At 72.1% G+C, this 379,964-nt stretch carries 386 protein-coding genes, 1 tRNA gene, 5 pseudogenes and 3 riboswitches; of the genes and pseudogenes, 197 read left to right on the forward strand and 195 right to left on the reverse strand.

Annotated elements, in window-relative coordinates; translation table 11 throughout:
- Window positions 1-487 precede the first annotated feature (487 nt).
- Together IRX98_RS08330 and IRX98_RS08335 are read right to left on the reverse strand one after the other, a co-directional pair.
- Window positions 488-1,225 (reverse strand): MBL fold metallo-hydrolase, encoded by a 738-nt coding sequence (locus IRX98_RS08330; RefSeq protein WP_129478263.1) that lies wholly within the window; start codon window positions 1,223-1,225, stop codon window positions 488-490.
- Window positions 1,226-1,365: 140 nt separating this feature from the next.
- Entirely contained in the window at window positions 1,366-1,758 is a 393-nt protein-coding gene (locus IRX98_RS08335) for a YidH family protein (RefSeq protein ID WP_129478265.1), read from the reverse strand.
- Here IRX98_RS08335 and IRX98_RS08340 point away from each other — a divergent pair.
- The 3 genes and pseudogenes from IRX98_RS08340 to IRX98_RS08350 all read left to right on the forward strand — a co-directional run.
- Window positions 1,676-2,289 (forward strand): annotated as a pseudogene (locus tag IRX98_RS08340) (IS3 family transposase); the annotation flags it as partial. The gene IRX98_RS08335 and the pseudogene IRX98_RS08340 overlap by 83 nt on opposite strands.
- A 46-nt stretch (window positions 2,290-2,335) precedes the next feature.
- Window positions 2,336-3,733: an IS30 family transposase gene (locus tag IRX98_RS08345; protein ID WP_224275769.1), complete on the forward strand. Its 1,398-nt coding sequence runs from the start codon at window positions 2,336-2,338 to the stop codon at window positions 3,731-3,733.
- A 7-nt stretch (window positions 3,734-3,740) separates the two neighbouring features.
- Window positions 3,741-4,061: pseudogene (locus IRX98_RS08350) on the forward strand (integrase core domain-containing protein); the annotation flags it as partial.
- Between the two features lie 521 nt (window positions 4,062-4,582).
- Here the strand turns inward: IRX98_RS08350 and IRX98_RS08355 are convergent.
- From IRX98_RS08355 to IRX98_RS08395, 9 genes are all read right to left on the reverse strand, one after another.
- Complete coding sequence (locus tag IRX98_RS08355; protein WP_129478267.1) at window positions 4,583-5,056, reverse strand: DUF7282 domain-containing protein; 474 nt, start codon at window positions 5,054-5,056, stop codon at window positions 4,583-4,585.
- Window positions 5,057-5,082: 26 nt separating this feature from the next.
- Complete coding sequence (locus tag IRX98_RS08360) at window positions 5,083-5,322, reverse strand: cupredoxin domain-containing protein (protein WP_211253534.1); 240 nt, start codon at window positions 5,320-5,322, stop codon at window positions 5,083-5,085.
- A 185-nt stretch (window positions 5,323-5,507) separates the two neighbouring features.
- A complete protein-coding gene (locus IRX98_RS08365; RefSeq protein ID WP_224275772.1) occupies window positions 5,508-6,203 on the reverse strand; it encodes a hypothetical protein in 696 nt (231 codons plus the stop codon).
- A gap of 58 nt (window positions 6,204-6,261) precedes the next feature.
- Window positions 6,262-6,915: a zf-HC2 domain-containing protein gene (locus IRX98_RS08370; protein WP_129478271.1), complete on the reverse strand. Its 654-nt coding sequence runs from the start codon at window positions 6,913-6,915 to the stop codon at window positions 6,262-6,264.
- The gene (locus tag IRX98_RS08375) at window positions 6,912-7,403 is read right to left on the reverse strand and encodes a sigma-70 family RNA polymerase sigma factor (RefSeq protein WP_056604303.1); all 492 of its coding nucleotides are present in this window, start codon (window positions 7,401-7,403) and stop codon (window positions 6,912-6,914) included. Before IRX98_RS08375 ends, IRX98_RS08370 begins: the two co-directional genes overlap by 4 nt.
- 130 nt (window positions 7,404-7,533) lie before the next feature.
- Window positions 7,534-8,187, reverse strand: coding sequence for an alpha/beta hydrolase (locus tag IRX98_RS08380; protein WP_207208416.1), 654 nt, complete (start codon window positions 8,185-8,187; stop codon window positions 7,534-7,536).
- 94 nt (window positions 8,188-8,281) lie between these two features.
- Window positions 8,282-8,995, reverse strand: coding sequence for a uracil-DNA glycosylase (locus IRX98_RS08385; protein ID WP_165354435.1), 714 nt, complete (start codon window positions 8,993-8,995; stop codon window positions 8,282-8,284).
- 244 nt (window positions 8,996-9,239) lie between these two features.
- On the reverse strand, window positions 9,240-9,425 hold the full coding sequence (locus IRX98_RS08390) for a hypothetical protein (RefSeq protein ID WP_224275776.1): 186 nt from the start codon (window positions 9,423-9,425) through the stop codon (window positions 9,240-9,242).
- A gap of 280 nt (window positions 9,426-9,705) precedes the next feature.
- Window positions 9,706-10,827 (reverse strand): YeiH family protein, encoded by a 1,122-nt coding sequence (locus IRX98_RS08395; RefSeq protein WP_308044454.1) that lies wholly within the window; start codon window positions 10,825-10,827, stop codon window positions 9,706-9,708.
- Window positions 10,828-10,880: 53 nt separating this feature from the next.
- On the opposite strand from IRX98_RS08395, the gene IRX98_RS08400 reads away from it, so the two are divergent.
- Entirely contained in the window at window positions 10,881-11,825 is a 945-nt protein-coding gene (locus IRX98_RS08400; RefSeq protein WP_129478277.1) for a LysR family transcriptional regulator, read from the forward strand.
- A 57-nt stretch (window positions 11,826-11,882) separates the two neighbouring features.
- On the opposite strand, the gene IRX98_RS08405 is transcribed toward IRX98_RS08400, so the two are convergent.
- Together IRX98_RS08405 and IRX98_RS08410 are read right to left on the reverse strand one after the other, a co-directional pair.
- Window positions 11,883-12,041, reverse strand: coding sequence for a hypothetical protein (locus IRX98_RS08405; RefSeq protein WP_207083450.1), 159 nt, complete (start codon window positions 12,039-12,041; stop codon window positions 11,883-11,885).
- A gap of 172 nt (window positions 12,042-12,213) precedes the next feature.
- Window positions 12,214-13,017, reverse strand: coding sequence for a cyclase family protein (locus tag IRX98_RS08410; protein ID WP_084622976.1), 804 nt, complete (start codon window positions 13,015-13,017; stop codon window positions 12,214-12,216).
- Window positions 13,018-13,216: 199 nt separating this feature from the next.
- On the opposite strand from IRX98_RS08410, the gene IRX98_RS23730 reads away from it, so the two are divergent.
- Window positions 13,217-14,410, forward strand: a complete 1,194-nt coding sequence (locus tag IRX98_RS23730) for a phosphotransferase enzyme family protein (protein ID WP_224275782.1) — start codon at window positions 13,217-13,219, stop codon at window positions 14,408-14,410.
- Window positions 14,411-14,502: 92 nt separating this feature from the next.
- Here the strand turns inward: IRX98_RS23730 and IRX98_RS23735 are convergent.
- Together IRX98_RS23735 and IRX98_RS08425 are read right to left on the reverse strand one after the other, a co-directional pair.
- Window positions 14,503-14,733 (reverse strand): annotated as a pseudogene (locus IRX98_RS23735) (dihydrofolate reductase family protein); the annotation flags it as partial.
- 66 nt (window positions 14,734-14,799) lie between these two features.
- Complete coding sequence (locus IRX98_RS08425; protein WP_207083448.1) at window positions 14,800-15,273, reverse strand: MarR family winged helix-turn-helix transcriptional regulator; 474 nt, start codon at window positions 15,271-15,273, stop codon at window positions 14,800-14,802.
- 59 nt (window positions 15,274-15,332) lie between these two features.
- On the opposite strand from IRX98_RS08425, the gene IRX98_RS08430 reads away from it, so the two are divergent.
- The 3 genes and pseudogenes from IRX98_RS08430 to IRX98_RS23740 all read left to right on the forward strand — a co-directional run.
- Window positions 15,333-16,166, forward strand: coding sequence for a sulfurtransferase (locus IRX98_RS08430; RefSeq protein ID WP_129475681.1), 834 nt, complete (start codon window positions 15,333-15,335; stop codon window positions 16,164-16,166).
- Window positions 16,167-16,204: 38 nt separating this feature from the next.
- The gene (locus IRX98_RS08435) at window positions 16,205-16,570 is read left to right on the forward strand and encodes a hypothetical protein (protein ID WP_129475683.1); all 366 of its coding nucleotides are present in this window, start codon (window positions 16,205-16,207) and stop codon (window positions 16,568-16,570) included.
- A 283-nt stretch (window positions 16,571-16,853) separates the two neighbouring features.
- A pseudogene (locus tag IRX98_RS23740) lies at window positions 16,854-17,576 on the forward strand (helix-turn-helix domain-containing protein); the annotation flags it as partial.
- Here IRX98_RS23740 and IRX98_RS08445 read toward each other — a convergent pair.
- The 4 genes from IRX98_RS08445 to IRX98_RS08465 all read right to left on the reverse strand — a co-directional run bounded on the left by IRX98_RS08445 (window position 17,549) and on the right by IRX98_RS08465 (window position 20,273).
- Window positions 17,549-18,406, reverse strand: a complete 858-nt coding sequence (locus tag IRX98_RS08445; RefSeq protein ID WP_207083447.1) for a glycoside hydrolase family 16 protein — start codon at window positions 18,404-18,406, stop codon at window positions 17,549-17,551. The pseudogene IRX98_RS23740 and the gene IRX98_RS08445 overlap by 28 nt on opposite strands.
- Before the next feature lie 83 nt (window positions 18,407-18,489).
- Window positions 18,490-19,029 carry a fibronectin type III-like domain-contianing protein gene (locus tag IRX98_RS08450; RefSeq protein ID WP_207083446.1) on the reverse strand — a complete coding sequence of 180 codons (540 nt, stop codon included), beginning with the start codon at window positions 19,027-19,029 and terminating at the stop codon, window positions 18,490-18,492.
- 238 nt (window positions 19,030-19,267) lie between these two features.
- Entirely contained in the window at window positions 19,268-19,507 is a 240-nt protein-coding gene (locus tag IRX98_RS23405; RefSeq protein WP_372456056.1) for a DUF305 domain-containing protein, read from the reverse strand.
- A gap of 283 nt (window positions 19,508-19,790) precedes the next feature.
- Window positions 19,791-20,273, reverse strand: a complete 483-nt coding sequence (locus IRX98_RS08465) for a MarR family winged helix-turn-helix transcriptional regulator (RefSeq protein ID WP_129478242.1) — start codon at window positions 20,271-20,273, stop codon at window positions 19,791-19,793.
- A gap of 184 nt (window positions 20,274-20,457) precedes the next feature.
- Here IRX98_RS08465 and IRX98_RS08470 point away from each other — a divergent pair, with 184 nt between their 5' ends.
- Both IRX98_RS08470 and IRX98_RS08475 read left to right on the forward strand, forming a co-directional pair.
- Window positions 20,458-21,060, forward strand: coding sequence for a TetR/AcrR family transcriptional regulator (locus IRX98_RS08470; protein WP_129478245.1), 603 nt, complete (start codon window positions 20,458-20,460; stop codon window positions 21,058-21,060).
- 38 nt (window positions 21,061-21,098) lie between these two features.
- Window positions 21,099-23,438: an MMPL family transporter gene (locus IRX98_RS08475; protein WP_129478247.1), complete on the forward strand. Its 2,340-nt coding sequence runs from the start codon at window positions 21,099-21,101 to the stop codon at window positions 23,436-23,438.
- Between the two features lie 131 nt (window positions 23,439-23,569).
- Here the strand turns inward: IRX98_RS08475 and IRX98_RS08480 are convergent, their stop codons facing one another.
- Window positions 23,570-24,073 (reverse strand): GbsR/MarR family transcriptional regulator, encoded by a 504-nt coding sequence (locus tag IRX98_RS08480; protein ID WP_129478249.1) that lies wholly within the window; start codon window positions 24,071-24,073, stop codon window positions 23,570-23,572.
- A gap of 936 nt (window positions 24,074-25,009) precedes the next feature.
- Here IRX98_RS08480 and IRX98_RS23015 point away from each other — a divergent pair.
- The gene (locus tag IRX98_RS23015) at window positions 25,010-25,639 is read left to right on the forward strand and encodes a TetR/AcrR family transcriptional regulator (RefSeq protein WP_207083445.1); all 630 of its coding nucleotides are present in this window, start codon (window positions 25,010-25,012) and stop codon (window positions 25,637-25,639) included.
- 723 nt (window positions 25,640-26,362) lie between these two features.
- On the opposite strand, the gene IRX98_RS08490 is transcribed toward IRX98_RS23015, so the two are convergent.
- Window positions 26,363-26,857, reverse strand: a complete 495-nt coding sequence (locus tag IRX98_RS08490; protein WP_129478253.1) for a peroxiredoxin — start codon at window positions 26,855-26,857, stop codon at window positions 26,363-26,365.
- A 52-nt stretch (window positions 26,858-26,909) separates the two neighbouring features.
- Window positions 26,910-27,335 (reverse strand): DoxX family protein, encoded by a 426-nt coding sequence (locus IRX98_RS08495; protein WP_207083444.1) that lies wholly within the window; start codon window positions 27,333-27,335, stop codon window positions 26,910-26,912.
- Between the two features lie 208 nt (window positions 27,336-27,543).
- Here IRX98_RS08495 and IRX98_RS08500 point away from each other — a divergent pair, with 208 nt between their 5' ends.
- Window positions 27,544-27,915, forward strand: coding sequence for a winged helix-turn-helix transcriptional regulator (locus tag IRX98_RS08500; RefSeq protein ID WP_207083443.1), 372 nt, complete (start codon window positions 27,544-27,546; stop codon window positions 27,913-27,915).
- Window positions 27,916-28,067: 152 nt separating this feature from the next.
- Here IRX98_RS08500 and IRX98_RS08505 read toward each other — a convergent pair whose 3' ends face one another.
- Window positions 28,068-28,547: a PaaI family thioesterase gene (locus IRX98_RS08505; protein WP_224276416.1), complete on the reverse strand. Its 480-nt coding sequence runs from the start codon at window positions 28,545-28,547 to the stop codon at window positions 28,068-28,070.
- A gap of 5 nt (window positions 28,548-28,552) precedes the next feature.
- On the reverse strand, window positions 28,553-29,158 hold the full coding sequence (locus IRX98_RS08510) for a TetR/AcrR family transcriptional regulator (RefSeq protein ID WP_224275788.1): 606 nt from the start codon (window positions 29,156-29,158) through the stop codon (window positions 28,553-28,555).
- A gap of 218 nt (window positions 29,159-29,376) precedes the next feature.
- On the opposite strand from IRX98_RS08510, the gene IRX98_RS08515 reads away from it, so the two are divergent.
- The 5 genes and pseudogenes from IRX98_RS08515 to IRX98_RS08530 all read left to right on the forward strand — a co-directional run bounded on the left by IRX98_RS08515 (window position 29,377) and on the right by IRX98_RS08530 (window position 31,907).
- Window positions 29,377-29,595: a hypothetical protein gene (locus IRX98_RS08515; RefSeq protein WP_224275792.1), complete on the forward strand. Its 219-nt coding sequence runs from the start codon at window positions 29,377-29,379 to the stop codon at window positions 29,593-29,595.
- A gap of 858 nt (window positions 29,596-30,453) precedes the next feature.
- Entirely contained in the window at window positions 30,454-30,693 is a 240-nt protein-coding gene (locus tag IRX98_RS08520) for a hypothetical protein (protein WP_224275795.1), read from the forward strand.
- A gap of 98 nt (window positions 30,694-30,791) precedes the next feature.
- Window positions 30,792-30,956: a hypothetical protein gene (locus IRX98_RS08525; RefSeq protein WP_224275797.1), complete on the forward strand. Its 165-nt coding sequence runs from the start codon at window positions 30,792-30,794 to the stop codon at window positions 30,954-30,956.
- Window positions 30,957-31,028: 72 nt separating this feature from the next.
- A pseudogene (locus IRX98_RS23745) lies at window positions 31,029-31,180 on the forward strand (DDE-type integrase/transposase/recombinase); the annotation flags it as partial.
- A gap of 256 nt (window positions 31,181-31,436) precedes the next feature.
- Window positions 31,437-31,907 carry a GNAT family N-acetyltransferase gene (locus IRX98_RS08530; RefSeq protein ID WP_224275799.1) on the forward strand — a complete coding sequence of 157 codons (471 nt, stop codon included), beginning with the start codon at window positions 31,437-31,439 and terminating at the stop codon, window positions 31,905-31,907.
- A 792-nt stretch (window positions 31,908-32,699) separates the two neighbouring features.
- Here the strand turns inward: IRX98_RS08530 and IRX98_RS08535 are convergent.
- The 4 genes from IRX98_RS08535 to IRX98_RS08550 all read right to left on the reverse strand — a co-directional run bounded on the left by IRX98_RS08535 (window position 32,700) and on the right by IRX98_RS08550 (window position 37,114).
- A complete protein-coding gene (locus IRX98_RS08535; protein ID WP_224275801.1) occupies window positions 32,700-33,119 on the reverse strand; it encodes a GNAT family N-acetyltransferase in 420 nt (139 codons plus the stop codon).
- A gap of 58 nt (window positions 33,120-33,177) precedes the next feature.
- Complete coding sequence (locus IRX98_RS08540; RefSeq protein WP_224275803.1) at window positions 33,178-33,708, reverse strand: GNAT family N-acetyltransferase; 531 nt, start codon at window positions 33,706-33,708, stop codon at window positions 33,178-33,180.
- Window positions 33,709-33,721: 13 nt separating this feature from the next.
- Entirely contained in the window at window positions 33,722-34,597 is an 876-nt protein-coding gene (locus IRX98_RS08545; protein WP_224275806.1) for a mechanosensitive ion channel family protein, read from the reverse strand.
- A gap of 168 nt (window positions 34,598-34,765) precedes the next feature.
- A complete protein-coding gene (locus tag IRX98_RS08550; protein WP_224275808.1) occupies window positions 34,766-37,114 on the reverse strand; it encodes a bifunctional FO biosynthesis protein CofGH in 2,349 nt (782 codons plus the stop codon).
- 67 nt (window positions 37,115-37,181) lie between these two features.
- Here IRX98_RS08550 and fgd point away from each other — a divergent pair, with 67 nt between their 5' ends.
- The 6 genes from fgd to IRX98_RS08580 all read left to right on the forward strand — a co-directional run bounded on the left by fgd (window position 37,182) and on the right by IRX98_RS08580 (window position 41,595).
- Window positions 37,182-38,198, forward strand: coding sequence for a glucose-6-phosphate dehydrogenase (coenzyme-F420) (fgd, locus tag IRX98_RS08555; protein ID WP_224275810.1), 1,017 nt, complete (start codon window positions 37,182-37,184; stop codon window positions 38,196-38,198).
- A gap of 82 nt (window positions 38,199-38,280) precedes the next feature.
- Window positions 38,281-38,595 carry a hypothetical protein gene (locus IRX98_RS08560; RefSeq protein WP_224275812.1) on the forward strand — a complete coding sequence of 105 codons (315 nt, stop codon included), beginning with the start codon at window positions 38,281-38,283 and terminating at the stop codon, window positions 38,593-38,595.
- 73 nt (window positions 38,596-38,668) lie between these two features.
- The gene (locus IRX98_RS08565; protein ID WP_224275814.1) at window positions 38,669-39,118 is read left to right on the forward strand and encodes a BLUF domain-containing protein; all 450 of its coding nucleotides are present in this window, start codon (window positions 38,669-38,671) and stop codon (window positions 39,116-39,118) included.
- 63 nt (window positions 39,119-39,181) lie between these two features.
- On the forward strand, window positions 39,182-40,051 hold the full coding sequence (locus IRX98_RS08570; protein WP_224275816.1) for an aldo/keto reductase: 870 nt from the start codon (window positions 39,182-39,184) through the stop codon (window positions 40,049-40,051).
- A gap of 5 nt (window positions 40,052-40,056) precedes the next feature.
- The gene (locus IRX98_RS08575; RefSeq protein WP_224275818.1) at window positions 40,057-41,019 is read left to right on the forward strand and encodes an SDR family NAD(P)-dependent oxidoreductase; all 963 of its coding nucleotides are present in this window, start codon (window positions 40,057-40,059) and stop codon (window positions 41,017-41,019) included.
- 24 nt (window positions 41,020-41,043) lie between these two features.
- Window positions 41,044-41,595 carry a GNAT family N-acetyltransferase gene (locus IRX98_RS08580; protein ID WP_224275820.1) on the forward strand — a complete coding sequence of 184 codons (552 nt, stop codon included), beginning with the start codon at window positions 41,044-41,046 and terminating at the stop codon, window positions 41,593-41,595.
- Window positions 41,596-41,614: 19 nt separating this feature from the next.
- Here IRX98_RS08580 and IRX98_RS08585 read toward each other — a convergent pair whose 3' ends face one another.
- Window positions 41,615-43,327, reverse strand: a complete 1,713-nt coding sequence (locus tag IRX98_RS08585; protein WP_224275822.1) for a BCCT family transporter — start codon at window positions 43,325-43,327, stop codon at window positions 41,615-41,617.
- Window positions 43,328-43,574: 247 nt separating this feature from the next.
- Between IRX98_RS08585 and IRX98_RS08590 the strand changes: the two genes are divergently transcribed.
- The 3 genes from IRX98_RS08590 (at window position 43,575) to IRX98_RS08600 (ending at window position 46,779) form a co-directional block, all read left to right on the forward strand.
- The gene (locus IRX98_RS08590; RefSeq protein ID WP_224275823.1) at window positions 43,575-44,033 is read left to right on the forward strand and encodes a Fur family transcriptional regulator; all 459 of its coding nucleotides are present in this window, start codon (window positions 43,575-43,577) and stop codon (window positions 44,031-44,033) included.
- The gene (gene katG, locus IRX98_RS08595; RefSeq protein WP_224275825.1) at window positions 44,030-46,306 is read left to right on the forward strand and encodes a catalase/peroxidase HPI; all 2,277 of its coding nucleotides are present in this window, start codon (window positions 44,030-44,032) and stop codon (window positions 46,304-46,306) included. The genes IRX98_RS08590 and katG overlap by 4 nt, the downstream gene beginning before the upstream one ends.
- Window positions 46,307-46,416: 110 nt before the next feature.
- On the forward strand, window positions 46,417-46,779 hold the full coding sequence (locus IRX98_RS08600) for a bleomycin resistance protein (RefSeq protein WP_224275827.1): 363 nt from the start codon (window positions 46,417-46,419) through the stop codon (window positions 46,777-46,779).
- 53 nt (window positions 46,780-46,832) lie between these two features.
- Here IRX98_RS08600 and IRX98_RS08605 read toward each other — a convergent pair whose 3' ends face one another.
- A complete protein-coding gene (locus tag IRX98_RS08605) occupies window positions 46,833-47,282 on the reverse strand; it encodes an MOSC domain-containing protein (RefSeq protein ID WP_224275829.1) in 450 nt (149 codons plus the stop codon).
- Window positions 47,283-47,371: 89 nt separating this feature from the next.
- Here IRX98_RS08605 and IRX98_RS08610 point away from each other — a divergent pair, with 89 nt between their 5' ends.
- Together IRX98_RS08610 and IRX98_RS08615 are read left to right on the forward strand one after the other, a co-directional pair.
- Window positions 47,372-48,322: a homocysteine S-methyltransferase family protein gene (locus IRX98_RS08610; protein WP_224275831.1), complete on the forward strand. Its 951-nt coding sequence runs from the start codon at window positions 47,372-47,374 to the stop codon at window positions 48,320-48,322.
- Between the two features lie 37 nt (window positions 48,323-48,359).
- Window positions 48,360-49,781 carry an MFS transporter gene (locus IRX98_RS08615; protein ID WP_224275833.1) on the forward strand — a complete coding sequence of 474 codons (1,422 nt, stop codon included), beginning with the start codon at window positions 48,360-48,362 and terminating at the stop codon, window positions 49,779-49,781.
- Between the two features lie 9 nt (window positions 49,782-49,790).
- Here the strand turns inward: IRX98_RS08615 and IRX98_RS08620 are convergent, their stop codons facing one another.
- The gene (locus tag IRX98_RS08620) at window positions 49,791-50,918 is read right to left on the reverse strand and encodes an alpha/beta hydrolase family protein (protein WP_224275835.1); all 1,128 of its coding nucleotides are present in this window, start codon (window positions 50,916-50,918) and stop codon (window positions 49,791-49,793) included.
- A gap of 114 nt (window positions 50,919-51,032) precedes the next feature.
- Between IRX98_RS08620 and IRX98_RS08625 the strand changes: the two genes are divergently transcribed.
- Window positions 51,033-51,878, forward strand: a complete 846-nt coding sequence (locus IRX98_RS08625; protein WP_224275837.1) for a sigma-70 family RNA polymerase sigma factor — start codon at window positions 51,033-51,035, stop codon at window positions 51,876-51,878.
- A gap of 59 nt (window positions 51,879-51,937) precedes the next feature.
- Complete coding sequence (locus IRX98_RS08630) at window positions 51,938-52,174, forward strand: DUF1059 domain-containing protein (RefSeq protein WP_224275839.1); 237 nt, start codon at window positions 51,938-51,940, stop codon at window positions 52,172-52,174.
- A 19-nt stretch (window positions 52,175-52,193) separates the two neighbouring features.
- Here the strand turns inward: IRX98_RS08630 and IRX98_RS08635 are convergent, their stop codons facing one another.
- Window positions 52,194-52,520, reverse strand: a complete 327-nt coding sequence (locus tag IRX98_RS08635) for a hypothetical protein (RefSeq protein ID WP_224275841.1) — start codon at window positions 52,518-52,520, stop codon at window positions 52,194-52,196.
- 81 nt (window positions 52,521-52,601) lie between these two features.
- Between IRX98_RS08635 and IRX98_RS08640 the strand changes: the two genes are divergently transcribed.
- Window positions 52,602-52,895: a putative quinol monooxygenase gene (locus tag IRX98_RS08640; RefSeq protein ID WP_224275843.1), complete on the forward strand. Its 294-nt coding sequence runs from the start codon at window positions 52,602-52,604 to the stop codon at window positions 52,893-52,895.
- Here the strand turns inward: IRX98_RS08640 and IRX98_RS08645 are convergent.
- Window positions 52,852-53,100 (reverse strand): hypothetical protein, encoded by a 249-nt coding sequence (locus IRX98_RS08645; RefSeq protein ID WP_224275845.1) that lies wholly within the window; start codon window positions 53,098-53,100, stop codon window positions 52,852-52,854. The genes IRX98_RS08640 and IRX98_RS08645 overlap by 44 nt on opposite strands.
- A 53-nt stretch (window positions 53,101-53,153) precedes the next feature.
- Window positions 53,154-53,369 (reverse strand): hypothetical protein, encoded by a 216-nt coding sequence (locus IRX98_RS08650; RefSeq protein WP_224275847.1) that lies wholly within the window; start codon window positions 53,367-53,369, stop codon window positions 53,154-53,156.
- 109 nt (window positions 53,370-53,478) lie between these two features.
- Between IRX98_RS08650 and IRX98_RS08655 the strand changes: the two genes are divergently transcribed.
- Window positions 53,479-53,859 carry a DUF1304 domain-containing protein gene (locus tag IRX98_RS08655; protein ID WP_224275848.1) on the forward strand — a complete coding sequence of 127 codons (381 nt, stop codon included), beginning with the start codon at window positions 53,479-53,481 and terminating at the stop codon, window positions 53,857-53,859.
- Between the two features lie 11 nt (window positions 53,860-53,870).
- Here the strand turns inward: IRX98_RS08655 and IRX98_RS08660 are convergent, their stop codons facing one another.
- The 5 genes from IRX98_RS08660 to IRX98_RS08680 form a co-directional block, all read right to left on the reverse strand.
- Window positions 53,871-55,532, reverse strand: coding sequence for an NAD(P)/FAD-dependent oxidoreductase (locus tag IRX98_RS08660; RefSeq protein ID WP_224275850.1), 1,662 nt, complete (start codon window positions 55,530-55,532; stop codon window positions 53,871-53,873).
- A gap of 332 nt (window positions 55,533-55,864) precedes the next feature.
- Window positions 55,865-57,709 carry a Na+/H+ antiporter gene (locus tag IRX98_RS08665; protein ID WP_224275853.1) on the reverse strand — a complete coding sequence of 615 codons (1,845 nt, stop codon included), beginning with the start codon at window positions 57,707-57,709 and terminating at the stop codon, window positions 55,865-55,867.
- A 132-nt stretch (window positions 57,710-57,841) separates the two neighbouring features.
- Window positions 57,842-58,393: a dihydrofolate reductase family protein gene (locus IRX98_RS08670; RefSeq protein WP_224275855.1), complete on the reverse strand. Its 552-nt coding sequence runs from the start codon at window positions 58,391-58,393 to the stop codon at window positions 57,842-57,844.
- Between the two features lie 27 nt (window positions 58,394-58,420).
- Complete coding sequence (locus IRX98_RS08675; protein WP_224275857.1) at window positions 58,421-58,909, reverse strand: SRPBCC family protein; 489 nt, start codon at window positions 58,907-58,909, stop codon at window positions 58,421-58,423.
- 3 nt (window positions 58,910-58,912) lie between these two features.
- Window positions 58,913-59,287, reverse strand: a complete 375-nt coding sequence (locus tag IRX98_RS08680) for an ArsR/SmtB family transcription factor (RefSeq protein ID WP_224275859.1) — start codon at window positions 59,285-59,287, stop codon at window positions 58,913-58,915.
- A gap of 155 nt (window positions 59,288-59,442) precedes the next feature.
- Between IRX98_RS08680 and IRX98_RS08685 the strand changes: the two genes are divergently transcribed.
- Window positions 59,443-60,432: a serine/threonine-protein kinase gene (locus tag IRX98_RS08685; RefSeq protein ID WP_224275861.1), complete on the forward strand. Its 990-nt coding sequence runs from the start codon at window positions 59,443-59,445 to the stop codon at window positions 60,430-60,432.
- Between the two features lie 13 nt (window positions 60,433-60,445).
- On the opposite strand, the gene IRX98_RS08690 is transcribed toward IRX98_RS08685, so the two are convergent.
- Entirely contained in the window at window positions 60,446-61,129 is a 684-nt protein-coding gene (locus IRX98_RS08690) for an alpha/beta fold hydrolase (protein ID WP_224275863.1), read from the reverse strand.
- Between the two features lie 96 nt (window positions 61,130-61,225).
- On the opposite strand from IRX98_RS08690, the gene IRX98_RS08695 reads away from it, so the two are divergent.
- Window positions 61,226-62,191 carry a helix-turn-helix transcriptional regulator gene (locus tag IRX98_RS08695; RefSeq protein WP_224275865.1) on the forward strand — a complete coding sequence of 322 codons (966 nt, stop codon included), beginning with the start codon at window positions 61,226-61,228 and terminating at the stop codon, window positions 62,189-62,191.
- Here the strand turns inward: IRX98_RS08695 and IRX98_RS08700 are convergent.
- Window positions 62,184-62,816 (reverse strand): hypothetical protein, encoded by a 633-nt coding sequence (locus IRX98_RS08700; RefSeq protein ID WP_224275867.1) that lies wholly within the window; start codon window positions 62,814-62,816, stop codon window positions 62,184-62,186. The two genes, IRX98_RS08695 and IRX98_RS08700, sit on opposite strands and share 8 nt — an antisense overlap.
- A gap of 41 nt (window positions 62,817-62,857) precedes the next feature.
- Between IRX98_RS08700 and IRX98_RS08705 the strand changes: the two genes are divergently transcribed.
- Window positions 62,858-63,040 carry a hypothetical protein gene (locus IRX98_RS08705; protein ID WP_224275869.1) on the forward strand — a complete coding sequence of 61 codons (183 nt, stop codon included), beginning with the start codon at window positions 62,858-62,860 and terminating at the stop codon, window positions 63,038-63,040.
- Window positions 63,041-63,048: 8 nt separating this feature from the next.
- Here IRX98_RS08705 and IRX98_RS08710 read toward each other — a convergent pair whose 3' ends face one another.
- Both IRX98_RS08710 and IRX98_RS08715 read right to left on the reverse strand, forming a co-directional pair.
- Window positions 63,049-63,462 (reverse strand): DUF1801 domain-containing protein, encoded by a 414-nt coding sequence (locus tag IRX98_RS08710; protein WP_224275870.1) that lies wholly within the window; start codon window positions 63,460-63,462, stop codon window positions 63,049-63,051.
- A 167-nt stretch (window positions 63,463-63,629) separates the two neighbouring features.
- On the reverse strand, window positions 63,630-64,232 hold the full coding sequence (locus IRX98_RS08715) for a LysE/ArgO family amino acid transporter (protein ID WP_224275871.1): 603 nt from the start codon (window positions 64,230-64,232) through the stop codon (window positions 63,630-63,632).
- 134 nt (window positions 64,233-64,366) lie between these two features.
- Here IRX98_RS08715 and IRX98_RS08720 point away from each other — a divergent pair, with 134 nt between their 5' ends.
- From IRX98_RS08720 to IRX98_RS08730, 3 genes are all read left to right on the forward strand, one after another.
- Window positions 64,367-65,146: an ABC transporter ATP-binding protein gene (locus IRX98_RS08720; RefSeq protein ID WP_224275872.1), complete on the forward strand. Its 780-nt coding sequence runs from the start codon at window positions 64,367-64,369 to the stop codon at window positions 65,144-65,146.
- Window position 65,147: 1 nt separating this feature from the next.
- Window positions 65,148-67,703 (forward strand): ABC transporter permease, encoded by a 2,556-nt coding sequence (locus IRX98_RS08725; protein WP_224275873.1) that lies wholly within the window; start codon window positions 65,148-65,150, stop codon window positions 67,701-67,703.
- A gap of 112 nt (window positions 67,704-67,815) precedes the next feature.
- Window positions 67,816-68,040: a hypothetical protein gene (locus tag IRX98_RS08730; protein ID WP_224275874.1), complete on the forward strand. Its 225-nt coding sequence runs from the start codon at window positions 67,816-67,818 to the stop codon at window positions 68,038-68,040.
- Window positions 68,041-68,044: 4 nt separating this feature from the next.
- Here IRX98_RS08730 and IRX98_RS08735 read toward each other — a convergent pair whose 3' ends face one another.
- Complete coding sequence (locus tag IRX98_RS08735; RefSeq protein WP_224275875.1) at window positions 68,045-69,085, reverse strand: DNA polymerase IV; 1,041 nt, start codon at window positions 69,083-69,085, stop codon at window positions 68,045-68,047.
- Between the two features lie 187 nt (window positions 69,086-69,272).
- Between IRX98_RS08735 and IRX98_RS08740 the strand changes: the two genes are divergently transcribed.
- Window positions 69,273-69,506, forward strand: a complete 234-nt coding sequence (locus IRX98_RS08740; protein WP_224275889.1) for a hypothetical protein — start codon at window positions 69,273-69,275, stop codon at window positions 69,504-69,506.
- On the opposite strand, the gene IRX98_RS08745 is transcribed toward IRX98_RS08740, so the two are convergent.
- From IRX98_RS08745 to IRX98_RS08770, 6 genes are all read right to left on the reverse strand, one after another.
- Window positions 69,503-70,534, reverse strand: a complete 1,032-nt coding sequence (locus IRX98_RS08745; RefSeq protein ID WP_224275891.1) for a hypothetical protein — start codon at window positions 70,532-70,534, stop codon at window positions 69,503-69,505. The two genes, IRX98_RS08740 and IRX98_RS08745, sit on opposite strands and share 4 nt — an antisense overlap.
- Window positions 70,527-70,871, reverse strand: coding sequence for a PadR family transcriptional regulator (locus IRX98_RS08750; protein WP_224275893.1), 345 nt, complete (start codon window positions 70,869-70,871; stop codon window positions 70,527-70,529). Before IRX98_RS08750 ends, IRX98_RS08745 begins: the two co-directional genes overlap by 8 nt.
- A gap of 38 nt (window positions 70,872-70,909) precedes the next feature.
- The gene (locus tag IRX98_RS08755) at window positions 70,910-72,127 is read right to left on the reverse strand and encodes a cysteine desulfurase-like protein (protein WP_224275895.1); all 1,218 of its coding nucleotides are present in this window, start codon (window positions 72,125-72,127) and stop codon (window positions 70,910-70,912) included.
- A 20-nt stretch (window positions 72,128-72,147) separates the two neighbouring features.
- Entirely contained in the window at window positions 72,148-73,095 is a 948-nt protein-coding gene (locus tag IRX98_RS08760) for a succinylglutamate desuccinylase/aspartoacylase family protein (RefSeq protein WP_224275897.1), read from the reverse strand.
- Between the two features lie 120 nt (window positions 73,096-73,215).
- Window positions 73,216-73,560: a hypothetical protein gene (locus IRX98_RS08765; RefSeq protein WP_224275898.1), complete on the reverse strand. Its 345-nt coding sequence runs from the start codon at window positions 73,558-73,560 to the stop codon at window positions 73,216-73,218.
- A gap of 46 nt (window positions 73,561-73,606) precedes the next feature.
- On the reverse strand, window positions 73,607-75,124 hold the full coding sequence (locus tag IRX98_RS08770) for a carbohydrate-binding domain-containing protein (RefSeq protein WP_224275900.1): 1,518 nt from the start codon (window positions 75,122-75,124) through the stop codon (window positions 73,607-73,609).
- 145 nt (window positions 75,125-75,269) lie between these two features.
- On the opposite strand from IRX98_RS08770, the gene IRX98_RS08775 reads away from it, so the two are divergent.
- Window positions 75,270-76,589, forward strand: coding sequence for a hypothetical protein (locus IRX98_RS08775; RefSeq protein WP_224275902.1), 1,320 nt, complete (start codon window positions 75,270-75,272; stop codon window positions 76,587-76,589).
- Between the two features lie 179 nt (window positions 76,590-76,768).
- Entirely contained in the window at window positions 76,769-77,557 is a 789-nt protein-coding gene (locus IRX98_RS08780) for a DUF3626 domain-containing protein (RefSeq protein WP_224275904.1), read from the forward strand.
- 26 nt (window positions 77,558-77,583) lie between these two features.
- Here IRX98_RS08780 and IRX98_RS08785 read toward each other — a convergent pair whose 3' ends face one another.
- Complete coding sequence (locus IRX98_RS08785; RefSeq protein ID WP_224275906.1) at window positions 77,584-78,072, reverse strand: ATP-dependent zinc protease family protein; 489 nt, start codon at window positions 78,070-78,072, stop codon at window positions 77,584-77,586.
- 55 nt (window positions 78,073-78,127) lie between these two features.
- On the opposite strand from IRX98_RS08785, the gene IRX98_RS08790 reads away from it, so the two are divergent.
- Both IRX98_RS08790 and IRX98_RS08795 read left to right on the forward strand, forming a co-directional pair.
- Window positions 78,128-79,318, forward strand: coding sequence for a RimK family alpha-L-glutamate ligase (locus IRX98_RS08790; protein WP_224275908.1), 1,191 nt, complete (start codon window positions 78,128-78,130; stop codon window positions 79,316-79,318).
- A gap of 245 nt (window positions 79,319-79,563) precedes the next feature.
- Window positions 79,564-80,787 carry an HNH endonuclease signature motif containing protein gene (locus IRX98_RS08795; RefSeq protein WP_224275910.1) on the forward strand — a complete coding sequence of 408 codons (1,224 nt, stop codon included), beginning with the start codon at window positions 79,564-79,566 and terminating at the stop codon, window positions 80,785-80,787.
- 80 nt (window positions 80,788-80,867) lie between these two features.
- Here IRX98_RS08795 and IRX98_RS08800 read toward each other — a convergent pair whose 3' ends face one another.
- Window positions 80,868-82,076, reverse strand: a complete 1,209-nt coding sequence (locus tag IRX98_RS08800) for a hypothetical protein (protein WP_224275912.1) — start codon at window positions 82,074-82,076, stop codon at window positions 80,868-80,870.
- A gap of 149 nt (window positions 82,077-82,225) precedes the next feature.
- Between IRX98_RS08800 and IRX98_RS08805 the strand changes: the two genes are divergently transcribed.
- Both IRX98_RS08805 and IRX98_RS08810 read left to right on the forward strand, forming a co-directional pair.
- Window positions 82,226-82,618, forward strand: a complete 393-nt coding sequence (locus IRX98_RS08805) for a DUF1622 domain-containing protein (RefSeq protein ID WP_224275914.1) — start codon at window positions 82,226-82,228, stop codon at window positions 82,616-82,618.
- Between the two features lie 5 nt (window positions 82,619-82,623).
- The gene (locus IRX98_RS08810) at window positions 82,624-83,529 is read left to right on the forward strand and encodes a haloalkane dehalogenase (RefSeq protein WP_224275916.1); all 906 of its coding nucleotides are present in this window, start codon (window positions 82,624-82,626) and stop codon (window positions 83,527-83,529) included.
- Here the strand turns inward: IRX98_RS08810 and IRX98_RS08815 are convergent, their stop codons facing one another.
- From IRX98_RS08815 to IRX98_RS08825, 3 genes are read right to left on the reverse strand one after another with little or no spacing between them, the layout of a single operon-like run.
- Complete coding sequence (locus IRX98_RS08815) at window positions 83,530-83,832, reverse strand: hypothetical protein (RefSeq protein ID WP_224275918.1); 303 nt, start codon at window positions 83,830-83,832, stop codon at window positions 83,530-83,532. It lies immediately after the preceding gene.
- Between the two features lie 28 nt (window positions 83,833-83,860).
- On the reverse strand, window positions 83,861-84,253 hold the full coding sequence (locus IRX98_RS08820; protein WP_224275920.1) for a hypothetical protein: 393 nt from the start codon (window positions 84,251-84,253) through the stop codon (window positions 83,861-83,863).
- Window positions 84,250-84,609: a hypothetical protein gene (locus IRX98_RS08825; protein WP_224275922.1), complete on the reverse strand. Its 360-nt coding sequence runs from the start codon at window positions 84,607-84,609 to the stop codon at window positions 84,250-84,252. The genes IRX98_RS08820 and IRX98_RS08825 overlap by 4 nt, the downstream gene beginning before the upstream one ends.
- Before the next feature lie 99 nt (window positions 84,610-84,708).
- On the opposite strand from IRX98_RS08825, the gene IRX98_RS08830 reads away from it, so the two are divergent.
- From IRX98_RS08830 to IRX98_RS08840, 3 genes are read left to right on the forward strand one after another with little or no spacing between them, the layout of a single operon-like run.
- Window positions 84,709-85,308, forward strand: coding sequence for a DUF4956 domain-containing protein (locus IRX98_RS08830; protein WP_224275925.1), 600 nt, complete (start codon window positions 84,709-84,711; stop codon window positions 85,306-85,308).
- Window positions 85,305-86,084 (forward strand): VTC domain-containing protein, encoded by a 780-nt coding sequence (locus tag IRX98_RS08835; RefSeq protein WP_224275927.1) that lies wholly within the window; start codon window positions 85,305-85,307, stop codon window positions 86,082-86,084. Before IRX98_RS08830 ends, IRX98_RS08835 begins: the two co-directional genes overlap by 4 nt.
- Window positions 86,081-87,433 (forward strand): CotH kinase family protein, encoded by a 1,353-nt coding sequence (locus tag IRX98_RS08840; protein WP_224275928.1) that lies wholly within the window; start codon window positions 86,081-86,083, stop codon window positions 87,431-87,433. The genes IRX98_RS08835 and IRX98_RS08840 overlap by 4 nt, the downstream gene beginning before the upstream one ends.
- On the opposite strand, the gene IRX98_RS08845 is transcribed toward IRX98_RS08840, so the two are convergent.
- The 5 genes from IRX98_RS08845 to IRX98_RS08865 form a co-directional block, all read right to left on the reverse strand.
- Window positions 87,426-88,133 (reverse strand): EcsC family protein, encoded by a 708-nt coding sequence (locus tag IRX98_RS08845; protein ID WP_224275930.1) that lies wholly within the window; start codon window positions 88,131-88,133, stop codon window positions 87,426-87,428. The two genes, IRX98_RS08840 and IRX98_RS08845, sit on opposite strands and share 8 nt — an antisense overlap.
- A 77-nt stretch (window positions 88,134-88,210) precedes the next feature.
- Window positions 88,211-90,442 (reverse strand): heavy metal translocating P-type ATPase, encoded by a 2,232-nt coding sequence (locus IRX98_RS08850; RefSeq protein ID WP_224275932.1) that lies wholly within the window; start codon window positions 90,440-90,442, stop codon window positions 88,211-88,213.
- A complete protein-coding gene (locus tag IRX98_RS08855; RefSeq protein ID WP_224275934.1) occupies window positions 90,432-91,373 on the reverse strand; it encodes a DUF8832 domain-containing protein in 942 nt (313 codons plus the stop codon). The genes IRX98_RS08850 and IRX98_RS08855 overlap by 11 nt, the downstream gene beginning before the upstream one ends.
- A 22-nt stretch (window positions 91,374-91,395) precedes the next feature.
- Complete coding sequence (locus tag IRX98_RS08860; protein ID WP_224275936.1) at window positions 91,396-91,599, reverse strand: heavy-metal-associated domain-containing protein; 204 nt, start codon at window positions 91,597-91,599, stop codon at window positions 91,396-91,398.
- A 29-nt stretch (window positions 91,600-91,628) separates the two neighbouring features.
- Window positions 91,629-91,931 carry a metal-sensitive transcriptional regulator gene (locus tag IRX98_RS08865; RefSeq protein WP_224275938.1) on the reverse strand — a complete coding sequence of 101 codons (303 nt, stop codon included), beginning with the start codon at window positions 91,929-91,931 and terminating at the stop codon, window positions 91,629-91,631.
- A gap of 210 nt (window positions 91,932-92,141) precedes the next feature.
- Here IRX98_RS08865 and IRX98_RS08870 point away from each other — a divergent pair, with 210 nt between their 5' ends.
- Window positions 92,142-92,759 carry a response regulator transcription factor gene (locus IRX98_RS08870; RefSeq protein ID WP_224275940.1) on the forward strand — a complete coding sequence of 206 codons (618 nt, stop codon included), beginning with the start codon at window positions 92,142-92,144 and terminating at the stop codon, window positions 92,757-92,759.
- 8 nt (window positions 92,760-92,767) lie between these two features.
- Here the strand turns inward: IRX98_RS08870 and IRX98_RS08875 are convergent, their stop codons facing one another.
- From IRX98_RS08875 to IRX98_RS08885, 3 genes are all read right to left on the reverse strand, one after another.
- Entirely contained in the window at window positions 92,768-93,595 is an 828-nt protein-coding gene (locus IRX98_RS08875; RefSeq protein WP_224275942.1) for a glycerophosphodiester phosphodiesterase family protein, read from the reverse strand.
- Between the two features lie 92 nt (window positions 93,596-93,687).
- Window positions 93,688-94,074 carry a tetratricopeptide repeat protein gene (locus tag IRX98_RS08880; protein ID WP_224275944.1) on the reverse strand — a complete coding sequence of 129 codons (387 nt, stop codon included), beginning with the start codon at window positions 94,072-94,074 and terminating at the stop codon, window positions 93,688-93,690.
- A gap of 128 nt (window positions 94,075-94,202) precedes the next feature.
- Window positions 94,203-94,958: a hypothetical protein gene (locus IRX98_RS08885; RefSeq protein WP_224275945.1), complete on the reverse strand. Its 756-nt coding sequence runs from the start codon at window positions 94,956-94,958 to the stop codon at window positions 94,203-94,205.
- Between the two features lie 109 nt (window positions 94,959-95,067).
- Between IRX98_RS08885 and IRX98_RS08890 the strand changes: the two genes are divergently transcribed.
- From IRX98_RS08890 to IRX98_RS08910, 5 genes are all read left to right on the forward strand, one after another.
- On the forward strand, window positions 95,068-96,234 hold the full coding sequence (locus IRX98_RS08890; RefSeq protein WP_224275946.1) for an LLM class flavin-dependent oxidoreductase: 1,167 nt from the start codon (window positions 95,068-95,070) through the stop codon (window positions 96,232-96,234).
- 67 nt (window positions 96,235-96,301) lie between these two features.
- Entirely contained in the window at window positions 96,302-96,970 is a 669-nt protein-coding gene (locus tag IRX98_RS08895) for an FMN reductase (RefSeq protein ID WP_224275947.1), read from the forward strand.
- A complete protein-coding gene (locus IRX98_RS08900; protein WP_224275948.1) occupies window positions 96,967-97,770 on the forward strand; it encodes an SCO6745 family protein in 804 nt (267 codons plus the stop codon). Before IRX98_RS08895 ends, IRX98_RS08900 begins: the two co-directional genes overlap by 4 nt.
- Before the next feature lie 85 nt (window positions 97,771-97,855).
- Window positions 97,856-98,272: a PRC-barrel domain-containing protein gene (locus IRX98_RS08905; protein WP_224275949.1), complete on the forward strand. Its 417-nt coding sequence runs from the start codon at window positions 97,856-97,858 to the stop codon at window positions 98,270-98,272.
- Window positions 98,273-98,360: 88 nt separating this feature from the next.
- Window positions 98,361-98,588 carry a hypothetical protein gene (locus tag IRX98_RS08910; RefSeq protein WP_224275950.1) on the forward strand — a complete coding sequence of 76 codons (228 nt, stop codon included), beginning with the start codon at window positions 98,361-98,363 and terminating at the stop codon, window positions 98,586-98,588.
- A gap of 34 nt (window positions 98,589-98,622) precedes the next feature.
- On the opposite strand, the gene IRX98_RS08915 is transcribed toward IRX98_RS08910, so the two are convergent.
- Entirely contained in the window at window positions 98,623-98,772 is a 150-nt protein-coding gene (locus IRX98_RS08915; RefSeq protein ID WP_224275951.1) for a hypothetical protein, read from the reverse strand.
- Window positions 98,773-98,893: 121 nt separating this feature from the next.
- Here IRX98_RS08915 and IRX98_RS08920 point away from each other — a divergent pair, with 121 nt between their 5' ends.
- Complete coding sequence (locus tag IRX98_RS08920; RefSeq protein ID WP_224275952.1) at window positions 98,894-99,343, forward strand: VOC family protein; 450 nt, start codon at window positions 98,894-98,896, stop codon at window positions 99,341-99,343.
- A 40-nt stretch (window positions 99,344-99,383) separates the two neighbouring features.
- On the forward strand, window positions 99,384-99,827 hold the full coding sequence (gene msrB, locus IRX98_RS08925) for a peptide-methionine (R)-S-oxide reductase MsrB (RefSeq protein WP_224275954.1): 444 nt from the start codon (window positions 99,384-99,386) through the stop codon (window positions 99,825-99,827).
- 30 nt (window positions 99,828-99,857) lie between these two features.
- Here msrB and IRX98_RS08930 read toward each other — a convergent pair whose 3' ends face one another.
- The 3 genes from IRX98_RS08930 to IRX98_RS08940 form a co-directional block, all read right to left on the reverse strand.
- Window positions 99,858-100,457 (reverse strand): DUF1349 domain-containing protein, encoded by a 600-nt coding sequence (locus IRX98_RS08930; RefSeq protein WP_224275956.1) that lies wholly within the window; start codon window positions 100,455-100,457, stop codon window positions 99,858-99,860.
- Between the two features lie 3 nt (window positions 100,458-100,460).
- On the reverse strand, window positions 100,461-101,231 hold the full coding sequence (locus tag IRX98_RS08935; protein WP_224275958.1) for a hypothetical protein: 771 nt from the start codon (window positions 101,229-101,231) through the stop codon (window positions 100,461-100,463).
- A gap of 106 nt (window positions 101,232-101,337) precedes the next feature.
- Window positions 101,338-102,834: an SDR family NAD(P)-dependent oxidoreductase gene (locus IRX98_RS08940; protein WP_224275960.1), complete on the reverse strand. Its 1,497-nt coding sequence runs from the start codon at window positions 102,832-102,834 to the stop codon at window positions 101,338-101,340.
- Between the two features lie 85 nt (window positions 102,835-102,919).
- Between IRX98_RS08940 and IRX98_RS08945 the strand changes: the two genes are divergently transcribed.
- The 4 genes from IRX98_RS08945 (at window position 102,920) to IRX98_RS08960 (ending at window position 105,318) form a co-directional block, all read left to right on the forward strand.
- Window positions 102,920-103,186 (forward strand): YbaB/EbfC family nucleoid-associated protein, encoded by a 267-nt coding sequence (locus IRX98_RS08945; protein WP_224275962.1) that lies wholly within the window; start codon window positions 102,920-102,922, stop codon window positions 103,184-103,186.
- A 143-nt stretch (window positions 103,187-103,329) separates the two neighbouring features.
- The gene (locus tag IRX98_RS08950; RefSeq protein WP_224275964.1) at window positions 103,330-103,629 is read left to right on the forward strand and encodes a hypothetical protein; all 300 of its coding nucleotides are present in this window, start codon (window positions 103,330-103,332) and stop codon (window positions 103,627-103,629) included.
- Entirely contained in the window at window positions 103,626-104,546 is a 921-nt protein-coding gene (locus IRX98_RS08955) for a hypothetical protein (protein ID WP_224275966.1), read from the forward strand. The genes IRX98_RS08950 and IRX98_RS08955 overlap by 4 nt, the downstream gene beginning before the upstream one ends.
- 19 nt (window positions 104,547-104,565) lie before the next feature.
- The gene (locus IRX98_RS08960) at window positions 104,566-105,318 is read left to right on the forward strand and encodes a hypothetical protein (protein ID WP_224275967.1); all 753 of its coding nucleotides are present in this window, start codon (window positions 104,566-104,568) and stop codon (window positions 105,316-105,318) included.
- A gap of 16 nt (window positions 105,319-105,334) precedes the next feature.
- Here the strand turns inward: IRX98_RS08960 and IRX98_RS08965 are convergent, their stop codons facing one another.
- The gene (locus IRX98_RS08965) at window positions 105,335-105,985 is read right to left on the reverse strand and encodes a response regulator transcription factor (protein ID WP_224275968.1); all 651 of its coding nucleotides are present in this window, start codon (window positions 105,983-105,985) and stop codon (window positions 105,335-105,337) included.
- Between the two features lie 61 nt (window positions 105,986-106,046).
- Here IRX98_RS08965 and IRX98_RS08970 point away from each other — a divergent pair, with 61 nt between their 5' ends.
- From IRX98_RS08970 to IRX98_RS08985, 4 genes are all read left to right on the forward strand, one after another.
- On the forward strand, window positions 106,047-106,934 hold the full coding sequence (locus IRX98_RS08970; RefSeq protein ID WP_224275969.1) for an ABC transporter ATP-binding protein: 888 nt from the start codon (window positions 106,047-106,049) through the stop codon (window positions 106,932-106,934).
- A gap of 64 nt (window positions 106,935-106,998) precedes the next feature.
- Window positions 106,999-107,640, forward strand: a complete 642-nt coding sequence (locus IRX98_RS08975; RefSeq protein ID WP_224275970.1) for an ABC transporter ATP-binding protein — start codon at window positions 106,999-107,001, stop codon at window positions 107,638-107,640.
- 56 nt (window positions 107,641-107,696) lie between these two features.
- Window positions 107,697-109,997 carry a hypothetical protein gene (locus IRX98_RS08980; protein WP_224275971.1) on the forward strand — a complete coding sequence of 767 codons (2,301 nt, stop codon included), beginning with the start codon at window positions 107,697-107,699 and terminating at the stop codon, window positions 109,995-109,997.
- On the forward strand, window positions 109,994-113,074 hold the full coding sequence (locus IRX98_RS08985; RefSeq protein ID WP_224275972.1) for an FtsX-like permease family protein: 3,081 nt from the start codon (window positions 109,994-109,996) through the stop codon (window positions 113,072-113,074). The genes IRX98_RS08980 and IRX98_RS08985 overlap by 4 nt, the downstream gene beginning before the upstream one ends.
- Window positions 113,075-113,102: 28 nt before the next feature.
- Here IRX98_RS08985 and IRX98_RS08990 read toward each other — a convergent pair whose 3' ends face one another.
- From IRX98_RS08990 to IRX98_RS09000, 3 genes are all read right to left on the reverse strand, one after another.
- Window positions 113,103-113,903: a response regulator transcription factor gene (locus IRX98_RS08990; protein ID WP_224275973.1), complete on the reverse strand. Its 801-nt coding sequence runs from the start codon at window positions 113,901-113,903 to the stop codon at window positions 113,103-113,105.
- A gap of 167 nt (window positions 113,904-114,070) precedes the next feature.
- A complete protein-coding gene (locus IRX98_RS08995; RefSeq protein WP_224275974.1) occupies window positions 114,071-114,904 on the reverse strand; it encodes a response regulator transcription factor in 834 nt (277 codons plus the stop codon).
- Window positions 114,905-115,077: 173 nt separating this feature from the next.
- Window positions 115,078-116,043 carry a GNAT family N-acetyltransferase gene (locus IRX98_RS09000; protein WP_224275976.1) on the reverse strand — a complete coding sequence of 322 codons (966 nt, stop codon included), beginning with the start codon at window positions 116,041-116,043 and terminating at the stop codon, window positions 115,078-115,080.
- Between the two features lie 106 nt (window positions 116,044-116,149).
- On the opposite strand from IRX98_RS09000, the gene IRX98_RS09005 reads away from it, so the two are divergent.
- Entirely contained in the window at window positions 116,150-117,883 is a 1,734-nt protein-coding gene (locus IRX98_RS09005) for a DEAD/DEAH box helicase (RefSeq protein ID WP_224275978.1), read from the forward strand.
- Between the two features lie 130 nt (window positions 117,884-118,013).
- Here the strand turns inward: IRX98_RS09005 and IRX98_RS09010 are convergent, their stop codons facing one another.
- Both IRX98_RS09010 and IRX98_RS23020 read right to left on the reverse strand, forming a co-directional pair.
- A complete protein-coding gene (locus IRX98_RS09010) occupies window positions 118,014-118,583 on the reverse strand; it encodes a YceI family protein (RefSeq protein ID WP_224275980.1) in 570 nt (189 codons plus the stop codon).
- Window positions 118,584-118,751: 168 nt separating this feature from the next.
- Window positions 118,752-118,877, reverse strand: coding sequence for a hypothetical protein (locus tag IRX98_RS23020; protein WP_268928837.1), 126 nt, complete (start codon window positions 118,875-118,877; stop codon window positions 118,752-118,754).
- 246 nt (window positions 118,878-119,123) lie between these two features.
- On the opposite strand from IRX98_RS23020, the gene IRX98_RS09015 reads away from it, so the two are divergent.
- Entirely contained in the window at window positions 119,124-119,384 is a 261-nt protein-coding gene (locus IRX98_RS09015; RefSeq protein ID WP_224275982.1) for a hypothetical protein, read from the forward strand.
- Window positions 119,385-119,498: 114 nt separating this feature from the next.
- Complete coding sequence (gene glmS, locus IRX98_RS09020) at window positions 119,499-121,322, forward strand: glutamine--fructose-6-phosphate transaminase (isomerizing) (RefSeq protein WP_224275984.1); 1,824 nt, start codon at window positions 119,499-119,501, stop codon at window positions 121,320-121,322.
- A 172-nt stretch (window positions 121,323-121,494) separates the two neighbouring features.
- Here glmS and IRX98_RS23410 read toward each other — a convergent pair whose 3' ends face one another.
- Both IRX98_RS23410 and IRX98_RS09030 read right to left on the reverse strand, forming a co-directional pair.
- A complete protein-coding gene (locus IRX98_RS23410) occupies window positions 121,495-123,051 on the reverse strand; it encodes a glycerol-3-phosphate dehydrogenase/oxidase (RefSeq protein ID WP_224275986.1) in 1,557 nt (518 codons plus the stop codon).
- Window positions 123,048-123,647 carry a TetR/AcrR family transcriptional regulator gene (locus tag IRX98_RS09030; protein ID WP_224275988.1) on the reverse strand — a complete coding sequence of 200 codons (600 nt, stop codon included), beginning with the start codon at window positions 123,645-123,647 and terminating at the stop codon, window positions 123,048-123,050. Before IRX98_RS09030 ends, IRX98_RS23410 begins: the two co-directional genes overlap by 4 nt.
- A 17-nt stretch (window positions 123,648-123,664) precedes the next feature.
- Between IRX98_RS09030 and IRX98_RS09035 the strand changes: the two genes are divergently transcribed.
- Window positions 123,665-125,254, forward strand: a complete 1,590-nt coding sequence (locus IRX98_RS09035; RefSeq protein WP_224275990.1) for an FAD-binding oxidoreductase — start codon at window positions 123,665-123,667, stop codon at window positions 125,252-125,254.
- Here IRX98_RS09035 and IRX98_RS09040 read toward each other — a convergent pair.
- The gene (locus IRX98_RS09040) at window positions 125,245-125,949 is read right to left on the reverse strand and encodes a pirin family protein (protein ID WP_224275992.1); all 705 of its coding nucleotides are present in this window, start codon (window positions 125,947-125,949) and stop codon (window positions 125,245-125,247) included. The two genes, IRX98_RS09035 and IRX98_RS09040, sit on opposite strands and share 10 nt — an antisense overlap.
- An 18-nt stretch (window positions 125,950-125,967) precedes the next feature.
- Here IRX98_RS09040 and IRX98_RS09045 point away from each other — a divergent pair, with 18 nt between their 5' ends.
- The 5 genes from IRX98_RS09045 (at window position 125,968) to IRX98_RS09065 (ending at window position 132,799) form a co-directional block, all read left to right on the forward strand.
- Window positions 125,968-127,317 (forward strand): GH1 family beta-glucosidase, encoded by a 1,350-nt coding sequence (locus IRX98_RS09045; RefSeq protein ID WP_224275994.1) that lies wholly within the window; start codon window positions 125,968-125,970, stop codon window positions 127,315-127,317.
- Between the two features lie 108 nt (window positions 127,318-127,425).
- The gene (locus IRX98_RS09050) at window positions 127,426-128,484 is read left to right on the forward strand and encodes a sulfotransferase family protein (RefSeq protein WP_224275996.1); all 1,059 of its coding nucleotides are present in this window, start codon (window positions 127,426-127,428) and stop codon (window positions 128,482-128,484) included.
- Window positions 128,484-129,437 carry a glycosyltransferase family protein gene (locus IRX98_RS09055; protein ID WP_224275998.1) on the forward strand — a complete coding sequence of 318 codons (954 nt, stop codon included), beginning with the start codon at window positions 128,484-128,486 and terminating at the stop codon, window positions 129,435-129,437. The genes IRX98_RS09050 and IRX98_RS09055 overlap by 1 nt, the downstream gene beginning before the upstream one ends.
- Window positions 129,434-131,224: a hypothetical protein gene (locus tag IRX98_RS09060; RefSeq protein WP_224276000.1), complete on the forward strand. Its 1,791-nt coding sequence runs from the start codon at window positions 129,434-129,436 to the stop codon at window positions 131,222-131,224. The genes IRX98_RS09055 and IRX98_RS09060 overlap by 4 nt, the downstream gene beginning before the upstream one ends.
- Window positions 131,225-131,227: 3 nt before the next feature.
- Window positions 131,228-132,799, forward strand: coding sequence for a glycosyltransferase family 2 protein (locus IRX98_RS09065; RefSeq protein ID WP_224276002.1), 1,572 nt, complete (start codon window positions 131,228-131,230; stop codon window positions 132,797-132,799).
- Window positions 132,800-132,900: 101 nt separating this feature from the next.
- On the opposite strand, the gene IRX98_RS09070 is transcribed toward IRX98_RS09065, so the two are convergent.
- Together IRX98_RS09070 and IRX98_RS09075 are read right to left on the reverse strand one after the other, a co-directional pair.
- Complete coding sequence (locus IRX98_RS09070) at window positions 132,901-134,073, reverse strand: nucleotide sugar dehydrogenase (protein WP_224276003.1); 1,173 nt, start codon at window positions 134,071-134,073, stop codon at window positions 132,901-132,903.
- A 99-nt stretch (window positions 134,074-134,172) separates the two neighbouring features.
- Window positions 134,173-134,874, reverse strand: a complete 702-nt coding sequence (locus tag IRX98_RS09075) for a hypothetical protein (protein WP_224276005.1) — start codon at window positions 134,872-134,874, stop codon at window positions 134,173-134,175.
- A gap of 169 nt (window positions 134,875-135,043) precedes the next feature.
- Here IRX98_RS09075 and IRX98_RS09080 point away from each other — a divergent pair, with 169 nt between their 5' ends.
- Both IRX98_RS09080 and IRX98_RS23030 read left to right on the forward strand, forming a co-directional pair.
- Complete coding sequence (locus IRX98_RS09080; RefSeq protein ID WP_224276007.1) at window positions 135,044-135,481, forward strand: pyridoxamine 5'-phosphate oxidase family protein; 438 nt, start codon at window positions 135,044-135,046, stop codon at window positions 135,479-135,481.
- 36 nt (window positions 135,482-135,517) lie between these two features.
- Entirely contained in the window at window positions 135,518-135,652 is a 135-nt protein-coding gene (locus IRX98_RS23030) for a hypothetical protein (protein ID WP_268928838.1), read from the forward strand.
- Window positions 135,653-135,681: 29 nt separating this feature from the next.
- Here IRX98_RS23030 and IRX98_RS09085 read toward each other — a convergent pair whose 3' ends face one another.
- Window positions 135,682-136,284 carry a DUF998 domain-containing protein gene (locus IRX98_RS09085; RefSeq protein ID WP_224276009.1) on the reverse strand — a complete coding sequence of 201 codons (603 nt, stop codon included), beginning with the start codon at window positions 136,282-136,284 and terminating at the stop codon, window positions 135,682-135,684.
- Window positions 136,285-136,365: 81 nt separating this feature from the next.
- Here IRX98_RS09085 and IRX98_RS23035 point away from each other — a divergent pair, with 81 nt between their 5' ends.
- From IRX98_RS23035 to IRX98_RS09100, 4 genes are read left to right on the forward strand one after another with little or no spacing between them, the layout of a single operon-like run.
- The gene (locus tag IRX98_RS23035; RefSeq protein WP_268928839.1) at window positions 136,366-136,497 is read left to right on the forward strand and encodes a hypothetical protein; all 132 of its coding nucleotides are present in this window, start codon (window positions 136,366-136,368) and stop codon (window positions 136,495-136,497) included.
- A 5-nt stretch (window positions 136,498-136,502) separates the two neighbouring features.
- Window positions 136,503-136,925: a DUF1810 domain-containing protein gene (locus tag IRX98_RS09090; protein ID WP_224276011.1), complete on the forward strand. Its 423-nt coding sequence runs from the start codon at window positions 136,503-136,505 to the stop codon at window positions 136,923-136,925.
- Between the two features lie 25 nt (window positions 136,926-136,950).
- Window positions 136,951-137,958 (forward strand): beta-ketoacyl-ACP synthase III, encoded by a 1,008-nt coding sequence (locus tag IRX98_RS09095; RefSeq protein ID WP_224276013.1) that lies wholly within the window; start codon window positions 136,951-136,953, stop codon window positions 137,956-137,958.
- Window positions 137,959-137,963: 5 nt separating this feature from the next.
- A complete protein-coding gene (locus tag IRX98_RS09100) occupies window positions 137,964-138,479 on the forward strand; it encodes a GNAT family N-acetyltransferase (protein WP_224276015.1) in 516 nt (171 codons plus the stop codon).
- A gap of 1 nt (window position 138,480) precedes the next feature.
- On the opposite strand, the gene IRX98_RS09105 is transcribed toward IRX98_RS09100, so the two are convergent.
- The gene (locus IRX98_RS09105) at window positions 138,481-139,257 is read right to left on the reverse strand and encodes an esterase/lipase family protein (protein ID WP_224276017.1); all 777 of its coding nucleotides are present in this window, start codon (window positions 139,255-139,257) and stop codon (window positions 138,481-138,483) included.
- 21 nt (window positions 139,258-139,278) lie between these two features.
- Entirely contained in the window at window positions 139,279-141,813 is a 2,535-nt protein-coding gene (gene hrpB / locus IRX98_RS09110; protein ID WP_224276019.1) for an ATP-dependent helicase HrpB, read from the reverse strand.
- Between the two features lie 118 nt (window positions 141,814-141,931).
- On the opposite strand from hrpB, the gene IRX98_RS09115 reads away from it, so the two are divergent.
- The 3 genes from IRX98_RS09115 to IRX98_RS09125 all read left to right on the forward strand — a co-directional run bounded on the left by IRX98_RS09115 (window position 141,932) and on the right by IRX98_RS09125 (window position 144,383).
- Window positions 141,932-143,188, forward strand: coding sequence for an HNH endonuclease signature motif containing protein (locus IRX98_RS09115; RefSeq protein ID WP_224276021.1), 1,257 nt, complete (start codon window positions 141,932-141,934; stop codon window positions 143,186-143,188).
- 141 nt (window positions 143,189-143,329) lie between these two features.
- On the forward strand, window positions 143,330-143,779 hold the full coding sequence (gene arr / locus IRX98_RS09120) for an NAD(+)--rifampin ADP-ribosyltransferase (RefSeq protein ID WP_224276024.1): 450 nt from the start codon (window positions 143,330-143,332) through the stop codon (window positions 143,777-143,779).
- A gap of 142 nt (window positions 143,780-143,921) precedes the next feature.
- Window positions 143,922-144,383: a hypothetical protein gene (locus IRX98_RS09125; RefSeq protein ID WP_224276025.1), complete on the forward strand. Its 462-nt coding sequence runs from the start codon at window positions 143,922-143,924 to the stop codon at window positions 144,381-144,383.
- A 257-nt stretch (window positions 144,384-144,640) separates the two neighbouring features.
- On the opposite strand, the gene ddaH is transcribed toward IRX98_RS09125, so the two are convergent.
- Entirely contained in the window at window positions 144,641-145,405 is a 765-nt protein-coding gene (gene ddaH / locus IRX98_RS09130; RefSeq protein ID WP_224276027.1) for a dimethylargininase, read from the reverse strand.
- A 103-nt stretch (window positions 145,406-145,508) separates the two neighbouring features.
- Between ddaH and IRX98_RS09135 the strand changes: the two genes are divergently transcribed.
- From IRX98_RS09135 to IRX98_RS09145, 3 genes are read left to right on the forward strand one after another with little or no spacing between them, the layout of a single operon-like run.
- Entirely contained in the window at window positions 145,509-147,077 is a 1,569-nt protein-coding gene (locus IRX98_RS09135) for a TIGR00366 family protein (protein WP_235745359.1), read from the forward strand.
- A 22-nt stretch (window positions 147,078-147,099) separates the two neighbouring features.
- The gene (locus IRX98_RS09140) at window positions 147,100-147,318 is read left to right on the forward strand and encodes a hypothetical protein (RefSeq protein ID WP_224276029.1); all 219 of its coding nucleotides are present in this window, start codon (window positions 147,100-147,102) and stop codon (window positions 147,316-147,318) included.
- A gap of 12 nt (window positions 147,319-147,330) precedes the next feature.
- Complete coding sequence (locus tag IRX98_RS09145) at window positions 147,331-148,566, forward strand: TerC family protein (protein WP_224276031.1); 1,236 nt, start codon at window positions 147,331-147,333, stop codon at window positions 148,564-148,566.
- 17 nt (window positions 148,567-148,583) lie between these two features.
- On the opposite strand, the gene heR is transcribed toward IRX98_RS09145, so the two are convergent.
- Window positions 148,584-149,366 (reverse strand): heliorhodopsin HeR, encoded by a 783-nt coding sequence (gene heR / locus IRX98_RS09150; protein WP_224276033.1) that lies wholly within the window; start codon window positions 149,364-149,366, stop codon window positions 148,584-148,586.
- Window positions 149,367-149,480: 114 nt separating this feature from the next.
- On the opposite strand from heR, the gene IRX98_RS09155 reads away from it, so the two are divergent.
- On the forward strand, window positions 149,481-150,467 hold the full coding sequence (locus IRX98_RS09155; protein ID WP_224276035.1) for a hypothetical protein: 987 nt from the start codon (window positions 149,481-149,483) through the stop codon (window positions 150,465-150,467).
- Window positions 150,468-150,471: 4 nt separating this feature from the next.
- Here the strand turns inward: IRX98_RS09155 and IRX98_RS09160 are convergent, their stop codons facing one another.
- Window positions 150,472-152,163 carry a long-chain-fatty-acid--CoA ligase gene (locus IRX98_RS09160; RefSeq protein WP_308044529.1) on the reverse strand — a complete coding sequence of 564 codons (1,692 nt, stop codon included), beginning with the start codon at window positions 152,161-152,163 and terminating at the stop codon, window positions 150,472-150,474.
- Between the two features lie 172 nt (window positions 152,164-152,335).
- Between IRX98_RS09160 and IRX98_RS09165 the strand changes: the two genes are divergently transcribed.
- Entirely contained in the window at window positions 152,336-152,551 is a 216-nt protein-coding gene (locus IRX98_RS09165; protein WP_224276039.1) for a hypothetical protein, read from the forward strand.
- 51 nt (window positions 152,552-152,602) lie between these two features.
- Here the strand turns inward: IRX98_RS09165 and IRX98_RS09170 are convergent, their stop codons facing one another.
- Together IRX98_RS09170 and IRX98_RS09175 are read right to left on the reverse strand one after the other, a co-directional pair.
- The gene (locus IRX98_RS09170) at window positions 152,603-154,615 is read right to left on the reverse strand and encodes an NADPH-dependent 2,4-dienoyl-CoA reductase (protein ID WP_224276041.1); all 2,013 of its coding nucleotides are present in this window, start codon (window positions 154,613-154,615) and stop codon (window positions 152,603-152,605) included.
- The gene (locus tag IRX98_RS09175; RefSeq protein ID WP_224276043.1) at window positions 154,612-155,193 is read right to left on the reverse strand and encodes a PadR family transcriptional regulator; all 582 of its coding nucleotides are present in this window, start codon (window positions 155,191-155,193) and stop codon (window positions 154,612-154,614) included. Before IRX98_RS09175 ends, IRX98_RS09170 begins: the two co-directional genes overlap by 4 nt.
- 151 nt (window positions 155,194-155,344) lie before the next feature.
- On the opposite strand from IRX98_RS09175, the gene IRX98_RS09180 reads away from it, so the two are divergent.
- Window positions 155,345-156,331, forward strand: a complete 987-nt coding sequence (locus IRX98_RS09180; protein ID WP_224276045.1) for a type IV toxin-antitoxin system AbiEi family antitoxin domain-containing protein — start codon at window positions 155,345-155,347, stop codon at window positions 156,329-156,331.
- Window positions 156,332-156,640: 309 nt separating this feature from the next.
- Here IRX98_RS09180 and IRX98_RS09185 read toward each other — a convergent pair whose 3' ends face one another.
- Genes IRX98_RS09185 through IRX98_RS09210 form a run of 6 tightly spaced genes read right to left on the reverse strand, consistent with a single transcriptional unit; the run spans window position 156,641 to window position 159,573 of the window.
- Window positions 156,641-156,958, reverse strand: coding sequence for a hypothetical protein (locus IRX98_RS09185; RefSeq protein WP_224276047.1), 318 nt, complete (start codon window positions 156,956-156,958; stop codon window positions 156,641-156,643).
- Entirely contained in the window at window positions 156,958-157,368 is a 411-nt protein-coding gene (locus IRX98_RS09190; RefSeq protein WP_224276049.1) for a DUF6188 family protein, read from the reverse strand. The genes IRX98_RS09185 and IRX98_RS09190 overlap by 1 nt, the downstream gene beginning before the upstream one ends.
- A 4-nt stretch (window positions 157,369-157,372) precedes the next feature.
- Window positions 157,373-157,648, reverse strand: coding sequence for a hypothetical protein (locus tag IRX98_RS09195; protein ID WP_224276051.1), 276 nt, complete (start codon window positions 157,646-157,648; stop codon window positions 157,373-157,375).
- Window positions 157,648-158,952: a WXG100-like domain-containing protein gene (locus tag IRX98_RS09200; RefSeq protein ID WP_224276053.1), complete on the reverse strand. Its 1,305-nt coding sequence runs from the start codon at window positions 158,950-158,952 to the stop codon at window positions 157,648-157,650. Before IRX98_RS09200 ends, IRX98_RS09195 begins: the two co-directional genes overlap by 1 nt.
- A complete protein-coding gene (locus IRX98_RS09205) occupies window positions 158,949-159,248 on the reverse strand; it encodes a WXG100 family type VII secretion target (protein WP_224276055.1) in 300 nt (99 codons plus the stop codon). The genes IRX98_RS09200 and IRX98_RS09205 overlap by 4 nt, the downstream gene beginning before the upstream one ends.
- Window position 159,249: 1 nt before the next feature.
- Window positions 159,250-159,573 (reverse strand): WXG100 family type VII secretion target, encoded by a 324-nt coding sequence (locus tag IRX98_RS09210; RefSeq protein ID WP_224276058.1) that lies wholly within the window; start codon window positions 159,571-159,573, stop codon window positions 159,250-159,252.
- Window positions 159,574-159,661: 88 nt separating this feature from the next.
- On the opposite strand from IRX98_RS09210, the gene IRX98_RS09215 reads away from it, so the two are divergent.
- Genes IRX98_RS09215 through IRX98_RS09235 form a run of 5 tightly spaced genes read left to right on the forward strand, consistent with a single transcriptional unit; the run spans window position 159,662 to window position 165,328 of the window.
- On the forward strand, window positions 159,662-160,810 hold the full coding sequence (locus IRX98_RS09215; protein WP_224276060.1) for a CaiB/BaiF CoA transferase family protein: 1,149 nt from the start codon (window positions 159,662-159,664) through the stop codon (window positions 160,808-160,810).
- The gene (locus IRX98_RS09220; protein ID WP_224276062.1) at window positions 160,807-161,541 is read left to right on the forward strand and encodes a glutamine amidotransferase; all 735 of its coding nucleotides are present in this window, start codon (window positions 160,807-160,809) and stop codon (window positions 161,539-161,541) included. Before IRX98_RS09215 ends, IRX98_RS09220 begins: the two co-directional genes overlap by 4 nt.
- A 26-nt stretch (window positions 161,542-161,567) precedes the next feature.
- Entirely contained in the window at window positions 161,568-162,770 is a 1,203-nt protein-coding gene (locus IRX98_RS09225; RefSeq protein ID WP_224276064.1) for an MFS transporter, read from the forward strand.
- A 42-nt stretch (window positions 162,771-162,812) separates the two neighbouring features.
- A complete protein-coding gene (locus IRX98_RS09230; RefSeq protein WP_224276066.1) occupies window positions 162,813-164,255 on the forward strand; it encodes a flavin-containing monooxygenase in 1,443 nt (480 codons plus the stop codon).
- 38 nt (window positions 164,256-164,293) lie between these two features.
- A complete protein-coding gene (locus tag IRX98_RS09235) occupies window positions 164,294-165,328 on the forward strand; it encodes a LacI family DNA-binding transcriptional regulator (protein ID WP_224276068.1) in 1,035 nt (344 codons plus the stop codon).
- Between the two features lies 1 nt (window position 165,329).
- On the opposite strand, the gene IRX98_RS09240 is transcribed toward IRX98_RS09235, so the two are convergent.
- Genes IRX98_RS09240 through IRX98_RS09250 form a run of 3 tightly spaced genes read right to left on the reverse strand, consistent with a single transcriptional unit; the run spans window position 165,330 to window position 167,187 of the window.
- Window positions 165,330-165,725, reverse strand: a complete 396-nt coding sequence (locus IRX98_RS09240; protein ID WP_224276070.1) for an arsenate reductase ArsC — start codon at window positions 165,723-165,725, stop codon at window positions 165,330-165,332.
- Window positions 165,722-166,834, reverse strand: coding sequence for an ACR3 family arsenite efflux transporter (arsB, locus tag IRX98_RS09245; protein WP_224276072.1), 1,113 nt, complete (start codon window positions 166,832-166,834; stop codon window positions 165,722-165,724). Before arsB ends, IRX98_RS09240 begins: the two co-directional genes overlap by 4 nt.
- Entirely contained in the window at window positions 166,831-167,187 is a 357-nt protein-coding gene (locus IRX98_RS09250; RefSeq protein ID WP_308044539.1) for a metalloregulator ArsR/SmtB family transcription factor, read from the reverse strand. Before IRX98_RS09250 ends, arsB begins: the two co-directional genes overlap by 4 nt.
- A gap of 79 nt (window positions 167,188-167,266) precedes the next feature.
- Between IRX98_RS09250 and IRX98_RS09255 the strand changes: the two genes are divergently transcribed.
- The 4 genes from IRX98_RS09255 to IRX98_RS09270 all read left to right on the forward strand — a co-directional run bounded on the left by IRX98_RS09255 (window position 167,267) and on the right by IRX98_RS09270 (window position 171,355).
- Complete coding sequence (locus IRX98_RS09255) at window positions 167,267-167,680, forward strand: ArsI/CadI family heavy metal resistance metalloenzyme (protein ID WP_224276073.1); 414 nt, start codon at window positions 167,267-167,269, stop codon at window positions 167,678-167,680.
- 227 nt (window positions 167,681-167,907) lie between these two features.
- Window positions 167,908-169,410, forward strand: coding sequence for a DEAD/DEAH box helicase (locus IRX98_RS09260; protein ID WP_224276074.1), 1,503 nt, complete (start codon window positions 167,908-167,910; stop codon window positions 169,408-169,410).
- A gap of 186 nt (window positions 169,411-169,596) precedes the next feature.
- Complete coding sequence (locus IRX98_RS09265; RefSeq protein ID WP_224276075.1) at window positions 169,597-170,661, forward strand: LLM class flavin-dependent oxidoreductase; 1,065 nt, start codon at window positions 169,597-169,599, stop codon at window positions 170,659-170,661.
- A 10-nt stretch (window positions 170,662-170,671) separates the two neighbouring features.
- Window positions 170,672-171,355, forward strand: a complete 684-nt coding sequence (locus IRX98_RS09270) for a CPBP family intramembrane glutamic endopeptidase (RefSeq protein ID WP_224276076.1) — start codon at window positions 170,672-170,674, stop codon at window positions 171,353-171,355.
- A 16-nt stretch (window positions 171,356-171,371) separates the two neighbouring features.
- Here the strand turns inward: IRX98_RS09270 and IRX98_RS09275 are convergent, their stop codons facing one another.
- From IRX98_RS09275 to IRX98_RS09285, 3 genes are all read right to left on the reverse strand, one after another.
- Window positions 171,372-172,274, reverse strand: a complete 903-nt coding sequence (locus tag IRX98_RS09275; RefSeq protein WP_224276077.1) for an NAD(P)H-binding protein — start codon at window positions 172,272-172,274, stop codon at window positions 171,372-171,374.
- Window positions 172,275-172,309: 35 nt separating this feature from the next.
- A complete protein-coding gene (locus tag IRX98_RS09280; protein ID WP_224276078.1) occupies window positions 172,310-173,632 on the reverse strand; it encodes a cation:proton antiporter in 1,323 nt (440 codons plus the stop codon).
- 105 nt (window positions 173,633-173,737) lie between these two features.
- Window positions 173,738-174,313, reverse strand: coding sequence for a helix-turn-helix domain-containing protein (locus tag IRX98_RS09285; protein WP_224276079.1), 576 nt, complete (start codon window positions 174,311-174,313; stop codon window positions 173,738-173,740).
- Window positions 174,314-174,403: 90 nt separating this feature from the next.
- Here IRX98_RS09285 and IRX98_RS09290 point away from each other — a divergent pair, with 90 nt between their 5' ends.
- The 15 genes from IRX98_RS09290 to IRX98_RS09360 all read left to right on the forward strand — a co-directional run bounded on the left by IRX98_RS09290 (window position 174,404) and on the right by IRX98_RS09360 (window position 192,545).
- On the forward strand, window positions 174,404-175,615 hold the full coding sequence (locus IRX98_RS09290) for an acetyl-CoA C-acetyltransferase (RefSeq protein WP_224276080.1): 1,212 nt from the start codon (window positions 174,404-174,406) through the stop codon (window positions 175,613-175,615).
- 215 nt (window positions 175,616-175,830) lie between these two features.
- Window positions 175,831-178,059: a 3-hydroxyacyl-CoA dehydrogenase NAD-binding domain-containing protein gene (locus IRX98_RS09295; RefSeq protein WP_224276081.1), complete on the forward strand. Its 2,229-nt coding sequence runs from the start codon at window positions 175,831-175,833 to the stop codon at window positions 178,057-178,059.
- 150 nt (window positions 178,060-178,209) lie between these two features.
- Window positions 178,210-178,908, forward strand: a complete 699-nt coding sequence (locus IRX98_RS09300; RefSeq protein ID WP_207083156.1) for an ABC transporter ATP-binding protein — start codon at window positions 178,210-178,212, stop codon at window positions 178,906-178,908.
- Entirely contained in the window at window positions 178,892-180,442 is a 1,551-nt protein-coding gene (locus IRX98_RS09305; RefSeq protein WP_224276082.1) for a hypothetical protein, read from the forward strand. Before IRX98_RS09300 ends, IRX98_RS09305 begins: the two co-directional genes overlap by 17 nt.
- Before the next feature lie 167 nt (window positions 180,443-180,609).
- Complete coding sequence (locus IRX98_RS09310) at window positions 180,610-181,221, forward strand: TetR/AcrR family transcriptional regulator (protein ID WP_308044549.1); 612 nt, start codon at window positions 180,610-180,612, stop codon at window positions 181,219-181,221.
- 130 nt (window positions 181,222-181,351) lie between these two features.
- Complete coding sequence (locus IRX98_RS09315; protein ID WP_224276083.1) at window positions 181,352-182,131, forward strand: TIGR03084 family metal-binding protein; 780 nt, start codon at window positions 181,352-181,354, stop codon at window positions 182,129-182,131.
- Window positions 182,132-182,178: 47 nt separating this feature from the next.
- Window positions 182,179-183,876 (forward strand): acyclic terpene utilization AtuA family protein, encoded by a 1,698-nt coding sequence (locus tag IRX98_RS09320; RefSeq protein WP_224276084.1) that lies wholly within the window; start codon window positions 182,179-182,181, stop codon window positions 183,874-183,876.
- Window positions 183,873-185,039, forward strand: a complete 1,167-nt coding sequence (locus IRX98_RS09325) for an acyl-CoA dehydrogenase family protein (RefSeq protein ID WP_224276085.1) — start codon at window positions 183,873-183,875, stop codon at window positions 185,037-185,039. Before IRX98_RS09320 ends, IRX98_RS09325 begins: the two co-directional genes overlap by 4 nt.
- Before the next feature lie 22 nt (window positions 185,040-185,061).
- Window positions 185,062-185,532 carry an SRPBCC family protein gene (locus IRX98_RS09330; protein ID WP_224276086.1) on the forward strand — a complete coding sequence of 157 codons (471 nt, stop codon included), beginning with the start codon at window positions 185,062-185,064 and terminating at the stop codon, window positions 185,530-185,532.
- Window positions 185,529-187,241, forward strand: coding sequence for an acyl-CoA carboxylase subunit beta (locus IRX98_RS09335; RefSeq protein WP_224276087.1), 1,713 nt, complete (start codon window positions 185,529-185,531; stop codon window positions 187,239-187,241). The genes IRX98_RS09330 and IRX98_RS09335 overlap by 4 nt, the downstream gene beginning before the upstream one ends.
- Entirely contained in the window at window positions 187,238-189,238 is a 2,001-nt protein-coding gene (locus IRX98_RS09340; protein ID WP_224276088.1) for an acetyl/propionyl/methylcrotonyl-CoA carboxylase subunit alpha, read from the forward strand. Before IRX98_RS09335 ends, IRX98_RS09340 begins: the two co-directional genes overlap by 4 nt.
- Complete coding sequence (locus IRX98_RS09345; RefSeq protein WP_224276089.1) at window positions 189,235-190,395, forward strand: acyl-CoA dehydrogenase family protein; 1,161 nt, start codon at window positions 189,235-189,237, stop codon at window positions 190,393-190,395. The genes IRX98_RS09340 and IRX98_RS09345 overlap by 4 nt, the downstream gene beginning before the upstream one ends.
- A gap of 95 nt (window positions 190,396-190,490) precedes the next feature.
- The gene (locus IRX98_RS09350) at window positions 190,491-190,934 is read left to right on the forward strand and encodes a hypothetical protein (protein ID WP_224276090.1); all 444 of its coding nucleotides are present in this window, start codon (window positions 190,491-190,493) and stop codon (window positions 190,932-190,934) included.
- A gap of 75 nt (window positions 190,935-191,009) precedes the next feature.
- On the forward strand, window positions 191,010-191,393 hold the full coding sequence (locus IRX98_RS09355) for an MmcQ/YjbR family DNA-binding protein (RefSeq protein WP_224276091.1): 384 nt from the start codon (window positions 191,010-191,012) through the stop codon (window positions 191,391-191,393).
- 42 nt (window positions 191,394-191,435) lie between these two features.
- A complete protein-coding gene (locus IRX98_RS09360) occupies window positions 191,436-192,545 on the forward strand; it encodes a heparan-alpha-glucosaminide N-acetyltransferase domain-containing protein (protein WP_224276092.1) in 1,110 nt (369 codons plus the stop codon).
- Here the strand turns inward: IRX98_RS09360 and IRX98_RS09365 are convergent.
- From IRX98_RS09365 to IRX98_RS09430, 14 genes are all read right to left on the reverse strand, one after another.
- Entirely contained in the window at window positions 192,521-193,072 is a 552-nt protein-coding gene (locus tag IRX98_RS09365; protein ID WP_224276093.1) for a protein-L-isoaspartate O-methyltransferase family protein, read from the reverse strand. The two genes, IRX98_RS09360 and IRX98_RS09365, sit on opposite strands and share 25 nt — an antisense overlap.
- A gap of 26 nt (window positions 193,073-193,098) precedes the next feature.
- The gene (locus IRX98_RS09370) at window positions 193,099-193,578 is read right to left on the reverse strand and encodes a cupin domain-containing protein (protein WP_224276094.1); all 480 of its coding nucleotides are present in this window, start codon (window positions 193,576-193,578) and stop codon (window positions 193,099-193,101) included.
- Window positions 193,575-193,997 (reverse strand): VOC family protein, encoded by a 423-nt coding sequence (locus IRX98_RS09375; protein ID WP_224276095.1) that lies wholly within the window; start codon window positions 193,995-193,997, stop codon window positions 193,575-193,577. The genes IRX98_RS09370 and IRX98_RS09375 overlap by 4 nt, the downstream gene beginning before the upstream one ends.
- A 10-nt stretch (window positions 193,998-194,007) precedes the next feature.
- Window positions 194,008-194,460 (reverse strand): helix-turn-helix domain-containing protein, encoded by a 453-nt coding sequence (locus tag IRX98_RS09380; protein ID WP_224276096.1) that lies wholly within the window; start codon window positions 194,458-194,460, stop codon window positions 194,008-194,010.
- A gap of 219 nt (window positions 194,461-194,679) precedes the next feature.
- Entirely contained in the window at window positions 194,680-195,651 is a 972-nt protein-coding gene (locus IRX98_RS23040; protein ID WP_268928842.1) for a hypothetical protein, read from the reverse strand.
- Between the two features lie 34 nt (window positions 195,652-195,685).
- Window positions 195,686-196,237 (reverse strand): RNA polymerase sigma factor, encoded by a 552-nt coding sequence (locus tag IRX98_RS09390; protein ID WP_224276098.1) that lies wholly within the window; start codon window positions 196,235-196,237, stop codon window positions 195,686-195,688.
- 79 nt (window positions 196,238-196,316) lie between these two features.
- Window positions 196,317-197,093, reverse strand: coding sequence for a DUF1295 domain-containing protein (locus IRX98_RS09395; RefSeq protein WP_224276100.1), 777 nt, complete (start codon window positions 197,091-197,093; stop codon window positions 196,317-196,319).
- The gene (locus IRX98_RS09400; RefSeq protein WP_224276102.1) at window positions 197,087-198,406 is read right to left on the reverse strand and encodes an SAM-dependent methyltransferase; all 1,320 of its coding nucleotides are present in this window, start codon (window positions 198,404-198,406) and stop codon (window positions 197,087-197,089) included. The genes IRX98_RS09395 and IRX98_RS09400 overlap by 7 nt, the downstream gene beginning before the upstream one ends.
- Complete coding sequence (locus tag IRX98_RS09405) at window positions 198,403-199,752, reverse strand: SAM-dependent methyltransferase (RefSeq protein ID WP_224276104.1); 1,350 nt, start codon at window positions 199,750-199,752, stop codon at window positions 198,403-198,405. Before IRX98_RS09405 ends, IRX98_RS09400 begins: the two co-directional genes overlap by 4 nt.
- Window positions 199,749-201,773: an FAD-dependent oxidoreductase gene (locus tag IRX98_RS23415; protein WP_224276106.1), complete on the reverse strand. Its 2,025-nt coding sequence runs from the start codon at window positions 201,771-201,773 to the stop codon at window positions 199,749-199,751. The genes IRX98_RS09405 and IRX98_RS23415 overlap by 4 nt, the downstream gene beginning before the upstream one ends.
- Window positions 201,770-202,504, reverse strand: coding sequence for an anti-sigma factor (locus tag IRX98_RS09415; protein WP_224276108.1), 735 nt, complete (start codon window positions 202,502-202,504; stop codon window positions 201,770-201,772). Before IRX98_RS09415 ends, IRX98_RS23415 begins: the two co-directional genes overlap by 4 nt.
- Window positions 202,501-203,115: an ECF RNA polymerase sigma factor SigK gene (gene sigK / locus IRX98_RS09420; protein WP_224276110.1), complete on the reverse strand. Its 615-nt coding sequence runs from the start codon at window positions 203,113-203,115 to the stop codon at window positions 202,501-202,503. The genes IRX98_RS09415 and sigK overlap by 4 nt, the downstream gene beginning before the upstream one ends.
- Window positions 203,116-203,142: 27 nt before the next feature.
- On the reverse strand, window positions 203,143-203,802 hold the full coding sequence (locus IRX98_RS09425) for a fasciclin domain-containing protein (protein ID WP_224276112.1): 660 nt from the start codon (window positions 203,800-203,802) through the stop codon (window positions 203,143-203,145).
- A gap of 234 nt (window positions 203,803-204,036) precedes the next feature.
- Complete coding sequence (locus IRX98_RS09430; RefSeq protein ID WP_224276114.1) at window positions 204,037-205,578, reverse strand: molybdopterin-dependent oxidoreductase; 1,542 nt, start codon at window positions 205,576-205,578, stop codon at window positions 204,037-204,039.
- Window positions 205,579-205,653: 75 nt separating this feature from the next.
- On the opposite strand from IRX98_RS09430, the gene IRX98_RS09435 reads away from it, so the two are divergent.
- From IRX98_RS09435 to IRX98_RS09455, 5 genes are all read left to right on the forward strand, one after another.
- Window positions 205,654-206,409, forward strand: coding sequence for an enoyl-CoA hydratase-related protein (locus IRX98_RS09435; protein WP_308044563.1), 756 nt, complete (start codon window positions 205,654-205,656; stop codon window positions 206,407-206,409).
- 70 nt (window positions 206,410-206,479) lie between these two features.
- On the forward strand, window positions 206,480-207,187 hold the full coding sequence (locus tag IRX98_RS09440) for an SDR family NAD(P)-dependent oxidoreductase (RefSeq protein WP_224276117.1): 708 nt from the start codon (window positions 206,480-206,482) through the stop codon (window positions 207,185-207,187).
- A gap of 13 nt (window positions 207,188-207,200) precedes the next feature.
- Complete coding sequence (locus IRX98_RS09445) at window positions 207,201-207,629, forward strand: hypothetical protein (protein ID WP_224276119.1); 429 nt, start codon at window positions 207,201-207,203, stop codon at window positions 207,627-207,629.
- Window positions 207,630-207,749: 120 nt separating this feature from the next.
- Window positions 207,750-209,927: a HelD family protein gene (locus IRX98_RS09450; protein ID WP_224276121.1), complete on the forward strand. Its 2,178-nt coding sequence runs from the start codon at window positions 207,750-207,752 to the stop codon at window positions 209,925-209,927.
- A gap of 82 nt (window positions 209,928-210,009) precedes the next feature.
- Window positions 210,010-210,894: a LamG domain-containing protein gene (locus tag IRX98_RS09455; protein WP_224276123.1), complete on the forward strand. Its 885-nt coding sequence runs from the start codon at window positions 210,010-210,012 to the stop codon at window positions 210,892-210,894.
- Here the strand turns inward: IRX98_RS09455 and IRX98_RS09460 are convergent, their stop codons facing one another.
- A complete protein-coding gene (locus IRX98_RS09460) occupies window positions 210,895-211,827 on the reverse strand; it encodes a DMT family transporter (protein ID WP_224276125.1) in 933 nt (310 codons plus the stop codon).
- Window positions 211,828-211,898: 71 nt separating this feature from the next.
- Here IRX98_RS09460 and IRX98_RS09465 point away from each other — a divergent pair, with 71 nt between their 5' ends.
- The 6 genes from IRX98_RS09465 to IRX98_RS09490 all read left to right on the forward strand — a co-directional run bounded on the left by IRX98_RS09465 (window position 211,899) and on the right by IRX98_RS09490 (window position 218,865).
- Window positions 211,899-212,978 carry an NAD-dependent epimerase/dehydratase family protein gene (locus IRX98_RS09465; RefSeq protein ID WP_224276127.1) on the forward strand — a complete coding sequence of 360 codons (1,080 nt, stop codon included), beginning with the start codon at window positions 211,899-211,901 and terminating at the stop codon, window positions 212,976-212,978.
- Between the two features lie 125 nt (window positions 212,979-213,103).
- The gene (locus IRX98_RS09470) at window positions 213,104-214,846 is read left to right on the forward strand and encodes a polysaccharide biosynthesis protein (RefSeq protein WP_224276129.1); all 1,743 of its coding nucleotides are present in this window, start codon (window positions 213,104-213,106) and stop codon (window positions 214,844-214,846) included.
- Entirely contained in the window at window positions 214,843-215,997 is a 1,155-nt protein-coding gene (locus tag IRX98_RS09475; RefSeq protein ID WP_224276131.1) for a DegT/DnrJ/EryC1/StrS family aminotransferase, read from the forward strand. Before IRX98_RS09470 ends, IRX98_RS09475 begins: the two co-directional genes overlap by 4 nt.
- The gene (locus tag IRX98_RS09480) at window positions 215,994-216,653 is read left to right on the forward strand and encodes a sugar transferase (protein ID WP_224276133.1); all 660 of its coding nucleotides are present in this window, start codon (window positions 215,994-215,996) and stop codon (window positions 216,651-216,653) included. The genes IRX98_RS09475 and IRX98_RS09480 overlap by 4 nt, the downstream gene beginning before the upstream one ends.
- The gene (locus tag IRX98_RS09485) at window positions 216,650-217,804 is read left to right on the forward strand and encodes a glycosyltransferase (protein WP_224276134.1); all 1,155 of its coding nucleotides are present in this window, start codon (window positions 216,650-216,652) and stop codon (window positions 217,802-217,804) included. The genes IRX98_RS09480 and IRX98_RS09485 overlap by 4 nt, the downstream gene beginning before the upstream one ends.
- Window positions 217,801-218,865, forward strand: coding sequence for a glycosyltransferase (locus IRX98_RS09490; RefSeq protein ID WP_224276136.1), 1,065 nt, complete (start codon window positions 217,801-217,803; stop codon window positions 218,863-218,865). The genes IRX98_RS09485 and IRX98_RS09490 overlap by 4 nt, the downstream gene beginning before the upstream one ends.
- Here the strand turns inward: IRX98_RS09490 and IRX98_RS09495 are convergent.
- Genes IRX98_RS09495 through IRX98_RS09505 form a run of 3 tightly spaced genes read right to left on the reverse strand, consistent with a single transcriptional unit; the run spans window position 218,798 to window position 222,789 of the window.
- Window positions 218,798-220,030 carry an MATE family efflux transporter gene (locus tag IRX98_RS09495; RefSeq protein WP_224276138.1) on the reverse strand — a complete coding sequence of 411 codons (1,233 nt, stop codon included), beginning with the start codon at window positions 220,028-220,030 and terminating at the stop codon, window positions 218,798-218,800. The two genes, IRX98_RS09490 and IRX98_RS09495, sit on opposite strands and share 68 nt — an antisense overlap.
- 50 nt (window positions 220,031-220,080) lie before the next feature.
- Entirely contained in the window at window positions 220,081-221,406 is a 1,326-nt protein-coding gene (locus tag IRX98_RS23420; protein ID WP_224276140.1) for an O-antigen ligase family protein, read from the reverse strand.
- A 45-nt stretch (window positions 221,407-221,451) separates the two neighbouring features.
- Window positions 221,452-222,789, reverse strand: coding sequence for an O-antigen ligase family protein (locus IRX98_RS09505; RefSeq protein ID WP_224276141.1), 1,338 nt, complete (start codon window positions 222,787-222,789; stop codon window positions 221,452-221,454).
- Window positions 222,790-222,864: 75 nt separating this feature from the next.
- Between IRX98_RS09505 and IRX98_RS09510 the strand changes: the two genes are divergently transcribed.
- A complete protein-coding gene (locus IRX98_RS09510) occupies window positions 222,865-223,512 on the forward strand; it encodes an acetyltransferase (protein WP_224276142.1) in 648 nt (215 codons plus the stop codon).
- Between the two features lie 23 nt (window positions 223,513-223,535).
- On the opposite strand, the gene IRX98_RS09515 is transcribed toward IRX98_RS09510, so the two are convergent.
- Window positions 223,536-225,125 carry a glycosyltransferase gene (locus IRX98_RS09515; protein ID WP_224276143.1) on the reverse strand — a complete coding sequence of 530 codons (1,590 nt, stop codon included), beginning with the start codon at window positions 225,123-225,125 and terminating at the stop codon, window positions 223,536-223,538.
- Between the two features lie 102 nt (window positions 225,126-225,227).
- Between IRX98_RS09515 and IRX98_RS09520 the strand changes: the two genes are divergently transcribed.
- The 4 genes from IRX98_RS09520 (at window position 225,228) to IRX98_RS09535 (ending at window position 230,860) form a co-directional block, all read left to right on the forward strand.
- Window positions 225,228-227,192, forward strand: coding sequence for an anthranilate synthase family protein (locus IRX98_RS09520; RefSeq protein WP_224276144.1), 1,965 nt, complete (start codon window positions 225,228-225,230; stop codon window positions 227,190-227,192).
- A 125-nt stretch (window positions 227,193-227,317) separates the two neighbouring features.
- The gene (locus IRX98_RS09525) at window positions 227,318-229,003 is read left to right on the forward strand and encodes a sulfatase-like hydrolase/transferase (RefSeq protein ID WP_224276145.1); all 1,686 of its coding nucleotides are present in this window, start codon (window positions 227,318-227,320) and stop codon (window positions 229,001-229,003) included.
- A 28-nt stretch (window positions 229,004-229,031) separates the two neighbouring features.
- Window positions 229,032-229,592 (forward strand): anthranilate synthase component II, encoded by a 561-nt coding sequence (locus IRX98_RS09530; RefSeq protein WP_224276146.1) that lies wholly within the window; start codon window positions 229,032-229,034, stop codon window positions 229,590-229,592.
- Complete coding sequence (locus tag IRX98_RS09535) at window positions 229,589-230,860, forward strand: anthranilate synthase component I family protein (protein ID WP_224276147.1); 1,272 nt, start codon at window positions 229,589-229,591, stop codon at window positions 230,858-230,860. The genes IRX98_RS09530 and IRX98_RS09535 overlap by 4 nt, the downstream gene beginning before the upstream one ends.
- Here the strand turns inward: IRX98_RS09535 and IRX98_RS09540 are convergent.
- Genes IRX98_RS09540 through IRX98_RS09560 form a run of 5 tightly spaced genes read right to left on the reverse strand, consistent with a single transcriptional unit; the run spans window position 230,857 to window position 234,763 of the window.
- The gene (locus IRX98_RS09540) at window positions 230,857-232,251 is read right to left on the reverse strand and encodes a HAMP domain-containing sensor histidine kinase (protein ID WP_224276149.1); all 1,395 of its coding nucleotides are present in this window, start codon (window positions 232,249-232,251) and stop codon (window positions 230,857-230,859) included. The two genes, IRX98_RS09535 and IRX98_RS09540, sit on opposite strands and share 4 nt — an antisense overlap.
- A complete protein-coding gene (locus IRX98_RS09545; RefSeq protein WP_224276151.1) occupies window positions 232,248-232,943 on the reverse strand; it encodes a response regulator transcription factor in 696 nt (231 codons plus the stop codon). Before IRX98_RS09545 ends, IRX98_RS09540 begins: the two co-directional genes overlap by 4 nt.
- 51 nt (window positions 232,944-232,994) lie before the next feature.
- Complete coding sequence (locus tag IRX98_RS09550) at window positions 232,995-233,858, reverse strand: fructosamine kinase family protein (protein ID WP_224276152.1); 864 nt, start codon at window positions 233,856-233,858, stop codon at window positions 232,995-232,997.
- The gene (locus IRX98_RS09555; RefSeq protein ID WP_224276153.1) at window positions 233,858-234,367 is read right to left on the reverse strand and encodes a low molecular weight protein-tyrosine-phosphatase; all 510 of its coding nucleotides are present in this window, start codon (window positions 234,365-234,367) and stop codon (window positions 233,858-233,860) included. Before IRX98_RS09555 ends, IRX98_RS09550 begins: the two co-directional genes overlap by 1 nt.
- A 6-nt stretch (window positions 234,368-234,373) precedes the next feature.
- The gene (locus IRX98_RS09560; protein ID WP_224276154.1) at window positions 234,374-234,763 is read right to left on the reverse strand and encodes a phage holin family protein; all 390 of its coding nucleotides are present in this window, start codon (window positions 234,761-234,763) and stop codon (window positions 234,374-234,376) included.
- A 133-nt stretch (window positions 234,764-234,896) separates the two neighbouring features.
- On the opposite strand from IRX98_RS09560, the gene IRX98_RS09565 reads away from it, so the two are divergent.
- Together IRX98_RS09565 and hisC are read left to right on the forward strand one after the other, a co-directional pair.
- On the forward strand, window positions 234,897-235,454 hold the full coding sequence (locus tag IRX98_RS09565; RefSeq protein WP_224276155.1) for a VanZ family protein: 558 nt from the start codon (window positions 234,897-234,899) through the stop codon (window positions 235,452-235,454).
- A gap of 9 nt (window positions 235,455-235,463) precedes the next feature.
- Entirely contained in the window at window positions 235,464-236,534 is a 1,071-nt protein-coding gene (gene hisC, locus IRX98_RS09570; RefSeq protein WP_224276156.1) for a histidinol-phosphate transaminase, read from the forward strand.
- Between the two features lie 44 nt (window positions 236,535-236,578).
- Here hisC and IRX98_RS09575 read toward each other — a convergent pair whose 3' ends face one another.
- Window positions 236,579-237,859: an MFS transporter gene (locus IRX98_RS09575; protein ID WP_224276157.1), complete on the reverse strand. Its 1,281-nt coding sequence runs from the start codon at window positions 237,857-237,859 to the stop codon at window positions 236,579-236,581.
- Window positions 237,856-238,419, reverse strand: a complete 564-nt coding sequence (locus tag IRX98_RS09580) for an ArsR/SmtB family transcription factor (RefSeq protein WP_224276159.1) — start codon at window positions 238,417-238,419, stop codon at window positions 237,856-237,858. The genes IRX98_RS09575 and IRX98_RS09580 overlap by 4 nt, the downstream gene beginning before the upstream one ends.
- Before the next feature lie 158 nt (window positions 238,420-238,577).
- Between IRX98_RS09580 and IRX98_RS09585 the strand changes: the two genes are divergently transcribed.
- The 6 genes from IRX98_RS09585 to IRX98_RS09610 all read left to right on the forward strand — a co-directional run bounded on the left by IRX98_RS09585 (window position 238,578) and on the right by IRX98_RS09610 (window position 246,032).
- Window positions 238,578-239,567 (forward strand): glutathione S-transferase family protein, encoded by a 990-nt coding sequence (locus IRX98_RS09585; protein ID WP_224276161.1) that lies wholly within the window; start codon window positions 238,578-238,580, stop codon window positions 239,565-239,567.
- A 229-nt stretch (window positions 239,568-239,796) separates the two neighbouring features.
- Window positions 239,797-240,921: a hypothetical protein gene (locus tag IRX98_RS09590; RefSeq protein WP_224276163.1), complete on the forward strand. Its 1,125-nt coding sequence runs from the start codon at window positions 239,797-239,799 to the stop codon at window positions 240,919-240,921.
- Window positions 240,922-241,335: 414 nt separating this feature from the next.
- On the forward strand, window positions 241,336-241,701 hold the full coding sequence (locus tag IRX98_RS09595) for a hypothetical protein (RefSeq protein WP_224276165.1): 366 nt from the start codon (window positions 241,336-241,338) through the stop codon (window positions 241,699-241,701).
- Between the two features lie 634 nt (window positions 241,702-242,335).
- On the forward strand, window positions 242,336-243,481 hold the full coding sequence (gene pdhA, locus IRX98_RS09600) for a pyruvate dehydrogenase (acetyl-transferring) E1 component subunit alpha (RefSeq protein ID WP_224276422.1): 1,146 nt from the start codon (window positions 242,336-242,338) through the stop codon (window positions 243,479-243,481).
- Complete coding sequence (locus IRX98_RS09605) at window positions 243,481-244,464, forward strand: alpha-ketoacid dehydrogenase subunit beta (protein WP_224276166.1); 984 nt, start codon at window positions 243,481-243,483, stop codon at window positions 244,462-244,464. The genes pdhA and IRX98_RS09605 overlap by 1 nt, the downstream gene beginning before the upstream one ends.
- Window positions 244,465-244,475: 11 nt before the next feature.
- Window positions 244,476-246,032, forward strand: a complete 1,557-nt coding sequence (locus IRX98_RS09610; RefSeq protein WP_224276168.1) for a dihydrolipoamide acetyltransferase family protein — start codon at window positions 244,476-244,478, stop codon at window positions 246,030-246,032.
- Between the two features lie 83 nt (window positions 246,033-246,115).
- On the opposite strand, the gene IRX98_RS09615 is transcribed toward IRX98_RS09610, so the two are convergent.
- Window positions 246,116-247,702, reverse strand: a complete 1,587-nt coding sequence (locus IRX98_RS09615) for an NAD-dependent epimerase/dehydratase family protein (RefSeq protein WP_224276170.1) — start codon at window positions 247,700-247,702, stop codon at window positions 246,116-246,118.
- Here IRX98_RS09615 and IRX98_RS09620 point away from each other — a divergent pair.
- Window positions 247,689-248,060 (forward strand): V-type ATP synthase subunit E family protein, encoded by a 372-nt coding sequence (locus tag IRX98_RS09620; protein WP_224276172.1) that lies wholly within the window; start codon window positions 247,689-247,691, stop codon window positions 248,058-248,060. The genes IRX98_RS09615 and IRX98_RS09620 overlap by 14 nt on opposite strands.
- 136 nt (window positions 248,061-248,196) lie before the next feature.
- Here the strand turns inward: IRX98_RS09620 and IRX98_RS09625 are convergent, their stop codons facing one another.
- The 3 genes from IRX98_RS09625 to IRX98_RS09635 are packed head-to-tail and all read right to left on the reverse strand — an operon-like array spanning window position 248,197 to window position 251,781.
- Window positions 248,197-249,669 carry a carboxyl transferase domain-containing protein gene (locus tag IRX98_RS09625; RefSeq protein WP_224276174.1) on the reverse strand — a complete coding sequence of 491 codons (1,473 nt, stop codon included), beginning with the start codon at window positions 249,667-249,669 and terminating at the stop codon, window positions 248,197-248,199.
- A 28-nt stretch (window positions 249,670-249,697) separates the two neighbouring features.
- Window positions 249,698-251,206 carry a M1 family metallopeptidase gene (locus IRX98_RS09630; protein ID WP_224276176.1) on the reverse strand — a complete coding sequence of 503 codons (1,509 nt, stop codon included), beginning with the start codon at window positions 251,204-251,206 and terminating at the stop codon, window positions 249,698-249,700.
- A complete protein-coding gene (locus IRX98_RS09635) occupies window positions 251,203-251,781 on the reverse strand; it encodes an RNA polymerase sigma factor (protein ID WP_224276178.1) in 579 nt (192 codons plus the stop codon). The genes IRX98_RS09630 and IRX98_RS09635 overlap by 4 nt, the downstream gene beginning before the upstream one ends.
- Before the next feature lie 20 nt (window positions 251,782-251,801).
- On the opposite strand from IRX98_RS09635, the gene IRX98_RS09640 reads away from it, so the two are divergent.
- Window positions 251,802-253,250: a serine/threonine-protein kinase gene (locus IRX98_RS09640; RefSeq protein ID WP_224276180.1), complete on the forward strand. Its 1,449-nt coding sequence runs from the start codon at window positions 251,802-251,804 to the stop codon at window positions 253,248-253,250.
- A 3-nt stretch (window positions 253,251-253,253) separates the two neighbouring features.
- On the opposite strand, the gene IRX98_RS09645 is transcribed toward IRX98_RS09640, so the two are convergent.
- Together IRX98_RS09645 and IRX98_RS09650 are read right to left on the reverse strand one after the other, a co-directional pair.
- Entirely contained in the window at window positions 253,254-253,898 is a 645-nt protein-coding gene (locus tag IRX98_RS09645) for a hypothetical protein (protein WP_224276182.1), read from the reverse strand.
- Entirely contained in the window at window positions 253,898-254,557 is a 660-nt protein-coding gene (locus IRX98_RS09650; RefSeq protein ID WP_224276185.1) for a hypothetical protein, read from the reverse strand. Before IRX98_RS09650 ends, IRX98_RS09645 begins: the two co-directional genes overlap by 1 nt.
- 72 nt (window positions 254,558-254,629) lie before the next feature.
- Between IRX98_RS09650 and IRX98_RS09655 the strand changes: the two genes are divergently transcribed.
- Complete coding sequence (locus IRX98_RS09655) at window positions 254,630-256,123, forward strand: amidohydrolase (protein ID WP_224276187.1); 1,494 nt, start codon at window positions 254,630-254,632, stop codon at window positions 256,121-256,123.
- A gap of 115 nt (window positions 256,124-256,238) precedes the next feature.
- On the opposite strand, the gene IRX98_RS09660 is transcribed toward IRX98_RS09655, so the two are convergent.
- The gene (locus IRX98_RS09660) at window positions 256,239-257,420 is read right to left on the reverse strand and encodes a PucR family transcriptional regulator (protein ID WP_224276189.1); all 1,182 of its coding nucleotides are present in this window, start codon (window positions 257,418-257,420) and stop codon (window positions 256,239-256,241) included.
- Between the two features lie 103 nt (window positions 257,421-257,523).
- Here IRX98_RS09660 and IRX98_RS09665 point away from each other — a divergent pair, with 103 nt between their 5' ends.
- The 5 genes from IRX98_RS09665 (at window position 257,524) to IRX98_RS09685 (ending at window position 262,921) form a co-directional block, all read left to right on the forward strand.
- Complete coding sequence (locus IRX98_RS09665; protein WP_224276191.1) at window positions 257,524-258,654, forward strand: ferredoxin reductase; 1,131 nt, start codon at window positions 257,524-257,526, stop codon at window positions 258,652-258,654.
- 34 nt (window positions 258,655-258,688) lie between these two features.
- A complete protein-coding gene (locus tag IRX98_RS09670) occupies window positions 258,689-259,921 on the forward strand; it encodes a fatty acid desaturase family protein (RefSeq protein ID WP_224276193.1) in 1,233 nt (410 codons plus the stop codon).
- Between the two features lie 485 nt (window positions 259,922-260,406).
- Window positions 260,407-260,649: a hypothetical protein gene (locus IRX98_RS09675; protein WP_224276195.1), complete on the forward strand. Its 243-nt coding sequence runs from the start codon at window positions 260,407-260,409 to the stop codon at window positions 260,647-260,649.
- Between the two features lie 100 nt (window positions 260,650-260,749).
- Window positions 260,750-262,240 (forward strand): PQQ-binding-like beta-propeller repeat protein, encoded by a 1,491-nt coding sequence (locus tag IRX98_RS09680; protein WP_224276197.1) that lies wholly within the window; start codon window positions 260,750-260,752, stop codon window positions 262,238-262,240.
- 15 nt (window positions 262,241-262,255) lie between these two features.
- The gene (locus IRX98_RS09685) at window positions 262,256-262,921 is read left to right on the forward strand and encodes a nucleotidyltransferase domain-containing protein (RefSeq protein ID WP_224276199.1); all 666 of its coding nucleotides are present in this window, start codon (window positions 262,256-262,258) and stop codon (window positions 262,919-262,921) included.
- A gap of 15 nt (window positions 262,922-262,936) precedes the next feature.
- On the opposite strand, the gene IRX98_RS09690 is transcribed toward IRX98_RS09685, so the two are convergent.
- Complete coding sequence (locus IRX98_RS09690) at window positions 262,937-263,749, reverse strand: maleylpyruvate isomerase family mycothiol-dependent enzyme (RefSeq protein ID WP_224276201.1); 813 nt, start codon at window positions 263,747-263,749, stop codon at window positions 262,937-262,939.
- 150 nt (window positions 263,750-263,899) lie between these two features.
- On the opposite strand from IRX98_RS09690, the gene IRX98_RS09695 reads away from it, so the two are divergent.
- Window positions 263,900-264,112, forward strand: coding sequence for a DUF6458 family protein (locus tag IRX98_RS09695; protein WP_224276203.1), 213 nt, complete (start codon window positions 263,900-263,902; stop codon window positions 264,110-264,112).
- A gap of 77 nt (window positions 264,113-264,189) precedes the next feature.
- On the opposite strand, the gene IRX98_RS09700 is transcribed toward IRX98_RS09695, so the two are convergent.
- From IRX98_RS09700 to IRX98_RS09720, 5 genes are all read right to left on the reverse strand, one after another.
- Entirely contained in the window at window positions 264,190-264,795 is a 606-nt protein-coding gene (locus tag IRX98_RS09700; RefSeq protein WP_224276205.1) for a response regulator transcription factor, read from the reverse strand.
- A complete protein-coding gene (locus IRX98_RS23425; RefSeq protein ID WP_224276207.1) occupies window positions 264,792-265,910 on the reverse strand; it encodes a sensor histidine kinase in 1,119 nt (372 codons plus the stop codon). Before IRX98_RS23425 ends, IRX98_RS09700 begins: the two co-directional genes overlap by 4 nt.
- Entirely contained in the window at window positions 265,847-266,635 is a 789-nt protein-coding gene (locus IRX98_RS09710) for an ABC transporter permease (protein ID WP_224276209.1), read from the reverse strand. Before IRX98_RS09710 ends, IRX98_RS23425 begins: the two co-directional genes overlap by 64 nt.
- The gene (locus IRX98_RS09715; RefSeq protein WP_224276211.1) at window positions 266,632-267,555 is read right to left on the reverse strand and encodes an ABC transporter ATP-binding protein; all 924 of its coding nucleotides are present in this window, start codon (window positions 267,553-267,555) and stop codon (window positions 266,632-266,634) included. The genes IRX98_RS09710 and IRX98_RS09715 overlap by 4 nt, the downstream gene beginning before the upstream one ends.
- 195 nt (window positions 267,556-267,750) lie before the next feature.
- Complete coding sequence (locus tag IRX98_RS09720) at window positions 267,751-269,625, reverse strand: acyl-CoA dehydrogenase (protein ID WP_224276214.1); 1,875 nt, start codon at window positions 269,623-269,625, stop codon at window positions 267,751-267,753.
- A 302-nt stretch (window positions 269,626-269,927) separates the two neighbouring features.
- On the opposite strand from IRX98_RS09720, the gene IRX98_RS09725 reads away from it, so the two are divergent.
- Complete coding sequence (locus tag IRX98_RS09725) at window positions 269,928-270,824, forward strand: sulfite exporter TauE/SafE family protein (protein WP_224276216.1); 897 nt, start codon at window positions 269,928-269,930, stop codon at window positions 270,822-270,824.
- Between the two features lie 113 nt (window positions 270,825-270,937).
- Window positions 270,938-271,396, forward strand: coding sequence for an RrF2 family transcriptional regulator (locus IRX98_RS09730; RefSeq protein ID WP_224276218.1), 459 nt, complete (start codon window positions 270,938-270,940; stop codon window positions 271,394-271,396).
- Window positions 271,397-271,475: 79 nt separating this feature from the next.
- Here IRX98_RS09730 and IRX98_RS09735 read toward each other — a convergent pair whose 3' ends face one another.
- From IRX98_RS09735 to IRX98_RS09775, 9 genes are all read right to left on the reverse strand, one after another.
- The gene (locus tag IRX98_RS09735) at window positions 271,476-272,012 is read right to left on the reverse strand and encodes a hypothetical protein (RefSeq protein ID WP_224276220.1); all 537 of its coding nucleotides are present in this window, start codon (window positions 272,010-272,012) and stop codon (window positions 271,476-271,478) included.
- 73 nt (window positions 272,013-272,085) lie between these two features.
- On the reverse strand, window positions 272,086-272,718 hold the full coding sequence (locus IRX98_RS09740; protein WP_224276222.1) for a DUF2461 domain-containing protein: 633 nt from the start codon (window positions 272,716-272,718) through the stop codon (window positions 272,086-272,088).
- Between the two features lie 54 nt (window positions 272,719-272,772).
- Complete coding sequence (locus IRX98_RS09745; RefSeq protein WP_224276224.1) at window positions 272,773-273,054, reverse strand: DUF4190 domain-containing protein; 282 nt, start codon at window positions 273,052-273,054, stop codon at window positions 272,773-272,775.
- On the reverse strand, window positions 273,051-273,701 hold the full coding sequence (locus IRX98_RS09750; protein ID WP_224276226.1) for a hypothetical protein: 651 nt from the start codon (window positions 273,699-273,701) through the stop codon (window positions 273,051-273,053). Before IRX98_RS09750 ends, IRX98_RS09745 begins: the two co-directional genes overlap by 4 nt.
- Window positions 273,702-273,986: 285 nt before the next feature.
- Window positions 273,987-274,619, reverse strand: a complete 633-nt coding sequence (locus tag IRX98_RS09755) for a hypothetical protein (protein ID WP_224276229.1) — start codon at window positions 274,617-274,619, stop codon at window positions 273,987-273,989.
- 190 nt (window positions 274,620-274,809) lie between these two features.
- Complete coding sequence (locus tag IRX98_RS09760) at window positions 274,810-275,871, reverse strand: hypothetical protein (RefSeq protein ID WP_224276231.1); 1,062 nt, start codon at window positions 275,869-275,871, stop codon at window positions 274,810-274,812.
- A gap of 1 nt (window position 275,872) precedes the next feature.
- The gene (locus IRX98_RS09765; protein ID WP_224276233.1) at window positions 275,873-277,138 is read right to left on the reverse strand and encodes a C39 family peptidase; all 1,266 of its coding nucleotides are present in this window, start codon (window positions 277,136-277,138) and stop codon (window positions 275,873-275,875) included.
- 266 nt (window positions 277,139-277,404) lie between these two features.
- A tRNA-Gly gene (locus tag IRX98_RS09770) sits at window positions 277,405-277,480 on the reverse strand.
- Window positions 277,481-277,522: 42 nt separating this feature from the next.
- Window positions 277,523-278,284, reverse strand: a complete 762-nt coding sequence (locus IRX98_RS09775) for an SGNH/GDSL hydrolase family protein (RefSeq protein WP_224276235.1) — start codon at window positions 278,282-278,284, stop codon at window positions 277,523-277,525.
- Window positions 278,285-278,340: 56 nt separating this feature from the next.
- Here IRX98_RS09775 and dcd point away from each other — a divergent pair, with 56 nt between their 5' ends.
- The 6 genes from dcd to IRX98_RS09805 all read left to right on the forward strand — a co-directional run bounded on the left by dcd (window position 278,341) and on the right by IRX98_RS09805 (window position 284,012).
- The gene (gene dcd / locus IRX98_RS09780; RefSeq protein WP_224276237.1) at window positions 278,341-278,916 is read left to right on the forward strand and encodes a dCTP deaminase; all 576 of its coding nucleotides are present in this window, start codon (window positions 278,341-278,343) and stop codon (window positions 278,914-278,916) included.
- 161 nt (window positions 278,917-279,077) lie between these two features.
- Window positions 279,078-280,115, forward strand: a complete 1,038-nt coding sequence (locus tag IRX98_RS09785; RefSeq protein ID WP_224276239.1) for an iron-siderophore ABC transporter substrate-binding protein — start codon at window positions 279,078-279,080, stop codon at window positions 280,113-280,115.
- Window positions 280,116-281,150, forward strand: coding sequence for a FecCD family ABC transporter permease (locus tag IRX98_RS09790; protein ID WP_224276241.1), 1,035 nt, complete (start codon window positions 280,116-280,118; stop codon window positions 281,148-281,150).
- Window positions 281,147-282,217, forward strand: a complete 1,071-nt coding sequence (locus tag IRX98_RS09795) for a FecCD family ABC transporter permease (RefSeq protein ID WP_224276243.1) — start codon at window positions 281,147-281,149, stop codon at window positions 282,215-282,217. Before IRX98_RS09790 ends, IRX98_RS09795 begins: the two co-directional genes overlap by 4 nt.
- Complete coding sequence (locus IRX98_RS09800; protein WP_224276245.1) at window positions 282,214-283,077, forward strand: ABC transporter ATP-binding protein; 864 nt, start codon at window positions 282,214-282,216, stop codon at window positions 283,075-283,077. Before IRX98_RS09795 ends, IRX98_RS09800 begins: the two co-directional genes overlap by 4 nt.
- Entirely contained in the window at window positions 283,074-284,012 is a 939-nt protein-coding gene (locus IRX98_RS09805) for a siderophore-interacting protein (RefSeq protein ID WP_224276247.1), read from the forward strand. Before IRX98_RS09800 ends, IRX98_RS09805 begins: the two co-directional genes overlap by 4 nt.
- Window positions 284,013-284,156: 144 nt before the next feature.
- Here the strand turns inward: IRX98_RS09805 and IRX98_RS09810 are convergent, their stop codons facing one another.
- The 5 genes from IRX98_RS09810 to IRX98_RS09830 form a co-directional block, all read right to left on the reverse strand.
- The gene (locus IRX98_RS09810) at window positions 284,157-285,005 is read right to left on the reverse strand and encodes a DUF4097 family beta strand repeat-containing protein (RefSeq protein ID WP_224276249.1); all 849 of its coding nucleotides are present in this window, start codon (window positions 285,003-285,005) and stop codon (window positions 284,157-284,159) included.
- A gap of 101 nt (window positions 285,006-285,106) precedes the next feature.
- Window positions 285,107-285,658 (reverse strand): toxin-antitoxin system HicB family antitoxin, encoded by a 552-nt coding sequence (locus tag IRX98_RS09815; RefSeq protein ID WP_224276251.1) that lies wholly within the window; start codon window positions 285,656-285,658, stop codon window positions 285,107-285,109.
- Window positions 285,659-285,808: 150 nt separating this feature from the next.
- The gene (locus IRX98_RS09820) at window positions 285,809-289,405 is read right to left on the reverse strand and encodes a (Fe-S)-binding protein (RefSeq protein WP_224276253.1); all 3,597 of its coding nucleotides are present in this window, start codon (window positions 289,403-289,405) and stop codon (window positions 285,809-285,811) included.
- Window positions 289,406-289,535: 130 nt separating this feature from the next.
- Window positions 289,536-289,832, reverse strand: coding sequence for a WXG100 family type VII secretion target (locus IRX98_RS09825; RefSeq protein ID WP_207083069.1), 297 nt, complete (start codon window positions 289,830-289,832; stop codon window positions 289,536-289,538).
- The gene (locus IRX98_RS09830) at window positions 289,829-290,149 is read right to left on the reverse strand and encodes a WXG100 family type VII secretion target (protein WP_224276255.1); all 321 of its coding nucleotides are present in this window, start codon (window positions 290,147-290,149) and stop codon (window positions 289,829-289,831) included. The genes IRX98_RS09825 and IRX98_RS09830 overlap by 4 nt, the downstream gene beginning before the upstream one ends.
- A gap of 120 nt (window positions 290,150-290,269) precedes the next feature.
- On the opposite strand from IRX98_RS09830, the gene IRX98_RS09835 reads away from it, so the two are divergent.
- Genes IRX98_RS09835 through IRX98_RS23435 form a run of 4 tightly spaced genes read left to right on the forward strand, consistent with a single transcriptional unit; the run spans window position 290,270 to window position 293,074 of the window.
- Window positions 290,270-290,593, forward strand: coding sequence for a hypothetical protein (locus IRX98_RS09835; protein WP_224276256.1), 324 nt, complete (start codon window positions 290,270-290,272; stop codon window positions 290,591-290,593).
- Between the two features lies 1 nt (window position 290,594).
- Window positions 290,595-292,103 carry a TNT domain-containing protein gene (locus tag IRX98_RS23430; protein ID WP_224276257.1) on the forward strand — a complete coding sequence of 503 codons (1,509 nt, stop codon included), beginning with the start codon at window positions 290,595-290,597 and terminating at the stop codon, window positions 292,101-292,103.
- A 1-nt stretch (window position 292,104) separates the two neighbouring features.
- Window positions 292,105-292,440: a hypothetical protein gene (locus IRX98_RS09845; RefSeq protein WP_224276258.1), complete on the forward strand. Its 336-nt coding sequence runs from the start codon at window positions 292,105-292,107 to the stop codon at window positions 292,438-292,440.
- Window positions 292,433-293,074 carry a TNT domain-containing protein gene (locus IRX98_RS23435; protein WP_224276259.1) on the forward strand — a complete coding sequence of 214 codons (642 nt, stop codon included), beginning with the start codon at window positions 292,433-292,435 and terminating at the stop codon, window positions 293,072-293,074. Before IRX98_RS09845 ends, IRX98_RS23435 begins: the two co-directional genes overlap by 8 nt.
- Before the next feature lie 52 nt (window positions 293,075-293,126).
- On the opposite strand, the gene IRX98_RS23060 is transcribed toward IRX98_RS23435, so the two are convergent.
- From IRX98_RS23060 to IRX98_RS09875, 5 genes are all read right to left on the reverse strand, one after another.
- The gene (locus IRX98_RS23060; RefSeq protein ID WP_224276260.1) at window positions 293,127-293,894 is read right to left on the reverse strand and encodes an IclR family transcriptional regulator; all 768 of its coding nucleotides are present in this window, start codon (window positions 293,892-293,894) and stop codon (window positions 293,127-293,129) included.
- 28 nt (window positions 293,895-293,922) lie between these two features.
- Window positions 293,923-294,513 (reverse strand): hypothetical protein, encoded by a 591-nt coding sequence (locus IRX98_RS23440; protein ID WP_224276261.1) that lies wholly within the window; start codon window positions 294,511-294,513, stop codon window positions 293,923-293,925.
- Between the two features lie 49 nt (window positions 294,514-294,562).
- Window positions 294,563-294,991, reverse strand: coding sequence for a hypothetical protein (locus IRX98_RS09865; protein WP_224276262.1), 429 nt, complete (start codon window positions 294,989-294,991; stop codon window positions 294,563-294,565).
- Between the two features lie 114 nt (window positions 294,992-295,105).
- Window positions 295,106-296,362: a vanadium-dependent haloperoxidase gene (locus tag IRX98_RS09870; RefSeq protein WP_224276264.1), complete on the reverse strand. Its 1,257-nt coding sequence runs from the start codon at window positions 296,360-296,362 to the stop codon at window positions 295,106-295,108.
- Between the two features lie 95 nt (window positions 296,363-296,457).
- Entirely contained in the window at window positions 296,458-297,060 is a 603-nt protein-coding gene (locus IRX98_RS09875; RefSeq protein WP_224276266.1) for a helix-turn-helix transcriptional regulator, read from the reverse strand.
- Window positions 297,061-297,191: 131 nt separating this feature from the next.
- Between IRX98_RS09875 and hutH the strand changes: the two genes are divergently transcribed.
- From hutH to IRX98_RS09895, 4 genes are all read left to right on the forward strand, one after another.
- Window positions 297,192-298,739, forward strand: coding sequence for a histidine ammonia-lyase (hutH, locus tag IRX98_RS09880; RefSeq protein ID WP_224276268.1), 1,548 nt, complete (start codon window positions 297,192-297,194; stop codon window positions 298,737-298,739).
- 71 nt (window positions 298,740-298,810) lie between these two features.
- Window positions 298,811-300,496, forward strand: coding sequence for a urocanate hydratase (gene hutU / locus IRX98_RS09885; protein WP_224276424.1), 1,686 nt, complete (start codon window positions 298,811-298,813; stop codon window positions 300,494-300,496).
- Window positions 300,497-300,522: 26 nt separating this feature from the next.
- Window positions 300,523-301,137, forward strand: a complete 615-nt coding sequence (locus IRX98_RS09890) for a DinB family protein (RefSeq protein WP_224276270.1) — start codon at window positions 300,523-300,525, stop codon at window positions 301,135-301,137.
- Between the two features lie 31 nt (window positions 301,138-301,168).
- Window positions 301,169-302,197: a M48 family metallopeptidase gene (locus IRX98_RS09895; RefSeq protein WP_224276272.1), complete on the forward strand. Its 1,029-nt coding sequence runs from the start codon at window positions 301,169-301,171 to the stop codon at window positions 302,195-302,197.
- A gap of 6 nt (window positions 302,198-302,203) precedes the next feature.
- Here IRX98_RS09895 and IRX98_RS09900 read toward each other — a convergent pair whose 3' ends face one another.
- The gene (locus IRX98_RS09900; RefSeq protein WP_224276274.1) at window positions 302,204-303,523 is read right to left on the reverse strand and encodes an MFS transporter; all 1,320 of its coding nucleotides are present in this window, start codon (window positions 303,521-303,523) and stop codon (window positions 302,204-302,206) included.
- Window positions 303,524-303,746: 223 nt separating this feature from the next.
- On the opposite strand from IRX98_RS09900, the gene IRX98_RS09905 reads away from it, so the two are divergent.
- Window positions 303,747-304,325, forward strand: a complete 579-nt coding sequence (locus IRX98_RS09905; protein WP_224276276.1) for a PAS domain-containing protein — start codon at window positions 303,747-303,749, stop codon at window positions 304,323-304,325.
- The gene (locus IRX98_RS23445) at window positions 304,322-305,293 is read left to right on the forward strand and encodes a methyl-accepting chemotaxis protein (protein WP_224276278.1); all 972 of its coding nucleotides are present in this window, start codon (window positions 304,322-304,324) and stop codon (window positions 305,291-305,293) included. The genes IRX98_RS09905 and IRX98_RS23445 overlap by 4 nt, the downstream gene beginning before the upstream one ends.
- 85 nt (window positions 305,294-305,378) lie before the next feature.
- Here the strand turns inward: IRX98_RS23445 and IRX98_RS09915 are convergent, their stop codons facing one another.
- The 8 genes from IRX98_RS09915 to IRX98_RS09950 all read right to left on the reverse strand — a co-directional run bounded on the left by IRX98_RS09915 (window position 305,379) and on the right by IRX98_RS09950 (window position 311,015).
- Complete coding sequence (locus tag IRX98_RS09915) at window positions 305,379-305,522, reverse strand: hypothetical protein (protein ID WP_224276280.1); 144 nt, start codon at window positions 305,520-305,522, stop codon at window positions 305,379-305,381.
- A gap of 116 nt (window positions 305,523-305,638) precedes the next feature.
- Entirely contained in the window at window positions 305,639-306,607 is a 969-nt protein-coding gene (locus IRX98_RS09920; RefSeq protein ID WP_224276282.1) for a hypothetical protein, read from the reverse strand.
- Window positions 306,607-307,116 (reverse strand): hypothetical protein, encoded by a 510-nt coding sequence (locus tag IRX98_RS09925; RefSeq protein WP_224276284.1) that lies wholly within the window; start codon window positions 307,114-307,116, stop codon window positions 306,607-306,609. Before IRX98_RS09925 ends, IRX98_RS09920 begins: the two co-directional genes overlap by 1 nt.
- A complete protein-coding gene (locus IRX98_RS09930) occupies window positions 307,113-308,027 on the reverse strand; it encodes a hypothetical protein (protein WP_224276286.1) in 915 nt (304 codons plus the stop codon). Before IRX98_RS09930 ends, IRX98_RS09925 begins: the two co-directional genes overlap by 4 nt.
- Before the next feature lies 1 nt (window position 308,028).
- The gene (locus IRX98_RS09935; RefSeq protein ID WP_224276288.1) at window positions 308,029-308,352 is read right to left on the reverse strand and encodes a hypothetical protein; all 324 of its coding nucleotides are present in this window, start codon (window positions 308,350-308,352) and stop codon (window positions 308,029-308,031) included.
- Between the two features lie 88 nt (window positions 308,353-308,440).
- Window positions 308,441-309,307: an HpcH/HpaI aldolase/citrate lyase family protein gene (locus tag IRX98_RS09940; protein WP_224276290.1), complete on the reverse strand. Its 867-nt coding sequence runs from the start codon at window positions 309,305-309,307 to the stop codon at window positions 308,441-308,443.
- A 1-nt stretch (window position 309,308) separates the two neighbouring features.
- Window positions 309,309-310,391: an HpcH/HpaI aldolase/citrate lyase family protein gene (locus IRX98_RS09945; protein ID WP_224276292.1), complete on the reverse strand. Its 1,083-nt coding sequence runs from the start codon at window positions 310,389-310,391 to the stop codon at window positions 309,309-309,311.
- A 48-nt stretch (window positions 310,392-310,439) separates the two neighbouring features.
- Window positions 310,440-311,015 (reverse strand): DnaJ family domain-containing protein, encoded by a 576-nt coding sequence (locus IRX98_RS09950; RefSeq protein ID WP_224276294.1) that lies wholly within the window; start codon window positions 311,013-311,015, stop codon window positions 310,440-310,442.
- A gap of 177 nt (window positions 311,016-311,192) precedes the next feature.
- Between IRX98_RS09950 and IRX98_RS09955 the strand changes: the two genes are divergently transcribed.
- Window positions 311,193-312,422, forward strand: a complete 1,230-nt coding sequence (locus tag IRX98_RS09955) for a 4-alpha-glucanotransferase (RefSeq protein WP_224276297.1) — start codon at window positions 311,193-311,195, stop codon at window positions 312,420-312,422.
- A gap of 26 nt (window positions 312,423-312,448) precedes the next feature.
- On the opposite strand, the gene IRX98_RS09960 is transcribed toward IRX98_RS09955, so the two are convergent.
- From IRX98_RS09960 to IRX98_RS09980, 5 genes are read right to left on the reverse strand one after another with little or no spacing between them, the layout of a single operon-like run.
- On the reverse strand, window positions 312,449-313,039 hold the full coding sequence (locus tag IRX98_RS09960; RefSeq protein ID WP_224276299.1) for a hypothetical protein: 591 nt from the start codon (window positions 313,037-313,039) through the stop codon (window positions 312,449-312,451).
- Window positions 313,040-313,054: 15 nt separating this feature from the next.
- Window positions 313,055-313,387, reverse strand: coding sequence for a hypothetical protein (locus IRX98_RS09965; protein WP_224276300.1), 333 nt, complete (start codon window positions 313,385-313,387; stop codon window positions 313,055-313,057).
- Between the two features lie 27 nt (window positions 313,388-313,414).
- Window positions 313,415-313,774: a hypothetical protein gene (locus tag IRX98_RS09970; protein ID WP_224276301.1), complete on the reverse strand. Its 360-nt coding sequence runs from the start codon at window positions 313,772-313,774 to the stop codon at window positions 313,415-313,417.
- Between the two features lie 45 nt (window positions 313,775-313,819).
- Window positions 313,820-315,274 carry an MFS transporter gene (locus IRX98_RS09975; protein ID WP_224276302.1) on the reverse strand — a complete coding sequence of 485 codons (1,455 nt, stop codon included), beginning with the start codon at window positions 315,272-315,274 and terminating at the stop codon, window positions 313,820-313,822.
- On the reverse strand, window positions 315,271-316,620 hold the full coding sequence (locus IRX98_RS09980; RefSeq protein WP_224276303.1) for a M20/M25/M40 family metallo-hydrolase: 1,350 nt from the start codon (window positions 316,618-316,620) through the stop codon (window positions 315,271-315,273). The genes IRX98_RS09975 and IRX98_RS09980 overlap by 4 nt, the downstream gene beginning before the upstream one ends.
- A gap of 134 nt (window positions 316,621-316,754) precedes the next feature.
- On the opposite strand from IRX98_RS09980, the gene IRX98_RS09985 reads away from it, so the two are divergent.
- The 3 genes from IRX98_RS09985 to IRX98_RS09995 all read left to right on the forward strand — a co-directional run bounded on the left by IRX98_RS09985 (window position 316,755) and on the right by IRX98_RS09995 (window position 319,611).
- Window positions 316,755-316,898: a hypothetical protein gene (locus IRX98_RS09985; RefSeq protein ID WP_224276304.1), complete on the forward strand. Its 144-nt coding sequence runs from the start codon at window positions 316,755-316,757 to the stop codon at window positions 316,896-316,898.
- Between the two features lie 92 nt (window positions 316,899-316,990).
- Window positions 316,991-318,751, forward strand: coding sequence for an ABC transporter ATP-binding protein (locus IRX98_RS09990; RefSeq protein ID WP_224276305.1), 1,761 nt, complete (start codon window positions 316,991-316,993; stop codon window positions 318,749-318,751).
- On the forward strand, window positions 318,748-319,611 hold the full coding sequence (locus tag IRX98_RS09995; protein ID WP_224276306.1) for a serine/threonine-protein kinase: 864 nt from the start codon (window positions 318,748-318,750) through the stop codon (window positions 319,609-319,611). The genes IRX98_RS09990 and IRX98_RS09995 overlap by 4 nt, the downstream gene beginning before the upstream one ends.
- Here IRX98_RS09995 and IRX98_RS10000 read toward each other — a convergent pair.
- Complete coding sequence (locus IRX98_RS10000; RefSeq protein ID WP_224276307.1) at window positions 319,558-320,154, reverse strand: nitroreductase family protein; 597 nt, start codon at window positions 320,152-320,154, stop codon at window positions 319,558-319,560. The two genes, IRX98_RS09995 and IRX98_RS10000, sit on opposite strands and share 54 nt — an antisense overlap.
- A 211-nt stretch (window positions 320,155-320,365) precedes the next feature.
- On the opposite strand from IRX98_RS10000, the gene IRX98_RS10005 reads away from it, so the two are divergent.
- From IRX98_RS10005 to IRX98_RS10050, 9 genes are all read left to right on the forward strand, one after another.
- On the forward strand, window positions 320,366-321,559 hold the full coding sequence (locus tag IRX98_RS10005; RefSeq protein ID WP_224276309.1) for an allantoate amidohydrolase: 1,194 nt from the start codon (window positions 320,366-320,368) through the stop codon (window positions 321,557-321,559).
- Window positions 321,556-322,869, forward strand: a complete 1,314-nt coding sequence (locus IRX98_RS10010; RefSeq protein ID WP_224276311.1) for a formimidoylglutamate deiminase — start codon at window positions 321,556-321,558, stop codon at window positions 322,867-322,869. The genes IRX98_RS10005 and IRX98_RS10010 overlap by 4 nt, the downstream gene beginning before the upstream one ends.
- A complete protein-coding gene (gene hutI / locus IRX98_RS10015) occupies window positions 322,866-324,035 on the forward strand; it encodes an imidazolonepropionase (RefSeq protein ID WP_224276313.1) in 1,170 nt (389 codons plus the stop codon). The genes IRX98_RS10010 and hutI overlap by 4 nt, the downstream gene beginning before the upstream one ends.
- A 448-nt stretch (window positions 324,036-324,483) precedes the next feature.
- Entirely contained in the window at window positions 324,484-327,405 is a 2,922-nt protein-coding gene (locus IRX98_RS23450) for a helix-turn-helix transcriptional regulator (RefSeq protein WP_308044625.1), read from the forward strand.
- A 96-nt stretch (window positions 327,406-327,501) separates the two neighbouring features.
- The gene (locus IRX98_RS10030; protein WP_224276315.1) at window positions 327,502-328,590 is read left to right on the forward strand and encodes a hypothetical protein; all 1,089 of its coding nucleotides are present in this window, start codon (window positions 327,502-327,504) and stop codon (window positions 328,588-328,590) included.
- 38 nt (window positions 328,591-328,628) lie between these two features.
- Window positions 328,629-329,384 (forward strand): sucrase ferredoxin, encoded by a 756-nt coding sequence (locus IRX98_RS10035; RefSeq protein ID WP_224276317.1) that lies wholly within the window; start codon window positions 328,629-328,631, stop codon window positions 329,382-329,384.
- Between the two features lie 104 nt (window positions 329,385-329,488).
- Entirely contained in the window at window positions 329,489-329,749 is a 261-nt protein-coding gene (locus IRX98_RS10040) for a hypothetical protein (protein ID WP_224276319.1), read from the forward strand.
- Window positions 329,750-329,817: 68 nt separating this feature from the next.
- Window positions 329,818-330,873 (forward strand): cupin domain-containing protein, encoded by a 1,056-nt coding sequence (locus tag IRX98_RS10045; protein ID WP_308044630.1) that lies wholly within the window; start codon window positions 329,818-329,820, stop codon window positions 330,871-330,873.
- Window positions 330,870-331,760 (forward strand): ferredoxin family protein, encoded by an 891-nt coding sequence (locus IRX98_RS10050; protein ID WP_224276321.1) that lies wholly within the window; start codon window positions 330,870-330,872, stop codon window positions 331,758-331,760. The genes IRX98_RS10045 and IRX98_RS10050 overlap by 4 nt, the downstream gene beginning before the upstream one ends.
- Before the next feature lie 35 nt (window positions 331,761-331,795).
- Here IRX98_RS10050 and IRX98_RS10055 read toward each other — a convergent pair whose 3' ends face one another.
- The 3 genes from IRX98_RS10055 to IRX98_RS10065 all read right to left on the reverse strand — a co-directional run bounded on the left by IRX98_RS10055 (window position 331,796) and on the right by IRX98_RS10065 (window position 333,922).
- Window positions 331,796-332,779: a hypothetical protein gene (locus IRX98_RS10055; protein ID WP_224276323.1), complete on the reverse strand. Its 984-nt coding sequence runs from the start codon at window positions 332,777-332,779 to the stop codon at window positions 331,796-331,798.
- The gene (locus IRX98_RS10060; protein WP_224276325.1) at window positions 332,776-333,075 is read right to left on the reverse strand and encodes a hypothetical protein; all 300 of its coding nucleotides are present in this window, start codon (window positions 333,073-333,075) and stop codon (window positions 332,776-332,778) included. The genes IRX98_RS10055 and IRX98_RS10060 overlap by 4 nt, the downstream gene beginning before the upstream one ends.
- 64 nt (window positions 333,076-333,139) lie before the next feature.
- On the reverse strand, window positions 333,140-333,922 hold the full coding sequence (locus IRX98_RS10065) for a DEAD/DEAH box helicase family protein (RefSeq protein WP_224276328.1): 783 nt from the start codon (window positions 333,920-333,922) through the stop codon (window positions 333,140-333,142).
- 95 nt (window positions 333,923-334,017) lie between these two features.
- Between IRX98_RS10065 and IRX98_RS10070 the strand changes: the two genes are divergently transcribed.
- The gene (locus IRX98_RS10070; RefSeq protein ID WP_224276330.1) at window positions 334,018-334,548 is read left to right on the forward strand and encodes a hypothetical protein; all 531 of its coding nucleotides are present in this window, start codon (window positions 334,018-334,020) and stop codon (window positions 334,546-334,548) included.
- Here IRX98_RS10070 and IRX98_RS10075 read toward each other — a convergent pair.
- Both IRX98_RS10075 and IRX98_RS10080 read right to left on the reverse strand, forming a co-directional pair.
- Window positions 334,535-335,749 (reverse strand): MFS transporter, encoded by a 1,215-nt coding sequence (locus tag IRX98_RS10075; RefSeq protein WP_224276332.1) that lies wholly within the window; start codon window positions 335,747-335,749, stop codon window positions 334,535-334,537. The two genes, IRX98_RS10070 and IRX98_RS10075, sit on opposite strands and share 14 nt — an antisense overlap.
- A 121-nt stretch (window positions 335,750-335,870) precedes the next feature.
- The gene (locus IRX98_RS10080) at window positions 335,871-336,713 is read right to left on the reverse strand and encodes an aldo/keto reductase (protein ID WP_224276334.1); all 843 of its coding nucleotides are present in this window, start codon (window positions 336,711-336,713) and stop codon (window positions 335,871-335,873) included.
- 73 nt (window positions 336,714-336,786) lie between these two features.
- Here IRX98_RS10080 and IRX98_RS10085 point away from each other — a divergent pair, with 73 nt between their 5' ends.
- Window positions 336,787-338,727 (forward strand): M3 family metallopeptidase, encoded by a 1,941-nt coding sequence (locus tag IRX98_RS10085; protein ID WP_224276336.1) that lies wholly within the window; start codon window positions 336,787-336,789, stop codon window positions 338,725-338,727.
- Window positions 338,728-338,798: 71 nt separating this feature from the next.
- Here IRX98_RS10085 and IRX98_RS10090 read toward each other — a convergent pair whose 3' ends face one another.
- Window positions 338,799-339,509: an SGNH/GDSL hydrolase family protein gene (locus IRX98_RS10090; protein WP_224276338.1), complete on the reverse strand. Its 711-nt coding sequence runs from the start codon at window positions 339,507-339,509 to the stop codon at window positions 338,799-338,801.
- Between the two features lie 128 nt (window positions 339,510-339,637).
- Between IRX98_RS10090 and IRX98_RS10095 the strand changes: the two genes are divergently transcribed.
- The gene (locus IRX98_RS10095; RefSeq protein ID WP_224276340.1) at window positions 339,638-340,438 is read left to right on the forward strand and encodes a GNAT family N-acetyltransferase; all 801 of its coding nucleotides are present in this window, start codon (window positions 339,638-339,640) and stop codon (window positions 340,436-340,438) included.
- A 7-nt stretch (window positions 340,439-340,445) separates the two neighbouring features.
- On the opposite strand, the gene IRX98_RS10100 is transcribed toward IRX98_RS10095, so the two are convergent.
- Window positions 340,446-340,736 carry a Dabb family protein gene (locus IRX98_RS10100; protein WP_224276342.1) on the reverse strand — a complete coding sequence of 97 codons (291 nt, stop codon included), beginning with the start codon at window positions 340,734-340,736 and terminating at the stop codon, window positions 340,446-340,448.
- Between the two features lie 186 nt (window positions 340,737-340,922).
- On the opposite strand from IRX98_RS10100, the gene dnaK reads away from it, so the two are divergent.
- From dnaK to IRX98_RS10125, 5 genes are all read left to right on the forward strand, one after another.
- The gene (dnaK, locus tag IRX98_RS10105; RefSeq protein WP_224276344.1) at window positions 340,923-342,800 is read left to right on the forward strand and encodes a molecular chaperone DnaK; all 1,878 of its coding nucleotides are present in this window, start codon (window positions 340,923-340,925) and stop codon (window positions 342,798-342,800) included.
- Complete coding sequence (gene grpE, locus IRX98_RS22630) at window positions 342,797-343,471, forward strand: nucleotide exchange factor GrpE (protein WP_224276346.1); 675 nt, start codon at window positions 342,797-342,799, stop codon at window positions 343,469-343,471. Before dnaK ends, grpE begins: the two co-directional genes overlap by 4 nt.
- 43 nt (window positions 343,472-343,514) lie before the next feature.
- Window positions 343,515-344,690 carry a molecular chaperone DnaJ gene (dnaJ, locus tag IRX98_RS10115; RefSeq protein ID WP_224276348.1) on the forward strand — a complete coding sequence of 392 codons (1,176 nt, stop codon included), beginning with the start codon at window positions 343,515-343,517 and terminating at the stop codon, window positions 344,688-344,690.
- Complete coding sequence (locus IRX98_RS10120) at window positions 344,687-345,103, forward strand: heat shock protein transcriptional repressor HspR (protein WP_224276350.1); 417 nt, start codon at window positions 344,687-344,689, stop codon at window positions 345,101-345,103. Before dnaJ ends, IRX98_RS10120 begins: the two co-directional genes overlap by 4 nt.
- A gap of 72 nt (window positions 345,104-345,175) precedes the next feature.
- On the forward strand, window positions 345,176-345,415 hold the full coding sequence (locus IRX98_RS10125) for a hypothetical protein (protein WP_224276352.1): 240 nt from the start codon (window positions 345,176-345,178) through the stop codon (window positions 345,413-345,415).
- A gap of 18 nt (window positions 345,416-345,433) precedes the next feature.
- Here the strand turns inward: IRX98_RS10125 and IRX98_RS10130 are convergent, their stop codons facing one another.
- Both IRX98_RS10130 and IRX98_RS10135 read right to left on the reverse strand, forming a co-directional pair.
- Entirely contained in the window at window positions 345,434-346,213 is a 780-nt protein-coding gene (locus IRX98_RS10130) for a lysophospholipid acyltransferase family protein (protein ID WP_224276354.1), read from the reverse strand.
- 73 nt (window positions 346,214-346,286) lie between these two features.
- Window positions 346,287-347,072 carry a pentapeptide repeat-containing protein gene (locus IRX98_RS10135; RefSeq protein ID WP_224276356.1) on the reverse strand — a complete coding sequence of 262 codons (786 nt, stop codon included), beginning with the start codon at window positions 347,070-347,072 and terminating at the stop codon, window positions 346,287-346,289.
- 270 nt (window positions 347,073-347,342) lie between these two features.
- On the opposite strand from IRX98_RS10135, the gene IRX98_RS10140 reads away from it, so the two are divergent.
- The 3 genes from IRX98_RS10140 to IRX98_RS10150 are packed head-to-tail and all read left to right on the forward strand — an operon-like array spanning window position 347,343 to window position 350,075.
- On the forward strand, window positions 347,343-348,839 hold the full coding sequence (locus IRX98_RS10140) for a cobyric acid synthase (RefSeq protein ID WP_224276358.1): 1,497 nt from the start codon (window positions 347,343-347,345) through the stop codon (window positions 348,837-348,839).
- Window positions 348,836-349,570, forward strand: coding sequence for a cobalt-precorrin-6A reductase (locus IRX98_RS10145; RefSeq protein ID WP_224276360.1), 735 nt, complete (start codon window positions 348,836-348,838; stop codon window positions 349,568-349,570). The genes IRX98_RS10140 and IRX98_RS10145 overlap by 4 nt, the downstream gene beginning before the upstream one ends.
- Window positions 349,571-349,574: 4 nt before the next feature.
- On the forward strand, window positions 349,575-350,075 hold the full coding sequence (locus tag IRX98_RS10150) for a YflT domain-containing protein (protein ID WP_224276362.1): 501 nt from the start codon (window positions 349,575-349,577) through the stop codon (window positions 350,073-350,075).
- A gap of 3 nt (window positions 350,076-350,078) precedes the next feature.
- On the opposite strand, the gene IRX98_RS10155 is transcribed toward IRX98_RS10150, so the two are convergent.
- The 7 genes from IRX98_RS10155 to IRX98_RS10185 form a co-directional block, all read right to left on the reverse strand.
- Window positions 350,079-351,002, reverse strand: coding sequence for a cobalamin biosynthesis protein (locus IRX98_RS10155; RefSeq protein WP_308044644.1), 924 nt, complete (start codon window positions 351,000-351,002; stop codon window positions 350,079-350,081).
- A gap of 13 nt (window positions 351,003-351,015) precedes the next feature.
- Entirely contained in the window at window positions 351,016-351,804 is a 789-nt protein-coding gene (locus tag IRX98_RS10160) for a CbtA family protein (RefSeq protein ID WP_224276366.1), read from the reverse strand.
- 7 nt (window positions 351,805-351,811) lie between these two features.
- Window positions 351,812-352,036, reverse strand: coding sequence for a CbtB domain-containing protein (locus IRX98_RS10165; protein WP_224276368.1), 225 nt, complete (start codon window positions 352,034-352,036; stop codon window positions 351,812-351,814).
- A gap of 70 nt (window positions 352,037-352,106) precedes the next feature.
- Window positions 352,107-354,641: a bifunctional hydrogenobyrinic acid a,c-diamide synthase/histidinol phosphate aminotransferase CobBC gene (gene cobBC / locus IRX98_RS10170; protein WP_372456066.1), complete on the reverse strand. Its 2,535-nt coding sequence runs from the start codon at window positions 354,639-354,641 to the stop codon at window positions 352,107-352,109.
- Complete coding sequence (gene cobO / locus IRX98_RS10175) at window positions 354,635-355,249, reverse strand: cob(I)yrinic acid a,c-diamide adenosyltransferase (protein WP_224276372.1); 615 nt, start codon at window positions 355,247-355,249, stop codon at window positions 354,635-354,637. Before cobO ends, cobBC begins: the two co-directional genes overlap by 7 nt.
- Window positions 355,249-355,890: a 5,6-dimethylbenzimidazole synthase gene (bluB, locus tag IRX98_RS10180; protein ID WP_224276374.1), complete on the reverse strand. Its 642-nt coding sequence runs from the start codon at window positions 355,888-355,890 to the stop codon at window positions 355,249-355,251. Before bluB ends, cobO begins: the two co-directional genes overlap by 1 nt.
- Window positions 355,887-357,914 (reverse strand): VWA domain-containing protein, encoded by a 2,028-nt coding sequence (locus tag IRX98_RS10185; protein WP_224276376.1) that lies wholly within the window; start codon window positions 357,912-357,914, stop codon window positions 355,887-355,889. Before IRX98_RS10185 ends, bluB begins: the two co-directional genes overlap by 4 nt.
- A 26-nt stretch (window positions 357,915-357,940) precedes the next feature.
- Window positions 357,941-358,086, reverse strand: a riboswitch (cobalamin riboswitch).
- An 18-nt stretch (window positions 358,087-358,104) separates the two neighbouring features.
- Here IRX98_RS10185 and cbiE point away from each other — a divergent pair.
- Window positions 358,105-359,316 carry a precorrin-6y C5,15-methyltransferase (decarboxylating) subunit CbiE gene (gene cbiE, locus IRX98_RS10190; protein WP_224276378.1) on the forward strand — a complete coding sequence of 404 codons (1,212 nt, stop codon included), beginning with the start codon at window positions 358,105-358,107 and terminating at the stop codon, window positions 359,314-359,316.
- Between the two features lie 155 nt (window positions 359,317-359,471).
- Here cbiE and IRX98_RS10195 read toward each other — a convergent pair whose 3' ends face one another.
- The 4 genes from IRX98_RS10195 to IRX98_RS10210 all read right to left on the reverse strand — a co-directional run bounded on the left by IRX98_RS10195 (window position 359,472) and on the right by IRX98_RS10210 (window position 362,611).
- A complete protein-coding gene (locus IRX98_RS10195; protein ID WP_224276380.1) occupies window positions 359,472-360,428 on the reverse strand; it encodes a hypothetical protein in 957 nt (318 codons plus the stop codon).
- Between the two features lie 58 nt (window positions 360,429-360,486).
- Window positions 360,487-361,239: a class I SAM-dependent methyltransferase gene (locus IRX98_RS10200; RefSeq protein WP_224276382.1), complete on the reverse strand. Its 753-nt coding sequence runs from the start codon at window positions 361,237-361,239 to the stop codon at window positions 360,487-360,489.
- A complete protein-coding gene (locus tag IRX98_RS10205) occupies window positions 361,236-361,952 on the reverse strand; it encodes a hypothetical protein (RefSeq protein WP_224276384.1) in 717 nt (238 codons plus the stop codon). Before IRX98_RS10205 ends, IRX98_RS10200 begins: the two co-directional genes overlap by 4 nt.
- Before the next feature lie 263 nt (window positions 361,953-362,215).
- Window positions 362,216-362,611, reverse strand: coding sequence for a hypothetical protein (locus IRX98_RS10210; protein WP_224276386.1), 396 nt, complete (start codon window positions 362,609-362,611; stop codon window positions 362,216-362,218).
- 152 nt (window positions 362,612-362,763) lie between these two features.
- Between IRX98_RS10210 and IRX98_RS10215 the strand changes: the two genes are divergently transcribed.
- The 5 genes from IRX98_RS10215 to IRX98_RS10235 all read left to right on the forward strand — a co-directional run bounded on the left by IRX98_RS10215 (window position 362,764) and on the right by IRX98_RS10235 (window position 367,745).
- Window positions 362,764-363,408, forward strand: coding sequence for a response regulator (locus IRX98_RS10215; RefSeq protein ID WP_224276388.1), 645 nt, complete (start codon window positions 362,764-362,766; stop codon window positions 363,406-363,408).
- Complete coding sequence (locus tag IRX98_RS10220) at window positions 363,405-365,165, forward strand: sensor histidine kinase (RefSeq protein WP_224276391.1); 1,761 nt, start codon at window positions 363,405-363,407, stop codon at window positions 365,163-365,165. Before IRX98_RS10215 ends, IRX98_RS10220 begins: the two co-directional genes overlap by 4 nt.
- Window positions 365,162-365,602, forward strand: coding sequence for a protein-tyrosine phosphatase family protein (locus IRX98_RS10225; RefSeq protein WP_224276393.1), 441 nt, complete (start codon window positions 365,162-365,164; stop codon window positions 365,600-365,602). The genes IRX98_RS10220 and IRX98_RS10225 overlap by 4 nt, the downstream gene beginning before the upstream one ends.
- A 346-nt stretch (window positions 365,603-365,948) precedes the next feature.
- A complete protein-coding gene (locus IRX98_RS10230; protein ID WP_224276395.1) occupies window positions 365,949-366,632 on the forward strand; it encodes a GAF and ANTAR domain-containing protein in 684 nt (227 codons plus the stop codon).
- Between the two features lie 60 nt (window positions 366,633-366,692).
- On the forward strand, window positions 366,693-367,745 hold the full coding sequence (locus tag IRX98_RS10235; RefSeq protein ID WP_224276396.1) for a hypothetical protein: 1,053 nt from the start codon (window positions 366,693-366,695) through the stop codon (window positions 367,743-367,745).
- 46 nt (window positions 367,746-367,791) lie between these two features.
- On the opposite strand, the gene IRX98_RS10240 is transcribed toward IRX98_RS10235, so the two are convergent.
- From IRX98_RS10240 to IRX98_RS10250, 3 genes are read right to left on the reverse strand one after another with little or no spacing between them, the layout of a single operon-like run.
- A complete protein-coding gene (locus tag IRX98_RS10240; protein ID WP_224276398.1) occupies window positions 367,792-368,541 on the reverse strand; it encodes a cobalt-precorrin-4/precorrin-4 C(11)-methyltransferase in 750 nt (249 codons plus the stop codon).
- Complete coding sequence (locus IRX98_RS10245; protein WP_224276400.1) at window positions 368,538-370,163, reverse strand: precorrin-2 C(20)-methyltransferase; 1,626 nt, start codon at window positions 370,161-370,163, stop codon at window positions 368,538-368,540. Before IRX98_RS10245 ends, IRX98_RS10240 begins: the two co-directional genes overlap by 4 nt.
- A complete protein-coding gene (locus tag IRX98_RS10250; protein ID WP_224276402.1) occupies window positions 370,160-370,822 on the reverse strand; it encodes a precorrin-8X methylmutase in 663 nt (220 codons plus the stop codon). Before IRX98_RS10250 ends, IRX98_RS10245 begins: the two co-directional genes overlap by 4 nt.
- Window positions 370,823-370,873: 51 nt before the next feature.
- Window positions 370,874-370,949, reverse strand: a riboswitch (cobalamin riboswitch).
- Between the two features lie 68 nt (window positions 370,950-371,017).
- On the opposite strand from IRX98_RS10250, the gene IRX98_RS10255 reads away from it, so the two are divergent.
- Window positions 371,018-371,332, forward strand: a complete 315-nt coding sequence (locus tag IRX98_RS10255) for a hypothetical protein (protein ID WP_224276404.1) — start codon at window positions 371,018-371,020, stop codon at window positions 371,330-371,332.
- Between the two features lie 94 nt (window positions 371,333-371,426).
- Here IRX98_RS10255 and IRX98_RS10260 read toward each other — a convergent pair whose 3' ends face one another.
- Window positions 371,427-372,257, reverse strand: coding sequence for a ferredoxin-like domain-containing protein (locus tag IRX98_RS10260; RefSeq protein WP_224276406.1), 831 nt, complete (start codon window positions 372,255-372,257; stop codon window positions 371,427-371,429).
- A 70-nt stretch (window positions 372,258-372,327) separates the two neighbouring features.
- Window positions 372,328-372,465: riboswitch (cobalamin riboswitch) on the forward strand.
- Between the two features lie 26 nt (window positions 372,466-372,491).
- Here IRX98_RS10260 and cobN point away from each other — a divergent pair.
- The 3 genes from cobN (at window position 372,492) to clpB (ending at window position 379,763) form a co-directional block, all read left to right on the forward strand.
- Complete coding sequence (gene cobN / locus IRX98_RS10265) at window positions 372,492-376,202, forward strand: cobaltochelatase subunit CobN (RefSeq protein ID WP_224276408.1); 3,711 nt, start codon at window positions 372,492-372,494, stop codon at window positions 376,200-376,202.
- 111 nt (window positions 376,203-376,313) lie between these two features.
- Entirely contained in the window at window positions 376,314-377,015 is a 702-nt protein-coding gene (cobF, locus tag IRX98_RS10270; RefSeq protein ID WP_224276410.1) for a precorrin-6A synthase (deacetylating), read from the forward strand.
- Between the two features lie 156 nt (window positions 377,016-377,171).
- A complete protein-coding gene (gene clpB / locus IRX98_RS10275; RefSeq protein WP_224276412.1) occupies window positions 377,172-379,763 on the forward strand; it encodes an ATP-dependent chaperone ClpB in 2,592 nt (863 codons plus the stop codon).
- The last annotated feature ends 201 nt before the right edge of the window (window positions 379,764-379,964 follow it).

Consider the following 379,964-nt stretch of genomic DNA (forward strand, 5'->3'; position numbering starts at 1 on the left):
ACTCGCCACGATGCGCCGCGATGAGGGCCTCGCGCATCCAGCCAATGGCGAGGTCGGGTGTGAGCAGCCGCCGTACATCGGCGTCGTTGAGAACCTCGACCACCACGCGATCATCCCAGTAGGCGAAGGTGGTGCGGAGCAAGATCAGCGCCAAGGTACTGCCGACTGCCGCTACTCAGACGATCACCGATAGCGGATACCCCTGTGGGACATCGGCGTCTCGCCGTTTCCGTTTGCGTTTCAGCGCTCTTTGGGGTTCGGCTCGCGGGACAGCCCAAACGGTTAAGACGTTTTCACCTCCGCGCTGGTACGTGGCGGGAGCACTCCGGCCACTGTTGGTGTGGCACTTACCAACTGCAGTCCGTGCGCATGGTCATCCGGCCCGAACAGGCGATGACCGGAGCCAAGCACGAGCGGGTAGATCATCAGGAGCAACTCGTCGATTAAGCCACAGCGACCATCCTCAACCGGAAACTGAACCGTCGCATCAGACTTCGATCGTTAGCCCGGGGGTGGCCACGGCGATCTCTCCGGAGAACTCTCGGCGAGCCGCCTGCCGCAGCCGGTCAGTGCTCTCGCCGGGCCAGACGTGGCACAACACCAGCTGGCCGACTCCTGCCTCGGCGGCGACCTTTCCGCGGTCGCGGGCGCTGCTCAGTCCCTCGGCCGACTCCGTGGGTACCTCGTCGACGAAGCTCGCTTCGGCCAGGAGTGCGTCGGCACCGCGAGCCAGGTCGACGGTGTCGGGACTCGCACCCGCGTCGCCGGTATAGGCGAGCAGGCGACCGCCGGCGCTAATGCGGACACCGAGGTTCGAGACGAAGTGCGGGAGCTCGACCGAGGTTACCGTGAAAGGACCGATCACCACCTCTTGCGCCGATAAGAGAACGGTCAGGGTCCAGTCATCGGCGAGCATCGCGCCGTCGAGACTCAGCAGCGCGTCGAGCGCGCCCGAGGGTGCGTGGATAGGCAGCTGGCCGGGTGGGTCGTCAGCGAGGTGCCGCGCGCGCAGCAACGGGTTGAGGTCGGCGCAGTGGTCGGCGTGACCGTGAGTGACCAGCACGGCGTCGACGTCCTCGGGCGAGACGTACTCCACCAGCCGGGACATGGTCGCGTGCCCTGGGTCCATCAGCAGGTGGAAGTCATCGTGCTCGACCAAGTAGCCGCTGCACGCTCGCTCCGGGGTGGGGTACCCACCCCCGCCTCCCAGCACGGTCACTCGCATGCTTGGAGGATACGTCGTTCACGGGGCATCACTTGTTGTGGTGCTTGCCATTCTCGAGCGTCAGCGACCCGAATGTCATGACGTTGTCGGCGCACCCCCGACGTTTGGGCTCTGGGTCGGGGCTCACCGAGTGCAGGTGGTCAGCGGCCTTGACCGTTCGATGCTTCTCCGATGATCAGCAGAATCAGTGATGCGAGCACGGCGAGGGTCAGGACCGTCGAGGCCATGGCGGGGCCGCGTCCGCGGCTGCCGGTGGTGTACTCGCCGTGCTCGATCTCGCGGTTGACACGGCGGTAGCGTCGGGTGCCGTAGAACAGTCCGGCAACGCCGACCACGATGAGCACTGCCCCGGCGGCGATGGTGTAGATGGTGGTGGCGTCGCCGAAGGTGGCCACGGCCAGGCCGAGCACCATGACCCCACCCGCGGTGCGGAGCCAGGCTAGGTAGGTGCAAGTAGTAGCCGCGTTCATCGACGCCAACCGCGACGATGTCGTCGCGGGCCGGCGCCTGGGGGTCGGGGTCATCTGCCGCATGCTGCAGGTGGCCCCGAGCAGCTACTACGAGTACAAGAACCGCCACCCTCCGCCCGTGTCCAGCGCGACGCCGTCATGGCCCCGGTCGTGCGTCAGCTCTGGGAGGACAACTACCGCGTCTACGGGGCCCGCAAGATCTGGAAGGCCGCCCACCGTGGTGGCCACGACATCGGTCGCGACCAGGTCGCCCGACTCATGCGCGCCGACGGTATCGAAGGGGCCCGGCGCACCAAGCGGGTCCGCACCACCAAGCCAGACCCCGGTGCGCCACGCCACCCCGATCTGGTGGGTCGTGACTTCACCGCTGCGGCACCTAACCAGCTGTGGGTCACCGACCTGACGTTCGTGCCGACCTGGGCCGGGATCGCCTACGTCTGCTTCATCATCGACGTATACTCCCGCACCATCGTCGGGTGGAGGGCCGCCTCGCACATCAGGACCACGATGGTCCTCGACGCGATCGAGATGGCCCGCTGGTCACGCGGCACCCAGCTGGCCGGGCTGCGGTGTCACAGCGACGCTGGGTCGCAAGGCGGATTCAACTGGTCGTCGCAACACCTCGTCATGGAGGTGTGGAATGGCACGTCGTCAGCAGGAAGCAGATCGGGCGATCCGGCCGAAGTTGCGCTCGCCCGGCCATCCGAAGTTTCAGCGCCCCGTAGAGGCCGCGTTCTGGGCCGAGATCGCCAAGGGCTTTCTGCCCATCGAGGCCGCCGCGATGGTCGGCGTGGCGCAGGCGGTCGGTCAGCGGTGGTTCCGCCACGCTGGCGGCATGGCGCCGTTCGACCTGACGTTCAAGCCCACGGGCCGGTACCTGTCGTTCGCTGAGCGTGAGGAGATCGCGGTGCTCAAGGCCCAGGACAAGGGCGTGCGCGAGATCGCCCGAGCCATCGGCCGCGACCCCGCAACGGTGTCACGCGAGCTACGCCGCAACGCCGCCACCCGCGCCGGAAGTACTGGCTATCGGGCGTCGGTCGCGCAGTGGAAGGCCGACATGGCGGCCAAGCGCCCCAAGCCCGCGAAACTCGTCGCCGACCCTCGCCTGCATGCCTACGTCCAGGAGCGCCTGTCGGGGCAGATCAGGACCCCGGACGGCAAGGTCGTCCGCGGTCCGGAGCCACCACGGTTCACCGGGATCAACAAGCCCCACCGCAAGCATCGCGGTTGGTCCGCGGCGTGGAGTCCAGAACAGATCAGCAACCGGCTCAAGGTCGACTTCCCCGATGATGAATCCATGCGCATCAGCCACGAAGCGATCTACCAGTCGCTCTACATCGAGGGCCGCGGCGCATTGAAACGCGAGCTGGTCTGGTGCCTGCGCACCGGCCGCGCGTTGCGTGCGCCGAGAGAGCGATCCAGGCGTAAGACGTGGGCCCATGTCACGCCAGAGACCTTGATCAGCGAACGACCCGCCGAGGCCGAGGACCGTGCCGTTCCGGGCCATTGGGAGGGCGACCTGCTGATCGGGCTGGAGCGCTCGGCGATCGGCACCGTCGTCGACCGCACGACCAAGTTCACGCTGCTGGTCCACCTTCCCCGTGAGGAGGGCTACCGGCACAAGGAGACGCCCAGGAACGGCCCCGCGTTGGCTGGCTACGGCGCGATCACGATGAAGAACGCCCTGGCGAACACGATGTCGGTGCTGCCGGCCGAGCTGGCGCGGTCATTGACATGGGACCGGGGAAAGGAGATGTCGGCCCACGCCAAGTTCAGTGTCGAGACTGGGATCCCGGTGTTCTTCGCAGACCCGCAGTCGCCTTGGCAGCGCGGCACGAACGAGAACACCAACGGCCTACTGCGCCAGTATTTCCCCAAGGGAACCGACCTGTCGTGCTGGTCGGCCGAGGAGATCGAGGCCGTTGCTCACGCGCTGAACACCAGACCCCGAAAGACCCTCAACTGGAAGACACCCGCCGAGGCGTTCAACGAGCATCTACTGTTGCTCCAACAAGCCGGTGTTGCATCGACTGGTTGAACCTGGTCAATTTACGTCGATTCGGTATGGCGAACGCCTGGCCGAGATTGGCGCGGTTCCTTCGATCGGGGCCGTCGGAGATTCCTACGATAACGCTCTCGCTGAGACCGTGAACGGCTACTACAAGGCCGAACTGATCCGCGGCCCAGCTCGTGAAGGTCGGCCCTGGAAGACGGTTGAGGACGTCGAGCTCGCGACCCTGTCGTGGGTCTACTGGCACAACCACGAGCGCCTTCACGGCTACCTCGACGACGTACCGCCAGCAGAGTTCGAGGAGACGTTCTACGCTCGAGCTAGGACCGACCAACCCCTGGTCGAAATCCAATAGCCCGAGCCTCCATCAGACCCAGGGCGAGTCAAGGGTCCCCGACGCCGCAGCCTCGACGTGAGCCGACGAGTCCACATCCCAACCACCTTCGAAACTGGTGCAGTCTCTGGGCGAGCTGATCGCCCGAGGTCCCAGGAGACCCGTCCGCAGGCGCTTGCGGAATGGGGTCACGCGCCGGAGGTTTGATGCCGCTCCTGTTTGAGTCCAGGAGGACGAGCACCATGCCAAGAAAGATCGATGACGAGCTGAGATCCGGTGCTGTGCGACCGGTCAATGATCATCAGGGCGAGTGCTCCTCGACCGCGGACATCTGGCCAGCTCACGTTGTCGGTCGACGGCCATGGGATCGCACGCCCCGAAATTCCTCGGGGTACTTCCGCGGGTGCTCCCCGTGATGCTGACGCGAAGCACGGCTAAACGACCAGCTCGCCCTGCAGGCAAGGGTCGTCGCCGCTGGGGCGACGACCCTTGGCGGCGTCCCTGCACTCGTGAGTCCGGATGATCTTCAGGGACCACGCAGGTCAGCTGACGGTCAGGGTCAGCTTCTGCATCACGGGCATCTCGCCGTCGAGCACCGGCAGGTCGACGCCTTCGACATCGGGGAACTCGTAGGCCCCGATCTCGCCGTCGTCGACGTGCAGCATCGGCCAGTAGTCGCCGGTGGCGACGGTGTCGTCGAGCTCGACGACCACGTCACTGCTCTCACCCTGCTCGACCTGGACGGTGCCGACGACCGGTCCGGGTTTGCCGTCGACGTCACTGTGCACTGCGATCCAACCCTGCTCGACACCCTCGAGGCTGACGGAGCTCACGGTCAGGGTGCTGCCGTCACCGTCTTGGTCGGCTGCCTCGACCGTGCCGGTAGTCGTGGTGGAAGAATCCTCGGCGGGGACAGCGGTGGACGACTCGTCGTCGCTACCACAGCCGGCCAGGACGAAAGCCAGGAACAGGCTCGAGATGACAGCGGCGCTGCGCCGCGCGGTCAGGTTACGCATGGTGATCTCCTTGGTGTGGCTTTTCATTACTGAACGGTCAGAGTGCCGGTCATCGACGGGTGGATCTCACAGACGAAGTCGTAGGTCCCGGGCTTGTCAGGAGCGGTAAACGTGCCCGGCGAGCTGTTGTCGAAGCTGCCTGTGTCGAAGGAGCCGTCGATCGCGGTCAGGGTGTGCGCTTCGGCGTCGCTGTCGACGACCTCGACCTCTTGGCCAGGCGCGACGGTGAGCGGCGCGAATGCGTAGTCCGCCACGGTGTAGGCCACCCCCTCCGGCAGCACATCACCCGACGCGCCGTCCGGCGTAGCGGACGAGACGGGGGCGGGCGAGGACGAGGGCTCCTCCGACGAAGACCCACAGGCCGTTAGAAGGAAGAGGACAGGGACGATCAGAGCCTTCAGGACGTGTCGCGAGACCTGGGGTCGGTCCAACGGAGCCGGACGGATCACTCTCATGCGGGGGCGCCGTTGATACGGAAGTCCACGGTCTCGACCTTGGAGGCGACGCCGATGGCTTCGAGGTCGCGGCGGTCGATGCGTCCGTCGGCGTTCTGGTCGGTGACGACGGCGGGTGCGTCGTTGTAGATGCCGTCGTGGTTGAGGTCGTCGATGACGGCGACGGTCAGCGTGGTGGTGACGTCCTTGCCGGCGATCGGGGCGCCGACGATCCAGGTGTCCCAGATCTCGACGTCGTTCTTGGAGCGGTCGGTGACTCCGGTGAGGTTGAACAGGATGGCCAGGTTGGTTCCGGGCCCGGAGAAGCCGGGGAGGGTGCTGTTGGTGGTGCTGGTGAGCACGACCAAACCGGGCATCCGGTCGTCGGCACCGGTCGAGAAGCTACCGGGGAAGGGAGCGGTGTTGTTGTGCGCGGCCGGCCCGGTCAACTGGTTGGCGGTGAAGCCGGTGCCTGCGAGCGAGGTGTCATTGAACTCGATCTCGAGGTCGACGAACCACCCGGCTCCGGCGATGCCGGCGTTGTCGCCGCGTGCGGGGGCGAGGATCTCGACGTCCACGGACTTGGCCGCGTCATGGCGGTCGCGGTGCCCAGGCCCAGGGGCGGCGGAGGCCCCACCGGCGGTGGCGGCGTAGGTGCCGCCGAGCGCCGCGGTCACGGTGAGGGCGGTGAGGGCAGTGGTCATCTTCTTCATTGGTGGGTCCCTTTTCGTCGGATGTCACGCAGGGGTACGCCGTCGCCGGCGGATCGGTTCACCGGGTAGTGGCGGAGATCACGAGATCACCGTCGGAGTCGGTGACCCGCACCTGGGCGACATCGCGCGTGACGAACGCCGAGGCCCCGGTCACGCGCGCTTCGCCGTTGCCGGTCGATCCCCAAGTGGCGACCTGCTGGCGCTCTCCTTCGGGTGAGACCAGCCAGGCGACGAACTGCTCGTCTTGTGGGAGCCCCCGCAGGTCGAGCTCGACCGACGTGCCCCACGGCTTGGCGCTCAAGGAGGCCGCACCGGTGGCGCTCACTCCCGCCGGTGCGCTCAGGGCGAGAGTCGTAGCGAGGGGTGCGTCGGGTTCGAGGACCACCGCCGTGCCGACACCCGCTCCCGCCACCAGCACGACCGCGGCGGCAGCGGTGAGGAGCAGCCGGCGACGATGCCGACGGGTCCGCAGGGCTCCGATCGCGTCACCCAAGGCAGCATCGGAGGTTTCGCGGTGTGCTGATGACGGCGCCCCGGCCCGCAGCAGCGCCGGCAGCCCGGCGTACGTCGCGAGCTCGTCGCGGCACGAGGCGCAGGTCGGGAGATGGGCCTCGAGCCGAGCCCGGTCGTCGGCGTCGAGACCGCCCAGGACGTAGGGGCCCAGCAGCTCGCGCAGCCGGGTGTGAGCGCGGTCCTCCTCGTGCTGGTTCATCGCTCGACTCCCATCTCTTCGAACGCGGTCCGCAGGATGCGGATCGCGTAGTACGAGCGTGACTTCACGGTGCCCGGGCGCAGCCCGAGGGTGCTGGCGGCCTCGGTGACGGTGGCGCCGCGGTAGTAGAGCTCGTCGACCACGGCCCGGTGCTCGGGTGAGAGCCGGTCCAGTGCCTGCTCGACGACGTAGGCGTCGACCAGCGCGTCGGCGCGGTCACCGACCGACTGGGCTGCCACGGTGTCGTCGTCGCCGATGAGTCGTGGGCGGCGCTCGTCGGCGCGCCACAGATCGATGACCAGGTTGCGGGCCACCGCGAACAGGTAGGCCCGCGGATCACCGCGACTCGGATCGATCCTGTCGAGGTTGCGCCAGCCGCGCAGCATCGTCTCCTGCACGACGTCCTCGGCGCGGCCCCGGTCATCGACCAGGCGCAGCACGAAGGTCATCAGGGCCGTCCCGTGCCGTAGGTAGAGCTCGGTCAGCACTCGCTCATCGGCCCCGGCCGACCTACCGGGTGCCCGCGAGCCGGGGAGCAGCGATCTCACGGGTTTGGGTACGACCCGCTTTCGGGATCGGTTCACCGTGTCGCGCCGTGCACGACGGCTCCGTGAGGGCTCACGGGGCAGCGAAGCGCTTGAGGCGTTGGAGCATCGCGTCGAGGACCGGACCGGCCTGGTCTGTGGCGAAGATGTTCTGCGCGTGGGCCGTGCCCGGCAGGATCGTCACCTCGTTCTCCTCACCGGGGGAGGACGCGGCCAGCTCCGTCGAGACGTTGGCCACGGGCTCGTCCTCGCTGGCCACGAAGAGCTTCGGCTCCTCCCCGAGACCGTCGACCGTTGCGTTCGGCGATAGCAAGATCAGCTGATCGGCCAGCGATGGGTCCTGGCTCGCGAGATCGAGGATGGCGTCGGCCCCAGCGCTGGCCCCGACGAGCGCGACGTCGGCGACTCCCTCGCCCTGTAGCTGTTCCACGGCGTCGCGAATCGCATCGGGGTCGATGTCCTCGACAGCGATCACGCTCGCTCCCTGGTCGGCGATCGCGACGGCTTGCTCCTCCCAACTGGCCGCGTTGAAGGCGGCGCCATGAGCGAGGACAACTCCGTAGTCTCCCTGGCCCCACCTCGACGCCGGGGCGCCGGCGACGGAGATGGTCTGCCCTGAGGAGTCACCGGTGGAACCGGTGCTGGCCGTCTCCGGCGATCCTCCGCAACTCGCCAGGGCCAGGACAAGGACCGGTGCGAGTGCCGTTCTCTTCAGGGTTCCGAGCATGTCCACCACACTAGGTCGCTGTGCACGGAATGCTCATCTGTGTGACCGTCCCTTGCCCGCCACGCGTAAGCCGTCGTACACCACGCCTGTGGACTCAACTGTGGGCTGTTCGCCCGCAGAGATCTGCGGCTCGTTCCAGAGCGGCGGTGGTTCGCTGGAGGGCTTCCTGGCGCCGGTGTCCGTTGGCAGGTGAGGGATGGGGAACGGCCAGGGTCGGGACGACGACCGGGTGCTCGGCGAGCGTGAGGTACCTCATCCACCCTTCAAGTGCCGCGCCGCCGAAGGTCACGACCACCCGGAGGTCGACCAGTTCGGCGAGCAGCGCGCTCAAGGCCGGCCGGGCGTCTTCCAGGTCATCGACCCGGGGGGCGCGGAGTCGACCTTCAGGTCCGGTCAGGGCCCAGGGGACGACGTTCCACCGCAGGCAGCGAGCCTGGTCGAGATTGGAGGAGGTCAGCGCCCGGTGAACCTGTCGGGTGGTGGGATCGTCGTTGTCGAGCGAGCTGAAGCCGAGGTCGCCCGCGGCGACCGTTCTGGGGCCGGGCGCCTCCATCAGTAGCAGCACCTGGGCCTTAGTTCCTGCACCGTCGGGGTCGAACCAGGGCACGAACCTGGAATTGCTCGGACCTTCTAACCGCCACCGTTCGGCCAGCTCGTTCAAGCGGCCAACCGGGTCGTCGTGGACGCGCGCTCGTTTGCTGGCAGGGTCAGGCAGCACGGTGTCCGCTCCAGCCCACGGGCGCAACACCGACAGCCAGGCAGATGCCCGCGAATCCGGCGGCCACCGGGAGGGGGAACGCTTGCTCATCCCGTACATGCGGCGGCGACGTCACAAGAGAAACCCTATGCCGAACCAGCGGTGAGCCATGTGCCCGCACCCGGCTCCACTTCGTGGGCCACCAGTTCATTGTGGAGGCGCTCTGGTGGTCAGCGCTCAGCCGCACGCGCGATCGCGACGAGGTCACGCACGGCCCCGGCCGGCGGGTTCTTGGTTCCGACCCAGACGGCGCGGAAGTACCGTCGCAGATCGAGGTCCAGTACCGCCACGACGCTCAGGCTCCCGGAATCCACGTCGCGCGCGACGACGCGACGGCACCGCCGGCGCTGATGGCGAGCAGCACGTCCCACTGCGACGTGAACAAGGAAGGCAACCGGTGGACCGTGCCGGTGAGCCTGTCACCGGACGTATCGGGATCGATCGGCAGATCGCCGACGTCGGGGTAACTATTTTCGGGCACACGAACTCCTACCTGTCTCAGGTAGGGACTGTTGGTGGCCTGCCGCCACGGTTGTCGGCGAGCCCCACCGCCATCGTGTGCGCTCATTCTAACCAACTGCGACACTCACCGGCGAACCCGGACACCCCGAACACATCAGCGCGGACCGCCCAGCGTTTGGGATCCCCGACGATCACGCCGAAGGGTCGGGCCAAGTTGGGCCAGGTTGGGCGCAGGAGTGCCCGAACCACACGACCCACCCACCGCGGGGTTGGTCGAACCGACCACCACCCCTTGCCCGTCATGCGCCGGTGAGCTGTACGCCGGCGTAGGCGACCCCCGCGACGAGGACCCATGACATGAGGCCGAGCACCAGCGCGCGGCCTCCGGTGCGCCGCAGCACCGGGAGGTGGATCCCGGTGCCCAGACCGACCAGGGCTGCGGCGAGCAAGACCTCCTGGAGGACCTTCGCGCCGTGCAGGACCGGATCGGGCAGGAGCCCGGTGCTCGCGACGGCGATCGCTGCCAGGAAGCCGGCGACGAACAGGGGAAGCAGCGGTGGGCGGCGCCCCGTCGCCGCCGCGGGGGTGCGACGCCGCAGCGCAACGGCGGTCCCGGCGACCAGCGGGGCGAGGAGCACGACGCGGCTGAGCTTGACGACGACCGCGGTCGTCAGGGCTCCCGGTACGCGGTCGGCTGTCGCCACGGTCTGGCCCACGTCGTGCACGCTTGCGCCGACCCAGCTGCCGAACGCAGCAGGGTCGAGCCCGAGGGGCTCACGAAGCAGCGGGAGCAGCACGATGGCCAGGCTCCCGCACAACGTGACGAGCGCGATTGCGACCGCCGTGTCGTCCTCGTCCCCGCCGGCGACCTCCTCCATCGCGGCGACGGCCGAGGCGCCGCAGATCGAGAAGCCGGTGGCGACGAGCAGGGACCGGGCCGGCGGCACACCCAGCAGCCGCCCAAGCAGGCGCGTTCCGGTGAACGTGACCGTGACGGTGGTGACCACGACGAGGGCACCGCGCGGCCCCAGGTCGAGCAGCTGTTGCAGCCCCAGCTGCAGGCCAAGCAGCACGACGGCCAGGCGCAGGAACCGGTGTGAGGCGACGTGGGTGCCGACGTGCAGGGAGGGGTGGTGCAGCCCGATGTTGACCGCGATCGCGCCGATGACCACAGCAACGGTGGAGGGGTTCACCGCTGGGACCAAGGCATGCACGCCGAACGCGACGCCGGTGGCGGTTGCGACGGCGAGCAACCCAGGTACCGGACTGCGGTGCCCGGGCTCGGGAGTGGGCGGGCAGGACGGGCGGCAGCGGCTGCCGGTGCGGTGTCGGTGGACAGGGGCTTCGTGGGGCGTGGTCACAGGCATTCTCCTTCGTCGGTACTTCCAGCCTGCGCCGGCAGACGGGCGCTCGGTAGACATCCTGGATCGATGACGTCATCCACCGGACTGATGGCGGGCTCTAGAGTGGGTCGATGACTCTCACCCGGGTGCCCGACCTCGACACCCTGTCGCTGCTCCTCGAGATCGCTGCCAGCGGCAGCCTGAGCAAGGCCGGTGCCTCCCGCGGGCTAAGCCAGCCTGCCGTGAGCGCACGGGTGCGCGGACTCGAACGGCTGGTCGGGTTCGCGGTCCTCACTCGCTCGGCCCGTGGCTCGAACCTCACCCCCAACGGTGCACTGCTGGCCGAGTGGGCACGTGGGGTCCTCGCTGCTGCGGACGTCCTCGAGGCGGGCATCGCGTCCCTGCGCAGCGACCGCATCGCGCGGCTGCGGGTCGCGGCGAGCTTGACCGTGGCCGAGCATCTACTGCCGAGCTGGCTCGTCGTGCTGGCCGCCACGCATCCGGACACCGCCGTCAGCCTGACCGCAGGCAACAGCGACACCACGGCGGCCGCGGTTCTCGCGGGCGACGCCGACCTCGGCTTCATCGAGGGCCCCGACCTTCCCTCCGGCCTGTCTGCTCAGGTCGTGGCGACCGACCGGCTCGTGGTCGTCGTCGCGCCCGCTCACCCGTGGGCCCACCGCCGTAGATCGGTAGAGGCTGAGGAGCTGGCCGCAACGCGGCTGGTGCACCGCGAAGCCGGGTCGGGGACCCGCACCGCGCTGGACCGAGCCCTGACCCCGTTCGGCACCCCCACCCAACCCCTGCTCGAGGTGTCGACCAGCAGCGGCGTCCGCTCCGCAGTCATCGCCGGAGCCGGCCCGGCCGTGCTCTCCGACCTGGCAGTGCACGACGACGTCGCAGCCGGCCGCCTAGTCCAGGTCCCCGTTCACGGAGTCGACCTCGACCGCTCGCTACGTGCCGTCTGGCTCACCGGCCAGCGACCGGTCGGCCCGGCAGAGGACCTGCTTCGGCTTGCAGTCCCCGAGAGGCCACGAGCCCGGCGTCTACCCCGGAGCAGAGCGCGAGTTCGTTGAGGATCGCTGGCGCTACCGTGACTCGCGCGAGCTGGTCAACGCGCCACAAACTACTGGTCACAAAGAGCGCGACCGCAGCAGGATCGGCTCGCGGAGCGTGCCAGTGCAGGATCGGCTCGCGGAGCGCGCCAGTGCAGGATCGCTATCCGGGACGGTGTAGCAGCCGACGGTGGCGGTCGGCCGCGAGGCCACGACGGCGTCGGGCAGCTGGTTCACGGCACGAGCATCGCCGACGCCGCCATACGAATCTGCCCGACCGGGCAGGGGGCAGCGGCTCAGGAGATCCGTCGACGGCCCCGGTGCTGGGTCGTCCCCGACGCACAAAGCGCGTCCGCGCCCGAAGACGACCCACGCACAGTGCGCAACCGCACTGCGGCTCCGTGGTGGTTCAGCGCTCGCCTGGCTCTGCGACTAGAGCTACGGCTCGCGTCCACGCTCCGCTGCCGCACTCAACCTTGATCGGGAACGCGAGGATGGTGGCCCCGATCGCAGGCACCGCCGTGAGGTTGGCCAGCTTCTCGATCTGCAGATAAGGCTGCTCGATGCCAGCGAAGTGCGCGGGCCACAGCGCCGCCGGATCGCGCCGCTGCTGCCACTCCGCGCCGATCAGCGGATATGGCCGGTCCAAGCTCCAGGCGTCGGTACCGATGGTCCGCACGCCACGCTCGAGCAGCGCCAGCACCGCTTCACGTCCCAGACCACACCCGGTCTCCCAGAACTTCTCATCACCCCAGAGCCGCTCCGCGCCCGTGTAGAACGCCACCACAGCGCCCGCCTGCAGATCGGGTGCGATGCCCGCAAGGCGCTCGACCACTTCGTCTCGGCCGATCAGGTGCCCGGTGGGCAGGTCCGACACGTCCACCACCACCAGGTCACCGACGCACCACGAGAGCGGCACACGGTCGATGGTGGCGGCAGGTGCACCGCCTGCTGTCGGCGCGTAGTGCCACGGCGCGTCCACATGGGTACCCGCGTGCGTGGACAGCCGGTGCAGCATCTCACCGGCGAAACCCCGTCCGCCTGGCAGAGCCCCACGTGGGATGCCGAACATGCCCTCCCACACCTCGGCGCCTTCCTCATGCGTCTGTGCCTCCAGCCACGGGGGTACCGGCTCGCTCGGCGACGGTCCGAGACGGTGTGTCAGGTCGACGAGGCGAACACGGTGGCCCAACAGAGAAATCAGCTCTTCCACCGGATCATCGTCCCAGCCCTACGCTCGCCTCGGGCTGCGCACCTGCTCGAGATCCTGGTTGCGCCACCTGCCCCGGCCGAGTCGCGTCACCAAGCGTTCGCGAAGAAGCACACTCACATGGCCGCGATCCGTGCATCTGGCGACGTGCGTCTTTATAGCCGCCATCGACGCGGTTGCCCGCCCTGTCAAAGTGGCCGCCATGGACGACGACCTCGATGAGCGACAAACCGTCGACGGCGTGGCTGTCCTCCCCACCACTGCCGATGCGGTGTCGGCATCCGTCGCCTGTGCTCGGGCATTGGGGCTGCCAGCCGACGATCCCGAGGTCATCGCCGAGGGCTACAGCGTTCGCGTACGACTCAGGCCCGCACCAGTAGTCACCCGCGTCGTGACCGTCGGGCGCGCACTGCGCCCACACCCCCTGCCCTGGCTCGAACGTGAAGTGCTCGTCGCCCAGTTCCTCGCCGCCTCGGGCGTACCTATCGTCGCCCCGTGGGAGGACCCGGGGCCCCACATCGCAGAGGGACTGGAAGTGTGCCTGTGGCACTGGACCGAACACGACTCCCGCGAAGTATCAGCCGCCGGCTTCGGCGCGATGCTGGGACCGTTGCACGACGCACTGGCCCGCTACCCCGGTGACCTGCCCACCCTGATCGGCCCTCTCACCGACATCTCCCCGGCGCTGGCGATCTCATCAGATCCGACCCTCCATCGCGCTGCCGCCGAGTTGGTCCCCTTGACCCGGTCCTGGCCGGCCCGTCCCCTGCATGGAGACGCCCACACAGGAAACGTGCTCATGACGCCGGACGGACCACTCTGGACCGACTTCGAGGACGTGTGTGTCGGGCCCGTGGAGTGGGACATGGCCTCGATGACGATCACAGACGACGCATTGGCCGCCTACCCCGGCCCATCGACCGGACCCGACTCTCCGACTGCCGTGACCTGCGCCGTCTGCAGGTCCTCGCCGGCCTCCTGGTCGGGAACCACGACGACCCTTCGCTCTACGAGACGCTGGTCGCGCACCTCGACCGACGCCTCCACGACTGATCCGGCCTGCGAGGGAGGGCCGACTGGTCGAAGCCTTCGCGGTACGACGGCCAGGCCGGGCTGCCGCTGCCGCGTGCCGAAGCGGCCGAGCCCTGCGACGACCGCAGGTACGAAGACGCGGGAGGCCGCCGCGCCCAGCTCATGTCAGCCGGGTGACGACCGGTTGCCGGTGAGGGATGGGCTCGCGGAGCGACCCGGTGCGGGATCGTCATGGGGCGCTCCGTTTCGGAGCATCGCAGACCGTTCGTGTTGTGCACCCCGCGCTCGCGCCACCAATGGTGCGGCGTCGGTGCGCAAGGTCGGCCTCGTGGGATGTCGTTTCCCGTCGGGTGGTAGGTCGTGACCAGAATCTGACCGTCGAGGACCTTGTGGTCGATGAGGTCGAGGTCGGTGGAGGCGATGTCGGTGAAGGCCCAACTCCCGACCCGCAGGTCCCGGGAACAAGGGGAAGGTGACCAGCAGCAGGTTGTCGACGAGGGATGCGTCGATCAGTTGGCGCACAAGCGTCGGACTGCCCACGGTGCGCAGTGGAGCCGACGACGTCTCCTTGAGTCGTTGGATTTCGCCTCTGAGGTCGTCGGCGACTCGTGCGGTGGGCCAATCAAGGTTGGTCAAACGTTCGGGAGAACACCACGGTCTCTCGGTTGACCATCTTTTCGTACTCATCGTCCTTGGCCTCGTCAGGACGCTCGTTCAACGTCTCGTAGGTCGTTCGTCCGGGGCAAGTCGCGGCTAGGACGCGGCGAGTTTCGCTGCTGCGATCACGCCAGTGAGCTGGGCATGCATGGCGTGGAGGTCATCGAGGCTCATGCCGAGACGTTGGACGACCTCGATGGGCACCTTGAGCGCTTGTTGCCGCAGCGACGTCCCCTTCGAGGTCAGCGTGACGGCCAGCGACCGCTCGTCTGCGGGGTCGCGCCGGCGGACGATGAGGTCTGCTGCCTCGAGGCGCTTGAGGAGACGAGACAGGGTGCCGGCATCGACATCGAGCAGGCGGCTCAAGTCGGTCACCGACAGCGGTTGCTCACCCCACAGCGCCAGCATCACCAGGTACTGCGGGTGGGTGAGCCCCAATGGTTCAAGGACCGGTCGGTACACCGAGATGACGGTTCGAGAGGCGACTGCCAGCGCGAAGCAGACCTGACGTTCCAGCGCCAGGGGGTCGAGGTCCTCAATGCGAGATGGATTGCATGCAGCTTCGGGCATACCCGTAGCCTACCAACCGTTGTTCTAACAAGGGATGTCCCACCAAGCATTGGAGAAGCATGAGCCGCGCTACCGCCCTGGTCACCCCCGACTGGCTCGAGCCGCGCCTCGGCGACGACGGCATCGTCGTCATCGAGGTCGACGAGGAGACCAACGCCTACGACGTCGACCACATCGCCGGCGCCATCGCGTTGAACTGGCGCACCGAACTGCAGCACCCGCACAGCCGCGACGTTATCGACCGGGTAGGCTTCGAGAAGCTCCTGAGCGACAAGGGTGTCGCCACCGACGACACCGTGGTCCTGTACGGCGGCAACAACAACTGGTTCGCCGCCTACGCGTACTGGTACTTCAAGCTCTACGGCCATTCCGACGTCAAGCTGCTCGACGGCGGCCGCAAGACCTGGGAGCTGCAGGGCCGACCCCTGGTCGCCGACGAGGTGACCCGACCGGCCACCCACTACGTCGCCCGCGACGCCGACCAGAGCCTGCGGGCCTACCGCGACGACGTGGTGGCGGCTCTCGGCACGGGTACCACCATCGTCGACGTGCGGTCCCCGCAGGAGTTCTCCGGTGAGATCCTCGCGCCGGCGCACATGCCCCAAGAGCAGCCACAGCGCCGAGGACGCGTCCCCGGCGCACTCAATGTCCCGTGGTCGCAGGCAGCCAACGACGACGGCACGTTCAAGTCCGACGACGAACTGCGGACCCTCTACGGCTCCGCCGGCGCCCCGCTGGACGGCACCGAGACGATCGTCTACTGCCGCATCGGCGAACGCAGCGCTCACACCTGGTTCGTCCTTCACGAGCTGCTCGAGCAGCCTGCGGTGCGCAACTACGACGGTTCCTGGGTCGAGTACGGCTCCCTCATCGGCGTACCGATCGAGATCTGATCGCCACCACCGACTACCCACTGGGAAGAAACCCCGCCATGAGCAGCTCCACCCCGCAAGAGTCGCGGCCCGCCAAGCGCCGCAGCCACCTCCTGGACCCCAATGCACCCCGTCCCGTCTACGACCCCGACGCCGAACGCAAGCTGATCCACGTACAGCAGTGGGTCATGTCTACGCTGGCCGTTATCACGTTCCTGCACCTGGCGGCCGGCTTCATCCTCGGCGCCTGGGCACTCGACGACCCGGGGCCGGGCGCCGTCATCGGCCTCAACGTCCTCGCCGGGATCGTCGGAGTCATCTCGATCGCAGCCGCGCGGGCGATCCACCACCGCCGCATCCTGTCGTGGTGGCTCCTCCTCGGTGCGCTCATCACGCCCCTAGGGCTGTGGCTGACCGGGTCCTGAACTCACGAGCCGTTGCTAGGGCGCGGCCCGCCGCGCCATGGACCCTTGATGAATCCCGCCGCCTCGGGCGGTCATAGAAAGTGAACCCCATCTTGGGAGGGTGGCGTGAGCATGGACTGGGTACCTCTTCACAGCGCTGGCGAGCCCCAGCTGGCGACTCAACCAAAGGCTTCTCGTCCTCTTGGCGCTTCGGGTGCGGAGGTCAACACATGCAGACGGTGAGCGGGGTACAGCACGCCGGCGAGGTGCTTGCCCTCTTCACCAGTGACGCCCCGAATGGGGTGCCGCCGGTGTCGGGCGAGCGCTCGGAATGTCGAAGTCTCATGCCCATCGGCTCCTCGCGACGCTGGCTGGGATCGGGCTCCTCGACAGGGTGAACTCGAGTGGCCGCTTCCGGTTGAGTTGGGTATGGCTCTCCTACGCATCTGCGGTGCTCGCCTCGGACCGGCTCGTGACCGCGGGGATGCCCGTCCTGCGCAGGCTGGACCAAAGCTTTGGGGCCGAGTCGATGATGGCCGTGTGGCGCGATGGTGCGGTCTTCGGCCTGCGGTCACGAGGCATGCGAATGGTGACCAGGATCGAGCTCAAGGACTGCCCGTTGGTGGGGTTGGTGCTGATGGCAGGCTTGACCGACGACGAGGTAGACGCAGTTGTGGCCTCAGAGCACGTCCGCAACGGATTGTTCGGCCGCGCAGATGTGCACTCCTGGGTGCGTCATGTCCGCTCCGGAGGGGTACTTACCAGGACCGCCGTGCAGGATGGCGGCGACTGGGTCTGCGCCGCCCCCGTCCTGGACGGCGGGCAGGTGGTCGCCGTCGTCGCTGCGTCATGGCCTGCAACATCCCTTGCATCGGACCACCTGGCCGCGCTGGCAGTGAAGAAGGCGGCGCTCAGCGTCACGTCGTCTCTCGGACGCGGCGCGAGCCGACCCAGAGTCGACCTCACGCCCCCGGGTCGGAACGGGAGATCGCCGTGCCATCAACTCGGGTCTCCCGACGCCCGGTAGACACGAACATGGTCGATGGTGAACGAGACCGGGAACACCACGTCGGCCGCGAGGGCGCCTCCGAAGTTGCCGCCGACGGCGAGGTTCGCCAGCAAGAAGAACGGGTGGTCGAAAACCCACTCATGGGGCGCGACATCGGTCGGTGAAGCTTGATGAAATGCTGCGCCGTCGACCGCCCAGACGATCTTCTGCGGTGACCACTCCACCGTGAACTCGTGCCAGTCCTCGGCCACGGGGCGGCCGATGTCGAGGAAGCCGTTGAACGACTCCCCACCTGCGTAGCCGGGGCCGTGAATCGTCCCGAAAACTTGGTCCGGCTCCCGACCGACGAACTCCATGATGTCGATTTCGCCAGTCTGGGGCCACCCGACCTCACCGAAGTCGGCGCCGAGCATCCACAGTGCCGGCCACGAGCCGGACCCAGCGGGCACTTTGACTCGGGACTCGATACGCCCGTAGGTGAACTTCTGCTTGCCCGCTGTGATCAGCCGCGCCGAGGTGACGGTGCACGGGCCGTACCAGCATTTCAGGTCGGTCGTGGCCGGGTCGACCTCTCGCGCCGTGATGACCAGGTGGCCCTCCCCGTCGAGGGCGGCGTTGTCTGCGCTGTCGGTGTAGTACTGCAACTCCTCATTGCCCCACCCGCTACCGCCGATCTCGTGGCTCCAATACTCACCATTGGGCGGCGTGCCAGCGTCCCCCTCGAAGTCGTCACTCCACAACAGGGTCCACGGGTCCTGGGCCGAGCCGGAAGTTGAGGCCGAGCCGGAAGTTGGGTCGGGCTCGTCTTCAGTCGTGGCGTGCACAACAAGTGAGCTCACCAGAGCCACCAGCACCGCCAGGAACTGCCACAGTCGGCGCGCACGGGTGCCACGACCTAGAGCAGGTCGTGGCACCCGTGAGCCGAGTGTGTCTAACCGGCACTCGGGCCAACGCCGCCACCGGGCGACGACGCGCTCATGGCAAGTTCGCTGCCCTCACTGCACGAACCACCCGGAAGTCGCACCCTGCCCTCGAGGCGGATGTCTGCCGAGGACGCCCCGACCGACAGGTTCACCGGTCCGGCAGGCATAATCCAGCGGCCGTCGTCGGTATCCCAATAGGCGAGCGACTTGCAGGCCAGCTCAACGGTGACCCGCTTTCGCGACTGTCGCTGAATGTCGACCCGCGCCCAACCTGCCAGCTGGGTCACCGGCGTCCCGACACGTCCAGGCAACCCGCCCGCATACACCTGTGCCACTTCCACGCCTCGGCGCTGCCCTTGATTCCGGACAGTGAAACTGGCCCTGACCGTGCCGTCCTCGACAGCGAGCGCGAGATTGCGGTAGCGGTAGCTGGTGTACGAAAGGCCGTAGCCGAACGGGAAGAGCGGCGTTGCTCCCGCAGCCGCGTACCCGCGGTATCCGACGTCGACGCCTTCGGTCAGTTCAACGTCCCGGGTCTCCGGGAACAACAGTGAGTTCCGGATCCCCAACTCGTCCGTCGCCTGGGTCTCCGTAGCGGGATGGCCGGCTGGACGCCTGTGGACGTGCTCAGTCGACACACCTCCGCCGGTGCCATGGCCGAGGGGCGGCGCCTCGACCTCGACAACCGATCGCGCTCTGAGGGCGAGGTGCGGACAGTAAGCCGATCGGGTCCCAGCACGCCTGCCGGGACCCGAGCACGGTCCGTGTGAGCCTCAGTTGTGGCGATCAGGACGCGAGGAGTTCCTTCATCGTCTCGATCTCGAAGGCCTGCGTCTTCTCGATGGTCTGGGCCAGGTCGACGGCGCCGGGGTTCTCGCCGTCTGCCTGCTCGGTCTGGGCCATCTCGATTGCGCCCTCGTGATGCTCGATCATCATCGACAGGAACATCTCGTCGAACGCCGACCCGGACGCAGACGCCAACTCCTCCATCTTGTCGGACGACATCATGCCCGGCATGTCTTCCATGCTGCCCGCCCGCCGTGGTCCATGCCACCCATGTCACCGCTGCCGGTGTCGGGGACGTCCTCAACGCCTCAGCCACGAGCTCATCTTCTCGGTCTCGGGCTCTTGGACGGCACTGATGTCCGCGGCGAGGTCCTTCACCCCTTGGCTCTCGGCGTCGGGCCGGAAACTACCGATTCGCTCGGTGTGGTGAGGGATTCGCCCTCGCTTCCGATCTCAGGATACCCGTCCAGTACCGAGTAGCACGGGCCCAATGTGGACCGTAGGTGGTACCGGGTCGAATCACTCAGGCGAGCTCGGAGACAAGATCAATGATGTGACGCAGCAGCGGGACCGCGATCGACTGCTCCTCGGCGGTGAGGGATGTCCAGGCCACCGCCAACCGGTCGGCAACCAGGCCGCGCTTGGCGGCCAGGAGTTGCTCCCCGCGCTCGGTGAGCGTGAGTACGCGTCGGCGTCGATCGTCCACGGCTGGGATACGGCACAGCAGGCCGGCCGCTTCCAGCCCGGCGGCCTGTTGGGTCACCGTGGGTTGGCTCAGCAGCGTGTATGCCGAGATGGCGGCGATGCCCTCGCGACCACAAGCCTGCACGGCGTCCAGCAGTACCAGCTGTGGCACGGTGACGTCCTCGAAAAGCGGCTGCAGTCGGCCCCTGGTCCGCCGAGCGACTGCGAGCAGGGCCAGCACCGCATCGGCGAACTGTTCCCCGTCAGTCGTCGTCTGGTTCCGTGTACGGTCAACGCCGACCGCTTCGCCATCAGCACCCATACGCGCTCCCCTAGGTCGATGCCGCCGACTGACAGGACCGGCCGTCCAAGGCGGATCAGCAGTCGCGTGTGCCGTCACGCTACCGGCCGCCGCCGGCGGCTACCGCTCAGCAAGGCGTCAGGCGACTGTCTGCGTGCTCACTGGGCAATGTTGCTCATTGGGCAGGCCCGGTCATACTGAGGGCATGGATCGTGGGTTGCGGGACCTCAAGCGGGAGGCGACGGCGCAGGCGCTGGCCGAGGCGGCCTTCGAGCTGACCCGTGAGCGCGGGTTGTTCGGGTTTGTCACTGCGGACGTCGTGGAGCGGGCGGGCTACTCCCGGCGCACCTTCGCGAACCACTTCTCCTGCAAGGAGGAGGCAGTCGCCGCGGTCGCGTTCGGGGGTGTCGACGACGCCAGCGCGATCCTCGCCGACCTGCCGGAAGACCTGCCACTGCTCGATGCCCTGTTGTCCGTGATGAGGGATCAGTTCACCGCGGACACCTTGGTGAGGATGCGCGAGCTGATGGCCATGGCACGGCAGTACCCGACGCTCGAGCCGTACGTCCTCAGCGTTCAGCAGCGCATGCGCCACACCGCCCAGGAGCTCTTGGGATCCGCAGCCGGGGACCGCTATCCCGCCATCTACGTGCCGCTGCTGTTCGGCGCCGTCTATGGCGCCGTGATGGCCGCCTTGGAGGGAACTCTCGACGTGCACCTGGACGGCGAGAACGACGCCACCCCCGCATCGATGGACTACGCCTCGTTCCTCGATCTCACCTTCGACTACCTGCGCCACGGCCTCTAGCCACCGCCGCCCCGCCCCCTCAAGGAGACCCAGAACCCATGTCCACATTCTTGTACCGACTCGGACGAACCGCATTCGGCCGGCCGTGGCTGTTCATTGCCGGTTGGGTGGCGGTCCTCGCCGCGGTCGTCGGTGCCGTGGCCATCAACGGGGTGAACGTCAGCTCCGAGATGAAGATCGAGGGCACCGAGGCTCAGACCGTGCTCGACCGCGTGGCCGATGAGCTTCCCGCGGCGTCGGGAGGCCAGGCCAGCGTCGTCTTCACTGTGCCAGGCGGTGAGCGCCTCGACACTCCGGAGCGTCTTGCGGTGATCAGCGGCACCGTCAGCGACGTCTATGCCCTTGAGAAGGTCGTCAATCCCCTGGACGCCGCTCTGGGTGCCGGGGAGCAGGGCGGACCGGGCACTCCTCAGGAAGGTGCTCCGGCCGATCCCTCAGCCGGGACGGAGCAGGGGCAGGCGCCTCCCTACCAGCCGCTGGTGGTGGACGGGGCCGCGGTGCCCGGCGTGCTGGTGTCCTCGGACGGGCAGGTCGCACTGTTCCAGTTCCAGTTCACAGTCGCCTCGACCTCATTGACCGATGACGACGTCACCTCGGTGGTCGAGGTGGTGGAGCGTGCCGAGCAGGGAACCGGGATCACCGTGCTCCCGAGCGACTCGCTCAAGGCCATCGAAATCCCGGTCGGTATTGGTGAGGTGATCGGTCTCGCCGTCGCCGCTCTCGTGCTGGTGCTCACCCTGGGTTCGCTGATCGCGGCCGGTCTGCCCCTGATCACCGCCCTGGTCGGCGTCGGCATCGGCGTGGGTGGCGCGTACGCGCTCTCCACGGCCGTCGAGATGAACTCCGCCACCCCCGTCCTCGGTCTCATGGTCGGCCTCGCCGTCGGCATCGACTATGCGCTGTTCGTCGTCAACCGGCAGCGACGGTTGATTCTCGATCGGGGACTCAGCGCGCAGGAGGCAGCGGGCAGAGCGGTCGGCACCGCGGGCAGTGCTGTGTTCTTCGCCGGCCTGACCGTCCTTATCGCGCTGACCGCTTTGACCGTGATCGGCATCGCCATGCTGTCCACGATGGCACTGGTCGCGGCGTCCACGGTCGCCTTGGCCGTGCTCATCGCACTGACCCTGCTGCCCGCCCTGCTGGGGCTGGTCGGGGAGCGGATCTGCTCCGACAAGGCCCGATCCCGGCGCCGCGCCAAGGTGGAGGCGGAGTCCCACAGCGTCGCCGACCACTGGGTCAAGGGCGTGATCAGGTTACGGTGGCCCGTCATCGCAGGAGTGGTCGCGATCCTGGGCGTGATGGCGATCCCCGCTGCCAGCATGAACCTGGGCATCCCCACCGGCGAGACCGCGAACCAGGACACCGCCGCCCGGCAGAGCCACGAGGCCGTCTCCCAAGGCTTCGGTGAGGGATTCAACGGCCCCCTCCTGGTCACCGCAGAGCCCACCGGCACCGCAGACCGCGTCACACCCGAGCTGACCGACAAGCTCCTCGCCGAGTTCCAGGACCGAGACGACATCGTGCTGGCCGCGCCGGTCGGCGTCAACGAGGCCGGCGACCTCGCCGTGTTCAGCATCATCCCCACCTCCGGCCCCAGCGACGAGGCGACCAGCGACCTCGTGAAGTCGCTGCGCGAGCCCGACAACGACATCGCCCAGGACAACCAGGTGCAGTTAGGCGTCACCGGGTTCACCGCCATCGGCATCGACATGTCCGACAAGCTCGCCGACGTCCTACCGCTCTACCTCGGCATCATCATCGTGCTGTCCGTCCTGATCCTGACGCTGGTCTTCCGCTCGATCGTCGTCCCACTCAAGGCCACCGCCGGCTTCCTGCTCAGCATCCTGGCCACCTTCGGCGCCACCACCGCCGTCTTCCAGTGGGGCTGGCTCAGCAGCCTCTTCGGGTTCGACACCGGCGGCCCGCTGATGAGCTTCATGCCGATCATCGTGACCGGCATCCTCTACGGCCTCGCCATGGACTACGAGGTCTTCCTGGTCTCCTCCATGCGCGAGGCACACATCCACGGCCAGCCAGCCCGCCAGAGCGTCGTGCATGGGTTCGACCAGGCCAGCCGCGTCGTCGTGGCAGCCGCGATCATCATGGTCGCGGTCTTCTCCGGCTTCATCTTCAGCCACGACATCATGATCAAGCAGATCGGCTTCGCCCTCGCCGCCGGCATCCTCATCGACGCCTTCATCGTCCGGCTGACCCTCGTCCCCGCGCTGATGGCCTTCTTCGACGAGCGAGCATGGTGGCTACCCCGCTGGCTCGACCGCCTACTGCCCGACCTCGACATCGAGGGCGACAAGCTCCTGACCATGCTCAACCAGCAGGCCGAGGCCACCGACCGACAAAGCATCGAGGTCAGCAACTGAGGGACCGAAGCGTCGAGAGACGAACGCCGGGGCACGTCCTGGAGGCCTCACCACACCGATCCGGACCGCAGCCAGGGCCCGAACGCAATCGACCACCAATCCCTGACGGCGCCTCGATCACCGAGGATCGCTCATCCAGGATGTCGGCGGTACTCGGCCCAGCGCTCGAGCATGCCCTCCGTCTCGCCGCGCAGGAACGCGATGAACTCTGTCGCCTCGGCCAATCGGTGGCCGCCGCCGTTCGCGCCGAGCTCGACGGCGGCGGACTCCACCACGGACTCCCACTGCTTGAGAACCGGGATCCAGGCGGCCACGATCATGCCGCACACGTCGCCCTCACAGACCCGGTAGAACTCGGCCCTCCTCCCGGGTTCGCGCTCCTTGACCACCATCCGTGTCGCGGTGAGATGCCGCACGGCCCCCGAGATTGCGGCCGGACTGACCCGGACCCCGTCCGCGAGCGCGGCGGCGGAGTAGCGGTCAGCGTCGTCGGCGAGCATGTAGGCCAACACCCTGGCGGACATCCGTGGGATCCCGGCTTCGTTCAGGATCAGGGCAATACGCTCGACCACGCGAAGCAGCCCCTCGCTCTCGTCCTGCCAGCGGCTCGGCAGCATCTGCTCAGCATCGCTCATCGAGCCAGGCCCATCCGGGTATGCCCGTTGGGATAGCAGCCCTCAGAGATCCCCCTGCGAACGCAGATCCTGGAGGCGTCCGGGCTGTGGGGGTCTGTTTCAAGGTCGGTGCCAGCCCCGGCGCCTCCAGGTCCGAGACCGGCCGGAAGGGGCGGGCCCGTCGTTGAGGTGCGCTGGATCGCGTTCGCGGAGGTACTCCTCAAGGTCGCCCAGCCCGCGGGCGATGTCTCGACGCAGCCTGCGTTCGGCGAAGAACCGTAGGCGGGGCGCAGGATGGTCGCGAACCCACTCGGTGTACATGAACTGCCCCATGCACCAGCATGCACCGAACGCGACGCTGCCAGCCACCAGCGTCCACCACACGACTGCCAAGACATCCCACAGGGCGTTCCCCAGCTGTTGCCATGCCGGCCCGTACGGATTCCCGTATCTCACCTCACCCACCTCCAGCCGTGGCGGCCGAACCCGGGGGATCGCGATCACCCGTAGGTAGCGGTCGGCGCCAGCCTACGCCGAAATACATAGGAGGAAAAGGGTAGAAGTAGAGGGTCCAGCCGCCCACGGCGCCACGCCTGTCCCTGCAGTGGGCGTGCAGTGGGCTACCGATGGCGTTCATCGCCCGGCGTTGCCGCGTCTGGCTGAGCGAGTTCGGCAGACCACCAAGAATCGGCGCACTCAGCATTGTCGCCTCCGCTTTGAGTCGTCGTTGCCCGGATGTCGTGTTGACCACGTATGCAGCCTCGTTGCCCTTCGAGCACCATCGTCCGACACTGTCAGGATGGCGGCACCGGCCTCGACGAGGTGACGCGGTCGCTGACCAGTGACGGACAGGCTGAATTTCATGAGGACTGCCACGCCCCGGCGTGTCGCGTCCGCTCTCCTGAGCCGCCAGCCCTTCGTCGACGGCCTTTGGACGGAAAACTAGGCGGGTGGGGTATGGAGCAACCTTCTGATGGAACGGCGGCCGTGAGCCCGGTCAGAGCACGACCAGGGCGCCGGCCGGGGCACAGTTCTACACGCGAGGAGATAGCTCAGGCAGCCCGCGAGCAGTTCGCCGCTGGAGGCTACGACCGCGTCACCCTGAGGGCGGTCGCAGCACAGGCGGGCGTGGATGCCGCCCTCGTGGCGTACTTCTTCGGCTCGAAACGAGAGCTGTTCGACGAAGTCGTCAACTCTTCTTCGGATTCGTCCGCGCTCATGGCTCGGCTCCTGGACGGGGACCCGAGGCTCGTGGGCGAGCGCTTGGCAAGACTGGTGATCGAGGCACTCGATGAGACGGGCCGGCGAGAGCGCATCCTCGGAACCCTCCGCACCGCGGCGGTCGAAGCCGACACCGCTCGCATGATTGGCGAGAAGTTCACCACTGATCTGCTGGAACCGGTCGTGTCCCATCTCGGGGTCGGGCAGGCACCATTGCGCGCCGCGCTCGTGATGTCGCAGATCCTTGGCCTCGCCTTGGCTCGCCACGTCGTCGGCCTCGAGGATCTGACCTCTGCAAGCCAGGACGAGCTGGTGGCCGCGCTTGCTCCCACGTTGCAGCGCTACTTGGTCGGCGACATCTCCTGACTGGCGTCCGGCTGTCCCCAAACATCGCCCACTTGCGATCTGCGTCTGGTGGCACTGCTGAGCCGCTACACCTGGAGGAGTAGCGCTTATCCCGGCGCCGCTCCGGCTCTGGCCACGCGAGAGACGCTGATGAGCCGGCTGTCGGTGGACACCTCGCTGTGGCTGGCCGGCGTTTTCATGTTCATCACCGGCGCCGGCATAGGGATGGTGATGCAGGTCCTCGTGCTGGCGACCCAGAATGCGGTGCCCCATGCCGACCTCGGCGTCGCCACCTCCGGCGCCACCTTCTTCCGCTCCCTGGGCGGCGCGATGGGAGTCGCCGTCTTCGGTGCACTGCTCACCCACCGGCTCCGCGACACCATCCCCGCCCAGCTGAAGGCGGCCGGGGTGAGCGCCGACCAGATGCCCGCCGGGTCCGCCCCCCCAGGGCAGCCCCGAGCAGATCGCCGCGCTACCCGAGCCCATCCATCTCGCGGTCACCAGCGGGTTCGCCGAGGCGCTGAAGACCACGTTCCTCGCCGCCGTACCGTTCGCGATCCTCGGGTTCGTCATCCTGCTGTTCCTGCGGGAGACCCCGTTGCGACAGACCCGGGGACACACCTCGGGCGAGGACCTCGCCGCCGCGTTCGAGACCTCCGTCGACCCCGACGCACATCTCACCGACGACGAAGACACCCCACGGCCCGAGAACCCCCCGCCCCCGGGGAGGCCACCCCGCCGTCGCTAGGCAGGCCCGGTCCCCCCGGCGTCCGCGCCCCCGTCGGCTGCGAGGATGCGCAACGCCTCGTCGGCATGGGCCTCCATCCGCAGCTCACTACGAATCACTCCCCGCACGCGCTGGTCGGAGCCGATCACGAAGGTGCTCCGCCGCGGCGGCAACCCGAGAAGATTCCGCTGCGCACCGTAGGCAACAGCCACGGCCCCCTCGGCGTCGGAGAGCAACCGGTACCCCAGGTCATGCTCGGCGTCGAACTGACGCTGACGAGCCACGGAGTCGCGGCTGACCCCCACCCTGGTCGCACCGGCCGCCGCGAACTCCGCAGCCAAGTCACGGAAATGGCAGCTCTCCGCGGTACAGCCCCGACTCATCGCCAACGGGTAGAAGAACAGCACCACCGGCCCGGCCACGAGCAGCCGACTCAACCGGACCGGAGTCTCATGCTGGTCGGGCAGCTTGAAGTCCGGAGCAAGGTCACCGACACCTATCGGTCCGCTCATCGACGACCCCATCCGGTACCGGCCAGTCGGTTCGGATCGCCGGACACGCCGCTCAGCCCAGGTCGAACAGCGGGTCGGTCAGGGTGAGCCCCAGATCAGGGCCGGCCCAGCCGTACAGGACCAACACCATCAGCGCCGCCCCGGCCAGCGCCAGGTCTTTGAGGAACTGGGTCTGCTCCATCATCCGCTGCTGAGGATCCTCGACGCCCCACGGGCCGTGCATGACCACCGCCGTCGGAACCAGGAAGACCACCAGGAACAGCGCGCCCAGGTCGCCCCATACGCCCAGCAGGACCATCAGTGCGCCGGCCACGATCAGCAGCCCCGTCCCGAAGACCGCTGTCGGGGCGAGCGCCTGAGGAACCCCGCGCGAGGCCGTGTACTGGGCCATCATCTTGGTCTGGGTCAGGTGCCCGAATCCCGACATCAAGAACAACGCGGCGAACAGGATGCGCCCCACCAACACGAGTACGTCCACGGTCAGCCACCAGACCTTCCACGTCGAGGTGCGGAGCAGAACTGTGGGCCGTCCGCTCCATGGCCATCCTAGCCACAAAACTTACGTATGGTAAGTACTCTTCGTAAGTGGTGTTGAAAGTGGGTGTGCCCTGCGACGACGTGACCCCGCCGCGCGTGGTGTCCGGCCAAAGGTTCCTCGCGACGAACCGAAACGTCATGATGGACCAGTGACGCAGCAGAGCAGCACTCCCGGACAATGGCCGCCTGGCCACTGCCTCGGCCTGCAGCAAGCGCTGGAACTCATCGGCGGCAGATGGACGGGCAGCATCCTGCTCGCAGTGCTCTCCGGAGCCCGGCGGTTCAGCGACATCCGCGTCGCCGTGCCTGGCGTATCGGATCGGCTGCTGTGCGACCGCCTGCGCCGGCTCGAGGCCGAGGGACTCCTTGAGCGTCACACCGCCACGGATCCGGGCCTGGTCGGGTATTCCCCGACCGCGGCAGCGCAGGCGCTCGTGCCCGCGCTACGCGCGTTGTCAGACTGGACCACGCATTGGAGGGGCGGGACCGGGCGCGAATCCGACACCGGGCCCGGCCGTTGAATCCGAGCGCCGTCCTGAGCTGTTCGTGCTGCTCAGGTTGTACCAACCGCTGCCGAGACTCTGAGGCAACCGCCACCAGGATCGGCACCCACGGGACTGCAGACCTTCGGAACACGAGGCGTCGGGAAGTACGGCGCCCGACGATGGGCCCGTCATCGCGGCATGCCCTGGTTGAAGTGGGTCACGTCCACCGAAAGGAAGAGGGCCGTGGCGGAGGCGACACGCGACCCTCCGAGCTGCTTCATGTCGGCTTCCATGAAGAGCTTGCGCCCTTCTGTCCGGACGACCCTGGCCGCGAGATCGTAGGTGGTGCCGAGGATGACCGGTGAGTCGTAGAGCACCTCGAGCTTCCGGGTCACCGCAGGACCGCCCGTGAGGTAGAGCAGGAACCCGAAGAGGTCGTCGAAAACGGTTGCTACGGCACCGCCGTGGGCGATCCCGGGGGCGCCCACGTGACGTTCGTCGAAGACGTGGGTCGCGTGCACCTCCTCGCCTCGACGACGGGCGGTGAGGTGGTGGCCGTGTGGGTTGTCGGGGCCACAGGCGAGGCAGTGGGTGTGGTGCGGCGGAAGCTGAGCACCATCAGCGTGCGGCCGGAACTTCTCGTTCCAGCTGGCGAGGAGCTCCTCCATGCTGCTCACAGCGGCTCACTCCGCCGCTGGTCGCGACTGCCAGGTGTCGCGAGACCGTCGAGGACCAGCTCGCTGACCGCGGCAGAGAAGCGCGCTGCGTCGGCGGATGGGTCGGCGGACGGCCCCTCCACGGCCGCGCTGAGGCCAGCGAGGGTGATGGCACCGAAGACGCTCAAGGCCACGGCGCCCGGATCGGCGACCTGGCGCAGCGACCCGTCGGAGACACCCTCAGCCAATAGTTGCTCGATCGGTTCGTAGAAGGCAGTCCGCAGTGCCGCCGCCAACTCGAGCAGCCGGGTCGCGCGTCCGAGGTCGCCGACCAGTGCCCGACACAAGGACGGGTGCTCGAGCATCACGCCCAGCTGCGCTTGCACAGCCGCCTCCAGTCGGGTCCGCGCGTTCTCCTCGCTCGCCACCGCAACACCGACCGCCCCGGCGATCATGTCCAACAGGTCGCCGAGGAGAAACTCCAGCACCGCGTTCTTGCCGTCGAGGTGGTAATAAATCGTGGCCTTGGGGATGCCCGTGGCCTCAGCGATGTCTTCGATCTTGGTGCCGTCCAGACCGCGCTCCGCGATCAGCTCCGCCGCCCCGTAGAGCTGACTGGCCAACTTCGCTGGAAGCTTCCTCATCCCACACGTCTCCGTTCACTTGCCGCCCAGCTCGGGAGGTCACGGCTCTCGACCTACGCGACATCGTAGTTGTACTTCCAGTACAAACCATGAGTTCAGGAGATGACGTGGTCAACCGAGCGACCTCGGGTGGGCGGCACGCCCGTCGCCCCCACCCACCTGTCCGTACTCGACGTCGATCACACCGAGGGCCGCTGATGAAGGAGCGACCGCGAAGGAGATGTTCGGGGAGCGACCAGCCACTGACCGATAGCCCGTTCGACGCCGAGGTGATCGCCGATCCCTATCCCCTCTACCGAGAGCTGCGCGCCAACGCCCCGGCCCACTGGTCGCGCAAGGCCAACTCGTGGGTCCTCCGCCGGTACGACGACGTCTCCGCCGCGCTCGCCGACCCGGCGACGTACTCCTGGCAATAATGCATTTGACCCCGGATGACCTCCTCGCATTCAACACACACGAGCCGAGCCAAGGTCATCCTCAAGGGACGATGCCCCCTTGCCTGCGGGCGACTGATGCTGGTTCAAGGCATAGCGATCCACCAGGACACATGTGCCTCGCCGGGACTCGGCGGAGGTGGTCAGAACGTGCAGCGACGAACCAGCCAGCATCCAGGGTTGTGCCGAGGTTGAGCAGGCGATCGGATCATCGTTCTCGCAGAGCGCGTTCCTCCTGCGCTTGCCCGCGTCCACCTCGGGGAGGTTGCCGACGAGCACTCGGTCGAGCTTGTCGATCTGGCGCGCACTGTGATAGCCACCGCCGTCGGGTGCGCCATCACCAAGGTTGCCCCAAAGACAGGCGCCCGACGTCGTGGAGATCCTCGACCAGGTATGTGGCGATCTGCTGTCGTAGGCACAACCGTACGGTGCGGATTGGCATTCCAATGTGAGACACATCCTTCTCGATGCCCCACGAGAACGTCCCGCCCACCTCCTCCTCGTTTGCTCCTGGTCAGCGCGGAGTCGCTGATTCAGTACAACCGGGACCTGCGGATGGTATTCGGGGCGACCACCTACCGGGCCCATGCCCAGATGCTCGCCGCAGGCGACCAGATCGAGTAACTCGGACACATGGGTCACCCCCATGCCGGGCCTTCTCGCCATTGTGGCGGCACCCCTGGTCCCGTTGGCCGAACCTCGTGCGGGACCTGAGCAGGCCAGCCCACTGACCAATGCCCGGGCGTCCCGGATGACCCGTCCGCGAAGCTCGCCGGTGACGGGGCGCTCTGCGGGGAGAGCTCGTGTCCGGACCGGCCTACCTTGACGGCAACCACGCAAATGGCCGATCTCGTCAAGGTCTCCCGCGGGCGGGCCATCAATCCTTCGTGCATCTCGACACCGGGCGAGCTGCCGACGATCGGCGAGGGTGCAGTGGATCGTTCCACTCTGCGATTGATGCAGATTCGTCACCACAGTTTGAAGCGCCCCGGGTTTGATGCCGCATTCTTGTGGGTTGAGGGGATGCGAACCATGCCGAAGAAGATCGATCCGCGGGTCAAGGGGCGATGCGTGCGGTAGGTGCTGGAGCACCTGCCGGAGTACCCGTCGCTGACCGCGGCCGCCGAGTCCGTCGCACGTCGCGAGGGGGTGGGCAGGAGACGGTTCGTCGCTGGGTCGTGCAGGCTCAGATCGACGGTGGACAGCGCCAGGGTGCGACTGGCGAGGAGCTGGCTGAGATCAAGGACCTGAAGGCCAAGGTCCGTCGGCTCGAGGAGGACAACGAGATCCTGCGTCGGGCCTCGATCTTCTTCGCGGGGGAGCTCGACCACCCCGATCGCTGATCGTCGCGCGCGGACCTATCGCGACTGGGCAAGGACGAACAGGCCGGTCGCAGCCACGGCAAACGGGCCGGAGACTTGCTCGACCGCGACTTCACCGCCGAGGCGCCGAACCGGACCTGGGTCATGACTTCACCTACGTCCGAACCTGGGCCGGCTTCGTCTACACCGCGTTCATCCTCGACGTGTTTGCCCAGAAGATCGTCGCCTGGAACGTGGCACCGACCAACCCTTGGGCTGATGACCCAGTGGAGTTCGAGCAAGCCCACTACGCGACTCTCAACCGAGAGCCGGAACCCGTATAGGAGCGGCAGAGAACCTGGGGCGCTTCATTTGGGCACGTGCGGTGATGCCGCTAGCGTCTGCGCTGACCGCTGAGGCGTGCGCGGACCGGGACGCGCCGCGGTACCTGCATCACCGCAGGACCGTCGGTCATCAGCAGGAGTGCGCCGCGACGCCAGCGGCGTAGGGGGAAGCTGCAACGTGATCACATGGGTGGTGCGCCGCGTCGCGCCCGAGGACCGGACCGAGTGGGAGCGGCTCTACCTGGGCTACTGCGCGTTCTACGAGCGCGAGGTCACCCGGGCGCAGCTGGACACGCTCTGGACGTGGATCCAGGAGCGCCGTCTCGTCTCGTTCGTGGCATGCTCGGCCCAAGATCCTGGAGAGCTCGCCGGCCTCGCTCACGTCCGTGAGTTCATCCGTCCGGTGGCCGGCGTGGTGGCCGGATTCCTCGACGACCTGTACGTCGACCCCGCGCACCGGGGCACCGGCGTCGTCCAGTCCCTCCTCGACGCAGTCCGCGAGCACGCGAGCGCCGAGGGGTGGGAGCGGGTCCGCTGGATCACCGCGGAGTCCAACGGCCGGGCACGTGCGGTCTACGACCGCGTGGCCACCCGTACGGCCTGGGTCACCTACGACATGACCGACATCGACGCGGAGATGCGCGCATGACCCGGCTGGCTGACCTGCTCGCTGACGTCGACCGGGCGGGGCAGGCGCACTTCCTGACGCCCGTCTGCCTGGTGCCCAACGGTAGGGGCGCACCTCGGCCACGTGGCCGGTCCGCTGCTGCGGATGGACGTCCTGCGGCGGATTCTCCGGTGGTCCGGAGCGGGCACGGAGCGTGAAGGTCCGATGACTGACGAGGACCTCCTGCGCATGGCTTCTATGGTGCGTTCGGTCCGCTGGGCGCTACTTGTGCGCCTCCTTCTGGAAGCTGGCGCAGACAATGACGTACTGGGTCAATCTGCTGCAACGTTCCGTGCCTACGCTCAGAGTGAGGAGTTCTGGCGCGGGCAGCATCCCCGGATCTTCGACACGTCGAGCTGACCCGTCACCTGTTCCGTGCCTTCGATCCAGGATGTGCACTGCAGACTCGAAGTGTCGTCGCTGCAGATTGACAGGTGATTGCGCGCGTATGACCTGCAGACTCCGCAATCGTCGGCACATGTGCGAGCGGGCCGCTTCCCGCCCGACGATGGGATCGAACAGGTGTTCTATTCTGGAGCATGCCTCGCCAGCCGCCGTTCCACGTGTGGGTGGACCTGACGGGCCGGTGGTCCGTGCCCGCGCCCGGCGTTCTCCTCGCGTGGAGGCACTCTGATCGCCGAGGTTGGGAGGCGTGGGTGGTGCGCGTCGAGTCCTACTCGACCGGCACCGGGTCCGAGGTGCTCATGTCCCAGTCGTGGGTGTCGGCTGCCCTGGTGCGCCCCGCGGACAATCACGTGAGCCCGCGCGGTCAGGTCAGTCGAACCTGACGAAGGCCCGCAGCGACCCGTCGTCCAGGTCGCGGACCTCCGCGAATCCCAGCGACTCGTAGAACGCCCGCTGTCCGGGCTCGTCGTCGGTGAGCAGCACCTTCTGCCGGACGTGCTCGAAGGGTGCCATGACCTCGGTCACGAGTCGCTTGCCCAGCCCGCCGCCCTGCTCGTCGGGGTGGACCAGCACGTCCTGCAGGTAGGCGATGGTGGCGCCGTCGCTGACGACCCGGGCGAGGCCCACCAGTCGGCCTCCGCGTCGCGCGGTGACCACGTGTGCCGAGCCTCGCACCGCCCGCTCGAGGGTGTCGAGGTCGCGGGTGTAGGCCGCCCAGCCGACGGCGTCGTACAGGCCGGCGAGCTCGTCCCGGTCGGGGATCATCGCTGCGGAGGTCTCGATCGTCACGGGCGGATCCTCCGCGACGCGGGCGGAGTCCGCAATCGGATTGTGGGTGCGCCGCGCCTCAGAAGAGCTCGAGGACGGTCGTGATGTTCACTCCGTGGGGCCCAGGCTCCTGCCGCTCGACCTCGGTGAAGCCGAGCTCCGCGAGCACGCGGCGCGATGCGGCGTTCCAGTCCCACACGTCGGCCCACAGTCGGGGGTAGCCGTTCTCGCGGGCCCAGTCGACGACGGCTTGGGCCGCCTCGGTGGCGTAGCCCCGCCCGTGGGCGGCGGCGAGGAGCTCGTAGGCGAGCTCGGGCTCGTCCGGGGGTCGGCCGTGGACGGCGAAGAGCCCGCAGTAGCCGACGATCTCTCCGGTCCCGCGGACCTCGACGGCGAGGACGGTGAGGCCGGCTGCAAGGGCCTCGTCGCGCAGCTGTGCGGCGATGTCCTCGACGGTGGGGCGGTCGTCGGCGTCGAGGCGCCGGCGGGCCGGGACGCGTGGGTCGCGCTCGACCCACAGCTGGCGATAGACCGACGCCTCGCCCTCCAGCCGGGGCCGGAGGACGAGGCGTGCGGTCTCGAGGTGGCGGAGCACCGGAAGTCCGGTCATGCCCGCCAGTGTGTCAGCGGTTCGGCGAGGCCGGGGGAGGCATGTGCTGCGTGGCCTCGGGGTCGTACGACGAACCGGTGGTGTTGGCCGTGGACGTCGACGTCCAGTCAGTGCCGGTGCTGCTGCCGGTGCTGCCGGTGCTGTAGCCGTTGCCCGTGCCGGAGCCGGTGTGCTGGCCGACCTCGTCGCGGGCACGGTCGGCGCCCACACGAGCGTCCTGCTTGGCCTGGCTCGCGGCGTTCGAACCCTTGTCGCGGGCCTGGCGCAGCAGGTCGGCGGCGATGTCGCGACCACCGAGGCCGAAGGCCAGGGCGAGGCCCAGGGCGAGGGCGAACATGATGGCGGTGAAGGCGATCCGCACGATCTCGGGAGCGATCTGGAGCTGCTCGAGGATCATGAAGAACGCGATCGTCATGATGACCGCAGGAGCGACGGCGCCGACCACCTTGCCGGTGGGGGTGTCACCCATGAAGCGGGCGACGGCGCCGGCGATCGCGCCGGAGAGCAGCGCGGCGACGATGAAGATCACGATGGCAACGATGACGTTGGGCAGGTAAGCCAGGACGTCGTTCATGAAGCCCGTGGCGGCCGGGATGCCGAGCGCACCGATCGCGGTCGTGATGAAGAAGATGAAGATGAGCCAGAAGACGACGCGGGCGATGCCGTTGGCCGCCGAGGCTCCCGGCAGGACCGCGTCGACGTAGCGGTTGGCGGAGCTCTCGTGGAGTCGCCGGTCGATGCCGACCTTCTCCAGGAGCTTGCCGACCACGCCGGCGACGACCTTCGCCACGATGTAGCCGACCAGCAGGATGACGACGAATCCCAGCAAGTTGGGCAGGAAGTCGAAGAACCCGTCGGTCGCGTTCTGGAAGCTGTCACCGATGTCCATGGGGGTGTCCTTTCGTTCGGTACCTCCGACTTTGGTCGCAGGCCAGCCCTTCCAACACCTCCCGACGGACGACATATCTGGCGCGCTTCGGGGTAGGACCACCCTCAGGGAGGACGTCGAGGACGAGCTCGCACCCGCCACGACCACCGGACCACCGGTGCAGGCCTCCTACGCCGGCACCGCCACCTCGCCGTAGAGCGTCGTGCGCTGGCGCAGCGGACGCCCGGCCTCGCGGGCGATCGCTGCCAGGTCGTCGGACGTCAGACCCTGGCCGTGGCTCGCGCCCGCGGCGCGGCTGATGTTCTCGTCCATGAGCGTCCCGCCGAGGTCGTCGACGCCCGCGGCCAGCAGCTGCCCGGCGCCGACCGGACCGAGCTTCACCCACGACGCCTGCACGTGGTCGATGTCGTCGGCGTACGCGATGCGGGCGACCGCGTGCACGAGGACGGTCTCGCGCCACGTCGGACCCCGCCTGGCCCCGCGCTTGAGGTAGATCGGGGCCGCCATGTGCACGAAGGGCAGCCCGACGAACTCGGTGAAGCCGCCGGTCTCCCGCTGGAGCGCCCGGGTGCGGAGCAGGTGGCGCACCCAGTGGCGCGGGTGCTCGACCGAGCCGAACATCATCGTCACGTTGCTGCGCAGCCCGACGGAGTGCGCGACGCGGTGCACCTCGAGCCACTCCTCGGTGGTGACCTTGTCGGGGCACAGCACCGCACGGACCTCGTCGTCGAGGATCTCCGCGGCGGTGCCGGGCAGCGAGCGCAGCCCGGCGTCCTTGAGCCGGAGCAGGTAGCTCTCCAGCGGCTCCTCGAGCCGGCGCGAGCCCTCGAGCACCTCCAGCGCGGTGAAGCCGTGGATGTGGATCTCCGGGACCCGCTCGTGCACGGCGCGGGTGACGTCGACGTAGAAGTTGCCGTCGAAGCTCGGGTGGATGCCGCCCTGGAGGCACACCTCCGTCGCGCCGAGCGCCGCCGCCTCCTCGCTGCGGTCGGCGACGTCGTCGAGGGTGAGCAGGTAGGGCTTGCCGCGCAGGTTGAGCGACAGCGGACCCTTGGAGAAGCCGCAGAACGTGCACTTGTAGGTGCAGACGTTGGTGTAGTTGATGTTGCGGTTCACCACGTAGGTCACCTCGTCGCCGACCACGCGCCGGCGGACCTCGTCGGCGACCTCCGCGACGGCGCCGACCTCGCGCCCGCGCGCGGCGAAGAGGGCCTCGAGCTCCTCGGCACCCGGGTCCTGCCCGAGGCGTACGCCGTCCAGCACCTCGCGCACCCGGCCGGTCACCGCGCCGCCGCGCGCGGGCACGAGCGTCACGGGGTCGACGCCGGCACCGGAGAACCACGTCGTGGAGCGCCGCCCGACCTGCACCACCTCTGCGCCGGTGCCGACGTTGGCGGCGTCGCGGTGGCGCTCGGGCCACAGCGCGCCGGGGTCGTCGCGCGCCAGCAGCTCGGCGTCGGCGCGGTCGAGCACCGGGAAGCGCACGGCCTGGTCGAGCCAGCGCTCGGGCTCCGCGGCGTGCTCGGGGTAGATCGTGAGCCGCGGTGCGAGCTCGTGGCCCGCCGCCTCGGTGGCCGCCCCCAGCGTCTCGAGCGAAGGCCAGGGGCGCTCGGGGTTGACGTGGTCGGCCGTCACCGGCGAGACCCCGCCCCAGTCGTCGATGCCGGCGGCGAGCAGTCCCGCGAGCTCCTCGGGCGCGGAGAGGTTGGGCGGCGCCTGGAGGTGCACGTCGTCGGGCAGCACCAGGCGGGCCAGCGCGATCGCGCGGATGTGGTCCTCGTGCGGGCACGGGGCGGCGTCGCGCATCGCCGTGCCCGGCTTGGGCAGGAAGTTCTGCACGATCACCTCCTGCACGTGCCCGTGCTCCAGGTGCGCGGCGGCAATGGCCTCCAGCGCCTCGACGCGGTCGGCCTCGGTCTCGCCGATCCCGACCAGGATGCCGGTGGTGAAGGGGATCGCCAGGCGTCCGGCGAGGTCGAGGGTGGCGAGGCGGCGGGCCGGCTCCTTGTCGGGCGCGCCGCGGTGGGCGGCCAGGTCGGGCCGCAGGCTCTCAACCATCATCCCCTGCGACGCGCACGACGTACGCAGTGCGGCGAGGTCGTCGCGACCGATCGCCCCGGCGTTGGCGTGCGGCAGGAGGCCGGTCTCGGCGAGCACCAGGGCGCTCGCCTCGGCGAGGTAGGACACCGTGGACGCGTGGCCGTGGGCGGCGAGCCACTCGGCAGCCGCGGGGTAGCGCAGCTCGGGCGCCTCGCCGAGGGTGAAGAGCGCCTCGTGGCAGCCCGCGGCGGCGCCCTGGCGGGCGATCGCCAGCACCTCGTCGAGCGAGAGGTAGGGCGCGGTGGCGGTGCGCGGGGACTCGGCGAAGGTGCAGTAGCCGCAGCGGTCTCGGCACAGCTTGGTCAGCGGGATGAAGACCTTGGGCGAGTAGGTGACGCGCTTGCCGAAGAGCGCGTCGCGGTGCTGCGAGGCGCGGTCGAGCAGCTCGGCGGTGGGCAGCCCGGTGAGCGACGTCATGTCGCCATGATGGGGGGTCGGTGGTGCCCGGGGGACACCGTGGCCACCCATGGGTCACCATCTCCTCATGACGACCTCGCCGCTCACCATCGGTTACAAGGCCTCGGCCGAGCAGTTCGGCCCGCGCGAGCTCGTCGGGCTCGGCACCCGTGCCGAGGAGGTCGGCCTCGACAGCGTCTGGCTCAGCGACCACCTCCAGCCCTGGCGCCACGAGGGCGGCCACGCCCCCAACGCGCTCGCGGTGCTCGCCGCACTCGGCGAGCGCACCGACCGGGTGGTGCTCGGCACGAGCGTGCTCACCCCGACCTTCCGCTACAACCCGGCCGTCCTGGCCCAGCAGTTCGCCACCCTCGCCCTGCTCGACCCGGGCCGCGTGGTGCTCGGCGTCGGCACCGGTGAGGCGCTCAACGAGATCTCCGTCGGGCTCGGGGAGTGGCCGGACTTCAAGGAGCGCTGGGCGCGGCTGCGCGAGGCCGTACGCCTCATGCGCGCGCTCTGGGCCGGCGAGCGCGTCACCTTCGACGGCGACTACTACCGCACCGTCGACGCCACGATCTACGACCGGCCCGACGGCGGCGTGCCGATCTACGTCGCAGCCGGCGGCCCGCAGATGGCGAAGTACGCCGGCCGCGTGGGCGACGGCTTCATCTGCACGAGCGGCAAGGGGATGGACCTCTACACCGACAAGCTGCTGCCCGCGGTCGCCGAGGGCCTCGAGGCGGCGGACCGGCCGTCCGACGACATCGTCCGGATGATCGAGATCAAGCTGTCCTACGCCCCCACCCGCGAGGAGGCGCTCGACAACACCCGCTTCTGGGCGCCGCTGTCGCTGAGCGCGGAGCAGAAGCACCAGCTCGACGACCCGGTGGAGATGGCTGCCGCCGCCGACCGGCTGCCGATCGAGCAGGTGGCCTCGCGCTGGATCGTCGAGACCACGCCCGAGGCGGTCGTCGACGCCGTACGCCCCTACGTCGAGGCGGGCTTCGACCACCTCGTCTTCCACGCACCGGGCCACGACCAGGAGGCGTTCCTCTCGTCCTTCGGCGCCGAGGTGCTGCCGGGGCTCCGCGAGCTCGGCGGCTGAGCCGGCCCCACGAGTTGGGGTGAGGCGAGCGTCGGTGGGCGCGCCTAGCGTCGTGCGTACGCCGACCACCTCAGGAGGATCCGTGGGCCACCGACCGCCGAAGGACGTGCAGGAAGCCGCGCAGCGCGCGGAGCGCTGGATCGAGGAGGGGAAGGCCGGCAGGGGCTTCACCGACACCGGCCGCCAGCGTGCCGCCCAGCTCGCGAAGCGCGAGGAGGTGAGCGACGAGGTGGTGAAGAAGATGCAGGCCTACTTCGCCCGGCACACCGTCGACAAGGACGCCGAGGGCTTCAGTGGCGGCGACGACGGCTACCCCTCGCCCGGCCGGGTGGCGTGGGACGCGTGGGGCGGCGACGCCGGGGAGCGCTGGGTCGGCACCATCGACCTCGACGACTGACGCACCCGCGGGCCGGAGCAGGCCCCGACGGGTGTGGTGGCGCGTCGGTGGACGTGCCTATGGTCCTTCGACGATGAGCTCCCACACCGGCGCCCACGACGGGCGCGTCCTCAGCCTCACCTACACCAGTGCGGCCACGCGCCTCCTCTCGGTCGGCCAGCTGGTCGAGCTCATCGAGCAGATCCGCCCCAAGAACGAGCGCCTCGGCGTGACCGGCCTGCTGCTCTACAGCGGCGGCAACGTCATCCAGACGCTCGAGGGTGACACGTCGTCGGTCGAGTCGGTCTTCGACGCCATCCGTGCCGACGCGCGCCACAGCGGCGTACGCGTGGTGGACAGGCGACTCGCCGACGAGCGCGCCTTCACCTCCTGGTCGATGGGCTTCCGCAACATCAGCGCCCGCGAGGTCGCCGAGCTCCAGGACTTCACCGCGTTCGCGCGCGAGTCCGTCGGCGACGACCTCAGCGCCCACGCGGTGGCGGCCTTCAGCCTGCTCGACACCTTCCGCGTCAACGCCGTCTGAGTGTCGCCGGACCCACCTCGACGGGCGGTGAGGGGTTTCGCGGGGCGCCGTAGGGTCGGATCCATGCAGACTCGCACCCTCGGACATCAGCAGGTCGGCGCCATCGGCCTGGGCCTGATGACCTTCGACCAGACCGGCACCCAGCCGCGCCAGCAGCTCCTCGACACCGTCACCGCCGCGCTCGACGCCGGCGTCACGCTGTTCGACACCGCCGACGCCTACGGGCCCGGCGACGAGAAGGGGGCGGGCGCCCAGGGTGAGAACGAGCGACTGATCGCCTCGATCCTCGACGAGCTCGGCGTCCGCGACCGCGTGCTGCTCGCCACCAAGGGCGGCCACGTCCGCACCGACGGCGGCGGCTGGGACACCGACAGCTCGGCCGAGCACCTCCGCAGCGCCGTCGACGCCAGCCTCCAGCGGCTCGGGGTCGAGCAGATCGCGCTGTGGCAGCACCACCGGCCGGACCCGAAGGTCCCCTACGACGAGGTCATCGGCACGCTGAAGGAGATCGCCGACAGCGGCAAGGTCGCCCGCGTGGGGCTGTCCAACGCCGACCCCGACCAGATCCGCGCCGCGCACGCCGTCCTCGGTGACGCGCTGGCGAGCGTGCAGAACCAGTTCAGCCCGAAGTTCCGCAGCAGCAAGCCCGAGATCGACGTGTGCGACGAGCTCGGCCTCGCCTTCCTGCCGTGGAGCCCGCTCGGCGGCCTGGGTGACGCCAAGGAGCTGGCCGAGAAGCACCCGGCCTTCGCCGAGATCGCCACTGAGCGCGGGGTGAGCGCCCAGCAGGTGGCGCTGGCCTGGGAGCTCGCGCAGTCGCCGGTCGTCATCCCGATCCCCGGCGCCAAGCGGCCCTCGTCCATCACCGACTCGGCGGCCGCGGCCGACATCGAGCTGACGTCCGACGAGGTCGCCCGCCTCGACGCGAGCTGACGCAGGTGGCACGACCGCTGCTCGCCCGCGCCGTCGACGCGGCGATGGACCGCTCCCTGGTCCTCGGCTACACCACGATCGGCCTCGCCGTGCGGCGTACGCTGCCCGGCTGGCCGGCGGACCCGCCCGCGGGTGCCCTGGCCGGTCGCCACGTGCTCGTCACCGGCGCCAGCTCCGGGCTCGGCATCGCGACCGTGGAGGGCCTGGCCCGGCTGGGCGCCACGGTCCACATGCTCGTGCGTGACGAGGAGAAGGGCGCCGGTGTCGCGGACCGGCTGCGGGCGGTGCTGCCCGGGACCGAGCTACGGCTGTGGCGCTGCGACGTCGGTGACCTCGACGACGTACGCCGCTTCGCCGCCGACTTCGCAGAAGAGGTCCCCGAGCTGCACGCGATCGTGCACAACGCCGGCGTGATGCCGCCGACGCGCACCGAGTCCGCGCAGGGCCACGAGCTCAGCATGGCGGTGCACGTCCTCGGGCCGGTCGTGATGACCGAGGCGCTGCGTGGGCCGCTCGTGGGCGGTCGGGCGGTGCTGGTCAGCAGCGGCGGGATGTACGGCCAGGCGCTGCGCGCCGACGACCCGGAATACCTCACCGGCGACTACTCACCTACGACGGCGTACGCGCGGTCCAAGCGGATGCAGGTCGAGATGGGCCCGCTGCTCGGCGAGCGGTGGGCCGGCGACGGCATCACCGTGGCCACGATGCACCCCGGCTGGGCCGACACCCCCGGCGTGCAGGAGTCGCTGCCGCGATTCCGCTCGATCACCCGGCCGGTGCTGCGCGACGACGCCCAGGGCGCCGACACGAGCGTGTGGCTCGCCGCGGTCGAGCCGGCACCGCCCACGGGTCGCTTCTGGCACGACCGGGTCGAGCGGCCCACCAGCATCCTGCCCACCACGCGGCCGAACCCGGATGCCCGGGCGCGGGCGTGGCTCTGGCTCACCGAGGCCGCCGGGCTGGGCTGAGCGGCGACCCCTAGGGTGGCGCGGGTGCTGAGCCTGCAGATCGACGACGCCCGCCTGTCCGACCTCGAGACGTGGCACGCCGAGCAGCTCGCCGGGCTGTTCCGAGCGCACGGCGAGGACTTCTACGACTGGCTGCCGTGGGAGGGCTTCGAGGACGTCGAGGGTGCCCGCGGGTTCATCGACAGCTTCACCAGGGGCCGGGGCGAGGGCACCCGCCGCCTGTACGGCATCTGGATCGGGGACGAGCTGGTGGGCGGGACGCTCTTCCCGAGCATCAACGCACGGTCCCGGATCGCCGAGGTCGGTGTCTTCCTCGCCGCCTCGGCCCGCGGTCGCGGCATCGTCACCCGCGCCGTCGCGGCCATGCTCGACTGGGCGTTCACCGAGCGCGGGCTGCACCGCGTCGAGTGGCGCTGCGCCCCGGGCAACCTCGCCAGCAGGCGCGTCGCCGAGCGCCTCGGGCTCACCCACGAGGGCACCCTCCGCGAGGTGTTCCCCGTGCGCGAGGAGCGCCAGGACCTCGAGGTGTGGGCGATCCTGTCCCGCGAGTGGTCCGGCCTGCCGCCTCGGCAGTAGGCCGGACCACCCGTCGAGGTCAGACCTTCGTACGTCGCTGCGGCCGCTCGTCGCGGATCGGTCCGGGAGTGGTGCCGTTGACGCGCGCCACCTCCCCGGCCACCTCGGCTGCGAGCAGACGGCGCTCGGCGCGCTCGATGAGCCAGGTCTCGTGCAGCAGCGCCTTCGCGGTCGCCACCATCATCGCGATCATCACCAGGCTGAACGGCAGCGCCAGCAGGATGGCCATGGTCTGGAGGGCGCTGAGGCCGTCCTGTCCGGTCACGGCGCCGGCGATGAGCAGCGTGGCTGCGATCAGCCCCTCCAGCACGGCCCAGAACACCCGGGACCAGACCGGCGGCTGGGGGTTGCCGCCGCTGGCGAGCATGTCGACGACGAACGATCCCGAGTCCGAGCTCGTCACGAAGAAGACGATCACCAGGATCATCGCTGCGACGCTGAGCAGGCCCGAGGCGGGCAGCCCTTCGATGAACTGGAACAGCGCGGCGTCGGTCGAGACCGCGCCGTCCTCGCCGACCAGCCCGCCCTCGCCGAACATCTCGCGGTAGATGGCGGACCCGCCGAGGACCGAGAACCAGACGAACGTCACGAGCGTCGGCACGAGCAGCACGCCGGTGACGAACTCGCGGACGGTGCGCCCGCGGGAGATGCGGGCGATGAAGACGCCGACGAACGGCGCCCAGCTCATCCACCAACCCCAGTAGAAGGTCGTCCAGCCGGACAGCCAGGCGGTTCCCTCCTCGCCCTGGAAGCTCATCGTGCGGAACGACAGCTCGAGGAAGTTGCGGCCGTAGGAACCGAGCTGCTGGACGAAGTCGCCCAGGATGAAGACGGTGGGCCCGAGGATAGCCACGGTCAGGAGGAGCGCGGCGGCCAGGCCCATGTTGATGTTGGACAGCCACTTGATGCCCTTGTCGACGCCGGTGGCCACGGAGACGATCGCGATCAGGCTGATGCCGACGATGAGGGCGACCTTGAGGGTGGTCGACGCCTCGTCGACGACACCGAGGTAGGCCAGGCCGGCGCTGACCTGGCTGACGCCGAAGCCCAGCGAGGTCGCGACACCGAAGATGGTGCCGATGATGGCGATCACGTCGATGACGTCACCGAGCGCGCCCTTGACCCGGTCGCCGAAGAGCGGCTCGAGGGCCCAGCGGATCGAGACCGGTCGCCCCTTGCGGTGCACGGCGTACGCGACCGCCAGGCCGACGACCACGTAGATGCCCCACGCGTGCAGACCCCAGTGCAGGAAAGTGGTGTCCATCGCAGCCCGGGCGGCCGCGGCGTCGCCGTCGGCGGTGCCGGGCGGCGGTGAGGCGAAGTGGTTGAGCGGCTCGGCAACGCCCCAGAACACCAGGCCGATGCCCATGCCGGCGGCGAAGAGCATCGCGAACCACGACTTGAGGCCGAACTCGGGCTCCTCGTCGTCCTTGCCGAGCACCACCCTGCCCATCGGGGAGAAGGCCACCCACAGCGAGAAGGCGATGAACGAGCTCACCAGCAGGACGTAGTACCAGCCGAGGTCGCCGATGACGGTGTCGTTGAGGGTGCTCAGGGTGTCGCCGAGGCGCGCGGGCAGTGCCAGGGCCAGGCCGACGAACACCAGGATGATCGCGGCGGCGGGCCAGAACACCCGCGGCGCGGTGATCTTCGCATCGGGGCGCAGGCCGTCTTGGACGGGGACGTCCGCCTCGAGCGGCGGCGTCGGGGGACTGTCGGGGGAGCTGGACACGTTTCTTTCCTCACTGGTGGATCGGTCGGTCTCGGTCGCAGAGCCATAGACCTTTCCACATCTCGGCCCGAGAGCGCATCTGACGGGGGTCGGATGGGTACAGGGGCGAGTTGCTCGCCGGTAGTCCACCGGGATCTGGTCCTCCCCACGCGGCTGGCCCACCACTTCCCGGTGGACTACGCCCCGGCCCGGGACGCGCCGCCCAGAAATCTTGACTCGTTCAAGAAAAGGCGGCAGGCTGGCGGCGATGGACGACCACGACTTCGAGCACCTGCTCCGTGGCGCAGAGCTGCGGGTCACCCGCCCGCGCCTCGCGGTGCTGCGCGCCGTACGCCGCCACCCGCACGCCGACACCGGCAGCGTCCTGGCGGCCGTGCGCGTCGAGCAGCCGGCCGTGTCGCACCAGGCGGTCTACGACGTCCTCGGCGTGCTCTCCGAGTCGGGCCTGGTCCGCCGGATCCAGCCCGCCGGCTCCGTCGCCCGCTACGAGCTGCGCGTCGGCGACAACCACCACCACGTCGTCTGCCGCTCCTGCGGCGAGGTGGCCGACGTCGACTGCGCGGTCGGCGTACGCCCGTGCCTCGACGCCTCCGACACCCACGGCTTCGTCATCGACGAGGCCGAGGTCACCTACTGGGGCACCTGCCCCGCCTGCTCCACCGACCGCACGCCATCCCAGTCCCGCACCACGGAAGGAACCCGATGACCGACAGCGAGAACACCGGCCCCGAGAGCCCGCAGGGCGTCGACCGCAAGGCCGAGGCCGGGTGCCCGGTCATGCACGACTCCGCCACCGCCGAGGGCAGCGAGAGCGAGAACCCCGTCATCGACTCGCCCGAGCCCAAGCAGGGCCGGCCCCACACCAACCAGGACTGGTGGCCCAACCAGCTGGACCTGTCGGTGCTGCACGCGCACTCGCCGAAGGGCAACCCGCTCGGCGCCGACTTCAGCTACCGCGAGGCCTTCGCGCAGCTCGACGTCGAGGCGCTGAAGTCAGACATCGCCCAGACGCTGCGGACCTCGCAGGACTGGTGGCCCGCCGACTTCGGCCACTACGGCGGCCTGATGATCCGGATGAGCTGGCACTCCGCGGGCACCTACCGCGTCTTCGACGGCCGCGGCGGCGCGGGCGACGGCGGCCAGCGCTTCGCCCCGCTCAACTCGTGGCCCGACAACGCCAACCTCGACAAGGCCCGCCGGCTGCTGTGGCCGGTGAAGCAGAAGTACGGCCAGAAGATCTCGTGGGCCGACCTGCTCGTGCTCGCCGGCAACGTGGCGCTCGAGGACATGGGCTTCGAGACCTTCGGCTTCGCCTTCGGCCGCGAGGACGTGTGGGAGCCCGAGGAGATCTACTGGGGACCCGAGGACACCTGGCTCGGCGACGAGCGCTACGCCGGTGAGCGCGAGCTCTCCGACGGCCTCGGCGCGGTCCAGATGGGTCTCATCTACGTCAACCCCGAGGGCCCCAACGGCAACCCGGACCCGGTCGCCTCGGCGCGCGACATCCGCGACACCTTCGCCCGGATGGCGATGAACGACGAGGAGACCGTCGCCCTCATCGCCGGCGGCCACACCTTCGGCAAGACCCACGGCAACGGCGACGCCGACCTCATCGGCCCGGAGCCCGAGGGTGCCCCGATCGAGAACCAGGGCCTCGGGTGGATCAGCTCGTACGGCTCGGGCAAGGGCGGCGACACGATCACCTCCGGCCTCGAGGTCACCTGGACCGACGTGCCGACGCAGTGGAGCAACCGCTACTTCGAGATCCTCTTCGGCTACGAGTGGGAGCTCACCGAGAGCCCGGCGGGCGCCAAGCAGTGGGTCGCCAAGACCGACGACGCGATCATCCCCGACGCCCACGACCCGTCGAAGAAGCACCGTCCCACGATGCTGACCTCCGACCTCGCGCTGCGCTTCGACCCGGCCTACGAGAAGATCTCGCGCCGTTTCCTCGAGAACCCCGAGGAGTTCCGCCTCGCCTTCGCCAAGGCCTGGTACAAGCTGCTCCACCGCGACATGGGCCCGGTCGGCCCGCACCTGCTCGGCCCGTGGGTCCCCGAGGCCCAGCTGTGGCAGGACCCGGTCCCGCCGGTCCAGGGCGAGCTCATCGGCGACACCGACATCGCCACGCTGAAGGACAGGCTGCTCGACTCGGGCCTCTCGGTCGCGCAGCTCGTGGAGCTGGCCTGGGCGTCGGCGGCCACCTACCGCGGCACCGACCGCCGCGGTGGCGCCAACGGTGCGCGCATCCGCCTGGAGCCGCAGCGCAGCTGGGACGTCCACGCCGACCTCGACCTCGACACCTCGCTCGCCGCGATCGAGCGCGTGCAGTCCGAGTTCAACGACGCGCAGTCGGGCAAGCAGGTCTCGCTCGCCGACCTCATCGTCCTCGGTGGTGCGGCCGCGATCGAGAAGGCGGCCCGCGACGCCGGCCACGAGGTGAGCGTGCCGTTCACCCCGGGCCGTACGGATGCCTCGCAGGAGGAGACCGAGGTCGACTCCTTCCGCTGGCTCGAGCCCCGCGCCGACGGCTTCCGCAACTGGATCCGCCAGGGCGAGAAGCTCCAGCCGGAGAAGCTGCTGCTGGACAAGGCCTACCTGCTCGGCCTCTCGGCCCCGCAGATGACCGTCCTCCTCGGCGGCCTGCGCGCCCTCGGCGCCAACGCCGGTGGCACCGCCCACGGCGTGCTGACCGACCGTCCGGGCACCCTCACCAACGACTTCTTCGCCAACCTGCTCTCCCCGGGGACGCAGTGGAAGGCGTCGCAGTCCGACGAGGGCGTGTACGAGATCCGCGACGCCGCGTCCGGCGACCTGCGGTGGACCGCCACTGCGGTCGACCTGGTGCTGGGCTCCAACTCGCAGCTGCGAGCGCTGTCGGAGGTCTACGCCTCCGAGGACGCGCGCGACAAGTTCGTCGGCGACTTCGTCGACGCGTGGGCCAAGGTCATGGACAACGACCGCTTCGACCTCCGCTGAGGTCGTACGCCTGATCACCGTCGGGATCCCCGGCTATCCGGGGATCCCGACAACAGCGCGGTGATCCTGGTGCGCCAGCCGCACCAGGATCACCGCACTAGCCTCGGTCCATGGTCGACCACGCCACACCGAACCTGCCGTCGCGCGACCTCGACGCCACGGCCGGCTTCTACCGCACGCTCGGCTTCGAGGTGGGCTTCCACGATCCCGGGTGGCTGATCCTGGAGCGCGGCACGATCATGCTGGAGTTCTTCCCCGATCCGGGCCTCGACCCGGCCACCACCGCGGCCGGGTGCTGCCTGCGGGTCGACGACCTCGATGGGTTGTACGCCGACTGCGTGGCCGCAGGCCTGCCCGTGACGCACCTCGGCTGGCCGAGGTTGCACCCGCCGACGGTGGAGGAGTCGGGGATGCGGATCGGCTACCTCGTCGACGCCGACGGCAACCTGCTGCGCCTCGTGCAGAACCTCTAGGCGGCTCACGCCGAGCGGACGTCATGGGAAGTGGCGGTCCGGACGACCAGTTCTCATGACGTCCGGGGGTGGACCTCGACCTCGTCGCCGACCGACATCGTGCCGGAGCCCAGCAGCCGGAAGACCGTCCCGCCGCGGGGTGAGCGCAGGGCCTGCATCGCGCCCGGACCCAGCCAGTCGTCGAGGAGCCGGCAGGGCGCGGCGATGCGGACCACCTCGAGCTCGACGTCGCCGATCGTCATCCGCTCACCGGGGCGCGTCGGGATCGGGCCGTGGTCGAGGGTGATGTTTCGCCGGGTCAGTCCCGGGTCGACCGGTCGCCCGAGCACCTCAGCGGCGACCGCGAGGTCGTCGAGCGCCTGCACGGTGACGTGGCGGTGCTTCGTGCCGTGGTAGCGGTCGCCCACCAGGCCGGTCCCGGCCTCGGCCTCGACCGACGGCACGGACTTCGTCGGGATCTTCCGGCCCGGGGCGAGGTGGATGGAGTGGACGCGGGAGCTCACTCAGCGACCGTACGTCGAGCGGTCTAGTCGACCGGGCCCGACAGCCGCGGGGAGTGCTACACCTGACGGGTCGGACGTCAGGAGGTCGGATGAGCACCACGCCCTGGCAGCTGCCGCAGACCGGTGCCGGGTGGGTCACCGACGGCGGGCTGGAGACGGACCTGATCTTCCATCGCGGCATCGACCTGCCGGACTTCGCGTCCTTCCCGCTCCTCGACGACGCGGACGGCCGCGCGGTGCTGGCCGACTACTACCGCGCGTACGCCGACGTCGCCGCCCGCGCGGGCGCCGGGCTGCTGCTCGAGACGCCGACCTGGCGCGCCAACGCCGACTGGGGCGCACGCCTGGGCTACGACGCCGCCGCGCTGGCCCGCGTCAACAGCGACGCGGTCGACCTGGTGCGCGAGCTGGCCGGGGACGTCGACGTCGCCGAGGTGCTCCTCGTCGGGGCGGTCGGCCCGCGCGGCGACGGCTACGTCGCGGGCGACCTGGCGGCCGACGACTACGCCGACTACCACCGCCCGCAGCTGGCCGCGTTCGCCGAGTCGGGTGCCGACCTCGCGACGGCGTACACGCTCACGACGGTCGCCGAGGCGGTCGGCGTCGTGCGCGCTGCCCAGGACGTGGCACTGCCGGTGGGCATCTCCTTCACCGTCGAGACCGACGGCCGGCTCCCGGACGGTACGCCGCTCGGCACGGCAGTCGTCTCGCTCGACACCGCGACGGCCGCGGGCGCCGCCCACCTGCTCGTCAACTGCGCCCACCCCGACCACGTCGGACCCGGACTCGACGCGGCGGCTCCGTGGGCACAGCGGATCGCCGGGCTGCGGGTGAACTCGTCGCGGCTGAGCCACGCCGAGCTCGACGAGGCCGAGGAGCTCGACGAGGGCGACCTCGCCGACCTCGCGCGCACCACCCGCGCGCTCGCGGCGGCGCTGCCCGCCGTCAGCATCGTCGGCGGGTGCTGCGGCACTGACGCCCGCCACGTCGCGGCCATGTGGGACGGCTGGTCGCCGGTGGCCGGGGCGGGGCGAAAGTAGGAGGCGCGCTGTCGGTGGGTCGCCCTAGGGTTTCTCCGTGCCCCTGGACGACCTCGACCCGATCCCCGCGGACCCTGCTGCCCCGCTGGTCGAGGCCCACCTGCCTCCGGGCGTGGCCCGCGGACCGGAGACGCTGCGTGCGTTCCGTGCGGTGCTCGCCAACACGCTCGTCGCCAACGTCACCTCGAGCTACCTCTGGTTCGCGCTGACCTTCTGGGCCTACCTCGAGACCCGCTCGGTGATGGCCACCGCGATCATCGGCGGCGGCTTCATGCTCTTCACTGCCGTCTTCGGCACGTTCTTCGGCACGCTGGTCGACCACCACCGCAAGAAGCACGTGATGGTCGCGTCGTCGACGGTCACGCTCGTGACCTACGCACTGGCAGGCGGGATCTGGCTGGCGCTCGGCGAGGACCGGCTGGCCGACTGGGGCAGCGCCTGGTTCTGGCTCTTCGCGGCGGTCATCCTCGTCGGCGGCGTGGTGGAGAGCCTGCGCAACATCGCGCTCTCCACGACCGTGACCCTCCTCGTGCCCGAGGACGGACGCGACAAGGCCAACGGGCTGGTCGGCACGGTCCAGGGCATCGCCTTCATGATCACCAGCGTCTTCAGCGGTCTCAGCGTCGGCCTGCTTGGCATGGGGTGGACCCTGGCCATCGCGATCGCGCTGACCGGGGCGTCGCTCGTCCACCTGCTCCCCGTCGGCATCCCCGAGCTCGACCCCGAGCCCGAGGAGGGCGTCTCGCGCTTCGACGTCCGCGGCGCGGTGGCGGCGATCCGCTCGGTCCCCGGCCTGGTGGCGCTGATCCTCTTCTCCACCTTCAACAACCTGGTCAGCGGCGTCTACATCGCGCTCATGGACCCCTACGGCCTGACCCTCTTCAGCGTCGAGGCGTGGGGCATCGTGCTCGGCGTGACCGGTCTGGGCTTCGTCGTGGGCGGCGGGCTGGTCGCGAAGTTCGGGCTCGGGGCCAACCCGGTCCGCACGCTGCTGCTGGTGAACCTCGGCGTCGCGGGCCTCGGCATGACCTTCACCCTGCGCGAGTGGGCCTGGCTCTACGTCCTCGGCATCTTCCTCTTCATGTGCATCATCCCGGCGGCGGAGTCGGCCGAGCAGACGATCCTGCAGCGCGTGGTGCCCTTCCGCACCCAGGGTCGGGTGTTCGGCTTCGCGCAGAGCGTGGAGGTCGCCGCGAGCCCGATCTCGGCCTTCATGATCGGTCCGATCGCGGAGTTCTGGCTGATCCCCTACATGGAGTCCAGCGAGGGCCGCTCGACCTGGGGCTGGCTGGTCGGCAGCGGCGAGGCGCGCGGCATCGCGCTGGTCTTCATGGGAGCCGGCGCGATCATGCTGGTGACGGTGCTCGTCGCGCTGGCGTCCGCGCCCTACCGCCGGCTCTCCGACGCGTACGCCGCCGCGCCCCCGCAGCAGCTCGAGGGCGTCGCCACCCCCGACTGACCGACGTCATCAGGCGGGCATCCGGGCCCGGAGGAACCGCACCGTGCGGTCCATCGCGGCGACGAAGGCCGGCCCGAAGGCGTGCCCGTCGTCGTACCACTCCAGCGTCGAGTCGACACCGGCCGCGGTCAGCGCGCGCTGGCTGGCGCGCGCCCACTCCGGCGGGCAGGTGTCGTCGAAGCGGCCGTGCACCAGCAGCACCGGCTCGGTGATCTGGTCGAAGGCCGGGCGCGAGGAGACGCCGCGCCAGAACTCCGGGTCGTCCGCGGGCAGTCCGTGGCGTCCGCGGTAGGACGCGCGCAGCTCGGGGAGCGGGGCGTCGGGGCGCTGGAACTGCACGAAGTTCTCCGCCTCGAGGCTCGACACCGACGCCCAGCCGGTGCCGGCGGCGAAGAGGCCGGGCTCGGCCGCGAGTGCCTTGAGCATCACGCCGCCGCCCATGGAGCGGCCGAAGAGCGCGATGCGGTCGGGGTCGACGCGCACGTCGCGGGAGTCGGCCAGCGCGCGGGCCGCGGCGACGACGTCCGCGGAGTAGCCCAGGCGCACCGCGGTCTCGACGCGCGGGTCGTCGGTGGACTCGGCGTGGTTGCGGTAGTCGACGTGCAGCGCGACGAAGCCGCGCTCGGCGAGGAAGCCGCGCTCGCGCGTCATGCCCTGGCCGCGCACGTAGATCGCCGGGTCGATGTAGCCGTGGGCGAGCACGACGGCCGGCCACCCTCCGCTGCCCTGGGGCGGACGCCCGGTCGGCACGTTGAGCACGCCGCTGATCCGCAGCGGCGCGGTGCTCTCGCCCGCGGTGGTCGAGGCGAAGGTGACGTCGTACGACGTGAAGGCCGCGGTCCGCTCGCGCACCGCGCCCAGGCGCAGGTCACCGCCGGTGAGGTTGGCCTCAGCGAGGGCCGCGACGGAGATCGGGTTGGGCGGCTCCTCCTCGACCGGCTCCTCGGTCGGCTCGTCCGTGGGGGTCTCGGTCGGAGTCGGGGTCGCGTCCTCGGAGGGCGACTCGGAGGGCGACTCGCTCGACGAGGAGGACGTCGGTGTCGACGCGGGATCGTCGGACCCGGTGGTGTCCGAGCACGCGACGAGCAGGAGCAGGGGTGCCAGCGCAGAGGCGGCGCGGAGCCGGAGGCCGTCCATCGCTCCAGTGTGCGTGACGGGTCCCAGCCGCCGGTCCGGTCACGATTCCGGTCACATTCCTGCTCGCCCGCACGTCTACGGGTTGGCAGGGTGGGCGATGACGAGAGGGAACCGATGGACAGCACCGAGGTCTTCGAGGCCGAGCGGGCGCGCCTGGTGGTCCTCGCCGGGCGGGTGCTCGGCGACCACGCCGAGGCCGAGGACGTCGTGCAGCAGGCGTGGCTGCGCCTGGAGCGGACCCGCTCTCGTGACGACGCGGAGATCGAGAACCTCCCGGCCTGGCTCACCACGGTGACCACCCGGCTGTGCCTGGACCGGTTGCGCGCCCGGGTGCCGGTGCCGGCGGAGGAGGTCGAGGTCGCCGGGACCGCACCCGACCCGGCCGACGACGTTGCCCTCGCCGACACCGTCGGCATCGCGCTCCAGGCGGTCATCGACCGGCTGACGCCCCGCGAGCGGGTGGCCTTCGTGCTGCACGACAGCTTCGGCTTCGAGTTCGCCACGATCGCCGCCGTCCTCGACACCACGCCCGCTGCCGCGCGCAAGCTCGCCTCGCGTGCCCGTGCGAAGGTCGCCCAGCCCGCCACCGAGGATGCCCTCGCGGACTGGGAGGTGGTCGACGCGTTCATGGCGGCCGCGCGCGGCGGCGACCTCGACCGGCTGCTGCGGCTCCTGGCCCCGGACGCGGTCGTCGGTGCCGACGACGCGGCGGTCCTCGCCGGGACGCCGGCCTCCATCGAGGGCCGGGAGGAGGTGGCGGCGTTCTTCGACGGCAGCGCGCAGGCCGCGCTCGCCGTCTTCGTGGGCGACCGCCCGGCGTCGGCGTGGTTTTTGCGCGGGGAGGCCAGGGTCGTCTTCGACTTCACCGTGCGCGACGGCCAGGTCCACGCCATCGCCTTCCGGGCCGACCCCGCGGTCCTGGCCCGGGTCGTACGCCGTGAGGGCGGCGCGCCGAGGTAGCGGTCACATCCGGCGGCTGCCGGTCGTCACACCACTGAAGCCCCACCGAGGAGGAACCGATGAAGACCATGACCTGCCGCCAGCTCGGCGGACCCTGCGACCTCGCGCACCGCGGCGAGACCCACGACGACGTGATCAACGCGCAGGACCAGCACCTCAAGGCCGCGGAGAAGGACGGTGACGCCGCCCACCAGCCCGCCCGGGACGAGATGAAGGCGCGCTGGCGTCACCCCAAGCGGTCGCTGGGGTGGTACCGCGACATGAAGCAGGCCTTCGCCGACCTGCCGGAGGACTGAGCCCCGGCTCCGAGCCGGGTCAGCGCGCCCGGCGGTCGGCCAGCAGCCAGGCCGCGCCGGCGCTCACCGCGGTGACGCCGAGGACCGAGGGCCACGTGCCGACCTTCTTCGCCAAGGGGTGCGAGACGCCCATCGCGGTCCAGTAGGCGGCTGTCAGCCCGGCCGTGAGCGGCGCCCCGCCGACGGCGTACCACTGCCGTGCGGCGACGGCGTTGGCGCCGAGCATCGCGGCTCCGCCGAGGGGGCGTACGCCGGTGCGCTGGGCGAGCGCGAACCCGCCGACCAGGCCGGCGGCGAGCAGCGGGGCGGTGGGGACGGTCGTGGTGGAACGGGGCGAGGCAGGCACGACGCCGAGACTAGCCATCGGACCCATGGCCAGGACGTCGTCCGCAGCGCACACTGGTCCTCCCCGAGCGAAGGACTGCACGTGAGCGATCTCCAGGTCATGGCCACCATCCCCGTCAAGGCCGAGGCGGTCGAGCAGGTCCGACCCGCGCTCCAGGCGCTCGTCGAGGCAACCCGGGCCGAGGAGGGGTGCCTGGCCTACGACCTCTTCGAGTCCGGCGCGGCTCCCGGCACGTTCATCACGCTCGAGCGGTGGCGCGACGCCGACGCCCTCGACGCGCACATGCGCACGCCCCACGTGGCGGCCGCCTTCGCCGCCGCCGAGGGTGCGCTCAGCGGGGAGGTCGCGATCCACCCGCTCCAGCCCGTGGGCTGATCGCGCACGTCTGGGCCAGGCCGAGCGCCCAGCAGGTCGGGCACCCGCGCAGCAGCACCGCCGCGGGCGCGACCAGCAGGAGCGCGAGCGGGCCCCACCACGGCACCAGCATGAAGGCGGCCACCATCAGCGGCAGACCGAGCGCCCCGCGGACCAGGTGTCGCGGGACGCTGCTGCTGGCGAACATCGTGTCGGGCTGGCTCACGGGTGGTGTTCGACGCCGCGCGCGTCCGCGGATTGTCCGGCGCGTCCCAGGGACTACTCCGACGGCTCCGGGGTGTCGATGTTGACGTCGGCGCAGTCGACCTTCGGGTTGACGCCGGTGTAGTTGAGCGGGCCGGCGACGATGTTGAGCGCGATGTCGCTGGCCTCGGAGCAGTTGGTCCGGGCGTCGTCGAAGTAGCCGCGCTGGAAGGCGGCGAAGCCGCCGATGACCAGCCAGATCACGAGCAGGATGCCGATCAGTCGTCCCACGGGGGTGCCTCCTCGTCCAGGACGGCGAGACCGCCGTCGTCTGTGACTATGCGCCCACCGGGCAGTCGACTGCCACCCTCGCAGGGGTAGGCGGGCCTAGGGTGGGGCCATGGACACCGCAGCCGTCGTCTTCGCGGCCGGAGCCGCCCTGCTCCACGTCTACATCTGGGTCCTCGAGTCGTTCCGGTGGACCGAGCCGGCGACCCGCAAGACCTTCGGCACCTCCGCGGCAGACGCCGAGGTGACGAAGCCGCTGGCCTACAACCAGGGCTTCTACAACCTCTTCCTCGCGGTCATCACCGTCGCCGGCCTCGTCGCGGGCGGCGCTCGGACCGACGTCGGCACCGCCCTCGTGCTCGCGGGCGCCGGGTCGATGCTCGCGGCCGCGCTCGTGCTCGTCGCGCATGACCGGCGGATGGTGCGCGCCGCGCTGACCCAGGGAACCTTCCCCGCCCTGGCCGTGCTGTTCGTCCTGCTCGCGCGGGCCTGATCCAGGAGCGCTCAGCGCGCCAGCCAAGTGTGCACCGACGACACCACCGACGCGCCCTCGCCGGTCGCCGAGGCCACCCGCTTCATCGACCCCGACCGGATGTCGCCGCCGCAGAAGACGCCCGGCAGCGTGGTCGCCAGGTCCTCGGGCGGCACGTCGCCGACCCAGCGCTCGCGGGGGATGTCGCGACCGGTAACCACGAAGCCGTGCTCGTCGCGCAGCACCTCGTCGGGCAGCCACCCGCACTCGGGCGCGGCGCCGAGGAGGAGGAAGAGGCCGCGTGCCTCGACCCGCTCCTGCTCGCCGGTCGTGACGTCCTCGAGGTCAAGCCACGCCAGGTGGTTCACGTCGTCGGGTCCGCCGTCGACGACGCGCGTCGAGCCCCGCACCGTGATGCGCGGGTTCCACTCGATCCCGTCGATGAGGTAGGACGACATCGTGGCCGTCAGGTCCGGACGGCGTACGACGATCGTGACCGCGCTGGCGAAGCGCGCGGCGTGGATCGCCGCCTGGCCGGCCGAGTTGCCGCCGCCCACGATTACGACGTGGTCGCCGGCGAGCTCGCGCGCGGCCGCCATCGCGGCGCCGTAGTAGACCCCGCGGCCGACCAGCTCCTCGATGGGCTCGACGCCGAGTCGGCGGTAGTCGACACCGGTGGCGACGAGGACCGTCCGCGTGTGCACGTCGCCGCCCTCGGTGTGCACGATGTGGTGCCCGCCGTCGGCGCACGGCGAGATGCCGGTCGCCGGCCAGCCGGTGAAGAAGCGCGTGCCGAAGCGCAGCGCCTGCCCGCGGGCCCGCTGCGCCAGGCGCATCCCGGAGATGCCGCGCGGGAAGCCGAGGTAGTTGCGGATCATCGAGCTGGTGCCGGCCTGCCCGCCGATGGCCTCGGCCTCCAGGCAGACCGTCGAGAGGCCCTCGCTCGAGGCGTACACGCTCGCGGCGAGTCCGGCCGGCCCGGCGCCGACGACCACCAGGTCGACCACTTCGTCGAGCTCGATGTCGTCGGGGCGGCCGTAGAGCTGGTTGGCGAGGGCGCGCACGCTCGGGCAGTGGCCGCACCAGCCGACCAGCGACGACACGACCGGCCAGCGGCCCTCGTCCTCGGGGCAGTCCGCCATCACCGCGCGGCCGACCTCGCTGTCGGGGTGGTGCACGCCCGCCGGCAGGCCGACGCGGCCGAGGTAGTCGAGCAGCTCGCGGGTCAGCGCGTCCTTCTCGGGGGTGATGATGCGGACGTTCTCGACCACGGGGGCAGCGACGGTGGCGTTCCACTCGTTGAGCAGCTCGCCGACCGCGCCGTGGAACTCCTCGTCGCGCGGTCCCTGCGGCATGAGCAGGAGCGCGTCGACCTTGCCGGCGGCGACCGCGTGGCGGAAGGCCGGGCTGTCCTCGCGGAAGCGGCTGACGTGCGACACGATCAGTCGTCGCGCGGTCGGCACGGCCTTGCGGGTGCCGGCGATCAATGCGTACAGCTTGTCCTGGTCGTGGTCGCTGTCGATGACGAACAGCGCGACCGGGTGGCCCGTGCCGAGCAGGTCCTCGGCGCACGCCTTGGCGGCCAGCTCGTCGCCGACCAGGCGTACGTCGTACTCCCGCTCGTAGCGGCTGAAGGCCTCGGCCAGCACGTCGCCGTGGCGGGACGAGGCGATGACGATCGCGGGCGCTCCCATGTCACGAGCCTAGCCGTGCGCGAGGGACGAGCGCCCGGCGTGGCGAGGGAGGTTGAGCAAGCCCGCGGCCGAGCTCGCGAGGTCGCGACGGCGCGTCGAAACCAACGTAAGCCCGGCCGCCGCCCGCTGCGTCATACGAACAAGCACCCATGAGTGCGGGTTCGTATGACGCACGAGCCCGGGTCACCGGTCAGCGTCATACGAAGGCAGACGGATGGGTGCGGGTTCGTATGACGCACGAGCCCGGGTCACCGGTCAGCGTCATACGAAGGCAGACGGATGGGTGCGGGTTCGTATGACGCAAGCGACCGGAGGAAGGGCAGGCCCAGAGGTCAGCCCGTCAGGTTGTGCACGTAGCACCAGCGCCACGCCTCGTCGGGCTCGGCGGACTGCATGACCGGGTGGAGGCTCTCGTGGAAGTGCGCGGTCGCGTGCCTGCCGACCGAGGAGTCGCAGCACCCGACGTGGCCGCAGGTCAAGCACTGGCGCAGCGAGACCCACCGAGTGCCGTCGGCCAGGCAGGTCGCGCAGGCGGGATCGTCGACGGTCTCGACCACCGGGTGCTCGACGAGGTCGTCGCACTCGCGCCCGGAGGTGAAGGCGAGGGAGCCGGTGCGCACGCTGGCGCGTGCCTCGGTGCCGGCGTCGAGCATGGACTCCTCGATGTCGAGCAGCCCGAGCACCTGGCTGACGACCTCGGAGTCGACCCGGCCGTGGCTACGGACCTCCAGGACCTTGGCCCGCTCGGCCTCGATCATCTCGCCGCGGACCCGGGCGTAGAGCTCCGACGGCGTCTCCTCGCCGACGGCCGTCGAGAGCTGCTCCCACGCGGCGAAGGAGCGCTGGTCGAGCCGGGCGCGGATCTGGGTGCCGACGCCGTGGTGGTCGTCGAAGTCGAGCTCCTCGAGTCGGGCGCTGCCGGCGTCGGAGGCCTGCTGCAGCAGCGCCGCGCGGGCCAGCGCGTCCTCGGCCGGGTCGGGGGAGGGCACCTTCAGCAGCCGCGTGAGCAGCGGGAGGGTGATGCCCTGGAGCAGGAGGGTGCCGGCCACGACGGTGAAGGCGACCAGCAGCAGCACCTCGCGGTGCGGGGCGTCCTCGGGGATGACGAAGGCGGCCGCAAGCGTCACGACGCCGCGCATGCCGGCCCAGCCGATGAGGAAGGTCCACGACGCCGGCAGCGGGTTCGCGCGCAGGCCCCGCGCCAGCCAGGTGGCGTACACCCAGGCGAGGCGTACGACGATCACGGTGACGAGGGTGGCCACGCAGACCAGCGCGATGCGGCCCGGCGACAGCGTCGAGTCGCCGACGTCGGCCAGGATCCAGTCGAGCTGGAGGCCGATGAGGAGGAAGACGGTGTTCTCCAGGACGAAGGCGACCGTGCGCCAGGTGATCCGCTCGGTGATGCGCGACTGGGCGGTCTGGATGATCGGCGCCTTGTGGCCCAGCAGCAGGCCGGCGACGACCACCGAGATCACACCGGAGGCGTGGATCTCCTCGGCGGCGACGAAGGCCGCGAAGGGGACGAGGAAGCTGATCGCGGTGTCCATCAGCGGGTCGGTGATCCGCTTGCGCAGCCACGCGACGAGGGCGAAGAAGGCGACGCCGATGACGACCCCGCCGCCGGCCGCGACGAGGAAGTCGAGGCCGACCTCGGCGATCGCCACGCCGCCGGAGATCGCGGCGATCGCGGTGCGCAGCGACACCAATGCGGTGGCGTCGTTGAGCAGCGACTCGCCCTCGAGGATCGTCACGACGCGGCGTGGCAGACCGATCTTCCTCGCGACCGCCGTGGCGGCGACCGCGTCCGGCGGAGCGACGACCGCGCCGATCGCGATCGCGGCAGCCCACCCGATGCCGGGCACGAGCCACTGCACGACCGCACCGACCGCGAGCGAGGTGAGCACGACCAGCACGATCGAGAGCCGCAGGATGGAGCCGCGGTTGGCGTTGAAGTCGACCAGCGAGGTCTGGATCGCCGCGGTGTAGAGCAGCGGCGGGAGCAGCCCGAGCAGGACCACCTCGGACTCGAGGTAGATGGTGGGCACGGCGGGGACGTACGACGTCGCGGCGCCGACGACGAGCAGCAGCAGCGGCGCCGGGACCCCCACGCGTTCGCTGACCGCGGTCGCGGCCAGGACGACGGCGGCCATGGAGACGAGGAGCAGGGCGAGTTCCACAGGGGAATTCTCCCAGACGGAGAGTCGTGTCTCGCTGGTTGAGGTGCGAGCGAAGCGAGCCTCGAAACCCGGTCGTGGTTTCGAGGCTCGTCGCTGGCGCTCCTCACGCCTCAACCACCGACAACCAAGGGGTCAGCGCACGACGTCGTAGACCTGGAGCGTGATGCCGTTGGAGTAGGCCGCGTGCTCGGCGAGCTGGAGCCGGGTCTTGTCGGACTCGGCGAAGAGGCGCTTGCCGCTGCCGAGCAGGACCGGGAAGACGAGCAGGTGGTAGCGGTCGACCATCCCGGCGGCGGCCAGGCCCTGGGCGAGCCTGGCGCTGCCGTGGACGTGGATCTCCCCGCCCTCGGTCTCCTTGAGCGCGGCGACCTCGTCGAGGGAGCGCAGCACGGAGGTGTTGTGCCACTGCGGGTCCTGCAGCGTCGAGGAGACGACGTACTTGGGCATCGCGTTGTAGGTGGCGAACTCCTCCATCGAGGGCCACACCGGCGCGAACTCGTCGTAGGACTGCCGGCCCAGCAGGAGCGCGGTGGCGGCCTCGGTCTCGCGGCCCTTGATCTCGTAGGCCGCCTCGTCGAACGGGACGTCCTGGAAGGTCCACCCGGCGTGGGGGTGGTCGCCCCCGCCGGGGGAGTCGACGATGCCGTCGAGGGTGATGAACTCGGTGACGACGATGGTGCGCATGGTGGTCCTTCTCTCGGGATCGCCGGCTCAGGAGGCGAGCAGGTCGTCGATCTGGTTGATGGCGGACGCCGCGCCCTCGACGACGCCCATGTCGAGCACCTGCTGGAGGCTCTCGGCGGAGGCGTAGGTGCCGACGTACGTCGCCCGGGTGCCGCCCTCGACCTCGGTGAACGTGTAGTCGTTGCGCGACACCGGGAGGTCGGGGTTGGGCGCGAAGCTGGCGTCGAGGGCGAAGCCGTCGTCGAAGGAGAAGCCGCCGGGTGCCGCGACGCCGGTGATGGTCCAGTAGCCGTAGTACTTCTCGCCCTCGGGGCTGGTCATGTAGTAGGTCGTCCGCGCGCCGGGGGTGAGGTCGTGGTCGACGAAGGTGGCCGGGTAGGTCGGCGGGCCCCACACGCGCTCGAGCTGGCGCGGGTCGGCGTACACCTCCCACACGCGGTCGACCGGGGCGGCGAACTCGGCGGTGATGGTCAGGGTGAGGGCGTCGAGGTCGTGCTGGACGTCGGTGACAGGCATGGGTCAGTCCGTTCCGTGAGTGGTGTCGTGGGTGGTGGTGCCGGGTGTGGTGTCGGGTGTCGCGAGCAGCTCGTCCATCCGGGCGATGCGACCGCGCCAGAGCGCCTCGAGCTCGCCGAGCATCAGCCCGACCGAGCGCACGGCCTCCACGTCGCCGCTGGCCAGGGCCTCGCGGCCCTGCCGACGCTTGGTCAGCAGCCCCGCGCGCTCCAGCACGGCGACGTGCTTCTGCACGGCCGCGAAGCTCATGTCGTAGCTCTGGGCGAGCGCGGTGACCGAGTGTTCGCCGGCCAGCACGCGGCGCAGGATGTCGCGCCGGGTGCGGTCGGCCAGCGCGTGGAACCACGCGTCGGCGCGGTCCTCGTCACTGGTGCTCATGGGATAAACATACAACTAGTTGGTTGTACGTTGTCAAGGGCCCACCCCCACGGGGGTGCAGATCGTCCGAGCGGGCATGGGATCAAGGTGGGGCGGGTTAGCATCCCGAACGGTGCGGTCCGCGTGCCGTGCCCGAAGGAAGTGGGACACACCCCGTGCAGCGACTCGAGGCAGGACTCCGTCTCGGGGACCGCTACGTCCTCCAGGAGCGCATCGCCTCCGGTGGCATGGCCGACGTCTGGAGCGGTCTCGACGACGTGCTCCAGCGTCTGGTGGCGGTCAAGGTCATGCGCGCCGACCCCGAGAACGAGGAGATCTTCGCCGAGCGCTTCCGCGACGAGGCCCTCCACTCGGCGGCGCTGATGCACACCAACATCACCACGGTCTTCGACTACGGCGAGGACGACCACCTCACCTACCTCGTGATGGAGCTCGTCGCCGGCCAGCCCCTCTCCGCGGTCATCCGCGAGCAGGGCGCGCTGACGCCCGAGGTCGTCCGCTCGGTCCTGGCCCAGGCCGCGCTCGCGCTCGGCACCGCCCACGAGGCGGGCGTCGTGCACCGCGACGTGAAGCCCGCCAACATCCTCGTGCGCGAGGACGGCGTGGTGAAGCTGACCGACTTCGGCATCGCCCGCGCCATGGACGCCATCGGTCACACCCGCGTCGGCGAGATGCTCGGCACCCCCAACTACATCAGCCCGGAGCAGGCGGTGGGCGAGCAGGCGACCGGCGCCAGCGACCTCTACGCCCTCGGCGTCGTCGCGCACGAGATGCTCACCGGCACCCGCCCCTTCGACCGCGGGACCCCGATCGCCACGGCGCTGTCCCACGTCAACGAGCCGCCGCCACCGCTGGGTGACGACGTGCCCGTCGACCTGCGCGCCGTGATCGACACGCTGCTCGAGAAGGACCCGACCAAGCGGCCGGCCAACGCCCACGACGTCGCCGCGCTGCTCGGTGTGGCGTCGGCGGAGCTCACCGGGCTCGACCTCGACCTCGCGGCCGGGGTGCCGAGCGGCTACGTCGGCACGCCGCTGACGCCGATCACCCCGCTGACGCCGGTGAAGGCGGCGCCGCCCGCCGGCGAGCGCGCCCCCGTCGACGAGCCGACCGTCGCCGCGCGGCGCGAGGACCTGCTCGACTGAGCCGGTACGCCGCTCAGCGGCGGGTGGCGTCGTCCAGCAGCGCGGCCAGGGCGGCCGGCTGGGTGAACATCGGCCAGTGACCCGACGCGATGTCGACCAGCTCCAGCGCGTTGGCCGACGCGAGCTCGGGCACGTCGCCGCCGTCGATCCACTCCTGTGCCTCGGCCGGGCTGAACTCCGGGCAGACGAGCGTGAGCGGTACGTCGTGGCGCGCGTCGCTCGTCCAGTGCACCTCACCGCGGGTCACCCCGACCGGCACCGGGATCATCCGGCCGAGCAGGTCGGACTTCAGCTCCTCGGACATGTCGTCGGAGTCCGGCCCCTCGAACTTCTCCCACCCGGGGAAGGGCATCGCGCCGTCGACGGGCTCGAAGAAGTCGGCGTACTTCTCGCCCTCGGTCGACGGGAACCCGCCGATCAGCGCGACACCCGTGATCGCGTCGGGTCGCTGGTCGGCCGCCGCCCACGCGAGCGTGCAGGCCGCCGAGTGGCCGACCACGAGCGGGGCGCCGTCGGCGGCGTCGACCGCTGAGAGCACGGCCGCGACCTGGTCGTCGTACGTCGCCGCGGTGGCGCCGTCGCCCTGGCCGGGCAGCGTGAGCGGGATGCCGCGGTGGCCGCGCGCCTCGAGCTCGGGCAGCACGTCGTCCCAGGCCGATGCGTCGAGCCAGAGTCCGGCGATGAGCACGATGTCCATGTGGGTTCTCCTCCGTTGGATGTGTTCGACCCTCGGGGCACACGCTACGGACCATTCCGGACGGTCTGCGTCCGGAACCGGTGACATGATCGCGCCATGCCCGGCAAGAGGTCCGACATCAGCCCCACCGCCCGCGCGCTGCGAGCGCTCGACCTGCTCCAGTCGCGACCGGGCATCACCGCCTCCGAGCTGGCACGCCGCCTCGGGGTGACCGAGCGGGCGGCCCGGCGCTACGTCGCGATCCTGCGCGAGGCCGACATCCCGGTCGAGTCGTCCCGCGGCCCCTACGGCGGCTACACCCTCGGTCGAGGCCTGCGCCTGCCCCCGCTGGTCTTCTCCGCGACCGAGGCGCTCGGCCTGGTGATGGCCGCGCTGGACTCCCATCACGCGGTCGCCGACGCGGAGGACCCGGTCGGCTCGGCGCTCGGCAAGATCCTGCGGGTGCTGCCCACCAACGTGGCGCGGCAGGCGGTGATGGTGCGCGAGACCGCCCGCACGGTGCCGGACCGCTCCCCGTCGAAGCCCGACCCGGCCGTCACCAGCGAGCTCGTCGCTGCCGTCGCAGCCCAGCGGCAGGTGCGCGTGGGCTACCGCACCGCGGCCGGCAACGCGCGCAGCTTCGAGGTCGACCCGTGGTCGGTGGTGGTGCGCTACGGGCGGTGGTACCTGCTCTGCCTCTCCCACCACGCCGACGCGCTGCGCACCTTCCGCATCGACCGGATCACCGGCGTCGAGACGCTCGAGGGGACCTTCACCGTCCCGGCCGACCTCGACCCGGCGGCCGAGCTCGAGGCCAACCTCGCGACCGGCTGGGAGCACGAGACCCACGTCGTCTTCGACGCCCCGCTGGACGACGTACGCCCCTGGATCCGGCCCACCCTCGGCACCCTCGCCGCGCTCCCCGACGGACGCTGCGAGCTGGTGGGCAGCACGAGCAACGCGCGGGCGTACGCCGGTGAGTGGCTGGCGGGCGTGCCCTTCGCCTTCACGGTCGTCGGCGGGCCGGAGCTGCGCGAGGCGGTGGCCGAGGTGGCGGCGCGACTGGCGCGCTCGCTCACCTAGCGACCGCGACCTCCTTGCCGAGGTCCCAGCCGTCGGAGATGGGGAGGTAGTCGCCGCTCCAGAACTTGCCGGGGTCGTACCAGGTGGCGCGGCGGTCGTCGCGCAGGATGCCCATCTCGATGTAGCAGGTCGCCACGATCTCGGCGCAGAACGCCGCCTCCGGCGTGACCCGTCGCCCGCGCTTGCGGTGCGGGACGTAGGCGTCGCGGCCCCGCAGCCAGCGGGCGCCGAGGCGGGTCAGGCTCGGGAACGAGACGCCGTCGAGCCGCGCCACCGCGCGAAGCATGCCGTCCTCCTCCTGCTGCCCGATCTCGGGGTGCAGCTGGCGCAGCCAGGCGTCCTGGTCGTAGTCGGTCTGCCAGCGCGACACCGCCTCGCGCAGGTCGTGGAGCTGGACGCCGCGGTGGTGGGCGCCGGTCCACATGTCCAGCTGCTTCTTGCCGAGCTCGGCGTGGAAGATCAGCGGCGGCAGGTCGTCGACGACCACGGCCATCCCGACGTGGTTGACCGGCGAGTTGGTCACCGCCCGGATCGCCCGGTCGGGGGCCCGGCGACCGCGGAACAGCCAGATGTCTCCGCTGCGGGTCAGGTCGACCGCCTGGTCGAGGGTCAGGGCCGATGCCATGCGCGCAGTCTGCCCTAGGGATCTGGCCTAGGGTGAGCGCCATGCGCGCGTGGAAGCTGCTGGGGCTGGCCGGGATCCTCGCCGGTGTCGCCACCGGCGCTGCCGTGGCTCGCGACGAGCGCGTACGCCGCCACTACGACGCGGGCGAGATCCGCGAGCGGCTGCACAAGCGGCACGACGAGGCCGTCGCGCGCGAGGCGGCGGACGACTCCACCGCTGGTTGAGGGCCGCCTCACTTCGGGTGGTGGTTCTCCTGCCAGGCCCGCTCGACCATCTCGGTGAGCACGTCGCGGTCGAGGGCGTCGACGCGCTTGACGTACACGCACCCCTTGCCGGTGGTGTGCGGGCCGAGGCGCTCGAGCAGGTCCTCGTTGGAGCCGTAGAAGGTCAGGCCGTAGAGCGTCAGCGCTGCCTTGCGCGGGGCCAGCCCGACGGCGAACCACTCGTGCTCCTTGCCGTCGGCGGTCGTGTAGGGCTGGCGACCGAAGCCGATCATCGAGGAGCCCCACACGACGGGCTCGGCGCCGGTGACCTGCTGCATCAGCTCGAGCACCTCCCGGGCGTCGGCGCGGCGGCGCTCGTCCGCGGCGGCGTCGACGACCGCGTCGACGGAGGCGGCGGTCGGGAGGGTCTTGCGCTCGCTCATGGGGACATCATCGACCTGCGGGGTGCGGCGCGCCAGCGCTTGTGGACCGACCCGTGATCGAGCTCGGCCTAGTCCAGTGGCGGTTGGCCGTCCAGACGTCCTCAACACAGCCAGAACTCACTGGACTACCCGACCCGGGCAGCCAAAGGTCACTGGACTACCCCGCCTCAGGCGCCCAGCGCGAGGCGTACGGCGATCGCGAGCATCACGACCCCGATCAGCACGTCGAGCACCTGCCACGCCCGGGGGTCCGACAGCCGGGGTGCGGCCAGCCGCGCGCCGTGGCCGAGACCGGCGAACCACGCGATGCTCGCCACGCACGCCCCGAGGGCGAACCACCAGCGGCCGGGGTCGCCGTGGGTGCCGGCGATCGAACCGAGCAGCAGGACGGTGTCGAGGTAGACGTGCGGGTTGAGCCAGGTCAGCGCGACGGCCCGGGCCACGACGCCTGTACGCGACTCCACCACGTCGGAGCTCACCGCGAGGGCCTGCGGGCGCCGGGCACGCAGCAGCGAGGTGACGCCGTAGACGGTGAGGAAGGCGACGCCGAGCCAGCGGATCACCTCGATCGCCCAGGGGGCGCGGTCGACGACGACGCCGATGCCGGCAACCCCGGCGAGGATGAGGACGACGTCGGACAGCGCGCAGATGGCGACGACCAGCCCGACGTGGCTGCGGCGCAGCCCCTGGCGGAGCACGAAGGCGTTCTGCGCACCGATCGCGATGATGAGGGACAGGCCGGTGAGCAGCCCGGCCGCGATGTCTCCCACGCGGCCGACCCTAGGGGTCGACGGGCGTGGCCGGCGGTGGCGGTCGTACCCCGGGACACCCCTGACACATGTCAGGGTCGGCTGCGGGTCTTATCCCATGGCCGCTGGTTCGGGGACCCTGCCAGACTTCACCCATGACTGAGCACACCCTGGGGGAGGCGACGCAGGGCGTCGCAGCGAGCGCGCACGACCTGGTGAAGACCTACGGCAAGGGCGAGGCGGAGGTCCGGGCCCTCGACGGCGTCACGATCGACCTCATGCAGGGCGAGTTCACCGCGGTGATGGGTCCCTCGGGCTCCGGCAAGTCGACCCTCATGCACTGCCTCGCGGCCCTCGACACCCCGACCTCGGGGGAGGCCGTCGTCGACGGCACATCCCTGGGCAAGCTCAAGGACAAGGACCTCACGACGCTGCGCCGCGAGCGCGTCGGCTTCGTCTTCCAGTCCTTCAACCTGGTGCCGACCCTGACCGCGGAGGAGAACATCCTCCTGCCGCTCAACCTCGCCGGCCGCAAGCCCGACCGCGCGTGGTTCGACCAGGTCGTCGACGCCGTCGGCCTGCGCCCGCGCCTGGGCCACCGACCCTCGGAGATGTCGGGCGGGCAGCAGCAGCGCGTCGCCTGCGCGCGGGCCTTGGTCAGCCAGCCGAAGATCGTCTTCGCGGACGAGCCCACCGGCAACCTCGACTCGACCAGCAGCGCGGAGGTGCTCGGCTTCCTGCGCCGCAGCGTCGACGAGTTCGGCCAGACGGTCGTGATGGTGACGCACGACCCGGTCGCGGCGTCGTACACCGACCGCGTCGTCTTCCTCGCCGACGGCCGCATCGTCGACGAGCTGCGCAACCCCGACCGCGACCAGATCCTCGAGAAGATGGTCGGCCTCCAGGACGCCGCGTCCGCGAAGGCGGCGGGCTGACATGCTCCGGCTGACCTGGCGCAACCTGCTCGCTCGCAAGGTGCGCCTGCTGATGAGCACGCTCGCGATCGTGCTGGGCATCGGCTTCCTCGCCGGCGTGATGACCTTCAGCACCGGCCTCAACGCGACCTTCGACAACATCGTCAAGGGCTCCACCTCCGACGGGCTGGTGCGTCCCGCCGGCGACATCCAGGGCGCCAACGCCGGCGTCGGCACCACCCAGGTGATCACGCCCGCGGACGTCGAGACGCTCGACGCCCTGCCCGAGGTCGAGGACGCGGTCGGCTCCGTCGACGGCATCGGCTCCTTCCTCCTGGGCGAGGACGGCAAGCTCGTCGGTGGCCAGGGGGCCCCGACGCTGGCCTTCAACTACGCCCCGACCGAGAACATGGCGGGGGAGCAGATCCTCGAGCTGACCGCCGGCGAGTGGCCGTCCGAGCCCGGCGAGGTCACCCTCGACACGTCGTCGGCCGAGCGCGGGTCGTACGTCGTCGGCGACGAGGTCACGATGATCGTGCCGACCCTCGGGGAGACCCGGCGGACCTTCACACTGGTCGGCACTGCCGACTTCAACGGCGGCGGCACGGCCGGCGCCACCCTCGTGCTGCTCGACACGGCCGAGGCGCAGGAGATCTTCCTCGACGGCCAGGACGCCTTCACCAGCGTCGCGCTCACCGCCGCCGACGGCGTCTCGCAGGCCGAGCTGGCCGCGGCCGCCGACGCGGTCGCGCCCGACGGCTTCGCTGGCGTCACCGGCGACGAGGTGGTCAAGGAGACCCAGGACCAGATCGGCCAGTTCCTCGACGTCATCTCGATCTTCCTCACCACCTTCGCGGTCATCGCGATCGTGGTCGGCGCCTTCATCATCTTCAACACCTTCTCGATCCTCGTCTCGCAGCGGGTGCGCGAGTCCGCGCTGCTGCGCGCGCTGGGTGCCAGCAAGCGGCAGGTCACCCGGTCGGTGCTCATCGAGGCGTTCCTGATGTCGGTGGTCGGTGCCACGCTCGGCCTGCTGCTGGGCCTGGGCCTCTCGCGCCTGCTGGCCGGGCTGTTCCGCACCTTCGGCCTCGACATCGCCGGCGAGGTGCTCACGCTGACGCCCTTCACCATCGCCGCCGGCTACGTCACCGGCATCCTCGTCACGATGGTCGCCGCCTTCGTCCCGGCCCGCCGCGCCGCGAAGGTCCCGCCGGTCGCCGCGATGCGCGACGACCTGGTCGTGCAGGAGAAGGGGATGGGCCGGCGCCTGCTGCTCGGCTCGGTCGCCATGGTCGTCGGGGTCGCGCTCGCGGCCGCTGGCCTCACCGGCGCGCCCGGCACCGACGCGATCTGGATCGGCGCCGGCGCGGTCATCTGGGTGATCACGACCGCCGTGCTCGCCCCGGTGCTCGGCAAGCCGGTGCTGCTGGCGTGCCGAGCGGTCTTCGGCCGCGTCTTCGGCACGGCGGGTCGCCTCGCCGGTGAGAACGCGCTGCGCAACCCGCGGCGTACGGGTGCCACCGCCTCCGCGCTGATGATCGGCCTCGCCGTCGTCTCCGCGGTCGGCGTGCTCGCCTCCTCGCTCAGCGCGACCAACGACAAGGTCGTCGACGACGCCTTCAGGAGCGACTTCCTCGTCCAGATGCCGACGTTCCAGGGCTTCCCGGCGCAGTACGGCGACCGCATGGAGGAGGTCGACGGCGTCGACCTCGTCTCCCGCCAGCAGGGCACCCCCGTCAGCGTCGACGTGGACGGCCGGTCCGACCAGTCCTTCGCGGCCGGCGTCGACCCGGCGTACTTCGAGATCTACGACCTCACCATGGTCGAGGGGACCGACGAGATCTCGGGACGTCAGGCCCTGCTCAGCGAGGGTCGTGCGCAGGACCTGCAGGCAGGTCCCGGCGACACCATCGACGTCTCCTTCCCCGGGGGCGAGACCGTCCCGGTCGAGGTCGTGGGTGTCTTCGAGGACAGCCCGACCACCGGGGGCATCACGGTGCCGCTCTCGGTGCTGGAGGACGCTGGCATCAAGCGCAGCGACTCCAGCCTCAGCATCACGGTCGAGGACGGCGCCGACCGCGCGACGGTCAAGCAGGACCTCGAGGACATCGTCGAGGAGCTGCCGATCCTCTCGGTGCAGGACAAGGTCGAGTTCAAGGAGCTCATCAGCGGCCAGGTCAACCAGCTGCTCTACGTCATCTACGGCCTGCTCGCCCTCGCCGTGATCATCGCGGTCATCGGCATCGTCAACACCCTGGGCCTCAGCGTCCTGGAGCGGACCCGGGAGATCGGGCTGCTGCGCGCCGTCGGTCTCTCCCGGCGCCGGCTGCGGACGATGATCACCCTGGAGTCGGTGGCGATCGCGCTGCTCGGCGCGGTGCTCGGCATGGTCCTGGGGCTCGTGATCGGCGTGGTCCTGCGGCAGTCGCTCAAGGACGACCTCACCGAGCTGTCGCTGCCGCTGGACAACCTGCTGGTCTTCCTCGTGGTGGCCGTGATCTTCGGCGTCCTCGCCGCGATCGTCCCCGCGATCCGTGCGTCGCGGATGAAGGTGCTGGACGCGATCGCGACGGAGTAGCCCTTCGCGGGCGACGTCGCTACGTCATGGCAGGTGGTCGTCCGGGCGACCACCCGCCATGACGTCCGCCGCGCCGGACTGACTGGCACCCGTCGAAATCGAGGAGTCTGCAGTGCAGTGGATCGCGTCCGGCCTCTACCTGGTGGCCTGCGCCCTGATCGGCAGCGCCGTCGGGCAGTACGCCGAGCTGGCGGAGGTCGGCGAGGACCGAGGTCTCAGCACGTCGGTCGTCCTGCGTGAGTCGTTCGCGCGGTTCGATCTGGTCGGTGCGTCCGTCGGGCTGCTCGCCGGCCTCGCGTCGCTGGCTGTGCTCGTCTGGGTCCGGCGCGGACGATGACAGGTCAGTAGCCGCCCTCCGGCGCCACCATCTCCCCTCGCACCCCGAGCAGCCGGACCGGCCGCTGGTCGTCGAGCGCGAGGTAGAGGGCGTACGCCGTCGCGGCGATGACGTCGGCGTCGTTGGTCGGCTCCGGGAGCTTGCGCACCTTGGTGAAGGTGAAGAAGGGCGCGAAGCGGACCTTGAGGTGCACCCGCTGCACGGCGCGGCCCTCCTTGCGTACGTCGTCGACGACCCGCGTGGCGAGCTTGGCCAGGGCGGCGCGCACCTCGTCGGGCGTGACGAGGTCGGCCTGGTAGGTCGTCTCGCGGCCGTGGGCCCGCGCCACCCACGGTGTGTCGTCGGGCCGGTCGCGGCCTCCACCACGTCCGAGCCGGCCGAGGTGGGCGCCGCTCGCGGGGCCGAAGGCGGCGACGAGCGCATCGGTGTCGGCGGCGGCGAGGTCGGCCACCGTGCGGATGCCGATCGTCTCCAGCCGGGCGCCGATCTTCGCGCCGACGCCCCACAGCGCTGTCGTCGGACGCTCGCCCATGACCTCCATCCAGTTGTCGCGGGTGAGCCGGAAGGTGCCCTGCGGCTTGCCGAAGTCCGTCGCGATCTTGGCCCGCACGAGGGTGTCGCCGATCCCGACCGAGCAGTGCAGGTCGGTGGCCTCGAGCACCGCTGCCTGGATCGCTCGGGCGGCTGCGAGCGGATCGTCGGTCTCGAGGCCGACGAAGGCCTCGTCCCAGCCGAGCACCTCCACCACCGCGCCGGGCGTCGCGCGCAGGGTCTCCATCACCCGCGCCGAGGCGGCCTCGTAGACGGGGAAGTCGACCGGCAGGAAGACCGCGTCCGGGCAGCGCCGCTTGGCGAGCTTGAGCGCGAGCCCGCTGCGTACGCCGTGCGCACGTGCTTCGTACGACGCCGTGGACACCACCGCGCGTTCGGTCGGGTCGCCCCGCCCGCCGACCACGACGGGGAGGCCGACCAGCTCGGGTCGGCGCAGCAGCTCGACCGCGACGAGGAACTGGTCCATGTCGACGTGGAGCACCCAGTGGGTCACATGGTCATCATGGCCGCCGGGTGCGACAGCCGGCAGGGGGAGACGCGCAGGCATTGGTCGTCGGGAGGCGTGTCCGCCAGCGTGGGCACGCCCCGCCGGGCGGACCAACGTCTGCGCGTCTGCGCCCGGGGCCGGTCACACCTCTGCGGGCGGGCCGACGTCGGCGCCGGCGGCGTACGGTCGAGGCATGAGCAGCGACCACTCCACCGACCCGGACCCCTACGCCTCGCACCCGGAGGAGTCGGCCTTCCCCGCCGCGGGCGAGCGGGTCAGCGACGAGGACCGGCAGCGGGCGCTCGACGCCCAGCCCGGGGGCAACGCCACCGTCGGCGACACGGTCGCCACCGACGACGTCGACTCCGGCGTCCACGAGGACGGGCCGGAGTCCGACGAGGTCGCGGAGCAGGTCCGGGAGTGCTAGCTCGCGACCTGGGCGCGGGACCGGGACCTGTCGTACGTCCGGTACTCCTTCCACGCCTGCCAGGTGAAGAAGAGCGCCACCGCGGTGGTGGCCCACGAGAAGCCGTCGACCATCGGCACGAGGTTGAGAGCGACGAGGACGGCATAGAAGGCGATCTTCAGCGTCGTACGACGCCGCACGTCCACGCCGTACGTCATGGCGTACGAGTCCGGCGGGCCGAACTCCTCCGCCAGCGTCCGGCCGGACTCGGCGGCGTGGCTGCGCGCCTCCCTCACGATCTCGCGCACCCGGGCGTCGGACTGCCACGCCGCACCGCGCAGGACCCCCGAGAAGCGGCGCACCCACTGCTCGTCGTCCGGGTCGTCCTGCACCTCGCCGAACGTCTTGGCGGTCACCAGGATCAGCACCACGGTCCCGGCTGACCAGAGCACCGCCGCTTCCAGCAGGAGCAGCCAGGGCGTGAGCGCGCCGAGTGACGTCCCCGAGGTGGCCTCGAGGACGACGACGGTCGTCGCGGCGATCCCCACCGTCGCTGCGGTCATTGCCGACACGACGAGGGCGGTGGCCCACGCGCGTGAGGCCCACTCCCAGAACGCGACTCCGCCGATAGTCGCGAAGCCCAGCACGAGGGGCAGCGCGAAGATCCCCACCTGCAGGTCCCGACCGCCGACGAGCTCCAGGACGAACATGATGAAGGCGATCCAGCCGCTGGCCTTCAGGCTCGAGGCGATGAGGCTCCGCGCCGCCGGGACCTTGACGGCCGCGGGGTTGAGGCGACCCTCGGAGCGCCACTTCTCGAACAGCTCTGCCGCGTAGACGCCCGGCGACCCGAACAGCTCCTCCGGCGACTCGCCGGTCTCGCGGACCAGCTCGAGCGCCTCGCGCAGGCCCTCGTCGACGAGCCTGGCGTCGACTTCCTTCATCAGCAGCCGCCAGGACACGGCGAAGGCCCACCGGCCGTCGAGTTCCTCTCCGCGCGCCTGCTCGTAGGCGTCCACCGTCGCCGGGATCGGCGTCTCCTCAGCCATGCGTAGTCCCCCTGCTCATCGTCGTCAACGTCTCGCCCAGCTCCCGCCACGACCCCAGGTCGCGCTCCAGCCGGTCGCGGCCGGTCGCGGTCAGCTCGTACTCCCGGCGCCCGGGCCCGCCCTGACCCTCGGTCCAGGCGGCCTCGACGTCGCCGGCCTCCTCCAGCCGGTTGAGCACCGGGTAGAGGGAGCCGCCCTTGAGCAGGCCGAAGCCGTGCTCGGCGAGTGCCTGGGCGATGGCGTAGCCGTGGAGCCGGCCCTCGACGAGGCTCGCCAGGACGGCGAGGTCGAGGGCGGCACGGACCCATGGGGTCGGCCAGCGGGCTGGGTCGGTCATGTATCTAAGTACATCACATACCTAGATACAACGACGAGTCAGGAGGAGAGGAACTCCCCGAGCCTCGCCAGCAGCCGGTCGACGTCACTGTCGTCGTTGTAGGCCGCGAGCCCGATCCGCAGGCCCGAGTCGACAGGGAGGCCCAGCGCGCGGAAGGTCTCGTGGGCGTAGAAGGTGCCGGCCGGCACCAGCACGTCGCGCTCGGCGAGGAACTCGTAGGCGTCGACGGGCAGCCGGTCGCGCAGCGTGACGAAGAGCGTCGAGGTGCGGTCGGCCGCGCGGGAGTGCAGCTCGAGGCGGTCGCCGAGGTCCGCAAGACCATCCTCGATGCGGGTGCGCAGGCGCGCCTCGTGGTCGGCGACCAGGGCCGCGGCCGCGACGAGGCGGGACCGACGCGAGCCACCGTCGGGGGCCAGCGAGGCGAGCAGGTCGACCGCGGCGCTCACGCCGGCGAGCAGCTCGTAGGGCAGGGTGCCGAGCTCGAAGCGCTCCGGCACGGCGTCGGTCGACGGCAGGAGCTTGTCGGGCCGCAGTGTCTCCAGCAGGTCCGGGTCGGCGACGAGCGCGCCGCAGTGCGGCCCGAAGAACTTGTAGGGCGAGCACACCAGGAAGTCGGCGCCCATCGCGCGCAGGTCCGGCGCCGCGTGGGCGGTGTGGTGGACCGCGTCGACGTGGACCAGCGCGCCGACCTCGTGCGCGCGCCGCGCCACGGCCTCGACGGGCGGGCGGGTGCCGAGCAGGTTGGACGCGGCGGTCAGCGCGACCAGCCGCGTTCGCTCGCCGATGACGTCGAGCGTGGAGAGGTCGAGCTCGCCGGTCTCCGGCACCAGCCGCAGCCACCTCACGGTCGCGCCGGCGCGCTCGGCGGCCTGGATCCACGGCCGCACGTTGGAGTCGTGGTCGAGCTCGGAGACGACGACCTCGTCGCCCGCCGACCAGCTGCGCGCCAGCGTGCGGGAGAAGTCGTACGTCAGTGCGGTGGCGCTGCGACCGTGGACCACGCCGCCGGGCTCGCCGCCGACGAGGTCGGCCACGGCCGAGCGGAAGCCGGCCACCGCGGCCTCGGCGTTGCGCTGGCTCACCGTCGCGGCGCCGCGCTGCGACATCGGGCCGGTCATCGCGCGAGCGATCGCCTCGCCGACCACGGCGGGGGTCTGCGTGCCGCCGGGGTTGTCGAAGTGCGCGATCCCCGAGTCGAGGGACGGGAAGTGGGCGCGGAAGGCAGCCACATCGAAGGGCGCAGTGTCGGACGACATGCGTCGAGCCAACCAGACGCTCAGCTGGCGATGTGCACCACGGCGTCGCCGGAGTTCACCAGGGGGGCCTCGGTGCGGCCGATGACGATGCCGTCGCGGTTGGCGTAGACCGCGCGCAGGGTCTTGCCGAAGGAGTCGAAGAGCGTGCCGAGCCGCTCGCCGTCGCTGACCTTCTGCCCGAGCGCGACGTCGAGGTGCAGGATGCCGGTGCGCCGCGCGCGGACCCAGCCGCTGGAGCGGCACTCCAGGCTGGGCTCGACGGCCGGTTCGACGACCGGCTCGGTCATGCCGAGCGCGGCCAGCACGCGGCGTACGCCGATCACGCCGGCGTCGACGGCGTAGGAGTCGAAGCGGAGGTTCTCCCCACCCTCGTAGAGCAGCACCTTCGCGCCCTGCTCGCGCGCGGCGTGGCGCAGCGAGCCGTCGCGGATCTTGGCGTGCAGCATCACCGGGGCGCCGAAGGCGGCGGCCAGGTCGCGGGTGCCGGGGTCGTCGAGGTCGGCGCGGACCTGCGGCAGGTTGCTGCGGCGGTCCGAGCCGGTGTGGAGGTCGATGCCGACCTCGCAGCCGGCGACGATCTCCTTCATGAAGAGGTAGGCGATGCGGCCGGCGAGCGAGCCGCGGGCGGAGCCGGGGAACGACCGGTTGAGGTCGCGGCGGTCGGGCAGGTAGCGGTCACCGGTCATGAAGCCGAGCACGTTGACGATCGGCACCGCGACCAGCGTCCCGCGGAAGGCCTTGGGGTCGAGCCCGGCCATCACCTGGCGGACGATCTCCACGCCGGCGACCTCGTCGCCGTGGATGGCCGCGTCGATCCACACGCTCGGCCCGTCCTCGCGGCCGTGCACCACGCGGACCGGCAGGTCGACGTCGGCCCCCGTCACCAGCCGGGTGATCGGGAGCTCGAGGGAGCGCATCGTGCCGGCGCGTACGCGGATGCCGCCGATGGCGAAGGACTCGCGCGCCACTAGCCGGCACTCGTCGGGGCGGCGGCGGTCGTCACGGGTCCAGCCTAGTCGCGCAGAAGACCCGCCCCGGCCACCTCCCGGGGGACGGAGGGGCCGGAGCGGGCCGGTTCTGCGGGGCGGTCAGCTGTTCTGCGAGCTGGAGTCCGAGGAGTCGGTGTCCGGCTGGCCGTCGCCGTCGAGGTCGGGCGCCTGATCACCCATCCCTCCACCCGGCACCTCACCCATCGGCCCGCGGCCGGCGCCGTCGCCGGGGAAGCCGCGGTCGCCCCAGACGTCGGTGGTCTGGGTGGTGGCGGTGTCGGACGAGCCGCTGTCCGCGACGGCGTACCCGGCCCCGAAGCCCGCCCCGCCCAGCGCGAGGGCGGCGACGACGGCTCCCGCGGCGACGGCCTTGCGGCCGGAGGGGAGGCGACGCGGCAGGCGGTCGCGCCAGGTGCGGGTGGTGGGCTGGGGGTTCTCGGTCATGTCGTGTCCTTCGGGTGTGGGTGTGGAGATGTGGTCGGTCATCGGGTCAGCGGCCCATCGGGCCGCGGCCGCCGGCAGGTGCCTCGCCGGCGGTGACGGTGGTGTCGGTGCCGCCGACGGAGACGGTGTAGGTCGCGCCCTTCTCGAGCTCGGCGGAGGACAGGACGATCGAGGCGGCGTCCTTCGCGAGGGCGTACGTCGCCACCTCGGCGCCGTCGGCGTCGGTCACCGCGACCTCCGAGCCGGCCGCTGCGGTGCCGCTGAGGGCGGTGGCGATCCAGGCCTGCGCCGAGTCGGTCGACGGGGCGACCATCATCCCGGCGCTGCCGGCAGCGAGCAGGGTGCCGCCGCTGACGTCGAAGGTGCCGTTGACGTCGAGCGCGCCGTTGCCGTCGGTGGTGGGGCCGTAGACGGTGATGTCGCCGCCGGTGATGGTGGCGCTGCCGTTGGAGTCGAGGCCGTCGCCGCTGGCCCAGACCTCGAGGGTGCCGCCGTTGACGACGAGGCGTACGGAGTCGTCGGCCGCCATCTCGCCGCCGGGCTGCCCGTCGGTGCTGGTGCTGTCGTCGGAGGAGGCGGCGTTGACGCCGTCGTCGGCCGAGTGCAGCTCGATGTCGCCGTCGTCGACGATGATCAGCGAGCCCTCCATCGCCTCGTTGGACCCGGCGACGTCGATCGTGCCGCCGCTCACGAGCACCTGGACGCCCTTGATGCCGTCGTCCTCGGTGCTGACGGTCAGCTCGCCACCCTTGATGAGCACGAAGCCCGAGCCGGCGTCCTCGGTGTTGTCGGACTTGAAGGCGTCGCCGACGGAGTCGACGGTGACGGTGCCGTCGGTGAGGACGAGGTAGTCCTTGCCGAGGATGCCGTCGTCCACCGACGTCACGTCGATGGTGCCGCCGGTGATGACGAGGCCGTCCTTGCCGACGATGCCGTTGTTGCTGTTCCCCGTCACCGTGAGGGACCCGGTCCCGCCGACGGTGAGGTCGGCGGTGGAGTAGAGCGCCCCGGTGGCTGCCTCGTCGGACGTGTCGGCGTACGTCGTCGCATCGGTGAGCGCGTTGTCGCTGCCGTCGGCGAGCACGACCACGACGGACTTCGCGTCGACCACGTTGATCGCCGCCGTGGTGGACGAGGTGATGGTGGCGTCGTCGAGCACGAGGCGTACGACGCCGTCGCCGGCGCTGTCGACGACCACCTGGCCGTCGAGGTCGCCGGAGAGGACGTACGTCCCGGCTGCGGTGATGGTGACGGTGCCGTCCGCGACGGTGACGGCGTCACTGTCGGACTCGGCGCTCGTGCCGGAGAGCGTGATGGCGGTGGCGTCGGCCTCGTCGTACGCCGTGTCGCCGGTCTCGACCGCGACGTCGTCGGCGAGGGCGTCCTCGACCGTCGTGGCGTCGGTCGTCACGACCGCGCTGGTCGACGTGCTCGAGGACGAGCTGGAGGACGAGCTCGAGGTGGAGGTGGCCACGGAGGCGCCGCAGCCGGCGAGGAGGACGGTGGCCAGCGAGGCGGCGAGGGCCTGACGGACGTGGGTGCGGAGGGATCGGGAGGAGGGCATGTCGTCGATGCTGGTGCGCCCGCCTGTCGGGGAGGTGGGCTGACCTTGTGCGGTTCCTGTGAGCCGTCGAGCGGCTGCGACAACTTCTGGGGCAGGGTGGGCGTCTCCTCCCGGACACGACTCGGACCCGATCGAAGGACTTCCCATGCGACCGCTGCCGCTGATGGCCGCCGGGCTGCTCGCCGCCACGCTCCTGACCAGCCCCACGGCGTACGCCGCTGCCGAGACCTGCCAGGGGCAGCCGGCAACGATCGTGGGGACGTTCCTCCAGCAGGACCTCACTGGCACCGAGGGTCCCGACGTGGTGGTGACCAACGGCGCGACCGTCGTGAAGACCCTCGGCGGCGACGACCTCGTGTGCGTGACCGACGAGCCCGGCCGACGCCTCGGCGTTAGGGTGGACACGGGTCCCGGTGACGACGTGGTCGACGGCACCTTCACCCTGGCCGACATCGAGGCGGTGCTCGGGTCGGGCAGCGACACCTACTCCGGGTCCCCGGCCCGGGACCAGGTGGTCACCGGCGACGGATCGGTCGACAACGAGCAGGACATCGTCTCGTCCGGAGTGGGTAGCAGCGCCACCAACGCCGGCGACCAGGTCCGGTCCGGGGCGCGCGGGGTGCCCAACTCCGACGTGCTGGTGCTCGGTGGCATCGGCAGCGAGGTCCTCTGGTCGGGTCCGATGGCCGCGGGAGCCCGCCTCGACGTGGGGCCGAACAGCACGCTCGTGCCGGACCTGGGCGCCGGCGACGTCTCGATCGACGCGGCATCCGGGACGATGACCACCGACGGTGTCCAGACCCTCGCCTGGACCGGACCCTTCACCTCCTTCACCCTCTTCGCCACGGTCGCCCCCCGCTCCCTCGAGGTCACCGGCAGCGACCGCGACGAGTTCGTCTACACCTCGTTCACCGACGGCGACGGTCGGCAGCGCTACGACCTCGGGGCGGGCGACGACACCGTGCTGTCGCCCGACGGTGCGGGTGGCGCCGGGAGCAGGTACGCCGGTGGCGCGGGCGAGGACGACATCGACCTGTGGGCCGGCGACCGCCTCGACCTCGACCTCGCCTCCGGGAAGCTCGAGATGCGCCAGGACGGGCGCACCGTGAAGGGCAGGTTCGACGGGTTCGAGACCTCGCGCCTGGGCGCCCAGCGCGTGGAGATCCTCGGCACGAAGCGCGCCGACGAGATCCGCTTCTACGCGTGCCGGGCCACCGTGCGGGGCCGCGGCGGCAAGGACGACATCTCGTCCTACCGCACCGGCGAGGACGGCTACCTGCTCGACTGCGACGCCCGGAAGTCGCGGATCAAGATCTACGGCGACGGTGGTCGCGACACCATCGGCGGCAGCCGCGGCAAGGACCTGCTGGTCGGCGGCAAGGGCCGCGACACCATCAACGGCAACGCCAACCGCGACACCTGCAGCGGCGAGAAGCTGAAGTCCTGCGAGATCAAGCGTCGCTGACGGGCTTCCCAGCCGAGAGCCCGGCGGCTTGCGGCGTGTCGCCGTCGCAGGAAACGGCACCGGGAGTCGTCCTTGGCACCATCTGCTGGGTGACGAGCCGAACGAGCGTATGGGCGAGTCGCGCCACCGCGCACGTGGCGGACTCGTCCTCGGGCGGAGCCCTTGACCGTTCGCTGCGCGTGACCCTGAACTTCCACCCCGACCGCAGGGTGGGCGCAGCGACCGTGTTGGAGTGCCTGGCCCGCGATGGTGCCTACCGGTCGCAGTTCGAGACCGGCACGAGCAACGGCGGTCTCACCGCTCACCCGGGTGGCGATCGCTGGCTGTGGGAGCAGCGCATCTTCGGCCGTGCCTACGACGACGCTCCGGTGTCCGAGCGTCCGAAGTACGGGGCGCTCAACCACCGCCGGCGGCGGATCGGCGCTGCACCGCGGTTCGGGTCGGCCCATCTTCGACTGACCGAAGCCGTGTTGGATCGCAGCACGTTCTGCTACCCCGACTCGGTGTTCGAGCCCACGTCCATGGGAACCGCGGACCGGTTCGACCTGCTGTCCCTGGTCGAGAGCTTCGACGCCCGCTTGCGCGCAGGCGAGCTCGGTCCTGCCGAAGGCGGCGTCCTCGACGACTACGTCGAGGCGCACGTCCACGGCACCGTGGAGCTGTCCGAGGACGTCGAGGCTGTGGTCCTGGACCCGTCCTTCCGGCACACGACGATCGAAGAGCAGGCACAGGCACTGGGCGTGGCGGTCGAGTGGCACGAGGGACGCCGGCTGCTCGTCGAGGACCTCGCAGGTCGCCCCGACTTCCGCGGGCCCCGCATCGTCGAGGTCGGACGTCGCGTGGCGGTCGCTGGCGTCCTGGACGCGGCCGTCGTCGGACAGGCAGCGCTGGCGGGATCCGAGGATCCACAGGACCTGAAGAAGGTGTGGCACTGCGTCGCTGCGCTCGGGGAAGCCGTTGAGCCCTGAGTCAGGGCCATGAGCTGTCGCTAGGGCTACTTGCCCCAGTTCTTCCGGCGCACGGCGCGCTTCGGCCTCCCGCCGGCGTAGGACAGCGCCGAGTCGACGAGGAAGCCGCGCTCGAGCGCCTCGCGCCCGATCAGCATCCGGAACCCCATCTCGTCGCGGTTGCTCAGCGTCATGACGGTGGTGATGGTGCGACCGGCGAGGCGTACGTCCATCGCGACGGCGTACCTCTGCTCGGTGAGGCCGTTGCTGCTGCGCACCTCGCGCCGGTCGAGCACCGGCAGGCTGAGCTCGACGTGGTCCTCGTCGGAGCGCTGCCACGGGTGGATCGAGAAGCGCACCCACTCGGCGCCGTCCTGCTCATAGGCCTCGAGGCCGAAGGCGTGGATCGACGACGAGCGCGCGCCGGTGTCGATCTTGGCCTTCACCCAGTCGACGTCGGCCTGCGGCAGCGCGACCCACTCGCGCCAGCCGACGACGACCTTCTCAGTCACGGGCTGCTGGGGGTCGCTCGGCACCGGGCCATCTTGGCAGGTGGTCCTGCGTGGGTGGCGACGTGCTTGTATGGCGCCCGTGAAGCTCGCCATCCTCTCCCGTGCGCCGCGCTCCTACAGCACCCAGCGCCTGCGGACCGCAGCCCTCGAGCGCGGCCACGACGTCAAGGTGCTCAACACGCTGCGCTTCGGCATCGACCTGACGGGGGAGGAGCCCGACCTGCTGTTCCGCGGCAAGCAGCTGTCGACGTACGACGCGTGCCTGCCGCGCATCGGCAACTCGATCACCTACTTCGGCACCGCCGTCGTGCGCCAGTTCGAGCAGATGGACGTCTACACGCCCAACACGTCCTACGGCATCGCCAACAGCCGCGACAAGCTGCGCGCCACGCAGATCCTGTCGCGCCACAAGATCCCGATGCCGGCGACGACCTTCGTGCAGGACCGCGCCGACGTGATCCCCGCGATCGAGCGCGTCGGCGGTGCACCCGTGGTGATCAAGCTGCTCGAGGGCACCCAGGGCATCGGCGTGATCCTGGCGCCGACGATCAAGGTCGCCGAGGCGATCATCGAGACGCTGCAGAGCACCCGGCAGAACGTGCTGATCCAGCGCTTCGTCAAGGAGAGCAAGGGTCGCGACATCCGCGCCCTCGTCGTCGGCGACCGCGTCGTGGCGGCGATGCGGCGCGTGGCGCAGGGCGACGAGTTCCGCTCCAACGTGCACCGCGGCGGCAGCGTCGAGCCCGTCGAGCTCGACGAGGAGTTCGAGCGCGTGGCGGTGCGCTCGGCGCAGATCATGGGCCTGCGCGTCGCCGGTGTCGACATGCTCGAGGGCCGCAACGGCCCGCAGGTGATGGAGGTGAACTCCTCACCTGGCCTGGAGGGCATCGAGGCCGCGACCAAGCTCGACGTCGCCGGCGCGATCATCGACTACATCGACAACCAGGTCGCCTTCCCCGACATCGACGTACGCCAGCGCCTGACCGTCTCGACCGGCTACGGCGTGGCCGAGATCGTGGTCCACGGCGGCTCCGACATGGTCGGCAAGAAGCTCGGCGAGTCCGGCCTCGACGAGCGCGACATCACCGTGCTGACCCTGCACCGCGGCACCCAGGTCATCCCGAACCCCCGCAACAAGACGGTGCTCGAGGGCGAGGACCGGCTGCTGTGCTTCGGCAAGCTCGAGGAGATGCGCTCGATGATCCCGGACCGCAAGCAGCGGCGGGTGAAGCGGCTGCTGAAGAAGAACCTGCCGCCGGCGAATGCGTAGGTAGTCCCTTGCGCCTGTATTCGAACAGGCGTACGATGGTGAGTAGCACGCCGATCCGGAACGGATCCCGTCAGAGGCGACGAGGATCCCGGGGTCGGGACAGTCATCCATAGAACCCGTCCTGGTGCTGGCGGGATGCCGTTGGTGCGGCTCTCGGATGGCGACCGTGGCGCATGGGCCAGTACGCCTCACCGCCCCACCCGGACCGGGTGGGTGTCCGTGACGTGCGTCGAGGAGATGGCCCCGTGCATCCGATCATCGAGTGTGCCGACGACCTCGGTGCTGCGCTGAAGGGTGTGGCGTCGGTGGAGCCGGCCTTCATGTCGGTGGCGGAGAAGCAGTCGGCACTGGTCGGGCTCACCGAGGTCCGTTCGCGGCTGGATGCGCTGCTCGCGCGGGTGCTGGGCGCGTCCGATGACGTGGCTGACGCGCACGGGCTGCGCGACGCGGCGGCGTGGCTGGCGGTCGAGACCAGGACGACCCGGCGCGAGACGCGCCGCGACCTGGCGCTGGGACGGGCGCTCGAGGAGCACCCGTGGGTAGCGACGGCGCTGACGTCGGGTGCATTGCGCTCGGAGCAGGCGCGGGTGATCGCTGAGGCGGTCGACGTCCTGCCGTCCCATGTCTCGGGGGACGTCCGTGAGCAGGCGGAGAGCGTGCTCCTCGGGCTCGCGCTGCAGCACGACGCGCGTGAGCTGAAGCAGATCGGCAAGCGCATCCTCGACGTGGTCGCTCCCGAGGTGGGCGAGTGCCACGAGGCTGCCGTGCTCGAGGCGGAGGAGCTCCGCGCTGCGGCCCAGGCCGACCTCACCATGTCCGACGACGGCGAGGGCCGCTGCCGCGGGACCTTCGTGGTGCCCTCGCACGTGGGTGCGATGTTGAAGCGGCACCTGCTGGCGCTGGCCAACCCGGCCCGCCATACCGAGGACGAGCTGCGCGACGAGTCAGGCGAGTGGAAGCCGCTGCGCCGGCGTCTGGGGGAGGCCTTGGTGGAGTACGTCGAGCGCTACCCGGTCGACGCGACCCCGCAGACCGCAGGGGTGAACGCCACGGTGGTGGTGACGATGACGATCGAGCAGCTGCTGGGCGCTCACGCGACTGCGCTGCTGGACGACGGGTCGCGGATGTCCGCGGGCCAGGCGCGACGTCTGGCGTGCGAGGCCGGGATCATCCCGGTCGTGCTGGACTCGAAGTCCGTGCCGCTGGACATGGGACGTGCGGCACGGCTCTTCACCAAGTCCCAGCGCATCGCGCTCGGCCTGCGTGACGGCGGCTGCACCGCGAAGGGCTGCGAGACGTCGGCCTCCGGGTGTCACGCCCACCACGACGACCCCTGGTCGCGGGGCGGGCTCACCGACCTCGCCAACGGCCGGCTCCTGTGCCCAAGACACCACCGGTTGGCCCACGACTCCCGCTACGCGATGACAGTCCACGCCGACAACACGGTCAGCTTTGTGTTGCGCACGTAGGGGGCGGGGGCTCATCCTGCCCTTGGAGCGGCGGTCATGGGTCTGCGCCGTCCCTGGCCGCGAACGCCAGGACGTGCCAGTCAGATCCGACGCTCGCACCGCACGCGGCGCTCGGCATCACAGGTGTCGCGCCCGGCGCGGCCGTCGGTGGCGTCGCGGCCATGGTTGCCCAGCAGGCGGTCGTTCCCCGGGCTGCCCTTGATCGTGTCGTGGCCCCGGCCGCCGTTCACGACCGCGCGGTACCTGCCGCACCTCGGGGTGCCCAGCTCGTCGCCGTCGCCGTACTCGACTTCAGCGATGATGAGGTCCTTGCCCGGTCCGGCGTTCACCCACGCCTTGCACGCCACGACCGTGATCCGCTCGCCGCGGTCGGTCCCGCGGATCCTCGCCGTCTTGGCGGACACCACGTAGTCCTCGAAGTTGCGGACGCCGGTCACGGCCCCGCTGTTCTTGTCGTCCACGCGACGGCTCAGGTCCGCCTTGAGCCGCAGGGCCGGAACGTCGAGCATCAGGCGGTCCTCGCCCTTGTTGCCCTTCACCATCGAGAACTCCCCGCCGAGGCCGTTGGTCCGGTAGATGTCGTCCCCACCGCCGAGCTGCACGTTGCGGTTGAACGTCGCCGGGGCGTCGACCGTGAGGTGCTCAACCGCATCGGTGCCGCGGAACTCGAGGAGCCCGAGCTCGGCCTCCGTGGCGAACGAGAACTCGTCGAAGTGACCGGTCCACGTCAGCGCCGTGTCGGCCCCGGTGACGGACCCGCTGGCCTCCACACGCGCGCTGTAGGCGGACCGAAGGAACAGGCCGCCGCCCTTGCCCACGGTGACCGCGCCCGGCGCGGTCTGGACGCCGTTCCACTGGACGTAGCCGGTCTCGGAGAGGTCGATGATGTCGGCGTTCGGCTGGCCTGCCATGCCGGACGTGACCCTGCCGAACTTGGCGAGGTGGATGACGTCGGCCTCGGTGTCGGTGCCGTCCGACGTCCCGGCGACGACCTGATGCGAGCCGCCATTCTCGTCGGCGAACGTGTCGGCCCCCGCGCCTAGGATGGCGACGACGCCGCCCTCGCCCGCGGCGCACACGAGATCATCACCGCCGAGCGCGTCGACTCGCGTCGCGCCGTTGGTGACGATGACGTCAGCGCCTTCCGTGCCAACGATCTGAGCCCCTGGCGTGCCGACAATGGTCGCCGGTCGCCCCGCACACGTCTCGCCCACTGCGGTGGCCGTGCCTGTCGGTACGAGCAGGGCAGCGCCAAGCAGCGCGGCGGCGGAAAGAGTGGTGAGTCGCATGATTCCCCTAGAACCAGGTGTGTGCTGCCGGACTTGATGTGACTGTGCCGGGGCCGAAAAGGTTGTCACGAGCGCGTCAACAGGGAACGGACTGCCCGCACGAGCAATGACGAGCCCAGCTCACCTCGGGTAGGTGCGAAGGTGGATCCATGATCACTGACGAACGATTCGACGAGCTGATGGAGCTCGTCGTGCACGGCTTCGAGATCGCGGGCGTGATCGTGCTCGTCGTCGGAGCACTTGGCGCCTTCGTCCATGCAGCGCTGGTGGCACGACAGGGTGGTCTGCCCAAGGCGTACGAAACTGCCCGCCGCAGCGTCGGACGCGCGATCCTGCTCGGGCTGGAGCTGCTGATCATCGCGGACATCGTCCTGACCATCACCGTCGACACCACCCTGGAGAGCGCGCTCGCCCTCGGGCTGATTGTGATCGTCCGGACCTTCCTCAGCTTCTCCCTCGAGGTCGAGCTGGAAGGCACGCTTCCGTGGCGGCGGCGGCGGCCGTCGGAGCGTGACCGGTCCGCGGCGGCCCTGCCAGACTGACCCGCATGGAGGTCTACCGCACCCAGGACAGCGCTTTCGATCACCTCCCCGACTTCCCGTGGGAGCCGAGCTACGCCGAGGTGGCCGACCCCGACGGCGGCACCCTGCGGGTGGCGTACGTCGACGCCGGACCCGCGGACGGGCCGGTCGCGCTGCTGCTGCACGGCGAGCCGTCGTGGTCGTTCCTCTATCGCCACGTGATCGAGGTGCTCACCAGCCGCGGGATCCGGTGCGTTGCGCCCGACCTGGTCGGATTTGGTCGCTCCGACAAGCCGCTCGCGGCTGAGGACTACTCCTTCGCCCGACTGGTCGAGTGGACGCGCGAACTCGCCTTCGACCACCTCGACCTGAGCGACGTGACGCTGGTCGGGCAGGACTGGGGCGGGCTGATCGGCCTGCGGCTGGTCGCCGAGCACCAGGACCGCTTCGCCCGCGTGGTCGCGGCCAACACCGGGCTGCCGACGGGCGACTTCGACATGCCGGAGATCTGGTGGCAGTTCCGCCGCGCGGTCGAGAGTGCCGAGACCCTCGACGTGGGCCGCCTCGTCGCAGCCGGCTGCGCGCGGCCGATGGCCGACGACGTCCGGGCGGCGTACGACGCTCCGTTCCCCGAGGAGCGTGCCAAGGCTGGGGTACGGGTCATGCCGACCCTCGTGCCGACGCGGCCCGACGACCCCGCCACCGCGGCCAACCGTGCAGCCTGGGAGGTGCTCTCGACCAGCGAGCTGCCGTTCCTCGTCGCCTTCAGCGACAGCGATTCGATCACGGGGGCGATGGCGCCCGTCCTGCGCAAGCTGATCCCCGGCACGCGCGGGCTCGACCACCCGACCATCGCCGACGCCGGTCACTTCCTCCAGGAGGACGCCGGCGCCGAGCTCGGCCGCGTGGTCGCCGACTTCATGCTGGGCTGATCACGCGTCGTACGGCTTGTCATCGTTGCGGGGGTCCTTGCTGGGGTAGCCCGCCTTCGGGTCGATCCCGTCCGGCTGAGGCTCCTCGCCGCCCGCGCTCTGCTCCGGCGGTGCGTCGTCCGGCGTGGGCAGCACGCTGGTGTCGCGCAGCCCGTCCGTGCTCACCTGGCCGGGACCGGTGTGCCCGACGCGCTCGCTGCTCGAGCCCATCCCGCCCGCTGCTCCCTCGGGGCCCGACGAGTTCGGCGTACCGCGCCGCTCGTCGGTGTCGGGCTTGGGCGTCTGCTCGTCCGGAGTGCTCATGGACTCTGGTGCCCCCGGCGGTCTCTCCTCATGCGCTCCGGCGCGTGTGCCACAACCACGCGATCCCCGCGAACGGCAGCACCAGCGGCAGCCAGCCGTAGCCCGCGCCGTACGCCGACCACACGGTCGCGTCGGGGAAGAGCTCCGGGTCGAGGACGGTGAGCGTGCCGACGGTCAGCACGCCGACGAGCTCGAAGACGACGGCCGCCCAGGCGAGGCGGCGCGGCGAGGGGCCGACCTCGGCGAGGCCGAGGGTCGCGGCGATGTAGACGACGGCGGCGAGCGCGGAGAGGGCGTACGCCAGGGGTGCCTCGTCGGCCTTGGTGAAGAGCTGCACGAGCGAGCGGGCGGTCGCGGCGAGGGCGAAGACGCCGTAGACCGCGACGAGGACGCGACCGGCGCCCGAGCTGGTCGAGCTCACGAGGGCCAGACCTGCATGGCGCGCAGGATCACGAAGGCCTGGGCGAGCCCGGCGACCATCAGCACGGCGGTGGCGCCGCGGCTGCGCTCGGCGAGCGACCAGACGAAGCCGGCGGGCAGCAGGACCAGCCCGGCGACGAGGTAGCCGAAGAAGGTGACGAGCGCACCGCCGCTCAGGTCGACCCCGCCGACCTGGATGCCGGCGACGACGAGCAGGACCAGCGTCAGGCCCTCGATGAAGCCCGCGGCGCCGAGCAGGCCCCAGTCGGGCGTGCGGTCGAGCACGACGTAGACCAGCACCACCGCGGCGAAGATCAGCGAGGCGACGAGCACGACGGAGGGGAAGGGGCTGTCCACGAGGTCAGATTGTCCCAGAGCGTTCCAGCGGCGGGACTTCACAGGGCTGGCACAGACTCGTGGCAGGTCGTCGACAGGTGCGGCCGCGAGCCTCGCAGCATGAACCCCACCTACCTGCTCGCCGCGGTCGACGTCGTCGCGGTCCTCGTCCTGGCCATGGCCGTCTACTACCCCCGCCACCGCCGCGCCGACCTCGTCACCGCCTTCATCGCCGTCAACGTCGGCGTGCTCGCGGTGACGATCGTGCTGTCGAGCAGCGCCGCGACCATCGGCCTGGGGCTCGGCCTCTTCGGTGTCCTCTCCATCATCCGGCTGCGCTCCGACGAGCTCGGCCAGCACGAGATCGCCTACTACTTCGCCGCCCTCGCCATCGGCCTCATCGGCGGCCTCGGCACCGCGGACCTCGTGCTCTCGATCTCGCTGATGGCCGGGCTCGTCCTCGTCCTCGCCGTCGCCGACAGCCGGCTCCTGCACAGCACCGGCCTGCGCCAGGTGGTCGTCCTCGACTCCGCGATCACCGACGAGCAGACCCTCGTCGAGCGCCTCGAGCTGCTCCTCGACGCCCGCGTCACGCGGGTCACCCCGGTGCGCGTGGACCTGGTCAACGACACCACGACCGTCGAGGTCCACTACGCCGCCGCCCCGCGCCCCGCCCTGCCGCGCGCCGAGCGCCACGACGCCCCGGCCCTGACCCGATGAGTGCCGTCGACATCCTGCCGCCGGTCAGCCTCACCGACCTCAACGCCGAGGCCGAGCTGCTCACCCGCGTGGACCGGAAGTACGTCGTCCCGGCCGGCGACCTCGACGCCCTCGTCACCGGGATGCCCGGCCTGCGGGTGCTCACCATCGACGGGCGGCGGTCCTCGCACTACGAGTCGACCTACCTCGACACGGTCGGGCTCGACAGCTGGACCGCCTCGGCCCACCGGCGCCGGCGGCGCTGGAAGGTGCGCACCCGTCTCTACGCCGACACCGGCGAGTGCTGGCTCGAGGTCAAGACCCGCGGCCGTCGCGGCGCGACAGTCAAGGAGCGGATGCTCCACCCGGGCAGCAACCCGCTCGAGGTCCCCGCTTCCGCCGACAGCTGGGTCCGCGACCGCCTGCGCGAGGCCGACGTACACGGGCTGGACCCGCAGTCCCTCGTGCCGACGCTGCGCACCACCTATCGGCGTACGACGCTCCTGGTCGGGGCCGGCGCGGGACGGGCCACCGTCGACCGCGAGCTGCGCTGGGTCTCCGGCCACGGCAGCGCCGAGGTCGGCGACGTGCTCGTCGTGGAGACCAAGTCGGCCTCCGTCGGCCCCGGACCGCTCGACCGGCGGCTGTGGGAGCTCGGGCACCGTCCGGTGCGGATCTCGAAGTACGGCACCGGGCTGGCGCTGCTGACCCCCGACCTCCAGCTCAATCGCTGGCACCGCGTCACCTCGCGGCACCTCGCCGCCCACCTCACCCTCGACACAGGAGTCCTCGCATGAACCGCTTCCGCAGGCGCCCGGTCGTCCTGGCCGCGCTCGCGTCGCTCGCTCTGGGCGGCTGCGCGACGAGTACGCCGGACGCGCCCGGCACCGCGACCACCGGCGTCACCTCCGCGGCCGAGGAGGTCGCTGCCGGCACCGGCATCTGGGACGCCACCACGGTCCACGACATCTCCGTCGAGGTCGACGAGGAGGCCTATGCCGCGATGATCGCGACGTATGAGGAGACGGACGAGAAGGAGTGGATCGAGGCCACCGTGACGATCGACGGCGAGGTCGTCGAGCGCGCCGGGCTGCGGCTCAAGGGCAACTCGTCGCTGCGCAGCGTGAGCGCCGACGCCGAGCCGACCGACCTGCCGTGGCTGATCCGGCTCGACAAGTTCATTGACGGCAATTCAATCGACGGATGGACCGAGCTCGTCGTCCGGTCCAACGCCTCCAAGACCGCGCTCAACGAGGCGCTGGCGCTCGACCTGCTCGCCGAGGCGGGGCTGGCGAGCGAGCACGCGGTCGCGACATCGTTCAGCGTCAACGGCGCCGACGCGCGGCTCCGGCTGGTCGTGCAGCACCTCGACGAGCGGTGGGAGGAGGAGAACTTCTCCACGCCCGGCCTGCTCTACAAGGCCGAGGCCGGCGGCGACTGGTCGTGGCGCGGCAACGACCCGGACGCCTACACCGACGTCTTCGACCAGGAGACCGGCGACGACGACCTGACGCCGCTGATCGAGTTCCTCGACTTCATCAACAACAGCACCGACGAGGACTTCGCCGCCGAGCTGCCCGAGCGCCTCGACGCGCAGGCCTTCGCGCGCTACCTCGCCTTCGAGGAGGTCGTGGAGAACTTCGACGACATCGACGGCCCCGGCAACAACGCCTACCTCCGCTACGACGCCACCACCGGCGGCTTCACCGTCGTCGCGTGGGACCACAACCTCGCCTTCGGCACCTCGCCGGGAGGCGGTGGCTTCCCGGGCGGCGGCGTCCCCGAGGGCGGCGAGCGGCCGGAGGGGATGCCGACCGATCTCCCGTCGGACCTCCCGTCCGACTTCCCGGAGGGGATGCCAGAGGGGATGCCCGAGGGCGAGCGTCCCGAGGGGATGCCGGAGGGCGGTCCCGGCGGGATGCGCGGCGGGTCCAACGTCCTCGTCGAGCGCTTCACCGCCTTGGAGGAGTGGGCCGACCTCGTCGAGCAGGCCAAGGCCGACCTGGTCGAGGAGCTCTACGACAGCGGCTACGCCGAGCAGGTCCTCGACCGGTGGGTCGCCGTGCTCACCGAGCAGGCCGGCGACCTCGTCGACGCAGCGACGGTCGAGGAGGAGGCCGACGCCATCCGGGCCGTCATCAGCTGACGGCCGGGAACTCCTTCATCGCGTGGTCGGCGATCTTCTTCATCATGTAGCCGTCGATGCCGCCACCGACCAGGCCGCCGGCGAACGGGATGCCGCGGCCGAAGCGGGCGAGCACCTTCTCGCTCACCCCGCGCATGAGCCGGAAGCCGACCGCCTTGTTGACGACCATCAGCGCCGCGGGCGGCAGGCCCTTGAGGGCGTACGCCGTCACGCGGCTCCCGGCGCTCTGCATCCCCGCCTTCTTCAGCACCTCGTCGGAGTCCGAGCCGACGAGGGTGAGCAGCACCGCGGTGCGCACGCGCGGCTCGGAGATGTCGTACCCCCGCAGCGTCGCGACGGTGCCAACCATCCGGACGGCCTGGAGGTAGAACTCGGCGACGTTGACCGGCAGCGAGACCGGCATCGTGACGAAGCCACCCAGCCCGGTGGCGAAGCCGCCGACCGCACCGAAGAACGTCGTCGATCGGGCCACGGCGGCGATCGCCTTCTCGCGGTCCCCGCCGGCCTTGGTCAGCGCGCGGTCGGCCACCTCGCGGACCGGGTCGATCGGGCCGCGGCCCTCGAGCCCGACGTCGATGAGCATCTCGACGAGGCGGTCGATGGCGCCCGGGTCGGGGCGCGGGTCGTCGGCGGCGTCGAGCGCGGCGCGGGTCTTCTTCGTCTCGTCGCTGCCCGGGGTGAGGAGGTCCTTGAGTCCCATGCGCAGAGAGTAGGGACCACCCGGTCGCGCGGGCACACCCCGTGGAGCCTGCGCTCTGCCGAGCGGAAGCCCAAGCCTCAGGCGATCGACGACCGGAAGCCCCGCAGCCGCAGGCTGTTGGTCACCACGAAGACGCTCGAGAAGGCCATCGCCGCTCCGGCGAGCATCGGGTTGAGCAGCCCGGCGGCGGCCAGCGGCAGGGCGGCGACGTTGTAGGCGAAGGCCCAGAACAGGTTGCCCTTGATGGTCCCCAGCGTGCGGCGCGAGAGCCGGATCGCGTCGACCGCGACCAGGAGGTCGCCGCGCACGAGGGTCAGGTCGCTGGCCTCGATCGCCACGTCGGTGCCGGTGCCCATCGCGAGCCCGAGGTCGGCCTGGGCGAGCGCGGCCGCGTCGTTGACGCCGTCGCCGACCATCGCGACGACCGCACCGGACGCCTGGAGCCGCTGCACCTCGGCCACCTTGTCGGCCGGCAGCACGTCGGCGATGACCTCGTCGATGCCGACCTGGGCGGCGACGTGGCGGGCGGCGGCCTCGTTGTCGCCGGTGAGCAGCACGGGCGTCAGCCCGAGCTCGCGCAGCCTGGCCACGGCCTCGGCGGAGGTGGGCTTGACCGTGTCGCCGACGACGATGACGCCACGCGCACGGCCGTCCCAGCCGACCGCGACGGGCGTACGCCCCTGGGCCTGCGCCGCACTGACCGCGTCGACGAGCGACGGCGGCAGGTGCTGCGACCACTCCTCGAGCAGCCGCGGGCGGCCGACGACCACCGCGTGGCCCTCGACGACGCCCTGGACGCCGAGGCCCTCGCGGTTGGCGAAGTCCTCCACCGGTCCAGGGGACTCGACCGAGGCCGCGATGGCCCGGCCGACCGGGTGCTCGGACGCCGACTCGAGCGCGGCGGCGAGGCGGCGTACGTCGTCCGCGGACTCGCCCTCGGCGGCCACCACCTCGTGGACGGTCATCGCGCCCGTGGTCACGGTGCCGGTCTTGTCGAGCACGATGGTGTCGACGCGGCGGGTCGACTCCAGCACCTCGGGGCCCTTGATCAGGATGCCCAGCTGGGCGCCGCGGCCGGTGCCGACCATGAGCGCCGTCGGCGTGGCCAGGCCGAGCGCGCACGGGCAGGCGATGATCAGCACCGCGACCGCGGCGGTGAAGGCCGCCGTGGCCCCCGCCCCGCTGCCGAGCCAGAAGCCGAGCGTTGCCACGGCCAGGCCGATGACGATGGGCACGAAGACGCCGGAGATCCGGTCGGCGAGGCGCTGCACCTCGGCCTTGCCGTTCTGCGCGTCCTCGACCAGGCGCGCCATCTGGGCGAGCTGGGTGTCGGCGCCGACGCGGGTGGCGCGCACGACGATCCGCCCGCCGGCGTTCAGGCACGCGCCGACCACGGTGTCGCCGGGGCCGACCTCGACGGGCACCGACTCTCCGGTGAGCATCGAGGCGTCGATCGCGGAGCTGCCCTCGACGACCTCGCCGTCGGTGGCGACCTTCTCGCCGGGGCGTACGACGAACTCGTCGCCGACGACCAACTGGTCGGTCGGGATCCGCACCTCGCGACCGTCCCTCAGCACCGCGACGTCACGCGCGCCGAGCTCCATCAGCGCCCGCAGTGCCGCACCCGACTGCCGCTTCGAGCGGTGCTCGAGCCAGCGCCCGGCGAGGATGAAGGTGGTCACGCCGGCGGCGGCCTCGAGGTAGATGTTGGACGCGCCGTCGGTCCGGTCGATCGAGATCCGGAAGGGGTGCGTCATCCCCGGCTCCCCGGCGGTGCCGAGGAAGAGCGCCCACAGCGACCAGCCGAAGGCCGCGAGCACGCCGACCGACACGAGGGTGTCCATGGTGGTCGCGCCGTGGCGCAGGTTGGTCCACGCGGCGCGGTGGAAGGGCAGCGCGCCCCACACGACGACGGGCGCGGCCAGGGCGAGCGAGGCCCATTGCCAGTAGGTGAGCTGCAGCGCCGGCACCATCGCCATCGCGATCACCGGGACGCTGAGCGCGGTGCTGACCAGCAGCCGCTGGAGCAGCGGGTCGCGCTCGGGAGCGGCGTCCTCGGCGGGGGCGTCGGGCGGGGTCGGCAGCGCGGCGGCGTAGCCCGCGGCCTCGACGGTCCGCAGCAGGTCGTCGGTGGAGACGGAGCCGGGGTAGGAGACCTTCGCCTTCTCGGTGGCGTAGTTGACGGTCGCGGTGACGCCATCGAGCTTGTTGAGCTTGCGCTCGATGCGGTTGGCGCACGACGCGCAGGTCATGCCGGTGATGGCCAGCTCGACGTCGGCGAGCGGCTCGGTGGTCGACTCAGTGGTCATGGCCGCCCTCCTCCCCATGATCGGTGGTGGTGCTGCCGGGCACGCCGGACGCCTCGACGGTGAAGGCGGCGGTGCGGACGGTGCCGCGGTGCTGGAAGTCGAGGAAGAGGCGGTACGTCCCCGGGGTCGGGAACGCGGTCGCGAAGTCGATCCCCGGACCGGGCGCGCCCTCCTCGGGGTGCACGTGGAGGTAGCCAAGGTCGCCCGAACGGATCGCGACGAGGTGGCCGAAGGCACCGAGGTAGGGCTCGAGGTCGGTGACGGGCTCCCCGTTGAGCTCAATGCTCGTGGTCAGCACGGTGTCGGCGCCCGGAGCGGTGTCGCCCTCGAGGGAGACGGTGTAGGTGCCCTCGTCGGTCTCCAGCTCCGCCGTGCGGGTGTCGGCAGGAAGGTCCTCGGGCGTGAAGTCTCCGGACACGGCGACGTCGTCGGCCAGGGTGAGGCCGTCCCAGCCCTCAGGCGTGAAGTCGGCGACGACGCGCCACACGCCCGGCGTCAGGCGTACGTCCACCGACCAGGTGCCGGTGGCGGCGTCGAGCCGCGGGTGCACGTGCTGGAAGCCCGTCAGGTCACGGCGTATGACGATGAGGTGGAGGTCCTTCTCGTGCTCGCGGGTGTAGTCGAGCAGCGGCCGGCCGCTGGAGGTGAGCACGCGGAAGTCCAGCCGGGTGGTCCCGGCGGGCAGCGTGCGCTCGGCGAGGTCGAGGGTGAAGCCGTCGGCGCGGGCGGTCAGCCCGCCGACGTCGGCGACGGCCGTAGGGCCCTCGTGACCCACGTGGTCGGCCGCGGCAGTCTCGCCGTGGTCGGCCGTGCCCTCGTGGGCGACCGGTTCGGCCTCGACCGGTCCGGCCAGCCGGCCCCCGCCCCAGGCCACCGCGAAGGCGACGGCCAGGGCGGTGACGAAGGCGGCCACGCGCAGCGGCGTACTCATCACTTCTCCTCGCGGGGCGCGGTCACGCCAGCACGTAGCCGGCTTCCTCGACGGCTGCCTGGACGGCGGCGTGGTCGAGGGGGGCGGTGCTGGTGACGGTGACGGCTCCGGTCTCGACGACGACGTCGACGGTCTCGACGCCCTCGAGCTCGGAGATCTCCTCGGTGACCGAGGCGGCGCAGTGGCCGCAGGTCATGCCGGTGACGGTGTAGGTCTCGGTGGTCATGTGGTGTCTCCCGTGTCGGTGGTGGGGGCTCAGGACTTCACGAGGCGTGCGATGGCCTCGGAGGCCTCCTTGAGCTTCTGCTCCTGCTCGGCCCCGCCCTGGCGGGCGGCGTCGACGAGGCAGTGGGCCATGTGGTCGTCGAGCAGCGAGAGCGCGAGCGCCTGCAGCGCCTTGGTCGCGGCGGAGACCTGGGTGAGGATGTCGATGCAGTACTTCTCCTCCTCCACCATGCGCTGGATCCCGCGGACCTGTCCCTCGATGCGGCGCAGCCGCTTGAGGTGGGCATGGACTGCTGCGTCGTTGCCCTCGAGGTGGCCGTGCTGCTCGCTCATGTCTCGAATATACCCCTAGGGGGTATAAAAGACAAGCGTCGTGAGTCCTGCCGTTCACCCGTGGGGGTGTATTTCGGCGCGGACTCACGCGGGTCTCACGCTCGGCTGGCGCTCCGACCGATCAGGCACACCTACAGTGGCCGGGACGGTCTGGGGGGCGTCGAGGTCGCACGGACGTGCGGTCCTCCTCACCCACTGTCAGGACTCTCCATGATCATCCGCGTTGGCCTCCTCGGCGGCGACGAGCTCGTCCGCCGGGGTCTGGAGAGCATGCTCCGCACGCTGGGCGGCTTCGAGCTCGGCAGCTTCAAGGACCGGATGCGCGCCCCGATCGACATCGCGCTGATCGAGACCTTCGGCACCCCGCTCGACGACACCACGCTCTCCCGGGCCGTCGCCGACCCCTTCATCAGGCGCGTCGCGGTCTTCACCTGGAACCACCACCCGGGCCTGGTCGACGACGTGCTCAGCGACGGCGTCTCCGGCTACCTCGGCAAGAGCCTCACCGCGATCCAGCTCGGGCGCGCGCTGCGCGCGATCCACCTCGGCGAGGCGGTCGTCGCCCCGCCGCTGGGCGGCCACGCCGGGGGCGGGAACCGGGTGCCGAGCGAGGCCGACATCCTGACGACCCGCGAGCGCGAGACCCTCGGCCTCATCGCCACCGGCCGCAGCAACGACGAGATCGCCCAGGAGATGCGGATCTCGCTCAACTCGGTGAAGTCCTACATCCGCAGCGCCTACCGCAAGACCGGCGTGCAGAGCCGCAGCCAGGCCGTCCTGTGGGCCGTCAACCACGGCGTGCGCGCGGACGTGCTCGAGAAGGTCTGAGCCTCCGCTCAGGCGAGCGGAGCAGGGCGTACGCCGTCGCGGTCGGGGAGGTCGGCCGGGCGCGTCCACTCGCCGCGACCGATCAGCACCTCGCGCAGCACGTCGGGTCGGTCGGTGATGATCCCGTCGACGCCGGCGTCGAGCAGGGACCGCATGGTGTCCGGGTCGTCGACGGTCCACACGACCACCCGGATCCCGAGCTCGTGGGCGCGCGCGATGACGCGCTCGGAGTGGATCGGCATCCGGCCCAGGCGCAGCGGCACGTGCGCGAACACCCCTCCGCCGGGGCGTACACCGACGGGGCGTACGCCGCCGCGCGAGCACGCGATGAGCGTCGTCAGCGAACGCCAGCCGAGCGCCGTCGTGACGCCGGGCGCCTCGTCCTGGAGGCGGCGCAGCCAGCGGCTCCACGCGCCGGCGACCAGGATCCGCTCGGCCCAGCCGGGGTGCTGGGCGAGCAGCCGCGCCATCGCCCCGACCGACGGCTCGTCCTTGAGGTCGATGGCGAACCTCGCCAGCGGAAAGGCCGCCATCGCCTCCACGAGGGTCGGGATGCGGTCGGTGCCGTCGACGCGGAGTCGGCGCAGGTCGGCAAGGTCGAGGTCGGCGATGTCGCCGGGGTGTCCGGTGACGCGACGCAGGCTCGCGTCGTGGAAGCACACGAGGTGTCCGTCGCGGGTGGTGCGGACGTCGGTCTCGAGGTGGGTCAGGCCCAGGGACGTGGCACGCCCGAAGGCGGCGAGGGTGTTCTCGGGGGCGAGCGCCATGCCGCCGCGGTGGGCGATGGCGAGCGGACCGGGGTGGTCGCCGTAACGGATGTCGCCGTAGCTGGTCACGCCTTCAGGATGGGCTGCCCCGTCCGGGGTTGTCGCCCCGAACGGGGCCGTCCGGGCGAGTGTTCACCCAGGCTTCGTCGCCACGTCTCCGCTCAGGTGCGGTAGCCGCCCAGCAGCTCGGCCAGCCGCAGGTGCGGCTTCGCCTCGTCCTTGCGGCCCTTGCGCTCCAGGGCACGGCCCACCAGCAGGTGGGCGTACGGCTCGTTGGGGTCGTGCTCCAGCAGCTCGGTCGCCACCCGGATGGTGCCGTCGAGCTGGGCGGAGTGGAAGAGCGAGCGCGCCAGCAGCAGGCGTACGTCGGTGAGCTCGTGCACGACCTCGCCCGGGTCGTCGAGCAGCTCGGTGAGCAGCACGGCGGCCTCGCGGTAGGCACGCTCCTCGAACAGGGCCTGGGCCCGCACCCAGCGGTCGTGGACGGAGTCCTCGAGCAGCCCCGCGTGTCCGCGCAGCAGGTCCTCGAAGGGGGTGAAGTCGGTCATCGTCGCTCCTCTCGTGTCGGCACCGGCTCGATGCCATCGATGTCGTTCGATGTCATTCGATGGTGCCTCGCCCAACGCCCCGGACGCGGGAGGCATTCCGCGGGCGCGCCGCGCCCGGTCGGCGAGGGTCAGCGGGGGAGCTCGCCGGACCAGTCGTAGCGGAAGGGCTTCATGACCAGCCGGACGCCCTTGAGCGCGAGGCGGTAGGTCCGTCGGGCGTCGCTGCGCTCCGCCGCGGAGCCGGCGCGCGCCAGTGACGAGGCGAGCCGGCGCTTCGCGGCTGCCCGGGTCGCCGGCGTGACGGTGAAGCTCTTCTTCATCGACGTGCGGCCGTTGACCGAGGCGAGGAAGCCCGTGCGGGTGTGGGTGAAGGTGTAGGGCTGGTTGCGCCACGACTCGGGCAGCGAGGCGGAGTCCGGCATGGTGCCGGTCTCGACGTCGGTGAAGACCTCCGCGCCAAGGACCACGTCGCGGATGCCGCGGATGGGCTCGGAGCCGCCGACGCCGGTCACGGAGCCCGAGCCCTCCATCTCGCCCTGGCTCACGCCGCCGACGACCAGCTCGCCCAGCAGCGAGATCGACGAGCCGTGGCCCTTCACCTCCCGGCCGAAGGGGACGGAGCCGTCCAGGCTGATCAGGTCGCAGCGCGTCCCGCTCGCGAAGACGAGCCGCTCCGCGGTGAGGGTGAGCGAGGGGATCTGCTTCACGCGCCTGCTCTGCACCTGCGCCACGGTGTAGGCACCGAGGGCGAGGCCGCCGCGGTTGTCCTCCGCGCAGGCAGCGGCGCGCCAGTCGTCGGACGAGGCGGCGTACGCCGTCGGGCCGGCCGGGACGACCACGGCGAGGGTGGCGAGGGCGGCGACGGAGGCGAGTGCGGGGCGCATGGTTCGGAGAGTAGGTGGGCGTGGTGGCCCGTGCAGCCGAACCGGCGGAATACTGGTGCCGCGACCCCTGTTGGAGATCATAGAAACTTCAACTAACACGGAGGACACCATGCAGTTCGGCATCTTCAGCGTCGGCGACATCACCACCGACCCGACCACCGGGCGTACGCCGTCCGAGGCCGAGCGCATCTCCCTGATGACGAAGATCGCGCTCAAGGCCGAGGAGGTCGGGCTCGACGTCTTCGCGACCGGCGAGCACCACAACCCGCCGTTCGTCGTCTCGTCCCCGACGACGCACCTCGGCTACATCGCCGCGAAGACCGAGAAGCTGCTGCTCTCGACGAGCACCACGCTGATCACCACCAACGACCCGGTGAAGATCGCCGAGGACTACGCCTTCCTCCAGCACCTCTCCGGCGGGCGCGTGGACCTGATGATGGGCCGCGGCAACACCGGCCCGGTCTACCCCTGGTTCGGCAAGGACATCCGCGACGGCATCAAGCTCGCCATCGAGAACTACCACCTGCTGCGCACGCTGTGGCGCGAGCCGGTCGTCAACTGGCAGGGCCAGTTCCGCACGCCGCTGCAGGGCTACACCTCGACGCCGGCGCCGCTCGACGGCACGCCGCCCTTCGTGTGGCACGGCTCGATCCGCAGCACCGAGATCGCCGAGCAGGCGGCCTACTACGGCGACGGGTTCTTCCACAACCACATCTTCTGGAACAAGGAGCACACCGAGCAGATGGTGCAGCTCTACCGCCGCCGCTTCGAGTTCTACGGCCACGGTGCCGCCGACCAGGCCTACGTCGGCCTCGGCGGCCAGGTCTTCATGGCCGGCAGCGAGGCGGAGGCCAAGCGGGTCTTCCGCCCCTACTTCGACAACGCCCCGGTCTACGGCCACGGCCCGTCGCTGGAGGACTTCACGAAGATGACGCCGCTGACCGTCGGCACGACCGAGCAGGTCATCGAGCGCACCCTCGGCTTCGCCGACTACGTCGGTGACTACCAGCGCCAGATGTTCCTCATCGACCACGCCGGCCTGCCGGAGTCGCTGGTGCTGGAGCAGGTGGAGATGCTCGGCACCGAGGTCGTGCCCGTGCTGCGCGCGGAGTTCGAGCGGCGTCGCCCCGCCCACGTGCCGAGCGACCCGCCCACCCACGCCTCGCTCGTCGCGGCCGGCGCGGACGCACCGCACCACCTCGTCGAGCCCGCCCGCGAGCACGTCGAGAAGCTCAAGGCCGAGCAGGCCGCCCAGCCCGCCGGGGTCGGCGCATGAGCGAGCGAATCATTCAACACAGTGCCCCTCGTGCCTCCTGCGCGCACGGAGCGAAGCGAGTACGCGCATGAGTCCTCGGATCGTCGTGGTGACGGCGGGACTCACCGTCCCGTCGTCCACCCGGCTCCTCGCCGACCAGCTCGCCGAGGCGACCTCGGTGCAGGTCAGCGCGCGGGGCGAGTCGGTGGAGACGTCCTTCATCGAGCTGCGCGAGGTCGCCGGTGAGCTGGCCACCTTCATGGTCACCGGCGGCATCCCGACGCCGCGGCTCACCGAGCTGCGCGAGCAGGTCGCGGCCGCCGACGGCCTGATCGCCGTCACGCCGGTCTTCAACGCCAGCTTCAGCGGGTTGTTCAAGATGTTCTTCGACGCCGTCGACCCCGACTCGCTGACCGGCACCCCCGTGCTGATCGCCGCGACCGCCGGCACGTCGCGGCACTCGCTGGTCCTCGACCACGCGATGCGCCCGCTCTTCGCCTACCTCCGCGCGGTCGTCGTACCCACCGGCGTCTTCGCGGCCACCGAGGACTTCGGCAGCCACGGGCTCGCCGAGCGGATCACCCGCGCCGCGGCCCAGCTCGCCGCCGCGGTGCTGAGCCAGTGGGAGTACGCCGTCGGCGGCTTCGCGCCCGACCTCGCGGCCCGCCCCCGGCGTACGTCCGGGACGCAGGTCGAGGCCGACGTCACCCCCTTCGGCGACCTGCTGCGCGGGCACTCGGGCTCGGGCCAGGGATGAGCGTCCCGACGCCGTTCTGGCGCTCGGTCGAGGCGCTCAACAACTTCGTCTACCTCGTCCCCGAGGCGGCGAGGCACTACGCGCCGATCGGGCTGAAGGGCTCGTGGATGGGCTACTTCGCGTCGCGGTCGGCGCCGATGGGGGCGGCCTCACCGCAGCTCGTCGTCGCGACCTTCCACGGATTCGCGCCGCACCTCGTCCACCGGGCGCTGCCCGACGCGTGGGGCTTCGCGTCACCGGCGGAGGTGCACCGCGCGCGCCTGGAGCTCGCCACCGGCGTCCTCGGCCGGGCCGTGACCGGCGACCAGGTCGCCCCGCTCGCCGACTCGCTGGCGTCGATCGTCGAGGGGCTGGACCTGGCCGGGAAGCCGCTCGCCGCGGCGCACGCCTCGCTCGAGGCGCCGGCGGACGACCTCGGACGGTTCTGGCTGGCCGACGCGGTGGTGCGGGAGTTCCGCGGCGACTGCCACGTGGCGGTGCTCGTCACGCAGGGCTTGGGCGGCGTGGACGCCAACGTCCTCAACGTGGCGGCCGGCCGCACCTTCCCCCAGCAGCAGGCGCTCCGCGGCTGGAGCGACGACGAGTGGGCCGCAGGCCACGACCGGCTGCGCGAGCGTGGCTGGCTCGACGCCGACGGAGCGATCACGCCGCAGGGCACCGACGCGCGCGACGAGCTCGAGGCCGCCACCGACCGCGCGTGCCTCGGAGCGATGACCACCGACGCAGTGGCGACGGCCGTCGAGATCACCGACGACCTGCGCGCTGTGGCTCGCGCGTTGCGGGCGTCGCTGAGGAGCTGACCACCCCCACGTAGGTGGCCGCTCCTGCGGGGTCGTGGTTGCGTCGGAGCTCCCGGCACACCGGCCGGGACCGGAGGAGGCAGCCATGAGCGACACCATCTGGAGCTACCGCGACAGCGAGTGGGCCGAGGACCGTGACCTGGTCGGGTACGACGTCGAGGGCGAGGACGGCTCGCTCGGCAAGGTCGACCGCGCGACCGCTGACACCGACGGCGCGTGGCTCGTCGTCGACACCGGGTTCTGGATCCTGGGCAAGAAGCGGGTGATCCCGGCCGGCACCGTCGTCGGGATGGACCACGAGGGCCGCCGCGTCATCGTCAACGTGAGCAAGGACCAGGTCAAGGACGCGCCGGACTACGACGACGGTGCGTGGGACGACACGGTCAGGGTCCGTCACGCCGAGCACTACACGCAGCGCACCGGGCACGAGAACCGCGAGGACCTGCCCGGTGGCTCATGGTCGACCGGCGAGGGTGCCGGCGGCAACGTGGGGGAGCGCTGACGCCGGCCGCCGCGGCGTGCCCTGCTGCGGCACATGTGGATCGGGACCGGGGGTACGGAGTCGGTCACCGACGAACGAGAGGACCGACATGACCCAGGACGGATCCGGGCTCGGCAGGCTCGACGACGACCAGGAGGCGGCGGAGACGTCGTCCGACGGTGACGGGGCCGCGGCCCGCGGCGACTACGACGCAGCCGAGGGATCCCCGGGCAGTAGCCACCCGACCGGCGAGGACTTCCCGGACGAGGCGGTGCGCTACGACGAACCGGAGGGGCGACCGCGCTCGCAGTCCGGCTCGGGCGTCGCCCCGGACTGACGTCGTCCGGCTGACCCGGTCGGAAGGGACCGGGTCAGCCCGCGTTGTCCTCGGGATCCTCCTCGGGCTCGAAGGTGCTCCCGTCCTCGCTGTCCATGCCGATCTCGACGCCGACAGGCTCGTCGTCCCGGGTCGGTTCGTCGTCGGCGCGTTCGGCTCCGGTGTCGTGGGGGTCGTTGCCCATGGGTGCCTCCTCGGTTCGTCATCGCCGTACCCCATCCGGGCGGGGTGATGCGCGAAGGTAGGGCGTCCCGCAGGCCTTCCGCGGCCCCGCGGTGAGTCCCTAGGTTGAGAGGACCACAGCCATGCCGAACGGGAGCCAGCCCATGTCGCTCAACCTCAACCCCTACCTCAACTTCTCCGACGCCCGGGCGCGTGAGGCGATGGAGCTCTACCACTCGGTGATGGGCGGCGAGCTCAGCATCATGACCTTCGGGGACATGGGCACCGAGGGCCCGCTCGCCGACCAGGTGATGCACGCCCAGCTCGAGGTGCCCGGCGGCCTGGTGCTGATGGGGGCCGACGCACCGCCGGAGATGGTGCAGGTCACGTTCGGCGACAGCATGTCGGTGAGCCTCTCCGGCGGCCCGGAGGACGGCGACCAGCTGCGCTCGTGGTTCGCCGCGCTGTCCGAGGGCGGCGAGGTGCGCCAGCCGCTCGAGGCCGCGCCCTGGGGTGACGAGTTCGGGATGCTGGTCGACCGGTTCGGGATCTCCTGGATGGTCAACGTCGCAGGTGCCGCCTCGACCTCCTGAGGCTCGCGGCCGCGCTGGCTGCCCGACCTAGGCTCGTCCTGTGTTCAAGCGCCGCTCCCGACCCCAGCCCCCTGTCGTACGCACGGACGCAGAGTGGCGCGAACGGCTCGCGCCCGAGGCCTACCGCGTGCTGCGCCGGTCGGGGACCGAGGCGCCCGGGAGCAGTCCCTACGCGCACCCGTCGGCCGGGACGAACGGCGCCTACCGCTGCGCCGGGTGTGAGGCCGAGCTGTTCCGGGCGGAGGACCAGTTCGAGTCGGGGACCGGCTGGCCGAGCTTCTCGGACCCGGCGGACCGTGACGCGGTGGCGGTCCACACGGACTACAAGCTGCTGGTCCCGCGACGGGAGGCGAGCTGCGCCAGGTGTGGAGGCCACCTGGGCCACGTCTTCGGCGACGGTCCCCGGCCGACGGGTCAGCGGTGGTGCATCAACGGCGCGGCGCTCACCCTCGACCCTGCCGAGCAGGTCCACGACGATCGCTGACGGGTGCACCCACCCAGTGCTCGGCGAGCCTCAGTCGCTCGGGTGCAGCTCGGCGTCCGGCGGCGTGATCCGCCACGACGTGAAGTGGACGGTCAGGCCGGCGCGGGTCGGCGCGCAGCAGAACGGCCCCGCCATGACCGGCGTGACCGCATCGAGTGGTGCAACACGGACGAGCTGCCAGGGTTCGTCGTCCACCCGCGCGCGCACCGTGAGGGCGTTGCCCGACCAGCTGCCACGGACGGTCACCCATCGGCCCGCCCAGCTCGGCACGGGGGACAGGGACCAGTCCGACGTCCCCCTGGTCACCACGGCGCCGAGGCTCTCCTGCCCGTCGCTCAGCTCGACGCCGGCCTTGATCCACGTCTCGTCGTCGACCTGGACGAAGATGCCGGCCTGGTCGAACTGCTCGGCGAGGTCGAGCCGGAACCGGACCTCGATCGCAGACTCGGGCGCGAACGCGGTCAGGAGTGCGTGCTCGGTGGAGTGGATGAAGTCGTAGGACGTGATGCGCCAGGCGTCGCTCCCGTGGCGGGCAGTGACGTGGAGGCCATCACCGTCGGTCGCGACGTCGGCGGGTTCGTTCGTCCACTGTCCTTCGCTCCACGGAACAGTGCGGGTCACGGTCGGCACCGCTCAGAAGCCTCCGAAGTCGAAGCCGCCGCCGTCGCCACCGCCGTCGTACCCACCGCCGTCACCGCCGTCGGAACCGCCGCCGTCGTCACCACCGCCACCGTCGTAGCCGCCACCGAGGTCGCCGAACATCATCCCGCCCATGAACATCCACGTCATGGGACCGAAGGCACCGAAGTAGCCGGCGGCGTACGGCTCGTAGGCGCGACCACCCTGGTAGTAGGGGACTCGCTGCGCGCCGACCATCACCTTGCGGACGTCGGGCTCGGCACCGGCGTTGACGCGCTCGACGTCGAGGGCGCACGCGGGCACGTCGCGCTCGACGCCGTCCGGCGGGACGAAGAGGACGTCGGCCACCGACGGACCGTGCCGCGGGTCGAAGAAGCAGGGCGGCCGCCGGGTGGGGAGAGGGCGTCCCTCGACACGGGCGCGGACGCACGCGATGGCGTACCGGCCGTCCTCGACGATCGAGGTGACGTGCCGGATGTCCTCGGGCGCGGTGATCGAGTCACCTGCGGTCTTCGCCGACTCGTAGGTGTCGAGGGCCCGTTGGTAGTCGGCGTTGGCGCCGGCGTCCAGCTCGTGCCCGCTCAGCTCGTAGTCGAGCTCCTGAAGGTCGACGCCGAAGGCGGTGATGTCCTCGAAGGCGAGCTTCTTGACGGGGGCGAGCTCGTCCTCGCGCCGCTGGAGCTCCCGCGCCGTGTTGCGGCGCATCGCGGCGAACGCGACGGCGCCCACCACACCGAGGACGACCAGCAACACGATCAGCTCCATGACGAGAGCCTAGTTCGCCGGTCGAAGCAGGGTGCGGTCCACGTCACCAGGCCGGGCCGGCGCCGCCGAGCCGCGCGGGCCCGCTCATGGCCGCGAGTGTGTCACCTCACCAGGGTGAGGGCTGGTAGTCCTTCACGAAGCAGCCGAACAGGTCCTCGCCGGCCTCGCCGAGGACGATCGGGTCGTAGACGCGCGCCGCCCCGTCGACCAGGTCCAGCGGCGCGTGCCAGCCCTCGGCGGCGATGCGGAGCTTCTCGTGGTGCGGGCGCTCGTCGGTGATCCACCCCGTGTCGACGGCCGTCATCAGGATCCGGTCGGTCTCGAACATCTCGCCCGAGCTCGTCCGCGTCATCATGTTGAGCGCGGCCTTGGCCATGTTGGTGTGCGGGTGGCCGGGGCCCTTGTAGCGGCGGGAGAACTGCCCCTCCATCGCCGAGACGTTGACGACGTACGCCCGTCCCGAGGCCGCGGTCGTCGCTGCGGCCGCCATCGCCGGGCGCAGCCGCGAGACCAGCAGGAACGGCGCGATCGAGTTGCACAGCTGCACCTCGAGGAGCTCCAGCGGGTCGACCTCGCCGACCGTCTGGGTCCACGAGTTGTTGTCCTGCACGTCCGGCAGCAGCCCGCCGGCGTCGACTGCGGTCCCGGCCAGGTGCGCGTCGAGCGAGGCGTGCCCGGCCTTGAGCGCCAGCGCAGTGAGGGTCGCGGCGTTGTGCGCGGCCCGCGCGTGCTCGACCGACTCGCCCTCGTGGTGCGCGATGGCGGTGTCGGTCAGCGCGCCCGCGATCGCGGCGGGGTGCGCCTCGGAGATGTGGTCGAAGGTCACCAGCTCGGGGACCGAGTCCTCCGGCAACGGGAGCGACTCGGCCTCGACCAGCGGGGCGTAGGCGCCCGGCGTGCGGCGTACGGTCTGGCAGGCGTTGTTGATGAGGATGTCGAGCGGCCCCGCGGCCGCGACGTCGTCGGCGAGCGAGATGACCTGGGTGGGGTCACGCAGGTCGATGCCGACCACCTTGAGCCGGTGGATCCACTCGTCGGAGTCCGGCAGCGCGGAGAAGCGCCGCACCGCATCCTTCGGGAAGCGGGTCGTGATGGTGGTGTGGGCGCCGTCGCGCAGCAGGCGCAGCGCGATGTACATCCCGATCTTCGCGCGGCCGCCCGTCAGGAGAGCGCGCTTGCCGGTGAGGTCGGTGCGCTGGTCGCGCTTCGCGTGGCTCATCGCCGCGCAGGTAGGGCAGAGCCAGTGGTAGAACGCGTCGACGAGGGTGAAGTCCTGCTTGCAGATGTAGCAGCCGCGCGGGTTGATCAGCTCGCCGGCGAACGCGCCGGCGCTCGTCGAGACGAGCGGGATGCCGGCGGTCTCGTCGTCGATGCGCATCGCCGACCCGGTCGCGGTCTTCTCGATGATCTCGCGGTCGTGGGCCAGCTCCGCGGCGCGCTTGGCGAGCTTGCGCTCGGACTTGATCGACTTGTACATGTGCGACGCAGCGCGCTTGACCGTGACGTGGTCGGGGTGGTCGCCGGGGAGGTGGTGGAGCGTCTGCAGCACCCGGAGGGTCGTCGCGAGGTCGTCGGGGTCGATGCCGGGGTGCTGCTGGTCCACCGGGGAAGCGTACGGGCGTCGAGGCGGGGCACCGGCATCCTCGGAGAGCAGGTTTCGGACGGCTCGTGCGGGGCGGGGTCACGGCATGAGTGACTACGGGGCATCGGCGGCCGAGGTGTCGGCCACCATCGAGGCGCAGGTGCAGGCGTCGGTCGACAAGGCGCACAAGGCCAACGCCTTCCGCGAGGAGATCGACCTGCTGCGCGGGCGCGGGTCCTCGGGCGCCACCACCGTCACGGTGGACCCCACCGGCCTGTTGCTGGACATCCGGTTCGACGACCGAGTCGGGGACCGTACGCCGGACGCGCTGGCCGCCGAGGTCAAGGACGCCCTCCGGGCGGCCCAGCGCTAGGTCGCCGAGGTCGTCAGCGCCCGCACGCGCGAGGTCTGGGGGGACAACGACCCGGTCGCGCGCCACATGGACGAGGAGCTGGCGAAGCGCTTCGCCCCGCAGGACCCCGACGCCGACCAGGACGACCGAGGAGGTCGCGCCCGATGAACATCCAGATCCAGCAGGGACAGCTCGTCAACCACTCCTACGTGCTCGACGACATCGTCACCGAGATCCGCTCCCAGGCCCGGGCCCTGGAGTCGATCAAGCTCGGCACCGACACGTTCGGGATCATGAACGTCAGGATGCCGCCGGTGCTCAACCAGTTCTTCCTCACCGACGGCGAGACCGTGCACGACATGGCCGACACGGTCGGCCGGTGCGCCGAGGCGGTGCGCTCGACCGCCCGGGACTTCGGCCGGACCGACGACGCGATCTCCCGCGGGTTCGAGGGCGGGTCATGACCGACGTCGACTTCACCAACTTCGGCTCCGGCCACGAGCTCGACGGCGCAGGGGTCTTCTACGACACCCAGATGCTGGGCCAGTCGCTGGCCAACGGCGACTGGGTGGCGGCCGGGATGTTCGCCGCTGCCGGTGTGGTCGACGGCGTCGCCACGGCCATGGACCCGATCGGGTCGCTGATCGGCGCCGGTGGCGCCTGGCTGATCGAGCACCTCGAGCCGCTGAAGGGGTGGCTCGACGACCTCGCCGGCGACCCCGGAGCGATCATGGGACAGGCCGGCGAGATGGAGGCCGTGGCCGTGGGCGTCGCTGGCATCGCCGCCGACATCCGGAGCCGGGCACGCACCGACCTGTCGGACCTCGACGGCGAGGCGATCTCGGCCTACCTCGACTTCAACGAGACGCTCGCGGCCGGCCTCGAGTCGCTCTCGGCCTCGATCAGCGGTGGCTCCAAGGCGATCGAGACAGCGGCGACGATCGTGGAGATGGTGCGCGGCGTCGTCCGCGACGCGATCGCCCAGCTGGTCGGCGCCATCATCTCCTGGCTCGCCCAGGCCGCCCTGTCGCTCGGCACTGCGACTCCGTGGATCATCGCGCAGGTGACGAGTCGCGTGTCCGCGCTCAGCGCCCGGTGCTCGACCTCGATCCTGCACATGACCCGGTCCTTCGACGACCTCAACCGTGTGATCGCCGACGGGATGGTCGCGCTCCGCAACGTGGGCTCGCGACTGCGCGGCTACCAGTCGCGGCACCGTGCAGCGCCGGCGGCTCCCGACATCCCGTCCATCCGTCCGCACCTCGACAAGATCTCGCCGGAGGACATCATCGGCTCGAATGCCGGGTCGACCGCCGGCAACGCGATCAACGACGGGTCGGACGCGCAGAACGAGCGCATCGACCGCGACCGGGCCGGCTGACGTCGCTAGGGTCGGGGGCATGCAGGGGAAGCGCCGCGGACCGACGTGGGCGGTGGTCGCGCTCGCGGTGTGGGGATGCCTGTCGGGCCTCGGTCTCGCGCTCACCGTCCTCGACGGTGGCGCCACCGGGCGGGAGGTCACGATCGGAGCACTCGTGACGGTCGGCGCCCTCGGAGGTTCATGGTTCGTCGGCGGCCGGCGCCGCGAGCCCGAGCCCCGGCGTGACGGCACCGTCGTGGCGCGCGCGGCCTGGTGGCTGCGCCTGGGCGGGCTGCTGGCAGGCGCCATGGGCGCCGGGCTGTGGGCCAACGTTCTCGGCCTGGTCGCCAACGAGCCGGACTCGGGGACGGTCGAGGTCTCGGGTGCTGCCGGGGCGGCCCTGACCGTCGGCGTCGCCGTCGTGGCCACCGTCCTGCTGGTGACGGCGTGGGGGGTGTGGTGGTTCCGCCAGACGCTCGACGAGCGCGAGGCCACCTCCCGCGTCCTGCTCGGCACGACCCGCATCGCCCGCGAGCAGGCGACTGCCGTCCGGGTGGTCCCGGTGGTCGTCCATGCCGGCCATGCCGGCGGCCGCATCCCGGTCGCCCGGCTGGTCGTCGAGGGCCCGGACCAGCGTGGCGCCGCCGCCCGGGCCGGGTTCGACCCGACCATGGTCGGCACGGACGAGGCCCTCGCGATGCTCGATCGATGGGTCAGCGCCACACCGGAGCTCGTCGCCGACGAGCCGAGCCGGGAGCTCTTCCGTGCCCGGGGATCGCTCCCGACGACCTAGCGGTGGTCGCCCGGGCTCAGCCCTCGCGCGCCGGCGACCCGTTGATCCGCATCCGGTCGGCGCGCATGCCGTGCTCCACGCCCCAGAGCACCGCCTTGGAGCGAGAGTCGACGTCGATCTTGCGGTAGGCGGAGCGGATGTAGGACTTGATGGAGTTCAGGGAGAGCAGGGTGCGCTCGGCGATCTCCTGGTTGCTCAGGCCCATCGTGATGAGCGAGAGCACCTCGGCCTCGCGGGCGGTGAGCCCCTCCTCGCGACCGGGCCAGTCGCCGCCGACGAGCGCGGAGCGACCGCGCGAGGGCGACACGACGACCTGCCCGGCGGAGATCGCGGAGATCGCGTCGACCAGGCGGGATGCGGGCAGGCTCTTGGAGAGGTAGCCGCGCACGCCCTGGTTGAGGGTGTCGCGGGTCAGCCACGGCTGGAAGTTCCAGGTGTAGACCGCGACCTGGCGCACCTGCGGGCTGTCGACGAGCCGGTGCACGGCCGGTCCGTTGCCCTGGCCCATCCCGAAGGTGTCGTAGAGGGCGACGTCGACCGGCTGCGCGACCGGCTTGCCCGCCACCAGCTCGACGACCTCGATCCGGTGGCCGTAGCTGCGCATCATCGCGTCGAGGCCGCGCACGACGACCTCGTCGTCGTTGACCAGCGCCACTCGAATCACCATGCCCTCAACGTACGACAGTTTGTGTATCTTGAACCGGTTGTTCAGCAGAGATGGGGGAGACGTGCGGGAGAGCGCGGCCACGGTCGAGGAGACCCGCACAGGAGGCCTCGGCATCCGGTGCGAGGGCGTCGTCCACCTCTACAAGACCTTCGGCGGGCACGACGTCGTCGCCCTGCGCGGCGTCGACCTCACCATCCGCCCCGGCGAGCGCGTGGCCTTCCTCGGCCCCAGCGGCTCGGGCAAGTCGACCCTGCTGGCCCTGCTCGGCGGCATCCAGCGCCCCAGCGCGGGCCGGATCTTCCTCGGCGAGGAAGAGGTGTCGCGGATGGGTGAGCGCTACCTCGCCCGGATCCGCTCGCGGCAGGTCTCCACGATGCTCCAGGGCGCCACCCGCAACCTGCTGCCCTACGCCACCGCGCGGCAGAACATCGCCTTCGCGCAGCTCTCGCTCGCCGGCCGTGACCGGGACCGGGCGCTGGCCGACGTCGAGCTCCTCGACCGCGTCGGCCTCGTCGACCAGGCCGACCAGGTCGTCTCCACGATGTCCGGCGGCCAGCGCCAGCGCCTGGCCCTGGCCTGCGCGGTCTCCACCGCCCCGCGGCTGCTGCTCGCCGACGAGCCCACCAGCCAGCTCAGCCACGCCGACCGCGACCACGTGCTGCACCTGATCCACTCCCTCGGCGACGACTTCGGCACCACGATCGTCGTCGTCACCCACCAGCCCGAGGTCGCCGCGACCTTCCCGCGCACGGTGACGATGAAGGGCGGTCGCGTCGGGGCCGAGGGCCACGGCGGGTCGGAGTACGCCGTCGTGGGTGAGGACGGCGTGCTGCACCTGCCCGGCCACATCGCCGCCGAGTGGCCGCCCGGCACGCTCGTGCGCTTCGAGGACGACGAGGAGGGCCGGATCGTCGTGACCCGCGCCAGCAGCGAGGGCGGGCCGGCGTGAGACCACCCCACGACCTTCTTCTCCTCCGCTTCGCTCCCCCGAACAACGCCGCAGGGACCCCGGAATGAGTCGCGACCTCGTGCTCGAGCACATCACCTACGTCAACGGCCGTACGCTCCTCGACGACGTCTGCGTCACCTTCCCCGCCGGTCGGGTGACCGCGCTGTCCGGGCCCAGCGGCTCCGGCAAGACCACCCTGCTCTCCATCGCCGGCGGGCTGCTCGAGCCGACGTCCGGCACGGCTGCGCTCGCCGGGCAGGAGATGTGGACCGGCAGCGGCGACCCGCTGCCCGAGGTGGCGTTCGTGCTCCAGGTCTACGGCCTGGTGCCCATCCTCTCGGCGCGCGAGAACGTTTCCATCGCCCTTCGCGCGCGCGGCATCGCACCCGCTGACGCCGACGAGGCCGCGGAGGCCGCGCTGGCCCGCTTCGGCATCGCCGACCTCGGCGAGCGCCAGGTCGAGGAGCTGTCGGGCGGGCAGATGCAGCGCGTCGCCTGTGCCCGCGGGTTCGTCGTCGGCGCCGAGGTGCTGCTCGCCGACGAGCCGACCTCGGAGCTCGACGAGGGCAACCGCGGTGTCGTGCTCGCCGAGCTGCGCGAGGAGGCCGCCCGCGGCGCTGTCGTCGTGGTGGCCACCCACGACCCCGCCGTGGTCGAGGCCTGCGACCTCCACATCGCGCTCGACGAGGGCCGGGTCGTCCGTTGAGCCGTGTCCTCCGCGGGGCCTGGAGCCGTCGGGGTGCCCTGACGACCCTGGTGCTGATGACGCTGGTCGTCGTCAGCGGTGCCGTGGTGGTGCTGCAGTTCGCCGCGGCCGCCGGCACCTCGCCGTGGCTCACCGCGCCGCTCCTGCTCCTCGGGGCGGTCGCCGTGCCGAGCATCGGCGCCGAGCTGGCAGTGGCCCGCCGCGAGGAGATCGGGCTGGCCCGCCTGCGCGGGATCCACGGCCTGCGGCTGTGGCGCTTCCTGCTGGTGGAGCCCCTGCTCGCGATCGTGCTGGGCGCCGGCGTCGGCGTCGCTCTCGGCGCGGTCGGCACGGTGCTGGCCACCCGCACCTGGCTCGACGACGCCGCACCCGCGCTGGACCGTCCGGCTCTCCTCGCCGCCGCCGGCATCGCCGGGGCCGGCCTGCTGATCGTCGGGCTGTCCGCCGCGGCCGCGCTGCGCGAGCCGCTCGCCGTGCAGGTCTCCGCGCGCCGCCGTCCCCGACGGGCCACCACCCTGGCGATCTTCCTCAGCGTGCTGGTGCTCGTCGGCGCCGGCGTCGCGGCCTACCGCAGCCGCGAGGCTGCCGGCGAGCCCGACCTCGTCGTCCTCCTCGGGCCGGCGCTGGTCGGCCTGGCGCTGGGGCAGGTGGCGATCTGGGTCGTCCGGATCGCCGCGCGCGTCCTGACGCCCGCCACCGAGAAGCGCGGCCTCGGCGCCTTCCTCGCCGCCCGCCGCCTGGCCCGCGCCGACGACCTCGTCACCCCGGTCCGCCTCGTGGTCGCCGCAGCCGTGGTCGGCTCCCTCGCCCTGAGCGGGGCGGTGGCCGTCGACGGCTGGACCGGCGAGCAGGCCGCCGTGGAGGTCCCGGGCGCCCGCACGATCGACGTCACCGAGCTCGGCGCCCTCGGCGCCGTCGACCTCACCGAGCGCGTCGACCCCGAGGGCGAGCACCTGGTCGCCACCGCGGTCGTGCGCAACGAGACGCGCCTGGGCGAGCGCAGGGCGTACGTCGACGCCGGGCGCTGGGACGCCGTGGTCGCCGACTTCTACGACGGCACCCCCGCGGCCGCCGCCTCGGACGCCGTCTCCTCGATCGACACCGACATCGCGCCGGTGCAGGTGCGCGGCGACCGCCTCAGCGTCACCGCCTCCGGCCTGACCGTGCCGGACGTGCGGACCCAGCGGGGGCCGACCGGCCAGGTCGTCACCGCCGGAGGCGGCGGGCTCGAGCTGACCCTGGCCTTCGTCACCTCGGCCAACCAGTCCGGCGCCACGGTCCTGCGCCTCGAGGTCCCGGCCGACGGCTCCCGGGTGCGCCGCTCGGTCCGCGTGCCGGAGTGCGCCGACGGGTGCGCGATCACCGGCCTCGACGTCTCGCGCGACAGCCGCGGCCTGATCGACGGCAGCAGCTTCGAGGTGCTCCTCGAGTCGCTCGAGCTCGGCAGCGCGGACCTGCTCGCCCAGCCCTGGCTGCCCGACCCGAGCTCGGTGGAGTCCGCGCTCAACAGCAACTTCTTCCGCAACTACCAGCCGCCCACGTCCTTCGTGGTCAACCGCCCCGACGGGCTCCAGGTGGCCCTGCTGCCGGCGGTCGCCCTCCGGCTCGAGCAGGACCGCGGCGAGGCGACGGTCCCCGTCCTGGTCGCCGACCAGGACGAGCCGGTCGCGCTCGACCTCGGCGGCGACGACCGGACCACCGAGGTCGTCGGTGTCGCCGGCTCCCTGCCGCTGCTGGGTGCCGTGGGCGTCCTGGCCGACATCCGCACCTCGGCCGCCGGCTCCGGGCCGACCGTGCCCTCGGCGGAGGTGCAGGTCGTGGCCGACGCCGACACCCCGGAGGCGGTCCTCGACGAGGTGGCCGAGGCCGCCGGCACGACGTGGCGCTCCAGGTCGAGCGTGCGCGACGCGCTCGGCGAGCGCTACGGCGGTGCCCAGTCCGTGGCGTACGCCCTCACGGCCCTCGCCTGCGCGCTCGTGGCCCTGCTGGCGCTGGGGGCGGGCGTGACCCGGCACCTGCGCGACTACCGCCGCGACGTGGCGTCGCTGCGCGTGCTCGGCGTCTCCACCGGCACCGCCCGCCGCGCCGGTCGCACCGAGCTGGCCAGCCTGACCGTCCTGGTGCTCGCCGTGGTCGTGGCCGGCGGATGGCTGGCGGTCACCCTGCTCCTCGACGGGCTGCCGCTGCTCGCGGTGCCGGTCGCCGGGCTGCCGCTCGACACCGCCCCGCACGCGTGGCCCCTGGTCGTCCCCGCGGTCCTCGCAGCCGCCGCGGTGGTGCTGGTCGGCGGTCGCGCCCGCGCGGTCCGCGCCTCGACGACCCGACCGAGCCTGCTGCGCGAGGAGGAAGGACGATGATCCAGCTCTTCGGCGCCATCGTGCGCGGCCTGCGGTCCCGCGCCCTGCTCTCGGCGGGCTCGGTGCTGCTGACGGCGCTCGCGATCGGCTCGGCGGTGCTCGGCCCGGTGTTCTCCGAGGCCGTCACCAACTCCTACGTCGTCACCCGCCTCCAGGAGTCGCCGCCCGGCCTCACCGGCCTGAGCCGCGTCTACACCCCCGACTCCGGGGTCGCGATCGAGCAGGCCGAGCGCGATGCGGTCGCGGCCTCCGACGCCCTGACGACCGGGCCGTGGCAGGAGCCGGTCGTGCTGGCGCAGTCCGAGCGGTTCAGCGCGCTGCGCGGCGTGGTGACCTTCTGGTCGCGCGCCGACGCGTGCGAGGTCCTCGAGGTCGAGGGGCGCTGTCCGGAGCGGCAGGGCGAGGTGCTGATGCTCGCCGCCGACGTCGAGAAGACCGGCGCCGAGATCGGCCGGCCCCTCCCGCTCGCCATCTTCGAGACCCCCGGCGTCGCCGCCCTCGGCCTCCCGCGCCCGGGTCTCAGCGAGGTCGTCGTGGTCGGCACCTACGACACCCCGAGCACGGGTGCGGACTGGCTGATCCCGGGCCGGCTCACCAGCACCAACGAGCAGGAGAGCATCCGCGGCGGCTACCAGCCCTACGCCCCTGCCCCCTTCATCACCACCGACGACACGGTCACCGCGGTCGGGGCGTGGACGATCCGCGTCGACACCCGCCTCGACGTGCCCGCCGACCTGACGCCCGCCGAGCTCGACGAGGCCGCCGACGCAGCCGGCGCCGTGCCGCCGGACACCGACGTCGAGGTCGAGGGCGGCACGCTGCGCGCCGACGACACCAACTCGCTCGCCGACGTCGTCGGGGAGGTCCGCTTCCAGCAGTCCACGGCCCGCAGCTCGATCGCCCCGGCGGTGCTGTCACTGGTCCTCGTCGCGCTCGCCCTGCTCATGCGCCTGCTCAACGCCGCGAGCGAGCTGCGCGTCCCCGAGCTCGCGCTCGCCTCCCTGCGCGGCGTCACGGCCCGCAAGCTGTGGGGCCTCGGCCTGGCCGAGCCCCTGACGCTGCTGCTGCTCGCCACCCCGCTCGGCATCGCCTTCGGGCTCGGGCTGTCGGTGGTGCTCGTGCGCAGCTGGCTGGTGCCGGGCCTGCCGCTGCCGCTCCCGGCCGCGAGCTGGGTCGCCGCCGGCCTGGTGCTGCTCGCGTCCTTCGCCGTCGCGTGCGTCGCGGTGGGCCTGGTGGTGCGCGAGTCGCTCGCCTCCCAGCTCAGCGGCGTACGCCGTCCGGTCGCTGTGCGCCGCTGGTCGGTCATCGCCCAGCTCACCCTCGTCGCCCTCGCCGTCGCGACGCTGGCCAGCAAGCTGTCGGCGAGCGGGCCGGGCGAGCCCGATGCCACCGACCTCGTCCTCCCCGTGCTGCTCGCCGTGGTCGCCGGCCTGGCCGCGACGAAGCTCATCGCCGTGCTCGCGACCTGGTGGACGAAGCGCTCGACCGGTCGCTCGTTGAGCGGCTTCGTGTCCTCGCGCGCGATCTCGCGTCGCCAGGAGGGCACGCTGGTGATCCTGCCGATCACCGCAGCGATCGCGGTGGCCGTGTTCGGCGCCGGCGTCTACGACTCCGCGGCCACCTGGCGCACCAGCGTCGCCGCCACCGCCTCGCCGGCCCAGACCACCTGGTCGACCACGCTCAGCATGTCGGAGGCCATCGACCTCACCCGCCGCATCGACCCCGAGGGCGAGTGGATCATGGCGGCGGCGAGCGTCACCAACCCCGGCGCCAACTTCTCCGTCGTCGACAGCAGTCGGCTCGCCCGGGTCGCGACCTGGCCCCCGACCTGGAGCCCGGGCCGCGACGTCGAGCAGGTCGCCGAGCAGATCGCCCCCGACGGGCTGGTGCCGACGGTCGAGGGCCGACGGCTCAGCCTCACCGTCGACAACCGGGCCGACATGGACGACGACCTGTCGGTCGAGGTCCGGTTCGGCACCCGTGCCGGGGTGCCGCTCAAGGTCTACCTCGGTCCGTTCCCCGAGGGCGTCACCACCCGTTCGGCGCGACTCCCGCGGTGCGCCGAGGGCTGCCCGCTCGAGGGGATGACGCTCGGCGGCGGCGCCGGCACCAACACCCGGATGTCCGGCACCCTGCGCCTGATCGGCATCGAGGTCGACGGGCAGCCCGTCGAGGGCGGGATCGACGGTGCCGGCTGGCGGCCCACTCCCGACCCGGCCGTGAAGACGTCCATCACCGACCTGCAGGAGGTCGACGGCACCCTCGAGATGGCCGTCGACACCGGCGACTCCGTCGGCATGGCCCGCCTCACCTCCGGCGGGCTGACCCGCGACCGACCCGCGCTGGCCGGACCCGGCGTGCAGCAGCGCGCCCTCGACCGGCTCGACGAGGGCTACGGCCTGATCCCGGTGGACACCCTCGGCGGCATCGGCGCCGTGGAGGGCATGCCGTTCACCGGGCCGTCGGGCCTGCTGGTCGACTACTCCTCCTTCATCACCGACCGCCCGGTCTTCGACAACCTCTTCACCACCAGCGTCCTGGCCCGCGAGGGCACGCCGGCGTCGGTGACCGAGCAGCTCTCCGAGGCCGGGCTCAGCGTCGCCATGACCCTGGCGCAGGAGCGGCAGGTGCTCGACCAGAGCGCGTACGCCCTCGCGCTGCGCCTCTACGGCGTGGTCGCCGCGCTGGTGCTGGTGATGGCGCTGGCCGGCCTCTTCGTCAGCGCGGCCGTGCAGCTCCCGGCCCGCCGCCGCGACGCCGCGGCGCTGCGCGTGGTCGGCGTACCCCGCGGTGCGGTCATGGTCGCGGTGGTGCGCGAGCTCGCCGTCGTGCTGGGCAGCGCGGCGCTCGCCGGCATCCTGGCCGGGTCGCTGGCGCAGTGGGTGGTGCTGCGCACGATCACCCTCGGCTATGCCGACGACCCGACGACGCCGGCGCTCGTCGCCGCCATCTCGCCGCTGCGGCTGGTGGTGCTCGCGCTGCTCGCGGCGGCGGTCTTCGGCGCCGTCGCGCTCATCAGTGCGTCGATGACGGTGCGCGGTGCGCGCGGGGCGACGCTGCGCGAGTCGGCGCGCTGACGCGAGCCCCCGACGCGATGGCTCGGTGTCAGGGGCAGCAGGGGTCGTAGCGGAAGCCGACGCCCCGGATCGTGCGGATCCACTCGTTGCCGGACGCGGCCTTGCGCAGCTTGCGGCGCAGGTTGGCCAGGTGCACGTCGACGACGTGCGTGCTGTCGGGGACGAACTCGGTGGCCCACACCGCGCGCATCAGGTCCTCGCGCGCCACGACGACACCGGGGTTGCGCACCAGGTGGGCCAGCAGGTCGAACTCGGTGCGGGTCAGGTCGATCTCCTCGCCGGAGACCAGGACCTCGCGTGCGCCCGGCTTGAGCGTCAGGTCGTCGCAGCCCAGCGGGTGCGTGGGCGGGTAGGCCTCGCCGGTCGACGGATCGGTGGCGGGGTCCACGACGGCGAGCGCCCAGGCCTCCGCGGCCTGGGCCGTCGCTGCAGCAGTCGCCGGCGAGACCAGGTCGGAGGTGCGGGGACGCCGGAAGAGCGCGGCGACGCGCGCCTGCAGCTCGCGCATGGAGAAGGGCTTGACCAGGTAGTCGTCGGCGCCGACCTCGAGTCCGATCAGCCGGTCGACCTCGGAGGTGCGGGCGCTGATCACGATGACGTAGCAGTCGCTCACGACGCGGATCTGACGGCAGACCTCCACACCGTCGATGTCGGGCAGCGAGAGGTCGAGGGTGACCAGGTCCGGCTTGCGCTCGCGGATCAGGTTCAGCGCCTCGGCGCCCGTGCGCGCGACGACGACGTCGAACCCGGCCTGGTCGAGGAGGCTGGAGATGACGTCACCGATGTCGTGGTCGTCCTCGACGACCACGGCGGTCCGTTCCTTCAGCATCAGCCAAGCTCCCCAAAGTTGAGAAATCATCTACCCGGAAACGTACGGGGCAGACCCACCCGTCGAGCCGGTGAGGGCAGACGACTCCGAGCCGCTACCGATCGTAGGCGGCAGCGGCTCGGAGGGTGTCTGCTTCGCGCAAACCCCGGTGCCCCGGGGTGCGTCCCTCAGAAGTCCAGGCCCCGGGCCCAGTCCTCCGAGTCGATGCGGGCCACCAGGTAGGGGCCACCGCCTGCGCGTCGGTCCTCCTGGCTGCCCTCGCGGTCCATCCGGTAGCCGATGCCACGGATGGTGTGGATCCAGGTGGCGTCGGAGTGCCGGCGCAGCTTGCCGCGCAGGTTGGCCACGTGCACATCCACCAGGTGGTGGTCGTGGGTGAGCGCGCTGCTCCAGATGGCCAGGACCATCTCCTCGCGGGTGCAGACCCGCGACAGGTGCGTGGCGAGGTATTCCAGCACGTCGTACTCGATGCGGGTCAGGTCGACGATCGCGCCGTCCACCTGCACCTCGCGGCGCGCGGAGTTGATGACCAGGCCCGCTCCGGCCGAGATCGTGCTCGGCTCGTCGGCGGGCTGCGAGGGGCTCGGCACGTGCAGGGCCGAGGACGCCGAGGCATCGTCGGTGGTCCCGGCCGAGCGGGGACGGCGGAAGAGCGCCGCCACCCGGGCCCGCAGCTCGCGCGGTGAGAACGGCTTGAGCACGAAGTCGTCGGCGCCGACCTCCAGGCCGATCAGCTTGTCCACCTCGTCGGACCGTGCGGACACGATCACGATGTAGCAGTCGCTGCTCTCCCGGATGCGGCGGCAGACCTCGATGCCGTCCATGTGCGGCAGCGTCAGGTCGAGTGTCACCAGGTCAGGTGGATCGCCTGCCGCGACTTCCACCGCCTGCCGGCCGTCACGCGCCGAGGTGACCCGGAAACCGGCGCCCTCGAGCGTCTCGACCAGCGCGGACGAGATGTCTGGATCGTCCTCGACGACCAATGCATGAAGATCTTGCACGTTGAAACCCCCACCATGAGCTCACAGCAAGGACCCCACGTCCCTGCAATGGCGTCGCGTGAGCGACGTTGATCGATGGTACGGGCTACGAACAGTCAATGGCGCAATAGTTCATGCGCTGTGGATTCGTGTCTAGACCAGTGCATTTGACGGAATCTTTCGCCCGGGCTGACTCACTGTGCGATTTCCGTGGTCGGGTCGAGATCGATCGCGCGATTGACCCAGATGCTGGTCGTCACCATGCCCACCCTTTGGTAGAGACCGAGCGCGCCGGTGCGCGAGTCGGTGCTCAGCTCGGACGTCGTGGTGCCGTGTGCGCGGGCCTGGGCGAAGGAGTCCACCAGCAGCGCCTGGGCCAGTCCTCGGCCCCGCTGGTCGCGGCGGACGGCGAGGCGGTCGACGTAGCCGGTCGTGCCGTTGTCGGACACCAGGACGAGCGAGACGCCGACCACGGTGTCCTCGGCGTCCACCGCGACGCGGAGGTTCCACGGCTCGAACCCGGGGCGTCCGGTGGTCGCTGCCTCGAAGTCCTCGAAGGCCTCCCGCTCGCGCACCGACCACTCGAGGAAGGCGTCCTCGAGCACGTCGTGGACGGCCCGGAGCTCGTCGGGCCGTGCCGTGCGTACGACGTGGCCCGCCGGCAGCTCGCGCTCCGGGATGGTCGCGCCCTCGGGGAGCTGGAGCACCCAGCTGGTCCAGCGCACCCGGTAGCCGAGCTGCTCCAGGAGGCGGTCTCCCGGCGACCCCTGCGGCACGGGCATGCCGATGACCGGCGAGCCGACCCGGCGGCCGAGGTCCTGGAGCCAGAGGGCCAGCCAGGTGCCGATGCCGCGTCCGCGGTGCGACGGGGCGACCGCGGTGTCGGCGCGGTCGACGCCCATCAGCTCGGCGTACGCCACCAGCTCGTCGCCGTCGAGGACGCCCACCGAGCGGGAGCCGAGGTCGTGGCTGGGGCGGGCCCAGTCGCTCACGATGTCGGCCTCCTCGATCGCCACCTCGCCGATGTCGGCCAGCTCCTGCGCGGCCATGAGGCGGTGGACGGCGCCGGCGTCGGTCTTCTCCAGGGGCCGGGTGGTGAGCCCCCGCGGCAGGTCGGGCAGGGTGGTCGACGGCAGGTCGGGACGGGGTCGTTCGGGCATGGAGCAAGTGTGCTGCCTCACGTGACGGCCTGTCGCGCGCTTATCCGCGCCCTCCGGACCCGCTGGGGAATGTCCGATTCACGCCTGAGGCCCTACCTTTGTTCGGGTGAGTGACGACCAGACCGACGCCCCCCAGCAGACCTTCTCCGACCTCGGCCTCGCGCCCGCGGTGCTCAAGGCGCTGGCCGACGTCGGCTACGAGACCCCGTCGCAGATCCAGGCGCAGACCATCCCGCCGCTGCTCGAGGGCCGCCACGTGGTCGGCCTCGCCCAGACCGGCACCGGCAAGACGGCCGCCTTCGCGCTGCCGATCCTGTCCCAGCTCGACATGTCGCAGAAGACCCCGCAGGCGCTCGTGCTGGCCCCGACCCGTGAGCTCGCGCTCCAGGTGTCCGAGGCCTTCGAGAAGTACGCCGCCCACATGAAGGGCGTGCGCGTCCTCCCGATCTACGGTGGCCAGGGCTACGGCGTCCAGCTGTCCGCGCTGCGTCGTGGCGTGCACGTCGTCGTCGGCACCCCGGGCCGCATCATGGACCACCTGGAGAAGGGCACCCTCGACCTCTCCGAGCTGCGCTTCCTCGTCCTCGACGAGGCCGACGAGATGCTCAAGATGGGCTTCGCCGAGGACGTCGAGACGATCCTCGCCGACACCCCGGCCGAGAAGCACGTGGCGCTGTTCTCCGCCACCATGCCGGCGCAGATCCGCCGCATCTCCAAGAAGTACCTCGCCGACCCGGTCGAGATCACCGTCAAGAACAAGACGTCGACGGTCTCCTCGATCACCCAGCGCTACCTGATCGTGTCCTACCCGCAGAAGGTGGACGCCCTCACGCGCATCCTCGAGGTGGAGAACTTCGAGGGCATGATCGTCTTCGTCCGCACCAAGAACGAGACCGAGACGCTCGCCGAGAAGCTGCGTGCGCGCGGCTACTCCGCGATGGCGATCAACGGTGACGTCGCCCAGGTGCAGCGCGAGCGCACGATCAACCAGCTCAAGGCCGGCAAGCTCGACATCCTCGTCGCCACCGACGTCGCCGCGCGCGGCCTCGACGTCGAGCGGATCAGCCACGTCGTCAACTACGACATCCCCACCGACACCGAGTCCTACGTCCACCGCATCGGGCGTACGGGTCGCGCCGGGCGCACCGGTGACTCGATCGCCTTCGTCACCCCGCGCGAGCGCCACCTGCTCCGCGCGATCGAGAAGGCCACCCGCCAGCCGCTCACCCAGATGCAGCTGCCCACGGTCGACGACGTCAACGCCACGCGCCTCTCGCGCTTCGACGACCAGATCACCCAGGCGCTGACGCAGCCGGAGCGCATCGACTTCTTCCGCGACGTCGTCTCCCACTACGTCAGCGAGCACGACGTGTCCGAGGTCGACGTGGCCGCCGCTCTGGCCGCGGTGATGCACGGCGAGCAGCCCCTGCTGCTGGAGCCCGAGCCGGAGCGGGCCTCGCGCAGCTTCGACGAGCGGCCGACCCACGGCGGCAAGGCCGACCGGGCACCGCGCGACTCCCGCAGCGGTGCGCCGATGGCGGCGTACCGCATCGAGGTCGGCAAGCGGCACAAGGTCGAGCCGCGCCAGATCGTCGGTGCGCTGGCCAACGAGGGCGGCCTGTCGCGCGGCGACTTCGGCTACATCTCGATCAAGCCGGACTTCTCCGTCGTCGAGCTCCCCGCGGACCTGCCCCCGGGCACGCTCGAGCGGCTCGAGAGCACCCGGATCTCCGGCAAGCTCATCGAGATCAAGCCCGACAACGGCCCGTTCCGCGGCCGCCCCGGCGGCGGTCACCGCGGTGGCAGCGGCGGCGGCTACAAGGGCAAGAACCCCCGCTGACCGGGCGGTTCCTTCCGCCGGCGGACGCCGAGCGGGCACTTCCTCGCGCTGAAATGCACTGACCGGGCGCTTCGTTCAGAACGAAGCGCCCGGTCGGCGTGTGTGACGGGCACGAAGTGCCCGGTCAGGATCAGGCGTTGCGGATCGCCGAGATGTCGAACTCGAGCTTGATCTTGTCGGAGACGAGGACGCCGCCGGTCTCGAGCGCGGCGTTCCAGGTGAGGCCCCAGTCCTTGCGGTTGATGGTGGTCTCGCCCTCGAAGCCGACGCGCACGTTGCCGAAGGGGTCCTGCGCGGAGCCGGTCTGCTCGAAGGGGATCGTGAGGGACTTGGTGACGTCCTTGATGGTCAGGTCGCCGGTGATGGCCCACTCGCTGCCGTCGCGCTTGACGTCGGTGGAGACGAAGGTGATGTTGGGGTAGGTCTCGGTGTCGAAGAAGTCACCGGACACGAGGTGACCGTCGCGGTCAGGGCTCCCGGTCGACACGGTGGTGACGTCGACGGTCAGGTCGACCTTCGAGCTCGACGGGTTGGCCTCGTCGATGCGGGCGGTCCCGGTGAAGGCGCCGAACTGGCCGCGGACCTTCGTGACCATGGCGTGGCGGGCGACGAAGCCGAGGCGGCTGTGGCTCACGTCGAGGGTGTAGTCGCCGCTGATGTCGTCGATGGCGGTGGTGGGGGCGTCGAATCCGGTGCTCATGTCAGAGGTCTCCTGGAGTGGTGGGGCGAAGTCGTTGGTAGAACTTTCAACCACCATAACGGACCGCCCGCGAGCTGCATTCCCGATCGGCCGGGAAATTTCGTCCGCGCCCGGAAATGCGTCGAGCCACGCCCCCGTGCGGGGGCGTGGCTCGTGCGTGGAGCGGGGTCAGGCAGCGGCGGCGTGAGCCGTCGGAGCAACCGACCAGCGGGCCTCCAGGTGGGTGCGCCCCGACGCATCGGTGACGCTCACCCACGTGCAGACCGGTGCTCCGGTCATCGAGTGCTTGCTCATGTGACACCTCCCGTTCACTTTCTGTTCACCTAAGATAGCACGTCCCCACTCACGCACCCCCTTTTCGCTCGACATCGCTCCGGAGCCCCCACTCGAGGGGTCGCATCGCGGCGTGGCGCCTCATTCGTCCCCACTTGGGACGAGAGGGACGGGGTCGGCGGTCGACGGGCGAGCCTGAAGATGCATTTCCTGCCCGATTTCGGGCAGGAAGTTGCCAATCCGATCCCCTGGATCCACGATCAGGGGGTGCCCGACCACGCCCTCGTCTCCCACGTCGTCGCCACCACGTCGCTCTCGGCGTCGGAGGCGGCGCGGGTGATCGAGGACGTGATCGCCTTCCACGCCCAGCCGGTGGAGATCTACGTCCGGGAGCGGCACGCCCACCTCAAGGCGTACGGCGCCAGGAACCCCGAGATCTTCGCGCGCATCGCCGCGGAGCTCGCCGACCGCGTCGTCGCAGCGCCGGAGCTCTCCGAGCGCCAGCTGCGCCGCATGATCTACGGGTGAGGGACGCGGAGCGAACTTCACGTCGGTGGTCGAGTGGCGCCCTCGGCCGAGGCGCGAGGGCGAGACGGCGCTGTATCGAGATCCGATCCCATTGACAGAAAGGCCCTACCCCACATGTGTGGAATCGTCGGCTACATCGGCCGCCAGGACGCAGCACCCGTCGTCCTCGAAGGACTGACCCGGCTGGAGCACCGCGGCTACGACTCGGCCGGCGTCGCCGTGCTCAGCGGCCGCGGGATCCGGGTGGCCAAGCGGGCCGGCCGGGTGCGCGAGCTCACCGACGCGCTGCCGAAGCGCTTCGCCGGCACGACCGGCATCGGTCACACCCGCTGGGCGACCCACGGCCCGGCCACGGACGCCAACGCCCACCCGCACGCGGACGAGTCCGGCCGGGTCGCGGTCGTGCACAACGGCATCATCGACAACTCCGCCGCCCTGCGTGCCGAGCTCGTCGACGCCGGGGTGACGCTCGCCAGCGACACCGACACCGAGGTGCTCGCCCACCTCGTCGCGCGCAGCGACGCCGACAGCCTCGAGGGCAAGGTCCGTGACGCGCTCGGCGCGGTCGTGGGGACGTACGGCCTCGCGGTGCTGCACGCCGACTTCCCCGACCGCATCGTGGTGGCGCGCAACGGCAGCCCGCTGGTGGTGGGGGTGGGTGACAAGGAGATGTACGTCGCCTCCGACCTCGCCGCGATCGTGCGGCACACCACGACGGTCGCGATGCTCGACGACGGCGAGATGGCCACGGTGACGGAGTCCGGCTTCACCACGATGCGCCACAGCGACCTGGCCTCGACGGGCAAGACCGCCAGCGAGGTCGACATCGACGCGTCGGCGTACGACGCCGGGGACCACGAGTCCTACATGCACAAGGAGATGCTCGAGCAGCCGACGACCGCGAAGGCCGTGCTGCGCGGGCGGCTCGACGACCGCTTCGGCACCGCGCACCTCGGCGGCCTCCACATGGACGCGCGCGACCTGAGGGCGGTGCGCCGGGTCAAGATCCTGGGCTGCGGGTCGGCCTACTACGTCGGCCAGATGGGCGCCGCCCTCATCGAGGAGCTCGCGCGGATCCCCGCCGACGCCGAGGCGGCCAGCGAGTTCCGCTACCGCGACCCGGTGATCGAGCCCGACACCCTCTACGTCGCGGTCAGCCAGTCAGGCGAGACCATCGACACCCTGCTCGCCGTGCAGGAGGTACGTCGCAAGGGCGGGCGCTGCGTGGGCCTGGTCAACGTCGTGGGCTCGGCGATCGCGCGGGAGTGCGACGGCGGGATCTACCTCCACGCCGGGCCCGAGGTGGCGGTCGCGAGCACCAAGGCGCTGACCAACATGTTCCTCGGCTTCGCGCTGCTCGCCCTCCAGCTCGGCCGGGTGCGGGACCTGTCGATCGCCGACGGCAAGCGGCTCGTCGCCGGGCTGGAGAGACTGCCCGGCCAGATCGAGGAGATCCTCGCCGGCGAGGCCGACCTGGTCGAGGTGGCGAAGGACCTGGCCGAGGCCCGCAGTCTCTTCTTCATCGGCCGGGTGCGCGGCTTCCCGGTGGCACGCGAGGGCGCGCAGAAGTTCAAGGAGATCAGCTACCGCCACGCCGAGGCCTACCAGACCTCCGAGCTCAAGCACGGCCCGCTGGCGCTGATCGACCCCGAGGTGCCGACCGTCGCGCTCGTGCCGCGTGATGAGCTGACCGAGCGCAACATCGGCGCGCTCCACGAGATCGCCGCCCGCAAGGGTCCGCTCGTCGTGGTCACCCACGCCGACGTGCACCTCGGCGAGGTCGGCGCCCGTCGCATCGACGTGCCCCGCAACGAGCCGGAGCTCGACCCGATCCTGCTCACCATCCCGCTGCAGCTGCTGGCCTACCACGCCGCGCAGCACCTGGGCCACGACATCGACAAGCCCCGCAACCTGGCCAAGTCCGTCACGGTGGAGTAGTCGCACCTCGACCCCGGGGTCCTGAGATGGACTGGGCGCCCCTTGCCGCATGGGGTCGGCAAGGGGCGCGCCGTGGAGAACGATCCCATCCGGCCCTCGTCGGTGTCCGGGGTTCGTCGGAACTACCGCCGCATTTTGCTGTCCTCTGGATCACGTGTGGCGGACGGCGCCGTCACGTGGTGGTCCGGAGGACGGACGGAGTGGTGGAGCATGCGCGGACGAGCTCCAGCGCCCGGCGTGCGACCGGCTCGGCGACCGCGCGGTCGGCCGGCACCAGCCCCACCCGCGTGCGCCGCTCCAGCAGGTCGTCGACGTCGTGCGCGCCCTCGTGGGTGATGGCGAAGACCAGCTCGGCGAGCGTCACCGGCACCGCGTCGGACACCGGCGCGAGCAGCTCGTCGTCGGTGAGCCCGGTGACCTCGCGCGCAGTGGCCAGGACCAGGTCGGCGTCGGTGCCGAAGCGGCGTACGAGCCGGGCGGGGGCGGCGCTGCGGCGCAGGACGTCGGCGGGCGCGGCGCCGAGCAGCGCCAGGGACGCGGTGCGGCACGGGCGAGCGCCGTCGAGGGCCAGCGCGTCGAGGGTGTCCTGGGCCATCCGGCGGTAGGTCGTCAGCTTGCCGCCCACCACCGTCGTCACCCCGGTTCGGGAGGTGAGGATCGCGTGGCGTCGCGACAGGTCGGCCGTCGTGTCGGCCCCGGCCACCTCGAGCAGGGGCCGGAGCCCGGCGAAGGCCCCGACCACGTCGTCGCGCGTCGGGGGCGTGGCGAAGGCGCTGCCGACGACCTCGAGCAGGAAGGCGATCTCCGCCTCGCTCGGCACCGGCACGTCGGGCACCGGACCGGTGACGGGCTCGTCGGTGAGGCCGACGTAGATCGTGCCGTCGGGCTGCGGCAGCACCATCGCGAAGCGGGCCGTGGTGCCCGGGATCGGCACCATCACCGCCACCCGCGTCTGCGGCAGCGTCGCGCCGCGCAGCACGAGGTGGGTGCCGCGGCTGGGACGCAGCCGGACGTCGTCGTCGAGGTCGCCGGCCCAGACCCCGGTCGCGTTGACGACGGCGCGGGCGCGGACGGCGTACGCCTGCCCGGTGAGCTCGTCGCGCAGCTCGACGCGGGTGCCCGTCGCGCTCGTCACCCGGGCCCGCGTGCGCACCTCCGCGCCGTACGCCGCTGCGGTGCGGGCGAGGGTGACGACCAGCCGGGCGTCGTCCTCGAGCTGGCCGTCCCAGGCGAGCAGGCCGCCGCGCAGGGTGTCGGCGCGCAGCGACGGGACGAGGCCGAGCGCCTCGGTGGCGTTGAGGCGGCGGGGGCGGGGGAGCGTGCCGGTCGTGGTGCGGGCGGTGCGGCGCAGTGCGTCCCCGGCGCGGAGTCCGGCCCAGGTCAGCGCGGTGCGACCACGGGTCATGGAGGCGTCGACGGGCGTGAGCATCGGCAGCGGCCGGACCAGGTGGGGCGCCGTGACGTCCATCAGGATGCCCCGCTCGACCGCGCTCTCGTGGGCGATCGCGAGCTGCCCCTGGGCGAGGTAGCGCAGGCCGCCGTGCACGAGCTTGGACGACCAGCGCGAGGTGCCGAAGGCGAGGTCGTGGGCGTCGACCGCGAGCACGGTGAGCCCGCGCGTCACCGCGTCCAGCGCGACGCCCGCACCGGTGATGCCGAGCCCGACCACCACCACGTCGACCTCGGCGGGGACACCGTCGAGGCCGGGGGTGATGCGGGTGCCGGTCACGGTGCCAGGGACCCGGTGACGATCTGGGCGTACTCCTCGTCGAGGTCCGCGAGCCCGATGCCGGCGTCGGTCATCGTCATCGCCGAGAAGACGAAGCCGTGCCCGGCGAGGGTCAGCGAGCGCGCCATCAGGACCGGGTCGCCGGCGCGGATCGCTCCTGCGGCCTGGCCGTCCGCGATCTCGGCGGCGAGGATCTCGATGAGCGCCTCCTGCGAGCGGCCGCGGCGCGAGAGCAGGTAGGGGAGCATCAGGTCGGGGTCGAGCTCGACGATCCGCACGAAGAGCTCGTTGTCGCGCAGCGCCCGCACCGTCGAGACGGCTGCTGCAGCGATGCCGGCAGGGGTGGCGGTGTCCTTCGCGGCGACCTGCGTCGCGGCCGCGATGCCGACCCACTCCCGGGTCATCAGGTCGCCGAGCAGCGAACCCATGTCGGGCCACGCGCGGTAGATCGTCATCCGCGAGACCCCGGCGCGCTTCGCGACCTCGGTCAGCGTCGTACGCCGCCACCCGACGTCGAGGATGCAGTCGCGGGCCGCGTCGAGGTAGGCGTCCCGGGGGTCACCGGCCGGGCGGTCGATGTGACGAAGTGACGACATGTGTCACACTGTAACGCATGACTCCAGGGACGCCGACCGTCGAGATGCACCCGCACCGCTGGGGCGACCCCGCTGCCGCCACGGAGCTGCCGGAGTCGGCGCTCGGCCTGGTCGAGCTGGCCTTCGGCCTCCAGCAGCCCGCGGTGGCCGTCGACGCCACGCCCGCGCCGACGGCCCTCGACGACGAGCTGCTCGACGGCCTGCGCGCACTCGTGGGGGCCGAGCACGTGCTCCTCGACGACGCGACCCGCACGCTCCGCACCCGCGGCAAGTCGACCCCTGACCTGCTCCGTGCCCGGTCCGGCGACCTCACCGAAGCCCCCGACGCCGTCGTGCGTCCCGACGGCCACGGCGAGGTCCTCGCGGTCCTGGCGTGGGCGAGCGAGCACCGCGTCGCGGTGGTGCCCTTCGGCGGCGGCACGTGCGTCACCGGCGGCCTCGCGGCCCGACGCGACGGCTTCGCCGGCGTGGTGAGCCTCGACCTGGTCCGGATGAAGCGGCTGCTGGCCGTCGACGAGGAGTCGATGACCGTCACCCTCCAGCCCGGCCTGCGCGGTCCCGAGGCGGAGGCGCTGCTCGCGGAGCGCGGGCTGACGCTCGGCCACTACCCGCAGTCCTACGAGCACGCCTCGATCGGAGGCTTCGCCGCCACCCGCTCGAGCGGCCAGTCGAGCGCGGGCTACGGCCGCTTCGACGCGATGGTCGTCGGGCTCACCGTCGCAACCCCCATCGGCTCGCTCGACCTCGGCTCCTCGCCGGCCAACGCCGCCGGGCCCGACCTGCGCCAGCTGGTGCTGGGCTCCGAGGGAGCCTTCGGCGTCATCACCTCGGTGACCGTCCGGGTGCGTCGCGCGCCCGCGGTGACGGCGTACGAGGGGTGGCGCTGGCCGTCCTTCGACGCCGGCGCCGACGCGATGCGCGCCCTCGCCCAGGCCGGGCTGCTGCCCTCGGTGATCCGCCTCTCCGACGAGTCCGAGACCGCGCTCAACCTCGCCGACCCGACCTCGATCGGCGGGTCGGAGGACCCCGGCTGCCTGATGATCACCGGCTACGAGGGCACCCCCGCGCAGGTCGAGGCGCGCCGCGCCGCCGTGACGGAGGCGCTCGCCGGCCTCGGGGGCACCGCGCTCGGCGAGGAGCCGGGTCAGCGGTGGGTGCACGGCCGGTTCGCCGCGCCCTACCTCCGCGACGCGCTGCTCGACCACGGCGTGCTCGTCGAGACCCTCGAGACCGCGACCTTCTGGTCCCACCGGGCCCGGTTGTACGCCGACGTGCGGGCCGCGCTGCAGTCCGCGCTCGGCGACGGCGCGCTGGTGCTCTGCCACGTCTCGCACGTCTACGAGACCGGGTGCTCGCTCTACTTCACCGTCGCGGCCCGGCAGGGCGACGACCCGCTCGCCCAGTGGGCCGGGGCCAAGCGGGCGGCGAGCGAGGCGATGGTGGAGGCCGGGGCGACCATCACCCACCACCACGCCGTCGGCACCGACCACCGCCCGTGGCTGGTGCACGAGATCGGCGAGGTCGGCGTGCGGGTGCTGCGGGCGGTGAAGGCCGAGCTCGACCCGGCCGGGATCCTCAACCCGGGCGTGCTCGTCGCTCAGGGCTGACGGGAGAACGACCAGACCAGCAGCTCGGTCGGCTCCTCGGCGCGCACGGTGCGCCCGGGCTCGTCGGTGAGGCGTACGGCGTCGCCCGAGCGCAGCGCGAGCCCGTCGAGGTCCACCGCCCCGGTCGCGGCGAAGACGTGCTGGGCCGGGTCGTCGGGCAGCGCCACCGACTGACCACGTCCGAGCCGGGCCACCAGCAGGCGGGCACCGTCGGTGCCGAGCGGCAGCCCGTCGCCGCCGACGACGTCGACCAGGCCGTCCGCGTCCGAGGACGGCGCCTGGCCCACGACGTACGACGGCGCGGTGCCGGACGCGGACGGGGCCAGCCACGCCTGGACGAAGCGGCAGCGCCCGGAGGCGGGGTCGGCGACCTCGCTGTGCCGGATGCCGGAGCCGGCCGAGAGCACCTGCGCCCGGCCCGCCTCCACCACGTGGGAGGCGCCCGTCGAGTCCGTGTGGACCAGCGCGCCCTCGAGCACCCAGGTGACGATCTCGAGCTCGGCGTGCGGGTGCTCGGCGTAGCCGGCGGGCTCCGCCGCGGCCGGGTCGAGGACGTCGTCGTTGTGGCAGACGAGCGGACCGAAGCCGAGGTTGGCCGGGTCGTAGTGCGGCCCGAACGAGAAGGAATGCCTGGTCAAGCGCCCCTTGACGGCCTCCGACGACCTGTCGGATCCGGCGTACAGGGCCACGGTCATGCCGATATCTTCACGGATGTGTCCCCCCCGCACGACTTCCCCCTGCTCCCGCCCGGATTCCGGTTCGGCACGAGCACCGCGAGCTACCAGGTCGAGGGGGCGGCGGACGAGGACGGCCGGGGCCCGAGCATCTGGGACACCTTCTGCGCCGAGCCCGGCCGGGTCAGCGACGGCGGCTCCGGTGCGGTCGCGTGCGACCACTACCACCGTGTCGACGAGGACGTCGCGCTGATGCAGCAGCTCGGCACAGGGGGCTACCGCTTCTCGATCGCCTGGCCGCGCATCCAGCCGACCGGCCGCGGGCCGGCCAACGCGAAGGGCCTGGACTTCTACGACCGGCTCGTCGACACCCTGCTGGCGCACGGCCAGCAGCCGATGGCCACGCTCTACCACTGGGACCTCCCGCAGGCACTCGAGGACGAGGGCGGCTGGCTGAACCCCGACACCGCCCTGCGCCTCGGCGACTACGCCGCGATCGTGGGCGAGCGGCTCGCCGACCGCGTCGAGCACTGGGTGCCGGTCAACGAGCCCAACGTCGCCTCGCTCCTCGGCTACGGGATGGGCATGCACGCCCCGGGGCGGACGCTCCTCTTCGACGCGCTGTGGGCCTCGCACCACATGCTCGTCGGCCACGGCCGCGCCGCCATCGAGCTGCGCCGGGCCGGCGCGACCTCGATCGGCTGCGCCAACAACCACGCGCCGGTGTGGCCGGCCAGCGACGACGACGCCGACGTGGGGGCGAGCAAGCTCTTCGACGCGGTGTGGAACGGCCTGTTCCTCGAGCCGATGCTGCTGGGTCGCTACCCCGCCGACCTCGCGCCGCTGATGGAGGACATCGTCCAGCCGGGCGACCTGGCGACGATCCGCCAGCCGCTCGACTTCTACGGCGTCAACTACTACAACCCGATGAAGGTGGCCGCGGCGTCCGAGGGCTCGGAGCTGCCATGGGAGAACCGTGACGTCGTCGGCTACCCCACCACCGACCTCGGCTGGCCGATCGTGCCGGACGCGCTGCGCGAGTTCCTCGTGATGTTCCGCGCCCGCTTCCGCGCCGCGCTCCCGCCGATCGTGATCACCGAGTCGGGGTGCAGCTACAACATGGGCCCGGACGAGGACGGCGTCGTCGACGACCAGCCCCGCATCGACTACCTCCGCTCGCACCTCAACGCCGTGTCCGAGGCGATCCAGCGCGGTGTCGACGTACGCGGCTACTACTGCTGGTCGCTGATGGACAACTTCGAGTGGGCCGAGGGCTTCACCCAGCGCTTCGGCCTGGTGCACGTCGACTACGACACCCTGGTCCGGACGCCGAAGAAGTCCTTCGGCTGGTACGCCGACCTCATCAAGGCCCAGCCGCAGCACCTGTGAGGAGAGCCGCCACCGATAAGGTCGGGCCATGACCGAGCGCAGCGAGGGAATCAATCCCATGGAGCGCCCTCGTGCCTCGTCGGCGCCCGGAGCGAAGCGAGGACGTCGATGAGTCGTCGACGGGTGGTGTTCGTCGTGGGGTCGGGCCGCAGCGGCACGAGCACCATGGCCGGCACCCTGCGCACCCTCGGCCTCCACGTGCCGCAGCCGGAGGTCGTCGCCGACGCGACCAACCCCAAGGGCTTCGGCGAGCCGCGCTGGGTGGTGGACCTGCACCACGAGCTGCTCCAGCGCAGCAACGTGCAGGTCTCCGACGCCCGCCCGCGGGCCTGGCTCGACACCGGCACCACCAGCGGCGACCACGCCACCCGCGAGCGGGTCGCGGCCTGGCTGGAGGAGCAGTTCTCCGTCGCCGACGAGCTCGTCGTCAAGGACCCGCGCGCGTCGTGGTTCCTCGGCCTGTGGCGCGCCGCGGCCGACCGCTGCGACGCGACGTCGGCCTACGTCACCATGCTGCGGCCGGTCACCGAGGTGGTCGGCTCCAAGCAGACCTACTACGGCCAGATGGGTGCGGGGTCCGACCAGGGCGCGATCACCCGCACCGCCGCCTGGGTCAACATGATGCTCCACACCGAGCGCGCGACGCGCGGCCAGCAGCGCGCCTTCGTCCACTACGGCGACCTCCTCGACGACTGGACGCAGCCGGTCTTCGCCCTCGGCGAGGCCTTCGACCTCCAGGGCGTGAAGACCGCGATGGCGGTCGACATCGCCGAGGTGCACCGCTTCATCGACCCCTCGCTGCGCCGGGTGACGATGACGTGGGACGACATCGGTGTGCCGGACCGGCTGCGCGAGCTCGCCGACGAGACCTGGCAGGCGCTGGACGCGATCGCCGCGGACGACTCGGAGAAGAACCGGGAGTGGTGCGACCAGCTCCGCACCGCCTACGCGGGCCAGTACGCCGAGGCGGAGGCGTTCGCCCACTCGACCGTCGTGGCCCAGCGGCGCCGCGCCGCTGCGGACGCCCGCCGTGACGCGCTCGAGGAGGCACCGTCGCGCAGCGCCGCGGACCGGGTGCCCCACGCCGTACGCGCGATGGTGCCGCCCGCGGCCCGGCAGAAGCTCCGCAGGGTGATGGGCCGGGAGCGCCCCCAGGGATCCGCCTGATGCCCGACATCGCGTCGCTCGAGGGGGATCCGGCGTACGACGTCACCTGGCCGTGGACCTCCGGTGAGCCACTGGAGCCCGGGCTGACGTGCGTCTTCCGCGTCCGCAACGAGGCGCGCAACCTGCCGTGGGTGCTGCCGCCGGTCTTCTCCGCGGTCGACCACGTGCTGCTCGTCGACAACGGCTCCGACGACGGCACCGCCGACGTGGCGCGCCGCGTCGCCGAGGAGTGCGGTGCGGGCGAGCGGCTGACCGTCCTGGACTACCCCCACCGGGTCTCGCGCGCCGGCGGCGAGCACCTCGCCACGCCGGCCACGAGCGTGCACTCGCTGACGCACTTCTACAACTGGTGCTTCTCCCACGTCCGCACCACCTACTCGATGAAGTGGGACGGCGACATGGTGCTCACGCCCGAGGGTGCGGGCATCCTGCGCGACCTCGCGTGGCAGCTGCAGTCGACCCGGGCGATCGTGGCGATGCCGCGCCACCCGCTGACCGTCGTCGACCCGTCCACCGGCTGGCTCGACCTGTCCCTGCGCTTCCTCGAGCCGTGGGTCTACCCGATGGGCCCGGACTTCACCTTCGTGAAGGCCTTCGACTGGGAGCTGCGCGAGTTCCCCGCCGGGGTCGAGCGGATCGTGCTCCAGCAGGGGCTCGTGCTCGAGGTCAAGTGGCTCGACGCCGACGAGTACGCCCACTGGCGGCGCGACGGCGTCGACTTCACCAACACCCGGCTCTACCGCAAGCTGCGCGAGTTCGAGGTCGACGAGGCGATCCGCCACGGCGACCCCGAGGCGCTCGGCGGGCTGGTCAAGGTGACGGCGCCCGAGGGCGTGCACATCATCGACCACGTCAGCCGCGACTGGCTCTGGCGCCAGCCGCGTCCCCTGGTGCAGCACTCGCTGCCGTCGTCCCTGAAGCACCGAGCGCCGAAGGAGGGCGCGCGACCGTGAGCCCCACCCCCCAGCAGCCCGCCCACCACCCGCTCCGGGACCTCCGGCTCCCGGGTCCGACCCTGGTGCTCGTCGACGACTCCGACGCCCTGGCGCTCGAGGCGCTCCACGGCATCGAGGACGTCCCCGGGATCGAGCCGCAGATCGTCACGCTGTCGGCCCTCGGCGGCCCGCGCAAGGGCTGGGGCTCGGTGCTCGTCGTGGCAGCCGACCGCGCCCGGCTGCGGCGGATGGCGAGCGCCGTGCCGCTGCTGGGCCAGTGCAAGGCGATCGCGTGCTGGCTCACCGACGCCCCGACGCCGTGGGTGCTGGTGCCGCGTCCGGAGTGGCCGCCGCTGGTGCACCTCGCCGCCCGCGAGGCCGGTGACCGCGGCGTGCTCACCGTCGCCCGCTTCGCCTCGGGCGCGCGCGCCCAGCTGGTCGTGATGGAGATGGCCCGCCAGGCCGCCGGCCAGGGCGACACCACCCACGGCGGGCTCGTCGTGGCGTACGCCGGCCGTCCCGCCGCGCCCGGCCTCGACGCCCGCAGCGTGCTGCTGCCCGGCGTGGCCGGCGCCGGAGACGCCGAGCGCGACGTGCCGCCGGACGTCGTCGTCGCCCGTCGCGGAGGAGAGGTCGCTCCCCACCACGTCATCGACCGCGCACCGACCGTCGTCACCGACCCCGGTCCCGAGCCGGTGGACGAGCGGGTCTTCAACCCGATCGGCTTCCGCAAGGACTGGGACCACCCGGTCGTCGACCTGTCGCGCATCAGCGCCGGGCCCGTCACCGAGGGCGTCGTGGAGGCCGCGCGCGGCTTCCAGGGCGTGCGCCTCACTGCCGACACCCCGACCGCCGACCTGCTCGCGCTCGCGATCTCGGGCGTCCCGGTCGTGACCGAGGGCGTGCTCGACGTGGCGCCCGCGCTCGCCGCGGCGCTGGACGCAGACGTCGACCTCGACGACGCGTTGCGCCGCGAGGAGCACAGCCTCGCCGTGCGCCGCGCGGCCTTCGACCACCACTCCACGCTGGCCTGGCGCTCGGCGCTGGCCTCGCGTTCCGGCGTACGCCACGTCGCGCTGCCTCCGGTCAGCGCGCTGCTGTCGACCAAGCGCCCCGACATGCTCGAGTTCGCGCTGCGGCAGGTGGCCCGGCAGCGGGGCGCCGAGGTCGAGCTGGTGCTGGCCGCGCACGGCTTCGAGCCCGACCGCGACGCCGTACGCCGGGTGCTCGGCGACCAGCCGCACCAGGTGCTCACCTTCGAGGAGTCGGCCTTCTTCGGCGACGTGCTGACCGCAGCGTCGCGGGCGGCGTCGAGCGACGTGCTGCTCAAGGTCGACGACGACGACTGGTACTCACCCGACGCCGTGCACGACCTGCTGATGGCGCGACGCTTCTCCGGCGCCGACGTGGTCGGGATGCCGTCGGAGTTCGTCTACCTCCACGCCAACGCGGAGCGCGAGGACCTCACCGTGCGCCGCAAGCACCCCTCGGAGCTCTTCGCCCGCTTCGTGGCCGGCGGCACGCTGCTGCTCGACCGCGGCCTGCTGCGCTCGCTCGGAGACTTTCGCCGGGTGCGCAAGTTCGTCGACGCGCAGCTGCTCGCCGGGGTCGAGGCGGCGGGCGGTCGGATCTACCGCACCCACGGCCTGGGCTACGTCCTGCGGCGCACCGGTGCGGGACACACCTGGGCCCGGGACGACGAGGAGTTCCGCCGACCTGACATCGTGGCCTCGGAGTGGAAGGGGTTCCGGCCCAGCCTGGCGCTGGAGGTCGATCCGCTCGACCGGCCTGACGGGGGGAGCTAGGACATGGCGCGGCAGCCGGTGGTGCGGCACAACGACTGGGGGTCGCTGACCCCCGCGACGCTCGGCGACTGGGAGCCGACGCTGTCGGTCACCGTCGTGGTGCCGACCTTCAACTACCAGCACACGCTGCCCTACGTCCTGGCCGGGCTCGCGGCGCAGTCCTACCCCTCGCACCTGCTCGAGGTGCTGGTCGTCGACGACCAGAGCTCCCCCGCGCAGGATCTGCCCGAGGTCCGTCCCGAGCACACGCGGCTGATCCGGGTCGAGGAGGGCTGGGGCCGCGCCAACGCCTGCCACCTCGGCGCGATGGCCGCCGACGGCGACGTGCTGCACTGGTACGACGCCGACATGCTCGCCTACCGCGAGGAGGTCGAGGCGCACGCCCGCTGGCACCACCTCGTCGACTACGCCGTCCCCGGCGGGCACAAGCTCTTCGTCGACCCGGCCGGCCTGCTCGCCACCGACCCCGCCGTGGTGCGCGACCGCGTGGCCGCGGGCGAGGCCGGCGACCTCTTCCCCGGCCAGGAGCACGAGCCGCACCAGTGGGTAGAGGACTACTGGGCCAAGACCGACGACCTGCGCACCGCGGGCCCGCGCGCCCAGCGCTTCCACATCGGCATGACCGGCTCGGTCACCAAGGCGCTCTACCTCGACTCCGACGGCTTCGACCGCACGCTGCGCCTCGGCGAGGACATGCACCTGGGCCACTCGCTGGCCCAGGCCGGCGGCGTCTTCGTCGTCGACCGCGAGGCCCGCAGCTGGCACCTCGGCCGCTCGCAGGTCCTGCGCCGCGCCGAGCAGGTCAACCGCTTCAACGACCCCTACCTCGCGGACCTCGTGCCGACGATGCGCCCCAAGCGCAACCGCCACGGCCGCGCCTACCAGGTGCCCTACCTCGAGGTCGTGCTGCACGCCGGGCCCGCCGACGAGACGATCCGCGTCGTCGACTCGCTGCTCGACGGCGACGTGCCCGACCTCCGCGTCACCGTCGTCGGGCCGTGGGGCTCCGTCCACGACGAGCGCGTCCAGCCGGTCGAGGACCCGGTGCTGGAGACCCGGCTGGTGCACCGCTCCTACCTCCACGAGCCACGCGTACGCCTCGTCGAGACCGCGCCGGCGACCTCGGACGCCGAGTTCGTGCTGACCCTGCCCGACGTCACGCTCGCCCCGCTCCCCGCCGCGCTGGCGGCCCTGCTCGACGACCTCGAGCGCACCCACCACGGCGCCCGCGTGCTGGCGTACGACTCGGGCGCGGCAGCGCGCCTCGAGCGCACCTCGGCGCTGGCCCGCGTCGCCCGCCTGGCCGGCGACGGCGACGACCGCGAGGCGCTGCTGGAGGAGTCCTTCGGGGTGAAGGCCTACCCGGCGACCGACGTGGGCTTCGTGCCGGTCGACCTGCGGGTCGTGGAGCGCTTCACCCTCGGCGCCCGGCCGGCGATGGACCCGGACAGGTCGGAGAACCGGCTGCGCAAGGCGCTCCGGAAGGCTGCCGACGCCTCCGTGGTCCACGCGCCGGACGCCGACGCCGATCCCGAGCCCGACGGCAAGCGGGGGTTGTTCGGCCGGCGTCGGTAGGTCTCGATACGCCTCGCCCAGCGAGGAGAACTCGGTGGTCGAGTAGCACGCGAGCGCCAGCGAGCGGCGTATCGAGACCCACGCACCAGCGATGAGGTGGATCAGTCGGCGCCGAAGAGATCCCGGGTGTAGACCTTGTCGACCACGTCGCGCAGCTCGTCCGACATCCGGTTCGCCACGATCACGTCGGCGCGCGCCTTGAAGGACGCCAGGTCGTCGGTGACCTCGGAGCCGAACCACGAGTCCTCGCCGAGCTCGGGCTCGTAGACGACCACCTCGACGCCCTTGCCCTTGAGGCGCTTCATGATCCCCTGCACCGACGACTCGCGGAAGTTGTCCGAGCCGGCCTTCATCAGCAACCGGTGGATGCCCACGACCCGCGGGTGGCGGTCGAGGATGTCGAAGGCGATGAAGTCCTTGCGGGTGGTGTTGGCGTCGACGATGGCCGAGATCAGCGTCTGCGGGACGTCGCTGTAGTTGGCCAGCAGCTGCTTGGTGTCCTTGGGCAGGCAGTAGCCGCCGTAGCCGAAGGACGGGTTGTTGTAGTGCGTGCCGATGCGCGGGTCGAGGCCGACACCGTCGATGATCGCCCGCGAGTCGAGGCCGCGTGAGAGGGCGAAGGAGTCGAGCTCGTTGAAGTAGGCGACGCGCATCGCGAGGTAGGTGTTGGCGAAGAGCTTGATCGCCTCGGCCTCGGTGGGCTCGGTGAAGAGCACGGGCACGTCGTCGGCGTCGGCGCCCTTGACGAGGAGCTCGGCGAAGGCGCGCGCCCGCTCGGAGTCCTCGCCCACCACGATCCGGGCGGGGTGCAGGTTGTCGTGCAGCGCCCGGCCCTCGCGGAGGAACTCGGGGGAGAAGATCACCGCGTCGGTGCCCAGCCGCTGGCGCACGTCCTCGACGTAGCCCACCGGCACGGTCGACTTCACGACCATCGTCGCTGCGGGGTTGACCCGCAGGACGTCGCGCATCACCGCCTCGATCGAGCTGGTGTCGAAGTAGTTGGTGACAGGGTCGTAGTTGGTCGGCGTCGCGATCACCACGAAGTCGGCGCCGGCGTGGGCGACCTCGGCGTCGGTGGTGAAGGCCAGGTCGAGGTCCTCGGTGGCGAGGAAGCGCGAGATGTCGTCGTCGTGGATCGGGCTCTCACCGGCCTCGAGCCGCGCGATGCGCTCGGCGTCGAGGTCGAGGCCGACGACGGTGTTGTGCCGTGCCAGCAGCACCGACATGGAGAGGCCGACGTAGCCGAGCCCGGCGACAGAGATCTTCGTGGTCACCGGGTCAGTGTGCCGCACCTCGGTGACCGGTCGATGTCGCGGCGGTGGACGGGATCCCCCCACGGGACCCCGCCCGCGCCGTGCGACCGGCTCCTGTGATCAGCCGCGGTCGGTGGAGTCGCCGGTGACGACGACGTAGAAGCGCTTGCGGGCGCCGTCGGTGGTGAAGCTGCCGTCGCTGTTGCGCGGGCTCACCACGAGGTGGTTCGGGTTGCCGGTGCCGGGAGGCGCGCAGTTCACGACGCCGGGCGTGCAGACGGCCGCCGAGATCTCGCCGGAGAACTCCGGGTTGGCGTCCGCGCCGGGGGCGCGGCCGTTGAGGATCGCGTCGCCGTTGAGGTCGGCGGTGTTCTGGAGCGCGATCGTGGCGATGACCGCGTTGTTGGCGAGGTTCTCGCCGGCGTTGATGTAGACGTTGCCGTTGGCGGCGGCAGGGGCCGCGGGGTAGCCCGCGGTCACCGAGAAGCCGCCGGACTGGGCGATGATCGCACCGGTCGCGTCGACGAGGGCCCACCGGCCGACGCCCGCGGGGCCCTGGGGGCCGGACGGCAGCTCGCCGGCCTTGAAGTCGCGCGACTTCAGGGAGCCGTTGCGGATCTTGTTGGACCCGATCACGTCGTTCTTGATGTCGCGGCCCTTGAGCGTCTTGTCCTTGATGTCCATGGTCGTCAGGGAGTTGTTCCTGACGTCGTCCGAGCCGATCAGGCCTGCGGCGTACGACGTGCCGGTAGAAGCCACCACGAGGGCCATGACCGACACGGCCATGGACGGGGACGGGCGGCGGATGGAGGGGAGGCGCATGGGTCGAACCCTTCGTCGGCGGTGCCGCCGGGTATCGACGGCTTTCGAGGTGTTCGGAGTGAGCCGGGTCACGGATCGGTGCGACTTTCGCGGGACCTTCAGCCCTGCCCCCCACCGTGGTCGCGGCCTAGCGTCGAGGCAGGAGACCGCACGCGAAGGAGTGATCGCCATGAAGGACGAGGTGGACGACGAGGTCGTGACCCGGCTCAGCCCGGACGAGTGCTGGGAGATGCTGCGCGAGGAGGAGTTCGCCCGCCTCGCCTTCCGGATGGTCGACGAGGTCCACATCACGCCGATCAACTACGCCGTCGACCACGACACGCTGCTCTTCCGCAGCGCCGGCGGCGACAAGCTGCTGGCGGTGGCGATGGGGTCCGAGGTCGCCCTCGAGATCGACCGCTACGACGACGACCACGCCCGCAGCGTCGTCGTACGCGGCTCGGCCCGGATCCTCGACGAGCACGAGGAGCACCGTGCGGAGAACCTCCCGCTCCGCCCGTGGGTCGGCACGTTGAAGTACAACGTCGTCGAGATCACCCCGCGCGTGGTCACCGGCCGCGCCTTCCGCCTGTCCCGCCCGTGGCTGCACCTGACGCTGCACGAGTGAGGCCGCGGGTTTGGCGCTCGATGGCACGGTGGAGGCATGGGAATCATGAAGAAGGCCGGCGCCTTCGCAGTCGCCAAGAAGGTCTACGACGAGGCTCGCAAGCCGCACAACCAGGCCAAGATCAAGAGCGCCGTGGCCAAGGTGCAGGAGCGCCGTCAGCGCCCTCGCTGACCTGAGCTGAGCCGAGCCCGCGCGCGGCGTCAGGCGCCGCGGCGGGGTCGGTGTCCCCACGCGAAGGCACCGAGCCCGAAGAGCACCGGCCACAGCGCCAGCCGCTCGAGCGCCCCGGCGGCCTGCTCGTCGCCGGACACGATGAAGCCCACCGCGGCCGCAGCGGTGACGATCCCCGTCGCGAGCAGGGCCTTGGCCAGCCGCGGCTGGTCGTGCCGGATGCGGTGGCCGAGCCCCATCAGCGCCAGGGGCTGGGCGAGGAACAGCGGTGTCGCGGCGATCGCGTGCAGCGTCGCGTCCTGGTCGAGCGGCGCCAGCCCCGTGGCGTACGAGCTCACCCCCGAGACGACGAGCAGCCCCGTCACCCACGGGCCGAGGGGCTTGACGAGCAGCAGCGCACCGCCCGCGAGCAGCACGCCGTAGCCCATGAAGGACCCGTTCATCACCGCGTGGCGCGGTGAGCAGTAGGCCTCCGAGCAGCCGACCTCGCCGAGCTTGCTCACCGAGTCGGCCACGAAGCTGTAGCCGCCGGTCGTGGCGGCCGCGGTGACGACCTCGGTCGCGATGTACGTCGGTCGCAGCAGGAAGGCGACCGCGCCGAGCCGGGCGGCGCGCGAGGGGGCGTCGGGCACGCCGCCAACCTACTGGCGACCCCACCATCGGGGTGGGCCGGGCATTGCGGGTCGCCGGTGGTGGGGCGTAGACCGGAGGGCATGACCACCACACCCATGGAGCCGTCCACCGAGCCCGAGGTCGTCCCGTCCGGGGACCCCGACGTGAGTCCGATCGATCCCGGCCAGGAGCCGGGTGCTCCCGCCCCGGAGACCGACCCAGCCCCCGTCTGAGCGACGTGGCCGCCGACCTCGAGCGGTTCGTCCGTGCCCAGGACGACCGCGGGACCCACAACCGCGCGCTCGCCGAGCTGCGCGCGGGCAGGAAGACCAGCCACTGGATGTGGTTCGTCTTCCCGCAGGTCGCCGGCCTCGGGCACAGCCCCACCGCGCAGGCGTACGCCGTCGCAGACCTGGCCGAGGCCCGCGCCTACCTCGCCCACGACGTGCTCGGTCCCCGGCTCCACCAGTGCTGCGACGCCCTGCTGGGGCTCGAGGGGGTGTCCGCCGAGCGGGTCCTCGGCAGCACGGACGCGATGAAGCTGCGGTCCTCGATGACGCTCTTCGCGCTCGCCGCGCCCGACGACCCGGTGTTCGACCGCGTGCTCGACCGGTTCTTCGGCGGGGAGCGCGACGAGCGCACTCCTGCCCTGCTGCTGTGAGCACCGTCATGCCTATGCTCGCCCCATGACGATCCAGCAGCCGACCGACCTCACCCACGCAGCGATGCTCGGACTCGGGGTCCACCGGCCGGAGCGCGTCGTCACCAACGACGAGATCTGCGAGGTCCTCGACTCCACCGACGAGTGGATCCAGACGCGGTCGGGCATCCGCACGCGCCGCTTCGCCGGCGAGGGCGAGACGCTGATCGGGATGTCGATCTCCGCGGCCGAGAAGGCGCTCGCGGCCGCGGGTGTGGAGGCCGCCGAGGTCGGGTGCGTGATCGTCGCGACGTCCACCCACCCCGAGCACACGCCCGCCTCCGCGCCGCAGGTCGCGACCGCGCTGGGCATCACCGCTGCGGCCTTCGACATCTCCGCCGGCTGCGCGGGCTTCTGCCACGCGCTCAACCTCGCGGCCTCGATGGTGCGCTCGGGTGCGGAGAAGCACGTGCTGGTGATCGGCGTCGAGCAGCTCAGCCGCTTCATGGACCCGACCGACCGCGGCACCGCCTTCATCTTCGCCGACGGAGCGGGCGCGGTCGTGGTGGGACCGTCCGAGTCCGCCGGGATCGGTCCGACCGCGTGGGGCTCCGACGGCTCGCAGGCGCACGTGATCACCCAGACCCCGAGCTGCATGGGCCTTCGCAGCCACACCGACGCGGACCACCCGGTCGTCCAGATGGAGGGCACCGCCGTCTTCCGCTGGGCGCCGTTCGCGATGGCCGAGGTCGCCCACGAGGCGCTGCGCCTGGCCGGGGTGTCGGTCGACGAGCTCGACGCCTTCATCCCGCACCAGGCCAACCTGCGCATCACCCAGACGCTCGCGCGCAACATCAAGCTCCCCGACACCGTGGCGGTCGCGACCGACGTCATCGACTCCGGCAACACGTCGGCCGCGTCGGTGCCGCTGGCGATGGAGGCCATGCTGCGCCAGGACGAGGCGTCGGCCGGTGACACCGCGCTGCTGATCGCCTTCGGCGCCGGGCTCTCCTACGCCGGTCAGGTCGTGACGCTCCCTCCGCTGGCCCGGTAGCCGCGATGGACGAGGCCGAGGTCCGGCTCCGCAGCGGTGACCTGGTCCTGGTCCGACAGATCAGGGCGAGCGACGCGGTCGAGCTGCAGCGGGCGTTCGCGCTGATGAGCGAGGCGTCGCAGTACCAGCGCTTCATGACCGGCACCCCGCGGCTGACCGACAGCCAGGCGACCTACTTCTCGGCCGTCGACCACGTCGACCACGAGGCCTACGTCGCGCACGCCCCGGACGACGACACCTACATCATCGGAGTCGCGCGCTTCATCCGCTACAGCTCCGCGCCCGACGACGCCGAGCTGGCCGTCACCGTCGCGGACTCGTGGCAGGGTCGCGGGCTGGGCGCGGCCCTGCTGCGGGTGCTGACTGCGCGCGCGGTCGAGGTGGGGGTCAAGCGGTTCCGCGCCGAGATGATGGCGAACAACGCCGCCATCATCGGCCTCCTGCGCAGCGCCGGCATGACGGACGAGACGGTGAGCGGTCGGCTGGCCACCGGCCACGTCGTGCTCGCCCCTCGCGACTGACTCAGGCGCGCGCGAGCCGGTCGGCCACGACGGTCCACACGTCGGGGTCGATGCCCATCCCGATGTGGGTCGACGACACCTCGACGTGCTCGGCGTCGGGCGAGGTGTGGTCGAGGCAGGCCTGCCACGACACGATCCCGTCGCGCTTCGAGAACAGGATCGTGAGGGGCACGGGGATCGGTGCCGTCGGGTCGAGGCGCTCTACGACCCGCTGCGCGTCGGGGTCCGGTCCGCGGCGGTAGGCGCGGGCCACGGTCGTGTGCCGCGGTGCGCCGGTGACGGGCGTGCCGTAGGTGATGACGCGGCGTACGGCGTCGGGGTGGCGACGCGCCACCTCGCGCGCGATCACTCCGCCGAGGCTCCACCCGACCAGGGAGGCGGGCTCGCCCTTCGCCTCGACCAGCTCGAGCAACCGCTCCGACAGGCGAGCCACGTCGCGCCGGGGGTCGCCGGTGTTGGTGCCGAAGCCCCAGCCCCGGGCGTCGTACCCCAGGCGCCGGAGGTAGGCACGCAGGGGCGCCCCGGACAGCTCGGGTGCGCGCCAGCCGGGGATGTCGACGACGAGGTGGCCGTCGCCCCGCGGCGCCGAGGACAGCCGCGGCAGCGCACCCAGCAGGCGTACGCCGTCGAGCGCGGACCCGAGCTCGCCGAGCGCGGCGCGCGTGGAGGGAGGGCCGCTGGGGTGACCCAGGTCGCCGGGGTCCGCGCGGTGCCGCGCCCGCGAGCGGACGCCGGCCGCGGCCAGCAGGTGGTGACCGGGGAGGGGCAGGCGGGACATGCCGCGACTGTACGACGGCCCTCAGCCGCAGCGCGGCCGGTTCGTCCGCGAGGTGGCGGGAGCACTGCGTGGGTCCTCGGGCCAGGAGTGCCTGGGATAGCGCCCGCGCAGGTCGGCACGCACCCCCGGGTAGCCGTTGTCCCAGAAGGACTGCAGGTCCGCGGTGACGGCCGCCGGGCGCCGCGCGGGGGAGAGCAGGTGCAGCAGGAGCGGGACGCGGCCGCCGGCCAGGACCGGCACCGCGGTCCAGCCGAAGACCTCCTGCAGGCGCACGGCGAGCACCGGCTGGTCCTGGGAGTAGTCGATCCGCACGCTCGACCCGCTCGGCACCTCGACGCGCTCCGGCGCCAGGTCGTCGATCCGGCCCGCCTCCGGCCACGGCACCATCGCCCTCAGGGCGGCGGTCACGTCGATGCGACGGAGGTCCCGGTCCGTGCGGACCCGTGCCAGCTGCGGTCCGAGCCAGGAGTCGAGGCCCTCTGTCAGTGCTGCGTCGCCCACGTCGGGCCACGGGTCGCCGAGCGCGCGGTGGAGGAAGTCGAGGCGGGCGCGCAGCGCCGTGGCCGCGTCCGTCCAGGAGAGGAGGGCGATGCCCTCGCTCGCGATCGCCCCACGGATCGCGTCGCTCACGGCCTGCGCGGGCGGGTCGCCGAGCGGGACGGAGCTGAGCTCGATCGCGCCCAGCAGCGTCCGTCGACGGGCCAGCACCCTGCCATCGGTCCAGGTGACCTCGTCCACCTCGGTCCACAGCGAGCCCGCGGCCTCCAGCGCGAGGTCCTCGGTGAGGGGTGCCGCCGCCCGGATCTGCGCCTCGCGCTGCCCGGGCCGTCGCTGGGCGTCACCGACGGCGAGCCACTCGAGTCCGGCCAGCGGACCCGGGTCGCGCGGGTCGAGCGCCGCGCCCGTCCCCGACGCCATCAGGTAGCTCGACGTGCCGGAGCGCTTGCGGGCGATCCGGTCCGGGTGCGCCAGGGCCACCACCAGACCCACGGCCACGTCGTCGGTGAGTGCGCGGGCATCGTCCGACGCCCCTGTCCGGTCGCACTGCTTCGTCAGCACCTCCTGCAGGCGGGTGACCTGGCTGCGCCACGATCCGGCTCGCTTGTCGGCGCGCAGCGACCGAAGGGCCGCGACCAGGTCCCCGCCCGGAGCGCGTACGTCCTCGCTCAGCATCGCGACCACCTCTGCGGCTCGTCCGTCCCCGACGAGCCGGGCCCCGTCGATGAGGGCCCGCGCCAGCCGGGGATCGACCGGCACGCCAGCGATGACCCTGCCCCGCGCGGTGACCCTCCCGTCGTCGGTCATGGCACCCAGGCCCACCAGCACCTCCGTGGCCGCCGACAGTGCGTGCGCCGGTGGCTGGTCGAGCAGCGCCAGGTCGCGGACGTCGTCGCTGCCCCAGCACGCCACCTCCAGGGCGAAGGCGGTCAGGTCGGCGGTGGCGATCTCGGGCTCGGGGTGGGGTGCCAGGTGCGCGTGCTCCGCCTCGGACCAGCACCGCAGCACCGCGCCCGGACCCAGCCGCCCGGCCCGTCCTGCCCGCTGCTCGGCCGCCGCCCGGCTCACCGCCACCGTGACCAGGGACGCCAGTCCGCGGCGGTGGTCGGTGCGCGGCTCGCGCGAGAACCCGGCATCCACCACGACACGTACGCCGGGGACCGTCAGCGACGACTCGGCGACCGCGGTCGAGACGATCACGCGCCGGCGCGGGCCCGTGCTGAGCGCGCGGTCCTGCTCGGCGCCGGACAGCCGTCCGTGCAGGGCGTGCACGGTCGCGTCCACGCCCGCGAGGCGTCGTACGGTCGCCTCGACCTCCGCGACGCCCGGCACGAAGACCAGGACGTCCCCCTCGTGCGCGGCCAGCGCACGGCGTACGGTCGCGGCGACGTGGTCGTGGAACGCCGGGGTGATCCCCCGGTCGTCGGTGCGGCGCGCGCCCGCGGGCAGCGGGCACCAGACCTCCTGGACCGGGTGCAGGGCACCGGGGACGCGGATCACCGGAGCGTGGTCGTCGTCGCCGCCACCGAGCAGGGCGGCCGTCCGCTCGGCTTCGACGGTGGCCGACATCGCCACCAGGGACAAGTCCTCACGCAGGTTGGCCCGTACGTCGACGAGCAGCGCCAGCGTCAGGTCGGCGTCGAGATGGCGCTCGTGCACCTCGTCGAGCACGACCGCCCCGACGCCGACCAGCTCGGGATCGTGCTGGATGCGCCGCAGCAGCAGACCGGTCGTGACGACCTCGACGCGCGTACGCCGACTGCTGCGGCGGTCCCCGCGCACGGAGTATCCGACCGTCTCGCCGACCGGCTCGCCGAGCAGGTTCGCCAGGCGCCGGGCGGCAGCACGGGCGGCGATGCGGCTGGGCTGGGTGACGATGACCCTGCCCTGCACGACCCCGGCGACCGCAGGTGGGACCAGGGTCGTCTTGCCGGTGCCCGGCGGTGCCTGGACCACCGCGACCCCGCGCGTGCGCAGCGCTTCGACGAGAGCGGGCAGCCCCGCGGTGACCGGGAGGTCGGGCGGCGCGGCGAGCAGGGTGCGCAGCGGGTCGGACACCCGTGCAGTGTGCCCGACGCGCGTCGTCTGACGGGGCTGCCTGAGACCCGGTTGCGGGTCGGCCCGACCACCGCACGTGGTCGAACCCGATGTCGGTGCCCTCTGGAAGAGTTCTCCCATGACAGCGATCGCGCACTTCGACGACCACCAGGTGGTGGCCTTCGCGCGGTGGCTGGAGGCCGATCTTGCAGAGATCGTGGATCGACCGATGTGGTCGATGTCGACCCGTGACGCGGAGCACGCGCTCCTGGCATTGACGCGGGTTCGCGGCCAGCTCGACGCGTTGCTCATGCGGGTGCTGCGGCAGGCCGAGGCCGTGGGCGCGGGCCTCGACACGGGAGCGACGTCGACGACCAACTGGTGGTCCCACGCGACCCGCACCACCCGCGTCGAGGCGCACCGCACCGCTCGGCTGGCCAGATCACTGGAGGACCACGAGGAGGTCAGCCGGGCGCTGGTCGCCGGCGACGTGCGGACCGACCAGGCGCGTGTCGTCACCGAGGCGGTCGACGCGCTCCCCGACGTGGTGGAGGAGGGGGTGCCGAAGGCGGCGACGCGGTTCCTGCTGGAGAAGGCCGGTGAGCACGACGCGAAGGCACTCCGGATCCTCGGGCGCCGCGTGCTGGAGGTGGTCGACCCCGCTGCTGCCGATGCCGACGAGGCGCGTCGGCTGGAGGCAGAGGAGGCGGATGCCCTGGCTGCCGCGTCGTTCACCCTGGTCGACGACGGGCGCGGGACATGCCACGGCCGCTTCACCGTCCCCTCGCTCCACGGGGCGATGCTCGCCAAGGACTTGAAGGCCCGCGTCGCCCGGACGCGTCGGCGGGCTGCCGAGAAAGACCCCGACCCTCGGACACCCCGTTACGCCCGACACAGGATGGGACTGGCGTTCGTCGACTACGTGGAGAGCCGTCCGCGCAGGTCAGTCCCGAAGGCCGGCGGTCTCGCGGCCACTGTCGTCGTGACGATGGAGCTCGAGACGCTGTTGGGCGGGTTGAGGGCCGCCTCGCTCGACACCGGTGGTCGGATCAGCGCCGGCGAGGCGCGCCGGCTGGCCTGCCGCGCAGGGATCGTCCCGGTGGTGCTTGGCGGGCCGAGCGTGCCACTCGACGTCGGTCGCAGGCGACGGTTCCACACCGAGGCCCAACGGATCGCGATGGGGATCCGCGACGGCGGCTGCACCGCGGACGGCTGCGACGCACCACCCGCCATGACGGAGGCCCACCACGACGAGGTGCCCTGGTCGCGCAACGGAGGGACGAGCGTCGAGAAGGGTCGGTTGCTCTGCCCTCCGCACCACCGCCGCGTCCACGACGCGGCCTTCCAGCACCATCTCGACAAGCACGGCAAGGTCCGCTTCACCAGGCGGACGTAGGGAGCCGCCACCCAGGGACACGCGGATGCTGACACGCGTGGGCTCGGGCTCGGGCTCAGGCTCGGGTCACCCATGGACTTGGTGCCGGATCCGAGGCGTCGCCCTCGACCGGCGTGCCGTCCGGGTCGTAGCCTCGCGAGCATGGGGGCGCGGGCACCGGTGACGTACGAGCAGCACGACCACGTGGCGGGTCCGTACCTCCACGGCACCAGGTCCGAGGTGCGCCCGGGGGACGAGCTGGTGGCGGGGTGGTCCTCGAACTTCCAGGAGGGCCGCGTGTCGAACCACCTCTACTTCACGACGCTCGAGAGCACCGCGGCGTGGGGCGCCCAGCTGGCGACGGCGCTCGCCGGCCTGGAGGGAAGGGGCCACGTCTACGTCGTCGAGCCGACGGGGCCGTTCGAGGACGATCCGAACGTCACCGACAAGCGCTTCCCCGGCAACCCGACCGAGTCCTACCGCACCCGACACCCGCTCCGGGTCCTGCACGAGGTCGACGACTGGCAGGAGCACCCGCCCGAGGCGCTGCAGGCGATGTTGGACAGCCTGGCCAGGCTGCGGGAGCAGGGTCTGGACGTCATCGAGGACTGAGGACGCCCGAACGTGTGCGGAGGTCACGGCGGCATAACCATCCGGTGACGCTTGGTCACGGCCGCAGCGTGAGGGCGGTTGTGAGGTCTCCATCGGTCGCGCACGGTGGATGGGGAAGCCGACCGAAGGAGTCGAGACACCTGTGTTCACGCTCACCAAAGAGACCGGATCGCCACGGCAGTGGCACGTCATCGCGACGATCGCGCTGGGGGTGGTCCTGGCGGTGGTCCTGTCCGCCTGCGGCCAGGAGAGCCCGGGTCGCGCGACGCCGTTGGGCGAGCGCGCCGAGAACGACGTCCCCCTCAATCCTCCAACGCTGCGGTTCCACGTGTCGGCGGACGGACAGGTGGACGCCTCACCCGACCTGGAGGCCGAGGCCGGAGAGGTCGTTGCAGTGGTGCTCGAGAACGAGGGCGACGCCGACTACGAGCTCCGGCTCCTCGACCCGGAGGGCGACGACGTGTTCGTGGTCGAGGCGCCGGCAGGCGGTCGTGGAGACGGTCGCACGATGCCCCGCGACGTGGGACCGCACGTCGTCGAGGTCTACCCGGTCGGAGAGCCGGGGGCCGCCGAGGAGTTCGCCCTCGAGGTGTCCGAGACCTAGGCCGACGCTGTGCGGTGGCCGCTCCACCAGGCGGACGTAGGGATCACGCCACCGGGAAACGCGGATGCTGATGCGTACGGCCCCCGGCTAGCCTCGAGGTCTCGCCCCACCCCTGGGGCGGCCGGGCTCCGCAGGCTCGACCTGCGCGGCGACCGGGATCCGTGAACAGTGGTCCGACCACATCGGCAGGGGTTGCCCGGCGGCCGGGTCGCACGACCCGGCCCGCCGGTGCCGGACGACGGTGGCGGGGCGCTCCCTCAGCCGCGCAGGCGTACAGACAGACACGTCACGCAGCCCTCGAGCTTCTCGAACTCCGTGACGTCGACGGCCACCACACGCAGCCCGCGCTCCTCGTAGAGCGCGCGGGTGCGCGGCGCGCTCGCCGACATCAGCACGGTCGACCCGTCGAGCAGCACGACGTGCGACCCCGGCTCCTCGGGGACGGCCAGGAACGAGTCCCAGACGTCCGGGTCGTCGACGACCTCCTCCCACCCCACGACCGTGCCGTCGGGCAGGGCGGTGACCGCCGACTTCAGGTGCAGGGCCCTGGTGAGCGGTACGGCGACCACGGTGGCGCCCATCGGTGCGAGGTGGGCGGCGAGCTGGTCGATCCCGCTCCGGTTCGTGCGTCCGCCGAGACCGACCCAGACCGTGCCGTCGTGCTTGAGCACGTCGCCTCCGTCGAGGGTGCCGGGCGCTTCGACGTGGGCGATGCGGAGGCCGAGGTCGCGCAGGACCTGCTCCGTGCCGGTGACCTCGGCGCGGCGCTCGTCCGCACCGGGACGCGCGATGACGGCCAGGTCGTCGTACACCACCACGGTGTCCTCGACGAAGACCGAGTCCGGGCACTCGGGTGCGGGCGGGACCTCGATGGTCTCCCAGCCCTCGCCCCGGAGGGCGGCGACGTAGGCCTCCCACTGCTGCACTGCGAGGTCGACGTCGACCGGGACGCGGTCGATGTGGGTCAGCAGGCCCTCGGCGAGGCGGGGGCTGGGGCGGCGGACGAGGGCGCGACGGTTCATCCGCCGATCCTCGCAGGGCGGAGCGTACGGAGAGCCTTGACGTCCACCGCACGGCACCGAATGGTGGCCCGAGCCGTGTCCCCCAGGGTGAGGAGATCCCGTCATGTCCACCACCAGCGCCAAGCCACGATCCTCCGGGCTCGCGGGGGTGATGCGGCCGGTCAACTCCGTCGTCGAGCGCTTCATCCCCAGCGCCCTGGTGTTCGCCATCGTGCTGACCTTCGTCGTGGCGATCATGGCGCTGCTCCTGACCGACGCCGGGCCGGTCGACATCACCCGCGGCTGGGGCGAGGGCCTGTCCGGACTGCTGGCCTTCATGACCCAGATGGCGTTGATCCTGCTGCTGGGCCACACGCTGGCCAACACGGGTCCGGTGCGGCGGCTGCTCGCCAAGATCGGCGGCCTGCCGAAGACAGCGCTGCAGGGCTACCTCTTCGTCTTCGTCGTCGCCGCCGTCGCCTCGCTCATCACCTGGGGCCTCGGCCTCGTGGTCGGCGTGCTGCTCGCGGTGGAGGTCGCCAAGCAGGGCCGGGAGAAGGGGCTGCGGCTGCACTTCCCGCTGCTCGTCGCGGCGGGCTACTCCGGCTACGTTATCTGGCACATGGGCTACTCCGGCTCCGGCACCCTGACGGCCGCCACCGAGGGCTCCTTCATCGCCGAGCAGCTCGGCGAGACCATCCCGATCAGCGAGACCACCTTCGCCTGGTGGAACCTCGTCGCGATCGTGGCCACCATCGTGGCGGTGGGCATCGGCCTGGCGCTGGTCGCGCCGCGGGGCGGCGACCCGGTCATCGAGCTCGACGAGAATGCCCGCTTCGGCGACGACGTCGTGATCGACGAGGTCGTCACCCCGGCTGACCGGGTCGACGCCAGCCGGGTGCTCACGACGCTCGTCGGCCTCGCCCTGGTCGCCTACCTGGTGATCCACTACTCCGACGGCGGCACGGCCACCCTCGACATCGTCAACTGGACCTTCCTGGCGCTGATCTTCCTGCTGGTGCGCAGCCCGCTCGAGCTGATCGCCCTGGTGAAGAACGCCGCGTCCAACGTCGGCGAGATCCTGCTCCAGTTCCCGCTCTACGCCGGGATCATGGGGATCATGGCCACCTCCGGCCTGATCACCGTCCTCTCCGACTTCCTGGTCGACACCGCCGGCCCCTCGACCTTCGGCCTGCTGGCCTTCCTCTCGGCCGGGCTGGTGAACTTCTTCGTCCCGTCGGGCGGCGGGCGGCGGGCAGTTCGCCGTGCAGGGACCGGTGATGCTCGACGCCGGGGCTCGCCTCGGCGTCGACCCCTCGGTGACGATCATGGCGATCGCCTACGGCGACCAGTGGACGAACATGATCCAGCCCTTCTGGGCGTTGCCGGTGCTGGCCATCTCCGGGCTGAAGATCCGCGACATCCTCGGCTACACGCTCGTCACCCTCATCGCGTCGGGGCTGGTCTTCGCCACCACGATGCTGCTCGTCGGCGCCGGGTAGGCCGCGCCGGGACGGCGTACGACGCCCTGCCGAACCGACTGTTGACCGGGCGCTCCCGGGCGCGGATCATGGACAGCAGAGGGGAGTACCCCGTCCTCGACGACATCGTCACCCCGGTCGGCCCTGTCCGCCCCGGTGCGTCGGCCGCTCGAGCAACAGCGGTGGGGAAGACCTCCGGGAGTCCGGCGTGAGCCGGGGACGCGGAGGTGCGGGATGGACGACGCGCAATGGACATGGTGGAGCCTCAGCTCGTACGGCGACCCGGGCGGCGTCATCGCCTGTGCCCTGGTCCTCGGGCTCCTGGGAATGCGGATGCTGCCGTCGACGCGGCGCTGGGCGCCCCGGGGCAACGCCCGCCGCGTACGCCCCGTCCCGGCCCGCCGGGGCGGCGACGGTCGTGACCCGCGCCGGCCGCACTCGCTCCAGCGCTGACGGGGGCACGTGATGGAGGTTTCCCCCCTGGTGTGGGGCCTGACGATCGCGTTCATCGTGGGCCTGCTGGTCTTCGACTTCTACTTCCACGTCCGCAAGGCCCACGTGCCGACGCTGCGCGAGGCGGCGATCTGGTCGGCGCTCTACGTCGGGATCGCCATCCTGTTCGGCTTCGGCGTCCTGGTGTTCGGCGGGCCGACGCCCGGTGGTGAGTACTTCGCCGGCTACATCACCGAGAAGGCGCTCTCGGTGGACAACCTGTTCGTCTTCCTCATCATCATGTCCAGCTTCCGCGTCCCCCGCGAGGACCAGCAGAAGGTGCTGCTCTTCGGGATCGCCTTCGCCCTCGTGGCGCGCACCGGCTTCATCTTCCTTGGCGCCGCGCTGATCAACTCCTTCGCGTGGGTCTTCTACCTCTTCGGCCTGATCCTCATCCTCACCGCCGGCAACATGCTGAAGTCCGACCACGGGGAGTCCGAGAGCGCGGACAACGTCGTCGTACGCCTGGCGCGCAGGTTCATGCACACCACCGACCACTACGACGGTGACCGGCTCTTCACGGTGGTGGACGGCAAGCGGGCGATGACGCCGATGCTGCTCGTGATGGTGGCGATCGGCGGCACCGACATCCTCTTCGCGCTCGACTCGATCCCGGCGATCTTCGGGCTCACGCAGGACACGTACCTGGTCTTCACCGCTGTGGCGTTCTCTCTCCTCGGGCTGCGCCAGCTCTTCTTCCTCATCGAGGGCCTGCTCGACCGGCTGATCTACCTGTCCTACGGGCTGGCGGCGATCCTGGCCTTCATCGGGGTCAAGCTCATCCTGCACGCGCTGCACGAGAACAACATCCCGTTCATCAACGACGGCGAGCCGATCCCCGTGACCGAGATCAGCACGTCGGTGTCGCTGAGCGTCATCCTCGGCGTCCTCACCGTCACGGTGGTCGCCTCGCTGGTCAGCCCGGCGGGCCGGGCGCGCAACGCGATCAACAACGCGCGGCGCCACGCCGAGGACTACCTCGACTCCGAGTACACCACCGACGCCGCCGAGCGGGAGCGGATCTACGGGCTGCTGCTCGCCGAGCGCGACCAGATCATCGCGCTGGGCCCGAAGTACCGGCAGAAGGCCCGCAACGAGCAGGAGCTGATGGCGCTGCTCCAGCGCGCCCGCGACAGCCACGACAGTGCCGTGGACCGCGGCGAGGCCACGGCCACGGGACCGTCGAAGCTGCTCCCGCCGCGAACCTGAGGGGCTTTCCTGGAGGGCTACGAGGCCAGGGACCCGCCGAAGATCTGCCAGGCCAGCGCCGACTTCGCGACGAGGCTCAGGACGAGGTAGGCCCGCTCCCCGAACGCGTAGCTGCGCCAGGGCCCGACGCCGCGGTACTGCAACCACTGGTTGAGCGCGAAGCTGTTGAAGAAGACGAAGAGCGACACGAAGATCCCGACCACGAAGCCGGGGACCTCCTCGGCGGCGAGGAGGTTGAGCCCGATGGCGACCCACGGCGCGGCGCCGGCGACGCACCCGAACCAGAAGGGCTTCATCGTCCGGGTGGTGGCGGTGCCGCCGGGCGGGTTGGCCGACTCCTGGAGCCAGCCGAAGAGGATCATCGCCACGTTGGCGCCGATGATCCCGATCAGCGCCGCGACGTCCACGACGCCGGCGTACAGCGCGATCAGGACGACCATGATCGTCGCGCTGAACGAGTACTCCACCCACCGGAAGCGGTTGATCCCCCGGCGCAGGTCGCGCTCGTAGGTGCTGCGCAGGACCGTCGCCGTCAGCAGGTGGTCGAGGCCGGCGAGCACCAGGAAGGTCGCGATCGCGATCCCGACGGGCAGGTCGAGCAGGCCCTCGGGAGACGCGATCGCGCTGCCGGGCGGACCCGTCGGCAGCGACTGGGTGATGGTGATCGCGAAGTCGGTCGCCAGCACCACCACGGCGACCGCTTGAGCGAGGTGGAGCACCGCGAGGGCGAGGTTCCACCCGCGGAGCGAGCGGAGCGCCCCGTCGTCGACACCGGTCGCGGTCACGTCGTGGGAGGTCATGGCTCCATCATGGGGCCTGCGTGCCCCGGGACCGGCGGGTCGGGACCTAGGTCCCGGCGATGAGTGGACCAACGCCCGCTCACGGCGGCGGGCCTGCGCACCGAGGCTGGAGCCATGACCCTCCCGCTCGTCGCCATGACGCCTGCCCTGCCCACCCACGAACGCTGGTTCGTGGAGTCGCAGGCCGCGGGCGACTGGTCCTTCTTCTTCTCGCCGCTGCCGCTCGTGCTGACCGGTGCCGTCGTCGCGGTCGCGCTGCTGTGGCGCCTGGTCGCGCTGCGGTTCGACGGTCCCGAGCTGCCGTTCCTCGGCCGCCTCGGCGGGCTGGTGCCGTGGATCCCCCGCCTGCTCGGCATCCACCTCGGCGTCGCACTGCTCGCGCTCGCCGCGACGGGCGCCTTCATCACCCCCTCGATCGACCACCTCGACGGCATCGGCGGCAACGCGCTGCTGCTCGTCGAGGCGGGCCTCGGGATCTGGCTGGTCACCGGCTGGCAGCTGCGTACGGCGGCCGCGCTGGTGCTGGGCCTGGCCCCGGCCCTCACCGTGGTCGCGGGGTGGACGGCACTGGGGGAGAGCGCGAACCTCGCGGCGGTCGCGGCCTTCCTCGTCGTCGTACCTCCCGGGCCCGACGCGCACGGCGCCGCCCACCCGTCGCGTGCCCACCTGCGCTGGGCGCTGCTGTGGCTGCGCCTCGGCGTCGGCACGGCGCTGATCGTGCTGGCCTTCTCGGAGAAGCTGACCAACCCCGCGATGGCCATCGACACCCTCGCGACCTATCCCGCCCTCGACGTCTTCTCGCTCGTCGGGATCAGCATCTCGCCGGAGACCTTCGTGGCGATCGCCGGGGCGACCGAGCTGCTCTTCGGCCTTCTGGTGATCTCCGGGGCCTTCCCGCAGGTCGCCGTGCTCGTCGCGATGGTGCCCTTCAACGCCACCCTGCTGCTCTTCGGGCAGACCGAGATGGTCGGACACCTGCCGGTGTACGGCGTGTTCCTGGCGCTGCTCGTCTACGGCTCGTCGGTCGAGACCGCGGGCGCCGTGCGGTGGCTGCCGGGTCGCGCCGGAGGCCGGGTGCCGGTGCCGGCCCCGGTCGGCTGACCGCTCAGGACTCGCGGATCCGGCTCGCCACCTCGCGACGCAGGACCTTGCCCATCGGGTTGGTCGGCAGCTCGTCGACGAAGACCACGCGGCGCGGCACCTTGTAGGGCGTGAGGCCCTCGCGGGTGTGCGCGCGCAGCTCGTCCGGCTGGACCGGGACGCCCTCGACGAGCACCACGGCTGCGACGACCTCCTCGCCACCGTCCTCGTGCGGGAGGCCGACCACGGCGACGTCGACGACGCCGGCGTGGGTGCGGATCACGGCCTCCACCGCGGACGGGTAGACGTTGAACCCGCCGGTGATGATGATCTCCTTGATCCGGTCCACGATCGTCAGGAACCCGTCGGGCGACATCGTCACCACGTCGCCGGTGCGGAACCACCCGTCGTGGAAGGCCGCAGCGGTCTCCTCGGACAGACCGCGGTAGCCGGCGAAGACCTGCGGGCCGCGCACCAGCAGCTCGCCGCGCTCGCCCTGCGGGACCTCACGGTCGAGGTCCTCGGGGTCGGCGACGCGGATCTCCACGTCGGGGAAGGGGACCCCGATGGCGCCGGGCCGGCGCTCGCGCGACATCGGGTTGCCGACGATCACCGGCGACGTCTCGGTCAGGCCGTAGCCCTCGACGAGCAGCCCACCCGTGGCGCGCTCCCAGCGCTCGACGAGAGCGGCGGGCAGCGGCATCGCGCCGGACAGCGCGTAGCGGATGCCGGCGATCGAGACCCCGCGCCGCTCCGCCTCGTCGACGATGCGCTGGTAGAGCGGCGGCACGGCGGGCACGAAGCTCGGCACCTCGCGCGCGACCGCGTCCATGATCAGGCCGATCTCGGGCTTGGGCAGCAGGACCAGCTTGGCGGCCAGCGCCACGCCGAGCAGCACGCTCACCGTCACGCCGTACGCGTGGAACAGCGGCAGCGCGACGAGGAAGGACTCCTCGCCCTCGCGCAGCCCCGACACCCAGGCGCGGCCCTGGACCACGTTGGCGACGAGGTTGCGGTGCAGCAGCGGCACGCCCTTCGGCACGCCGGTCGTGCCGGAGGTGTAGAGCAGCAGCGCGACGGCGTCCTTGTCCGGACGCTCGTGCGACTCGTCCAGCGGGGCCGCGGAGGCCAGCTCCGACCACTGCATGACCTGCGGCGCGGGCGCCGTCAGCAGGTCGCGCGCCGCGCGGGCCTTCGCGACGGGCAGGCGCAGCGCCAGCCGCTTGCTCCACGGCAGCCGCGTGGTCATGTCGACGGCGACCACGTGCTCCAGCGGGGTGTCCGCGACGAGCCGCTCGATGACGGGCACCACCTTGTCCCACACGATCGCCACCCGGGCGCCGTGGTCGACGAAGGGGTGGCGCAGCTCGGCGGCGGTGTAGAGCGGGTTGTGCTCCACCACCGTCGCGCCGAGGCGCAGCACCGCGAAGAAGGCGATGAGGTTCTGCGGGCAGTTCGGCATCACCAGGGCGACGTTGTCGCCGGGACGTACGCCGAGCGCGTGCAGGCCGCCCGCCACGCGGCGCACCTCGGCGTCGACGTCGGCGTAGGTCGAGACCCGGCCCAGGAAGTCCAGCGCGGGCCGGTCGGCGTGGTCCCGTGCCGCGGCCTCCCAGAGGTCGAGCACCGTGGTGTCGCCGTAGTCGAGGTGGAGGGGCACGCCGGGGGCGTAGGACGCTGCCCACGGGGGCGGGTGAGCCGACACGGTGTTCCTCACGATCGGTGTCGCGACGGGAGGTCGCGAGCGCGACCCAACGTATCGGGTCCGCACGCGGGCGCCGGTGCATCCCGTGGCAAGGAAATCTGCGATTGGCTGCATCCGCCGCGGCGCCCCTGGGCGAGAGACAGGTAATGGGGGGAACATCACTCACTACCGAAGGGATGTCCCAATGAAGCGCACTCTCGCCGCAGGCGCCATCGCCGCGCTCGCACTCGTCGGCTCCGCCGGCACCGCCCAGGCCGCGCCGAGCGACTCCGCCTGCTTCGGCCAGATCCACAAGCTGGTCAACAGTGGCGGGCTCGAAGGGTTCGACAACGTCGGACAGCTGGTGAAGGCCGTCGGCGGCCCCGGCAAGAACGCCGCCGCGACCGGTCTCTGCGACTGACCGGCCCGACAGTGACGGCGGCTCGGGCCCTCGGGCCCGGGCCGCCTGTCGTCACAGGGCGGCCACGACCTCCGTGCCCTGCTTGATCGCGCGCTTCGCGTCGAGCTCGGCGGCGACATCGGCTCCGCCGATCAGGTGGGCCTCGCGGTCCAGGGCGTCGTAGAGCCCGCGCACCGAGTCCTGCCCGGCGCACACCACGACGGTGTCGCACTCGACGACGTGGCTCGCGCCGTCGACGGTGATGTGCAGGCCGGCGTCGTCGATGCGGTCGTAGGTCGCGCCGCGGACCTGGGTGACGCCCGACTGCTTCAGCACCGCACGGTGCGCCCAGCCCGAGGTCTTGGCGAGGCCGATGCCGATCGGCGTGGCCTTGCGCTGGATGAGGGTGACCTCGCGCGCCGGCGTGCGCGGCTTGGCCTCGGTCAGCCCGCCGACGTGCAGTGCCGGGTCGCCGACGCCCCAGTGGGCCATCCAGTCGTCGAGGTCCTCGTGCTCGTGGGTGAGGAAGACGCTGACGTCGACGCCGATGCCGCCGGCGCCGATCACCGCGACCCGCCTGCCCGGCACGACCGCGCCGCTCAGCACCTCGGCGTACGACGCGACGCTCGGGTGGTCGATGCCGGGGATGTCCGGCATCCGGGGCTCGACGCCCGTGGCCACGACGACCTGGTCGAAGCCGGCGAGGTCGTCGGCCGAGGCCTCGGTCGAGAGGCGTACGTCGACACCGAGGACCTCGAGGCGACGGGTGAAGTAGCGCAGCGTCTCGGCGAAGTCCTCCTTGCCCGGCACCGCCATCGCGAGGCGGAACTGTCCGCCGAGCGCGGGGGACTTCTCGAAGAGCGTGACGGCGAAGCCGCGCTCGGCCGCGCTGGTGGCGGCGGCCAGTCCGGCCGGGCCGGCGCCGACGACCGCGACGGTCTGCTTGCGCATCGTCGGGGTCAGCAGCAGCTCGGTCTCGTGGCAGGCGCGCGGGTTGACCAGGCAGGAGGCGCGCTGGTTGTCGAAGACGTGGTCGAGGCAGGCCTGGTTGCAGGCGATGCAGGTGTTGATCTCGTCGGCGCGCTCGTCCATCGCCTTGGCGACGAAGGCCGGGTCGGCGAGCAGCGGGCGCGCCATCGACACGAGGTCGGCCTCGCCGGCGGCGAGGATGTCCTCGGCGAGCTCGGGGGTGTTGATCCGGTTCGACGCGCAGACCGGCACGTCCACGACCTGCTTGAGGCGCGCGGTGTACGACCGCCAGGCCCCGCGCGGCACCTGCGTGATGATCGTCGGGACCCGGGCCTCGTGCCAGCCGATGCCGGTGTTGAAGACCGTGACTCCGGCGGCCTGGAGGTGCAGCGCCAGCTCGGCGGTCTCCTCCCAGGTCTGCCCGCCCTCGACGAGGTCGAGCAGGGAGATCCGGTAGACGATGGGGAAGTCGTCGCCGACGAGCTCGCGCGAGCGGCGTACGACCTCGACGGGGAAGTGCATGCGGCGGGCGGCCGAGCCGCCCCACTCGTCGTCGCGGTCGTTCGTGCGCGCGGCGAGGAACTGGTTGATGAGGTAGCCCTCGGAGCCCATGATCTCGACCGCGTCGTAGCCGGCCTTGCGGGCCAGCGCGACGCTCTTGGCGAAGGCGGTCGCGGTGTGGTCGACCTCCTTGCTCGACATCGCGTGAGGCTTGAAGGGCGTGATCGGCGACTTCTTGTCCGAGGCGCTCTGCGAGAGCGGGTGGTAGCCGTAGCGACCGGCGTGCAGCACCTGCAGCGCGATCGCCCCGCCCGCCTCGTGCACCGCGCCGGTGATCCGCTGGTGGCGGATCGCGTGGAGGCGGTTGGTCATCTCGGAGGCGAAGGGCTTGAGCCAGCCGCGCTTGGTGGGGGCGTAGCCGCCGGTGATGATCAGGCCGACGCCGCCGCGCGCGCGCTCGGTGAAGAAGGCCGTGAGCTTGTCGATGTCCCACGGGTGGTCCTCGAGACCGGTGTGCATCGAGCCCATGACGACGCGGTTGCGCAACGTGAGCGCGTCGGGGCCGGCGCCGAGGGTGATCGGCTCGAGGAGGTGGGGGTAGGTGGGGTGCGTCATGATCGAACTCTCTCGGTGGTTGAGGTGCGAGCGGAGCGAGCCTCGAAACCCTCGTGGGCCTGCAGGTAGTCGGTGAACCAGTCGATCCAGAAGCGCTCCATCCGGATGCCCCCGCGCAGGACCAGCCACTGGTCGAGCGCCGCGCCGGCGAGGCCGTCGGGGTCGGGGAACTGCTCGCGCTCCATCTGCTCGTAGTGCGCCAGGCGCGTCGCGTGGTCGGCGCGCAGGTCGTGCAGGTGCGCGGCCAGCCGCGCGCGGTCGCCGTACGACGCCCCGCGCAGCTTGACGGCCACGTCGCTGCGGAAGGTCTCCATCGGCATCGGCTCGGCCAGCCACTCGGCCAGCACCCGGCGCCCGGCGTCGGACGGCGTGTGGACGCGCTTGTCGGGGCGGCCCTCCTGCTCGACCACCTCGACCGTCACCCAGCCGTCGGCCTCCATCCGGGCCAGCACGCGGTAGATCTGCTGGTGGGTGGCGTGCCAGAAGAAGCCGAGCGACTTCTCGAAGCGGTGGGTGAGCTCGAGGCCGCTCGCGGGTCGCTCGCTGAGCGCGACGAGGAGGGCGTGCTCGAGGGCCATGGGGACATGGTGCCCGACCTATGCAACGAGTTGCAAGGTCGAGGGTCGGAGATCACTCGTGTCATCCACGAGCAGACCTCGACCCTCCTGCGTCCACAGATCGTCGGCACGTGGTGGCGGACCGACCGGGTGTGGTCCGAGGCTGGACGTCGTGATCGCCGAGGCCAGCTTCGCGCCGTACGCCGCACCTGTGGCCGCACTGCTCGCCGCCCAGGACGGCGTAGTGTCCCGCGCCCAGCTGGTCGACGCCGGGTGTGAGCCCCACGACCTCGAACGGATGATCAGGCGCAAGGAGCTCGTTGTCGCGCTTCCGGGCGTGTACGTCATCCACAACGGACCGCGCACGTGGCAGCAGCGGGCGTGGGTGGCGGTGCTCGCGTGCTGGCCGGCTGCGCTCGCCGGCTCCTCCGCCCTGCGGGCCGACAACGGGCCGGGGATGCGCGGCTTCGCCGAGGACGACCCCATCGAGGTCGCCGTGGACGTGGCGCGCACGGTGCAGCCCAAGCCGGACGTGAGAGTGCGCAGGATGGCGGGGTTGGCCGCCCGCACCCGCTGGAACACCTCTCCGCCGCGGCTGCGCCACGAGGAGGCGGTGCTCGACGTGATCACCGGGATGACCAAGCAGTGGGATGTGATCGAGGCCCTCGCCGCCGCCGTTCGGGGTCGTCGTACGACGGCCGACCGGCTCGCTACGGCCCTGCGGGCGCGGCACCGCTTCCCCCGTCGCGCCTGGTTCGTCGGGGTCCTGGCCGACGTTGCGGCTGGCACCGCGTCCGTGCTGGAGCACGGCTACCTCCAGCACGTCGAGCGTGCCCACGGCCTGCCGAAGGCCGAGCGGCAGCAGTCGGACCGACTCGCCGGGGGTCGGATCTACCGCGACGCGCCCTACCCGGCGTACGGCCTCGACGTCGAGCTCGACGGCCGCCTCGACCACAGCGCGCTCCCCGATCGAGACCGCGACCTCGAGCGGGACCTGGACTCGGCCCTCCACGAGCGGCGCAGCATCAGGCTGGGATGGGGCCAGGTCTACGACCGGCCCTGCCGTACGGCGGCGCAGGTAGCGCGGCTCCTCGCGATCGGTGGCTGGGAGGGTTCACCTACGCCGTGCTCTCCGTCGTGTCCGGTCGGGACCGACTGACTCGAAGACGCTCGTGGAATCCACGAGCACACCTCGAGCTGTCGGCTCAGGCGAAGTCTGGCGGAACCTGGGCGAGGCGCTCCCGGGTCGAGAGCCCGTCGCAGGGATGGGTGCGGTCCGACCACACCGCCCCCGAGGCCAGCCAAGTCGCTCGGTAGGCACGTGCACCTTCCGGCGAGCAGTCTTCATACCCTGCCTCCACCTCGCAGCACGGGCAGATGTCGAAACCGGGACTCGACCCGTCGTCGCCCCACGGCGGCTCGGGCCAACGGAAGCCGCAGACCCGACAGTTGCGGTCATCTCCTGCGGTCACGGTCCAGACTCTTCGTCCCGGTCCACGAGTTCCTGGGCCTCGGCGTACAACCGCGCCTTCTCCTCGGGGGAGAGCGACGCCATGTGGTGCTCGTACTGCTGCACCCCGTGCCGCATCACGCCCATGAAGTCCTCGTCCCGCTCGAGGTCGGAGAGGTCGCGCTGTCCGGCGAGCACGTCGCGCACGTGGCGCGCCATCGCGGTGCCACGATGCTGGTCGGCGATCGCCATGAGGTTGTGACGCAGGAGCGCGGACGCATCCGCACTCCCGGTGTGGGCCGTCAGGGGGTCATCGGGCAGAGCGGGGCCCACCATCAGACGGCTCCCCACGTGGCGACCTCGCCACCGGGCATCGAGACGACCTTCTCCTGCTGGGGTCCGGCGATGCCCCAGGCCTCGAAGTCCTCGCTCGCGGGCACGACGAGCCGGTCACCGGCGCAGCGCACGACCAGTCCCCCTGATGTGTCGTACTCGATGCCAGTGAGCGGCTGGCCGACCCACGCGGAGATGGTCGGGCCGAGCGCATCGAACTGCTCGTCCACCACGGTCAGCTCGACACCAGCGTGGTGCAGGGTGCAGTCACCCTCGACGCGGATCGACCAACCGCCGGTGGTGTCGATCAGGACGCTGTAGGTGGTGTCGACCGAGGCGACGGGGTCACCTTCGAGTGTCGGACGCGTGGCATTTGTCCAGTCCAGGGGGTTCGTGGGCAGTGCCGAGGCCATTGGCCTACTTCGCTTCAACCGCAGGCAGGTGAGGCAGGAGGGGGTCGAGCGCGGACATCACCGCGGGGCGCACCTCGTCGCCGAAGACCGTGAACTTGATGAACTCGAGATCGCCCTCCGCGTTGCTGACGACCTTCGCGACCTCAGTCGCACCGTCCGTGCGCTCCAGGAGGGTCATCACGGACTGGAGCTTCGCCTGGAGTGCATCGAGCTCGACCTCACCGTCGACGTAGGCACGCACCACCGCAGCGGTCTCCTGCAGCAGGGTGTGGTTGCTCATCAGTTGGTCCTCGTGATCACAGTGATGACGATGTCGTCCTCGGTCACGATACGCACGCCGCCGCTTTCGTAGATCTGGCGGATCGCGCCCTGCGGCGTCGTGACGGTGCTGGGCTTCACCGTGTCCAGGAGATGATCGATGAAGCGGGGAGAGATGCTTCGACCCGCGCCGGTCGCCCCCGCGGGTGCACCTAGGCCGCTCGGCTGGAGTCGGTCGACAGCGTGGCGCGCGTAGAGCCGATCACCGACGAGGGCGTACTCGCGGCCGGCGTGCTGAACCTTGGGGTACTGCGCCCACGAGGTCCACAGCGTCCGGGGGCCAGCGCCGGCAGCGCGTGACGCGTGGCGCACGGCACGCGCGGTCTGGTACTTGCGCAACGCGTGGCGGATGCGCTGGAGCTTCGGCAGCGTGCACGCCATCACCGCAATCGCGCGGACCGCCTTCAGGGCGGCAAGCACCGTGATGATTCGGCGCGCACATGAGATGGCGCGTGCAGTCGCCACCCCGCCGCCGACGACGGCGGCGCCGCCGAAGGTCACGAAGCTCGCGATGCCGCTGATCACGGCAGTGGCCCCGATCTCGATGGCCAGGTCGCGGACGAGGTCCTTGATCGTCTCGCGAGTCTTGTCGACCTGCTCGGCGTAGTCGTCGCACGCGGTCGCCAGCTCGCGGCACTGCTCGGCGAGGTCGGTTGAGTTGGTGCGGAGCTCCCGCAGTGCCGAGGTGGCGAAGGCGACCTCGGGTGACCGCTGCCGACCCAGCTGCGAAGAGGCCACGCTCGCATAGGAGGGGGCGCGGTCGATGGTGCCGGCGGCGGAACGCCAGGTCGAGGCCGCTTCGCGGAGCTTGCCGGTGTCGGCGCTGGGCCAGGCCCAGCCCTGGAGGTGGTCGACGATGAGGTTCCAGAACTCCGGCACGTCGGCGTTGTCGCCACCGAGCGAGCTGGGCGGGGTGTAGATCGAGACGATCTCGGGCTGGGGCGCCTTGTCGTCGCCGGCCGGTCCACCGCCCTTCTTGTAGACCGACCTGCGGTTGGCCTCGCGGTGGTTGGCGCCGCTGGTGGCGGTGAGCACCGCCAGGTTGCCGTATGCCGTCGTCAGTTCGGAGAAGGCGGCGACGGCCTCGGCTGCCGCGGAGTCGTAGTTCTTCACGAAGTCCTCGGACGAGATGTCGTCGCCGGCCATCGCGGAGTAGGAGCCGAGCTTGCCGGTGAGTGTGGTGTAGCCCCCGGCGAGGACGTGGTTGCCGCCGTCGAGTGCCTCGGCGGCGGAGTCGTAGCCACCGCTGTCGACCTCGAGCCTCATCCGAGCCCCTCCCACATCGAGCGGTTGGCCCCGGCGGCCTCGTTGTAGTTGCGGCTGGCCTGCTCGGCCGCCGCGCGCAGCTCGGCGAGCGCCTGGCGCATGATCATCAGGCCCTGCTCCCATTCCTCCTGCGCCTCGCGCTGGGCGACGGCGGCGAGGCCCTCCCACGACTCGTGGAGCTTGGCGACCTGCCGCTCGATGTCGTTGGTGAGGGTCTCCAGGGCGGCCTCGGTGCGCGCGATGTCGGCGACGACGGCGTCGAGCTCGTCGGGGTCGATGGCGAAGACGTCCGACACGTCAGCCCAGCCGATCGATGATGCGCCCGGCGATCTGGTTCATGGCCTGCTCCGAGGCGTCGTCCTGCTGGATGAAGTCCTTCTGCGTGGCGTCCAGCAGCTCGCCCATCGCGACGAGTCCCTCGAGGACGTCGGTCGCCCCGGTCTTCCACTCGGCCCACGCCTCGACGAAGGAGTCGGCGGCCACTCCGGTCCAGCCGCTGCCGAGGTAGCCGGACACGCGCTCGTCGATCCGGTCGCGGTCGCGATGCAGCCGGGAAGCGGCGTCCTGCACGTCACGGATCGCCTGGGCGAACGCGGCGTGCGTGACGTTGACCTGCTCCATGGGTCCGTCCTTCCCGATCGCGCGACGGGGTGAAACCCCTCGCCTGCACCCTCGCAACCCTGACAGCACCGGTGTCATGATCGGCCGCATGACGTACGCGCTGGGACAGGGCACCGGACCGTTGCGGGGCGTGAAGGTGGTCGAGGTCGCCGGCATCGGACCCGGCCCGCACGCCTGCATGCTCCTGGCCGACCTCGGCGCCGACGTGGTCCGCATCGACCGTCCGGGCGGTGGTGCGTTCAGCATCGGCGAGCACGACGTGCTCAACCGCGGGCGGCCGAGCGTGGCGCTCGACCTCAAGCACCCCGACGCCGTGACGACCGTGCTCGACCTGGTCGAGGGCGCCGACGTCCTCGTCGAGGGGATGCGACCGGGCACCCTCGAGCGGCTCGGCCTCGGGCCCGACGAGTGCCTGGCTCGCAACCCACGGCTGGTCTACGCGCGGATGACCGGCTGGGGCCAGGACGGCCCGTGGAGCCACGTCGCGGGCCACGACATGAACTACATCGCCACCGCCGGCGCCCTCCACGGTCTCGGCCAGGACCGCGACCGGCCGCACTTCCCGGGCAACCTGCTGGGCGACTTCGGCGGCGGGTCGACCTACCTCGTCATCGGCGTCCTCGCCGCCCTCCTCGAGGCACGCACGAGCGGGCAGGGGCAGGTCGTCGACGCCGCGATCGTCGACGGCACCGCCCACCTCAACGCGATGGCATGGACCTTCGCTGCCCTCGGCGCCACCACGGACCGGCGGCGCTCGGGGCTCCTCGACGGCGGCACGCCGTGGTACGACCTCTACGAGACCGCCGACGGGCAGCACATGAGCGTCGGCGCCCTCGAGCCGCAGTTCTGGGCCGAGCTGGTCGCGCGCATCGGCGTCGAGCTGCCCGACCGCGACGACCCGGCGAACCACGCGACCATCCGCGGCGCCCTGGTCCGGCGCTTCAGGGAGCGGACGCAGGCGGAGTGGAGCGAGGTCTTCGACGGCACCGACGCGTGCGTCGCGGCCGTCGTACCCCTCACCGAGGCTCCGCAGCACCCGCACCTCGCGGCCCGCGGGACCTACGTCGAGCGCGACGGCGTCACCCAGCCGGCGCCGGCCCCGCGCTTCTCGCGGACCGGGGCGACGTTGGGCAGCCGACCCGCACGCCCCGGCGAGCACACCCGCGAGGCGCTCGCGGCCTGGGGCATCGACGACGTGGACGGCCTGCTCGACAACGGCGCGGCGACGCAGGCGTGAGGCCTTTCCTCTTCCTCGGCACCCGCGCCGAGGACGACGTCGCCCAGCAGGAGTACGACGCCGTGCTCGCCGGGTGCGGCCTGCACCCCGACGAGCTGGTCCGCGTGCGCCTCGAGGCCGGTCCGCTCGGCGAGGTCGACCTCGCCGACTACTCCGGGGTCATCCTGGGTGGCGGGCCGTTCAACATGTCGGATGCGCAGGACGCGAAGTCCGCCGTGCAGCGCCGCGCGGAGGCCGAGCTGCACGCCCTCGCCGAGCGTGTCGTCGCGGCGGACGTCCCGTTCCTCGGCGCCTGCTACGGCATCGGCGTGCTCGGCACCCTGGCCGGCGGGGTCGTCGACCGGACGTACGGCGAGCCGATCGGCGCGCTGCCGGTGCGCTTGACCGAGGAGGGGCGGGCCGACCCCCTCTTCGGCGCGCTGCCCCACGAGTTCGCGGCCTACCTCGGCCACAAGGAGGCGGTGTCGCGGCTGCCCGACGGCGCGGTGCTGCTGGCCTCGACCGACACCTGCCCGGTGCACGCGTTCCGGATCGGTCGCAACGTCTACGCCACGCAGTTCCACCCCGAGCTCGACGCCGTCGCGATCTGCGACCGGATCGACGTTTACAGCGCCCACGGCTACTACGCCCCGCGCGAGCGCGAGTCGCTCAAGGCCGCGGCGCGCGAGGCGATGGTGACCGAGCCGGTGCGCCTGCTCGGCCGGTTCGTCGAGCTGTACGCCCGGGCCTGACCGCCCGGTCTGGCACGCTGGCCCGCATGGAGGAGCGCCGGACCGTACGCGCCCCCGTCGCGGTGGCGGTCGTGGTCCTCGCGCAGCTCCTCGGCACGTCGCTGTGGTTCAGCGCCAACGCGGCGGCCGCCGACCTCCGCGGCCCGTGGGGGCTCACCGACGCCGACCTCGGACGCCTCACCGTCGCGGTGCAGGCCGGCTTCGCGACGGGCACCCTGCTGGCTGCGGTCACCAGCCTCGCCGACCGCTTCGCCGCCAGCCGGATCTTCGCCGTCGCCTGCGTCCTGGGCGCGGTGAGCAACGCCGGCTTCGCGCTGCTGGCCGACGACACGGCCTCCGGTGCCGCGTGGCGCTTCGCGACGGGGCTCTGCCTGGCCGGCATCTACCCGCTCGGGATGAAGCTCGTCGTGTCGTGGGCGCCCGACCGCGCCGGCGAGGCGCTGGGCCTGCTCGTGGGCATGCTGACCCTCGGCACGGCCCTTCCCCACCTTGTCTCCGCGATCGGAGTGGGGTGGCAGTGGCAGGCGGTCGTGCTGTCCTCCTCGGCCCTCGCCCTGCTCGCCGGGGCCGCGGTGCTCCTGCTCGGCGACGGCCCCCACCTGCCGCGCGCCGGTGCGGTCGGGCTGCGGCCCGGTGCGGTGCTCCAGGCCTTCCGTGTCCCGGCGTACAGGGGTGCCGCGCTGGGCTACTTCGGCCACATGTGGGAGCTGTACGCGTTCTGGACCCTGGTGCCGCTGCTCCTCGTCCCGCTGCTCGACGGCGGCGCCGGCGCGGTGAGTGCCACCACCTTCGTCGTGATCGCGGCGGGCGCGGTCGGGTCCGTGCTCGGCGGGATCTGGGCCCGGCGGGTCGGCGGGGTGCGCGTCGCGGCGACGGCCCTGGCCGCGTCGGGGGCGGTCTGCCTGGTCTTCCCGCTGCTCGAGCCGGCACCCGTCCCGGTGGTCCTGGCGGTGCTGGTGTTCTGGGGAGTGGCGGTGGTGGCCGACTCCGCGCAGTTCTCCGCGCTGTCGGCCCGCGCCTGCCCGCCCCACCTGGTCGGCAGCGCGCTCGCGATCCAGAACGGCCTCGGCTTCGCGCTGACGATCGGCGCCATCGCGCTGACCGCGGCGCTGGTCAGCGACCTCGGGCCGCAGGTCGCGTGGATCCTGCTGCCCGGGCCGGTGCTGGGCCTCGCGGCGATGGCACGCGACCTCCGACCCCGCCCGGTCGCCGCCGCGGCTGACGTGTAACTCATAGTTACAAGCCCTCGCCGGCTCGCCTACGCTGGCCGTATGAGCGACCACGTGGACGTGCTGATCATCGGCGCCGGCCTGTCCGGGATCGGCGCGGCCGCCCACCTCGCCAAGGACCTGCCGGGGACGACGTACGCCGTGCTCGAGCGTCGCGAGGCCAGCGGCGGCACCTGGGACCTGTTCCGCTATCCCGGCGTCCGCTCGGACTCCGACATGCACACCCTCGGCTACCGCTTCCGGCCCTGGCGCGGCGACGTCGCGCTGGCCGACGGCGCCTCGATCCTGGCCTACCTGCGCGACACCGCCCGCGAGTTCGGTGTCGACGAGCACATCCGCCACGGGCACCACGTGACCTCGGCCGAGTGGGACTCGACCACCGCGCGGTGGACCGTGCGGGCCGAGGTGGACGGGGAGACCCGCGAGATCACCGCCGACTTCCTCTGGGCGTGCAGCGGCTACTACGACTACGACGAGGGCCACACGCCGCACTTCGAGGGCCAGGAGCGCTTCGGCGGCCAGGTCGTGCACCCGCAGCACTGGCCCGAGGACCTCGACTACGAGGGCAGGAAAGTGGTCGTGATCGGCTCCGGCGCCACCGCCGTCACCCTCGTCCCCGCGATGGTCGCGGGCGGAGCCGGGCACGTCACGATGCTTCAGCGCTCGCCGACCTACATCCTCCCCGTGCCCGGCAACGACGCCTTCAAGCGACGGCTCACCTCGCTGGCCGGCGAGCGGACGTCGTACGCCGTGACGAGGTGGAAGAACGTCGCGGTCCAGTCCGCCCTCTACCAGCTCAGCCGCCGACGCCCCGCGCTCGTGCGGGGCCTGGTGCGCAAGGCCAACGTCGCGCTGCTGCCGCCGGGCTACGCCGTCGACACCCACTTCAACCCGACCTACGACCCGTGGGACCAGCGGATGTGCCTGGTGCCCGACGGCGACCTGTTCCACGCGCTCAAGCGCGGTCGGGCCGAGGTGGTGACCGACCGGATCCGCACCTTCACCGAGACCGGGCTCGAGCTCGAGTCGGGCGCGCACCTCGACGCCGACATCGTCGTCACCGCCACCGGCCTCAACCTCCGGATCTTCGGCGGCGCCACGCTGAGCGTGGACGGCGAGGTCGTCGACCCCGCGGGCACCATGGCCTACCGCGCGATGATGCTGTCCGAGGTGCCGAACTTCGCCTTCACCATCGGCTACACCAACGCGTCGTGGACGCTCAAGGCCGACCTCGTCGCGGAGTACGTCGTCCGCGTGCTGTCGCGATTGCGGTCCACCGGCACGCGCACCGTGGTGCCCGAGCGCGACCCGTCCGTCGAGGAGGTCCCGCTCATGGACTTCGACGCCGGCTACGTCCAGCGGGTCGTGCACACGCTGCCGCGCCAGGGGACCCGCGCGCCCTGGGCGCTGAAGCAGAACTACCTCCACGACGCCCTCGCGCTGCGGCGCGCGAAGCTCGACGACGGCGTGCTGCGCTGGTCCTGAGGCTCTCCGAAAGCCACCCGGCCCACTAGCGTGTCGGCGTGGACACGCCGCGCACCCCGATCCGCCCGGGTTCGCCCACCCTGGACGACGTGGCGCGGATCGCCGGCGTCTCGCGCGCCACCGCCTCGCGGGCCATCAACGGCGGCCAGCGGGTCAGCGCCCGCGCCCAGTCCGCGGTCGACGACGCGGTGCAGACGCTGGGCTACGTCCCCAACCCGGCCGCGCGGAGCCTGGTCACGCGGCGTACGGACTCCATCGCGGTGGTCGTGCCCGAGCCCGACGACCGGGTCTTCTCCGACCCCTTCTTCGCCGGCACGCTGCGCGGGGTCAACGGCGTGCTCGCCGAGCGCGACATCCAGCTCGTGCTGCTGCTCGCGCGCCCGGGCGCCTCGACCGCGCGCACCCTGCGCTACCTCACCAACCGCCACGTCGACGGCGCCGTGGTCACCTCCCACCACCGCGACGACCGGCTCGCCGAGCACCTCGCGGACCTCGGCCTGCCCTGCGTCTTCGGCGGCCGCCCGTGGACGGGCGGCGACCGGGTGACCTATGTCGACGTCGACAACACCGCCGGCGAGCGTGAGGCCACTGAGGTGCTCATCGCGCGCGGCTGCCGGCGCATCGGCACGATCGCCGGTCCCGCTGACATGACTGCCGGCGTCGACCGCCTCGAGGGCTGGCGGCAGGCGATGGCCGCGGCGGGGCTCGACGCCGACGCCGTCGAGCACGGCGACTTCACCGAGGGCAGCGGCGAGGAGGCGGCGCGCGCCCTGCTCGAGCGCCACCCCGACCTCGACGGACTCGTCGTCGCCTCCGACCTGATGGCCTCGGGCGCGCTGCGGGTCCTGGCCGGCCTGGGTCGCCGGGTTCCCGACGACGTCGCCGTCGTCGGCTTCGACGATCTCGGCGTCGCCGAGCGCACCACCCCGACGCTCACGACCATGCGGCAGCCGGTCGAGGAGATGGCCGCCCGGGCCACCGAACTGCTGCTCGAGCGGATCGACGGCGTCGAGGAGGGCCACCCGATGCGCGTGATCGTCCCGCCGGTGCTGGTGCGCCGCGAGAGCGCCTGAGTCAGGCGAGCGAGGCGATGAGCTCCTCGACGCGGCCCTTGATCTCGTCGCGGATCGGGCGCACGGCCTCGATGCCCTGCCCGGCGGGGTCGTCGAGCTTCCAGTCCTCGTAGCGGGTGCCGGGGTAGAACGGGCAGGCGTCACCGCAGCCCATCGTGATGACCACGTCCGACTTCTCGACGGCGGCGTCGCTGAGCAGCTTGGGCTGCTGGCCGGCGATGTCGATGCCGATCTCGGCCATCGCCTCGACGGCCGCGGGGTTGATCGAGTCGGCAGGTGCCGAGCCGGCCGAGAGGACCTCGATGCGGTCCCCGGCGAGGTGGCGCAACCAGCCGGCGGCCATCTGCGAGCGGCCGGCGTTGTGGACGCAGACGAAGAGGACGGTGGGGGTGCTCATCGGACGGTCTCCTGGGAGTCGGTGGTCGGGTTGGGGGCCGGGTCGCCCGGCACAGCGGCGTGCGGAAAGCGGTCGCGCAGCGCGAGGCTGACGTAGACGAGCCCCACGAGGACGGGCACCTCGATCAGGGGGCCGACGACGCCGGCCAACGCCTGTCCGGAGGTGACGCCGAAGGTGGCGATCGCCACTGCGATCGCGAGCTCGAAGTTGTTGCCGGCGGCGGTGAAGGCCAACGTCGTGGTGCGCTCGTACGTCATGCCGAGCGCGCGTCCCAGCAGGAAGCCGCCGCCCCACATGAGGGCGAAGTAGACCAGGAGGGGCAGCGCGATCCGGGCGACGTCGAGCGGGCGGCTGGTGACCTGCTCGCCCTGGAGCGCGAAGAGGACCACGATCGTGAAGAGCAGCCCGATCAGCGCCCAGGGCCCGACGCGGGGCAGGAACCTCGACTCGTACCAGTCCCGGCCCTTGAGGCGCTCGCCGTAGGTGCGCGAGAGCCAGCCGAGCAGCAGCGGGACGCCGAGGAAGACAAGCACGGACTTGGCGATCTGCCAGGCCGACACGTCGAGCGCCGCGCCCTGCAGGCCGAGCCAGGTCGGCAGCGCCTCGAGGTAGAACCAGCCGAGGCCGGCGAAGGCGATCACCTGGAAGACGGAGTTCAGCGCCACGAGGACTGCAGCGGCTTCCCGGTCGCCACAGGCCAGGTCATTCCAGATGATGACCATGGCGATGCAGCGCGCGAGCCCGACGATGATGAGCCCGGTGCGGTACTCCGGCAGGTCCGGGAGCATCAGCCAGGCGAGGGCGAACATCAGTGCCGGACCGAGCACCCAGTTGAGCACCAGGGACGACAGCAGCATCCTTCGGTCCGAGGTGACCGAGTCGAGCCGGTCGTAGCGCACCTTGGCCAGGACGGGGTACATCATCACCAGCAGGCCGATGGCGATCGGCAGGGAGATGCCGTCGATCTCGACCGCCGACAGCACGTCGTCGAGCCCCGGGACCGTACGTCCGAGCAGGAGGCCGGCGACCATGGCCAGGCCGATCCACAGCGGGAGGAACCGGTCGAGGGTCGACAGCTTGTCGACGACCTCGCCGCCGCGCGCGCTCACGCGTTGCCCCCGATGAGCGTCGCGACGTCGGCGAGCACCTCGCGGCGCACGGCGTAGTAGACCCACACGCCCCTCTTGCTGCGGTCGAGCAGGCCGACGTCGTGCAGCACCTTGAGGTGGTGGCTGATGGTGGGCTGCGACAGGTCGAAGGCGTCGTTGAGGTCGCACACGCAGGCCTCGCCGCCCTCGCTGGCGGCCACGATCGAGACCAGGCGCAGGCGCACCGGGTCGGCGAGCGCCTTGAGCAACGGCGCCAGCCTCTCGGCCTGGTCGGCCGAGATCGGTTCGCGCATCAGGGGCGAGCAGCACGCAGCCGTCTCGACGGGGGTCAGGGTCAGCTGAGACTTCGACACAGATCAATATTGACAGACATCGATGAATGCGGCAATCTCGGACATCGACAGTCATCAATATCTACGGAAGGACCCATCCATGTCCCGCTTGCAGCTCGCCCTCAACGTCGACGACCTCGAGACGTCGATCGCCTTCTACTCCACGCTCTTCGGCACCGAGCCCCACAAGATCCGCCCCGGCTACGCCAACTTCGCGGTCGCCGAGCCGCCGCTCAAGCTGGTGCTGATCGAGAACGCCGGACACGGCGGCAGCATCAACCACCTCGGCGTCGAGGTCTCCGACGTCGACACCGTCGACAGCGAGCTGACGCGCCTCGCCGCGGCCGGCTTCGCCACGACCGAGGAGCGTGACACCACCTGCTGCTACGCCAAGCAGGACAAGTTCTGGGTGCAGGGCACCCCCGACGGGGAGCGCTGGGAGGTCTACACGATCACCGACGACGCGCCCGCCCAGAGCGCCCCTGAGCCGGCAGGGGAGGCCTGCTGCGCGTGAGCGTGCCGGGCGTCTGACGAGGATCACACCGCGGCGGATTCACGGGAACACCACGCGTACCGCTACCGTTGTGCACTCAGACGCCCGGCCGGTCTTGCCCCGGGCGCAGGCTCGCCCGACACGATCGCGGCGGGACCCTTCCTCACACTGAGGCACGTACGCCGCACATCCCGTCGAGAACGACGCAGCGGCTCACGGTGGCGAGACGCCAACCGAAAGCAACTCACATGAACTTCGCCGAACTCGGCGTGCCCTCCTCGCTCGCCAAGATCCTCGAGCAGCAGGGCATCACCACCCCGACCCCGATCCAGGCCGCGACGCTGCCGGACAGCCTCGCCGGGCGCGACGTGCTCGGCCGCGGCCGCACCGGCTCCGGCAAGACGTACGGCTTCCTGCTCCCGCTGGTCGCCCGCCTCGACGCGAGCAAGCTGCCGGCGATGCCGCGCAAGCCGCGCGCGCTGATCCTGGCCCCCACGCGCGAGCTCGTCGGCCAGATCCACGCCTCGCTGCTGCCGCTGGCCAAGGCCTCCGGCCTGTCGACCGTCGTCGTCTACGGCGGCGTGGGCCAGGGCCCGCAGACCACCGCGCTCAAGAAGGGCGTCGACATCGTCATCGCCTGCCCCGGTCGCCTCGAGGACCTGATGGGCCAGGGCTACGCCGACCTCTCCGCCGTCGAGGTCACCATCCTCGACGAGGCCGACCACATGGCCGACCTGGGCTTCCTGCCCGGCGTGCGCCGGATCATGGACAAGACGCCCCGCACGGGCCAGCGGATGCTGTTCTCCGCCACGCTCGACAAGGCGATCGACGTCCTGGTCAAGCGCTACCTCACCAACCCCGCGACCCACGAGGCCGACTCGGCGCAGTCGCCGGTCTCGACCATGTCGCACCACGTGCTCCACGTCTCGCGCGACCAGCGCGTGCCGGTGCTCGTCGACCTGACGAGCGCCCCCGGCCGCACGGTGGTCTTCACCCGCACCAAGCACGGCGCCAAGGCGCTGGCCCGCCAGCTCAACAAGTCCGGCGTGCCCTCGGTCGACCTCCACGGCAACCTCAGCCAGAACGCGCGCACGCGCAACATGGAGATGTTCCACTCCGGCAAGGCCACCACGCTGGTCGCGACCGACATCGCCGCGCGCGGCATCCACGTCGACGACGTGGCGCTCGTGATCCACGCCGACCCGCCCACCGAGCACAAGGCCTACCTGCACCGTTCGGGGCGTACGGCTCGCGCCGGCGCCGAGGGCACCGTGATCACGCTGATGACCGACGAGCAGCAGCGCGACGTGCGCGACCTGACCCGTCAGGCCGGCATCAAGCCGACCACCACCAAGATCAGCGGGCCCGGTCACGCGATGCTCGAGCAGCTCGCCCCCGGCGAGCGCAGCACGCCCGGCGGCCTCGTCGTCGAGGTGCCGACCTCCACGGGTGGCCGCGCTGGCGGCGGCGGTCGCTCGACCGGTGCCAACGCGCAGCGCAAGCGTGCCCGCGCGACCGGCGAGACCGGCGGTCGCTCGCGTCGCGGCAACCCGACGAGCTACACCAGCGAGACCCCGGGCAGCTCCGCCGGCGGTTCCACCGGTGGCGGCCAACGTCGTCGCTCCGGCGGCGGCCAGGGTGGCGGCCAGGGCGGTGGCGGCGGCCAGCGTCGTCGCTCCGGTGGCGGCCAGGGCGGCCAGTCCCGCAACAGCGGCGGCCACAGCGCGGCGTCGTTCAGCGGACGTCGCTGACCCCTTCGCGCGAGCCGCTTCGCTGGTTGAGGTGCGAGGAGCTCCAGCGACGAGCCTCGAAACCTGCGTCTGACGGCGTGGTTTCGAGGCTCGCTGCGCTCGCACCTCAACCAGCGAGTGCTGGTGTGGCGGAATGCCGGGCCTCCGCGCATCGTTGACCCTTCAACCAGTCAACGAAGGAGCGACATGCCCGACTTCGACCACTCCGTCCTCGGCACCCGCGAGCAGATCTCGCTCGGCCTCGACACGTTCGGCGACGCCCCGCTCGACGGCGCGCCCGGCAACCACGCCGAGACGCTGCGCGAGGTGGTCGCGGAGGCGGTGCTCGCCGACCGGGTCGGGGTGGACTACATCGGCCTGGGCGAGCACCACCGCGCCGACTACGCCGTCTCCGCGCCCGACGTCGTGCTCGCCGCGATCGCCGGCCAGACCGAGCGGATCCGCCTCGGCACCGGCGTCACCGTGCTGTCCTCTGACGACCCGATCCGGGTCTACCAGCGCTTCGCCACCCTCGACGCCGTGTCGAACGGCCGCGCCGAGGTGCAGCTCGGACGCGGCTCCTTCATCGAGTCCTTCGGCCTCTTCGGCCTCGACCTGGGCGACTACGACCGGCTCTTCGCCGAGAAGCTCGACCTCTTCTCCGCGCTCCAGCACGAGCAGCCGGTGACGTGGCAGGGCAGCATCCGCGCGCCGCTCGAGGGCAAGCAGGTCTACCCGACGACCGCCGCGGGCAAGGTGCCCGCGTGGATCGCCGTCGGCGGCACCCCGGAGTCCGTCGTCCGCGCCGCGAAGTACGGCATGCCCCTGGTGCTGGCCGTCATCGGCGGGTCGCCCGCCGCCTTCGTCCAGTTCTCCGACCTCTACCGTCGCGCGCTGGAGCAGTACGGCCACGCCGAGCTGCCGATCGGGATGCACTCGCCCGGGCACATCGCCGCCACGGACGACGAGGCACGCGAGCAGCTCTACCCGCACCAGGCTGACCTCTACACCCGCCTGGGCCGCGAGCGCGGCTGGGGACCGTACAGCCGGATCGCCTTCGAGCAGGCCGCTGGTCCGCAGGGGGCGATGTTCGTCGGCTCGCCCGAGACCGTCGCGCAGAAGATCGCCTGGGCCGCGCGCACGCTGGGCCTCTCCCGCTTCCAGCTCAAGTACTCCGTGGGTGCCCTGCCACACGCCGAGCGCCTCGAGTCGGTGCGGCTCTACGGCGAAGAAGTGATCCCGCGGGTCCGCGAGTTGTTGGCAGGCTCCTAGGCTGGCGGTCATGCGCACCTTCATCCGACGCTCGCTGTGGGACGTCGTCCCACGCGACCAGCGCGACACCCCGGAGGCCTTCCGGCGCCGGCAGGTCGTCGCCGCCATCGTGGTGCTGGTCGGCGCGATCGTGCTGGGCTGGTCGCTGCGCCTCGAGCCGGGCGGCAACACGTTCTACGTCGCCGCGGTCCTGCTCGCGGGCATCTGGGCCGCAGGCGCGTTCCTGTCCGGCCGGCTCCACCTCGGCCGGATCTCCGGCGGCGAGGTCTTCATCAGGCCGATCCTGGCGCCGATCCTGCTGGGCCTGCTGCTCGTCGGGGTCTTCGTCCTCGGCTCGCTGGTGGTGCGCGAGATCGACCCGCTCGCCGACTACGTCAGCTCGGTGCTGGCCTACGCCGACGAGGGCTCGCTGACCGTCCTGGCGGTCATCACGTTCTTCAACGGCATCGCCGAGGAGCTGTTCTTCCGCGGCGCGATGTACGCCGCTATCCCGCGCCACCCCGTGCTGTGGACCACGCTGGCGTACGTCGTCGCGACGCTCGCCACCGGCAACGTCATGCTCGGCTTCGCCGCCATCGTGCTCGGTGTGGTGTGCGGGCTCGAGCGGCGCGCCAGCGGCGGCGTGCTGGCACCGATCCTGACCCACATCACGTGGTCGCTGTCGATGCTCTTCTTGCTGCCGCTGCTCTTCTAGGCCTACTTCTCCGGGCCTACTTCTCCAGGCCCGCCTCGGCCCGCTCGGCCAGCGCGCGGCGTACGGACTCGGCGTAGGTCAGCGGCTCGCCGGGCACGACCTGGCGGATCGAGGTGTCGCGCACGAGCACCTCGGTGGACATCGAGTCGATGAGGTTGCGCCCGGTGGTGACGTCGACGTCGGTGACCAGCGCCAACCACCGCGACGACAGCCCCGGGGTGAGCAGCGGGACGACGACGATCGGGACCTTGCGGCCGTTCATCGCGAGCGCCACTCCCTGCAGCATCTCGCGGTAGGTCAGCTGCTCTGGTCCGCCGATCTCGAAGACCCGGCCGAGCGCCTCCTCCTGGCCGACGACCCCGGAGAGGTAACGGACCACGTCGTCGATGGCGATCGGCTGGGTGCGGGTGCCGACCCACTTGGGCACGACCATCGCCGGCAGGTTCTTCACCAGCTGGCGGGTGAGCTCCCACGAGATGCCGCCGTGGCCGACGACGATGGCAGCGCGCAGCACGGTGACGGGCACGCCGTCGGTGCCGAGCAGTCCCTCGACCTCGCGCCGCGAGCGCAGGTGGGCCGACAGCTCCCCGTCGTCGTCGCCGAGACCGCCCATGTAGACGATCTGGCTGACACCGGCCGCTGCCGCGGCGGCGCTGAAGTTGCGGGCGGCGTCGGCGTCCTTGCGCTCGAAGTCGGGGTCGTCGAGGGAGTGGACGAGGTAGATCGCCACGTCGACACCCTCCAGCGCGGGGCGCAGGGAGTCGGGGTCGGAGACGTCGGCGCCGACCGGCGTGCCCTCGCCGTCGTACGCCTCGGGGCGGCGGGTCATGGCGCGGACGTCGTGGCCGGCCTCGACCAGGGCGGGGACCAGGCGGCGACCGATGAAGCCGGTGGCACCGGTGACGAGAACTGTGGACATGCGACCACTCTCTCAGCCCGGTCCCCACGAGCACGTCATCGTGCCTGTGCGGATGCCTTCCGGCGCGCGTCGAGGCGCGACATCGCCGGCGTCGCGGTGACGCCGTGCAGGACCACCGACACGATGATCGTGAAGGCGACGGTGGACCACAGCCACGGCTCGTCGGGCACGTGCTCGTGCGTCACCGCGTAGCCGAGGTAGAACACCGAGCCCACGCCGCGCACCCCGAAGAAGGCCACCGCCGCGATCTCCCCGCGGTCCAGGCCGCCCTCCTCCTTCTCGTCGCGGGCCAGCACGGCCAGGGCGAGGTAGCCGGCCAGCGGCCGCACGACCAGCACGAGCGCCAGGGCGACGACGACGCCCCGCCAGTCGAGGTGCTCGAGCAGCCCGCGCGTCATCGCCATGCCCAGGACGAGCAGGACCAGCAGCGTCATCAGGCGCTCGAGGCGCTCGACCACGCCGTGCATCGCGCGGTGGTAGGAGTTGCCGCGGTCGGAGGCGCGCAGGCGCATCGCGCAGGCGAAGACCGCCAGGAAGCCGTAGCCGCCGACGAGCTCCGCGGCGCCGTACGACGCCAGCAGCGCGGCGACCGCGAGCAGGGGCTCGCCCGCGTTGGCCAGCCGGAGGTCCTCGTTGCGCACGTGGAACGCCTGGCGGCCCAGCAGCCAGCCGGCCCCGAGGCCCACGGCGAGGCCGATGGCGATCTTGCCGACGAGGTACCACCCGAGCCAGGTCCCGGCCTCGGCGAGGCCGAAGCCGCCGGCGAGGAGCAGGAGCGCCAGGTGCACGAAGGGGAAGGCCAGGCCGTCGTTGAGGCCCGCCTCGGCGGTCAGGGAGAACCGGATGTCGTCGTCCTCCTCCGGGCCGCCGCCGTCGTCAGGCCGGTCGACGTCGTCGGTCAGCGGCTCACCGACCTGCACGTCGGAGGCCAGGACCGGGTCGGTCGGCGCGAGGACCGCCCCCAGCAGGAGCGCGACCGCGGGTGCGAGCCCGGCGACCCACCACCCGAGCAGCATCGTGCCGAGGATCGTCAGGGGCATGGCGACCAGCAGCATCCGCCAGACCGGGGACCAGGTGCGCCACGACCGCCACGACCGCAGCTCGAGCACGCGGTCGATCGCCAGACCCACCCCCATCAGGGAGACCAGGACGGTGAACTCGGCGACGTGGGTGATCAGCTCGCGGTTGTCCTCGGGCTGGAGGCTCACGTCGTCCGCGAGCGGCAGCAGCCCGATGGCCAGGCCGACGCCGACGAGCACCATGGGAGGTGACAGGGCCACACGCCGGGTGGCGTGCGGCAGGACGGTGGCCAGGAGCAGCGACAGTCCGAGGATGAGGTAGACCGCGGCGCCGGTCATCGCTGCGCCGCGCCGGCGGGGGTGGAGGGGTCGGGCACCCCCCAAGCCTCCCAGTGCGCACCCAGTCCGGTCACCCCGTCGGGCGGGGCGGGGCGGTGAGAGGGGTCAGTGCGGACGCTTGCCGTCGTACGCTGCCTGGCTCTCGTCGATCGCCTGCTCGTAGGCCATCACCAGGCCGGCGATCGTCAGCGGCTTGAGCCGGTGGACGAACTCGCGCAGCTCCTCGGCCGTGCCGCCCCGCTCGCGGAACTGCGGCCACACCATCGTGCGCACGATCTCCGACAGCTCCTGGGCGACCTGCCGGCCGTGGGCGGCGTACACCTGCGACACGGCCGCGGCCGCCTCAGGGGAGATGCCCATGCCGGAGAGGCCGGCCGGCACGTCGACGTCGCGGTCGCCGGTGACCGGGGCGAGGAGGGACAGGTGGCGCGCGATGTCGGAGGGGGTGGCGGTGTCGGGGATCTGCTCGACGTACTTCTCGATCGCCGACAGCGTGAAGCCGTGGCCCTGGAGCTCGCGGACCAGCTCGAGACGCGCGACGTGGTCGGGGCCGTAGTAGCCCGAGCGGCCGCGGCGCACGGGGGAGGGGACCAGGCCGCGCGAGGCGTAGAAGCGCACGTTGCGCGCGCTCACCCCGGTGCGCTCGGTCAGCTCGTCCAGCGTCAGCAGCTCGGTGTCCACGCGCCCATCCTCTCCTGCCGACCGCCCCGTCCTGCGTGACCCGGGACACACCTGTTGGACTGTGACAGTAATGGTGTCACAATCGCTGGCATGGCAGAAGCATTCGTCTACGACCACATCCGCACACCTCGCGGCCGCGGCAAGGCCGTCGGTTCGCTCCACGAGGTCAAGCCGGTGGACCTGGTCGTCGGACTCCTCGACGAGCTCAAGACCCGCAACCCCACGCTCGACCCGGCCCGCGTCGACGACGTCGTGCTCGGTGTCGTGACCCCGATCGGCGACCAGGGCGGCGACATCGCCAAGACCGCCGCCCTGAAGGCCGGCTACCCCGAGACCGTCGCCGGCGTGCAGCTGAACCGCTTCTGCGCCTCGGGCCTCGAGGCCGTCAACCAGGCCGCGCAGCGGGTGCGCTCGGGCTTCGAGGACCTCGTCATCGCTGGTGGCGTCGAGTCGATGAGCCGCGTGCCGATGGGCAGCGACGGCGGCGCCTGGGCGATGGACCCCGCCACCGCGCTCCAGACCGGCTTCGTGCCCCAGGGGATCGGCGCCGACCTGATCGCCACCATCGAGGGCTGGAACCGCCAGGACGTCGACGCGTACGCCGCCGAGTCCCACCACCGCGCCGCGAAGGCGTGGGCCAACGGCTACTTCGACGGCGCGGTCGTGCCGGTCAAGGACCTCAGCGGCGTCACCGTGCTCGACCGCGACGAGACCGTGCGCCCCGACACCTCTGTCGAGGGCCTCGCCGGCCTCAAGCCGTCCTTTGCCCAGATCGGCCGCGACGCGGGCTTCGACGACGTGGCGCTCGAGAAGTACCACTGGGTCCCCGCGATCGACCACGTGCACCACGCCGGCAACTCCTCGGGCATCGTCGACGGTGCTGCCGTCATGGCGATCGGCACCGAGGAGATCGGTACGTCGCTCGGCCTGACCCCGCGGGCGCGGATCATCTCCACCGCCGTGTCGGGCGCCGACCCGACGATCATGCTCACCGGCCCGGCTCCCGCTGCCCGCAAGGCGCTCGCGCGTGCCGGCCTCGAGGTCGACGACATCGACCTCTGGGAGATCAACGAGGCGTTCGCCGCCGTCGCGATGCGCTTCATGCGCGACATGGGCATCAGTCACGAGGTCACCAACGTCAACGGCGGCGCCATCGCGATGGGCCACCCCCTCGGCGCCACCGGCGCGATGATCCTCGGCACCCTCGTCGACGAGCTCGCCCGCCGCGACCTCAAGCGCGGCCTCGCCACGCTCTGCGTCGGCGGCGGGATGGGCATCGCCACGATCGTCGAGCTGGTGTGAGCGAGGCACGAGCTCACGCCAGCTGATGGTGGTCGAGTGGCGCCCACGGCTGAGGAACGAAGCCGTGACGGCGCTGTATCGAGACCCGATCAGATGACAAGCAACCCCCGCCGAGAACCAGGTCTCGATGGTCTCGATACAGGCCTCGTTCCTCGGCCCACTCGACCACCGACTCCCCTCCGTACCTACTCGACCAGCGAGTGAGAGAACCCCACATGACGTCCACTGACACCGACATCCAGACCGCGGTCCGCTACGACCGCGACGCCGACGGCATCGTCACCCTGACCCTCGACGACCCGACCGCCAGCGCCAACACCATGAACGAGCTCTACCAGTCGTCGATGGAGGCAGCCGTCCAGCGGCTCCACGACGAGGTCGACGACGTCGCCGGCGTGGTCCTGGCGAGCGCGAAGAAGACCTTCTTCGCCGGCGGCAACCTCAAGAACATGATGAAGGCGACGCCGGACGACGCCGACGAGATCTTCGCGATGGGCGAGGCGGTCAAGTCCAGCCTGCGCCGCCTCGAGACCTTCCCGCGCCCCGTCGTCGCCGCGATCAACGGTGCCGCCCTCGGTGGCGGCCTCGAGATCGCGCTCGCGGCCAACCGCCGCATCGCCGTCGACGACCGCTCGGTGAAGATCGGCCTGCCCGAGTCGACGCTCGGCCTGCTGCCCGGCGGCGGCGGGGTCACCCGCGTCGTACGCATGCTCGGTCTCCAGTCCGCGCTGATGGACGTGCTGATGCCCGGCACCCAGTTCGACCCGCAGGGGGCCCTGGCCAAGGGCCTCGTCGACGAGCTCGTACCGACCCGCGAGGAGCTCGTGCCGGCGGCGAAGGCCTGGGTCCTCGCCCACAAGGACGACGCTGATGCGGCGACGAACCCGTGGGACCGCGCGGGCTACAAGATGCCCGGCGGCACCCCGAAGACCCCCGCGCTGGCGCAGTTCCTGCCGGCCTTCCCGGCGCTGCTGCGCAAGCAGACCAAGGGTGCGATCTACCCCGCGCCGCGCGCGATCATGAGCGCTGCGGTCGAGGGCGCGCAGGTCGACTTCGACACCGCCTCGCGCATCGAGAGCCGCTACTTCACCAACCTGGTGGTCAACCAGCAGGCCAAGAACATGATCCAGGCCTTCTTCTTCGACCTCCAGGCCATCAACTCCGGCTCGCTGCGCCCGCAGGGCATCGAGCGGTGGCAGGCCACCAAGGTCGGCGTCCTCGGCGCCGGGATGATGGGCGCCGGCATCGCCTACTCCTGCGCCCGCGCCGGCATGGAGGTCGTGCTCAAGGACGTCACGCTCGAGGCGGCCGAGAAGGGCAGGGCCTACACCGAGAAGCTCAACGCCAAGGGGATCTCGCGGGGCAAGCTGACCGAGGCGAAGGCCGCCGAGCTGCTCGGTCGGATCACCCCGACCGCCTCGCCCGAGGACCTGGCCGGCTGCGACCTGGTGATCGAGGCCGTCTTCGAGGACCCGACGCTCAAGGCGAAGGTCTTCGCCGAGGTGACGCCGTACGTCGACCCGGACGCGCTGCTGTGCTCCAACACCTCGACGCTGCCGATCACCGAGCTCGCCACGGGCATCGAGCGCCCGGCCGACTTCATCGGCCTGCACTTCTTCAGCCCCGTCGACAAGATGCCACTGGTCGAGATCATCCGCGGCGCGGAGACCTCCGACCTCGCGCTCGCCAAGGCGTACGACGTCGTGCAGCAGATCCGCAAGACGCCGATCGTCGTCAACGACTCGCGGGGCTTCTACACCTCGCGCGTCATCGGCACCCAGATCAACGAGGGCCTCGCGATGCTCGCTGAGGGCGTGCACCCGGTCTCGCTGGAGCGCGCCGCGACGTCGGCCGGCTTCCCCGTCGGGCCGCTGCAGATCAGCGACGAGCTCAACATGGAGCTGATGGCCAAGATCCGCAAGGCGACCGAGGACGCCGCCGAGCGCGAGGGCGTCGACCTCGGCGACTACCCCGCCGGGTCGGTGATCGAGACGATGATCGGCCTCGGCCGGCCGTCGCGGCTCAAGGGCGCGGGCTTCTACGACTACGACGACAACGGACGGCGTACGACGCTGTGGCCCGGGCTGGCCGAGACATTCCCCGTCGCGGAGCAGCAGCCCCCGATCCGCGACGTGCGCGACCGGATGCTCTTCATCGAGGCCATCGAGACCGCGAAGTGCTTCGAGGAGGGCGTCATCACGTCCGCTGCCGCGGCCAACATCGGCTCGATCATGGGCATCGGCTTCCCGGCGCTCACCGGTGGCGCGGCGCAGTTCATGACCGGCTGGCAGGCGCTGGACGAGACCGGCCACGGCGTCGGCCCGATCGGGCTGGACGCCTTCCTGGCCCGCGCCGACGAGCTGGCCGACGCCTACGGCGAGCGCTTCCGTCCGACGGCGTACCTCCGCGACCTGGCGGCGAAGGGCGAGGGCTTCCCCGCCTGAGGCTCGTCGGTTTGGCGCTGTAACGCCGGGTTAAGGGCTGTACCCACCCTGATATATCCGGGTGGGTACAAGCACCAACCCGGCGTTACAGCGGCCGCCGGCTCTGGCAAAGCACCCGCACGGAGGCCGCCGGTCGGGGAGGATGGGTCGGTGACCCAGCCCCCCGCGGTCGTCGTGCGCGACCTCCACGTCCGCTTCGGTGACGTCGAGGCCGTCTCGGGTGTCGACCTCACCGCCGACAGCGGTCGCGCGACCGCCCTGCTCGGTCGCAACGGCGCCGGCAAGTCGACGACGATGAAGGTCCTTGCCGGGGTCGTGCCGCCCACCTCCGGCGTGGTCACGGTCGCCGGCCGCGACGCCGCCACCGACGCCCTCGGCGTGAAGCGCGTCGTGGGCTACTGCCCCGACGTCGGCGGCCTCGTGCCGCGCGCGACTCCCTGGGAGCACCTGCAGCTCAGCGCCCGGCTGCGCCGGATGGACGCGTGGGAGGAGCGCGGACGCGACCTGCTGGAGCGCTTCGAGCTCGGCGACGTCGCCCACCGCGTCGTCGGCGGGTTCAGCCACGGCATGAGCCGCCGGCTCAGCGTCGTCCTGGCGGCGCTGCACGAGCCCTCCGTCCTGCTGCTGGACGAGCCGTTCGACGGCGTCGACCCCCTCGGCGTCGAGGCGACCCTCGAGGTCGTCGCCGATGCCCGGGCCCGTGGCGCCTGCGTCCTGCTCTCCACCCACCTGCGCGACCTCGCCCTCGAGGCCTGCGGTGACGCCGTCGTGCTCCGCGGCGGCAACCGCGTCGCCGCGATGGAGGCGGCCGACCTCACCGGCGAGGCCTACCGTGCGCTCCTCGACTGAGGCCCCCCGCGACGGCTGGGCCGACGCCGCCCGCGACACCGCGCACCTCGTCGGCTTCCGCGCCCGGACCGTACGCCGACCCGGTGCCGCCGCGTTCGGCGCGATCGTCGGCCTCGGCCTGACCGTCGTCTTCGCGCTCGCGCCGGCCGCCTTCGACACGGCCGCCCTCGACCAGCCCGCCCTGACCCGCGCCGTCGACACCCTGCGCGACAACCTCGGCGGGGCGTTCATCGGCGTCCTGCTGCTGGCCGTCAGCTCCTCGATGAGCAGCGGCGGCGGTCGCGAGCTGCTCTCGCGCAGCGAGGCCGCGATCCACCCCGTCAGTCCCGTGACCGAGCACCTCGGCGCGCTGCTGCTCGCGCCGCTCAACCTCGCCTGGCTGGTCCAGATGTGGGCCCTCCTCGCCGTCACCGCCCTCGTCACGCCGCCCGACCGGCTGCTCGGCGCGCAGGTGGTCGTGCTGGCGTGGGTGCTGGCTGCCACCGCGCTCGGTCAGGCGCTCGGCTGGGCGGCGGAGGGCGTACGGCGTACGCCCCACGGCGTCGTCACCGTCCGGGTCGTCTCCGGCGCAATCGTCGTTGCGCTCGCCGGCCTCCACCTGGCCGGCGCGCTCGGGCCGCTCGTCCGTGCGCTGCCGACGACCTGGATCGCCGAGACCGCGCAGACCTCGTCCTGGCCGCTGGTCGTCGTGGTGCTGCTGGGCATCTTCGCCGCCGCCGTCGCCCTCGGCGCCCGGCCCGCCGCGTGGGCCCTCGGGCTGCCGCCGCGCGAGGAGCTGCGCGTCCAGTCCGGAGTGCACGAGGCGCGGCACGCCCCCGAGCCGCGCTGGGGCTCGCCCGAGCGGGCGCTGCTGCGCCGCCTCGACCGGGGCTCGGTGTGGCGCTCGGTCGGCATGCGCCGGGGGCTCATCGTGCTGGGCATCGGTCCCGGCCTGGTCGCGCTCGTCGCCGGGCTGCAGTGGAGCTCGGTGATGCTCCTGCCCGGCCTCACCGCCAGCGGCGCCGCGCTGCTCTTCGGCGTCAACGCCTGGTGCCTCGACGGCAAGGGGATGGTCTGGCGCGAGACCCTGCCGGTCGGCGCGCACGACGTGTTCGACGTACGCGCCCTCGTCGTCCTCGAGTGCATGGCCGCGGTGTCCGCGACGACCGTCGTGATGGCGCTGCTGCGCAACGGCCCGCCACCGCTGGTGGTCGGGGTCAGCGTCGCGGCGTGCTGGCTCGTCGTGCTCGTGCAGGTGCTGGCGATCGTCATGTCGTGGTCGGTCCGCTCGCCCTACTCCGCCGACCTCTCCTCGCCCCGCGCGACGCCCGCGCCGCACGCCGCGATGGCCGGTTACGCGGGGAAGCTCTCCCTCGTCACCACCCTCACCGGGATGGTCTTCACCACCGTCTCCACCGGCCCGTGGGCATGGCTGCCGGCCGTGCTCGCGCTGCCCTTCCTCGCCTGGTCGACGGTGCGGCTGCTCCGCGCCCGGCGGCGCTGGCTCGCTCCGGACGAGCGGGCGCGGGTGGTGCTGACGGTCGCTGCGGTCTGAGCGGCCGAATTGCAGGAGTCACCGCTCAACCGGTGACTCCCGCGCGGACCGGCGGTTGCAACGGCCCGATCGCGCAGGACTTCCCCCACCTGCTGCCGTCCGTGGTTGGCGCGAGGCAAGAAAAAGTCAGGCTTGATTGTTTGTTTGTACGACGGCAGGCTGGCCCCGTGACCTCCCAGGCCCAGACGACCCGCGTCCCGCAGGCGGACCGGACGCGTGCGATGCGGGCGCGGTTGCTGGAGGCGACGGTGGAGCTGCTGGTCGAGCGCGGCTTCACCGGCACCTCGACCACGCTCGTCTCCGAGCGGGCAGGGGTGAGCCGCGGGGCGCAGCTCCACCACTTCCCGACGAAGAACGACCTCGTCGTCGCCGCCGTCGAGCACCTCACCGAGCTGCGCGGCGCCGAGCTGGCCGACGCCGTGGCGCAGCTGCCGACCGGCAAGCGGCGTACGCGCGCGGTCGTGGAGATGCTCGGCGACCACTTCGCCTCACCGGTCTTCACCGCGGCGCTCGAGCTGTGGGTCGCAGCCCGCACCGACGAGGCCCTCCTCGCGGCGGTCTCCCCGCTGGAGCAGCGCGTGGGTCGCGAGACCCACAGACTGACCGTCACCGCCCTCGGCGCCGACGAGTCGCGCCCCGGCGTGCGCGAGCTGGTGCAGGCCACCCTCGACCTGGTCCGCGGGCTGGGCCTGGCCGCCACGATCACCGACGACTCCGCCCGCCGACGCCGCATCCTCCGGGAGTGGGCCGACGTGCTCGACAAGGAGCTGGCCCCATGACCACTCCCGGGATGAACATCCACTCGCACGAGTGGAAGTTCAGGGCCCACGCCCCTTCGCCACGCTCAACCCGGCATGAAGATCCACTCGCTCGAGTGGAAATGCACCGGGCCGACCGCAGGAGCCACCGATGACCGACGTGCTGACCCAGGTGCTCGACGACCTCGCCGCGGAGGGCGACCGGCTCGAGGCGCTCGTCGCCGACCTCGACGCGGACGGCTGGCGCACGCCGACCCCCGCGCCCGGCTGGGACGTCGCGACGCAGGTCGCCCACCTCGGCTGGACCGACGAGGTCGCGGTCAAGGCCGCGACCGACAAGGACGCGTGGGACGCGGTCGTGCTCGGGGCGATCGCCGACCCGGAGGGGTACGTCGACGCCCAGGCGCTGCTGCTCGCCCAGGACGACGACCTGCTCGGCCGCTGGCGCCGCGCCCGCGCCGACCTCCGCGCCGCGCTGGTCGCGATGCCGAGGGGCGAGAAGATGCCGTGGTTCGGCCCGCCGATGTCGGCCACGTCGATGGCCACCGCGCGCCTGATGGAGACGTGGGCGCACAGCCTCGACGTGCACGAGGGCCTGGGCGTGGACGTCGAGGACACCGACCGGATCCGCCACGTCGCCCACCTCGGCGTACGCACCCGCAACTTCGCCCACTCCGTCCACGGTCTCGACGCCCCGGCCGAGGAGTTCCGCATCGACCTCGTCGCGCCGTCGGGCGAGGTCTGGAGCTGGGGGCCGGAGGACGCGTCGCAGACCGTGACCGGCAGTGCGGGCGACTTCTGCCGCCTCGTCACCCAGCGCGTCCACCGCGCCGACACCGACCTCGTCGCCACCGGTGCCGACGCCGATCGCTGGCTCGACATCGCCCAGGCCTTCGCCGGCCAGCCGGGCGAGGGACGAGCGCCCCGATGAGCGAGGGTCTCGTGACAGGACTTCGTCCTTCCTCGACCAGCGGAAGCGTGAGGATCGGCAACTGCTCCGGCTTCTACGGCGACCGCCTCGGCGCGATGCGCGAGATGCTCGAGGGAGGCGAGCTCGACGTCCTCACCGGCGACTACCTCGCCGAGCTCACGATGCTCATCCTCGGCAGGGACCAGCTCAAGGACCCGACCCTGGGCTACGCCCGCACCTTCGTCCGTCAGCTCGAGGACTGCCTCGGACTGGCCCTGGAGAAGAAGGTGAAGATCGTCGCCAACGCCGGCGGGCTCAACCCCGCCGGCCTCGCCGACAAGGTCCGCGAGGTCGCCCGTGGGCTCGGGCTCGACCCGCAGGTCGCCCACGTGGAGGGCGACGACGTACGCCACCTCGCCTTCGAGAACGCCCTCACCGCCAACGCCTACCTCGGCGGCTTCGGCATTGCCGCGGCACTGACCGCCGGCGCCGACGTCGTGGTCACCGGCCGCGTCACCGACGCCTCGCTCGTCGTCGGCCCGGCGGTCGCGCACCACGGCTGGACGCAGGAGTCGTACGACGAGCTGGCGGGCGCGGTCGTCGCCGGTCACGTCATCGAGTGCGGCACCCAGGCGACGGGCGGCAACTTCAGCGGCTTCCTGACCCTGCCCGACCGGCAGCGGCCGCTCGGGTTCCCGGTCGCCGAGGTCGCCGCTGACGGCTCGAGCGTCATCACCAAGCACGCCGGCACCGGCGGCGCGGTCACCCTCGACACCGTCACCGCGCAGCTCGTCTACGAGATCCAGTCCACCCGCTACCTCGGCCCCGACGTCACCGTCCATCTCGACTCGGTCCGGCTCGACCAGCAGTCCGAGGACCGCGTCGCGATCAGCGGCGTCGTCGGCGAGTCGCCGCCCGAGCGGCTGAAGGTCTGCGTCAACGAGCTCGGCGGCTGGCGCAACAGCCTCGAGCTCGTGCTCACCGGCCTCGACGTCGAGGCCAAGGCGGCGTGGGTGAAGGACCAGCTCGCGCCTCGCCTGACCGCGGCCGAGGTCACCTGGTCCGACGTACGCGTCCCGCCGGTCGACGCCGACACCGAGGAGTCGGCCTCGACCCTGCTGCGGTGCACCGTCAAGGACCCCTCGCCCGACCCGGTCGGCCGCGCCTTCACCTCCGCCGCGGTCGAGCTCGCGCTCGGCTCCTACCCCGGCTTCACCATGACGGCCCCGCCCGCCGCAGCCACCCCCTACGGCGTCTACCGGGCGGCGTACGTCGACCGCGCCGACGTCACGCACACCGTCGTCCACGCCGACGGTCGCCGCGAGGTGGTCGGCGACCCGACATCCTCCACGCCCGCGCAGGAGGCGCCCGGCGCCCGCCCGTCGCCCTACCCCGCCCGCACCGACTCGCTGACCCGCCGCCTCCCGCTCGGCACCTTCGTCCACGCCCGCTCGGGCGACAAGGGCGGTGACGCCAACATCGGCCTCTGGGTCGCGCACGACGAGGCCGACACCCCGACGTACGACGCCCGCGTGCAGTGGCTGTTCAAGGTGATGTCGCCGCGTGGCATCGGCACCCTGCTGCCCGAGGCCGCCGACCTCGACGTCGACGTGTGGCTGCTGCCGCACCTCGGCGCGGTCAACCTCGTCGTCCACGGCCTCCTCGGCCAGGGCGTCGCCGCCTCGACCCGCTTCGACCCGCAGGCCAAGGGCCTCGGCGAGTGGCTGCGCTCGCGGCTCGTCTCGATCGAGGAGAGCCTCGTATGAGCGGTTTCGAGGCTCGCTCCGCTCGCACCTCAACCAGCGAGGTGGCGGCGCTGCGTGCGACCGCCGCCGAGTTCGTACGTCGTGAGGTGGCACCGCACCTCCAGGACTGGGAGGACGTGGGCGAGATCCCGCGCACGCTGCACCGCACGGCCGGCGAGCTGGGGCTGATCGGCGTCGGCTTCGCCGAGGAGGTCGGCGGCAGCGGCGGCGACCTGCTCGACTCGGTCGCGATGCAGGAGGCGATGTTCGACGCCGGTGCGTCCAGCGGCCTGATGGCCGGTCTCTTCACCGCCGGGATCGCGCTGCCGCACATCGCGGCCAGCGGCAACGCCGACCTCGTCGACCGGTTCGTATGCCCCACGCTGGCCGGCGACCTCATCGGCTCGCTCGCGATCACCGAGCCCGGCGGCGGCTCCGACGTCGCGCGGATCACCACCCGCGCCGAGCGGGTCGGTGACCACTACGTCGTCAACGGCGCCAAGACCTTCATCACCTCGGGCGTGCGGGCCGACTTCGTCACTGCCGCCGTCCGGACCGGTGGCCCCGGCCACGGCGGGATCTCGCTGCTCGTCATCGAGAAGGGGACGCCCGGCTTCACCGTCGACCGTGCGCTGCGCAAGATGGGTTGGCACTGCTCCGACACCGCGGAGCTGTCCTTCGTCGACGTACGCGTCCCGGCGGCCAATCTCGTCGGCGACGAGGGTGCCGGGTTCGGGCAGATCGCCGAGCAGTTCGTCGTGGAGCGGATCGCGCTGGCGGTGCACGGCTACGGCATCGCGGCGCGCTCGCTCGACCTCGCCGCGGCGTACGCCCGTGAGCGGACGACGTTCGGCCGTCCGCTGGTCGACAACCAGACCGTCCAGCACACGCTGGTCGAGATGCGCCGCCAGGTCGAGGTCGCGCGCGCCTACACGCACGCCGTCGCCGCACGCCACGTCGCAGGCGAGTTCGTCGTCGCCGAGGCGTGCCTGGCCAAGCAGACGGCGGTCGACTGCGCGTCGTACGTCTGCGACCGGGCCGTCCAGGTGTTCGGCGGCTCCGGATACATGCACGGGACCGAGGTCGAGCGGCACTACCGCGACGCCCGGATCCTGCCGATCGGGGGCGGCGCCGACGAGGTGCTGCGCGACCTGACGGCCAAGCTGATGGGTTATGCGTCATGACCACGACAGAGAAGGACTCCCGATGATCAAGCTGCCGTCCCTGGGTGACGAGGTCTCCGTCTGGATGGACGCCCCGCCCGCTGAGGTCTGGGACCTCGTCAGCGACGTGACCAGGATCGGGGAGTTCAGCCCCGAGACGTTCGAGGCCAAGTGGACCCGTGGGTCCACCGGTCCCGAGGTGGGGGCCTACTTCGCCGGTCACGTGAAGCGCAACGGCGTGGGCCCGACGTACTGGTCGCCGTGCCGCGTCACCGCCTGCGAGCCCGAGGAGGTCTTCGAGTTCTCCGTCGGCACCGACGCGGTGACGGTCAACAACTGGGGCTACCGGCTCGAGCCGAAGGACGGCGGGACGCTGGTCACCGAGTACTTCCGGATGGAGCCGTCGCTCTTCACGCGCGTCTACTGGACCCTCCTCGGCGCGCTGCGCGGACGCACCAACCGCAAGGGGATGCGTACGACGCTGGAGCGGATGAAGGCGGTGGTCGAGGCATGACCGCCCTCGGTGGTCGAGTAGCCGACGAGGGACGAGGAGGCGTATCGAGACCCGGCAACCGCGAGGCTATGGTCGAGAAGCTCGCCGACCTCGACGCCCAGCACGCGGTGGCTGTCGCGGGCGGCGGGGAGAAGTACGTCGACCGCCACCACGCGCGCGGCAAGCTGACCGCCCGCGAGCGGATCGAGCTGCTCCTCGACCCGGGGTCGGCCTTCCTCGAGCTCTCGCCGCTGGCCGCGTGGGGGTCCGACTTCACCGTCGGCGCCTCGGTGGTCACCGGCATCGGCGTGGTGGAGGGCGTGGAGTGCATGATCAGCGCCAACGACCCCACCGTGAAGGGCGGCGCCAGCAACCCCTGGACGGTGAAGAAGATCTTCCGCGCCTCGCAGATCGCCGAGGAGAACGACCTCCCGACGATCTCGCTCGTCGAGTCGGGCGGTGCGGACCTGCCGACGCAGAAGGAGATCTTCATCCCCGGCGGCAAGCTCTTCCGGGACCTCACGCGGGCCTCGGCGCGACGCCAGCCCACGATCGCGCTCGTCTTCGGCAACTCCACCGCGGGTGGGGCGTACGTCCCCGGCATGAGCGACTACACCGTCTTCGTGCGCGGCGGGGCCAAGGTGTTCCTCGGCGGCCCGCCCCTGGTGAAGATGGCCACGGGCGAGGAGTCCGACGACGAGTCGCTGGGCGGTGCGGAGATGCACGCCCGCGTGTCGGGGCTCGCCGACTACCTCGCCGAGGACGAGCACGACGCGATCCGGATCGGGCGGCGGATCGTGGCCCGGCTCAACCGCCGCTCCTCTCGCTGGTCGAGTAGGGCGAGGAACGAGCCCGTATCGAGACCCACTGATGGCCGAGGTCTCGATACGCGGCCTCTCGTCCCTCACGGCCGCTACTCGACCACCGAAGGTTGGGCCGAGCCCGACGCCGACCCCGAGGGCCTCCTCGACCTCATCCCGACCGACCTCAAGGAGCCGTTCGACCCCCGCGAGGTCATCGTGCGGATCGTCGACGGCACGAGCGAGCACAACGGCCGGCCCTTCGACGAGTTCAAGCCGCTCTACGGCACCTCGCTCGTCACCGGCTGGGCCGAGCTGCACGGCCGGCCGATCGGCATCCTGGCCAACGCCCAGGGGGTGCTGTTCTCCGAGGAGGCGCAGAAGGCGACGCAGTTCATCCAGCTCGCCAACTCCTCGCACACCCCGCTGCTGTTCCTGCACAACACGACCGGCTACATGGTCGGCAAGGACTACGAGCAGGGCGGGATCATCAAGCACGGCGCGATGATGATCAACGCGGTCTCCAACTCCACCGTGCCGCACCTCAGCGTGATCATGGGCGCGTCCTACGGCGCCGGCAACTACGGGATGAACGGCCGCGCCTTCGACCCGCGCTTCCTCTTCACCTGGCCCAGCGCGAAGTCCGCCGTCATGGGCCCGGCCCAGCTCGCCGGCGTCCTCGAGATCGTCGCCCAGCAGTCCGCCGAGTCCAAGGGCGAGGTCTTCGACGCCGAGGGCTTCAAGGGCGTCAAGGACTACGTCGAGGCCTCGGTCGAGGAGCAGTCCCTGCCCTACTTCCTGTCCGGGATGCTCTACGACGACGGCGTCATCGACCCCCGCGACACCCGCACGGTGCTCGCGATCTGCCTCAGCGTCATCGCCAACGCGCCGATCCGGGGCGCCGACCGATTCGGGGTGTTCCGCCCGTGACCACGCTCATCAGGCTCCTCGCCGTCGCCAACCGCGGCGAGATCGCCAGCCGCGTCTTCACCACCTGCCGTCGGCTCGGCATCGAGAGCCAGGCGCTCTTCTCCGACGCGGACGCCGGGCTTCCCTACGTCGACGACGCCGACATCGCGACCCGTCTCCCCGGGCGTACGCCTGCTGAGACCTACCTCGACGCCGACCGGGTGATCAACGCGATCCGGGCTGCCGGTGGCCAGTCGGTCCACCCGGGCTACGGCTTCCTGTCCGAGAACGCCGACTTCGCGCGCGCGGTGCAGGACGCGGGGCTGGTCTGGATCGGCCCGCCCCCCGACGCCATCGAGGCGATGGGCTCCAAGACCCGCGCCAAGGACCTGATGCGTGATGCGGGCGTGCCGGTCCTCGAGGCCCCCGAGGCCCCGACGGAGACGGACCTGCCGCTGCTGGTGAAGGCGAGCGCGGGCGGTGGCGGGCGCGGCATGCGCGTGGTCCGCTCGCTCGACCGGCTGGACGCCGAGCTCGAGGCGGCGCGCGCCGAGGCGCTGAGCGCCTTCGGCGACGGGTCGGTCTTCGTGGAGCCGTACGTCGAGACCGGGCGCCACGTCGAGGTCCAGATCCTCTTCGACACGCACGGAAACGGCATCGCCCTCGGCGACCGCGACTGCTCGCTGCAGCGCCGCCACCAGAAGGTGCTGGAGGAGGCGCCGGCACCGGGGCTCCCCGACGGCGTACGCCGGGCGATGCACGAGGCGGCCGTCGCTGCCGGCCGCGCGGTCGGCTACGCCAGCGCCGGGACGGTCGAGTTCCTCTACGACCCCGCGAGCGAGCGCTTCTGGTTCCTCGAGATGAACACCCGCCTCCAGGTCGAGCACCCCGTGACCGAGTGCGTCACCGGGGTCGACCTCGTGGCTGCCCAGATCGGGATCGCCGAGGGCCGCACGCTGCACGAGGTGCTCGGCTTCGACGAGTCCCCCGAGCCGCGCGGCCACGCCGTCGAGGTCCGGCTCTACGCCGAGACGCCCGACGCCGCGGCGACCCCGCAGAGCGGCCGGTTCAGCCGGCTCGACATCCCGCACGACACGGCGTTCACGCTGCTGGGCGACTTCGGCGTGCGCGTCGACGCGGGGTACGCCGACGGCAGCGAGGTGTCGACCCACTACGACGCGATGCTCGCCAAGGTCATCGTCTGGGCGCCCGACCGCGGGCAGGCGCTGCGGTCCCTGCGCCACGTCCTGCGGCGCGCCCGGCTGCACGGTCCGGTGACCAACCGCGAGCTCCTCGAGGCGCTGGCGGACGACCCCGAGGTGCTCGCGGGACGCATGACCACCACGCTCCTCGAGCAGCGGCTCGGCGAGCGCGGGGCGTACGAGCCGGCCGGACCGGGCGACACCGAGCTCGGTCCGTTCGTCGCCGCCGTCGCCCTCGCCGCGCGGGACGCGGAGCGGCGTACGGTCCAGGCCCGTGTGCCGGTCGGGTGGCGCAACGTCGTCAGCCAGCCGCAGCGCACCTTCTTCGACGTGCCCGGGCGCGACGAACCGGTCGCGGCGGAGTGGTACGCCGGACGCGACGGCATCCGGCACCCGAGCGAGCAGTGGCGGGTGCTGGAGGCGTCGCCCGAGCGCGTGGTGCTCGACACCGGCGGGCACCGGATGGTCTTCGAGGTGCGCCTCGAGGAGTCGGGCGAGGTGTTCCTCGACAACGACAGCACCATCCGGCAGCGCCTGCGGGTGCGTCCCCGCTTCACCGACCCGGCCGACGCGGTGGCGAGCGGATCCCTGCTCGCGCCGATGCCCGGCACGGTCGTGAAGGTCGTCGCCGAGGTCGGCGCGGCCGTCTCCGCGGGCGACGCCGTCCTCGTCCTGGAGGCCATGAAGATGCAGCACACGGTCACCGCGCCGCACGACGGCACGGTCACCGAGATCAACGTCGAGCCCGGCGCGCAGGTCGCGTCCGGGGAGGTCCTGGCAGTCGTGGCCACCGAACAACCCGAGGAGCATGCATGAGCAACTTCACCGAGACCGAGGAGCGCCAGGAGCTGCGGCGCCAGGTGTCCAAGCTCGCCAAGGGCTACGGCCGCGACTGGTTCGTCGAGCGGGCCCGCTCCGGCGAGAAGACCACCGAGCTGTGGATGGAGATCGCCAAGGCGGGCTACCTCGGGGTCAACATCCCCGAGGAGTACGGCGGCGGGGGCGGCGGCATCGGCGACGTGGCCGCGGTCTGCGAGGAGCTCGCAGCGCAGGGCTGCCCGCTGCTGATGATGGTCGTCAGCCCGGCGATCTGCGGGACGGTCATCGCGCGCTACGGCACGGAGGAGCAGAAGCAGCGCTGGCTGCCCGGCATCTGCGACGGCACCGCCACCATGGCCTTCGCGATCACCGAGCCCGACGCCGGCACCAACTCCCACAACATCACCACCACCGCCCGCCGCGACGGCGACGAGTGGGTGCTCAAGGGCCAGAAGATCTACATCTCCGGCGTCGACGAGGCCGAGAACGTCCTCGTCGTCGCCCGCGCCGAGGACGAGCGGACCGGCAAGCTCAAGCCGTGCCTGTTCGTGGTGCCGACCGACTCCGCGGGCTTCGAGTTCACCGCGATCCCGATGGAGATCGTCAGCCCGGAGAAGCAGTTCCAGGTCTTCATCGACGACGTCCGCCTCCCTGCCGATGCGCTCGTCGGCGACGAGGACGGCGGCCTGGTGCAGCTCTTCGCCGGCCTCAACCCCGAGCGGATCATGGCGGCCTCCTTCTCGACGGGGCTGGCGCGCCACGCCCTGGAGAAGGCGTCGGCGTACGCGAAGGAGCGCACGGTCTTCAAGGCCCCGATCGGCTCGCACCAGGCGATCGCCCACCCGCTCGCGACGGCCCACATCGAGAACGAGCTGGCCCGGCTGATGACGCAGAAGGCGTCCGCGCTCGTCGACGCCGGTGACGACATGGCAGCCGGCGAGGCGGCCAACATGGCGAAGTACGCCGCTGCCGAGGCGGCCGTGCACGCCGTCGACGCGGCGGTGCAGACCCACGGCGGCAACGGCATCACGCAGGAGTACGGCATGGCCGGGCTGCTCGTCGCCGCGCGCGCGGGCCGGATCGCGCCGGTGAGCCGGGAGATGATCCTGAACTTCGTCGCGATGCACTCGCTGGGGCTGCCGAAGTCCTACTGAGCCCGGCTGAGCCCTGCCGGGCCCTGCCTTGCGTCATACGAACCCGCACCTATGAGTGCGGGTTCGTATGACGCCGCGGTGGCAGGATCCGTGGTGTGAGCTCTCGGGGGTGGTGGCTGCTGCTCGGCGCCGGCGTCGCGCTGATGGCTGCGGCGAGCATGTGGGCGCCAGCGCAGCCCGAGCTGGTCTCCGGTGGCGCCTGCAACGTGGCCCCCTGCGGGACCCTCGAGGATCCCGAGCGCTGGCGGGCCGCCTGGTGGCTCTGGCTCGCCGGAGCTGCTCTGGCGCTGCCTGCCGCGACACTCGGCGTACGCCCCTCGCGGACGCCCCGGTGGCCGGGGCTGCTGGCCGGGGTCGTCGTGGTGTCGGCGCTGCTGGTCGCCGTCGTCGTCGCCGCCGTGATCGTCTCGCTCGTCACGTCGGTGCAGGGCGCGGCGACGCTGGCGGTGGTGTGCGTGCTCCTGCCGACGGTCGCGGTCCTGGCGAGCTGGGTCAAGGGCTCGAGGTCGGACCTGCGTCATACGAACCAGCACCCATGACTGCGCGTTCGTATGACGCAGAACAGGGGCACCACGGCCGAGCGCGCTGTCCGACCCCGGTGGCAGGCTGTCCCCGTGGCCCTCGCTGACCGACCCCTGGTGCCCGAGGAGTGGGTGCTGCGCATCGACGCGGTGCTCGGGGCGCTGCCGCGGTGCGCTCAGGAGGCGGCGTGGACCGGCACGCGCTGGCGGGTCGGGAGCGCGACAGTGGCACACGTCTTCGGCGGCGAGGACCAGGTCTTCCGGATCACCTTCCGCGGCGAGCCGGACGAGGTGGCTGCGTTCGAGCACATGGGCCACCCCTACTTCCGGTCCGGGTGGGGCGGCAACGTGATCGGGATGGTCCTCGACGACGGGGCCGGGATCGACTGGGACGAGCTCGCCGAGCTGCTCACCGACTCCTACTGCCTCCAGGCGCCGACCCACCTCGCCGCCCAGGTCGAGCGCCCCGTCGACTGAGCACGGCACGCGCGTTGCCGGGTCCGCGGCAGGATGGGGGCCATGACCGCGACGCGCCAGGGCCGCCTCGTCGGGCTCGACGTCGCCCGGTGCCTCGCCCTCCTCGGCATGGTCGCCACCCACGTGCTGGACGCCCGCACCCCCGACGGCGAGCTCGCGACCGCGCAGTGGCTGGCCGGGGGCCGCGCCTCCGCGCTCTTCGCCGTGCTCGCCGGGGTGAGCCTCGCGCTCATGACGCGCAAGCCGCTGCGGGGGCGCCCGCGAGCCCTGCGCTCGCTCGGCATCCTCGGCCGCGCGGTGCTCGTCGCGCTTCTGGGCCTGGCGCTCGGCGGCCTCGACAGCGGCCTCGCGGTGATCCTCACCTACTACGGCGTGCTGTTCGTCCTCGGCATCCCGTTCACCTACCTCCGACTGCGGACGCTGATGCCGCTCACGGTCGCGTGGGTGGTCCTGGCCCCCGTGGTCTCGCACCTCGTCCGCCCGCACCTTCCCGAGCGCGGCTACGACAACCCGACGTTCGCTCAGCTGGCCGATCCGGGACAGCTGGCCAGCGAGCTGCTCCTCACCGGCTACTACCCGGTCGTGCCGTGGCTGGCCTACCTCCTCGCCGGCCTCGCCCTCGGCCGCCTCGACCTGCGCGACACCCGCCTGCTCGGCGCGCTCGCCCTCGGCGGCCTCGGCACCGCGGTGCTCGCCACCCGCATCTCGCGCGCCCTCGTCGACCCGGCGATCGCGTCCGAGAACGAGGGCGGCATGTTCGGCGTCACCCCGCCCGACGGCGACTGGTCGTGGCTGCTGGTCGTCGCCCCGCACTCCGCCACACCGTTCGACCTGGCCCAGACCATCGGCAGCGCCGTGCTCGTGATCGCCGCCTGCCTGCTGCTCGAGCGCCTCCTGCCCCGCGCCGCGACGGCCGTGCTGGGCGTCGTCCTCGGCGCGGGCGCCGCGACGCTCACCCTCTACAGCCTGCACGTCGTGATGCGTACGCCCCGGGTGTGGCCGGAGGACGCGGGGCCCTCGGCGTACGCCGCCCACGTCGCCGTGCTGCTCACCCTCGGTGCCGCCCTCCGGATCGCGGGTCGGCGCGGACCGCTGGAGACGGTGGCCGGGCTGCCGGTCCGCCTGGCTCAGCGCAGCGGCACGAAGCGGTAGCGCCCGTGCTCGCCCACCACGGCGCCCGGGTTGGTGACGCGCAGCATCGTGCCCGCCACCGGGATCACCAGCACCCCGTCGTCGGTGAGCTGCTCGACGAGATCCTGGGGCAGCTCGTCGGGCTCGGCCGAGACCAGGATGCGGTCGTACGCCGCCCCGCCGGGGTCGCCCAGCACGCCGGGCGTCGCGCGCCGGATGCTCGCCCACGGCCGGTCGGTGGCCGCGAGGTTGGCCGTCCCGAAGGCGACCAGCTCCGGCTCGAGCTCCACCCCGAGCACCGACCCGGTCGGGCCGACGAGGTGCGCGAGCAGCGCCGTCGTCCAGCCCGACCCCGCCCCGACGTCCAGCACCCGCTGCCCGGGGCGTACGTCGAGCAGGCGGAGCATGGCGTCGACCGTGCGGGGCTGCGAGCTGGTCTGTCCCGCCGCGATCGCCAGCGGACCGTCGTACGCCGCCCGGTGCCGAACCCCGCGGGGGAGGAAGTCCCTCCGCGGGGTGGCGTCGAAGGCTGCGTCGACCGGGTCCACCCGGCCAGTCCACCACCGGTCGCGCGTCAGAGCCAGTGGTTGTCGTGCTCGCGCATGAAGCGGGCGTAGGCGTCCTCGTCGAAGCCCCCGATGCCGGCCGCGAGTCCCTCGAAGTAGGCCTCGCGTGGAGCACCCGGGGCGAAGTGGAGCAGCATCTTCGCCGGGCCGTCGGAGTTGCGGAAGCCGTGGATCCCGCCCGCCGGCACGTGAGCGAAGTCGCCGGCGCGGGTCTTCACCCAGTCCGTGCCGTCGAAGATCGTGACTGTCCCCTCGAGGACGTAGAACGACTCGGTGATCGTGCGGTGGAAGTGCGCACGCGGCCCGCTCTCGGGACCGGCGAACTCCCAGCGGTAGAGGCCGAACGTGCCCTGCGTCTCGGTGCCCCGCGCGAGGTAGAACACCTTGTTGCCGTTGGGGTAGGCCACGGCCGGCTCGAGGTCGGCCCGCACGACGTGCGCCGACACCTCCCCGGAGTCGCCGTCGTAGAGCGGCGGTGGGTAGCTCATGCGCCGGCCGGCTGGTTGATCCGGACGTGGTTGCCGAACGGGTCCCGGATGCCGAAGTCCGTGCCGTAGGGCTGCTCGACCGGCTTGGAGGTGATCTCGACGCCGGCGTCTCGGAGCGCGGCGTACGTCGCGTGCACGTCGGAGCTGAGCAGGAACACCCCGCCGAGCGCGCCCTTGGTGACCAGGTCGCGCACCTGGGCCGACGTGGCCTCGTCGTGCTGCGGGCCGCCGACGAGCTCGAGCAGCAGCGAGGTGTCCTGCCCGGGGACGCCGACGGTGAGCCAGCGCATGAAGCCCAGGTCGATGTCGTCGCGGACCTCGAAGCCGAGGTGGGAGGTGTAGAAGTCGAGCGCCTCGTCCTGGTCGAGGACCGGCACGCTGCGGATGTGGAGGGAGGTGATGTGGTTGTCGGTGGTCATGACGAGGACGCTAGTCAGCGCGGGGCCTGGCGCGCTTCTCCGAAACGACTGTCCCCGAGGTGCGCGGCCGTGTCCACGCCGCGATGAAGCACGACGGCACGGCCACCGGCGCGTGCCGGGCGCGGAACTCGCTCGGCGAGCAGCCCACGATCGTGCTGAAGGTGCGACTGAAGGTGCCCAGGCTCGCGAAGCCGACGTCCCAGGCGACGTCGGTGACCGGCCGGTCGGTCTGGCGCAGCAGCGTCATCGCGCGCTCGACGCGGCGGCGCTGGAGGTAGCGGTGGGGCGTCTCGCCGTAGACGTCCTTGAACACCCGGCCGAACTGCGACGGGGACAGGTGCGCGATCGCGGCGAGGGTGGGCACGTCGAGGGGCTCGGCGTAGCGGCGGTCCATCTCGTCGCGCGCCCGCAGCACGCGACGGTTGGTGTCCTCCTGTGCGGAGAGCTCGTACGCCCGGCTCACCCCGCCAACCTAGACGGTCCCGGGGACACCGACGGACCCCCGAAGACCGAGCAGCGGCACGGCCCTCGGGGCCGTGCCGCTGCGGTGCGTTTCGGGACCTGCCGCTTCCTGGGGGGATCCGTGCCTCGGCGGGAGCTCGTGACACGGGTGCGACGTCGGCCCCGCGGAACGCGGCCGCTCCGGTTCAGAGAACCGAAGATCTGGTGGAAGGGGTGCCTGTCAGCCGCCGCCTCCGTTGCCGTTGCCCTGGCCGTTGCCGTTGCCGTTGCCGTTGCCGTTGCCCTGGCCGTTGTCCGGCGTGGGCTGCTCGGTCGGCGTCGGCGTCGGCTGCGCGGTGGGCGTGGGCTTGTCCGTGGGAGTCGGCTTCTCGGTCGGCTTCCCCGTGGGGCTCGGCTTGTCGGTCGGCTTGTTGGTCGGGGTGGGCTTGTCGGTCGGCTTCCCGGTGGGCTTCCCCGTCGGGCTCGGCTTCTCGGTCGGCTTGCTGGTCGGCTTCGACTCCCCGACGAGCGCGACGCAGAAGGCGGCGACCTGGTCCGCCCCTCCTGCTGCCTCGGACAGTGTGCGGAAGGCGGCGCTGTCGAGGGACTTCCCGGCCCCGGCGGCCGCCTGGTAGGCCCGGCACAGTCCGGTGAGGTTCGGGGTGGGCGTGGAGGAAGACGTGCTCGTCGGCGTCCCGGTCGAGCCGGTCTCCGACGGGTCGACCGACGAGGAGCCGTTGCCGGACGCGGTGGCGGACCCGGAGCCCGAGGAGCCGCGCGTCCCGCCGGGGCCGGACGACGGGCCGGTGCCGTCGGTCGTGGCCCCGCTCGTGCCGGTCGTGGTCGCGCGCCCCGGCGCGGAGCTGACGGCCTCGGAGGCGCGGTCGGAGGCCCGGTCGGGCAGCAGCGGCAGCGACATGTGGGCGGTGTTGGCGAGCGCGAGCCCGCCGGTGGTGAGGGCGACGACCGCGCCGGTGGCGACGACCGCACGCGTGGCGGCGCGGCTGCGCTGGCGGGCCGGGGACGCGACAGGGGCCGGGTTCAGTCGAGCGCGGTGGAAGGCCGCGACCGTGGCGTCCTCGCGGCGGAGCTCGGCGGCCCGGGCGGGAGCACTCGCAGCCGTCAGCGCCGCACCGAGGGCGCTGCTGTCCGCCGCGGGGTCGTCGAGCAGGCGCTCGGCGTCGCGTCGGGACAGGGGGTCGCGGGTGGTCATCTCACTCCGTTCAGCGTCATGGGCGGGCGTGGTGTTACGGGTTCTCGGAGAGTTTCTTGGCCAGCTGCTTCAACCCGCGGTGCGAGGCCGCCCGCACCGCGCCCGGCCGCTTGCCGAGGATGCGGGCGGCGGTCGGGGCGTCGAAGCCCAGCACGGTGCGGAGCATGATGGCCTCCGCCTGGTCCTTGGGCAGTGAGGCGATCAGCCGCAGCGCCTCCTCGGACTGGACCCTGCCCAGGGTGTCGCCCTCGACGTCGGCGGGGTCGTGCAGGTCGACGAGGTCGTCGACCGACTCGTCGCTGGAGGGCCGGCGGTTGCTCCGCCTCAGGTGGTCGATGGCGCGGTTGCGCCCGATCGTGGTGACCCACCCGCGGAACCCGTCGGCGTCACCGCTGAAGGTGTGGAGGTCGCGGAAGGCCTGGGCCCATGCGTCGCTGGCCACGTCCTCGGCGTCCCCCACACCGACCAGCACCGTCAGGTAGCGCAGCAGCGGCGGCTGCACCTCGCGGTAGATCTGGCGGAAGGCCGCCTCGTCGCCGGCGAGCATGCGCTCGACAGCGGCATCGAGGGGATCAGGATCGGCCACGGCGCGATTGTCTCCCGAGCGGCTCGGCGCCGGGCACCTCCGGGGTCGCCGGGAGAGTCGAGGGTCCGGTGGCGGACCGTCAGCGGCGCGGCGGGCGCGGGACGAACAGCGGGACGCGGGCGGCGTACTCGTCCCAGCCGGGTCGCTTCGACATCGTCTTCTCCAGCAGCCTGGCGCCGGTGACGTTGCGGATGAAGTACGTCATGGCGATGGGCGCGAAGATCGTCGCGAGGCCCTGCACCCAGCCCAGCGACAGCGCGCCGGCAGCCCAGAGGCCCCACCACACGCACGCGTCGCCGAAGTAGTTGGGGTGGCGCGTCCAGCCCCACAGGCCGGTGTCGAGGACCTTCGGTCGCGACTCGCGCGGCTTCGCGCGGTAGGCGGCGAGCTGCGCATCGCCCACGACCTCGAAGAAGACGCCGACGGCCCAGATCGCCACACCGACCCACACCACGGGCCACCAGCGGACGTCGTACGCCGCAGCGACGTGGAGCGGGAACGAGATGATCCACGCCACGACGGCCTGGGTGAGGAAGACGCGGACCAGGACCTTCCCCGCACCGGCGTGCCAGCCGGGCCCGCCGAGCATCTCCTCGTAGCGCGGGTCCTCGCCGTGGCCCTTCGAACGCTTCGCGATGTGCCAGGCCAGGCGCCCGCCCCACAGCGTCACGAGCACCGCGAGCAGCCACGAGTGCGCGTCGGGCCACACGAGCGCCAGGACCAGCGCGACGGCCACGAAGACCGACCCCCAGGCGACGTCGACCACCGCGACGCGGTCGACGCGCTTGCTGATCGCAGCGGTGACCCCCATGACGACGAGGGCCACCAGCAGCGCGACCAGGCTCTGGATCACCACCCGCGGACCGCCGGGAGGGTGTGCGGTGCGCCGGGGCGCACGGACAGGATCTGGTCGACGCCCATGCGGCCGTCGCGGAAGGCCAGCGCGCCGCCGACGAGGTAGAGGCGCCACACGCGGACGACCTCCTCGCCCACGAGGGCACGGATCTGGTCGATGTTGGCCTCGAAGCGCTCGAGCCAGCCGTGGACCGTGAGGACGTAGTGCTCGCGCATCGCGTGCACGTCGCGCACCTCGAGTCCGCCGGACTCGATGAGGTCGACCGTCTCCCCGACGGGACGCATCGTCATGTCGGGGGCGATGAAGGACTCGATGAACGGGCCGCCACCGGGGTGCTTGCCGCCCCCGGTGCCCTGGCGCGACATCTGCTGGATCAGCACGCGTCCGCCGGGCCGCACCGCGCGGCGCAGGACCTCGACGTAGGTCGGGTAGTTGAGCGCACCGACGTGCTCGCCCATCTCCAGCGACCCGACGGCGTCGAAGTGGTCGCGCTCGGGGACCTCGCGGTAGTCCTGCAGCCGGATCTCGACCCGGTCCTCCAGCCCGCGTTCGGCGATCCGGGCGTCGATGAACTTCTTCTGCTCGGCCGCGATCGTCACCCCCGTCACCGTCGCGCCGAAGTGCTCGGCGGCGTGCAGCGACAGCGAGCCCCAGCCGCAGCCCACGTCGAGCATCCGCATCCCCGGCTCCAGGCCGAGCTTGGTGCAGACGAGGTCGAGCTTGGCGCGCTGCGCGTCCTCGAGTGAGGTGTCGGGCGTGGCGTGGTAGCCGCAGCTGTAGGCCATCTGCGGCTCGAGGATGAGGGAGTAGAACTCGTTGGAGAGGTCGTAGTGGTGGCTGATCGACGACCGGTCGCGCGCCAGGCTGTGCAGGCGTCCCTTGATCCGCGCCTGCGACGCCGGCGGTGCGGGCGGGCGGCCCAGGGCGCCGAGGCCGGAGACGGTGCGGATCGCGTCGACCATCGCGCGCGGTGAGAGGCGTACGCCGGACAGGCCGCGCTCGGCGCCCACGGCGAAGGCGTGCGTCAGCGCGGAGTCGAGGTCCCAGCCGTCCTGCTCGGGGACGTCGAGCTCACCTGTGACGTAGGCCTGGGCGGCGCCGAGCTCGCCCGGGTGCCACATCAGCCGGCGCAGGGCGTCGGGGGAGCGGAGCACCACCAGCGGGGCGCCCTCGGGGCCGGCGACGGATCCGTCCCACGCCTCAAGGCGCACGGGCAGGTCGCCCCCGATGAAGGGGCGCACCGCCTCGGCGAGGCGGTCGGCGACGCCGACAGGGTGGACCGATGCGGTGGTCGGGGAGGCGGTCTGGGTCACGGGGTCTCCCGGGTGAAGGTGAGCTGCGAGACGTTGAGGTAGCCGCTGGCGAAGCCGGCCTGCGAGTAGGCGAGGTAGAAGTGCCACACCCGCATGAACATGTCGTCGAAACCGAGCCCGAGCACGGCGTCGCGCTGGGCGAGGAAGCGGCGGTCCCACCGGCGCAGCGTCTCGGCGTAGTGGTCGCCCATCTCGAGCTGGTCGACGAGGCGGATCGTGGTCTCGGCGCGGGTGATCTCGTCGATCACCTCGACGCTGGGCAGGAAGCCGCCGGGGAAGATGTACTTGTTGATCCACGTGTGGCTGTCGCGGGTGACGAGCATCCGGTCGTGGGGCATCGTGATCGCCTGGATGGAGACGCGACCGCCGGGGGCGAGCACCTGGTCGATGGTGCTGAAGTAGGTGCCCCAGAACTCGTGGCCGACGGCCTCGATCATCTCCACGGACACCACGGCGTCGTACGTCGCACCGGTGGCCGCGAGCGCGCGGTAGTCCATCAGCTCGACGTGGACGCGGTCGGAGAACCCGGCGGCGGCGATGCGCTCCTCGGCGAGCTCGAGCTGCTCGACCGACAGCGTGATCGTGTGGACGCTGGCGCCGCGGCGGGCGGCGCGGATCGCGAGCTCGCCCCAGCCGGTGCCGATCTCGAGCACGCGGGAACCCTCGGTGACGCCCGCCTCGTCGAGCAGCCGCTCGATCTTGCGGCCCTGGGCCTCGGCGAAGTCGGGGCCGTGGCGGCGCGGGTCGTCGTGGTCGACCGGCTCGGGCGGCGTGGCGACGTGGTGGTCGCCGACGGAGCCCGGGCCCTTCGCGACCTGGGTGGTTGAGGTGTCGAAGAGGGCCGCGGAGTAGCTCAGCGTCTCGTCGAGGAAGAGCGCGAAGAGGTCGTTGGACAGGTCGTAGTGGTGCGAGATGTTGGCCTGGCTGTTGGCCTCGGTGCTGCGCTGGTGGTGGGGCAGTCGCGGCGTGACGAGCGCACGCAGGCGCTGGAGGGACGGCGGGACGAGGGTCGCCATGCGGGCCGCGGGCACGGTGAGGAAGCCGGCGAGGTCGTCGGTGTCCCACGCCCCCGTCATGTAGGACTCGCCGAAGCCGATCAGGCCGTCGCGGCCGAGGCGGGCGTAGAACTCCTCGGGACGGTGCAGCCGCATCACGGGGCCGCCCCGGCCGAGCCGGTGTCCGGTGGGCTCCTCGATCACGGTCACCGCGAGGCGACCGACGGCGGCGCGGAAGAGGCGACGGGCCACGGCGGCCGAGACGGCCGTGCGGGGTCCACCGCGCAGCGGCTCCAGCGGAGGCATCCCCTGCGAGCCGGTCTCGGCGGGGCGGTTCTTCTCAACGGTCACTGCACGCCCTCCTGGCGATGGCGGGGACGGGGGCGGACGGGCAGGCGCCGTGCCCACAGCCAGATGCCGTGGGTTCGGATGAGCGCGCTGCCGCGCAACGCGGCCCCCAGGGTCTTGCGGACCGGCACGTCGGTGCGCGACCCGGTCAGGCTGGCGCTGAACGGCGCGGAGCCGCCGGGCGCGTCGGCGTCGTGGCCGCGCAGGGTGACGGCGACGTGGAGCCGGTCGGTCGGGATCGGCACGGCGATGTCGTAGGTGCCGTCGACGCCGTGGAAGGGCGAGACGTACATCGCCTTGTCGGTGCGGGCGCGGCCCTGCTCGTCGGGGTGGACGAGGTAGGCGTGTCGGTCGCCGTAGGTGTTGTGGACCTCGACGACCACACCGGCCTGGCGGCCCTGGTCGTCGAAGCACCAGAAGACGCTGATCGGGTTGAAGCAGAAGCCGAGCGAGCGCGGGTGGGCGGCCATGAGGATCGTGCCGGGACGCTCGCCTGCACCCAGGGTCACGCCGTTGTTGGCGAGGAAGGCCTCGACGTTGGCGCGCAGCGACCTCTCCGGCGAGCCGAGGTGGTCGCGGGCCTCGAAGCGGGCCAGCCTGCCGTGGTCGGGCAGGTCGTCGAGGTCGACGAGCCAGCAGGTCGAGGTGTGCTCGAAGGAGCGCCGGATCGGCGTACGCCGCGTGTGGCGGATGGTGGTCGCGAAGCGGCCCGGGGCGGGCAGCACCGTCGGGGTGCGGGTCCACGGCAGGCCGAGGTGGGTCGCGGCGGCGAGACCCGATCGCGCACCGTCCTCGTGGAAGCCCCAGCCGTGGTAGGCGCCGGCGAAGGCGATCCGCTCGGTGTTGATCTCCGGCAGGCGACGCGACGCGGCGACCGACTCGGGGGTGTAGAGCGGGTGCTCGTACTCCATCCGGTCGATCACGGTGGCGGGGTCGACGAGGTCCTCGCCACCGAGGGTGACGAGGTAGTGGGTGTCAGTGGGCAGCCGCTGGAGCCGGGTGAGGTCGTAGGTCACGGTGACCACACCGGTCTCGCTGGCGGGCCGGAAGAAGTTCCAGGACGCGCGGGCGTCGTGCGCGGCAGGCAGCAGCGAGGTGTCGGTGTGCAGCAGCGCCGGGTTGCTGGAGTAGGGGAGTGCCGAGAGCAGCTCGCGCTGCAGGTCGGTCGGCTCCTCGAGCATGCCGAGCGCGTGGGACGGGTGGGTGGCGATGACCACGGCGTCGAAGGTCGTGGTGGCGCCGCTGCCGTCGGTGACCTCGACGCCGTCGGCGACCTCGCGCACCGAGGTGACCTTGGTGTCGAGGCGTACGTCGGGCAGGCCGGCCCCGATCGCGGCGACGTAGGTGCGCGAGCCGCCGGTCACCGTGCGCCACTCCGGCGAGCCGAAGACCGAGAGCATCCCGTGGTGCTGGAGGAAGGTGAAGAGGTAGCGCGCGGGGTAGTCGAGGGAGGTCGCGGGGTCGCACGACCACACGGCCGCGACCAGGGGCTCCATGAAGTGGCGGACGAAGCCGGCGGAGAAGCCGCCCCGGTCCAGGAACTCACGAAGGGTCTCGTCCGACGCCTGCTGGGAGTGCGAGCCGGACACCGGGTCGGTGGCCAGGACCGCACGGGCGCGCCGGTGGAAGCGCGGGATCTCCAGCAGCATCCGCCAGTGCTCGCGCGAGCGCAACGTCGAGCGCTGCGCGAACAGGCCGCGGGGGCCGAGGGCGCCGGCGTACTCCACGCCGGTGCCGGCGTCGCTGACCGAGAGCGACATCTCGGAGGGCTGAGTCTCCACGCCCAGCTCGGCGAAGAGCCGCAGCAGCGTGGGGTAGGTGCGCCGGTTGTGGACGATGAAGCCGGTGTCGATGGCCAGCTCGCCCTCGGGCGTGAGCACCCGGTGGGTGTCGGCGTGGCCACCGAGGCGGGCGTCGGCCTCGTAGAGGGTGACGTGGGACGTGCGCGAGGCCACCCAGGCAGCCGTCAGCCCGGCAACACCGGAACCGACGACCGCGACCCGACGCTGCCCGCTCGCACTCACGCGTCCTCGGTGAGGTCGAACACCGCGATCGGGGCGGTGGTGGGCTGCTCGGAGCCGCTCTCGGGCTCGACGGTGATGCCGACGGCGGCCGCCTCCGCGGCCGAGCCGTCCAGCACGACGGTCTGGTCGGGTGCGTCGGACATCAGGCCGGCCGAGGTGAACTCGTCGCCGTTGATGAACCACAGCTCGTAGGCCTTGCCCTCGGGGGCGGAGACCATGTCCTCGGTGCTGATGACGGCCCGGTCCTCGGACTTGGAGCGGACGACGGTCGCGCGGCCTGCCTCGCCGAGGTCGAGGAAGACCTCCTCGGCGTCGGGGGCCTGCAGGACCTGCTCGGCAGCGGTGAGCTTCGTGACCCGGTCGTCGTCCGACCAGGGCTGGCTCACCATGGCGCCGATGCCGACGAAGAGCGCGAGTGCCGCCGCGACCAGAAAGGGCATCCAACCCCGCCCCCGCCCTGCCGTGGTGTCGGCGAGGGGCGTCGGAGCGGACTGGGGGACCTCGGGGGCCATCGGACGGATCTGTGCGATGCCGGCCAGGACGGACTCGCGAAGCGCGGCCGGCGGCGTGGTGGCGACGGTCTCGGACAGCAGGGCCGCGGTCTCGCGCAGCTCCGCCACCTCGGCGCGGCAGTCCTCGCACTGGGCGAGGTGCTGCTCGAACCGGGCCCGCTCGAGGTCGTCGAGCGCGTCCATGGCGTAGGCGCCCGTGAGCTTGTGAAGATCGCTCATGAGGCAACTCCCATCAGGTCTCGCAGGCGGATCAGTCCGTCGCGAATGCGTGTTTTTGCGGTGCCCAACGGGACGTCGAGCAGGGTGGCGACCTCGGTGTGCGTGTAGCCGCCGAAGTAGGTGAGCTCGACGGCCTGGCGCTGCACGTCGGTCAGTGTGGCGACCGCGTTGCGCACGCGGGCCGCCTCCAGCGAGGCCTGCGCGGCCTCGGAGGTCTGGTCGTGGTCGACCGGTGCGGTCTCCCGGTTCCAGGTCTCGTCACGGGTGGTGGCTGCCTCGACCGAGCGGACCCGGTCGACGGCCTTGCGGTGGACGATGGTGAGGAGCCAGCCGGCAGCACTGCCACGAGCGGAGTCGAAGCGGGTGCTGGAGCGCCAGGCGTCGAGGTAGGCCTCTTGCGTGACCTCCTCGGCGTGGGCCGGGTTGCGCACGACGCGCAGCGCCAGGCCGTAGGCCCGGGCCGAGGTCGCGTCGTAGAACTCGGCGAAGGCGCGCTCGTCCCCGAGGGCGGCCTGCCGGAGCAGGTCGGCGAGCCTGGCTGCGTCGCCCCCGGACGGGACGCCCTGGGGCGCCCCGTCCGGTACGGGCCTCACGTGATCCACGTCAGTCATCCTTGCAGTGTGCGTCCAGAGGGACGATCACATCTGCGGCATCAGGACCTGGTCGACGACGTAGACGGTGGCGTTGGCGGTCTGCACGTTGCCGCACACGACGCTGGCCTCACCGATGGTGAACTCCTCGCCGGAGCCCTCGACGGTCAGCGTGTCGCCGGCCAGGGTCTCGAGCTCGCCCGCGACGGCGTCGGGGGCGAGGCGCTCGCCGATGACGTGGTGCGTCAGGACGGTGGTCAGCGCCTCCTTGTCCTTCAGGAGCGCGTTGAGGTCCTTCTTCGGGATCGCGGCGAAGGCGTCGTCGGTCGGCGCGAAGACCGTGAGGGCCTCGGCCGAGTTGAGCGTGTCGACCAGACCGGCCTCGGTCACCGCGGCGACCAGGGTCTTGAGGAGCGGGTTGTTCGAGGCGGCGGTGGCGACCGGGTCGTCGGCCATGCCCTCGACCGAACCCTCACCCTCGGTGGGGACGCCGGCGCAGCCGGGGCCGAACGGCGCGTCAGAAGCCATCGGCTCCTCGGACTCCGACTCCATGGGCTCCTCGGCGGGGGCCTCGGAGGTGGACTCGGAGGTGGTGGGCTCGGTGGCGCTCTCGGTGTCGCTCTCGCTGCCACAGGCGGCCAGGCCCATGGAGGCGGTCAGCGCGAGGGCGGCGAGGCCCATGGAACGGGTGCGGAGCTTGGTGTTCATGGCGGATGCCTTTCGACTGGGGTGCCTTCTGTGTGGGCCGTGTGTGGCCCGCTTACAGGAGGTGTTCGGGGCGGTGGTCCGGGCGGATGGGTGGTTCGGCGAAAAACTTTGAACAAACCTTGGACAAGCCCCGGACGCAGGCGTCGGGCGGAGGGTGACGCAGGTTCCGGAAGGCGCGGAACCTGCGTCACCCACCGCCCGACGACGTTCATCCGGGGGAGGGGGCAGGCGGGGTCAGGACACGCTGACCGAGATCTCCTGGAGCCCCGAGGAGCCCTCAGGGAAGGGAGTCATCCGCACGTCGGTCTGGACGTCGCCGTCCTTGTTGGTCGCGCGGACCGCGATGAAGTGCTGACCGGGCTCGGCGTCCCACTCGTAGAACCACTGGCGCCAGTAGTCGTCGGTGACCTGCGGGCCGAGCGTGGCCGGCCTCCAGGCCTCGCCGTCGATGCGCACGTCGACCTTCTCGATGCCGACGCCCTGTGCCCAGGCGATGCCGCCGATGACGATCGGGCCGGCGTCGCTGGTGGACAGCGGCTTGGGGGTGTCGATGCGGCTGGAGATCTTGATGGGGGCCTCCGTGGCCCAGTCGCGCTCGGTCCAGTAGGCCTGCTCGGCGTCGTACGTCGTGAGGGTCATCCGGGTGATCCACTTGCACGCGCTGACGAAGCCGTAGAGCCCCGGCACGACCATCCGCGCGGGGAAGCCGTTCTCGCGCGGCAGCGGGCCGCCGTTCATCCCGATCGCGATGAGGGCGTCACGCCCGTCGAGGGCGACGTCGAGCGGCGTGGAGATGGTCATGCCGTCCACGTCGGTCGACAGGATCTGGTCGGCCTTGGTCGCGTCGATGCCCGCACGGGCCAGCACGTCGGCCAGGGGTACGCCGAGCCAGCGCGCGCCGCCGACGTAGGGGCCGCCGACCTCGTTGCTCACGCAGGTCAGGGTGATGTCGCGCTCGACGGTGTCCATCGCGGACAGCTCCTCGAAGGTCAGCGTGACCTCCTGCTCGACGTCGCCGTCGATGGTGAGGGTCCACGAGTCCACGTCGACCGCCGGCACGGTGAGGCGGGTGTCGACGCGGTAGAACTCGTCGGTGGGGGTGCGCAGCGGCGTGATGCCGGGGTACTTCTGCTCCAGGCCCGTCGGGAAGGACGGCGCGGGATCGGTGGCGACCGGCAGCGCGACGTCCGTGCCGCCGAGGCGGTAGGACGTCACCCAGCGGCCGAGTGCCCCCATGGCCACTGCCGCTGCGGCCAGGCCGCCGGTCGCCAGCACGACCCCGCGCCGGCTCGGACCGTCGACCCCCATCGACGGGTCCAGGGAGCCCTGGCCGTCGATCCGGTGCAGCCACCACAACGACGTGGCGGCGGTGGCTGCCGCGACCAGAGCAGGAAGGAGGTCCAGCGGCCCGGATCCCGGGCGCAGGACGGCGAGGACGCCGGCGACGCCGGCGAGCCCCACGATGATGAGCAGCCCGGTCGCCTCGCGCTTGCGGGCGACGACGCCCGCGACGGCGGCGAGCAGGAGCACGACGACGGTGACCGACCCGACCAGGATCGCCTTGTCGGCGCTGCCGAACTCGCGGATCGCCCACTCCTTCAGCGGTGTGGGCGTGAGGTCGATGACGGTCGAGCCGACGGCGAGCACGGGGGAGGCCGCCGGCACGGTGACCGCGGCGACGAGGTGGGCGGCCGCGAGGCCGACGACGGTCGACAGCACGCCGTACGCCGCGTGGCGCAGCGTCTGCCAGCGCTCGGTCTTGTCCGGTGTCTGCATGGGGGGTGTTCGGAGCGGACGGCGCCACGGATGGGGTCGCGCCCGTGCGCGCGAGGTTGCGGCAGGATGGCGGCCATGACCGACGCGCCCGCCGAACTGGTCCACTACGACGTCTCCGACGCCGTCGCGACCCTCACCCTCGACAGCCCGGCCAACCGCAACGCGCTCAGCCGTCAGCTCGTCACCGAGCTGTTCGCCCACCTCGAGCGGGCCGGCGCCGACGACGACGTACGCGTGGTGCTGGTGCAGAGCTCCGGCAAGGTGTTCTGCTCCGGGGCGGACCTGGCGGAGGCGACCACCGAGGGCATGGAGGTCGGCGCCCGCCGCATCGTCGACCTGCAGCGCCTCGTCACCACGCTCGACAAGCCGGTCGTGACGAAGAACCTCGGTGCCGTGCGCGCCGGCGGGATCGGCATCATCGCCGCGGCCGACATCGCGATCAGCGCCGAGGACGCGACCTTCGCGCTCACCGAGGTCAAGCTCGGCCTGGCGGCGGCCATCATCAGCCTCACCGTCCACCACCGGATGAACCCGCGCGCCGCGGCCCTGACCACGCTGGGCGGCGAGGTGTTCACCGGCGCCGAGGCGGCGGTGTACGGCCTGGTCACGAAGGCGGTGCCGGCCGAGCGCCTCGACGAGGAGGCGGCCGCGGTGTGCGCGAGCCTCGCCACCGGTGCGGCGCAGGGGCTGCGGGAGTCCAAGCGGATCCTCAATCGCGACCTCGTCGCCCGCATCGACGCGCTCGGCGAGGAGATGGCCACGACCAGTGCGCGGCTCTTCGCCAGCGACGAGGCGCGAGAGGCGATGACGGCCTTCCTCAGCCGGAAGTAGTAGTCGCCCGGCTGCATCCGCGGAGGCTCCTGCGACGGAGAAGCAGTCGACGCCCGACGAAGGAGACCCCATGGCACCGTCCACCACTGGCCGCGAGATCGACGGAGCCCGGATCGCGGTGGTCGGCGCGACCGGCGCCCTCGGCTCGCTCGTGGTCGCCGAGCTCGAGCGCCGCGGCGCGCGCCTGCTGGTGGTGGGCCGCGACGCCGAGCGGCTCGCCGCGCTCGGCACGGGCGTGCCCGTCGTGGCCGACCTCGGCGACGCGGGCGCCGGCGCCGCGGTCGCTGCCGCCGCCCGCGAGCACCTCGGCGGCCTCGACGGCCTGGTCAACGCGGCCGGGGTCGTGGCCTTCGGCGCGCTCGCCGACACCCCCGACGAGGTCGTGGAGGAGCTGTTCCTCACCAACGTCGTCGGGCCGCTCTTCCTGCTGCGCCGCGTGGTGCCGCTGCTCGAGGAGTCGCAGGGCTTCGTGCTCCAGCTCAGCGCCGTCGTGGCCGAGCGCCCGATGCCGCGGATGGCGGCCTACTCCGCCAGCAAGGCCGCGCTGAGCGCGGTCGCGACCGCGTTGCGCACCGAGCTGCGCCGCAGCCGCGTCGACGTCTACGACGTGCGCCCGCCGCACACCGAGACCGGCCTGGCCGACCGCCCGCTGTCCGGCGAGGCGCCGGGGCTGCCGACCGGCCTGGACCCGGCCGACGTGGCGCGCCGCATCGTCGACGCCCTGGCGGCGGGCGAGCACGACCTCGGTGCGGACGCCTTCGGGACGCCTGCTCGATGAGCCCGGTCGACCGATGAGCCTGGCCGAGCCCGCGCCCTGGCTGCTGCTCGTCGCGGCCGCCCACCTGGGCTTCCAGCTCACCGTCGACCTCGTCGTCTACCCCGCGCTCGGCGACGTGCCGCGCGAGGCGTGGACCGTGGCCCACGACCGGCACTCGCGCCGGATCACGCCGGTGGTAGCGCTGGTCTACCCGCCGCTGGTGCTGGTGCTCGGGTGGACGGCGCTGGTGGAGCCGGGGGATGCGGGCACGTGGGTGGCCCTCACCGGAGGGTTGCTGGCGGTCGCCACGACGGCGGCGGTGGCTGCGCCGACCCACGGTCGGCTGTCGTCGGCCGCGCCCGAGGACCGGGTGGCGCTGATGCGCAGGCTCGATCGAGCCGACCGGCTCCGCACGCTCGGTGCGGTCGTCTGCGTCGTCGGCGCGGTGCTGCTGGTGGGCTGAGCGCCACGGACGGGGTTCCGCGGATGCGCGGGAAGTCGGCGATGAGGTCGGCTCGCGGGTACGCTTTCCGGTCTGCCCGAGACGGTGGGCAGTGATTCATCGGGGGATGAGGAGCGGGAGTTGAGCGAGGAGCTCGAAGCGCGGGAGATCGCGGCTGAGCAGGAGTACGTCGACGAGGTCTACGTCCAGCTCGAGGCATCGATGGTGAATGCCCGCGCCCTGGCGACCGAGGGGCGCAACCGCGGCAGGCTGGAGCACGAGGGCGGCCTCGTCGAGCGCGACGCGATGGTCTTCCAGGCCGCCAAGCGCATCGCCCAGCTCGACGCCGCCCACGAGGGCCTGGTCTTCGGCCGCCTCGACCTCGACCCGGCGATCGACACCCTGCCGCGCTACATCGGCCGCATCGGCGTGCGCAACGCCGAGCGCGACGTGCTGCTCATCGACTGGCGCGCGCCGGCTGCCGGCGTGTTCTACCAGGCCACCGCGGCCACCCCGCTGGGCGTCGTACGCCGTCGCGTGCTGCGCTCGCTGCACCGCACGGTCGTGGGCGTGGAGGACGAGCTGCTCGACGACCAGGCCGAGACGGACCTGCCGATCGTCGGCGAGGGCGCGCTCATGGCGCAGCTCTCCCGGGCCCGCGACCGGTCGATGCACTCGATCGTCGCCACCATCCAGGCCGAGCAGGACCAGGCGATCCGCGCACCCGGCAAGGGGGTCGTGTCGATCTCCGGCGGCCCCGGGACCGGCAAGACGGTCGTGGCGCTGCACCGCGCGGCCTTCCTGCTCTACAACGACCGCCGCCGCTACGAGGGTGGCGGCGTGCTCGTCGTCGGCCCGAGCGGCGTGTTCATGCGCTACATCGAGCGGGTGCTGCCCAGCCTCGGCGAGACCGCCGTCGCGCTGCGCTCGCTCGGAGAGGTCGTCGGCGGGATCCGGGCCTCGCGCCACGACGAGCCGGCCGTCGCCGACATCAAGGGCGCGACGCGGATGGCCGAGCTTCTGCGGCGCACGGCGCGCCAGCACGCCCCCGGCGCCCCGACGAGCTTCCGCATCTACTGGCGCGACGACACGATCGTCCTCGACCCCGGCGTGCTCGGACGGCTGCGCCGCCAGCTGATGTCGCAGGGCCGCCGCAACCGCCAGCTGCCCCGCGTCGCGAAGACCCTGCTCGACGCCATGTGGCGCCAGGTCACCGGCGAGCGCGGCAAGGAGCGGGGCCGGGAGGCCTTTGACGACGACATGCTCGGCCACGCGGGCTTCGTCGAGTTCGCCACCGCGTGGTGGCCGCCGCTCGACGCCACGACGGTCTTCGGCTGGCTGCGCGACCCCGAGTTCCTGTCCCGCGTCGGCGAGGGCGTGATCAGCCGCGAGGAGCAGCTGCTGCTGGCCAAGTCGTGGGCCGCGGGCGGGCCGTCGATCGAGGACGTGCCCCTGCTCGACGAGCTGCGCTACGCCCTCGGCGACGTGCCGCAGCGCAGCGACGACGAGCGTGACCTCGACGAGACCGGCCTGCTCGAGGGGGGTGTCGACCTCCAGGAGCTCACCACCATCTCCGAGCGCGAGTACGCCCCCGGCGGGCTCGCCTGGTCGGCTCCGACCCACCGCATCGAGGACGACGGCTACGCCCACGTGCTCATCGACGAGGCGCAGGACCTGACGCCGATGCAGTGGCGGATGGTCGGTCGCCGCGGGCGTGCGGCGAGCTGGACGATCGTCGGCGACCCGGCGCAGTCGTCGTGGCCGGACGCCCCAGAGGCGGCCGCCGCGCGCGCCGAGGCGCTCGAGGGCAAGGAGCTCCACGAGTTCCACCTGTCCACCAACTACCGCAACTCCGCGGAGATCTACTCCTTCGCCGCCGACTACGCCCGCCGGGTGGGGCTCGACGCCGACCTCCCCGACGCCGTACGCCGCACGGGCGAGGAGCCGCGGGTGGTCGGTCCGGTCGACGACCTCGAGGCCGCCGTGCGCGAGGCCGTGACCTCGACGGCCGAGCGGGTGGAGGGCACCGTCGGGATCGTGGTGCCGGCGGCGCGCCGCTCCGAGGTCAACGCCTGGTTGGCGTCCTGGCCGGAGCACGCCGCCGACTCCGCCGGCGCGCGCGCCGCGGTCGACTCGAGCGTCACTCCCAGCGGCGAGGACCGCATCGTGGTGCTGACCGGCCTCGACACCAAGGGCCTGGAGTTCGACGGGATCGTCGTGGTCGCGCCGCAGGAGATCGAGGACGAGTCCGCCACGGGCCGTGCGACCCTCTACGTCGTGCTCACCCGTGCCACCCAGCTGCTGACCACCGTCGGCTGAGCCCGGCGGATGTCCGTCGTCGGTGGTGCCCCGTAGCATTCTCCGTTCTGGTCCCGGTCCGTCAGCTGCCTCCAGGAGGGTGATGTCCCCGCTCGCGCGCGCACTCGGCACCTTCGCGACGGCGCTCCTCCTCGTCGTCGTCGCCGACGCGCCCGCAGGGTTCGGCGGTGGCCCGGGCGTGATCGAGTCACTCGACCCCACCCCGGATCCCGTCCCCGACCTCGTGCCCGTGGACCCCGAGGCGACGCCGACCCCCGAACCCACCCCGGTCTCGGGCTGGGAGACCGTCTTCCACGACGGGTTCGACGGCCCCGCGGGGGTGTGGCCGGACCAGTGGCACAACATGCTCTGGACCAACGCGGCCGCGCAGAACGGGCTCGGCCAGCTCGAGGTCGGCCACCTCTCCCAGATCCGCACCAACCAGGGCTGGGTCCTCCCGGTCGGCTCCAAGGTGCGGGTGACCGCCAGCCTGCTCATGCCCGACACCGGCAGCAACTACGCCGCCCTCTGGGTGCAGCACCCCAACGGCGTCGACCCGCGCGAGATCGACGTGATCGAGAGCTACGGTCCCCTCAAGCCGGCGGGGGCCCAGTTCGCGTCCCACATCTGCTACGACGACACCCCCGAGACGGCCGTCAACGCCTGCGCCGCCACGGGGAGGGCGCCGATCATGACGCCGGTGACCCAGTTCTTCCCGGCCGGGGCCGAGCCGTGGAGCAGGTTCTGGAGCTACTCCGCCGAGTTCACCGTCGGTGGTGACACCGTGCTGTTCTCCGCGAGCGACCCCGCAGGCAACCGCCCCTACGACATCACCTCCGCGCCGGACGCCCGACGGGTCCCCGGCAACGCCGCGCCCATCCAGATCCGCCTGTCCAACAAGGACGTCAAGCCCGAGCACGCGGTCCCCGGCGGCAGCCGCCACAGCATGCTGGTCGACTGGGTGACGGTCGAGGTCGACTACCCCTAGTCAGCGCGCTGCAGCATCCGGCAGCACCGGTCCGGCGGCCGCGCTCGGACGGCCCAGCCCGGCCACCGCGCCGAGCACGAGCAGGATCCCGACGACCGCCGCCGGCCCGAGCGCCTCCTGCAGCACCACGGCCGCGACCACGGCCGCGGTGACGGGCTCGACGAGGCTGGCCGTCACGGCCGTGCTGGGAGCCACGACCCGCAGCCCGGAGTAGAGCAGGACGTAGGCCAGCGCCATCGTCAGCACGCCGAGGTAGGCCAGCCACGCCAGCGCCACGGGGTCCCCGGTCGTCCGCGGCCCGTCGACGAGCGCCAGGCACGGCAGCAGGACCGCGGCCCCCACGAGCGTCATGCCGGTGGTCAGCGCCAGCGGCGACGACGTACGGCTGATGGAGCCTCCGGCGACCGTCGTCAGGGCGTACGTCGTCCCGGACGCGACCGCGAGCAGCACGCCGGCCACCGGGTCGGGTCCGGTCGAGGACGCGTGGCCGGCGACGCTGACGAGCAGCAGCCCGACGAGCGCCGCCGCCAGCACGACCAGCCGGCCGGTCGCGGGGGCGCGCCGGTGCCGCACCGCCTCGGCCACGGTCAGCAGGACGGGTGCCAGCCCGAGGCTGACGACGGTCGAGACCGCCACGCCGACCTGGGTGACGGAGACGAAGTAGAACCCCTGGTAGGCCGCGGTCCCGACGCCCACCGCGAGCAGCCGCCCCGGTTGCCTGCGGGCGAGGTCGACCAGCTCGCCGCCGCGACGCAGGAGCACGAGCGCGACGAGCAGGACGGCTGCGGCCAGCGCCATGCGCCACGCGCTGATCGTCACCGGCGACATCGGCTCGACCTCGCGGACCAGCTGGACCGCGAGGCCGCCGGTGCCCCACAGCACGCTCGCGACGGCGACCTCGACGAGTCCGCGTGTGTGCGACACCGGGCTCATGCGGCGGAGTCTGTCACCGCTCGTGCACGCCGACATCCGGGTTTCGGTCCGTGGCTCCTAGGCTGACCCCCATGTCTTCTTCAACCCAGGCAGGCGGCCGCGTCCTCGTCACCGGCGGGGCCGGCTTCATCGGTACGACGCTGGCGCGCGAGCTCGCGGACTCGGCAGAGCAGTGGGTCGTCCTCGACAACCTGCACCCGCAGGTCCACCCGGGCTCGCAGCCGCCGGCCGACCTCCCCGACTCCGTCGACCTCAGGATCGGCGACGTCACCAGCGCCGAGGACCTCGACGCCGTCGTCGCGGACCTGCGTCCCGACACCGTCGTGCACCTCGCCGCCGAGACCGGCACGGCGCAGTCGCTCTCGGAGAGCACGCGCCACGGCATGGTCAACGTCGTCGGCACCACCCAGCTCCTCGACGCGCTCACCCGCGCCGGCCACGTCCCCGGCCACTTCGTGCTGACCAGCTCGCGCGCGGTGTACGGCGAGGGCGTGTGGCGCAACGCCGACGGGTCGACCTTCCAGCCCGGCCTGCGCACCCACGCCCAGCTCGAGGCCGGCACCTGGGACCACGGCGACGGTGCGGCGCACGTGCCCAACTCCGTGGCCGGCACCCACCCGAACCCGATCAACGTCTACGGCGCCACCAAGCTCGCGCAGGAGCAGATCCTGGCCGCGTGGACCGGCTCGCACGACACCCGCCTGTCGGTGCTGCGCCTGCAGAACGTCTACGGCCCGCGCCAGTCGCTGTCCAACCCCTACACCGGGATCGTGTCGCTCTTCTCGCGCCTGGCGCGGGAGGGGAAGTCGATCCCGCTCTACGAGGACGGCGAGATCACCCGCGACTTCGTCTACATCGACGACGTCGTCAGCGCGCTCGTCGCGGCGATCTCCCGCCGGCCCGCCGACCACATGCGCACCGTCGACGTCGGCAGCGGCGTACGCACCACCATCGGTGACCTCGCCCGCGAGGTCGCGCGCTACCACTCCGCGCCGGAGCCGCACGTCACCGGCCAGTACCGCGACGGCGACGTCCGACACGCGTCGTGCACCGTCGAGGACACGGTGCGCCGCCTCGACTGGGAGCCGCGCTGGAGCCTGCGCGACGGTGTTGCCGGGCTGCAGGAGTGGATCGGCACCCAGCTCGACTGAGTCCTCGCAACACCTGGGCTGGGGTCGGAAAGACGAATCGTCAAGGTGGTCTGAACGGGTCTAACATGAGGTGGCCCTCGGGGGCGCTCCACGAACACCGACCTTCACGCACGGGGGCGAGAAGCTTGCTGGACAACGCATTCGCGCGCAGGGGATTCCTCGCGCTCTGGGACATCGGGTCCTGGGCGCTGGCGACCGCCCTGGTGATCGGCGTTCGCCACGACTTCAACCTCTCCGAGGTGCTGTGGGAGTCGGTGATCGTCTACTGGCTGCTCGCCTCCGCCCTGCTCCTGGGCCTCGGCTACGCCACGAAGTTCTACCGCGGCCGCTACCTCGTCGGGTCCTTCGACGAGGCCTTCGGCCTGGCGCTCCACCTCGCCGCGGTCGGAGCCATCACGCTGGGACTCTCGGCAGTCATGTCGAGCCCCGCGCCACGCAGTGTCGTCGTGCTCGCGCCGCCGCTGGCGCTCCTGATCTCCGCCGCCGGGCGCCTGTTCTACCGCGCCCTGCGTGATCGGCTCCACGTCGACGGGGCCCGCCCGGCCGGTCGTCGGGTGCTGATCTACGGAGCCGGTGACGCCGGCCGTCAGGTGCTGAACCTCCTCCGCCGCGACCGTGACGAGGTCGTCGGCTTCCTCGACGACAACCCCGGGAAGCGTCACCTGCGCATCAGCGGCGTCCCCGTGCTCGGCGACGGGTCGCAGCTCGCCGCGGTCGGCGGTGCGCGCGCGATCGACGTCGTCGTCCTCGCGATCCCCTCGGCCAACGGCCACGTGATCGACCGTGCCCAGAAGTCGGCGCAGTCGGCCGGCCTGGACTTCCTCGTGCTGCCGCGCGTCTCGGAGATGATCGGCGGCCAGGTGAGTGCCGCCGACATACGGCCCGTCGAGATCGGCGACGTCCTCGGGCGCCACCAGGTGTCGACCAGCATCACCGAGATCGCCGGCTACCTCACCGGTCGCCGGGTCCTGATCACCGGCGCCGGCGGGTCGATCGGCTCCGAGCTGGCCCGCCAGGTCCACAAGTTCGGCCCTGCCAGCATGGTCATGCTCGACCGTGATGAGTCGGCTCTGCACGCGGTCCAGCTCTCGATCTTCGGCCACGGCCTCCTCGACGAGCCCAACACCGTCCTGTGCGACATCCGCGACCGTGCGGCGCTGGAGAAGGTCTTCGACGCCCACCAGCCCGAGATCGTCTTCCACGCCGCTGCGCTCAAGCACCTGCCGATGCTCGAGCGCTTCCCCGACGAGGGCTGGAAGACCAACGTGCTCGGCACGCTCAACCTGCTGCGTCTTTCCGAGCGCCACCGGGTCGCCCACTTCGTCAACATCTCCACCGACAAGGCCGCCGACTCCACGAGCGTGCTCGGCACCACCAAGCGCATCGCCGAGCAGCTCACCGCCTGGCACGCCGCGCGGGGTGTGGGCCACTTCATCAGCGTTCGCTTCGGCAACGTGCTGGGCTCGCGGGGCTCGATGCTGCACACCTTCAACGCGCAGATCGAGGCAGGCGGGCCCATCACGGTGACCCACCCCGATGTGACCCGCTACTTCATGACCATCCCCGAGGCCTGCGAGCTGGTCGTGCAGGCCGGCACCATGGGCCGCTCGGGCGACGTGATGGTGCTCGAGATGGGGACTCCCGTGAAGATCCTGGACGTCGCCCACCGGATGATCGAGCTCTCCCACGCCTCCGGGGTCGACATCGTCTTCACCGGCCTGCGCCCGGGGGAGAAGCTGCACGAGCGGCTCTTCTCCGACGAGGAGGTCGCCGAGCGCACCGAGCACCCGATGATCCGCAGCGTCGCCGTCCCCGCCCTCGACCCCGCTGAGCTCAGCGACCTCGCGCACGCGGTGGGGGACCGTTGACCGACCGCACCTACCTGTCCTCCCCGGACGTGACGCAGGCTGAGGAGGACGCGCTGGTCCGCGCGCTGCGCTCGGGCTGGGTCGCACCGCTGGGACCCGAGGTGGATGCCTTCGAGGCCGAGCTCGCGGAGGCGACCGGTCGCTCGCTCGCCGTCGCGCTGAGCTCGGGCACCGCCGCCCTCCACCTGGGGCTGCTGCACCTCGGTGTCGGTCCCGGCGACGTCGTGGTGACCTCCTCGATGACCTTCGCCGCCACGGCCAACGCGATCACCTACACGGGCGCGACGCCCGTCTTCGTCGACTCCGACGAGACCGGAAACCTCGACCCCGCCCTGGTCGAGAAGGCCATCGACGACCAGCGCGGCTCCGGCGAGCGCGTCGCCGCGGTGGTCCCGGTCGACCTGCTGGGCAAGGTGGCCGATCACGCCCGGGTCGGCGAGGTGGCCGCACGCCACGGCGTACCCGTGCTGGTGGACGCCGCCGAGTCGCTCGGCGCGCGCCGCGACGGACGCCCCGCGGGCGCCGACGGCGTCGCGTCGATCGTGTCCTTCAACGGCAACAAGATCATCACCACCTCCGGTGGCGGCGCGCTGCTGTGCGACGACCCCGACATGGCTGAGCGCACCCGCTACCTCGCCACCCAGGCCCGCCAGCCCGTCGCCCACTACGAGCACGTCGACGTCGGCTACAACTACCGGCTGTCCAACCTGCTCGCCGCCGTCGGCCGCGCCCAGCTCGCCCGCCTCCCGCGGATGCTGGAGCGGCGCCGCGGCTGGCGCCGCCGCTACCGCGAGCTGGTCGAGCCGGTGGAGGGCCTCACCGTTTTCGGCGGCCCCGACGGCGTCGACGCCCCTGCCGGCGACGACCACGACAACTTCTGGCTCACCTCGGTCGTCGTCGACGAGGCGGTCACCGGTTGGTCGACCGACGACCTGCGCCAGCACCTCGCCGCGGCCGACATCGAGGCACGACCGCTCTGGAAGCCGATGCACCTCCAGCCTGTCTTCGCCGGCCGTCCGGCCTACACCAACGGCACCTCCGAGCGGCTGTTCCGCACCGGGCTCTCGCTGCCCAGTGGGTCGGCCCTGACCGATGCGCAGTTCGACCGGGTGGTCGAGCACGTCGAGGCATTCCTGGCGGTCCGTCGATGAGCGCCGGCAGGCGCCCCTACGACGTGCCCAAGCGGGCGATCGACGTCGTGGTGTCGGCGGTGGCGCTCGTCCTGACTGCGCCGCTGCAGGCGGTGGTGGCCATCCTGGTCGCGCGCGACCTCGGTCGCCCGGTGCTGTTCCGCCAGGTGCGTCCCGGCAAGGACGGTGCGCCCTTCACGCTCGTCAAGTTCCGATCGATGCGCAGTGCGCCTCCGGACGCCTCTCTGGAGCAGGATGCCGAGCGGCTGACCCCCTTCGGTCGTCTCCTGCGCTCCACCAGCCTCGACGAGCTGCCCAGTCTGTGGAACATCCTGCGCGGCGACATGAGCCTGGTCGGCCCTCGGCCGCTGCTCATGGACTACCTCCCGCTCTACACCCCCCGGCAGGCGCGGCGCCACGAGGTGCGTCCCGGCCTGACCGGGCTCGCCCAGGTGCGCGGCCGCAACACCGTCGCGTGGGACGACCGTTTCGAGCTCGACGTCGACTACGTCGAGCGCCGCAGCCTTCGCCTCGACCTGACGGTGATCGCCGAAACCGTGCGGACCGTCCTGCGGCGCGAGGGCGTCAGCAGCGACACCTCGGCGACGATGGAGCCCTTCCGCGGCAGCGTCCGCTCGTCAGACCCGGTGTCGCCCGCCGCCGAGGCGACCCGTTGAGCGCACGACCGTCCGGCCGTCGCATCCTGCTAGCGGTCACCGCGGACGCCTCGATCCCCTTCCTGCGCGGTTCGGCCGAGCACCTCGCGGCCGAGGGCTGGGACGTCCACGTGGTGTCGTCCGGAGGCGACAACGCCCGCGAGCTGGCCGACCGCAGCCCGGTGGTGGTGCACGACCTCGCGATGCGTCGTGACCCCGCTCCCGTGCCCGACCTCGTCGCCCTGCTCCGGATGGTGCGGCTCGTCCGCCGGGTGCGGCCCGACGTGGTGAGCGCCGCGACGCCCAAGGCTGCGCTGCTCGTCGGCCTGGCGGCCTGGCTGTGCCGGGTGCCGGTGCGCGTCCACCAGCTCTGGGGCCTGCGCTACGAGACCACGACCGGCGCCCGCCGTCGGGTGCTGCGGTGGCTCGAGAAGGCGTCCGCCGCGTCCGCGACCGACGTGGTGGCGCTCAGCGCGAGCCTGCGCGCCGTCGCCGTCGCCGACGGCATCGCGTCCCGCATCCACGTCATCGGACCGGGCTCCTCGCACGGCGTCGACGTGGACCGCTTCACCGTGACCCCCGACCAGCGTGCCGCCGCACGCGCCGGGCGCTGGCCCGATGGGCCAGACCTCCCCGTCCTGGGCTTCGTGGGTCGCCTGCACCCCGACAAGGGGCTCGACACGCTCGTGGACGCCGTACGCCTGCTCGACCGCCGCGGGATCCGCGGGCGGCTGCTGCTGGTGGGCGGTGAGGAGGGTGCCTCGCACCTCCTCGATGGCGTGCACGACGCAGGAGGCTGGACCAGCGAGACAACCGGCCACGTGGGCGACGTCGCGCCGTACGTCGCGCTGATGGACCTCCTCTGCCTGCCGTCGCGACGCGAGGGGTTCCCCAACGTCGTGCTCGAGGCCGCCGTCGCCGGCGTCACGTGCGTGGGCACCCCGGCCACCGGCGTGGTGGACGCGATCGTGGACGGGGAGACCGGTGTGCTCGCCGCCGACCACACCCCCGAGGCGCTGTCCGACGCGCTCGAGCCGTTGCTGCGGGACGCCGGCAGGCGGGCCTTGCTGGGAGCCGCCGCGCGGGAGCGGGCGCTGGCGCACTTCGACCAGCGCGACGTGTGGGCGGCGTACGCGCGTCACTACGCGACCCTGGCCGGTGCGGCACGGTGAGCACCACCCCGGTCGACCTCGACGTCGTCATGCCCTACGGCAGCGGCGGCGCGAGCGCGCGCGTGCGGGCGCTCGACTGGATCGAGCACCTGGACCTCCGGGCCGACGTCTCGGACTACCTCGGCACGTCGACCACCGGCGTGGGCGACCTGCTGCGCCAGCCGTGGCGCACCGCCCGCGCGGAGGCGGCGTTGCGCCGCCGCTCGCCCGGAGCCGACCGCCCGCTGCTGCTGGTGCGCAACGCCTCGCCGCTGTCCAACGGTGCCGTGGAGCGCACGCTGTTGCGGCGGTCCGCGCGCGGGGTCTACGACTTCGACGACGCGCTCATGGTCCAGCAACCCGGGCTCTCGCAGAGGGCCTTCTCCCGCTCGCGTGCCTGGCGCCGGGCCGTCGAGGCCGCCGATCAGGTGATCGCGGGCAACGACCACCTCGCCGAGGCGGCGGCGGCGCACAACCGCGAGGTGGCGGTGGTGCCGAGCTGCGTCGAGCCGGACCGCTACCTGGCGAAGACCGACTATGAGGTCGGCCCCGTGCCCGTCGCGGTGTGGGTCGGCAGCCCCTCGACCGAGCCCTACCTCGCCGGCATCGCGCCGGCCCTGGCGGCCGCGCACCGCAGCACCGGCCTCCGGCTCCGGGTGGTCTCCGCCGGCAGCGCTTCGCTCGGGGCGCTCGACGCGTTCACCGAGCGCGTGGCGTGGGCCCCCGGTGTCGTCGAGCAGACGTTGGCCGGGGCCGACGTGGGCCTGATGCCCCTGCCGGACGACCCGTGGACGCGCGGCAAGTGCGCCTACAAGCTCTTGCAGTACGCCGCCGCTGGACTGCCCGTGATCGGCAGCCCGGTGGGGGTGAACGCCTCCGTCCTCGACATCCTCGGCGGTCTCGCCGCCACGGACGACGACCAGTGGCGCCAGGCCCTGGAGGCCGTGGTGACGATGCCGGTCGCCGAGCGCGCTGCACTCGGGGGACGGGCCCGCGCGGGCGTCCGCGCCGAGTTCAGCTTCGCGCGGTGGGCCGGGGAGTGGCGCCGCCTGGTGACGGGCCGTCCTGCCCCTGCGGCTTGAGCAGCACCCACACGAGGGCCCCGAGCACGGTGGCCGCGGCGGTCCCGGCGATCGCGCCGTCCAGGCCGCCGGCCCAGGCGCCGACCAGCGGCATCGCCAGCGCGGTGCCGCTCTGCGCCAGCCGGCCGCGCCACAGCTGTCGCGGGGACGCCCAGACCCGCGCGCGGTAGTAGGTCATCGCTCCGACCAGGCTGGCTCCGACGAACACCGCCGTCCCGATGGCGTGGTCGCGCAGCTCCACGACGACTCCGAGGTCCCAGCCGTAGTGGTCCACCGCGACGAGCGCCGCCCAGGCGGCGACGCCGGCCAGCACGCCTGCGGCGGTCAGCCCGACGAGGAACACCTGCGTGGCGCGCGGCCCGAGCGGGCGGCTCGCCAGCGGGCGCAGCGCCTCGGTCACGAGGCGTACGGGGGTCGCGACGTTGGACACCGCGCGGTAGATGCCGAAGCCGGTGACCGAGAGGAGCGGGACGAGGAGGTAGGCGCCGCCCACCGAGCTCGCGTCGAGCACCAGCGACTCCTTGAGCAGCGGCCGGATGTGCGCACCGTGCTCCCGTCGCCAGGAGGTGAGGTCCCCGCGGCGCGGGAGGCGAGGACGGCTCGCCACGGCGGACGTGGTCACGGCAGCGACCGCCCAGGGGACCAGCACACCCTCGACGCCGCTGAGCGACCCGGCCGAGAGCACCGCGGTCGTGGCGAAGACGACCAGGAAGACAGCATCTCCCGCGACCGGTCCCGCGAGGCCACGCTCGACCACCCGGCGGTAGCGGTCGCCCGCGCGGACGACCGACGCGAAGGCGGCGAGCGCCCCCAGTGCTCCTGCGACGGCGCCTCCCCAGACGAGGGCCCCGGTGACGCCGCACACGAGCGCGGTGGCCGCGGCGAGGCTCGTCGACACGGAGCGGTAGCGGTCGGCGCCGTCCGCACGCACGCGCGCCCTGACCAGTCCGCGGGTGAACGGCTCGGAGCACACCGACAGCTGGACCGACAGGCCCCAGGCGTAGAGGAGGTAGACCAACGAGAACTCGCCGAAGTCACGCGCGCCCAGGGTCAGCAGGGCGACGATCGGCGTGACGACCTGGGCCAGGCTGCCGACGACGAGCGCGCCGACGACGCCGAGGTGGCGCAGGCGGGAACGTCGGGGCGGGGTGTGCGACTCAGGCACGCTGCATCGGTCGACGACTGAACGGGGGGTCTACCGACATGGCGGTCAGCCTAGTCCGTGGCGTCGGGGCTCGGAGCCCGGCGCTCGTGCAGCGCCGCGCCGGTGATCCCGGCCGCCAGGAACAGCATCCAGCCGTGCCCCGGCGCTTGGAGGTAGGGGTTGGTCGCCGAGGCCAGGACCACCGCGAAGAGGGTCGCGAGCCCCGCGATGACGGCACGCGGGTGCAGACCGGTGGCCAGCGCCTGCCAGCTGCGTCGGAGCAGCAGCACGACCGGCCCGGCCGCGACGAGGAGGCCCAGGATCCCGACGTTCATCAGAGCCTGGAGGGGCTCGGCCTCGAACATCCACGGGCGCTCGTCACTGCGGGTGAAGTCGGAGTCGAGGGTGGCGCCGAAGCCGTGCCCGACGAGGGGCTGCTCGCGCCAGGCGTCGATCAGCTCGGTGAATTGCGCGGACCGCAGCTGGTCGGACTCCGCCTGGAGGGAGTCGAAGTCCTCGGCTCCGGCCCCGTCCGACGCGGTCCCGGCCGGCGCCGTACCTGCGTCGATGCCTGCCAGGATCTGCAGGTTCTGGCCGAGCGGCGTCGCGGCGAAGGCCACGACAACCGCGGCAGCGACGGCCACACCGGCGGCGTAGGAGCTGAGGTGCTTGAACGTGCGGTGCTGCACGAGCAGGAGGCCGACGCCGACGAGCAGCGCCGTCACGAGGACCAGGAGTACGACGAGGAGGAGACCTCGCCTGCCTGACACCGAGGCGGCGGCGAACATCACGGCGGCGGCCGGGGCCACGACGGCTCGGTGCGGCAACCACGTGTCGCTCGACGGCAGCACGGCGGCGGCCACGGCGAAGGTGGCGACCCCGACCAGGCTGGAGAGCCCGAGGTAGTTCTGCTCGATCTCACCGGTGCCGGAGACCACCACGCGCATGTCCTGCAGCTCGACGAGCCACGCAGGGAAGGTCGGTGACCCGGTGACGCCCTGGAGGGCGAGGAGGAGCATCAGGGTGCCGGCCACGCATCCGACGCCGAGGAGCACGACGATCGTACGGCGGACCTGGGCGGAGCGCAGGCTCAGGCTCCAGGTGCCCCACAGCAGCGGGAGACCCAGCCAGAGGGCGGCCTGGTGCCATACGCCCTCGTTGCCGCGCGCGGCGGAGACGGCGGTCCACGTCACCGCCCAGAGGTAGTAGACGCCCCAGACCACCACGGCGGCCCTGGTCGGGCGGGTGCGCCGCCACACCACCAGCAGCAGCGACGTCGCGGCCACGAGCAGGAGTGCGGGGTAGAGGACCATGCCCGTCGAGACCGGCAGCCACACGATCCACGCGAGGCAGGCGAGCTGCACCCACTCGAGGATCCGCTCGCGTGCTGGCGCCACTGGCGACTCGCGTGCTGTCTTTTCCCCCGTCACAGTCCTAGGTTGTCACGAGGGGGCCGTCGCCGCAGAACCCGCGTTCGACCTGTGTTGCCCCAGAGGGCGAACGGCGCGACGGGCGCGGACGCGGTTGGCCCGGAGGCCGCCCAGCACCGCGAGGGTCCACCACCCGAGGGGGACGGTGAACATGGGCTCGGTGATGCCGGCGACGAGCAGGGCGGCCAGCCCCAGGGCGACGAGGCGCCCCGCGACCGGGTCCGCTCCCTCGGGCGTGACGCCGCTCGTGCGGGCGTCGCGCAGGCAGCGCGCGAGGATCAGGAGCGCGGCGACGATGCCGAGGACCCCGAGCTCGGGCACGAGGTCGAGGAAGAAGTTGTGGCCGTGGGAGAGCTGGAAGCCGGCGCGCGCATAGATGTCGTCGGCGACCGCGTTGGGCGGGACCAGGCTCCACGGGTGCTGCCACACCGCGCCCCACCCGGACCCGATGACGGGGCTGTTGTCGGCGGACGCCTCCAGGGTCGCGACCCAGAAGGGCGCGCGGCCCGAGAACGTCGAGAGCTGGTCTCCCAGCAGGGTGATCACGCCCAGTGCGGTGACCAGCAGGAAACCTCCGACACCAGCACTCCACAGCCCGACCTGGCGGCGGCCGCGGGACCGCACGCGGGGCCACGCGCTGACGGCGCCGAGGACCACGACCACGCTCAGGGCGGCGAGGTAGCCGGTGGACGACCTCGCCAGGTAGAGGCCGTAGAGGTTGACTGCGAGCACCAGCACCCACAACAGCTGCGCCGGCAACGGGCGTCGGCGGGCGACGGCCAACGTTCCGGCCAGTGCCACCACGACGGTGTAGGCGAGGATGTTCTGGTTGGTGCCGACGCCGGTGAAGATCACGCCCTCCAGCGCGGCGTACGAGGCTCCCCACATCTCCTCGCGGTAGGCGTGGATCGACAGGGCGACCACCACCACGCCGCCGAGGCCGAGCCCCCACCCGACCACCTCGGCCTCGCAGTTGGCGGCGATGAGGAGCGCCACCAGCGTGATCTTGAGGTAGAGCAGGTTCGTGTAGCCCGTCAGGTGCGGGTCGATGGTCCACACCAGCGAGGCGTAGGCGAGGGCGTGGAAGACCAGCCACGGCCACGGCACCCGGGGGACGCGCAGCCACGGAAGGGTCACCAGGCAGGCGACGAGGACGAGGTCGAGCGCCTTCTCCAGGGACAGGTGGAAGCCCGGGACGAAGACGAGCGGATTGGACATCCAGAAGAAGATCGCCGCCACCACGCAGGCCCAGACCCAGCCACGTGGACCCCGGATGGTGGCCCGCGGCCGCGCGTCGTGCCACGCGACCAGGCGTACGAGCGCGCCGAGGGCGTCGCGCGAGGGACTCATGTGGCGATGGCTCCGGTCGATCTGGCGGGGGCGGGTTACGCGGCCCGTGCAGACCGACGCTCTAGCCTAACGGGCATGGTCCTCAAGATCGTGGTGCTCGGCGGAGGCGGCTGCGCGGGCGAGGTGCTCGACGTCGTCGACGCCCTGGTCGCCGAGGGTGCGTCGATCGAGGTCGTCGGCGTCCTGGACGACGGCCGCCCCGACCCTGCGCGCCTCGCCGGCTGGGGCGTGGAGCGCCTCGGCGGGATCGACCACCTGGCCTCTCTCCCGGGGGACGTGGGTGTCGTGGCCGGGATCGGTACGCCGTCGGCACGACGCGCCGTCATGGCGCAGGCCGCCGGGCGCACCAGCCCGACTCTGGTGCACCCCGCCGCGACGCTGGCCCGGCGCGCTGTCGACCTCGGCCCCGGCACTGTCGTGTGCGCGGGCGTGCGCGTGCAGAGCCACGTGCGGGTCGGGCGCCACGTCCACCTCAACCAGAACGCCACCATCGGCCACGACGTCGTCATCGGCGACCACAGCGTGCTGTCCCCGCTCGTGGCCGTGTCGGGCAACGTGGTGCTGGAGGAGGGTTGCTTCGTCGGCGCCGTTGCCGCGCTCAACCCGGGCGTACGCCTCGGTGCAGGCAGCGTGGTCGGCTCGGGCGCCGCCGTCGTCACCGACGTGGCCCCCGGGGCCACCGTGGGCGGCGTGCCGGCGCGCGAGCTCCGGCGTCGTGGCTGAGCACGACCCGTGGCGCGTTGGGGCTATTCGTCTGCGAGACGAGCCTTGAGCCGTTGCACGCGCTCGACCAGGCGGCGGCGCTTGTCCTCGGACTCGGCCAGCTGCGCACGCAGCACGCCGACCGCCTCGTTGACGGCCACCAGGTCGGCGGAGGCCTGCTCGTTGAGGGCGGCGAAGCGGAACTTCTCCTCCTGCTCCTGCGCCAGCTGCTCGCGTGCGGCCGCCAGCCGGTCGGCCTCCGCGCCGCTCAGCAGCACCGCCCGCTCGGCGAGGCGGGCCCGCACCCGGTCGTGCCCGCGCTGCCAGGTGTCGCCGTGGTGGAGGCTGCGCGAGCCCTCCTCCTCGCTCCACACGCGGTAGACCGACGTCGGCTCCGGCGAGCTCGTCACGCCGGTCAGGCCGGCGGCACGGAGCAGCAGGTCCCAGTCCTCGGTGGTCTCCAGCTCCTCGTCGAAGCGCTCGCCGAGGTCGGCCACGATGCCGCGGGGCAGCGCGAGCGCCATCACCGGTGTGGCGTTGTCGACGAGGTGGTCGACCATCGCGAAGTCGACCGGCCAGCCGAGGTGCGGCTCCCCGGTCGCCGCCGCGACGACCTCGCCGACGCCGTCGACGTCGACCCGGGCGGGGGCGACGTCCTGGCGCAGCGCCGCTGCGCGGAGCACCGTCCCGGCCGCCTGCGCCTCCATTGCCGCGAACGCCGTGACCCAGCGAGGGGTGACGAGGTCGTCGTCGTCGAGCACCGCGACGTAGCGTCCGCGGGCGACGTCGAGCGCGTCGTTGAGCGGGGCCGACCGGCCGGGGCGCTGCACGTCGAGCACCCGCACCCGATCGCGCAGCCACGCGGGTTGGGCGGCGACGGCGGCCCGGACCGCGGTGAGGTCGTCGGCACCGACCCGGTGCGCCGCCACGACGACCTCGAGGTCTCGGCAGGCCTGGGCCGCCAGCGACGTGAGCGCCTCCTCCAGGCACACCAGCCGCGTGCCCTGCGTGCGGGTGACGACGGTGAGGAAGGGACGCGGTGAGGTGTCCGCGGGCTCGGGGGTCGGCAGCCCGGCCTGCCGCAGCATCCGGTGGAGCAGCGTGCAAGGCAGAGCTGCCGGGTGGCCGTACGCCGGCTGCGGGCCGACCGCGTGCGGGTCGGGCACCGCCGCGCCGCCCGGGACGACGAGCGTGCCGTGCTGGACGTACGGGGTGGCGCCGGTCGAGGCGAGCACCGCCGCCGGGTCACCGGCACCGCGCAGCGCAGCGGGTGCGGTGCTGTGGACGGCCACGCACGCGACGTCGTCCGGCGCACCGGGCCACGGCGCCACCACGGCCACCGGTCGCTCGGCCGACACTGCGGCGGCGAGCAGGACGAGCGTGCGCGGGCTCGGCAGGTCGCCCAAACGGGCCACTACGGTCACCGCGTCCGCACGATCGGTGTCTCCGGCGATGGTGGCGCCCAGGGTCGCCGCCCACTCGGCGGTGGCGGCAGGGAGGCGTACGCCCTCACCGGTGACCCGTCGCATCGCCGCGGGGACGCGGGCGAGCGCCTCGAGCCAGGTGCGTACGCCCTCGTCGTCCGGCACCGTGCCGGCAGCGGGAGCCGTCAGCACGAGATGCACGTCGGTCACGGGGGCTCCTGGGGGCGGCGGCGACCTGGCGGTCCGGAGGGCGGCGTCCACCGCCGCGGACCGGCCGGAGGACCTCGCCCATCCAACACTAGGGTTTCCGCCATGACCGAGAACCCGACCGTCACCGACCTCCTGGAGCAGATCCAGGGGTACGGCGCGTGGGCGGTCATCCGGCGCAAGGCTGCGCCCACTGCGGGGCTCATCGGTGGCACGCCCCACGAGGTCGCCTCGCTGCTCGACATCCCCCTCGAGACGGGCGTCCCCGAGCCCGGTCGCAGCGCCGACCGGCTCGTCGCGGTGCCGTTCCGCCAGGTGCGCGAGCGCGGCTTCGCCGCGATCGACGACGGCGCGCCCCTGACGGTCGTCGACATCGAGGCCGAGCACGAGGTGGCGGTCGAGGACCTGCTCGCCGCGCTCCCCGACGTGCCGGTCGAGTTCGCCGACCGCGGCGGGTTCACCACCAGCGACGCCGACTACGGCGAGGTGGTCGAGGCGATCATCCGCGACGAGATCGGCCAGGGCGAGGGCGCCAACCTCGTGATCGGACGCCACTACCGCGCGGTCGTCGCCGACTGGGACGCCTCGCGCGCCCTCACCGTGCTGCGCCGGCTGATGGAGCGCGAGCGCGGCGCCTACTGGACCTTCTGCTTCTTCACCGGCGACCGGTTCCTCATCGGCGCCAGCCCCGAGCGGCACGTGTCGGTGCGGCAGGGCGACGTACGGATGAACCCGATCTCGGGGACCTTCCGGGTGAAGGATCCGGGTCTCGATACGCCATCGCTCGTTCCTCGCGACGGCTACTCGACCACCGAGGGCTCGGACGGCTACTCGACCAGCGAGAGACTGAAGCAGCGGCTGCTCGACTTCCTCGCCGACGAGAAGGAGGTCTTCGAGCTCTTCATGGTCGTCGACGAAGAGCTGAAGATGATGTGCGACATCTGCCACGAGGGCGGCCAGGTGCTCGGGCCCTTCCTCAAGCCGATGACCCACCTGATCCACACCGAGTACCTCCTCGCCGGGCGCTCCGAGCGCGACCACCGCGAGATCCTGCGCGACACGATGTACGCCGCCACGGTGACCGGCGCGCCCGTCGAGAACGCCTGCCGGCTGATCGCCGACTACGAGCCCGAGGGCCGGGGCTACTACGGCGCCGCGCTCGCGCTCTTCGGCCGCGGACCGGACGGCACGCCCACCATGGACAGCCCGATCCTCATCCGCACCGCCGACGTCTCGCCGTCCGGGGAGCTCAAGGTGACCGCGGGCGCCACGCTGGTGCGCGACTCCGAGGCGGCCTACGAGGTGGCCGAGACCCGGGCCAAGGCGGGCGGCATCCTCAGCGCCTTCGGCCTCGCGCCGCGGGCGACCTCCGACGGCACCGACATCGCCGAACTGGCGCGCGACGAGGACGTCGTGCTGGCGCTGGGGTCGCGCAACCAGCGGCTCTCTCGCTTCTGGCTGACCGACCAGGCCGGCGAGCCCGCCGACCCCGGCCTCGCCGGGAAGAGCGCGGTCATCCTCCACGGCGAGGACGACTTCGTGAACATGCTCGTCCACGTCCTCGGTGTCTTCGGCATGACGTCGCGCGTGGTGCGCCACGAGGACTACGTGGCCGGCGCCTTCGACGGCGCCGACCTGGTGATCGTCGGCCCCGGGCCGGGCGACCCGCGCGAGGGCGAGCACCCCAAGATCGCGTCGTTCCGCCGCGCCGTCGACGACCTGCTCGCCTCCGGGCAGCCGTTCCTCGCGGTCTGCCTCGGTCACCAGACGCTGTGCGAGCGGCTCGGGCTCGACCTCGGCTACAAGGACGTGGTCTTCCAGGGCACCCAGTCGCCGGTCCGCCTCGACGGTCGCACCGAGCGGGTGGGGTTCTACAACACCTTCGTCGGCCGGGTGCCGGCCGGCGCGTCGCTGCCCGAGGGCGTACGTGTCGAGGCCGACGAGGCCACCGGCGACATCCACGCGGTCGTCGGCCCGCACTTCCGCGGCATCCAGTTCCACGCTGAGTCGATCCTCACCGAGAACGGCTACGACCTGCTGCACGCCGCGGTGCGCGACCTCCTGACCTGATCTCAACCATCGGTCAGCAACGCAACGACTTTGGTCGGGCGTGGGAGGCAACCAACCGGGGACGCAGGACGTCACTCTGGGTAGTCGGCTCCCGCGGAGCCGGTTCGGGACACGACGGGGGACACGTGAGGCACTTCAAGGGAGCACTGGCAGGCCTGTGCCTGCTCGCGCTGGTCGCGTGCGGCGCGCCGGGCGGCACGGGCACGGTGGACGAGCCGGCGCCGCCGTCGACCACGAGCAGCGCGTCGGTGGACCTGAGGCCGGCGGCGAGCCAGGCCAGGCGCCCCAACATCGTGGTCGTGATGCTCGACGACTTCTCCATGGACCTCGTGCAGACGATGCGGTCGGTGCAGCGGATGCGCAAGGCGGGCGCGAGCTACCCGCACTCCTTCGTCACCGACTCGCTGTGCTGCGTCTCGCGCTCGAGCTTCTTCACCGGGCAGTACCCCCACCAGACCGGCGTACGCACCAACACCTCCAACCAGGGCACCTCGACGCTGGGCGGCTGGCCGGCCTACGACGTCAACGGCAACCCCGAGCGCGCGTTCAACGTGCGCCTGCAGGAGGCCGGCTACACCACCGGCTTCGTCGGCAAGTTCCTCAACGAGTACGAGTGGTCGCCGGGCCGCGCGCTGCCCCCCGTGGTGCCGGGCTGGTCGACCTTCAACACCGTCTTCGGCTCGGCCTACGACGGCTGGGACTTCGCCAGCACCTCCCTCGCCGGCCAGCGGCTGCGGCTGACCCAGCACCCGGCGCCGCCCGCGAGCGCGAGCGCCGCCGCCAAGGACCGCGCCTACGCGGGCACCGTGATCGGCGACCTGGCGATGGACTTCCTCCGCTCCGGCGAGGCGTCGGACGCGCCCTACTTCCTCGAGGTCGCGCTCTACGCCCCGCACAACCGGGTCAACCAGCAGGGCCACTACGCCGACGACCCGCTCTTCCCGCCGATGTTCCGCGACCGCTCCGGCCCGCGCAGCTGCGGCCGGGTCGCGTGCCGCAAGCTCACCACCACCGACCTCCCCGGCTTCGGCGACCCGCGCAAGGACAACCGCCCGCGCCTGGCCAACGGCAAGCGGGCCCGCGCGTGGAACACGACGCGTACGCTCCCCGCGCCCGTCGCGGTGCGCGACCTGCGCGACCGCGCGCGGATGGTCCGCTCCGCCGACCGGCTGGTGACCCGGATCCTGCGCTCGGTCGGCCCGAACACCTACGTCGTGCTCACCTCCGACAACGGCTTCCACCTGGGCCAGCAGGGCATGGGCCGCGGCAAGGGGACGCCGTACGACACCGACGTCCGGGTGCCGCTGCTCGTCACCGGCCCGGGCGTCGCGCCCGGCAAGCGCCAGGAGGTCACCAGCAACATCGACCTCGCGCCGACCTTCGAGGAGCTCGCCGGGCTGGCGCCCGCGCCCCTGCGCAGCGGCGTCTCCCTGGTGCCGACGCTGTCGCAGCCGCGGCTGGTGCGCCACCGCTACGCCTTCCTCGAGCACACGCAGCAGACGCTGACCGGCTCCGACCCCGACGCCGCCTTCAGCGGCACCGAGCTCGACCGGATCCCGTCCTTCACCGCGGTGCGCAGCCGGTCCGCGCTGCTCGCGCGCTTCGACCTCGACCCCCGCCGCGACAAGGTGACGTGGGGCTACGAGTACTACTCCTACGCCCGCGACCGCTACGAGCGCCGCAACACCTTCGCCAGCCCGCGCCGGCAGGGCGAGGTCGCGGAGCTGATGGCCCGGCTGAAGGCGTTCGACGGGTGCACCGAGACCGGCGACCAGCCGGTGTCGGACGCCTGTCGTGCCCTGCGCCAGTAGGCCGGCTCCTGGGGGCTAGCCTCGGCGCGTGACGCCGGACGTGATCGTGGTCGACCACCACGACTCCTACACCTGGAACCTGGTGCACCTCGTCGCCCGGGTCACCGGCGTCCTGCCGACGGTCGTGCAGCACGACGAGGTCACGGCCGACGACGTCCTCGCCCACTCCCACGTCGTGCTGTCGCCCGGCCCGGGGCACCCGGGCGAGCCTTCGGACTTCGCGGTGGGGGGCGCGGTACTGCGCGCCGGCACCCGCCCGGTGCTGGGGGTGTGCCTCGGCATGCAGGGGCTCGTGACGGCGTACGGCGGCACGGTGGCGCGCCTCGAGCCGGCCCACGGCGACGTCGCGACGATCCGCCACGACGGCGAGGGTGTCTTCGCCGACGTGCCGCAGGAGTTCGCGGCGGTGCGCTACCACTCCCTCGGCGCCGTCGACGTCCCCGCCGAGCTGGTGGCGACCGCGTGGAGCGAGGACGGCGTGGTGATGGGCGTGCGCCACCGCACGCTGCCGCTGGAGGGCGTGCAGTTCCACCCCGAGTCCGTGCTGTCCGAGCACGGCGTCGACCTGGTCAGGAACTTCCTCTCATGACCTCTCCGACGAGCGACCCGGTCTCCTTCTTCCGCGACGTCGCGGCCGCGCACCGGCGCTGCTTCTGGCTCGACGGCGGCGGTGCGCGCGAGTGGTCGGGACGGCGCTCGATCATCGGCTGGCTCGAGGACGACGACGTCTCGCTGTCGTGGTCGGCGGCCCGGCGCGAGGTGCGCGAGCACGTCTCCGGCACGTCGACGGTCGTCGGCGACGATGTCTTCACGGTCCTGGAGGAGCGGATCGGCGCCGGGGAGCAGTGGTTCGGCTACCTCGGCTACGCCGCGCGCACCGACCTCCCCGCCGCCCCCGACCCGCTCCTGCCCGACGCGGTCTGGATGCGGCCGCGGGAGGTGCGGGTGTTCGAGCACGGGGTGGCCGCCCCTTCGGGATCCCCGGCCGACCGGGGATCCCTCACGTTGTCAGGCTCTGCACGGCCTGACAACCTGCGGGAAGGGCCGACAACCCAGTACGCCGACGCCTTCGCCACCGTCCAGGAGCACCTGCGTGCCGGCAACTCCTACGAGGTCAACCTCACCCACCGGCTCACCCGCCGTGCCGACCTCGGCCCGCTGGCGGCGTACCTCCGACTCCGTGAGCTCAACCCGGCGCCGTACTCCGGCTTCCTCCAGCACGACGTCGACGGCGCGCGCGGGTGGCTGCTGTCGAGCTCGCCGGAGAGGTACGCCCTGATCACCCCCGACCGGCACCTGGAGACCAAGCCGATCAAGGGCACCTCGTCGCGCGGTGCGACGCCCGAGGAGGACGAGGCGCACCGGGCCCGGCTGGCCGAGGACCCCAAGACGCGCGCCGAGAACCTGATGATCGTCGACCTGCTGCGCAACGACCTGTCGCTGGTGTGCGAGGTCGGGTCGGTCGAGGTGCCCGCGCTGATGCAGGTCGAGAGCTACGAGTCGGTGCACCAGCTCGTCTCCACCGTCCGCGGCCGGCTCCGCGACGACGTCACGACGATCGGTGCGCTGCGCGCGCTCTTCCCGGCGGGCTCGATGACGGGGGCACCGAAGCTTCGCACCATGCAGGTGATCGAGGAGGTGGAGGCGACCCCGCGCGGGGTGTACGCCGGCGCGTTCGGCTGGATCAGCGGCGACGGCCCCGCCGACCTGGGCGTCGTCATCCGCTCCCTGGTGACCGACGGTAGCGGCACCTGGTCGCTCGGCACGGGCGGCGGGATCACCGTTCGTTCGGACGTCGTCGGGGAGTGGGCCGAGGCGCAGTGGAAGGCCGAGCGGCTGCTGCGCGTCTTCGACTAACCCGGCGTTCCAGCCGGCACGCCCGGCAGCCACAACGTGAACCGAGCCCCGCCGGTCGGCGACTCGGACGCCTCGATGCGCCCGCCGTGGCGGTCGACCACCTGCCGCACGATGGCCAGGCCGAGCCCGGAGCCGGGCATCGCGCGCGACTCCTCGGCGCGGTAGAACCGGTCGAAGACGTGGGGTCGGTCGGCCTCGGCGATGCCAGAGCCCTCGTCGTCGACGGTCAGCACGCCGTCGGCCAGTCGGACGGTGACGGTGCCGTCGGCTGGGCTCCACTTGGCGGCGTTGTCGAGCAGGTTGGTCACCGCGCGCTCGAGGCTGCTGGCGTCGCCGACGACAGGCCACGGGTCGAGGTCAACGTCGAAGGAGACACCGTGGGCGCGACGGCGTACGCGCGTGACAGCACGCTCGACGGCCTCGGCGAGGTCCACCTCGGCGACCACGTGGGTCGTCGGCTCGTCGCGCGCGAGCTCGACCAGGTCGCCGACCAGCGCGCTGAGCTCCTCGATCTGGCCGCGCACGTCGTCGAGCAGCTCGAGGCGCGCCTCGGGCGGGAAGGCGTCGTTGCCCTCGGCCTGGCGGAGCAGGTCGAGGTTGGTGCGCAGCGAGGTGAGGGGCGTACGCAGCTCGTGGCTGGCGTCGGCGACCAGCCGCCGCTGGCGGTCGCGGGAGGCGCCGAGGGCGAGCAGCATCTGGTTGAAGGCGGTGGCCAGGCGGGCGACCTCGTCGTCGCCCTCGACCCGCAGCGGGGTGAGGTCCTCGGTGACGGCGATGTGCTCGACAGAGGACGTCAGCCTGCGCACGGGGCGCAGGCCGCTGCGCGCGACGAGCCACCCGGCCAGCAGCGCCGCCAGCACGCCGAGCGCGCCGAAGACGAAGAGGACACCGCCCAGCTTCTCGAGCGTGCGGTCGTTGGGCGCGAGCGGCTGGGCGAGGATCAGGGCGTGGCCGCTGTTGTGCTGCACGGTCGCGACGCGGAACCGCTCGCCCTCGCGCGTGACGACGGTGCGCACGGCCGACTCGCGCTGGCCGGTCGCGACGTCGTACTCCGGCTGGCCGAGGGTGAAGTTCGGGATGTCGTCGCCGGTCATCACGCGGCCCTGGGCGCTGATGAAGATGATCCGCACGTCGGCCGCGCCGAGCATCCAGGCCGGGGCCCCGCGGGCGGTGATCTCCGTCAGCGTGGTGGTCGCGGTCGCCCTGTGCGCCCGGTTGAGCAGCGACTGGTCGAGCGAGCTCATCAGCTGCTGGCGCATCACGAAGAAGGCGGTGAGGGCCATCACGGCGATCGAGACGCCGAGCGCCACCGTGGTGATGACGGCGACCCGCGAGGCCAGCGACCTGCGGTAGTGCCAGCGCCCGTCGGGCCACGGCGTGGTGCCGCTCATGATTCCTTCAGCACGTAGCCGACGCCGCGCACCGTCTGGATCAGCCGCTGCTCGCCCGCCGCCTCGGTCTTGCGGCGCAGGTAGCCGACGTAGACCTCGAGGGAGTTGGCGCTCGTCGGGAAGTCGTAGCCCCAGACCTCCTCGAGGATGAACGACCGGTCGAGCACCCGGCGCGGCCGGCGCAGGAACATCTCGAGCAGGGTGAACTCGGTGCGGGTCAGCTCGATCGCGCGACCGTTGCGGGTCACGTCGCGGCTGGACACGTCCATGGTCAGGTCGGCGAAGGTCAGCACCTCGCCCGCGGCGTCGTCGTCCGGCACGACGCGGCGCAGCAGCGCGCGCAGCCGGGCCAGCAGCTCCTCGAGCGCGAAGGGCTTGGTGAGGTAGTCGTCGGCACCGGCGTCGAGGCCCTCGACCCGGTCGCCGACCGCGTCGCGCGCGGTGAGCACCAGGACGGGCACGTCGTTGCCGGCCGCACGCAGGGCCCGCGTGGTCTCGATGCCGTCCAGGCGCGGCATCATCACGTCGATGACCACCACGTCGGGGTGCTGGGCGCCGACCGCGACCAGGCCCTCGGCGCCGTCGGCGGCCAGCGCCACCTCGTAGCCGTTGAACTCCAGCGAGCGGCGCAGCGAGTCACGCACGGCGCGGTCGTCGTCGACGACCAGCACGCGGGGCTTGGACTCGGTCACAGCCGCAAGGATGCCAGCCGCGCCTGAGCGGAGGCTGAAGACGGGCGCAGGTCAGGTGTAGCGGGCGGCGATCGTCCCGGCGCGGGCGCCGTAGCCGCCGCCGAACATGCACGCGTGCACGAGCAACGGGAAGAGCTGGTGGACCCCCAGCCGGTCCTCCCAGCCCTCGGCGAGCGGGGCCACCTCGTCGTACGCCGCCACGACCCGCGGCAGGTGCGTGAGGCCGAAGAGGTGCAGCATCGCGAGGTCGACCTCGCGGTGGCCGCCGTAGGCGGCGGGGTCGATCACGTGGATCACGCCGTCCTGACCCCAGAGGCAGTTGCCGTTCCACAGGTCGCCGTGCAGGCGCGCGGGCGCCTCGTCGGGGAGCAGGTCGGTGAGCCGGCCGACGACCGCCTCGACCGCCGCGGCGTCGGAGTCGGCGATCGCGCCGCGGTCACGGGCGAGCTTGAGGTAGGGCAGGACCCGCCGCACGGCGTAGAACTCCGCCCACGAGCCGGCGGTGCGGTTGGGCAGCGGCAGGCGCCCGATGAAGCCGTCGTGGTCCAGGCCCCAGCCGTCGGCGCCGGCGGCGTGCGTGGCGGCGAGCTGCTGGCCGAAGGTGGTGGCGGCCTCGACAGGCGTCTTGGAGCCCGGCTCGACCCACGCCAGGATCACGCAGTCGCTGGCGGCTGCGAGGACCTCGGGGACGGGTACGCCGCTCTCGACCTCGCCGAGCCAGTCGAGCCCGGCCACCTCGGCCTCGAAGAACCCCTCGGGAGCGTGCGGCAGCGTCTTCATCAGCGCGGTCTGGCCGCTCGAGAGGCGCAGGCGGGTGGCAGTGGCGATGTCGCCCCCGGCAACGGGCGAGGTCGCGACGACCGACGAGCCGAGGAGCTCCTCGGCGCGCTTCGCGACCAGTGGCTGGCGAGCCATCAGGCCCGGCCCTGCCGGTCGTCCAGGAGCGGCTGGAGGGCGGCCACGATCGCATCGCTCGTGCGCTCGACCATCGCCAGCACCTCCTCGAACCCGTCGGCCCCACCGTAGTACGGGTCCGGGACCTCGGCCCCGGGATCGACCGGATCGAGGTCGCGGAACAGGCCGACCCGATCGGTGCGCCCGCCCACGTCGGCGAGGTTGGACCCGTCCATCACCAGCACCACGTCGTACGCCTCGGGGCGGGCGTCGTCGTACTGCCGGGCCCGGTGCCGGGTCGGGTCGTAGCCCGCGGCGTCGAGGGTCGCGGCGGCGCGGTCGTCCATCGGGTTGCCGACGTGCCAGCCGCCGGTGCCCGACGAGGTGACCTCGACGCGGTCGCCGAGCCCGGCGTCGGCGAGGCGGCTCTCGAGGACGACGTGGGCGGTGGGGGAGCGGCAGATGTTGCCCAGGCAGACCAGCTCGATGCGGTAGCTGCCCGGCGTGCGGGGAGGAGGGAGGGTCCGCAAGCCCGGTCAGTCCCCCGACGGCAGCGCGGTGCGGACGCCCCAGCCGACGACGGTGATGACGAGCGAGCCGACCACGGCGGTCCAGAAGCCGTCGACGGTGAAGCCGATGTCGAAGGCGTCGGCCAGCCGCGCGGTGAGCATCAGCATGAGCGCGTTGATGACCAGCAGCAGGAAGCCCAGCGTCAGGATGATGAACGGCAGCGACAGCAGCTTGATCACCGGCTCGATGAAGGTCGAGACCAGTCCGAGGATCAGCGCCACCAGCAGCACCGGGACGACCTTGTCCTGGAGCTCGGCCTGCCCGGAGCGGGCGCCGGCGAACGAGATCCCGTCGAGCAGCCACGCCGCGACGGAGAGCCCCGCGGCGTAGGTGAGCAACCAGGTGATGAAACGCATGTCACGACACTAGCCGGGAGCGACGAAGTCGCGCGCGGCGTGTGTCGGGAGGTCGAGTGGCCCCGCGACCGAGCGTGCGAGGTCGCGACGGGGCGTATCGAGACCCGTGGCCCATCGCGGCTAGCCTCCCCGCATGACGATCGGCGGCACGGGCGTGATGGTGCTCGGCGCCCTCGTCGCCGGCGGGCTCGCGGTCCTGCTCGCCCTGGCACTGCGGGCGCGGTTCGGCGCCGCCACCTCGTCCGCCGTCGCCGGGCTGCTGTGGTCGCTGACCGCGATCGCCCTGGTCACCCTCGTCCCCACCCGTCCCGACGTCGGGGTGGTGCCGGCCGAGACCCGCAGCGAGTCGTGCTCGTGGGACTACGGCGGCCCGTCAGGCACCACCTTCGAGGTCCTCGGCCTCGACCAGCGCACCCTCAACGTGCTGCTCTTCGTGCCGGCCGGGGTGTTCCTGGTGCTGGCGGCCGGCCGCTGGTGGTCGGGGCTCGTGCTCGCACCGGTCGGACTCGCCCTCCTGGCGGCGTACAGCCTCGGCATCGAGCTCACCCAGCTCCAGCTCGCCCGCATCGACCGCGCCTGCGACGTCACCGACCTCGTCGACAACATCCTCGGTGCCGGGATCGGGGCCGCGATCGGGGCGGCGCTGCTCCCCGTCGTGAGGCCGTGGCGGGATCGTCGTACGGCTGAATAGGGTCTCTCCATGACCACCCCCCAGCCCCGGCCCAACGTGCTCGCCATCCCTGCGTACGTCGCCGGCAAACCGCCCGTCGCCCGACCCGGGCTGACGTCCTACAAGCTGTCGTCGAACGAGAACCCCTACCCGCCGCTGCCCGGCGTGCTGGAGGCGGCGCACGAGGCGGCGGCGCAGATGAACCGCTACCCCGACATGGGCAGCACCGCGCTCTACGCCGCCCTCGGCGAGGCGATGGGCGTGCCGGTCGAGGACCTCGCCGCGGCCACCGGGTCGGTCGCACTGATCTACCAGCTCGTCAACGCCTTCTGCGAGCCCGGCGACGAGGTCGTCTACGCCTGGCGCTCCTTCGAGGCCTACCCCATCGCCGTGACGGCGGGCGGCGCGACGAGCGTGCAGGTGCCGGTGACCGCCGACGGTCGCCACGACCTCGACGCGATGGCGGCAGCGATCACCGACCGCACCAAGGTGGTCATCGTCTGCACGCCCAACAACCCGACCGGGCCGGCCGTCACGCAGGCCGACCTCGACGCCTTCATCGCCAAGGTGCCGACCCACGTGGTCGTCGTGGTCGACGAGGCCTACCTGGAGTTCGTGCGGATGGACGACGCCATCGACGGCATCGCGACCTACCGCCGCCACGACAACGTCGTGCTGACCCGCACCTTCTCCAAGGCCTACGGCCTCGCGGGCTTCCGGGTGGGGTACGCCGTCGCGCCTGCGCCGCTGGCCGGCGCGCTGCGGGCGGTGTCGCTCCCCTTCGGCGTCAGCCACGTCGCCCAGGCGGCGGCGATCGCCTCGCTCGAGGCGCGCGAGGAGCTGTTCGAGCGGGTCTCCGAGCTGGTGGACCGGCGTGCCGACCTCGTCGCCCGGCTCCGCGAGGTCGGCTGGGAGCTGCCCGACGCGCAGGGCAACTTCGTCTGGTTCCCGCTCGGGGACCGGGCGCTGGACTTCGCCGCGGCCTGCGGCGAGGTCGGGATCTCGGTGCGGCCCTTCGCCGGCGACGGCGTACGCGTCAGCATCGGTGAGGCCGAGGCCTTCGACCGCGTGGTCGAGGTGGCGGCGCGCTTCGCTCCCTGAGTGTCGGCGTAGGCGCGCGGGCACGGTCGGCCCGGACGTCACGCTCAGGCGGGCGGTCGCCCCGACGGGGTGACCATGGTCTGCGCGTCTCCGGCCGGGGCGCGGTCCATCCGCCGGAAGCTCGGCACCCGGGTCGGCGCCATCGTCGTCGCGAGGTAGACCGCGCCGGCCACCAGCAGCGCGGGGGAGACGCCCAGCCCGGCGACGGCCAGGCCGCCCAGGATCCCGCCGAGCGGCATCAGCGACCAGCAGATCGCCGTGTTGAGCGACGACACCCGGCCCAGCAGTGGCGCCGGGATCCGCTCGAGGATCACCGCGCCGAGGATCGGGTTGAGGAAGCCCGAGGCGAAGCCCGCGACGGCCGTGACCGCGAAGACCGCCCACACCGGCGACTCCAGCGCCATCACGACGTAGCGCGGCGCCCCCGCGACGAGGAACGCGATGACGTAGGTCCGGAAGCGCGGCAGCGTCTCGCCCCACCTCGCCGCCGCCAGCGCGCCGAGCACCGACGCGCCGCTCATCACCGCGAAGAGCGTGCCCAGCACCGCCACGCCCGCGCCCGACTCCTTGGCCCAGACCGGCGCCAGCACCGCGGCGTACGCCTGGTCGACGAGGTTGGTCACCGCCACCATCGCGCAGATCGCGATCAGCACGGGCTCGGTGCGCAGGAACTGCCAGCCCTGCCGCAGCTCGGTGGCGTACGACGTCGCGTCGGCGCCGACCTCGGGAGGGACCGGCCGGCCGAGGCCGCTGGTCGCGACCGCGAAGACCGCGAACGCGACGACGAACGACGCGGCGTCGACGTAGAGCGCGTTGGTCGCGCCGACGCTGGCGACGAGGAGGCCGGCGAGCGCCGCCCCTGCCATGGTCGACGTGCGCTCGACCGCGGCGGCCAGCCCGGCGACCCGCTCGAGCGACCAGCCCGCGACTCGCGCGAGCTCGGGTGTCATCGCCGCCTTGCCGGCGTCGCCCGGCCCGCGCAGGGCGCCGGCGACGGCCACCAGGACCAGCAGGGTCGGGAAGGAGAGCATCCCGAGCCCGTGCAGCAGCGGGATCGAGGCCACCACGACGGCCGAGAGCAGGTCGCACACCAGCGTCACCCGGCGTGGTCCCAGCCGGTCGAGCAGGGGACCGCCGAGCGCCTTGAAGAGCACGAGCGGGGTGATCTCCGCGGCCGCGACGAGACCGGTCTGCGTCGCCGATCCGGTGGTGGACAGGACGAACCACGGGATCGCGATCATCGAGATCCGGGTGCCGACGTAGGAGACACCCTCGGCGACCAGGCCGCCGACCAGCGGCGTACGAGTCGTCCCGGCGGCGCTCACTCCGGCTCCCGGAGGTCGAGCCGACCCGGCTCGAGGTAGGCGTTGAGGTTGACCACGAACGGGGCCGCTCCGTCCTCGGTGCTGTCCTCGACCTCCTCGACCGTGGAGGTGAGGGCCTCGACCAGCGCCTTGGCGCGCGCGGGCGTCAGGGTGAAGTGCCAGTCGCTGAGCGTGCTGACGCCCTGCCACTGCTCGGGGTAGAACCGCAGCTCGGAGACGACCGTGCGCAACCGCTCGCCGTAGATCATCGCCACGGTGGCCAGGTAGGCCTCGACGTCGTCGGTGATGTCCTCCCCGCTGAACGAGGTGTAGGTCGCCTCGTGCGTCGCGCGCCACCAGCGGTCGCGGGCGTTGCCCCGCTCGGTGTCCTCCTCGATGAAGCCGTGCTGGGCAAGCTGGCGCAGGTGGTACGACGTCGCGCCGGTGTTGAGCCCCAGGCGGCCGGCGAGCACGGTCGCCGTCGCGGGGCCGTCGGAGCGCAGCAGGCCGAGCATCCGCAGGCGGACGGGGTGGCTCAGGGCACGGAGGCCGGCGATGTCCGGGGTGATGGAGGAGGGCACCTCGCCAGCCTAGGACTGCCAAGGGTTGTTTGCAAACACTTGTTTGCGATCGCCCCTCCCCGGGTAGTCCAGTGACGGATGGTCCTCCGGGAGGCTCACTGCCGACCATCGCTCACTGGACTACCCCGGGTCGTGGCGTGGGTCAGTAAGGTTGAAGCGTGAACGACACGGCGACCTACACCAAGCAGGGCGAGCCCTTCGAGCGCGACATGACCTACCTCCCGGACCGGGTCCTCGCAGGCGGGTCGTCGGCCGATCCCCTGGACGAGCAGTTCCCCAGCGGGTCGAAGGACAGTCCCCGCGACGTCACGACCTGGGAGGTCGCCCCCGGGCGCTACCGCCTCGTCGCCGCGCGCGCCTGTCCCTGGGCGCACCGCTCGATCATCGTGCGCTCCCTCCTCGGGCTCGAGGACGTCATCTCCTGGGGTGCCCCCGGCCCGGTGCACGACGCCCGCAGCTGGACCTTCGACCTCGACGAGGGCGGCCGCGACCCGGTGCTGGGCATCGAGCGGCTGCAGGAGGCCTACTTCGCCCGCGAGGCCGACTACCCGCGCGGGATCACCGTGCCGGCGATCGTCGACGTCGAGTCCGGCAAGGTCGTCACCAACGACTTCCCGCAGATCACCCACGACCTGTTCTTCGAGTGGCGCGAGCACCACCGCCCGGACGCCCCGGACCTGTGGCCGGCCGACGTCCGGGAGGAGATGGAGTCGGTGATGAAGCGGGTCTTCACCGAGGTCAACAACGGCGTCTACCGCTGCGGCTTCGCCGGCTCGCAGGAGGCCTACGAGGACGCGTACGAGCGGCTGTGGACCGCGATGGACTGGCTCGAGGAGCGCCTCGCCGACCGTCGCTACCTGATGGGTGAGGCGATCACCGAGGCCGACGTACGCCTCTTCACGACCCTGGCCCGCTTCGACGCGGTCTACCACGGCCACTTCAAGTGCAACCGCAACAAGCTCACCGAGATGCCGAACCTCTGGGGCTACGCCCGCGACCTCTTCCAGACCCCGGGCTTCGGCGACGAGGTCGACTTCGACCAGATCAAGCAGCACTACTACGTCGTGCACACCGACATCAACCCGACGCAGATCGTGCCGGCCGGCCCCGACCCCGCCGTCTGGCTGACCCCGCACGGGCGCGGCTGACAGGCGTACGCCACCGGGACGCCCGGGACAGGTGTGACGCCTGTTTCCCGTGTTTTCCCTGTGATTGATCGATTTTCGGTCAAGCCAGCCCTCAGGTAGTCCATCGCTTCGTCGAAGCATCGCCGTGTGGGCGTGTCGAGACGGCACGGTTGTGCCATCGGCTGCCCGTCCGGGGTGGGCAGCACCGGCTGACCGCCCGTCGCGGGGGTCGCTCGACAGGGGATGGACAGTGGGAGCAGCGCGCAGGAGGCGTCCGGCGGACGTGCGTACGGCGAGGGCCGGCGCGTCGGCCCTGCGCGCCCGCGGCGTCGCGACCCTCGTCGCCCTGCCCGCCCTCGTGCTGCAGGCCACGGCCGTCCCTGCGGGTGCCGCCGACGACGTCCCTCTGGGGGTCGCCGTGACCGCGGCCGGCTCCCTCGTCCGCACGCACGGCTGGACGATCGACCAGTCCGTCGACGCCCTCGCACGCTCCGTCGACGTCACCGGCCGTGCGACGTTCCGCTGGACCGTCACGGCCCGTGCGGGTGACGTCACCGACTCGGCCTGGGCGCTCGCCGGCGACGTGACCGTCACCAACCCCGCCGCGGACGGCGACGTGGTCGCCGACGTCGCGGTGACCACCGACCTCGGCGGCGGCGCCGCGTGCACCGTCGCCGGTGGCGACGACGCCGTCGTCCCGGCCGCCGGCTCGCTCACGCTCGCCTGGACCTGCGCCTTCACCTCCGCGCCCTCCGCGTCCGGCTCGGTCTCCGCGACCGCGTCGTGGGCCCCGGACGCCCACTCGACCGGCACCGCCCCGGCGGAGCTCGTCGCCTCGGAGCCCGACCGGACGGTGGCCGTCGTCGGTGACCACGCGGTCCCCGGACAGCGGGTCGTCCTCGACCCCGCACTGACCTGGGCGCCCGGGCTGGTCCGGTCGTGGACCTATGACCTGGCGCTCGCCGGTGGCGCGCCGTCGGCGTGCGCGACGTACGCCAACAGCGCCGCCGTCGACCTCGCGAGCGGTGCCGACCCGGTCGTCACGACCGCCGTCCGCTCCTGCACGCCCGAGGTCCTTCCGGCGCAGGCCTTCAGCTCGCCGGCGGGCTCGGTGCGCGCCAGGTGCCGCGGCAAGGTCAGGGCCCAGCTCGCCAACCGCTCGGGGGAGACGGTGGTCTACCGGCTCCGCGTCGGCGCCAAGGTGCACCGCATCTCCGTGCCGTCGCTGGGCAGCAAGCGCTTCGTCACCCGGGGCCGTGCGCTGGCGCCGGTGACGCTGAAGGCCGGCTCCGTCCGGCTCGACCGGACCCGCGTGCCGCAGCGCTGTGCCGGTCCCCTCACCGTCCCCTCCCTGACGCAGGGCGGCCGGTCGTGAAGCCTCACCTGGTCTCCGGGTAGCCGTCTGCGCTCCCGAGCCTCCGCCCCATGGAGGGAGCCGGCGTCGTCAGGTCACCCACGGGCCTGTCGGCGCCGGTTCGTACGTCGTCCCGCACCACGTCGGCGCACGCCGAAAACCCCGTTCTGATGGGGGTTTCGCGGCTCCCGGCTGCTCGACGACGCTGCCTCGTCCGGGTGTGCTGGTCTACGCCTTTGACCGACATCCTCACGAATACATCGAGGTTCCCTCAAGGCCTGTCGGAGATCGGTCAGTGCCTCGCCGAAGCCTCTTGGTCAGGGGCAGGCGGGGCCCCACTCTTGGGACTGCAGAGCCGTGCGCTTGGGGGCGACGGCTCAAGCCGTCGGCGGTATTTGGGGCGCCGGCACTCACGCCAACCAGGGGACTTTCATCATGGCCAACTACACCCGTCGCACAGTCGTCCGAGGCGCTGCCTGGACCGTGCCCGTCATCGCAGTCGCAGCACCGATCCCGGCATTCGCCACCTCTCTCAGCTGCCGGCCCTTCGCCGAGTGCAAGAAGCCGGGTGCCAGTCAGGACAACACCAAGACGTACGTCATCAACTCGAACTGCGGAACGCTTGACAACAACATCGCCAGCGTCACCGTGGATGGCAAGGACACTACGTTCTTGAGCGCGGGCCGTTACGAGACCGTGCAGTTCAAGGACTCGGGCAACTACCGCGATGTCGTCATCACGTTCACCGACGGCACGATCGAGGAGTACAAGAAGGTTCCCTTCCCGCCCTGCGCGAAGTAGGAACCCGTCATGCGCCGCGCAGCCCTGAGCCTCCTTGCTGTCGCACTCACGGTGGGTGGTCTCTCGGTCGGACAACCGAGCGGATCGTCCGCCACGCCTGACGAGGTGGTGCGCGACTCGGCCCCGCGCCTCACCTCCTCCTGACGCCTACGTCACCGTCCCCGCGGGTTCGCCCGCGGGGACGCTGGCGTACCGACGACCTGTCGGAGGCGTGTCGACCACCCAGCTCCACCGCGCCACGCCCGGCGTCGCGCCAGACCCCCGAGGTCCGGCTCGACTCCGGTCCGTGGTTCGGAGCCGGACGACCACCTCCCTCACCGGGCAGTGCTTCGGCCTGCCCGAGCCTCCAACCCCCAATGGAGGCGGGCCGGCGTCGACGGGTCACCCACGAGCCCGTCGGCGCCGGCTCATCCGTGTCCGGCGTCGTTTCGGGCTCGCCGGGACGCAGCGGGGTCGTACGCCGCGGGGCGGGGCTCCGGCCCCGTCAGATTGGTGCTGGCAGGCCACGGCAGATACGTTTGGCGCCATCATGTGGTCGGGGTCACACACGCCGACGACCACGCTGAAAGCCGTCGGCGTCCGGTGATCCCGGGAACGTCGCTAGCTGTTGAAGGAGAGCCCGTTGCCCGACCCGGTGAGTTTCGGCCCCGACCTTGCGGAGGTCTTCGGACCCTCCCAGACCGATGGTGGCCCCGACCTCGTCCAGCTGCTGACGCCCGAGGGTGAGCGCGTCCACCACCCCGAGTTCGACCACGACTTCTCCGCCGAGGAGCTGCGCGGTCTCTACCGAGACATGGTCCTGACGCGGCGCATCGACGTCGAGGCCACCGCGCTCCAGCGCCACGGCGAGCTCGGCATCTGGGCCCAGCTGCTCGGCCAGGAGGCCGCGCAGATCGGCGCCGGTCGCGCCATGCGTCCCCAGGACTACGCGTTCCCGACCTACCGCGAGCACGGCGTCGCCTACTGCAAGGGCGTCGACCCGCTGCGGCTGCTCGGCCTGTTCCGCGGGGTCGACCAGGGCGGTTGGGACCCCAACGAGAACAACTTCGGTCTCTACACGATCGTCATCGGCGCCCAGACGCTCCACGCCACCGGCTACGCCATGGGCATGCAGCGCGACGGCGTGGTCGGCACCGGCGACCCCGAGCGCGACTCGGCCGTCATCGCCCACTTCGGCGACGGCGCGTCCTCGCAGGGCGACGTCAACGAGGCGTTCATCTTCGCCGCCTCCTACAACGCCCCCGTCGTGTTCTTCTGCCAGAACAACCAGTGGGCCATCTCGGAGCCGATCGAGCGCCAGACCCGCATCCCGCTCTACCAGCGCGCGCTGGGCTTCGGCTTCCCGGGCATCCGCGTCGACGGCAACGACGTGCTGGCGACGTACGCCGTCACGAAGGCCGCCCTGCAGCGCGCCCGCGAGGGCAACGGCCCGTCGTTCGTCGAGGCCTACACCTACCGCATGGGTGCGCACACCACGACCGACGACCCGACCCGCTACCGCCTCAACGACGAGCTCGAGCACTGGAAGCTCAAGGACCCGATCGAGCGGCTCAAGGTCTACCTCCGCCGCAACGGCCTGGTCGACCAGGAGTTCTTCGACGACCTCGACGCCGAGGCCAAGGAGATGGGCCACCACCTCCGCGAGGGCTGCAAGGCGCTGCCCGACCCGAAGCCGATGGACCAGTTCGGCTACGTCTTCAGCGAGATGACCGACGAGATCCGTGAGCAGCGCGACGGCTTCGCCGCCTACCTCGCGTCGTTCGAGGGGAGCACCCACTGATGAGCACCCAGAAGATCACCCTGGCCAAGGGCCTCAACATGGGCCTGCGCAAGGCCATGGAGGCCGACGACAAGGTCCTGCTCATGGGTGAGGACGTCGGCAAGCTCGGCGGCGTCTTCCGCATCACCGACGGCCTGCAGAAGGACTTCGGCGAGGACCGCGTCATCGACTCGCCCCTCGCAGAGTCCGGCATCGTCGGCACCGCGGTCGGCATGGCGCTGCGCGGCTACCGCCCCGTCATCGAGATCCAGTTCGACGGCTTCGTCTACCCCGCCTACGACCAGATCGTGTGCCAGGTCGCGAAGTACACCTACCGCTCGCAGGGCAAGGTGAAGATGCCGATCGTCATCCGCATCCCCTTCGGCGGAGGCATCGGTGCGGTCGAGCACCACTCGGAGAGCCCGGAGGCGCAGTTCGCGCACACCCCCGGCCTCAAGGTGGTCGCCTGCTCCAACCCCGTCGACGGCTACTGGATGATCCAGCAGGCCATCGCCCACGACGACCCGGTCATCTTCCTCGAGCCCAAGCGCCAGTACCACGCCGACAAGGCCGAGCTCGACGAGTCCGCGACGCCCGAGCCGCTCTTCACCTCGCGCGTCGTGCGCGCCGGCACCGACGCCACCGTGCTGGCCTACGGCCCGACGGTGAAGACCGCGCTCAAGTGCGCGGAGGCCGCCGAGTCCGAGGGCCGCAGCCTCGAGGTCATCGACCTGCGCACGCTCTCGCCGCTCGACATGGCCCCGGTCTTCGAGTCCGTACGCCGCACCGGCCGCTGCGTGATCACCCACGAGGCGCACGTCAACCTCGGCATGGGCGCGGAGGTGGCGGCCCGGATCACCGAGCAGTGCTTCTACTCCCTCGAGGCCCCGGTCCTGCGCGTCGGCGCGTTCGACATGCCCTACCCGCCGTCGCGCATCGAGGAGGAGTACCTCCCCGACCTCGACCGCGTGCTCGACGCCGTCGACCGCACCTTCGCCTTCTGAGAGGAACTGCCATGTCCGAATTCCTCCTCCCCGACGTCGGCGAAGGCCTCACCGAGGCCGAGATCGTGGCCTGGAAGGTCAAGGTCGGCGACACCATCGAGATCAACGACGTGATCGTCGAGATCGAGACCGCCAAGTCGCTCGTCGAGCTGCCGTCGCCCTACGAAGGCACCGTCCTGGCGCTGCTGGTCGACGAGGGCGAGACCGTCCCCGTCGGCACGCCGATCATCTCAATCGGCGCCGAGGGCGAGGCCCCCGCGCCCGCCGCCCCGGCCGAGCAGACCGAGTCCGACCCCTATCTCGGCATGGCGCAGAAGGCGGGCCAGCAGTCCGGCGCGGCCGAGGCCGACCTGACGGAGATGGACCTCTCCAACCCGGCGGCCTCCGGCTCGATGGAGGGCGCGTCCCTCGTCGGCCGGATCAAGGCCGAGCGCGGCCCGATGCGCCGCGCGCGCCGCGGCTCGGCGTCGCCGAGCACCGACGCCGGCGCGAACACCCAGATGCAGGTGCAGGGGGCGTTCTCGCCCGGCGGCGCGCAGTCGCAGGACGTACTCCCCGCCGACGAGTCACCGGTGCCGGCCGTCGACCAGCGTCCGGCCCCCGCGGCGGCGCCCGCCGAGGCGCTCGTCCCGGCCGCGGCCCAGCGCGAGCCCAGCGACGTACGCGCCCTGGCGAAGCCGCCGGTGCGCAAGCTCGCCAAGGACCTCGGTGTCGACCTGTCCACCCTCACCGGCTCGGGCCCGTCGGGGTCGATCACCCGCGACGACGTCCACGGTGCGGTGTCGGGCGCGACGTCCGGCCAGGCTCCCGCCGCTGCGTCATACGAACCCGCACCGATGCGTACGCCTTCGCATGACGCAGGTGTCCGCGAGACCCGCGAGCCCGTCAAGGGCGTGCGCAAGATGATGGCGACGGCGATGAGCCAGTCGGCCTTCACCAGCCCGCACGTCACCGAGTGGATCACCGTCGACGTCACCGCCACGATGCAGCTCGTCGAGCGGCTCAAGGCGCGGCGCGACCTCAAGGACGTCCGGATCAGCCCGCTGCTCGTGCTCTCGCGCGCGGTCATCCTGGCGATGAAGCGGACCCCGGAGATCAACTCCTGGTGGGACGAGGCCGCGCAGGAGGTGGTCTACAAGCACTACGTCAACCTCGGGATCGCCGCCGCGACCCCGCGCGGGCTCGTGGTGCCCAACGTCAAGGACGCCGACGCGCTGTCGATGACCGAGCTCGCCGCGGCGCTGGGCGAGCTCACCGCCACCGCGCGGGAGGGGAGGACGCAGCCGGCCGAGATGGCGGGCGGCACCTTCACGATCACCAACGTCGGCGTCTTCGGTGTCGACGCCGGCACCCCGATCATCAACCCGGGCGAGTCCGCGATCCTGTGCTTCGGTGCGGTCAACAAGCGGCCGTGGGTCGACGAGGCCACCGGCGAGATCGTGGTCCGCGACGTCACCACGCTGGCGCTGTCCTTCGACCACCGCCACATCGACGGGGAGAAGGGCTCGCGGTTCCTCGCCGACGTCGCCGGGATCCTCGCCGACCCGGGGACCGCGCTCCTCTTCTGAGTCGATATCTGGGGACGTTCTGGTAGGAGGATCGTGCTCCGCCCCTACGAGAACGTCCCCAGATACCCGACCTGCACGCCCGGTCAGCGGGTGTGCCAGGCCTCCAGCACCTCGGCCTCCCGCTCGGGCGAGAGCGCGAAGACCGGTGAGTCGAGGCACCCCGACGCAGTCTCGGCCAGCGGCCGCAGCCGCAGCCCGGCGGCGACGGCCGGACCGGGGTCGTGTGCCAGCATGCCGTCGTACTCCGGGCGCGGCAGCCACAGCGGCAGCGACCCCTCGCCGGCCCAGTGGGCCACGCCGTGCTCCTCGAGGAAGTCCGCGTCGACCCACGTGAGCCGCGGGTAGTCCGCACCGACGCCGGCGGCGGTGTGGGCCAGCAGCTCGCCGAGGGGCACCGGGGTCCCCACGGCGTCGTACGTCCCGGTCGTGCGCCGCTCTGCCAGCTCGAGGACCCACGCGGCGAGGTCGCGCACGTCGATCACCTGCACCACGTCGTCGGGTCGTCCCGGCGCCAGCACCTCCCCGCCCCGGACGAGGCGCTGCGGCCAGTGGGCGAAGCGGCCCGTCGGGTCGCCCGGCCCCACGATCAGCCCGGGGCGTACGACCACCGCGGACGCCGCGCGCTCCTGCACGAGCTGCTCGCAGGCGACCTTCATCCCGCCGTAGGCGTCCGGGTCCTCGGACAGGTCCACGTCCTCGGTGATCGGCTCGGCCAGCGGTTCGGTCGCGGGGGAGGAGTTGTCGGCGTAGGCGCTGATGGTCGAGACGAAGACCCAGTGCGCGTCAGCGGCGGCGTCGAGCGCGCCGCGCACCTGCGAGGGCAGCCGGGCGACGTCGACGACGGCGTCCCACCCGCCCTCGGCCAGCGCGGCGGGGGCGGGCTCGGAGCGGTCCCAGCGCAGGTGGGTCGCCCCGTCGGGCAACGGGCCGGACTCGCCGCGGCACGCGCAGGTGACGTCCCACCCGCGGGCGACGGCCTGGGCCGCCACCTCCCGCGAGAGGAACCGGGTGCCGCCGAGGACGAGGAGCTTCATGGCCTCACTCCACCGGTCGCGACGATGCCCCGACAAGGCTTTTCGCTGTGGGCGCAAACCCGGGGGCTGCCTCTTTGTCACCCGCAGGGGTGGCCTGCGAGGATGGCCGCCTCGGGCGAGCCCTCCACGGCGACGCTGCTGGCCCGTGCCCAGCAGGTCGCCGACCAGCTCCAGCGCGAGGCCCGCCAGGAGGCCGAGCGGCTCACCGCCGACCTCGCCACGCTGCGTGAGCAGGCCCGGAGCCTGATGGCCGACGCCGAGCGCGACCGCGCCGAGGCCGGCCGCGCCCGCCGCCAGGCCGAGGTGGTCCTCGCCGGCGCCTCGGAGGAGGCGGCGACCATCGTCGCCGACGCCAACGAGCAGGCATCGCTCCTCATGAGCTCGGCCGAGGGTGCGCGTGACGAGCAGGTCGAGGCCGCCCGCACCGAGGGCGACCTGCTGCGCGAGCAGGCACACGCGGACGTAGTCGCGCTCCGCGCCGAGTCGCAGGAGCTGCGCGACAGCGCCGCGGCGGAGAAGGCCGCCCTCCTTGAGGCCGCGCGCGCCGAGGCCGAGGCCACGGTCGCAGGCGACCTCGGAGTTCCAGGCCCAGCAGGCCGCCACCCAGGCCGAGCTCGACGCGATGACCGCGCGCAACCGCGACACCGAGGCGGCGATGGAGCGCAGCCGCAGCGAGGCCGAGGCCAAGATCGCCCGCATGCTCGCCGAGGCCGAGGAGCGCTCGACCACCATGGTCGCCGACGCCCGCGCCACCGCCGACCGGGTGCGGGCGGAGTCCGAGCGCGAGCTCGCTGCCGCGGCCCAGCGCCGCGACAGCATCAACGCCCAGCTCTCCAATGTCCGCCAGATGCTCGCCACCCTCAGCGGCACCAGCGTGCCGGGCGTGGGGATGGCCCAGCCCGAGTCGACGCCCGAGCCGACCCCGGAGCCGGTCACCGAGGCCGAGGTCGTCGAGGCGCAGGAGGCGGCGGCCGAGGCTCCCGAGGAGCGGTGAGCCAGGAGGATTCCGCGAAAGCGGAAGCCGCCTCACGCACCGCCCAGTCGCCCGCCGTGACCGACACGCCCGCGAGCGGTGAGCCACGAGGACTCGGGCGACGAGGAATCCTCCTCACGCACCGCTCGGCAAGCGGTCACACGTAGCGCCGCGCCCGCGACTCCGGCGACCCCGGCCCGGCGGCGAGCAGCGCGCTGAGCTCGTGCTCGAGCACGGCCCCGACCCTCCGGCAGAAATCCTCCGGCTCGTCGGCGGCGTCGGGCTTCTCAGCCACGATCCGGTCGACGACGCCGCGGCGGTGGAGATCGAGCGCGCGCACCTGCTGCGAGCGCGCCATCTCCGCGGCGTGCTCGAGGTCGCGGTGCACGATCGCCGACGCGCCCTCCGGCGGGAGCGGCGAGAGCCAGGCGTGCTGCGCGGCCACGACGCGGTCGGCGGGCAGGAGCGCGAGCGCGCCGCCGCCGTTGCCCTCGCCGAGCATCAGGCACAGCGTCGGCGCGTCGAGGGTGACGAGGTCGGCCAGCGACCGCGCGATCTCGCCGGCGAGCCCGCCGTTCTCGGCGTCCGCCGACAGCGCCGCGCCCTGGGTGTCGATGACCGTCACGAGGGGCAGTCCGAGCTCGGAGGCCAGGCGCATCCCGCGGCGCGCCTCGCGCAGCGCCTCGGGTCCCATCGGGTGGTCGGTGGTCTGCCCGCGCCGGTCCTGGCCGAGGAAGACGCACGGCGCCTCGCCGAAGCGGGCCAGCGCGATCAGCAGCCCCGGGTCGCGCTCGCCCTGGCCGGTGCCGTTGAGCGGTACGACGTCGCTGGCGGCGTAGCGCAGCAGACGGCGTACGCCGGGCCGGTCCGGTCGCCGCGACCGGGTCACGCAGTCCCAGGCGTCGACGTCGGGGACGTCGTCGTGCCCTGGGTCGGCCACCGGCGCGACACCCTCGCGCGCGGCCATCAGGATCGTCAGCGCGCGGTCGAGGATGTCGGCGATCTCGTCGGGCGGCAGCACCGCGTCGACGATGCCGTGGGCGTAGAGGTTCTCCGAGGTCTGCACGCCCTCGGGGAACGGCTTGTCGTAGAGCGCCTCGTAGACCCGGGGGCCGAGGAAGCCGACCAGCGCGCCCGGCTCGGCGACGGTGACGTGGCCGAGCGAGCCCCACGACGCCATCACGCCGCCGGTGGTGGGGTGGCGCAGGTAGACGAGGTAGGGCAGCCCCGCGCCGCGGTGGGCGGCGATCGCGGCGGAGATGCGCACCATCTGCACGAAGGCCGGCGTGCCCTCCTGCATCCGGGTGCCGCCGCTGACGGGCGCCGCCACCAGGGGCAGCCCCTCGCGGGTGGCGCGCTCGATGCCGGCGACGATCCGGTCCGCGGCGGCGCGGCCGATGGAGCCGGCCAGGAAGCCGAACTCGCCCACCAGCACGCCGATCCGGCGTCCGCGCAGCCGTGCCTCGCCGGTGAGCACCGACTCGTCGACGCCTGACTTCTCCGCCGCTGCGGCCAGCTCGGCGGCGTACGCCTCGCCGACGTCGGCGCGCACGGGAGCGGTGTCCCACGAGGTCCACGAGCCCTCGTCGAGCACGAGGTCGATGAGGTCATGGGCGGAGAGGCGGCTCATGTCCGGAGGGTACGCGCGACCGGGTCGCTCAGGAGGCGCGAACGCCCGGGCCGGGGGTGGTGCGACCGACGATCCAGGCGTCGAAGAACTCCGACAGCTCGAGTCCGGTCTCGGACTCCCAGTGGTCGTAGGCCTGCTCGCGCGAGACCGACGTGTTGTCGTGCGCGGCGAGCCACGAGCGCGCGACGCGGTAGAACTCCTCGTCGCCGAGCTCCACGCGCAGCTCGTTCCACATGAGCGCCGGCGTGTAGTAGATGTTCGAGCCGCCGAACTGGCGCGGGTCGTACGCCCCGGGCGGGCCGTAGTCGTCGCGCAGCTGCTGGTCGATGGCGCGGGCGGCGTCGAGGGTCTCGCGCAGGCGCCGGATGTCGTGCTCGTCCTCGTAGGTCCACTGCAGCAGCATCGTCATGCCCTCGTTGAGCCACACGTCGCGCCAGTCCGACGGCGAGACCTGGTCGCCGTACCACTGGTGCACGAGCTCGTGGGCGACGACCTGCGGGGACATTACGTAGTCGGTGTCGCCGAGGGTGACCATGGTCTGGGTCTCCATGGCGCTCTGTGAGGCGGTGACCACGAGGCCGAGGGTGTCGAAGGGGTAGGCGCCGAGCCGGTCCTCGACCCAGTCGACGGTGGCCGCCGCGCTCTGGATCCCCTCGAGCCGGCGCACCATCCCGCGCGGGGTCCAGTAGTCGACGCGCAGGCCGTCCTCGGTCGTGTTGGAGGCGTGGGCGTAGTCGCCGATCGCGAGGGTGATGAGGTACGACGACGCCGGCTCCACGAGCTGCCACGACGTGGTGGTGCCGTCCTCGTCGGTGGTGAGCTCGGTGAGCGCGCCGTTGGAGATCCCGGTCCACGGCGCGGGAGCGTGCACCGTGACGTCGTAGAGCGCCTTGTCGGACGGCTGGTCGTTGACGGGGTACCACGTGTAGGCGCCGTAGGGCTCCTGCATCGTCCACACCTCGCCGGTGTCGGTGACCGTGAAGCCGGTGGTGGAGAAGTCGCTGCGCGTGGTGGGTGCCGGCGCGGGCTCAGGGGTGCCGGCGTAGTCGAGGGCGAGCTCGTGGCGGTCGTCCGCGGTGATCGGGGCCTGCACCACCAGGTCCTTGCCGCGGCGGGTGAAGCGGACCGGCTCGCCGTCGAGGGTCAGCTGCCCGACGGCCAGCGGCGCGCCGAGGTCGAGCTGGAAGCGCGGGGCGGTGCGCGCCGCTCGGAACGTGATGACCGCGCTGCCGGTGAGCCGCTCGCGCCCCGGCTCCCACGTGAGGTCGAGGTCGTAGTGCAGGGCGTCGACCCGCGGGTCGCCGACGTCGGGGTAGACGCTGTCCTCGCGCGGCTCGGACACCGCGAGGTCGAGGTCCTGCTCGACCGGGTCTGTCAGCGGGGGCGTCGAGGCACGCGCCACACCGTCGGAGGCCGGCGCCGCTGCTGTGGGAGCCGGCGTGGTGAGGGCGTCGGGGGCCGCGACCTCGCCGGAGCAGCCGGTGAGGACCGCGAGGGACAGGACGAGGGTGAGTCCGGTGCGAGCCGTGAGGCTCACCTCTCGCCCCGGAGCAACGGCCGGGCGAGCTTGCGGCCGTGGTGGATCTGGGCCTTCACGGTGCCGAGCGGGGCGTCGACGAGCTCGGCGATCTCGTCGTAGGGCAGGCCGTAGACGTCGCGCAGCAGCAGCGGCTCGACGTACTGCGGGTGGTCGACCTCGATGGTCTCCATCGCGTCGAGCAGGTCGAGACGGGTGCCGGCGATGACGCTGGTGGTGCGCGGGTCCGGCCGGTCGTGGGCGCCGTCCTCGAAGTCGGTGGGCGTGGCGAGGTTCTTGAGCCGCCGGTAGGTCGTCCGGGCGCTGTTGACCGCCACGATGTGCAGCCACGTGGTGAAGCGGCCGCGACCGCCCCAGGAGTCGATCCGGGTGGCGACGTTGAGCATCGCCTCCTGGCACGCGTCCTCGGAGTCGCCGGAGAAGGGGAGAACCCCGCGGCAGATGTTGAGCACCCGCGGACGCACCGCCCCGAGCAGCATCTCGAGCGCGTCGCGGTCGCCGTCACGTGCCCGACGCGCCAGGTCGTCGATGTCGTCCGGCGTCAGCGCGTCGCCCGGGTCCCCCGAATAGTTCACCCCTGCACGATAATGCCCACGTGTCCGCTCCCTCTCGTCTCGGTCGTTACCCGGTGCGCCGTCGCATCGGCTCCGGGGCGTTCGCGACCGTGTGGCTCGCCCACGACGAGCACCTCGACTCGCCGGTGGCCATCAAGGTGCTGGCCGACAACTGGACCGGGGACCTCCACATCCGGCAGCGGTTCGTCGAGGAGGGCCGCTTCCTGCGCAAGGTGGAGTCGCCGCACGTCGTGAGCGTCTACGACGCCGGCGAGCTCGAGGACGAGCGTCCCTTCCTCGTCATGGCGTACGCCGACCAGGGCACGCTGGCGGACCGGCTCGAGCTCGGCATGTTGAGCCGGGCGCAGGCGCTGACGGTCGTCGACCAGGTCGGCAAGGGCCTCACCGCCCTGCACGAGCGCGGGGTGCTGCACCGCGACGTGAAGCCGGCCAACGTGCTCTTCCGCACCGTCGGCACCGCAGCCGGCGAGCAGGTGATCGCGATGCTGGGCGACCTCGGCCTCGGCAAGGCGATGGACATGTCCTCGCGGCTGACCATGGTCGGGGGCACGCCGACGTACGTCGCCCCGGAGCAGGCGCGCGGCGAGGGCCTCGACGCCCGCGCCGACCAGTTCTCGCTCGCGGCACTGGCCCACTACCTCCTCGCCGGTCGCCAGCCGTTCGCCCACTCCAGCCTCTCCGCGGCGGAGGACCCCGCACCGCCGCCGCCGATGGGGATCGGCAACCCCGAGGCCGAGGCCGTGGTGCTGCGCGCGCTGGCCAAGGACCGCGACGACCGCTTCGAGGACGTCGCGTCCTTCACCGCCGCGCTCGTCGACGCGATGGGCGGGGAGCTCGACGCGTCGCCGCAGGCGTGGGTCCCGGTCGACCCGGACCTCACCCGCACCGAGCCGGGCACCGGCGCCACCGATCCGACCCCGTCCGACAGCCCGGCCGCGCGCCGCCGCTGGCCGGGGTTCGTCGCGGCAGCTCTGGTGCTCCTGCTCGGCGCCGGGGCGGGGTGGTCGCTCGAGCGCGCCAGCACCGCCACCCGTACGGTCTCCGACGACACCGGCACGCTCTCGGTCACCGTCCCGGAGTCGTGGACGGCGCAGGTCGACCCCGAGCAGTGGGTGCCGGTCGAGGGTGAGCAGTCGCAGCCGTCGCTGGCCGCCGGCAGCCGGGAGGGCTGGAACACCGAGGAGGGGGCCGCCCCGGGTGTCTTCATCGGGATCCTCTCCTCCGACAAGCTGCCCTCGCGCGTGCCGCAGCACGCGGAGTGCGTCGACGCGCCCGGTGGCCTGATCAGGGACGAGCGCAACGGCGACGCGTCGATGACGATGATCTTCAGCGGCTGCCCCGGCGCCGACTACATGGTCGAGCGTGTGGTGCAGGTCAACGCCAGCCAGCTGCTCTGGGTGCAGGTCCGCAGCGACAAGCGCGCCACGGCCAACACGGTCCTCGACTCGGTGACGACGTCCGGGATCTGAGCCTCAGCCCAGCGAGACGCCTGCCGCGACGCGGCTGATCAGGTCGGCCATGCCGTCCGCGTCCCGGGCGCGCCCGGTGACCGCGATCTCGACCTGCGCGTCGTCCGAGCCCGTGACGTCGAGCCAGGTCAGGAAGCCGTGGCGCAGGTGGTTGCTGGCGACGAAGGTGAAGTGCAGGCTGCGGTCGGTCCGCTCGAGGATCGTGACGTTCTGCTCGTCCTCGTTGAGCTCGTCGATGCGACGGTCCAGGGTCCAGCTGATGGAGCGGCGGTTGCTCAGCACCTGCTCGACGCGCATCACCTGGCCGAAGGACGGCTGGTCCGGCGGGCGCCACTGCCACTCGTTGAGGGAGTTCTCGGAGAAGGTCCAGCCCTGCGGCACCGGCAGCGTCATCCGGAACCCGCCGCTGCCGACCTCACCGGGGACCAGGCGGGTGCCCGGCTCGAGGGGCGGGTACGCCGGATCGGGGAGGATGTCCGGCACGGGGTCCACCGGCAGGCTCGGCGACGCGGCGACCACCGGGGCGGGCGCGCCGTCGCCGCGGGGGAGCTCGCCGAGGGCCCAGGAGGCGCCGAAGCCGCCCACCAGCCCCAGTGCCAGCAGCAGTGCGACGAGGGCGGCACCGCGGCGCGTCGCGATCGCGTCCATCAGGGCAGCTCGATCGCCTGGGCGGTCGCACCGCGCATGCCCTCGGCCACCCGCCGGATCAGGTCACTGGTGCCCTCGACGTCCCGCTCGCGCCCGTGAACGACGATCTCGACGTCCGCCTGGCCGCTGCGGTCGAGGTCGAGCCACCGCATGAAGCTGTGGCGCTTGTTTCCCTCGTTGCTGCGGTAGGTGTACTCGAGCGAGTTCGCGCCACGCTCGCGGATCGACACGTCCTCCTGCTCGTCGAGCAGCCGCTCGATGCGGATGTCGATGGCGTCCTCGATGGTGATGTCCTGGCTGTTGATCTGCTCGATGCGCATCACGTAGGTGTTGTTGGACGTGCCGGGCTTCTTCCACTTCCACTCGTTGGTGGCGTTGGCGTTGGTGCTCCAGCCCTTCGGCGCGGGGAAGGTGATCTCGAACTTCCCGCTGCCCAGCCGGGCCTGCTCCATCGCGATGCCGGGCTCGAGCGCCGGGTCGTCGGGGTCGGCCTCGAACGGCTGCGGTGCCTCGATCGGCAGCTCCGGGCGCGCTGCGGGCACCGGGGCGGCGACGCCGGAACCGATCGTGGTGTCGCGGGTCTGTGCGGACGCGGCGAAGCCGCTCCCGGCGCCGACCGCCAGGAGCGCGACCAGCACTGCAGGCCCCCGCCACTTCATACGACCAATCTAGCCGTCCGCCACAGGAGGGCCGGTCAGCGTGGTGGCTCCGCGCCTCCTACCGTGGTCCCCATGCTGATCCGCAACGTCCGCCTCGTGGCGGTCACCGAGCCCGCTGCCCCCGGCCTGGTCGACGTACGCCTCGACGGTGGACGCGTGGTCGAGGTCGGCCCCGGCCTCGCCGACCTCGGGGGCTGGACGTACGACGGGCGCGGGCGCTGGCTGGCGCCCGGGCTGTGGGACCAGCACGTGCACCTCGGCCAGTGGACCCTGGCCTCGGCGCGGCTCGACCTCGCCCCGGCGCGCTCGAGCACGGAGGCGGTGGCGCTGGTGCGCGAACGACTCGAGCAGTGGCCCGACCTGCCCGTCATCGGCTGGGGGCACCGGCCCACGGCCTGGCCGGACAACCCCGCGGTGTCCGACCTCGACGCCGTCGACACCGACCAGCCGATCGTGCTCATCGCCGGCGACGGCCACCACGGCTGGCTCAACACGACCGCGCTGCACATGCTCGCCCTGCCCACCCGCGACAGCGTGGTGAGCGAGGGCGAGTGGTTCATGGCCTACGGCCGGCTCGCCACGGTGCTCGGCACCGACGGCACCGGGCCGGAGGCCTACCGCCGCTCGATGGAGGCCGCCGCCGCGCAGGGCGTGGTGGGCCTCGTGGACCTCGAGTTCAGCGGCGGGGTGGCCGACTGGGTCGAGCGCTGGTCCGAGGGTGCAGACCTGATCCGGGTCCGCCACGCATGCTACGCCGACGGCCTCGACGACGTGCTGTCGCGCGGACTGCGCTCCGGCGACTCGCTCGACGGCGACCCGCGGCTGACCATGGGTCCGCTGAAGATCATCAGCGACGGCTCGCTCAACACCCGCTCCGCCTGGTGCTGCGAGCCCTACGCCGAGAAGGCCGTGCCCGGCGCCGAGGAGGGCCAGCCCAACCAGACGCCCGAGGAGCTGCGCGCCCTGCTCGCCCGCGCCGCGGCCGGTGGTCTCGACGTCGCGGTGCACGCCATCGGCGACCGCGCCGTGGCCGAGGCCCTCGCGGCGTTCGAGGAGACCGGTGCCCACGGCGGCATCGAGCACGTCCAGCTCACCACCCGCGACGACGTACGCCGCATGGCCGAGCTCGGCGTGCGCGCCAGCGTCCAGCCCGCCCACCTCCTCGACGACCGCGACGTCGCCGAGCGGCTGTGGCGCGGTCGTGCGGAGCGGTGCTTCCCGCTGCGCTGGATGTTCGACGACGGCGTCGACGTGGTGCTCGGCTCCGACGCCCCGGTCTCGCCGCTCGACCCGTGGCTGGCCATCGCCGCCGCCATCCACCGCTCCGCCGACGAGCGCGAGCCGTGGCACCCCGAGCAGGCGATCACCGCCCGTGAGGCGCTCGCCGCCTCCACCGACGGCTGGGGCACCGTGGCGCCCGGCCACCCGGCCGACCTGGTGCTCCTCGACGCCGACCCGCTCGACGGCGACTCCGACCAGGACCACGCCGAGCGGCTGCGAGCCTTCGCCGACCAGGTCGTCGTGACCTGGGTGGCGGGCGAGCCGGCGTACGAGCGCGAGGTGTGAGCGCGGGCTTAGCGCGGGCCCAGCTGTAACGCCGGGTTAGTGCTTGTACCCACCCGGATATATCCAGGTGGCTACAGCTACCAACCCGGCGTTACATCGGCCGCTGGGGGTGGGCTCACGCCAGCGCCAGCGTCGCGTCGAGCACGAAGGCCGGGTCCTCGAGCCGGTCGCCGTACACCTCCCGCAGCTGCCCCACGCGGTAGCGGACGGTCTGCGCGTGGACGAAGAGCTCCTCGGCCACGGCGTCGCGGCGCCCGTGGTGGAGCAGCCAGCTGCGGAGCGTGTCGGTGAGCTTCTCGGCGGTCGAGGGCCGCAGGTCCGCGAGCGGCGCAAGGACCCGCGCGCGGAGGTCGGCGCGGGCCTCGGGGTCCGCGCCCAGGAGGAGGGCGGCGAGGTGCTCGTCGGAGTCGACCAGCCCGTCGCGCCCGAGCGCCGCGCAGCGCAGTGCCCGGCGGTGGGACGCGGCTGCCTCGAGCCACGGTGCCGAGGGTCCGACGACGGCGTCGGTGCCCTGCAGGGCGCGCAGGAGCGCAGGCCGCGCACCGGCCGACCCGGTGCCCGGCACCAGGAGGGAGGCATGGCCCTCGGCCAGGCCCGGCACGTCGTCGGACGACTGGAGGGTGCGGGAGTCGAGGGCGGTCAGTGCGGCCGAGACCTGCGACTCCGGCAGCACGACCGCGGTCAGGGTGGCCGGTGGCTCCCAGTCGGCGCGCTCGGCGGCGGCGTTGACGGCGTCGGCGGGGGCGCCGGTGAGCAGTGCCCGGGCGAGGCGCTCGAGGTTGCGCTGGCGCACGCGCCCGCTGCTCTCCAGCTCGTCGGTGTGCCCGGCCACGGAGGCGGCGGAGAGCTCGTCGATGTAGGCGAAGACCAGCTCGGCGAAGCGCGCGAGCTGACCGGGGTCGATGCCCGCGGCCACGGCGGAGTCCGCCATGTCGCGCCACGACACCCGCGCCCCGACCCGGTAGGCGGCGAGCAGTGCCTCGACCGTGCGCCCGCTGCGCGCCTCGCCGCGACCGAGCTGGTAGGCGCCCTCGATCGCGGGCGCCTTGGGCGCGTCGGCGTCCTGGCGGGTGGCCAGGGTGAGGAAGCCGCCGAGGGCGAGCTGGACGGCGTTGCGGATCATCTCGCCCATCCGGCCGCTCAGCGACCCGGCGTAGCTCGGCACCTCGTCGATGATGGTGAGCACCGCACGGTCCGCGACCTCGGCCAGCCGTGACCGCAACGCCTCGGCGACCTGCGGGTCGAGACCGACGACGGTGTGCATTTGTGTGGCCGGGCGCACAGAGCGTGATGCCATCGGGACTCCTGAGGTCGTTATTGTTCGCAGAGAACAAGAGTCTAGCCCCGATTCACGTGCCCGAGGCAGGAAGTCGCGGCCAGGATCCGCGACATTTGATGACATGAGCACGACTCTCGAGCCCCCGGTGCGCGGACGGCGACTGACGAAGACGGTCGGCGACCGCCTCGTTCGCGTCGCCGAGGCCGCCACCACGCCCTACCTGCCCGCCGACTTCATGGACTTGTTCGCGCCGCTGCGCCCGGGTGCCGACCTCCGCGGCCGCATCGAGTCCGTCGAGCCCGAGACCGCCGACGCGGCCACGATCGTGATCCGCCCCGGCGCCGACTGGGCCGGCCACGTGCCCGGCCAGTACCTCCGTATCGGCATCGACATCGACGGCGTACGCCAGTGGCGCGCCTACTCGCTCACCCACGGCCCGCGCCGCGACGGCCGCATCTCCATCACCGTCAAGGCGGTGCCGGACGGCCTCGTCAGCAACCACCTCGTCCACCAGGCCCGCCCCGGCACGCTCGTCCACCTCGAGCGGGCCGCCGGCGAGTTCGTGCTGCCGCCCGAGGGCGGCAAGTTCCTCATGGTGACCGCCGGGTCGGGCATCACGCCCGTCATCGGCATGCTGCGCAACCTCTTCCCCAGCACCGACGAGGGCGTGCTGCGCCCGGCCCGCAGCGCCGAGCACGACATCGTGGTCGTGCACGTCGCGCCGAGCCACCCCCACTCGATCTTCATCCGCGACCTCGAGGCGCTCGACGCCGCGGGTGCCATCCGCCTCGTCGCGAGGTACGACGACGAGCACGGCGTGCTCGACGTCGCCGACCTCGCCACCCTGGTGCCGGACCTCGCCGAGCGCACGACGCTCGCGTGCGGCCCCGCCGGCCTGCTCGACGCCCTCGGCGCCCACCACGAGGCCGCCGGCCTCACCCTGACCACCGAGCAGTTCCGCACCGCCCGCGTCGAGCCCGGCGACGGTGGCACCGTCACCTTCGCCTCCGGCACCACCCTCGCCCTGGACGGCGCGACGCCGATCCTCGACGCCGCCGAGGAGGCCGGGATGCTGATGCCGAGCGGCTGCCGGATGGGCATCTGCATGGGCTGCGTCATCCCCCTGCGCGAGGGCAGCGTCCGCGACCTGCGCAACGGCGCGATCACCACCGCCGTGCCCGGCGAGACCGGCGACATCAAGGTGCAGACCTGCATCAACGCCGCCGCCGGCCCCTGCCACATCGACCACTGACCCAGACCTCCCCCGACACCCCCAGGAGATCGACATGACCACGATCCAGAAGAAGTCCGTCCTCGGACAGGACAACCCGATCGCCCACCTCACCGAGGCCGACATCGAGCAGATCGGCATCGAGCTCGACGCCATCCGCCAGGACGTCCTCGACAGCCGCGGTGCCGCCGACGCGGCGTACATCCGCCGGGTCATCGACACCCAGCGCAAGATCGAGCTCGGCTCGCGCGCGGTGCTGCTCTTCAGCGCCTTCCCGCCGGCCTGGGTCCTCGGCACCCTCGGCCTGAGCGTCTCCAAGATCCTCGACAACATGGAGATCGGCCACAACATCCTCCACGGCCAGTGGGACTGGATGCGCGACCCGAAGATCCACTCCAGCACGTGGGAGTGGGACATGGCCTCGCCCGCCGAGCAGTGGAAGCACAGCCACAACGAGCTGCACCACACCTACACCAACGTGATCGGCAAGGACAACGACCTCGGCTACGGCATCATGCGCGTGGACGAGGACCAGCCGTGGACGCCGGCCTCGCTCGCCCAGCCGGTGTTCTGCTTCATCAACGCCGTCTTCTTCGAGTACGGCATCGCCGCCTACGACCTCGAGCTCGGCTCGGTCATCGCCAAGAAGCAGACCAAGGACCCCGACTTCCGCCGTCGCGCCAAGCAGGTGCTCGGCAAGATCCGCAAGCAGGCCACCAAGGACTACGTCGTCCACCCGGCCATGTCGATCCCGACCGGCTCCTTCCTGCCCACGCTCGCGGCCAACTTCACGGCCAACATCGTGCGCAACCTGTGGTCCAACTCGGTCATCCTCTGCGGCCACTTCCCCGAGGGCGTCGAGACCTTCGAGAAGCGCTCGATCGACGGCGAGACCAAGGGCGAGTGGTACGTCCGCCAGATGCTCGGCAGCGCCAACATCTCCGGGTCGAAGGCCCTGCACATCATGACCGGCAACCTGTCGCACCAGATCGAGCACCACCTCTTCCCGGACCTGCCGTCCAACCGCTACGCCGAGATCGCCCCGAAGGTGAAGGCGCTGTTCGACAAGTACGACCTCACCTACTGCGCGCGTCCCATGCCGCAGCAGGTCTACTCGGCCTGGCACAAGGTCGTCCGCCTCTCGCTGCCCAACGGCTGGCTGAAGACGACGAACGCCAAGAACGCCCCGCAGCAGCTCGGCATCCTCTACAAGATGGCCACCGGCGACCGGCGTACTCGTCGCCTGCTGGGCCGCAAGCTCGAGAGCGAGGCCCGCGCGGCCGCCTGACCCCCACAGGTGGTCTGGACCTTCGTGCTGGCACGGATGTATCAGGAGCGCCCCGAGGGCATCCTTGTAGACATCAGGGAAGCACGGGGAGAGATGGGCACCGAGATGAGCACGACCAGGGGAGCGGTCCGATGATCCGTATCGGTGCCGTGGGGGAGACGGCGTACGACGGACGACCCGAGGCCGCGCAGCCGGTCCTGCCGAGGCCACGTGCCGCGGGGGACCGGGCGGTCTCGGGGAGCCCGCCCCGACGCTGAGTCGTGACCGGGCGGCGGCCGGGGGGCCGTCGCCCGGTCCGTGCTGCCCGCCGAGGGACAGGGCCTGACCGCGGGTCCTTGACGCAGTCCGGGGCATGTCTGGACCGTCTCTCGAAGACTTCGCCAAGGCTTCTCCTAGTCGTGAACGGCGTCCCCGCACGCTCCTAGCCTTGGTCCCACCAGGCGGTCCGTGGGGGACCAGCCGGGTGGGGCAGAAGGAGCCAGCTGATGAAGCGCGAGCGCGATCACCACGAAGACCTCTCGGGACGCATCAAGTCACTCGACATGTTCACCGGGTCGCTGGTGGCCCGGTCGCAACCGGAGCCGGTCGCCGAGGCGGTCCCGGTGCACGAGCCCGCGCCGCAGCGGGTCCCGGTGCCGCGTCGCTCACGCGTGTTCCTGCGCCACGGTGCCGGCGCCTTCGCCGACCTCACGCTGACCACGCCGCGACCGCGCGCCGCCGTCGACTGAGGCGCCGCTCCGGGCGTCGACCGGTCGTGTGACCGACGCATCGGCGTACGCCGCGCTGCGCCTCCCCGGGCACCGCGGGTCGCTCACCTAGAGTCGCCCGGTGGTCTGGCTGGTCGGTGTGCTCCTGCTGCTCTGGCTGGGGTGGGGACCGGCCGTGCTCGTCGTCGCCGCAGCCCTGCTGTGCGTGCCGCGCCTGCGCTGGTGGGTGCTGGACCGCGCCCACGTCAGCCGCCGGGTCGCCGGCATCTCGGTCGCGGCAGTGTTCCTGCTGGTCGGCGTCGCGGTGGTGGTCCCCGACGGTTGGCTGCCGATCCCGCCCGCGCCCGGCGCGTGGGCCGGCCCGTCGTACGTCGGACGACCGGCGACCGCGCAGCCGGTCCCCGGCGAGCTGCCGCAGAACCCCCAGCTCGCCGCAGCCGGGTCGTCACGCCCCGGCCCCCTCGGCCTGCAGCCCGAGGTCGAGACCGCGTGGTTCGGCCTCCAGCAGTGCGCGCGCCTCGAGCCCACGGCCACCGGCCTCCTGCTGGCCCGGTGCACCGACCGCTCGGGTCCGAGCCTGCGCCTCGTCGACGCCGACACGATGCGGCCGGTGGTCAGCCGCGAGCTGCCGGAGGACGCGACGTGCGACGACGACCCGTCCTACCTCGACGCGAGCGACCGCGTCGTGGTCGCGACCCGCGACCGCCAGGTGCTGGTGGTCGGCACGCGGTCGGCGAAGGACGAGCCCGACCTGTCCACGCTGTCGACGACCGACCTCAAGCCCTACGTCCCCTTCGGCGACTGCCTCGTCGGGCTCGCGCCCGACTGGACGGGCACGACCTGGTGGGCGTCGGCCAAGGGCCTCGTCGGCACCATCGCCGCGGACACCGGGCAGGTGCGGGTGACCGACCTCGGCGAGGACGTGGGCCGTCAGCTCGCCACCGACGAGTCCGGCGCCTACGTCGTCACCGACGCCGCGCTGCACCGCCTCGTGGCCGGGGCGGACGGCACCCCGCAGACCGTGTGGCGCAGCGAGTACGACGGCTCGAGCGGCTCGCCGCCGGTGCTGCTCGACGGCGGCGTCGTGGCGATCACCGACCGCGTCGACTCACGGCTCGGCGTGCTGTTCGTGGCCCGCGACGACGGGCGCCACCTGTGCCGCCAGTCGGTCTTCGAGGAGGACGACGGCGCCACCGACAGCCCCCTGGCCCCCCTCGGGCGAGGGGTCGTGGTCACCAACAACGACGGCTACTCCTCCCCACGCAGCACCCTGCTCGGCTTCACCAGCAGTCCGGGTGTGGCGCGCGTCGACCTCGTCGACGACGGGTGCGTCGTGCGCTGGACCAGCGACGCGGTCTCCCCGAGCTCGGGCGTGACGGTGAGCCGTCCCAACGGCCTGGCCTACGCGTGGACCAAGCGGCCATCGTTGACCGGCGTGAGCGCGTGGCACCTGACCGCGATCGACCTGCAGTCCGGGCGGAGCATGTGGGGCGTGCGGACCGGCACCGGCCTCCTCGCCGGCAGCCACCACTCCGAGGTCGCCCTCGGCCCCGACGGCACCGCGTGGCTGGGCACGCTCTCCGGGCTCGTGCGGGTGCAGGACCGCTCCTAGGTAGTCTCGCCAATCGTGCCGTCGACTCCGCTCTCCCCGCCGACACCCGAGCCGCCCACAGTCGGACCCCTGCCACCGGAGGGCTTCCGTCGTTGGTACGGCGGATGGGACCCCCTCGACCCCACGACCATCGCGGAATTCATGGAGGGCTTCGACCGGCCCTGGTGGATCATCGGCGGATGGAGCATCGAGGTGTTCACAGGCGTCAGCCGGGCGCACGAGGACATGGACATCTCCATCCTGTCGAGTGATGCCGAAGCGTTCCGGATGTTCCTCGGCGAGCGCTGGACACCGTGGAACGTTGACGACTCCTGGTTCCGACCGTTCGACGCCCGATTCAGCGACGTACGACCAGACAGTCAGCTCTGGATCCGCCGGGACGCGCAGTCCCCGTGGGTCCTGGATGTCCCGTTCACCCCCGACACCGGGGGCCGCTGGACGAACAAGCGCAATCCCGAGCACACCGAGGAGCTTGACGCCGTCACCTGGGTCGCGCCCGACGGACTGCGCTACGCGCGGCCTGAGGTCACGCTGATGTTCAAGGCCGCACAGTCGAGGGAGAAGGATCGACTGGACGCCGACGTGGCTCTCCCGATGCTGGACGACGCCTCCCGCGGGTGGCTCCGCGATGCAGTGGCCGCGATCGACCCCCACCACGCCTGGCTCGGCGTTCTCCAGTAGCGGCGGTCCTCCACGTCACGGAGTGACGGCCATAGAGGCCAGGACCCGATCGCCCAACGCCGTGTCGCCCGAGACCCGGACGCTGCCGGGAGCGGCGGCGCGCCGCCCGCCCGCGAGCAGGACGAAGGTCTCGCGGTCCATCGCCAGCGTGGCGGTCGCGTCGTCGGCGGTCGTCCCGGTGCGGCCGCGACCGTCCTCGCCGACCACGGCGGTCGCGGGCTCGTGGCCCTCCACCTCGAGGCGTACGACGCTGCCGACCGGCGCGCCGGCCCGCTTGGCGACCATGAGGGGCAGGCTCTCCAGCAGGTAGTCGGTCGCGTGCCGCGCGGGCGCCGAGTCGAGGTTGCCGGGCAGGTCGAGGGCGCGGCGGACGTCCTGCTCGTGCATCCAGACGTCGAGGGGGCGGTTGCGCAGCAGCAGGCCGGTCGTCCACCCGATCGCGCCGAAGGCACCGGGGGCCGGCGCCGAGGTGTCGGTCGGCGGGTCGGCGAGGAGCTGGGTGTGCCGCGCGGTCGCCGACTCGCGGATCTCGGTGATGACGGCGTCGCCCGGGTGCGCGCGTCGGGCCACGACGCCCTGCTCGGTGAACTGCCCCATCATCCCGCGCGCGTGGGGCGCCTCGCCGACCTCGACGTCGTCGTGGGGACGCCCGGCGAGGAGCGCCTCGAGGTGGGCGGTGTGGGCCGCCACGGCGTGCACGTCCCACCCGGGCAGGTCGGTCGGGGTCGTCCACTGGTCGTCGCCGACGTGCTCGAGCAGGTGGGTGAAGGAGTCGATCGCCTCCCACCACACGGCGACGAGGGCGGTGAGGCGGTCCTGGTCCGTCATGGCCCCGAGCCTAGGGGCTCCGGCCGACACGGGCCGGCACCCGCGGACACCCCCACGGGTGTGAGGTGCGCGGGTCGGGGTCGCGGGAGGTCCTAGGCTTCCGGGGACGGTCGGCCCCGAGACCGACCGCGACACGTCAAAGGAGTCATCGTGGGTATCGGCATCGGCATCCTGCTGCTCGTCATCGGCCTGATCCTCCTCTTCGCCATCAAGGAGTTCCCCGACTCCCTGCAGGAGGTCGTCGACCCGACCACGGTCGGCTGGATCCTGGTCATCGCAGGCGTGCTGGCCCTCGTGCTCGGCCTCGTCATGAACAACCAGCGCTCGAAGACCACCCACGTCGAGGAGCGCCGCGACGTCTGACGTCACGCGTGGGGTGTCGGCGACCGCGTCCCGGCGCCCCCACAGCGTCACAGCGGGTTGAGCGCGCTCCCCGTCACCTACAGCCAGCCGCGGTCCAGCGCGATCCGTGCCGCCTCGCTGCGCGTCGTCGCGCCCGTCTTGCCGATCGCAGCCGACAGGTGGTTGCGCACGGTGCCCTCCGACAGGTGCACCCGCGCGGCGATCGCGGCGACCGGGGACCCATCGAGCGCGTACGTCAGCAGCTCGCGCTCGCGACCCGTCAGCGGGCTCGGCCCGTCGATCAGCGACTCGGCCGCGAGGTCGGGGTCGATCACCCGCAGGCCGGCGTGGACACGCCGCACCGCGTCGGCGAGCTGGCGCGCAGGGGTGTCCTTGACGACGAACCCCGAGGCGCCGGCCTCGATGGCGCGACGGACGTAGCCCGGGCGCCCGAAGGTGGTGACGACGAGCGAGCGCACGCCCGGCAGCTCGCGGCGCACGGCGGCGGCCGCGTCGATGCCGGTGAGCCCCGGCATCTCGATGTCGAGCAGGCAGACCTCGGCGCCCGAGGCGCGCGCGGCCTCCACGACCTCGTCGCCGCGCCCGACCTGGGCGACCACCTCGAGGTCGGCCTCGAGGTCGAGGAGAGCGGCGAGCGCGCCCCGCACCAGCGCCTGGTCGTCGGCGAGCAGCAGCCGGATCACGGCAGCGCCACCTCCACCCGCGTGCCCGGGTCCGCCGGGGAGATCGCCAAGGTGCCGCCGACCCCGCTGACGCGCTCGCGCATCCCGCGGAGCCCGTTGCCCTCGCCGCCGCTGCACCCGGCGCCGTCGTCGGTGACGCAGATGCCGCGGGGGCTGAGCTCGATCACCACCGAGTCGGCGCGTGCATGGCGTACGACGTTGGTGACCGACTCGCGCAGCACCCAGGCCAGCAGCGCCCGGTGGCGCGGGTCGGTGTCGGCGACGTCGCCCGTCACGGTCGTGGCGATGCCGGCGTCGGCGAGGACCAGGGGCGCCGCGGCCAGCTCGGCCTCGAGGTTGCCCGCCCGCAGGCCGCCGACGGTGGCGCGCACCTCGGCAAGCGCCTGGCGGGCAGTGGCCTGGATGGACTCCAGCTCGGCCTTGGCCCGGACCGGGTCGACGTCGACGAGCCGGGCGGCGAGCTCGGCCTTGACCGACAGCGCCGTCAGCGAGTGGCCCAGCACGTCGTGCACGTCGCGCGCCACCCGTTCGCGCTCGGTGACCAGCGCGAACTGGCGCTGCGCCTCGTGGGCGACCTCCTCGCGCTCGCCGAAGATCCGGAGCATCACGCCGCCCAGCATGATCGGCCAGAGCATGAGGAAGATGTAGGACGGGAAGCCCTCGATGCCCAGCAGCGAGAGCAGCGGCAGCACGGCCCAGGCGGCGACCGACCACTTCCACGCCGGCGACGGCAGCTCGAGTGCCGACAAGATGGCGAGGTAGGGGGTGTAGGAGACGGCGCTGACGCCGATCACCGGCACCGTCGCCAGCCCGAGGGCGACCATCAGGCCCAGGAAGACCCAGGTGTTGTTCCGCGGGCTGTAGGCCATCACGTTGGCCACCGCGAAGCCCGCGATGCACAGCAGGCTCGCGACCTTCGCGAGCACCGGGGCGTCCGACTCGGCGACCGCGATGACGGGGTAGGCGAGGAAGACCAGCCAGATCGCGGCGAAGGCCCAGCCCCACTTCTCCCAGGGGTTGGGGGGCAACGGGTCGGCGGTCACGCCGGCCGTCACGTGCGCGCCCGGCTGCGGCGTACGCCCCACAGAGCCATCAGGCAGAAGATCACCGTCCACACGAGCACGTTAGCGACCGGCAGCCACAGCGGGTCGTGCTCGCCGTTGGGGAGCCACCCGTCGGTCTGCGGGTAGTGCGCCAGCGCCGCGAAGCCGTACATCGGCGTCAGACGGCCGATGTCGAGCATGAGTCCGTCCATCGGCGTGAAGAGGTTGCCGAGGAAGGCCATCACCACGATGAGTCCCGACGCGATGCCGGCGGTGTTGGGGCCGCGGAAGACCAGGCAGATCGCCAGGCCGTAGACCGCGAACATCGCCGACCCGAGCCAGACCACCAGCCCGGACATCACCCAGTCGCCGGCCGAGCCGCTGGCGCCGGTGATCGCACCGATCGCGAAGACCAGCCCGACCGCGACGGCGGCCACGGTCATCGCGACGCCGGCCTTGATCCCGACGAGCGCCAGCGGCCGCAGCGGGGTCAGCGCGAGCTGGCGGCCCCAGCCCATCGTCTGCTCGATCGTCGCCCCGCCCGCGACGGTCGTGGTGGCCGTCACCGCGGCGTACGTCGCCATCGAGGTCATGACGTACATCGCGACGTTGCCGCTGCCGACCCGCTCGTCGGAGCCGAGGCCGAACACGACGTACATGAACGACGGCAGAGCGACGATGAAGAACATCCCCACGCGGTCGCGCAGCTGCCGCCTGAGGTCGAGGGCGGCGTACGTCGCCAGGGCCGGGCGCGGCGCGCGGGTGGTGGCTGTGGGGATCGTGCTCGTGGCGGTCATCGGGTGGCTCCGGTCAGCTCGGCGGCTGTGGCGGCGTCGGGCGCGATCTCGGGGGCGGCCCCGGGCGTGTCTCCGGTGAGGGCGATGAACGCCGACTCGAGGCTGGCGCTCGACACCTCGATCCCGGACACGCCGAGCGGGGCGAGGGCCTGCTCGACGCGGGCCAGCCACGCGGGGTCGAGGCCGTCGGGGCGTACGACGTCGTCCGGCGGCCGGAACGACACGCTGCGACCGCCGAAGGCCGCGCGTACGTCCGCCGTGGGCCCGTCGGCCACGATCCGGCCGCCGGCGATCAGCACCGTGCGCTCGGCGAACGCGTCCGCCTCGGCGAGGTAGTGTGTGGCGAAGACGATGGTGCGCCCTAGTGCGGCGTCGGCGCGCATGGTGTCCCAGAAGTGCTGGCGGGTGGCGACGTCCATCCCGGCGGTCGGCTCGTCGAGGACGAGCAGGTCAGGGTCCGGCACGAGCGCCAGGGCGAACTTCAGGCGCTGCTGCTCACCGCCCGAGCAGGCCTGCACGCGGCGGTCGGCGATCTCGGCCAGCCCCGCGCGCTCGATGACGGTGGCCACCCGGTCGCTGCGCCCGTGGGTCGCGGCGATCGCCCGCACCGTCTCCTCGACGGTGAAGTCCGGAAGCAGGCCGCCGGTCTGCATCACGGCCGAGACGCGGCCCTGCGTCACCGCGCGGCGAGGCGGCCCGCCGAAGACCTCGACGGTCCCGGCGTCGGGACTGGTGAGCCCGAGCAGCATGTCGACGGTCGTGGTCTTCCCGGCTCCGTTGGGGCCGAGGAAGGCGACGATCTCACCGGGCTCGACGACCAGGTCGACGCCGTCGACCGCGACGACGGTGCCGCCGTCGGGGGCGCGGAAGGTCTTGCGGAGCCCCGAGGTGCGGATGGCGGGTGCGTGGGTGTCGGTCACGGCTCCAGCCTCGCCGTGCCGGCCCCGGTGCACAGGGGGCAGAGGTCACGACCTCGGCGTGACACCTGTCATGCCGGCGGCCGATCGGTGGTTGAGGTGCGAGCGCAGCGAGCCTCGAAACCGCACGTCCGGGACGCAGGTTTCGAGGCTCGTCGCTGAAGCTCCTCGCACCTCAACCAGCGAGGTGCGCTCCGATCAGAAGGACGACTCGTCGAGGTCCATCAGGTCGAGGGTGGTGGCCTCGGCGATGGCGCGCTCGGCGCTGACCTTCGGCAGGTTGGTCTGCGCGAAGAACTGCGCCGCGTGGACCTTGCCCTCGTAGAACGCCTTGTCCTTGGCCGACACCTCGCCGGACAGCTTGTCCAGGGCGACCTCGGCCTGGCGCAGCAGCAGCCAGCCGCAGACCACGTCGCCGAGCACCATCAGCAGGCGGGAGGTGTTGAGCCCGACCTTGTAGATGTTGCGCACGTCCTCCTGCGAGGACATGAGGTCGTTGATCATGTGGCCGACGATGGCGTTGGCGTCCTCGAGCGCGGTGGCGAGCAGGGCCCGCTCGTTCTTGAGGCGACCGTTGCCGGCCTCGGAGGCGATGAAGCCCTCGATCTCCTTGGCCAGGTGGCCCAGCGCGCGGCCCTGGTCCTTGACGATCTTGCGGAAGAAGAAGTCCTGGCCCTGGATCGCGGTCGTGCCCTCGTAGAGGGTGTCGATCTTGGCGTCGCGGACGTACTGCTCGATCGGGTACTCCTGCAGGAAGCCGGAGCCGCCGAAGGTCTGCAGCGACTCGGTGCCGAGCAGCACCCACGAGCGCTCCGAGCCGTAGCCCTTGACGATCGGGAGCAGCAGGTCGTTGACGGCCGCGGCGAGGCGGGCCTCGTCGGAGTCGGCGGTGCCCTCGTGCTCGGCGACCATCACCTGGTCCTGCCACGTGGCGGTGTAGAGCACCAGCGCGCGCATGGCCTCGGCGAACGACTTCTGCGTCATCAGCGAGCGGCGTACGTCGGGGTGGTGCGTGATCGTCACGCGCGGGGCGGTCTTGTCGGCCGCCTGGGTCAGGTCGGCGCCCTGTACGCGCTCCTTGGCGTAGTCGAGGGCGTTGAGGTAGCCGGTCGACAGCGTGGCGATGGCCTTGGTGCCGACCATCATGCGGGCGTTCTCGATGACCTGGAACATCTGGGCGATGCCGTCGTGGACCTCGCCGAGCAGCCAGCCCTTGGCGGGCTCGCCGCCGCCGACCTGCGGGTCGCCGAAGGTGACCTCGCAGGTGTTGGAGACCTTGATGCCCATCTTGTGCTCGACGTTGGTGACGTAGACGCCGTTGCGTTCGCCGGTCAGCTCGCCGGTCTCGGGGTCGAAGTGGTGCTCGGGCATCCAGAAGAGCGACAGGCCCTTGGTGCCCGGACCGCCCACGCCCTCGACGCCCTCGGGGCGCGCGAGGACGAGGTGCATGATGTTCTCGCTCATGTCGTGCGTGGCGCTGGTGATGAAGCGCTTGACGCCCGTGATGTTCCACGAGCCGTCGTCGTTGGCGACGGCCTTGGCGCGGCCGGCGCCCACGTCGGAGCCGGCGTCGGGCTCGGTGAGGACCATCGTGCAGCCCCACTGGCGGTCGACCATGTGCTGGGCGACAGCCTTGTCGCGCTCGTTGCCGTTGCGGTGGACGACGGTGGCGAAGGCCGGGCCGGCGGCGTACATCCACACCGGGGCGTTGGCGCCGAGCACCATCTCGCCGATCGCCCAGATCAGCGACGAGGGGGCGGGGGTGCCGCCCATCTCCTCGAAGACCTGCAGGCGCCAGAACTCCGAGTCCATCCAGGCCTGGTAGCTGGCCTTGAACGACTCGCTCACCGGCGCGGTGTGCGTGGCGGGGTCGAAGACGGGCGGGTTGCGGTCGCTGTCCTCGTAGGAGGCGGCGATGTCCTCGCGGGAGAGGCGCTCGACCTCGCGGAGGATCTCGCGGGCGCTCTCGCCGTCGACGTCACCGAAGGGTCCGGTGCCGAGCACCTCGTCCCGGCCGAGGACCTCGAAGAGGTTGAACTCGATGTCGCGGAGGTTGGTCTTGTAGTGGCTCACGGCTTCCACCTGTCAGGTCGCGTGCGGGTGCGGATCTCGGGGGCGAGCCGTGCTGGGTGGGCACGTGCTACTCGCCGGTAACAAAATGATGCCTCGCCGGACGGCGTCACGCAACACGAACCCCGAATCTGCCTCGTCACAGCGGCGCGGACGAGCGTCGGATCCCGCCCGGTCGCTCCCCAGATCTGGTGAAAGGACACGCCGATCGGCATCTCGGGTTTGTCGATCACCCAAACTATGTCTAGTCTTTCACCCGACAAACGTCACTCACTCGACTCGCTGCACCTGAAAGGGGCTCGCCCGTGCGCAAGCTCATCGTCCTCGGCTTCGTGGGGCTGCTCGCCCAGCTCATCGACGGATCACTCGGCATGGCCTACGGCGTGACGTCCTCGACGCTCCTGCTCGCCGCCGGTGTCGCCCCCGCCGCCGCCTCGGCCGCGGTCCACTTCTCCGAGCTCGGGACCTCGCTCGTCTCCGGCGCCTCGCACCACAAGTTCGGCAACGTCGACTGGCGCACCGTCGGGATCCTCGCGGTGCCCGGCTTCGTCGGCGCGTTCCTCGGCGCGACCCTGCTGTCCAACATGGATGCCGCGGTCGCCAAGCCGGTCGTCGCGGTCATCCTGCTGAGCCTCGGCTTCTACGTCGTCTACCGCTTCCTGCGCCTCGGCGGCGCCCGCCCGACCTTCAAGGGCCGGCCGTCGGTGGCCTTCCTGGCCCCGATGGGCCTCGTCGCCGGCACGCTCGACGCCGTCGGTGGCGGTGGTTGGGGCCCGGTCGGCACCACGTCGCTGCTCTCCAGCGGTCGCCTCGAGCCCCGCAAGGTCGTCGGCTCGATCGACACGTCCGAGTTCGTGGTCGCGGTCGGCGCCTCGCTCGGCTTCCTCTTCGGCCTCGGCTCGGCCGGGATCAACTGGGGCTACGCCGGTGCGCTGCTGGTCGGCGGCGTGATCGCAGCCCCGATCGCCGCGTGGCTGGTGCGCCACCTCGCCGCCCGCGTGCTCGGCACCGCTGCCGGCGGCCTGATCATCCTGACCAACTCCAAGACCCTCCTCGAGGCCGTCGGAGTGCCCGGCGTCGGTGTCGCCGTGACGGCTGCGGTCGTCTTCGTGCTGTGGATCAGCGCGATCGTGTGGGCCGTGAAGCAGGAGCGTCTCTCCCGCGCCGCCGCGCGCGACGAGGCGGAGCTGCAGCCCGTCTGAGGGGTCGTCCCGATGCCGTACGCCGTCCTGCGCTCCGGGGCGGCGTACGGCTGTCGCGGTGCCGCGACGCCCAACACGAGTGTGTGTGTCGACTTGTCTGACAAACTGGCCCCATGCGCGTCTCCGCCAAAGCCGACTATGCCCTCCGGGCGCTGATCGAGATCGCGGTGCGCACCGACGGCACGGCCGTCAGCGCCGAGCAGCTGGGCAAGGCCCAGGGCATCCCCCACGGCTTCCTCCAGGCGATCCTCGCCGACCTCCGACGCGCCGACATCGTGGTGTCCCAGCGCGGCCAGTCGGGCGGGTGGCGCTTCGCGCGCAAGCCGGCGACGGTCACCGTCGCCGACGTGATCCGCGCCGTGGACGGTCCGCTGGTCTCGGTCTACGGCCTGCGTCCCGAGGCGGTGGAGTACGACGACTCGGCCCAGGTGCTCCAGCACGTCTGGATCGCGGCGCGCCACTCGCTGCGCATGGTCTTCGAGCAGGTCTCCATCCAGGACCTCGCCGACGGCACCCTGCCCCAGGGCGTCGCCGCGCTCACGCAGGACGAGGACGCCTGGCAGCCCCACTGACCCGCCCTCGGAGGTTGAGGTGCGAGCGCAGCGAGCCTCGAATCGGTGGTTGAGGTGCGAGCGCAGCGAGCCTCGAAACTCAGGCGGCCAGCCTCCGGTTCACCAGGCGGCGCCGCTTCGTGATCTTCGAGAGCCGCCGGTCCAGGCGCGCCTCCTCCTCGATCAGCGCGATCCGCGCGACCTGGGCTGCGAGCTGGTCGTCGCCGAGGTCGGACGGCAGCACGTGCGTCCGCCCCTCCTTGACCTGGGACGTCCACGCGGTCGGCGGCTCAGCCGAGAAGCCGCTGGTGACCACGAGCACGACGCGGAACCCGGCGAGGCCGTCGAGCGCGAGGGCTGCCTGCTCCGGCGTCGCCCCGAAGAAGTCGGGCACGCTGGCGAAGCAGTCGGACCCGCTCTTGTGGGCCCTGCGGCAGACCTTCGCCCACGCGCCCTCGACGTGCTTGCGCTTCAGGCCGGCGGCCTTGTGGGTCCGACGGATCTCGATGCCGGCGTGGTCGAGGACCTCGGTGTCGACGTCGGGGACGACGATCCGTCCCAGGGCCAGTGCGTTAGTCATCGCACTCACGTCGACGGGGGCCGGGCCGATGTGCAGCAGGAACAGCTTCTTGGCCATGGCGTCAGCGTCGCGGCGTACGGCGTCGGGTGCGTGAACGTCGCGGGACGTCGAGCCGAACTCTCGTCGCCGACTAGCCCGGGTCGACGGCGCGCAGCCAGCTGACGAGCGGGCGCAGGGTCTTCCAGTCCGCCCGCACCCGGTCGACGAGACCGGCGTCGATGGCGTCGGCCTCGAAGCCGTAGGACCTGTTCGCGATGAGCTGCTTGCAGCGCAGCAGCTCGATCCGGGGGTGGTCGGCGGGCCAGCCGCGCGGCGACGTCTTGAGCCGCTCGCCGCCCAGCTCGAAGCCGTCCTTCTCCAGGCGCTTGAGGAGCCGCTCGAGAGCCTTGCCGGACTTCTCGTCGGCCATCGCCTCGCGGATCGCCGCCAGCCGCGGGCCGTCCGCGTCGTAGAACCCCGCCCCGACGCGGGTGCCGCGTGCGGAGATCTCGACGTACCACCCGGTCGACGGCGCCGCGGCGACGTACGCGCCCTGGTGGGTCTTGTAGGGCGTCTTGTCCTTGGCGAAGCGCACGTCGCGGTAGGGCCGGAACACCTTCGCCGGGCCGAACTCCGGCTCGAGCTCGGCCACGAGCGCCTTCATCGGCGCCTCGACGGACTCCTTCCAGACGCCCTTGTGGGCCTCCCAGAAGGACTTGGTGTTGTCCATCTCGAGGTCGTCGTAGAAGTCGAGCGCGGCGACGGGGAATCCGGTGAAGCTCACCCCGCGACGCTAGCCCACCGAGCCCACGCCGGCTGCTGGTGGCCGCCGTCCTGCTCAGCCGGCAGGCGCGCTGCCGGAGGTGGTCCCGGACGGCTCGAGGGAACCGGTGACGAGCGCCGACCCGAGCGCGGCGACGAGCCCCACGGCGCCGATGACGATGGCGGCGACGGCCCACCAGGACGCAGGCGTCCCGTCGCGGCGCGAGCGCCGGACCGACACGATTCCCAGGACGAGTCCGGCGAGGGAGCCGAGGCCGAAGATCCACAACAGTGACAGGACAAACGCTCCCAGGGCCAACGAGTCCCCCCGGTCACGAGAAGGCGATGCGGTGCTCATGTGTTCTCCTCGAGTGTTTCCGGCATCCACGCAGTGCGCGGGGCCAGTTCTGTGAGCTCGCGTTCGAGGTCCTGCTTGACCTCGTCGAGTGTAGCCTGCATTCCGATCGAGCATTCGAGATCGTCGAGCGAAATGGATATCTCTCGCTTTTGCAGGGCGAGAATTCGCGGATCCGATTGATCGGTCAATGATGAAAGGGATTGGTGGTCGGCGAACAATTCCTGTTGCGCCTCGACGGGCCCGTCGAAGTCGTGGCCGAGTGAGCGCATGCACTCCGCCCACCGCTCCGACTCCGCCACGAGCGCCGGCGTGGTGAAGCTGGCGAGCGCCTCGCCGGTCTCGCTGACGGCGGGCGGCAGCGACTCCTTGAACCATGCCTGCTGTGCGAACACGAGCTCGGTGGCCTCCTGGCGACAGGCCGCGAGCCTCCTCACGTAGGTGAGGTGGCGCCGGGGCGGCAAGGTGGCGGCGTGGTCCTCGTTCGGGGTGTCGACCAGCGCCTGCGCCGTCGCCTCCGTGAGGAGCGCGGAGGTGCTGATGCCGAATCCGTAGGTGGTCCGCCACGCGACGGTGCTGCGCTCGGCCTGGTTCGTGGCGTCGTCGTCGAGGTAGGTCTCGACGACGTAGGGGAGGTCCCGGGCGGCCATGCACTCGCCCGTCGCTCGCTGGAGGACCGCGAAGCTCTCCGGGGTGGTGTGGCCGAAGACCAGCTCGTCGACGAGGGGGGTCGGCGTGGCGGTGTCGCGACCGGCGCCCTGGGTGGGCTGCGTGGTCGCGTCGCCCGGGCTCGGGGGCGCGGTGGGCGGCTCGCCGGTGCATGCTTGGAGCGTGAGGAGGAGGGAGGCGCAGGTGAGGGCAGCCACGGGGCCCGGCAGGCGCGAGGAACCGCGCCTGCCGGACCCGGCTGTGAGGATGGAGGTCACAGCGTCAGGTCAGCAGCAGCTGTCCCAGACGCTCCAGCGGTGCCACAGGGTGCCGCTCGAGACGTAGGCCGTGATGCGCGTGTAGAGGTCGCGCGTGATGCCGATGCCGACGCCCTTGATCTGCGCTCCGCCGTGGAAGTTGCACTCGAAGAGCGACGTCGACTGCGGGACGCCGGTCGCGCCGAGGTTGCGGCTCTTGGTGATCGAGTTCGCGATCGTCCACCACCCGTACTTGTTGCACGAGTGGGAGGACACGCTCGCCGAGGTGATGTTCGCGTACCTGCGGCAGTTGCTCAGCCCGGAGGTGTGGACGACCGACTTGTAGTAGTTGCCGAAGACGGTGATCCCGTAGTTGGCGGGCACGGTCCGGGAGCCGCACGACGTGGCGGCCGCCGTGGTGACCGCGTCATCGAGGTCCTTCGACCCGGTCACCGGCGCGGCGCCGTCCGGAGTGGTGGATTCCAGGACGACGTCGATCTCCTCGGTGATCGGACCGATCTCGGGCTCGCTCACGGTGATGTCCGGGACGCTGGTGATGGTCTCGGGCTCGATCTCCCCACCGGCGGCCGAGCCGGGACCTGCCCCGCCCAGCATGAATGTCGCTGCGGCCAGTCCCGAGACGAAAACTCTGAAAACGGTCATTTCTGCCCTCCCCGTTGGTGCGACCGGGACTTCTTCCCGACTGCTGGCGAAACTGTCCCAGTCGGCCGGGGAGGCTTGACAGTTGCCGAACGGCCAATGTTTCTCCGCCGTCGCAACAATGCGCCGCCAATGCAGGCGTCGGGAATTGCTGTCGCAGTGCAGCGTGCATTCGTGCAAGCGACCGAACGGACTATTCGACCCGTGCCGACACGTGCTCGTCGCCGGACTCCCCGAAGGAGGTGAGGGTGAGGGCGCCACCCCCGCAGACGGGCTCGCCGAGGAAGGCGTTGCCGGCGGATGCGGACTCGTAGGCGATCTCGAGCGTGCGCTCCGGCGTCCACCGCATCAGCCGAGCGGGCTCGTCCGGACCCTGGGGGTCGCGGGCGAAGAAGACCGAGTCGCCGCAGGGGACGAGGCTGCCGGTCGTGCCGGGGCCGAGGTCGAAGGAGGCACCTGCGTCGACGGCACTGAAGCGCGCCTCCTCCTGGCGGCGCGGCCGTGGAACCTCCGACCAGACGACTCCGCCGGCGGTGGCCGCGACGTCCCAGGCCCTGCAGTCGTCGGCGTGGTCGAGCGGCTTCGGCACGCCGGCCTCGAGCAGGTTGACCGTCCGGCAGGCGATCGGGCGGGCATCGTCGAACGTCATCATCCCCACGCCGTGGCCGCTGGCGGTGAGGCCGGAGAAGCCGTTCTTCCCGGGCGCGCACCAACCGTCCTCGCCGTTGCCGTCGGCGAGCGCGCTGGTGGCCAGGCAGTACGCGCCGGCGTCGCCGTACGTCGGGTAGTAGAGGTCGCCGCCCGTGAGCGCCCACGAGCCGCCGCTCGCGGCGGGCGGGCTGACCACGTCGCGCTGCTCGCCGGTGGCGAGGTCGACGGCGACGACCTCGCTGGGCGCGGTCTCGGTCCTGTCCTGCCTGACCACGACCGCCCAGTCCTCGGACATCAGCACCTCTGAGATCGTGCGGCCGGGACCTGCGTCGATCTCGATCGAGTCTCCATCGCGGACGAGCTCGACCGAGCTGCCGTCGTCCGAGCCGATCGCCTCCCACTCAGGGCCCTGGACGAAGCGGGTGCCGACCTCGACGCCGGTGTCCTGCCAGTCGAGCAGGGCGGTGGTCGGCTCCACCACGACCAGGCCGTCGTCGAGGCCGGCGTCGATGTCCGCAGTGGGTGCGTCGCGGGGTTCGTCGGCACCGGAGCAACCGGCGAGCGCGACGAGCAGCGCCAGCGCGATCGTCGTACGGACGGACACGTCAGACGCCGACGTTGTGCTGGAAGTGGTCGAGGTTGGCGCGGTAGGACTTGTAGGCGTTACGCCACTGCACGCGGCCGATGGCCGGCTCGCTGGGGTCGAAGCGCGACTGGTCCCACGGCTCGAAGTAGCCGATCTTGCGGTTGCCGTCCGGGTCCTGGTCGAAGCCCCGGCCGACCTGGAAGTGGCCGGACGCGTCGTCGTCGAGGTAGGGGTAGTACTGCTTGAGCAGCACCGGGTGCAGGACGACGGGCGCCTGGTAGTCGTGGACGTGGCGCATCATCAGGCGGTACCACTGCTTGAACGTGAAGTCGCTGATGTCGAGGGTGACGTAGGGGCCGGCGTGCGCCTCGTCGTCGTACGACGTCTTGTTGTTGACCACCCGCACCATGTCGGTGATCGCCGTGCCGGCGGTGGTGGTGCCGAGGCGGCGGGCCCAGTAGGTCTGGTTCTTGCGCAACTGGTCGTTGCCCCAGCCGATGGCCTGCATCGCGGCCGGGCCGCACCAGTAGGTCGTGTTCTGCGACTGCACCTGCGACTCGTCCATGATCGCGTACTTCTCGGGGTACTTCCCGCCGAAGCCGCCGCGGGCGCTGGCGGTGGCGGCGAGCTCGGGATACTTCGCCGCGAAGTCGGCGGGAAGCTCGACGCCCTGGATCTCGTGGCGCAGCAGCCACACCTTGCCGACCGAGCGGGCCGCCATGGTCAGCTCCGCGCGCTCGGCCTCGGTGCGCGCGGTCGACGTACGGGCACTGGCGCGGGCGAGCAGGCCGTCGGCGTCCAGGCCGCCGGTGCGCTCGGCGCGACGAGCCCGCGGCTGGGTCTCGAGGCGTGCGGCGAGGGCCTCGCGGCTCTGGTTGGTCCAGCCGAAGCCGAGGCAGTAGCGCTGTCCCTCGAAGGTGGCGCAGCGCACGGACGCACGCGCCAACGCCGTACGCCCCTGCGCGCGGTCGAGCGCGGTGCCCTCGGCCAGCACACGGTCGATCTCACGGCGCATCTGCGGCGTCAGCTCGCCGCGCCCGACGGCACCGGGGGTCTCCGTGGTCTCGGCGCTCGGGGCGATCCCGCCGCGGTCGGCGTCGTCGTCGGGCAGGAGCGGGACCGCGCCGAGCGTGAGCGCGAGCGCGGCCGTCGCGATCGCGACCGGGTGGCGCCAGAGCGGACGGCGTACGTCGTCGCCGGCGATGCGGTGGGCGACGACGCGGGCCAGGAGACGGGGGAGGGGGCGGGGGAGGGGGCGGGGGAGATCGGGCAGGAGATCAGGCATGGGGAGAGACCTTCGATCCGAGAACGCGGACGACTCACTGTCCTCTCTGGCCCCAGAAGGCGCAAGTTCCCCATCTGTCCCATGTCGCGATCCCCGGGTACCCGGGGAAACTGGAGGTTCCAGTGCGAAGTTTCGGGGGTGAGGCTCGAGGTTCCCCGGGTACCCGGGGAACGCGACGAGCGCGGGCGGCGACGCACGAGCGCGGGCGGCGACGCACGAGCGCGGGCGGCGACGCCCGACGCGGGTGGCGACGCCCTCTGAAGAACTGGAGCGGATGACGAGATTCGAACTCGCGACATCGACCTTGGGAAGGTCGCGCTCTACCAGCTGAGCTACATCCGCATGCCGTCCGAGGACAGCGGGCCAGATGCTACCCGAGCCGGGCTACGTCAGCCGCGACAGGTGGGGATGCTTCGCGGAGACGGTGTCGCCCGAGGAGCGCCCGGTGACCCGGCGGTGCACCCACGGCACGAGGAACTCGCGGGTCCACTGCGCGTTGGCGCGCCACTGCTCGCGCCGCCCGAGGACGGGGAGGGGCCCGACGGCGACGGGCTCGAGCCCGTGCTCGACGCCGATCGCCTCGAGGACGGCGTGGGCCATGTGGGTGTGCCCGTGGTGGTTGAGGTGCATCCGGTCGGTGTCCATCACGCCGGCGATCTCGATGTCGCGCATGCGCCACATGTCGACGACGGTGGCACCGTGCCGGTCGGCGATCTCGCGCACCCACTCGTTGAAGATCGCCATCCGCCCGCGCACGGGTCCGTAGATCCCGCGCCCGCCCGGGTCGAAGATCGTGAACATGACGACCCGCGCCCCGGTCGCGGACAGGCGCGCGATGGCGTCGTCGTACGTCCGGGCGAGGGCGTCGATGTCGACGCGGGGGCGCAGGACGTCGTTGCCGCCGCCGTGGATGGTCACGAGGTCCGGCTCGAGGGCGATCGCGGCGTCGAGCTGCTCGGCGACGATCGGGCCGAGCTTGCGTCCGCGCACGGCGAGGTTGGCGTAGCCGAAGTCGTCGGTCTGCTGCGCGAGGACCTCGGCGACCCGGTCGGCCCAGCCGCGCAGGCCGTTGGGGCGCGTCGGGTCGGGGTCGCCGACGCCCTCGGTGAAGGAGTCGCCCAGGGCGACGTAGCGGTGGAAGCTCACCCCACCATTGTGATCAGCCCTCCCCGCGGACCCGAACGAGGGCTAGGGTCGGCCGCGTGCTGCTCTCCGACCGCGACATCACCGCAGAGATCGACGCCGGCCGGATCGCGCTGGACCCGTGGGACCCCGCGATGCTGCAGCCCTCCAGCGTCGACGTACGCCTCGACCGGTTCTTCCGCGTCTTCGAGAACCACCGCTACCCCCACATCGACCCCGCCGCCGACCAGTCCGAGCTGACCCGCGAGGTCGAGCCGGAAGGCGCCGAGCCGTTCATCCTGCACCCGGGCGAGTTCGTCCTCGGGTCGACGTACGAGGTGGTGTCGCTGCCCGCCGACATCGCTGCGCGGGTCGAGGGGAAGTCCTCCCTGGGTCGGCTCGGGCTGCTCACCCACGCGACCGCGGGGTTCGTGGACCCGGGGTTCTCCGGGCACGTGACCCTCGAGCTCGCGAACGTGGCGACCCTGCCGATCAAGCTCTACCCCGGCATGAAGATCGGCCAGTTCTGCTTCTTCCGGCTCTCCTCGCCGAGCGAGCACCCCTACGGCTCGGAGAAGTACGGCTCGCGCTACCAGGGCCAGCGGGGTCCGACCCCGAGCCGCTCCTTCCAGAACTTCCACCGCACGTCCGTCTGAGGCGTACGCCCTCTCCCGCCCAGCCCGGGGAGCCACGTCCCGGTGGACTGCTCCGGTGTCCACCTGTCGGATTACGGCACACCCGCGTTGCCTAATTGCGAAGAGGTGTGGTTAGGCTGGCCTTACTTAGGTCACCCTCACACTCTGCACGGAGCAATCTGATGAAGCGAACCCTCGCCGCGCCGCTGGCCGCCGCGACCCTCCTGGTCGCCGCCCTCACCGGCTGCAGCACCGGATCCACCGACGCCGCCGCCGATGCGGCCGACCCGACCACGACGACGAGCGTCGACCCGGACGCGTTCCCGGTGACCATCGAGCACGCGCTCGGCGAGACGACGATCGAGGCCGAGCCCACCCGCGTGGCCACCCTCGGCTGGACCGACCAGGACAGCGCGGTCGCCCTCGGCGTCGTGCCGGTCGGTGCCACCAAGATCACCTGGGGCGGCAACGAGGCCGGCTCGACCGCGTGGTTCGACGCCGCGATCGAGGAGGCCGGCGCCGAGGCGCCGGTGAGGTACGACGACGCCGACGGCGCCCCGATCGACGAGATCGCCGAGCTCGCGCCCGACCTGATCCTGGCGACCAACTCCGGCATCACCGAGGCGGAGTACGCCAAGCTCTCCAAGATCGCGCCGGTCGTGGCATACCCCGAGGCACCGTGGACGACCAACTGGCAGACCTCGCTCGAGATGATCGGCCAGGCGCTGGGCCGCACCGCGCTCGCCGAGGAGGTGACCGCCGAGACCGAGGCCACCATCGAGGAGGCGAGCGCCGCCAACCCCGAGCTCGACGGTGCCGAGCTGATCTACGGCTATCTGACCCCCGCCGACCTCTCCACGGTCGGCATCTACGCCCCGGCCGACCCGCGGGTGTCCTTCATGCGTGACCTCGGGATGGTCGACGCCCCCGCGGTCGCCGACGCGATCAAGCCGGGCGAGTTCTACGGCACGGTCTCCGCCGAGCAGGCCAGCGAGCTGGGCTCGGACGTCTTCATCACCTGGGTCGAGTCGTCCGACGACGTGGCGCAGATCGAGCAGGACCGCCTCGTCGGCGCGATCCCCGCGGTCGCCGAGGGCCACTTCTACGCCGAGGCCGACAAGGCGACGGCGATGGCGTCGACCAACCCCACGCCGCTGTCGATCCCGGTCATCATCAGCGACTTCGTGCCCAACGTCGTCGAGGCCATCGAGGGCGCCTGAGTGAGCACCCTCCCCCTGGCGCGGGAAGCCGCCTCCGGTCCCCTGGGGGGAGGCCGGGGGCGGCGACCCGCACTGCCCGCCAGCGTCGCGATCGCGGTCGCGGCGCTGGTGGGTGCTGCGGCACTGTCGCTCCTCTTGGGGGCGCGGGCGGTGCCGCTGGACGCGGTCTGGGACAGCAGCCACCCGCTCCACCCGGTCGTGCAGGCGCGCCTGGACCGCACCCTCCTGGGCCTCGCCGTCGGCGCCGCGCTCGGGCTCGCGGGTGCGCTCATGCAGGGCCTGACCCGCAACCCGCTGGCCGACCCGGGCATCCTCGGCGTCAACGCCGGCGCCACCTTCGCGATGGTCGTGGCCCTCACGCTCCTCGGCACGACCGGCCTGGCCGAGCTGCTGCCGGTCGCCTTCGTCGGCGCCGCCGTCGCCGCCTTCCTCGTGCACGCGATCGCCTCGATCGGGCGTGAGGGCGCGACCCCGATGAAGCTCGCGATCACCGGCGCGGCCCTCACCGCGGGCCTGAGCAGCTGGACCACCGGCCTGCTCCTCGCGGACCGCAAGACGATGGAGTCCTTCCGCTTCTGGCAGGTCGGCACCATCGGCGGCCGCGGCCTCGACGTGCTGCTGACTGGTCTGCCGTTCCTCCTGGTCGGCGCGGTGCTCGCGCTCGCCGGAGCCCGCCTGCTCAACACCCTCGCGCTCGGCGAGGACCTCGCCCGCGGGCTCGGCCGCCGCACCACCCGCGACCGCATCGTCGTCGGCCTCGCCGTCGTCCTGCTCGCCGGCACCGCCACCGCGCTCGCCGGCCCCATCGCCTTCGTCGGCCTCGTCGTCCCCCACGTCGTGCGCAGCCTCGTCGGCCCCGACCACGTGCGCGTGCTGCCCTTCTCGATGCTGGCCGGCGGGGTCCTCGTGGTGGTCGCCGACACCGTCGGCCGCGTGGTGCTGCCGCCGTCGGAGGTGCAGGTCGGGATCATGGCCGCCGCCGTCGGCGTACCCGTCTTCATCGCGCTCGTCCGCCGCACCGGGAGGGCCCTGTGAGCCTCACCCTCGAGCGCCGCCAGGCGCCGACCGCTCCCGACGCCGTCGAGGTCGTACGCCGTGCGCGTCGCGCGCCCCGGCTCCACCACCGCCGGCTGGTGGCGGGTCTCGTCCTCGCCCTCGTCGGCGCGTTCGCGGTGCGCGTGCTGCTCGGCGACTACACCGTGACGATCCCCGACTTCGTGCGGATCCTCGGGGGCGAGCAGATCCCCGGCGCGACCTACATCGTGATGGAGTCCAAGCTGCCGCGCGCGGTGCTGGCGGTGCTCGTCGGCGTCGCCTTCGGCGTGGGCGGCGCGATCTTCCAGACCACCCTGCGCAACCCGCTGGCCAGCCCCGACATCGTCGGGGTCAGCCTCGGTGCGAGCGCAGCCGCCGTGTCCGCGATCGCCCTCGCCGGCTGGTCGGGCTGGTCGGTCTCTGCCGCCGCGGTCGCCGGGGCGCTGGGCGTCGCGCTCCTTGTCCGCGCCGTCGCAGGCGACCACGGAGGTTTCCGCCTCGTGCTCGCCGGCATCGGGCTGGCCGCTGCGATGCAGTCGGTCATCCAGTACGTCTTCACCCGCGTCGACGAGTGGGACGTCCAGCTGGTCCTGCGCTGGCTCACCGGCAGCGTCAACGGCGTCGCCTGGGCGGGCATCGGCCTGCTGGCCGTGGCCCTCGCCGTCCTGCTGCCCGCCACCGCGTGGGCCGCGCGTTCCCTCCCGGTCAGCGAGCTCGGCGACGACGCCGCGGCCGGCCTAGGCGTGGGCCGTACGCGCACCGAGCTCCTGATGCTGCTCGGCGTGCTCCTCGTCGCCGTCGGCGTGGCGGCCGCCGGCCCGGTCGCCTTCGTGGCCTTCCTGTCAGGCCCGATCGCGCGGGCGCTCAACCGAGGGCGTACGACGCTGCCCGCCGCCGGGCTCGTCGGCGCCGTGATCGTCCTGGTGGGCGACCACATCGGCGCCTACGCCGTCCCGGACCTCAACCTGCCCGTCGGCGTCGTCACCGGCGCCTTCGGCGCACCGTTCCTGCTCTGGCTGCTCGCCCGCGGCCCCCGTCACGCACTCCGTGGAAGGAGGGCGGCATGAACCCCGCCGATCCCACCGGCACCGGCAGCGCCCGCCTCGAGGCGAGCGGCCTCACGCTCGGCTACGCCGACACCGACGTCGTACGCGAGCTCGACCTGCAGGTGCCGCACGGCAAGGTCACTGTCGTCGTCGGCGCCAACGCGTGCGGCAAGTCGACGCTGCTGCGCGGGCTCGCGCGCCTGCTGCGCCCGCGGTCGGGTGCCGTGCTGCTCGACGGCGAGGCGATCCACCGGCTGCCCACCAAGCAGGTCGCTCGCACCCTGGGCCTGCTCCCGCAGAACCCGATCACGCCCGAGGGCGTCACCGTGGCCGACCTCGTCGGCCGCGGACGCCACCCGCACCACGGCCCCTTCGGTCTACTCGGCCGGACCCGCCAGGAGGACGAGCAGGCGGTGGCCGAGGCGCTCGTGCTCACCGACACCCTCGAGCTCGCCGACCGCATGGTCGACGAGCTCAGCGGCGGCCAGCGCCAGCGCGTCTGGATCGCGATGGCGCTCGCCCAGGGCACCGAGCTGCTGCTGCTCGACGAGCCGACCACCTACCTCGACGTGGCCCACCAGGTCGAGATGCTCGACCTGCTCGCCGAGCTCAACGCCCGTCGCGGCACCACGATCGTGATGGTGCTCCACGACCTCAACCTGTCCGCGCGCTACGCCGACCACCTCGTGGCCCTGCTCCACGGCCGCATCGTGGCCGAGGGGACGCCGCGCGAGGTGGTCACCGAGGAGGTGGTGCGCACCGTGTTCGGCCTCGACAACCGCGTGATCGACGACCCGGTGTCGCACACGCCCCTCGTCGTACCCGTGGGACGGCACACGCCCGTGCCCGCCCCCGCCAGCCCCGTCAAGGAGACCCGATGACCGTGACCACCTCCGTGCTCCCCATGCTGCTCGCCGACGTCGAGGTGGTCTCGGTCGAGCGGATCAGCCCGACCTTCGCCCGCGTCGAGCTCGGTGGCCCCGAGCTCGCGCACTTCGGCGTCGACGGCCCGCGCTACGACCAGCGCATCAAGCTGATCTTCCCCGACCCCGAGACCGGCGGCAGGACCTCGACCGAGGGTGCCGACGAGACGTGGCTGGCCACCTGGCTGGACCGTCCCGCCTCCGAGCGCGGGCACATGAGGACCTACACGATCCGGGACGTGCGCGGCTCGGGGGAGCAGACCACCTTCGTCGTCGACATGGTGCTGCACCTCGAGGGCGACCTCGTCGGACCCGGGTCGCTGTGGGCCTCCACGGCCGCTCCGGGGGACCGGATCGTGGTGCTAGCGCCGCGGCGTGGATTCCCCTACGGCGGCATCGAGTTCGACCCGACCCCGGGCTCGGACCTGCTGCTGGTGGGTGACGAGACCGCGGTGCCGGCCGTCTGCTCGGTGCTCGAGCAGCTGCCCGCCGACGCCCGCGGCACGGCGTTCCTCGAGGTGCCCGTGGCTGCCGACGTCCAGGACGTACGCCGTCCCGCCGGCGTCGAGGTCGTGTGGCTGGCGCGTGAGGGCGCCGAGCTGGGGCTCGGCCTCCACGACGCGGTCGTGGCGCACCTCGGCATCCCCGGCGCGACGGTCGAGGTCGCCCCGGACGAGGTCGACCCCGACCTCTGGGAGACCCCGTCCTACTCGTCCTCGGGCGAGGAGGTCGCGGACGACGCCGGCGGTGTCGGCGGGACGTACGCCTGGATCGCGGGGGAGTCGAAGGTCGTGACCGGCCTGCGACGGCACCTGGTCAACGAGCTCGGCTTCGACCGCAGCCGCGTGGCCTTCATGGGCTACTGGCGCCGCGGCGTCGCGATGCGGTCCTGAACCGCGACGCCGCTGCGGCTCAGCGCCGCTTCGGGGCGCGCGGGTAGTAGCGCACGCGCTCGGCGATGCGGTGCCGGGCGATGAGCTCGAGGTCGGTGAGGGACTCGTACATGGTCGTGCTCCTTCCTTCTCGGTGGGAGTGCGTCAGGACTGGTGGAGGGTGACGTCGCCCGAGGCGGTGGTGGCGCGCACCTCGAGGTAGGGCTGGTCGGCAGCGGGCTCGCCCGTCGACGGCAGGCTCGACGACAGCCGACCGCTCGCGGTGCGGACGTCGGTCCACACCGGCGTCCCGGCGCGTACGCCGATGCGGACGTCGCCGCTGGCCGTCCGGGCGGTCACCCGCCCCGACGCGGCCTCGCCGACGACGAGGTCGCCCGACCCGGTGGTGAAGACGGCCTCGCCATCGAGCGTGCCGACCTGGGCGTCGCCGGACCCGGTCTTGATGGCCACCTCGTCGCCGGCCACGCCGACGCGCACGTCGCCGCTGCCGGTCGTGACGACCAGGCTCGAGTCGGCGCGGCGCACGAGGACGTCGCCGGAGCCGGTCTTGACCCGTGCCTCGCCGGCGAGGTGCTCGGCGACGAGGTCGCCGGACCCCGACTGGACGACGGTGTCGCCGTCGACGACGTCGAGGGAGATGTCGCCCGACCCCGCGTCGACGCGGGTGTCGTCGAAGCGTCCGTGGAGGCGGACGTCGCTGCTGCCGACCTTGGCGTCGACGCGGCTGGCCACCGGCACCTCGACGACGACCTCCGCGCGGGGGTCCTTGCCGAAGAAGCCGCCGCTGCGCGGGGGCGCGATGATCGCGATGCGGCGCGGCCCGTGGCCCTCGGACAGGTCGCGGACGTCGTACTCCTCGGCGCGCTCGCCGGTGATCCGGACCGTCGTCTCCGTGGTGGAGGTGGCGGTGATGTCGACCAGGCCGCGGCCGTTCTCGACGTAGAGGTCGATCGGCTCGGGGGTGTCGAAGCTGCGGTCGAGGTGCTGGCTCATCGGTGTCTCCGGTCGGTGTGAGGGTGTGCTCGTCCGACGGGCCGGCCGGTGCCGGTCCGCTGTGGTGCGGTGTCGTTGGTGGTTCCTGGTGGGGCGGCGGGTCAGAGCCAGCCGGTCATCCGCCTCGCGTTGCCGTGCCCCTGCTTCCGGGTGGCGGCGAACGGGTCGTAGCCGACGAACGGGATGCTGCTGAGGTCGACGTCGATGTTGATCGCGTGGTCGTTGGACGCGGCGCGCACGACACCGACCAGCCAGGTGTTGAGGCTCTGGCCGGCGGCTGCGGCGCGCTCCTCGGCCCGGGCCTTGACGGCCTCGGGGATGCGGAGGGTGATCCGGGCCAGGTCACCGTCCTCGTCCTCCGGCGGCGCGGGGGCCGCGGGCGGGGGAGGCGGGGCCGGGACGGCGCTCGGCGGGGCGACCTCGACGACGAAGTCGAGCTCGCGACCCACCAGGCGTACGTCGACGCTGCCGTCGGGCAGCTCGGCGGTGATCTCGGCCGCGGCGTGGGAGATGGCCTCCATCAGCGCGAGGCGTGCGCTCGGGTCGAGGGCGTAGGCCAGGCGCTCGGCGGCCTGCTTGAGCTCGTCACCGCCCGCCTCGGCCGCGGCGACGAGGTCGCGGCGGAGGGAGTCGACGTACGGCGTGATGTCCATGCGCACCATCGTGACACCACAGTGATGTCATGTCAATGCCAGAGTGACGTCATCTGACATCGGCGTGATGTCACGCGTCCGTATTGCCTGGCCCGGACGTCATACGAACCCGCACCGATGGGTGCGGGTTCGTATGACGCTGGGCGGCGGTCAGAGGTCGAAGAGCGAGCCCGAACCGCTGATGTCGACGTCCGTACGCGGCGTGTGGGCCGGGCCGTCGGTGGACGGGGCGGGCTCGGTGGCCGGCTCCTGGGTCGGCGCGTCGTCGGCGTCGACCACCGTCTCCGGGTCGTTGCCAGGAGCCGCCTCTTCGGCGGGGGCCGCCTCGGCAGCGGGCTCGGCCTGGGGAGCGGAGTCCTCGGGCTCGGCGAAGGTCGCAGCCCGGCTGAGGTCCGCGCCGCTGGGCGGCGCGCTGGGTGCCGCTGCCTCCGGCTCGGCCTCGCTGGCGAGGGCCTCGGCCTCGGCCTCGACCGGGGCCTCCGGCTCCGGCTCGGGCGTCGCCTCCACCTCGGGCGTCGGGTCCGGCTCGGGCGTCGCCTCGACCTCGGGCTCCGCAGCCGGCGCAGGTGCGCTGGTTGCGGGCGCCGGCGTCGTGGCGGGTGCCTCGAGGTCGAAGAGCGAGCCGAGGCCGGAGATGTCGACGTCGGTGGTCGGGGTCGAGGCGGCACCGCTGGACGCCGGCGCGGCCGGCGCGGCAGCTGCCAGCTCCTCGGGGGCGGGGTCCGGCTGGGGGTCGGGCTCCGGCTCTGCCTCGAGCTCCGGTGTTGCCTCCGCCTCGGGCTCCGCGGCCGGCGTGGGTGCGCTGGCGGCGGCGGGGGTGGTCGTCGTGGCCGGTGCCTCGAGGTCGAACAGCGAGCCGAGGCTCGACAGGTCGGCGTCGGTGGTCGGCGTGGACGTCGTACCGCTCGACGCCGGGGCAGGCTCCGCCGGCGGCTCGGTCGCAGCCGCGACCGGCTCCTCCGGCTCGGCCCCGGCGACCGGAGCGGGCTCCGGCGCGGCCTTCGCCTCGGGCTCGGGCGTGGCCGCGGGTGCCGGCTCTGCGGCCTTGGGTGCAGGCGCCTCGGGCGCGGCGATGTCGAAGAGCGATCCGCCGCCGCCGAGGTCGGCGGCGGGCGTCTCGGCGGGCGCGCTGGGGGTTGAGTCGCTGGGAGACTCAACGGCGACGGCGGGCTCTGCGGCTGCGGCCTCCGGCTCGCTGGGGGTGCCGAGGTCGAAGAGGGATCCGCCCGCGCCGAGGTCGGTCGTGGCGGGGGTCTCGGCGGGCGCACTTGCGGTTGAGTCGCTGGCAGACTCAGCCTCGACGGTGGGCTCAGGGGCGGGCTCGGGCGCGGGGGTGTCGAAGAGCGAGCCCGACTCGGCGGGCTTCGCGGGCGCGGGCTCCTCGGGTGCAGGCGTGTCGAAGAGCGACGAGCCCCCCGACGCCTTGGCGGCGGGGCCGACGTCGGCGGTCTCGGTGACGGTGTCCTCGGTGACGGTGACGTCCCCGGCCTCCGGCTCGTCCTTGGTGGCCACGTCCGTGGCGGTCGCAGCCGCCGCTGCGGGAGCCGCGGCGGCGGAGGAGCCGGGAGCGGCCTTGGTCGCCTGCTCGCCCTTCACCGAGGCGAGCAGCATCTGCGCGACGTCGAGCACCTCGACCTCCTCGCGCGCCTCGCCCTTGCTCTGCTGCATGGTGAGCCCGTCGGAGAGCATCACGCGGCAGAAGGGGCAGCCGACGGCGATCTGGTCGGCGCCGGTGCCGACGGCCTCCTTGGTGCGGTTCATGTTGATCCGCTCGCCGATGTTCTCCTCCATCCACATGCGCGCGCCGCCGGCGCCGCAGCAGAAGGACTTCTCGGAGTTGCGCTCCATCTCGACGATCTCCGCGCCCGGCAGGACCTGGAGCAGCTCGCGCGGCGGGGAGTAGACCTGGTTGTGGCGACCGAGGTAGCACGGGTCGTGGTAGGTGATCGAGCGCTTCGCCGCACCCGCGCCGTCGGTGACGGGCGTGAGCTTGCCCTCGCGCACGAGGCGGTTGAGCAGCTGGGTGTGGTGGACGACCTCGAGCTCGATGCCGAAGTCCTTGTACTCGTTCTTCAGGGTGTTGAAGCAGTGGGCACAGGTCGAGACGACCTTCTTGACCTTGTACTCCTTGAACGTCTCGACGTTCTGCTGGGCCAGGCCCTGGAAGACGAACTCGTTGCCGGCGCGACGGGCCGGGTCACCGGTGCAGGTCTCGCCGTTGCCGAGCACGCCGAAGGAGATGCCGGCCATGTCGAGCAGCTCGGCCACCGCACGCGTGGTCTTCTTCGCGCGGTCCTCGTACGCACCGGCGCAGCCGACCCAGAACAGCCAGTCCACCGACTCGAGGGACTCCAGGTCCTCGCCGACGACCGGCACCTCGAAGTCGAGGCCCTTGGCCCAGTCCATGCGAGCGGTGCTCGACATGTTCCACGGGTTGCCCTTGTTCTCCAGGCCCTTGAAGAGCTGGTTGAGCTCGGCGGGGAAGTTCGACTCCACCAGCAGCTGGTAGCGCCGCATGTCCATGATGTGGTCGACGTGCTCGATGTCGACGGGGCACTGCTGGACGCACGCGCCGCACGAGGTGCAGTTCCAGAGCACGTCCTCGTCGATGACGAAGGGCGCGTCCTCGGGGTTGTAGAAGTAGTCGAGGACGTCGGCGCCGGCCGTGCCGCCGCTCTCGCCCTTGGAGCCGACCCCGATGAGCTCGCGCTCGGCGTGGGCAGGGTCCCCGTCGTGCTTGGCGTACGCGTGGTCCCGCAGGGCCGTGATGAGGAGCTTGGGGGACAGGGGCTTCTCGGTGTTCCAGGCGGGGCACTGCGACTGGCAGCGGCCGCACTCGGTGCAGGTGGTGAAGTCGAGGATGCCCTTCCAGGAGAAGTCCTCGACCTTGCCGACGCCGAGCACCGAGTCCTCGTCGAGGTCGTCGATGTCGTCGAGCGTGACGGGCTTGCCGTCCGACATCAGCGGCTTCATCGCACCGAGGGCGGTGCTGCCGTCGGACTCGCGCTTGAAGTAGATGTTGAACCACGCGGTGAAGCGGTGCCACGCGATGCCCATGGTGATGTTGCGGGCGATCACCATCAGCCAGATCATCGCGAGCGAGATCTTGAAGGCCGCGATGCCGTAGATGAGGTTCTCGAGCGTCTGGGTGTCGTTGGGGTAGAGCGCGTCTCCGATCCACGAGGCGATCGGGTAGTGGCTGCGACCGGCGTCCTCGTCGAGCTTCCACTCCGCGGCGCGGACGAAGAGGATCGCCGCGCCCTCGAGCAGGGCGAGCGCCTCGACGAAGTAGGCCTGCCAGAAGTTGGATCCGAAGAAGCGGCTGCGGCGGCCCTCGGAGCGCGGGTGGTGCTTCTGGCGGTAGATGATCAGGTAGACGATGCCGACCGTGCTGAGCAGGCCGATGAGCTCGCTGAACCACTCGTAGGGGTACCAGTGGCCGATCAGCGGCCAGGCGAAGGACGGCTCGAAGAGCTGGAAGTACGCCGCCAGCACGGCCGTGCTGAGGAAGAGGAACGCCGCGTAGACGAACCAGTGCATGATCCCGACCCAGTGCCACTGCAGCATCCGGGTGTGGAGGAACGTCTCCTTGAGCATCGTCGTCGTGCGCCCGGCCGGGTTGTCCGTGCGCCCCGGCGCCGGCTGGCCCGCGCGGATCACGCCCAGCATGCGGCGTACGGCCGGGACCAGCATGGCCACGGCGACGGCGGTCAGTGCGAACGAGACGACGATCGCGATCATCTGCATGAAGGGGTGCTCCTCGGTCGGGGCGTACAGAGCCGGAGCATAGATCCGTCCCGGGTGGGGGCGGCAGGGCTCGAGCGAGTGAGAAGAATCCTACCCGCAGGTAACTTGAAACCCGGAGGAGCCGTCGTGATCAGTTCACGATCGCGACGTTCTCGACCTCGATCTCGCGGGCGTCCTCGCGGTGGGTCGCGAGCTTCGTCCTGACCTGGTCCAGCGCGTCGGTGAGTCGGGTGACGCCGTCGCGCAGCTTCTGCTGGTGCTCGAGGTGGGCGAGGTGCGACTCGCTGGTCTCGTCCCAGCCAGGCGTGAGCGACTCCACCTGCTCGAGGAGGTCGTCGATCTGCGTGGTGATCTGCTCGGTGGCGTCGGCGAGGGCGGTCTCCAGCGTCGACAGCGAGCCCTGGTGCACGACCAGGCCGCGGGTCACCGGGGACCACCGCCGAGCCGGTCGGCGAGGTGGCCCGAGCGCTCGGCCTGGGCCACGTCGTTGGTGGCGTGCTCCTGGGCGACGTACATGAGGTTCTGCGCGTAGCCGTCGAGGATCGGGCCGAGCGTGATCGCGACGTCGAACCACGCGTTGACCGCCTCGCCGAAGCCGGCGGCGGCCTGGCCGCTGAAGCCCTTGCCGGCCTCGGTCTCGATGGTGGCGCCGAGCGCCTGCAGGGTCTGCTGCAACGGCTCCACCGCGTCGGCGACGGCCTGCGCCGCCGCCTGCATCTCGGAGTAGACAAGTCCGACGGCCACGGCCGCCCCCTCTCGTTCGGGTCGATCGCGACCTTCCTACCCCGTGCGCGGTGATCCCACACACCGGTCTGCCGGGTCCTGGACGGTTTGAGCAGCGGTCGCCGGGGGAATCGGGAGCCCATGCCGTCGTACGACTTCGAGGTCGACCTCGAGAGCATGGGCCAGGCCGCCCAGGGGCTCAGCGAGACCGTCCAGCTGTTCAAGGACAAGGACGTCGAGGACCTCGTCCCCGGCAAGGGCGACGTCGGCAGCGACGTGGTCTGGGGTGCCCTCGACGAGTTCAAGGGTCGCTGGGAGGAGGGCGTCAACAACCTCTGCCAGGACGTCGAGGAGATGGCCGGTCGTCTCGGCAAGATCGCGATGAACTACTTCGAGACCGACAAGGCCGGCTACGACGCCCTCTCGGCCCTCAAGGGCACCATCGCCGGCATCAAGGTGATGTGACGTGCCGGACTTCGAGGTCGAGGGCAACCCCGGCAACATCCGCTCCAGGGCGCTGCTGATGGAGCAGAAGGGCCAGCTCTTCTACGACACCGGCGACGCGCTGTCGAAGATCGACGTGTCCGGCTGGACCGGCCGGGCGGCAGAGGAGTTCCGCGAGGCGCACGACCTCGAGCCGGACCGCTGGACCAAGGCCGGCAACGGCTTCAAGAAGGCCGCGGCCGGCCTCACGACGTACGCCGGCGTGCTGGAGGACGGCCAGCGGCGCGCCGCGGAGGCGAAGGCGGAGCACGAGCGCGGGCAGCAGGAGTCGGAGAACGCCCGCACGCAGTACGGCTCCTACATGGACCGGATGCGTGCCTACTGGAGCAGCGGCGGCACCGACCAGGCCCAGCCGTTCGTCGACTGGGGCGACCCGATCCAGCAGGAGGCGCTGCGGGCGATGCAGGCGGTCCGCGCCGACCTCGACAACGCCGCCCACGTGTGCGCTGGCGAGGTCCGGGCCGGCTGTGCCGATGCTCCCGAGGAGCCCAACTGGCTCGAGTCGGGCCTGAAGTTCGTCGGCGGCATCTTCGAGGGCGCCGGCGAGGCGGTGTGGGACCTGCTGACGATGGTTCCGTTCAGCCCGGTCAACCTGGTGATCGACGCCTACAAGCTCGCCACCGGCGACCTCACGCCGGAGGAGCTGGCCAAGACCTACGAGCTCGACGTGGAGAACGCCGTCGACATGGCGCAGGGCATCTACACCGGCCTCACCACCGACCCGATCGGGTTCGGCAAGGAGCTCGGCAAGAGCCTGCTCGACTGGGACACCTGGGCCGACGACCCGGCCCGAGCGATCGGTCACCTCGTGCCCGACGCCATCGCGGCCGTCGCGACCGGCGGCGCCGGCGCCCTGGCGACCCGCGGCGCCAAGGGCGGGATGGACGTGCTCGACGGGCTGGGCGACCTCAACCGGTTGGACAACCTCGACAACCTGGACGACCTCGGCGACCTCGGCGACCTTCGCCACGTCGACCTCGACGACGTCACCGACTGGTCACGGGGCAGGACCCTGGACGACGGGGTCCCCGGCAGCGAGAACTATCCCAACGGCTACGACCGTTACGGGGGGCTCGGGGAGCAGGGCTTCCACGACCGCTACTGGGACCCCGAGGCTCGCGACGGCGGCGGTGGGTGGCGCTGGCCGACCGAGGAGCACGGCTTCAAGGACGGCTTCGACGGCCCGCCGCAGCCCAACAGCGTCGAGCCCGGCGACGTGCTGGACCGCTACGGCCCTGCCGACGGCGCGTACGCCTCCCCCTCGGGCACTCCCTTCGACCAGCGGGCCCTGCCGCCGAGTAGCGTGGGGAGCGACTACACGCAGTACGAGGTGCTCAAGCCCCTGCCGGAGTCGGTCACCGAGGGCAGGATCGCCCCGTGGTTCGAGCAGCCGGGAGGCGGCGTCCAGTACATGTTCGACAAGCCGATGAGCTGGTACGTCGAGAACGGTTACCTGAGGAAGCTGGACTGACATGGCGGACACCATCGACGACCTGCGCGCCGAGCTCGCCGCCGCAGGGACCGACCCCTCCCAGGTGCAGCGGGGCACCGACGTGACGTCGTGGGACGAGGGCACCTACGTCTGCGAGGCCTCGGCGGGCGGTGTCGTCCTGCGCCAGCTGGGGCGGACCCGGGACGACGACCGGGTGGAGGAGTTCGGCTCCGAGTCCGATGTCGTGGTCGAGCTCCGCAGGCGCCTCCTGCAGCCCGCGCGCACGATCGACGCCGACGAGCGGGCCGCCATCCGGGAGCGCATGCAGGCGCGCGCGGCGGAGACGCTCGCCCGCCTCGAGGCCCGACGTGACTGAGCCGCTGGAGAGCGCACTGCGGGAGCAGGGACTGGCTCCCGACGCCGTCGTCCTCGCCCCGCCGCCTGCCCCGGGCGCGCCGGCGCCGCCCGCGGACGCGTGGTCCATCGTCCCCTTCGGCGAGCAGTTCGTGGTCGGTGCGACCGGACGCGGCGCCTTCCGGGCCTACGAGACGCTGTGGACCCTCGCGGACGCCGTGGCGCTCGCGGTCCGGCTCGCGAGCAGTCCGGTGCCGCCGCTGGGGCGTCGGCTCGAGCCACCCGAGCTCGAGGCCGGTGCACGCACGGCCGCCGGCGTCGTGGCTCGGACCGAGGAGCGCGGAGGCGCTGCCGGCCCGACGGGCCTCCTCCCCGGGGACCTGCTGGACGCCTACGGCGCAGAGACCGAGCACCACCTGTTCGCCCTCGGGACCCCGTTCGACCAGAGGTCCGAGCCGCCGTCGCGGGTGGGCAGTCCCTACTTCGCGTTCGTCGTGGCCCAGGAGCTGCCGGACGCGGTCAAGGAGGGTCGGGCGGCTCCCTGGTTCGAGCAGCCCGGCGGGGGTGCGATGGTCGTCCTGGACAGGCCGATCCGCTGGTACGTCGACCAGGCGCTGCTCGTCCCGCTGGACCTCAGCCGCGACGTACGCGCGTGACCTTCCCCCCACGGGAGAGCTCGACGGCCATCAGCACCCGCGACGGGCTACGTCACGTGTAGCGCGAGGCCGGGCCGCTGACGCGTCGGCTCAAGCGGGACGCGGTGGCCGCGACGGCTGCGGCGATGTCGGCCACGTCGGCACCTTCGTCGCTCGGGAACGTCACCGCCACACCCGCGACCGGGTGCGCGTTGTGGTCGAGCACCGCCACGGCGACGCTCTGCAGGCCCGGCGTCACCTCGCCGTCCTCGGTGGCGTGCCCGCGCTGGCGGGTCTCGGTGAGGAGGGAGCGCAGCGCGCTGAGGGACGTGGGCCCCTTGCCGTGCCGGTCGACGAAGGCGCTGCGGTCGGGGTAGAGCGCGCGGACCTGGCTGGCCGGGAGCGCGGCGAGGATCGTGCGCCCCGAGGCCGTGAGGTGGGCGGGCAGGCGTACGCCGACGTCGGTGACCAGGGGCGGACGCCCGGGCGCGCGCTCCTCGACGACGTAGAGCACGTCGCGTCCGTGCAGCACCGCGAGGTGCGCCCCGTGCCCGGTCCGGTCGACCAGCTCGGCGAGCGGGCGGCGCGCGAGCCGGGCCAGCGGCTCCTGGCGGGTGAAGCCGCTGCCGACCTCGAAGGCGGCCACGCCGAGGCCGTAGCGGTGCTCGTCGGGCAGGTGCACGACGAAGCCCTCGTCGATCATCGTGTTGAGCAGGTGGTAGGCCGTGCTGCGCGGGAGGTCGCAGGCGCGCACGATCCGGTCGAGCGGCACCGGGTCAGCCTGGGTCGCGAGGAACCGCAGCACCCGCAGGGTGCGGGTGGCGGCGGGGACCTGGCTCACCGGCGGACCGACGTGCGGCGGGTCGCCGTCAGGACTGCTCGCTGTCCTTGCGGGTGAACCAGCCGCCGGAGCCGTCGGTCTCGATCGGCCTGCCCGGCATCTCCTGGGCGCCCGGGGTGCGGCGCGGGAGGCCGGAGCTCGGGGCTGTCGGGGTCTCGGCCTCGGTGGTGGTCGCCGGCGCCTCGGCCCCGGCGGCGGTGGCCGGCGCTCCGGTGGCAGGCTCGGCGTTGACGTCCGACGGCGCGGTGGGCTGCTGGTCGACGGTGCCGGCGACCTGGGGCGCGTAGTCGTCGGCCTTGTGGTCGACGCGCGGGTCGAGCCGGTCGGCGGCGCGGACCTGGGCCTCGTGGGAGGCCTCGACCTGCTGGGCCTCGAGGCGGGCGGCCTCCGCCTCAACCTCGGCCTTCTCGGCGATCGCCCGTGCCTCGGCGGCCTCCGCCTCAGCCGTCGCCGCGCGCTCCTGCGCGGGTGCGATCGTGCCCTGGGCCTCGGTGGCGGCCTTCGTGCGCAGCTGGTCGGCGCGCTCGATGTTGGCCTCGCGGTTCTTGCGCTGGATCACGACGAACGCCACGGCCAGCACGACCAGGACGATGACGGCGATGACGATGAACGTGGTCACGGGTTTCCTTCTTCACGACGACGACGGAGCACCAGTCTGGCACCCCGCGTCAGGAGCGGGGCGTCTCCCCGCCGTCGGCGCGGTGCCGCGCCGATCCGTCTGCGAGGTCCGTGCTCGCGCCCGTGTCGTCGCCGGGGGTGTAGTCCGTCGAGGACGTGTCGACCCGCGGGTCGACGGCGTCGGCGGTCCGCAGCTTGTCCTCGGTCACGGCCTGCTGCTGGGTTGCCGCGACCTCGGCCTCGCGCGCCTGCTGCTGGGCGCGCTCCGCCTCGATCCGGGCCCGCTCGGCCTGTGCGGCGGACTCCTGGGCACGCACCTGCGCCTCGGGGATCTCCGAGGCGTGCGCGTGCGCCTCCTCCCGCAGGTGCTCGGCGTGCTGGTGCTGCTTCTTCTTCCGCTGCTGCGTCACGAGCCAGGCGGCGAGCGCCACCGCGACCAGGACGACGACCACGGCGATGATCCAACCGGTCGTACCCATGGCGTTCCTCCTCCTCCGGTGACCCCGGGCGGGCCTCCCGACCTTCACCGTGGCACACCTCGCGGGTGTGTGCCCGTGGACGTCATCCGTACGGGTGGGGCCGGTCGGTCGCCGTCAGCGGATGACCCGCATCACCCGCTGGGCCGTCATGTGGCCGAGGTGGTAGCCGTCGTCCATTGCGTCCCGGAAGTGCAGGCCGCCCCAGATGCGTGCGTTCAGGGCGTCGTGCTCGAGCGCCGAGATCGTGGCGTAGCTGCGCGTCTGCGCCCCGACGCGGATCACGAGCGGGGTGTCGTCGCCCAGGGTCTGGCGCACGACCTCCGCCCACGGCGACGTCGCTGCGGCATGGCCGCTGGTGTAGTCGGAGTACGCCGGGGTGGGGTTCAGCGCCACCCATCCGGTCTGCGGGACGGTGTCCGGGTTGCCGTCGGAGCCCGCCGCTGCGATCGCCTGGGCGGGACGCCAGAAGCCCACGTCGTACTTCAGCCGGAACGTCTGGATGAAGCTCGTCAGGACCGCGGCGTCCATCCGCGCGAACAACCGCGTCGTGGGCAGCAAGCCCATCGGCTCGCCGTCGAGCACCTCGCACACGGCCAGCCGGTAGGCGCCGTTGACGTTGTTGGCGAAGAACTGCGAGATCGCGGTCTGCTCCGCCGTACGTGTGGTCGAGGTCGTGGACCCGATCGCGGCGACCTCCTCGTAGTCCGCGGCGTAGGCGGCGCTGCCGAGCGGGTCGGGTCCGTCGAGCGCCACCGGCTCGACATCGACGACCGGCTCGAGGAATCCGAGCCATGCGAGTGCCATGACGCCGCCGGGAGCGGGCTGCCACACGCCGGGACCGGGCGTCCTCTGGTAGACGATCGCCGGGTCGAAGCGGCCGTCGTCCACCCGCGAGGTGATCATCGCGGCCGCCGCAGCGGCGCCGATCGCGGCACCTGCTTCGGCCTTCTTCCCGTCGGGGACGCGCGCCATCATCGCTGCGAGGTCGGCGTCGAGGTTGGCCCGAGAGGCCGGGAAGTAGGCGTGCAGCACGTCGTGGGCGGCCGTGGCGACGGCTGCCGTGGCTGCGACCCGTCCCTTGCGCTGGGCCTCCTGCGCTGCGTCGTGCACTGCGAGGGAGGTGAAGGTGAGGTACATCGACCCGACGGGCGGTGCCGGCGTCGGCACCGTCTCGGACCAGATGGTGCGCACGGCGATGCGCTGCCACGCGACTGCGGCCTCGGCCGCCTTGACGTGGTCGTCCTGGGGACCGGCCGACGCGCGCGCGGAGCGGCCGCTGCCGGCGGGGGTGGCGTCGGCGACGGTCGCGACGAGTGGAAGCGCGAGGACGCTGGTGAGGAGGAGGGCGAGGGTGCGGCGGAGGGGGGTCATGGCGTACGCCTTTCGCGACAGGTGGCCTGCTGCGAGTCTCGGCGCACCGCGTCGGCCGCACCATTCGCGTTCCTGCGAACCTTTGGCGCGCTCGACTAGACCATGCGGGCGATCCGTTCCTTGAGGTCGAGCCCGGGCAGGTCCCGCTCCTGGAGCCGCGCGACCGCCGCGAGACGTCCGCTCACCCCGAGCTTGCGATAGGTGTGCTCGAGGTGCTTGCGGACCGTCGACTCGGCAATCCCGAGGTCGCGGGCGATCTGCGCGTTCGTCGCCCCGGCCGCGACCCGGCCCAGCACCGTCCGCTCCTGGGTCGTGAGGCACACGGGCGTCGGTGCCGGACGCTCGTGGACGAGTCGCGCCAGCGCCGGCACGATCAACCGCACCATGGCACGGTCGCGCTCGGAGAACGACGTCCGGTGTCGGACCCACGTCACCCGCACGACGTCGTCGTCGCCGTTGGCGAACTCGATCTCGAGCCTGTCGTGGTCCGCCAGCGCGGCAGCCCGTCCGATGGTGGTCTGCTGCGGGGCGCACCGCGCGCGGTCGCGGAAGACGGCTGTCAGGGTGTCGGCCGGGACCAGCACCGCCAGCCACTCGAGCACGTGCACGGAGGGCACCGGCGTGCCCGGGCAGGGGATCGCGACCAGCAGGTGGCGTAGCGCCCGCTGCTCCTCCACGTTGAGCACAAGGTCGGTCATGGTCGCTCTGCCTCCCGACGCTAGACCTCGGCGAGCGCCCGCGCATCATCATTGATGGCAGTCTGGGATCCGAGACACCAGGACCCGGTGATGGCTGTTCACGACCTTTTGCCGGGAGTTTGATGAGGACCATGCAGAGCATCCAGGCCATCGGGGTCGGCGTCGGTCCCGTCTCCTTCGAGGACCTCGTGCGGGTCGCCCGCGACGGGGCCCCCGTCGAGCTCACCGGCGAGGCCCTCGCAGCGGTCGACCGCGCCCGCGACGTCGTCGAGGCACTGGCCGCCGGGGAGACGCCGACGTACGGCGTCAGCACAGGCTTCGGCGCGCTCGCCACCCGGCACATCCCGGCCGAGATGCGCGCCCAGCTCCAGCGCTCGCTCGTCCGCTCGCACGCCGCCGGCTCCGGCCCCGAGGTCGAGCGGGAGGTCGTCCGGGCGCTGATGCTGCTGCGCCTCTCGACGCTGGCGACGGGACGCACCGGCGTACGCCGTGAGACCGCGCAGCTGCTCGCGGCCCTGCTCACCCACGGCATCACGCCGGTGGTGCGGGAGTACGGCTCGCTGGGGTGCTCAGGCGATCTCGCGCCCCTGTCGCACTGCGCGCTGGCGCTGATGGGGGAGGGCGAGGTGCGCGACGCCTCCGGCACTCTCGTGCCGGCCGCCGAGGCCCTCGCCGCCGCGGGCCTCGCCCCGGTCGAGCTCGCCGCCAAGGAGGGCCTGGCCCTCATCAACGGCACCGACGGGATGCTCGGCATGCTGGTCATGGCGATCACCGACCTGCGGATGCTGCTGCGCACCGCCGACGTCGCGGCCGCGATGAGCGTCGAGGGCCAGCTCGGCACCGACCGGGTCTTCGCCCCGGAGCTGCAGGCGATCCGGCCGCACCCCGGCCAGGCCCTGTCCGCAGCCAACCTGACGGCACTGATGGCCGATTCGGCGATCGTCGCGTCGCACCGGACCGGCGACTGCAACCGGGTGCAGGACGCCTACTCCCTGCGCTGCTCCCCGCAGGTGCACGGCGCCGCGCGCGACACCGTCGAGCACGCTGCCACGGTCGCCGGTCGCGAGCTGGCCAGCGCGGTCGACAACCCGGTCGTGCTCGGCGACACCGTCGAGTCCAACGGCAACTTCCACGGCGCCCCGGTCGGCTACGTCCTCGACTTCCTCGCGATCGTCGCCGCCGACGTGGCCTCGATCAGCGAGCGACGTACGGACCGCTTCCTCGACCGGGCCCGCAGCCACGGCCTTCCACCCTTCCTGGCCGACGACCCCGGGGTCGACAGCGGCCACATGATCGCGCAGTACACCCAGGCCTCGATCGTCTCCGAGCTCAAGCGCCTCGCGGTGCCCGCGTCGGTGGACTCCATCCCCTCCAGCGCGATGCAGGAGGACCACGTCTCGATGGGCTGGAACGCCGCGCGTAAGCTGCGCCGCTCGGTCGACGGCCTCTCCCGCGTGGTCGCCGTCGAGGTGCTCACCGCCGCCCGGGCGCTCGACCTGCGCGCGCCCCTGACCCCCTCGCCCGCCACTGCAGCGGTCGTCGACCTCCTGCGGTCCTCGGGGATTCAGGGCCCGGGGCCCGACCGCCACCTCTCGCCCGAGATCGAGGCTGCCGTCTCGCTCGTCCAGTCCGGCGCGGTCCTCGCCGCTGCCGAGTCCGTGATCGGAGAACTGAAGTGAACGAAGGTCTCGATACATCCCGCTCGTCCCTCGCGGGACACTCGACCAACGAGGGGGGCGGCAACCCGCGCCTGCCCATCCACGCCGCCACCGGCACCGAGCTGACCGCGAAGTCGTGGCAGACCGAGGCGCCGCTGCGGATGCTGATGAACAACCTCGACCCAGACAACGCCGAGAACCCTGCGGACCTCGTCGTCTACGGCGGCACCGGCAAGGCGGCGCGCAGCTGGGAGGCGTACGACGCCATCGTCCGGTCGCTGCGCGACCTCGAGGACGACGAGACGCTGCTCGTGCAGTCCGGCAAGCCGGTCGGCATCATGCGCACCCACGCGTGGGCGCCGCGCGTGCTGATCGCCAACTCCAACCTCGTCGGCGACTGGGCCGACTGGGAGGAGTTCCGACGCCTCGAGGACCTCGGGCTCACGATGTACGGCCAGATGACCGCCGGGTCGTGGATCTACATCGGCACGCAGGGGATCCTCCAGGGCACCTTCGAGACCTTCGCCGCGATCGCGGAGCTGCGCTTCGGCGGGTCGCTGGCCGGCACCCTCACCGTGACCGCCGGTCTCGGCGGCATGGGCGGCGCGCAGCCGCTCGCGGTGACCATGAACGACGGCGTCGCGATCTGTGTCGAGTGCGACCAGCACCGCATCGACCGTCGCCTCGAGACGCGCTACCTCGACATCCAGGCCCGCGACCTCGACCACGCGATCGAGCTCGCGCTGGAGGCCCGCGACGAGCGTCGGGGCCTGTCGATCGGAGTGCTCGGCAACGCCGCCGAGGTGCTGCCCGAGCTGCTGGAGCGACACCTCGCCCGTGGCGAGGCGGGCGATGGCCCGCTGGTCGACATCGTCACCGACCAGACCTCCGCGCACGACCCGCTCTTCTACCTCCCCGCCGGGACGGCGTACGACGACTGGGAGCGCGAGCGCACCGAGGACCCACGCGGCTTCACCAAGCGCGCGCAGGAGTCGATGGCCACGCACGTGCGCGCGATGGTGGAGTTCCAGGACGCCGGCGCCGAGGTCTTCGACTACGGCAACTCGATCCGCGACGAGGCCCGCAAGGGTGGCTACGACCGGGCGTTCGAGTTCCCCGGCTTCGTCCCGGCCTACATCCGTCCGCTCTTCTGCGAGGGCAAGGGCCCGTTCCGCTGGGCGGCGCTCTCCGGCGACCCTGCCGACATCGCCGCCACCGACCGCGCGATCAAGGAGCTCTTCCCGGCGGAGGAGAAGCCGGAGTACGCCCGGCTGCACAAGTGGCTCGACATGGCCGCCGAGCGCGTGCAGTTCCAGGGCCTGCCGGCCCGGATCTGCTGGCTCGGCTACGGCGACCGCCACCGCGCGGGGCTGAAGTTCAACGAGATGGTCGCCAGCGGCGAGGTGAAGGCCCCGATCGTCATCGGCCGCGACCACCTCGACTGCGGCTCGGTAGCCTCGCCCTACCGCGAGACCGAGGCCATGCTCGACGGCTCCGACGCCATCGCCGACTGGGCGATCCTCAACGCGTTGGTCAACACCGCGTCCGGCGCGACCTGGGTGTCGTTCCACCATGGCGGCGGCGTCGGCATCGGCCGCTCCCTGCACGCCGGCCAGGTGACGGTCGCGGACGGCACGCCGCTGGCCGCGGAGAAGATCGAGCGGGTGCTCACCAACGACCCCGGCATGGGCGTGATCCGCCACGTCGATGCGGGCTACGACCGTGCCGCCGAGGTCGCGCACGAGCGCGGCGTACGGATCCCGATGTCCGAGGGCTGAGGAGCGGCGGTGGCAGGGTGTCGTCCATGGACGCCGACGCAGCCAAGGCCAACCTCCACACCTACCTCCAGCACGAGCGCGAGGCGGTGCTCGCCAAGCTCGACGGGCTCTCGGAGCACGACGTACGCCGACCCCTGACCGTCACGGGGACCAACCTCCTCGGCCTGGTGAAGCACCTCGCGACGTGGGAGGCGCGCTACCTCGGCGAGGTCTTCGGCCGCCCCTTCCCGGAGGCGCTGCCGCGGTGGGACGACGAGGCGGAGCAGTACGCCGACAGCTGGGTGACCGAGCACGAGTCGCGGGCCGACGTCGTCGACCGCTACCGCCGGGTCTGGGCGCACGGCGACGCGACCGTCGAGGCGCTCGACCTCGACAGCACCGGCCGCGTGGAGTGGTGGGGGGACGCCGAGGTGCCGCTCTTCAACGTCCTCACCCACCTGCTCGCCGAGACCAGCCGGCACGCCGGCCACGCCGACATCCTGCGCGAGGGGCTCGACGGGGCGGTCGGGACCGACGCGGAGGCGATGGCCGCCGACGGGCCCGACGCGGCGTTCTGGGCCCGGCGGCGCGAGGAGATCGAGGCCGCCGCACGTGCCGCGGATGTGGCCTCCCGGCCGAACCCAAGACTTTCGAACCGCTGACTTTCGTGCCGTCGTACGTCAGGATCCCTCCATGGCATCGGGGGAGAAGAAGCCGGCGCGCTCGCGCGTCGTGCTGACGGACATCAGCTCGCGGGCGTGGGAGCACCCCGCCGACAAGGGCGCACTGGTCGCGCTGCGCAAGCTCAAGGGCTTCGACGTGCTGCTCAAGACCATGTCGGGGGTCTTCCGGGAGCGGGCGTGGCGCCTGACGCTGCTCGGCTCCGCGGTGCGGGTCGACGAGCGGCAGTTCGCGCGGCTGCACCGGCTGCTGGCCGAGGTCGGCCGCAGCCTCGACGCCACGGACCTGCCCGAGATGTACGTCCAGGCCGACCCCACGCTGACCGCGATCACCGTCGGCATGGACCGCCCGATCATCGTGCTGTCCTCGGGCCTGGTGCACCACCTCGACGACGACGAGCTGCGCTTCGTCATCGGCCACGAGCTGGGCCACGCGATCAGCGGGCACGCGGTCTACCGCACGCTGCTGATGCGTCTGCTCGGCCTCGGCGGCCTGCTCAACGCCATCCCCGGCGGCGCCATCGGCATCCGCATGGTCACCGTCGGGCTGCTCGAGTGGTCGCGCAAGGCCGAGCTGTCGGCCGACCGCGCCGGACTGCTCGCCGCGCAGGACCCGACCGCGGCGCTGCGCACCCACATGAAGCTGGCCAGCGGCGGCACCCTCGACGAGCTCGACGTGACGTCGTTCCTCTCCCAGGGCGCGGAGTACGACGAGGGCGGTGACGTGCGCGAGTCGCTCATCAAGCTCTCGCTGCTGCAGCAGCAGACCCACCCGTTCGCGGTCGTGCGCGCCACCGAGCTGCGTCGCTGGATCGACACGGGGGCCTACACCGCGATCCTCGGCGGGGACTACGAGCGGCGCGTCGACGACGACTCGGCGTCGGTGAGCGTCGCCGCCCAGGAGGCGGCCGCGAGCTACTCCGCGGCCTTCGAGCGCACCCAGGACACCCTCGGCCGGCTCGTGCACGACCTCGCCGGCTGGATGGGCACCGCCAGCACGTGGATCAACGACCGCCTGCGCCGCGGCGACGCCAGCGCCTGAGGCCGCTCAGGGCGCCCGCGGCGCACCCTGCGGGGCCGGCTCGCCCGTGGCCGGGTCGGCGGTGGGGACCGGCTCGGCGGGCACGCCGTTGACGTGCGGTGCGATGAGCCGCTCGACCACCAGCGCAAGGACCGCGATCAGCCCGCAGCCCGCTACGAGCACCCCGACGTACGCCGCGGGCCAGCCGCGGTCGAGCACGAACCCGGCGAACAGCGGCCCGCCGATCGCGCCGGCCTGGAAGGCGCCGGCGTTGACCGCGTTGTAACAACCGCGCAGGTGGTCGGGCGCCATGTCGTTGGTGATGGCCGGGATGGTCGGCTGCATCATCGTCTCGCCCAGCGCGAAGAGCGCCATGAACGCCAGCACGCCGGCCGCGGCCACCGTCCCTGGCACCATCCCGGTGGCGCCGAGCGCGGCGTACGAGGCGACCCACAGCGCGCACATCGCCAGCATCACGCGCGTACGCCGGTGGCCGGCGATGCGGCGCAGCACGAGGAACTGCAGCCCCACGATCACGGCCGTGTTGACGGCGAACGAGAACCCGATGACCCGCGTCGAGACCTCGCCGACCTGCCGGGCGAAGGCGGGGAACCCGGCCTCGAGCTGGCCGTAGCCGACGAACACCGCCATGAACGTCAGCGCGGTCATCGCGACGACGCCCGGGTCGCGCAGGATCGCGCGGTAGGACCCGCTGCCGGCCTCGGCGTCGTCGGGGGCCACGTGGTGCCCCGTGACGTGGCGGAGCGGGCCGAGCAGCAGCGCGATGGGCACGAGCATGCTCACCGCGTCCGCGAGGAAGATCACCGTGAAGGTGTGCGGACGGGACACGTCGGCGTAGAGGCCGCCCACCACGCCGCCGAGCCCGATGCCGAGGTTGACCAACGCGAAGTTGATGCCGAAGTACTGCTGGCGCGCCTCGCCGGTCGTGACCGCGGCGATGAGGGAGTTGAAGGCGGGCCACGACATGCCGAAGTTGATGCCGAGGAAGACCATGGCGAGGGCCGCGACCGCCTCGGTGGTGGCGAATGCGAGCACCGCGCACCCCACGAGCTGGCACGTCGTGGAGAACAGCAGCACCCGCCGGGCCCCGACGCGGTCGGTGAGCGCGCCGCCCGGGCCGGTCACCGCGAGCGCGACGACGGCGATGAAGGCCATCAGGGCACCCGCGACGTCGAGCGAGAACCCCCGCACCTCGTGGAGGTAGATCACCGTGAACGGGAGCGTGAGCCCACGGCCGAGGGTCTGCACCGCGACGGTCGACAGCAGCCAGCGACCCTCGCGGGACAGCTGGGACCAGAACTGACGCAGGGTCACCGAGGAGCTCACGGCACGAGTGTCCCGCCCGGCACCGACGGTCCGCACGCGGGTTCCGGACACGACCGGCGGTGCGCCACGGTGCGAGCGGGGGCCGAAGGTCCCGCAGGGCGTGGGACCAAGGTCCCGTCGTGTCCCGACCTCGCGGCGTTGCCCTCACGCCGCGCGCGCACCGGCCGATCGTTGCCCGTAGCCGCCGGGAGTCGCCCGGTCGTCCACGGAGATGAGCGTGTCCATGCCGTCCTTGCCAGCCACCACCGGCGCCGTCGTCCCGGTCGCGCGCACCGTCCGCCCCACGGGCGTCGAGCGCTCGTTCGGACCCGATGACGTCATCGTCACCAAGACCGACCTCAAGGGGCGCATCACCTACGCGAACGACGTCTTCTGCCGCGTCTCGGCCATCGCGGAGCCCGACCTGCTGGGCCGCCCGCACAGCGTCATCCGCCACCCCGGGATGCCCAAGGCGGTCTTCCAGCTGCTGTGGGACACGATCCGCAGCCGCCAGGAGCTCTTCGCGTACGTCGTCAACCTCGCGGGCGACGGCGCGCACTACTGGGTGCTGGCGCACGTCACGCCGAGCATCGGCCCCGACGGGGAGGTCGTCGGCTACCACTCCAACCGCCGCCTCCCCTCCCCGCGGGCGGTCCGCGAGATCGAGCCGCTCTACCGCGACCTGGTGGCCGAGGAGCGGGGCCACGCCCGGTCGAGCGACGCGGCGCGCGCCGGGCGCGAGCTGCTGCAGCAGGTGCTGGCCGACCGCGGCACGACGTACGACCGGCTCGTCTGGTCCCTGGCGACCGGAGCGGCGGCGTGAGCCGCGTGCTCCGCCTGCGGCGCGAGCCCCAGCACGACGAGGCCGAGGTCTACCGCGAGGTCGTGGCGCAGTGGCTCGCGGTGTGCCGCGCCGCCGCCTCCGGAGACCTCGAGGCGCGGGCCATGGCGGTGCCGGGCAGCGAGCACCTGGCGGACGTCACGGCGCTCCGCTCGGCCCTGAACCTCCTCCTCGACCGCACCGACGCGTACGTCCGTGAGTCGGCCGCGTCGCTGGAGGCGGCCAGCGACGAGCGTTTCCACCGGCAGTTCCTGCTCAACGGGATGAGCAGCTCGTTCCGCACCGGCGCGGGGACGATCAACCGCGCCGGCGCGCACATGGCGGAGGCCCGGCGAGGCCTCGACGCCGCGGCGGGCGAGCGCCACCAGCTCGCCGACCGGCTCGAGGACACCGTGATGTCGGTCGCCGAGCAGGTGGCCGCGGCGTCCACCGAGCTGGGCGCCACCGCGGCCGGGCTGTCCGACTCCGCGCACCACGCCGTCGGCGAGGCCGACGCGGCCAGCACCACCGGTGCCCGGCTCACCGAGGCGGCGCAGGAGATCCAGGACGTGGTCCGGGTCATCTCCCAGATCGCGGCGCAGACCCAGCTGCTGGCCCTCAACGCGACCATCGAGGCCGCCCGGGCGGGCGACGCGGGGCGTGGGTTCGCCGTCGTCGCGACCGAGGTCAAGCAGCTGGCGGACACCACCGCCACCTCCGCCGAGCGCGTCGTCGCCCAGGTCCAGACGATGCAGGAGGTCGTCTCCGCGAGCACGGGTGCGATGGGCAGCGTCGGCGGCACGGTCCGCGAGATGTCGCCGATGGTCGACGCGGTGCGCACGGCGGTCGACGGTCAGGTGCGCGGCGACGCCGACGTGCTCGAGGCGCCGGCCCAGGGGCTGGCCCACCTGGCCGAGCTGCTGCGCGAGGAGGTCGGCACGTTCCTCGCGGTGATGCGCGAACGGGGGTGACGAGCCGCGGCGCGCACGTCGTCCGGACGCACACGGGCCCCGGACGCCAGAGGCGGCCGGGGCCCGGAGGCAGGGTGTGGTGTCCCTAGAAGACGCGTCGGCTCGAGCCGCCGATCGGGACGAAGTTGAGCACCAGGCCCACGACGATCAGGACGATGCCGATCGTGGTCAGGATGCTCTGGGGCAGGACGAGCCCGAGGATGAGCAGGATCAGTCCGAGGACAACCATGGTTTTGCCTCCTTCTAGTGCCACCCACCGTGGGCGGCCGGACCACTGTGCTCCGCCGGCGTCGGCTTGCAAAGTCGGGCCCACACCTGGGGGTGGGCCACGCCCGCGGCGACGCCTCAGTCGCCCACCACGGTCCCGCCGCCGGTGAGCGTCACCCGCCGGCCGTCGAGCGGGCCCCGGCCGACCCGGCTGCGCAGCTCGAACTCCGACTCGACCTCCCACGTCGCGCTGGGCTCGACGTCCGTCGCCTCGAGCCGGACGGAGAACGAGCCGGCGCCGCCGCGGCCCTCCTCGAAGGGTGCTCCGTCGACGTCCGTCCCGGCCACCTGCGCCGTCCCCTCGACGAACGTCGCCCGGTACTCCTCGCCCTCGTCGGTGACGGCGTCCAGGGTGAGTGCCTGATCGACCACGACGTGGGTCCTGCCCTCGTCGGCCCACCCCGCACCGGGGAGGTAGGGGAGCGTCCAGGTGCGTACGGAGCAGGAGAGGTCGAGGTCGGCCTGGGGCACCGAGCGCCAGCCCTGCGAGCAGTCCCGGTCCCCGCCGTCGGCCTCCGGGGCGTAGAGCTGCTCGGCGACGCCCGCGTCCCGGCTGCCGTCGAGGCCCAGCACCTGCTCGAGCCCGTCGTAGGTCGCGGAGACGCCGTCGACCGCAGCGGTCCCGTCGACGGCCACCACCCGGCTGCCGGTCGCCGGGGTGGCGGCGTCGGTGATCGTCGTCAGCGCAGTCGCGTCGTCGCCGGCCAGGATCGCGAGCTCGGTCTCGGCGTCGAAGCCGGTCACCCCGGTGGTCTGGTAGCGATCCAGCGACCACGAGACAGGGACGAGTGCGCCGCCGTCGGGGGCGGTGACCTCCCGCGACCCCGCGGCGATCTCCTGGACGGGCGACCCGACGGTCACGGTGATCGTGCCGCTCGGCACCCGCACCTCGACGGCCGTGCCCGTGACGCCAGCCGGTCCGGTGGCGGACTCACCGACCTCGAGGCTCGACGCGTCGTCGCCGCACGCCGTCAGCGCACCGACCAGCAGGACGCCGACGGCCCCCGCCGACCAGGCGTACGGGCGCCGCCCCGTCGTCGCGGCCATCAGTGTCCGGCCTGCTTGAGCTCGTACATCTGGGCGAACTGGTCGCGCAGCAGCGCGTTTCCGGCCTCTTCCAGACCGCGCTCGACCGCACCGCGGTCGCCTGCGCTCCACAGGTCGGGGTCGAGGGTGACGACGAAGCGGCGCAGCCCGACCGCGGTGATCGACACCCGCCCGTCGGCCGAGGCGCCCTCCACGACGAGCGAGTCGCGCTTGTCGACGAACGTCTGGAGGTGCGGGTTGCGACTGCCGTCGATCGGGGTCGTGACGTGCCCGGTCACCATCTCGCGGTGGCGGTTGTAGGTCTGGGTGCGCTGCACGAGCGCCAACCGGAACGTGCGGGTGAGCTGGTCGGTGAAGTCGGTGAGGGTGGTGCGGTGAAACCACGCGTCGTCGAAGCTGAACCGGACGTCCCGGTCGCCCTGCATGGTGAGGTGGACGCAGCCGTTGGGCGAGGTGGCGCGTACGACCACCTCGTTCCAGCTCTCCCGGAACAGCTCGTGCCGACTCACCCCTCTCCTCCCCACGTGCCGAGGCCCTCGTAGGCGCCGATGTGGTCGCGGTGCACGGTCGTGAGCGTGGGCGGCGGCTGGCAGAACTCCGACCAGGCGCCGTCGATGACGCCGTTGTTGGTGTCGAGCTGCTCGGCGATCTTCTGCTCGGCGTCGCGGACGGCCGTCCTGACCTTGGACACGCCGTCCATGAGGTCGGCGAGGACGTCGCGTGGGCAGCAGGTGGCGAACTTCTGCGAGTCGGTCTGGGCGCCTGCGTAGAGGTCCATGCCGGTGCTCGCGACGGTGACCCCGGCGCCGACGGCGGTGAGGATGGACAGCGAGGCGCCCGCAGTCGGGACCGCCGCGGCCACGGCCACGACGGCGCCGACCACCTTGAGCGTGGTGGTGATGTCGCCGGCGCCGGTGTCGAACTGGTCGTCCGCCGCCTCGAGCGCCTCGTAGGCGGCCTCACCGAGGTTCTTCAGGTCGTCGAGCGCCGCCGTCCAGATCGCGGCCTCGGCGTGCAGCAGCTGACGCAGCACGCTGACCGCGGCGAACTGGTTGCTGATGCCGGTCTTCCAGCTCTGCGACCAGGTGAAGAACCCGTCGGACGCCTGCCCGGTCCAGTCGTCGAGCTCGATGCCGGCGGTCGAGACCATGTCGAGCACGGAGTTCCCGTTGGCGGTCACCGGCTGGCCGGAGTCGTCGCTCGTGCTGGTGTCGAAGCCGCCGGGAGCGAGCTTCTTCAGCGTCTCCAGCAGCGCGGTGGTGTAGTCGCCGAAGTCTGCCGGGTCCGGCACGTCGGTGAAGTCGTTGAAGCACGAGCCGAACTGCGACGGGTCCTCGGGAAAGCCGGAGCCCCACGACCCGGAGTCGTAGCGGGCCATCAGCTGGTCCTGGAGGGTGGCGAGGTCCTGTGGTGTGGTCACGTCAGTCCACCCGCGCCTTCTCGCGCTCGTAGGCGTCGCGCGCCGCCTGGTCGGTGAGCTGGTAGTCCTCGGCCGCCCAGACCAGCGCGGTGCCGCAGTCGCGGATCGCGTCCTCGGAGTCGCGCAGCGCCTTGCGGATGCTGCCGCGCAGCTCCTCGAACCGGGCGCTGACGTCCACCCCGACCCCCGAGGACCTCGAGAGGAGCCCGCTGAGCGAGCTCTCGACGCCGCCCCGGGCACCGGCGAGCGTGTCGGCCACCTCCGGCATCCGCTTGGCGCCAGCGCGCCAGACCCGCCCCACCTCGACTCCCAGAGCCTCGCTCATGGTTCGTCCTCCCCACTCGTGTCCACAACGTCGTCGTGCCTCGTTCTACCCGGTCGGTGGGGTCGCAAACGCGTCTGAGCCCAGTGCGTCAGGAGCCGAGCGCGACGATCGCCTCGTGGATCTCGAGGGTCCGCCGCGCCGACTCGACGTGCAGGTTCTCCACCATGCGGCCGTTGTACGTGACCACGCCGGCCCCGCGGCCGTCCTCCCAGGCGGCGACGAGACCGCGCGCGTCCTCGACCGCCTGCGCGCTCGGCGCGTACGCGGTGTTGGCCCCCTCGACCTGGCCCGGGTGGATGAGGGTCTTGCCGTCGAAGCCCATCTGGCGGCCCTGCTCGCACTCGGCGAGGAACCCCGCGGTGTCCTTGACGTCGTTGTAGACGCCGTCGATCACGGCGATGCCGGCCGCGCGACCGGCGAGGAGGGCGGTGTGCAGGCTGGGCAGGATAGGTGCGCGACCCGGCACGTGCTCGGCGTACAGCTCCTTGACGAGGTCGTTGGTGCCGAGCACGAAGGCGCCGAGGCGCTCGGACGCGCGGGCGATCGCGAGGGCGTCGAGGATCGCGCCGGGCGTCTCGACCATCGCCCACAGCTTCGTGTGGTCCGGGGCGCCGGCCGCCTCCATCGCGGCGACGAGCTGCTGGACCTCGGCGGCGCTGCCGACCTTGGGCACGACGATCGCGGCCGGTCCGGCCTGGCTCGCGGCGACGATGTCGTCGTCGTGCCACTGGGTGCCGATGCCGTTGACGCGGATGGTGACCGTACGCCGGCCGTAGTCCCCGCTCGCGGCCGCTGCAGCTGCGGCGTCACGGGCGGCGGGCTTGGCGTCGGGGGCGACGGCGTCCTCGAGGTCGAGGATCAGGCCGTCGCACGCGATCGACTTCGCCTTCTCCAGCGCCCGCTCGTTGGAGCCGGGCATGTAGAGCACGGAGCGGAGGGGGGTGAAGTCACTCATCTCAGGCCTCCAGCTCGATGGCGTCGTACTGCTTCTTCAGCTCGGGGTCGATCGCGGCGAGCTCGTCGGCGAGCGCGACCATGACCTGGCACTGCTTGACCGACGCGTCGTCCTCCATCTTGCCGTCGATCATCACCGCACCGGTGCCGTCACCCATCGCGGCGATGACGCGGCGGGCGTGGGTGACGTCCTCGACGCTGGGGGAGAAGACCTTGTTGGCGACGGCGATCTGCACCGGGTGGAGCGACCACGCGCCGACGCAGCCGAGCAGGAAGGCGTTGCGGAACTGGTCCTCGCACGCCTGCACGTCCTTGATGTCACCGAACGGCCCGTAGTAGGGGTAGATCCCGTGCATCGCGCAGGCATCGACCATGCGGGCGATCGTGTAGTGCCACAGGTCCTGCTGGTACGTCGTCCGCTCGGCGTCGTACTGCGGCACGCCGAGGTCGTCGCGCGTCGGGTCCTGGCGCACGAGGTAGCCGGGGTGGCCGCCACCGACGCGGGTGGTCTTCATCCGGCGGTCCGCAGCCAGGTCGGCGGGACCGAGGGACAGGCCCTGCATGCGCGGGCTGGCGCCGCAGATCTCCTCGACGTTGGCCACGCCGCGCGCGGTCTCGAGGATCGCGTGGACGAGGATCGGCCGGTCGAGACCGGCCTTCGCCTCGAGCTGGGCGAGCAGGCGGTCGACGTAGTGGATGTCCTCGGCGCCCTGCACCTTCGGCACCATGATCACGTCGAGCTTGTCGCCGACCTCGGTCACCAGGGTGACGAGGTCGTCGAGGCCCCACGGGCTGTCGAGGGAGTTGACCCGGGTCCAGAGCTGGGTGGGACCGAAGTCGGTCGCCCTCGCGATGTCGACGAGGCCCTGGCGCGACTTCTCCTTGTTCTCGGCCTTGACCGCGTCCTCGAGGTTGCCGAGCAGCACGTCGACGGAGCCGACCATGTCGGGCACCTTGGCGGCCATCTTCTCGTTGCCGGGGTCGAAGAAGTGGATCGCGCGGCTCGGCCGGGCGGGGATCTCGCGCAACGGGGCGGGAGCACCGACGGCGAGCGGGGCGAAGAAGTCCTTGGCGGGGCGGGTCATGGAGCGCAAACTACCGGTGCGTAGCCGTCCGCGGATATGACATGTCTCTCAGCGAGCCCGCCGCCACCACCGCCGCTTCGTCGGCTCGGGCGGGGCGGCTGCGCGCGCCGCACGCTGGGCCTCGATGCGTGCCGTACGCCGTTCGCGCCACGCCTCGACCTCGGCGTCCACGTCGCGCTGGCGAGTGATGACCGGGGGCCCGGACGGACCGACGGGCGGGGTGTAGAGCGCGCGACGCACGTGGGAGTTGAACTCCTCGACCTCGCGCCGCACCTCGGACTCGACGTTGATGCGGTCGAGCCGGCCGTCGAGCTCGGCGTCCTCCTTGCGGATCGCCAGCGCCGGCGGCAGGAGGGCGATCTGCTCGCGCTCGACGAGCTTCTTGACCCACCAGTCCGGGTCGTGCTCGACGCCGAGGTCCTCGATCGGCTTGCCGGCCCCGGGCAGGTCGTCGAAGTCCCCGCGCTCCATCGCCACGCGCAGCTGCTGCTCGACCCAGCTCGACTGGTGGGCGATGCGTGCCGCGGCAGCGGAGCGACCGGTGCGCTCGTCGCGCCCTCTGTCAGGACGGGCGGCCGTCGCGCCCGCCACGTCGAACTGGTCGTCCCGGTCCTCCTCCGGCATGGGTCCATCGTACGGGCCCCTGGATTTCCGCTCGCTGGAGTGGAAGTCCATCGGGGTCTGAGCGTGCGGGGTCCCTCCGGGGCCTGCACTTCCACGCGCTGGAGTGGAAGTGCAGCCGCCCGTTGTCCGGGCCGACCGAGGCCGGAGGGTGTCCCACCGTCGTGGCAGGCTGGGTGCATGGCGATCCCCGGCATCCCCGAGCGCGCCGCGGGCGTGCAGCTCCACGTGACCTCCCTCCCTGGCGGTCGCCTCGGCGAGCCGGCACGCGACTTCGTGCGGTGGCTCGCCGCCGCCGGCCAGTCGGTCTGGCAGGTGCTGCCGCTGAGCGTCCCCGACGCACACGGGTCTCCCTACGCCTCGCCCTCGGCCTTCGCGGCCTGGCCCGGCCTGCTCGAGGACCCCGGTGCGCCGGTCAACGATGCCGAGGTGCGCGCGTTCGTCGACGAGCACGACTACTGGACCGGGTCGTGGGCGGCCCACGGCGGCGACCTCGCCGACCAGGTGCGCTTCGAGCGGGAGTGGGGCGCACTGCGGTCCTTCGCTGCCGACCACGGCGTCCGGGTGATGGGCGACGTCCCTATCTACGTCGCGTCGGGGAGCGCCGACGCAGCGACCTGGCCCGAGCTCTTCCGCGACGACGCCGTCGCCGGCGTCCCGCCCGACGCGTTCACCGACACCGGCCAGCTGTGGGGGAACCCGCTGTACGACTGGGCAGCCATGGCGGCTGACGGCTACCGCTGGTGGGTGGAGAGGCTGCGTCGCAGCCTCTCGCTCTACGACCTGGTCCGGGTCGACCACTTCCGGGGGTTCGCGGCCTACTGGGCCGTGCCGACCGACCACGTGACCGCGGAGAACGGGCGCTGGGAGACCGGACCCGGGCGGGCGGTCTTCGACGCCGCGACCGCGGAGCTCGGCCCGCTCCCGGTCGTCGCCGAGGACCTCGGGGTCATCGACGCCCCGGTGGAGGAGCTGCGCGACGCCTTCGGGTTCCCCGGGATGGCCGTGCTGCAGTTCGCCTTCGACCCCGAGGGCGAGGACCGCTCCCACGAGCCGGAGAGCCTGCACCTCGACCAGGTTGTCTACACCGGCACCCACGACAACGACACCGTCGTCGGCTGGTGGGACAGCCTGTCCGCACAGCGACGGGGCGAGGCGGAGCGCGCCTGGCGTGCGGCTGGCATCGCCGCGGTCGACCCGGCGTGGGCGATGATCCGGCTCGCGCACGCGGCTCCCTGCCGGCTGGCCATGGTGCAGGCCCAGGACGTGCTCTCCCTCGGCGCCGAGGCCCGCATGAACACCCCCGGCTCAGCGGCCACCTGGTCGTGGCGGCTCGAGCCGGGCGTGCTCACCGACGACCTGGCGCGGCGCCTGCGCGAGGTGAGTGAGGAGTCCGGTCGCGCGAGCTGAGGTCCGGGCACGGGTGCGGGCGGCGCCTACTGGAACGACACGAACCGTACGTCGGGCAGTGCCCGCCGCACCTGCTTCGGACGCATGCGCGGGACGTCCTCGTCGTAGAAGACCTTGAAGCCCATCGTGAACTTCCGCGGCACCGCGACGTTGCGGTAGGTCGCGAGCTTGTCGGCCGGGCTGCCGAAGCCGTCGACGTGCTGCACCATCGCCAGGCCCTCGCGCCGGCGCACCTTGCGGATGTCGGGGACCATGCCGTCGGTGAACTGGTGGATGACGAAGAGCTTCTCCGGCAGCCCGTTGTCGCGGGTCAGCCGCGCGAGCCAGCCGGCGGTGCGGTTGATCTCCCGCGCGGAGACCGACCCGATCGTCTGCCCCGGGAACTCACCCGGCCCCACCCGCCACTCGGGGTCGAGGGCCAGTCCGACCCACGGGTCCTCGAGCGCCCACTCCCAGCGCTTGGCGGTGGCGAGGAAGTCGGTGCGACCGGGCTGGAGGTCGAGCAGCAGGAGCACGCCGTGGCGGCGGGCGGCGTCGATGTAGGACTGCACCCGGCTGTGCAGGACGTCATGGGCGTGGTCGCCGTCGGTGCCGGGGAAGTCCGCGCCGTCAGCCACCGTGACGATGAGCTCCTAGACGGGCTGGAGGCGCTCGCCGCGCTGGAGGAAGGGCTTGCCGGCGCGCACGATCCGGCGGAAGGCGCGGTCCGGGTCGGTCTCCCCGAGGACGCCGAGCACACCGGTGCCTGCGGTGCCGTAGTAGGCGGTGAGGAAGCGCTTCTTGCCGAACACCGTCCGTCCACCGCCAGGCAGCCGGGTGGGCGCACGCTCCGCGGCCCGGTCGTCCGTCGCGACCGCGACGGTGGGCGTACGGTCCGCGGCCAGGGCCGGCGGTCCGGCGAGCAGCGGAAGGGTGAGCAGTGCCGTCGTGAGCGCGGCCAGGCGCGCCCGATTCCCCCGAGTCATGGCGATGAACCTAGTGCACCCGGCCGCTCAGGGAGTGTCGAGCGTGACCGCCAGCAGCAGTGCTGAACCCACGACGGCCAGCCTACCGAGCACGCCGGTGGCGCGGGCCACCGGTCGGACGAGCGGGTCGTCCGAACCCAGCGCCCCCGCGGCCAGCCCGAGCGCGACCAGCGCCATCACGAGCGGGCTCGCGGCGATGCCCGTGAAGTAGAGCCGGTCGCTGTCGGCCTGGTTGAACAGCTTCATCCCCAGCCACTGGAACGCGGAGGCGTAGAGCCCGCCCCCGAGCAGCGCCGTCAGGGCGAGACCGAAGCCGGTGAACGCCCGGAACCTGCCGGCCTCGTCCGTCGTCGTCCCCGCCCCGGTCGTGCCAACTGTCTCGTCCATGGTCGCCCCCGCTCCCGACCGGGTCCGTCCCGGCCAGGGACGAGGCTAGTGGCCGCCGACGGGTGCGTCGCTGAAGGCGTGCTTCGGTGCGGCCAGCAGCGCGAGCGCCGCGAGGAAGGCTGCGCCGGCACAGACCGCCCACACGGCGAGGTAGCCGCTGAAGGGCGCCACCTCCTCGGCGGTCGCGTCGAGCGAGCCGGTCGCGGTGAGGGCGATGGCGAAGACCGCCGAGGCGATCGCGCCGCCGACGGTCTTGGTGCCGTTCGTCATGCCGGTCGCGATGCCGGTGCGCTCGGGGGGTGCGGCGGCGGCCGCCGCGGCGGGCAGGGCCGCGACCAGCGCGCCCGACCCGAGGCCGGCGATGCCCATGTTGACGAGCGCCTGCCACGTCTCGGTGTTGAAGGGCAGCCACAGCAGGTAGCCCAGCCCGACGAGGCAGCACGCGACGACCAGCGCACGGCGTACGCCGCCCAGCAGCCGGGTCGTCAGAGGCAGGGTGAACGCGCCGATCGCCAGCGTGACGACGTAGAGCCCGATCAGGGTGGAGATGAAGGCGGGCTCCGCGCCGAGGCCGTAGCCGCGCTCGACGGGGTCGGCCTGGGCGTAGGTCGACAGGGGGATCTGCCCGCCGAGGACCGGGATGCCGAAGAGGAAGGCGGTCACCTGCACCGGCCACTGGGCCGGGCTCGAGAGCAGACGTACGTCGACGATCGGCTCGGGGTGTTGCAGCTCGAAGCGCCAGAAGGCCGCGAAGACCACGGTGGAGAGCGCGATCGTCGACCAGCCGAGGAGCGAGCCCGCGCCGTCCAGGCGCAGCCAGACCAGGCCGCCCATCAGCACGCCGAGGGCGACGGTGACGAGCGCCAGGCCGGTCCAGTCGATGCCGCCGGTGTCGTCGCCGGGCGCCTGCTCGACGCCGACGAGGATCACGAAGAAGACCGCGGTCACGACGATCGCGGGCATGGCGAGCAGGACGTTCATGTCGAGCGACTCGACGAGCACGCCGCTGGTGACCGCTCCGATGATGACGGCGAGCTCGAGCGCCCCGACCAGGATCGCCGCGCCGCGCCGGGTCAGCAGCTGCTGGCGGCCCGAGTCGCGCGTGCGGCGGTGGATGATCGCGATCTCCAGCGGCAGCCACACGACGTACGCGCCCTGGATCGCCCAGCCGATGAGGAAGGTGGTGAAGTCCGGGGCGAAGGCCAGCCACCACGAGCCGAGGGCGGTCACGGCGGTCGAGACGAGCAGCACGGTTTTGTGCCCGACGAGGTCGCCGAGCCGCGCCAGGAGCGGGATGCACAGCGCGCTGACGATCAGCTGCGCCGCCTCGAACCAGTTGATGTCGCCCTCGCTGATCGAGAGGTGCTCGGCGATCTGCGGGTAGATCGGCGTGTAGTAGCCCTGCAGGATCCCGCTGGCGACCTCGACGAGGACGAGGAAGCCGACGATGGCCGCCAAGCCCCTCGCGGCGGTCTGGGCCGGGGGCCGGGTGGTGGTCATGACGGGAGCCTCTCGATCAGCAGGGCGTACCAGCGGACGCCGTCGAGCAGGTCGGCCACGCCGAGGTGCTCGTCGTAGGAGTGGATGGCCTCGCGCTGCGCCTTGGTCATCCGAAAGGGGGCGAAGCGGTAGACGTGCTGGCTGATCGCGGTGAAGTGGCGTGAGTCGGTGGCCGCCATCATCACGTAGGGCGTCGCGACCGCGTCGGGGAAGACCGCGCCGATGCAGTCCTCCAGCAGCTCGAACGGCTCGTCCATCGGCGACACCGGCGAGGGCTCGCCGGACTCGACGAGCTCGATGCGGATCGAGTCGTCGGCGACGGCCTTCCGGACGTGCTCGACCACCCCGGCCACGGTGTCGCCCACCATCACGCGGATGTTGAGCCCGGCGCGGGCCGTGGAAGCGATGACGTTGAGTGCGGGCGACCCGCTGAGGGTGGTGGTCGCGACCGTCGTACGCGTCATGGCGGCGGCCTCGGGACCGGCGGCGAGGAGCGCTCGGGTGACGACCGGCGCCATCCGGTCCGCGCGGGACAGGAGCGGTCGCAGCGGGAGCGGGACGTGCGGCGCCAGTCGGCGCATGAGCTCGAGGGTGGGCGCCGGTGCGGAGGCGGGGAAGGGTGACTTCTCGACCCGCAGGATCGCCCGCGCGATGCGGGCCGTCGGACCGTTCGGAGCGGGCGTCGAGGCGTGCCCGCCGCGGCCCTCGGCGACCAGCTCGAGCGAGGTGGTGCCCTTCTCGGTCACGCCGATCACCCCGAGTGGCGCCTTCACGCCCGGGAACGCGCCGCCGGCGATCGCGCCGCCCTCGTCGAGCACCAGCCACGGCGTCACGCCGCGCTCGCGCAGCACGCCGACCGCCTCGATCGCCGCGGTGCCACTGACCTCCTCGTCGCAGCCGAAGGACAGCCAGACGTCCTGGGCCGGGACGTGACCGGCCTCGAGCAGCTGCTCCACGGCCGTGCAGATGCCGACGACGCAGCCCTTGTCGTCGAGGGTGCCGCGACCCCAGATCGCAGGTCCGACGGGGGAGTCGTGCACCTCGCCGCCGAAGGGCTCGTGCTGCCAGGGAGCGTCCGGGTCGACGGGTACGACGTCGAGGTGGGCCATCAGCACGACCGGTCGCTCGGTGCTCGCGCCGGCCCAGTGCGCGAGCAGGCCGTGGGTGCCGACGCGAATCACCTCGAGCCGCTCGTGGAGCAGCGGGAACTGGCGGGCGAGCTCGGCCAGGAGCCGCTCGAAGGCGTCGGCGTCGACGCGAGCATGGTCGCGGTCGCTGACGGTCGGGATGCGGACGAGGGCCTGCAGGGCGCCCACCGCACGTGTCTCGGTAGGCAGAGCGGTCATGGGGGTGACCGTAGCGCCGCCGCCGGCTCCATGAGGGCGCTCTCACCGTCACCTCACGGTCGTGTCATGCACGGCGCCCAGAGTCTTCCTCGTCAGCCGGGACACCCCGGGTACCGAAACCGAAGGAGGCCACCATGGCCCGCTCCGGAATCCTCACCGCCCTCGCACCGGCCGTCCAGGCCCGTCGCGGCGGCTCCGACTCGAGCAACGACGGGCGTCGCCGCCGCCGGCGTCGTCGCCGCCGCAACCGCAGCCGCAGCTGGTCGCGCTCGAGCTGAACCCACGCACCACCACGACGGGTGGGCGGCCCGACCCCCGGGGCCGCCTGCCCGTCCCGCTCGTTCCCGACCACACCACCGCAGGAGCACCGATGTCCGTACGCAGTCGCCTCGCCGCGGCCCTGCGCGCCGCCCCCGAGCAGTCGGCCCTCGTCGACGTGGCGGCGTCGCTGCGCCTCGTCGACATCGCCCGGATGTTCTGGCCGCGGCTGCGACCCCTGCGCGGGTGGCTGGTCCTCGGGGTGCTCCTGCTGGCGGCCGCGCCGGCCATCTCGGTGGCCGAGGCGCTGCTCTACCAGCGCTTGGTCGACGACGTGCTGGTCCCGGCGGCCTTCGAGCCGCTCCTGCTGCTGGCACTGCTCTACATCGGCCTCAACCTGCTGAGCGGGTTGGTCTCGGGTGCCGACGACTACCTCGCGACCTACGTCTCGCAGCGCTTCCTCGTCGACCTGCGCCGCGACGTCTTCTCCCACGTCCTCTCGCTGCCGGCGGCGACCCACGACCGCCGCCGCCTCGGCGACACCCTCACGCGCCTCACCACCGACGTCGCCGCCGTCGAGCGCTTCATGGTCACCCACGTCAGCGAGGGCCTCGGCGCGCTCGTGCGGCTGGTCGTGTTCGCCGGCGCGCTGCTGTGGATGCAGTGGCAGCTCGCGCTCGCCTCGCTGGTTGTCGGGCCGCTCTTCTGGTGGATCTCCACCCGCTTCGCCCGCCTGACCCGCGACGTCTCGCGCGAGCGCCGTCGGCGCGGGGGCTCGCTCGGCAGCGTCACGGAGGAGGCGCTCGCCAACGCCTCGCTGGTGCAGTCCTACGGCCGCGAGGACCGCGCGGTCGAGACGTACGACGGCCACAACCGCGCGATCGCCGGCGCCGAGCTCGCCGCCAGCCGCATCCGTGCGGTCTTCCTGCCGCTGGTCGACCTCGCCGAGCTGGTCGGCATGCTGCTGGTGGTGACGATGGGCGTCTGGGCCCTGGCGACCGACCGGCTCACCCTCGGCGGGCTCCTCGCCTTCCTGGCGCTGCTGCTGCAGTGCTTCGGCCCGGTCCGCACGCTGGCCGACCTCGTGCCGGCGCTCTACTCGGCCAGCGCCGGGGTGGAGCGCGTGGTCGAGCTCCTCGACGAGCCCGTCGGCGGTGACCGTCCGGGCGCCACGCCTCTGCCCGCCGGCCGCGGCGCGGTGTCGGTGCGCGGTGTCTCGCTGACCTACCCCGGCACCAGCCGGCCTGCGCTGCACGAGGTCTCCCTCGACGTCGCCGCGGGCGAGGTCGTCGCACTGGTCGGCCCCAGCGGGTCCGGCAAGACGTCGCTGGCCCGGCTGCTCACGCGCCAGCTCGTCGCCGACGCCGGCGTGGTGGCCCTCGACGGCCACGACGTCGCCGACCACACCGCCGCCTCCGTGCGCGACGCCGTCACGGTCGTGCACCAGGAGCAGCTGATGCTGGACGCCAGCGTCCACGACAACCTCGTCCTCGCGCGCCCCGACGCCTCCCGCGCCGAGGTCCGCGCGGCCGCCCGCGCGGCCGACGCGCACGACTTCGTCGAGGCCCTGCCGGGCGGCTACGAGAGCCGCATCGGGCAGCGCGGCCGCAGCCTGTCCGGCGGGCAGCGCCAGCGGCTCGCCATCGCCCGTGCGCTGCTGCGCCCCGGACGCGTGCTCGTGCTCGACGAGCCCACCACGGGCCTCGACGCGGAGGCGTCGCGCCGGCTGATGGCCGCGCTCACGCAGGGAGAGCGGGACCGCACGATCATCGTGCTCACCCACGACCCGGTGGTGCTCGAGCACGTCGACCGGGTGGTCTCCCTCGAGGCCCCGCTCCGGACCGGGGAGCGGCTCCGGGCGGTGGCGACGTGAGCGCCCGCGCCACCCGACGTACGCCGACGGGCGACCTGCCGCAGGGCTACCGTCCCCTCGCCCTGCTGGCCGACGGCCGGCGGCTCGAGACGTGGGACGCCTGGGACGAAGCACGCGGCACCCGCTGCGTGGTCAAGCTGCTGCGTGCCGACCGGCGCGACGACCCGCGGGTGCGGCAGGCGGTGCTGCTCGAGGGGCACCTGGCCACCACGCTCGCCCACCCGCACCTGGTCCGCGGCTACGACGTCCTCGACGACCCGCCGACCGTCGTGCTGGAGACGCTGCGCGGCGCCACGCTCTCGGCGCTGGTGGAGGAGGAGCCGCTCGGGCTCGCCGACGTCGCGGAGCTCGGCTGCCAGCTCGCGTCGGTCCTGGGCTACCTCCACCGCCACGACTGGCTCCACCTCGACCTCAAGCCGGACAACGTGGTCGTCGACCACGGGAAGGCGGTGCTCATCGACCTCAGCCTGGCCGGGCGGCCGGGCGAGGGCCGGCCGGGTGCGGGGACGCGCGGCTACCTCGCGCCCGAGCAGGCACGGGGCCGCGGGCTGTCGGCGGCGACCGACGTCTGGGGTCTCGGCATGACCCTCGTCGAGGCGCTCGCGCGCACTGCGCCGTACGGCGACGAGGCCACGTGGGACTCCCGCCGGCGCTGGCCCCTGGTCCACCGCCGCGCGCCCGTCGCGCCGGCGGGCCTCGATGCGGTGCCCGAGGAGGTGCGCGACCTGCTGGCGGCGTGCCTCAGCCTCGACCCCGCTGAGCGGCCCCTGCTCGCGCAGGTGCGCGAGGCGCTCGAGCCGCTGCGCTCACCACCGGCCGCGGTGGACGACGTCGTCACGCCGCTCCCGTCGCGCCGGTGATCCGCTCGCGCCGGTGTCGGCGAGGCGGTGCCCGACGGTGATCGCGCCGACCGGCGCGTGGTGGTCGGGGATGCCGAACGCCGCGCGGAAGGAGTCGACGTGCTCGCCGGGAATGCCGAAGAAGCACGCGCCCAGGCCCTCGTCGACGGCCGTCTGGAGGACGAGCAGCGCCGCCATCCCGGTGTCGACCCACCAGTACGGCACCGCCCACCGGCCCTCGCTCCGGTCGGTCCATCCCTTGTCGGGCTCGGCGTAGCGCTCGAGGTAGGCCTCCTTGCTGGCCAGCGGGACGATCACGACCGGTGCGGTCCGCATCCCGTCGAGCCAGGCGTTGTGCGTCTCCGGTTCGGCGCCGGTGGACTCCCAGAAGCGGGCGACGTCGTCGGCGGTGTCGAGCACCAGGAAGGCCCAGCCCTGGCTGAAACCGGCGTTGGGCGCGCGCTGGGCGTGCGCGAGCATCCGGTCGACGACCTCCGGGTCCACCGGGGCGTCGGAGTAGCGGCGCACCATGCGGCGACGGCGTACGACCTCGCGGAAGTCCATGGGGGCAGGTTGCCACGCCCCTGCTTCTCGCTGGTCGCACTCCCGCTGTAACGCCGGGTTGGTGCTTGTACCCACCTGGATATATCCGGGTGGGTACAGCTCCTAACCCGGCGTTACAGCACCGGGCCAGGCGCGCGGATCGTCTCGGATCCGAGACGAACCCCCGCGGCCCCGCGTTGACCCCGGTCGGCGTTGACGATGGACTGGCGGCATGGGCTTCGAGCAGATGTGGCGTGACCTGGCGCCGGTCGGGCGATCGGCCGCGTCCGGTGGCTACTTCCGCCAGCCCTGGGCCTCGGCCGAGTCCGAGCTCCGCAGCTGGTTCGCGGAGGAGTGCGCCGCGCGCGGGCTGACCGTCGAGACTGACGGCATCGGCAACCAGGTCGCCTGGTGGACGCCCGGCTCCGCGACCGGGAAGGGCGTGCTGACCGGCTCGCACCTCGACTCCGTCCTCGACGGCGGGGCGTACGACGGTCCGCTGGGCGTCGTCTCCGCGCTCGCCGCGGTCGACACGATGCGCGGGCGTGACTTCGCGCCGGGCCGGCCGATCGGGATAGGGGTCTTCGTCGAGGAGGAGGGCTCGCGCTTCGGCCGCGCCTGCCTCGGCTCGCGCCTCGTCACCGGCGCGACGACGTGGGACGAGGCACGCGAGCTGCGCGACCGGGACGGGGTCTTCCTCGCCGACGCCGTCGAGGCCGCCGGGCTCGACCCGTCGACCGGGCTGCTCTCCCTGGAGAGGGTCGGCACCTTCGTCGAGCTCCACGTCGAGCAGGGCCGCGACCTCGTCGACCGCGACGTCGCGGTCGGGCTGGCCAGCGAGATCTGGCCGCACGGGCGCTGGCGCTTCGACTTCGCCGGCCAGGCCAACCACGCGGGCACGACCCGCATGGAGGACCGCCACGACCCGATGCTGACCTACGCGATGACCGCCCTCGCCGCCAACAAGCAGGCCCGGCTCGCCGGCCAGCGCGCGACCTTCGGCCGGATCTCGGTCGAGCCCAACGGCACCAACTCCGTCCCCTCGCTCGTCACCGCCTGGCTCGACGCCCGCGCCTCCTCCGACGACGCGCTGGCCGATATGGTCGACGCCGTCGGACGTCAGGCGCAGGACCGTGCCGGTCGCGACGGCACCTCGCTCACCGTCACCGCGGAGTCGGTCTCCGGCTCGGTCGCCTTCGACCCGGACCTCGCCGCGCGGCTGGACGGGCTCGGCGACTGGCCCGTGATCCCGACGCAGGCCGGGCACGATGCCGGCATCCTGTCCGACGCCGGCATCCCCACCGCGATGGTCTTCGTGCGCAACCCCACGGGCGTCTCGCACTCACCCGACGAGCACGCCGAGACCACCGACTGCCTGGCCGGCGTCGAGGCGCTCGCCGACGTGCTCGAGGAGCTCGCCCGGTGACGGCGTACCTCCTCGAACGCGCCTGGCTCGGCGACCGCTTCGCCGACGACGTGCTCGTCGAGGTCGAGGACGGCCGCTTCACCTCCGTCACGCCCGACAGCGACCCGCCGCGCGCGATCCCGGTCCGCGGCCTGGTCGTCCCCGGCCTCGCCAACACCCACAGCCACGCCTTCCACCGGGCGCTGCGCGGACGCACCCAGCGCGAGCGCGGCTCCTTCTGGACCTGGCGCGACCAGATGTACGCCGTCGCCGCTCGGCTCGACCCCGACACCTACCTCGCCCTCGCGCTCGCGACCTACCGCGAGATGGCCGCCGCCGGGATCACGTGCGTCGGGGAGTTCCACTACCTCCACCACCAGCCCGACGGCACGCCCCACGCCCACCCGAACGAGATGGGGCTCGCGCTCGTGCACGCGGCCCGCGAGGCCGGCATCCGGCTCACCCTGCTCGACACGCTCTACCTCTCGTCCGGCTTCGGCGCGCCGCCCGAGGGCGCGCAGGTGCGCTACAGCGACGGGACGGTCGAGGCATGGCTGGAGCGCGTCGACGGGCTGGTCGTCGAGCCCCACGCCCGCGTCGGCGCGGCCGTCCACTCGGTGCGGGCCGTCCCGCGCGAGGCGCTCGACGCGGTCGCGGGCTGGGTCGGCGACCGCCCCCTGCACGCCCACGTCTCCGAGCAGGTCGCTGAGAACGACGCCTGCCTCGAGGCGTACGGCGTCACCCCGACGCGGCTGCTCGCCGACCACGGCCTCCTGCGCCCGACGACGTCGCTGGTCCACGCCACCCACCTGAGCGACGACGACATCGCGCTGATCGGCGGGGCCGGGGCGTACGCCGCCTTCTGCCCGACCACCGAGCGCGACCTCGGCGACGGCATCGGGCCCTCACGCCGGCTCCACGACGTCGGCGCCCGGCTGACCCTCGGCAGCGACAGCCACGCCGTGGTCGACCCCTTCGAGGAGATGCGCGCCGTCGAGCTCGACGAGCGGCTCGCGACCCAGCAGCGGGGTCACTGGGCCGCCGCCGAGCTGCTCACTGCGGCGACCACCGACGGCCACGCCTCGCTCGGCTGGGACGACGCCGGAGCGATCGCCGTCGGCCGCCGCGCCGACCTCGTCGTCATCGACCCGGCCAGCCCGCGCACCGCCGGCACCGGGCGCGACGAGAACGCCGTCGTCTTCGCCGCCTCCGCCGAGGACGTACGCCGCGTCATGGCCGACGGTCGCTGGATCGTCGAGGACGGCGACCGCGCCGCGATCGGGCGCGAGCTCGACGGGGCCATCGGGAGGATCTGGGAGGGTCAGGCATGACCACGACAGTGATCACCGGCATCGGCGAGCTGGTCACCAACGACCCGGCGCGCACGGAGCAGGGCGGCCTGCTCGGGCTCGTCCACGACGCCGCCGTCGTCGTCGAGGGCAGCCGCATCGCCTGGGTCGGTCCGGCCGCCGAGGCGCCGGCCGCGGACGTGCACGTCGACGCCGGCGGCCGGGCCGTCATCCCGGGCTTCGTCGACTCGCACAGCCACCTCGTCTTCGCCGGCGACCGGTCGGGCGAGTTCGAGGCCCGGATGACCGGCGAGCCCTACTCCGCCGGCGGCATCCGCACCACCGTCGCCGCCACCCGCGCCGCCAGCGACGAGCAGCTGACCTCCCACGTCGCGCGCCTCGTCGCCGAGATGCGCGCGCAGGGCACGACCACCGTCGAGATCAAGAGCGGCTACGGGCTCTCGGTCCACGACGAGGCACGCAGCCTCGCGGTGGCGCGGCAGTTCACCGACGAGACGACCTTCCTCGGCGCCCACGTCGTCCCCAGCGGAATAACCCCCGAGGACTACGTCGACCTCGTCACCGGCCCCATGCTCGCGGCCGCGGCACCGCACGCCCGGTGGATCGACGTGTTCTGCGAGGACGGCGCCTTCGACGTCGACCAGGCACGCACCATCCTGGCCGCGGGGTCCGACAGCGGCCTGCGCGGACGGCTCCACGCCAACCAGCTGACGTACGGCGGCGGCGTGCGGCTCGCCTGCGAGCTCAGCCTGGTCGCGGTCGACCACTGCACCTTCCTGTCCGACCTCGACGTCGAGTCCCTCAGCGACTCAGGCACGATCGCCACGCTCCTGCCGGGCGTGGAGTTCTCCACCCGCCAGCCCTATCCCGACGCGCGTCGCCTCCTCGACGCAGGCGTACGGGTCGCGCTGGCCAGCGACTGCAACCCCGGCTCCTGCTTCACCTCGTCGATGGCGCTGTGCATCGCGCTGGCCGTGCGCGAGATGCGGATGAGTCCCGCCGAGGCGCTGCACGCGGCCACCGCGACGGGCGCGGGGGCCCTCGGCCGCGACGACGTCGGCGTGCTCGCCCCCGGAAAGGCCGCCGACCTCGTCCTGCTGGACGCTCCGTCCCACGTCCACCTCGCCTACCGCCCCGGCGTGCCCCTCGTCGCCGGGGTCTGGCAGGCCGGTCGCCCGGTCGTCTGACTATCGGGGGTCGAGTTGGCGGGGTAGTCCAGTGACTTGTGGCTGCTGAGGAGGCCGCCTGACGACCATCGGTCACTGGACTACCCGCAGCCGCCAGCCAGAACTCACTGGACTACGACCCCGCGGGCTACCTCAGGCCCCTGCCGTACGCCGCCGCGCGCCGATCTGAGGTAGCCAGCCACCCACGGATAGGGCACCCGCCCGATGTTCCTGCCTACCTCACGGACGGACTCTCTCCTCACGGCCCGCAAAGGGCCGACCGAGAAGAGGAGAAGGACATGTTCACCACCGACAGCTTCCTGGGTGCCGAGATCGCCTACCGCCAGGACAAGGTGCGCCAGGACTACGGCGTACGCCGCTGGACGCGGGCCCGCGCCACCGACACCCGGAAGTGACCCGCACCGCGATCGACCCGCGGGTGTCGGACGGAGGCGACACAATGTCGTCCGTGCCGGCCCTGCGGACCACCGATCTCATCGGACGCGATGCCGAGCTGGAGCAGCTGAGTGCCCAGCTCGGCATCCGTGCGTCCGGAGCCGGGGCGTCGGTGCGCGCCATGCTCGTCGCCGGTGACGCCGGTGTGGGCAAGACCCGGCTGATCATGGCGCTGCGCGACACCGCGCTCGAGGCCGGCTGGCAGGTCGTCGCCGGCCACTGCCTCGACCTCGCCGACAGCTCCTTGCCCTACCTCCCCTTCTCCGAGGTCCTCGGCCGGGTCATGGCCGACCAGCCCGACGTCGCCGGCCGGGTGCTCGACCGCCACCCGACGCTCGCGCGCCTCCAGCCGGGCCGTCGCATCCGCAGCAGCGAGACCGCGTCGGGCGACCAGGCCCTCGACCGCGGCAACGTCTACGACGCGTTCGGCGACCTCCTCTCCGCCGTCGCCGAGCAGGCGCCGGTGCTCGTGGTCGTCGAGGACGCCCACTGGGCCGACGAGTCGACCCGCGACATGCTGAGCTTCCTCTTCTCCCGCCCGGTCCCGGGCGTCTCGCTCGTCGTGTCCTACCGCTCCGACGACCTCCACCGCCGCCACCCGCTTCGGCGCCAGGTGGCGGAGTGGATGCGCCTGCACGGCGTCGACCGGCTCCCGCTCGACCCGCTCGCCGACGACGACGTACGCCGTCTCGTCCGCGCGCTGCGCCCGGGCACGCTGTCGGAGGCCGAATACGTCTCGATCGTGGACCGGGCCGAGGGCAACCCCTTCTTCGTCGAGGAGCTCGTCGGCGCGGCCGGCTCGGGCCAGGTGCCGGGCGAGCTCGCCGACGTGCTGCTGGTGCACCTCGACCGGCTCGACGAGGTGACCCGTCGCGTGGTGCGCATCGTGTCCGTGGCCGGGCGCCAGGTGAGCCACGGCCTGCTCGCTGCCGTCTCCGACCTGGGCTCCGAGGAGCTGGAGGGCGCGCTGCGCACGGCCGTGGAGGCCAACGTCCTCGCCGCCTCCCGCGGCGGCACCTATGCCTTCCGCCACGCGCTGCTCGGCGAGGCTGTCTACGACGACCTGCTGCCCGGCGAGCGGGTGCGGCTGCACGCCGACTTCGTCTCGGCGCTGGGGGAGGGGCGTGCGGTCGGCACGGCCGCCGAGCTGGCCCAGCACGCCCGTCGCGCCGACGACCGTCCCGTGGCGGTCCGCGCGTCGGTCGAGGCCGGCGAGGAGGCGCTCGCGGTCGGCGGCCCGTCGGAGGCGGCCACCCACTTCCTCGACGCGCTCGAGCTCATCGACACGTCCCGCACGCCTGTGTCCGACCTCGACCCGCTCGCGCTCGTACGCCGCTGCGCGGAGGCACTGGTCGCCGCCGGTCGGGTGCCGAAGGCGGTCAAGGTGCTGCGGGCGCGGCTGGCCGCGATGCCGGCCGACGCCTCCGACGTCGACCGCGGCCAGCTGCTGACGGCGCTGGCCTCGGCCCTGCTCCTCACCGACACGACCGAGTCCCCGGGCGAGACCGCGGCGGAGGCTGTCGGGCTGCTGCGCGACGGGCCGCCGAGGTTGCTCGCGCGGGCGCTCTTCGTGCACGCCGAGACCCTCGGCAACTGGCACGCCGACGAGGCGCGCGCGGCCGCGCTCGAGGCGCTCGAGATCGCCGAGCGCAACGACCTCACCAGCCTCGCCGTCGAGCTCCACACCACGCTGGCCGGCCTCGACCCGGCGGGCGGGGCGGACCCCGGTGTCGGGTGGCGGGCCGCCGCGGACCGTGCCCGTGCGGCCGGCCTGATCGAGCCCGAGCTGCGCGCCCTCTACTTCCTCGGCCGCCTCCACCAGGACCGCGGCGACCTCGGCGCGGCCGGCGACGTCTACCGCGAGGTGCTCGAGCGCAGCGAGGTCGGCGGGCTCACCTGGTCGCCCTACCCCGCGGAGGCGCGGCTGCTGCTCGCCGTCGCGCTGACCCACCAGGGCCGGCTCGGCAAGGCGTGGTGGACCCTCGACGTCAGCGGGCAGGACCCGCCGATGGTCTACGAGTGGATGTACTTCGCCCACCAGGTCCTCATCCAGTTCGGGCTGCGCGGCGGCCCCCACAGCGACAACGCGCTCCAGCGGCTGCGCGAGCACTGGGGCACCGACGGCATCACGGCGATCACCGCCGGCACCGCCGAGGTCCTGCGGGCCGCCGCGGCCGACGACCCGGCGACCGCGCTGGCGGTCTACGACGACGTGGTCGCGAGCGTCGTACCTCTCTGGCACGAGTGGTTCCAGGCGCGGCTGCGGCTCGCGACCCTGGTCGTCGGCGCCTTCGCGGGCGCCGCCGCGCACCTGTCCGCCGACGAGCGCGCGGCCTGCGCCGCCGACGTGGACCGGCTGATGTCCGACGGCGGCCGGGTGATCGACTTCTACTCCCCCTACGAGGCCAGCCGCGGCCCGGAGTACCGCATGTGGGTGGCCCGACGGGCTGCGGAGCACCTCCGCTGGCGGTGGCTCGCGCAGCTCGACCCGCCGTCGGCCGACGAGCTCGTGTCGGCCTGGCGCCACGCGGAGGAGACGGCCGTGGCGTTCGGCAGCGTGCCCGAGCTCGCGCAGGCTCGGGTGCGGCTGGCGGGCGTGCTGCGTGCCACCGGCGACGCAACGGGCGCCCGCGCCGCGGCCGACCTGGCTCGCGAGGCGGCGCACGCGATGAAGGCGGAGCCCCTGCTCGCCGAGCTGCTCGCGCAGGGATCGGCGCCGGCCCCGGCGCCGGGAGCGCCGGCCGCGGTGCTCACCCCGCGTGAGGCAGAGATCCTCGCCCTCGTCGCGGAGGGACGCAGCAACGGTGAGATCGGCAAGCAGCTCTTCATCAGCACCAAGACCGTCTCGGTCCACGTCTCCAACATCCTGGCCAAGCTCGACGCCGCGTCACGGACCGAGGCGGCGGCCGTCGCCCGGCGCCGTGGGCTGCTCTGAGTCCGGCGGGGAGGCGCCGGCGTTTGCCGACCACCCCCGCCGGGTAGGCAGGAGCCAGCCCAGCAGCACCAGCCACACCAGCAACGGAGCCACCACATGAGCGCAGGTCGTCGTCTCGCCACCGCACTGGCAGCAGCGGCGGTGATCGTCTCGCCGACGCTCGTCGTGGCCGGCCCTGCCGGGGCCGTACCTTCCACTCCCTCTGTCGAGGGCCGGACCCCCGACTCCGGGGTGTCGACGCGTGACGTGCAGCCGCTCGCCCCGCCGGCCCCGCTGGTGCGCTCGACCCCGGACTCCGCCCGGGCGGTCGCCGCCAAGGCGGCCCGCCGCCCGCTCTTCGCCTTCTGGGGCAGGAAGTACAACCGCCTCGACGGCTTCGGCTTCACGACCGCGGTGCGCGGCTCCGGCACCGGGATCCAGCTGCAGGCCGCCTGGAAGACCTACCGCGGCGTGAAGCCGATCCTGCCGAAGAAGGTCTTCGTCCAGGCCAGGGTCGACGGCGGGAAGTGGACCCGCGTCTCGGGGGCCCGCGGCAAGATCGGCCGCACGCTCGTCACCGCCCGCATCCCCGCCCACGTCGTCCCCGCCGGTGTCGTCGCGCAGAACGTCGACTACCGCCTCAAGACCAAGAAGATCACGAAGGGGCCGAGGAAGGCGCGGCGCAGCGTCGCCTCCGACCGGGTGACCGTCCGCTTCGAGAACCAGGCGATGTACACCGGCGAGCAGGCCCGCTTCTACGCCCCCATCGCCAACCTCTGCCCGAACGCCAGCGTCACCATCGACACGACCGGCATCACCGAGGACCACACCGGCGTCTTCGACTGGCAGTACGGCATCACGATCGACGCCGCGACCCTCGCCACGCTCACCCGGGAGCCGGAGGTCAGCAAGCTCGGCATCTCGATCCACGAGTGCGCGCACGCCAAGCAGTTCTACAACTGGGGCGGCACCAACCAGGACTGGAGCACGCTCGTGGCCCGCTCCGCCGAGGTGTTCGTGGCCGACAACAACCCCGACCCCAACGTGGCGACCGTCCCGATGGCGCCCGAGTGGTCCCCGCTCGAGCACGCCGCCGACTGCGCCAAGGAGCTCATCTCCCCCGAGCGCTACCGGACCTACGGCGGCTACTGCAACGCCGCCGAGTACGCCGCTGCAGGCCTGCTCTGGCAGAACCAGAGGTACTGACCCCCGGCGAGGAGCACCGGTCGGCCAGACTGCACGCCATGTCTGACTTCCGGTGCTCCTTCGCCAGCGTCGACGACGGCGAGCCGATCGTCGGCACCGCGCCGACCGATCCCGAGATCCTCCTCGTGGAGTGCCCGGGGCCGTGGGGGCGCGACGCGGTGGCCGACAACCGCCTGCCGGAGGTCGTCCGCACCCACCTGGCCGGGCTCGACCTGAAGGTCTTCCTGCTGCGCCGCTACGACGGCAGCGCCGGGCCCGGCACGCACGTCTTCCACGCCCGCGCCACCCCCGAGGGCTACGACGTCGGCGCCACGGTGCTCGATCGGCCCGAGGACCTCCTCGACCTCGACCTGCGCACCCTGCCGGCGTACGCCGACCCGCTGTGGCTGGTGTGCACCAACGGCAAGCGCGACCGCTGCTGCGCCGAGCTCGGACGCCCGGTCGCGGGCCTGCTGGCCGAGGAGTGGCCAGACGGCACCTGGGAGACCACGCACCTCGGCGGCCACCGGTTCTCCGGGACCCTGCTGGCGCTGCCCAGCGGCCTCACGCTCGGGCGCCTCGACACCTCCAACGTCCTGGCCGCGTGCGAGGCCGTGGCGCGGGGCGAGGTGCCGGCCGAGGTGACCCGCGGTCGTGCCGGACGACCGGGCGTCGAGCAGGCGCGCGAGCTCCACGTGCTCTCCGGCGGCGACCCGGACGACGAGCTGGTGGCCGTCCCGGGACCCGTACGCCGCCAGTCGTGCGGTGACGACAAGGTCAAGGCGACCACGCGCTTCGAGGTGCGTACGCCCTGAGCGGAGCCTTCCTCCGCCCGGAGGGGTGTGGGACGGTGGTCGCGCCGCCGCCCACACTGGCGGAGCGCCGACGGACCGCCCGCCGGACCTGACGAGGAGGATCCATGACGTCGACTCCTGACAACCCGCTCAACGACGACGAGATGACCACCGAGGGCGTCGACCCGACGGGTGTCCCGGCCGCGCCGGGCACCGACGCCGACGGCACCGACGCCGACGCGACCGACGGCGACAGCACCGACGCCACCGACGGTGACTCGACGGACGCCGACGGCACCGACGCCGATGCCACGGACGGCGACAGCACCGACGCCACCGACGGTGACTCGACCGACGCCGACGGCACCGACGGGACCGCGCTCTGAGCGCTCTCGACCGCCTGACCGGCGACGCCCGGACCTTCATCGACAAGGTCTGGGCGTCGTCGGTCCACGTGCACCGCACCGACCCGGCGTACGGCGCGAGCGTCCTGTCGCTCGCCGACGTCGACCACCTCCTCACCGAGACCGCGATCCGCGCCCCGGCCGTCCGGGTGGCCCGCAACGGCTCGGTGCTGCCGGAGTCGGCGTTCACCCGGGGCGGCAGCCTCGCCGGCAAGCCGCTGACCGGGCTGGTGGACCCGGTGAAGCTGATGCGCCTCCACGACGAGGGCGCCACGATCGTGCTCCAGGGACTGCAGCGCTACTGGACCCCCGTCGCGGACCTGGTGGCCGAGCTCGAGCTGGAGCTGGGGCACCCCTGCCAGGCCAACGCCTACCTCACCCCGGCCGGGGCGCAGGGCTTCGCCGTGCACTCCGACTCCCACGACGTCTTCGTGCTCCAGACCCACGGCACCAAGCTGTGGGAGATCCACGGCGAGGGCGGGCCGGGTGACCTCCTCCTCGAGCCCGGCGTCGCCGCCTACCTCCCCACCGGCACCCCCCACGCCGCCCGCGCGCAGGAGGCGGTGTCGCTGCACCTCACCATCGGCATCAACCAGCTCACCTGGCGCAGCCTGCTGACCCGCGAGGTCGGCCTGCTGCTCGCCGAGGTGCCCGACGCGCACCTGCCGGCCGGCTACCTCGACGACCCCGTCCGGCTCTCGGAGGAGCTGGCCGGACACGTCACCGCGCTCGCCGACGCCGTACGCCGACTCGACGCGCCCGCCGTGGCCGACGACCAGGTCGTGCGCTTCCTCTCCCAGCGCCCACCGCGCATGGCCGGGGCGCTGCTCGACCGCGAGGCGCTCGCCCGGGATGACGGCCTGGCCGCCGACACGGCGCTGCGCCGCCGCCCGGGTCACCCGTGCCGGATCGTCGACGACGGCGACACGCTGCGCCTGCTGCTCGGCGACCGGGTGCTGCGTGTCCCGGCGCGGATCCGCGAGGCGCTCGGGGTCGTGGCCGGCCGCACCGAGCTCACGCCCGCCGACCTCCCGCTCGATCCCGCGAGCGCCCTGGTGCTGAGCCGGCGGCTGGTGCGGGAGGGCCTGCTCGAGGTCGTGCGGTGACCGGCTTCCGCTGCGCTGCCGCCAGCCTGGAGCGCGCCGACGACCTCGCCGGCACCGCCTCGACCGTGCGCAGCTTCCTCCTCGTCGAGCACGCCGGTCCGTGGGGCGCCGACGCCCTGCGCGACGCCCGCCTCCCCGACGGCCTCGGTGCGCACCTGGCCGACTCGGGCCGCCGCGCCGGAGTGCGGGTCCTGCTCGTCCGGCGCCCCGGTCGGCGAGCCGACGACGCCGAGGGCACCCGCGTCTTCGCGGCGCGGGCCGCCGGCGCGGACTCGTGGCTCGCGAGCGCGGTGCTCGACCGGGTCGACGATGTCGCCGACCTCGACCTCGCAGTCCTTCGCGAGGGTCCGCCGGCCGGGCTCGATCCCCACCCGGGGCCGGTCCTCGCGGTCTGCACCCACGGCCGCCACGACGCCTGCTGCGCCGAGCGCGGCCGACCCGTCGCCCTGGCGCTCGCCGCGAGCCGCCACGCCGAGGCGACGTGGGAGTGCTCGCACATCGGCGGCGACCGCTTCGCCGGAAACCTGCTGGTGCTGCCGCGCGGCCACTACTACGGCCGCGTCGACCCGGCCTCGGCGATCGAGGTCGCCGACGCCGTCGCGGACGGCCGGGTCGAGCTCGACCACCTGCGCGGACGCTCCGACGTCGCGATGCCGGTGCAGGCCGCCGAGATCGACGTACGCCGCCGGCTCGGCCTCACCGGGCTCGACGACGTCCAGCCCACGTCGGCGCGCACCGAGTCCGACCTCACCACCGTGTCGCTCGAGGCAGCCGGACGTCCGGTCCGGGTGCGGGTGCGTCGCCTGCTGGGCGACCCGGGGCGGCTGACCTGCGGCGCGGTGCGCGACAACCCGGTGCCGCGCTTCGAGGTCGAGCCGGCGGACTGAGGGACCGGACGGGCGGCACGCCCCAGCCGCGGGGCCTAGCCCAGCCGGCCCTTGAGGTCGGCGGGCTGGGCGACGATCCGGGGGCGGCCGTCCTCGGCCGCGTCGAGGTCGCGGGCAGCGCGGTTGGCCTGGGCCTGCTCGCGCTCGGCCACCGCCTCGGCCTCGCGGGCCTCGACGCGCGCCTCGGTGAGCTCGCGGTGCAGCGCCGCGACCTTCTCGGCCTGTGCCTGGATCTCCGCGGACGGGCGCTCGGCCAGCACCAGCTCCTCGAGGTCGCCGAGGGCCGCCTGCTCGCGGCGCTTGAGCACCTCGACCGTGTGGCGGGCGGCCTCGGCGGCGTCACCGGCCTGGACGGCCTCCATCGCCTCCTCGGCGGCCTCGCGCCGCAGCTCGCCGAACTCCACGCGGCGGTGGTGGGCGGCGACCGCCTTGGCGCCGTCCTTGTCGGGGTGGACACCGGCGTGGTCGGCGAGTGCCTTGACCAGCTCGCGGGTGGCCGCCCGGCGGGCGTCGCGCAGCTCGACCTTGGCGTCGAAGCACTGCTGGTAGGCCTTCCAGTCACGCTCCCACGCGTCGGCCTCCTTCTGCGGGGCGTCGCCCGGGAGGGTCTCGACCGGCGGCCAGATGCGGTGCTCGCGGACCTCGAGGCCGGCCGACACGGCGTAGGCGCGCAGCTGCTCGAGACCGTCGCGGTGCCGGCGCAGCACGTCGGAGTAGGCGTTGATCGCCCGGCCGAGGCCTCGCAGGTCGTCGCGGACGCCGACCGCCTCCTCGTGGCGGTGGCCGGCGCGGGTGCGGAGCATGTCGGCCGCCTCGCCGGAGAACACGTCCTCCGACAGCGAGGCGGTGCGCTCGAAGGCCTCGGCCGCGGCCTCGACCTTGCTCCCGACGCGTCGGACGGAGTCGCCGTAGGCGTCGACGGCGTCGGGCTCGATCCAGTGGTAGTGGCAGCCGATCGGGTCGCCGAAGCGCAGCCCGTCCTGCTGGGCCTCGATGCGGTCGACGACGACCTTCGTCACGGCTTCACCTGCTCGAGCCGGGCGGCGACCTGGGCAGCCTCGCCGACCATGAGGTCGAGCTCGTCGAAGTCGAGGACCGAGTCGTCGATCGCGCCGGCGATGGTGCGGCACCGCCGGGCGACCTGCTCGGCGTCCTCGACGAGGCTGCGTACGCCCTCGACGAGGAGGTCACGCCACGGGAAGTCGTCCGCGGGGTGGTCGACGTCGGCGAGCGCGGCCCGCAGGTCCTCACGGGCGGAGTCGAGCTCCTCCCGGGCGCCGCGCAGCGCCCGCTGGTTGATCGCGATCGGCCTCATGGCGGTCTTCTGCCCCGGTGGACGGGGTCGAAACCAGAAGTGGTGAAACTGTGAACGACGTCCCTCAGACGTGCCCGGAGAGCTGGGCCAGCCGCAGCTCGAGGCGCCCGAGCAGGTCGGCGCACGCCTTGTCCGGCATGGCCGACTTCCGCCCGCCGCCCTGCGCGCAGACCGGCAGCACGTCGATGGACAGCTTGGCCCCGCCGGCGAGGGCGCGCAGCTCGTCGAGCTTGTCGCCGAAGGGCGACCCGCTGCCGGGGGAGTAGTAGTGCACGGCCGCGTCCACGTCGTCGGCGAACAGGTCGGCCTTGGTCACCGCGACGACCAGCCACGTCGGCCGTTCGCGGCGCACCGCCATGCTGGCGATGCGGTGGGCGGTGATCGACCAGTCCTCGAGCTCGGCGGCCAGCTGCTCCTCGCGGGTGGCGACCCCGGCGCCGCTGGTCCCGCCCGTGCGCCGCGGGGTGGCGTGCCCGTTGGCGACCACGTGCAGCACGCCGTCGACCGGCTCGTCGTGGAAGACCTCGTCGAGCGCGCCCAGGCGGGTGGCGGCGTTCTCGCCCGGCACCACGCGGAACCGGTAGCCGCGCAGCCGCGCTGCGCGACGCGTACGCCGCTCCATGACGGCCGAGCCGACGTCGTGCCCGCCCTCGGCGCTCGCGCGGCGGGAGAGCCGGTCGGCGAGACGGGTCTTGCCGACGCCGGTCATCCCGGTCACCGCCACGGTCGGGTAGCGGTGTCGCAGGAGGCGGGAGGCGCGCTCGGGTGCCTGGGACAGCGCGGCCAGGGCACCCCCGGCGAGGGTGGTGCCGATGGCTGCCTTGCCGTGTCGCAACGGTGACTGCATGGGTCCATCCTGCCCGGTGGTGCCCCGCTGGTTGGCCTTGCCACCGGCTGTCCCGGACAATGGCGGTGCTCCCACCCCGCGGTCGAAAGGTCTCCATGGACACCGAGAAGCGTCCCGTCCTGACCGGGCTCCTCGCCCTGGTCGGCGTCGCCGTGGTCATCGGGCTGCTGGGCGGGCTCGCCGTGATGGTCGGCGTCCAGGCCACCGGCATCGGTGGCACGTCGAGCGCGAGCTCCGGTGAGGAGGCGCCCGCGACCTTCAACCTGCCCCGTCCGAGCGACACCGGCACCACGGCGCCCGCGCCGGAGGAGCCGGTCGAGCCGACCGAGGGGGAGCCGACGTCGGAGGCGCCGGTCGAGGCGCTCTCGCTGACCACCAGCCGGCAGTCGGTGAGCCCGATGCAGCAGATCGACCTGACCGGGACCTACCAGTCGGGCGAGGGCGCGATCCTGCAGGTGCAGCGCCTCGAGGACGGCGCGTGGATCGACTTCCCGGTGACCGTGTCGGTCAGCGGCGGCAGCTTCGCGACGTACGTCCTGACCGGCCGCACGGGGCCCAACCAGTTCCGCGTCGTCGACACCGACTCCGAGGTCGTGTCCAACGAGGTCACCGTCACGGTCGGCTGACCGCAGCCTCCCGGTCGCGGTCCACGCGACGGGTCCAGTGGCCCACCCACCCGGTCCCGGCCACGCCCAGCGCGCCCACCACGAGGCAGGCGGTGGCCAGCGGTGCGACCGCGGCGACGGCGCCCACCAGCAGCGGCCCGCCGGTGTTGCCGATGTCGCCGCACAGCCGCCACGCGCCGAGGAACTGCGAGCGGCCCTCGTCGGGCGAGGCGTCCGCGCCGAGCGTCATCACGATGCCGGAGCCGAGGCCGTTGCCGGCGGCGATCAACGCCATCACCAGCGCGACCCCGAGCGCCGAGGCGGCCAGCGGCAGCAGCAGGCACGCCACAGCCATCGACAGCACGACCGGGACGGCGACGACCATCCGGCCACGGGTGTCCATCAGCCAGCCGCCCGGCCACATGAAGGCGACGTCGAGCGCTGCGGCGCCGGCGAAGATCAGCGAGGTCGTGGACGCCGACAACCCGATGTGGTCGGCCCACAGCGGCAGCAGGCTCAGCCGCAGCGAGCGGCTCATCCCGAGGATGACCACCGCCGACCCGAGCGTGGCGAGCACCCGACGGTGCGCGGCGATGACCGTCCACACACCGAGGTGGCCGGCCGAGCGGGCGTGGGCACGCTTCTCCTCGCCCAGGTCGGGCATCGTGGCCGCGAGCAGGGAGGCGAGCACCGACATCACCGCGCCGAGCCAGAAGACGCTCGTGAGGTCGGTGAGCCGGATCAGCCCGGCGCCGATCAGCGGCCCGATGAGCACGCCGATGCGGTAGGAGCCACCCAGCAGCGACATCGCCCGCGCGCGGTGGGTCACCGGGACGACGTCGATCATGAAGCCCTGCCGCGCGATGAGGAACAGCGTCCAGCACACCCCGCTCAGCAGCACGCCGAGCGCGAGGCCCAGGACGGAGTCGGTGAGCGCAGCGAACGCCATCGCTCCCGCGTCGACGAAGCCGGCCGCCACCAGCGCGCGCCGCTCGCCGATCCGCGCGACCAGTGCCCCGGCGGGCAGGCTCGCCAGGAGCATGCCGACGCCGGTGAGCGCCACGATGAAGGCAGCCGTGCTGACGTCGGCGCCGAGGTCACGGGCCCGCAGCGCGAGCACCGGCATGATCGCGCCGTGCCCGATCGCGGAGACGATCGAGGGTCCGTACGCCACGAGCCAGATGTCGCGGAAGCGGAACTCCTGCTCGGTCCCCGAGGTCACCGGCCCATCCTCTCAACAGCCCGCACCGCTGGTTGAGGAGGTCGCGCAGCGACCGTCACGAAACCGGGTCTCGTGGCAGGCGCAGGGCGCCTTCCTCGACCAGCGGTGTGGCCGGTCTGGCTCAGGGGATCCAGTCGAAGGTGTCCGGGTTCGGGCCCGTACGCCCCTCCTCGCCGCGGTCGAGCTCGTCGATCGCCGACATGTGGGTCGGCTCCAGCTCGAAGTCGAAGATCTCGAAGTTCTGGCGCATCCGGTCGGCGTTCATCGACTTCGGGAAGACGATGTCGCCGCGCTGCACGTGCCAGCGCAGGGTCACCTGGGCAGGCGTACGCCCGACGAGCGAGGCGATCTCGCCGATCGTGTCGTCGTCCATGACCTTGCCCTTGGCGATGGGTGACCACGCCTCGGTGAGCACGCCGTGACGCTGGTTGGCCGCGCGCACGTCCTCGTTGGAGAAGAAGGGGTGCACCTCGACCTGGTTGACGACCGGCACCACACCGGTCTCCTCGACGATCCGGTCGAGGTGGGCGGGCTGGAAGTTCGAGACGCCGATCGAGCGGGTCTTGCCGGCCTCCTGGGCCTCGATGAGCGCCCGCCAGGTCTGCACGAAGTCGCCGTCGTACTGCGTCGGCAGCGGCCAGTGGATGAGGAACAGGTCGACCTGGTCGAGGCCGAGCTTCTCGAGCGAGGCGTCGATCTCACGACGCGCGTCGTCGGGGCGGTGGAAGGAGTTGTTGAGCTTGGTCGTGACGTAGAGGTCGTCGCGGGCCAGGCCGGAGGTCCGGATCGCCTCGCCGACGCCCGCCTCGTTGCCGTACATCTGGGCGGTGTCGATGTGGCGGTAGCCGGCCTCGAAGGCCTGGACCACCGTGGCTGCAGTGTCCTCCGGCGGGACCTGGAAGACGCCGAAGCCGAGCTGGGGGATGGACGTGCCGTCGGGGAGCGCGATGTTCGGAACAGTCATGTGGGTTCCTACAGCGGCGCGGCGCGAGGTATTCCGCACGACCACCCCGAGGGGGTCGTCATAGGCTCGCCCGGTGACCCACGACACCCATGCCCCGCCCGCGCCGATCGACCTCCCCGGGGCGGGTGACTGGCTCGGCTGGGTCGCCGCGCGCTGCGAGGGCCAGCTCGACGAGGCGCGGCGCCGGGTCGAGCAGGTCAAGGCCGCCTCCGGCGCGGCCGACGTGCTGAGCGCCTGGAACGCCGCCGAGACCGCCATCGGCAACGCCGGGTCGGTCGCGCTGTGGGCCGAGGTCCACCCCGACGCCGCGGTCCGCGACCGCGCCGACGAGCTGGGCCAGGAGGTGCAGAAGTACGTCACCGAGCTGGGCCTGGACCGCGACCTGTACGCCGTCTTCGCCGACCTCGCCGCCACGCCCGGGGCCGAGTCCCTCGACGCCGACGCCCGCCGGGTGCTCGACCACACGCTGCGCGACTTCCGCCGCACGGGCGTCGACCGCGACGAGGCCACCCGGGAGCGGCTGCGCGAGCTGAGCGAGCGCAGCGTGCTGCTCTCGCAGGACTTCGGCCGCCACATCCGCGACGACGTGCGCTCGGTGCGGCTCGCGCCCGAGCGGCTCGCCGGGCTGCCCGACGACTACCGCGCCGCCCACGCCGCGGACGACGACGGGCTGGTCACGATCACCACCGACTACCCCGACCTGGTGCCGTTCATGACCTTCGGCGCGGACGGCGCGGCCCGTCGCGACCTGTCGCTGGCGGCCAACAACGTCGCCTGGCCGGTCAACGACCAGGTGCTCCAGGACCTCTTCGCGGTGCGGCGCGAGACCGCCACCCTGCTCGGCCACGACTCGTGGCCCGACTACGACACCGAGGTCAAGATGATCGGCTCGGGCCGCGCCGTCGCCGACTTCATCGACCGCATCAGCGACGCAGCCCTCGAGCGCGCCGGCCGCGAGCTCGCGGTGCTGCTGGAGCGCAAGCGCCAGGACGAGCCGGACGCCGACACGGTGGAGACCTACGACTCGCGCTACTACTCCGAGCTCGTGCGCCGCGAGCAGTACGACGTCGACGGCCAGGTCGTGCGCACCTACTTCCCCTTCGAGCAGGTACGCCAGGGGCTCCTCGACGTCACCGGCCGGCTCTTCGGCCTCGAGTGGACCCCGGTCCCGCACGCCGAGGCCGGCACGTGGCACGACGACGTCGCGAGCTACGACGTCGGCCTCGACGGCGTACGGATCGGGCGCATCCACCTCGACCTCCACCCCCGCGAGGGCAAGTTCAAGCACGCCGCCCAGTTCGACATGGTGACCGGCATCGCCGGGCAGCAGCTGCCCGAGGGCGTGCTGGTCTGCAACTTCAGCCGCGGGCTGATGGAGCACGACGAGGTGGTGACGCTGTTCCACGAGTTCGGCCACCTCGTGCACCACGTGCTGGGCGGGCAGGGCGAGTGGGCGCGCTTCTCCGGCGTCGCCACCGAGTGGGACTTCGTCGAGGCGCCGAGCCAGATGCTCGAGGAGTGGGCCTGGGACGCAGGCGTCCTGGCCACCTTCGCCCGCAACGAGGCCGGCGAGACGATCCCGGCCGACCTGGTCGCGGCGATGCGCCGTGCCGACCACTTCGGCAAGGGCACCCACGCCGCGCAGCAGATGGCGTACGCCGCCAGGTCCTACTACTTCCACGCGGGACCGCACGACGACCTCACGGCCTACGGCGACGAGCTCCAGCGCCGCTACTCGGTCTTCCCGCCACTGGAGGGGGCGCACATGCACTGCGCCTTCGGCCACCTCGACGGCTACTCCTCGGGCTACTACACCTACATGTGGTCGCTGGTGATCGCGAAGGACCTCTTCAGCGCCTTCGACGAGGCCGACCTCTTCGCCCCCGAGGTGGCGCACGCCTACCGCGACAAGGTGCTCGCGATGGGTGGGCGCCGCGACGCCGCCGACCTGGTCGAGGACTTCCTCGGGCGCCCCTACTCCTTCGACGCCTGGGCGGCGTGGCTGGCGGAGTGAGACCCGCCGCTCCGATCGCTCGGTGGTCGAGTAGGTCGCGAGCGCCAGCGAGCGGCCCTATCGAGACCCGGTCAGCCGCGCAGGACCGCCGGCCGGGTGGGGTCGACGTCGGCGATCCGCTCGGCCACCGCGTCGCCGAACTCCTCGTGGCCGCCCTCGGTGAGGTGGAGCCGGTCGGCGAGGTAGTCGAGCTCGAGGTCGCTCGTGGCGACGTAGGGGACGCCGAAGGCCTCGGAGAGATCGGCGAGCAGCTCGTCGACGCGCGGCACCGCGTGGGCGCGGCTGGGAGCGGCTGCGGGTCCCACGACCACCACCGGGTGCCCGGCGAGGTCGGCCATCAGGTCCCGGAAGCCGCGCTCGATCGCCGCCGCCGGCTGGTTGAAGTCGTTGAGCCCACCCTCGACGACCACGAGCTGCGGCCGGGTGTCGAGAGCGGTGGAGGCGCGGTCGGCGAAGGACACGCGGCCGCACCCGCTCGCGCCGGCGCTGAAGCCGGACCCGGAGAAGCCCGCCACGTGCACCTCACCGGGCAGCTCCGCCGCCCAGGACCGGGCCGGGTCGTCCTGCCCGAGGCCGACCGACCACGAGTCGCCGATGACCAGGACCGGCTCGCCGTCCCCGGTCACGATGGCGGCGCGCTCGCGGGCGTCGGCGCGGTGCTGCTGGCAGCGGCCCATGCCGGCACCGGCGCGGTCGGCGACGTAGAACGCCATCAGGGCAGCGAACAGCACGGCGATGGCTGAGGCGCCGACGACCCGGCGCAGGTTCCCCCGATGGAGCACAGGAGAAGTGTGCGGCCTCCGACCGCGATCGCGAAGCGGAAACGACCCTGAACTTCCCCTGGTCCGGGCATCGGGCCCCGCGACAAACCGGGGGCGGGGGCGGTCGGCGGGCGCCTAGGCTGCGCGCCATGACGAGCGACGGCCTCCTGGCGGCGTACGACGAGCAGCTGCGCACCGATGCCGAGATGGCCCGCGCCCACGAGGTCGTCGAGGACGGCCCGCTGCTGTGGGCGGTGTTCGAGCACGGCGGCTTCGTGTCCTACCGCGACCTCGGCGGGCTGGAGGGGGCCGCGCTCGACGACGCGATCGCCCGCACGGTCGCGCACTTCCGCGACGACACCGACGTCGCGTCCTTCGAGTGGAAGTCGCGCGGCCACGACCTGCCCGCCGACCTCGGCGAGCGCCTCGTCGCCCACGGCCTGGTCCCGGAGCCGGTCGAGACCGTGATGATCGGCGAGGCCGCTCTGCTCGCGGTCGACGTGCCCCTCGACGACAACCCCGCGGGTCCCGTCGTCGTACGCCGCATCGAGCCCGGCGCCGACGCGGTCGACGACCTGACGCGCATGCTCGCCGCGCAGGAGTCGGTCTTCGGTGGCGGGCGCGGCCCGTCGATCGCCTCGTCGATGCGCGAGCTGGAGCGCGGGAGCTCGGAGTTCTGGATCGCCGAGGTCGGCGACCGGGTGGTGTGCGGTGGCCGGCTGACGCCGGTGGAGGGCACGGAGTTCGCGGGGATCTGGGGCGGGTCGACGCTCCCGGAGTTCCGCGGGCGCGGGATCTACCGCGCGCTCGTCGCCGCGCGGGCCCGCTCCGCCATCGAGCGCGGCGTGCGCCTGGTCCACTCCGACTGCACCGACATGTCGCGCCCGATCCTCGAGCGGTCGGGGCTGCGCGCCGTCACCACCACGACGCCGTACGTCTGGACCCGCTGAGACGGGCTCAGAGCGGCGTGTAGTCGATCTCCTGGAAGTCGGCGACCTCGGGCACCCACCGGTCGGCGACGAACGCCGCGTGCACCGGGTGCTCGTTGTAGCCGTCGTAGGCCGACCGGTCGGCGAACTCCATCGAGAAGCCGAAGGTGAAGTCGCTCTTGGTGCTGGTCTGGCGCAGCTGCTCGTACGCCTCCACGCCGGGGATGTCGGCCAGCGCGCGGGCGGCGGCCAGGAAGTCGGCCTCCTCCGCGGAGCCGGGGGCGTGGTGGAGCCGGAAGGCGACGGTGTGCCGGATCATGCCTGCGAGCCTAGGGCGATCCACCTCACACGGAACTGACGTCCGGATCGGGGAACATCCGGCGCCGCCCTGCGTTGAGATCTATGAACAGAGTTGAGTGAGATCGACTCAAGTGTTTTGCCACTCCGGCCTCAGTTGGGCAGGATGGCTCTCATCCGCAGGATCCAACGCAGGAGGTAAACCCCCATGGCTCGAGCCGTCGGCATCGACCTCGGCACGACGAACTCCGTCGTGGCCGTCCTCGAAGGTGGAGAACCCACCGTCATCGCCAACGCCGAAGGTGCCCGGACCACCCCGTCCGTCGTGGCCTTCACCAAGTCCGGCGAGGTGCTCGTCGGAGAGGTCGCCAAGCGTCAGGCGGTCACCAACGTCGACCGCACCATCCGGTCCGTCAAGCGCCACATGGGCGAGGACTGGAAGGTCGACATCGACGACAAGACCTTCACCCCCCAGCAGATCAGCGCGTTCGTGCTGCAGAAGCTCAAGCGCGACGCCGAGGCCTACCTCGGCGAGACCGTGACCGACGCGGTCATCACCGTGCCGGCGTACTTCTCCGACGCGCAGCGCCAGGCCACCAAGGAGGCGGGCGAGATCGCCGGCCTCAACGTGAGCCGCATCGTCAACGAGCCCACCGCCGCGGCGCTGGCCTACGGCCTCGACAAGGGCGAGGACCAGACCATCCTCGTCTTCGACCTCGGTGGCGGCACCTTCGACGTGTCCCTCCTCGAGATCGGCGAGGGCGTGGTCGAGGTCAAGGCCACCTCCGGTGACAACCACCTCGGTGGTGACGACTGGGACAACCGCGTCGTGGAGTGGATGGTCAAGAAGTTCAAGGACTCCAACGGCGTCGACCTCGCGGCCGACAAGATCGCCAAGCAGCGCCTCCAGGAGGCCGCGGAGAAGGCGAAGATCGAGCTCTCCTCCTCGAGCGAGACCACGGTCCACCTGCCCTACATCACCCACGGCGAGTCCGGCCCCCTCCACTTCGAGGAGAAGCTGACCCGCAGCGAGTTCCAGAAGCTCACCGCCGACCTGCTCGAGCGCACCAAGGCGCCGTTCAAGAACGTGCTCAAGGACGGCGGCGTCGCGATCGACAAGATCGACCACGTCGTGCTCGTCGGTGGCTCCACCCGGATGCCCGCCGTCAGCGAGGTCGTCACCGAGCTCCTCGGCGGCAAGCAGCCCAACAAGGGCGTCAACCCCGACGAGGTCGTCGCCGTCGGCGCCGCGCTCCAGGCCGGTGTGCTCAAGGGCGAGGTCAAGGACGTGCTCCTGCTCGACGTGACCCCGCTGTCGCTGGGCATCGAGACCAAGGGCGGCGTGATGACCACCCTCATCGAGCGCAACACCACCATCCCCACCAAGCGGTCGGAGATCTTCACCACCGCCGACGACAACCAGCCGTCGGTGGAGATCAAGGTCGCGCAGGGTGAGCGGCAGATGTGGTCGCAGAACCAGCCCCTCGGCAACTTCGAGCTGACCGGCCTCCCGCCGGCCCCGCGCGGCGTGCCGAAGATCGAGGTCACCTTCGACATCGACGCCAACGGCATCGTGCACGTCTCGGCCAAGGACCAGGCGTCCGGCCGCGAGCAGTCGATGACCATCTCCGGTGGCTCGGCGCTCGGCAAGGACGAGATCGACCGCATGGTCAAGGAGGCCGAGCAGTACGCCGAGGAGGACGCCAAGCGTCGCGAGGCCGTCGAGGCCCGCAACCAGGGCGACCAGCTCGTCTACACGACCGAGAAGTTCCTCACCGACAACGGCGAGAAGCTGCCCGACGACGTGAAGACCGAGGTCCAGGCCGACGTCGACGCGCTGAAGGCCGAGCTGGCCCGCGAGGACGCCTCGTCCGAGGAGATCACCGCGGCCGTCACGAAGCTCAACGAGTCCAGCCAGAAGATGGGCGCGGCGATGTACGCCGCCGCGGAGGCCGACCAGGCCGCTGCGGGTGGTGCCACCGGCGCGACGGGCGAGTCCGACGACGACGTCGTGGACGCCGAGATCGTCGACGAGCCCGCCGAGGGCACCGACGGCACCGACAGCACCGAGGGTGAGTCCAAGTGACCCATCGCCCCGACGAGCCCGGCCAGGGCCCCGAGGCGCACGACCTCCCGGAGGGGGAGCCCACCGCGGCTCCCTCTCCGGAGGGCTCCGGCTTCGGTGACGTCGCCGGGCAGGCGCCGTCGCAGACCGAGGTCGAGGAGAAGGTCGCCGGCGACGCCGTCGCGGGCGACGCCCCCGGCACCGCCGAGGAGCGTCCGGTCGACCCCGACGCCGACGTCGACACCGAGGAGGACGAGCTGGCCGCCATGAAGGGGTCGCTCGCCGACCTCACCAACGACCTGCAGCGCCTCCAGGCCGAGTACGCCAACTACCGCAAGCGCGTGGACCGCGACCGCCAGCTGGTGGCCGAGGCCGCTGCCTTCAAGGCGCTCACGCCGGTCGTCGAGGTGCTCGACACCATCGACCGGGCCCGCGAGCACGGCGAGCTGGACGGCGGCTTCAAGGCCGTCGCGGACCAGCTCGAGCGGGTGGTGGCGAGCGCAGGACTGGTCCGCTTCGGCGAGCCCGGTGACGCGTTCGACCCGACGCTGCACGAGGCGCTCAGCCACCTCGGCGCCGACCCGGACGTGGAGGTGACGACCGTCAAGCACGTCGCCAAGGGCGGCTACCGGATGGGCGAGCGCGTCGTCCGCGCCGCGCAGGTGCTGGTCGTCGACCCGGCCGACGCCTGACCCGTCCCACGCATGACCGAGCTGTTCGAGAGGGGGTTCACCCGTGGCTGACAACGAAGGCTTCCGCAACGACTGGGCGACCAAGGACTTCTACCAGGTCCTCGGCGTCAAGAAGGACGCGTCGTCCGCCGACGTCAAGAAGGCCTACCGCAAGTTGGCCCGGGAGAACCACCCCGACTCCAACCCCGGCGACGACGCCAAGCACGAGAAGTTCAAGGCCGTCGCCGAGGCGTACGACGTCGTGGGTGACGAGGCCAAGCGCGCCAAGTACGACGAGTTCCGCTCGCTGCAGTCACGCGGCGGCTTCGGCCCCGGCATGGGCGGCGGTGGCTTCGGCGGTGGTGGCGGTGGCGGCTTCAGCATGGACGACCTGCTGCGCGACCGCGCGTCGGGCGGGCTGGGCGACATGTTCGGCGACCTCTTCGGAGGCGGCCAGCGCACCCGTACGCAGCAGCAGCCGCGGGCGCGGCGCGGCGCCGACGTCGAGAGCACCGCGACGATCGGCTTCACCGATGCCCTCGACGGCGTCACGGTCTCGCTGCGCCTCACCTCCGACACCGCCTGCGCCACCTGCCAGGGCACCGGCGGCAAGCCGGGCACCCGGCCGCACATCTGTCCCGAGTGCGAGGGCGCCGGCTTCGTGGTGGCCGGCACGGGCGGGGCGTTCTCGATCAACGAGACCTGCCCGGCCTGCGGCGGGCGCCAGCTCGTCTACGACGAGGCGTGCCCCACGTGCCACGGCAGCGGTCGCGGCACCTCGGCCCGCTCGATCCAGGCCCGCATCCCCGCCGGCGTCAAGGACGGCGCCCGCATCCGCCTCAAGGGCAAGGGTGCGCCGGGGGAGAACGGCGGACCGGCCGGTGACCTCTTCGTCACGGTGAAGGTCACCCCGCACCGCGTCTTCGGTCGCAAGGGCGACAACCTCACGCTCGACGTCCCGGTGTCCTTCGACGAGGCGGCGCTGGGCGGCGAGGTGAAGATCCCGACGCTGGGTGGCGCCCCCGTCACGCTGCGACTCCCGGCCGGCACCCCCAACGGGCGCACCTTCCGCGTCCGCGGCAAGGGGGCCACCCGTCGAGACGGCACCAAGGGCGACCTGCTGGCCACCGTCGAGGTGTGCGTGCCGTCGTCGCTCGACGACACTGCGCGCGAGGCCGTCGAGGCCTACCGTGCGGCCATGGCCGGAAAGCCGTTGCGCGAAGGACTCTTCGAGGCATGAGCGTCCCGTTCGGCTCGCCCCCGCCCGACGCCGCCGTCTACGTCATCAGCGTGGCGGCGGAGCTGACGGGGCTGCACCCGCAGACGCTGCGGGCCTACGAGCGGATGGGCCTGATCGCACCGGGCCGCACCGGGGGTGGCGGTCGTCGCTACTCCCACCGCGACCTCGAGCGCCTGCGCGAGATCGCCGACCTGACCAGCGCCGGCATCGGCATCGAGGGCGTACGCCGCATCATGGAGCTGGAGAACCAGCTCGACGCGCTGCGCGCCCGCAACGAGGAGCTCCTCGCCGAGCTCGACGCCGTACGCCGAGGGATGGCCGCGCGCGCCGCGATGCAGGCTCCGGCCAACAAGCTCCCGGTGCTGCACCAGTCCGTCGGCCAGTCGGTCGTGGTCTGGCGCCGGCCCCGCTGAGACACCCCGCTGGGCGACCTCGCTGTCCCGCGGTGTCGGTGCCGGGGACTAGGGTCGCCACGTGAGCGAACGATGAGCAAGATGGACAACCTGCGGGCCATGCGCGAGGCCAAGTACGCCGAGTCCCAGAAGCGCGCGGCGGCTGCCCCGGCCCGACCGAAGGCAGCCGTGGCGCCCCCGGCGGCGGCGAAGAAGGCCGCTCCGGCGACCGAGCCCGCGCCGACCGAGGAGTTGTGCGGCCACCGCAACATGAGCGGTCGCACCTGCACGCGCGAGCAGGGCCACGCCGCCAAGAGCCACCGCTACTCCTGAGTCGACTCAGGCATCTGCTCAGGCTGTGAGCGCCTCCTCCGGGACACCGGTCGGGTGCGGTGCGGGCTCGCCGCGGAGCTCGGCCACCTGCGAGACGAGCAGCTCCATCACCTCGTCGGCCACCCGGCGCACGGTCGCCTCGTCGGGTGCCTCCCCGTCGGCCAGGCCGGCGAGACGGCGTACGTCGACGGGCTCGCCCACGGCGACGAGCACGCGCGGGCGCAGGATCGTGTTGCGCAGCAGCCGGGCGAGGATCCCGCGACGACCCACGACCTGCTGGGCGCCTACGAGGGCGACCGGCACCACCGGTGCGCCCGTGCGGATCGCCAGGCGCACCGCGCCGGTCCGCGACCGCTCGGGCCAGTGCTGCGCGTCGCGGGTGATCCGTCCCTCGGGGAAGAGCCCCACGGCCTCGCCCGCGTCCAGCGCGGTCGCCGCGGCGTCCAGCGAGCTCGCGGCCGCGTCGGTCCCGCGCAGCACGGGGATGAAGCCCAGCCGCCTGGCCAGCGGGCCGACCAGTCCGGAGCGGAAGACCCCGCCGGTCGCCATCAGTCGCAGGGAGCGGCCCAACCGCCGCCCGACGAGGGCGAGCAGGATGCCGTCGGCGAAGCTCGTGTGGTTGGCGACGACGATGACGGGCCCCTCGGGCAGCCGGCCGGTGGGGACGGCTCGACGGGTGAGCTCGAGGCGGCTGACGCTCGACACAATCGTGCCGAGGAGTCCGGCGGCGACGGCGTAGAGGAGGGCGGCGCGGAGGCCGGGGCGCTGCCAGGTGTCGGGGGACGGGCTGGAGGTCATGGCGTGAGTCTGGAGGACCGCCGCGGCTCCCCGCATGAGTATGCGCGCCCGTCACCGGTCGCCCGGTGAGCGCTCAGGCCGGCCAGTGGCCGGGACGCGTCAGTCCCGGAGGCAGCTTCGTCGTGCTGTCACCAGCGGTCGAGTTGACCTGCGACTGGGTGAGGAAGAGCGCACCGGACAGGTCGCACCCGCGTACGTCGGCGTCGCGGAGGTCGCAGCCGAGCAGGTCGGCCTCGTCGAGGTCGGCGTCGCGCAGGTCCGCGCGGATCAGCACGGAGGCGCGGAGGGTCCAGCCGCGGTGGTCGCCGGCGAGGCGCCGACCGGCCAGGTCCTGGCGCGAGAGGTCGCCGGCGTCGGGCCACAGGCGGCGTACGCGCGTGCTGGCCTCGGCGAGCAGCCGACCGACCCGGTCGTGGAGGGCGTCGATGTCGAGCCGCAGGAGCGTGTCTGGGTCGGCCGCGGTGAGCTGCTCGACCTCCGTGCTCGCGGCGCGGGAGCCCTCGTCCGGCGAGCGGCGCTCCACCTCGTGGAGGTGCACGAGCATCTCGTGCAGCTGCCGCATCACCGACAGCACGGCCGCCATCTCGGGCAGGTTGTCCTGCTCACGCCAGGACACCCCGGCGTAGGTGACCTGCGAGACCTGCTGGCCGGCGCCGAAGCACTCGAAGACCGTGCAGCCGGGCCAGCCCTTCTCGCGCAGGGAGTCGTGGATGCCACAGCGGTCGTCGTCGAGGAGGTTGAGGCAGGCGCGCCCGCTGGGCTTGTCGACGCCGAAGCCGGCCGAGGCCGAGAAGGGCAGCAGGACGCAGCACAGCCCGAAGCAGGAGGCGCAGTCAGATCTCAAGCCGGGTGTCGCCACCCGGGGATCGTGTCATGCAGGTGGTGAGGCCCTGCGTCAGGCGCCGTACCAGCCGCGCTGGATCGCGAAGGCGTTCACGAAGAGCAGCGCGACGAACAGGACCGCGATGAACCGGTTGTCGAAGATCAGCTTGCTCATAGCATCCAGCATGCCCGCTTGTTCGCGGAATCAAACAGTTGGAAGGTAAAGATTGCGCAGGGTCCTCTCCTTCTCGCTGGTCGAGTAGCGAGCGCCAGCGAGCGTATCGAGACCCACCCCTAGGCTGACGCCGTGAGCGCGCTGCTGGTGGCTGGGACGACGTCGGACGCCGGCAAGACGATCGTGACGACCGCCCTGTGCCGGGCGTACGCACGCCGGGGCGTGAAGGTCGCCCCCTTCAAGGCGCAGAACATGTCCAACAACTCGATGGTCTGCGCCACCCCGGACGGCCGGGGCGTCGAGATCGGCCGCGCGCAGTGGATCCAGGCGGTCGCGGCGGGTGCGGAGCCCGAGGCGGCGATGAACCCGGTGCTCCTCAAGCCCGGTGGCGACCGCCGCAGCCACGTCGTGGTGATGGGTCGGCCCGGCGGCTCGATCGACTCCAAGGACTTCGTCGGCGGCCGCACCCACCTGCGCGACGCGGCGTACGCCGCCTTCGACGACCTCTCCTCCCGCTACGACCTGGTCGTGGCGGAGGGCGCGGGGAGCCCGGCGGAGATCAACCTGCGGGCCGGCGACTACGTCAACATGGGGCTGGCTCAGCACGGCGCGATCCCGACGGTGGTGGTGGGCGACATCGACCGCGGCGGCGTCTTCGCGGCGATGTTCGGCACGCTGGCGCTGCTGGGCGCCGCGGACCAGGCACTGGTCGCGGGCTTCGTGGTCAACAAGTTCCGCGGTGACGTCGACCTGTTGCGCCCGGGGCTGGCCGAGCTCCGGGAGCTGACCGGCCGCGAGGTGTACGGCGTGCTGCCGTGGCACCCGGACCTGTGGCTCGACTCCGAGGACGCGCTCGACCTGAGCGGCCGGCGGGCGAGCGAGGAGGAGGCGCGGCTGCGGGTGGCCGTCGTACGCCTCCCGCGGATCTCGAACTTCACCGACGTCGACGCGCTGGGCATCGAGCCGGGCGTCGACGTGGTCTTCGCCTCGGACCCGCGGGCGCTCGCCGGTGCGGACCTCGTCGTGCTGCCCGGCACCCGCGCGACGCTGGCGGACCTGGCCTGGCTGCGCGCGCGCGGGCTCGACCGGGCCGTGCTCGACCACGCCGCGGCCGGCAGGCCGGTGCTCGGGATCTGCGGCGGCTTCCAGATGCTGGGTCGGCGGATCCTCGACCCGACCGGTGTCGAGGGGGTGGCCGGCGCCGACGAGGTAGGGCTCGGGCTGCTCGACGTGACGACGACCTTCCGGGCCGACAAGGTGCTGCGGCTGCCGGTCGGCTCGGCGCTGGGGGCCGACGCCCACGGCTACGAGATCCACCACGGCCGGATCACGCGGCACGGCGGCGAGGAGTTCCTCGGCGGTGCGCGCGAAGGCGCCGTCCTCGGCACGATGTGGCACGGCAGCCTGGAGGGCGACGACCTGCGTCGCGCGCTGCTCGCCGAGGTCGCTGCGGCCGCCGGGGTGGCGTACGAGCCCTCCGACGTGAGCTTCGCCGAGCAGCGCGAGCGGCGGCTTGACCTCCTCGGCGACCTCGCCGAGGAGCACCTCGACCTCGACGCGCTGCTCTCGCTCGCACGGGAGGGCGCACCCGCCGCGATGCCGGTGCTGGAGCCGGGGGCGTCGCGATGACGGTGCTGCTGCTCGGCGGGACGAGCGAGGCGCGCGAGCTGGCGGTGCTGCTGGACGAGGCGGGGGTGGACTTCGTGTCGTCGCTGGCCGGTCGGGTCGAGCGACCGCGCCTGCCGGTCGGTGAGGTGCGGATGGGTGGCTTCGGCGGGGTCGAGGGTCTGCGCGCGTGGCTCGCCGAGCACGGCGCCACGGCAGTCGTGGACGCGACGCACCCCTTCGCGGAGGGGATGTCGGCCAACGCCGTCGCCGCCTGCACCGCGTCGGGCGTGCCGCTGCTCCGCCTGGCCCGGCCTGGTTGGGGCGACGCCCCGGGTGCGGACGGGTGGCACTGGGTCGACGACCACGCCGCTGCCGCCACGCTGGCAGCATCGCTGGGTCGGCGTCCGCTCCTGACGGTCGGGCGCCAGCCGCTCGACCACTTCGTCGGCCCGCTGGCGGGCCACCGGGCCGTGGTGCGCGTCGTCGACCCGCCCGAGATCGTGGTGCCGGCACCGTGGTTGGTGATGCTGGACCGGGGACCGTACGACCTCGCCGGCGAGCTCGAGCTCCTCGCCGAGCACGCGACCGACGTGCTCGTCACCAAGGACTCCGGCGGCTCCTACACCTGGCCGAAGATGGCGGCCGCCGACCAGCTCGGCGTGCCGGTCGTGGTCGTGCGTCGACGTGCGGAGGTCGACGGTGTGGAGACGGCTCCGGACGCGGCTGCGGCGCTGGCGTGGGTCGTATCGTGAGGGCATGTCGACCCCGGGCCTGACCCCCGCCTCACCGCTCAAGCTGAAGTTCCCGCAGTCGCTCGCGGTCTACGACGACTACGCCAAGGCGCAGAAGAGCGTCGACTTCCTCGCCGACGCGGAGTTCCCCGTCAACCAGCTGATGATCGTCGGCACCGACCTCAAGCGGATCGAGCGCGTCACCGGGCGACTGACCTGGTCGAAGGTCGCGGTCGGCGGCATCCTGTCCGGCCTGTGGTTCGGCATCTTCATCGGGCTTGTCTTCGCGCTCTTCACCGAGGAGAACCTCTGGCAGGTGCTGCTCAGCACCGCCTTCATCGGCGCGACCTTCGGCCTCGTGTGGGCGCTCATCGGCTACGCCTTCACCCGTGGGCAGCGCGACTTCTCCTCCATCACCCAGGTCGTGGCGACGAAGTACGAGGTGCTGGTGGAGCACAAGGACGCCGCCCGGGCGCGCGAGCTGCTGGCCGGGCTTCCGGGGGCGCTGCCGGACCCGTTCGCCTGAGCGCTAGCGCCTGAGCGCGACGAGCACGGCCACGACGACGGCTCCGGTGCCGACCGCGTCGGCGAGGCGTACGGCCCTCTCGATGTCCGCGCGGTCCGGAGGTGGGCCGTCGCCGAGGACTACCCGGTCCTCGGTGCCGTGGGCGTAGTGGTTGCGGCCCCCCAGCCGTACGCCGAGCGCGCCGGCGAAGGCCGCCTCGACGACGCCCGCGTTGGGGCTGGGGTGGCGGTGGGCATCTCGACGCCAGGCCTGCAGCGCAGCTGACGGATGGCCGCCGACGGTGGGGGCGAGGGCCGCGGCGAGCAGACCGCTGAGCCGGGCACCGGGCAGGTTGAGCAGGTCGTCGAAGCGGGCGGACGCCCAGCCGAACCGGCCGTAGCGCTCGCCCAGGTGGCCGACCATCGCGTCGAGGGTGTTGGCCGCGCGGTATCCCAGCAGCCCCGGGACGCCGAGGAGCGCGCCCCAGACGAGCGGGGCGACGACGGCGTCGGAGGTGTTCTCCGCGACCGACTCGACGACGGCGCGGCTGACCTCCGCCTCGTCGAGGACCGAGGTGTCGCGGCCGACGAGGTGGGTGAGGCGTCGCCGCGCGCCGGGCAGGTCGTCGTCGGCGAGCAGGTGGTGGACGGCGCGTGCCTCGCGGGCGAGCGACGTACCGCCGAGCACGGTCCACGTCGCGGCCGCGGTGACGAGCGTGTGGGCGACGGGGTGGTGCCTCGTCCGAAGCTCCAGGCCGAGACCGCCCCCCGCGGCGGTCCCGGCCAGGAGGGCCAGGTGGAGCAGGCCGCGCGCCCGCGAGTCGGCGTACGTGCGCCTCTCGAGGGCGGCAGCGGCGCTGCCGAAGATCGCCACGGGGTGCCCGCGGCGCGGGTCGCCGAGGCGACGGTCGGCGAGGTGGCCGAGCGCTATCCCGAGTGCTCGGCTCACCCCGACCGACATGTCAGAGCGCGGCGGCGAAGGCGCGCTGCGCCTCGACCGCCTCCTGCCGGCGCCAGGTGCGGTCGACCAGCGCCGTGAGGGCGGCGCCGATCACCGCCCACATCGCCAGCAGGGTCAGCAGCGACGAGATGCGGAAGTCCCACAGGATGCTCGCGGGGAAGCCGCCGAGCTCGTCGACCTTGGGAAAGGCGAGCGCGGCGACGGCGACCACGACGGCGTACGCCGTGGCGCCGGCGATCGTGCCCGGCACCCCGCTCCACCGGCGGGCCGCCCAGCGGGCGACCGCGACGGCGGCCAGCACGCCGAGCACCGAGACGGCGACGAAGCCGAACCACAGCGCGGTGCGGCTGTCGATCGTCTCGCCGGAGCCGACGGCGGGTGGCGTGGCGGGGTACTTCAGGAACGGCACGACGCTGAACGACACCGCTCCGAGCAGCGCCACGAGAGCAGTGCTCGCGGCGGGGCGGAGGCTGCCGAGACGGCCGAGGCCGACCGCGGACAGCAGGCCGGTCAGGCCACCCAGCACGACGCCGATGGCGAGGGTGCCGGTGGCGAGGCCGAGCGTCGACTGGGTGGCGCGGGAGACGGCAGCGTCGTCGTGGGAGTGCGAGTGGGAGTCGGAGGCGGTGGCCCCGTCCTCGTGGTGGTGGTCTGCAGTGGCGCCTGCGGACTCGAGCGCGATGGCACGGTCGACCTGCGGCTCCCCGACGGTGTACGCCACGACGAACGCGGCGACACCGGCGAGGAGACCGGCGAGGAGACCGTGCACCAGGAAGGTGCGGGTGGTCATCGGTGGATCAGTGGCAGGGGAAGCCGAGCAGGTGACGGCCGTCGTGGACCCACTCGTGGATCGCGGTGCCCTCGGGGATGGTGATCGCGCCCTGGACCGAGCTGATCAGCACGAGGACCGACATCGCGAAGAGCGTGCCGAGGACCAGCCAGGGAGCGAGCTCCCGCAGCGGGATGGCGAGGTCGGCCGGAGTGACGGTGGACGAGGTGGAGCTGGAGATGGCATGCGCCATGGTGTTCCTCCTACGGGATGAAAGCGTCCCGGGTTGATGGGGAGTGACTTCCAGTCCGTCGGGTCTGACTTCACCGCTCGGTGTGGCTGAGCGATGTCACAGTAGCGCCACTGCGCCGGATTCCCACCGGCTTCCTCAGGACTGGGTGCGTGGAGCGTAGCGCACCCAGGAGGTCGTCGGTGACGGCCTCGCGGCGAGCGCTGATCCGGACCCATTCGTCGCTCAGTCCGGGGAACGTGTCGGCCCGCCGGACCGCGAAACCCCTGTCCCGTAGGGCTTTCCGGCTCCCGACCCCGGTGCGGGCGAGGACGTACGGCGCGGTGCTGGGCACGGTCTCGATGCCGACGTCGTGCAGCCCGTCCTCGAGGTGCCGACGTCGCCGCTCGAGCTCTGTTGCGCGCGCGCTCGCTTCGTGCTGCGCCTCGTCGCTGCTGGTCGCGAGGAGCGCGGCGATGGCTGGCGCGGAGACCGACCACGGTGTCTGGAGGTCGCGGAGGGCGCGTACGACGTCGGGCGCGGCGAGGACGTAGCCCGCGCGGATGCCGGGGATCGACCAGATCTTGGTGAGGCTGCGCAGCACCACGATCCCGTCGTGGCGCTCGTCGGCCAGCGTCTCGACGTCGTCGTCGAGGAAGGCCTCGTCGACGACGACCAGCCGCCCCGGTCCGGTGAGGCCGCGGATGACGGCGGCGGGGTGGCGTACGCCGGTGGGGTTGGTCGGGTTGCCGATGACCACCAGGTCGGCATCCTCAGGCACGTCGTCGGGGTCGAGGCGGAAGCCGTCCTCGTGCCGCAGGACGACCTGGCCGACCGTGTGGCCTGCCGTGCGCAGCGCGACCTCGGGCTCGGTGAACTGCGGTTGCACGACGACCGGGTGCCGCCACGGTCGCAGTCGCGCGAGCAGGGTGAAGGCCTCGGCGGCGCCGGCGGTGGCCAGGACGTCGGCCGCGTCGCGTCCGTGGCGCCGGGCGACCGCGGCCTCGGCGTCGGTGGCGTCGGGGTAGGAGTCGGCGTCGGCGAGGCTGTCGGCGAGCGCGCGGTCGAGCCACCTCGGGCGCGGCCCGTCGAAGACGTTGACGGCGAGGTCGACCAACCCGGGTCCGGTGTCCTTGTCACCGTGGTGACGCAGGTCCGGGCCCCGGTGGGTGCGAGCCGCCTCGACGAAGCGCGCGGCCAGCTGGGGGTGGCCGGCCCAGTGGGTGTGGAGGTAGGACGCGTGGAGGGTGGCCGTCGCGACGCCGGCGGGGTCCGGCATCAGCCAGGCGGGATCGCCCGTCGTCGCCCGCGTCAGGTGCGTGCGGTGGAACTCGTGCCCGGTGACGACCTCGCCGACGCGGGCCAGGAGGTTGTCGGTGGGGGACGTGGCGGTGCGGTAGGACAGCGTGAGCCGCGGCGCCATCTCGGCCGTCGCGTCGATCGCGCCGACCATCGGGAGCGCCGGCCCGTCCGGCCCGCGCACCGACTCGCAGAGGTAGAGCAGCCCGGCGCACTCCGCCACCGTCGGCAGCCCCCGCGCGATCGCCGTACGCAGCTCGCGCCGCAGGCGCTCGTTGGCCCCGAGCTCGGCGGCGTGCATCTCCGGGAAGCCGCCGCCGAGGTAGAGCCCGGTCGTGCCCTCGGGCAGCCGGGTGTCGGTGAGGGGGTCGAGCTCGACGACCTCGGCGCCGGCGGCCTCCAGCAGCGCAGTCGTCTCGGCGTAACGGAAGGTGAAGGCCCGCCCGCCCGCGACGGCGATCCTCGCCCCACCGTTGGTTGAGGTGCGAGCCGACCCCTCGGTGGTTGAGGTGCGAGCGAAGCGAGCCTCGAAACCACGTCGGCCGGAGGTTTCGAGGCTCGTCGCTGGCGCTCCTCGCACCTCAACCACCGAGGAGTACGGGTCCCAGAGAGCCCCCTCCAGCCCCGGCGCCGCCGACGCCAGGCGTACGACCCGCTCCAGGTCCACCCGCTCCGCGATCTGCGCCGCCAACCGGTCGAGCGCCGCCGAGGCATCCGCCCGCTCGGCTGCCGGCACCAGCCCGAGGTGCCGCGAGGGCGCCTCGATGCCGTCGTCGCGCTGCAGGATCCCGAGCACCGGCAGCTGGTCGCCGATCGACCGGACGACCTCGTCGGCGTGCCGCGCGGACCCCGCCTTGTTGAGGATCACCCCGACCACGTCGACCGGCGGCTGGGCCCAGGTGCGGAGGCCGTGGATGGTGGCGGCGATGGTGCGCGAGGCGGACGAGATGTCGACGACCAGCACCACGGGCGTACGCGTCACGGCGGCGACGTGCGCGGTCGAGGCGAACCCGTCACCACCGATCTGCCCGTCGTACAAGCCCATCACGCCCTCGATGACGGCGAGGTCCGCGCCGGCGGCGCCGTGCAGCAGCAGCGGCACGAGGCGTTCCTCCCCGACCAGGTGCGGGTCGAGGTTGCGGCCGGGGCGGCCGGTGGCGAGCGCGTGGTAGCCGGGGTCGATGTAGTCGGGACCGACCTTGTGGCCGCTGACGGTGTGGCCGGCGCGGGCGAGCGCGGCCATCAGCCCGGTGGCGACGGTGGTCTTGCCGTGGCCGGAGGCGGGCGCGGCGACCATGAGCCGGGGGAGGGCCAACGCTCGTCTCACCATTCGATGCCTCGCTGGCCCTTCTGGCCGACCTCCATCGGGTGCTTGACCTGGCCCATCTCGGTGACGAGGTTGGCGGCCTCGATGAGGCGCGGGTCGGCGTGGCGACCGGTGATGACGACGTGCTGCCGGCCGGGCCTGCTGGTGAGCGTCTCGACGACTTCGTCGACGTCGACCCAGCCCCACTTCATCGGGTAGGTGAACTCGTCGAGGACGTAGAGGTCGTGGCGCTCCTCGGCCAGCGCGCGCTTGATCTCGGCCCAGCCCTCGGCGGCGTCGGCGGCGTGGTCCTCCTCGGTGCCGGCCTTGCGCGACCACGACCAGCCGGAGCCCATCTTGTGCCAGGTGACGGGCCCGCCCTCGCCGGTCTCCTCGTGCAGCTCGCCGAGGCGCTCGAGCACGGTCTGCTCGCCGATGCGCCACTTGGCGGACTTCACGAACTGGAAGACCCCGATGCTGAAGCCCTGGTTCCACCCGCGCATCGCCAGGCCGAAGGCGGCCGTCGACTTGCCCTTGCCGGGACCTGTATTGATGACAATCAAGGGCCGGTTGCGGCGCTCGCGCGTGGTCAGCCCGTCGTCGGGGATCGTGGTCGGCACTCCCTGCGGCATCAGGCCCTCCAGCCCTCGACGTGGATGGCCTCGTCGAGGGTGCGGCCCCCGCGCCAGCCGTGCCGGACCAGGTCCGGCACCTCCTGCAGCTCGGTGATCGGCCCCAGGCAGAGCCAGGCGACCGGGCGTACGCCGTCGGGCAGGCCGACGAGGTCGGCGAGGAACTCCTCGCGGTAGAACGACACCCACCCGACGCCGAGGCCCTCCGCGGTGGTGGCGAGCCAGAGGTTCTGGATGGCCAGGCAGGTGGAGTAGAGCCCGGTGTCGGCGATCGCGTGGCGCCCGAGCACGTGCTGCCCGCCGCGGTCGGGGTCGTACGTCACGACGACGCCGAGGCCGGACTCGCGGATGCCCTCGACCTTGATCCGCTCGAACCTCTCGCGGCGCTCGCCGTCGAGCTGGGCTGCGAAGGTCTGCCGCTCGGTCTCGACGTGCTCGGCGAACGCCTCTCGCGTCTGGTCGTCGAAGACGAGCACGAAGTCCCACGGCTGTGTGTGCCCGACGCTGGGCGCGTGGTGGGCGGCCTCGAGCACGCGGCGCAGCGCCCCGAGGTCGACGGGCTCGCCGCTGAACTCTGCTCGTACGTCGCGTCGGCGGGCGATGACGTCGTACAGGTCCTGGCTGAGCGTCTGCGCGGTCATGCGGCGTGCGCCAGGCTCGTCAACGCGCTCGCGCTGACGTCGGCGATCGGCAGGTGGGTGGCCTGCATGGCCTGCGCGAGCGAGCCGGCGAGGCCCATCCGCATCGGGCCCTGCTCGCAGTCGACGACGACCGCGGTCGTCCGGTGCTCGGCGATCCACTGTGCGGCCTGCCGGCTGCGCGCGACGGCGTCCGCGCCGTGGGTGGCGCGGCCGTCGGTGATCACGATGAGCAGCGGTCGCCGTCTCGGGTCCCGGACCGCCTCGACGCGCAGCACCTCGGCCGCGGTGAGCAGGCCCTCGGCGAGCGGCGTACGCCCTCCCGCCGGCAGCTCGGCCAGGCGCCGGGCGGCGATGTCGACCGAGTGCGTCGGCGGCAGCGCGACCTCGGCGCCGTCGCCGCGGAAGGTGACCAGCCCGACCTTGTCGCGGCGCTGGTAGGCGTCGAGCAGCAGGCTGAGGATCGCGGTCTTGACCTGCTCCATCCGCTTGCGCGCCGCCATCGAGCCGGACGCGTCGACGCAGAAGAGGACGAGGTTGGCCTCGCGCCCCTCGCGCCGGGCGGTCCGCAGGTCGGCGTGCTCGAACCGGAGCCGTCCACCGGTCCGCCCGCGCACCAGCTGGTGCGGGGCCGCGGCGCGGATCGTCTCGACGAGGTGCAACCCGCCCTGCCCCGTCGGGTCGACACCGGCGCGGCGCCCGTTCGACGTCAGGGCGCGGGACCGCTTGCCCGACTCGCCCGCTCCCGTGCCGGAGACCTCGAAGCGGCGAACCTTGTAGGGGTCCGCGGCAGCAGCGACCATCGCTGGTCGAGTAGCCCCCGAGGAACGAGGAGGCGTATCGAGACCCTGGTCGTCTTCCTTCGGTGGTCGATCAGCCCCGTCTCCCTCACTCGGTGGTCGAGTAGCCCCCGAGGAACGAGGGGGCGTATCGAGACCCTCACCCTCGGAGTCCCCCTCGCCGTCCCCCTCACCCTCTGGCTCCGGCGGAAGCGGCGGCTCGGGCTCCGGCTCCTCGTCCCCGAGCACCGCGTCGAGCAGGTCCTCGTCCAACCCCGGCGCGTCGAACGGGTTCCGCCGCCGCCGGTGCGGCAGCGCCAGCAGCGCGGCCTGGCGGATGTCGGCCCGGGTGACGGTGGTCCGACCGTTCCACGCTGCGTGCGCGACGGCCGTACGCGTGGTGACGATGTCGGCGCGCATCCCGTCGACCTCGAAGGCGGCGCAGACCTCGGCGACCTTGGTGAGCACTGCGTCGGTGAGATCGACCTCGGGCAGCAGCTTGCGGGCGGCGGCGATGCGGTCGGTCAGCGCGCGCTCCGCGTCGGCGTACGCCTCGACGAAGGTGTCCGGATCGGCGTCGAAGGCGAGCCGGCGGCGTACGACCTCGGCGCGCAACTTCGGATCACGTGGCGCGGCGATCTCGACGGTGAGCCCGAAGCGGTCGAGGAGCTGGGGGCGGAGCTCGCCCTCCTCGGGGTTCATGGTGCCGACGAGCACGAAGCGCGCGGCGTGGGCGACCGAGACGCCGTCGCGCTCGACGGTGGAGCGGCCCATCGCCGCGGCGTCGAGCAGCAGGTCGACGAGGTGGTCGTGGAGGAGGTTGACCTCGTCGACGTAGAGCAGGCCGCGGTGCGCGCGGGCGAGGAGGCCGGGCTCGTACTCGGCGACGCCGTCGGCCAGCACCTTGGACAGGTGCAGCGAGCCGAGCACGCGATCCTCGGTGGCGCCGACGGGGAGCTCGACGAGGCGTGCGGGGCGCGTCTCGGTCTCGGCGTCGAGTGGCCAGTCTCCATCTGGAGACGTGTCGCCCGGCCGGCTCGAGAACCGGTCGCCGGCGACCACCTCGATCGGCGGCAGCACGGAGGCGAGGGCGCGCACGGTGGTGGACTTCGCCGTGCCCTTCTCGCCGCGCACGAGGACGCCGCCGACCTCGGGGGAGATCGTGGTGAGGACCAGCGCGAGGGTCATGTCGTCGCGGTCGTCGGCCTGTGAGGGGACGATCGCGGACAGGGGGTACTGCAGTGGCATGGGGGCTCCCGCTCTCGTTGCCAACTTCTGGTGGATGGCGGGAGGCCGGTCTTCGGACTTCTCGGAACGCCATTTCGACGTCTCGAGTCACCGCAGCGGGCCCTGTGCCGGATTCTCACCGGCTTCCCAGATTCTCCCCAGACTTCGGGGCACCTCTCGCCTTGTCCGCGTCACGATAGCGTCTGCGGCCATGTCGTCCACCGGGGTGCCCAGCGAGGTCGTCGTCGTCGGGATCGGGGCCGACGGGTGGGCCTCGTTGCCCGCGTCGTCGCGTTCGCTGGTGCTGGAGGCGCCGGTGCTGTGGGGTGGTTCGCGGCACCTGTCGCTCGTGCCAGACGCGCCCCGTCAGGTGCGGGTGCCGTGGCCGTCGCCGCTGTCTGCAGGCCTGCCGTCCCTGCTTTCGGAGTACGCCGGGCGTCCCGTCGTCGCGCTGGCGTCGGGGGATCCGCTGGTGTCGGGGATCGCCTCGACGCTCCTCGATCTGGGTGCGCCCGTACGCGTGGTGCCGGCCGTGTCGTCGGTGGCGCTGGCGCGGGCTCGGATGGGTTGGTCTGCCGAGTCGTGCGTGGTCGTGACCGTCGTCGGGCGTTCGCTGTCGCGGGTGCTGCGCGAGTGCGCGCCGGGGCGGCGGGTGCTGGTGCTGTCGTCGGACGCGTCGACGCCTGGTGCTCTTGCCGAGCTGCTGACGTCGTCGGGCTGGGGAGCGTCGCGTCTGACCGTGCTGGGGGACCTGGGTTCGTCGTCGGAGTCATCAATCTCGGCTGTCGCCTCGTCCTGGTCCGAGTCGTCGCCGGCACTGAACGTGATCGCCGTCGAGGTCGTCGGGAACGGCCTCGCCTCCTGGGCGCCGGGCCTCCCTGACGACGCCTTTGAGAACGACGGCCAGCTCACCAAGCGCGACCTCCGCGCCTCGGCCCTCGCCCGCCTGATGCCCGCACCGGGCCAGCTCCTCTGGGACGTCGGTGCTGGCGCGGGTTCGGTCGGCATCGAGTGGATGCGCGCGCATCCGACCTGTCGCACGATCGCCATCGAGTCGGACCCTGGCCGGGCTGCGCGGATCGCTCGCAACGCGTCAGCGCTGGGCGTCCCGGACCTTGAGGTCGTCGAGGGCCGAGCGCCGTCAGCCCTTGCCGGCCTCGAAGCGCCGGACGCGATCTTCATCGGCGGCGGCGCTACTCGCGAAGGCGTCCTCGACACGTGCCTCGCGGCGCTGAAGGCGGAGGGCCGCCTCGTCGTTCACGGCGTGACGCTCGAGACCGAGACGCTCCTGGCCAAGGCGTACGCCGGGCACGGGGGTGAACTGAATCGCACTAGGGTTGAGATCGCGGATGAAATCGGCAACTTGACAGGCTGGAGGCCGTCCAGGTCGATCGCTCAATGGGTGTGGATCAGTGGCGACTAGTGCACAGGTCGCTTGTCGATCAGCTGCCGGCGCCCGGCTGGTTGGCCGGCCGATCGCTCCCGTACGGATCGGTCATGGTGCCAATCATGCCGCCGCGCCTCGTCGCGTCAGGGCTCGGGGCGGGCGGGCGGGGCTGGGTGGCTGCGGTGGCGTTCTCAATGATCATGACTGGTCCCCCACGGGTTGAGGTCTTGGGGATAGTAGTGCTTGCGGTTGATCCAGCGGAATCCCTCGTGGCGACTGATGGCCGCTACGTCGATGACACCACCTACGGTATCCGGACCCATCAGAAAGTGGCTGTACTGGGCTGTGGTGTGAACAAGGAACTTGGCCAGTTGGATCGCATCATCGATCGGCATGGGCGCGACCACCGGCAAGCGGCTGGCCTGACTGACAAGTGGCTCGATCTGTGAGCTCCAGACGGGCTCCCCGACGGCGGCCTTGATGGCATGAAGCAAGCCCTGGTCGATCCCGCCAAAGAGACGCTCCGTGGCGTCGGGTTGAGCGAAGGCTTGCCATCCATACCCGGGAACACCGATCAGCATCTCTGGTGTGGGGCTCGTCGTCGGGTCTGTGATCAAGACCTGCCAAGCCTCCGCCTGTTTCTCTCCGCTGGAGTATCCAGCGATGAGCATGCCCAACTCTGGCGTGCCCGTCGCACCGCCAAAGGACTTCGAATACAACTCCCCGTGAAACATCTCAACATACCGGGCAGCGACTTCTTGGATCGTGTAGGAGTCAGGATTTAGGGACCAGTCTTGGTGGTCGGGATCATTTCCCATGAGCCGTCGGCGCAGATCCTTCGTGAGGGTCGCGATGCTGGCTGACTCGATGGCGCCAAGACCCCAAGTCATGGCTGCAATGGGTAGGTGGCGGTGGAGGTGAAACACCTTATTTGCGCTGTTGTACACCTGGTGCAGGTCGCCCCCGCCCGCAAGCGGGATGGTGAGCGTAGTCGCGGAGTCCGCGGCCAAGACGATGCCATCAAAGACCTTGACCACCACGGCGACTGTCACGCCGTCATGGTCCCACGGCCAAGAGTCGCGTAGTGGCATCATCGGCGACTGCGAGTCGCGCGTTCCGAGTTCGAACCTCTTGGCGGCCTTGCCCATGCGTGGTGTATCCGCCTCAAGCCCTACCTGCAAGTTCCGTGCAGAGGTCCGTCGAGAGTCATTTTTTGTGCGCACGAAAGAACCAAAAGTGCGGCTTCTTCCATTTGACCCCCGTAAGGCGCTGGACACTTGGTTCCATCATTGGTTCCCAAGTTTCGACTTTTCCAAAACCGGAATCAGAGAATGCGTCCAGATACATGGACGTAGGTCGATGGACGTGCAAGGTCTTCACGCCAGTCGCCGAGAGCGAGGTTCGGAATTCGGACTGAATGTAGATCTCTTTTTCGTAGTCGAACCACGGAGACTGGCTGTAGCCCCAGTATTCCGGCCAGTGTCGTGGATGGGTCACTGCGCCTATCAGTGGTGCGCCTTCTCGTAGCGTTCTTGCGCTGGCGTGCAGGAATCCAGAAAGGTCAACGACGTCCTGCAACACCATAAGTGCGACGGCGGCGTCGTGCTTAACGGCGTTGCTCAACGCGTATTGGCTGATGGTCACGTTCTGAATTTGAATATTCGATAACCGCATCACGTGCTGGCTAGCGATTCTTGCTGAGACGGCACTTGGGTCGATGCCGACTACCGACTTCGCAAAGCTGCGCAGCGTTTTCGTAAAGCGTCCGACGCCACATCCAATATCGATCACCGAGCCGCAGTTTGGGGGCATGAGGCTTGTAACGCCAGGAGCAAGGACGTACCGGTAGCTTGGGTCTCGGTCGCCGTCAAGGTCCTGGGCGCGCCGCTGGGCAACCAGATCCCATGCAGCTACTTCGAGTTCTTGCGCTCGAGTCTTCGAGATCGGATTCGCAGTCATGGTGTCGGCCCGCCTTTGGGGTCGCCGTGGGGCCCGTCTGGGATAATCGTCGATGGGAGTCGTCTGGCAGCAGACGCCTTCGCGGCGTCCAGGCTGGCCTTGGCCAACCTGTACACAGGATCCTTCTTGTCATCGGTGGTTCGGATCACGTGCTTTCGGCCCTCGGGAAGTGCCACCGCGTAGTAAGAGTTCCCTCCCGACTCAAACTTCGTGAACCGTGCCTTGCTGGCGATCCGCACTCGAACTACGTGACAGCCCGTCGAAGCCATAGCTGCTAGGTGGTCGACCTGCGAACTTGTGAGCTCGTCTTTAATGCACGCGATAATCGTGAACTGGCTTCCCCTGCTGACGAAGACATCGTCCTCGGGCTTGGCCCATGACAAGTCGCGGGTGAAAATGGTCGCTGAACTAGACCTTTCGAGTTGCCGAAGCATCCATTGCCGGATCTCCTCGTCAGTTTCCGCAACCTTCTTCTTCCTTCGATCGGCGAACCATCCCTCGGTGACCTCATGCGTCCCAGCGGCAATCGTCCCACGCGGGTATTTGAAGGACACCTCTTGGTACTTCAAGGGCCGCTTCTTTAAGCCCAGCAGCGCGAGAGTTAGGAAGAGGATTAGCAGCGGCAGGTAGATTCCGATTGAAATCCAGTCCGATGTGGAACTGGTGTCGAAGTCTGCCAAGATTGGCGCCGATACGGCGATGATTCCTACCACTACGATTGTGTACTCGCCGGTTGCTTTTAGATTCCGCACGCGATCTCTCTACTGTAGACACTGCCAGGCAGCTGGGCGCTGTTCCAGTCGGCAATCATTGTGCCAGTTCAGAGCTGATCCGTTCCGTTCTCTGGCGATTCGGCAGCCTTGATCTCGGAAAGTGGGGTGCCCTCAACGCATCCCTCCCACTCATCGTTGGGTTTCGACACAGACATGCTGGACGCCGCCGGACCCTTTGGCCCGGCGGCGTACAGAGGAAGCGGTCAGTTCCGCTTCCCCGGCGAGAAGATCAGCACCGTGAACACCACGGTGAGCACGACCCCCGCAGCCACGAGGATCTTGATCCCCGCCGGCACGTCCACGAAGAAGGCCGGCAGCGAGGTCAGGGTCACGATGATCATGCTCGCGGCGGTGAGACGGGCGGCCGGACGGCTGCCGTTGCGCCAGGCGACGATGCCGGCGACGATCGCGACGGCCGAGAGGACCGAGCAGGCGACGAGGATCGACATCGGCGGACCGGCCTCGGCACCCTCGGGCGTGGGCAGGATCGCGCTCGGCAGGTTGGTCAGCGCGTAGGCCATGGCCAGGCCGAGGCCGACCTTGTTCTTGGTGCTCCACGGAGCGCGGGTGGTGGTGTCGGTGGGTGCGGTGGTGGTCATCAGAAGCTCCTTGTGAGGTGGTGGTGCCTCCAGAGTCGTCGCGCGCCCACCGGACGGGATCGGCGTACGCTCCCCATCATCAGGGAGGAATCCCGGCTCGGGTAGGAGCAGGATCCCGGGTCACGGACCCTTGCAGGCAGGACGATGAGCTCATGGCCCCGATCCGCGTCGTACTCGTCGACGACCACCCGGTCGTGCTCGGCGGGCTGCGCGCGCTGCTCGACTCGCTGCCGGACTTCGAGGTGGTCGGCACGGCGACGGACGGCGAGGCGGGCGTACGTGAAGTGGTGCTGACAAAGCCCGACGTCGTGCTCATGGACATCCGGATGCCCGGCATCGACGGGCTCGAGGCCACGCGGCGGATCCGGCAGAGCGCCAGTGGGGTCGCGGTGCTGGTGCTGACGATGTTCGACGACGACGACACGGTCTTCGGGGCGATGCGCGCGGGCGCGCAGGGCTACCTGCTCAAGGGGGCCGACCAGGCCGAGATCGACCGTGCGATCCGGGCCGTCGTCGCGGGCGAGGCGATCTTCAGCCCCGGCGTCGCGCAGCGGGTGCTCGGCTACTTCGCGGCACCGCCCCCGGTCGCCGACCCGTTCCCCGAGCTCACCGCCCGCGAGCGCGAGGTCCTCGACCTGATGGCCGCCGGCGAGCGCAACCAGATGATCGCCGACCGGCTCTTCCTCTCGCCGAAGACCGTCGCCAACCACATCTCCTCGATCTTCGTGAAGCTCGCCGTCGCCGACCGGTCCGCCGCCATCGTGCGCGCACGGCGGGGAGGGCTGGGCGGGTCATGACCCCCGTCCTCGCGGCCACGGCCTTCCTCGGTGTCGTGACGACGGCGTCGGGGTGGTTCGTCCGGCAGAGCGGCCGGGCGCAGTGGTCCGCTGTCTTCCTCGTGCTCGGCGGCATCGCGCTCCTCCTCGGATGCGCGGCCGTCGTGCTCGACCTCGACGGTGCGGCCTCCCCGGTCCTCCGGCTCGCCGGCTGCCTGCTGCTGCCGCTGGCTGTGCTGGCGTACCCCCGACTCGCCTGGCGCGAGCCGGTCTCCTTCGTGTTGCTCGTGGTCGTCGTCGCCGCGGGCGTGCTGGGCGTCGCGTGGGAGGAGTCGTTCGAGCTGATGGGGTTCGTCCTCGTGGGTGCGCTCCTGGTCCACGTGTGGTGGGCGCTCGAGCGCGGGGACGCCGAGGACCGCCGTGCGCTGGCGTGGAGCTCGCTGGCGTGGATCGGCGCCGGGCTGGCGGCGGCGTTCGTGGCGTTCCTCAGCGAGTCGCTGGGCAGCGCGAGCGTCCCGGAGCTCGACGCTGTCTTCGTCGCGGTCCTCGCCGTCGGACCAGTGGCGATGGCCGTCGGGGTGGTGCGCCCCGAGGTGGTCGACGTACGCGGTCTGGTGACGCGGGCCGTCGTCGCGGCGACCGTCCTGACGACGTACGTCTCTGTCGGGGTCGGGCTCACGTCGACCGTCGAGCAGGTCAGCGGACGGCCGCTGGAGCCGACGCCGATCGTCGTCATCTGCGCGGTGCTCGCGTTCGGCGTACGGCCCCTGCAGGTGCTGCTGCGCGGTGTCGTCGACCAGCTGCTGTTCGGGGACCGGCCCGACCCGCTGGCGGCGGCGACGTCCCTGGCCGACCGGATCGGTGACGACCCGGCGCTCGCGCTGGCCGCGGTGCGCGAGGCGCTCGTCCTGCCGTACGCCAGCATCCGCGCGGGCGGGGAGGTACTGGCGTCGTCGGGGGCCGAGGTGACGCACACGCGGGTGCTGCCGCTGCGGCTCGGCGAGGACGAGGTGGGGGAGGTGGTCGTCGGGCTGCGGGCGGGCGACCTCGGGCTGTCGCGCGCCGACGAGGACGTGCTGAGGATCATGGCACCTCTGCTGGCGCAGACCCTGCGCGCGCGGCAGATGAGTGCGGACCTGCAGCGGTCGCGGGAGGCGGTCGTCGCCGCCGTCGAGGAGGAGCGCCGCCGGCTGCGGCGCGACCTGCACGACGGGCTCGGGCCGACGCTCAGCGGCGTGGCCTTCGCGACGGACGCCGCGCGCAACCAAGTGCGGTCCGACCCGGACAAGGCCGATGAACTGCTGGTGCAGCTCCGGTCCGACACCGCGCACGCGATCACCGAGATCCGCCGGCTGGTCGAGGGGCTGCGGCCGCCCGCGCTGGACGAGCTCGGCCTCGAGGGGGCCGTTCGGCAGCACGCGTCGACCTTGCACTCGTCCGCCGGCCTCCCGCTCCCGGTCTCCGTCTCGGTGCCCACCGCGCTGCCTGCGCTGTCGGCTGCGACGGAGGTGGCGGCGTACCGCATCGTCGTCGAGGCGCTGACCAACGTGGCCCGTCACGCCTCCGCCACGTGTGCCTCTGTCTCGTTGGAGGTCGGGGACCGCGGGCTCGTGCTGACGGTGCGCGACGACGGTGGCGCCGGCGGCGCCTGGACACCCGGGGTGGGGATCGCGTCGATGCGCGAGCGCGCGCTGCAGGTCGGCGGGACGCTCACGGCGTACGCCACCGACGCTGGCGGGGTGGTCGAGGCGGCGCTCCCGCTGGGGGTTACGGAATGACCCACCTCTCGCCCACGTGGGACCCGGCGGCGCGCGGTGTCGTCGAGCTGCCGTCCGGCCGCCTGGTGCGCGGGCGCGCGTTGAGCTCGTCGCTGCCCGAGGGCACGGTTCCCGAAATGGGTGTGTACCTGCTGGGCTCGCCGCCTCCCGCGGTGCCGTGGGAGAGCCGGTGGATCCGGTGGCCCGACTTCCGCCTGCCCGCCGACCGCGACGCCGCGCGCGAGGTGCTGCGTGAGGCGTGGGAACGGGCGGCTGACGAGCGCGTCGAGGTGGCGTGCGCCGGCGGACGCGGGCGTACGGGGACCGCCCTCGCCTGTCTCGCCGTCCTCGACGGCGTCCCTGCTGAGGAGGAGGCGGTGGTGTGGGTGCGCGAGCGCTACCACCCACGGGCGGTGGAGACGCCGTGGCAGCGACGGTTCGTCAGGCGGTTCGCGTGAGGCCGAGGTGGTGGGCGACCAGTCGGTCTGGTCTCACCATGTGCCCGCTGCCGCTCGGCTGCGTGAGCGAGCACCTTCGGGCACACGGTGAGCAGGTCTAGGTCTACCGCGGGGTTCCGGGTCCGCACAACCGTGGTTGAAGGCGCTACTTCTTCCACCTCCACTCCGTCAGACATGAGCCTCCTCCGAGGGGGTACTGGTGGGCACTGCACGTCGCGGGCACGAGGCTCAAGCCCATGGGCACGCCTGCTTCGAGAGCCACCACACGGAGACACATCCATGTCGACCACCAGCACCTCGCTGACCATCCGATGGACGTTCAGCCGCACCGACCCGAGCTGCCGTCATGAGTGAGGACCGCATCGTCGAGGCCTCCCGCCGTCTGGCCGCCGCGCTCCGGCCCGGCGACCTCGACCAGACGCTCGCCAACATCACGGCGGCCGCGGTCGAGGTCCTACCGGACGTGCAGTGGAGCAGCCTGTCCGTCAAGCACGCCGACGGCAGCCTTGAGACCGTGGCGCCGACCCACGACGTCCTCCGCGACGTCGACGCGGCGCAGTACGAGCTGCAGGAGGGGCCCTGCTTCGAGGCCGCGGTCGACACCGTCCACATCGTCTCGTCGCACCTGGCGGCCGATGAGCGCTTCCCGCGGTACGCGCCTGTGGCACTGGAGGCCGGCATCCGGGCGCAGGCCGGCATCCGGCTCTTCGACGCCCAGCACTCCAACGGGGCGCTGAATCTCTACTCCGACAAGGTCGGAGCCTTCGAGGACCTGGGCGTGCTGGCCGAGCTCTTCGCGCACCAGTCGGCCGTCGCGCTGGAGTACGCCCGCAGGATCGACCAGCTCCAGGAGGCGGTCACCGCGCGCCAGCTGATCGGTCAGGCCGTGGGTGTCGTGATGGAGCGCTTCGGGGTCGACGACGCGCGCGCGTTCGGATTCCTGACCCGCCTGTCGAACCAGGAGAACCTCAAGCTCCGACTCGTCGCCGAACGGCTCCTCGCCACGCCACGCGACACCCCCGGCGGCTGACCGCACCGCCGCCGACTCGCGCAGCGACGGTCTTTTCGGCTTCCTGCAACGATTCGTCTCGTGATGTCTCGGACCCACGTCGCCCTCCTCGTCGCCACGCTCGCGCTGACGACCGCGTGCGGGTCCGACGACCCCGCCGGGTCGCCGGCCTCCTGGCCGACCACCACGACCCCCGTCGCGACAGACGGGCTGATCTGGGCGAGCGGCAGCACGGTCCACCTGCCCGACGGCTCGACGATCGACACCGGGGACCTCGCCGGGGCGTACGTCGTCGCGGGCGCCGGGGTCTGGTTCGCCTCCGCGGACCCGAGCGAGCGGGAGGGCAACGCGCTGCCGGAGCTGCGCGTCGCGACCGCCGACGGGGTGGAGGACCTCGGCGTGCACCCCGGCATCGGCAGCCTCACCACGTCCGCGGACGGACGATGGCTGGCCTTCATCGACCGGCTGGAGGAGGGCGCCGGGTCGGCCGAGGCGGTCGTCGTCGACCTGACCACCGGCGAGGAGGTCGTGCGCAGCAGCGAGGGACTCCTGCCGAAGGAGACCGAGGGCGCCGACTGGACCGACCTCTACGAGGACGCGCCGGTCGGCATGCTCGGCGTCGTCGACGGAACGGCGTACGTCCAGGGGCTCAACGCCCTCGTGAGCCACGACCTCTCGACCGGCGAGGCGACGTCCGAAGACCTCGACTGGGAGGCGATCCGCGCGTCGGACTGGTGGCAGTCGCTGCACCTCACCGCCCCGCTCCCGAACGCCGACCGCACCTGGCACATCCCAGCGCAGGCGTTCGGCGCGAGGCCGGTGCTGGAGTCCGCTGACGGTGAGCGCGTCACCACGACGCGGCCGGACGCCACCGGCCCGCTCGGCTCGCCCGACGTCACCGGGCCGCCGCTGGAGGAGTGGAGCCTCGGCGGCTGGAGCGACGCGACGACCGTGGTCGGGAAGACGCCGTCGCGGGACGGGTCCTCGGTCGACTGGCTGTCGCCCGTCCTCATCACCTGCGTCGTCCCGAGCGGCGAGTGCACGGTGGTGGAGGGCACGGAGGAGGGTATCAACCTTCCCTCCGACAGGCCCTTCGGGTTGCCGCGGGAGAGCAGCATCGACCCGGACGCTTAGGTCGGACCAGCGGGTTGCGAGGCTCGTCGCTGGCGCTCCTCGCGCCTCAACCAGCGGACGGCTGACGGTGTCGGTCGGGCGTGTAGAGCCACGACTCGCCACCCCCGCGCGCCAGCGCCCAGCCAACGAGGATGACCGCAGCCTGCCTGAGGCCCGCCTCCTCGACCCGGTCGGCCATGTCCGCGAGGGTGCCGCGGAGGACGAGCTCGTCCGGCTGCGAAGCCCGGTGGACCACGACCACCGGGCAGTCGGCGCCGTACTCCTCGACGAGTTCCTCGGCCAGCGAGCGGGTTCGCCTGATCGCGAGGTGCAGCACCAGGGTCGCTCGTGTGGCCGCGAATGCGGCGAGCGACTCGGTCGGTGGCATCGCGGTGGAGCGGGCCTGCGTCCTGGTCAGCACCACGCTCTGCGCGACGAGCGGGACGGTGAGCTCGCGGCCGACGACAGCGGCCGCAGCGGCGTACGCCGGGACTCCCGGGCACACGTCCCACGCCACCCCGGCGGCGTCGAGGCGCGCGGTCTGCTCAGCGAGGGCGGAGTAGAGCGACGGATCGCCGGAGGTGAGGCGTACGACCTCGCATCCCTCCGCAGCCGCGTCCACCATGACCGACGTGATCTGGTCGAGGTCGAGTGACTGGGTGTCGACCTGGCGGGCGTCGGGGCAGTGGGCGAGGACCTCGGCGTCGAGGTACGTCCCCGGGTAGAGCACGACGTCGGCCGCCGCGAGCAGCGACGCGGCGCGCAGGGTGATCAGGTCGGCCGCGCCGGGGCCGGCGCCGACGAAGTGGACGGTCACTCCACGAACCTCGGCGTCCACACCCGGCCGGTCGCGGTCACGGTGGTCGACGAGGCGCCCACGATCAGCAGGCACTTCATGTCGACCGTGTCGGCCTCGAGCTCGGCGAGGGTGGTCACCGTCAGCGACTCCTCGGCGCGGCCCACGTCGCGGCCGACCACGACGACCGTGTCGGGGCTGCGGTGCTCGAGGAAGAGCTTCTGGAGGTCGGCGACCTGGGTGGTGCGGCTGCGTGAGGCCGGGTTGTAGACCGCGAGCACCAGGTCGGCCTCGGCGATCGCGTGCAGCCGTCGCGCGATCACCGGCCACGGCTTGAGCCGGTCGCTGAGCGACACGACCGCGAAGTCCGCGCCGATCGGTGCGCCGGCGCGGGCCGCGACGGCCTGGACTGCGCTGACGCCGGGGAGGACCTCGACGGGTACGTCGGGATAGTCGGAGGCAGCCTCGAACACCGCGCTCGCCATTCCGAAGACGCCCGCGTCGCCGCCGGAGACGACCGCCACCCGGTGTCCCTGCTGGGCGAGGTCCAGCGCGAGCCGGGCACGGTCGACCTCGACGGTGTTGCCGGAGGCGTGGCGGGTGAGGCCCTCGCGCTGGGGGACGCGGTTGACGTAGGGGGCGTAGCCGACGACGTGGTCGACGTGGGCGAGGGCTTCTCGGGCTTCGTCGGTGAGCCAGGCGTCGAGGCCGGGGCCCAGGCCGATGACCTGGAGGGGGTGGGGTCTCGATACGCCCGCTCGTTCCTCGCGGGCTACTCGACCACCGAGGGAGGGGGAGTCCTTGCGGGCTACTCGACCACCGAGGGAGGGGGATTCCTGGCGGGCTACTCGACCACCGAGGGAATGGGAGTCCTCGCGGGCTACTCGACCGGCGAGGGGCGGGCGGCGGCCGCCGGGATCCTCCGCAACGCTGTCGCCGGGGACGACGATCAGCGAGAAGTACGGCACCGAGGCGGGGTCGACATCGACCACGGGCATCCAGCGCTCGGCGGGCATCGACGCGCGCTCGACGTACATCGCGTGCTCGAGGCGGCCGGCCTGGCGCAGGGCCTCGACCACGCCGGGGAAGCGGCGGCCGAGCTTCATGATGATCGCGCCGTCGGTGTCGGCGAGGCGGCGCGCGAGCTCGGGGACGTCGAGGGTGCCGGGGAGCACGGTGAGCACGTCGGTCTGCCGGACGAGCGGCGAGGCGAGGACGGCGGTGGCGGCGGCGAAGGCGGGCACGCCCGGGACGACCTCGGTCTCGAAGCGCGGGGCGAGCCGGTCGTGGAGGTACATGAACGAGCCGAAGAACAGCGGGTCGCCCTCGGCCAGCACCACGACCGTACGGCCCTGCTCGAGGTGGGCACTCAGGCGCGAGGCGCACTCCTCGTAGAACTCGGCCATCGCGCCGGCGTACCCGCCCGGGTGCGCGGTCGGGCCGGTTGTGACGGGGTAGCGGAGCTCTTCCTCGATCGCGCTGCGCGGGATGAGGTCGGCGGCGATCCGGCGCGCGTTGGACTGCTTGCCGACGCCGGCGTGGAAGGCGATCACGTCGGCGTCGCGGATCAGCCGCGCGGCCTTGAGGGTGACCAGCTCGGGGTCGCCCGGCCCCAGCCCGACGCCGTACAGCCGGCCGGTCACTCCCGCTCCTGGGCCAGTGCGTTGAGGGCGGAGGCGGCCATCGCCGACCCGCCGCGACGGCCGCGGACAGTGAGGAAGGGGACGTCGAGGCCTTGCAGGGCGACCTCCTCCAGCGCCTGCTTGGACTCGGCGGCGCCGATGAAGCCGACCGGTACGCCCACGATCGCGGCCGGTCGCGGCGCTCCGTCGAGCAGCATCTCGAGCAGGTGGAACAGCGCGGTGGGGGCGTTGCCGATCGCGACCACCGCCCCTTCGAGGCGGCCCTCGAGGAGCGAGAGCGCGGCGGCCGAGCGGGTGGTGGCCATCAGCATCGCGAGGTCGGGCGTACGCCGGTCGTGCAGCGCGCAGAGCACCTCGTTGTCGCGGGGCAGCCGGGCGCGGGTGACGCCGGACGCGACCATGTGCGCGTCGGTGATGATCGGCGCACCGGCCTCGAGGGCCTCGCGGGCGGCGCTCACCAGACGCGGGTGGATCACGAGGTCGTCGGTCAGGTCGACCTGTCCGGTCCCGTGGACCATGCGTACGGCGACGCGCTCGGCGTCGGCCGGCAGGTGGTCGAACCGGGCCTCGCGGCGGATCGTCGCGAAAGACTCGTCGTAGATCGCGGCCCCGCGGGCGATGTAGTCGTAGCGACGGGTCGGTCGGGCAAGCAGGGTCATCACGGCTCCTCGGGGTTCGCGCCCCTGGGTAGGCAGGTAACGCCGCGCGGGCAGTGTCTGGCTCGCCCCCGATGTGGCTGGGGGACTGACAGTGGCGGAACCGCCCCGGACTTGCACCGGGTTCCTGCGTCGCGTGACGGGGGCAGCCTAGGGCAGGTCGGGCTGGTGTGGATGTCCGGATACGGTGCGTTCGCCATGGATCCCGTCGACCGCACCGTCAAGCAGCTCGAGCTCAACCAGCTGCTGCGCAGTGCCCTGCCGCTCATCGCGGCGGGCCTCGGTGTCGCCGGTCTCTACACCTCGCTCGCGATGACCAGCGACCTTGCCGTGTTCTGGATCGGACCGCCGCTCGCACTGGCGGGCAGTGTCTTCGCGGCGATCGGCTACCGGGGTCGGCTGCGCGAGATCCGCAGTCCGGTGCCCTCGACGGGACGGCACTACCCGTGGCTCTTCCTCGGCTGGGCGTGCGTCGTCGCGGGAGCGCTCATCCCGCCGTACGCGTACGCCTGACCGGACTTGGCCGTCGTCGACCAGCGGTCGTGTGGGGAACCACCTGCAGGTCGGCAGAGCGCTGTGGCCTGCGTCTCGTTCCCCACGGCACCCGCTACTCGACCAGCGAGACCAAGGACTTCCATGGCGTGACGACCAGGTGCTCCGGGAGCGTGAGCGAGAACCCTCGATCGAGCACCCCGCCCGCCACCTCGACGTGCGCGATGCCCCGCGCGACCTCGCCGTACGCCGGCGGCTCGGTCGTCGCGGGAAGGCGGGGGTCGGGATCGTGAGTGTGTGGGACGGCGGGCAGCTCGTCGACGTGCCAGGCCGCATCGTCCCCACTGCCACGCACCTGCTGGAACGCGCGGGCCAGGCCGGTGAGGCGAGCCGCCGCCTCCTGCAGCGGGACGACCGGACCCCAGTTCGTCGACCCGACCCGGAGCTGGACCTCGTCCGCCGAGAGGGCGACGAGGCCGAGGTCGCAGGTCCGCGAGACGAGGTCGCCCCGGCCGTCGTCGAGGACCACCAGGAAGCGGCCCGGGAGCTTCGCGAGGGACGGCGTGGCGCAGATGCGCTCGTCGAGCTCTTTCGTGACGGGGCGGAGGTCGGCGCGGCCGCCGTCCAGCCCGGTCAGCGGTGAGACGAGGACGTTGCGCACCAGCTCGTGGTCCGAGTGCGGGAGCAGGCCGGTGGCGCGGATGGCCTCGACGACCTCGCGCGGGACATTGCCGTTGATCAGTGGGAGCGCGCGGAGCTGGAGGTTGGCCCGCTTGGTCAGGTGCACCTGCCCGTCGCCGTACGCCTCGGCGACGTCGAGCAGCGCGAGCAGCGTGGTGCGGGTGAGGTGGCCGCCGGGGATGCGGAGGCGTACGAGCGCTCCGTCGTCGGCCGGCCAGGGACGGAAGACGCCGGGGCAGAGGTCGCCTCGGGTCCGGTCGGTCACGGGGGCGATCTTGGCATGGGGTCGAGGTCTCGATACGCCCGCTCGTTCCTCGCGGGCTACTCGACCAGCGAGCAACAACTGCCGCTAGGGTCGTCGCACCACTCCGCGTGGGACCCAGGAACCCGGTGACATTCCGGGGCGGTTCCGCCACTGTGAGGGCCTGCGTGCAGGCCCGTAGCCAGATACTGGCCCACGCGGATCCCATCAGAGGGGCGAGAACCCCGAGGAGGATCCGTGCGCATCGCACTGCTGTCCACGTCCGACACCGACCTGCTGAGCGCGCGGGAGTCCGGCGCCGACTACGTCCTGGCCAACCCGGCGCGACCCGGGCACCAGTCGATGGCCCAGGTGATCGAGGGCTGCGACCTCGTCGTCGGCCGGCTGCTCGGCTCGCCCCAGGACCTCTGCTCCGGCTTCACGCGCGTCGCCGCGACCGGGATGCCCGTCGTCGTGCTCGGTGGCGAGCAGTCACCGAGCGCCGAGCTGATGGAGCTGTCGTCGGTGCCGATCGGCGTCGCGGCCGAGGCGCACCGCTACCTCGCCGAGGGCGGGCCGGCGAACCTCCGCCAGCTCCACGCCTTCCTCTCCGACACGGTGCTGCTGACGGGGGAGGGGTTCGAGCCGCCGCAGGTGCTGGCTCAGTGGGGGGTCTCGATACGCCCCTCGTCCCTCGGGGCTACTCGACCAGCGATGGAGGAGGGGGCTACTCGACCAGCGATGGAGGAGGCGCCCGCTCGACCGGCGATAGGGCTGCCGCGGGTGGGGGTGCTCTACTACCGCGCCCACGAGGCAAGCGGGAACACCGCCTTCGCCCACGCCCTCGCCGACGCGATCGACGCGACGGGCCACGCGGTCGGCGTACCCATCTTCGCGGGGTCCCTGCGCTCCGCGCCCGACGAGCTGTACGACGCGCTCGGCACGCTCGACGCGCTGATCGTCACCGTGCTCGCCGCCGGTGGCAGCGTGCCCGCGGGCGCGAGCGCGGGCGGCGACGACGAGTCGTGGGACGTCGCGCGGATGTCGGCGCTCGACATCCCGATCATCCAGGGCCTCTGCCTCACCTCCAGCCGTGCCGAGTGGGAGGCGTCCGACGACGGCGTCAGCCCGATGGACTCCGCCACCCAGATCGCGATCCCGGAGTTCGACGGGCGCATCATCACCGCGCCGTTCTCCTTCAAGGAGGTCGACGCCGACGGCCTGCCGCGCTACGTTGCCGACCCCGAGCGCTGCGCCCGGGTCGCGGGCATCGCGGTCCGGCACGCGCGCCTGCGGCACATCCCGAACGCCGAGAAGCGGCTCGCCCTCGTGCTGTCGGCGTACCCCACCAAGCACGCGCGCATCGGCAACGCCGTCGGGCTCGACACCCCCGTCTCCGCGATCCGGATGCTGCAGCGGCTCCGGGCGGAGGGGTACGACCTGGGTGACGGCGAGGTCGTGGAGATCCTCGACCGCGAGGCGAGCGACACCGAGAAGGGCGATGCGCTGATCCACGCGCTCATCGCTGCCGGCGGGCAGGACGAGGAGTGGCTGACGCACGCGCAGCTGACCGACGCGCACGTGCGGATCACGCCGGAGCAGTACGCCGCGTGGACCGCCGACCTGCCCGCGGACCTGCGTGCCGACATGGTCGAGGCCTGGGGCGAGGCGCCCGGCTCGCTCTTCGTCAACGACGCCGGCGAGCTCGTGCTCGCGACCGTGCGCGCCGGCAACATCGTGCTGCTCATCCAGCCGCCGCGTGGCTTCGGGGAGAACCCGATCGCGATCTACCACGATCCCGACCTCGCGCCGACGCACCACTACCTCGGTGCCTACCGCTGGCTGGAGCACGGGTTCAAGGCAGACGCCGTCGTCCACCTCGGCAAGCACGGCTCGCTGGAGTGGCTGCCCGGCAAGAACGCGGCCCTCTCCGCCAGCTGCGGCACCGACGCCGCGCTCGGCGACCTGCCGATGGTCTACCCGTTCCTCGTCAACGACCCCGGCGAGGGCGCGCAGGCCAAGCGCCGCGCCCACGCGACGATCGTCGACCACCTCATCCCGCCGATGGCGCGCGCCGAGTCGTACGGCGACATCGCCCGCCTCGAGCAGCTCCTCGACGAGCACGCCAACATCGCCGCGATGGACCCGGCCAAGCTGCCGGCGATCCGCGGCGAGATCTGGCAGCTCATGCACGCCGCCGAGATGCACCGCGACCTCGGGCTGGACGAGCAGCCGGACGACGAGGAGTTCGACGACTTCATCATGCACGTCGACGGGTGGCTCTGCGAGATCAAGGACGCCCAGATCCGCGACGGGCTGCACGTGCTCGGCGAGGCGCCGTCCGGGGAGGCGCGGGTCAACCTGGTGCTGGCGATCCTGCGCGCGGCGCAGGTGTTCGGGGGGCAGGCGCAGGCGGTGCCGGGGTTGCGGGCGGCGTTGGGGTTGGGTCTCGATACGACCCCTCGTCCCTCGGGGTCTACTCGACCACCGAGTGAAGACGACGAGCGGCGTATCGAGACCACCGCCGACGTCGACGCGATCGAGGCGATCGCGCGCGACCTCGTCGAGCAGATGGACAAGGCCGACTGGGATCCCGCCCGCGCGGCAGAGCTACACGACGACCCCGAGGTGCAGCGGGTCCTAAAGTTCGCTGCCACCCAGGTCGTGCCGCGCCTGGCGCGCACCACCGACGAGCTGGACGCGGTCGTCCACGCCCTCGACGGCGGCTTCATCGCCGCCGGGCCGTCGGGCTCACCGCTGCGCGGACTGGTCAACGTGCTGCCGACCGGCCGCAACTTCTACACCGTCGACCCGCGCGCCGTCCCGTCCCGCCTCGCGTGGCAGACCGGGCAGGCGATGGCGGAGTCGCTCGTCGCGAAGTACGTCGACGAGACCGGCACGTACCCCGAGTCCGTCGGCCTGTCGGTCTGGGGCACGAGCGCGATGCGCACCAGCGGCGACGACGTGGCGGAGGTGCTGGCGCTGCTCGGCGTACGCCCTGTCTGGGACGAGGCGTCGCGACGCGTCAGCGACCTGCAGGTCATCCCGCTCGACGAGCTCGGTCGACCGCGCATCGACGTCACCGTGCGGATCTCCGGGTTCTTCCGCGACGCCTTCCCGCACGTGGTCGCGATGCTCGACGACGCCGTACGCCTCGTGGCCGGCCTCGACGAGCCCGACGAGCACAACCACGTCCGGGCGCACGCCCGCGCCGACCTCGCCGATCACGGCGACGAGCGGCGCTCGACGACGCGGATCTTCGGCTCCAAGCCCGGCTCGTACGGCGCCGGGATCCTCCAGGTCGTCGAGTCCGGCAACTGGCGCAGCGACGACGACCTCGCCGAGGTCTACACGGCGTGGGGCGGCTTCGCCTACGGCCGTGACCTCGACGGGGCGCCCGCCGCGGACGACATGCGCACCAACTACCGCCGGATCAAGGTGGCGGCAAAGAACGTCGACACCCGCGAGCACGACATCGCCGACAGTGATGACTACTTCCAGTACCACGGCGGCATGGTCGCCACGGTCCGCGCGCTGACCGGCAGCGACCCCAAGGCGTACGTCGGCGACTCGACGACCCCCGACGCGGTCCGCACGCGGACGCTGCAGGAGGAGACGAACCGCGTCTTCCGCTCGCGCGTGGTCAACCCGCGGTGGATCGCGGCGATGCAGCGCCACGGCTACAAGGGCGCCTTCGAGCTCGCCGCGACCGTCGACTACCTCTTCGGCTTCGACGCCACCGCGGGCGTCGTGCACGACTGGATGTACGAGTCGCTGGCCAAGGAGTACGTCCTCGACGAGACCAACCAGCAGTTCCTCCGGACCTCCAACCCGTGGGCGCTGCGCGGCATCGTCGAGCGGCTGCACGAGGCCGCCGAGCGTGGGCTGTGGGAGGAGCCCGACGCCGAGGTGGTGGCCGCGCTGCAGCAGGTCTACCTCGACGTCGAGGGCGAGCTGGAGGACCGGTGACGCGCGTCCTCGCGGGTTTCGAGGCTCGTCGCTGGCGCTCCTCGCACCTCAACCAGCGACGCCGTCCCGGTGGTTGAGGTGCGAGCGGAGCGAGCCTCGAAACCCGCCAGGGTGCGCGTCGTCGGGATCGGCTGCCACCCCGGTCAGCTGACCCTCGAGGCGCGCGAGGCGATCGCCGGTTGCGACTACGTCATCGCCGCCGACAAGGGGCCGGACGATCCGTTGCTGGCCCTGCGCCGGGCGATCTGCGCCGACCTCGGCGTCGAGCTGGTCGCCGTCCCCGACCCGCCGCGCGACCGCGACGACCCCACCGACTACGACGGGGCGGTCCTCGACTGGCACGACGCGCGCGCGACGGCGTACGGATCCGTCCTCGACCAGCGGCCGGGCACCGTCGGGTTCCTGGTGTGGGGCGACCCGGCGTTCTACGACTCGACGATCCGCGTGGTCGAGAGGCTCGGAGTGGCGTACGACGTGCTGCCCGGCGTCTCCGCGCTCTCGCTGCTGGCGGCCCGGCACCGCGTCGTGCTCCACGAGGTCGGCCGGCCCGTGCTGGTGACGACGGGCCGCCGGCTGGCGGCCGAGGTCGCAGCCGGGCACGACAACCTCGTCGTGATGCTGGACGGGAAGCTGCAGGCCACCTCTCTCACCGGCGACTGGGACATCTGGTGGGGCGCCAACCTAGGCAGCCCCCACGAGGAGCTCGTCGCGGGGCCGCTGGCGGACGTCGTCGACGAGGTCCGCACGGCCCGGGCGCGGGCGAAGGAGGCCGACGGCTGGGTGATGGACACCTATCTCCTGCGCCGACGCTGACCCTGCGTCATACGAAGTGGGAGTCATGGGTGCGGGTTCGTATGACGCAGAGAGGGGCGGAAATTCACAAAGTTGAGGGGAATCGACTCAACTTCTGGCGCGTTGTGACGAGTGAGGGCCAGAGTGGTCCGAGACACCCACCACGAAGGAGCAGAGTTGAGCGCGTTCGGTGCCGAGAAGTTCACCACCCGCAGCCGCGAGGTCATCGAGGCTGCCCAGCTGGCCGCCACGTCCGGCGGCAACACCCACACCGAGCCCGTCCACCTCCTCGTCGCGCTGCTGCGCCAGGAGGACGGCAGCAGCCGCAGCCTGGTCCAGAAGGCCGGCGTCGACCCCGCCACTCTGCTGGCGCAGGCCGAGCGCGTGCAGCAGCAGCTGCCCCGGGCAACCGGCTCGACGGTCCAGCAGCCCAACGCGTCGGCAGCGCTGACCCGCGTCCTCGCCTCCTCGCTCGACCTGGCCGGCTCGATGAAGGACGACTACGTCGCCACCGACCACCTGCTCGTCGCCACCGCGACCGTCGAGTCGCCCGCCCAGAAGGTGCTGACCGACGCCGGACTGACGGCCGACGGGCTGCGGGAGGCCATCACGGCCGTCCGCGGCAACCGCCGGGTGACCAGCGAGAGCGCCGAGGCGTCGTACGAGTCGCTGGAGAAGTACTCCGTCGACCTCACCAGGGCCGCCGAGGACGGGCGCCTCGACCCCGTGATCGGGCGCGACGCCGAGATCCGCCGCGTCATCCAGGTGCTGTCGCGCCGCACCAAGAACAACCCCGTGCTCATCGGCGAGCCCGGCGTCGGCAAGACCGCCGTCGTCGAGGGCCTCGCCCAGCGCGTGGTCGCCGGCGACGTGCCCGACTCACTGAAGGGCCGCCGCGTGCTCTCGCTCGACCTGGCGGCGATGGTCGCGGGTGCGAAGTACCGCGGCGAGTTCGAGGAGCGGCTCAAGGCGGTCCTCGAGGAGATCAAGGACGCCGCCGGGCAGGTCATCACCTTCATCGACGAGCTGCACACGGTCGTGGGCGCGGGCGCCGGCGGCGACTCCGCGATGGACGCCGGCAACATGCTCAAGCCGATGCTGGCCCGCGGCGAGCTGCACATGATCGGCGCGACCACCCTGGACGAGTACCGCGAGCGCATCGAGAAGGACCCAGCGCTGGAGCGTCGCTTCCAGCAGGTCTTCGTCGGCGAGCCCAGCGTCGAGGACACGATCCAGATCCTGCGCGGCATCCAGGAGAAGTACGAGGCGCACCACGGCGTACGCATCACCGACGCCGCGCTCGTGGCCGCTGCCACCCTGTCCGACCGCTACATCACCGGGCGCCAGCTGCCCGACAAGGCGATCGACCTCATCGACGAGGCGTCCTCACGGCTGCGGATGGAGCACGAGTCCTCGCCCGAGGAGATCGACCAGCTCCGCCGGCAGGTCGAGCGGCTGAAGATGGAGGAGTTCGCGCTCGCCAAGGAGACCGACGACGCCTCCGTCGAGCGCCTCGCCGCGCTGCGCAAGGACCTCGCCGACCGTGAGGAGGAGCTGCGCGGGCTCGAGGCGCGCTGGGAGCGCGAGAAGGACCAGCTCCAGGGCGAGGGCGAGCTGCGCCGCCAGCTCGACCAGCTCAAGATCGAGGCGGAGAAGAAGCTGCGCGAGGGGGACCTCGCGGGCGCTTCGGAGATCCAGTACGGCAGGATCCCCGAGCTCGAGAAGCAGATCGCCGAGGTCGAGCGGGCCGAGGCCGACGCGCTCGGCGACCTCGAGCCGCTGGTCGGCGAGGAGGTCGGCGCCGAGCAGATCGCCGACGTGGTCGAGGCCTGGACCGGCATCCCCACCGGCAAGATGCTTCAGGGCGAGAGCGCCAAGCTGCTCGAGATGGAGTCGGTCATCGGCGAGCGGCTGATCGGCCAGCGCGAGGCCGTCACCGCGGTGAGCGACGCCGTACGCCGCTCGCGCGCCGGCATCGCCGACCCCAACCGGCCGACCGGGTCGTTCCTCTTCCTCGGCCCGACCGGCACCGGCAAGACCGAGCTGGCCAAGGCCCTGGCCGACTTCCTCTTCGACGACGAGCGCGCGATCGTGCGCATGGACATGAGCGAGTACAGCGAGAAGCACTCCGTCTCGCGGCTCGTCGGTGCCCCTCCCGGCTACGTCGGCTACGACGAGGGCGGCCAGCTCACCGAGGCGGTGCGACGCCGGCCCTACAGCGTGGTGCTGCTCGACGAGGTCGAGAAGGCGCACCCGGAGGTCTTCGACATCCTGCTCCAGGTGCTCGACGACGGCCGGCTGACCGACGGCCAGGGCCGGACGGTCGACTTCCGCAACACGCTGCTGATCCTGACCTCCAACCTCGGCTCGAACTTCCTGGTCGACCCGATCCTGGAGCCGCTGGCCAAGAAGGAGTCGGTGATGGGCGTGGTGCGCGCGCACTTCAAGCCCGAGTTCCTCAACCGGCTCGACGAGGTCGTCATGTTCGACGCCCTGTCGAAGGACGACCTCACCCACATCGTCGACCTCCAGCTCGCACTGCTCGAGAAGCGCCTCGCGGTGCGCCGGATCACCATCTCGGTGACCGACGCCGCGCGGGCGTGGCTGGCCGAGACCGGTTACGACTCGGCGTACGGCGCCCGTCCGCTGCGGCGGCTCATCCAGAGCGCGATCGGCGACCCGCTCGCCCGGCGGCTGATCGCCGGCGAGGTCACCGACGGCGGTGCGGTGAAGGTCGACGTGGGCGAGGACGGGCTCGTGCTCGGCTGACGGGTCCCGCTGTAACGCCGGGTTGGTGCTTGTACCGCCCTGGATATATCCGGGTGGGTGCAGCAGCTAACCCGGCTTGAGTTCGGAGGGTCGTTGCACCACTCGTCGTGAGGAGTGGTGATGGTTCGGATGCTTCGAGCTGAGCGGCAGGCGTTCTGGGAACAGGTGCGGTCGGGGAAGTGGGCCTGGCAGGCGGCTGAG

The sequence above is a fragment of the Nocardioides lacusdianchii genome (genome assembly GCF_020102855.1).
GTDB classification, from domain to species: Bacteria; Actinomycetota; Actinomycetes; order Propionibacteriales; family Nocardioidaceae; genus Nocardioides; species Nocardioides lacusdianchii.

Bases quoted from the DNA above. Each gene is read 5' to 3' on its own strand.
- IRX98_RS08330 (WP_129478263.1), bottom strand. From the start codon at position 1,225: ATGCGAGTGACCGTGCTGGGAGGCGGGGGTGGGTACCCCACCCCGGAG.
- IRX98_RS08335 (WP_129478265.1), bottom strand. From the start codon at position 1,758: ATGCGGCAGATGACCCCGACCCCCAGGCGCCGGCCCGCGACGACATCG.
- IRX98_RS08345 (WP_224275769.1), top strand. From the start codon at position 2,336: ATGGCACGTCGTCAGCAGGAAGCAGATCGGGCGATCCGGCCGAAGTTG.
- IRX98_RS08355 (WP_129478267.1), bottom strand. From the start codon at position 5,056: ATGCGTAACCTGACCGCGCGGCGCAGCGCCGCTGTCATCTCGAGCCTG.
- IRX98_RS08365 (WP_224275772.1), bottom strand. From the start codon at position 6,203: ATGAAGAAGATGACCACTGCCCTCACCGCCCTCACCGTGACCGCGGCG.
- IRX98_RS08370 (WP_129478271.1), bottom strand. From the start codon at position 6,915: ATGAACCAGCACGAGGAGGACCGCGCTCACACCCGGCTGCGCGAGCTG.
- IRX98_RS08380 (WP_207208416.1), bottom strand. From the start codon at position 8,187: ATGCTCGGAACCCTGAAGAGAACGGCACTCGCACCGGTCCTTGTCCTG.
- IRX98_RS08385 (WP_165354435.1), bottom strand. From the start codon at position 8,995: ATGAGCAAGCGTTCCCCCTCCCGGTGGCCGCCGGATTCGCGGGCATCT.
- IRX98_RS08395 (WP_308044454.1), bottom strand. From the start codon at position 10,827: ATGTCTACCGAGCGCCCGTCTGCCGGCGCAGGCTGGAAGTACCGACGA.
- IRX98_RS08400 (WP_129478277.1), top strand. From the start codon at position 10,881: ATGACTCTCACCCGGGTGCCCGACCTCGACACCCTGTCGCTGCTCCTC.
- IRX98_RS23730 (WP_224275782.1), top strand. From the start codon at position 13,217: ATGGACGACGACCTCGATGAGCGACAAACCGTCGACGGCGTGGCTGTC.
- IRX98_RS08425 (WP_207083448.1), bottom strand. From the start codon at position 15,273: ATGCCCGAAGCTGCATGCAATCCATCTCGCATTGAGGACCTCGACCCC.
- IRX98_RS08430 (WP_129475681.1), top strand. From the start codon at position 15,333: ATGAGCCGCGCTACCGCCCTGGTCACCCCCGACTGGCTCGAGCCGCGC.
- IRX98_RS08435 (WP_129475683.1), top strand. From the start codon at position 16,205: ATGAGCAGCTCCACCCCGCAAGAGTCGCGGCCCGCCAAGCGCCGCAGC.
- IRX98_RS23405 (WP_372456056.1), bottom strand. From the start codon at position 19,507: ATGGAAGACATGCCGGGCATGATGTCGTCCGACAAGATGGAGGAGTTG.
- IRX98_RS08465 (WP_129478242.1), bottom strand. From the start codon at position 20,273: ATGGGTGCTGATGGCGAAGCGGTCGGCGTTGACCGTACACGGAACCAG.
- IRX98_RS08470 (WP_129478245.1), top strand. From the start codon at position 20,458: ATGGATCGTGGGTTGCGGGACCTCAAGCGGGAGGCGACGGCGCAGGCG.
- IRX98_RS08475 (WP_129478247.1), top strand. From the start codon at position 21,099: ATGTCCACATTCTTGTACCGACTCGGACGAACCGCATTCGGCCGGCCG.
- IRX98_RS08480 (WP_129478249.1), bottom strand. From the start codon at position 24,073: ATGAGCGATGCTGAGCAGATGCTGCCGAGCCGCTGGCAGGACGAGAGC.
- IRX98_RS23015 (WP_207083445.1), top strand. From the start codon at position 25,010: ATGGAGCAACCTTCTGATGGAACGGCGGCCGTGAGCCCGGTCAGAGCA.
- IRX98_RS08490 (WP_129478253.1), bottom strand. From the start codon at position 26,857: ATGAGCGGACCGATAGGTGTCGGTGACCTTGCTCCGGACTTCAAGCTG.
- IRX98_RS08505 (WP_224276416.1), bottom strand. From the start codon at position 28,547: ATGGAGGAGCTCCTCGCCAGCTGGAACGAGAAGTTCCGGCCGCACGCT.
- IRX98_RS08515 (WP_224275792.1), top strand. From the start codon at position 29,377: ATGAAGGAGCGACCGCGAAGGAGATGTTCGGGGAGCGACCAGCCACTG.
- IRX98_RS08520 (WP_224275795.1), top strand. From the start codon at position 30,454: ATGGCCGATCTCGTCAAGGTCTCCCGCGGGCGGGCCATCAATCCTTCG.
- IRX98_RS08540 (WP_224275803.1), bottom strand. From the start codon at position 33,708: ATGACCGGACTTCCGGTGCTCCGCCACCTCGAGACCGCACGCCTCGTC.
- IRX98_RS08545 (WP_224275806.1), bottom strand. From the start codon at position 34,597: ATGGACATCGGTGACAGCTTCCAGAACGCGACCGACGGGTTCTTCGAC.
- IRX98_RS08550 (WP_224275808.1), bottom strand. From the start codon at position 37,114: ATGACGTCGCTCACCGGGCTGCCCACCGCCGAGCTGCTCGACCGCGCC.
- fgd (WP_224275810.1), top strand. From the start codon at position 37,182: ATGACGACCTCGCCGCTCACCATCGGTTACAAGGCCTCGGCCGAGCAG.
- IRX98_RS08565 (WP_224275814.1), top strand. From the start codon at position 38,669: ATGAGCTCCCACACCGGCGCCCACGACGGGCGCGTCCTCAGCCTCACC.
- IRX98_RS08570 (WP_224275816.1), top strand. From the start codon at position 39,182: ATGCAGACTCGCACCCTCGGACATCAGCAGGTCGGCGCCATCGGCCTG.
- IRX98_RS08590 (WP_224275823.1), top strand. From the start codon at position 43,575: ATGGACGACCACGACTTCGAGCACCTGCTCCGTGGCGCAGAGCTGCGG.
- katG (WP_224275825.1), top strand. From the start codon at position 44,030: ATGACCGACAGCGAGAACACCGGCCCCGAGAGCCCGCAGGGCGTCGAC.
- IRX98_RS08600 (WP_224275827.1), top strand. From the start codon at position 46,417: ATGGTCGACCACGCCACACCGAACCTGCCGTCGCGCGACCTCGACGCC.
- IRX98_RS08610 (WP_224275831.1), top strand. From the start codon at position 47,372: ATGAGCACCACGCCCTGGCAGCTGCCGCAGACCGGTGCCGGGTGGGTC.
- IRX98_RS08620 (WP_224275835.1), bottom strand. From the start codon at position 50,918: ATGGACGGCCTCCGGCTCCGCGCCGCCTCTGCGCTGGCACCCCTGCTC.
- IRX98_RS08625 (WP_224275837.1), top strand. From the start codon at position 51,033: ATGGACAGCACCGAGGTCTTCGAGGCCGAGCGGGCGCGCCTGGTGGTC.
- IRX98_RS08630 (WP_224275839.1), top strand. From the start codon at position 51,938: ATGAAGACCATGACCTGCCGCCAGCTCGGCGGACCCTGCGACCTCGCG.
- IRX98_RS08655 (WP_224275848.1), top strand. From the start codon at position 53,479: ATGGACACCGCAGCCGTCGTCTTCGCGGCCGGAGCCGCCCTGCTCCAC.
- IRX98_RS08660 (WP_224275850.1), bottom strand. From the start codon at position 55,532: ATGGGAGCGCCCGCGATCGTCATCGCCTCGTCCCGCCACGGCGACGTG.
- IRX98_RS08670 (WP_224275855.1), bottom strand. From the start codon at position 58,393: ATGCGCACCATCGTCGTCACCGAGTTCATCACCCTCGACGGCATCGTC.
- IRX98_RS08675 (WP_224275857.1), bottom strand. From the start codon at position 58,909: ATGCCTGTCACCGACGTCCAGCACGACCTCGACGCCCTCACCCTGACC.
- IRX98_RS08680 (WP_224275859.1), bottom strand. From the start codon at position 59,287: ATGAGCACCAGTGACGAGGACCGCGCCGACGCGTGGTTCCACGCGCTG.
- IRX98_RS08690 (WP_224275863.1), bottom strand. From the start codon at position 61,129: ATGGACATCGTGCTCATCGCCGGACTCTGGCTCGACGCATCGGCCTGG.
- IRX98_RS08695 (WP_224275865.1), top strand. From the start codon at position 61,226: ATGCCCGGCAAGAGGTCCGACATCAGCCCCACCGCCCGCGCGCTGCGA.
- IRX98_RS08700 (WP_224275867.1), bottom strand. From the start codon at position 62,816: ATGGCATCGGCCCTGACCCTCGACCAGGCGGTCGACCTGACCCGCAGC.
- IRX98_RS08705 (WP_224275869.1), top strand. From the start codon at position 62,858: ATGCGCGCGTGGAAGCTGCTGGGGCTGGCCGGGATCCTCGCCGGTGTC.
- IRX98_RS08710 (WP_224275870.1), bottom strand. From the start codon at position 63,462: ATGAGCGAGCGCAAGACCCTCCCGACCGCCGCCTCCGTCGACGCGGTC.
- IRX98_RS08720 (WP_224275872.1), top strand. From the start codon at position 64,367: ATGACTGAGCACACCCTGGGGGAGGCGACGCAGGGCGTCGCAGCGAGC.
- IRX98_RS08725 (WP_224275873.1), top strand. From the start codon at position 65,148: ATGCTCCGGCTGACCTGGCGCAACCTGCTCGCTCGCAAGGTGCGCCTG.
- IRX98_RS08740 (WP_224275889.1), top strand. From the start codon at position 69,273: ATGAGCAGCGACCACTCCACCGACCCGGACCCCTACGCCTCGCACCCG.
- IRX98_RS08745 (WP_224275891.1), bottom strand. From the start codon at position 70,534: ATGGCTGAGGAGACGCCGATCCCGGCGACGGTGGACGCCTACGAGCAG.
- IRX98_RS08750 (WP_224275893.1), bottom strand. From the start codon at position 70,871: ATGACCGACCCAGCCCGCTGGCCGACCCCATGGGTCCGTGCCGCCCTC.
- IRX98_RS08755 (WP_224275895.1), bottom strand. From the start codon at position 72,127: ATGTCGTCCGACACTGCGCCCTTCGATGTGGCTGCCTTCCGCGCCCAC.
- IRX98_RS08765 (WP_224275898.1), bottom strand. From the start codon at position 73,560: ATGACCGAGAACCCCCAGCCCACCACCCGCACCTGGCGCGACCGCCTG.
- IRX98_RS08770 (WP_224275900.1), bottom strand. From the start codon at position 75,124: ATGCCCTCCTCCCGATCCCTCCGCACCCACGTCCGTCAGGCCCTCGCC.
- IRX98_RS08775 (WP_224275902.1), top strand. From the start codon at position 75,270: ATGCGACCGCTGCCGCTGATGGCCGCCGGGCTGCTCGCCGCCACGCTC.
- IRX98_RS08800 (WP_224275912.1), bottom strand. From the start codon at position 82,076: ATGCGACTCACCACTCTTTCCGCCGCCGCGCTGCTTGGCGCTGCCCTG.
- IRX98_RS08805 (WP_224275914.1), top strand. From the start codon at position 82,226: ATGATCACTGACGAACGATTCGACGAGCTGATGGAGCTCGTCGTGCAC.
- IRX98_RS08810 (WP_224275916.1), top strand. From the start codon at position 82,624: ATGGAGGTCTACCGCACCCAGGACAGCGCTTTCGATCACCTCCCCGAC.
- IRX98_RS08815 (WP_224275918.1), bottom strand. From the start codon at position 83,832: ATGAGCACTCCGGACGAGCAGACGCCCAAGCCCGACACCGACGAGCGG.
- IRX98_RS08830 (WP_224275925.1), top strand. From the start codon at position 84,709: ATGAACCCCACCTACCTGCTCGCCGCGGTCGACGTCGTCGCGGTCCTC.
- IRX98_RS08835 (WP_224275927.1), top strand. From the start codon at position 85,305: ATGAGTGCCGTCGACATCCTGCCGCCGGTCAGCCTCACCGACCTCAAC.
- IRX98_RS08840 (WP_224275928.1), top strand. From the start codon at position 86,081: ATGAACCGCTTCCGCAGGCGCCCGGTCGTCCTGGCCGCGCTCGCGTCG.
- IRX98_RS08845 (WP_224275930.1), bottom strand. From the start codon at position 88,133: ATGGGACTCAAGGACCTCCTCACCCCGGGCAGCGACGAGACGAAGAAG.
- IRX98_RS08850 (WP_224275932.1), bottom strand. From the start codon at position 90,442: ATGACCACTGAGTCGACCACCGAGCCGCTCGCCGACGTCGAGCTGGCC.
- IRX98_RS08855 (WP_224275934.1), bottom strand. From the start codon at position 91,373: ATGAGTACGCCGCTGCGCGTGGCCGCCTTCGTCACCGCCCTGGCCGTC.
- IRX98_RS08860 (WP_224275936.1), bottom strand. From the start codon at position 91,599: ATGACCACCGAGACCTACACCGTCACCGGCATGACCTGCGGCCACTGC.
- IRX98_RS08865 (WP_224275938.1), bottom strand. From the start codon at position 91,931: ATGAGCGAGCAGCACGGCCACCTCGAGGGCAACGACGCAGCAGTCCAT.
- IRX98_RS08870 (WP_224275940.1), top strand. From the start codon at position 92,142: ATGATCATCCGCGTTGGCCTCCTCGGCGGCGACGAGCTCGTCCGCCGG.
- IRX98_RS08880 (WP_224275944.1), bottom strand. From the start codon at position 94,074: ATGACCGACTTCACCCCCTTCGAGGACCTGCTGCGCGGACACGCGGGG.
- IRX98_RS08885 (WP_224275945.1), bottom strand. From the start codon at position 94,958: ATGCGCCCCGCACTCGCCTCCGTCGCCGCCCTCGCCACCCTCGCCGTG.
- IRX98_RS08890 (WP_224275946.1), top strand. From the start codon at position 95,068: ATGCAGTTCGGCATCTTCAGCGTCGGCGACATCACCACCGACCCGACC.
- IRX98_RS08895 (WP_224275947.1), top strand. From the start codon at position 96,302: ATGAGTCCTCGGATCGTCGTGGTGACGGCGGGACTCACCGTCCCGTCG.
- IRX98_RS08900 (WP_224275948.1), top strand. From the start codon at position 96,967: ATGAGCGTCCCGACGCCGTTCTGGCGCTCGGTCGAGGCGCTCAACAAC.
- IRX98_RS08905 (WP_224275949.1), top strand. From the start codon at position 97,856: ATGAGCGACACCATCTGGAGCTACCGCGACAGCGAGTGGGCCGAGGAC.
- IRX98_RS08910 (WP_224275950.1), top strand. From the start codon at position 98,361: ATGACCCAGGACGGATCCGGGCTCGGCAGGCTCGACGACGACCAGGAG.
- IRX98_RS08915 (WP_224275951.1), bottom strand. From the start codon at position 98,772: ATGGGCAACGACCCCCACGACACCGGAGCCGAACGCGCCGACGACGAA.
- IRX98_RS08920 (WP_224275952.1), top strand. From the start codon at position 98,894: ATGCCGAACGGGAGCCAGCCCATGTCGCTCAACCTCAACCCCTACCTC.
- IRX98_RS08935 (WP_224275958.1), bottom strand. From the start codon at position 101,231: ATGGAGCTGATCGTGTTGCTGGTCGTCCTCGGTGTGGTGGGCGCCGTC.
- IRX98_RS08945 (WP_224275962.1), top strand. From the start codon at position 102,920: ATGAGTGACTACGGGGCATCGGCGGCCGAGGTGTCGGCCACCATCGAG.
- IRX98_RS08950 (WP_224275964.1), top strand. From the start codon at position 103,330: ATGAACATCCAGATCCAGCAGGGACAGCTCGTCAACCACTCCTACGTG.
- IRX98_RS08955 (WP_224275966.1), top strand. From the start codon at position 103,626: ATGACCGACGTCGACTTCACCAACTTCGGCTCCGGCCACGAGCTCGAC.
- IRX98_RS08960 (WP_224275967.1), top strand. From the start codon at position 104,566: ATGCAGGGGAAGCGCCGCGGACCGACGTGGGCGGTGGTCGCGCTCGCG.
- IRX98_RS08965 (WP_224275968.1), bottom strand. From the start codon at position 105,985: ATGGTGATTCGAGTGGCGCTGGTCAACGACGACGAGGTCGTCGTGCGC.
- IRX98_RS08975 (WP_224275970.1), top strand. From the start codon at position 106,999: ATGAGTCGCGACCTCGTGCTCGAGCACATCACCTACGTCAACGGCCGT.
- IRX98_RS08980 (WP_224275971.1), top strand. From the start codon at position 107,697: ATGACGCTGGTCGTCGTCAGCGGTGCCGTGGTGGTGCTGCAGTTCGCC.
- IRX98_RS08985 (WP_224275972.1), top strand. From the start codon at position 109,994: ATGATCCAGCTCTTCGGCGCCATCGTGCGCGGCCTGCGGTCCCGCGCC.
- IRX98_RS08990 (WP_224275973.1), bottom strand. From the start codon at position 113,903: ATGCTGAAGGAACGGACCGCCGTGGTCGTCGAGGACGACCACGACATC.
- IRX98_RS09000 (WP_224275976.1), bottom strand. From the start codon at position 116,043: ATGCCCGAACGACCCCGTCCCGACCTGCCGTCGACCACCCTGCCCGAC.
- IRX98_RS09010 (WP_224275980.1), bottom strand. From the start codon at position 118,583: ATGAGCACCGGATTCGACGCCCCCACCACCGCCATCGACGACATCAGC.
- IRX98_RS23020 (WP_268928837.1), bottom strand. From the start codon at position 118,877: ATGAGCAAGCACTCGATGACCGGAGCACCGGTCTGCACGTGGGTGAGC.
- glmS (WP_224275984.1), top strand. From the start codon at position 119,499: ATGTGTGGAATCGTCGGCTACATCGGCCGCCAGGACGCAGCACCCGTC.
- IRX98_RS09030 (WP_224275988.1), bottom strand. From the start codon at position 123,647: ATGTCGTCACTTCGTCACATCGACCGCCCGGCCGGTGACCCCCGGGAC.
- IRX98_RS09035 (WP_224275990.1), top strand. From the start codon at position 123,665: ATGACTCCAGGGACGCCGACCGTCGAGATGCACCCGCACCGCTGGGGC.
- IRX98_RS09040 (WP_224275992.1), bottom strand. From the start codon at position 125,949: ATGACCGTGGCCCTGTACGCCGGATCCGACAGGTCGTCGGAGGCCGTC.
- IRX98_RS09050 (WP_224275996.1), top strand. From the start codon at position 127,426: ATGAGTCGTCGACGGGTGGTGTTCGTCGTGGGGTCGGGCCGCAGCGGC.
- IRX98_RS09055 (WP_224275998.1), top strand. From the start codon at position 128,484: ATGCCCGACATCGCGTCGCTCGAGGGGGATCCGGCGTACGACGTCACC.
- IRX98_RS09065 (WP_224276002.1), top strand. From the start codon at position 131,228: ATGGCGCGGCAGCCGGTGGTGCGGCACAACGACTGGGGGTCGCTGACC.
- IRX98_RS09075 (WP_224276005.1), bottom strand. From the start codon at position 134,874: ATGCGCCTCCCCTCCATCCGCCGCCCGTCCCCGTCCATGGCCGTGTCG.
- IRX98_RS09080 (WP_224276007.1), top strand. From the start codon at position 135,044: ATGAAGGACGAGGTGGACGACGAGGTCGTGACCCGGCTCAGCCCGGAC.
- IRX98_RS23030 (WP_268928838.1), top strand. From the start codon at position 135,518: ATGGGAATCATGAAGAAGGCCGGCGCCTTCGCAGTCGCCAAGAAGGTC.
- IRX98_RS23035 (WP_268928839.1), top strand. From the start codon at position 136,366: ATGACCACCACACCCATGGAGCCGTCCACCGAGCCCGAGGTCGTCCCG.
- IRX98_RS09095 (WP_224276013.1), top strand. From the start codon at position 136,951: ATGACGATCCAGCAGCCGACCGACCTCACCCACGCAGCGATGCTCGGA.
- IRX98_RS09100 (WP_224276015.1), top strand. From the start codon at position 137,964: ATGGACGAGGCCGAGGTCCGGCTCCGCAGCGGTGACCTGGTCCTGGTC.
- IRX98_RS09105 (WP_224276017.1), bottom strand. From the start codon at position 139,257: ATGTCCCGCCTGCCCCTCCCCGGTCACCACCTGCTGGCCGCGGCCGGC.
- IRX98_RS09115 (WP_224276021.1), top strand. From the start codon at position 141,932: ATGACAGCGATCGCGCACTTCGACGACCACCAGGTGGTGGCCTTCGCG.
- arr (WP_224276024.1), top strand. From the start codon at position 143,330: ATGGGGGCGCGGGCACCGGTGACGTACGAGCAGCACGACCACGTGGCG.
- ddaH (WP_224276027.1), bottom strand. From the start codon at position 145,405: ATGAACCGTCGCGCCCTCGTCCGCCGCCCCAGCCCCCGCCTCGCCGAG.
- IRX98_RS09135 (WP_235745359.1), top strand. From the start codon at position 145,509: ATGTCCACCACCAGCGCCAAGCCACGATCCTCCGGGCTCGCGGGGGTG.
- IRX98_RS09140 (WP_224276029.1), top strand. From the start codon at position 147,100: ATGGACGACGCGCAATGGACATGGTGGAGCCTCAGCTCGTACGGCGAC.
- IRX98_RS09145 (WP_224276031.1), top strand. From the start codon at position 147,331: ATGGAGGTTTCCCCCCTGGTGTGGGGCCTGACGATCGCGTTCATCGTG.
- heR (WP_224276033.1), bottom strand. From the start codon at position 149,366: ATGACCTCCCACGACGTGACCGCGACCGGTGTCGACGACGGGGCGCTC.
- IRX98_RS09155 (WP_224276035.1), top strand. From the start codon at position 149,481: ATGACCCTCCCGCTCGTCGCCATGACGCCTGCCCTGCCCACCCACGAA.
- IRX98_RS09165 (WP_224276039.1), top strand. From the start codon at position 152,336: ATGAAGCGCACTCTCGCCGCAGGCGCCATCGCCGCGCTCGCACTCGTC.
- IRX98_RS09170 (WP_224276041.1), bottom strand. From the start codon at position 154,615: ATGACGCACCCCACCTACCCCCACCTCCTCGAGCCGATCACCCTCGGC.
- IRX98_RS09175 (WP_224276043.1), bottom strand. From the start codon at position 155,193: ATGGCCCTCGAGCACGCCCTCCTCGTCGCGCTCAGCGAGCGACCCGCG.
- IRX98_RS09185 (WP_224276047.1), bottom strand. From the start codon at position 156,958: ATGGTGGGCCCCGCTCTGCCCGATGACCCCCTGACGGCCCACACCGGG.
- IRX98_RS09190 (WP_224276049.1), bottom strand. From the start codon at position 157,368: ATGGCCTCGGCACTGCCCACGAACCCCCTGGACTGGACAAATGCCACG.
- IRX98_RS09195 (WP_224276051.1), bottom strand. From the start codon at position 157,648: ATGAGCAACCACACCCTGCTGCAGGAGACCGCTGCGGTGGTGCGTGCC.
- IRX98_RS09200 (WP_224276053.1), bottom strand. From the start codon at position 158,952: ATGAGGCTCGAGGTCGACAGCGGTGGCTACGACTCCGCCGCCGAGGCA.
- IRX98_RS09210 (WP_224276058.1), bottom strand. From the start codon at position 159,573: ATGGAGCAGGTCAACGTCACGCACGCCGCGTTCGCCCAGGCGATCCGT.
- IRX98_RS09215 (WP_224276060.1), top strand. From the start codon at position 159,662: ATGACGTACGCGCTGGGACAGGGCACCGGACCGTTGCGGGGCGTGAAG.
- IRX98_RS09225 (WP_224276064.1), top strand. From the start codon at position 161,568: ATGGAGGAGCGCCGGACCGTACGCGCCCCCGTCGCGGTGGCGGTCGTG.
- IRX98_RS09230 (WP_224276066.1), top strand. From the start codon at position 162,813: ATGAGCGACCACGTGGACGTGCTGATCATCGGCGCCGGCCTGTCCGGG.
- IRX98_RS09240 (WP_224276070.1), bottom strand. From the start codon at position 165,725: ATGAGCACCCCCACCGTCCTCTTCGTCTGCGTCCACAACGCCGGCCGC.
- IRX98_RS09255 (WP_224276073.1), top strand. From the start codon at position 167,267: ATGTCCCGCTTGCAGCTCGCCCTCAACGTCGACGACCTCGAGACGTCG.
- IRX98_RS09260 (WP_224276074.1), top strand. From the start codon at position 167,908: ATGAACTTCGCCGAACTCGGCGTGCCCTCCTCGCTCGCCAAGATCCTC.
- IRX98_RS09265 (WP_224276075.1), top strand. From the start codon at position 169,597: ATGCCCGACTTCGACCACTCCGTCCTCGGCACCCGCGAGCAGATCTCG.
- IRX98_RS09270 (WP_224276076.1), top strand. From the start codon at position 170,672: ATGCGCACCTTCATCCGACGCTCGCTGTGGGACGTCGTCCCACGCGAC.
- IRX98_RS09275 (WP_224276077.1), bottom strand. From the start codon at position 172,274: ATGTCCACAGTTCTCGTCACCGGTGCCACCGGCTTCATCGGTCGCCGC.
- IRX98_RS09280 (WP_224276078.1), bottom strand. From the start codon at position 173,632: ATGACCGGCGCCGCGGTCTACCTCATCCTCGGACTGTCGCTGCTCCTG.
- IRX98_RS09290 (WP_224276080.1), top strand. From the start codon at position 174,404: ATGGCAGAAGCATTCGTCTACGACCACATCCGCACACCTCGCGGCCGC.
- IRX98_RS09295 (WP_224276081.1), top strand. From the start codon at position 175,831: ATGACGTCCACTGACACCGACATCCAGACCGCGGTCCGCTACGACCGC.
- IRX98_RS09315 (WP_224276083.1), top strand. From the start codon at position 181,352: ATGACCGACGTGCTGACCCAGGTGCTCGACGACCTCGCCGCGGAGGGC.
- IRX98_RS09325 (WP_224276085.1), top strand. From the start codon at position 183,873: ATGAGCGGTTTCGAGGCTCGCTCCGCTCGCACCTCAACCAGCGAGGTG.
- IRX98_RS09330 (WP_224276086.1), top strand. From the start codon at position 185,062: ATGATCAAGCTGCCGTCCCTGGGTGACGAGGTCTCCGTCTGGATGGAC.
- IRX98_RS09335 (WP_224276087.1), top strand. From the start codon at position 185,529: ATGACCGCCCTCGGTGGTCGAGTAGCCGACGAGGGACGAGGAGGCGTA.
- IRX98_RS09345 (WP_224276089.1), top strand. From the start codon at position 189,235: ATGAGCAACTTCACCGAGACCGAGGAGCGCCAGGAGCTGCGGCGCCAG.
- IRX98_RS09360 (WP_224276092.1), top strand. From the start codon at position 191,436: ATGACCGCGACGCGCCAGGGCCGCCTCGTCGGGCTCGACGTCGCCCGG.
- IRX98_RS09370 (WP_224276094.1), bottom strand. From the start codon at position 193,578: ATGAGCTACCCACCGCCGCTCTACGACGGCGACTCCGGGGAGGTGTCG.
- IRX98_RS09375 (WP_224276095.1), bottom strand. From the start codon at position 193,997: ATGACCACCGACAACCACATCACCTCCCTCCACATCCGCAGCGTGCCG.
- IRX98_RS23040 (WP_268928842.1), bottom strand. From the start codon at position 195,651: ATGACCACCCGCGACCCCCTGTCCCGACGCGACGCCGAGCGCCTGCTC.
- IRX98_RS09415 (WP_224276108.1), bottom strand. From the start codon at position 202,504: ATGAGCGATCTTCACAAGCTCACGGGCGCCTACGCCATGGACGCGCTC.
- sigK (WP_224276110.1), bottom strand. From the start codon at position 203,115: ATGACTGACGTGGATCACGTGAGGCCCGTACCGGACGGGGCGCCCCAG.
- IRX98_RS09425 (WP_224276112.1), bottom strand. From the start codon at position 203,802: ATGAACACCAAGCTCCGCACCCGTTCCATGGGCCTCGCCGCCCTCGCG.
- IRX98_RS09430 (WP_224276114.1), bottom strand. From the start codon at position 205,578: ATGCAGACACCGGACAAGACCGAGCGCTGGCAGACGCTGCGCCACGCG.
- IRX98_RS09435 (WP_308044563.1), top strand. From the start codon at position 205,654: ATGACCGACGCGCCCGCCGAACTGGTCCACTACGACGTCTCCGACGCC.
- IRX98_RS09440 (WP_224276117.1), top strand. From the start codon at position 206,480: ATGGCACCGTCCACCACTGGCCGCGAGATCGACGGAGCCCGGATCGCG.
- IRX98_RS09445 (WP_224276119.1), top strand. From the start codon at position 207,201: ATGAGCCTGGCCGAGCCCGCGCCCTGGCTGCTGCTCGTCGCGGCCGCC.
- IRX98_RS09455 (WP_224276123.1), top strand. From the start codon at position 210,010: ATGTCCCCGCTCGCGCGCGCACTCGGCACCTTCGCGACGGCGCTCCTC.
- IRX98_RS09460 (WP_224276125.1), bottom strand. From the start codon at position 211,827: ATGAGCCCGGTGTCGCACACACGCGGACTCGTCGAGGTCGCCGTCGCG.
- IRX98_RS09465 (WP_224276127.1), top strand. From the start codon at position 211,899: ATGTCTTCTTCAACCCAGGCAGGCGGCCGCGTCCTCGTCACCGGCGGG.
- IRX98_RS09480 (WP_224276133.1), top strand. From the start codon at position 215,994: ATGAGCGCCGGCAGGCGCCCCTACGACGTGCCCAAGCGGGCGATCGAC.
- IRX98_RS09505 (WP_224276141.1), bottom strand. From the start codon at position 222,789: ATGAGTCCCTCGCGCGACGCCCTCGGCGCGCTCGTACGCCTGGTCGCG.
- IRX98_RS09510 (WP_224276142.1), top strand. From the start codon at position 222,865: ATGGTCCTCAAGATCGTGGTGCTCGGCGGAGGCGGCTGCGCGGGCGAG.
- IRX98_RS09520 (WP_224276144.1), top strand. From the start codon at position 225,228: ATGACCGAGAACCCGACCGTCACCGACCTCCTGGAGCAGATCCAGGGG.
- IRX98_RS09535 (WP_224276147.1), top strand. From the start codon at position 229,589: ATGACCTCTCCGACGAGCGACCCGGTCTCCTTCTTCCGCGACGTCGCG.
- IRX98_RS09540 (WP_224276149.1), bottom strand. From the start codon at position 232,251: ATGAGCGGCACCACGCCGTGGCCCGACGGGCGCTGGCACTACCGCAGG.
- IRX98_RS09550 (WP_224276152.1), bottom strand. From the start codon at position 233,858: ATGGCTCGCCAGCCACTGGTCGCGAAGCGCGCCGAGGAGCTCCTCGGC.
- IRX98_RS09560 (WP_224276154.1), bottom strand. From the start codon at position 234,763: ATGCGTTTCATCACCTGGTTGCTCACCTACGCCGCGGGGCTCTCCGTC.
- IRX98_RS09565 (WP_224276155.1), top strand. From the start codon at position 234,897: ATGACGATCGGCGGCACGGGCGTGATGGTGCTCGGCGCCCTCGTCGCC.
- hisC (WP_224276156.1), top strand. From the start codon at position 235,464: ATGACCACCCCCCAGCCCCGGCCCAACGTGCTCGCCATCCCTGCGTAC.
- IRX98_RS09595 (WP_224276165.1), top strand. From the start codon at position 241,336: ATGGCCAACTACACCCGTCGCACAGTCGTCCGAGGCGCTGCCTGGACC.
- IRX98_RS09605 (WP_224276166.1), top strand. From the start codon at position 243,481: ATGAGCACCCAGAAGATCACCCTGGCCAAGGGCCTCAACATGGGCCTG.
- IRX98_RS09610 (WP_224276168.1), top strand. From the start codon at position 244,476: ATGTCCGAATTCCTCCTCCCCGACGTCGGCGAAGGCCTCACCGAGGCC.
- IRX98_RS09620 (WP_224276172.1), top strand. From the start codon at position 247,689: ATGACCGCGCGCAACCGCGACACCGAGGCGGCGATGGAGCGCAGCCGC.
- IRX98_RS09625 (WP_224276174.1), bottom strand. From the start codon at position 249,669: ATGAGCCGCCTCTCCGCCCATGACCTCATCGACCTCGTGCTCGACGAG.
- IRX98_RS09645 (WP_224276182.1), bottom strand. From the start codon at position 253,898: ATGGACGCGATCGCGACGCGCCGCGGTGCCGCCCTCGTCGCACTGCTG.
- IRX98_RS09650 (WP_224276185.1), bottom strand. From the start codon at position 254,557: ATGAAGTGGCGGGGGCCTGCAGTGCTGGTCGCGCTCCTGGCGGTCGGC.
- IRX98_RS09655 (WP_224276187.1), top strand. From the start codon at position 254,630: ATGCTGATCCGCAACGTCCGCCTCGTGGCGGTCACCGAGCCCGCTGCC.
- IRX98_RS09660 (WP_224276189.1), bottom strand. From the start codon at position 257,420: ATGGCATCACGCTCTGTGCGCCCGGCCACACAAATGCACACCGTCGTC.
- IRX98_RS09665 (WP_224276191.1), top strand. From the start codon at position 257,524: ATGAGCACGACTCTCGAGCCCCCGGTGCGCGGACGGCGACTGACGAAG.
- IRX98_RS09670 (WP_224276193.1), top strand. From the start codon at position 258,689: ATGACCACGATCCAGAAGAAGTCCGTCCTCGGACAGGACAACCCGATC.
- IRX98_RS09675 (WP_224276195.1), top strand. From the start codon at position 260,407: ATGAAGCGCGAGCGCGATCACCACGAAGACCTCTCGGGACGCATCAAG.
- IRX98_RS09690 (WP_224276201.1), bottom strand. From the start codon at position 263,749: ATGACGGACCAGGACCGCCTCACCGCCCTCGTCGCCGTGTGGTGGGAG.
- IRX98_RS09710 (WP_224276209.1), bottom strand. From the start codon at position 266,635: ATGACCGCCACGAGCACGATCCCCACAGCCACCACCCGCGCGCCGCGC.
- IRX98_RS09730 (WP_224276218.1), top strand. From the start codon at position 270,938: ATGCGCGTCTCCGCCAAAGCCGACTATGCCCTCCGGGCGCTGATCGAG.
- IRX98_RS09735 (WP_224276220.1), bottom strand. From the start codon at position 272,012: ATGGCCAAGAAGCTGTTCCTGCTGCACATCGGCCCGGCCCCCGTCGAC.
- IRX98_RS09745 (WP_224276224.1), bottom strand. From the start codon at position 273,054: ATGAGCACCGCATCGCCTTCTCGTGACCGGGGGGACTCGTTGGCCCTG.
- IRX98_RS09750 (WP_224276226.1), bottom strand. From the start codon at position 273,701: ATGGCCGCCCGGGACCTCCCCTACGTCGTCGAGACCTACCTCGACGAC.
- IRX98_RS09755 (WP_224276229.1), bottom strand. From the start codon at position 274,619: ATGACCGTTTTCAGAGTTTTCGTCTCGGGACTGGCCGCAGCGACATTC.
- IRX98_RS09765 (WP_224276233.1), bottom strand. From the start codon at position 277,138: ATGCCTGATCTCCTGCCCGATCTCCCCCGCCCCCTCCCCCGCCCCCTC.
- IRX98_RS09785 (WP_224276239.1), top strand. From the start codon at position 279,078: ATGAAGCGAACCCTCGCCGCGCCGCTGGCCGCCGCGACCCTCCTGGTC.
- IRX98_RS09800 (WP_224276245.1), top strand. From the start codon at position 282,214: ATGAACCCCGCCGATCCCACCGGCACCGGCAGCGCCCGCCTCGAGGCG.
- IRX98_RS09805 (WP_224276247.1), top strand. From the start codon at position 283,074: ATGACCGTGACCACCTCCGTGCTCCCCATGCTGCTCGCCGACGTCGAG.
- IRX98_RS09810 (WP_224276249.1), bottom strand. From the start codon at position 285,005: ATGAGCCAGCACCTCGACCGCAGCTTCGACACCCCCGAGCCGATCGAC.
- IRX98_RS09815 (WP_224276251.1), bottom strand. From the start codon at position 285,658: ATGGACATCACGCCGTACGTCGACTCCCTCCGCCGCGACCTCGTCGCC.
- IRX98_RS09820 (WP_224276253.1), bottom strand. From the start codon at position 289,405: ATGCAGATGATCGCGATCGTCGTCTCGTTCGCACTGACCGCCGTCGCC.
- IRX98_RS09835 (WP_224276256.1), top strand. From the start codon at position 290,270: ATGCCGTCGTACGACTTCGAGGTCGACCTCGAGAGCATGGGCCAGGCC.
- IRX98_RS09845 (WP_224276258.1), top strand. From the start codon at position 292,105: ATGGCGGACACCATCGACGACCTGCGCGCCGAGCTCGCCGCCGCAGGG.
- IRX98_RS09865 (WP_224276262.1), bottom strand. From the start codon at position 294,991: ATGGGTACGACCGGTTGGATCATCGCCGTGGTCGTCGTCCTGGTCGCG.
- IRX98_RS09870 (WP_224276264.1), bottom strand. From the start codon at position 296,362: ATGACCCCCCTCCGCCGCACCCTCGCCCTCCTCCTCACCAGCGTCCTC.
- IRX98_RS09875 (WP_224276266.1), bottom strand. From the start codon at position 297,060: ATGACCGACCTTGTGCTCAACGTGGAGGAGCAGCGGGCGCTACGCCAC.
- hutH (WP_224276268.1), top strand. From the start codon at position 297,192: ATGCAGAGCATCCAGGCCATCGGGGTCGGCGTCGGTCCCGTCTCCTTC.
- IRX98_RS09890 (WP_224276270.1), top strand. From the start codon at position 300,523: ATGGACGCCGACGCAGCCAAGGCCAACCTCCACACCTACCTCCAGCAC.
- IRX98_RS09895 (WP_224276272.1), top strand. From the start codon at position 301,169: ATGGCATCGGGGGAGAAGAAGCCGGCGCGCTCGCGCGTCGTGCTGACG.
- IRX98_RS09905 (WP_224276276.1), top strand. From the start codon at position 303,747: ATGCCGTCCTTGCCAGCCACCACCGGCGCCGTCGTCCCGGTCGCGCGC.
- IRX98_RS09915 (WP_224276280.1), bottom strand. From the start codon at position 305,522: ATGGTTGTCCTCGGACTGATCCTGCTCATCCTCGGGCTCGTCCTGCCC.
- IRX98_RS09920 (WP_224276282.1), bottom strand. From the start codon at position 306,607: ATGGCCGCGACGACGGGGCGGCGCCCGTACGCCTGGTCGGCGGGGGCC.
- IRX98_RS09935 (WP_224276288.1), bottom strand. From the start codon at position 308,352: ATGAGCGAGGCTCTGGGAGTCGAGGTGGGGCGGGTCTGGCGCGCTGGC.
- IRX98_RS09940 (WP_224276290.1), bottom strand. From the start codon at position 309,307: ATGAGTGACTTCACCCCCCTCCGCTCCGTGCTCTACATGCCCGGCTCC.
- IRX98_RS09945 (WP_224276292.1), bottom strand. From the start codon at position 310,391: ATGACCCGCCCCGCCAAGGACTTCTTCGCCCCGCTCGCCGTCGGTGCT.
- IRX98_RS09950 (WP_224276294.1), bottom strand. From the start codon at position 311,015: ATGCCGGAGGAGGACCGGGACGACCAGTTCGACGTGGCGGGCGCGACG.
- IRX98_RS09955 (WP_224276297.1), top strand. From the start codon at position 311,193: ATGGCGATCCCCGGCATCCCCGAGCGCGCCGCGGGCGTGCAGCTCCAC.
- IRX98_RS09965 (WP_224276300.1), bottom strand. From the start codon at position 313,387: ATGACTCGGGGGAATCGGGCGCGCCTGGCCGCGCTCACGACGGCACTG.
- IRX98_RS09970 (WP_224276301.1), bottom strand. From the start codon at position 313,774: ATGGACGAGACAGTTGGCACGACCGGGGCGGGGACGACGACGGACGAG.
- IRX98_RS09975 (WP_224276302.1), bottom strand. From the start codon at position 315,274: ATGACCACCACCCGGCCCCCGGCCCAGACCGCCGCGAGGGGCTTGGCG.
- IRX98_RS09980 (WP_224276303.1), bottom strand. From the start codon at position 316,620: ATGACCGCTCTGCCTACCGAGACACGTGCGGTGGGCGCCCTGCAGGCC.
- IRX98_RS09985 (WP_224276304.1), top strand. From the start codon at position 316,755: ATGGCCCGCTCCGGAATCCTCACCGCCCTCGCACCGGCCGTCCAGGCC.
- IRX98_RS09990 (WP_224276305.1), top strand. From the start codon at position 316,991: ATGTCCGTACGCAGTCGCCTCGCCGCGGCCCTGCGCGCCGCCCCCGAG.
- IRX98_RS10000 (WP_224276307.1), bottom strand. From the start codon at position 320,154: ATGGACTTCCGCGAGGTCGTACGCCGTCGCCGCATGGTGCGCCGCTAC.
- IRX98_RS10005 (WP_224276309.1), top strand. From the start codon at position 320,366: ATGGGCTTCGAGCAGATGTGGCGTGACCTGGCGCCGGTCGGGCGATCG.
- hutI (WP_224276313.1), top strand. From the start codon at position 322,866: ATGACCACGACAGTGATCACCGGCATCGGCGAGCTGGTCACCAACGAC.
- IRX98_RS10030 (WP_224276315.1), top strand. From the start codon at position 327,502: ATGAGCGCAGGTCGTCGTCTCGCCACCGCACTGGCAGCAGCGGCGGTG.
- IRX98_RS10035 (WP_224276317.1), top strand. From the start codon at position 328,629: ATGTCTGACTTCCGGTGCTCCTTCGCCAGCGTCGACGACGGCGAGCCG.
- IRX98_RS10040 (WP_224276319.1), top strand. From the start codon at position 329,489: ATGACGTCGACTCCTGACAACCCGCTCAACGACGACGAGATGACCACC.
- IRX98_RS10060 (WP_224276325.1), bottom strand. From the start codon at position 333,075: ATGAGGCCGATCGCGATCAACCAGCGGGCGCTGCGCGGCGCCCGGGAG.
- IRX98_RS10065 (WP_224276328.1), bottom strand. From the start codon at position 333,922: ATGCAGTCACCGTTGCGACACGGCAAGGCAGCCATCGGCACCACCCTC.
- IRX98_RS10070 (WP_224276330.1), top strand. From the start codon at position 334,018: ATGGACACCGAGAAGCGTCCCGTCCTGACCGGGCTCCTCGCCCTGGTC.
- IRX98_RS10080 (WP_224276334.1), bottom strand. From the start codon at position 336,713: ATGACTGTTCCGAACATCGCGCTCCCCGACGGCACGTCCATCCCCCAG.
- IRX98_RS10095 (WP_224276340.1), top strand. From the start codon at position 339,638: ATGACGAGCGACGGCCTCCTGGCGGCGTACGACGAGCAGCTGCGCACC.
- IRX98_RS10100 (WP_224276342.1), bottom strand. From the start codon at position 340,736: ATGATCCGGCACACCGTCGCCTTCCGGCTCCACCACGCCCCCGGCTCC.
- dnaK (WP_224276344.1), top strand. From the start codon at position 340,923: ATGGCTCGAGCCGTCGGCATCGACCTCGGCACGACGAACTCCGTCGTG.
- IRX98_RS10120 (WP_224276350.1), top strand. From the start codon at position 344,687: ATGAGCGTCCCGTTCGGCTCGCCCCCGCCCGACGCCGCCGTCTACGTC.
- IRX98_RS10125 (WP_224276352.1), top strand. From the start codon at position 345,176: ATGAGCAAGATGGACAACCTGCGGGCCATGCGCGAGGCCAAGTACGCC.
- IRX98_RS10130 (WP_224276354.1), bottom strand. From the start codon at position 346,213: ATGACCTCCAGCCCGTCCCCCGACACCTGGCAGCGCCCCGGCCTCCGC.
- IRX98_RS10145 (WP_224276360.1), top strand. From the start codon at position 348,836: ATGACGGTGCTGCTGCTCGGCGGGACGAGCGAGGCGCGCGAGCTGGCG.
- IRX98_RS10150 (WP_224276362.1), top strand. From the start codon at position 349,575: ATGTCGACCCCGGGCCTGACCCCCGCCTCACCGCTCAAGCTGAAGTTC.
- IRX98_RS10160 (WP_224276366.1), bottom strand. From the start codon at position 351,804: ATGACCACCCGCACCTTCCTGGTGCACGGTCTCCTCGCCGGTCTCCTC.
- IRX98_RS10165 (WP_224276368.1), bottom strand. From the start codon at position 352,036: ATGGCGCATGCCATCTCCAGCTCCACCTCGTCCACCGTCACTCCGGCC.
- cobBC (WP_372456066.1), bottom strand. From the start codon at position 354,641: ATGGTGAGACGAGCGTTGGCCCTCCCCCGGCTCATGGTCGCCGCGCCC.
- cobO (WP_224276372.1), bottom strand. From the start codon at position 355,249: ATGCCGCAGGGAGTGCCGACCACGATCCCCGACGACGGGCTGACCACG.
- bluB (WP_224276374.1), bottom strand. From the start codon at position 355,890: ATGACCGCGCAGACGCTCAGCCAGGACCTGTACGACGTCATCGCCCGC.
- IRX98_RS10185 (WP_224276376.1), bottom strand. From the start codon at position 357,914: ATGCCACTGCAGTACCCCCTGTCCGCGATCGTCCCCTCACAGGCCGAC.
- cbiE (WP_224276378.1), top strand. From the start codon at position 358,105: ATGTCGTCCACCGGGGTGCCCAGCGAGGTCGTCGTCGTCGGGATCGGG.
- IRX98_RS10195 (WP_224276380.1), bottom strand. From the start codon at position 360,428: ATGGGCAAGGCCGCCAAGAGGTTCGAACTCGGAACGCGCGACTCGCAG.
- IRX98_RS10200 (WP_224276382.1), bottom strand. From the start codon at position 361,239: ATGACTGCGAATCCGATCTCGAAGACTCGAGCGCAAGAACTCGAAGTA.
- IRX98_RS10210 (WP_224276386.1), bottom strand. From the start codon at position 362,611: ATGACCACCACCGCACCCACCGACACCACCACCCGCGCTCCGTGGAGC.
- IRX98_RS10215 (WP_224276388.1), top strand. From the start codon at position 362,764: ATGGCCCCGATCCGCGTCGTACTCGTCGACGACCACCCGGTCGTGCTC.
- IRX98_RS10220 (WP_224276391.1), top strand. From the start codon at position 363,405: ATGACCCCCGTCCTCGCGGCCACGGCCTTCCTCGGTGTCGTGACGACG.
- IRX98_RS10225 (WP_224276393.1), top strand. From the start codon at position 365,162: ATGACCCACCTCTCGCCCACGTGGGACCCGGCGGCGCGCGGTGTCGTC.
- IRX98_RS10230 (WP_224276395.1), top strand. From the start codon at position 365,949: ATGAGTGAGGACCGCATCGTCGAGGCCTCCCGCCGTCTGGCCGCCGCG.
- IRX98_RS10250 (WP_224276402.1), bottom strand. From the start codon at position 370,822: ATGACCCTGCTTGCCCGACCGACCCGTCGCTACGACTACATCGCCCGC.
- IRX98_RS10255 (WP_224276404.1), top strand. From the start codon at position 371,018: ATGGATCCCGTCGACCGCACCGTCAAGCAGCTCGAGCTCAACCAGCTG.